Here is a 393238-nt window from a genome sequence, read left to right as displayed (position 1 = left end):
CGTACATGCCCGAAGAAGGTATGGTCGAAGTGGGCGAGCTAAAGATTCACCAAGCATCACACGCCCGTTACTTTGAAGACTTCTTAAAATTCGTCGAATACGAACGCTCTATGCCTGAAATTATGAAAACACAAGTAATGGACATGGTATATGACCAAATTGAAGATGTATTTGAAGAAGGTACGGAAGAACGCGAACAATTCGACCAAGCAATGGAAGTATGGGCTGCCAGTCCGAAACGCGAAATTATGGAACAATTTTCAACCGAAGAAGTAATGGAAGCTACCGCTCAAATCGTCGAGCATGCGCCTGAAGTGGAATTGAAGCTAAAAGCGGATCATATCTCTGTGAAAGCCCTACTTGCTGATTTCGGGGATCAAATACATATCGCAAAGGTAAATGACCGATACGTATTAATGATTGAGGCTGATACACTTACATTTGAGAAAGGCTTCTCTCCTATTGAATTTCTGAAGCCAGACGAGTTGCAAGACGTAATTGAACGGATTGAGAATAAGCAGCAGTATTCTTATGATCCGAACGGGATTGAATAAATTCTTTTATAAAAAGTGACTAATAAAGTGTTTAAAATAACTATTTTGTGTCCACAGGCGTGACCACGTTTGTGACCATCCAGTACGAAAATTTTCGGTTCTAATATTGAATAATTGCTTCCATGTAACTATTTTTTACTGAGCGCTGTTAACAAGCGCTCTTTTATTTTGGTCACATTTACGTGTCTATTTGGTGTTCACTAAAAGGATATGGGTACTAAAACCACTAATTTATGACCTTTCACATTACTAATTTATAGAAGGTCGGACCACTTTCTTCTATATATAGGTCCCATTTGTACCCTCTCCTACTTTTACACCATAAAGTGTTAAAGTGATCAATTGTAAATCTTGTAATCTATAATTATTTCTAAATCCATCTACTACCACTAGCTTATAATATCCTTTTGCACTTTCTAATATCTCGTCTATTTTATGAAAGTTAAGATTTTCAACCTCACTTTGTAATGTGCTTTTACCAAATTCCGCTTTTTAAATTTTTATAACAAGCGTGATTGATTTCAAATACGTTGCAAACTTCATTAAAATTGATAAATTTTTCACTTTAATTGTTTCTAATTGAATTTCTTTATCTCCTTTTTTTGATTTCGAATTATCTAACAATTATAAAAAGCTAGTTAAAATGGTATTAGTAATATTGATAAAGATAATATTTCTTTTATTTCTAGATAAACCTACTTTTAAACTCCCTGTAATACCTGTAGTTAAATTATCTAACCATCCTATACCAATACACCTTCCCACCAAACTTACTTGCCTTATCAACCATACTTTGCAAAATTTCTTCAGATCTACCTTTAGACTTAATATCTATTAAGTCTAAAGCAGACGTTTCATCAAAATATATGATTTTCTTCATTATATACGCGCCTCAACTATATAGAATACTTATAAATAAAAACATTACTCATTTGTTACCCTTAAGTAATAAATACATTTCCTTCTTTATTCCAAGGCTAACCTGTTACACAACCGTTTACTCGGGAAAGTACTTTTTTATTTGTTGACATGTCTCCTTTGAGCGTAAAAATATGTTTTAGAGCCGTTATGTAAAATAAGAAACGCCGAGATATTTCCTATTTTATATTTGATCATTATTATCAATTTTTTCTTATAAAAATATTCTAAATAAAATTAGCAAACTTACTCATTTCGAATAAAGATACACATACTTAGAGAAAACCCGAAATTAAATCCTTTAATTATAATATTATATTTAAAAATAATAAAGCTATTTAATTTCGGATATCCAATAATTAAAAATATCCTCTTTATTCTATCTAAAGCTTTAATTATATTTAAATTAATTGAGGTTCCTTTTTTAAATCTATTATTTGGAAGTTCAATTTAGATTCTATTATTACTCGATTCGCTTTTAATAATTTAGGTGTTACTATAAATAATCTATCCATAGCCCTACTTATACCTACATAATAAATTCGTTGTTCTTCATCTTCAGCTAAGTTTGGATTAGTAAGAAACTCGATTGTATCTGTTATCAATAAGACATTTTGAAACTCATCGCCCTTTGATTTATGAATAGTCCTATGCTGACTAATATCTTCTTTATAATTTATACACAATGCTATTTCTTTATAAGAATATGTATTATAAAAATCTTGAATAGCACCGTTTCTAAAACCCGACATGCTTATAGCTTCTCTAATTAGCTGATAGAATAACATTAAAGGTTCTTCGAAAAACGTCTCTTTTAACTGTATTAATTTTTGTAACATTGATACAGATTTATTGAATTGTTCTTTTTCAGAATAACCATTAAAATTAGCACTCATTATTTTTATAGCATTTTTGTAATCATTATGTTTAGCAAACTCTAGAGCTTCCATTGAATTTTTTATAATACTGTATCGTTGGATATTAGTATCTTTTGAAGCTAATTCACCCAACAGTTTAGTATTCAAATTACTATTGTCTACTCCAAGTTTCATTGAATTTGCGGTTGGGTTATCCCTAGATAGGGTTTGAATAAATAAACCCTTACCAAACATGTCTTGGATTTTATTAAATGCCTCTATACTATTCCCTACAAATAAAATAGGTCTATCACAGTCTACATTTCTAATTTTAGTTTGTTCAATATCCGCTCTAATTCCATTTAACAAATCAATTATTTGATTAGAACTCCTTCTATTTTCAGTAATAGTATATTCACTTAGATTATCAACTTTGAATTTAAGATAATCTTCTATACTAGCACCTTGGAATGAGTATATTGACTGTGCAGGATCTCCAATTACCCCTACAATAGTTTCTTCTTCTGCTAATAAAGATATTATCTTAGCTTGAATCGGATTAGTGTCTTGAAATTCATCTATGAAAAAATAAGGAAATTTAGCGCGTAAGACTTTTAGAATAAATGGATATCTCGTAATCAATTCATAACTAAAATACAGTACATCGTCATGATCAATTTTACCTTCTTGCCAATATATTTTTTTATAATTAAGTAAATCTGTTTCTAGAATTTTAACCACCTTACGTAACTGTCTAGCATCACTTTCTTCACCACTTAAATCTAAGTTTTGGTCACAATTAAATCTATATTTAAGGCCAGCTAACCAATTGAATAATGCATCTTTGTTTTGTGGTCTATTTAGCAATTGATTTATTGTATAAGGATGCTTGAGTTTCTCAACCTGAGAATGATTTTCTAACCATAATTTAACTTTACTATATCTAGGTTCAATTTTATCGTGACCTTTTATTTTTTGAAAGTCTATTCCAAATAATTCTGCTATATGATTAATATATGGCTTAAGAATATGAACGTATAGAAAGCTATGAATGGTCGAAACCTCTACTTGATTAATGGATTGTGACCCTAATCTATTCAAAATATTTTCTACAGCTACATTAGTATATGTTATACATGCTATTTTACGTGTTTTCTCTAATCTATCAGAATGGCCCAAAACATTTCTGATATGATTTATTAACCAGTGAGTTTTACCAGCACCAGGTCCCGCAGTGACTTTGAAATGTCGCTCAATATCTATTGTATCTTGAGAAGAAATTGGAATCATTCTTTACACATCCATTCTATAGCTAATTTAATATAATCGGGTACATTAAACACTTTAAATTCAATATTTTCTTTTTGGCCAGAAACTTTCTTTTTCAATAGATTTTCCTCTAGTACATAAGCTAATTCTAATGCATTTTCTCCTTTTCCCACTGAATTTAAATATCTTGAAGCAATTAATGCTTTTTTCTTATCTTCGTCTGTCCATATTAACCGTTTATCTTCTAATGCTTGTCTAATCCGTTCGTTTTCTTTTGAAGCATTTAAATTTCCAAGCATTAAATCGACTGATTTACCCTCACTATATTGATCCATTAGCTTAAAGATCTCTTCTCTATTGGCAGTAGACTCTGTAACCAATCCTTTAAAGTTTGGATTAAAACGAATCAAGTCGTACTCCAATGTTTTACCATAGTTTTCATCCTGCAGAAAGAATCTAATATTATCAGGATAACTATTTTTCTCTTCATTTCTTTTATACTCATACCCTTTTTCATCTATATACATTTCAAATGGATAACATTTTTTAAATGATTTTTTTTCAGTTTTTTCGCTAGGAGTTAAGTTTTTCCGCTCTGGATCTCTATCTGTTATACACGCTACTTTTCTTCTAATAGCATTTGGATTTGAAGTATTAAATAAATGTAAAAAATGATCGAAATATTTTCCATCCGCATTAATTACTGCTATATGATTATCTTCTAGAGAAATATTCATATATTCAGCGAATATATACATAAGTAACTGTTCTGCCAATCCCTCTACTAAAATAATTTTTTCGGCGAATAGCATATTGGATTTAGTAGCATCTAAAAATCTTTGGACGTATTTTTTACTCTTTTTATTTTCACCGAAAGTTTTTCCTGGATAACCAATTAAAGTTTCGCTTCCATTTTTATAAATACAAATTAATTCATCCAAATTTACAGCACCCGTTATATGAGTGGAATGTGTAGTAACGAAAATTTGTCTCACTTTTTTGTTCTTCAAATTTTTTTTAAGAAAATTTAATAATTGTCTCTGCATTGTAGGATGTAAATGTGCTTCAGGTTCTTCAATAACTAACATTGGATATACCTTGGCATTACTACCTAAATAATCTTCATTTGCATCAACCTGCATTTTTGCAAGTAATAGCGACATAAATATTAAATTATTGTATCCAAGTCCATTATTAATAATAGGCATCTTAATACCTGTCTCATATTCAACTATTAATTTCAAAGCAGAATAGAGCTCAATATCTGTTATACTTCCATCGAAATTTGGAGTAGATTTATCATATGAAGCACCTATATCCTGTGCATATGATAAAATGTGTTTTTTCCCTTCTGCCATCCGCTCATTCAATAGTGAAATTAAATCTCCTGCTGATTCCCCAAATTCTTTCTTTTTAATTTTAATTTCCGCTTCTTTTTGTTCCTTTTCTAACGTTCCATCCGATTTTATGTTATAGTCCATGAAGAAATCTAAAACATTTTTTAATAGCGTATTCTTTCCGCTAAACATATCTCGTTCAACATCTCTTATTGCATCTAAAAATTGAAAATCAAATTTTTTTAATGCTTCACTATCAGCAGTAACTTGATTAATAGGATTTCCACCCCATATTTTATATGTATACAATCTCAGAAATTCATCTTGGACAAGTTGCCATACTTCAACTATATCTTCTGCTTCTTTTACTGCACTTTGATATTTTTCATGAAACCTAGTTGGTAGGTAAAATTCATATTGTAATTTAGCTTCATAAGGTTCTTCTAATCTAGTTAACCAGTTACTTATAGTTACTAAGTCATCACTCATTAATTCTTCACAATCTTCTTGCTGTAAAGTAGCAGTTATTTTAATGCTAGGTGGATATACCTTTAATTCATCTAATGGTATGTTTTTATTAAAATCATCAATTGATAAATGCTTTTTACTATTAGTATTAAAAATTAATGCCAATGCTCGTAATAAATTTGATTTACCAGCATTGTTATGTCCAATAATAACGTTGATACCATCATTAAAATTTATAGAGTTGGCACGGAAATTTTTATAATTGATTATATTGATATTTGAAATGTACATTGAAATTTATCTCCCTCTACTAATAATTTATCACTTTTGTTTTTCCTTTTCTTTTTGATAACCTTTTTAATAAATAACTATTTTCACTCTGTATAAATGATAAATACTCTATCCTAATAATTCTTTTCTAAAAGATTTTCTATCCTCAAACCCAATTTTTGAAATTTAATCATATTTTTATTATACCGAGAAAAAACAAAAAGTGGTATGAAACCCCAGTTTAACACCATTTTTAAAGATCTATTTTATTTTTAAGAGACCATACTACACAACAGGGATGAGTTTCCCAAAACAATATGCTTCAAATTTATACCAATGATTGAACAAAATGTACTACATTATAACTTTTATGCTAGAAATTATTTAAATCCGTATCTTTAATTAAAAAGACAGCCGCTCTTTATTGGGTGGCTGTCTTTTCTACTCCTAGTCTAAAGCATAAATTATATTGTATATTTTGAAATTACATGACGTTTGCACAAAAAGAATCCCCCAACTTTCAGCTGGGGGAAATTAGAGTTTTCAATGCGTATAGTCTTCGGGCTTTAAATGTAATACAATCAATTCTTTAAATAATTCTTGTTCGACAGGAATTGAAACAAAATATCCCTTCTCTGTTTCTCGCTCTTGAAACTCGAACTCAGGGTTAAATTTAATTCTTTCGAAAATGCGAAAAGGTTGCTTCACAATAATAACTTCTTTAATACGTTCCAAATCTTTGTCCCAATATATCCATGTAAAGTATTGCAGGTTCGGTAAGCTATAGAGCTCACATGGTTTTTTTGCTGTTTTAGTTTCTTTGGAGATTGTTACAGTCGTTGGAAAAGCATTATTTACTGTTAATACGCGATATCCGTTGTTCAACAAAATCGGGAAAACTTCGTCAGGGAAATACACCTGAATTCTATTATCTATAAACTTCTCACAATCTAGTAATATTCGTTTCTTTTCATCTTTTTCATCAATCGTTTCTCGAATTTTATATCGAAATACGCTCCCGAATTCTTTTTTTAGTAGCTCACTATACATGTTTAAATTGTTCATTGCCAAATCATGAATATCTCTAGACCACTTCAACTTCTCTTCAAATGTTTTCTTATGATTTTGCGAAATACGTTCCATTTTAATTGTTAAAGCTTCAACACTTTCAATGTCGAAATTAACATGTTGTTCACCGAAATTCATCAACATAATCACGTCCCATCTAATTTTTTCAAAAAAATTAGCATGGGTAGACCGTGTTCTCTTTTGGGAAAGAGGAACTTATCGGTTTATTACCCATGCTTTATTAGGCAGAAACCGATAAGTTCCCTTCCTATTTAATTACAGTGATTTCTCTTAAAATTTTATATAACGTCACTTCTTTATATGTTTTGTCCCTCCTACTTCTTAGTTCTTTTATCTTATTTTCACCTTTCTCTTTTTCCCCATATCTCATTATATGTATGACACAATTGTATATTCTTAATTTATTTTATTATACAAGAAAGACAGAAAATAGAATTTCTCCATTTACACCATCTTCTATCTCACTTTTTTTATTCCAGTGAAGAATAACATTGATGAATTAGATAGCAATTGTACATATTCTTATAAATACATATATTCCTTTTCTTTTATAACCTAGCAACTCTATTCAGGAAACAGGACCAATTATGAAAAAGTTTCATGTACGTCGCTACAGTTTTGGAATCTTAACATCAAAAATCATTTATTATTAACATGTTTTTATAGATTATTCCTTCACCCCTGTCATACAAATAATTATTTCTTTTAGCATTGCTGGTCAATTCATGTAAAACAATTACATATGTGGTAAATTCACTAGGAAATAAATCCTATATACTGTAATTTCGATACGATATAAGCTTTATTGTTATTAAAAAAATAGATATTAATTAGTTATTTATAAACGTTAAATCAAGGTATTCAAACATTGATTATTTTTAGGAGAAAAAGTCCAATTAAAAAATCATCGAGAAATTCAAGCTGGATTTCATTCATTATTTACGATAGAACACAAAACAGTTCTATTCCTGATTAACTTTACTATAACCTTATATAAAGATATACTTTTATTAAAAGTGAAATATCTATTTGAAGGAGTTTAAATAATGAATCGGGATTTTTACTGGGAAAAGTTCAAAGAAATGAGTATTTTTATAATAGCTGTATCTATCATTTGTCTTATTCTTTCTTTATTAGCAGGTGAAACATTTCTTGTTTATATGTCTATTGTAATGATAATTTTATCCCCTTTATGGCCCGTAGTAGAGACTAATAAAGGTTTATATTTAATATTTCCAATGACTATTCCTATAATCTGTGTTTTTTTTGGTATTCCTTATTTGTTTTTCATATTAATTGGATCCTTTTTTGAGGAAAATATTGATCCGATACATCCAAACAGTAATTATGAGGAGAATATTGGTGAAGACTATGACGATGTAGAACCTGATAATGCAGATACTCAGCATGTAGATCCACACTGGGTTGACGGATATGAACGCTCTGACGGTACAGAAGTTGATGGGTATTGGCGCGGTGGAGATGATGGATACGAGCGAAGCAATCCAAATTAAGATCCTAAAAATCAATATTCGTTTAAAAATTTAATCTAAAAGAACTCCAAATTAAAGGAGTTCTTCTTTTTTTATGATCACAAGAAAAATCCACTTCGCACACAAAAAGAATGACTTTTAAATGCTATTTTTTTACTAGTCATCATCAGGATCTAATCCTATGTCTCTAAAATACTTTTCCCGAGCATCGACTTCACTTAATGCTCGTTTTTCCTCAGAGTAAGCAGGATTATCTAAATCTACTTTTTCGTGTCCTGTAGTTTTCTTTTTTTGTACCATTTCCACCTGGAATTAGTCTCCCCATATTGTCACCTCCTTTTGGACAATATAATTTTTTATATTCAACCAACAATGTAAACTAATAATAAAAAGTTTACATTGGAATCATTTGTTTTATTGACTTTGTTTGAAATTCAGTGATATTATCAAATTAACAAAAAAAGTATACATTCAAAACATCGATAATAAAGGATTGTAGGAGTTGTGGAAATGAAACAGGAAAGAGAAAAGAAAATACATATCATCGATGTCCAACCCATTCGAGATTTACAAAAAATAGAAGATATGAAATGGGCATTGAAACGTCATTGCGGCGAACGAGATTATATCTTGTTTCTTGTTGGGATTAATACAGGGTTGCGTGTAAGCGACTTATTGAAGTTAAAAGTTTCCGATGTCAAAGGAAAGAAGAAAGTATTAATACAAGAGGGAAAAACAAAAAAATCACGTACCATTCATCTCACCAACATCTATAATGAGATTCAAGAATACTTACAGACTGTTAATTCACAATGGTTGTTCCCATCACGAAAAGGTGACAAGCCAATAAGCAAGATACAAGCATATAGACAGTTAAACAAAGCTGCAGACTTTGCAGGTGTTGAAGCCATTGGCACTCACACTATGCGTAAAACCTTTGGTTACTGGCACTACAAGCGTAGGAAAGATGTAGCACAACTCCAGACAATATTAAACCACTCAAAGCCTTCAGTCACATTAACATACATCGGCATAACAGAAGAAGAGATAGAAGATAGTTTAGCTGACTTTGTACTATAAATTCAAAAGGAGAGATGAAACATGAACATACTCAGTCGTGATAAGGGTACATTCATGTACAAGCCAAACGTATATGTAACTACTTATTCGCAAACGATACAAATGTATTGCTCTTTTGTCATGGCACTATCACCAGTGTAGAAGATCATGACTTCACATATCTAGGAAGATAGCCAATACAACCAAGCAATACATCTCATTCACCGAGATCGAGAACGTGATAGATAGTCACTTGTGTCCGTTCTTTGCAGGTGTTACACACAGACAACCTACATAGACTAACTAATAGAGTGTGCTGCTACATGCTCTCTCTGCATGCACACTCCTAGCAAGACATGATGACATAGACAATCACACACATGCACATATCACAACATTGTAGTCATACCACTAACAGACTTACAATTAAAGTACCAAGCCCTCACCATCGCATGGCTACCTATGTGCGTTACCTCCAAACAAATGTCAATAATTAACTAACAACCTTATACAAACAATATACTTGTATAAGTACACTTGACTCGACCAGCTGGCCAATCTATTCAATATAACATTGACTCTTTTCTTCATTTCTGAAGCCTTGTAAATGCCATTGAATAAAACTCCAATTTTATCCCGATATTATTTCCTCATATGTACGTCGCCGATAATCTTTAGACTCAATTCTCACCAATGGTAGTAGAGGGCTTCCAAAGAGAACACAAGACTTATATGAGTCGTAAGATTCCTCAAATAGACGTGCTATTTATCAGTTAAATTCTCCCCCTACTTCAAAGCATGTAATTATTTGCTGAACCTGTGCTGTAAATTCTACAAAATAAATCCCCGACATCGCATGTAAAGACATAGGGAATCTCATGTTAGGCAATTATGATATCTGTTAAATATAATAGAAACAACAATTATAATAACTACTGCACATACAACTTATATGTAATTTAAATAATTGATACACTTAACAAACATGTAACAGGGGGATAGTTTACAATACTGAAGTATGTTACATAGCAGATAGGCCACCGAACACTCCAAAATCCACACTCACCCTTCGATTTCACCCTTGCTAACACTGACTTTTTATCATTTACTACTTTCAGCCACTAAATTTTTATCAAAACATTTGCTATCGACATGCTATCGTAAAAAATCAACAAAAATAGGCTAAAATCACCCAGTTATGAAGCAGTTTTCACCACTTTTTACTCACTTTCGAATGATTTCAACCTGTTCTCAGCTACTATTTCCGATAGCAAATACACCACTTTTAAGCTAAATATCTAATAAGTTTCTGATTTGTTCTCTAAATTATTTTATTATGTAAAAAGATAAAACCTCGGGTGCTGTCACCATCTCTTGCATTTTCCGCTATTGCTCCAAAATGCAAGACCTCGCCGCACCACCCGAACCCTCACGGCGTTAATCTTTATATTCTTTTATTATGTATTTTAACTTACCCTACAATCTCTTATATTATTTATATAAAGAAATGTAGGATAAATCTTATAGTGTTTTGATAAATTTCCCTCGTCTCACTTTATATTTTTCAAATAAATTCTTAAAAAAGATGTTTTTACTTTTCAAATTATCAAAATCTTTATCTGTTAATCCTGCACCTTCATAAATATCTTTGGTCGTCATTTCTTGACCAATTGGCCAATTGTCAATGAACTCCTTTAAGATAATTGATTTGTCTCCATTTTTTCGACTTACAACTTTCTCTTCTGCAAAACAATTCAATTCATCTGGGTTATCATCTATCTTACAACCAGGGAAAAGTTGTTTTACCATGCTAATAAGTACTTTATCAGCTTGAAAGCAATTTATTTCTATTTTCTCATCACAATTATAATTTCTTAATTTGGTTCTAAAAACTTCTTGTACGAAATCTGTTAGCATTGAGTAATTTTGATATAGATAAAGACTTTTGTTTTTAAATTTGTATTTATCCCCATGCATCAGATATTCAGAAAACACTTCAGCTGCTTCAGGATTACAACATTCTTGAAGAATATCTTTCATTTTCTTTTTATTAAAATCTGTACACAAATATTTTGTTGCATAAACATAATCAGGTAAAGTATTCCATCCGAATTGCACCATTTGAACACAATCTTTTGCTTTATTGCTTCCTTTTGTGTTTCCAAAATAAAAAATTGTATCTTCATCTGCTACAATTTCAACTTTATTTATAATTCTCGATAACTCTTCTTTATTTGTATTTACTAGTACATTTTTACGATTATTTAGTTCTTTCAGCATTTTTGCAGCTACTTCTCTGTAGGTAACTACATAAGTAGCTTTATTTTTTTGCATATTTTCTATAAATTTCACACAAGCATCAACAAGATATTTTTTACTCCCAAATTGCGTCTTATTTATCTTATGAGATTGATTGAATTTAAAAGTAATATTATCGAACCTTCTAGCGTTTTCAATATTCACAAACCGTATCACATCCTCATACGCATTCCCTTCTGAGCTTGCATAATCTGGATCAATAAGTGCTGTAGCATCGAATATTACAGTTTTAAAATTCTCATTGACTATATCATCTTTCATGGAAATCGTATTAATAAATTCTTGTTTCTTAGTCTTGCAGAATAAACCTCCCACTGTTAAAGCTCTGTGAATATGTTTTAGTTCGTTTTTGTATTTGTTAACCATATGCTTATCCCAAAGCAATTTAAACTCTTCATCGTTCAATAGAATAGGCTCGTTATTATTATTAGAGACTAAAAATCTATCGTATTTAGTAGAATAACGATCTAATTTATCTTTTAGAATTGTGCGTATTTGATCCCATTTCTCTTCTAATTTCTTTTTTTCACTTTTACCCTTTTCATTATTAATCGAAATATCACGAATAGCGTTATCAATATTATTAATCATTTGCATTGAAACGGACATACTATCTACCATCACTGGCTTTTCATCATTGATTATCATCGTCCGTGACTTAATCGCTCCGTCCTTATTTTCATAATGTTCGTATTGATTTAGATTTTCACCAAACGTTTCAAGTCTGGCATTCGTCATAAGGAGAATCGGAGAAAATCTTTGTTTTGTTTTTTGATTTGACATTTTACATTCATCAAAAAATGGACAATTTTCTTTACTACACATCCCGACTTTATAGGCCTTCATTCTTTTATTTTTACAAATACCTTTTTCATACGATTTTTCTGTCCACCCTTCTAATACGTATGTAAATGGAGTTTTACATTCTTTATCAATAATAAATTCAGTTTTGTAATATCCAATTTCCTTTTCTAATTCATTATGTATTCTTTTTAAATCGTCCAACTTATCGGTTACAATAATCATTCCTTCCTGAATTGAGCCTTCTCTCAATGCTTTACAAACTTCTTTAATAAAAACATATGTTATAGTACTTTTTCCGAACCCACAAGGAGCTGGAATAACTGGAATAGTCTTACGATTTTTCAATTCACCTAAAAGGATTTTTGCAGTAGTTCGTGCAAATTCAATCTGTTCGTCGGTTGGATTCATTTTCCACTCGATAAATAACTCCCGATATTCATTTACTACATTTTCTATAATACGTGAATTAACCTCCGAAACATTGACTACTTCTTCTGGTTCGTAAATTGTTCTATCTAAATTTTCAACAAAACAGGTATAATTATCATAATTAATTTTTCCGCAAATTTCTTCATACTCCTTATTAAGCTCTAAATCTTTCATCAATTGTATTTTCTTCATTAAACGTCCTCCTTTTTTGCTAATTAGAGTAAATAAAATAAAAAAACTATCTCAAAAATAGATAGTTTTCGTTTCAAATATTTATTTTTAATTAGCTTGTAGATATAATTATATAGAAGTAAATTAATGACACACAAATTCGCTGGTTTCATCTGAAGAATTCTAATTATTAAAAAAATAGAAATCATGATTCCCCTTCCTACTTATATCCTGCCATTTACCTTTTCCCCTATATTCACTACGTATCTCTATAATAAGGCCTACAATTTCATTTTTTTATTAATGCACTTTCCCACCAAAAAATCCAAACGATATTTATATAATTCAAGTATTTGTTTTCACTTCAATATAACGTCATATACTCCAATAGTTTCTTGTATTTATATACATTAAATTTCGTTATAATTCATAACGAAAGGAAGATTTATTTGGATAAAATGCAGATTAGTTTAGACCATAATGGTCACCTAAAATTAAATCCCACATACAGATATGACTTTATTAAAGTGAATTACACTAATACCCTTTTAAATGACGCTGTTTTTATGTTTCGTACAATTATATCAGAAACAGATGAAGATAAGGGTAATATTCTTGTGGATGTTGTAGATGAAAAAAGAATTAATGCGATAAGGATTGCAGAACATACCAACTCATTTATTCACATTTTACAGGATACTAATTTTGAAGGGAATCATAAGAAAATAACAGAAACGATAGAATTAGTGAAATATGATTACGATATCTGTAACACAATTTGTACAAAATTAAAGAATCAAAGATATTATGATAATAGCACAAAAGAAAAATGTGAACCTAGTGAGATCAAATACTTACTTTTCCAAGAATACGATAATGAAACAATTAACAATATATTCCCCTTAGAATTAGCACCTATTTTTACTAAACAGTTAGATGTATGGCATTACGGAGAAAAATACGAAGACTCTTTAAAAGAAGGAACTCAAAATCAATCAAAATATTGGTACGATTTATATTTGCGTTCTGAATTTGAATGGTGGAACGAAATTTTACAGTTCAAATACCTACCATCTAGAGACATGAAACCAATTAAATATAAACCCACAATTTGAATACAACATTGGTGTGAATTTAGGGATAGGCAGAGATAAAAACCTTCTATCCCTAGAATTATATTGCTCACTAACAATATTAAAAAGGATGAATAAAACTCTTTTCTTATTCTTCTATAATTGAAATCTCATCCATATTCCATTCAATTAAATTTTTAAACTCATTGTCCACTTCACAAATTTCTTCAACCGTGAACATATTAAATAATTCTTTCATTGAAAGTATTTGGTATTCTATGTAAAAGTCTTTAACAGTAGGATTTTGGGCGTATTTATTATTAAACCTTTTGATTTCGGAATCCATTTCTTCTTTATTTGCAAATAACTTGTTTATTGGATGTTCTGGACCACGTTTTAAGATTGCATTCCCGTTTAAATGATAAAATTCTTTTTGCTTTTTCATTTGAATTTCCCTCCAAATTTAGTGTTGTATACTACAAATTAAATTTTTATACATATCTCGGTCTAAAAATTTAGATATGTACGTCTATCTATTTTTACGTAAACAATTTTCTTAAGTTTTATAGCTTCTGAATCTATTAATAAGAATGATTCGTGATGTTCAATATTTTCAATAAACGAAACAAATTCTTCTTGAATTTTACTTTCTAAACCCGCTTCAACAGAATCAATACTTGCAAAGAGCTGCATGTGATCGTCCGTATGTATAGTAATTGTGTAAGTATATATCGGTTTCTCTGGTTGTGTTATGGATAAAACATCAGTAATCTTGTACATCGAGGTGTTTCCTCCTTTAATAAAACTCTTGTTTTATGTAATGCTAAAATCATATAACACATTAAAGTTATTATTATCTCGCTTCTAACTCAGCTATTCTGTGTCTCCATACAGCTAAACCTTCTTCAAGTATTTGCATTTGCTCTTCTTTTTTATCAATCTCATTTTGTATTAAAACTTTAGTTTCATCAAAGGAAACAATTTTTTTATCCCTTTTTAACCACCTAATCGATATTTCCCGACATTTGATATCGTCCTCTTTCGGCTTCATTAAATGCTTAATAATATGATACTCTCCACAAGTTGCGGATTCCCCATCTCTATCGATATAGAATATTGAATGACCTATAAGCATATTGTGGTCGCAACCAATTTTAACAAGCTTGCATCCTACGCTTTCCAGGTATGCTTTAGCTTTTTCTTCAAATCCTGCTATCAACATATCAATCTCTCCTTATTGTATAAGACCAATCTTTTATTTAACTTCTTTGATTAGGTTTTCAACTTTTGATAAAGCTAGTTCTAGTTCTTCAATACGCTTATTCAATCTATCAATAGTTTGTGACTCTTCAATTTGAAAATCGAATTTTTTACCCTCTTCTAGATCTCGTTGAATTAAGCGTTTAACGTATGTCGCAAAAGCGTTATGGTTCATTGCATGGTTGTATAGCTGCATTTCAAATTTGTCACTTCTTGTAAAAGAAATTGATTTAATAATTTTGTTTTCATTCATGTGTAAGTATCCCCTTTTTATGTCTTTATATAAAATTAAACTTTTATTTAATAGATTCTGCTTCAGCTTCTTCTCTTTCTAAATCTTCCAGCAAGAAATCTAGTTGTATGATTGTATGTATTGCATTAAATAATCGTAATGCATCTACCTGAGTCCAGTTATTCGGATAATCACGTCCGTGTAATACCCAGTCACGGTTAATGATTTGGAAACGGCTCGTGTTTTTATCGAAATTCCCGACTCGGAACACACTATATAAGAATTCCATTACAGATACATATATTATTATATTGGTTTTGTCATCTTCAATTTCTCGCTTTACTTTTTTAAATTGAACTCTTAAAGAAGGTTTTTTCTTCATCTCAGTTGTTATATATTTTTGAAATCTTGGTGAAATCAACATGTTCGCAAGACTCTCGATCACGATAAATAAACTTGGAATCACAATTAAATAATGACCTTTTTCATAGCTATCAAAACATTGTGAAAGAAGCCCTCTCCACTCTTTAATTAACTCGTGCTTGAGAATATCAGTCTTTATATTCTGATATTCTTTTTCGTTTGAATAAAATACATGAAATGATGAGTCTACCTCTTCCTGGGACTCAACTTGTGATAATGTAAATATTTCTTCAATATCCATATTCATTGGAAGAGTCCAACCCTTTTGAGCTAATGATTCTGCTGCTTCTTTATTCGATTGCTCAACGTCTTCCCAATCTATATCATGTAAGGAAGATAATGATTCACTAATTGATTCCCATATATGCATTTGTGCCTCTACAAGTTTTTGTCCCATTTGTCCTATTTCTCGCATTAATCTGGTAGTTTCGGCAACTTCAGAAGCGAAGTCCATTTTGGGTGGGGTTGGAAATTCGAATCTGTATTGGTGCTTGTTTTCTTCATTCATCACTTTAATCCCCTTTGTATAAAATATAGTTTTTATTCAATCATCATTTCTTCTATAACGAGGTTTGAGTACACATTGTAGAGCCCCTTCAATTGCGATTCTTCTATGATAACCTATACATTCAGTCCAGTATATTCGAACATCACCTTGAATTGATTTAAAGAACTCTCTGCTAGCCTTTTTTTCTAAAAGGTATAGCTTTTTAATATGTCTATGCAATCTATTGCGTATCCAACCTTCACCTACATATAAAGCTTCCTCGGTAGTAGGATCGACAAATACATATAATCCTCGCTTATCTTTAGGAACAGATTCATCGATTTTTCTTCTTAATAGTAGGCCTTTCGTATGCTTTTCATTCTCATTATATTTAAAAGTGATTTCGAAACAACGCCATAGTGAATTTGAATCAAGTGGCAATAACGAATTACTTACCAGGGTTTCTTTAAGACTGTTATCAAATTGAATGATGTCTAACATTAAAACTACTCCTTTAAATAGAATAAAACGAGTTTCCTATATTATATATGTTACTTCATCCGATGTATAAAGTTAATTTTTTATTCAGTCTCTTTTGATTATAGATAACATATCATTTAGTATTCTATTCATTTCTTCTACTACAATTTTACTATTAGGCATTAATATATTAAAACCTATTACTTTTTTCTTTTTGGTATGTTCCCAACCACCCACAATAGCTTCAACCTGGTAATGTTCCTGTATTTCGTATATTAATGAATATAATAAATTTTGTTCGTTAGATAAGAAATAACGATCATTTATCATCAAGTATTTATCTTTAGATTGAGAAGAACTTTTATAAGATATATCAAATAGTTCTTCTCGGCTAGATTCAATACTCATATAGGATTTAGCTTCAACGCTATTCATTTTTTTATAAATATCTCCATTAATATAGTAACGGTAATTTATATTCTTTATTAATTCCTCAACCTCAGAGATTGCTTGTTTTTTATATTGAAGCAATATTTCATCTGTTAAGTCCTCTCTAGCTATATCAATCAATTCATCTTTAAAGATATTATAACTAATATCAGCTGCAGATAATGAAATTTTTGAAGATATATAATCAATATACTTAGAAATAGAGGCATCAGATACCTCGTATATGAATTCACCGTTCTTTCTGGTTGGAATTACTTCTATAAATGGTATATCTTCTTCATCAAAATATTGAACTTTCACATCTTCGTTTGCATGTGTTACATAAACCTCTATTACAAATGGTTGAGAATCATCATATTCATCTTTTACTACAACGTCGGCTATAGAATCCCCTACCCATTGCTCAACTTCAGCAAAACTCTTTTTGTAAAACTTCAATATGTCTAATAATGATATCTCGTAAGAATCTATATTAATGGCCCTTAAAAATTCTTTGTATTTCTTTTTAAAATAACTTAAATCAATTTTAAGCTTAATGTCTTCTTCTTTATTTATCTTATTAACAAGAAAATGCTTCGCTTCGAAATGTAAGAGGGTTTCACTAGAGATAGTACAATCGCTTCCAGGTTTATGACTAAAGTGGTGTTCTCTTTTATTCCCTTTTTTAAAAATTACGTCTTCATGACAGTGTGGACACCTATATTTAATATTTTTATATAGTCTCTCTTCAATATGTACGATATTTGTTCCGCACAAGGCGAAGTTAAGTTTTACACTCACCCAGACACACTCCCTTTTTATAAAATTGAATTTACATATTATTATCTCACTATAAATAATACCATATATTTCTTTTTCTAACTTTCTTTACTCTTACATATCCCTATACAAAAGCGGGCCAAAAGTATTAAAATACAAGTTATGGAAGCTATTATTTCAATCGTTAGAACCTATCGGAGGTTTTAATTATGAAAGGTAGCATATTAAAAGATAAAAAAAGAGGAACTTGGTACTTTTCTTTCGATTTAGGAAAAGATCCATTTACAGGAAAAAGAAGACAGAAGAAAAGACGCGGTTTTAAAACGAAACAAATGGCCGAAGAAGCATTAATTAAAATTCAGGCTGAAATGCTAAATGAGGAATTTACCGATGTATCACAGATGACCTATGCTAAATATTTAGATGAATGGTTTGAGGAAAGACGTATCTTCCTTCAAAAATCTACGTATGAGATACACTCAATTTTTTGTAACAATGTAATAAAACCTAGGTTAGGACATTTCAAATTGCAAAAGCTAGAACCTATTCACATTCAAAAATTTGTAAACAACCTAGTAAATAAAACAAATTACTCATCACATACTATTCATTTAGTTTTTCGAATTGTTAGTGCATCTCTAAAAAAGGCTAAAACACTAAAATTAATTAAAGATAATCCAGCAACTGGTACTACTTTACCAAAAAAGCAGCAGAAAGAATTGAACGTCTGGTCATTGAAACAAATAAATTATTTTTTAAAAGAAGCTAAAAATGTTCATCGTTTAACACGCTGTTACGTCGCAATAGTAATTTCATTACTCACGGGAGCACGTCAAGGCGAAATCATGGGATTAAGGTGGAAAGATATTGATTTTGATAAAAATGTTATATACATTAGGCAAACATTGACTCAATCAGCGGAAATAAAAGTTGGTGCAAAAAATGCGTCGAGCATACGCTCAATACACATACCTGACAAGCTCATTAGCGAATTAAAATCACACCGAAAAATAATTTTAGAAGAACGTTTGTATCATGGTGAAGGTTATGAAGATAATGATCTTGTAATATGTACTCGTATAGGTAAACCAATGATTCCACGTAATTTACGTAAAGAATTTTATAATCTAACAGTCAAACTTAATTTACCAAAGATACGATTTCATGATTTAAGACACACCCATGCCACGCTATTGATAGAACAAAATGTCAATGTAAAGCTTATACAATCCAGATTAGGGCACGCAGACGTGCAACAAACACTCAATACGTACAGTCATGTGATTCCAGATATGCAAAAGTCCGTATCTGACCAGCTCGATAAAATTACTAATGTATAGGCGAAATGTTGCCAAAGTTGTGTCCACAACTTATATTACAACGTATAACCATTGGTATAAAGGCTATTCCTCATCTTTCAAACGTACATGCCCGAAGAAGGTATGGTCGAAGTGGGCGAGCTAAAGATTCACCAAGCATCACACGCCCGTTACTTTGAAGACTTCTTAAAATTCGTCGAATACGAACGCTCTATGCCTGAAATTATGAAAACACAAGTAATGGACATGGTATATGACCAAATTGAAGATGTATTTGAAGAAGGTACGGAAGAACGCGAACAATTCGACCAAGCAATGGAAGTATGGGCTGCCAGTCCGAAACGCGAAATTATGGAACAATTTTCAACCGAAGAAGTAATGGAAGCTACCGCTCAAATCGTCGAGCATGCGCCTGAAGTGGAATTGAAGCTAAAAGCGGATCATATCTCTGTGAAAGCCCTACTTGCTGATTTCGGGGATCAAATACATATCGCAAAGGTAAATGACCGATACGTATTAATGATTGAGGCTGATACACTTACATTTGAGAAAGGCTTCTCTCCTATTGAATTTCTGAAGCCAGACGAGTTGCAAGACGTAATTGAACGGATTGAGAATAAGCAGCAGTATTCTTATGATCCGAACGGGATTGAATAAACCATTCTATATCCCTATTTTTACAGAGCACTATTAACAAACGATCTTTTATTTGTGACACATTTGAAAGTTATGTAAAAAACCGATTCTACTAAGAATCGGTTTTTCTGCTTTATAATAAAATATGCTTATTTTTGATCCAAGAGGACATTTGTCACAGGATTCAGTAGATTTGTTTTTTGGTGTACAAGTGTATTTCCATTAGAGTAGTCACTATGTATATTGGTAAAATGAAATTTTCACTTTACTACCTCAAATTTATTGTACTCGTAAAAAGATAATTGAAAACGATATTTTGGATGCTCTCTCACCCAATCGTAAGCTTCTTCTAAAATATCCATTTTGTTTTGCAAGTCATTCAATTCACTACATTCGTTCCTTTTCTGTTTGCATAGCGGACAGAATCCATTCACTATTTCAATACTCGTCGCCCTAATCGTTTTCCTTTCTAAATCAACTACTAGACGAAGAATAAGAGAATGTTCGTCTTTTGTAGTCACCGTCATTTCAGCAATCCCATCCTCATTCCAAAAGACTCCGTTTAATTCCATCTGTACGGTAACATCGTTAATATCCAAGTCTATCACTATCACACCTCCCATATATATATAAGAATCTTAGCTTACTCTTCTATTTTAATCTTTAATACACCACGATTTAAAGATATATTAAGCCTTTTCCAATTCTTCTTCTGTGCTATGAAAGGAAGTGTAATTACCGCTAATAGCGTGGTAAATATTATCCCAAAAACTAAAACTGTTACAATGTTAAAGATTGCTTCCATTCAACTTTACCCTCTTTCATTTCTATGGGCTCTAATTTTATGAATATATTAAAAAATTTCTTACCACACCTTAAATTTCAAAGTAGCACAACAAATCAATTCCTATTTATATGAATACTTTATTCATCCATCAATACAATGACAGTAAATTTATGTAGCTAGAAATAGAGAAGAATGTCATTTAACCTCTGCATTCTTCTCCATCTCAGCCAAATACCTAATCTGCCTTTCCGCTTTTCGAACCGCCGTACGAAAATGTTTTTTCAGAAGTTCTATTGTTGGTTCACTTATATAATATCTTTCCGTTATACTTTCCCACGTGTCGCTACTTTCAAATGTACTCCAAACGAAAGGACGCTCAGTATTTTTTCTCATTTCTTTAAATACCCATTTTCGCATCTTTTTTTTCGCTTTTTCTGTTAGTTTTCCGTTCTCTACTAGTTCAAGTTCACCATGCCTTTTATACCTTTTAGTAATATCTCTCTCGCTATATGCTTTAAGAAGTATGTTCGCTGTATTCTCAGCATCCGCTAAAGCACGGTGCTGCTTCCCTTCCCATATTAAACCGAGCTGTTCTACTGCAGATTGTAAACTTGGTGTATGCTCAAACAATTCTTCATACGCTTGAAAAACAAATTTTTGTAAATCAATTCTTCTTTCTTTTTCCATACAAGGGCATTCTACAGCATGTAACGTACAATCATGAGATAGAAATCGATAATCTTCTTTTCCCCATGTAACAAATATAGAATCTTCTCCGATAAACTGAATAAATCTCTCTATAATTTGCGGAAATTTCTCTACATTCATTAAATCTTTCTTTGTAATTCCCGTTAATTTTGTCGTATGACGAGTAAGTCGTGCACCGGGTTTTACTAACTCCGAAAATTCTCCAATTATCTTCATTGTACTTGCTTCTATTTTTACAGCTCCGATATCAACTATCTCTGACGGATCTTCTGATTTATATGGCCTAAAATTTCTCTCTATATCAAACACAATAAAATGTGTAGCGTTTTCCAATTTATTTACCTCTTTCTACATTCCTTTTCACACACATACTTTATTTTCAGTATTTATTTATTCATACACTTTATGCATGTAATACTTCATCTAAAAAACGAAAATTCAATCTCATTATGCTATGTACATAGGAGGTTCTTCAATTAAAACGCAAAAAAAAAGAAGGGCAAGCCCTTCTTTCTTCCACAATTACTTCTTGTTAACGTTTGTAGCTTGAGGTCCACGGTTACCTTGTTCTACTTCGAAAGTAACTTCTTGACCTTCTTCTAAAGTTTTGAAACCTTCGCCTTGGATAGCTGAGAAATGAACGAATACGTCTTCTCCGCCTTCAACTTCGATGAATCCGAAACCTTTTTCTGAGTTAAACCATTTTACTTTACCGTTTTGCATGTAAAAAATCCTCCTACAATGTACCTATATGTACATATTCATTTTCAACCACTTTACAAAAATAAGTCAGACATTAAAAAAACTGCAACTCTGAGGAGATTTAACATTGCTATCCTCCTCGGAAGTTACAGCTCATTTAAATCTCTATATTATTAAAAGTAAAATGGTTTAAATATAATATATCATATCAATATAATAAAAGCAAAGTTTTTTTGCTATACAATTTTTTTCTTCCACTGCATCGCTTTTGATTCACCTGATCCCGCTACAAAATAGGCTTCTTTTTGGTTCACAATGCGCCAGCCATGCCCTTTAACTGAATCACATACTGTTACAATTCCTTCTTCTAAAAGTACACGACAAACAGTACTAATCCCAGCCTTATTTTGCGTTGACGTTGTATATAACACATGTTGATCTACACTTAAGTCTAAATAGCTACTTGCTTTTTGCTCACTTTGACATGTGTGCCAATATGGTTTTTCACTCTCAATACTTTCATTTATTTTACAAAAAGAAATATTCCCGCTAATGCCTTTGCATGATCCACTGGCTGCTACTAAATAAGAGTTGTGTAAAGTCAACGCTGAGATCATTTGATTCATTACGATTTTAATCCTCTTTAATTTAAGTGTCTCCAAATTAAAGAGCCAAACACCACCATATTTAGCATGTATTTTCGTACCGATAAATAAGTAATGTTTATATAAAAACAACGATCGAATAGATGGTGCTCCGCCACCATATTCAAGAAATGGATGAATGGTTTCCCATGTCGAACCAAAATCATTCGAATGATACAACGTTTTATCTCCATGAGCAATGACAGTTCCTTCTATATTACTACATACATTCCAACTCGTTGCCTTTGTTGGAAAACGTTGAACCGTCCAATTCTCTCCACCATTCATACTACGAATAAAAATTCCTTCGTCACCTACACCATACACTACATTATCTTCGCTATGTAAATCCCTAATTCGTTTTTGAAAACCATTTAAAATTTGTTTCCATTCTCCGTCTTGTTCAATAAATAAACCATTATATGTAGTAGCTAACATAAGCTTTCCATCTCTTAACTTTGTAATAGCGGTCGCACTTAACATTGTCTCCACGTTGACACTCCCATTCTTAGAACTTCTCAGCAAATGCAATTGCAAAATTACTGCATTTTTCAACATCCTCTTCATCTTCTGGAGCTAGTTCGATTTTCAACCCTTCTTGTACAAGCTCTGCACCGCGCTCTACAAGTCTTTCTTCAAATATCGTTACCGCTTCACAAAATAGTTCATACGCCGTATCACCTGATCCGAATACCGCTACTTTCTTCCCTGATAAATCTATATTTTCTAAGTCATCATGGAAATCTTCCGCTTCAAATGGTAATTCCCCATCTCCCCACGTATAAGATCCTAAAATGATTCCATCATAAGCTAATAATTCTTCAGCATCCATGCCTTCCATTTCTTGCAATACTACTTCATGATCAAAAGCATCTAAACTAACTTTAATTAAATCAGCAATACTCTCTGTATTTCCTGACATACTTGCATAAGCTATTAAAATTTTCGCCACTTTGGCATCCCCCTCTTTCAATAAATGATTCTCATTCTCATTATATTAATAATGAGAATCAATTTCAATTGTATTTTTTATTTTTATTTATTCCATATAAAAAAGCACAGATGACTATACAATCATCTGTGCTTTTTATTACTTTTTAAAAATACCAAACGGCTTTCCAACTGGTAAAACAACTTTACCAAAGTGTGTGTTTAACACTGCTGCTGCTGAACCATAGAAAGATAATAATGAAATAAGAAGTTCAGAATATGCTGCTAAATTATGCATTGCATGCGGCATAACACCTAAAGTACTTAATGAAAGACCGATAAATAAGAAATCAATAAGGACGAAAATCATAAATAATACTTTATGTGTTTCCATTGCACCAATTGTCATAAAGATTGTGAAAATTAAATATCCGATAAAGGCTAAACCAAGCTGTTTTGAATCTGCAGCTTGTGCTAATTTTTCGCCAAATACTCCAAGTTGAATTAACCAAGTCATTCCAACACCTAGCCAAAATAGACCGTATGCACCGAATGCTGTTGTACCGAATGTATTGTTATGCTTTGCATCGTGAATGCAAGCAAAGATTTGTGCAAATCCTCCTAAAAAGATTGCCCATGGTAATACTAGTGAAACGCCATCTGTTAAGCCTAACTTTTGAGATGATGCTACAAGTGTTACCATCGCTAATCCAAATAGACCGATTCCAGATGGATCTGCTGTTGTCATTTTCACATGATGTGTAGTTGTTTGATTGCTCATATAAACCTCCTGATTATAAACATACTCGAATACAATACTTAAATCAGAAGACTATGTCAATGGTTTTTTTTGTATGTTGTCAGACCTTATATTTTATAATGTTCTAATATACTTTCAACCACTTCATACGGTTTTATATTCACTTTTTTCAACTCATATATCGGCAACCATAACGGAATATAAATCCCTCTATCTTTCATTTCGAATTCTTCAGCTTTACCACTTCCAAAAACTCCACCTACAATATCGGCATTAAAATAATACTCCGTACCCTTATACTCCACCTTTGCAATTAGATGCTCCACTTTTATATGTACCCCTAATTCTTCAAAAATTTCTCGCTTTGTTGCTTCTTCAGGTGTTTCTCCTTCTTCAATTCCTCCACCTGGAAAAACATAGTACGTTTCATCTTCTTGGATACGTTTTATAAGAGCAATTTTCCCTTCCTGCACAATGATAGCTGCGCCGCGATTTCTTGTCATTTTATTACCTCAATACCGATCGCAACTGTTCCCCACTTTTGTTCTTGTTCTTTCGTATATATTTTGTATGTACTTTCTAACATTTCCTCTAAACTATCATTTCCACAATCCAATAATTTTTTATCAATTTGTTCGTACATTGCTTGAAAGTTTTTATATCGTTTTATCTCCGTTACTTTTACAGCCATCGTTGCTGCTGTCGTAAGGTTCGTAAACACAATATGATCGCCTTGTTTTATGAGTTGACGCTTTTTATCGTATAAGCGCACTTCATACACTTTTTTTCCTGATTGAATTGACTGAAAAGGTTTATTATATAATCCCATTTCATATCTCATACATTCCACTCCCATTTATTTATTTTACCTATTAACACTGGTCACCTTACTACACCTTGCATATAATATTCCACGCTTATTTCTTGATTGAGAAAGAAGGTTGAAGAATCATGTTATATTTAAATCAAAAACCTGAATATAGTAAGTATGATATCGGTGATTATACTTATAGTAAAGTAGGTCCAACTATTTTTTCTTGGAATGATGAAACGAAATTAAAAATAGGTAAGTTTTGTTCATTAGGAGAAGAAGTTGTTTTCATACTTGGCGGAGAACATCGCGCGGACTGGATAACGACTTATCCATTTAACGCTCTTTTCAGCGAAGGAGCCCATATTACTGGTCACCCCTCTTCAAAAGGTGATATTGTAGTCGGCAATGATGTATGGATTGGTTATCAATCCTGCATTTTATCTGGTGTTACGATTGGTAACGGTGCCATTATTGGCGCAAAGAGTGTTGTTACAAAGGATGTACCGCCATATGCAGTTGTAGCTGGTAATCCTGCAAAATTTGTTCGATATCGTTTCCCGCAAGAAACAATTGACAAACTAGAAAATATCTCATGGTGGGACTGGGACATTTCTGTTATAAAAGGAGCTATTCCATTTCTACTCTCCGACAAAATTGATGAATTTTTCAGCTCACCCGAAAAAGAATCTACTTGATTCATACAGAAAGAGCATCCTTCTCTTACAGGATGCTCTTTCTGCATTTATTTTCTCTTTATTTGCAAGTGATCACACGGAGAACATTGAAAAGAAATTTTCCCTAAACAATTAAGATTCGTTTCGCAAATTTGTTCTATCGTTGGAACAAATGGAATAACAACTATATTACTTTCTACTATTTGTGTAACAGGTGGTAACACTGTGCCTACTTGATGTTCGAAACGAATACTTGCTTGATTTATATAATTCCCCGAACCACTTGGGGCACTCTGAACTACTACTTGGAACGAAACTGTTCGTGCTTCACCTGGATTTAAATTCCCTATAAGAAATCCTGATACCGGGCTTACATTTGGTACTGGTGTATTATCAACCGTTACACTTCCAAGGACAAATCGAACACTACTATCTAACATATCTTGAAAACGAATATTTTGTATGACAGTATCACCCGTATTTGTAATAACTGTCGTAAAGGTAATAACATCTCCAATCGTTGCTGCCTGTAAATCTGCCGTTTTTACGACTGTCGTTGAGACATTTTGAGGAATAAACGGGATAACAACTGTATTGCTATCACCTTCCACTACTACTGGTAACTCATTCGGATTTACAATTGCGAGCCCATTTGCTATAGCAGTATTTGTGACTAAATTATTTATTTGCCCTCCTGTTATGACAACTTGGAAATTAATAATTGCCGCATCATTTGGCTGAAAATCACCTAATGGAATACCGGTATTTGGATTAGCAAATGGAAGAGCTACATCATTTACCGTTACCGTGCCATTTATAAATAACGTATTTGGATCAATGATATCCGTTAACACAATGTTGGTCACAGGAACTGTACTATCATTTATAACGGCAATTCCGTAAGTGACAACATCCCCTACCATCGCTACTTCAAAGTTTGCTCCTTTTGCAACAAATAAGATTGCAGTATTTACCGTTACAATAACTGTATTGCTCGTGTCCATCACTGTAACTGGAGGCTCTCCTGGTACTAAAATATATTCTGCTAACGCTCCAGCAACGTTTACTACTGTTCCACCATCCGGAAAACTTGTAATCGTAGCTTTATATGTTACAAGTGCCGTCTCACCAACTGGAATATCTGGTATCGTAAATCCAATTTGCGGATTTACCCCCGGTTGCAGAACCCCATTTATCGTTACACTATTTGGAACGAAATCAGCTTCCTGAGATAGCACATCGATAAATTGAACATTCATTGCATCAGCAGTACCAGTATTTAATATACGAACCGTATACGTTACCGTTTCTCCTACGCCAACAATTGAATGGTCTACTTCTTTTAGCATATCTAAGCTACCTCTATTTACCGGCGTAACCGTCGTATTACTTGAATTTGTAATTGTAGACGGAGGTTCTCCTGGAATCAATTCGAAATCACCCGTTACTCTCGCTGTATTCATAATGCTACTAGAAGACGGAACCGAGATTACATTTACTTCAAATGTAATTAATACGCTATCCCCTACTGCAAGATCCGGTAATGAAAAGCCTACAAATGGATCTAATCCTACTTGCGGAATCCCATTTATTTGTACACTTCCAGGAACGAATTCTAAACTAGGTGACGGAAAATCGATAAACTGAACATTCGTTGCTGTTACCGTTCCCGTATTTGTAACTTGCACACTATACGTTAACGTATCTCCTAAACGTGTCGCTTCTTTATTTACAGATTTTATAACGCTAAATCGTCCTCTATTCACTCTAGTTATCGTCGTATTACTCGGCTCTGTTACTACAACTGGTGGTTCTCCTGGCACTAAAGTAAAGCTTCCTGTTATATTTGCAACGTTCGTAATTGTTCCTGATGACGGGATGTTTGTAACTGTCGCTTGAAACGTCACTATAACCGTTTCACCAACTGGTATATCTCCAACTCCAAATCCAGTAATCGGATTTAAGTTTGGTTGCGGGGCTCCATTTATCGTTACACTATTTGGTACAAATGACGCTCCTGCTGAAATGGTATCAATAAACTGAACATCATTAGCTGTTACTGTTCCTGTATTCGTTATTTGCACTGTATACGTCAATACATCTCCAACTAGAGTAGCGGCTCTATTTACTTGTTTAATAACATTAAAGCGTCCTCTATTTACAGTTGTGAGTGTTGTATTACTTGGCTGATTTACTATAACTGGTGGTTCTCCTGGTACTAATACAAAACTTCCAGTTACATTTGCCGTATTAGCAATTGTTCCGTTTGACGGAACACTAACAACAGTTACTTGGAATGTGACTTCTACACTTTCACCTGGGTTTATATCTGGAAGCGGGAATCCATTATTCGGATTGAATCCAGGTTGTAACACACCGTCTATCGTTACACTGTTCGACACGAATGCTATAGAGGAAGGTAGTACATCACTATATTGAATATTCGTTGCTGGCACTGTCCCTGTATTTTGAACTACTGTTGTATATGTGATTGTATCGCCTACTGCAACAACCGGCTGACTTACTGATTTTAAAACATTCAAACCAGGCTCATTGATTTCTGTTAATGTCGTATTACTTGTCGTCGTCTCCGTAATCGGTGGTTCTGTTTCACTTACAGCAAATGTAGCTGTAACGTCTACAAAGTTAACAATCGTACCACCTTCTGGTATGCTTGTAACCACTTCCTGATATGTGACAACTACAAAATCATCTACAGGTATATTTGGAACTGTAAAACCAATGAAAGGATCTAATCCTGGTGCAGACACCCCGTTGATGCTCACACTTCCTGGTACAAATGCTACACCAGCAGAAGTCGTATCGATAAATTGAACATTGGTCGCTGGCACTGTTCCGAAATTAAATATCAATACATCATACGTTAATATTTCTCCTACAGTGGCTACTTCCTTATCTACTAGTTTTAACGGAAAAATAGACGCTATATTAATTGTCGTAACGACTAAATTCGTTAATATCGTTTCTGTAATCGGTGGTTCCTGCGGATTTGGTTGTGAAGTAAATGTAACATCTGCATCATTTAAGATGACTTCATTATCTGGAATTTCCGTAATGGTCACTTGGAATGTGATCTCAATACTTCCACCAGCGATTAATAATGGCGTAACTGTAAATCCTATTTCCGGATTTACACCAATTTGCTGCACTCCACCTATCGTTACACTACCTTCTATAAATGTCGTTCCTTCTGGGATGACATCTTGGAAGAACACATCTGTAACTGGTATAATTCCTACATTTGAAATGAGCACAGTGTACGTTAATACATCCCCAACCGCTCCAGCTGCAACGTCAACTGTTTTTGTTGCTGTTACTTCACCAGGAGGAGGTAACGGTATTGTAACTACCGTTGTATTACTTGAGTTCGTTGTTGTTACTGGTGGTTGTAAAGGATTTAATAAGAAAGTGGCTGTAGCAGATGCTGTATTTAATACTGCTCCACGTGTAGATGGTGCAACCACAGTAACTTGGAACGTTACGGTCAATGATGTTCCAGCTGCAATATTAGGAAGCGGGAATCCAGCATTTGGATCAAATCCAGGTTGTGGTGTTCCATTTATCGTTACACTATTTGCTACAAATGTTGTTTCTGGAGCAATTGGATCAATGAAAGAAACGTTCGTTGCTGTTACTGTACCATTATTACGAATGACAACAGAATACGTGTAAGTTTCTCCAAGTGCTGCTTGTTGTACAGATGAAGTTTTTTGTATATTTAACTGTGCTGTGTTTACTTGCGTCACAACGAAATTACTATTTGTAACAGTCGTTATTGGAGGGTTTGCTGGGTTTATAAGAAAACTGGCAGTAACGTTAGATTGGTTTCTTATATTTCCACCGCTCGGAACACTCGTCACGGTAACTTGAAACGTAACCGTGGCCGTTTGCCCGACCGGAATATTTGGTACTGGGAATCCTGCCATAGGATCCGCGCCTTGCTGAACGACTCCATTTATCGTCACACTATTTGCTACAAACGCAGTACCGGACGGAATTGGATCTTGAAAAATAATATTCGTTGCAGGAACAGTTCCTGTATTTTGAATAAGAATCGTATACGTTAACGTATCCCCTACTCCTGCTTGTGGTGTATTTACACTCTTCATTATATTAAGTGATCCTACATTCACTCGCGTCACAACAATATTACTAATCGTTACAATTGTAATTGGTGGCTGGAGAGGACTTACTTGGAAATCAGCAGTTACATTCGCATTATTCGGAAGAACTCTATTTGGTGGTACACTCGTGATTGTTACTTGGAAAGTAACTGTTACCATCCCTCCTACTGGAATATTAGCAAGTGGAAATCCAGTTGTCGGGTTTAAACCTGGTTGAGGTGTCCCATTTATTGTTACACTATTCGCTACAAAAGTGGTTCCAACTGGAATCGGATCAAGGAACGATACATTAGTTGCTGCTACTGTCCCACTATTTTGTATACGTACTGTATACGTTAACGTATCTCCTACACCAGCTTCAGTAGCGCTTACACTTTTTATTACATTTAATCCTGAAGAATTTACGACCGTCATAACAGTATTACTTGGTTCTGTTACAGTAATCGGTGGCTCTGTTGGATTTACAAGGAAATCTCCTGTAACATTCGCACTGTTTACAACATTATTTCCAAGTGGAACTTCATCAATTAATACTTCAAATGTAACAATTACACTCGCACCAGCGGGCAAATTATTTAATGGGAATCCGAATTCTGGATCTGCCCCTTCTTGTAAGATCCCATTCACAAAGACACTGTTTTCAATAAATAATGTACCTTGTGGAATTGAATCTTGGAAAAATACATTTGTAGCTGGTACACTACCTGCGTTTATGACTTCTATTGTATATACTAAAATATCCCCTACCGTTGCAACATCCGTATTTACTGATTTCACAACTTCAAAGTTACCTGATTGTACAGTTGTATTCACAATGTTACTCGGAACATTGATTGTTACGGGTGGTTCACTCGGATTCACTTGAAAACTTGCTGTTACATTTGCTTGATTTAAAATATCTTCATTTTCTGGATCCTGTATAATTAATACATCAAATGTGACTACAACGGTTTGAGCCGCAGGAATATTCGGAAGAGAAAATCCTGTATTCGGATTCAATCCACTTTGCGGTACTCCATTAATTGTTACAGAATTTGCAACAAATGAAACAGCGGAAGAAATAGTGTCTTGGAAAAATACATTTGTTAACGAAACGTTTCCTGTATTTTGAACGGCAATTGTGTACGTTAAAGTGTCCCCTACTGCGGCTTGCGTTGTATTCACTTCTTTTATTACATTTAAACCGCCTGTATTAACTTGTGTCACAACTGTATTCGTTTGTCTATTAATCGTTATTGGTGGCTGATTTGGAATAACGACGAAATTAGCAGTTACATTTCCGCGATTCGCAATCGTGCCTCCTGATGGCGTCGATGTAACTCGTACTTGAAATGTAACAGTCCTACTTCCGCCGGGAGATATATTAGCTACTGTAAACCCAGTCGCTGGATTTGCTCCAGGTTGTGAAATCCCCTCCACAGTCACACTATTTGCGATAAATGTCGTTCCAATTGGGATTGGATCTTGAAAAATAACGTTCGTTGCAAGTACATTTCCTGTATTTTGAATTGTTACCGTGTACGTAAGAACGTCGTTAACCGTTGCAAAAGCTTTATCCACTGTTTTTCTCGTTGTTATATCAGCTATATTAATTGTCGTAACTACAGTATTACTTGTCGCTTGCCCAGAAACTGGTTGTTGACCAGGCACTGGAGTAAAGGTAAATGTTGCACTTGCACGGTTCGGAATTGGATTGACAAGAGGGTTCGATGTTACTCGAACTTGAAAGCGCACTACGGTCGTTTGCGAAGCATTAATACTGCCTAGATTAATACTACTTGCTGGATTCGCTCCTGGACGTGCTACTCCGTTTACCGTAACGCTGTTTGCTACAAATGTTGTTCCTGCAGGAATACTATCAACAAAAATAACATTGTTTGCAGTAACGTTTCCATTATTCGTCACATTAACCGTGTACGTTAATACATCATTAAGCGTTGCCGTCTGTAGATCTACAGATTTTTGCATACTTATAGTTGCTTGATTCACTGTCGTTTGTACTGTATTCGAAGAAGACATACTAGTAATAAGTGGACTACCGACGAAAGGACGGAATTGATATGATACCATTGCACGATTTGGAATAGGATTGGGGTTCGGAAACGATGTTATTCGCACTTGAAAGGTAACAATTCTTTGCGTATTATTTGGGATTGTACCTAAATTAATTCCAGTAGCAGGGTTCGCATTCGGCTGTGTTACCCCTCCTACCGTTACACTACCTGCAACAAACGTCGTTCCGCTCGGAATACTATCACGTAATACAACGTTTTCTGCACTTCCTGTTCCTGTATTTGGGACCGTAATCGTATAAGTGAGAGTATCCCCTACCCCTGCGACTGTTCTATTGACCGATTTAACAGGATTAATAATTGGACCTGTTGCATCAATTTGAACACCAAAACCAGCTGCAGCGTATCCATCTCCATTTGTAACAAATCGAACAGTTGCTGACGTTTGATTGTTTACTAAAGATGCGGAGGCATCTACATTCGTAATATCCCACCCCTGTCTTCGGACAGCCAAAGCTACCCCTAACGGCTGATTTAAATCTCCAAATGTACCGCTCGTATCTAAATTTCCGCTGTCATTACAAATTTGAGACTGGAAGAAATTATTTGCAGGGTTTCTCGGCCCGAATAATGCAACTGTAGCACTCGCATTCGGTCCAAAGCGAAGTTGATCTCCAGAAATGTTAGAATCACCTTCTTGAGCAGTTACAAGTACCCTTCCTGTTACAGCTCCTGTAGCTGGCGTAGCAAATCCGGAAATAGTAGCATCAACTGGTGGTGATGAAGCATCAATAATTTCTTGACCTGCATATACTGACAAATTTCGAAGTGGTAAACTTGCATTTTGATACACAACCTCAAGCGTCCAGCCCGCTGAACGGCTAATTGTTGGGTCAGCTGAAGTTCTTGCAGCTGGCACGGCACCTGTAGTATATGTGCCTGCTCCACCTGCACTAACAAGATTCGTTACATTGGCAGAGCGAGCATAATAAAACTGGTTTCCTACTGAACCTTGCTGCGCGGTAGCAGGATCTGGCGTAACAGAAAACGTCCCTGCTGGCGTTGTAAATGTAATGTTATCATTTAAAAATGGTAAAACATCTTCCGTATCAGTCCGGAAAGTACCAGCCCAAACTAATTCTGCATATAACACACTGCTTCCCGCTGGAAGATTTAAAATTGCACTTGAAGAATTCAATTGCCACTCATCTGTTGTCCCCGCTGGGAATCCTGGTACTTGCAACGCTGTATTTACTGTCGTAAACACAGCAAGTGTACCAAAAATATTACCTGGTGCAGGCGATGTAGGGCTAAGTCCCAGCGTATTCCCAGTAAACGTGACGGCACCAGGTACTGTTGTCGTAAACCGATTTATAAAAGGCACACAATCATCTCATTTCAATTATAGTAAAAAGTGCTCTATACTATAAAATGTAGACAAACTATACAATGTACGTTGTCCAACAAAATTCCGCACATATGAGAGGGGTTTATAAAACTATGCGCTACGTTATTATAACAGGAACTTCACAAGGTTTAGGTGAGGCTATTGCCACACAATTGTTAGAAAAAAATACAACTGTCATCTCTATTTCTAGAAGAGAAAATAAAGAGCTTACGAAACTCGCAGAACAATATAATAGCAATTGTGTTTTCCACTCCTTAGATCTTCAAGATGTACATAATTTAGAAACGAACTTTAACAAAATCATTTCATCTATTCAAGAAGACAGTGTATCTTCTATTCATTTAATTAATAATGCGGGTACGGTTGCTCCTATGAAGCCAATTGAAAAAGCAGAAAGTGAACAATTCATTACGAACGTTCACATTAATTTACTTGCACCTATGATTCTCACCTCTACTTTCATGAAACATACGAAAGAATGGAAAGTAGATAAACGTGTTATAAACATCTCATCTGGTGCAGGAAAAAATCCTTACTTCGGATGGGGCGCTTATTGTACAACGAAAGCTGGCGTAAATATGTTTACACAGTGCGTGGCAACGGAAGAAGCAGCAAAAGAATTTCCAGTAAAAATCGTCGCTTTTGCACCTGGTGTTGTTGATACAAATATGCAAGCACAAATTCGGGAAACAAATAAAGAAGACTTCACAAATTTAGATCGATTCATCGCATTAAAAGAAGAAGGAAAGCTATTATCACCTGAATACGTTGCAAAAGCTATTCGTAACTTACTAGAAACCGAAGACTTCCCTCAAGGCGAGGTTATTAGAATTGATGAATAACAAAAAGGCGTGCTATTTTAGCACGCCTTTTTGTTCTACTTCTCTAAAAATATAAGCACAGACTCCGCAATTTGTTCATAACCAATTTCTTGATAAATTTTATTCGATGTTGGATTTGCCAGGTCCGTATATAATGTCGTTGTTTTGTAACCTTCATCTAACATACGTTGACTAAGTGCCGCTACACAATTAGATGCGTATCCCTTTTTCCTTTCTTCTTTCGGCGTATATACGAAATTAACTGTTATATTATTTTTAGTTGGACGTGTTTTTGCTGCTACAGAAACAAGTTTTCCATCTACTTCTAGACCAAATAAACGATGATTAGTAATTAATGTATGTGCCGTTTGTTTTGCTTCCTCTTTCGTAGTAGGAAGATTCACATCTTCGCAAAATTGGTATATCCACTGTTCTATTAATGTTAGCTCATCACTATTTACTTCTCGAAAGACTTCATCTCCGTTCCACTTTTTCTTCACTTGTTTTAATTCATATATACCTTGCTCCATCGCAACAGTAGTTTTCTTATTTGCTAACACTGCAATCTCTTCGGCTAATCTCTGTACAATTTTCTTATTACCGATTAATCCAGGAACATTTGGATATACTTCCGCTAATTTTTTTGCAAGTTCCACGATGTCCTCTTCCGCAATTTCAGACGTAGCAACAATAATTTGTTTCTTCTCTTCTGTTTGAAGAAATACAACCGCAATTTCTTCTCCTTGTTTCGCTATCCCCATAAATATCGGTTGGTGGACCATTTGTAATACGCCTAATATGAGATTATTTTCCTGCTCATTCTTTTCTAGAAATGGTGTAACCTCTTCTTTAAAATTAACAATCTCTTCATATACATGCAATTGAATCATCGACAATCTCTTCTCTCTATTTATAGTTTTATTAAGGTATTGGCGATTAATTCACTAAATCCCTCTTTTACGATTCAATAATATTCGAAGCTAACGTATTCAAATTATTTTCAGCTTGTAAAATTCTCTGTTTTTCCTTTTCAAATACCTCTTCTTCTTGTCGAAATAACTCTTTTCGATTGTTAATCATGCGCTCCATTTCTTTTTTACTCGGCCCACCGTATACATTTCTTTTTTGTATAAAAGCTTCTGGCGATATAATTTCTTTCCACTCTTTTTCTAATAAAGTTATATTAAATTTTTCTTGTAAGTACATATTCACATCTTTCAAATGTAATTCATGAAGCTCCTTTTTCTGCTCCAATAACATATTTGCAATAGCACTCGCTGCATGATGCGCATGCCGAAATGGAATGTCATAGTTTTTTGTTAAAGCATCTGCGAAATCAGTTATCGTAATTGCATGTTTATAGGAACGATTTTTCAACGTTTCTTCCTCAACCTTCATCGTTCGAATAACTGCATTCATAATAGAAAAAACACGAATAGTCTTTTCAATCCCTTTATATAAGTATGGCTGCAAGTCATCCTCTGTATCAACAATATCACCAAATGGTGTATTATGAATCATTTGAAATACTGTAAATGCTTCTCCTAAAGCACTACTCGTAATTGCACGGGCGTGTTCAATGGAAACTGGATTTCGCTTTTGCGGCATAATACTACTAATTTGCACATATGGCTTCGCCACAGTAATACCATCATATTCTTTCGTCGCTAATAGTAAGAAGTCATGGATCCATCTGCTCGTATTCGTCATCATTACCATAAGTAAAGAGCTAACTTCTAATAAATAATCCGCTCCAGCAACAGCATCATATGAGTTCTCAATTACATTTGTAAACCCAAGTAACTCGGCAACTCGCTCTCGTTTAATTGGGAAACTTGTTGTAGCTAGCGCAGCGGCTCCCATTGGGGACTGATTTAAAAGTTTGTACGTTTTTTTCATGCGTTCTAAATCTCTCTGCATCGTATCATAAATCGCTAACGTATAATGACCAAATGTCGTTGGCTGCGCTGGTTGTGTATGGGTATAAGCTGGCATAATCGTTTCCTTATGATCAGCAGCAAGTTGCAATATACTCTCTTGCAATAACAAATGATGTTCCATTAATCGTAATACATACCGTCTTAAACTCATGCGATACATCGTGACACCCATATCATTTCTACTTCTACCAATATGCATATTACTTACAAAATTGCTTTTTGCTTCTTGAGAAATTAAATGTTCTACTAAAAAAAAGAGATCTTCATGCTGCTCTGTATAGAGCAATTGCTCTTCTGGCATTCCCTCTACCTTTTTTAACGCGTGTAATATAACTTTAGCTTCTTCCTTTTTCATTAAATTTTCTTCCATCAGCATCGTAATATGCGCTTTATGCACTTGAAACATATCTTTCAATAAGTAATTTCGTTGAAAATTAAATACATGTTGTAATACACAATCCACATATGTTTTCCCAGGGAAATCAGCGCCTTCACTCTTTATAAACTCTTCTTTACTTTGTTTCATCACCTTTTCCCCTTTCACCTAAGTATTACTACCCATCATACCCAGAGATAGCAAAAAAGTGCTTGTACACAAAAATAAACTCGGTGCTCTCTGCACCGAGTTTATTTAATAAAAGTCGCATCATACTTATCACTTTGCAACACTTGGAAATGCAAGTTTGCTAAATGTTTCCGTATTTCTGCACTGTCGTCCTCATTTAAATTATTTGCTAAAAACACTATTTCTGTACAGTTCCCCCGTTTATCCATCGCATAAACTGCTTTTGTAACTGTCCATGGCGTATAGCCGTTTTTTTGCCCTGCATGTCTAAATGTTTTACGGTATTTCTTAGCGCTCATATCTGTTTCAACGATGTTAGCCCATACTTTTTCTTCTGCTTCTGTCAGTCCACCCTTATGATTTGCCTTTTGAAGCAGTACCATATAATCGTTTGCAGAAGCAGCTGGCAATCGATCTGACCAAATTTTATCGTAACGTTCCTCTAAATAAAGAGGAATTTCCTTCTGTAATAATGGTCCCTTCTTTTTTAAGCGCTCATGAATAATCATCGCATATTGACGATATTGCTCTTGAGACATTTCTTTTAACTTTTTCTCTATTTTATATTTCGGAACGTGTAGTTCTTTATGCAAATATCCTGGAATGTACAAAGATGAAACAATTGGAAATAGCGGCTGATGTGCTGGAAGCGATAAACTTTGTAAATTCCGATTAATATTATCTAATCCTAACACTTCCATTAAATATTCAGCATTCGCATTCGAACTAAACTTAACCATTCCTTTTGCCACTTCTTCTAAAGAAATCGCTCCTTCAGTTATCTTACCTGTCTTCTCCAAATACCTTTGCCATCTATCTTGCGCACCACCATCTGTATTCGGTACATAATAACGATTCACATCATTTATGGAAACAAAACTAGACGAATCAATTTTCCCTTCCGTAACTTGTTTCGTAAATTCAAGCGCCACAATTAATTTCATTGTACTAGCAACTGGCAATACAACATTCGGATTTACAGAATAAACGACTTTATCATTTCTTTTTACTAGAAGCGCGCTATTTTTTTCATCTTTATGTTCTTCAATAAAGGATGCGATATACTGCGCATCATCATTATTCGAACTCCAAACTTTTTTCACTAAAAAATTACCCGATATTAGCAAAACGAAAATACCCACAATCACTGCGCATACTATAGTTTTTTTCAAGTAAAATTCCTCTCCTATTGTGTAGCTCTTCTCTATCTATCTCTTACAAACAAAATAATGGAGATGATTATTTTAGTAATCATCTCCATTATTTTAACTTGTATTCTCCCATTATGTCTACGTCATAATTTTAACGAAATCTTCGAGGAATTTTTTATAGTGTAACGACCAACCAATTCGAACCCAATTCTTTAAAGCTTTTGCATCAGGTTGAGGACGAAAATCAGCAATACTCTCTCCTTTTGCAATCCCTACTGTATCTACATCGACACGGCGGTATACATAGTCCAAAATAGAGGGATTTGCCGCAACCATCATTGTAACGACGTCATGTACTGGACTCCCTGTTATTTTCGGATTTAATTTTCTATAAGCTTTATAATAATACGTAAAAATCGGTTCAATTAATTTATTAAAACTTGTTTTAGAATGTTTCGTAATGTACTTTACCATCTCTGGCGTAATTATAGCTTCAGATGTAACATTAAGCGGCACCAATGTCACATTCTTGGCATTTTGCATTACTAATTGTGACGCAATAGGATCACCATGAAAATTAGCTTCTGCGACTGGTGTCACATTGCCAGGCATTAAAAAAGCACCGCCCATTATATAATATTCCTTCACATACTTCATCAATGGTTTTTCTAAAATAAATGCTGTCGCAAGTGTCGTTGACCTACCAGCATCAACTATAATTAATTCTCCTTTATATTTTTCAAGTATGTCAAAAAACTCACAAAAAGGCTTTATATTTGGAGAAAGATTTTTTGGCGGTCGAATTGGTCCTAAACCTTCCGCCCCATGAATTTCTGGATAGTATGTTGTAATATCTCCAGATAAAGGGATTTTCGCACCATTAATAACAGGTATGTCTTCCCGCCCTGCCAGTTGCAATAAATATGCCGCATTACTTGTCGCCTTTTCTTGCGTTACATTTCCATATCCAGTTACTACACCAACAATATCAATATCAGGATGTAACAATCCATACATAATTGCCAAAGAGTCATCAATTCCCGGGTCTCCTAAAAACAATACTTTTTTCATCACCCTCAACTCCATCCCCTCAATTGTTATTAATTTATGAATATTCACAGGATTACAGAATAAAAAGAACAAATTTATACGAAAAAACGCAGTCCTCTAAGGACTACGTTCTCCCACTAACCTATACTGTTTTCTTTACAGCACTCATACTTCCAACGATATAAGCGATAAACGCAAAACAAATTGGGAAGACAACTGTATGTATACCGAACGGATTTGGATAGAAAAGATGGATACACATATATGAGCTTACCCCAACTAAAATAGATGCAAGCGCTCCTGTTGCATTTCCTTTCCTCCAATATAATCCTAATACGATTGGCCAAATGAATGCTGCTTCTAATCCACCGAAAGAAAATAAATTTAACCATATTAAAAAATCAGGTGGTTTAATTGCTGCTGCATAAACGAGCAGTCCTACGATAGCAGTAATCCATAAACTCCCTTTTCTAATCGTACTATCTGCCGCATCTTTATTTATGTAATTTACGTATATATCTTTAATGATTGATGAACTTACAAGTAGCAATAACGAGTTTACTGTAGACATAATCGCTGCCATTGGTGCAGCTAAGAAAACCCCAGCTAACCAAGGTGGCAACACTTCCATCGCGAGTAGCGGCATTACTTTATCTGGTACCGTTATACCTGGAAGTACGACTCGTGCGAACACACCCGTTAAATGCATACCAATCATAATTGTACCGACAACAATCGTCCCAATTATTAACGCTTGATGCATCGCTTTTGAATTTTTATAAGACATGGCACGCACACTAATTTGCGGTAAACCGACAACGCCAATTCCAATTAAAATCCAAAATGATGTCACATATGATTTCGTTAAACTACCATCTGCTCCGAATGGTGTAATTAAATTCGGATTGATTTGAACAAGTTCCTGCATAATCTTTTCAATTCCACCACCGGCAACGACAGTAGCAATTAAGATGATTGTCGTTCCAACTAACATAATGATACCTAATAACGTATCTGATAAAGCAACTGCACGAAATCCACCAATTAATACGTACACAAGTACAGAAAAAGTAAATAAAAATAGTGCTGTTGTATAAGAAAGACCCGTTAGCGACTCGATTAATCGGCCACCGCCGACCCACTGAGCTACTGTTGCTGAAAATAAAAAGATAATAATACATAACGCAGAAAGTATGACAACTGCTTTATTATTATATCTTCCCTTTAAATAATCGATAAGAGTAATGGCTTCCATCTTCCTAGCGATAATTGCAAACTTTTTACCGATAACTGTTAAAACGATATAACCTGTTACAACTTGAATCGCAGACAACAATACCCATCCAAGCCCCATATTGTAAGCAATACCAGGACCACCAATAAAGCTACTAGCACTACCGTATGTAGCAATCATTGTCATCGCTAATAATAAACCACCGAGCTCACGCCCACCTAAAAAATATTCTTGCAAAAATTTATTATGGGCAGTCGCTTGTACACGTCTTGAAGCATATACACCAATTAAAAATACAACGATAAACGAAATTATCATTGGAATGATTACATACCAATTCATCTATTATTCCTCACTTTTTTCTTCCTCATCGAGTGAAATATCTTGAAATACAAAACGAACAACTAAACTAAGTAAAATAACCATAACGATAAATCCAACGATACAGCTATAAAAAAACCATGCTGGAAAACCAAATACATATGTATATTCACTTGGATTTTTACTACCAAGCCCATAAGCAAATCCGTACCATATTATAAAATTGATAATAGCAAGTCCAAGACCAATTAACGCTTCTCTATGGGCGATTCGAAAGCGTGGATCATCATGATAATTCTTCATTTTTCTCCCTCCTCTCACGATGTATTATTGTACCATTGTTCTTCTAGTTTTTCCTACTAGAAAGCAAAAACAAGCAGGATTTTTTATAATCATATAGAAGACTTTCTTACATTACATATTTTTTACAATTGTAACACAAATGAAATTTGAATTTTCAGTATTTGTTAATTATGATTTTAATTAGAGGCTTTCCATCTAGTTTCCACATCCTTGATTTCGGAATAAACGCCGTCTCGTACTGCGTTTACATTATATTTTCAAGGGGGTTATACAATGAGTCAACTAGCTGTAAATCTTCATGAAAAGGTAGAAAAGTTTCTTCAAGGTACAAAAAAGTTATATGTGAATGGATCTTTCATTGAAAGCGCTTCCGGTAAAACGTTTAACACACCTAACCCAGCAACTGGCGAAACACTTGCCGTCGTTTCTGAAGCTGGTCGCGAAGATATTCATAAAGCTGTCGTTGCAGCTCGCATAGCTTTTGACGAAGGTCCTTGGTCTCGCATGAGCACTGCTGAGCGAAGCCGGCTTATGTACAAGTTAGCTGATTTAATGGAAGAACATAAAGAAGAGCTTGCACAGCTTGAAACGTTAGATAACGGAAAGCCAATCCGTGAAACAATGGCAGCAGACATACCACTTGCAATTGAGCATATGCGCTATTATGCTGGCTGGGCGACGAAAATCGTTGGTCAAACAATCCCTGTTTCCGGTGATTATTTTAACTATACACGTCATGAAGCTGTTGGTGTCGTTGGTCAAATTATCCCTTGGAACTTCCCACTTCTTATGGCAATGTGGAAAATGGGAGCAGCGCTTGCTACAGGATGTACAATCGTTTTAAAACCTGCAGAACAAACTCCACTATCTGCCTTATACTTAGCTGAATTAATTGAAGAAGCTGGATTCCCGAAAGGTGTTATTAATATCGTTCCTGGATTCGGTGAATCAGCTGGACAAGCTCTTGTTAATCATCCACTCGTTGATAAAATTGCATTTACTGGTTCTACTCCAGTCGGTAAGCAAATTATGCGCCAAGCATCTGAAACATTAAAGCGTGTTACACTTGAGTTAGGCGGTAAATCACCAAATATCATCTTGCCAGATGCTGATTTATCTCGCGCGATTCCTGGTGCACTTTCTGGTGTTATGTTTAACCAAGGACAAGTATGCTCTGCTGGATCACGTTTATTTGTTCCGAAGAAAATGTATGATAATGTCATGGCTGACCTTGTCCTTTACTCTAAAAAATTAAATCAAGGTGCTGGCTTAAGTCCAGAAACTACAATCGGTCCTCTCGTTTCCGAAGAACAACAAAAACGTGTAATGGGCTACATCGAAAAAGGGATTGAAGAAGGTGCTGAAGTACTTTGCGGAGGAAGTAATCCATTTGATCAAGGCTACTTCGTTTCTCCTACAGTATTCGCTGACGTAAATGATGAAATGACGATTGCAAAAGAAGAAATTTTCGGTCCAGTTATTTCTGCTATACCGTTTAACGATATTGATGAAGTAATTGAACGTGCAAATAAATCACAATTCGGCTTAGCAGCTGGTGTGTGGACAGAAAATGTTAAAACAGCACACTACGTTGCAAGTAAAGTACGTGCTGGTACAGTATGGGTAAACTGTTATAACGTCTTTGATGCAGCATCTCCATTTGGAGGATTTAAACAATCCGGTCTTGGTCGTGAAATGGGATCTTATGCATTAAATAACTATACAGAAGTGAAGAGCGTTTGGCTTAACTTAAATTAAAGAGAAAGAACCTGACCTATCCGGTCAGGTTCTTTTCATTATGTATGTCTTTAAACTTGCAGTCCCCCGCTCACATTTAATACTTCTCCTGTAATATAGGATGCGTATTCTGATGCTAAGAAGGCAGCTGCGTTCGCAATATCTTCTGGTGTTCCAATTCTACCAACCGGAATCGCGCCGACAATCTTTTCTTTCACTTTATCTGGTATCGTTTTTGTCATATCTGTATCCATAAATCCTGGGCAAATCGCATTACACGTAATACCGAAATTTCCAACTTCTTTCGCTGCCGTTTTCGTTAAACCTACAACGCCTGCCTTCGTAGCTGCATAGTTTGCTTGACCTATGTTTCCTTCTCTACTAATTGAAGATATATTAATAATACGTCCATACCCTTGTTGTCTCATGTAAAGCAGCGCTGGTTGCATACAATAAAAAACTCCAGTTAAGTTCACTTGTAATACTTGTTCCCAAGCAGACTTCTCCATTTTATGTAACATTGCATCCCTTGTAATCCCAGCGTTATTCACCAAAATATGTAATGTTCCGAATTTTTGAACCGCATATTCAATTAACGACTTTGCTTCATTTTGATTACTCACATCACATCGATATAAGCTCACTTCATATCCTTCATCCAAGAACTCACGTGTCGTTTTTTGTAATTTCTCTTCATTTACATCGCTAATTAATACTTTCGCCCCTAGTTTTGCATACACCCTTGCAATCTCTTTTCCAATTCCCTGTGCAGCTCCTGTTACAACAGCTGTTTTCCCGTTTAAAAACTCCATACCTATCCCCCATTTCTATTACTTATACTGTATATTTCGGCTTTTTACTTTCCAATTCCTCTTTGTATAAAAAAGTCTATTTGTGTCAAACTAACTTTGCAACGTCGCATAAAGTGCAACTTTAATCAGTGGGATTTTCTTCATCCCCACTGATTATCAGCCCTCACCAATCGGACTTTTATGGGCAGTTGATTCCCCACCTCACTTCTTTGCTTTCACTAAATTTTAAGGTGGGGGTCTTACTGCCCATTAAAGCGGGATAAAGTGCAAGGAGATTGTGTCGAATGAACAAAAAAAATTTCAAACAAAACAAAGCTACTGATGGCATTGATGTAGAGTTCTCTCGTGAACTTGCTGACCACAATGACTTAGAAGCAAACGCACGTGCAAATGCCGCTGATGCACGTCAAAAACGCCAGTCAACTGAAAAATAAGGAAAGCACAACCTTATTCTTTTCAACAGGGACCTACTACCCAACAAAATAAACCGAGAGATATCTCTCGGTTTATTTTCTATATTTTTTTGTATAATGTGCCAAAGTAAGTAGCGGATAAATTTGGGCATAGCTATGATAACGAATATAAAACCCACCAGGTAAACCTGTTCCAGTAGGATATTTTTCATTCACATAAGGATTCGCAAGCAAATATGAAATGCCTTTTCGAATAGCTGGCGTTTCTGTATCATAGTAAGAAATGAGAGCATCTAACGCCCATGCTGTTTGAGATGGTGTACTAAATGGTAAAGTAATGAATCTTTTCTCCATACTACTTTGGCAGGATTCTCCCCATCCACCATCTTCATGCTGTATATGTTCAAGCCATAAAGCTGCTCGTTTCAATGATGGATTGTTAGATGGAATTCCGAGTGACCGTAAACCTGTGATAACAGCCCACGTACCATATATATAACAAATCCCCCATTTCCCATACCATGATCCATTTTCCTCTTGTGCATTCATTAACCAATTTATCGCACTTTGTTTTTGTTTCTCAGGTAATTCATTTTGCGTATATGTCCCGAAAAGCTCTAACACTCTTCCTGTAATATCTGGTGTGGAAGGATCTGTAATCATATCACTTGCATTTTCGATTGGTAAATTTGCTAATAATTTGCTCGTCACACCTTTTTCAAACGCTCCCCAGCCCCCATCATTATTTTGTAATCCTTTAACCCAATCAATCCCTTTCTGCCAAGCATTATTTACCTTTTCATTCTCTCTACTTCTTGCCAACACTCTTAGTACAGCAGTTGTATCATCAACATCTGGAACTGTCGTATTTACATCCGAAAAACCCCAACCGCCAGGAGTAAGTGCGGGAGCATGTACGCTCCAATCAGCTTTTTTTGTATGCTGTTTTTTTAATAAATATGTTATTGTCTGTTGAATCATCTTGTGATCTTTCGGAACTTGTGCCTCTTGTAACGCATAGCTGAGTAAAGCCGTATCCCATACAGTTGAAGGAGAGTTTTGCAAGTGACTCCCTCTTTCCATCTTCCATATATAAGATGTTATACCAGCTATAGCCTTTTGAATCATTGATGATTGAAGAGAATGCCCTAACGCAAGTAAAGCATAAATCATATAAAACGAGGCAGTTGCGTAACTATATAACGTTCCATTTTCATCAATACGCTCTTTCATGAAACGTTCGACTTCCTCATATCCTTTATGATGTAACGAAAGTGGATACGAGATAATTTGTTTTACATCACTTAATAACGTTTGAAACAAAGGAGACCGATCCTCCCGAAACCATTCTCCGCCCCCGCCCGCAATGTGATTTAAATTTGGCAATAACTTTTTCCCTACTCGAAATCTTTTATTTAAACACACCATCATCGGAATTAAATGGATACGTGCTGAGCTACTCAATTCAAATATACTGAGGGGGGAATCATTCTGTAGAAACATGATTGGTGTTGGTACATGAAAGAGTGAAGGATATTCATATTCTCCATGAATTGCTAATAAAAACTTTGTCATAAAATGAGCACGCGCCACGCCTCCGCGTTCCTTAATGAAATTTTCCGCTCGCTTCATATTCGCATCTTCTTTTGTATATTTTTGCGAAGCAAGTAAGGCGGCATAAGATTGAATGGTAGCTGATAAATTACCTCCCACTTCATCTTCATACAATTTCCACGTTCCTTCATTTGTTTGAAGTGATGCTACTCTTTCTACGAACGGTTCTGTCTCTTTATCTCTACCTAATAATTTTAATAAAAAAATCATATGGCAATCTGTTAATGGAGCTCCTTCAAAACAAAATCGCCACGTACCATCTTGCCATTGCATTGTTTGAAGTGCAGTTGCTCTTCTCACTATTTCTTCATGCGCTTTTTCGTATAATAACAAGTTACTCACCCACCCTTTCGAAATCCGTATAACGATATTCAAGAAGGTAGCTGAATATGTATGAATACAAAGAAAAGCAGAACATATAAAATGTTCTGCTCATAAACAATATCCTACTCCGACAATAATCCCTAATAAAGCACCAACTACTACTTCATACGGTGTATGCCCGACAAGTTCATTTAACTTCTTATATTCTGTTTGTCTACCGTGAAAAAACTCATTCAATATTTTCGCCTGTTTACTTACTGCAAGCCTTACTCCTGAAGCGTCATACATAACTATAATGGCAAAAATAGCAGCAATTGCAAATAAAGTACTTTCCACACCTTCCACAACGCCAACACCTGTCGCCAGTGCTGTAACAGTTGAAGCATGAGAACTTGGCATCCCACCTGAAGCGAAGAACTTTGCAAAATCAAATTCACCCGTTTTAAATAATTTAAAGACTACTTTCGTTAATTGTGCTAAAAACCATGAAATTACAGCGGCCATAAGCGGATCGTTATGTAAAATCGTTTCCACGTTCTCAGCTCCCTACTAGCTATAATGGAAATCCTATAGTATCAGTATAAAGAAAAATGCGTAGAAAATACTACGCATTATGATACTTTTGCTGATTTATTTTTTATAAATTTCGGTTGTTTCTGCACCAAGAACTTTGTTTTCGCTACCGAGAATACAACTAATGCAACCCATATACAGAAAAATGCAATCATATGAGTAGATGTGAAATGTTCACCAAATACGAATACACCTAAAATCAAACTAATTGTTGGTGCAATATATTGTAAAAAACCTACCATATAAAGCGGAATAAGTTGGGCTCCTTTTGCAAAATAAAAAAGTGGCAATGCTGTAACAATGCCCGCTCCTATTAATAGTAATGTCGATGACATTGAGATCGAGCCAAATGAGCCGAAACCATGTACTCCTGTCATTACTAAATAAATAATCGCAAACGGCGTTACTAACATCGTTTCCATCGTAAGTCCAATTGTCGCATCATAGTTTAACATTTTTTTTGTTAATCCATATAATCCAAATGAAAGGGCAAGTGATAAAGAAACCCACGGAATAGCCCCGAAACGTACTGTTAAAATGACAACCCCTACTCCAGCTAAGCCAACTGCAACGTATTGCCAAAAGTTTAACTTTTCCTTTAAAACGACTGTACCAAGTAAAATACTAATAAGCGGATTAATATAATAGCCAAGACTTGCTTCAATGACATGATTATGATTAACGGCCCATATGTAGACAAACCAGTTTCCGCTAATCAAGACTGAAGCTATTGTTAATGACATTAATAATTTAGGTCGTTTAAAAAGATTCACGAACTCTCCAATAAACTGACGAAATCTCTTCGTAACACCTAATACGATTAACATAAACACGAATGCCCAAACGATGCGGTGTGCTAATATTTCATCTGCTGGGACTTCCTCAACCCATTTCCAATAGATTGGTAGTATTCCCCACATCGTATACGCACCAGCCGCATATATAATCCCTTTTTTTTGCTCTGCTGATTGACTCCCCATCTTCCTTTTTCTCCTCTTCTCATTTTTTCTCCATTATACGTTCCCACGTGCTCACTTTACCAATAATCAATCTGCATTTCTTTCGACATTTCTCATACAACGAATAATAAACATACCGTTATTACAACAAGTAACGGTATGCCGAAAACAAATTTCTTTTTATGAGTTTTATGATGAAACATATACATACCAATCCAAGCTCCAACTGCTCCCCCAGCTGCTGCTGATAAAAACAACGTACTTTCTGGCGTTCTCCACTGTTTCTTCTTCGCTTTTCGTTTATCAAGCCCCATAAGGCTAAAAGCTATAACATTAATAAGAATAAAATAAATCCATTTCATCGCTTTCTCTCCCTATGAAAAATTCGCTTAATGGTAACATGAAAAAACGATGGAAACAACTGAAGAACACTTTTTATTAATTCGTTACCTTCATATTTACATAGCCAATCAAAAGACTAATTATAGCTATTAAATAGAAAGATGTTATGGGCAAGATCCTTATATTTCATTCCCTTCACCCACTACCATAGCATCAAAAAAACTTCTCTCAATCACTTTTTCATCAAAGTGAAGAACTACAATTAGCCCTACATATAAAGAAACGAAATGTAAAAACCATTCCCCATTATCATCCTTATTAGCTAAACATTTAAATATCTCTTGAAATTGCATACGCTCGTCTATAGCAACAACCGGTCGCACACCAAAATATTTCAATACGAAATGTAAATCAAGCTGCACGGATAAGGATAAAATATATTTTAATAACTCCGTATAATGAGCAACATTTTTTTGACTATATAGCTTCACGAGCTTTTGATGTAAATGAGCAATCGATAATTCTTCATCAGTCATTTTTGTTGCTTCTATCGTTTCAATCATCTTCTTCATATTCATTACATTTACCCCTCCTGTTACAAAACAAAAGCCAAAGCTTATTTATTTTATAATCAGCAATAATTGAGTATTTCTCGTCTCTCTTTCTTCTTCACTAACTAAGTCATACTTTTTTAGAAGATGAAAGACATCATTTAATATTTCTTGTGAGTGATTACCTTGCAAAAAATTTTTTAATCCTTTAAAAATCTCTTCAGATAAAAAACTCTTTTGACTTTCAAGTTTATTCATTACATCTTCAATAGAATGATCAATATTACACCCCATAATAAAATTCCTCCTCTATCCTTTATAAATAATATCTTCTGCTAACGCTGTAAACACTTCTCCAACAAGAGAATCTTCATCATATACAGATGAACCGTTATTTTCTTCACGTTTTGCAAAAGGTACTTGTGCGATTACTTCTGTTTGCAATTGTTCTGCTAACATTTCGCCGCCGCCTTTTCCAAACAGATAATTTTTCGATCCATCTTGTTCTTCATAATAAGCCATATTTTCCACAATACCTAAAATCTCGTGTTTCGTATGTTTTGCCATTACGCCTACTCTAGATGCTACGAATGAAGCTACATTATGTGGTGTTGTAACGATAATTTCTTTCGCCTGCGGAATCATTGCTGCAACATCAATAGCAACATCTCCTGTACCAGGTGGTAAATCAAGAAGTAAATAATCTAATTCTCCCCAGTGCGTATTCGCAAGGAAATTTTGAATCCATTTATTTAACATCGGTCCGCGCCACATAACCGGATTATTTCCTTCTGTAAAAAATCCCATAGACATAATTTTAACACCGTGACTAATAACTGGAATTGCTGTTTGATCAATCATCGTTGGTTTTTGATTCGTTTCCATCATAGCTGGAATGCTAAAACCATATATATCTGCATCTAATATCCCCACTTTTTTGCCCATACGAGCTAAAGCTGTTGCAAGATTAATTGTTACAGTTGATTTTCCGACTCCACCTTTTCCGCTCGTTACAGTAAGAAATTGTACTCCTGAATCAGGACGAAGCATGCTTGGCATACCAGTTTCTGTTCTAGTATTTTTCTTTAACTTCTCTGTTAAGACTGCACGTTCTTCTTTTGTCATAGAACTAAATGTTACAGCCACTTTAGAGGCACCAATTGCGTGAAGCGATTCTTCAATATCTTGTTGAATTTTTGATTTTAACGGACACCCTTGAATCGTTAGCACTACTTCAAGTTTAACCTCTGTTCCATTCATTTGTATATTTCTAACCATGTTTAACTCCACAATACTTTTGTGTAATTCTGGATCCTCTACGTGTTTTAACGCATTCATTATTTTTTCTTGAGTAAGCATAGAACTCATCCCTTCTCGTATTCGAATTTATATATAGCATCTTCTTATCGTTTCAAGAAACGCTTATTATCCACCACTAACAGGCGGGATGAATGCGACAATATCTCCAGCTCGTATCATCTCTTCATTCGTTACAAACTCTTCATTAACAGCCACCATCACTCTATCAAGCGATTGTAAACTATAGTTTGCTTTGAGCCATTCTTTTAATTGCTGCACAGTCATTTCTTGTTTTTCGGAAATTACGAATCGATCTAACCCGACTTCCTCACGCAAATTTGCAAACAGTAAAATTGTAATCATTTTCTCATTCTTCCTTCTTCGGTTTTCCTGCTGGATATGGTGTATTTTCAAGTTGATCGCCAATCCACATCGTCCCATCTTCCCAAAATTCTTTTTTCCATATTGGGACGATTCGCTTTATACGTTCAATTGCGTATTCATTCGCTTCATAAGCTACTTTGCGATGCGGTGATGAAACTGCGATGACTACCGCAATATCCATTATTTCTAGCCGTCCTACTCGGTGCGTAATTGCTACTTTTGCATCCGGCCATCTTTCACTAATTTCTTCACCAATTCTCATAAGTTGCTTTACTGCCATCGGTTTATATGCTTCATACTCTAAATGTAGCGTTCGTTTTCCTTTTGTTAATTCTCTCACTGTACCAATAAAAGTTGTAATCGCACCTGCGTCTCTTCTTGCAACCTTATTTGTTACTTCTTCAACTACAATCGGTATATCTACAATTTCAAATAGCACTTGTCCCATTAGAATCACCTCTCACTTTATAAAATGTCCAAGGCCATTCACTACCTTCGTTATCTTCCAACAAGAGAACATCTACGAACATATCTTTTTTATACCCTCTCGTACCACCTGGAAGTACAATAAATATATTTGTCTCTGCTAGAGAAGAAACTGAGCTAGATTTATCAAACCCTGACGGATAAGCGATTAACTGCCCTTCGTTATATGTTAGTTTTCCTCGTACAAATCTTGTAAATGGATTTGGCTTTAAAAAGTCTTCTCCTAATAACGCTTTTTCTCTTTTCACATGTGCTTTTTCACTAAACATATACGTCCGAATACAAGGTCTTACAAACAATTCAAACCCTACGTAACAAGCAGATGGATTTCCTGATAAACCAAATAATAACTTTCCATTTAATTGCGCTACAGTCGTTACACTTCCTGGCCGCATTGCAACTTTATTAAAAAGAACTGATGCACCTAATTTTTCGTATATAGCTGGCAAATAATCGTAATCCCCTACGGATACACCACCTGTTGTAATGAGCATATCTACTTGGCTTATTGCTTCTTTTACAGCCGTAAAACACGTATGAAAATCATCGCTAAACTTCCCAAAATATTTTACTCTTCCGCCTGCTCTTCGGATTTGAGACAATATCATATACGTATTACTATTTCGGATTTTCCCTGGCTGTAATGAATCGTTTACATCCAGTAATTCACTGCCAGTCGCTAATAGTCCAACTACAGGCTTTCTCGCAACTGGCACCTCGCTATACCCGAATGTAGCAAGAAGAGCTGAAATACCTGGATTAATGTATGTTCCTTTCTTTACAAGAACCGCTCCTTTACGAGCATCTTCACCTTGAAAAGAAATATTATCGCCCGCTTTGAATGACCGCTTCAATTCCATATACTTACTGCCAGCCTCCTCATATTGACGAGTCAGCTCTAGCATAACAACTGCATCACATCCATTCGGAATTTGCGCTCCCGTCATAATTCGAACTGCTTGAAACGGACCTACTTTCTCATCGAATAGCGATCCTGCACCAATTTCACCCACCACTTCAAATACAATTGGCGTTTCATAACTTGCTAAATTCGTATCTTCTGCTCTAATAGCAAACCCGTCATACGGTGAACGATTAAATGACGGCACATCATGGTCAGCTACTAAATCCTCTGCTAATATACGTCCGTAAGCTAATTCAATAGGTAGTAGCTCCTTTAAGCCGTTATGAGCAAATCCCATCACTTTACGAACAGCCTCTTCAACTGTGATTGGTACTCTTCTTTCCATTGTTGACAACCCTTTCTATTAGCCGAATACGCGATAATATAGTTGTTTCGCTTTCGAAATATCATTTGTGCCATGAATAAAAACACGACCATCCCGAAAAACAACGATGCGGTACTCATCTAATTGGCAAGATAGTAAATACGGATTCCGATTTACTTCCCCCACTTTTTTTAATACTTTTTCTATATCATCAAAATTGTATTTTCTATTGTCTACTGGTCTAATTTGAACTGTATTTCTTCCGCATAAAGCAGTTACCTTCGTTTGATTTTCGTATAATAAATAAGGATAAATGCGATTCAAACCGCATGAAGAGCAATTGTCTGTCTTGATTTTCCCTAGTTTTATAAACTGGTTTTGATTACTCCATATATCAAATATGAAAAATGTTTTTCTAATTGCTGCAAAATCTTCTACTAAAATTTTGAGTGCTTCCGCCACTTGATATGCTGCGACGATTTGTACAGTCGGGCTAATAATTCCAGCTGTATCACACGTCACACCTGTAACTGGAACGTTCTTCAGCACACAATGTAAACAAGGTGTCTCTTGCGGAATAATTGTACAACTCATACCGTACGAGCCAACGCAAGAACCATATACCCACGGGATATTATGTTTTTGTGATAAGTCATTTATTATAAATCGGATATCGAAATTATCTGTTGCATCAATGATTACATCGACATTTTCTAATAGCCCTTCCAAGTTTTCTACACACGCATCCATTACGAAAGCATGTATTTGTACTTCCGAATTAAGTTTTTCTAACCGATTTTTAGCAGCGATTGCTTTTGGCAATTTCTCTCTTGCATCTTGTTCAGAGTACAATTGTTGCCTTTGTAAATTACTCCATTCAACGTAATCACGATCTATGATCGTCAACTTGCCAATACCTGCACGTACGAAACTTTCGGCACTTGCACTTCCTAATGCGCCTACTCCTACAATTAACACATGTTTATTTCGAATTTTTTCTTGCCCTCTACTCCCAATTGGTTTAAACAAATGTTGTCGTGAATACCGCTCAGCCATTACATACCCTTCCTCTCACGAACTCTATTTCATATTAGAATGTTGTTTTTGATAACAAGCAAAGTACGCAAATCCAACAAAACCAGCTCCGCCAATTACATTTCCGATAAAGACAGGAACAAAATTTTTAGCAAGATCCATCCATGTGAGATGACCTGCAAAAATAACTGCTGAGATGACAAACATATTTGCTACCACTTGCTGAAATCCAATCACTACAAATGCCATAATGGGAATCCAAATTCCGATTATTTTTCCGACAAAATCACTCGTCCCATAAGCGAGCCAAAGCGCCAAACAAACGAGCCAATTACACCCAATTGCTAAAATTAAAGTTCTTCCAAAAGATTCATGTAACTTGCCTTCTGCTATCGCTACCGTTTTATTTAAATAATCCCCCTCTGTTAATCCGCCAAGATGACCGAAACAATACGCTACGAAAATAGCTCCTACAAAATTCATGAAAGTAATCCAAATCCAGTTATTTAGTACACTAACCAATGTAATTTTCTTTGCATATAGCGCCATAGACAGTGACATCATATTTCCGGTAATTAATTCTCCTCCCGCTAATACAACGAGCATGAGTCCAACAGGAAAAACCGCTCCTCCTAAAACATTTACTAAACTCCCCCAGCGCTCAGGCAAATTACCTAAAACGCGAATGTTAAGTAAAAAACCTAGCGAAATAAACGCTCCTCCTAAAAAACCGAGAATAAGCATTGCTGGCAAGGTCTGACTTACTTTTTGAACACCGGCCTCAATGACAAGCTCAGCAATTTGTTCCGGTTTATGAAATGCCATTACTAATTCCTCCATTTTCTCCAAATAAAAAAGCAGCTTCAAAAAACCTCCTCAAAATAAAGGTTTTTGAATGCTGCTTAATTTCTCTGCACATCTTTTACAGAGAGATCAACCATCACTTTTACTATAAAATAGAAAATCTACAACCGTTGCACATCTTCCATTTTGTATATACTTCATCATATTGTCACTTATATATATCAGCCACCAATATGTGACATTTCAATTTTAGGTGCTCTTTTTTTACTTGTATGACTTAAGCGTTCATCTGAATAACGATCTTCTCGTTTGTTCCATATATCGCGTACGACATCTGTTATTTCCTCGTCAGTGTATTCTGATCGAAGCAGTTCTCTCAAATCATTTCCTTTAGAAGCGAACAAACAAGTATATAATTTTCCTTCTGCAGAAATACGAGCTCTCGTACATGAGGAGCAGAAGGAGTCTGTTACTGATGAAATAATACCTATTTCTTCATCACTTCCAATATAACGATAGCGAGTCGCAACCTCTCCTACATAATTCGCTTCTATTCGTTCTAATGGCATAACTTGATGAATCGTATCTACTATTTCTTGTTTAGAGACAACCTCTTTTAAATCCCAACCGTTATAATTTCCAACGTCCATATACTCAATAAAACGAAGAATATGTTTATTTTCCTTAAAGTATTGCGCCATCTGCAAGATATCCTGTTCGTTTTTCCCCTTTTGAACGACCATGTTTATTTTAATTTTCATACCGACTTCAGCTGCAGCTTGTATTCCTTCCAGAACCCTTTGTACTTTGCTTCTATTACCATTCAAATAGAAAAACCGCTCTTCTTCTAAGGAATCTAAACTAACTGTCACACGTGATAAACCCGCCTTATATAAATCAGGAGCAAACTTTTTAAGTAACGATCCATTAGTTGTTAAACCGATATCCTCCACACCATCTATTTTATTCAGGCGCTCGATAAGCTGCGGAAGACCTCTTCGAAGTAACGGTTCTCCGCCTGTAATCCGTAATTTTCTAACACCTAAAGAAACGAAAATACGCGTTATCCTTTCAATTTCATCAAAAGATAAAATTTTATCATTAGACAAAAACGAGTAATCAGGACCAAATATTTCTTCTGGCATACAATATCGACAGCGAAAATTACAGCGATCAGTAACTGAAATACGTAAATCCTTTAACGGACGTTGTAGTTTGTCTAATGTGACAGATTTCATATTTATTGCCTCGCTTTTACTTATTTTATATTTAAAACACGCTCCGGATGCGTATATACATTTAAGGATTCATTCCGAATAAATCCTATCGTAGTAATACCTAATTCTTCAGCTAGCTGTAAAGCCAACTCAGTTGGAGCTGATTTTGACAGTATAATTTCACAACCAATTTTTGCAACCTTCAATAATATTTCCGAAGAAATACGACCGCTAAAAACAATGATTTTATCTCTTATAGAAATATTATTTTTTAAACAATAACCGTAAATTTTATCTAACGCATTATGCCTTCCGATATCCATTCGACTTAAAATAATACCATTCACATTGCACAAAGATGCATTATGAACGCCCCCTGTATGACGAAATGTCTCCGCAGATTGCTGCATTTCTTTCATTAATCGAAAACAATCTTCTGCAGTAACCTGTACATGGACGCCATCCATTTTCTTTGCGCTTAGTGCATCATTTGCAAAAACAAATCCTTGTCTACTCATACCACAGCATGAAGTAATATAACGTTTATTTTGCATTTGTTCGTAATACGGATTTACTTTTGCCGTCGTGACATGTACAAATCCTTCTTTCTCTTGTACCCATATGTCATCAATATCTTCATACTTCCGAATGATTCCTTCAGATGCTAAGAAGCCTATTACCATATCTTCTATATATTCTGGAGTACTAACCATTGTAACAAACTCCTGTCCGTTCATTTTAATCGTGACTGGAAACTCTGTTACAATGCTGTCCTCTATATGTTTAAACGCCCCTTGTTCATAACGAAAGATTTCTCTTTCTACCTGTATCGGTTTCACGATCAGTATCCTTCTCTCACGTTATATTTTTATCAAAAACAAATACCGAAACTGCAATATCTTCTTCTACTTTCATATCTGAAAATAGGTTCACTAATTTCGCTCCAACAAGTTCCTCCAAATGTTCACGGGAATTCGCGGCATATACTTCTTGAATCATTTTCGTTCTAGCCATATGAACCATTTCCGCACCGTCCATCGTACTTGAAATGAATTTTTCAGTAGGTGTTAAGTTTCCATAAAGAGTCGCAATCGCCATATTTTCAGCAAAAACAGTATGAATTCGTTCTGGCCCTTTTCCGAAAAGTTCCTTTCGAAGTTTTCGAATCATATCATTAAATTCATGTACTTTTTTTGACATACAATTATACCTCCCAAAAAGCCTCATTTTACTTTATTATATATTTTACCAAAATGAGCCTTCCGCCCAAACTATTTCGTACACACATTTGGGCGAAAAGATTCACTTCGTGAAGGTTACTCGTCTTTTAACCCTTTACCCATACCTTTTAAGAAATGAAGCCCAAATCCGATAGCACGGTTAATGTCTGGGTCTTTCAATACTTTCATAAGATCGAATACCCCTACCTTTTTATTACTCTCTAAATGTTCATTACCTTCTTCTAGCCCTACCAATAAGCTACCTATAAGCTTTTTCGTAAGCTCCGGATCAAGTTCTGTTAAAGCACCCGCAGCCCCCATCATATTATTAATTAAATTTGTAACGGGCTCACGAGTCACTTGACCAAGAACAATCTTTGCGATTGGTTCTTTCGCCTTTAGCATAGAATTTGCTGCTTCTAGCATGCCAATATCATTCAATTCCCCTACTATATTAAACATTTGATTTAGAGCGTATTCATTATTAGCTAGAAGCTCTTTTAAATCGTCTAATTTTTTCTGTTTTATTTCTTCCTCAGTTAATTCTTGTTTTTGAATCATTTTTATAGGTGCAGCCATATTTTTCTCCTCCTACTTATCCGTTAAATGCACATACCCTGGACGTGCCCACTTACGATGTACCTCAATACCAGATTGAGGATGACGTTTTTTATTACGCGGGTTCGCTTTTGGCATCGGATTTTCGCCATCAACTTCCAGCACTTCCATACGCACTTTCGTCTGTTTATAAGCAGGTGTGTTCGTACGCGTATCAACGGCAGGACCTGTTAAGAAATTAATTGCTGTTTCATTATCTGTAGAGTTCATCGGTAAATATAACTCATTCGCTTTTACACGATCTGTTACAAGTGCACGTAATTTTAACGCTCCAAACGGAGAGACAAGACGGACTAATGAACCAGTTTTTACTCCACGTTCTTTTGCAAGTGCTGGAGAAACTTCAACGAAAACGCCAGGCACTTTCGTTTGAATACCTGTTGATTTATTTGTCATATTCCCTTCATGGAAGTGCTCAAGCATACGACCATTGTTAATATGAAGGTCGAACTCAGCTGGGAATTCAGCTGGGCGCACCCAGTCAGCAATCGCAAAACGAGCTTTTTTATCCGGGAAGTTAAATCCATCTTGGAAAAGAAGCGGTGTATTCGTTCCATCAAAACTTCCCCAATGGAAACTATTCCATCCTTCCAATACTTCATAGTTTGCTTGTGAAAATAGTGGTGATAAACTTGCCATTTCAGCAAAAATTTCACTTGGATGACTATAACTCCAGTTTGCACCTAATTTATTCGCAACTTCCTGCACAATCCACCAGTCTGGCTTCGCATCTCCAAGCGTAGGAAGAACTTGATATAGTCTTTGAACACGACGCTCTGTATTTGTAAAAGTACCTTCTTTTTCAAGAGATGGCGCTGCTGGTAATACAACATCTGCATATTGAGCCGTTTTAGATAAGAAAACATCTTGCACAACGAAGAAATCAAGGCTTGATAATACTTCATGTACATGATTCGCATTAGAGTCTACAAGAGCCATGTCTTCTCCGACAAGATACATAGCTTTCATTTTCCCTTCGTCAATCGCGTGAAGCATTTCAATATTATTCAGACCTGGTTCGCTATTAATTTTCACTCCATAAGCCATTTCAAATTTCGCACGTTCCATATCGTTCGTAACGTGTTGATATCCAGGAAGCCATCCTGGTAAAGTACCCATATCACAAGCACCTTGTACGTTATTATGACCTCGAAGCGGATATGCACCAGCGCCTGGACGACGATAATTACCTGTTGCAAGTAGTAAGTTTGAAATCGCAGCGGAAGTATCAGATCCACCTGTATTTTGCGTTACCCCCATTCCCCAAAGGATACATGTACCATCTGCATCACGAATCATTTCAGCCATTTGAATCAGTGTTTCTTTTGAAATACCAGTCATTTCTTCTGCATATTCAAGTGTATATGCTGTAAGGCTCTCTTTGAAATCTTCAAAGAAATTTACATTCTCATCAATAAATCGTTGATCGTGCCAGCCTTGATCAATCATATATTTCGTAACAGCCATTAACCATACTTGATCTGTTCCTTGTTTTGGACTAATAAAGACATCTGAACGCTCTGCCATTTCTGTTTTACGAAGATCAGCCACAATTAATTTTTGTCCGTGTAATTTATGTGCACGTTTAATACGTGTAGCTAAAACAGGATGACCTTCTGTCGGATTACAACCTACAATAATAACAAGACCAGATTGTGCAATATCTTTAATCGTTCCAGCATCTCCGCCCATACCAATTGTACGGAATAATCCGTCTGTCGCTGGTGATTGACAATAACGTGAGCAGTTATCAATATTATTCGTTTCAAATACTTGTCGAGCTAATTTTTGAATCACATAATTATCTTCATTCGTAATTTTAGATGAAGAAATAAAACCGATAGCATCTTTACCGTACTCTTCTTTAATCGATCCTAATTTACTTGCAACTACATTCAACGCTTCTTCCCATGTTGATTCAACAAACGTTCCATTTTTACGAATTAAAGGTTTCGTAATTCGTTCTTTAGAATTTACGAAATCCCAACCAAATTTTCCTTTTACACAAGTAGAAATTGCGTTAACTGGCGCATCAGAAGAAGGTTGTACTTTAAGAATTTTACGCCCTTTCGTCCACACTTCAAATGAACAACCTACACCACAAAATGTACATACTGTTTTCGTTTTCTTCGTACGAGTATCACGCATGGCCGCTTCCACTTCTGATACCGCAAAAATACCGCTATATCCAGGCTCTACTTCTTTAATTAAATCTACCATCGGTTCAAGAATATCTGGCTTTAGTCCCGTCATAAATCCAGCTTCACCGAGCATCGTTTTCTCCATTAAAGCGTTACAAGGACAAATGGTTACACATTGACCACAACTAACGCATGAAGAATCATTAATATTTACTCCTTCATCCCAAATCACTCGTGGGCGTTCCGCTTCCCAGTCTATCGATAATGTTTCATTTACTTGTAAGTTTTGACACACCTCTACACATTGACCACATGCAATACATTGATTCGGGTCATAACGATAAAACGGATGCGTCATATCAACTTCACTTACATCTACTTTCGGTTCATAAGGATATTTTTGATGTTCAATTTCCATTAATTCTGCTGTATTATGCAGTTTACAGTTCCCATTGTTGTTGTCACATACTGTACAATATAATAAATGATTTTCTAGTAACCGATCCATCGCCTCTGTTTGTGCTTCTTTCGCACGAGTAGAATTACGTTCAATGTTCATACCTTCTGTCGCTACTGTCGAACAAGAGCGCATTAACTTTCCGTCAACTTCTACAATACAAGTGTCACATGTTTGAATAGGATCTACTTCTGGCACGTAACAAATTTGCGGATGTTCAATCCCGTTCTCATTTATAACACCCAATATCGTTGAACCGGGCTCCGCTGTATACTTTTTTCCGTCAATTGTAATATGAACCATGTTGTTATTCATGGTCTTTCCCCCTTTTTGAGAATAAAAAAACTCCACCACGAAAATATACGCACCACATTTCGGCACGTTATTATCATGGTGGAGTAGTTTATTAGCACATCTTGCTAAAATACCAATCCATTTATTCATAAATAAAACGATAGAGTCATAACAGGTCATATCACGATTCCATCTTTAACACTATAATTATAGCGTTAAAGTTAAAAATATACAATATAAAATTTAAACTACGCATATGTCCGTATGGAACTATCCATAATAACCCATATAAAGTGAAACTTTAATCAGCCCTCACCAATCGGGATAAAACATAACAAGGAGTAAGCAAACAAATGGGGTCTTTTAATAAATGGATTCGTGGTGAAAAATCTTTTTCTAACCAAGAGCAAGCTGATCACACATTAAATAAATCTATTTCTTCTTCCCTTTCCCTTAATTTAAAGCACTTGTCCAAACTGTTTAGCGGTATTCCAGAATTAATAACACGCAATTTTCCATTAAAAAACGGACAGGAAGCTGCACTTATATATATGGAAGGACTTGTAGACAAAACTGTTATTAACGTAAACATCCTTCGTCCTCTCTTATTTAAAGAGTGGAATGAAGACGATTTTTGGGAAGCCTCTGTTTCTATCGGAAATATTAAAAAGATTGAGCAGTGGACAGACATTGAACAATCTCTTTTACACGGCAAAAGTATTTTATTTATAAACGGGCAATTATCCGCTTTAGAGCTTGATACGCAAGCGGCACCAAAAAGGAGCATTGAAGAGCCTACAACAGAGAGCTCCATAAAAAGCTCACACGAAGGATTTAATGAAGTAGCGAGCGACAGCCTTGCACTTATTCGTCGATATATTCCAAATCGCGAATTGAAAGTGAAGGAATTCACTGTTGGTGAACGAGCTACTTCAAAGGTTTTTTTGCTTTATCTAGCAGATGTTGCGGACGAAGATGTCGTAAAAGAAATGGCATCCCGTATCGAATCAGTAAAAGTGGATGCGATTCTTACTACTGGTGAATTAGAGGGGTTTGTTGAAGATAATTCCTTTACTCTCTTTCCGCAATTATCAATAACTGAACGCCCTGACACAACAGCACATCATATTCTAGATGGGCGAATTGCTGTTGTTGTAGATCGTTCACCAGGCGTATTAATTGGACCAATGACTTTTTCAGCTTTTTTTCAGACGATAGATGATTACAGCTTCAGGCCAATGATTCCATCTTTTATACGATTACTTCGTTTCACTGGATTATTTATTGCAATTTTCGCTCCTGCTCTTTATATTGCTATGATTTCCTTTCATTATGAAGTGATTCCACTTAAATTATTGTTAACGATTGGAGAATCTCGAGCTAAAATTCCTTTTCCTCCTATATTAGAAGCACTTTTGATGGAATTAGTACTTGAAATGCTCCGCGAAGCTGCAGTTCGGCTTCCGGGTCCCGTTGGACAAACCATTGGCGTCGTAGGAGGGATTGTCATCGGACAAGCTGCAGTTCAAGCAGGAATAGTAAGTAATGTCATGGTTATCGTCGTATCTATTACTGCAGTCGCTTCTTTCATCATCCCTAATCTAGAAATGTCTGCAGGAATTCGACTTCTTCGCTTCCCAATGATGATAATTGCCTCTTTATTTGGTGTCATTGGCATTATGGTTGGGATGGCAATCATTATTATTCATATACTTTCTATGGAATCTCTCGGTGTTCCTTATGGTAGTCCTTTTTCTCCGTTATTTGCTTCGGATTTAAAAGATATTCTTATACGTTTACCATGGAAAATAATGAAGAAGCGCCCACTATCCCTTAACTTAAAACAAGAGAATCGACAACGCGATATAGAAGGAACGGAGGAAGAGAAGTGACAAAGCGTGCAAAGAGGGAGATTAGTTTATTTCAATACATTTTAACGATTAGTGGTGTTCAAGTAGGATTCGGTGTCCTTACACTTCCTCGTGAAGTTGCACAAGGGGCGAATACAGATGGATGGATTTCTATTATTATTGGATGCGCTATCACTACTTTAGTCAGTCTATGTATTGTAAAAATTATGGAAAAGCATCCTGGGTATACTTTACTTGATGTGCTGACTCGTTATCTTGGGAAGTGGCTAGGAAAATTCGCTATGCTTCTTTGGATTTTATACGCTATACTTGCTGCGGTCTCCTTAATCTTTTCTCTTTTATATGTCATTCACATTTGGATTTTACCTAGAACTCCAATGTTTTTAATTATGATTTTGCTTTCTATTCCAATGCTTATGCTTGCATGTAAAGGTGTACTTATTATTAGTCGCTTTGCCGTTTTCACTGTGCTTTTTACCCTCTGGATACCATTACTATTGTTTATCCCTCTTAAAGATGGTCATTGGATATATCTTCTTCCCTTTCTAAAGGAAGGATGGCTACCAGTTGTAACCACAGTGAAATCAACTATCATTGCGTCTCTCGGATTCGAGTTTGCATTCGTCCTTTATCCCTATCTAACTAACAAATCAGCTGCAAAAAAAGGCATCGTTCTTGCAAATATGATTACGTTATTCGTCTACCTACAAGTTACGTTCGTTTCTTTCGTTTATTTTAGCCCAGATGGTATAACTAAGTTTTTATGGCCGACTCTTTCTCTTATTACACCATTTCACTTTTCATTTCTGGAACGGTTTGAAATTATCTTTTTGTCATTTTACCTCTTCATTATTTTCGATTCGTGCATTCCTTATATTTTTACCGCTTCAGATGGAATCAATCAATTACTTAACAAAAAAGGGAGTTCGTTACCTGTTTGGATTTTATTATTCGGATGCATTTTCGTTCTATTCTTTTATATCCCTTCCTCTTACCAAATAAGTGCGTTGCGAGAATTTTGGGGAGCTGCCAGTTATTTTATCGTTTTTCTATTTCCAGTCGTATTTCTCTTATACATGACACTATATCAGTATTGGGAAAGGAGAAGAGTTTAAATGAGGCGCTTTATTCATTTCACTATACTTTGCTTTCTCATAACCTTTTTAACAGGCTGTGGAGATCGTCTAGACTTAGAAAAACAATCGATTTCATTAATTTACGGCTTTGACGCAAAAGCAAAAGGTAAATTAATTGTGTACCACGTAAACCCTATTTTTAATGAAGATGTGGAGAAAAAGTACGAAACTCATGAAGCGAAAGTACGTACACCCCGAGAAGCAAAAGCAACGTTTAATAGTTCAAGTAGCGGTTTAGTGTCTACAGAAAAGTTACAGCTCATTTTATTTAGCACGAAATTTTTAAAACAAGAAGGTGCTATGCCTTACCTTGATGTTTGGTACCGCGATCCTAAAAATACCGGAAACATGCGCATGGTTGCAGTAGACGGGCCAATTTCTTCTGTTATATATAACAACTTTAAAGATAAACCTGCTCTTCCTGAGTATTTAACAGATTTAATTAATACAAATAAATTATACAATCGGACAGTTTTCACACCATTTCATGAATTTCATAGACAAACGTTTAATAAAGGTATAACACCTGCTATTTCAGAAATAAAAAAAGGAAAAAAAGATGTTATCGTTACAGGCTCTGCACTTTTAACTTCTCGCGGAATTTATAAGATGTCTTTAAATCGCTATGAAAGTGCCCTTCTGCTCATGTTGCAAAAAAAAGCTAATATACCTGTTTCACTTACAATGAAAATCCCTTCGCATTCAGTTGAAAGTAATAGTCATCTAAAAGATACAGAAGGTGAAGATTTCGTATCAATAAACGTTCTTAGCATGAATCGTGATATCCGTACAGGCTATAACGATAACCACTTCAAATTTAATGTTAAAATGGATTTAAAAATTGCCGTATCTGAACTTACATTCAATATGGATATAGATAAAGATAGGAAGAAATTAACTTCTCTTATTACAAAACAACTAAACAAAGATTTGAACAATTTAATCCACAAAATTCAAAAACAACAACTCGATCCATTCGGATTTGGTGATTATGCGAGAGCGTTTCAATATGAAGAATGGAAAAAAGTTGAAGACGCTTGGCCGAGTGTCTTTTCAAAAGCTAACGTGAAAGTAACACCTACGATTAAAATTTTAGAAAATGGGATTATTAAATAGCAAAAAAACACGCTACTTGCTCTTATACGTTTAAAGAGTAAGTAGCGTGTTATCATTTTTATTTTGAAGCTTCTTATACAGTTACACTTCTGTTTCTTGTTCTTCACTTTCCGCTTGTTCCAATCTTTGCTGCTCCGCAATTTCAGCTGAAATCATCCCATAATAAATTTCTGGATACAATCCAAATATTTGATATACACTTCCTAAAAACGGCATCGGAATCCCTCTTTTCTAAAGTTGTATTGCCACTTTTAAGGATTCCCTTTTCATTCATTATACATTCGTTTTTGGCGTTTCTTCTTCATCATGAACGCTTAATAAATTTTGCCATTTTTTATAAGGCGCACTATTTGGATCTACGTATCCTTTCGCGTACGAACGATCCCACAATTGTTTAATAAACATTTCTTTCTCTTTCTTGGCAACCATATCGGCACCTGTACCGTAATAGTTTTGGAAATATAACTCAATTTCATCAAGGAATAACCTTAATAATTCATCAGAAGTTTCTTCTAACGTTGGATCATATTTCGCTTCACGGTCATACATTAAAATCATATCTAAAATATTATGGACATGCTCTTTACGTAGCCATCTAATATCTTGAGCACCTAATACAAATGGATGTGTATATAAATGCCCACCTTGTATCATCGCCTTTTCTTGTTCTTCTTCAAACCTGGATAAGATGTTTTCATAAATGAACGGATTATGAAGTAACGCTCTGTGCAATTTATAACTTTCGCTTGAAATATTTTTCCCCATCGACTGAATTAAGAAACTACGTCCAACGCCGTTATATTGATACACGAATTGACCATCAACAGCAACTAAACTAATCCAGCGATATATATACGCGTATAGAAGAGCTCGATTACATTTATCATAATCTAACTTCGTTTGCGTTGCATTTAAGTCTGGCATGAATGCTGGTAAGTGCCAATACTTATCTAAATGCGGTGTTAAACTAGATTTTTTACTATTCAACTTGTTTACACGGCGATAGTACGACTGAAAATAATCACCTTTATCATTCATAAATCCATTTGCAATATGTCCAGACGAAAGCTTAGGAAAGTCTTGTAGTGATAAACCGTAATGTGCACGATAACAAATGACTTCAAATGGCGAGAAAGCTTCATTTACTGTATCTTTTTCTTTAAACATTTCTTGCATTAATTCCTCTTGCAGTTCTTTCTTTAAAGATGGGTGTATACCCCAATATTGTAATTCCCTATGATGAGAAACTTTCGGCACGAATGGACTTGCTAAATGGAACAAGTCTTCAATTTTTTCACGAACATATTCATCACGATCACGATTCTTATAATCCGCTTCTTTTCGTAATGCCTCAACGATATTCAGCTCTAATTTATCGCGATAGCGTATTTGTAATTCATCATAGCAATAACTTAGTATGTGCTCACGATAAAAGTCTTCTACCTTTTTCGATTGAATTTCTTCTGTTTTCGCATCCCGGCAATATTCCCCGTATAAGCTCATATAAATTTCTGCTGATATATCTTTCGGTAATACACCTAAATTTAAATGTTGTTGCATATCTTGCCATATCTTTTCTTGTAACTTCTCTTCCGCTAATACGTATACATTCGTTGGGTTTGTTTTCCCTTCAAATTCTTTGCTTCGTTTTTGAATTTCGAACAATAAATTTTCACGTGTTTCATGTAAATTATCAAAAAACCTTTCCCAATATTGAATCATTTTATTAACCGCTTGATATAACGATTGATAAACGAGTTCTAATAGCATTTCTTTACGGTATTCGTTTAATTTGTGTACGTACTGCGTTACAATATCCTCAAATTCCTTTTTAAATAAACGCTGCTGGTTATTAATCATTTTTCCGAACCAACCTTGTTGTTGCGCAATTTCTACTCGACGTACAGCTGTTACCGTTCCATCAATGTTACTCACATTAAATTTCTTATCGTAATTTTGAATTAAATTACGCTTTTGTTCATTATTTTCATGTAGTCGATTCATTTTTTCCACTAACTGCTTTCGAATTTCATACAACATAAAACGAGCTGCTACTGGATGAACTGGATCTGTTTTCTTTAAAAACCATGTATTTAATTGATATGACTGGCCTTCAGAACCACTTGGTGAAAAACGGTCTGATTCAATCATGTCATATAAAAGTGTCGTTACATGTTCATGTACACGGCTCGGAATCGCATACGCATATAAACGAACCGCATGATCGACCCTTGCTACTTCACCTTTCATTTGTTCCGTCATTTTTAGCTTCGCAGCCGAAATTTTACACTCATGCTGCAGACGATTTAATTCCTCGTCTTTTTGTACCGTACGCTGTACATAACTCTCTACAGCTTCTAAAAACAGTTTAGATTTCGCAACACCAACCTTGCCGCCTTCTGCTCCTTCACGCGTTTCATTGTACATTTGTCTATAGAAAATATGAGCCTGCTCTGGACGAGTAGCAAGATGTTCTAAATCTTCTAAATAACTTTTCCCGCGCTCTGGCTTTTCACGCTGCATACCACGTTTTACATCTTGGTCATATCTATGCTTCTTCTCTTGAAACAATTGATCTAAATGAAGCCACGATTCATCTAAACCTTGCACGGCCCATTTTAAAGCACAATATTTTAACACATGCTCATATGGATAAATAATCTTTGCCGTTCCGGCCCCGCAATATCGCCCTTTCCCGCTTGATTCTGCTAATTGCTGAATTTGATTATCTTCCTGTGCAAAATGATTTGCAGACATCGGACTAAATAATTGTAAATAAATCGTATTTGCCATTTGCTCCATATAATCTGATAAATTATGCAGATGGTGTCCATGTAAATTTTCGTAATCGTATAAAAAACAATAATTGTACGGTAAATGGTGTTGTTTAATCGTGTGATTTGTTCTCCCATCCTCATCTACTTGATCCGGTCGATACTCTAATTCAATCGTAACCCCGCCGCGTTTGGATAGTTCTCCTGTAGAACCGAGCGTAATGGCATGTAATTCTTTTAACGAGGCATAGCCGTTTGCTTGCACCGTTTCAAACTCTTTCGCACTAACTGTTCTCGTCTTCACTAACACATCCGGCATTAGAAACGCACCACGTATTAAAATGTTGTGATGTTGCAGTTTTTTTCGAAGCATTTCACGTAAATATAATGCAATTTGTAGAAACATTCCTGAACCTGTTCCGCCCGCTAGTGATGTTACGATAATGACACGTACTCCATATTCCGTTTGATCGCTTGTAACTGGAAAAATCTTCTCGATTTCTTGCCAAAAGGACGTTAATTTATCTTCTTTCATCGCAGCACGTAACGCTAAACGGGAAATGACGCGTAACTGTCCTGCTCCTTCTGTTAATGGTTTATCAAGTATAGTTGGATCCATCGGAAACCACTCTGGAATCGTCGGATCTCCCGCAATATACTCCCTAGGTGTTTTACTAGAGCTCGTTTGCGTCTTAAACTTTCGAATATGATCGAATTTACTCAATGTATTCACATCTGTATCAAATACGTGCATTGCTACTTTTTTCCGGCGCTCCTCAGGTAGTCTTTCATATATTTGATGTGTCACAGTACTACCGATTCCACCTAAACCAATTAATATTGTTGGAACTTGTAACGTCATGTGAACCACCTTCCTATTCTTGCTTGTTTGAAAAAAGGAGGGAAAAATAATACTCTCCTCTTTTCCCCATCTACTATTCACACTCGTATTTGTAAATCTCCTTACCATATCCTCTATCAATTACTAAAAGTTCATTTGGATATAGTGTCTTATGTTCCATTCCAACCTCATCCTCTGTTATAAACATCCCATCAATAATCATTCCTACTACTTGTGACTCTTTCGCTACAAATATCGATTTCGATCCTTTCTTTGCTATAAACGTAACGGATTGCACAGTCTTTCTTTCTGCTCTATACGGAATACCAAAATAATGTTTCCACCATTTATTTTTGAGTAACTCTGGCTCAGATTGATATAACCAATCTTTCGCTACCTCTTGATCCCATTCGTAATACAATAATGCTTTCCGGTGAAATCTTGGACGGACAATCCATCCTAAAACGATTATTCCTACTATTAACAGTAATAAAGTGATAGGAATAACAAGCTTAAAAATAAGCGCATACTTTTCATAAAACGGCGCATTTTGAATATGGAGTGTTATATCTTTCTTTACTTTTGGTAATTTTGAATCCTGCACTACGATGGTAGCTTCTACGGTGCCGGTATCTGTAAAATTGAACGTGTCGGAGTAATGCGGTCGAGGATAAATATAAATTTGATTACCATGCTGTTTTATTTCATAGTTGATTGATTGTTTAGATGTGACACCAGTAGATTTTAATAGTTTTTTTACAGCCTCTTCTGTCATCGGCTTATCATCTAACTGTGGTTGTATAATAAATGGTTTACTATTCTCTAAATTTGTTACTTTTTCTTCATAATCTTTCGTGACAGTTTGAAGTGATAATTTAGGCTTTTTCGTTGTTTCGATTTTAAATTCTTTCGTCTGTCTGTAAAACCCCTTTATGTTCATATGAACTTTCCCGCGTACTAATCCTTTAGTAAGCTTCGTTTCGTAATAAAATACATGTCTTTTATCGTCCCACTTCATCGCATATTGCTTCCCGTCTATTTCTACTTCAGCCTGAAAGTAAGAAGACTGAACTGGTAACTCAGTAGGTTTTGCTTCAATAACAGCTGTCACATCTTCATACATTTCCTCAACATTTTTTCTATCCTTATCCTCTTTGTCATAAGTAGAAACAGTATAATTAAGTGCCGGTTCGACTAGTACTTGTAATCCTTCTTTCTCAATATCTCGGTCCACTTCTATCGTATACGTTCCTGGTTTAATAACTTCTTCATTTTCCGTACTGATATGAACTATATTTCCGAACAATTTCGCTTCACCTGGTGCATGTATGGAAAAAGAAGATTGTAATTGTAATGGTTTAGAAATTTGTGTGACCTGATAATCGGGCAGAGAAGGCGATTGTCGCACAAGCGTCATACGCTTTAACGGAAATGGTGTTGTAATCTCTACTTTCTTCCCTACTACTTTCGTTTTTACAATCGATTCAACAGAGGAGAACGGATCACGATTTGCAACTAATGCCGCCACTTGATTGACGCTTTTTACAATACCATCCTCTCCACTAGATGGCATCGTAACTCCATTTATCTCTTTCTTCCATATTTCTTTAAACGTATTTAGTTGTGCCTTTTCTTGCTGTCCTAAATCCTCTTCCATCGTAATTAAAATTGGATGTAATGATATCTTTTTTGCATCCATTTCTTTCTTAAACTGTGCTAACTTCTGTGTAATTTGTTCTTTTCCGCCAATCTTATCTTTCTCTAAATCATTAAATGCCCCGTCAGTTAAGACAATAAGCCAAAATTCACGTTTCCCATCTATATCTGCTTCCTTTTTTATAGATTGCATCGCCGTTTCTACTGCGCTAAACGGAGTATTTAAATACGTTTTCCACGCTCCAATTCCCTCAATTTCCGTTTGTCTCTTATCCTTCGTTAACGAAATGTTTAATGGATCATTCGGCTTGCTCATTGGAACGTAAGAAAATTTATCTTTTTCATCTAATAGCGCAACTAAACTTTGCAAAGCATAATTGGCATATTTCCAGCGATCGTTATTTCTCATGCTGCCCGAATCATCATATACAAGTGAAACGACCCTTTCCTTTGCCTCCTCTCCTTTTGCAAAAGTCCAAAAAGGATGTAACCATATAAATAGAAACAACATGAATGTGGCACAAATTCGAATTTTCATGATGAGGCTTCGCCACCTTTGTAGACAAATTCCTATGTTTAAATTTATGAGAGGATACAAGATATATGACTTGTATTTTAGGACAACGAACGCAGCATAACTTTATTATGTAAACAGTTATAAAAACTGAATATGATTCCTTCTAGCGTTTTCTATCCGATCATATAAGTAAAAAAGCCTGTTTAAGCTCTACACTTAAAACAGACTTTTCCTACTTTTTATTTTAAAAACACATAACAAAAAGTTTGATTTTTGACTTAACACATCACTTCTATTGTAAATCCACCAGGTGCTTCAACGTAAAACGTATACGCATGTGCACGTTTAGGAGCTTCAACCAAAAATCCATCTTCCTTCAATCTTTGATTTATCTTATTTACTTGTTCTTCACTTTCTTGTGGAAATCCTACATGAAATGTTTTTGGATACTGAACTTCTTTTCCTTTCATTAAAGTTAGTATAAATCCATCATTATCACGCATAACTGCAAAGCCATTTCCCCTTGTTCCGCTACAAGTTAAGCCAAAATACTTTTCTAAAAACTCTCTCGCGGCTACTACATCTGCAACTGTTAAATTAAGATGTTTAATTTTCAAACCACCACCATCTTTCTTAATTTTCTAACATTTTATCATAAAATTAAAAAACACGCCTTTCACAGCGTGTTTCATTTCTTCACATACACTTCAACAATCGGATTATCTTTATGATCCGCATGTAAGCGTATATTCTCTTCACTTGTACGATAAATGCCAGCTAATAACATAATCGTTAACACGTTAGGAGTTTTTGCATCACTCCCGTATTTCCTTTCCAGCGCTTCCTTATATTCAAAATCCAAATCCCCCTGCACATATGTATACACTTCAAAACCATCTTCTAAATTGCAAACTACTGTATCAATAATATCTGTCCCTACTTGCTTTTTCATTTCCTCTCGCAATGCTTCAATAAATTCTTCCCACGGTACTTCGTATGTCTGAAACTGATCTGTAGATTTCATGCCTTTTCCTCCTTATATATCCTCTTCCTATATTTCCCCTTTCCTATAACAATTATGATAGTTAGGGCATTCGTACAAGCCGCACTTGTCCCCCTTACATATCGTATTACTGTAATGGGGAAGGAGGAATGAATATGCATAGACAAAAATGTTATGATACATGCCGACGTTACTTCGGAAAAGTGGTTCGGATTGAAGACCGTGATGGCCGTATACATTTAGGTAAAATAATCGATGTGACACAAAGCTCTGTATGGATTGAACCGGTGCAACAGCGCTCATCTTTTGATTCAGGATTCGGATACTATGACGCTTATGCAAATGGTGGTTGCGACCTTTGCGGCGGCCTTAGCAGATGTGATAGTTGCGGATTTGGTTGTGGTGGTGGATTCAGCGGCTGTGGATGTGGCGGTCGTGGTTGTAGTAATTGTGGTGGCGGCGGCTGGGGTGTTGAACTCGGATTTGGGTTCATCTTCGGAATTACATTAGCTGCATTATTTTTCATTTAACATAAGTAAAGAGTTGACTATCTTTAGCCAACTCTTTTTCTTTATTTTTCACATATAAAAATACGATGACCTAAAATATGTTGATACATAAGTCGTACATTTTCATGTTGCACCCATGCCTCATATAACTCATTCGGAATAAATTGTGATACATTCCATTCCGGCTCTTCTATATAGCTAGAGATTGTTTCTGCAATTGTACCACCGCCAGCAATAGTAACCCGCCGAAAATTTGCTTTCTGAAATAATTGTACCCACTCGCTCTCAGTTAATAGTTCTTTCATCCCGTATAATTGAGCGATTTTTTCTTCCTCTCCCTTATCGATGTGCCTATCAATAATCATTTCAATGACAACAAGCTTACCGTCTTTCTGTAATACACGATAGCACTCTGAAATAACCTTTTCTTTTTCTGTAAAAGCGAGTATCGATTCTCCGAGTACGAACTCAAATGAATCATGTAAACAAGGTAATTGCTCTACATTTCCTTCAATTAATTGAATGTCTAGTCCTTCAAACAACCATCTATCTTTCGCCTTTTGAATCATAATTTCATTCTTTTCAACCGCCGTTACTTTATAACCACACTCTTTTGTCATATACGCTGCTGTTTTCCCCGTACCGCAGCCGAGTTCAAGGACATTTGCTCCATATCTAAAAGGCAATTGTGCTAACAGTTGTTTTGTTAACGTAAAACCACCAGGATGAGCACTCCCTATTCCATAATAAGCTAGGAAATCGATGTATGTGTTTCGTTTCATAAAATTCTCCTTTAAATTTTCTATAATACATATATTCACCCATCCATAATTAGTGCACATAAAAAAGCATTCCCAAGTGCGATACCGCAACTTGAAAATGCTCTTCTCTTTTTTATTTCTCTTCAATATACGCCCATTTAAAGCTATATTCCGGACTAATATTATGTTTCACAATTCCCTTTACATTCGGTTTCATAACATATGATTTAGCACTTTGATATAAAGGTACAAGTGCTACATCTTCCTCAAGTAACAATTTCTCTGCCTTCCCTAATTCTGTCCAACGTTTTTTTGCATCAGCCATCCATTCTGTCTTACTTTTATTAATAACGTCATCATATTTTGAATTTGAGTAGCTCATCTGGTTTTGCGAATTTTTTGTTTCAAACATATCAAGGTATGTCATTGGATCCGCATAATCTGGATTCCAGCCACCATATGAAAAATCATAATCTTGGTCTGATTCTAATTTTAGTTTTTGCTTAAATGGTTGCAACTTAATATTTACTGTCACACCTTTTAAATTCTTTTCAACTTGATCTTTTACATACTCCCCAACTTTTTTCGCATTACCAGTATCATAATTTAAAAGTTCAATTGTCACTTGATCTTTTCCAAGTTCTTTTTTCGCTTCTTCCCATGCTGCTGCTGCCTTTTTGGAGTCTTGTTTTAAACCATTCTTAAACGTTTCTGCGAAATCTTTACCGTCTGGTCCACTTGCTAAACCTTTTGGTACTAAGTAATCCACTGGTTTTGAACCATCATTTAAAATAACATTCGTTAAAGCTTTCTTATCAATTGATAATGCAATTGCTTCACGTAGTTTTTTGCTCTTTAACGGTGTATCTTGCCCACCACGTTTTTGATTTAGACGTAAGTAAAACGTACTTGTTTCCGAATAGGCCCCAAACTCTTCTTTATTATTTCTATACTTATCCACGAATTCACCTGATAATAGCGCGAAATCAATTGCACCTGTATCAAATAAGTTTACTCTTGTAGCTACTTCTTTTACTACACTATAATTGATTTCTTCTAGTTTGACAGTCTTTTTGTCCCAATACTGCTCATTTTTCTTTAATTTCCAACCTTGCTCATGCTTCCAATCAGTAAGCACAAATGGACCATTATAAAGTGTTGTATCAGACTCTAAACCAAATTTATTCCCTTTTTCTTTCACGAACTTTTCATTTAATGGATAGTATGACGCAAATGCCATTAAGTTCAAGAAATATGGTACTGGTCTTTCTAGTTCTACTTCAAGCGTATAATCATCTACCGCTTTTACACCTAATGTCGAAACTTCTCCTTTTCCTTGATTAATCGCTTCTGCATTTTTAAGATAGTAAGCAATAAATGCATACTCAGCAGCTGTTTTTGGATCTACTAGACGTTGCCATGCAAATACGAAATCTTTCGCTGTTACAGGATCACCATTTGACCATTTTGCATCTTTCCGTAATTTAAATGTATATTTTTTGCCATCCTCGCTTTTTGTGCTAGATTCCGCTACAGCTGGGATTGGCTTATTATCTTTATCTAATCGATATAAACCTTCCATTGTATTCCCTAAAATTTGTGAGCCAAGTGTATCTGTATTTTTTGAAGTATCCATCGTCGGAATTTCATTCGTTTCTGTACGATTTAGCACTTGCTTTGCCGCATATTTAATATCAGATTTCTTCTCTTCTCCACCATTATTAGACGTTGTAGTCGGTTTCTTCTCCCCACCAGATCCAGAAGAACATGCTGTTAAAGCCATACTCATCGCTAAAACTGGTGCTACAACTGCCGTGAATTTTTTCATCTTTTTCTTCATTCTTGTCCCCTCCCCAATTATATGTACGAAACTAACTTTGAGAGATTTTCTACGAACATAATCATTAATACTTTTTCACCAATTAACACGCTATTAATTACCCTCATTTTTAAAGTTTTTATTATCTTATTTTTATAGTAACTATGTATTTTACTATTATTACTATACGAATTCTCCCCCATCTACTATATGTCAGTACCACATTTCTTATTCTTCTCTATTTAATTGAATATAAAAAGAGCGTGTTAAAAATAACTTATCTACTTTTAAACACGCTCTTTTTATTATTTACCTTCCGTTACATAAGCCCACTTAAAGCTATACTCTGGACTAATGTTATGTTTCACAATGCCTTTTATATTTGGTTTCATTACATATGCTCTACCTGTTTGATATAAAGGTACCATCCCTGCATCTTCTTCAAGTAATAATTTTTCTGCTTTACCTAACGTTTCCCAACGTTTCTTCGCATCAGACATTAACTCATTACCTGCTTTTTTCACCATTTCATCATATTTCGGATTCGAATAACTCATTTGGTTATATGGGCTCTTCGATTCGAACATATCAATAAATGTCATTGGATCCGAATAATCTGGGCTCCAACCAGCAAATGAAATTTCATAATCTTGTGCTGATTCTAATTTTAGTTTTTGTTTGAACGGCTGAATTTTCGTATTAACCGTTACACCTTTTAAGTTTTTCTCAATTTGATCTTTAAAGTAGTCAGCAATTTTTTTCGCTGTTCCATCATCATAGCTTAGTAATTCAATTGTCACTTGATCTTTTCCAAGTTCTTTTTTCGCTGCTTCCCAAGCTGCTGCTCCTTTTTTCGGATCATATTTCAAACCATTTTTAAACGTATCTTGGTAATCTTTACCGTCTGGTCCTGTCGCAAGCCCTTTTGGTACTAATTGATCTGTTGCTTTTGAACCGTTATTTAAAATAACGTTTGCTAAACCTTTTTTATCAATTGATAATGCAATTGCTTCACGTAGTTTTTTGCTCTTTAACGGTGTATCTTGTCCATTACGTTTTTGATTTAAACGTAAGAAGAATGTACTCGCTTCTGAATATTCACCATACTCTTCTTTATTCGATTTATATTTATCAACGAACTCCCCTGATAATAGCGTGAAATCAATTGATCCTGTATCATATAAGTTTACTTTCGTCGCAACTTCTTTTACTACACTATAGTTAATTTCTTCTAATTTCACAGTTTTATTATCCCAGTACTTATCATTTTTCTTTAGCTGCCATCCTTGTTCATGTTTCCATGAAGCCATAACGAACGGTCCGTTATACAACGTTGTATCTGCTTCTAAACCGAACTTGTCCCCTTTTTCTTTTACGAACTTTTCATTTAAAGGATAGTACGATGGGAATGCCATTAAATTCAAGAAATACGGCACTGGTTTTTCTAATTCTACTTCTAGCGTATAATCATCTACCGCTTTTGCTCCTAAATCTGTTAGAGGTTTTTCACCTTTATTAATTGCCTCTGCGTTTTTAATATAGTAAGCGATAAACGCATATTCTGCCGCTGTATTTTTATCAAGTAAGCGTTGCCATGCGTATACGAAATCTTTCGCTGTTACAGGATCACCGTTTGACCATTTTGCATCTTTACGTAGTTTAAATGTATATTTTTTGCCATCCTCGCTTTTCGTACTAGATTCTGCTGCAGCTGGGATTGGCTTATTATCTTTATCTAATCGATATAAACCTTCCATCGTGTTCCCTAAAATTTGAGAACCTAATGTATCAGTAGATTTTGAAACATCCATCGTCGGAATCTCTTGATTCTCTGTACGATTTAACACTTGTTTCGCTGCGTATTTAATTTCAGATTTTTTCTCTTCCCCACCACCGCTAGACGTCGTAGTTGATTTCTTCTCCCCACCAGATCCAGAACAAGCTGTCAACGCCATACTCATCGCTAAAACTGGCGCTACAACCGCCGTGAACTTTTTCATCTTTTTCTTCATTTTTGTACCCTCCCCAATTATATGTACGAAACTGTTTTTGAGAGATTTTCTAATAACTAGTTATCAGAAAATTCTTATTAATTAATATTCTACTAATTTTTCTGGTTTTGTAAAGTTATTTTTAAAATATTCTAAAAATTATTTTTTTGTGATAGTAACGAGTATTCTTTACGATTATCACGATACAAGTTCTTTCCTACATCTATCTATTTATTCGCATGTATTCTCATAATAAAAGAGCATTCCAAAAGTAAATAGTCTACTTTTAGAATGCTCTATCATTTTATCTTTCTATAGTGGATAATGAGATTCTCACTACAAAATAAGCTAAGAAACCTATATAGATCCACTTAAATATAGCCTCACTGCTTAAAAATTATTTTCCATCTTTTTCAGTCATGTACGCCCACTTGAAGCTATACTCTGGGCTAATGTTATGGTGAACGATGCCTTTTGCATTTGGTTTTTGAACGTATGCATCACCACGTTGGTATAAAGGTACAAGTGCTACATCTTGCTCAAGAAGTAATTTCTCAGCTTTTCCTAGCTCTTCCCAACGTTTCTTCGCATCACCCATTAATTCTCCGCCAGCTTTTTTGATCATATCATCATATTTCGGATCAGCGAAGCTCATTTGGTTATGAGAATGATTAGACTGGAACATATCTAAGAATGTCATTGGGTCAGCGTAGTCAGGTCCCCAACCAGCATATGATAAATCATAATCTTGCTCTGTTTCTAATTTCAGCTTTTGTTTGAATGGCTGAAGTTTAATATTAACAGTTACACCTTTTAAGTTTTTCTCAATTTGATCTTTTACATATTCCCCAACTTTTTTCGCATTACCAGTGTCATAGTTTAATAGCTCAATTGTAACTTGGTCTTTTCCAAGTTCTTTTTTCGCTTCATCCCATGCAGCTGCTGCTTTTTTTGCATCTGGTTTAATACCGTTTTTAAATGTTTCTTGGAAGTCTTTACCGTCTGGTCCAGTTGCTAATCCTTTCGGTACTAAGAAGTCCGCAGGTTTAGATCCATCATTCAAAATAACGTTTGATAGATTTTTCTTATCGATTGAAAGTGCGATGGCTTCACGTAATTTTTGGCTCTTTAACGGTGTATCTTGTCCGCCACGTTTTTGGTTCATACGTAAGAAGTAAGTACTTACTTGTGAGTATGTACCAAACTCTTCTTTATTATTTCTATACTTATCAACGAATTCACCTGATAATAGCGCAAAATCAATTGCATTTGTATCATATAAGTTTACTCTTGTAGCTACTTCTTTTACTACACTATAGTTGATTTCATCTAGTTTTACAGTCTTTTTATCCCAATATTGATCGTTTTTCTTTAGTTTCCAGCCTTGCTCATGCTTCCAATCAGTAAGTACGAACGGTCCGTTATATACTGTTGTGTCAGACTCTAAACCGAATTTATCTCCTTTTTCTTTTACGAATTTCTCATTTAATGGATAGTAAGATGGGAATGCTACTAAGTTTAAGAAATATGGTACTGCTTGTTCTAATTCAACTTCTAAAGTAAGGTCGTCTACTGCCTTTACTCCTAATTCTGCTACAGGTTTTTCACCTTTATTAACCGCTTCTGCATTTTTAATTGGGAATGCGATAAATGCATACTCGGCAGCTGTTTTTGGATCTAATAGACGTTGCCAAGCATATACGAAATCTTTTGCTGTTACAGGATCACCATTTGACCATTTTGCATCTTTACGTAGTTTAAATGTATATTTTTTACCATCCTCACTCTTCGTGCTTGATTCTGCCGCAGCTGGGATTGGTTTGTTATCTTTATCTAATCGATATAAACCTTCCATTGTGTTCCCTAAAATTTGAGAACCTAATGTATCTGTATTTTTAGAAGTATCCATTGTTGGAATCTCATTTGTTTCAGTACGATTTAGTACTTGTTTCGCTGCTAATTTTTCTTCTGATTTGCTATCTCCGCCAGAGCTAGAATTTGTGCTTGTCTTCTTATCTCCACCTGATGTAGAACATGCTGTTAATGCCATACTCATTGCTAAAACTGGTGCTACAACTGCTGTTAGTTTTTTCATTTTTTTCTTTTTCACTTTCTGTACCCTCCCTAATTCTTAACGCTCTCATTTAAGAATTTTCTGATAATTCTGTTTTTCTTTATATATTTATCAGAAGATTCTTATTAACTATTATTCTACTAATTTTTCGAGTTTTGTAAAGTGTTATTATTGAAAATTTTTAAAAAATTATTTTATTACAGTAATATTCATAAAAATTCCATAATCTTTCGAAACACTATGTCTTATTGAATCTTATGTATTGATTTAATAGTCTTTATATCCTTCCACTATAAAAAACCTGTAAATTATTGTTAATAAATAATGTATATCGTAACAAACCTCTTTTCTACAAAAATAAAAAAGTCAGCAAAGCTGACTTTTTATCCGGCCATTTTCTCTTTTTTCATTTCCTCTATTACTCTCGTATACTTCTCTTCATCAAATTCATTTTCACTTTTTGCAACAACTACAGTCGCAATACCGTTACCAATTAAATTAACGATAGCACGTGCTTCTGACATGAAACGATCTACACCAAGTAATAGCGCTAACCCTTCTAATGGAATAACATTCATCGCAGATAAAGTAGACGCTAGTACAATAAAGCCTCCACCTGTTACTGCGGCTGCTCCTTTAGATGTAACTAACAAAATAGCTATTATCGTTAATTGTTGACCTAGTGAAAGATCGACGTGAAAGACTTGTGCTAAAAATATAGTGGCCATCGATAAATAAATTGTTGTTCCATCTAAATTAAAAGAGTACCCCGTCGGAATGACTAAACCTACTACCGGCTTCGAACATCCGAAGTCTTCCATCTTTGTCATCATTCGCGGTAATACTGATTCTGATGATGATGTCCCAAGAACAATAAGTAATTCTTCTTTAATATGCGCTAAATATTTCCACAAACTAAATTTATAAAATTTACAAATGAAATTTAAAACAATAAAAACAAATAATGCCATTGTTGCATATACACAAATCATTAATTTACCAAGTGGAATAAGTGTACTTAAACCATATTTACCAATTGTAAATGCCATCCCGCCGAATGCTCCAATTGGTGCTAATTTCATTACAATTGATAAAATGTTAAAAAATACTTTCGATAATCTTTCAAAAAAGTCGATTACCGGTTGTCCATTTTTCCCTAACATCGTTAACCCTGCACCGAATAAAATGGAGAAAAACAAAACTTGTAAAATATCACCTTTTGCAAATGCTTCAAACATGTTAGACGGCACAATATGTAAAAAGAAATCCATCCATTTCATTTCTTGCCCGCTTTGTACATATTGTGAAACATCTCCGCCTTTTAGTTTTGAGGGATCTAATCCGTCTCCTGGACGCACAACATTCGCTACAATGATACCAATTATTAAAGCCGCTGTTGTAACAATTTCAAAATATAATAGTGCCTTCCCGCCAACACGGCCTACCTTTTTCATACTTCCCATGCTTGCAATACCAAGCACAATTGTTAAAAAGATAATCGGTGCAATAACCATTTTAATCATATTGATGAACGTTTCACCAATTGGCTTCATCTCTTGTCCAACACTCGGCCAAATCGCTCCTACTGCAATACCACAAATAATGGCCACAATAACTTGAAATGTTAAATTCTTTACAATTCTCATTTTTAATACTCCCTTATTTTTTCATTTCTCCCAAACTATTTTCATCAATAACATTTATTCTATGTGATGGCCCTCTGTTATGTAACTTAAACCTTAACTTTATGTTACACTATTATGTTAATTTTGAAAATAGTATATAACATTTGTATATAAACGACATACTATTTAACGTAATAAAAAAGCAGACATCACATCTGCTTTAATTCTCCTCAATCTGCTTTTCACTTAATCCTAGATGTGTTCTAAGAGTATTGCTCAAACTCTGTAGATCTTTTTTATTAGGATTATAATAATATACACGTTGGCCGTTTGGGCCATTAGGTAAGTATAAATCATCACCAGCTAATTGTATTTTTTCAACTGAACTGTTTAAACCGTATTTATAAAAAGATAAAATATCATCCATTACTAAATTTGTTTTAAAATCACCGTCAACCGCCTCAACTATTTTTTCTAGCTTCGTAATCGATCCTACACTTTTTAATTTACTTAAAATCGCTTCCATAACAAGTTGTTGGCGCTGTCCTCTCATTGCATCACTATCAATATGACGCGTTCTTGCTAAGGCAAGTGCCTCTTCCCCTGTTAATTTTTGTAGTCCTTTTTTCAAATGGATCGCGTCAGGTTCATCTTTACTATTTTGCTCCGTAAATTCAACTGGGACATCTACTTCAATCCCATCTAATCCATCAACAATTTTAGTAAATGAATTAAAATTAAACTTTACAAAATAATCAACAGGCACTTGTAATAACTTTTCTACCGCTTCCACTGAAGCTTGCGGCCCTCCATCTTTACCATTTTTAACGAAACCACTTCCATATGCATGCGTTATTTTATCTTTTTTCTTTTCAACCGGAACATATGTGTATGTATCACGTGGTATGCTCGTCAATTTCACAGTCTTATCATCTTTATTAAAAGTAGCTAACAGCAGTGCATCTGTATGAAATGCACCATTATACTCCTTTTGTCGCTCTTGATTTTCATCAATTCCCATAATTAAAAGTGAAACATTATTAGTAATCGGTTTTACCGTTTCCTCACGTAAATTTGATTTTTCACCACGTGCCAAATTAACATTTGATTTTTGTACGAGATTAGAAGTTTTCATATATACGTAAGTACCATATCCAAATCCGCCAAATAATAATATCGCTAACAATACACTTATTATCGTTGTCTTTTTATATTTTCGTTTATTTTTCTTTTCTCTTGAAGAAGAATGATTCTCCATATAGTTTCCTCCGTTTTCTATTCATCTAATATATTTTTTACTTTCTCATAATTAGTGCTTTCCTTTTGAAATGTATTCTCTTTCAATCCTTTGTTTATTTGTATCCATTCAGTTGTAATCGAATATTGAATCATACCTTCGTGGAAACTAAGGAATTTCAGCATAATCCCTGTATTTTTCTCTACAACCATTTCAAATTTCCCTCTTAAATCTTCAGATGTACTTACAGGCATTTCTATATTTATTGTCCCTTCTATTTTGTAGCAATCCAGTCCAAGATACTTCGTTTCTTTATAATTCCAATCTTTATATCGGATTAATAGATCAGCAAATTCGGATTGAATACTATACTTCGCGAATCCCACATATTCATCATCATATCTTTTTTTCTCACCTGATTTTCTCAATAACCTTTCCGTAGGATTTAATTTTAATAGTTCATAGTTTCTTTCTTTCGGGCTCCATTTTGTTTCTTTGTACGTATACTTCTCATCATCAAATTCTTTTTTCTTGCCCTCGTTATATATAATGGTTCGTTTTTTCGTTAGCTTGTCTTCTTTTGAAGAGATTCCTCTTTGTTGCTCCGTATCAATCGCATATTTGTATGTTGTAGCAATTCTTGACGAACTAGAATATTCCTCAAATTGTCCTGAAATATTATTAAAATGATCAATGGAATCTAGCATTTTTTCATGAATCTTTTCTTTATCTGGATAATTTGCATTCGCTTTTATTTCCTCTTCATTTTCGTAATCAGAAAATGCCTTTTTCTTTACATATTCAAACACTCCGCCGTTTTGAGCAAAAATTTGATCAGAAAACTCCGACATAGACACAATGGAAAGTGCTAGAACAGCAGCACTTATAACCATCATATAAACTCTGTAACCTTTCTTTTTTACCGGAAGACTATGTAGTGTACGATTAATCTTTTCATTTAACTCTGGCGGTACTATAACATTCTCTTCGTTTATTCTCTTTTTTAATTTCTCATCAAATATTTTTTCATTATCCATCCTTTGCACCTCCTATTCCATCTTTAATCGTTTCTGTAGTTGTTCCCTCGCACGTGCCAATCTCGATTTCACTGTTCCTTTTGGTACTTCTAAAAGCTTCGCTATACTCTCTTGATTCATATCTTCATAATAATAAAGTACCGTAACAGCTCTTAACTCTTCATGTAACGATTGAATCGCATTACACAAATCTATATCTTCATACTGATCGCACGCACTCATATTGTAATCATTCTCTTCTGTCACAATTATCTTTTTATACGTTCTAATAATGTTGTTACATTCATTCATTAAAATTCGAATTAACCAAGTTTGAAAAAACTCTTCCTTCTTTAATTTTTTTATATTTTCATAGGCTTTTAAAATTGTTGTTTGTATCGCATCCTCTATATTTGTCTCATCACGTAACATAGCCTTTGCAATACGATACATCTTCACTTTTTCTGTATGTATAAGAGTCATAAAAGCTTCATGATCACCTTTTTTCGCTAAGGAAACATCTGTTTCTTCTTTTACAAACATTTTATATAAAGGGATTACTTTCACAATTGCTCCTCCTGTTTCATCCTCGCTTCAAATTTAACTTTACATGTATTAGACGTATGAGCCTAGAAAAAGGTTCATTTTTTTGAATATTTTCATAAAAAAAGGTAAACATTTTTCATGTTTACCTTTTTTATACGTAACTCTGAGGAGATATCCATTTGGATCGACAACTTCAAAGCAATTATTTTCTTATAAAACAATAATGACTTTTCTACATCATTTACATATAGCTGCAACTCATTCGTTTCCTCCTTATCAAAAAAAGTCCACTCATATAGTGGACTTTCCACTCTACAACGGTAAATCCCTCTTCTTAAACAATACAATCGCTACTATAAAAATACAAAGCGCTCCCGCAGCTAAACCTATACTTACCGGCCATATATTATACGTTCCTTCCGCAATTTCTTTTGGACGAAACAGTGTAAATAACGATAGACTTTTCATCCACTCTAACTTATCACTTAATTTACCTACCATATTTAGTACAAAAAATAAAATAGTTAAACTTGCTGAGTAGCTAAGTGCTTTTCTTTCATCATTACATATACAAGAAAAGAAAAATGAATATGCACTAACGACTAAAAATATGAGCCCTCCTACTATATTTATCTTTAGGAATAATTCTTTATTTAAGTTATTATCACTTAAAAACCATTCTGCACCTACTATGCCCGCTACATACGTAACAACTACAATAATTAGTAGTCCTAATATGAGAACAGAGGCTTGTGTGATTGCAATTTTCACTCTAGATACAGGTGTCGCTAATAAATATGCCATCGCCCCTTTATCTACATGCCGGGCAATTAAATGTGTTGCAACTGTAACGCAAAAAATTGTTAATATGATAATAAACAATAGACTATAGTACTCACCAGCTAAAAAATCCATTACGTTTTGAATCGGACTTTCCATGCCAACAATTTTTTTCACACTATCAGGCATAGCGCTTATTAATTCATTTAAACCTTTCGCTGATACCATTGAAGGGAATATCCAAATTAACAACCATAAATATAGGGCTGCACCAGTTGCGTAACTCAAAATACTTTTTTGCGTCTCTTTCAAACTAGCTAAAAACAATTGCTTATTCATGCTTTACCCCTTCTTTCTTATCGTAATAATGCATAAATAAATGTTCTAAATCCATTGCTCTCGTTTGAAGCGCTGTTACATTATAGTTTGAAAGTGTTTGTAAAACAATTTGATAGTTTCCTTGTACAATAATCGATGCCTCTCTACCTTTTACCGCTTCAAATTGTAAATTACATTGCGTAAGAGATTTAATCTCTTCCTCTGATGATACGGTTACATCTATCACTTGTCGTCTCATACTTTGTAAATCATGAATATTTTCAACCGTTACAAGGCGCCCATCTTTAATAATCGCTACTCGGTCACATGTACGCTCAATTTCAGTGAAAATATGTGAAGACATAAGAATTGTTTTTCCTCTTTGCTTTTCCTCTACTACTAAATCTATAAACACTTGCTGCATAAGTGGATCAAGTCCTGATGTCGGTTCATCTAAAATTAACACCTCTGGATCATGCATAAATGCAGCGACAATCCCTACTTTTTGCTTCATTCCTTTAGACATTTTTCGAATTGGTGTTTTCACATCAAATTGAAGACGTTCTATTAATTCATCTCGTCTTTTCGTATCCTTTAGCCCACGCATTCCTTGCATTAACTTCAAAAACTCTAATCCGTTCATTCCTTCAATAAAAGAGATTTCTCCTGGTAGATAGCCAACTTCTCTTTGAATTTTCGCTGCTTCATTCCAACAATCCAATCCAAAAATTGTCGCTTTACCATCTGTCGGTTTTATAAACCCCATTAAATTACGAATTGTTGTGGATTTCCCGGCACCATTTGGTCCTAAGTAACCGAATACTTCCCCTTCTTTCACTTCAAATGTAATATGAAACAAACCTTTTCCATTTGAAAATTTTTTTGTGACATTTTGAACTGAAATCATCATTCCACCTCATTTTTTGAAATATTTAATATGTGATATTTCAAAATTATTGTACTCCTCATCTTTCATATTCGCAACAACTTTTTGAAATATTTATATGTCTATATTTCAAACATTATTGTTTTTCATTATTTTTTCTTGTATATTTTAATTGAGGTGATTGCATTGAACGGCTTTGAAAAAGTGAAAGAAAAGAAAAAACGTGCTATTAAAGAGGCAGCCTTCTTATTATTTTCAGAACGCGGATTTAATGAAGTGAAAATAGAACATATTGCAAAAGAAGCAAACGTTTCTCAAGTAACCATTTATAATCATTTCGGAAGTAAAGATGCGTTATTTCGAGAGCTTATACAAGAATTTATCATATGTGAATTTCAATATTATAAAGATCTTGCAGCGGAAAAATTACCTTTTCATGATATGATGCAAAAAATGATTGTAAGAAAAATGAATACTGGTGGGTTATTTCAGCCGGATATGTTACTACAAATGATGCAAAGAGATGAAGAGCTCCGAAAGTTTATTTATAGTTATCAAAACGAAAAAATCTTGCCTTGGTATTTAGAAATATTAGAACAAGCACAGCAAAAAAATGAAATTAACCCTCACCTTACTAAAGAAATGATGTTACTTTACATTCAAATGTTTACAAAATTAGGTGATGATTTTGGGGTACAGCTTCTTGAAGGAGATCGCGAAAAACATATTCAAGATATTGTCACTATGTTTTTCTATGGTCTTTCTGTTCCACAAAAATAAAAAAGACACGAAATTCGTGTCTTTTTTATTTTACAGTGATAACTCTACCTGTTTCACTACTTTCAACCGCTAATTGAATCAGCTTAATAACTTCTAAACCTTCTTGTGCTGTTACAGGTAATTTCTCACCACTTATAATACTATCTCTTACACCTTTATAGTACATGTCATAACAGCCGACTTCTGTTGGAATACGTACTGACTCTTCTTCTGTTTCTAGAGTAGCAAAATTCTGTTCAATGTCTACCCCATAACCGTTATCGCCTGGCTTCATTCCATTTTTTAATTGTTCTTCCTGTGAATCCATACCGTATTTCACGATAGAACCTTTATCTCCATGCAGTGTAAAGTGTGGACCTGCCTTTTTCACATAACTGCTACTACGTAAAATGACACGTTTAACTCCGTAATGAAGTACTATGTGGAAATAATCATCAATTTCTGCACCTGGTCGTTGTTTGATTACATCTGCACTGATTGCATTTGGTTTCCCAAATAATGATAATGCTTGGTCAATTAAATGCGAGCCTAAGTCATATAATATACCTGATCCTGGTAAGTTTTTTTCTCTCCATCGATCACGTACATGTGGACGGAAGCGATCGAAATGCGCCTCATATGCGTATACATTTCCTATTCTATCCTCTTCTAATAATTTCTTTATCGTTAAGAAATCATTATCAAAACGGCGATTATGATATACACTTAATACCACATTATGTTTCTTTGCTAATGAAATAAGCTCTTCTCCTTCTTCAATTGAAACAACAAATGGTTTCTCTACAACAACATGCTTACCGTTTAATATTGCTTCTTTTACATATGGAAAATGAGTTGTATTTGGTGAAGTAATAACAACTAAATCAATATCAGCTCGCTTCACCAATTCATCAATTGTACTCAAGACGTTAGCATTCGGTAATGTTTCTTTTACTACCTCTTCTTTTGAAGATAATACGGCACGAATATCGTATTCTTCTATCGTTTGTAATAATGGGATGTGAAATGTTGTACTAGAAAATCCAAACCCTACAATCCCTACACCTATTTTTTTCATGTTGCCCCTCCATTTATCCCGCTATTTGTGGGTAGTAAGTCCACTTCATGAGAACGATTTCATTCAGTTATTATAACAAGATTATTATTATTTACATAATAAGTTGCCTAGAAAAAAGCATCTTGCCATTATTCATGGCAAGATGCTTTTTTTATTCCGGTCTTTTTTTCGTCCATGTTTCAATAACTTCACCAGTATCGTTAACATCTAGCACTAAACTACCGTTACTATACCGGTCTTTATTTCGATACGCTTTCGGATCAATTTCTTCTACGATATGTTTCTCTGTCTTCATATAAACTAGTTCATCGTCTCGAACGATTTCAATACCGACAATGCGGTATGGATTACGTTTTAATTCTTTGAAAATAACAAGACCTCGCTTCGCCCTCGTTGATTTCTCAATTTCTGATGCTTTTAGGCGTTTTACAGCACCGCGCTGCGTTACGAGAATAAGTTGATCTTTATCAGCATTTAATGGTTTACCAGAAGCGACATAGTCATCTTCTTTTAAATTAATTGCTTTCACACCAGCGGCTCTTACACCGACTGGACTTACTTCATCTTCATGGAAAATAAGTGCATATGCACCATGTGTAGCAAGAACGATATCACTCGTTCCATCTGTCGCAAATATATCAACAACTTCATCATCTTTTTTCAAGTTTACAGCAACGAATGCTCTAGAGTAACGTTGTACTTTATATTGGTTTAATTCTGTCTTCTTAATCATACCGTTCTTCGTTACAAATACGATAAATCGCTTTTCTTCCTCAAAGTTCGGTACGACAGTTGCCCAAATAATGGTTTCATCCCGGTCGAGTGAAACGATATTAGCAACGTGCTGCCCTAAATCTTTCCAACGAATATCTGGCATTTCGTATACTGGCAGATATATATAGTTTCCTTTATTCGTAAATAAGAGGACTGTCTCTGTCGTATTCGTATCGAATCGTTCAAGTAAGATGTCACCCTCTTTCATACCGAAGTCTTTGCCATTTGAGGCATTATGTGAGCGCCATCCAGTACGTTTCACATATCCTTCTTTCGTTACAGTAACGATGACATCTTCTTGTGGGATCATCACTTCTACATCGATTTTAATTTCCTCGATTTGATCTTCAATAATCGCGCGTCGATCATCACTATATGTTTTCTTAACTCTCTTTAAATCTGTTTTAATAACTTGAAGTAATCTTTTTTCACTTTGTAAAATTGCCTGTAGCTCAATAATTTTCTTATTAAGCTCATCTGCCTCTTGTTGTAGCGCTGTAATATCTGTATTCGTTAAACGATATAATTGCAAGGATACAATTGCTTCCGCTTGCGCTTCTGTAAAACCAAATTTCGCACTTAAATTATCTTTTGCATTACGCTTATCTTTTGAAGCACGAATCGTTTCAATAACTTGGTCTAAAATCGATAATGCTTTCTTTAAACCTTCTACAATATGTTGACGATTTTCTGCCTTTCGTAATTCATATTGTGAACGTCTCGTAACAACTTCTTTTTGATGGCCAATATATGCATCTAAAATTTTCGGTAATGTCATAAGCGTTGGGCGACGATTATTAATCGCTACCATATTAAAGTTATATGGAATTTGTAAATCTGTATTTTTATATAAATAATTTAAAATACCTTCAGAATTTGCTTCTTTTTTTAATTCTACGACAATGCGAAGACCTGTACGATCTGTCTCATCACGTACTTCAGCAATGCCATCTAATTTTTTATCTAGGCGTAACTCATCCATTTTCTTAACAAGGTTTGCTTTATTTACTTCGTATGGAATTTCAGTAATTACGATTTGCTGTTTCCCGCCACGAACCGTTTCAACCTCTGCTTTCCCGCGAATAATAATTTTACCTTTACCTGTTTCATACGCCTTTTTAATACCATCAATCCCTTGAATAATACCACCTGTTGGGAAATCTGGTCCTTTCATAACTGTTAATAAATCATCAACAGTACTATTCGGTTTATCAATACGCATCATTGTAGCGTCAATAACTTCTCCAAGATGATGCGGAGGAATTTCTGTTGCATAACCTGCGGAAATTCCTGTAGATCCGTTCACTAATAAGTTCGGGAACGCTGCTGGTAAAACAACCGGTTCTTCACTCGTATCATCAAAGTTTGACACGAATTCTACTGTTTCTTTATCAAGATCACGTAATAACTCCGATGCAATTGGTGATAATCGTGCTTCCGTATAACGCATTGCTGCTGCCGGATCCCCATCAACACTGCCGTTATTACCATGCATTTCAACTAAAACATTACGTACTTTCCAAGTTTGGCTTAAACGTACCATCGCCTCATATACAGAGGAATCACCATGCGGATGATAATTACCAATAACGTTACCGACTGTTTTAGCTGACTTACGGAACGCTTTATCGTGCACGTTTCCTTCTACATACATAGAATATAAAATACGTCTTTGTACTGGTTTTAAGCCGTCACGCGCATCTGGAAGTGCGCGATCTTGAATAATATATTTACTATAACGTGCAAAGCGATCACCTAACACGTCTTCAAGCGGGAGGTCATGAAACTTCTCTGCTTGCATGTTATTCCACCTCCGTCTCCATAATCATTTCATTTTCTAAAATATTTCCTTCTTCTTGCATACCAAACTGTACATTGCGCTCAATCCATTTACGGCGCGGTTCTACTTTATCGCCCATTAATGTTGTTACGCGGCGCTCTGCTCTTGCTGCATCATCAATTTTCACGCGAATTAATGTACGCGTTTCAGGATTCATCGTTGTTTCCCATAATTGATCCGCATTCATTTCGCCAAGTCCTTTATAACGCTGTAACATGTAACCTTTTCCAACTTTTTTCGTTACTTCATCTAATTCATCATCTGACCATGCGTATTCAATTACTTCACTTTTTCCTTTTCCTTTACTTACTTTGTATAAAGGAGGAAGTGCGATAAACACTTTACCAGCTTCGATAAGTGGTTTCATATATCTGTAGAAGAATGTTAATAACAATACTTGAATATGCGCTCCGTCTGTATCGGCATCGGTCATGATTACAACTTTATCGTAGTTAATGTCTTCCACATCGAATTCATTGCCTACACCGCCGCCAATCGCATAAATAATTGTATTAATCTCTTCATTTTTAAAGATATCAGCAAGCTTTGCTTTTTCTGTATTAATTACTTTACCACGCAATGGTAATACCGCTTGGAAGCGTCGATCTCGCCCTTGTTTTGCAGAACCACCGGCAGAGTCACCCTCTACTAGGTATAGTTCATTTTTCTGCGGGTTACGTGATTGTGCAGGTGTTAACTTACCACTTAATGTACCTTCTGATTTCTTTTTCTTTTTACCAGTACGCGCTTCCTCTCTCGCTTTACGAGCAGCTTCACGTGCTTGCGCTGCTTTAATTGCTTTTCTCACAAGAAGTGTGGCTACGTCCGGGTTTTCTTCTAAAAAGTAAGCCAAATGCTCTGATACAATGGCATCAATTGAAGAACGAGCTTCACTTGTACCTAGTTTCCCTTTTGTTTGTCCTTCAAACTGAAGTACTTCTTCTGGTACACGTACAGAAACGATAGCCGCTACACCTTCACGAATATCTGTACCTTCTAAGTTTTTATCTTTTTCTTTTAATAGTGAAACTTTGCGAGCATACTCATTGAACACACGCGTCATCGCTGTCTTAAATCCAGCTTCATGTGTTCCACCATCTTTTGTACGTACATTATTTACAAACGAAAGAATATTTTCTGAGTAGCCATCGTTAAATTGAAATGCTAGTTCTGCTTCAATCCCATTTTGTTCACCAGTGAAGTATACAACTGGGTGAATTGAATCTTTTTCTTCGTTTAAATAGGAAACGAAAGCTTCAATTCCTGTTTCATAATGAAAGACATCTTCTAAATCATTTCTTTCATCTTTTATTGAGATTTTCATCCCTTTTAATAAGAATGCAGATTCACGTAATCTCTCACATAATGTTTCATAATTGTAATTTGTTGTGCTGAAAATCGTTGTATCTGGTTTGAAATGCATTGTCGTACCAGATTCTTTCGTCTTTCCGATTTTCTCAAGCGTCGTTACAGGAACACCGCCATTTTCAAAGCGTTGTTCATAAATATTTCCGTCACGCTTAATCGTTACGACTAACCATTCAGATAAGGCGTTTACAACTGACGCCCCAACACCGTGTAAACCACCACTGGTTTTGTAACCACCTTGACCAAACTTACCACCGGCATGAAGTACAGTTAAAATAACTTCTGGTGTAGGTTTTCCAAGCTTATGCATTCCCGTAGGCATTCCTCGCCCTTTATCTATAACGCTAATACTATTATCTTTATGTATTACGACAGAAATTTCGTCGCCAAATCCCGCTAACGCTTCATCAACGGAGTTATCTACTATTTCGTATACTAAATGATGCAATCCACGGCTGTCCGTGCTCCCGATATACATACCCGGGCGTTTTCGAACGGCTTCAAGTCCTTCTAACACTTGAATCGCATCTTCATTATATTGGAACTGATGCTTCGCCAAACTCCTTGCCCCTTTCCTAATCCAAAATCAGAACATATGTTTCTATTATAGAATAACGCCTCGACTATCGTTTTGGCAAGTTATCTTATCTCTTTTATATACCATTTTCAATAGAAAAATCCTTGTTTTTTCACAAGGATTCCTCTAGGCTACTATTTCAGAAAAATAATCGTTTGTCAACGAGAAATGGATATGTATTCCAAGATTACACATTCCAAACCTTTATTATGATCCAAATGATCAAGATCCAAAACGGGATTACAAGTAACAATCCCCAAAAACAGCCTTTAAAAAATCTCATGATGAACACCTCGTTCATCGGCCCTACTTATTATCATGAGGGCTGAAGCAATCTTCCTACCTTTACAATCTATACTATTTTGTCATCGCATGTTCTACTTTTATACAACGATCCATTATTACAGTATAGTCTTTTTCTTTTAAAAGTTTGTATGTATCTTCATCTTGTACTCCTAATTGTGCCCAAAAAACATCTGCATCAATCTCTACAAATTCTTTTGCAACATCCATTAAAAACTCTGAGCGACGAAATACATTTACAATGTCAACGTGTTCCTTAATATCCTTTAGTGAAGCAACTGCCTTTTCTCCAAGCACCTCATCTACTGTTGGGTTAACTGGAATAATGCGGTATCCAGCATCTTGCATTGCTTTTGAAACCATATACGATGTACGTTCTGGCTTATCCGATAAACCAACAACTGCAATCGTTTTGCTTTTCTTTAATACTTCACCAATTTCCGTACGAGTTGGGTTTTCAATTGTCATAAATTATCCCTCCTATTCCTTTAGTATAGCCGATAAAGAAAGTCTCTTTCAATATGAAAGAGACTTTCTTTTATTCCGATTATTGATTCTTTGTAGCTGAGTTATCTGCTAAAGTAGCTGTTTTCGTCATTTTTTGACCGTTACGATAGAATGTAACTTCTACCTTCTCTCCTACTTTTTTCTTTTCATATAAATATTTACGGAATTGAAGTGAATTTTCTACTTTTTGATTATCTAATGCTACTACAATATCATATTGCTCTAAACCTGCTTTTTCAGCCGGTGATATTGGGTAAATTTTACCTAATACAACACCGTTTGTTACTTCTTTCGGTACTTTCAATTGATTGACTGCATAAGCTTGCACATCTTCTAATGAAACAACACCTACTCCAAGCGCTGGACGTTTTACTACTCCATCTTTTTCAAGAGATTCAATAACTGGTTTTGCGATATTAATTGGAATAGCAAATCCAATTCCTTCAACTTCTTGTTGTGCAATTTTACTTGAATTAATCCCAATTATTTCTCCGTTTTGGTTAAATAACGCACCACCACTATTACCAGGGTTAATTGCTGCATCTGTTTGAATAACTTGAGCATTCCAATCTGCACGTTTATCGCCATCGATATCTACTGGAATTTCACGTTCTTTACTACTAATAATACCTTCCGTTACACTTCCGTCAAATCCTAATGGGTTACCGATTGCAATTGCTTTTTCACCCGCACGGATTTTACTAGAATCACCTAAAGTGGCAACTTTATTAACATTAGCACCATCAATTTCAACAACAGCTAAATCTAACCAAGGGTCTTTCCCTACAAGCTTTGCATCTACCTTCTTGCCATCACTCAGTTTTACAGCAAGTTTATTTGCACCATCTACTACATGATTGTTCGTTACAATATATGCTTTATTTCCTGCCTTTTTATAAATAACACCTGATCCTGAACCAGCTTGTTGCTCTTGACCTGTCGGTTGCATTGCAAATGGATCAATGCTTTGTTGCATGTTAATAACACCTACAACAACATCTTTCGCGCCTTCAATCATACCAGGTAAATCCGTTTCATTTTTTGCTTTATTGACAACAGGAACTACAGTACCTTCAACTTTTGAATCTGAACTAAAAGATGATACAGTCGCTCCATTATTTTGAGCCCATGGCATATATGGTGCCGCAAAACTAATTGAAACAGCCCCAACTACAGCTCCGACTAAACCTGTGAAAAAATAGCCTTTTTTACTGCCCGATTTTCTCACTTCTCTCGTTTCACTATGCTCTTCATTTAAATTTGGTCCGTCGTAATATCCCATGTTTACTTCCCCTCTCTGGTGAATTCGTATTTTCAGTATAGTCACGTTTTGTGTCCTTCTTGTGAACTCATCGTGAAATCCAATTAAAAAAATACGCTTATTTAACATTGTAGACAAAAAAAGCATTTTTTGTACATTCTACCTGCAAAAGAGGATATAAAATTGTTATTTTCCTAGAGTGAAGCACACAATACGTTCCGAGTTATTCTTCAAATTTATAACCAACACGAATAACAGTACCGATATGCTTCGCTTTATCTCCTAGCTTATTTCGTAGTTTTTTAATATGAGTATCAACAGTTCGGTCATCACCGTAATAGTCATATCCCCATAACTGATCTAATAAATGTTGACGTGACAACACAATTCCTTTGTTCTCCATTAAATAAACGAGAAGTTCAAATTCTTTATGTGTTAATATAATTTCTTCTCCATCTACTAAAACAGTTCTAGATAGACGATTCACTTCTATTCCAGCTAAAGACATAGCATTTTCTTCTGCTACCCCTACCACGCCATCCGCACGTTTCAGTAACGTCTTCGCGCGAGCTACTAACACTTTCGGGCTGAAAGGTTTCGTTACATATTCATCTGCACCTAATTCGAACCCTAGTAATGTATCATCCTCATCCGAACGTGCTGTTAGCATAATAATTGGTACTGCTGATTCTTTTCTAATTCGTCTACAAACAGACCATCCATCTATTTCTGGTAACATAATATCTAACATAATTAAATCAATTTCATGCTCTGCAAATAATTCTAACGCTTTTTTTCCGTCTTCTGCTTCGATTACTTCAAAGCCTTCATTGCGAAAATAATCGCTGACAATTTCACGTAATCTTCTTTCATCTTCAACAAGTAATACTGTTTTATTCATAATAATCTATCCCGCCTTTTTACTCTTTCAATCGAATAATACGTTGATTGGAGCTTCCGCGAAATGGAAGTGTTAAATCTTTTTTCTCGATTTCAAATCTTCCATCGACTAAAACATCCCCATAATGTAACAACTCTATCATATCATTATTTTGAGAACTCTGTATCTCTTCTAACGTATAACCTGTATACATCCATAGATTTTTTTTCAAATCTTTCACAGCTTTTGCTACTTTTTTCACTTCAGCAGCTTGGAAAAATGGATCTCCACCTGAAAATGTTACATCAGTTAATGGATTACTTGCAATCTCTTTCACAATTTCTTCTACTGTCATTTCAGTTCCATTACAAATATTCCACGATTTCGGATTATGGCAACCGAAACAACGATGCGGACAGCCCGCAAAAAACACGACTGTCCGCAACCCTTCTCCATCTACTACACTATCATGAATGATGTTCATCACTTTCATTTATGTTTCACCCGATCCATCTCTTCACTACGTTTCGCACTATTCCACTTCGACATATCTCCTACAAGATAACCTGTTATACGGCGAATTCTTTCTATATTAGCCTCATCTTCATTTCCGCAGCTCGGACATTCATTTCCAATAACTCCGTGATAACTACAGCACTTACAACGGTCAACAGGGTGATTAATCGAACCGTATCCAACGCCATTCTCTGCCATCGCTTGTACAATTTGTTTTAATGCCTTTTTGTTATGCATTGCTGCTCCATCTAGTTCAATATACGTAATATGTCCCCCGTTACATAGAGCGTGGAACGGGCCTTCTAAACGAATTTTATTTATCGCTTGCATGTTATAATAAACTGGAATATGGAATGAATTCGTATAGTAATTATGATTTGTTATACCGCTAATCACGCCAAATTCTTCTCTATCTTTTTTCACAAACTTCCCTGATAATCCTTCTGCCGGAGTTGCAATTACCGAGAAATTCAGTTCATGTTCTTCTGTCGCTTTATCCATTCTATCTCTCATAAAGGAAATGATTTCATACCCGAGTTTCCATGATTCTTCATCTTCTCCATGATGCTTTCCTGTTAAAGCTACTAAACACTCCGCAAGACCGATAAAACCAAGACTTAACGTCCCTTGCTTTAAAATGGATGCTACAGAATCTTCAGGCTGTAACTTTTCTCCACCGCGCCATACACCTTGTGAGTATAAAAATCGAAAATCTCTTGCTCGTTTCGTACATTGATACTCAAATCGCTCTAATAATTGCTTAATTCCTAAATCTAAATAATAATTTAACGCTTCAAAAAACGCTTCTTTTGAACCACTAATTAATGCTAATTTCACTAAGTTAATAGATGTAAATGATAAATTCCCTCTTCCAATCGCCGTTTCTTCTCCATGTATGTTCGACATAACACGAGTACGACATCCCATGTAACATACTTCACTTTCCGGTCGTCCATCATAATGCACAGCATTAAATGGCGCATCTAAAAATGAAAAGTTAGGGAATAATCGTTCAGCCGTTGTCTCTAACGCTAATTCAAATAAATCATAGTTCGGATCACTTTCTTCAAAGTTCACACCTTTTTTCATTTTAAAAATTTGAATAGGAAAAATTGGTGTTTCTCCTTTACCAAGACCAGCTTGTGTCGCTTTTAAAAGTTGTTTAATTAAAAGTCTTCCTTCTTTTGATGTGTCTGTTCCATAATTAATAGAAATAAACGGTACTTGCCCGCCGCCCCTACTATGCATACTATTTGAATTATGAATGAAAGCCTCACAAGCCTGATACGTATCATTTTCTGTTTCTTTCCACGCAAATTCTTCTATTTGTTCTTTCGTGAGCGGATATGACTGTAATCGTTTCTTATGTCTCTCTACGGTTTTTCTCACATATGGAGCTAAATCAACATCAAAGAGTGCAAACGATTGACCACCGTGCTGCATATTTTGATTCGCTTGAAAAATAATAGATGAAAGAGCTAATGCACTTTTAATGTCTTGCGGTTGTCTCATATGTCCATGTCCGGTATGAAAACCGTTCGCAAGCATTTGCGCTAACGGAATTTGTGAACAAGTCGTCGTTCCTGTCGCATAAAAATCTAAATCATGTGGATATAATATATTTTCATTTATCGCTTTTTTCACTTGATCTGACAATAAATTTTCCACAGCATAATATTTTGCACTCTCAGATGCGAACGTTCCCATTACTCCCATTGGAGAGCGGCCGTCTACATTTGCATTTTCTTGCATTAAATCTTGTTCATTGCCGTGGACAATCGTCTCAAACACTCTCATTAATTCTTCTCCACGTGTATTTTTTTGTAACATTTATAACCCTCCACCAATATGTTGTTGTCTTTTGATTAAAATGTTACTACATATAGTCTTATTGTTTCTGTGAGAAATGTAACATTCCTGTGAAATTTTTTGCACGAAATAATGAATTTTTCATTTACAAAAAAGAAATGTGCTCTTTACAAATGTATGGTACAATATACGGGAAAAACTCTTTTTACCCTTTATCAACACATTTGAATAAAGGAGACTGAACTTATGGTTACTACATATCTTTTATTTATCGTTGCCTACTTACTTGGCTCGATTCCATTTGCACTAGTCGTTGGAAAGATTGGTTATGGAATTGACATTCGTGAGCACGGAAGCGGTAATTTAGGCGGAACAAATACATTCCGCACATTAGGGAAAAAAGCAGGTTTTATCGTTACAATTGCTGACATTTTAAAAGGTACATTAGCAACGAGTCTACCGATTATTTTCGCGTTAGATGTTCATCCACTATGGTTCGGATTAGCAGCTGTTCTTGGACATGTGTATCCGATTTTCGCGAAATTCCGTGGTGGTAAAGCAGTTGCAACTTCTGCTGGCGTGCTATTATGCTACTCACCAGTTGTTTTTGCAATTTTAGCTGTTGTCTTTTTCAGCCTTTTATTTACAACAAGATACGTATCACTTTCTTCTATGGTAACAGCTGTCGTTGCCGTTATCGCATCAATTGTTAGCGGGGATAAAATCTTCATTATTGCGATGTGTTTATTAGCAGGTATGGTTATTTATAAACACCGTGCAAATATTGGACGAATTATAAATAAAACTGAACCGAAAGCAAACTTTTCAAAAAAGCAAAAATAAGATCGTAACCCACATAACGCAAAAAGAAAACGTGAAGCATATTAATAGCGTCTTTTTGCGTTATTTTTTATACTAAAGAAAAAGCAACATAATTTGGAGGAACTATACATGAATCTTTCCGTAACAAAAGAAGCAGCACAATGGTATAAAAACGAATTAAACTTACAATCAGGTGAAACACTACGCTTTTTCGTACAATACGGTGGTTGCAGTACTGTGCAAAAAGGACTTTCTTTAGGTATTCGTAAAGATGATCCTGCACATCCTGCTGTGCAAATTCAAGAAGAAGATATTAACTTCTTTATTGAAAGCGATGATGAGTGGTTCTTCGATGGACATAATTTAGTTGTTACATTTAACGACGGTGATGATTTCCCGCAATTTAATTATGAAAAATAAAAAAACGTGGCTTCCGCCACGCTTTTTTATTTTTTCTTAATTTCCTCATATTTCGCATACCACTCTGGATAGAACTTTTTAAATGATACAGGGCGGAAGCCTTCTTTTTTTGCACAAATATTCGTTGTACTTGCAGTAATACAAAGTTCGCCATCACCATTATAAATTTCATATCCATATACAACGCGAAGCGGGCTCACTGTATCAACCCACGTTTTTACAATTGCTTTTTCCCCGTAGCGCATCGCTTTACGATAAGAAATTTGCAAATCTAAAACAGGAGAAATAATTCCTTCCTTCTCCATTTCAACATATGAAAACCCTAAATCTTGTATAAGTTTCGTGCGACCTAGTTCAAGCCACACTAAATAGTTTGAATGGTAAACAACACCCATTTGATCTGTTTCCGCATAACGGATTTCAACTTCATGTTCTGCTACAAACATATGTATTCGCCTTCTTTCACTTCTGCTACCTTGCATACATTTAATCATAATACAGTGACATCAAAAATAAAATAAAAATAGTGAATCTTTTACCGAAAGGAGCAAGCATATGATTCAAATTGTAACGGTTCGTAGCGGTGATAGCGTATATAGCTTGGCATCAAAATATGGATCAACACCTGACGAGATAGTAAAAGACAATGGATTAAATCCAGCTGAAACACTCGTTGTTGGTCAGGCACTAATTGTGAATACGAAAGGAAATAATTATTATGTACAGCCTGGCGATAGCTTATATCGAATCTCTCAAACATATAACGTTCCTCTCGCTAGTTTAGCTAAAGTGAATAATTTATCTTTAAAATCCATTCTCCATGTTGGCCAGCAATTATATATTCCAAAAGGGACGAAACGAGCAGTAGAATCCATCGCTTATTTACAACCTTCAACTATCCCCATTAAAGAAAGTTTAGTTAATTCTACACGTGCTATTAATCCATTTTTAACATACTTAGCCTACTTCAGTTTCGAGGCAAAAAGAGATGGTACGTTAAAAGAACCAACTGAAACAGCTAAAATTGCTAATATTGCAACGCAAGGAAACACCATTCCTATGCTCGTTATTACAAATATTGAAAATGGAAACTTTAGTGCCGATCTAACATCCGTTATTTTACGTGATGCAACGATTCAAAATAAATTTATTACAAACATTTTGCAAACAGCTGAGAAGTACGGTATGCGAGACATTCATTTTGATTTCGAGAGCGTGGCACCTGAAGATCGCGAAGCGTATAATCGTTTTTTACGAAATGTGAAAACACGCTTACCTAATGGGTACACACTAAGTACAACACTTGTACCGAAAACAAGTTCAAATCAAAAGGGGAAATTTTTCGAAGCTCATGATTATAAAGCACAAGGTCAAATTGTTGATTTCGTCGTCATTATGACATACGACTGGGGTTGGCAGGGCGGACCACCGATGGCTATTTCTCCTATCGGTCCTGTAAAAGAAGTACTTCAATACGCAAAATCTCAAATGCCTCCGCAAAAAATTATGATGGGACAAAATTTATACGGATTCGATTGGAAACTTCCATTCAAAGAAGGAAATCCGCCTGCAAAAGCAATTAGCTCTGTCGCAGCTGTTGCACTAGCTCGTAAATACAATGTTCCGATCCGCTATGATTTCACAGCACAGGCTCCTCATTTTAATTATTTCGATGAAAATGGTGTACAACACGAAGTTTGGTTTGAAGATTCACGGTCTGTTCAAAGTAAGTTTAATTTAATGAAAGAACAAGGTATAGGTGGTATTAGTTATTGGAAGATTGGTTTACCATTCCCGCAAAATTGGCGTTTACTCGTTGAAAACTTTACGATTACGAAAAAGGGCTGACAAAAGTCAGCCCTTTTTGTACATTCTGTTAAGATTCATCTTTGATTTCACTTTTTAATGAGTCAATACTTTCTAAACGTCTTTGATTTTTTGCTTCAATAGCAGAACGATCTTTTTCATTAGAAAGTTCCGCTGTTTCTTTCGCTTCATTAAAGTTATCAATTGTATTTTGCACCATTTCTTGTAACTTTTCAGCGTTATCACTTCGATTATCTGGATTTGGCATGTACTTTCCTCCTAATATTGTATATACACACCATCTTAAATTACCTATCTTCCCTCAAATTTATACATAAAAAAGGAGAATACAATATTCTCCTTTTCTTTAACCGTTATCAACAATCGGTTGTTTACCCGTTTGGTCTTGCATTTGCTTCCCTTTATTGCCACCAGCTTTTTTTGATTGTGTTCCAATATGATTCGGTACAAAGTCTTTTGAATTCTTTTTCGGATTACCCATTACTATCGCCTCCTTAACAGTAGTATCGTACTAGTGTTAAGAATTATTCAGCTTGCTTAAAAAGTTTCATTTCATAACGTTTTTCAATACGCTCTTCAATGCGATCGATTGCATCGCGATCGCTTAATAATTGTTGTTTATTTTCTTTCACAAGCTCGTCAAATGATTTGCGACGACTTCTTCTCATGCTGTTCACCCTCTCTCCTTCTCATTCTTACTATACATAGTATGAGCAAAGGAAAAACTCTTTAATCAGATTTGCAAGAAAATTTTATGTTTTAATACTCCTAAAAAAACTCCGTGTACAATAAAATGTACACGGAGTTTTTCATACCATAATATTTAAATACTCTTTTAACTTTTCATCTGCATTCATTTCACTTTGTTTATAATCATGCAGCGCTTGCAGTACGAAATCATACTGTTCTAAAATATAACTTTCTAATTTCAGGACGTCCTCTAAGCAATTCAGCATAATTCTCGTATTACCAACTTCACTTTTTAATGCCGGTTCACAGGCTAAACTCGTACATATTTCTTTCACATCATCTTCTAATATGTCTGTTAATACGTATTTCTTTCGCCCTTTTACCTTTAATCTCATAACTGGATAAAAAGCTTTTATATCTAAATAGCTTCCTACATTCATGCAACGAATCCATTCGATATCACGTTTATTTCGTACAAGTATCTCTTTTACCGCTTCATATACTGCTGTCTCATCAAGTACTTCTGTATTCGATTTCCTTTTCGCCTCTTCTTCAATAGAGGCACATTTTTGATAAACTGCTGCACAAGTAATACAATCATCAAATGCATTATGAGAACTCAAACGAATTCCAAGCATTCGCTTTAACGTTTCAAGTTTATGATTAGGAGCGTGCTTCATATATTTCTTCGCTAAAAATACAGTATCAATCACTTTATTTTTCGGTTCCGGCAACCCCAGCATATTCACATTACTTTTCAAAAAGCGCATATCAAAAGATGCATTATGAGCGACAATTACATTCGTATGTAAAAATGCTAAAAATAAAGGTAACACTTCTTCAATCGTCGGTGCATCTGAAACACGATAATTTGTAATACCCGTTAAACTCGTTATTCGGTCTGGAATTGGACGCTCTGGATTCACATAGGAAACAAATTGATCTACTAGTTCATGATTACGATATTTCACTGCTGCCACTTGAATAATTTTATCATTATAAGGGTTAAATCCTGTTGTTTCAAAGTCAATTACAACATAATCTAACGGTAAGGATATATTCCCCACTCCAAATACACTCCTTTATCTCTCAACGTTTATATTTCTTTTATCATATCATGAAGCTTTCACTACGTGAAAAAGAAAAGGCAGAAATGATTATATTCCATCTCTACCTTTTCACTGTTATTTTAATTTAGCAATTCGTTTCTCCATCTCTTTTTGCGTCATCGGTCCAATAAACTTATCTTGAATGACACCTTTCGTATCTATAAAATACGAAGTTGGGATTGTAATGACTTTATACGCTGTTGTCACATCAATATTCTTGTCCAATAAAATAGGAAAAGTAATTCCTTTCTCCTTAGCAAAATTACTCACCTTTTCTATCCCTCCGCCTTTTTCTGAAGGCGTATAATTTATTGCTAAAATTTCTACATTTTCTTTATGTTCTTTATAGAAAGCCTCCATATCTGGCATTTCTTGCTGACAAGGTCCACACCACGTTGCCCAAAAATTTACAATCACTTTCTTTCCTTTTAAATCCGATAATTTTACATTCGTTCCATCTAACTTCGTTAATTCAAAGTCTGGCGCACTCTTTCCTATTTCAATACCGTTACTTGCAATCATCTCTTTCATAGCAGCTTTACTTTTTTCTTGCTCTCCTTGGGCCGCCTGATCGCTTTTACCAAACTGTTCATAAGCTGCATATCCCGCTAAACAAAGTAATACTACAATAATCGTAAGCTTCCGCCACATTTTATATCACCCTAACGTGTTTGTCTTCTAACATATTCACCAAAATGCTATATACCTTATTTTAGCTTATACGGACAAGCTTGGAAATATTCACAGTCGAAATAATTAGAATATTCTTATTTAAAGTGCATTTTTTTCCTTTTTATCATATAATTAGAAAAACAAATGAAGTATTACCTATCTTCTTCTAGACCCATTCACCTTTTATTTTCATGGTTATATAACCTTCAACAAAAGGGGGATTGTTTATGAATTCATTCGAAAAAATAACATTATATATTCTTAGTTTTCTTTTATATCCAATCGGTATTATTACATGGATCATTTCACTCTTTAATAAAGATATTGAAAAAAAGAAAGTAGGGCGTATTTGTCTTTACATCTCTCTAGTCTCATTCGTCCTTTTCATAATCCTCGGAATTACAACTTTCCTTATGACTGCTACTTTTAATGTTGATCTGAATCATTCCGAATCTATCGAGTATCAAATAAATGACGCTGAATAAAGATAAGAACAATGCTCTTATCTTTATTCACATCCCTTAAAAAAACAAATGACTATTTATTAATTTTTCAGGACTTCCACATGCTACAATACTTCCTTCTTTCATGATGACAACGCGATCTGCTAGTATCACTTTCTCTACATCATGCGTTGCTACAATTCTTGTTACATCGCTTCCTAGTCCTTCTATCATATTCCAAACAAATTCTTGATTGCCCGGGTCTAATCCCGCAGTCGGTTCATCTAAAATAATAAAATTCGGATTTGAACCAATTGCTCGCAATAATGCAAGCCGTTTTCTTTCTCCTCCCGAAAACTCTTCACCGCTTTTATGTAGTACAGTTTGAAGACCTTCAGGTAACCCCCTAATAATCGGCGTTACATTTACAAGTTCAGCACTTTTTTCTAACTCGTTTTCTAAGCCCACTTCCCCGAAATACATATTCTCTTTTACTGTCGTCCGAAAGAATCGAGGTTCTTGCCACACTGTAGTCAATCGAGCCTCATTTCCATAATAAGCAATGCTACCGTTAGATGGTTGATACAAACCTGTCATTAATTTTAAAAGCGTTGTTTTTCCTGCACCACTTTCTCCCACAATCATAACGAGTTCGCCAGGATTAATTTGCAAATCAATATTCTTAATTCTGCATTTCTCTTCACCATTCTCCTGAAATGAAACATTTGTTATTGTCATCCCCATCGCTTTTTCTACATTACTATTTGCCACTCGTTTATCTAAAAAGGAAAAAACTCTACTTGCCGAAGCAGCTGCAACTTGTGTCATCATTAATAAATCCCCCACATAACGGACAGGGAAAAAGAGCATCTCAATTGTCGCTAACACTGCAACAAGTGAACCAACCTCCATTTCGCCCTGCATTATTTTTTGCGCACCTATAATAAGAACAACGATATATGCTCCTGTTTCAATCACTGTTCCAACTACTCCAATGTAATGCTGCATCATCGTCTTCTTTACTTCTGTTTTATAAGATTGTGCCGTTACTCCTTTAAATAAGCCAATAGCCCATTTTTCTTTTTGCAAACTACGTAAATCTTGCGCTCCTTTTACAAACTGTGACACCATCTCTACAACAGTTGATTGATTTTTTTGAGCAATACTAGCAATATTTCTTACCTTCTTCCCTAAAAGCATCGGAACCATTGCACTTAAAAATAAAAACGGAGTTATCCACAATATGAACTGTATATCTATATGTTGTAGTGCTATGATCGCACCGATAAATTGCGCAATGGCGTGTATATATTCTATTAATATAGAACCATATAGCCTGACCCAGTTCGGAATATCAGATACGACTAACGTTTCTAGCTCTCCTTGTTTGATTTTCTCACTCTCTTCAAACGGTAATAGGAAAAAATGGCGCAATACATCTATACGCTTCTCTCGTAATATTCGCTGGCTCGCTTTTGAGCTTACATAATCAAATGAAAGATTGTTCACCCACATCAATAAGCGGGTAACTGTAAACAAAGTAATGTAAAAATACGCTCCCTTCAGCTCTCGTTGAATTAGGTTATCTACAATTAGTCCCATGAATAGTGGACGGGATAGATTTAAAATAGCTGCAAAAACCCCACTGCATACAGCTGCTATTACTAATATTTTTTCTTTCTGTAACGGTAACAAAATTCTTTTATATTCTTTCATAGTATTCCCTCCATTTTTATAGTAAAAAGAAAGGGATGAAACCATTTGGTTTCATCCCTTTCCATAAAATAAGGAAGCTAACAGTTGTTAGCTTCCTTATCATTCATTTCAATTGTTTAGTTTGACACTTTAGACTCTTCAATTTTCTCACGAAGAACCATTTGTAAGATACCACCGTGACGGTAGTAGTCAATTTCAACTTCACTATCGAAACGAGCTACTACTTCAAATTGTTTTTCGTTGCCATCTGCATCAGTTGCAACTACTTTTACAAGATCGCGTGGTCTAACTGTTTTGTCAATTTGAATTTCAAATGACTCGTTACCAACAAGACCTAACGTTTCAGCGCTATCGCCATCTTTAAATTGAAGTGGTAATACACCCATTAATACTAGGTTACTACGGTGAATACGTTCGAAGCTTTCTGCGATTACTGCTTTAATACCTAATAAGTTTGTACCTTTTGCAGCCCAGTCACGAGAACTTCCCATACCGTAATCTTTACCTGCAATAACTAGAAGTCCTGTGCCATCTTCTTTATATTTCATAGCAGCATCATAGATAGATGTTACTTCACCAGTTGGCCAGTATGTTGTATATCCGCCTTCTGTTCCTGGTGCGATTTGGTTTTTAATACGGATGTTCGCGAATGTACCACGCATCATAACTTCATGGTTACCACGACGAGAACCGTAAGAGTTAAAGTCAACTGGTTGTACGCCATTTTCTAATAAGTAGCGTCCAGCTGGTGTATGCTTACCGATTGAACCTGCTGGTGAAATGTGGTCAGTCGTTACAGAGTCACCAAATTTACCAACTACGCGTAAGCCTGATAACGTTTCAACTTCACCTGGTTCTTTAGATAAACCTTCAAAGAATGGTGGGTTTTGAATGTATGTTGAATCATTATCCCAAGTATATAAAGCTTCGTTTGAAGTTTGGATTTCATTCCAACGCTCATTGCTGTTAAATACTTGTGCATATTCTTTCTTGAACAGCTCAGATGTAACAACGCTTTGAACTACATCTTCAATTTCTTTAGCTGATGGCCAAATATCATTGAAGTAAACAGCATTGCCATTTGCATCTTTACCGATTTCATCATTTTTCAGGTCAATATCAACAGTACCTGCAAGTGCATATGCCACAACAAGTGGTGGTGATGCTAAGTAGTTTGCTTTTACAAGCGGGTGAATACGACCTTCAAAGTTACGGTTACCAGATAAAACAGATGTTACTAGTAAGTCGTTTGCTGCGATTGCTTCTTCTAATTCCGGTGCTAATGGGCCAGAGTTACCGATACAAGTCGTACAGCCGTAACCAACTGTTTGGAAACCTAATTGATCTAAATACGTTGTTAAACCTGATTTATCTAAGTACTCCGTAACAACTTTAGATCCTGGTGCTAATGATGTTTTTACGTATTCAGGTACTTTAAGTCCCTTTTCAATTGCTTTCTTCGCAACTAAACCTGCCCCAATTAATACGTATGGGTTTGATGTATTTGTACAGCTTGTAATTGCAGCGATTGCGATTGCACCTGTTTTCATCGTTACTTCTTTATCTTCTAATGTAACCTTCACTTCTTTATCGAACTCTTGCTCATTAAATCCAAGTCCTTGTGTTCCAACTGGTGCTACAACAGCTTTGTGGAACGCATCTTTCATATCTGAAAGTGGAATTAAATCTTGTGGGCGTTTCGGTCCAGAAAGGTTAGATTCGATTGTATTTAAATCAATTTCAACAAGATCAGTGTAAATTGGATCTTTGCTGTCTGCTGTATAGAATAAGCCGTTCGCTTTACAATATTCTTCAACAACGCGAATTTGCTCCTCATCTCTACCTGTTAAACGTAAGTATTCTAATGAAATTTCGTCGATTGGGAAGAATCCACAAGTTGCGCCGTATTCTGGTGCCATGTTTGAAATTGTTGCACGGTCAGCTAAAGGCATGCTCTTTAAGCCATTACCGAAGAACTCAACAAATTTACCAACTACACCTTTTTGACGTAATACTTGTGTTACTTTTAATGCAACGTCTGTTGCTGTAGTACCACTTGGAAGTGTACCAGTTAATTTTACACCGATTACTTCAGGTACTGGGAAGTACGAAGGCTGTCCAAGCATTCCCGCTTCTGCTTCAATACCACCAACGCCCCATCCAAGAACACCGATACCATTAATCATTGTTGTATGTGAGTCTGTTCCAACTAACGAATCTGGGTATGCAACTAAGTCACCTTCAGCATTTTTCACAGCATGAACAACTGGTGCTAAATATTCAAGGTTTACTTGGTGTACAATACCTGTAGCTGGTGGAACTGCACGGTAGTTATCAAATGACTTTTGTGCCCAGCTTAAAAATTTATAACGTTCTTCATTACGTTTAAACTCTAAGTCCATGTTGAATGCAAGCGCGTCTGCCGTACCCGCTCTATCAACCTGTACAGAGTGATCAATTACAAGGTCTACAGTAATTTCCGGATTAATTTTATCAGGATCCCCACCCATGTCTGCCATTGCTTTACGAAGCGAAGCCAAATCAACAACAGCTGGAACACCAGTGAAATCTTGTAAAATTACACGAGATGGTTTAAATGGAACATCGATATCTTGCACATCTTTCGTTCCCCATTTCGCTAAATTTGTAACATGCTCTTCTGTAATTACACGTCCGTCCACTTGACGAAGTACTGATTCAAGTAAAACTTTCACGGAATATGGTAATTGAGATACGTTGCCAACCCCTGCATTTTCAAGCGCTTTCAAATCATAATAATGATACGTTTTTCCATCTACTTCAAAAGTTGCACGTGATTGAAATGGATTATGTTTGACCATTATGTTTCCCCCCTGTTAAACGTGACTAAGTTGTCTGAATATAAAATGTAGACAAACTTTTCAATACCTTACGATAATATCTTATTACAACTTTCTAAATAAGTAAATAATAAGAAACTTATAGATTATCATAAGTTTTCTTTATGTTTCTAAATTTGAATAGTGTTCATGTTCCTTATGAATACTATTACCATAAAGTAAAGTGCTCTATTAGCGCTTTACTTACAGTTCATATGCACTATGAACCGCTCATCATTCAACTTATAAAAAAAGTTATAGAGGTGAAATAAAATGGGTAAAAGAAAAGCTAATCATACTATTTCAGGAATGAATGCAGCATCTGCACAAGGACAAGGTGCTGGTTATAACGAAGAGTTTGCAAATGAAAACTTAACTGCTGCAGAACGACAAAATAATAAGAAACGCAAAAAGAACCAGTAACGAAAAATCCCAAAAGGAACATTCACCTTTTGGGATTTTTTCTAATGTTTATAACGTAACAATTCCGAAACCGTTACAAATCGATAGCCCTGCTTTTTCAGTTCAGGTAATATTTTTGCTAGCGCTGCTACTGTTTGACTACGATTATTTCCCCCATCATGTAGCAATACTATATCACCACTTTTAGCATGTTTCACTACATGATTTACAATGGATTCAACCCCTGGATTTGCCCAATCACGTGGATCTTGATGCCACGACCATAGAACAGTTTGATAACCAGCTTCTTTCGCTGTTTTAAATACAGCATCGTTAATATATCCGCCAGGTGGACGGAAGAGCAAAGGTTCTTTCACCCATTTTTCGAAAAATTTCTTTCCATCTAAAATATCATTTTCTAATTTTTCATCTGATGAATTACTCGCATACAAATGGTTCATCGTATGATTTCCAATTTCATGCCCCTCTTTTAACACTTGTTTCACTAAATATGGATTACGCTGAACTCGAAATCCAATCATAAAAAATGTCGCTTCTGCTTTATATTGGCGCAATAAATTTAAAATTTGTGGTGTATAAGTTGGATCCGGTCCATCATCAAATGTAATAGCAATAATCTTTTCATTATTAGGTACTTCCCATGTTACATAGCCAGTTGGTTCTAGCTCTTTTCTGAGCAACATTTTCGCTTCCACTTTTTCAACTTGAAATATATGTACTGCGCATAATAAAGAAAAAACGAGTAGAAAAATTTTCTGTTTTCGCATAATATTCGTTAAAGTAAGAGGTTGTCGAATACACAACAACCTCATTTACTTTTCTAATTGATCTACATGCTGCATAATATTTTGAAGATTATTTTCGTATTGCTCAAGTTGTGGGCGTTGTGTTTCCGAAGCTACTTCTAGTGCATTTTGAATCTGTTCATAGGCTTCCTGAACCTCTTGGCGTAATTCTTTTAAATCATGACCGTAGTTTGGATCATTTTTTACAATGTTGTTAAATGCATTTTCTGCTTGTGTAACACCTTGCTGAGCCGCTTGAAAAGCTTGTTGTTTATCTTTATGATATGGCATTATACAATCCCCTTTCCATAATAGTTAGTCCCAATTATCTTTACCTTTTTTTCTAAAAACATTCTCGTATAAATTTGCAAACTTCTCTCATTCTAAAGAGAAAGAGGAGGTGTCACATACAATGGGAAAAAACAATCGTGAAGCGAAAGAGAAAAAGGGACAACCTGAACCGTTAAGCGGATCTCATAAAGTAAAAAACCGTAACCATTCACGCCAAAAACATCATGCGCATCATGATATGTAACACAAAAAGTGCACACTAGCTACCTTTTCCACATACAATATTTATATTTTTCCATTTATTCTTCACCCCTACTTCATTCATGCATAACATAGTATGAATTGAGATTTTACGGAGGGTGTCTTACATGGGCAAGAAAAAGAAGGATTGTCTTTTTCATGTTGATGGTTTCGAAGAATGGATGGATCAGTTTTGTTCTGATTCTTGTAGCAACTTTAGTTTCCCAAATCAAATTCATATTGACCTTTGTGAAACGGAACAAGAATACATTTTGGAAACAGATGTACCAAATGTGACAGAACAAAATGTAGTCATTAAAAAGATGAAGACAGGCCTAAACATTTGCATACTTCATAAAAATATTTCTTTGCAGAGGATCATTCCTTTACCCGATAATATTATTTATAAAAAGATGCTAGCCTGCCTAGAGAATGGATATTTAGCCATTCATATTTCCAAAAATGAAGTAGCTCATAAACATGAGGAAAAAGTTCTTTTTCAAATTGAGAATTAAAATAAATACAAAAATAAGCCCCAGTCGTTGACTGGGGCTTATTTTATTTCGCATGTACTTCCATATTAGAATTCCCATCATATCTTTTTTTCAATAAACCTTTCGTAACTAACAGTACTGGAAACGCTACAGTTGAAAATATAGCTAGCGCTGAAAATACTACAAATCCATTTTGGTACCCGTAATAATCGAGAAGTACGCCCCCAAACCATGGACCAATTACTGCTCCAATTCCTGAAAATCCCATTGCTCCAAAGTACGTTCCTTTTAGATGCGCAACAGCTATATCATCAATAAATACATCCGTCATCGAAAACATTAAGACTTCTCCAATTGTAAAAATAATTGTGCAAATAGCAGCACCTAGCATAGATTCTACTATTCCAAATCCAAATAATCCCCCGCTCACAAATAAAGTTCCAACCATAATGGATGCTAATGGTGTATACTTTTTACACATTTGAATAACAGGATATTGAATTACGACTACAACAATCGCATTTAATACTAACATATATGAAAATAATTTCACTCCATCCTGGAATATATGTGCATTTGCAAAATATTGTGATACTGTCGTCGTTAAGTGAGAAAAACCACAATTACTCAAAATAATACCAACTAACGCAACTAAAAATACGACATCCTTTCGTAATATACGCAGCGCATTTAGCATTGTAACAGGCTTTTCTTTATTGATTTTCTTTTGTTCCACTGGATATTTCTTAAATTGGAACGCTAGTATAACTGTATATAGAATATATACTCCAGCTGCTACTAAAAAAGGAATTGTTGATTTTGCGCTTCCAATCTGTAATCCGACAAGTGGCCCAATCGCTACTCCAACATTGATTGCACCGTAACGCAAATTATATACGAGTAAACGATACTCTGGTTTCGTTAAATCTGATAATAACGCTCTTGACGTCGGTTCAAAAAAGGACCTACATAATCCATTTAAAGCATTTAATAAAAAGAAACTTAAAACATGATCTGCAAGTGAAAATCCTATGAATACAAATACCCAAACGATCATGGACCATATTAGAATCATATTTCGACCGAATCGATCAGATAAATTCCCTCCGATAAAACTAGCAAACACTCCAACAAGTGCACTCGTTCCAATAATAGCACCCGTCATTCCAGCTGATACGCCTTTAACAGTCGTTAAATAAATTGCTAAAAAAGGAATACTCATTGACGTGGCGAACCTCGCAAATAAAGTCCCTATTATAATTGTCATTCCTAACGGATGAATATTTTGTAACTTCCCCTTCATCTTAAAAACCTACTCTCCCTGTTATCACATAAAAAAAGAAAGCAAAGGATCTGCTTTCTTTTCCCTTTTTATACTTGAGCTGTTGATACTCGAGCTGTTCTCGTTATATCCATATCTATGCCATATGTAAACTGTAATTCTTTACAAACATCTTTAATTAAAATTGCGACATTATACTTTTCATTAAATTGTAAAACGATGTTTTCTACTTCTTCATATGTATACTTATATTCCCCTGTAATAACACTTTTTAAATCAAAGCATTCATTTATACAAAGTTGCACAAGTAACTGGTCATATTTCTCGATTACATCTTCTTTCTTCCACATTACCTCTTTTACATATAACCGATCAAACTTCACACTTTCACGGTTACAATCCGTTAAAATCCGGGTCATTTCGTTTAATTCTCGATACAATTCAGAAATATTTTTGCTTAAACTAAGCAGTTTATCTACGCCGTTTTCATACAACATATTCATTCCACCCCCGCATTTTCTTTTTCTTATTATAGCAAGAAAATTCTAAAAATAGTTTCTTTCTTCTGAAATATTAGGAAACGAATTTCAATTGCTTTACAATGAAACTAGTTAATGCGAGAGGAGAAAGAAAATTGGAGCACAAATTATATTACACTGACGCTTATAAGCAAGACTTTACTACTAAAGTTATAAAGCAAGATTATGATAAAGACGGTAACTTATACGTTGTTTTAAACGAAACGGCATTTTACCCAACAGGTGGCGGGCAGCCCCATGATACTGGAACTTTAAATGGCATTACTGTATTTGGTGTTGAAGAGGTCAACGAAGAAATCCGCCACTTCATTACAAAACAATTACATACAGAAGAAGTAGAAGGTAAAATCAATTGGGAGCGCCGTTTTGATCATATGCAACAACATGCGGCTCAGCATATTTTATCTGCTTCTTTTTGGGATCATTTTAACATACCTACGATTGGATTCCATCTTGGTAGAGAAACGGTAACAATCGATTTAGAAACAGAAAATCTGCATACAGAAACAGTTGAAAAAGCAGTACAAATTGCAAACAATATAGTTTTTGAAAACCATCCAATCCGTATAGAGTGGATGAACTTAGAAGAAGCGAAAACATTACCTCTTCGTAAAGAACCGAATATGACAGAAAATATACGCGTTGTTATGATCGAAAACTTTGATTATAACGGCTGTGGCGGAACACACCCGAAACGTACTGGTGAAGTAGGGCCTATTCACGTACTAGGATGGGAACGTAATAAAGGCAGCATACGATTAACATTTATCGCTGGTTGGCGCACACTTAAATTAATGGGACAACAGCAACAAATTATGAAGGATGTTTCTAAACAATTAAACAGTAGCGAAGCTGATATTCCAGTAAAGGTAGCACAGCTTCTAACTTCTCAAAAAGAAACCGAAAAAGCTATGCAAACAATGAATGAAAAATTATTATATGCAGAGGCAAACGAACTACTTCAACAACCTACCAAAATACATGCTGGCATACTTATTTCTAAAGTGTTTACAAATCGTTCTATGCAAGAAATCGCAAAGCTATCCACTATTATTACAGAACAACAAGAGCATGCCATTACATATTTCGTTATTGAAAACGAGGACAAATTACAATGTATTCTTGCTTGTGGAAAAACAGTCACGCTTGATATGAATGCTCTTTTAAAAGATGCACTTCCTGCAATTGAAGGAAAAGGTGGCGGAAATAAAAAAAGTGCTCGTGGCGGTGGGAAAGCGATTATGACTGGGGATGAGTTTTTAAATCAACTTGTTTCTTCTTTACAGTCAGCAGTGTAAAACATGCTTATGAAGGATAGCTAACTGCTATCCTTCAACTGTATTTACAGGCCTATATTTCGTTTCAAGCCTTGATAACTCCCGGCACTTGTAAAACCTTCGCTTATAAGAGTGATAAAAGTATCTGAAAAACCATAATGACTTAAATCTTTAATCGGCACCATTTGCACATCATGAATTGGATTATGATCAAATTCATTTGAGGGTAACATAATTTCCCCTGTAATCTTTTCAAGTAGAAATGTAATATGTAATAAAGATGGACTGGCATCTGGTTTATCACAAACATAGAGTAGCTTCTTAATTTTAACTTCTAATCCCGTTTCTTCTCTCATTTCTCTAACCATCGCCTCTTCTAACATTTCACCATTCTCCACTCTTCCTCCAGGTAAAGACCAATTCCGATTAGCAACTTTTTGCTTTACTAGCAATACTTTTTCATCTTCAATTAAAATTCCAGTAACACGAACTTGCATTACATTTTCCATATGTAATCTCCTCTTCCCATTATATTTACAAATTAATCCTTCCATAAAAAGAACGTACGTTTTATAATTAAAGGAAAATATGGAAGAAAGAAGTTGTTACATTCATGCGTCCACCTTTAACAAAGTCTATATCACTTGAAGATTTCCAAAACTATTATTGGTTAAAAGAAGAACTGCAAACATTTTGTCGTGAGCATGGGTTGCCAGCTAGTGGCTCTAAGATTGAAATAGCCAATCGTATCTCCCATTATTTACATACTGGTAAAATATTAAAAAACAGCTCTGGTCCAAAAGCGAGTAAAACTTCCCTCTCTTATAAAGACCTTTCTCTTCAAACGATTATTACTAACAATCACCGCTGTAGCGAAGATGTTCGTGCTTTTTTTAAAGAAAAAATCGGAACAAAATTCCGCTTTACAGTAGCTCTTCAAAAGTTTTTTAAAGAGAATATTGGAAAAACATATGAAGATGCGATAACGTTTTGGTATGAAGAAAACGAACGAAAAAAAGACCCTACATATAAAACAACTATCAGCGCGCAGTTTGAATACAATCGCTTTACTCGTGACTTTTTCGAAGATCCAAATAACAAAGGAAAATCAAAAGCTGATGCGATCGCTGCTTGGAACGAAATAAAAGCAAAGCCTGGTAGCAATGCTTATGTTCCTCAAAAAGTAGAGAACTAGTTCCTTGCTAGTCTTCTACTTTCTCAAATAATAGAGCAAGACCTATCCCGCCCCCTATTCCTAACGTCGCGATTCCGTATTTCATACGTTCTCGTTTTGCCTGATAAAACAAGCGCGTTACAAGCATAGCCCCAGATGCACCGTACGGATGACCGAGCGCAATTGCACCACCATTTACATTTAATTTTTCATACGGAATTTGTAATTCCTTTGCACAAGCTACAACTTTTGAAGCAAATGCTTCATTTATTTCAAAATAATCAATGTCCTCTACTTTCATATTCCTTTCGTTTAGTAATTTGTTCACCGCAAATATTGGACCAGTCCCCGGAAGGTTGGGATCCACTCCAACTACAGCACTACAAACAAAACGAAGAATAGGCTTGTATCCTAATTTTCGAGCTTGCCGCTCTTCCATTACAAGAACTGCACACGCCCCGTCGTTTACACCACATGAATTCCCTGCCGTTACTGTACCATTTTGTAGAAATGCGGGTTTAGTTCTTTTAATCATTCGTTCATAATTCATTTCTGGCTTTATAGACTCATCTAACAATCCATTAAAAGACAATATTTCATCATGTATATATCCTTTTTCTAACGCTTGCAGTGTTCGTTTGTAGCTGAGGCAAGCATACTCGTCTTGCATTTCTCTCGTGATGTTATAACGTTCTGCAACATATTCAGCCGCTACTCCCATATTAGGATCACCAATTGTTTCTGGTGAAAATCGCGCTCTATTTTGAAATGGTGATGTACTTGTACTCTCTACTCCTCCTGCAATATAACAATTACCGGCCCCGCCTTGAATAAAATGACATGCGGTGCGGATCGCTTCCAATCCGGCACCACATTGCCGGTCAATCGTTACACCAGGAATACGATATCCAAGTCCTGCTTCTAAAGCAGATAATCTTGCAACATTCCCTCCTGGCCCAACAACATTCCCTAATATGACCTCGTCTATTTCTCTCTCAATTCCTTTACTTAAAAATGTAAGAAGAGGTGCTGCTAATTGCTGAACTTCATACCCTTTTAACATCCCATTCTTCTTACCAATAGGTGTCCTTTTTGCTTCTACAATAACTGCTCTATTCATATATTTTCTCCTGGTTTTCAATCATATCTTTTGCTTCCATACGAGCGATTTTCCCGCTATTTGTATAAGGTATTTCATCTACAAAATACCATTCTTTCGGTATTTTAAAAGAGGATAATCGTTGTAAGCAAAAACTTTTTAATTGTTGCTTCGTAGCACTTCCTTTTACGATGGCGACAGGTTTTTCACCCCAGTAACTATCTTCCACACCAATTACAACTATTTCATCAACAGCTGGATGTTCATGTAATACGCTTTCTATTTCTTCTGGGAAAATATTAATTCCTCCAAATAAAATCATATTCTTCTCTCTACCGACAATATAAATAAATCCTTCTTCATCTTCATAACCTACATCTCGCACTGTCATCCAGCCATCTGCATTCAACTCCCGTGCTAAAACCCCATCTATTATGTATCCCATAAAAAACTGATCACTTTTCACATAAACAGTTCCTATCTCACCTTTCTGTACTTCTTTTCCTGCCTCATTACATACTCGAACTTGCACATTGTGACAAGGTTTCCCTACTGAATTTGGCCTTCTTTCGCTCTCTTCATCAACTAATGCTGTTACAAAACTCAGTTCCGATGCACCGTAAAATTCATATCTTTTCGCATAAGGAAATATACTCTTTATTTTTTCTTTCGCTTCAGCTTCCCACTTCGCTCCTGACGAAATTATTTTCATTTCATTTTCTATTACTCTATTTTCTTTATATAAAGATTCCAGCATTGTTGGTACGGTGTACATGACCGAAATATTTTCAGTTTCTAACTTATCTAACACTTGATTTGGAATAAACTTCCTCATAATATGTACGGTTTGACCTATATATAATGCACTTATTGCACCGTATAAGAAAAGAGAGTGAACGAGCGCTCCAGCTATTAAAATAGAGTCTTCTTTTTTCATATGAAAGTCATGTATATTACAATTAAAACTATGAACCCACGATTGTTGCGCACGTAAAAATGCCTTTGCCTTTCCTGTTGATCCTGATGTAAATCCCATATAAAAAGGAGCATCTTGTAAACTTTCTACAATGTGCTCTGTAGGAAGATAGTTCTCTATTATTTGTTTCCATTTATCAATTTCAATTATTCTTCCTTCTTCATCGGAAATATCATTTAATTTATATCGTTCCGCAATAATCATATCTGAATTACTGATTGCTAGTCTTTCCTTTAGCTCATCCTTTTTCCATTTTATATCTAATGGCACACAAACCCATCCGGCCATAGCGGCACCTGCAAATAGTTGTAAAAACTCCATGCGATTTTCTAATACAATTGCTACTCTTTTACTCTTCGATTCTGTTGCGTGCAACCAATTCGCTACTTTACATACTGACTCGTACCAATCTTCATATGTTAAAACTCTATCATTTTCCTTAATTGCTATTTTATTTGGTTGTAAAGAGGCATGCTTTTTATATTCTTTTGTAATACCCATATGAGACGTCCTTTCTTTCCAAAATAATAAAAAGAAACACGCAACGAACGTGTTTCTTCTCTTTCTTATCCCGCATTTGTATATTTGCTTCTCTTTAGAGTAGGCGTAATAATATATTTCAATGAACGGTGTAATTTTGTTACAAGAACTGCTGCTATAATCGCTTTTATGCAATCACCTGGTAAAAACACAACACTCACTTTCATCGTTTCCCATACAGAAATATCCATTACGAAAGCTTGCACAAGGATACCAAATACATAAACTACGAAAATACCACCAATTATATTAATACATAATACTTTTATAATAGAAACTTCACGTAAACGCTCAATTAAATAGCCAATGACAAACGCTCCAACGATATAACCAAGTAAATATCCTGCACTTGGCCCAACAAATACACTAAGGCCACCGCGTCCACCAGCAAGTAATGGTGCTCCTACTCCTACAATAAGTAAGAAAATAAGCTGACTTAATGCACCTAGACGTGATCCTAACAACCCACCGGCAAGCATAACACCGAGTGATTGCAATGTAATTGGAACTGGTGTAATAGAAAGAGCAATCGGAGGTATTAACCCTAACACTCCCATAATAGAACTAAATAAAGCGACGAAAACTAAGTTTTTTGTATTCATATTTGCTTCTCCCATTTGTAAACTTAAAATATTTTTTAGGTAACATATTATAGGAGTTATATTATCTTTCTATCTAGCATTTGTCAACTTATTTTTAAATTAGGTTTACAAATATAAATTCCATTATTTCTCTTTATGCAAATGCTCAAGTTCTTTCCGAAGCGCTTGTTTTAAAAACTTCCCAACAGATGTTTTCGGTATTTCTTCCATAAATACAATATCGTCTGGTAACCACCACTTCGCAAACTGTGGTTTTAAAAACTCATATATTTCCTCTTTCGTAACTGTACTATTTTTCTTTTGAACGACGCAGGCAACAGGGCGCTCTTGCCACTGCGGATGAGGAACAGCAACGACAGCTGCTTCAAATATAGCATCATGTGCCATTAAAGCATTTTCAAGGTCTACTGAAGAAATCCACTCGCCTCCGCTTTTAATCACATCTTTCGTACGGTCAACAATTTTTACGCAGCCTTCCTCGTCCACTGTGACAACATCACCAGTATATAACCAACCATCACGAAAACCTTCGACCGTACGCTCATCGTTATAATAGCTTGCAGCGATCCATGGTGCTCGTAAACATAGCTCTCCCATCTCCGTACTATCCCACTTCACTTCACCATTTGTACCGACTACTTTCATTTCTACACCAGGGACAAGATACCCTTGCTTTGATCTAATTTCTAATTGCTCTTCATACGATAATTCTGTTTCATAACTTTTTAAACGTGCAAGTGTTACGAGTGGGCTTGTTTCGGTCATACCATATGCATGGATGAAAGGAACATTGTGTTTCTGTTCAAATGCTTTAATAACACTTTTCGGTGCGGCTGCACCACCACATAGTATTCTCGTCATACTAGATAAATCATAACTATTATTTTCTAACTCTTGTAATACACCAAGCCAAATTGTCGGCACACCGGCAGCTAACGTCACTTTTTCAGATTGAATCATTTCTAATAAAATTTTCGGCGTAAACATCGGTCCTGGAAGAACTTGTTTTGATCCAAACCAAGTAGCAGCGAAAGGAAGTCCCCAAGCATTCACATGGAACATCGGTACAATTGCCATCGCCGCGTCACTTTCCGATAAAGCAGCTGTATCCGCTAAACCGAGTGCCATACAATGCAGTACAGTACTACGATGCGTATATACAACACCTTTTGGATTTCCTGTAGTCGCTGACGTATAGCACATACCAGCAGGTGTATTTTCATCAATATCTTTTACAAATTGGAAATTTGGATCGCCTTCTTCTAATAGCTTTTCATAATGATATACAGGTTCTAGCGTAGTATTTGGAAGTCCATCTTTATCAGTCATAATAATGTAGGCTTGTACAGTTGATAATTCAGATTGAATTTTTTCAACAAGTGGTACAAGATCTTCATCAATAAGTAGAATTCGATCTTCTGCGTGCTGAATAATGTATGAAATATGTTGAGGAGATAAACGAATATTAATTGTGTGTAAAACGGAAGCAATACCAGGAATAGCAAAATACGCTTCCACATGTCGATGATGATTCCACGCTAACGTTCCTATACGCTCGCCTTCTTTAATTCCTAATTTTTTTAACGCACTGGAAAGCCTTCTCGTTCTTTCACCTAACTGCTTATACGTTAATGTCGTAACTGTGTCATGTGTCCGTGAAACAATTTCTTTCTTCGAAAACAGTTTTTCTGCTCTTTCCATCATAGAACTAATTGTTAGCGGTACATTCATCATCATATTGGTTACATCCCCCTTTAAAGCGTTTTCATTTTTTTGTTTATTATAACAGACTTCCACAAATAATCACGATATTTTTCTGTATTTTCTGAATTATTTCTTTGGAAATAATTCAGAAAATACTAAGAGAAAACACATTAAAACTCCTTCTTACGATATATAAATACCGAAATAACAAAAGAAAAGATATATATAATAACGCCAAATATTGTATATAGAATGGAAACGTATACAGATAAATTTAAATTTGATATTGGAAATTGTTCTATTAGATAGCCAATTACACTTTGTAATCCAAAATAAGTTACAAGTCCCCCGCATGCGCCTCCAATTGTAATAGCATCAGATTTTTCTGCTCCAAAAATATAGAGGAGTGGATAGGCTATTGCTCCGGCATTAAGGATGATAAACGTCCCTAAAGAAACACTCTTAAATATCCCATCATCAATTGGTGTATCTGAAACGAAACTATGTATATAAAATATGCCATACGACAATAAAGTACCAATAATTACAACTAAAAAATAGAAAAGGTAATGACTTTGTACAATGTTATTTCTAGTAACCGGTAAAGTAAGTACATATTTTTCATAACCTGACTTACTCTCATATTTAATAACTTCAAGTGCAGGAATTGCAGCAAAAAAGATAATAAACGTAGCAATTAAACGGTACATTGAAGCATTACCAAAATAAAAAACAAATCCCGATCCTAATATCGCTATTCCCATGAACGTAAAGAAAGTTCGATACACTAGATAATAGTTTGTCAATAATAAACCTCTCATTTATTTTTCACTCCTCGTTAATAAGACACTCATTTCTTCTATCGAAATGGTTCTATGTGCAATCCCATTTGGTAGTTTATGCACATCTGATACAAGTACATTGAAATAAGAGCCATTATTCTTTTTCACCACAACTATATCTTTGTTGATTAAAGTTAGTTGTTCCTCATCAACATCTACAATGGCATAATTGTTCAAAACCTTATTCTTTTCTTCATTCAATAAAATTTCTCCATCTTTTATAATGATAAGATGGCTAGCTATTTTTTCTACATCACTCATAATATGAGAAGAAAGTAGTATACCACCATTACTTTTACTCACAAAACTTTTTAATTCCTCTAACACCTCTTCTCTAGATGAAGGATCGAGACCACCCGTCGCTTCATCTAGGATTAATAATTTTGCATTATGCGATAACGCAACAGCTATAGTTAGTTTCATTGACATTCCACGCGAGAATTTACCTACTTTCTCATTAGTAGGTAAAGAAAAAGTATGAACTAATCGATAAAAATTATCTTGATCCCAAGATTCAAACATCTTTTCAAAAACTTTGTTTAGTTGCTTTATCGTAAGATGAGCCGGTAGATTCATAGCATCAAATACGACTCCTATCTTTTCCTTAATCTTGGCATCTTTATTTATATTTTCTTCACCAAATATTTTTACTGTACCACTATCTTTAGAAATTAATTCTAGTACTGTTTTAAAGGTTGTTGATTTCCCAGCTCCATTGTTACCAATGAATCCAACAATTGATCCAGACGGCACATTGAAAGAAACATCTCTTAAAACAACTTTGTTTCCAAATGATTTACTTAAATTTTCAATTTCTAGAAGATTTGACATCATTACACTCCTATCTTAACTTTTCATAAAAATATGTTTTCTCCTATTAAAAATTATCCACTTTTTCTCTCACTTTCTTTTTCAGTTTAAAAATAAGACGATTACTATATTCTTTATTTTCTACTAAAATTCGATACGCCTCTAATACTCCTAACACACGAACAAAAAGATAAACTCCGATAGCAATAAGTACAACACAGTAAGGGTAATACTGCACTAATTCCCCTGAAGTGATATGCTTTTTCTCAAACAAAAACGGGATTGCGCCTGCAGCTATAAAACAAAATCCAACGATCATTACTGCAGCATACTTTTTCTTAATAATCGCATATCTCTTTGTGAATTCTTTTAGAAAGTTTTGATCAAATAATAGTTCTTCCTTTTTCAATACATTGTATCGACTCTCTTCTATCGTTACAGGTACCATCATCGCTCCAATTCCAAGAACAGCAACAATAATGACAAGGAATGTCGACATTGTTGCATTTTCTTTAAATAATAAATACGGTATTGTAGATAAAATGAGTAAACTAAATCCTAGCGCTATATATTTAGAAATTTTTTGTCCATACGCTATATACCCTTCTGCCATTTCCTTGCTTACGTAATAACCATTTTCCTTTTCGTTACTTTGTTCAGCATTTTCTTTTAATAAATAATCAAGAGATACTTCGAATACATTTCCAATCATTATTAATTTTTCAGTTTCAGGAAACCCTTGACCATTTTCCCATTTACTAACTGCTTGCCTTGTTGTGTTTAATTTCTCAGCTAATGCTTCTTGAGAAAGACCCTTTTCTTTTCTTAATTTAAAAAGCTTCTCACCAAATCCCATATGTGTGTCCCCCTTCGTTTTCTTAACTAAATTGTATGTAAACATAGCCCTTATCTCTATCTTCCTGCGGTTGCACTTTGTCAACTTACGGTTGCGATTATGTTATATAGCGGTTTTCTATAAGATTTAGCTAGTTTTCTTCTATGATTATAGCGTTTATAAAACACCCCACCTCGATAACCAATTATAACAATCAAAGGTAATTATTGTTATAAAAAATAAAAAACTCCTTTATTTATAAAGGAGTTTTCGATATGAAATATTCTAAGATGAGCTAATTTTTCTTTCTCATACTAATTCACAATTTCTTCTATACATTTTTGTACGTTGTGCAACGATTCATAAGCATCCCACACAGTATATGTTGTCATCTCTTTATATAAGGCATATTCATATATATGTAAATATTTCTCCTATTAACTTCCCTAATAAAAACACTTTTTAATAATCATAACGGCTTCTGCTTAAACTTTTCATAATGTCGTACTTTTAATAAAAGGACATTCCCGCAATCTGTACAAATATAAGCATCTACTGGTGAAGATGTGAACATCGTCTCCTTTTTCCGTATTTGTGCATAACCGACAAACTCACCTTCTCCTATATTTTGAGAACCACAATTAGAGCATGTCTGCACGTCTTTCTGTTTCATGAGAGCACCACCTTTAATCTGTTTCTACTCCCTTCGACAGTTCACTTCCATTTCCCTTCCAAAAAACCTCTTATTCTCTTACATTTCAACAGGAATCTCAGAACAAACATCGTATATGTACTATGAAATATATTTATTGACGGGGGAATCTCATGAGTACAATTATGACAATCAATACCGCACAAGAAATTGAAAACACAGAAATACATATGCTTTCTTCTAGATTAGCACTATTACAAGCAATGGACGGAAATCCAATGCAGGTACAAGTGAAAAAGTTCGGTAGTGCCACTGCCTTTTCATCAAAAGTAATTGCTGGTCCTGCTTTTAATACAGTAAAAGGCGTTACCTTTACAAATACAGATGAGATAGATGCGATTCTCTCTTATTATCAATCACTACAAATTCCTTGCCGTTTTGAAATTACACCAGCGCAAGGTACAGCTGAACTATTTCAATACTTATCTCAAAAAGGTTTTTATCAATCTAGCTTCCATACCGCTTTATATAGTACACCGCGAGAAGATCCGTCCCTTCTTCCTTCTAACATTTCAGTACGCAAACTAAAAGAAAATGAGTTTGATGTTTTTGCAGACATATATGTACGTGGATTTAACATGCCATCCTTTACAAAAGATGGCGTGCGCCAAAATAACGAAATTCTCCACAATAAACCAGGATGGCATTTTTTCATAGCTGAAGTTCAAAACATTCCTGCGGGCATTGGTGTCCTGTATATAAATAAGGGTGTCGCATCATTAGCTGCTTCTGCTACTTTGCCAGAATTTCAGCGTAAAGGTTGTCACACTGCATTAATTCAAAAACGAATTGAAACAGCTATTGAATCCAATTGTCATTTAATAGTCGGACAAGCAAGATTCGGTAGCAGCAGTCAAAATAATATGGAACGTGCCCATATGAAGATCGCTTATACAAAATCAATCTGGACCGCCAAAAACATATAATTAACATCCTTTCTCTTCTCATTACTACTTTATACACTTTATGACAATTCCTTTTCAACTCTATTAACCATTTGAATATTCAAACTAAATCTGTTACGCTATTGCTAGATACATCATTCAACTTGCAATATGAAAAGAGAATTCTAATCAAACTACAAGGAGGAGAAATGTATGACAAAGCATGATCATGGTTTAAAAGAAAAAGTAGAAGGTGCTATTGATAAAGTAAAAGGTGAAGTAAAAGAAGTTGTCGGGAAAGTAACTGATAATAAGAAATTACAAGCTGAAGGAAAATGGGATAAGGTAAAAGGCACTGCTAAAGATACTGTCGGTAATGTAAAAAAGAAAGTTAATGAATATAAAGAGAATAAAGAAAATAAAGAAAATAAATAAAAAACGAAAATGTAGGGTTGTGCAAGTAGTAAGTTACTAGATTTGAGAAAAGAGAAATTGCACCCATAAAAAATCATTTTAAAACGACAAATAGATGCCTCAAGGCATCTATTTGTCTATAAATAACTATTTTAATTACCCAACCCTTAAGCTTTTCCTTACTAACATTTTCTAACATAATGCTTTGCTACAGTAAAGGCTTACTTTGTGAAATTTGGTTTTAGATCACCTGTATACGGTTCATGCTCAACAAAGATTTTTATATCTTTTCCATTCGCATCTTTCCCCATTCTTGTATACGTAAATTTTTCTTTATTTAATTCTGTAAGTTCAAGAACTGCACCGTATTTATTATTTCCTAACGAAACGTGAGCTCTTATTTTATTACCATGTACAACATCAAAGAAACCGTAGTCTCCACGACTTTCTCCAGTATTCACATTGAAAAATTCGTATTTATTTGTATTTTTATCGTATTTTGCTAGACTGATTAAGTTTGAGTTATATTTTGTTACATCATTACCTTGGTCGTCTAATACCACCGTTCCGTTCCATAGTGTACTAGATAAAATTTCATCTCCATCAACATCTTTAACTATTTTACCTGTCGAACTTTCTAAATTTTTATCAGGCCGCGTGAAAGAAAGTTCTTTTTCATGGTACGGAATATGTTCAACAAACACCTCTACATCGTTCCCTTTTGTATCTTTCCCCATTCTTTTATATGTAAATTTCTCCTTATCTAATTGCGTTAATTCAACAACTGCTTGATAATTTTGCGTCTCAGAAATTAGTACTCTTTTCTTTCCATCATTCGTTATAAAAAAGGTACCGCTATCATTACGACTCTCTCCTGTACTTGCATTAAAAAATTCATACCTTGCCGTTTTAGCATCATACTTTGCAAGCCCGATGAAATTTTGATTTTCTTTCGTTACATCATTATGATCTTTGTCATAGACTTTTGTCCCTTGCCAGTTTGTTTCACCAAGTATACTAGCTAGTTGTTGCCCCTTCGTCTTTTGAGTTTGCTTAGTTTCTTGTATTGCATTGTATAAAAATTGTGCATACTGTTCACGCGTCACATCCATATTTGGAGCAAAATTTCCTCCGCCTACTCCTTTTGCAATATTATTTGTTTGAACAGCACTAATTGCATTGCTTGCCCATGAGTTCGTTGAAACGTCATTAAAAGTGTGATCACTCTTTGCCTTTAAATGAAAAGCATTTGTAAGAACTTGTGCCATTTCTGCACGCGTTAAGGAAGCCTTCGGTCTAAAATTCCCATGCTCGTCACCCTTAAAAACGCCCATTTCTGTTAAAGACAAAATCTCCTTTATATAACTTGTCGAATCTTCACTTACGTCTCCAAATGGGTTCTGATAATTTTTGTCTTCTGCCAAATTAAAATAACGATATAGTAAAGCTGCAACTTGTTCGCGTGTCACGTTATCTCCAAAACCAAATCTTCCATCATCATAGCCGAAAATGATTTTCTCGTCTGTTAATTGCTGAATCGCCTCATATGCCCAGTGCCCCTTTGGAACATCTTTGAATACCCCAGTATGATTCGTGTTTGGTGTAACTACTTCTGCTTTCACCTCTCCAGTCGTTTCACTTAATAGACTTCCACCTAAAACTGCTGATATGATACATGTTTTTAAAATTGTTTTATTCATAGCTTCCCAATCCCTTCCTTCATTTAACAAATAATTACACCACTTTTCTTTCAAAAGAAGATTCTATGTGCGCAATTTATGTTATAAATTTTGATTACAGCTAATGGAATACAAAGTGTTACACATCCAAATTTCTTATTTGTAGTATCAATAGCTGCTATATATAGGAATTATAAATAGGAACTATAAATTGCCCATAAACAAATTATTAAAAAAAGATAAAATTAAGATAATATATTTTTAATCTCAATTTTTTTATAAAAAACGTTCCTTTTGGCAAAAAAGATGGCTTGAAATTAAAAGTTCATTCTATTTTTTTGTTTATGTTATCATGATAAAAGAAAGAATATTCCGAAATAAAAAACCCTGAATTTGGGCAGAAATGAGGAAAAGAAATTGAATATTGAGCAACAATTATATGATGTGGTGAAACAGTTAATTGAACAAAGATATCCAAACGATTGGGGTGGAGCCGCAGCGATTCGTGTAGAAGATGGAACAATTTATACAAGCGTTGCTCCGGATGTAATAAATGCTTCAACTGAACTTTGTATGGAAACAGGTGCAATTTTAGAAGCTCATAAATTTCAAAAGAAAGTTACACATTCTATTTGTCTTGCGAGAGAAAATGAGCATTCTGAATTAAAGGTACTCTCGCCTTGTGGTGTATGCCAAGAACGTTTATTTTATTGGGGACCAAAAGTACAGTGTGCGATTACAAATGCTAAACAAGATATTATTTTTAAACCTTTAAAAGAGTTGCAACCATATCATTGGACAGAAGCATATCATGATGAAATGGCAAAAGAATGGAGTACGAGATAGAGGAATAAGTTTCATTATTTCCCTGATGACAATAAAAAAATGTCACGGCCTTTTCCAAATAAAACATCGAAAAAGGCCGTGACATAACACTTATTTTATAATTGACGAAAGCTTACTTCCCTTCATTTTTCTCTAACACATACAAATCTTCTTCAATATTAGATAGTTTCTCTGTTACAAGCTTTCTTGCCTCTCCAATTGCTTGATTGTATGCAAATGGTCCAACTAATTTAATCATTTCTTCTATTAAACGCTCTGCTTGGAAACGTCCAATTTCATCTAAATCTTCTTCAACGAAAAATTGCTGAATTTGTGCTACAAGCTCTTCTTTTTTATCATTTGGTATTTTTATATTCATCATCGTTTATTACTCCTCTATATGTAAGATAGTATGTTTCTTAACTCTACCATAGAAAAACGCTTTCCAGGACAACTTTTTGTAACGCCTTCTAGCTCCCTATGACCGAGTATATTTTCTTTCTTTATAGCAAACCGATTCATAAACATTTTACATAAAGAATATAATGCATTCATTTGTGCGGTAGTTGGATCATATTTATCAAAATTACCCGTCATACATATTCCAATTGTATCTCTATTATGATCTTTCGCATGTGCTCCAATATGTAAACCACGTCCTTCGACTACAGTTCCATCTTCTTCAATAAAATAATTGTAACCGATCCCGCTCCACCCTCTTACTTTTTGATGAAATTCATGTGTTTTATACACATCCCATCCATCTTCGGATGTATGGTGAATAATCAGTTTGTTTACTTTTTCTAAAGGAACTAATTCATCTTGAAATGCTAAATTTACACATTTAATTTCCATTTGAATATCCCCCTTAAAAATCAATCATCATAATTGTTTTATCATCTGGTCGTATTCTCTTTTCCCCTTCTAACTCTTCAATAATTGCTACATATTCATTTATACTATTCTTTCTTATATATGCAACAGTTTGTTCGAGTGGCCAATCTGGGTGGAATAATCCGTCTGAACAAATAAAAATCCCACTCACTTCATCTACATGTAATTCCCCATGCTGCAAATAATGAATTGCTTCTTTCATTCCATTCGCAACGGAATATCCCCCCTTCACATTTGCAAGATAACGATTGTATTTTAACTGTTCTCGCACATCTTGAAAAACATGTTCTTCTGGTACAGATAACCCTTTTTTACGATCTTCTTCTCTTTTCTTTTTTGCTCGTTTACTAATTCCTTCAACCGTATCTTTCGTTAATACTTGCATCGTTCCTTTTCGAAATATTGTGACAATCATACAGTCCCCTAACTGTGCGTATTCAATTTTCTCACCAACTATTTGGACTGCCGCGATACATGTGCACCACAAATGCTCTTTCTTTCTCGTATCTACTCCATATGCTAACATTTTTCTTTGCAATGCTTCATTTGCTTTTGCAACTGCAACTTGTAAACTATGATTTTCGCGGAATGAATTAAAATAACTTGCAAATAAATGTGAAGCGATGTATGCTCCATTATGTCCCTTTTCATCACGAAATGGGACAAGTGGTGTTGCACCGTCACATACACCATAAATCTTTTTTTCTTCATTACAAAAATAAGAATCCTCACATTCTTGCTTCAACGGGCTTTTCTGTTGATATTTTTTTATCTTCACAACTGTATCCCCTTTCAAATGGTAAAACACTCAAATTCTTTTGATTAATCTAATTTTCCGAAATAAACTGTTTTTACCCAAAACTTTCAATATCATATATAATCTTGAAATAATATGAATTTTTCAGTGAAGGACGGGAAAGAGATGGTCAGATTTCTTGGTGTTATTATTGGTTCTATTATTATTGCGATTGCCTTTAATCTTTTCCTTATCCCCCACAAAATTTTAAGTAGTGGAATTGGCGGAATTGCTATTATTTTAGGGATTGTAACTCCTGTAAACACAGGTATTATTAACTTTGTATTAAACTTACCTATCCTTATTTTAGGATACATAGGTCTTGGAAAAAAAGTCATTTTTAACACGATTGTCTCTGTTATTGTATTATCTGTTGCATTATACTATGTTCCAGTGAAAGTCGTAGCAACAGATCCACTTTTATCATCTATCTTTGGTGGTGTTATTGCCGGAGCTGGTATCGGTCTTGTTTTTAACTGTAATGGATCAACTGGTGGATTTGATATTATCGGTATGTTGTTATCTCGCAAAAGAGATATTAAACTTGGCGGATTCCTTATTATTTTAAATGCAGTCGTTGTAATCATTGCAGGATTCTTCTTCACTTGGGATGTTGCTCTTACAAGCTTACTTTCGATTTATGTAACTGGTAAAGTTATTGATGCTATTCATACGAAACATCGGAAGGTTACACTTATGATTGTAACAAATGAAGCAGAAAAAATGAAAAAACAACTTCTTTCAACTGTTGTACGTGGCATTACATTACTTGATGGCGAAGGTGCTTATTCTAGCGAAAAGAAACGTGTACTTATGACAGTCATTTCTCGTGAAGAATTAGCAAGTATGAAATTAACAATTTCTGAAATTGACCCTCATGCATTTGTTAACATTACAGAAACGGTTGAAGTATTAGGATTGTTTAGAAAAGGTTAAAAAACTAGGTGGATTTCCACCTAGTTTTTATTTTCCATAAATTCAATTCGATTTCCGAACGGATCTGACACATAAAATCGAATTACATCTGGTCGTGCATGATCATCTATTACTTCAATGCCTTGCTGTATTAACGCTTGTTTAAATTCATCTATGTTTAAAACATAAAAAGCCGGATGTGCCTTTTTAGCTGGGGTAAAGTTTTGCTCAACTCCGATATGAATCTCTTGATTTCCACACTTAAACCAGCACCCACCGCGCTTCTTTAATTCCTCTGGCTTTGGGATTTCCTCCATACCAATTTTATTACTATAAAACTCTCGCGCTTCTTCTTCACACCCTACAGGCGCAGCTACTTGTACATGATCGATCCCTTGAATATAAGTTCTCATTTTCTCTCCCCCTCTTCTACCCTAATGTTATAAGGAAAACCTACTCCTGTAACTTACAAATGATTTATAAAACAATATAAGCTCCCCTTATTACCACCCTATACGTACTTTTCCAAAATAAAGAAAACAAAATTTATTATATAACTTCCATTTTTTATAGAAATACACGTTACATCTATATTATAGTTATGAATAGACAAATCTTTTTAGATGCTATTTGTACGGAGGAACTATTATGAGTCGTAAAAAATATTCATCAACTCAAAAAAAACGTCATCCGAACATTTCTAGACGTTTGCGAAACCATATACAAGATCGTTCATTAGCAGAAATGTACGCATCTCTGTTCGAACACAACCCTGATGGTATTATTTCATTAAATTTAGAGGGAATTATTATACACACTAATCCTTCTGCTGAAAGAATACTAGGTTACACTTCTTCAGAATTAGAGCGAAAAAGCATTACCTCGATTTTAGAAGCTCATATTTCTGAGCAAGTATTACAAAATATAAAGAATACGGAAGCGGATAATCAACAAGAGTATATTTTATCTATTTATCATAAAGATGGATTCTTATTAGATGTCGTGACAAAACTAGTTCCTATTTTTGTCCAAAATCGTCTAACTGGCGTATATGCCATTATGAAGCCTCTTGAAAAATCAGAAAGAATTGAGAAAAAGCTGAAAGAAAGTGAGAAGAGATTACGCACATTAGTAAACTCCATGCCTGCGTTTGTTATATTTAAAGATCATGAAGGGCGCTGGCTTGAGGCAAATGACTACGCACTTTCTTGCTTCAATTTCCATCATGTACCTTACCACGGAAAAAAAGATAGTGAACTCATTCAATATAATGAAGCGTACCGAGAAGCTTTTTTACATTGTGAAGAAGTCGATGAATTAGCATGGCAACAAAGACAAATTCTTCATGGTGAAGAATTTATTATTCATAGAGATGATTTCGACCTAATCTTAAGTATATCGAAAGTTCCTCTCTATCACCCTGACGGCTCCCGTAAAGGTCTTATCGTAATGGGAAGAGATATTACTGAGCTAAAGGAAACGGAAAAGTTATTACGAAAATCTGAAAAGCTCGCAGTAGTCGGACAACTGACAGCTGGAATTGCTCATGAAATTCGAAATCCACTCACTTCTCTAAAAGGTTTTCTAACATTGCTACTCCCTGAAATAAATGAGGAGCAGAAGTGGTATATCGATGTTATGTTAAGTGAAATTTCACAGATGGAATCTATCACGAGTCAATTTATGGCGATGTCTAAACCACAAGTATTAGCAATCCAAACTTGTAACATACAAACTTTAATTGAAGAGGTAGTTACATTTATTTTACCAACCGCAATTATGCATAGCGTTCATATCATTATGGATCATTTTGATTACGTATATGACATTCAATGTGACGGTAACCAATTAAAACAAGTTTTTATAAATATATTAAAAAATGCGATTGAAGCAATGCCAAATGGCGGAAATATTTTCATCCAAACAAAACCATTAGAGGGTAATTTCATCTTAATACGGATCATCGATGAAGGTTGCGGTATCCCAGAAGATCGTATCTCCCGTTTAGGCGAACCTTTTTATAGTTTAAAAGAAAAAGGCACAGGGCTAGGATTAATGATGTGTTACAAAATAATTGAAGAACATCATGGTAAATTACACATTTCAAGTGAATTAAATAAAGGTACGGTCGTTGATATTCACCTACCACTTTCTTCACCTCACCTTGCAATCCAGTCTTAAATAATAAAAGAAGCATCTGCTAACGATTAGCAGATGCTTCTTTTATTATTTATACTTATAGAACTGTTTTTCCATACCATTCTTTTGCTTTTTCTACTTCACCCATCGTTAATTGATGTCCTCTATTTTCCCAATGCATTGTTACATTAGCGTTTGCATTTTCTAATAGTAGCTTCAATTCCTCTGACTCAGAAGATGAACAAATTGGATCATTTGTCCCAGCAGCAATAAACACGGATTTCCCAGCTAAATTAGGCAATTGTGTTCCTCTTCTAGGCACCATTGGGTGATGAAGCACAGCACCTTTTAACGCATTTTCGTAGTGGAATAATAAGCTTGCCGCAATGTTTGCTCCATTTGAATAACCGATAGCTACAATGTTATTTCTATCAAATTCATATGTTTTTGCAGCTTCGTCTAAAAACTCATTTAATTCCTTCGTACGGAAAATAAGATCCTCTTCATCAAAAATACCTTCTGCTAATCGACGGAAGAAACGTGGCATCCCATTCTCTAATACATTTCCACGGACACTTAATACTGAAGCTTCCGGATCCATTATTTCTGCAAGTGGTAATAAATCTAATTCATTACCTCCTGTACCATGAAGTAATAGCAATACTGGTTTTGACGTATCTTTTCCTTTTTGAAAAACATGTTTCATCATAATCCTTTTCCCCTTTCAATCACTTTAATCTAAATTTCTCACTTCAAATGGTAAAAGCGTTTGTTCAATCTGTTTTCTATGTTTTTCATATTGTTCCGGTAACTTTAATTCCTCACCCATCGTCTCTAACGATTCATCATGAGCGAAACCAGGGGGATCTGTTGCAATTTCAAATAAAATTTCACCGTGTTCTCTAAAATAAATTGCGTTAAAATAATTTCGATCTTGTACAGGAGTTACGTGGTATCCAAAACGGGACACATGCTCTTTCCAGTCTAGCTGATCAGCATCGTCACTCGCTCTCCAAGCAATATGATGAACTGTACCAACACCCATTTGACCGCGTCCGATTGTCGATAATTTCAAATCAATAATATTGCCAATATTAGCAGAAGAACGGAATCGAACAAATTCACCCTCTTCTCCAATTTTCTCAAGACCCATGATATGTTCTAACAGTTCAGCAGTTTTTTGAGGCTGCGTTGATAAAAGAACTGCACCGCCAAATCCTTTAATTGCTACTTCTGGCGTAACTTCCCCAAAAGTCCAATTATTTAATTCGCCTTCTTCTCTTTCTACTAATTCTATATGCAAACCATGTGGATCATCAAATTCTAAGTACTGTTCCCCAAATCGAGTCATTTTTGTATACGAAACATCGAATTTTTCTAATCTATTTTCCCAAAACTCCATTGCCCCTTTTGGTACAACATAAGAAGTGATTCCTACTTGACCGTCACCAATAACTCCTTGACGAGCACCTGCCCATGGGAAAAACGTAATAATTGTTCCCGGTTTTCCTCCTTCATTACCAAAATAAAGATGGTACGTACCTGGATCATCAAAATTCACTGTTTGTTTCACTAAACGTAAACCTAACACACCAGCGTAAAAATCTACATTTTCTTGTGGATGCCCTACAATCGCTGTAATATGGTGGATGCCCATTGTTTTCTTTTCCATTTCTTCCACTCCTTTTTTATTCCATTATAAAAATTGCTTTACATTAAGATTCATTATTCATTTTGTCCATACTGACTAGTAAAATCCGTCATGATAATTTTATCTCGAATTCGAGATATTGATTTTAAAATTACACATTAACTTCCAGTTCCTTAAATTATCTCAAATTCGAGATAATTATTAAAAAAAATATTTAATCCATTTGAAATCTTTATTCAAAGTACAAATTAACTCGAACTCAAATTTATTATAAGTTACTTACTTTTAGTTGTCAACAAGTTCCTTATTTTCATTTTAAATAAAAAGAGAGTAAACGCCAGTTTCGTTTACTCTCTTCGCTGATCATTTCGTTTCTTCTTCCAGCACTGCTTCCATCTCATTAAATTCACGATGAATTGCTTTAACTGGTTCTTTCGTTAATAAACTTATAACAATCACAGCTAATAAGCTACAGAAGAATCCAGGTACCATTTCATACATAGTCGCTTTTAAACTTGGAATTTGTACCCAAGTAATTACAACTACTGCACCAACAATCATTCCAGCAAGAACGCCCCATTTGTTCGTTCTCTTCCAATATAAACTTAATAAAATGGCAGGTCCGAATGCTGAACCAAATCCTGCCCAAGCATAACCGACGAGTGTTAAAATTGTATCACTTGGATGATACGCTAAAACAACTGCGATCATAGCTACTACTAAAACTGACAGTCTACCGATAAATACAAGTTCTTTATCACTTGCGTTACGACGGAAAAATGTTTTATAGAAATCTTCCGTTACTGCACTTGAAATAACAAGTAATTGCGAGGAAATACTACTCATAATCGAAGCCAAAATAGCTGATAATAAAAATCCAGTAATGTACGGATGGAATAAAATATTTGAGAATGTTACAAAGACCATTTCCGGATCTTGTAATGTCGCATTATTTTTAGCGTAATAAGCAATACCAACTAGACCAGTAAGCATTGCACCTATAATTGAAATCGTCATCCAACCGATACCGATTCTACGAGAAGTTTTCAAATCTTTAATAGAGGTAATTGCCATAAAGCGGACAATAATATGTGGTTGACCAAAATACCCAAGACCCCATGCTAAAAAGGAAATAATACCAAGAATTGTGGTCCCTTTAAACATATCTAAATGCGATGCATCAACTTGCTTAATCGTATTGAATGTTTCTGTTACACCACCGACATCTGTAAAAGCAACAATTGGTACTAATACGAGAGCAATAAACATAATACACCCTTGCACAAAGTCGGTCCAACTTACTGCTAAAAAACCACCGAATAGTGTATAAGCAACTACGACACCAACAGTTACAAATAAACCAATTTTATAATCAAGGTTAAAAGAATTTTCAAACAAACGTCCACCTGATACTAAACCAGCCGACGCATAAAATGTGAAAAATACTAAAATAACGATAGCGGAGACAAAACGAAGTATTTTCGTACGATCTTTAAATCGATTCTCTAAAAAGTCTGGAATCGTAATTGAATCATTAGCCACTTCTGTATACGTTCGCAAACGCGGGGCAAGAATTAAATAGTTTACATAAGCACCTATTAATAAACCTATCGCAATCCACACACTTGATAACCCTGTCGCATACATCGCACCAGGTAATCCCATTAGCATCCAACCACTCATGTCAGAAGCACCAGCTGATAAAGCTGTAACTGCTGGACCGAGTCCCCTTCCGCCTAACATATAATCTGATAAATCGGATGTCTTCTTATAAGACCAATAACCGATATACAACATACCTGCCATATAAATAGCAAGCGAAACCATAATCTCAATCTTCACCAAATCTCTCCCTTAGTTACATAAGCCATTCAAAATTTCGAAAAATGACTTTTTCTATTTTCTTGTTTTCGCTTATGGTTCCCTACCTTAACAAACATTTTTTGTTCTTTCAAGTGAACAGGTGTTTTTTACTGCATGTGAAAACCTTCATAAACGCCTTTATCCCAGTGGATTACCCGGTTTTTAAAAGAAATTAAAGTAAAAATATTCAGAAAACAAAAAAACACTTTTCCACTTCTTATTTTCATTTATTTATCCGACAAATTTCCAAAAGAAAAAGCCATACAAATGCATGGCTTTTAGCTTATTGGCATCGTAATTTTCTCTTTCTCTACGTAAACTTTACGAAATTTTATATAGCAGCCAATACGCCAAGGTACTATATAACAAACCGCAAGAGTGTAGAAAAGAATGCCGATTGACTTTGGATCTAAACCTTGTAAATGTCTTCTAAAATAAGCACGTAAAAGAACGATAACTAAAAATGTAGCAATAAAAGCAATACTTTTTTTCGCATAAATTTGACCATCTTCTCTCACTTCATACCCACTTAAAATAATAAGTGGAATTGACAATAACAGTCCAATCCCAGCAGCTATCCCAATTTGCCAACCAGCAAGTTGTATCGGTGCAGCATATAAAGAAAAACCTGGTAATAAAAAGAATAATGGCAATAATAGTCGTCTTCCTTTATTTTTAATTGGCCGATTCATAGAACGCATACGTCTAAATATAACGAGCCCTATGACGAGTAAAAAAATTGTAATACTGTACGAACCTTGCTGCAAGTGAATCTCTCCCTAAAAATAGTCATTTTTAAAATCTTTTCCCATTATACTCCTAATATTTCCTAAATAATATGATTATCCCTTCGAAAAATCTTACATTTTCAATATACTTTTAGGTTTGATTTATTATAGGAAATAATTCCAAAAGAGGCACCACCCGCCCCACCTCATCTTTAAATACAATATGCTCCCTCGTTAAATGACGCGGACTCTTTACTCCCGCTGCTGCTGCTAACGAAAACAAACTATATCTCATACTAATAATATAATTCATAACTCGCCACTTCTTCTCATACGGATCTAACGCTTTTTGATAGTGCGGATTCGTCGTGGCCACACCAGATGGACATTGGCCAGAGTTACATTGAAGCGCCATAATACAACCGCTTGCCATCATAAAACCACGTGCCGAGTTTACAGCATCTGCACCAATCGCTAAAGCAATTGCCACTTTATCTGGTGTAATTAATTTCCCCGAGGCAAACACTTTGAATTTATCACGAACACCATACTGATTCGCTGTATCAATACATGTCAGTAACGCTGGAATAAGCGGCATCCCCATACTATCTGCCATCGATTTATATGTTGCTCCTGATCCACCTTCTGAACCGTCAATTGTAATAAAATCCGGATAGATATTTAACTCTTTCATCGTTTTAAATAAATCTTCCAACGGCTCCTGCTGTCCAATTACAATTTTCATACCGATTGGTTTCCCGCCAGTTTCTTGCAAACGCTGAATAAAATAAAGTGTATCTGCCGCATTGTTCAAAAATGAAAATCGATTCGGAGAATTAATCGTTTCTCCTACTCGTACATTCCGAACAGAAGCAATTTTCTCATTTACTTTTTGCCCCTCTAAATGACCACCACGTATTTTCGCACCTTGCCCAAATTTCAATTCAAATGCTTTAATATTACTTTCTTTCACTTTCTCCATAAATTTCTCCATTGAAAAATTCCCGTCCTCATCACGGTATCCAAATAGTCCTGGACCAATTTGCGCAACGATATTCGCCCCTGTATGTAAATGTTCTGGAATAACGCCACCTTCACCAGTATTAATCCACGATCCGCCTGCCATTTTCGCTCCAAAGCCGCTCGCTAAAATATAATTTTCGCCAATCGCACCGTAAGAAGTTGCTGATGCCCCAAACATGCCATACAGTTTCCACGGATATTTACGATTTTCGCCGACGATAATTGCATCGTCTTCTTCGTATAACCAAAGATTCGTTGTATCCGCTGTCAATTTTTCTCTCCTTGAAAATAATCCTTCTTTATGAATCACATACTTTTTCCCTTCACGTTCTTGCGTTACGTTCACACTTAATTCTTCTGTTAATACCGGAAACAACGTATTAGCAATATAATAACCAGATGCTTCAAAATCTCGTTTCGACCCAAAACCAAGTATTTCAGAGCGATACTTCGCTAAAAACATAACACTTTGAAAGTCGTAACGTGAAAAAGGTTTTCCATCTGTATCGTGATCAAACCAATATTGCCGGAATTCCGGCCCTATCTTTTCCAGTAAGTAACGCATTCTTCCTAAGTATGGATGTAGTTTTAAAATAGAATGATGCGTCCGTTTTTTTATAAAAAATGTGATAATAAAAAAGACGATTAAAAGCAACATTAATAATAGTAATATACTAATAATAACGAGTAGCGTTTCACTCATCTCGCTTCCCCCTATGAAATTCCATAATAAAAGGAGAACACTCCATGTGTTCTCCTTTTATCTTTATTCAAATTAATGTAGCAAGATGCTCTTTCGCGTCATATTCAACTAAACTTTCAGCATGTTTAATTCGATGAACAAAATCTGGATTAGCAATTAACGGTCTTCCGAATGCAGCTACGTCAATTGTTCCTTCTTGCAACGCTTCTTCAGCTTCTTTCGGATTCAAATTACCAACCCCAACAATCGTACCATCCCAATATTTTCTTACTAATTGATGAAAATTCTTTCCGTCAGCAATCACTTGCGTATAATTCATCGTTGAAGGATGAATCATCGTTAATCCAACTTCTTTAAACATATTTACAAATGTTTCAATTGCCAGCTCAGGGTTTTCCCACATATAAGTAGGATTATCCCCTTTAAAAGCAGAGAAACGAAGAAGTGTTTTATCAGCTCCAACTGCTTCTATTACAGCCTCAGTTACTTCTTTCATAAACGTTAATCTTTGCTTTAAGTCACCGCCATATTTATCAGTACGCTTATTAGCAAACTCATAAGTAAATTGATCAATTAAATATCCGTGTGCACCGTGAATTTCTACCCCATCAAACCCAGCTTCAATCGCATTTTTTGCAGCTTGTGCGTATTGACTGATAACTTCTTGTATTTCTTCTAATGTCATTGCTTCTGGTGTATCGAATGGTTTGCGAAAACGTGGAACATTCCCTTCTGCAGCGATGGCAGAAGGCGCTTGGGGCATTTGCCCACCAATTATTTCATGATGACTCATACGACCAACATGCCATATTTGAGCAATAATTGTCCCGCCTTCTTTATGTACTGCCTCTGTAACAGGTTTCCATGAATCAATTTGTTCTTGCGTATAAATCCCTGGTACTCCTGGGTTTCCTTTTGCTCTTGCGCTAATAACGATTCCTTCTGTAATAATTAATCCAACTCCGTCAGCAGCACGCTTTCTATAGTACTCCACTACATCAGCACCAACTACTCCAGTTTCATTGTCTGCAAAGCATCTTGTCATCGGTGCCATTGCTATGCGATTACGAAGAGACCAAGCTCCGACTTGAATCTGATCAAACAACTTCGTTTCTTCAATATTTTCAAAAGATCCCCAAGCGTTTACATTTGTTCCTTCATAAATACTTGCCGCTTTCTTGTTCGAACTTGTCATGTTTCTTCCCCCTAAAAAAATTCTTACTACAATCGCATCATACTTACTTTTAGATAGTAACGTCAATTTATACGACTTTTCTATAAAACATTCGAATATCCCAAAAACAGAATGCTATAAATAAACTAAAAAGGTTTCCTTAGTAGGAAACCTTTTTTAGTTGATCATATATGGCTGTCAATTTCTTCATCTCTTTAATATAAAGAATCCCTTATCAATAGAAGTGAAAATGGTTCAGTATTCTTCTAAAAATAATAACTTATATACCTAAAACAATGAAAGCCCTACCTCTCTTTCATCCTTACGGCTCCTCGTCCGTGCCAGTGTGAATCAGGATTGCAAAAATCAAGTAACTATTTTATCGAAGTATTGAATTAAACTTCGAACATTCGTAAAAGAATTAAAAAATAAAAATGGATTTGATTGTAGTAATAACAAAAGAGGTTAATGCTCTAAAAGTGGTTTGAAAGAGTTGAATGTCTTTGAAATGATTGATTGTCTATAATTATGTTCCCAAAAAATTCAAAACCTTTTTTGGGATACCATATATTATTTGTAATGAACCTTAACAAAAGCTTTTTATTTGATTTTCTGTGATACCTTCAATTAATCCCAGTTCACTAATCAAAAATTCATGTGCGTTATCTAACATTTTCTTTTCGCTTGCATTAAGTGCCTTTTCTTTCTGTATACGCATTAAATCACGCACAACTTCAGCACCTTCTTGCATTTTACCCGTTTTTATTTTATCAGTGTTCAATTTATATCTTTGTTTCCACGTAAGTAATCTATCTGATTCTCCATGTTGAAAAATATTTATTATGTGTATTAATGCCGTGATATCCGTTACTGGTCGTATATTTGAACTCAATATTTTCCCTTCAGGAATCATTATTTCCATATTACTAGCCGACATTTTTATAACATAATACTGTTGTTTTTTTCCTGCGATTTCCTTCTCTTCTATGGCTTTAATTATACCTGCTCCTTGCATTGGATAAACAATGTTATCGCCAATTTGAAACAAATAATCCACCTCCATATATGGTAACCTTCTCAAATTTAACACACTTTTAGTTTTTTAGCAAAATTTTTATTTTATCACAAAAATATTTTACACGTCAACACTTCAGAAGCAAGAAATTAAATTCACACAATACACTATAAAAACCGCAATTTTATTAACGGTTCCACACACATTCATTCTCTTTTAACATAAAAACACATCACTACATTTGAGTAGTAATGTGTTTTTGATAAAGCGTAAATAAAAATCTACTTTTCCGTCTATATACTAACCTGCTTACTAACTGTCTCCCTCGCCAAAAGAAAACTCATAATCACTTGCGCAGCTACTCGGCTCGTCATATCTCTGAAATCAAGGGTTGGATCAATTTCTACAATATCCATCCCTTGAACGAGAGGTTCTTTACCAAGAAATTCAATCGCATCCAGTAAAGTCGCACTATCCATTCCGCCAGGACCAATCGCTGGACAACCTGGCGCAAATGCTTGATCTAGTACATCCATATCAAGAGAAATATAAATAGAAGTCACGCCTTGCTTTCTTAATACTTCGATACTTTCCGTCATAATATCTTTTATTTCTCGCTCTCGTACATCTTTCATTGTATACACTGTCACGCCATGTTCTTTTGCATATTCATGGTACGCTCGTGCATTTGAAAAATTACGAATACCGATTTGAACGAGTTGTTTTCCTGTAATAACACCATTTTCTAATAAACTACGGAACGGTGTACCATTTGACGGACCACCATCTTCTAAATTGCGCAAATCATGATGGGCATCAAATTGAATAATACCGACCTTCCCTTTACTATTTGCAAATCCTGTTATACTCGGAAAACTAATCGAGTGATCCCCACCAAGAACGATTGGTATCATGTTCGGATTTACTTTCGTTACATGACCAACTGTTTTCGCAATTCGGTTATGACTTTCTTTTATATCCGTCACATGCATCGTAATATCGCCGCAATCATATAAGACACTTTCTTTCATATCATGTTCTTCTGTAATTGCGTACGTGCTATATGCATCTAACATCGCACGAATTGTTTTTGGAGCAAAACTTGCTCCTGAATGACTAATAGACGGTTTAGAAAGGGGTGCTCCAATTAAGGCCGCACCGAATATTTCCACGCCTTCCTCCCAATCTTTAATCATTTCACTCCATTTTGTCACTTCACGATCGATAAACTTGGCATTTTTCTTTAAATAGTGGCCGTGCTCCACGATTGTTCACCTCTTGTATATGCGATATTACCATTCTTCCATACTGTATTTACATGACTTACGCCGTAATGATACGGTACGTAAGCATAATTGTAAGCATCCCATAGCACTAGATCTGCCTTGCGACCTACTCTAATTTTCCCAGCTACGTCACCACGATTAATTGCGTAAGAAGAGTTAACTGTTACGGCATTCCAAACTTCTTCTGGTGTCATTTTCAACTTCAGCATTGCGATGCTCATAATAAGCTGAATGTTTTCCGTTGGACAGCTGCCTGGGTTAAAGTCTGTAGCTAAAGCTACCGCAACACCTTCATCGATCATTTTACGACCGCGAGCAAAGCTTTCTTTATTTAAATAGAAAGTTGTTCCTGGTAATAAAGTGGCTACTGTATTAGAGTTTGCAAGCATTTCAATTCCTTTATCAGAAGCACCAACTAAATGGTCCGCTGATGCTGCACCAATTTCAGCTGCCGCTTCCGCACCACCAAGAGGATCAATTTCATCCGCATGAATTTTCACATCAAAGCCAAGCTCTTTCGCTTTTAATAAAAACTCTTTCGACTCTTCAACAGAGAACACGCCTGTTTCGCAGAAAATATCAACAAATTCAGCTAATTGCTTCTCTTTCATTTCTGGCAGTAAGTCTAACATCCATTGTAAAAATTCTTTCGATCTACCTTTATACTCTTTCGGAACTGCATGAGCACCTAAAAATGTAGAAACTAAATCGATTGGATGCTCTTTTTGTAATTGTGCAGTTGCCTCTAATTGTTTCCATTCCGTCTCATCATCCAATCCGTATCCACTCTTCGCTTCTACAGTTGTAACTCCGAAAGATAGCATACGGTCTAAATGAAATTTCGCTTTTTGAACGAGTTCTTCCTTCGACGCTTTTTTCGTTGCATTTACAGTTGAAAGAATACCTCCGCCTTGTTCTAAAATTTCTAAGTACGGCACTCCTTGCAATTTTAATGCGATTTCATTTTCACGAGATCCACCAAATACAAGGTGAGTATGCGGATCAACAAGACCAGGAGAAACCATTTTCCCGCCGCAATCAATTACTTCTTTCGCTTGTAATCCTTTCGCTTCTTCTGCTGTTCCAACGAAAGTAATTACGCCGTTTTCAATCCCAACCACACCGTTTTCGATAACAGGAAGCGTGTTCATCGCTTCCCGTCTTAACAAGCCATCTTCTTGATCCATTGTTAGTAATTGACCGATATTGATTAGTAAAGTGTCCAGCATGTTTTCTCCTCCTTATTTCATCATTGGAATGTTAACGCCTTTTTCTTTCGCAGTTTCCACAGCTAAGTCATATCCTGCATCCACGTGACGAACAACACCCATACCAGGGTCAGAAGTTAATACGCGCTCAATACGTTTTGCCGCTGCTTCTGTTCCATCTGCAACGATAACCATTCCAGCGTGAAGTGAATAACCCATACCAACGCCGCCACCGTGGTGAACAGATACCCAGCTTGCACCGTTTACACTGTTAATTAATGCATTCAAAATTGGCCAGTCAGCTACTGCATCACTACCATCTTTCATCGCTTCTGTTTCACGGTTTGGAGATGCTACTGATCCGCAATCTAAATGGTCACGACCGATAACGATTGGTGCTGATAATTCACCATTTGCAACCATTTCATTAATGATGCGACCAAATTTCGCGCGCTCACCGTAACCAAGCCAACAAATACGTGACGGAAGACCTTGGAACTCAACTTGCTGACGAGCCATACGGATCCAGTTACATAAATGCTCATTATCAGCAAACTCACGTAAAATTACTTCGTCTGTTTTATAAATATCTTCTGGGTCACCAGAAAGCGCTACCCAGCGGAATGGTCCTTTTCCTTCGCAGAATAATGGACGGATAAATGCTGGAACGAATCCTGGGAAATCGAATGCATTTTTCAAACCTTCATCAAAAGCAACTTGGCGAATGTTATTTCCGTAATCAAATGTAATTGCGCCTTTTGCTTGCATAGCAAGCATTGCTTCTACATGTTTTGTCATGCTTTCTTTTGATAATTGTACGTAGCGCTCCGGATCTTCTTCACGAAGTTTTGCTGCTTCTTCTAATGTGTAACCTACTGGAATATAACCGTTTAATGGATCATGAGCAGATGTTTGATCTGTAACTAAATCTGGCGTAATATTACGCTGCACTAGCTCTGGTAAAATCTCTGCCGCATTTCCTAATAAACCAATAGAAATCGGTTCTTTCTTCTCTTTATACTCGTTCGCAACCGTTAATGCTTCTTCTAATGATTCTGTATACATATCACAGTATCTCTTTTCAATACGGCGATCGATACTGCGCTTATCAACATCAATAGCGATAACAACACCGCCATTCATCGTTACAGCAAGAGGTTGTGCACCGCCCATACCACCTAAACCAGCAGTAAGTGTTAATGTACCTTTTAATGAACCACCGAAATGTTGGCGTGCCGCTTCACCAAACGTTTCATATGTCCCTTGTAAAATACCTTGTGTTCCAATGTAAATCCAGCTACCTGCTGTCATTTGTCCATACATCATAAGACCTTTTTTCTCTAGTTCACGGAAGTGATCCCAGTTCGCCCACTTCGGTACTAAGTTTGAGTTCGCTAAAAGAACGCGAGGTGCATCTTCATGTGATTTAAAGATTGCAACTGGTTTTCCTGATTGAACAAGTAATGTTTCATCGCTTTCTAACGTTTTTAATGAATCTACAATTGCATTGTAGCTTTCCCAGTTACGAGCTGCACGGCCGATTCCACCATATACAACTAATTCTTCTGGCTTTTCAGCAACTTCCGGATCTAAATTGTTCATTAACATACGAAGTGCAGCTTCTTGCACCCACCCTTTCGTTTGTAACTCAGTACCTCTTGGCGCGCGAATTGTTTGTTTAACTTTTTCCATTTCACTCTCTCCCTTTTCTCATTTTATAGTGCTGCGTTTACATCTAATCTTTCTTTTATCGAATAATTCGTTTTTAACCAATACGCAATATTTTCAATATCCGTTGAGAATATACGGTCATTAGTAATAGAAGGTACTTGTTGACGACCTTGATGATAGAAGCTCTTCGTCACTGTACTCATGTTTTCAATACCGCGATATTCTGCTGCTTGCATCGCACAAATCATCTCAATTGAAAGAACACGTCTTACATTTTGAATAATTTGATGTGCATGGCGTGAAGCAATTGTTCCCATACTTACGTGATCTTCTTGGTTAGCTGATGACGGGATTGAATCAACACTCGCCGGATGTGCTAACGTTTTATTTTCAGAAACTAGTGACGCTGCAGCATATTGCATAATCATTGCACCAGACTGAAGTCCTGGTTCTGGACTTAAAAATGGTGGTAAATCGTTTAACTGTGGATTTACTAAGCGTTCAATACGGCGCTCTGAAATATTTGCAAGTTCTGCCATTCCAACTTTTAAGAAGTCCATCGCAAATGCAATTGGTTGACCGTGGAAATTACCACCTGAAATTACTTTTTCTCCGCCATCAAAAATAAGTGGATTATCTGTCGCGGCATTCATTTCAATTTCTAATTTTTCTTTCACATAATTTAAAACTTGCCAAGAAGCACCGTGTACTTGCGGAATACAGCGAAGTGAATAGGCATCCTGCACACGTAGTTCTCCTTGTTTCGTTGTTAATTTACTATCATGAAGGATGTCACGAATTCTGCTTGCTACTTCCACTTGCTCTTTATAACCACGTGCTTTATGAACATTTTCATCAAATGCATCAATAATGCCTTGTAAACCTTCAATTGTCATAGATGCAATTAATTCAGCTTGATAAGCCGTTGCTTCTGCTTCTATATAAGAAAGAACTCCTTGCGCTGTCATCGCCTGCGTACCATTAATTAACGCCAGACCTTCTTTCGCTTCAAGTTCAATTGGCTCAAGACCTTCTTCTGTAAGAGCGACCATTGCATGAACGCGTTTTCCTTTATAGAACACTTCACCTTCGCCTAATAATACGAGCGCAAGATGAGATAAAGGTGCTAAATCGCCACTCGCACCAAGTGAGCCTTGTTGTGGAACAACTGGGTGAATTTTACGATTTACAAACTCAAGAAGCATATTTACAACGAGCGGTCTAACACCAGATACTCCTTTAAGCATCGTGTTTGCTCGTAAAATTAACATACCGCGTGATACTTCTTCAGGGAATGGCTCGCCTATCCCACATGCATGTGACTGAATTAAATTATGTTGAAGTGCCTTTACATCATCTTTTTGAATTAGCACATCACTAAACTTTCCAAATCCAGTTGTAATACCGTAAACAACTTTTCCGTCCTCTACAATTTTCTCAACTACTTCGCGGCACTCCGCCACCTTTTGCATACTAGTTGGACAAGCTGTTACACCTTCTCCTTCAAGTAACAACCTCTTCATTTCTTCAATTGTCAATGTGTGTCCTGTTAACGTAATCATTGTTTTTCCTCCTTAAAAAGGCAAAAGGGGACCTTATCTTTTTAAGACAGACTTCTGTCCTAAAAAAGTAAGGCCCCCTTCTAACTAATAGACTATGGGCAAATCATATGTGATTAATTCCTAAACCAATCGCCTCATGCTCAGATCCTTTTACAGGTGCACCAATCGTTCCATATAATGCAACAGCAACCCATTCGCCCTCTTTTTTTCTGTCGTATGGTGTACCGCGCACAATTGCAAAGCGAAGTCCTACTGTACGAAGAACGTCTGCTAACTGAATTTGACCTCTCGTCACTCCGTACAAAGCTTCCATAATTGCGTGATAAAGTGCATGTGTTTCTCTGTAAACGTCTGTTTCAATAACTTGGTTGCTCTTAGCCGCTGTTTCCATTGCTGCGACAACCTTTTGCGAATTCATCGAACCCACTTTCCCCGTACAATACTTCCAACCTTTTGGGATAGATAATACAGGGCTTTCATTCTCATCCGCAAGTGCCAACAGCATGGCCATACGACCAATTCGATGTGTTCCTTGAAGAAGCATGTGACTCTCTCATTTCTTTTAATTATTTGAATATTTCTTAATTTAAGAATATATGAAAACGGTTAAATCGTCAATAGTTTAAACTCACATTCAAACAATTTTTTCATCCCCTCCATTTGTGTACACAAATGATTTACACAAATTTTTCAGGCGTGTTATAGTCTCACTAACCGATACAAAGGGGAGAGATTTCAGTGACAAAGCGAAAAAACATTCATTTTCGAATTGAAGAAAAATTACTTGAAAGGTTTGAAGCTGCACTCCATTACGAAGGCTTAAAGAAAACCGACGTATTAACGCACGCAATTCAGCAATTTTGCACGAAGGTGGAATGCGAAAAGATGAATGATGTAAAACGCCAGTACAATGTAAGCAACCATTTACAAATACGTATTGATACGCATAAACATTACGAAGAAAAACAAGTGAATTTAGATGAAGTCGTCATGGATCATTTACAACTTCAAGGAGACGAGAAAATATTAGAGGTTGGGTGCGCTAACGGAAAATTTCTTTCCTTTTTGCAAGCGAATGGACATAAAGGTCAATTAACAGGTTTTGATCAATCAGAAGCCATGCTCTCTGAAGCCACTAAAACAAATACTTTAATTGAATGGAGACTAGGTGACGCTGAAAAACTTCCTTTTGAAGCCAATTGCTACGACTGGATCGTCGCAAGACATATGTTATATCATATGAAAGATGTTGAAAGAACTATCCAAGGGTTCCATAAAGTAATACGTCCTGGTGGCTCACTTTTAGCTACTACAAATTCTGACGTTACATTACCTCGTATAGTTGAAATGTGTAATCGCATGTTAGACGCATTTGATTTACCGAAAACAACATCTTCAGTCACGCCATTTTGTTTGGAAAATGGTAAAGAGATATTACAGTCTGTTTTTTCAACTGTTGAAGAAGCAGTTATTCATAATGCTCTCGTTTTTCATCATGCTACTCCAATTGTAAACTATATTTCTAGCATGTTTCCGTCGCTAAATATACCTGATAATACACATCTTCACGCCGAAATGAAGGAATGGCTAAAAGAAGAAGTAGAAAATGAATTGGCAATTCATAACGGTATATGGCGCGATCCGAAAACGTTAGCCATTTATCGATGTCAAAAAGAAAAAAGCTAGCAAATGCTAGCTTTTATACATTCTCAGGCAAAAGCTCCTCCATCATCACATTCCCCTTACCACTGTAAAAATTTATATTGTGTTCGTTCGCTATCCCAAAATAAGAGGCAATCGCTATTCCAAATGGTACAAATGCATGCCCCTGCGCTGTAATAATGTTTGAATGTTCCACAACTTCTTCATACACAAAATTTTCTACTGGAAAACAATCTAATTTTCTATAATCCATAGTTACTGTATACGAGTTTTCTTTGAATAAGCCTGCTTTTGCTAGTGCATACGGTCCCGCACAAATAGCAGCTACTAATTTTTCTTGTTCGTGAAACTGACGGATGACTGAAAAGAGTCCTTCTGCATCCTTCATATGTATCGCATCTCCGCCTGGAATAATAATCCCCTCATATTCTTCTACACGTACTTCACTTAATTCTATATGCGGTTGCACTTGCAAACCTGTTTCACTTATAATCAATTCTTTCGTTAAACTCGCTGTAATAATTTCATATTTATTTTTCAACAATGCCGTTGCTACTGTTATTTCAAACTCCGCAAATGTTGGGTATACAAATAAAAGTATTTTTTTCATATCCCTCTCTCCTTTAACCAATCCATAAAATATCCCTCTAATTCTTCCGCTGTTAATCTATTCGTGTCCACATAAGTTACAGGAAATTGTTTATACCAGTCTTTTTCAGTTTCTACTAATTTAAATTGCTCCTCAAATGTACTTCTGTTTCTTGTTCTATCATTATTTTTTCTATTATATAAATTACTTTCCGAGCCATCTAAATAAAAAATAGCATCTGAACGACATTCTCTTAATTTATATAATTCATCTCTTAATGCAGTTTCTATATCCCACTCTTCTCCTATAATCTTTGGATAAAAGAGCGTAAAAAACTCAATATCTTCTGGCCCGCGATCAAAAATTACAACTGAATCTTTTACATTTTGAAACTCCTTTATTTTTGCTTCCATAAACATTTTTTGATTTAGAATAAACCCTTCTTTTGAATTTATATCCAAATTTAATACTCTTCGCTTTTCTACAATTGGATAAGGGTTTTCATATATAACTGAAAACCCACATCGCTCTAACCTTTTAGCCAATGTCGTTTTTCCGCTTGCCATCGGTCCTTGGAGTGAAATTACATATGCCATTCCTCTCATTCCCTTGCGCTTTAGTAAAACTATAATATACAGAATCTTGAAAACTATCAACAAAATATATATCATCTTGTTTCTTATTCTTATCTAACATATAATAAAAAATAGAGATTATGACGGACGCATTAATAATGTAAGCTTGGAAATCCAAGCTTACATTATTTTTTGCTTTCCCTTTTCAAATAAAAAGAGTATACTAGATTAGAACGTATGTTCTTAATGATTACATACAGTAAGGAGATAAGACAATGGTATACGATACAAAAGCAATTTCTTGGAACGAGTCTTTAAAACAACTTCAACGCCGCTATACAAACAAACAAGTTGACCGAAAAGAATTTGAGGATATTGAACTGATGGAATTCTTCCGCGATAACGACTACATTTCTTTACCTACACATATAAGCGGCCTATCAACAGCACGTTTTACTTCTTACTCTATTTTCACAACTGAAGATAAAGATCGTAAAGTTGGCACATTAATCATTGAATATGTAGAAGATGATAATAATAATTTATGTGTGGAACAACTATACTTCGTTTAAATGATAACGCTTGGTCAAAATGACCAAGCGTTCTTGCTTTCTATGAATCTCACTGTTTATAATATAAATAAAAGAAAACCGCAATCATTAAGGGGGGATACTCTTGCTCGAAGGATGGTTCAGTTGGTTTATTGTACTGTGGACTGTTATTTTATTAGGACTTATGTCTATCGGTGGATACTTTATGTTCAGAAAATTTTTAAAACGACTACCAAAAGAAGATGGTATGTCCATTTTAGATTGGGAAGAGCACTATATTAATAAAACGAGGCATTTATGGGATGACGAACAAAAACAATTGTTAGAAGAGCTCGTAAGTCCTGTTCCAGAGCTATTTCGCGATGTTGCTAAATCAAAAATTGCTGGCAAAATCGGTGAACTAGCCTTACAAGAAAAAGCCTCTCAAATTACACAAGATTTAATTATTAAAGGGTATATTATTGCTACACCGAAGCGTGATCATAAATTTTTAGTAAAAAAACTACAAGAAAAAAAGATTGATTATTCTCATTATCAATCTTTACTAACAAAATCTACCTCATAAAAAAAGATTGCTAACTTATAGCAATCTTTTTTAACTTACAGTTACTGATTTTACTGCTGTTAATTTAGCCTCCGCCAAGTCTATTTGTAATCCAACCGCACTTGTATAAATTGTATCTCCAGTACCTGTAATATTTACTTGTGTAGATGTCGTATTTGGTGCAATAGAACCTGTTGCATTTACATTTGTAATATCAAACTCAGCTCTTGCATTTGCAGTTGTAGTCGTTCCAGAAAAATTCCGATCTGCAAAACTACCAATTGTATTTAAATTTCCATTAATATCATTTACTTGCCCTCTAAAAAAGTTCCCTATTGGATTATTTGGTCCTGTTAATGTCACAGAGTTCAATTGAAAATTATCACCTGTAAAATTCGGATCACCATTTACCGCCATTACAAAAGCTCTTGCTGTCACCGTCCCTGTAGCTGGTGTAAAAAATCCTGAAATGGTTTGTGGTGTACCGGATAATAAAAAACCTGGAAATAAACTCACATTTCTCATCGGATATGAGGAATCACGATATACAACAATCAACGACCATCCTGCACCATAACCAACTGGCTGACGCGTAGGTAATCTTGTCACACTATATCTTCCTGCTGCTCGATTCGGTAAACCTTGCAGTAAAGGTGTAACGTCTGCTGCTCGATTATAAACATTGGCTATAAAAGGGAGATTTGTCCCTTCTGATGACCATGCTGAATTAATTGTCACTTGTGTACTCGTTCCATCAGGCGTAACTAAATTTGGAGGATTCGCATCAACAACAGCAGTTGTAACAGCCGTATCCAATCCACCTGACCAAACAAGTAACGCAAAATCTACAACCGCCGTAGCTGGAACGATAGTAGTTGATGGATTTAATTCAGCCCATGAGCCATCTAATGTCCAATCATTTGTTGTACCTCCAAATGTATTCGGGTCCGTCGATGAAGGAACTCCTCCAAAAGTAGAATCTGTATTTAATGTTATAAGTGCATTGTAAGCAAAGTTTGTATTTGCAGTACCGCGCATTCCCATCGTATTACCCGTATGCATCATAAATAAGTTATCGTTTTTACCGTAAGCTTGAACAAAAGCCAATAGAATTCACTCCTATTAGGATAAAAAAATTTATTAAAGTTTTCAATTTTTCAACTCACTATTACTGATTTTGTAGCAGTTAAACGTGCCTCCGCTAAATCTATTTGTAAACCGACAGCACCAGCGTAAAGATAATCAAATGTATTTGGGATATTCACGGTAGTAGAAGTAGAACCGGCTGTTAACACGCCATTTGCGGGTACATTTGTCACATCAAACTCTGCACGCCGATTAGTCGCAGAAGTACCAATTGGCATATTTCTATCCCCAAAACTTCCGACTGTATTTAAATTTCCCAAATAATTATTTACTTGTGAAGCAAAAAAGTTATTTATTAAATTATTAGGTCCTGAAAGTCCCGTACCGTTTAAGTTAAATCTATCACCTGTCGCATCAGTATCACCATTAATTGCCATTGTAAATACACGAGCATTAACCGGCGCTACAGCTGGAGTGATAAAATTTGAAATCGTTGCTGTCTCACCCAATGTAGAAATGAGTAAACCAGTATATAAACTAACATTCCTAATAGGATATGAATTATCGCGATATACAACAACCAATGCCCATCCTACGCCTGTCCCTTGCGTCGGAGGATTTGCCGTGGGAACCCTTTCTACAAAATAATCCCCCGCTGCTCGATTTGAAAGCCCTTGTAGAATATTTGTTACATTTGCAGCACGTGTATAAATGGTACCTTGAAATGTTCCGCTTGATCTCGTCTCTCCCCATGCAGGAACACTCGTAATTGTATGAGTGACCCCATCCGGTGTTTGTAAAGTAGGTATATTGTTATTTACCACCGTTTCTGTCACAGTTGCACTCAATGTTCCTTGCCATACTAGCATTGCAAAGTCTACAGTTGCTGTTGCTGGTACATCTGTTACTGAAGGATTAAGTCTTGCCCAAGAACCATTTAATGTCCAATCATTTGTCGTTCCCGCAAAAGTTAATGGATCTACCGAAGAAGGAACTCCTGCAAAACTTAAATTTGTATCTCTTGTTATTAATGCATTGTATTGATACGCCGTCGCTGTTGTAATACCACGCATGCCAACTGTATTCCCTGTGTGTACCATAAATAAAGAGTCCGTTTTCGTATATGTTTGTACAAAAGCCAACAATTCCACTCCCCTTCCATATAAGATAAATATTTATTCGCTATTTCATTTAATGCAAACAAGTAAAAAAAGTTCCATTTGTATATGCACAGACTAATTTGGGCAAAAAAAAAGCCTTTGCCTATTCCTATTCATTTAAATTTGAATAGGATGCAATGACGAGCTCATTTTATACTAATATTTACACATAGTATTGTTTCTAGATTATTAAATAATGCTATTTGTAAATATTCCATGCCTTGACCGGATTTAAATTTATACAGAAAGGACGAATCTAATGGCAATAGCAACAATAGGAAGTCGTTTAACCTATACAATCGTTGTCCAAAATACCGGAACACTTCCTGCCCAAAACGTTACATTTACAGACCCCATACCCGCTGGCACTACTTTCGTTCCAAACAGCGTTACAGTTGATGGCGTTGCAACAGCTGGAAATCCTGCTACTGGTATTCCCATTAGCAACATTCCTGCTGGCGGCTCTGTTACAATTACCTTTCAAGTAGATGTTACAAGTGTCCCTACCCCACCAGTTGCAAGTAACGTAGCATCATTTGGATACGAATTTCAACCTGCACCTAACGCACCCACTATCACACGTACGACAACAAGCAATATTGTTAATACAGATATTTTCACAGCTAATGTCGCATTAACAAAAGCAGTAGATAAAACAATTGCTACTATCGGTGATACGATTACGTATACAATTACGGCCACAAATCAAGCCACATTAGCTGCTAATAATGTTATCATTACAGACACGCCTCCTGCCGGCACATCGTTCGTACCGGGTAGCGTTACAGTTAATGGTACTTCTACTACAGATAATCCTGCTACTGGAATAAATGTAGGAACGATTGCTGCAAACGGGAATGCTACAATTACGTTTCAAGTTCAAGTTAATACTCTCCCTACACCTAACCCTATTCCAAATAGTGCAACTTCAAGCTTTCAATATAATCCACCAAACCAACCACCAATTAACAGAAACTCTACAAGTAATATAGTTGAAACACAAATTAATGCTACTATCATAAATCCAACTAAAAGTGCAAACCAACAAATTGTGAATATTGGTGACATCATTACGTATACGATTACTGTTCCAAATAACGGTAATATTTCAGCGACAAATGTTTCCATCACCGACCCTATCCCTACTGGCACTACTTTTATTCCAAACAGTGTTACAGTTAATGGAACGGCACAATCTGGCGTAACTCCAACAAATATTCCGCTAGGTACAATTCCTGCTGGTCAAACTACAACTGTCACATTTCAAGTCCAAGTCACTTCCCTCCCAGCTAACGGAACGATTACTAACGAAGCAAATGTAACATTTACGTCGCAACCGAATCCGGCTGAACCCTCAACAACCACTACGATAACACCACCTCCAACAACTACTTCTGTACGAACTGCAATTGTAAATCCAACAAAAACTGCTAGTCCACAAATTGCTGATATCGGTGATATTATTACGTATACGATTACTGTACCAAATACAGGAAACATCGCTGCAACGAACGTTATTGTAACTGATCCAATTCCAAGTAGCACTACATTTATTCCGAATAGCGTCACAATTAACGGTACTTCACAACCTGGCGTAAACCCTTCTGGTGGTATACAAATTGGAACAATCGCAGCTGGTAATACTGTCACTGTCACTTTCCAAGTTCAAGTTACCGCTCTCCCAGAGAATGGCCTAATCCGAAATATCGGAACCACAACATTTACGTATCAACCAGATCCTACAAAACCAGCTATTACAACAACAAACCCTACACCACCTACTACTACTCCTGTTAACACCGCTATTACAAACCCTGTTAAAACGGCGGATAAAACTACTGTTGATATTGGTGATGTTATTACGTATACGATTACTTTCACTAATGATGGTACGATCCCTGCTACAAATGTAGTTTTTACTGATACCATTCCTACTGGTACAACATTCATTCCGAATAGCGTAATCTTAAATAATGTACCGGTTCCAAATTCAAATCCCGCACTAGGAATCCCGGTTGGAACAATTAATCCCGGTGAAACCAAAACACTATCTTTCCAAGTTCTTGTTACACAAATTCCAGCTGGCGGTGTTATTGCAAACGAAGCTTCAACGACATATACGTACCAGCCAGATCCAACAAGACCGCCGGTTACCACAACCGAACCGACAGCACCTACTACAGTCTCCGTTAATACCGCTACAGTTAACCCTACAAAATCTGCTGATCGTACTTTCGTTGATATTGGTGATGTTATTACGTATACAATTAGTTTACAAAATAACGGCACTGTTCCCTCAACAAATATTGTACTAACAGATCCAATTCCAAACGGTACAACATTTATTCCAAATAGCGTCACGATTGATGGTGTCTCACAACCTAACAGTAATCCTGAAAACGGTATATCGATTGGTACTTTAAATCCAAATCAAGCAAAAACAATTACATTCCAAGTTCAAGTTACAAGTGTCCCGCCAAATGGAATTATAGAAAACCAAGGCAGTGTATCATTTAATTATATTGTTAATCCAAATGAGCCTCCTGTTACAACAACTACCCCAACTCCTAAAACAGAAACTCAAGTTGGGACCGTTATTACAGCGCCTACAAAATCTGCCGACAAACAAGTTGCTGATTTAGGAGATACGATTACCTACACGGTCACATTTACAAATAACGGGACCGTTCCGGCTACAAATGTAGTCGTTACAGACCCTACACCTAACGGAACTATTTTCGTTCCAAATAGTGTTACAATCGATGGCATTACAACGCCAGGAGCAGCCCCATCACTTGGTATACCACTTGGTACCATTTCTGTCGGAGAAACGAAAACAATCACGTATCAAGTTGTCGTTACAAACTTACCACCTGATGGAATAATTAGAAACCAAGCATCCTTCACTTACCAATATCAACCGAACCCAAGTGAGCCTCCTGTCACAACAACTACCACCACTCCAAGTGTAAACATTCCAATTAATAATCCTAATCCAACGACTACAAAATCTGCTGATCGACAAGTTGTTGATATAGGGGATACGATTACTTTTACTGTAACATTCCAAAATAGAGGGACCGTCCCCGCTACAAATGTTATTATAAAAGATGCACTTCCATCTGGTGTTTCTTTCGTTCCAGGTAGCATTGTCGTAAATGGCACATCACAACTTGGAGAAAACCCTGAAATTGGTATACCCGTCGGCACTGTAAATCCCGGTCAAAGTATTACAGTTACGTTCCAAGGTGTAGTAAATAGTATCCCGCCCGGAGGAGTTATTAGAAATCAAGCAAATGTTACATTCACATACGAGCCAAATCCAAATGAACCTCCCGTTACGACAACTATTACAACTCCTGAAACAGAAACAGCAGTTAATACCGCTACACTAAATCCACAAAAAACAGCAGATCGCTCCTTCGTTGCATTAAATGATGTCATTACCTATACTCTCTCATTTCAAAACACCGGTACTGTTCCTGCTACGAATATAACAGTAATAGATTCTATCCCTGCCGGTACTGTATTTATTCCAGATAGTGTTACGATTAATGGGATTCCTCAAGCAGGAACAAATCCATCATCAGGAATTTCACTTGGAACTTTAGCGCCATCCGAACGCGCAACGATTACTTTCCAAGTACGAGTAATAAACATCCCTGCTAGCGGCGAAATCCGAAATCAAGGTAGTGCAACATTTAATTATCAACCGGATCCAAATTTACCTCCAGTCACAAAAACAGAAACAACTCCTGAAACAACAACTCCTATCCAAACTGTAGTCATAAGTCCAACAAAAACAGCAAACCTTACGTTTGCAGAAATTGGCGATATTGTAACTTATACTGTCACATTTACAAACCAAGGAACTATACCTGCTACTGGTGTAACAATTACAGATTCTTTACCACCGGGTACAACTTTTATTACGAATAGTGTTACTGTAAACAATGTCGCTCAACCCGGCGTAAGTCCAGTCACAGGAATTCCTGTTGGAACAGTTAATACCGGCGAGACAGTTACTGTTACATTCCAGATTCAAATAAACGCTATTCCTCCTAATGGAAAAATAGAAAATACAGCAAGTGTTACCTACACTTCTCAGCCTAATCCTAGCGAACCTCCTATTACAACAACAGAAACGACTCCTACCGTAACTTTACCTGTTCGTACCGCTAACCCGAACCCGCAAAAAACAGTGGATCGTGAGTTTGCAAGTATTGGTGATACGCTCACTTATACAATCACCCTTCAAAATACTGGTAATATACCTGCAACTAATGTCATTATTACAGATTCTATCCCTACTGGAACTACATTTATCCCTGGTAGCGTTACGATTAATGGCATTCCACAACCTAATTTGACCCCTGAAACAGGAATCTCAGTTGGCACATTAAACCCTAGACAAGTAGTGACTGTTACTTTAGAAGTACAAATAACAGCTTTACCACCAAATGGCATTATCTCAAATGAAGCAAATGTCACTTACACATCTCAACCAGATCCGACACTCCCGCCTATTACAACAACCACACCGACTCCAATCGCAGAAACAATTGTACAAAATGCAGAATTAGAGTCAACAAAAACAGTAGATTTGCCAATCGCTAACATTGGCGATGCACTCACTTATACAATTACCCTTGAAAACACTGGAAATATTCCTATGACAAATGTATCTGTCATTGATCAACCACCAGTAGGCACACAATTTATTGTAGATTCTGTTACAGTAAATGGCCTTTCACAACCAGGTGTTGATCCAAGCATTGGGATACTCATTGGTACAATACAACCAAATCAAATAATAACCATTACGTTCCAAGTAACGATTACGAATATACCGCCTAACGGGGTTGTTACAAATGTCGGTTCAGTCAGCTTTACATCTCAGCCTAATCCAAATGAACCTCCTATTACGAAAACAGAGACAACACCACCAGTTAATACTGAAATCATTAATAGTATTATTAATCCATCGAAAACGGCTGATCGAAACAACGTTGATATAGACGATATCATTACGTACACCGTTACATTCCAAAACTTACAAACTGTTCAACTAACAAATATCATTTTTACAGATTCGATTCCAGTTGGTACGACTTTCATTCCAAATAGTGTAACAATTAATGGTATCCCAACTAGTGATGTTGATCCAGCTCTTGGCATTCCTCTTGGCACATTAAATCCTAGTCAATCAGTTGTTGTAACTTTTCAAGTTCGCGTTGTTTCCATACCACCTAACGGAATTATTATAAATGAAGCTACTATCACCTACACATTCCAACCTAATCCTGGAGAACCTCCAGTAACAGTGACTACTCCAACGCCTCCTACTACTACCAATGTCAACACGGCAACAACAAACCCTACAAAATCCGCTGATAAAGTATTTGCTTTATTAGGTGACACAATCACCTATACAATCTCCTTACAAAATACAGGAACTGTCCCTGCAACAAATGTACTTGTAACCGATCCTATTCCAGCTGGTACTACTTTCATTCCGAATAGTGTTACGATAAACGGCGTCACGCAACCAGGTATCGTTCCTAGTTCCGGAATTCTTATCGGTACATTAGAACCTAACACTTCAGCCGTCGTAACTTTCCAAGTTCAAGTAACTTCGATACCACCGACAGGCTTTATCGAAAATGAAGGGATCGTTTCATTCCAATATCAGCCAGATCCTACTAGACCACCTGTATCTGTTACTACGCCTACACCTACTACAAAGACGCAAGTAAGTGAAGTTACTATTAATCCTAACAAACAAGGTAACCCTCAAACTATTAATCTTGGTGATACTGTCACATATACAATTACGTTCCAAAATGTCGGGAATATTAATGCGACAGATGTTATTATTACAGACCCTACTCCATCTGGTACTACTTTCATTCCGAATAGCGTTACGATTAATGGCGTCACGCAACCTGGAACAAATCCAAATAATGGTGTAAACGTTGGGACTGTAACTCCAGGACAAATTGTTACATTAACTTATCAAGTTACTGTAACTGAACTCCCACCAGACGGTATTATTAAAAACACTGCAACTGTCACTTACACATTCCAGCCAAACCCTAGCGAACCCCCTATTACTATTACAGATCCTACTCCAACTGTTGAAGTATCCGTTATTACACCTACACCTAACCCAAATAAACTAGCCGACAAACAAATTGTAGATATAAATGAAATCATAACGTATACTGTAACCTTCCAAAATCGCGGATCAGTCCCTGCAACTTCCGTTATCATTACTGATCCGTTAGCAAATGGGTTAACGTTTCTTCCAGGTACTGTTGTAATAAATGGCATTTCAGATCTTGGAGCAAATCCTGTTGTAGGTATACCTGTTGGAACAGTCAATCCAAACGATACAATTACTGTTCAATTCCAAGCAAGAGTCACAAGTGTACCACCTGGTGGTATTATTCGAAATCAAGCAACTGTTACTTTCACATATGAACCAGGTCCTGGTGAACCTCCTATTACAATTACAGACCCTACTCCAATTAACACAACGAATGTAACTACAGCTATATTAAATCCGAAAAAAACAGCCACGCCGGAAACAGTTACTTTAGGTGATATCATTAATTGTCGATAGGTAAGTCTTTGAGGTTATCTCCAACTTTTCCCCCGATCCGCACGGTACGTGCCACTTTCACGGCATACCGCGGTCCACCTATATTGTAGTTTTCTTTTCATCTAATAATGATAAGCTCTAAGCAAACAACGCTAGTTGTTCATGTTCCATATCCACTTCATTTTGTGATTACATACAGATTTCCTCATTTTTGACTAATTTCCGCAATTTATTAAGTTTGCCTAACTGTTCCTCGTTGAGTTTTAATTTATTGAGGAATTGGTTTATGGTTTCTATATTGGTCGCGTGTATTAGTGTATGGACACTTGGCTTGATGATGGTAAGATTTTTGTAGCTGTCATCCCTTGTTTCACTCCATAATCGCTTATGGTGACAGTGGATGTCCCAAGGCGAGAGTTTCTCACCTGTTACACTGCATCTTCCTTTTTGTGCAATATAAAGAGAAATTCGATTATCATTGTATTCTATGGTTGCCCGTTCATTTATAACTGGGTTTTCTCTTAACCATTTCAGTTCCGCTTCGGTTATTTCTGCCAAGTTTTTGTGTATAAGGGCTCGTCCTTCTGCGGTGTATCTGTTAATAGATTGCTTTTTCATCATCGGTTTTTTGTGTTGAATATAGGAGATTGGTAAAATAGGACATTTCATGAGAAATCTCATCGCTTTTGACTTTAGGTATGGTTTAATACCTCTGTCTTTCCCTTTATATTTCCCTATATTCGTGTATCCGTTTGTGTTGCTTTTTCCTCTAATTTTTGACTTTGGGAATCTGTTATACATCATGTGACCAAGACTATGGTTCATTTTACTGAAATCCAGGGAAGCATGCGTTGCTATTTTATAATAGTTGTGCTTACCAATGACCATGCTGTTGTATATACTGATTCTCTTAATTGTTTCATTAGAGTTTGGGGTTCTCTGTATCCTTTTCACTTGTTTTGCTAAATCTTGTTTTGTTTTTTCCAGTGCTTTTGGAGAGATGTGTGTTACTGCAATGTATCGTGTGTTACCGTTCTTCTTACCTTTCTTTACAGCCTTAAGAGTGAAACCTAAGAATTCACTCTGTTGCTTTTTCAGATTGGTTACTTTAGACTTTTCGGTTGAGATAGGCAGTTTTAGACGTTCTTCTAACCACATTTGAGTTGCTTCGAAAATTTTCTCCGCATTCCTACGTGTATTTGTAAAGATTTTAAAATCATCTGCGTATCTTACGATATACATTGGTTTCATCTTGGATGTTTTGGATAGACAATATGTTACAGTGTCATTACTCCAAATCCCATCTTTCAATCTCGGCTTTACCTTCTTGGCTTTGAAAGTTTCCCATTGATTACTAATCCACCAGTCAAATTCGTTAAGGTTAACATTGGCGAGTAGTGGACTAAGGATACCACCTTGCGGGGTACCTTTGGTCGGAAATATCGTTTTGCCGTTAGGCAGTTGCACTGGCGCTTTCAATATTTTCCGGATAATGACTAGTAGTTGTTTGTCACGAATACCCAGTGTCCATAGTTGGCGCATGAGTTTGACGTGACTTACTTCGTCAAAGAATCCCTGAATGTCTATATCCACCACATATGTAAGGTTTTGCTGATTTACCCGTTTTGTTGCGTCTGCTATAGCATTTTCAGCACTTCTGTTTGGGCGAAATCCATGACTTCGGTTACAGAAGTGTGCTTCACAGATAGGCTCCATTACTTGTAAGATGCATTGTTGGATAATCCTATCCCACATACTTGGTATTCCCAGAGGTCTGGTTTTCCCATTGGGTTTCGGTATTTCCTTGCGCCTTACTTTCTGCGGTTGGTAGTTTTGAAAGCGTCTTTTTACTTCGTTCAAGAAATAGCTTTGTTCCATTCTCTCAATATCCTTAATGTTTACATTGTCACAAGCTGCTGTTTTACTCCCTTTGTTTCCTTTAATATTACGAAACGCGAGGAGTATATTTTCATCTGATATAATGATAGGCATTAAATTTTTAAAAGAATTTTTCTTTGTTGCCTTCTGGTATAAGTTATCTAAGAAAGTTTGGATACCGTAGTATTCGTTGTGTCTTAGTTTCTTATTCTTTGGCGTGGACTTAGTTCTATCATTCATGGTCTATCACCTACTCTCATATTGATTTGGTGACCTTTTGAGTCTTACCAGAATCCATGCAAGATTAGATGAAATTTCAGTTCCTACAAATAGGCTTGTGGCTGTTCCTCCAATTCCATTACAGAATCTTCAACGGTCGTGCCACTACTCTCACCACTATTAAGAATACTTCCCTCGGTTACCCGTTTCGTATTCAACTATATCCGCCGATAGAGTCATAGACCCAACGTTAGTGGCTTTCGACGTTCCGTTCAGACTATCGTTGTTTTAAAGATCTTTCAATCTCCGATTTAGGTGCTTGCTTTACCCCGTGTCTAGCTCCGTTGCCTGTAACAACGTTAGGATTGGTCACTATGCGATGTTTCCAATCCATTAGACAAGTCTTATTTTCAGACTCCGAATTATTTCTGACCCGTAAACCTATCGAGGTGTACATTCGCAAGTTCGTCAGTGTTTACACATTCTCACCTTGTCGGTTGACAGCATACGGTACTTAGTTAGTTCCAGCCGGTTTATTATTCCTGCTGGCTTTCGGTTATCCATATAGACACTACGAACCGTAACCGCATGTTTTACCCTGCTTCCAACATCTCACTCTGCCGAGTGTATGCAGTTGGGAATCTCACTGGGAGAGTTTCGGGGCGTTACTCCTTCATTCCTCTCACTCGCCTGAACAGTTATCCTACTCTTTATTGTTTTCGATGTTTCTACAATTAAGAATAGTCCTCGTTGTCGCCTATGCTCCCGCATTACTTACTCGAGAACGTCTCGCACCGTATACGATTTCTCTCCAAAATACAGGTACCATTCCTGCTAATCATATACTTGTAACTGATACAATTCCTATCGGTACTTCGTTCATCCAAAATAGTGTAACAATTAACAACGTGCCGCAACCAACTGCAAATCCATCAGCAGGCATCCCAATTTCAACACTTGCTCCTTCTGAATCCGCAACGATTTCTTTCCGTGTCCTAGTTACTTCAATTCCACCAAGCGGAGAAATTCAAAACCAAGGTAACGTTTCCTTCCAGTACCAACCCGATCCTACTAAACCACCTGTATCCGTTACTACGCCTACACCTACTACAATTACTCCTGTAAACGTTAGGACTATTAACCCGATAAAAACCGCTGATAAATCCATCGTTTCAGTAGGTGATACGATTACATTTACTATCACATTCCAAAATGAAGGTACGATTCCTGTCACTGACATTTCTGTTACAGACTCACTTCCTGTCGGCACATCATTCGTTCCAAATAGTGTCACAATTAATAACATTCCCGTTCCAAACGCAAATCCATCCACAGGCATTCCAGTCGGAACTCTTAATCCAACAGAATCCGTAACTATTTCATTCAAAGTACAGGTTATTACACTTCCAGCTAATAGAATGATTACAAATATCGCATCCATTACGTATACTTCTCAACCCGACCCTACTAGACCACCTATCACAACAACGACTACAACACCACCAATTACGATAGAAGTAAACCCTAATGAGCCAAACACATTTATTAAGACCGCAAATGTAAATAGCGCCCATCTCGGTGATTTCATCACATATACACTTACCTTTACTAACAATGGCACCATCCCAGTAAATAACGTACTCATTACCGACCCACTTCCTCCTGAAGTTACTTTCTATCCAAATTCAGTAACAGTAAATGGAGTAGCACGTCCCGGAACTAGCCCAACTATCGGTATTCTTATCAATACTGTTAATCCAAGTGAATCCGTTGTTGTTCGTTTTATCGTTCAAGTAACAGCAGAGCCACGAAATGGTCTCATTCAAAATACCGCCCGCATTCGCTATACACTCAGACCAGATCCTACTAAACCACCGACTTTCGTTGATGAAACTTCAGAGCCAAACATTATTCCGTTTATCGGTCCGTTCGTCTCACCAAATTTAAATTGTTTCTTTAATGGGGAACGTTTTATCCGGCGCGGTTGGAATAGAAGATGTTAGCAATATAAAATAAAAAGACAGCGTCAAAAAACGCTGTCTTTTTATTTTATACATATACAGTTTTTAAGTTAATTTCATATCTTTTTCATTATAAAAACCATCTTCTTTTTCCATTTCCTTCTGTAATTTCGTAAAGGAACGGTACATGGCAATTCTCCATGACACAATCATCGCAAATGCCAGCAAGAAGAACATCCCACTAAGTTGTCCCAAATCAAGCGATTGGCTTAAATATGTTTTAAATACAATACGCACGACAAGTAATCCGATTAAAATAAAGACAAATGCTTTCGAACGCTTCAAATAAATCTCTTGTCCTCTAATCTCAAATTTAGATGTTTTAATAAGAAAAATAGAGAAAAACAAACCGACGCCAATTGCTTCTAACATTTCTGCTGGAGTTAATCGAAATTCAGGAAAAACATACATCAACGCTCCCGTACTCATAAAAAATGGTGGAAGTATAATTTTTTTCAATGTTGCAGGTTTCTTAGCTGCTTTTAAACGAATAAACATCGCACCAACAGCCATACAAACAGCAACGATACTGGATAAAACAACTATGTTCATATTTTCTCATCCTTTTTTGTGGCTATATGCAAAATATACTTTCATTATATGCTTTTCCGTTAGTATTTCCAACATTTTCACAGAATAATACTAAAAACCCGTAAAACCACCAAATAAACTTGAGAAATATACGATAATTTTTGTCATCCAGTTAAAGTATAAGAAGATACCCATGATAATCATAATGTATCCCCCGATTTTCATGAACTTCATACTGTTTCTTTTAATCCAAGACATTTTCGTAATAAAGAATGATAGTACGAAGAACGGGATAGCGAATCCAAGTATGTATGCAATCATATAAATCATTGCTGATTCTGGATTTGTTGCTGCTAATCCGATTACAGACACTAAAATAGGTCCTGTACAAGGCGTCCACCCTGCAGCAAATGCCAACCCAATTAAAACAGATCCAAAATAACCACTCGGACGATTTTTAAACGTAAATTTACGATCTTGCATTAAAAACTTCGGCTTAAACACACCGACAATAATAAGACCGAACACGATGATAAATATACCACCTAACTGTCTAATTAAATCTTTATAATTTGTAAAGATGCCTCCAATAAAACTTGTACCAAATCCAATTGCAATAAATATAATTGAAAATCCAAGTAAGAAAAACGCTGTATGTATCATACTTCTTTTGCGAAGCATTGCATTTTCTTCTTTCAACTCAGAAACCGACATACCTGTTATGTACGATAAAAATGCCGGATAAAGCGGTAAGCAACATGGGGAAATAAATGATAAAAACCCAGCACCAAACGCTAAAAAAATACTAATATCTTGCATTATTCCACTCCTCTCCTTACATATTGTAGCAAAAACATATAAAAATACTATGAACAATTCGTGAAATCACTTTTCCAACGTGATAATAAGAAAAACTACCCTTTCACACTTTTTCTGAAAAAACGTTTTCATTTCCTTCTATTTATATAGAAAAATCTCAATTACACTACAAAACCTCTCTAATGTTATTAACATAACAAAGGTAATATAGTTTCTCAAATGATTAGCATGTTATTCGTACGTTTATATACATATTGATTAAAAAATATTTTTTTCAAATGCTGTCTTTATACAATACAAACTTGATTTTACAATACTTCTATTATTACTAATTTCAAGATTATGCATAAATATCATACTTTTATTATTATTCTATAAAATGTCACACTTTTCTTTTATTTGACCCTTCATTTTTAATTTTGTATACTTCCCTCTAGTTATATATGTCCGTTACGGAACAATTTCATATAGATGGGAGGAATATTTCATGCTTCGTTATTCTCTTTTAGTTTTATTAGGAGCGTGTAGTTATGGAATTTTAGCTATTTTCGTTAAACTTGCATATGCAGAAGGATTTTCACTTGGAGAGGTAATTGGCAGCCAATATTTGTTCGGTTGGATTATTTTGCTTGCTATTACACTTCTATTTTCTAGACATCGTGTTCCATTAAAACAAGCTTTAATTTTATTCGTTGCAGGTACATCTGCAAGTTTCACTGGAATTTTTTATTATGCTTCATTAAAAACTGTACCAGCATCTATCGCCATTATACTTTTATTCCAATTCGTTTGGGTCGGAATTATTATTGAAGCAGTCGCAACAAAAACTTTACCTTCAAGAGAAAAAGTTATTTCTGTTATTTTCTTACTTGCAGGTACATTTTTATCAAGTGGTTTACTAGAAAAATCAGCAGGTGATTTCGATACGACTGGAATTATATTAGGCCTATTATCTGCTGTTACATTTGCAACATACATTTTCGTGAGCGGAAAAGTTGCTGTTGAAGTACCTTCATTACCACGCGGTGTTCTTTTAATGGCTGGTGCTTTAACTTTAGTAATGATCGTATTCCCTCCAACATTTATTTTTAACGGTGCAATTTCTGAAGGACTTTGGAAATACGGTTTAGGTTTAGGAACATTCAGTATCGTCATTCCTTCTATCGCCTTTACAATTGGTATTCCAAAGATTGGTTCTGGCTTAGCGACTATTCTTGGCGCTGCGGAACTACCAGTTACAACAATTATGTCTGTATTCGTTTTAAAAGAAGCTGTACTATCTTCACAATGGTTCGGTGTATCACTTATTTTAATCGGGATTGCAATCCCGCAAATTGCTTATGCAATGCGTGGACGTTATCGTAAACATCATACACACAAAAAATTGGCAGCATAAACGAGAGGGGATTTTCATTTGAGAATCCTCTCTTTTAATATTGTATACTTAATGTAAATACTTTATTTAAGAAAGAAGGCATTATAAGTGGTAGCAAATCTAGAGCAATTAACTGAGACGCTAATTTCTATTCGTCGAAATTTACATGAGCATCCAGAACTATCATACGAAGAATTTGAAACGACGAAAGCTATAAAGAATTGGTTGGAAGAGAAAAACATTACGATTATAAATTCTAATTTAGAAACGGGCGTTATTGCTGAAATTTCGGGGAATCGTAACGGACCGCTTATAGCAATCCGTGCTGATATTGATGCCCTTCCTATTCAGGAAGAAACAAATTTATCCTACGCTTCAAAAATCCATGGAAAAATGCACGCTTGTGGGCATGATTTTCATACAGCTGCTATTATAGGGGCTGCTTATTTGCTAAAAGAAAAAGAATCTTCTCTTAGCGGAACTGTACGCTTTATATTCCAGCCAGCTGAAGAAAGTAGTAATGGTGCTTGCAACGTCATCGAAGCCGGGCATTTACGTGGTGTACAAGCTATTTTCGGTATGCATAATAAACCTGATTTACCAGTAGGTACAATCGGTATTAAAGATGGTCCACTGATGGCCGGAGTTGATCGATTTGAAATTGAAATTCACGGAGTTGGTACACATGCAGCTGTACCAGATGCTGGGGTAGACCCTATTGTCGCATCTTCTCAAATTGTGATGGCACTACAAACTATTGTAAGCCGAAATATAAGTTCTTCACATAATGCCGTCGTTAGTGTCACAAACATCCACTCAGGAAATACGTGGAACGTTATTCCTGAAAAAGCAATATTAGAAGGTACTGTTCGTACTTTCCAAGCTGAAACACGCGAAAAAATTCCAGCCTTAATGGAACGTATCATTAAGGGCGTTTCTGATGCACTAGGTGTAAAAACAGAATTCCATTTTCATTCAGGTCCTCCTGCTGTCCATAATGATGAAAGTCTTACTCATTTATGTACACAAACTGCACAGGAAATGTCACTAGACGTGATTACCCCTACTCCTTCCATGGCTGGCGAAGATTTCTCTTTTTATCAACAACACATACCAGGATCATTCGTCTTTATGGGAACGAGCGGTACACATGAATGGCATCATCCAAGCTTTACAGTAGATGAGCGAGCGTTACCTATAAGTGCAGAATACTTCGCTTTGTTAGCTGAAAGGGCACTTAAACATTTTTCCTAAAAAAGGAGCCGTTAAGAAATGCTTAACGGCTCCTTTTTTTAAGTTAAATCACGTTTTAAAAATACTGTATAGGAAATGATTAAAAATACAAATAAATACAGTAATAACATACATGATGCAAACGGGAACGTTACTCCATCAATAAAGCTTCCATTCTTTGCAATACTATATAAATCTGTGTTTGCTGGCAATAAATATTTCGCCCAATCATATCTAGTTGCTGCTAGTAATGCGATGTTTCCTGATAAAGCGAGAAATAGTGAAATACCAATCGCGCCTCCGCTAGATCTTGTTAGCACAGAAATCATAAATGCAAACGCTGCGTACACAATCGTCGGCAACCACGATAAAATATAATACTTACTAGCTTCTACAAAAATATTTTGTTTTATAATATTTCCATCTTGGAAAATAAACTCGCTCCATGCAGGCTGCTGGAATTTATAAATAACAAGCCCACATAAAATGGAAAAAATCATATTAAATATAAACAATAACGCTGCAAATATGACAATTGCTAAAAACTTAGCTGTCAAAATTTTAAAGCGACTCGCTGGTCGTATTGTTAAAAATTTATATGTTCCCCAGCTATATTCATTCGCAAAAATTGTACTTGCATACACGAGGATAAACGGAAGTAATATTGGAAATACGATAAAGCCTGTATCTCTCATGAAAGAAAGTGGAGAACTACTTGCCGGTGCTGTATCTGTATCTAAATGCTTCATCTTAAGCTGATATTCCTTTACAAGCTCATCCCCAGATCGTTCCGCTAAAATTGCTCCTTTTTCCATGCCTAGCTTTTTCTCAATTTCTACAGTTCGTTCTGTATAATCAGCTTTCCATCCTTTTGTTTCCGGCTCCAAATACTTTACAGTAACCCATCCTAATCCGATTATTAATACTGCAATAACTGCAAATGGAATAATCGTTCGCTTTCGCTTAAATATTTTATACAATTCGTTATACACTAAATTAAACAATATCTTTTCCCCCTGTTAATTCTAAAAATTGCTCTTCTAACGTTTTTCTTTCTTCATATACACGATACACTTGAATGTTTTTCTCAAGCAATGTACGAATAACATTTGGGATTTCTTCATCTTTTACATGAATAAGTAAATCATTACCTTTTATTAAAACATCTTGGTCTAACATTTCTGCCGCTTTATTCGCATCATCTACGCGTATACGGATTGTCTCCATCTCTTCACTTTGATTATGCTGAATCTTTTGCGTCGCGACATATTCTCCGTGCTGAATAATGATAACTCTATCACACATTAATTCAACTTCCGAAAGTAAGTGACTAGATACCAGTACCGCTTTTCCTTGTTCATGTGCAATTTTCTTTATGTACATTCTCATTTCATGTATTCCACTAGGGTCTAATCCATTCGTTGGTTCGTCTAATATTAATACATCTGGATCATGAATAAGCGCTTGGGCAATTCCTAAACGTTGTCTCATGCCGAGTGAATATGCTTTTACTTTGCGATCAATGACTTGTCCCATACCTAGCAATTTCACTACTTCATCGATACGTTCTTCTGTAACGTTACCATTCATGCGTCCGAAATATGTTAAATTCTCATAGCCACTCAAAAACGGATAAAATTCCGGTGTCTCAATTACCGCTCCAATTTTCGAGGCAGTATTTTCAAATTGCTGTTTTACAGATTGACCATCAATCCAAACTTCGCCCTCTGTCATACGAATCATGCCGACCATCATTCTCATTAAAGTCGTTTTTCCAGCACCATTTGGTCCAAGCAGACCAACTACTTCACCTTTTTTAACTTCGAAACTAATATTTTCTACAAGTGTCTTTGAACCGATTCGCTTCGTTAACCGCTCAACCTTTACAATCGATTGTTCATTTGTCATGCTATACAACCTTTCCTTCCCATTCTTTGTCAGGTCTTTACACTGTAACATGATTATTTTTATGTGTAAAATGGAAAAAGACATGATTTCTCATGCCTTTTCTTTAAACTGAAATGAATTTTCATCTTGTAAACTTTGAACAAATCGAATACATTGCACCATCGATAATAGAAGAATAACAATCATAATTATACTCACTACTACTATTGCATATATTGTAATCGGTGCACTATTTATCCCTTGTATTCCTGTTATTTTCATAAAGATAATCGTAAATAATTTTAAAAATAACATCCCATTAACTAATCCAAAAACAAACGCTGCTCCATAAATAAATAATTGCTCCTGACATAATAAACATAGTACATCATTTCTCTTCCTATTCTCTGCTACATAAGATTTAATTTCTTCTTTCCTCGCTTGCAGAAGAGAATAAGTCATTTTATATGTAATAAACGTACATATGAAAATGACTACGATAAACAACGTGTAAAAACACATTTGAAATAAAAATGTAGTCCCTAATTCCCCAGCAACTACTTCATTAAATTGTAGCGATATCATAAAAAACAAAATCATAATACTCATAGCAATCCACATAAATTGCTTCATCCTTTTGGTAGCAAATGTTCTTATATTTTTTCTCGCTAACCGACATAAAGACATAAAATTCTTCCCCTACCTTATTACATACGCATTCTATACTACTAGTGTATAAAAATATGACATTTTAAACATCGCACTACAATCGGAATTTTCTCTAAGTCTTTAGTCCTAGAAAACAAAAATGAACATGTTTATCTCTTTCGTATAGAACTAAAAAAACACTAAAGCGGAAATGCAATTACATTTCCGCTTTAGTGTTTAACGAGGTGTATTTTTCAATAACTTAATTAATCTCATCCTCAACTTCTATTCTTTTCTTCTCTCTTGCAATTTTTAAAAACTCTAAAAGCTCTGGATTGCTATTCATTTTTTTGTACGCGACTGACATTTCTGCAACAAAATTAGAATCATATAGCTCTTTATATACAACTTCTGTTTTATATAATTTATTTGCCGATACCGGTATGACTGTAATTCCAATCCCCGCTGCTACAAGTCCCATAACTGTTTGATATTCCGTCGCTTCTTGTACGATACGCGGACTAAACCCGACGTCGCGGCAAAGTGATAAAATTGTATCGTATAACGCTGGCCATACTGGTCTCGTAATAAATACAAACGGTTCATCCCGTAAATCTTCTATATGTATTTCATCTTTCTCTGCAAGTGGATGAGCCTTCGGTAAACATAAAGTACAAGATAGTTTTTGTATTGGCTCTAACTCTAATAATTGTGTTGGGATTGGTGGACGCAAAAATCCAATATCAATTCGATTATCGTGAAGTGCATGCACTTGATCTGGAGTAGATAATTCATGTAATGCAACAGACACCCTCGGAAATTTCTTTCTATACTCCCTTACGATAGATGGTAAAATATCATATATCGCCGCACCTACAAAACCAATTGAAAGTGAGCCCACTTCTCCCCTTTGGGCACTTTGTGCAATCTCTACCGCTTTTTCAATTTGTTCGAACGCTTTTTTTACTTCTTTCAAAAACATTTCTCCAGCTTCTGTTAATTCAACCTTTCTCTTCGTTCTTGAAAATAACATAACTCCCATTTCTTTTTCTAATTGCTGAATTTGTTGACTAAGCGGTGGTTGTGTCATTTGTAAACGAGCAGCTGCTCGTCCAAAGTGTAACTCCTCTGCCACTACAACAAAATATTGCAAATGCCGTAATTCCATTTTGGACACCCTTTTCCATTTCAATTAATACGTCTAATATATTAATAACATATAATTTATATATTAGACAAATTTTTTGAATGAACGTATAGTAGAAATTGTTAATTCTTTTTTACAATTTTTATGTAAAAAAAGAAAGAGGTGGTTACTGTATGAAATGGTGGAAATTAAGCGGACAAATTTTACTATTATTTTGTTTCGCTTGGACAGGTGAATGGATTGCAAAACAGGCACACCTCCCAGTTCCAGGAAGTATTATCGGTATTTTTTTATTATTAATCTCATTAAAGTTTAACCTAGTGAAAAAAGAGTGGATACAGGACGGTGCAGACTTTTTATTAAAAGAACTTATTTTATTTTTTATTCCTTCTGCAGTCGCTGTCATACGCTACAAAGATACACTATCACAATATGGAATCGATCTCATCTTAATTATTATGATTAGTACACTTTGTGTCACTCTCGTTACAGGACTCTTAACAGAATTGCTACTAAAGCGGAAAGGATCCGTGCAATGATTGGCTTTCTTTGTTTACTATTAACACTATTCACATATTGGATATCGAAGAAAATGTATCAACGCTGGAATTGGAGCTTACTTTCTCCTCTTCTCGTATGTCCTATTATTTTAATCGCGTTATTACTCGGACTAGACACATCTTATGAAACGTATGAAACTGGAGGCCACTGGTTAACAGAATTATTAAAACCTGCAACAGTTGCTTTTGCATGGCCAATCTATAAATACTTTGATTTACTTAAGAAACATGGAATGGCTATTTTACTTAATGTCATTGTCGGTTCGTTTCTATCAGTTATTACTTCAGCACTACTAGCAAATTATTTTCAAATTGATTCATCGTTAGAACATAGTTTAGCACCTCATATTGTAACGACGCCAATTGCAATGGCCATTTCAGAAATGATTGGTGGTATGTCACAATTAACAGCAGTATTTGTTGTTTTAACTGCGTTAACAGGAGCATTGCTCGGACCTTCTCTCATTCGTATATGCCGTATTAAAACAGCAATTGCAAAAGGTATTATGTTAGGAACGAGCGCAAATGGAACCGGCACATCAAAAGCATTCGAAATCGGTCCTGTAGAGGGAACGATTGCAAGTTTATCTATGCTTTTAACTGCAGGAGCTAGTTTAGTTATCGTTCCGCTTTTCTTATCGTGGATACATTGAAAAAGCAAGTGTTTACACACTCGCTTTTTTATTTATGTATTTGTTTAAAATCTCATAATCCTCCGGGAAAGATAGCGTTAATTCCTTCATTTCATCTATCCCCTTCCAAGCAATTTCATGTATTAACTCATCAGGATCTTGGATTTTCATACTACCGCCTATTCTTTTTACGACATAATAATGAACGTATACAGGAACCCCATATGTAATCGCTTCTTTTTCGTATATTTTACTTACAACTTCCACATTGTAACCTGTTTCTTCCCAAACTTCTCGGATACAACATTCCTCTAATGTTTCTCCTTTTTCAAGTCCTCCACTTGGGACGGACCACCTTTTTTCTTCACCCTTTTGTCCTTGCAATACCATTAAAACCTCATTTCTTTCATTTACACATACTGCTGCACAACCTATCCATCTTTCCATATACATCCCTCCCCTACTACTATTCGTCTCCTTTTTTATTTTCTCCTTGAAAAAAGAGGAAAAAAGGAAAACAATGACGAAAATTTACATCAACTTCATAGGCAGTTCCTTCTTAGAAATTAAAAACGGAAGGATGAAAGCATGATTTCTAAATATGTTGTGGAATGTGTCTTTTGTGAAGAAAATCGAAAACCTCGCCAAGCTATCGTCACAGTTCCTGCTACTACTCAGCTACTAGCCATTGAAAAAGTGCGTGCAGAATGTAAACGTCGTTTCGGAAAAGCTTTATTATTACAAACTGAAATTAAACAAGAGATAGTTTTTGGACAAAAAGAAAGCTGACCATAAATTGGTCAGCTTTCATATCCGATCATATTTTCACATGAAGATTAGGGGCATCCTCTTTAAGGATCGGGATTTTCCCATTATGTACGTTCCATAATGGTCATCGAACAATATATTTCTATACAATTAAATATTGAATAGAATAGGGCAAAACTTGTTCGCATTTTTAGAAAAGGGATAGGGATATAATTCAAGTAGTACTTCGAATACTCGAACTTTACACTCATTATATTAAAGCAAATCCTTTTATATGGGAAATATGAATTACTTACATAATTCATTCGTAAAACATATTAGTTTGCTATATTATTTTTATCCCATTAATAACATACATCCAGCGAAAACTGGTGTCATAATCATTGAAAACTTCAAAAGCATACGTGGTGCATAATTTGTAAACTTCGCACCGATATAAGCTCCTAGCATCGTCCCAATTAATACTTGCAATAATAATATATAATCTAGATACCCTTCTGAACTATACCCTAACCCACCCCCAATCGCAATGGGCAATATAACAAGCATTGTTGTTCCTACAGATTGCTGAATCGTCAATCCTAATAGAACCATTAATCCAAGTTGAATAAATGGTGCAGAACCAATCCCAAATGAACCAGCCATCATTCCAGTGACTAATCCAAGACATATACATTTCATTATGTTCTCTTTCGAAAAATCTTTAATCTCTGCTAAAAGTAACTCTTCCCTATTTTGAAACTTAATTAATTTAATAAACATAAAAATTGCAGATAAAAATAACATCCCAGCTGTAAACCAATGAAGAAGATGTCCTGGTATAAGTGAACCAATTTTTGAACCGATATAAGAACCAAGCGCTCCACATCCCCCAACAATCCCGCCTATAGTAAGTACTACATTTCCTTCACGATAATGACTTATAACCCCAGATAATGTCGTAAATGCCATAGCAGTTAAAGACGTTGCAAGTGCAACGTGAATAGGAATATGGAATACTAAAGTGAGTATCGCGATAATAAAACCGGCTCCCCCAGCTCCAACAAACCCTAATAAAATCCCCATTACTAACATCGTTATAATAATTGCCACATACTCTCCCTCCAGTAAGGCAATTATCCACCATATTCTTTCTTCTACACAAATAAAAAGCATCCATCTAGGATACTTTTTATTTCAATACTATGTACTTAATCTTGATTAATTAAAATAACCGCGGGGCCAGCGACTACTACTCCAGCTACTTCGATTTTTTCAAATTCCTTTACTGTAATAGATATAACGCCTTCTCTTTCCATCAATTCTTTACTCAGGACATCAGTCGGTATAGCTTTCACCGTCTTACCTCCTTTTCATTTATACAATATGCAAAAAATAACTTAACGCATCTATATATATGCATCACCTCCGCTTTCATTCCTTATTCCCTTCAAAACCCTTCTCTCCCTTCCATAACGTATTGAAAAATAAAAAAAGCACTCGCAATCGCGAATGCTTTTTCATTATTTACTTTCTATTACTTTTAACATTCTATTAATAAATGCTGCCGATTCTCCACGCGTTGCAGAACCTTTCGGCATAAATTCATTATTTTCATTTCCTTTTACAATGCCTAATCCATAAACACGTTGTACAGCTTGTTTATCATATGCTAAATCTTGATCTGAGAATGGTAACGAAACTAATTTACCTTTAATCTTTTTATATTGTAATGCACGGTCAATCATGATAACAGCTTCATCTCGTTTAATCGTATCGTTTGGAGCAAATATACCATTTCCTCTACCACTTATGATCCCGGCACTTGCTGCACGATTAATACCATCTATTAGTGATGGATGTGCTGTATTTAAGTCACTAAAATTCGATGACCCTTCAGGTAACTGCAATGATCTTGATATTAAATTTGCAAATTCACCACGTGTTACGAGACGCTCTGGCCAATAAGAACCTTTTCCATCTCCAACCATAATGCCGCGCTTATCTAATTCACGAATGTCTGCTTCGTACCAACCACCCGTTATATCATCTTTATGGTTCGCATCATAATAAACTTTCGTTCCTTGCAAGAATGGTTCCCACCCATTATTTTTAATCATAATAGCCGGACAAATCTTCCCGCTCCAAAATTGATGCTTCTTCACATTTTCTAAAGGGATATTTAATTCCCCCATTAAATAAGCTGCTAGTTTACGAGCATTTTCAACAGCTTTATTATAATCACCATCTTCGTTTACAGCAATTTCAATCGCAATTGATTCTCGATTTCCAGTTCCTTCAGCTCCATCTCCAGCATGCCAAGCATTTTCGTTTAATGGCAGGTGTTGATAAATCTCTTTATCGTCTACCGTAAAGTGCCACGACGCTGAACGATCTTCCGTTCCCGTTGCTTGGTTATATAAATATATCGCATGGTTTCTAGCATTTGCCCCAACATTATAATTATCGGTCTCATGAATCGTAATATACTTCGGGTTCATCGCATAACCTGGACGAATATTTTCATTTCCTTTTGGTACAATCATTTCTTTTAAAGGTACACCATAAATATCCGTTGTTTTCTCTTCTATTGGCGCAGCATACATAGCTGCTGCACGTTTTGTACGTGTTGGTGCTGCATCTTGTATAAGTGAAGCTTTTGTTCCTTCAAATTTTGCTGAAGGTGAATGAATCCATTTCATCTCATTATTTATTTTTACTTGGAACCATTCTCCCGCCTGTCCAATTGCTTGAATAGTTTGCGGCTCCAGTACATTTTCTTCTTTGTATGAAGTAAATGGTTCAGAGTAAGTAGAGCTTTCTTCATTAATAACTAACTTTTCACTTAATAACGGGTGAATTTCTTTAACCTCTACATTTCCATCACTATTTTGTATCCATCCCGTTCCCGATGAAGTTTGAACATAGTAAGCGTTTCCTTTTCTCTTCTCAGCTTTTACGACTTGATTCGAAATACGAATCCCTGTCTCTTTTTGAAAATTACTAGAATCGTATAAAGGTACTTCTTTCACTATATGTACAAGAAACTCACCTTGCACTTCACTTCTTACTCCTTTATCTTCCCCTCGACCATCTTCATCTTTCATATGGTTTTCAATACTTTTTAAAGCTTGTTCTTCAGATGAAACTGTAACAGTTTTTCCAAGTTCATTAGCATAGGAATAATTTGGAATCGTTACCATACTAAATACAATTGATGCAGCTAAAACATTATAAAATCCTTTTTTCATCATACTACTTAACACGCATATCATTAAATTCGTGTTAAAATTCCCCTCCTCAACCAAAATATAGATTATCTACTAAACTATTAAGCAACATAACCATTTACAATATAACAGAATCATTTCAATTCGTATAGATAGGAATGACTACTATTTGCCTACATTTACTATATTGGAATATGAAAAAGAAGCTATAATATATAGCTTCTCTCTACGGTTCTTTAATCGGTATGCACCTTATATTCCAAAACTTTACCATCTCTATCAAATTGTAAAACAAGATGTTCACTATCTATGGGAATAAAGCCACGTTCAGTTCCAAGATAGTACGAAGTGATAACCCCGTTTTCTTCATTTCTCGTTTCAGTAGGCATTCCTAATAATTGTGTAATTTCTTCATTTGATTTTCCTGTTAATTTATATTTTTGCAATAGATCATCTACCATATGTACCCGTTTATCTTCAGCGTGTAACCACCGATCTTGGTTAAACTTGGAAGTGTACGTATTCATACTTAATTGTGCAGTACATACTACTAACGGAATAAGTGCTACTATTAATACTCCCGACATTTGCTTCTTTTCTTCATTACGATTTTTAGCAACATATAAGATCGACTTTAGAATCATAACTAATAAAACAAATGGCATGACTATTATAAAAATGCTCGTTACACTTAATGACGTATGAGCCATACCAATAATAAACATAAGAGCAAGATACATGAGTATATACAAACAAATATAAACATACAAAATACCCCTTAATATAGCACTCAGAAAGCCCACCTCTTTTTAATTCATTATATAATTCATTCGATTAATGGTTTCTCGAAGTTTTTCTAACTCTTGACCTGTATATATTACTTTCCCCGTTAAGAATTCATTTCTGAAAAACGATACAAGTTGCTCTCTATCTTTTAATCTCGTCGTTTTTTCTTCAGAAAGATCTAACACTTCTTTCCCATTCTCATTATAAAAATATACAATCGGATTTATGTTTTCCTTTACAATATCAACTTGCATTTCTTTCAAACAATTGTATAGAATATGAGATAGTTTCTTCGCTCTATATACTGGGTTCCCTTCATTTTTCACTTGTATCGTTAATGAATCTTCACCTGTAATATATTCAAACGTCTCTTCTTTCTCTATCTCTTGTTGATACTTGCCAATTTCATCAATCATAAATGAATATGTACTAGCATTTTCTTTCGTTAAGCCATGAATTAATTTCCCTGTCCATTCTTTCGTTTCAAGTACATACATACCCGTTTTACTTAAAACAAGATGATGAATTCGAAAATCATTTCTTCCATGCTGATTTCTCATAAAAACATTCGGCATAATATGAAATTCATTATCTAGTATTATGCCTTGCTCTACGAAGCCACGCTTCATATACTGTAATGTTTCGTGTGTACTCACTTCGGCTCCATTTTTCGTATACTCTCGCAAATCTGCAATTAACTTTTGAAACATATGTATTTCGTTACTATGTTTTTCTTGCATTTCACTGCGTTCTTTACTATGTTGCACAGCTAATTGATTTTTCATCATGCGCATATTTTCAAGTTCTCTCGCTGCACTTATTTGTAAATCATTGTATTTTTTCTGTTCTATATTTTTTAATGTATTTTGCTGCTCTTTATATTCTGTAACCGTAGCTGCAATTTCATTTTCGTACGTTTCAATTGCTTGTTTTTTTTCAAATTCCGCTTGCTGACTCTCTGATTCTAACTGTTTATTTTTATAAAACAGCACGAATACTGCAGCTAATAATAATAAAATTACACCTATTAACACGTAATCCATAATTCTTCTCCTTTATTTCATTTCCTGCTTTTTTCCATTCACATTTCTACTACATTATACTATGTAATTCCTATATTTTTTGTAAAAATTTCACATGCAGTCAAAAGACCTTGTAATTCTACAAGGCCTTTTGTAAACTTCCTTTATTTTGTAGTAAGTACATATTATAATACAATCCTTGTTCACTCAGTAATTCTTGATGTGTCCCTCTCTCTACTATCTCTCCATCGTGCATAACAAAAATTTGATCTGCATCTTGTATGGTAGATAATCTGTGTGCAATCGCTATCGTAGTCCGTCCTTTTCGCATTTGCTGTAACGCTGTTTGGATTGCATCTTCAGTTTCTGTATCAATATTTGCTGTTGCTTCATCTAATACTAACACTTTCGGATTCGTTGCTATCGTTCTAGCGAAAGCAATTAATTGTCGTTGACCACTAGAAAATGCAGCTCCTCTTTCTACTACTTCCGTTTCATACTGCTCTGGTAATTTTTCAATAAACGTATTCGCTTGCACAAATTGTGCCGCTTCTTTTACTTCTTCATCCGTAATTTCTTCATTATACATACGAATATTTTGCTTTACATTTCCCGCAAATAAAAATGCATCTTGCAATACAAGTCCTATTTTCTTTCTAATTTCTTGTTCTTCAAATTTCTCTAAATCTACACCGTCTATTACAATATTTCCGGAATTAATATTATAGAATCTCAGTAATAAATTCATAATGGTACTTTTCCCGCTACCAGTGTGCCCAACGAAAGCAACCGTTTGCCCTTGTTTCACGTGAAAAGATATATTTTTTAAAACATCACGTTTTCCATCGTACGAAAAAGTAACATTTTTAAATTCAATATCTCCATTAATAACTTGAGGATTTCCATCTCCTTTTTGAACTGGCGCTAAATCTTTCTCATCCATTAAATGAAATACACGTGATGATGAAACCAGTGCCTGTTGGAAAAATGATAATTTCATCATCATCTCATTTACAGGCTGGAAGAAACGATGGATATAGTTAACAAACGCATATAAAACGCCTACTTCAACAGGACTCTTCAAAGCATCAATTCCAAATAAACCAAGTACTAACGCAATAGCTACAATATGAACTAAATCAGTTGCTGGACGTAAAAGCAATGCATCTAACTTTAATGTACGTCGCCCTGCACTATAATGTTTATTATTCACTTCTTCAAATTCTTTTCTCATGCGCTTTTCTTGTCTGAACACTTGAACAATATTCATCCCTTGAATGGACTCGTTTAACTTTGCATTTAACACACTTAATTGATTACGGACTTCTAAATAAAAAGCTGCACTTTTCCGGCGATATAATACCATAATCGCAAACATGATCGGAATTAATACGAGAGAAAATAGCGCTAATTTTACATTTAATAAAAACATCGCTACTAAAATCCCTACTAAAAATACGATATTTTTAACAAATGTTGATAATACACTGACATAAAAGTCTTTAATTGCTTCTGTATCATTCGTTATGCGCGATACAAGCGTACCAATCGGCGTACGATCAAAGAAACTTAATGACAACTTTTGAACATGCTCATATACTTCAACACGCATATCTTGAACAATTTTAAAAGCGATATTTTGAAAATATAACAAGTCTAAATAAGTAAATAATACTTTTAATAAGTGAGCAACAATATACACTACAAATAGAGTAACAAGTGCTGATTGATCAAAGTTACGTGGTACTAAGTGTTCATCAAGGAATTGTTTAATTAAAAAAGGACCCATCATTTCTGTTACAGTTGCACCAACTAGAAATAAAAATGCTAATGCTAACAGTCCTTTATATGGCCTCATATAAGACAGTAATCTTCTTAAATCGCTCTGTTTTTTCTCAGCCATCATACGCCTCCTTTCTCGACTAATGCTTCTAACTGCTGGCTCTCATACATTTCTTTATACCAACCATGTTCTTTCATTAGTTGTTCATGTGTACCTCGTTGTACAATTTTACCTTCATCCACAACAAGAATAAGATTGGCATGCTGAATTGCACTTAAACGATGGGCAGTAATAATTGTCGTTTTCCCTGCTCTCTCCCTCTTTAAAGCATTTAAAATCGTTTCTTCTGTTTTTGCATCTACCGCTGATAAACAATCATCTAAAATTAATATTTCAGCATCCGTTAATAAAGCACGCGCAATAGAAATTCTCTGTTTTTGACCTCCAGATAAAGAAACGCCTCTTTCCCCAACTACTGTTTCATATCCTTCTGAAAATTGAAGGATGTCATTGTGAATACAAGCAATCTCTGCAGCACGGGTAATTTCATTATATGTAGCATCCGCCTTTCCAAAGGCAATATTCTCCCCAATACTCGCTGAAAATAAAAAATGATCTTGCGGCACATATGAAATAGCAGAACGGACACCGTAAAGTGTTACATCGCGAATATCCCGCTCTCCAACTTTTAATTCACCATTAAAATGATCATACTCACGGATTAAACATTTTAATAAAGTCGTTTTCCCTGCACCTGTACGTCCTACAATCCCTAACGTTTCCCCTTTCTTCAAATCAAAATGAATATCTGTTAAATGTAACAGTTCATTTTTCTTATACGAAAACGAATCAACCGCAAATGAAACATCACCGCTCGCTATTGTATGCACAGCATTTTCTCTATTTACTACATCTGATTTTTGTGAGAGAATTTTTTCTACACGGTCATACGAAGCACGCCCACGCTCCATAATATTAAACAGCCATCCAAACGCTAACATCGGCCAAACGAGGGTACCTAAATACGTCGTAAATGTAACGAGATCACCTACTGTTAATTCATCTCTCACAACTAATACTGACCCGTAACATACTGCGATTAAAAATGAAAATCCTACGATAAGAGCGATTGTTGGATCAAATAACGAATCAATACGTGCAACTAACATATTTTTATGTACGACATCTTCTGATTTTTTTCGGAACGCTTGCAAATCTTCTTTTTCTTGTCCAAGCGATCGAATTACCTTCATCCCACTCATACTCTCTTGCACTTTATCATTGATTTCCGAAAACGATTGCTGTGCTTTATGAAACCTTTTATGTAATAAAGTGCCGTAATAATTTGTCGATATTGCTACAATCGGCATTGGAATTAAGCTTAACAATGTTAACTTCCAACTAATTGTAAAACCCATTGCTACGAGTACACATCCTCCAACAGCCAATGAATCAACAAGTGTTAAAACACCCGCCCCAGCAGTTTGCTGAATTGCTTGAATATCGTTGGTCGCGTGCGCCATTAAATCACCTGTGCGATTTGACTGATAGAAAGATGGACTCATCTTTGTAAAATGTTCATACAAATTTTTCCGTAATTGGCGAGCTAATTTTAATGAAGATCCGAAAATCATAATACGCCACACGTAACGTAATATGTACATCGTAATACCTACGAGTACTAAGAGTACAACCCATTTTAGTAACTTATCAGTCGTTAATGTTCCCTCATTAATTTCATCTACAACAATCCCAATCACTTTTGGTGCTACAAGTTCTAAAAGTGCAACGCCAAATAATAAAATAATTCCGGTTATGTACGCTCGTTTTTCTTGTTTAAAAAACCACGCTAAATTCATAAACACTTTCATATTTTTCCCCCTCTCTTAAAATGAGCGATGTTTTCAGTTTACCAAAAATACAGAATTTTTAAAAGTTTTAAACTCTGTCCATATCAAAAAGAAAAGACACTCTTAGCGAGTGTCTTTTAGCGCTTATTTCATTTGTTGCTTATTCATCGCGCTCATCATTTGATTGATTTTCTTTTGGGAAGGTTTTTGTCCCATTTGCATCATCATCATTTTTAACATTTGTTCGTTAATTGGTGGATTTTTTTGTAAGTAATTCATCATGTATTTGCGGGCAATGAAAAATCCTAACGCCACGCCTGCTACTAGTGCTACTACGCCCACTAGAATACCTAACCAAATTGGCATATATTTTCCTCCTTCATGTTGTCTACCTTACAGTGTACTAAAACCTTTTCAATAAGACAAGATACAATTCGACATTTTTACACATATGTTCGTACTTGTTTTAGAGGATTCAGCCATCCGTACTTTGTATTTTCATAATCCATAGCTAAAAATGTTAATTCACACTTCCGAAGCACCTCAAAGAAAGTCGTTTCCATAGAAACATTTCCAGAGGTATTCATGCGAATATAGTGTGGTTTCACCATTATTTCGCCATATTCCGCCCCTGTATAAAGTGTATGTGTATGATGTGTTCGATCATATTTACCAAGAACGCGCAAAGCTTGTTCTAATTTATGATGAATTTTCATTACTTGTAATGGCATCGTTATATACATCATTTGTTTATATAACACTTTTTTCTCCGAAAGGGACCCAGATTCTGAAAATCGAGCAAATAAATCAAAAAACAAATATTCACGACCAAAGTAAGCTTTCGCAATATCCTCTTGAATTAAATACAATTCATACGTTTTCATCTTTCGCCTCCCAATCTGGACAACCTTTTCTCTTCATTATATAGAAGAAATTTTGCAATGATTGTCTGACTGCGGAGAGAGAAAAAACTTTTTCTGTCGAAAAAACTCATTTACATAGAAAAACCTCTCCATGCCGGAGAGATTTTTCTAAAATCATTAAAGCATTTCTTTTACTTTACGAACAACGTTCTCTACAGTAAATCCATACTCTTCCATAATCTTCTCACCAGGAGCAGAAGCACCGAATGTATCGATACCTAACACATCTCCTTCAAGACCTACGTAACGGTGCCATCCGAATGTAGCACCCATTTCGATTGCGAAACGTTTTGTTACTGCTTTTGGTAATACAGATTCTTTGTACTCAGCAGTTTGAGCTTCAAAGCGATCCATAGATGGCATGCTGACAACAGATGCGTCAACACCGTCTACTGCTAATGCTTTTTGAGCTTCAACAGCTAGACTTACTTCTGATCCAGTTGCAAGTAAGATTACATCAGCTGTTTCTTTCTTGCTTGCAGAAACTACATATGCACCTTTTGCTACTTTTTCATACGTATCGTCTTTTGCACCTTCTAATGTTGGAAGATCTTGACGAGTTAATACTAAAGCAGTTGGTTTGTTTGTAGATTCAAGAGCTAGTCTCCAAGCTGCAACAGATTCGTTACCATCAGCTGGACGGATAACAGATACATTTGGCATCGCACGTAGCGCTGCTAATTGCTCGATTGGTTCATGTGTTGGACCATCTTCACCAACAGCGATACTGTCGTGTGTGAATACATATGTTACCGGCAATTGCATTAATGCTGCAAGACGGATTGCTGGACGTAAGTAGTCAGAGAATACGAAGAATGTACCACCGTAAGTTTTTAAACCACCATGTAGTGCAATACCGTTCATTGCTGCACCCATTGCGAACTCACGTACACCGTACCAAATGTTCTTACCGCTGTAATCATCTCTTGTAAAGTCTTTTTCGTTATTCATGTATGTTTTGTTAGAACCAGCAAGGTCAGCAGACCCACCGAAGAATGATGGCACAGACTCTGCAATTGCATTAATTACAGCACCTGAAGAATTACGAGTTGCTGCTTTTGATCCTAATTCATAAGTTGGTAAGTTTTGCTCCCAACCTTCTGGAAGTTGACCGTTCATTGCTGCTTGCAGTTCGTTTGCTAATTCTGGGTATGCTTGTGCATATTCACCTAGCATCGTGTTCCACTCAGCTTGCGCAGTTTCACCAACATCTTGTACTGTTTTACGGAAGTTGTCATATACTTCTTCTGCTACATGGAAGTCTTGCTCAGCAGTCCAAGCGTATGCTTCTTTCGTTAACTTTGTTTCTTCTACACCAAGTGGAGAACCATGTGAAGCTGATTTTCCTGATTTGTTTGGAGAACCGAAACCAATTGTCGTTCTTACTTCAATTAGCGTTGGGCGTTTTTCGTCAGCTTTCGCTTCTTCGATTGCTTTCGCGATAGCTTCAATATCGTTTCCATCCTCAACACGGATTACTTGCCATCCGTATGCTTTGTAACGATCTTCTACACTTTCAGAGAATGAACGATTTAAATCGCCATCTAATGAAATATCGTTTGAATCGTAAAGCACAACAAGACGACCTAATTGTAAATGAGCAGCTAATGAAGATGCTTCAGCAGAAACGCCTTCCATTAAATCTCCATCACCACAAATAGCGTATGTATAATGATCTACTACATTATACGCATCACGGTTATATTTAGCAGCTAAATGTCTTTCTGCCATTGCCATACCTACAGCAGTTGCAATACCTTGTCCAAGTGGACCAGTCGTTGCATCTACACCAGCTGTATGACCGTACTCAGGATGTCCTGGAGTTTTGCTTCCCCATTGACGGAAGTTCTTTAAGTCATCCATTGTTACATCATAACCAGATAGGTGAAGTAGGCTGTATAATAACATTGAACCATGACCTGCAGATAATACGAAACGATCACGGTTAAACCACGTTGGGTTATTTGGATTGTGTTTCATAAATTGAGTCCATAATGTATAAGCCATTGGTGCTGCACCCATTGGCATTCCTGGGTGACCAGAGTTTGCTTTTTCAATCGCATCGATGGATAATGTGCGAATCGTGTTGATAGAAAGTTGTTCGATTGAATGTGACATGCTATTCTTCCCTTCGCTTATATTAGTAAACGTTTTATACATTTATATGATAGCTTCCCACGCAAGATTATACAACATGTATCGACAAATATGTTGATGTTTTTTTGATTTTTTATAAAAAAATCAATGTTTTCGGGAATGTATGGGTATTCAATATGACATACTTTTTCATTATTTTTATTTTGAAAAGAAAGGGAATTATCTGTATATTTATACAGATATACAAAATTCTTCAATACTAACTTTTTTAACCCACTTGTGAACTACCCCCACTTAACATGATTATTATCTACTTTCATTGTTAACCAAACTTTACCTCTTATAAGACTGATTATATCAGGGGTCAAATAAATAGGAAAACCAAATGTTTGGCTACGCCAAACCGAAATTCATCTTTCACACGCCCCAGGAAGGAGATTTCTTTCGGATAATGCGTTAAAAATACAAAAAAGCATCTAAATTCGATGCTTTTCAAATCAGTTAAACAATCCGTTTCCGAATCGAACTTGAAATAAAATCAATGATAATGACCATTAAAATGATGCCCAATAAAATAATTCCCACACGAGACCAATTACGTGAACTCAGTGCAAAAATTAGGGGCGTACCAATACCACCTGCTCCAATAACACCTAAAATGGCAGCGGATCGTACATTAATTTCGAACCTGTATAATGTATACGATAGAAAATCTGGTAATACTTGTGGCAATACTGCATACCAAAGTATTTGGAACCGGTTTGCGCCTGTAGCTATTAACGCCTCTGTCGGCCCCTTATCTATATTTTCAATTCCTTCTGAATATAATTTCCCTAACATTCCAATAGAGTGTAATCCTAAAGCTAGGACGCCGGCAAAAGAGCCTGGTCCAACAGCCTTTATAAATAAAAGGGCCATAACTAATTCAGGAAATGTACGAACAAAACTAAGTACAAATTTCCCAGTTCCTGAAGTTAGTTTTCCACTGCTCATATTCGTCGCCGCCCAAAAAGCAAATGGAACAGATAAAAAGGCAGAAATAAATGTACCTAATATTGCTATTGCCAACGTATCAATTAAACCATGTAATAAATCTTCACCATCTGGCAAAGATACATACGCCCAATCTGGATTCAATACACCTGTCATAATTGCTTTTGTAATTTCTCCTGCCGTATCCTTAATTCCTTCTAGCGGTACTCCTGAAAAAGCCCATACGTAAACAAATATAAGTGCTATAAAAATAAACAAGCGATACACACTCGGTTTCTTCGGTTTTGGTACGATTATCGTCGTTTTACTCATTATAATTTCTCCCGCAACAATGTACTTACATGATCAATTAACAATACAACAACAAGGGTATAGATAATAATAGATGCAGTTTGCTGATATTGTAAAAATCCAAGTGTACGATCATAGTATAATCCAATACCACCTGCTCCTACTAAACCTAAAACAGCTGCTGCACGTACGTTCACCTCAAATGTATACAGAACATAAGAGACAAAATGCGCTTTCACTTGCGGAATTACTCCATAAACAATCCATTGCACTTTATTTGCTCCTACTGCTGTCATCGCCTCTAAAGGACCTGGATCAATTGATTCAATTGACTCATACAACAATTTCGCCACGAGCCCAATCGAGAAAAAAGTAAGAGCCAGAATACCTGGAAGTGGCCCGATTCCAAAAATCGCTACGAAAATTGCCGCTAATAATAAATCTGGTATCGTTCGGATAAAATTTAAAATCAATCGAGCTGGACTGTACAAAAATGCACTAGTAAACACATTGCTTGCCGCAAATAGTGCCAGCGGAATAGCTAAAATCGCACCTAAAGTCGTCCCGATAATCGCCATACGTATTGTATCTAACATCGCTGTTGTAATAACTTGAAAATAACTCCAATCTGGCGGCACCATCTCTTTTAACAAATCCATCATATTAGGAAAACCAACTACTAGTTTTGACAATGATGCATCGACCTGTACACTACTTCCCCACAACAGTAAAATGACTAGAACAGCCGTTAACATATGTTTCAACTTACTCGGTGGCTTCGGTATCGATTTCGAATATATCGTCACGTCATTCATTTAACTGCCACCTCTAACAATTCACTTTTCTGTACTACGTCACCATAAATTTCAGCAAACTTTTCATCCGTTGCCTCTTCTACTAAGCCATCAAAAACAATTTCTCCTGCATGTAATCCAATAATGCGCGTCGCATATTGCCTAGCTAAATCAATAGAATGTAAGTTTACAATTGTTGTAATTCCAAAATCTTCATTAATTTTCTTCAAATCATCTAATACTTGCTTTGTTGTTAGCGGATCTAACGATGCAACAGGTTCATCTGCCAATATGATTTTTGCTTCTTGCGCCAACGCTCTAGCAATCGATACACGTTGCTGTTGTCCTCCTGATAATTCATCAGCACGCGCATATGCTTTTTCTAAAATATTTACTCTTTTTAACGATTGAAAAGCAAGCTCCAAATCTTCTTTCGGAAATAGACCTAACGTTGTACGCAACGTCGAATGATACCCAACACGGCCAGCTAATACGTTCTTTAATACTGTTGATCGCTTTACAAGGTTAAAACTTTGAAAAATCATACCAATATCCCGGCGCATGCGGCGTAATCCTTTTCCTTTCGCAGCCGTAATAGACTCACCTTCAATCATGATTTCTCCTTCTGTAATCTCATGAAGACGATTTACCGATCTTAGAAGTGTAGACTTTCCAGCTCCGGAAAGCCCTACCATTACAACAAACTCACCTTTTTGAATTTTCAAGTTTATATTATTCAATCCTTTTGTACCATTTGGATACACTTTGGAAACATTTCGAAACTCTATCACACATCTTACCTACCTTCTATGTATTCAAAACGGCAAACTAACTGAAAACATACCTTTCCAGCTAGTTGCCATTTCCATATGTATTATTGCGTTTTTACTTTCTTTCCATATTCACGAACGATATCAAATTTACTATCATCAGATTTAACATATCCTTCATGTGAATATACTTCTTTAATGATTTTGTGACCTTCCTCATTCTTTCCAATTTCAATGAAAGCATCCTGTAATTTCTTGCTCCACTCTTCATCTAAATCAGAACGTACCGAAATCGTATCGTTTGGAATTTTCTCCGTAAATTTCACTATTTTCGTTTGATCGAATATATTCGGATAATCTTTTTTTACAATATTACGAGCATCTTGGAATACAACAGCTGCATCTACGTCACCATTTAAAAGAGCAATAAGCGACTGATCGTGACCTTTTAATGTAACAGGTTTCACATCTTTTAACGGATCAACGCCCTCTTTTAATAGTACAGCCGCAGGCCACACATATCCCGCTGATGACGTTACATCTTGATAGCCAATTTTTTTACCTTTTAAATCTTTTACACTATTAATATTTGAATCTTTCTTAACAACAAACTCAGATTTATAAAAGTCTACTAAGTCCTTTGTAGGAGCTCCCGTTTCATCATCTACGCCAAAACGTTGCGCTTGTAAAATTACGTTTGCTGCCTTTTTCTCATGTGCTAACACATACGCTGTTGGGGGTAAAAATCCCACATCTACTTGCTTAGATGCCATCGCTTCTACAATTGTATTATAATTCGTTGAAATACTAACTTTTACTGGAATATTTAACTTATCACTTAATAGCTTCTCAAGTGGTTTTGCCTTCGCCTCTAACGTATCTGCATTTTGAGAAGGAACAAATTGAACATTTAAAGTCTTCGGTACATACCCTTTTTTCGTATCTTCATTTTTACTTGCGCTTGATTCCTTCGTTCCACAGCCACTTAACAAACCCGCTGCTAATACAACTGTTGTGCTCATTGCAAAAACTTTTTTCAACATGTTAATGCCTCCATTTTTCATTGTTATAAAATAACCTTTCATAAACATGAAGAAATATATCACACATTTTTACAAATAATTGATTATTTACAGAATCTTTACACATTCTATACACTCACATTAAAATTCTCTCCATATATTTGATATGCTTAATCAGTAGATAATAATAGAAAAGGTGAATGATATTGAATCAAAATCAAATTGTAACTTTAAACATCCTATTAACAAGTGATATACATGGTACTGTTTATCCAATTCACTACCAAGATAACTCTCCAGCAGAAATTGGTTTAGCTAAGATTTCTACTCTTATAAAAAAAGAACGGTCCCAAAATAAAAACGTTCTTTTAATTGATAACGGTGACTTCATACAAGGAACACCATTTACTTACCATTACGCTACATATGAAAAAGATAAGAAAAACCCAATGTCATTAATAGCAAACTATTTACGTTATGACGCTGCAGTGATTGGGAATCATGAATTTAATTATGGAATGGATGTATTAAACAATGCTATTTCTACTGCAAACTCCCCATATTTATCAGCAAATATTTTAGACAAAAGCAGTAAAAAACCTTATTTCGGGAAACCATATATAATAAAACATATTGAAGCAAATATAAAAATTGCTATTTTAGGGGTGACAACGCATTATATTCCAAATTGGGAACAACCCCATCACATTAAAGACTTGCAATTTGAAGATGCGTTAGAAACAACAAAAAATTGGGTTTCTTACATTCACGAACATGAGAAACCAGATTTACTAGTCGTAGCGTATCATGGGGGATTTGAACGCGATTTACAAACTGGAGAACCGACTGAAGTTTTAACAGGCGAAAACCAAGGGTATGCTATGTGTCATGAAATTGAGGGCATAGATATTTTATTAACAGGCCATCAGCACCGAGAAATGGCTCAAACAGTGGGTAATGATGTAACAATTTTACAGACTGGATGTAACGGACATTCAGTTGGAAAAGTAACTGTAACATTTGAAAAAATGAAACAAGAGTGGGTAAAAAAAGAGAGTTATTCCGAACTATTGACTGTGCAAGAAATCGAGGCAGATCCAGATGCTCTTTACTTGGTAACTGATTATGAAGAGAAAACACAAAAATGGCTTGATCAACCTATTGGAACCATCCACGGTGACATGCAAATTTCAGATGCTATGCAAACTCGTTTGCAAGACCATCCTTTTATTGAATTCATAAATAAAATACAGATGGATATGGCTAATGTTTCTATTTCTTGTACAAGCTTATTCCATAATACATCTCCAGGTTTCCCGACATATGTAACAATGCGTGACATCGTTTCTAATTATATTTATCCAAATACATTAAAAGTAATTAGAATAACTGGAGCTGATATAAAAGATGCTCTCGAACTCTCTGCTTCTTATTTCACATTAAAAGAAGATGGAACCATCATCGTAAACCCTAGCTACATAGAACCAAAACCGCAACACTATAATTACGATATGTGGGAAGGAATTTCGTACGTATTAAACATTTCCAAACCAATTGGCGACAGAGTAGAATCTTTACAGCATAAAGGCACTCCTCTTAATATGAGTGAAGAATATGATGTCGTTATGAATAATTATCGCGCGAGCGGCGGAGGGAACTTCTTTATGTTTCAAAATAAGCCCGTAATAAAAGATATACCAACAGATATGTCTGAACTTATCGCTAACTATATATTGAAGCATAAAAAGATAGAAGCAACAGTTAATAACAACTGGAAAGTTATTAAATAAATAAAAAAAGATGGGCTTCGCCCATCTTTTAGTTTAATTTTGCATTATCTTGCTTTTTTAAAGCTTTTAATTTCGCCGGTGTAACATCAGTACCTTGTTCGTTAACGACTTTAATTCCTTTTAGTTCGTTTAACATATTTTGACGAAATCCTTTTAAATATTGTTCACGTAGCGATTGACGCTCACGTTGTTCTTCTTCAGTTAAACCTTCAGCTTTTGCTTTTTTCGCTAAGAAGTTAATGCGTTCAACGAGTTCGTGACTAAGCATCTCGAATCCCCCTTCTACTCAAAACTGATTATTATCATACAATAGTTACTCTTCTTTATCAAGCAATTGCTTTGTATACTCTACATATCTACGATGTACCGTCGCTTTTGAAACATTATGACCAAAGCCACGTAGTGTTGCTGCAATTTCTTCGAAAGTAAGTTCACTCTTACGTAAACGTACAATTTCCTCAATTGGCACTTCTTTCTTCTCTCGTCCTACACTTAAATGACGATTCTTTAAATTATTTTCTGGACGATAGCCTTTTTCTACTGCTCGTTGCATACCACGTTTAATTTTTAAATTATGAATCTTTCTTTGATACTCTTCAACAATACCAATAATATCTAATACCATTGAATCAGAATCCGACAATTGCAATTCACCATTATGTGTATGCGTATATACTTTTATTCCTTCTTTATGTAAACAGTGCATTAACGCAATCTTTGCATTCCCCCTACCAAGGCGCGTTTCATCTTGTATAAGTAGCACATCAATTTGTTCGTCTCGAATTGTATCTAGCACTTCTAATATGCCATCACGTTCAATTGTATAGCCACTAGCCTGCTCTTCAATCACCTTAGTAACATTCATTTGATAGCGCTCCGCTAAATGCAATAATTCATCTTTTTGACGTAATAATGATGTTTCTTGCGCTTCTTTTGTTGTACTCACACGCGCATAAATAATTGCATTCATTATGAACCCCTCTTTCTCACTATAATTTCCCTTTAGTGTAACATAAATTCGCCTTTTGTTCGAACTTATGTTTGTAGAATGTTTTTTCACATGTTATACTTATTAATAAGAAAAATGAAAGAAAACGAGGTGTTAGAAAACATGGAAAAGTTAACGAAACGCCAGCAAGACATTCTCGACTTTATTAAGCTAAAAGTACAAGAAAAAGGATATCCACCTTCCGTACGTGAAATTGGCCAAGCAGTCGGCCTCGCTTCTAGTTCTACAGTGCACGGACATTTATCAAGATTAGAAGAAAAAGGATACATTCGACGCGATCCAACAAAACCACGCGCAATTGAAATTTTAGGTGAAGACCGAATGGATACAGAAACACAATCTGTTATTCAAGTTCCAATTGTCGGGAAAGTTACTGCTGGATTACCAATTACAGCAGTCGAAAGCGTTGAGGAACACTTCCCTCTTCCAGCTAGCATTGTCGCAGGAGCAGATCAAGTGTTTATGTTACGTATTTCTGGAGATAGTATGATTGAAGCTGGTATTTTCGATGGAGATTTAGTTGTTGTTCGCCAACAACAGTCTGCATATAATGGTGAAATTGTAGTCGCTTTAACAGAAGATAATGAAGCAACTGTTAAACGTTTCTATAAAGAAAAAGACCATTTCCGTCTACAACCGGAAAACTCTTCATTAGAACCTATTATTTTAAAGCAAGTGTCAGTTATCGGTAAAGTAATTGGCGTATATCGTGATTTACATTAAGAATAAAAAAGAAGATAATTACCTTATTTATATAAGGTAATTATCTTCTTTTTTGTATTTTGATAGATTTTCACACATTCTATTTCTTACGAACGCGTTTCAATCGTCACATCGCCCGCAGCTGTTTTACCGCTAATCTTTTTACTCCCATTACCAATCGTTACGTCTTTATTTTCTTCATTAAAAATTGTTACATCCCCGGCAGCACTTTGCCCAGTAATTACCGCATCTTTTGGTTTTTCCGATAAAGTAATATTTACATCTCCCGCAGTTGAACTTGCTTCTAGATTGTACTTAGAATCATGATCTAGAATATTTATTTCCCCACTGGTCGTTTTTGCAGTCACTTTCCCTATTACTTTTTTAAAGTTTACTTCACCAGCTCTTGTAGATCCCTCCACATTCTTAGCCGTTACATGTTTCAAATCCACTTCTCCAGTAAGTGTTCTAGCACTTACACGGTCACCTTTCACATCACTTATTTCAATTTGTCCAGCAGATGAATTTACTTTTACATCTTGGTAAGAGCGTTCAGGCACAAGGAGAGTCAATGTAGACGTTTGAAACCTAAAATCGTAAAAAGAAAAATCAAATGAAGCACCTTTTTCTCTTTCCCCAATGATTTTTAATGTGTCACCATCTTCAGTAATATGAATCTCTTGTTTACGCGCATCTCCTAATTGCTTTACATAAAAAGAAGCGTCAGGAGATTTTTGGACAACAATATCCCCGACATCTAACTTAACTTCTATATTTTTTAGTGTTTCGTTTTTAATTATATCTTCTTTGTTTCCTTTTTCTGCAGTTTGCACTGCTTTTTCATATGTTTGTGAAATTCCTATTACTCCAATAATGATACAAGCGATCGCTACTAACAATATTTTTTTCATCATCTACTCCCCTTTTATCATTTTGAAGTTCCATATGACATAACGTACACATAACCTTTTAAACCACTTCGTACTATAATAAGCGATAATACATAACAACAAACCTATCCCAACAAATGTTATACTTACGAATACATCTAACCATATAAATGTACCCATAAATACTTTTCCAATAACGAAAAATGGTGTCACTACACTAACAATCCCACCGACCCAAAAAGAGAATATAAAAGCGATAATTGCAACTAACGGGCCTAATACAATAATGAAATTAAACAAACTAAGTCCAATCGCTGCCATGACAGCTCTTGTCACATTTGAAGTTGACGGATCTTTTTTCATTTCATCAAATCGATACATCGCAAGTAATTCTTTTGCAATTACTTTCGGAGAGCCAAGACCCTTTATTATTTCCGATTCAGTTTTCCCCTCTTCTATCCCAAACTGAAAATGCTCTTCATAATCAAATAAAATATCTTTCCTCTCTTCGTCCGGTAACTTTCTAAGATGACTTGATAATTCATTAAGAAACTGTTCTTTACTCATCCCATTCCACCCCTTCAATAATTTCTTGTACACCTTTCGCAAAATCACGCCACTCTGTTACTAACAAATTCAGTTGCGTTTCCCCTTGCTCAGTTAGTTGATAATATTTGCGAGGTGGTCCTTCCGTAGATTCTTTTAAATACGTTTGAAAATATCCTTCCTTCGTTAAACGGCGTAATAAAGGATATACTGACCCTTCCGATATTAAAAATTTATTTGAGATTTGCTGAACAAGTTCATAGCCGTAACAATCCTTACGTTTCACAAGTGCCAGTACACATAGTTCTAACACACCTTTTTTAAACTGAACGTTCAAGGACAATCCCCCTTTCTCATTTCAGTACTGTTCAATACACAGTACCTTCCTTATCCATAATATACCACTTAGTATTGTTTATTGCAAGGTACTATATTTTTAAACACTCCAACTTTAGTATGAAACATATCCAATACCGAACACAACATATCATTCAATTTTTTATATCCATAGATATTACGCATGTTACTTTTACTTATCCACCCTTTTGGAACACAAAACAATTCGAATTTCACCACGTTACATTAAAGATATGGAATAGAAATTTAAATACCGTCATAATTTTTTCAGACATCTATTCAATTCATTTCAACTAACACCTATATTGCCAACAAATAAAAAAGCCCTGATACCGTAGTATCAGGGCTCCTCACCTCTTAGTAAAGAGACATATATTGATCGCGTTCCCATTGGTGAACTTGCGTACGGAAGATATCCCACTCAATTTCTTTCGCTTCGATGAAGTGCTCAAGTAAGTGATCTCCTAATGCGTTACTAATTACTTCGTTAGATTGTAATGTAACTAAAGCTTGCGCTAATGTTGCTGGTAAGTCAACGATACCTGCTTCTTCGCGCTCTTCTTTTGTCATTACGTAGATGTTACGATCTACTGCAGCTGGTGGAGTTAATTTGTTTTTAATTCCATCAAGACCTGCTGCTAATAATGTAGCCATTACTAAATATGGGTTTGCAGCTGGGTCAACACTACGTACTTCTACGCGTGTACTAATACCACGAGATGCAGGGATACGTACTAATGGACTACGGTTTTGTGCAGACCATGCTACGTAACAAGGAGCTTCGTATCCAGGTACTAAACGCTTGTAAGAGTTTACAGTTGGATTTGCCACCGCTGTAAATGCTGGTGCGTGTTTTAAAATACCTGCGATGAAGTGACGAGCATCATCACTTAATTGTAAGTCACCGTTTTGATCATAGAATACGTTCTCACCATTTTTGAATAGTGATAAGTTACAGTGCATACCTGAACCGTTCACACCGTATAATGGTTTTGGCATAAATGTTGCGTGTAAACCGTGTTTACGAGCAATTGTTTTTACAACAAGTTTGAATGTTTGAATGTCATCACATGAACGAATTGCATTTGCATATTTGAAGTCAATTTCGTGCTGCCCTGGAGCAACCTCATGGTGAGACGCTTCAATTTCAAAGCCCATTTCTTCAAGTTCAAGAACGATATCACGACGACAGTTTTCCCCTAGATCCATCGGCGCAAGGTCGAAGTATCCACCGTTATCGTTTAATTCTAATGTTGGATTTCCTTTTTCATCTACTTTGAATAGGAAGAATTCTGGCTCTGGTCCAAGATTGAAATCTGAGAATCCTAAAGCTTCCATTTCTTTTAATACACGTTTTAAGTTGTTACGTGGATCCCCTTCAAATGGAGTGCCATCTGCATTGTAAATATCACAGATCAATCGAGCTACTTTACCTTTTTCAGCTGTCCAAGGGAAAATCACCCAAGTATCTAAGTCTGGATATAAGTACATATCAGATTCTTCAATACGTACGAAACCTTCAATAGAAGATCCATCAAACATCATTTTGTTATCAAGAGCTTTTGTTAATTGGCTCACTGGAATTTCTACGTTTTTAATTACCCCTAAAAGGTCCGTAAATTGTAAACGTATATACTTTACATTCTCTTCTTTCGCCAAACGGAAAATATCTTCTTTTGTGTACCTAGCCATTATAAATTCCTCCTTAGTCCCTCTAAACACCTTCAGAATCAGTTCTCTTTAGTGAAAAAACCTTGAAATATCACCTTGTCGCAATGAAGTTCGATTAAATCTACCTGTATGTTGTAGTTCGTCTCGAAGTATTTTGCGAAGCTCAGTTTTTGAAATTTCTTTCGTTTCTTCTTTTACTTTCACTGCTTCTGTTTGATTTTCTTTCATTAGTAACACTTGTTTAATACCAGCCATATTCAAGCCTTGATCTAATAAATCTTTAATCTCTAACAACTTATCTACATCGTTAAATGAAAATAATCTACGATTCCCCTTTGTACGGGTTGGAGAAACAAGATTATGCTCTTCATAGTAGCGAATTTGACGTGCAGATAATTGTGTTAAATCCATAACAATACCAATAGGAAACAGCGGGGCAGAACGTCTATCTTCTTTCATCGTTTCAGTTCCTCCTTCGCCTTAACTGCTTCTCATTTTATACCATGTTATGTTTGATGTCAATAGATGTTAGCTTTTCTTACATGATTTTTTTAAAAGTTTTTTCATTCTTTTTTCTAATGAAATAAATCATTACTTTCACGCGAAAAAAGCTGTCGAAATCGACAGCTTCCCTTTAAGAAATTGTTAATAATTCTTTTTCAATTAATGCATCAATTGCAGAACAAATCGCAATCTTCACATGCGAATAAGTTAGCCCACCTTGTACGTAAGCAACATAAGGCGGACGAATTGGACCATCAGCCGACAATTCAATACTTGCACCTTGAATAAACGTTCCCGCAGCCATAATTACATCATCTTCATACCCCGGCATATAGTTGGCATATGGAGTGAAGTGAGAGTTAATCGGGGATGCATATTGAATTGCTTGGCAGAATGCAATCATGCGATCTTTGTCATCAAATTGAACAGATTGAATTAAATCTGTTCTTGGTGCATTCCACGCTGGTGATGTATTCATTCCTAACTTTTCTAAAAATGCAGCTGTAAAAATCGCACCTTTTAGCGCTTGTCCTGCTACATGCGGCGCTAAGAAGAAACCTTGATACATTTCTTGCAGACTGTATAAAGATGCCCCTGCTTCCGCACCGATTCCTGGAGATGTTAAACGATAGGCGCACGCTTCAACATACTGTTCTTTACCAACAATATAACCACCAGTTTTAACAATTCCCCCGCCCGGGTTTTTAATAAGCGAACCTGCCATTAAATCTGCACCAACATGACATGGCTCTTGTTCTTCAATAAATTCGCCATAACAGTTATCTACAAACACGACAACATCCGGTTTAATTTCTTTAACAAACGCTATCATTTCTTTAATTTGAGAAATAGTAAAAGACGGACGAGTAGCATAACCTTTTGAGCGCTGAATACCGATCATTTTCGTATTACTATGAATGGCAGCCGCAACAGCTCCTAAATCAACAAGCCCCTCTTCAGTAAGCGGAACTGCATTATAACCAATATTATATTCTTTGAATGATCCTACACCTTTTCCGCGTACACCAACGATTTCTTCTAACGTATCATACGGCTTACCAGTGATGTACAATAACTCATCTCCTGGACGTAAAATACCGAATAGCGCTGTAGAAATAGCGTGAGTACCTGAAATGATTTGCGGACGAACTAGGCCCGCTTCCGCTCCAAATACATCTGCATACACTTTTTCTAACGTATCACGACCAATATCGTCATAACCGTAACCTGTCGTCGGAATAAAATGTGAATCACTAATTTTATGTTTACGAAAACTTTCTAACACACGAAACTGATTACTTTCAATTACTTCATCCGCACGTTTATGTACTTCTGTAATTTGGCTCTCTACTTCTTTTACGATTGGAGCAATTTTTTCTCCATTTTTCAAACGATCAAACATTTTTATTTTCTCCTTCTTCCACTAAAAATCTCTTTAATTGCGCATTAAGTGATGAATGAGCAAAAATATACCCTGCGCAATCATATACAAATTTATCTTCCAAAAACTCCATTTTTGTTAATAGCGTCTCCGTCTTTAATAGAGTTAATAACTTACCTTCACTCGGAGGAATCTCCACTTGATAACGATTCATTTCTTCTTTCATTTTCGTTTCTATCGCTTCTTTTATATGTAATAGATCCTTTTCTTCAAAAGCACTAGTCATTAAGAAGTCATTTTTCGGAAACGGAATAAAGTTTTGATGTAATTCATCTTTTTTATTATATAACGTAATAATAGGAATATGATTTATTTCGAGTTCTGACAATAATTGTTTTACTGTTTTCTCATGCCCTACATAATTAGGATCTGCAGAATCCACAACATGTAAAATAACATCCGCTTCACCAGCTTCTTCTAACGTCGAACGGAATGCAGCAATTAATGACGTAGGTAAATCTTGTATAAAACCAACCGTATCAGTTAGTAATACTGTATAACCAGAAGGTAACGGCATCTTCCTTGTCGTCGGGTCTAGCGTCGCAAACAACAAATTCTCTTCAAACGTATCAGCTTCCGTTAATCTATTAAACAGTGTAGATTTTCCCGCATTCGTATATCCTATTAATGAAACTTGGAATACTTTATTATCTTTTCTTCTTTCACGATATCTTTTTCGATGCTCCACAACAACTGCAAGTTGCTTCTTTATTTCATCAACGCGCGCTCGAATATGACGACGATCAGTCTCAAGTTTCGTTTCACCTGGCCCTCTCGTTCCAATACCACCACCAAGACGTGATAAAGACAATCCTTGCCCCATAAGACGCGGCATTGTATATTGCAACTGAGCTAATTCTACTTGAAGCTTCCCTTCTCTCGACTTCGCACGTTGCGCAAAAATATCTAATATGAGTTGCGTTCGATCAATTACCCTCGCATCTAATACTGCGGATAAATTCCGAATTTGACTCGGTGTTAATTCGTTATTAAATACGATAACATCCGGTTCTAGTTCTTCAGTTAACATTGTAAGCTCTTCTAATTTACCTTTACCTATATAAGTCGCCGGATGAAACTTCGGTCGTTTTTGCGTTGTAGACACTAACAATTCTGCTCGTGCAGTTTTCGCTAATGATGCAAGTTCTTTCATGGAATGCATAAATTTTTCATCATCATCTTGCGGCAATTGACAGCCCACTAATATGACTTTCTCTTTTTCTTCCATCAAATATGTTCACTCATCCTTTTCGAAATTTAAACCTTCTAATATAATAGCAGAGGAAGCACATTTCATCTAGTTAGCGGGGGAGAAAATTCATGGCATGGGAGATTTTTAGCATCATAGGCACAATTGCTTTCGCATTAAGCGGGGCTATTGTTGCAATGGAAGAGGATTATGATATTTTCGGGGTGTATATTTTAGGAATGGCAACCGCATTTGGGGGAGGTGCCCTTCGTAATTTATTAATTGGTTATCCGATTGTCGCATTTTGGCAACAAGACATGTTATTCCAAATCGCACTTTTATCAATGACGATTATTTTTCTTTTTCCAAATAAATTAATTAGACACTGGAAAAAGTGGGAAAACATCACTGATGCTATCGGCTTATCAGCATTTGCCGTACAAGGGGCATTATACGCTCAAAAATTAAATTTACCAATTAGCGCTACAATCGTAGCAGCCGTTTTAACTGGCATTGGAGGCGGTATTATCCGCGATCTTTTAGCCCGTAGAAAACCTCTCGTTCTTCGAGCTGATGTATATGCTTTTTGGACGATTCTGGCAGGTTTCTTAATCGGCGCTCAAATTATTGTTAGCGATTGGGCTCTATACACCTTATTCATTTTAATTGTTTGCTTCCGCATGGTTTCTATTCATTACAAATGGCATTTACCGCATAGACGCATCGACACAAACGAACGTTCAATGCATAAATAGCAATCCAACCTCTTTACAGATCGTAAAGAGGTTTTTCTTTTCTAACGAGTTTTTCCTTACATAATGTTTATACTAATTCTCAAAGCGAGGTGAACACAAATGACAAACCATGTGAATAAAGGGGCTCAAAAAAGCTCAGTAGGTCAAATTGGACATGATCCTAATTCTGCACACGAAAAAAGCGCTAAAATGGAACGTTTCCATAAATCTTATCAAGAAAAAGCAAAAAAATAGTAGAGCACTTATATAAAAAAACAGACGCACAGTTTACGTACTGTGCGTCTCCTCTTCAAGCATCAAATCACTACTTGATATTCCAATCAAATCATATTTATCATACGCATCCTCTTGTAACAACCGCATAGCTTGTGTACGAATTGATTTTTCAACAATATTCCGAACATATCGTCCATTACTAAAGGATGTAATTTGCGATGAGTACTTTACAGCATGTAAATGATCTCTAAATTTCCATTCAGCCTCTTTCGATAACTGATATTCACGTTCTTCATACATCCTCTTCCCTATTTCTAACAGCTGATTTACTGAGTAATCCGCAAACTCAATTATAAACGGAAAACGAGATTGCAGTCCTGGATTCAATGAAAGAAAGTGATTCATCTCTCTGGAATATCCAGCTAAAATCAATACAAAACCGTGTTGTTTATCTTCCATATGTTTTACGAGCGTATCAATTGCTTCTTTTCCAAAATCTTTTTCTCCCCCTCGTGCTAATGAATAAGCCTCATCAATAAACAAAATTCCCCCCATTGCTTTTTTTATTAAATCTCTTGTTTTTTGAGCCGTATGACCGATGTACTCTCCTACAAGATCTGCACGTTCAGCTTCAACTAAGTGCCCTTTTGATAGAATATTCATCTCAAATAACAATTTTCCTATCATTCTAGCAACAGTTGTCTTGCCTGTACCCGGATTGCCTTTAAACAACATATGGAGTACTTGCTTCTCAGACTTCAATCCTATTTCTTGTCTTTTTTTATTCACATAAATCCAAGCATATATTTCTTTTATTATCTTTTTTATATCATCCATCCCAACGAGTTTTCCCATCTCTTCTTCAATTCTTTGCAGCATCTCATGTTTCGTAGTAGTTTCATTTGAAATTACTGTTTTATTTTCTGCAGCCGGTAAAGAAATTTTCTTTCGATGATTTAACACAATGTTAATTTGATTATTATTTTTCTTTCGCATCGATTGTTCCATACAATCACCTCATTTTATCCACTCACCAAATATTATTATTCTTGTCTCCTTTGCAAATGACTATTTTCAGAAAAGTTTGCTATAATAAAAGAAATAATGAAGGTGGTGGGACTATGGAGACAACGGAATTCCATGATACAATACAAGCCTTTTCTATTTTTTTATTGAATAAAGGCCGAAAACCTTCAACCATTAAACGTTATGTTTATGACATTGAAGATTTCGGACATTGGTTAGAAAAAAACAAAAAGCTCCCTTCCAGTAATATATGGGCTACACTTTGTACAAAAGACTACGAAGATTACTTTTCCGACTTAAAAAAGAATCGACATTACTCAGAGAAAACGATGCACCGTGTATTCATTGTATTAAATCGAATGCATCACTTTCTAAATATTCCCAACCCATTAAAGAACATGGAAATTTCTATTCAACCAGACCGCACACTCCGCAATGAAGATTTCATTTCATCTGATGAAGAAAAAAGATTAAAACATATAGTCACTTCATTAGAAGGACTTTCAGAAAAACAACGTCCTGTACGCCCTTTATTGATGGATCGTAATATCGTTATTTTAAATTTATTAATTGACTATGGATTATCCTTACAGGAACTTACAGCATTAACTATGCATCACGTCCACTTTGAAACTAACACATTATCTATACCTGCAACCGCAGGAGTAGAAAGAACAATTACTTTAACTAGCGAAGACAAAAAACAACTATATACTTATTACAAAAGCATCCCCGAACCCGTTCGTCCAAAATATCATAGTAATGACCCATTATTTGTCGCATTCGATTTTAATCGCGGAACATATAGATGGGTATACGAAAATGATGCACCGAAGGGATTAACAGAAATCGCTATCCAAAAAATGATTCGCCTTGAAGTATCCAGAGCTAATTTACGCAAAGGAATCTCAGGACAACACTTTCGTAACACCTATATTTTAAACTTAATAAAAAAAGAAACTCCGGAGTCAGAAATTATAAAGCTAGCTGGCTTCAAATCAAAGATTTCACTAAAACGATATTATCAATACGCAGAAAATAGAAAAAACGCCTTATTATAAGGCGTTTTTTCTATTTTTTCTTCAAACAAACGATTTTACTATGACCATTTAACTAATTTTTGCATCTACTATGATGAGTTTCGTTCATATCCTCATTAGAAAGGAGAGATTTAATGTCTCATTATAACGACAGTCAGAACAAATTCTCCAAACCATGCTTTCCAAGTAGCGCTGGACGAATTCCAAATACTCCATCAATCCCAGTTACTAAGGCACAACTTAGAACATTCCGCGCAATCATTATCGATTTAACAAAAATAATCCCAAAACTTTTCGCAAATCCATCTCCCCAAAATATTGAAGATCTAATTGATACATTGAACCTACTAAGTAAATTTATTTGTTCACTAGATGCTACTTCCTCCCTGAAAGCACAAGGGTTAGCTATTATTAAAAACTTAATAACTATATTAAAAAATCCAACTTTCGTAGCAAGCGCTGTATTTATCGAGCTTCAAAATCTAATTAATTATTTACTATCCATTACAAAACTATTCCGAATTGACCCTTGCACACTTCAAGAGCTTCTTAAATTAATCGCAGCATTACAAACCGCTCTAGTTAATTCTGCTTCATTCATTCAAGGACCTACTGGACCTACTGGGCCAGCAGGGGCTACCGGTGCTACTGGCGCTACCGGACCTCGGGGTAATACGGGGGCTACTGGTGCTACTGGACCTCAAGGTAATACGGGGGCTACTGGTGCTACTGGACCTCGAGGTAACACGGGCGCTACTGGCGCCACTGGACCTCAAGGTAACACGGGCGCTACTGGCGCCACTGGACCTCAAGGTAACACAGGCGCTACTGGTGCTACCGGACCTCGAGGTAACACGGGCGCTACTGGCGCTACTGGACCTCAAGGTAACACGGGCGCTACTGGCGCCACTGGACCTCAAGGTAACACAGGCGCTACTGGGGCCACTGGACCTCAAGGGCCTCAAGGTAACACGGGCGCTACTGGCGCTACCGGATCTCAAGGACCTGCTGGGGCTACTGGGGCCACTGGACCTCAAGGACCTCAAGGTAATACGGGGGCTACTGGCGCTACCGGATCTCAGGGACCTCAAGGTAATACAGGGGCTACTGGCGCTACCGGTGCTACTGGTATAGGAGTTACAGGACCGACCGGACCTTCTGGTGGGCCTCCTGGACCGACTGGACCTCAAGGTAACACGGGTGCTACTGGACCTCAAGGACCTCAAGGGCCGGCGGGTGCTACCGGTGCCACTGGACCTCAAGGTAACACGGGCGCTACTGGACCTCAAGGTGCTCAAGGGCCGGCGGGTGCTACTGGTGCCACTGGACCTCAAGGTGCTCAAGGGCCGGCGGGTGCTACTGGTGCCACTGGACCTCAAGGTAACACGGGCGCTACTGGACCTCAAGGTGCTCAAGGGCCGGCGGGTGCTACCGGCGCTACTGGACCTCAAGGTATTCAAGGACCGGCGGGTGCTACCGGCGCTACTGGACCTCAAGGTATTCAAGGACCGGCGGGTGCTACCGGCGCTACTGGACCTCAGGGTGCTCAAGGGCCGGCGGGTGCTACCGGCGCTACTGGACCTCAGGGCGTTCAAGGTAACACAGGTGCTACCGGTGCCACTGGGCCTCAAGGCGTTCAAGGTAACACAGGTGCTACCGGCGCTACTGGACCTCAGGGCGTTCAAGGTAACACAGGTGCTACCGGCGCTACTGGACCTCAAGGCGTTCAAGGTAACACAGGTGCTACCGGCGCTACTGGACCTCAGGGCGTTCAAGGTAACACAGGTGCTACCGGTGCCACTGGACCTCAGGGACCTCAAGGTAACACGGGTGCTACTGGTGCTACCGGACCTCAAGGTGCTCAAGGACCAGCGGGCGCTACTGGTGCCACTGGACCTCAAGGTGCTCAAGGGCCGGCGGGTGCTACCGGCGCTACTGGACCTCAAGGTATTCAAGGACCGGCGGGCGCTACCGGCGCTACTGGACCTCAGGGTGCTCAAGGGCCGGCGGGTGCTACTGGTGCCACTGGACCTCAAGGTGCTCAAGGACCGGCGGGTGCTACCGGCGCTACTGGACCTCAAGGCGTTCAAGGGCCGGCGGGTGCTACCGGTGCTACTGGACCTCAAGGCGTTCAAGGTAATACAGGTGCTACTGGTGCTACCGGACCTCAAGGTATTCAAGGACCGGCGGGTGCTACTGGTGCTACTGGACCTCAAGGTGTTCAAGGTAACACAGGTGCTACTGGTGCCACTGGACCTCAAGGTGCTCAAGGACCGGCGGGTGCTACCGGCGCTACTGGACCTCAGGGTGCTCAAGGGCCGGCGGGTGCTACTGGTGCTACTGGACCTCAAGGCGTTCAAGGTAACACAGGTGCTACTGGTGCCACTGGACCTCAAGGTGTTCAAGGGCCAACGGGTGCTACTGGTATAGGAGTTACCGGACCTACTGGACCTTCTGGTGGGCCTCCTGGACCTACTGGACCTCAGGGACCTCAAGGTATTCAAGGACCGGCGGGTGCTACTGGTGCCACTGGGCCTCAAGGCGTTCAAGGACCGGCGGGTGCTACTGGTGCCACTGGGCCTCAAGGCGTTCAAGGACCGGCGGGTGCTACTGGTGCCACTGGGCCTCAAGGCGTTCAAGGACCGGCAGGTGCTACTGGTGCCACTGGACCTCAAGGTGCTCAAGGACCGGCGGGTGCTACTGGTGCCACTGGGCCTCAAGGCGTTCAAGGGCCAACGGGCGCTACTGGTATAGGAGTTACCGGACCTACTGGGCCTACTGGACCTAGCTTCCCTATAGCAACAATTGTTGTAACAAACAACATTCAACAAACAGTACTACAATTTAATAACTTTATCTTCAGTACTGCAATTAACGTAAATAATATTATCTTTAATGGCACAGACACAGTTACAGTTATCAACGGTGGTATTTATGTAATTAGCGTATCCATCTCTACAACTGCACCAGGATGTGCGCCACTCGGAGTAGGAATTTCAATAAATGGAGCAGTCGCAACTGACAACTTCTCTTCAAATTTAATAGGCGACTCACTTTCATTTACTACAATCGAAACATTAGCTGCCGGAGCAAACATTTCTGTCCAATCTACTCTTAACGAGATTACGATCCCTGCAACAGGAAATACTAACATTCGTCTAACTGTATTTAGAATCGCTTAAATTTCACTATTTATCGTTTATGGCAAATAAAAAAAGAGCGAGAAACTCGCTCTTTTTTTGTTATGTACAATAATTCATTACTATTCTAATTCAATTGAAACATTTTTTTGTGGTACAAATGTAGAAATTGCGTGTTTATAAATAAGCTGTTGCTTACCTTCTGTTTCCAGTAGGACTGTAAAATTATCAAATCCTTTAATTAATCCACGAAGCTGGAAACCATTTAATAAGTACAGCGTAACAAACGTATTCTCTTTACGGAGTTGATTTAAAAACTGATCTTGAATATTGATTGATTGCTTCATGTCGAATCCTCCTCTTTTTCTCTACTTACTATTATTCGACTTTAGTTGTAGCTTTCCTTCTATGTATCGTAAAATTTCTGACGTTTTTTCACCGTCTGTAACATCAAACCATGTGACATCCATCTTATTACGGAACCACGTTAATTGACGTTTTGCATAACGACGTGAATTCGTCTTTAATTGTGATACCGCTTCTTCTAAAGAGACACGATCCTCAAAATAATCATATATCTCTTTATACCCAATCGCTTGAATAGATTGACAATCTCGTATCCCTCGATTATACAACCCTTCTACTTCTTCTAATAAACCTTGGTCCATCATTATATCAACTCGTAAGTTAATGCGATCGTATAGCATTTCACGATCCATTGTCAAGCCAATTAAGGAAACATCGTATAATAACTCGTTTTCTTGTTTTTCAAGTTGATCACTCATTTTTTCACCCGTCGTGTGGAAAATTTCTAACGCCCTAATGACACGGCGTACATTATTTGCATGAATACGCTCAGCGCTTTCTGGGTCTACTTCCTGTAATTTCTTATGTACATATTCCACACCACGTTCTAATGCTAACTTTTCCATTTGTTCTCGGTATATAGCATCACCAGCATCATCCGTAAACTGATAATCGAATAAAACAGATTGTATATACAGACCAGTTCCACCAACGATAATCGGCAATTTACCACGCTCTGTAATCTCGCGAATATGCTTACGAACACGTTCTTGAAATTCGGCAACCGAAAATGATTCTTCTGGATTTTTTATATCAACCATATAATGTGGAATTCCGTCCATCTCTTCTTTCGTCACCTTTGCGGTTCCAATATCCATCGTACGATAAATCTGCATGGAATCTCCACTTATAATTTCACCATTTAACGCTTTGGCAAGATCAATACTTAACTTCGTCTTCCCAACAGCAGTTGGTCCAATGATGACAGCAACTTTTTCACGTTGCACTTCTCCCATATCATTCAACTCTCTTTATGTAATGTACTCCATCTATTGATTATATCCAATCTTACCAATTTTAACGGCATGATTGCAAGTTCTTTCATTACGGTACATGAAATTATAAATAAAAAAGAACATAGTTTGTCCAATTCCGCATATACATGATTAAAAATACCTTCGAGAGGATGAGTTAACTATGAAACAATCCACTATCAATTTTTCATCTTTGACAAAAGACCTCATTTTAGCTACTGCTACAAAAGAACACAATTGTTCACAAGAAGAATTATACTTCGCCTTAAATTGTTTACTACGTTCTTTTCATTCTGCTCTCCAAGAAACAACATTACATCTAGAAAATAAAGATACAGAGTATATACAAAACCAATTTTGCAGCGCATATAAAATTATTACAGGTAAAACTATTTATCCTTTTCAATAATCCATAAAAGGCGATTGCTTACATACTTTCAAGCAACCGCCTTTTATATTAATACATATATACTACTCTATAACTTTCACTTTTACAGATTTGCGCCCCCAGCTATTCGCACTACCATCTGAGCCAACTAAAACATCAATACGATTTCCTTTAATCGCACCACCAGTATCTCCAGCAATCGCTTCTCCATATCCTTCTACCCATACTTTTGATCCAAGTGGAATTACTTTAGGATCAACAGCAATTACTTTCATATTTGGATTCGCTGTTAAGTCATGCCCCATTGCAGTTAATACACGACCACCATACGAACCATTCTCACTCGGATCTGCTGTATATGCTGTCGCTTCTACCGTTATTTCACGTCCACTAGTCGGTGCACTTGTTTCATTAGATTTCGCAACTTGTTTCGTAGTTGACTGCTGTTTTGCCACAGGTTTACTTGATTCTACATTCTTAACAGATTCTTTACTCTTAACTACTTTATTACTTTTAACCGGCGTATTTACTCTTTCCGGCGCTTCTTCTTTCGTTGCAACTTCTTTCTTTTCAATCACTGGTGCCGTTCCTGTTAAAAATGGCACATGAACATATCCTGTTTTTCCATTATAGTCAAATTGCAACCATTCATTTTGAACTTGATTTGTCGTTTCAATTACATCATTTTTATTCAGTTTTCCAATAATTTCCGAGTCAGTATTCGCTCCAGCGCGAACATTTAACACACCCGCCGTCACATAATATGTACTTTTTGTAAATTCAGCACTTACAAACGCTTCTTGACCATTTAATTTAATTTTTGTCCATCCGTTTTCTGTATTTACAACATCTAATTTATTTCCACTTAACATTTTACCTACAAGCTTAGACTCTACAGTTGGGTTTTCTCTAACATTTAATACGTCTGTTGTTACAATCGTTTCCGCTTTCGCAGAACCTGCAAAAATCCCAAGACCAAAAACTGCCGCCGTTGCTATACCTAATAATTTTTTCATGAATAGCCTCCATTTGCTTTGTTTTCGTATTTTTATTATAGCAACGGATTTTTAAGATTTTTAGAAAACACACAATTACAAACCATTCGTAATATACGATTAATGAGCTGTAACATAAATTTCCATATTAATGAATTACATTTCCAATAGAATTCCCAATAGTTTTCATATATTTTCCACATACAAGCACCAGAATTTTTTTCCAGAAAAAATTACAGTATTACTTTTTTGTTACAAAAAAAGCATATTTCATTACATCTTTTACCAAAATTCATCATTATCCAATTATCAACCTCCTTTTTTGTAATAAAAAGGAGCAGCTAATAAAAGCTACTCCCTTTACACGTATTATTTAACTTTCTTTTTCCAAATTCCCATCATAAGAGCAGAAACAACTGCCCCTATCAATATCGAGAAAATATATAACACTGGTTTATTTACTAAAGCGATAACAAACAATCCACCATGCGGTGCTGGTAATGTAATTTGGAATAACATTGATAATGCACCTGCAATACTTGAACCGACAACACAACTGACAATTACCCGAACCGGATCTGCTGCTGCAAACGGAATCGCACCTTCTGTAATAAACGATGCCCCCATAATATAATTTGTTAAACCAGACTTACGTTCCGCTTCTGTAAACTTCGATTTAAAGAAGGTAGTTGCTAACGCAATTGCAAGCGGTGGCACCATACCACCAGCCATAACCGCTGAATGTACCCCAAAGTTCTTCGCTTCTATCGCAGCAATACCAAACGTAAATGCTGCTTTATTAATTGGACCACCCATATCAATTGCCATCATCGCACCTAAAATAAGACCTAGTAATATAGCATTTGTACCGTTCAAACCATTTAACCATCCTGTTAACATTTCATTCAATGCTACTACAGGCGGAATTACTACTTTTTGCATAACAACTCCTGTAATCAATAATCCAAAGACCGGATATAACAATACAGGTTTAATTCCTTCTAATTGTACTGGTAGGCCTGAAAATAATTTTTTCAATCCTAAAACAACATATCCGGCTAAGAAACCAGCAATTAATCCACCTAAAAATCCAGCATTCGCATGTGCCGCTAAAAATCCTCCGACAACACCGGGCATAAAACCAGGACGATCAGCAATAGAACTAGCAATAAACCCTGCTAAAATTGGTACAAGGAATAAAAATGCCCCTGTTCCCCCTCCTCCAATAGACATGAACAATTCAGCTAAAGGACCTTCTGCTTTTATACCACCAAACGAAAACGCTAGCGCAATTAAAATCCCGCCACCAACAACGAATGGAAGCATATTACTTACGCCGTTCATTAAATGCTTATAAATTCCTAATCCATTTTCTTTCTCCGTATTTTCTGCCTTTCCATCCTCTTTTACACCTTTAAAGATTGGTGCATCTTGTTTTACAGCCCGATTAAGAAGTTTTTCAGTTTTTCTAATCCCGTCAGCGACTGGCACTTGAATAACATGTTTACCAGCAAAACGATTCATTTCTACTTGTTTATCTGCCGCAACAATTATAGCTGTTGCGCGTCCAATATCCTCTTTCGTTAAACCGTTTTTTATACCTGTTGATCCATTCGTTTCAACTTTAATTGCAATTCCTAGCTCTGCTGCTTTTGCTTTCAAGCTATCTGCAGCCATATATGTGTGAGCGATTCCAGTCGGGCAAGCTGTAACAGCTAATACGTACGGTTCATTCCCTTCTGGTTTTGCAACTTCAACCTCTTCTTCTTCTTTTTCATTTTCTTTTTCATCAAATAAACGAAGAAGTTCTTCTTCATCCTTCGCTTCTAACAATTGCTTACGAAACCCTTCATCCATTAATAGTGTAGATAGGCGTGATAACGTTTCTAAATGCGTATTATTCGCCCCTTCACTTGCAGCAATCATAAAAAATAAATGCGCAGGTTGTCCGTCAAGCGATTCATAGTTGATACCGCTTACACTTCTACCAAAACAAATCGCTGGTTGCTTAACAGCTTTTGTTTTCGCATGAGGTATAGCAATCCCTTCACCAATGCCGGTTGTACTTTGTGACTCCCTTTTTAAAATAGCTTCTTTAAATTCAGCTTTGCTATTTAAACGATTTGCCCCGTTTAATTTCTCAACTAACTCATCTATGACAGCTTCTTTATTTGAAGCTGTCAAATTCATAATAACTGTATCCCTTTTTAATAGTTCTGTAATTTTCATATGTTGCTTCCCCCTATCGCTTAGTTACAATTACTTGCGACAATAATTCTTCTACTTTTTCCTTTTCACATAAATCGGCTGAAAATGCTGTTGCACTCCCTGTTGCAACGCCATATTGAAATGCCTTTTCAATATCTTTTGTCTGTTCATATCTTCCTACAAATCCCGCAACGAGAGAATCTCCAGCCCCAACCGAATTAATTACAACGCCTTTTGGAATAGTTGCTTCATATATACCTTCTGCCGTAAATAATAAAGCTCCATCTCCGGCCATTGATACGATAACGTGCTCTACACCTTGTTCAACTAATTTTCTTCCATATGGTAAAACATCTTCTACTGTGGAAATCTCTACTCCGAATAACTCACCAAGTTCATGATGATTAGGCTTTATTAAAAATGGTTTATTTTTAACTACATGCTGCAGCGCACTACCACTTGCATCTACTACTACACGAATGCCTTTTTCAGCTCCGAACGCTGCGATTGATTCATAAAAGGTAGTTGGGATAGACGCTGGTACACTTCCAGCTAGTACAACACAATCTCCCTTTTGCATACTTTCAATTTGTTTCATTAATTGTTCAAATTGTTCCTTAGTCACACTAGGTCCTTGCCCATTTAATTCTGTTTCTTCTTGCCCTTTTATTTTCACATTAATTCGAGAATCTCCATCTACTTGGACGAAGTTTGTTGTTACACCTTCCGCCTGTAATACATCTTTAATAAATCGACCGGTAAATCCACCAGTAAATCCTAGCGCTACATTTTCAACACCTAAACGATGAAGAACGCGAGAAACATTAATTCCTTTTCCTCCAGGAAACTTCATATCTTTTTCTGCTCGATTTACTGCGCCTAACTCTAAGGAATTAACTTGTACTATATAATCAATAGATGGGTTTAAAGTTACTGTATAGATCATTGTTTATCAGCCTCAATTACATTGGTTTGTCTTTTATATTTTTCTAAATCAATTTCTAAATGGTTTGTAATAATATTCGCCTCTTCAACATTGGCAATTTTCGCAAACGCAACTTCCGAAAACTTACTTTCATCAATTAAGAAATATCCTTCATTTGCTAATGTTAATGCCATTTGCTTTAAAAGTGCCTCTTCCGGATCTGGTGTTGTAAAACCAAGTTGTTCATGTACACCATTCGCTCCTAAAAAACATTTATCAAAACGATACTTCTGCATGCTTTCCTGTGCCATAGCACCGATTAAAGCTTTCGTCCTACTCTTCATCATTCCGCCTAGTAAATATGCACGAATATGATTTTCAACTAAAGCTTCAATATGCATAAGTCCATTCGTAACAACGGTAACATCCTTATTTATTAAAAATGGAATCATTTCAAATGTTGTACTTCCTGCATCTAAATAAATGCAATCACCTTGTTCCACAACGTTAGCCGCATACTTCGCAATTTGTTGTTTTATTTGAATGTTTTTGGATGATTTTTCAACCATCGTCGGCTCCTGTCCTTTTCCTGTTAAAACAGCTGCACCACCGTGAACTCTTTTTAATAACCGTTGTTTTTCCAATTGCGCTAAATCACGACGAATTGTTGATTCAGAGCTTTCTGTTCTTTCCACTAATTGTTGTAATTTAACAACCTTCTGCTCTTTTACAAGTTGCAATATCATTTGATGACGTTCAGGAGTTAACATTTTATTCACCTCTTCTTTGATTACAGTATAATGAAAACGATCACAAAAATCAACCATAAACATTCACAAATAACCAAAAACAATCACAAACAGTTATAAACAACAAAAAAGAAACCCATTGGATTGTTATATCAAATGGGTTCCTTTACTCGCTTCACTTATAAGGAAGCTTTATATATGCTTAAAACATCGTCTTTATTTAATTTTTTAAAGTTACCAAATTCGCCATAAGCCATCGCTTTATCCGCCATTACATCAATTTCATTTTCTCCAATAGCATAATCAGATAACGTTACTGGTGCTTCAATTGAAGTCCAAAATTGACGTAACGCCTCAATTCCTTCTAACGCAATTTCTCGATCAGTCTTTCCATCTGTTTCTACATCGAATACACGAATAGCGAACTGTTTAAAACGACTTACATTTTCATCTACAACATGCTTCATCCAGTTCGGGAATAAAATCGCAAGGCCACCTCCGTGTGGTATATCATGAACCGCTGAAACCGCGTGCTCAATATTGTGTGTTGCCCAGTCTCCTTTTACTCCCATCGCTAAAATACCGTTTAGCGCCATAGTACCGCAGTATAAAATCGTTTCTCTATGCTCATAATTTTCTAGATCATTTAAAAGCTTAGGAGCTGTCTCAATGACTGTTTTTAAAACAGATTCACAATAACGATCTTGTAATTCTGTATTTGTTCCATGATGGAAATATTGTTCTAATACGTGTGACATAATATCTACCATACCGTAAATTGTTTGATCCCTCGGTACAGACGCAGTATGAGCTGGATCTAAAATTGAAAACTGAGGGAAGGTAACTGGGCTACCCCAGCCATATTTTTCATTCGTTTCCCAGTTTGTAATGACAGAACCAGCATTCATTTCAGATCCTGTTGCCGCAAGAGTAAGCACAGTACCAAATGGTAATGCCTCACTGGCAAATGTTTTTTTCGTTACAATATCCCACACATCTCCATCGTACTTACTACCAGCTGCAATTGCCTTCGTACAGTCGATTACACTACCTCCACCAACTGCTAAAATAAATTCAACACCATTATCTTTACAAATTTGAATCCCTTTCTTTACAGTTGATACACGTGGATTCGGTTCAACACCTGTCAATTCAAATACTTCTGCATTTATTTCCTTTAAAATAGAAATTACATTATCATAAATACCGTTTCTTTTAATGCTGCCTCCCCCGTATACGAGAAGAACTTTTTTACCGAACTGTGGAATTTCAGTTTTCAATTGCTCTAATTGACCTTTACCGAAAATAAGTTTCGTTGGATTACGAAATACAAAATTTTGCATATCCCTTTACCATCCCTTCTATATGAAAAGCAACTATACTTTTGTATACCATATTTTTTTCATTTTACAAAAACATTTGCCTAACAAAAAAATCCCAGCCTATAGGCTGAGATTTTTTATTGATAATAAGGTGAGATCATTAAGTAAACAATAACACCAGATAAACTTACATATAACCAAATCGGCATTGTCCAACGTACAATTTTACGATGACGTGTTAATTGATTTGTAAAACCAAATACAAGTGCAAACAATGCAAGTGGTACGATAATTGCTGCTAGGATAATATGTGTAATTAAAATGATGAAATACACATATTTAATGAATCCTTCGCCACCAAAATGTGTTGCTGGCGCCAAGTAATGATACGATAAATAAGAAACACAAAATAGCAACGTCGTTGTAAATGCTGCTAGGATGAAGCCACGATGCATTTTCACATTCTTCTTAATAATAGAAAATAACGCTGCTAATAAAAATACGAACGTAAAGCTATTAAAAATTGCGTTTAACATTGGTAAAATCGTTACATCAAAATGTACTTCTCCTTCATAGCCAACAGGTCCAAAGAACAAAAATAAAATAATCGCATTTACAATTACAGAAAGCGTTATCACAATAGGAGCATAGCTTTTCTGATTTGTTGATTGATCCACCAAAATGGTCACTCCCTCTTCCTTCAAATATGTATACGTAACCTCACTATTTTAACATACTATTCACAGTGTAAATGTGACAATAGTTTGACACAGCAAGACAAAACAAAGAAAAAATCCTTCTTAATAAAACTTCTTAAGAAGGATTTTATCGCTTTATTATTCAAATAGCAATGCGATTAGTTTTTGTTAAAAAATGTATCGCTATATGCTTGAAAAATTTCAGACACTTGATATCCCATTAAAGAAATTGCTGTTAATGAAAAGAAACCAATCATAAGAAATCGAAACCACATATAAATCTCCTCCTTGTATTTAGCTTAAAGAACATTCGCTATATTACAAGTTGAGTGGCACTCTTCATCGTCACTTTCCTTTTTCTTTACAATTGCTGTAATAAATCGAATCATAAAGAAAAATACAAAAGGAAATTGTTCGTAATTTACCTTGGCATAGTTCAGCAACGGCTCGCGTTGCATATCGAACGGGGATGAGAAGGAATAGAACATACCTTGCTCTTCCATATATACAATTACAATTTTTATACAAAATACGATTCCTAGAAACGAAACAATATCTTGCCATTCTGTCGTATATAGCAGGTTATACAGCTCTAATACGTACTCTTCCATCGTCATCCCCCCTTCCTTTTTTATCATTTTGCTCGCCTTCGCATAAAAAGTCAAGAAAAAAGTTTATATTCACTATGACAATAGTAATTACTCATTTTTATGATTATATATGATTCTTTTATAGCAATGATTGGGTGTAACTCTCTTCGAAAACAAGAAATTAGAATCGAACAGATTCCTCATTCTTACTTGTAGTATTCGATACTGTACTATTTTTATTTCTATTAAAAATAAAATAAGAAAGTATTATAAGAACAGTAACAAGCATCGTCAAAAGTGCTTGTGAACGTAAAGATTCAATTGCAAGCATCGTAACTAAAACAGCTATAATAGCGGCAATTGTAACATACGTTACATACGGGAAAAACCACATTTTCACTTTCAAATTTTGTTGTTCTACTTTCCCCATTTTTTTACGGATCTTTAAATGCGAAACAGCTATAACGAGATAAACGAGCAACGCAATCCCGCCAGATGCATTCACTAAAAATAAAAAGACTTTATCTGGAGATATGTAACTAAAAACAACTCCAATATAAGCGAAGAACGTTCCGAATAAAACGGCCCGAACTGGAACACCACTACTATTCAATTTCAAAAATGCCTTTGGAGCATCTCCTCTTTCTGCCATTGAAAAAAGCATTCTTGAGTTCGTATATAAACCAGAATTTAAACAAGAAAGTACAGCTGTTAAAACGATAAAATTCATAATTTGTGCTGCCGCTGGTATCCCTATATGTTCCAGTACCGCTACAAACGGACTTTTTAATATGTTCGCTGAATTCCATGGAAGAAGTGTAACAACTACAGCAATCGATCCAATGAAAAATACGAGAATACGCCAAATTACACTATTTGTTGCTGTTTTTACTGCTTTTACAGGTTCAGCAGATTCTCCAGCAGCTACTGCAACAATCTCAGATCCCATAAATGAAAATATTACGACAGTAATTCCAAGTAGCACCGAACTTATACCGTTTGGCATAAATCCTCCTTGTCCTACTAAATTCGAAGTGCCAGGTGCTTCCGTTCCTGGTACAAATCCTAAAATAACAGCTAGTCCAAGACAAAGGAACAAAACGATACTTATTACTTTAATAAAAGAAAACCAATATTCAAACTCTCCAAATGATTTCACCGAAAAAACATTCGTCAATGTTAATAAAATCGTTAATATTAGGCTTAATAACCAAAGAGGGATTTCTGGAATCCAGTATTGAATAATACCAGCACCTGCTGTGGCTTCTATCGCAATAACAATTACCCAGAAAAACCAATATAGCCACCCAATTGTATAACCGGCCCATGGACCAATTGCTTCTCTTGCATATGTTGCAAATGACCCACTTGTCGGGTTAATAGCTGCCATTTCCCCAAGCATTCTCATAACGAAAACGACTAGAAGTCCTGCTAATGCATATGAAACGATAGAACCTGGCCCTGCTGAATGCACAACTGCCCCACTTCCAACAAACAAACCAGCTCCTATTACGCCGCCAATTGAGATCATTGTAATGTGGCGTATTTTGAGGTCTTTCTTAAGATTTTTATCCAACTCTTATACATCCCCTTCCAAACGTAATTTTGAAATTTATGTAAGAGTATTATGTGAAAACTTTGCCTACACTTTAAAATATATCAAAATATTCTGAATTTAACAATTGTAATGCAAGCTCCTATAAAAATTATTACATTAGGTTTAATAATTTTCCATATACAATTGTTGAGAAAATTATAGCTACCTTACGAAAGAACGAATTTTCAGATATCATTAAATAAACAAGATTATACATCTAGACAACTTTTTGTATAGGAGTGTTGATATGTTAAACAAGTTCAAATTCATTTGTTGTACGTTAGTAATTTTTTTACTGCTACCACTAGCCCCCTTTCAAGCACAAGCAGCAAACAATTTAGGATCAAAACTACTCGTTGGATACTGGCATAACTTTGATAACGGTACTGGCATTATTAAATTAAGAGACGTTTCACCAAAATGGGATGTAATTAATGTATCTTTCGGGGAAACTGGTGGTGATCGTTCTACTGTTGAATTTTCTCCTGTGTATGGTACAGATGCAGAATTCAAATCAGATATTTCTTATTTAAAGAGTAAAGGAAAAAAAGTAGTTCTTTCAATTGGTGGACAAAATGGAGTCGTTTTACTTCCTGACAATGCCGCTAAGCAACGCTTTATTAATTCCATACAATCTCTCATTGATAAATACGGTTTTGATGGAATAGATATTGACCTTGAATCAGGTATTTACTTAAACGGAAATGACACTAATTTCAAAAACCCAACTACTCCTCAAATCGTAAATCTTATTTCGGCTATTCGAACAATCTCAGATCATTACGGTCCCGACTTTCTATTAAGCATGGCTCCTGAAACAGCTTATGTTCAAGGCGGTTATAGTGCATACGGAAGCATCTGGGGTGCATATTTACCGATTATTTACGGAGTGAAAGACAAACTGACATACATTCACGTTCAACACTACAACGCTGGCAGCGGGGTTGGAATGGACGGTAATAACTACAATCAAGGTACTGCAGACTACGAGGTCGCTATGGCAGATATGCTCTTACATGGTTTTCCTGTAGGTGGTAATGCAAATAACATGTTCCCAGCTCTTCGTTCGGATCAAGTAATGATTGGACTTCCTGCAGCACCAGCGGCCGCTCCAAGTGGTGGGTATATTTCTCCAACTGAAATGAAAAAAGCTTTAGATTATATCATTAAGGGAATTCCTTTCGGAGGAAAGTATAAACTTTCAAATGAGAGTGGCTATCCTGCATTCCGCGGCCTAATGTCTTGGTCTATTAATTGGGATGCAAAAAACAACTTTGAATTCTCTAGTAACTATAGAACATATTTCGATGCGATTCCCTTGCAAAAATAATGAAAACAACAATAGGTTTTATATGACCTATTGTTGTTTTTTATTTACCACCAATTAACATCGCTCGTTCATCAAAATCAAATTGAGAATGATGATGTGGAATTGAATACATTAGTTACTCTTTTGCTTCAATATAAATACTGAAAGTTCAGGTACACTCCAAAATCTAACAGGCATTCGGGTTGTCCCAATACCACGATTTACATATAAATATAACGGCTTACTCTTCCCCTCTACTTCATACATACCTTCAACATGACTCTCAGCTAGTTTTGTCGTAATGAATGGACCGATAAAAGGAATTTGAACTTGTCCTCCGTGACTATGGCCTGACATTTGAAAATCAACTGGGTAACGTGCTACTTTGTCTACAACATCCGGCTCATGTACTAATAACATATTGAAATCTTGTTGCCTTACATGTTTTAAAGTTGAGTCTATTTGCGGCTTACCTAATAAAAAATCATCCAAACCTGATATTGTAATATATTTGCCGTTTTCCGCTTTAATTTTCTGCACTTCATTGACTAACACAGCGAAACCAGCTTCCTCCATATATTTTTTATAAAATAAACTACCTCCGCCGCCTCTATCATGATTCCCAAACACTGCATATTTCCCTAAGGGTGCATGTATTTTTTGTAAAATCCCTTTCGCTTCTTCTCTTTCGGCTTTATACGATCCAAACTTATCTATTAAATCCCCTGTGAAAACTACTACATCCAGACTTAATGCATTTATCTTCTCCACCAAATTTTCTAATTGTTTCAGTGTGAATTCTGGCCCTAAATGTACATCTGAGAACTGCAATATTTTTTTATTATGAAACTCTTTAGGAATTGTAGAAGATTCTATTTCATTCCACGTAACTGTTACTAGTTTTCGTTCTATTTCTGTCGCATAGAAATACAAACTTATAGAAATCATTACTACACTTACAAAACTGATTATAGATACCTTGACGATTGATTTTTTTTGTTCTTCTTTTACGTGATACGTATTCATGTTCTCACCTCTAGAAGTACTTTAAAACCTTATTGTTACATGAATGTGACAACACGAACAATGTTAGTTATATTTAATTCCAGCCCTGCTCACTTTGACAAATTTATACAGAAGTCATAACATATTTTTATAATACATAGATTCTTAAAAATGTTCCATTTATTCTTTTATCATTTTATTAAGGAGAGATTATTCATGTCTGTATTTACACCAGAAGAAATTACGGAACTTGCTGCTAATTCCGGAAGAAAAAAAGCTCATTTATCATTACTCCCTATGCTAATTCTCGGTTTTTTTGGCGGTGCTTTCATAGCATTAGGGTATTTACTCGATATTCATGTTATTGGAACAATGCCAAAGGCTTGGGGATCATTTACTAGTTTTCTAGGCGCTGCTGTATTCCCTATCGGTCTTATTCTCGTTATTCTTGCAGGCGGTGAACTAGTAACTGGTAACATGATGACAGTTTCCATGGCCTGGCTTCAAAAGAAAATTACTTTATTTTATTTCATACGAAATTTAATTATTGTTACATTGAGCAATTTCATAGGTGCTGTATTCGTTGCTTATTTTTTCGGTCATATCGTCGGATTAACAGAGGGAGCTTTTTTAGCAAAAACAGTTTCTATTGCGCAAGCTAAACTACAAGATACACCACTACAAGCCTTCATTTCTGCAATCGGATGTAATTGGCTCGTTTGTTTAGCTGTTTGGCTTAGTATGGGAAGTAAAGAATTTATCGGAAAGATTATCGGCATTTGGTTCCCAGTTATGACTTTTGTTGCAATTGGATTTCAACACGTTGTAGCCAATATGTTTGTCATCCCAGCTATAATTTTTGCAGGTCATTTAACTTGGTTTGAATATTTTCCAAACTTCATTTTTGTTTTCTTCGGAAACTTAGTAGGAGGTATGTTATTTGTAGCGTTACCTTATTTCATATCTTATAATAAGAAACTACCTTCTACTAAAGAACAAACGGAATTAAAGAAAAAATCTGTATCCGCTTAAATGGAACGACTATACAGCAATCCTGAAAAATATTACAAATTCCATTTTTTTTATGAATATATGTGCGTACACTTGTTCTCGAATGTTTTATACGTTATAATAACAACTTAAATAGCATTATTTACATATGAGGTGAAAAACATGAACAAAACAGAATTAATCAAAAACGTAGCACAAAATGCTGAGATTTCTCAAAAAGAAGCTACTGTAGTTGTACAAACTGTAGTAGAATCAATCACTAACACTTTAGCTGCTGGTGAAAAAGTACAACTTATCGGATTCGGTACATTCGAAGTTCGCGAAAGAGCTGCTCGTACAGGCCGTAACCCACAAACTGGTGAAGAAATGCAAATCGCAGCTTCTAAAGTACCTGCTTTCAAAGCTGGTAAAGAACTAAAAGAAGCTGTAAAATAATGAAAAATAGCCTTCTCGTTTACGAGAGGGCTATTTTTTTCATTACATAATTAATAAAAATCTGACCATTATGCTCTTTCTTTTGTTCCTTTATGCAAATAAAGCCTTTACTTTCAAAAAAGGGTTTTGCTGTAATACTTGCTTCTGTATAAATCCCCCTATGCCCCAAGTTCACTGCTTCTTGTTCTAACTTTTGTAGTATGTATGAAGCTATCCTTTTCCTTTGATAATCTTTATGTGTAAATAAACGATCTACGTAATGATCCTCATTATAATCCCCAAATCCGACTATCATACCGTTATAATCCGCTACATAACTAATATTCTTTTCTAAAGACTTTAACCAGCTTTCCCTATCTAGTTGATCTGGTGCCCATGCCTGTAGCTGTAACACGTTATAATCTTTTGCATTAATTGTATGAACTGTTTCATAGAACAACTGTAATACTTGTTCTAAATCCTCTTTATGGAATGTTCTAATGATCATATCTTTTAACATATATGAACCTCCTTACTACACTATCATTTAACTTTTCTACCATCTAGTATTCAATATTTCTGCTTTATTATATCTTTTTTCTTTCTATATAAACAAAAAACAATACTTATTTCAAAGTATTGTTTTTTGTTTAAAAGCCTATGAAATTACTCTATAAATTTACATTTTTATTATTTTAACTTCACTCTTTGCAATCGTAATGCATTTAATACAACTGATACAGAACTAAATGCCATAGCCGCTCCTGCAACCCAAGGTGCTAAGAAACCGAACGCTGCAATCGGGATTCCTAAACCGTTATAAGCTAGTGCCCAGAATAAATTTTGCTTAATATTTCTTATCGTCATCTTACTCATAAAGATTGCATCAGCAATACTATTTAAATCGCCACGAATTAACGTAATATCTGCCGCTTCCATCGCTACATCCGTTCCTGTTCCAATTGCCATACCGATATCCGCCGTAGCAAGTGCTGGAGCATCATTTATTCCATCTCCAACCATTGCTACTTTCTTACCTTGCGCTTGCAATTTTTTCACTTCTTCTGCTTTTCCTTCTGGTAATACTTCTGCAATTACGTGATCAATGCCAACTTGCCCCGCAATTGCCTGAGCAGTTTGTGTATTATCTCCTGTAATCATCACAACGTCTAGACCCATTTTCTTAAGTCTTGTAATAGCTGCTTTTGAAGTATCTTTTACAGTATCTGCAACGGCAACTATACCGGCATATTCTTTATCAATCGCAATAAGCATTGCTGTTTTGCCTTCTCGTTCTAACTCTTCCATTGATTTAGAAACTTCTTCAATATCAACATTGAATTTCTTCATTAATCGGCGTGTACCAATTAATAATTGTTTCCCTTCTACAACTGATTCAATACCGAATCCAGGAATCGCTTCAAACGTTTCTGAACTTGGAATATTAATTTTCTTTTCTTTAATTCCTTCTACAATTGCTTCCGCAAGTGGGTGTTCAGAATTTTTTTCTGCCGCACCTACTAAACGCAGTATTTCTTCTTCATGGAATCCATCTGCTACAATTACATCTGTTAACACTGGCTTCCCGTTTGTCACAGTACCTGTTTTATCTAGTATAACCGTATCTAATCGATGCGTTGCTTCTAAATGCTCTCCGCCTTTAAATAAAATACCATACTCAGCTGATCTTCCTGATCCAGCCATAATAGATGTAGGCGTTGCAAGACCTAATGCACATGGACAAGCGATAACAAGTACTGCTATCATTTTCTCAAGTGCTCCGCCAAAATCGCCTGGTGTAACAAATATCATCCACACTGCAAATGTGATAATAGCAATCACAACTACAACCGGTACGAAAATACCTGAAATTTGATCTGCTACCCTTTGAATAGGAGCTTTTGAACCTTGAGCCTCTTCTACTACTTTAATAATTTGAGCTAATGCAGTATCTCTTCCTACCTTAGTTGCTTTCACTTTTAAAAATCCATTTTTATTCATTGTAGAACCGATTACTACATCCCCAATTGTTTTATCAACTGGAATACTTTCACCTGTTAACATCGATTCATCTATTGCTGACTTTCCTTCTACAATCTCACCATCTACCGGAATTTTTTCACCAGGCTTTACATAAACGATATCACCAGCTACTACTTCTTCGATTAAAATTTTCATTTCTGTTCCATCTCGCACAACTGTAGCTGTCTTTGCTTGTAAACCCATCAACTTTTTAATTGCTTCTGATGAACGTCCCTTTGCTTTTGCTTCAAATAATTTTCCTAAAATAATTAGTGTAATAAGTACCGCACTCGTTTCAAAATATAAGTCTGTCATATGTTCCGAAGAACCGATAGATTGAATACTTAAATATACACTATAGAAATAGGCGGCCGACGTTCCAAGTGCCACAAGAACATCCATGTTAGCACTTTTATTACGTAACGCTTTATAAGCCCCAACATAAAACTGTCCACCAATGATAAATTGAACTGGCGTTGCAAGAGCTAGTTGCACCCAAGGGTTCATAAGCATATCAGGTAAATAAATAAACGATGTAAATGAGAAGTGACTTACCATTGCCCACAGTAACGGGAATGATAAAATAAACGAAATAATAAACTTCTTCTTTTGTCGCTCAATTTCTTGTAAGCGATGATCAGTTGATCCATCTTGCTCATCTGATTTCACTTCCAATTTATATCCTAATTTCGCAATTGCACTCTTCATTTCATTTACATTAATTTCATCAGGATTAAAATCTACTGTAGCCGATTCCAAAGCGAAATTTACTGTCGCCTCGTTCACACCTTCTAACTTATTTAAACGCTTTTCTACTCTATTGGCACATGCTGCGCATGTCATTCCTGAAACAGTAAATTCAGCTTTATCACTTACAATTCCATATCCTAACGATTCAACTTTTTCTTTAAACTGTTGCGGATTTGTTTTTTGGGGATCATATATTATTTTCGTTTTTTCAAGTGCAAAATTTACATTTGCATCATGAACACCTTCTACTTTTTTTAGACCTTTTTCAATTCTATTTGCACATGCGGCACATGTCATTCCTGATATTTGAAGATTGGCCTCTTTTTGTTCATTCATGTCTCTCACCTCTATATACCCTTATGAGGTATAATTATTAGCAAAATAAATCGTACTTCCTATAAAGTACGATTTATTTCCATATCTAAAAATAATTATTGAACATCGTATCCTTGATCTTCAATTACAGCAACGATATCTTTTAATGTTACAACTGACGAGTCGATAGTAACTTCAACAGTTCCTTCTGCTAATTGAACTTTCACTTGTTCAACACCGTTTAGCTCTTTCACACTGCTTTCGATAGCATTTACACAATGTCCACAAGACATACCTTCAACTTGTAATGTTAACTGTTCCATTTAAAATCCTCCTCTTGTTTATTCATTGTTTGTTAATCACAGTTACATCTTACCATACCCCCCTAAGGTAATCAATGGTTTTTTATCATGATTTTTCAATTATTTTCTAAAAGTTTATTTTACACACACTTTTTCACACCAATACAAGGATAAACAAAAAACAAGCTAGTTACACACTAGCTTGTTTTTACGCTTTTGAAAAACGTTCAAATACTGTCATTAATTCTTCGATTGCTTCGTCACCATTACCATTTTTAATTGCACCTGAAACACAATGACTCGTATGGTTTTTTAATACACCCATTCCTACTTTTTTCATCGCTGCATTAATCGCTGAAATTTGCACTAAAATATCCACGCAATACCGATCATTTTCAATCATATTTTGAATACCCCGAACTTGCCCTTCAATTCTCTTCAATCTATTTATAATTTGCTCTTTTTCTTTTTCTGATCTATGTGTTACTGCTTCATGCTCTTTATGCCCCATATTATCACCTTCTTAAAGTTTCTCTTCATCCAATAAAACAATTACTTTTACGAGTATACCAATTATAGCATTAAATATCTATGCATGATACCCCATATGAGTATATTTCCACTTTATGATTATTCTTAACACATTGTTAGCTTCTCAGTCTTAATTTTCATTATACCCTTTCCTTTTTTCAAAAAACAATAATAAGCGAGGGTTGTCCATCCCCGCTTATTATTCATTCCCAAATATAAAAGCCTCAATCTTCACACATGTAAATTGAGACTTTTTCTTCCTATATATAATTATTGCTGATCACATACTTTTGTATCATTCACTACTGAAGTTCCTTCAACGGTTACCGTATGAAAACAGTCGTTTACACGAACTGTCACAACATTATCTTGCCGATCAATGATATGATATTCATTAAAATTTTTATTTAGAGCACTGCGAATTTGTTCTCCTTCATAAATTGGGATACCATGCGATAAAACCCAAATAAGTCCAGCGATAGCGAGAATAGTTTTCATACGATCTACCTCCTTGAGAATATAGTGAACTTTTCATCCGTGCTTTTTCAGCTCTACGAATCATAATTGGAATGAACCAAGCCTTTTCGGAAATAAGTTCATTTCGTCTATTTTATGTTTATGCTAATTGTGAACGAATTGTGACAACTTTTTGTCTCTTTAGACGAAAAATTGAAACAAAACTTTCAAAAAGGACAATTCTACTTACGCAAACAAAAGGCTATGGAGAATTTCCCCATAGCCTTTTGCTTACATTTAATTAGACGATTATTTCATTATGTTTAATAGTAAGTGTTTCAATTTGAATGGTAGCATGTTCAATATGAAACTCTTGTTTTAACATATCAATAATATTTTGAAGTACTTCTTGATCATCCTGTTTTTTATCAATCATTACATGGACGCTTAATGCGTCTAGTCCAGATGTAATTGTCCAAATATGAAGATCATGTAAATCACGTACACCTTCTACTCCTTTAATCGCTTGCTTCACTTTCTCTAGTTCAATTGCAACGGGTGTACCCTCCATAAGTATATGAATGGAATGTTTTGTTACTCCCCACGCGCTCTTTAAAATTAATAAAGCAACAACTACTGAAATAATTGGATCTGCTATATACCATGAGAATAACGACATAAGTACCCCAGCTACTAATGCTCCCACTGACCCTAAAGCATCTCCAAGAACATGTAAATACGCGCTACGTAAATTTACATTATTTTTCACATCACCTTGTCTCATCAGTGCCCATGCACTAATTAAATTTGCTAGTAAACCAATTGATGCGATTAACATCATTGGACCACTTGAAACAGTTGGTGGTTCAAAAAACCGACCAATTGCTTCCCATACGATAAGCCCTGCTACAACAAATAACGTAATTCCATTAATTAATGCCGCCAAAATCTCAAAACGATAATATCCATACGTTTTTTTAGAAGTAACCGTTCTAGCTGCTAATCCAATAGCAATTAAACTTAATAATAAGGAACTTGTATCGCTTAACATATGTCCTGAATCAGATAATAAAGCCAAACTATTTGTAACTAGTCCCCCGAAAAATTCAAGGAACATGATAGTTGCTGTAATCACTAAGGCTGTAATTAATCCTTTTCTGTTACCTTTCCTACTTTCCTCAAAATGATGATGGCCATGGGAATGCCCGTGAGCATGCCCATGATGTTGGTGACCGTGATGATGTCCCATATAAATACCTCCTTTTAATTTTGTTTGTCTTTCATAATTCCACTATTAAATTTTTATTTTATTTACAAATGGCTCTTTTCTTATTTGAATCGAACTTGTTGGACAGCCGTCACTTGCCGCCAACATTGCTTGCAAGAAAGTTTTTGGAATACCCATTATTCCTTGGCTATTATCTAATACACCAAATGATTTTCCTCTTCCGTCTACCTGATATATATCAGGTGCTATAGAAATACATAGTCCACATGCCTCACAATTCTTTTTATTTACAACCGTATAATATAACACTATAAATCACCTCCGATATAAATATACAATACGTAGGTAGGGTATATTTATACCAAACTTCCTTCTAAAGTTTCTATTTCTCTAGTTAAATAATAATAGCATATCGGTTTTAAATCGCTATCTAATTCATAAACCAATGGTGTTCCTGTTGGAATGTTCACATTTTCTATATCTTTATCTGAAATTTGATCTAAATGTTTTACTAAAGCACGTATTGTATTGCCGTGTGCTGCTATAATTACTTGTTTACCAGCTTTTACGTTAGGAGCTATCTCTTCATTCCAATAGGAAACAACTCGTTTTTCTGTATCTTCTAGATCTTCTGTAAGAGGAAACTCATAATCTTTTACATCTCTATATTTCGGATGTGCTGCTTCATATCTTTCGTCATCTTTTGTAAGTGCTGGTGGGCGTACATTTGTTGAACGTCTCCATAATGTTACTTGTTCATCGCCATATTTTCTCGCTGTTTCTTCCTTATTTAATCCTTGAAGCGCACCGTAATGTCGCTCATTTAATTTCCATGTTTTATGAACAGGTATCCACATCAAATCCATTTCTTCGAGAGTAATCCATAAAGTACGCATCGCTCTTCTCAAAACAGATGTATATGCGATATCAAACGAGAAACCATTAGCTTTCAGCATTATTCCAGCTTCTCTTGCTTCTTTCATACCTTTCATTGATAAATCAACATCTGTCCAACCTGTAAACCGATTTTCAACATTCCATTCACTTTGTCCATGTCTTATTAATACAAGTTTAACCATACTTATTATCTCCTCTCCTTTGAAAGTTGCATTTTCATAAAGAAGTATCTTTATGAAAATGCATTGTTACATATTTAGTTCTTTTTTGTTTATTTCACTACTATGACTAAACGCTAATTCAATTAATCCATTTACGTGAGAGTCATCTAATGAATAAAAAACAAGTTTCCCCTCTTTACGCTTTTTCGCTACTCCTATCGTTTGTAATAGTCTTAAGTGATGTGAAGCTGTTGCAATACTACTATGAATAATACTTGCGACATCACGTACGCAAAGTTCCTTTTCTGTATACAACGCATAAGCAATTTTTAAACGTGTTTCATCTGCAAGTGCCTTAAACATCTTCGCTACACTACTTATATTCTCTTTCTCTAGCATATCACTTGCATGTTTTACTTTTTGCTCATCATGATAACAAAGTTCACAATACTCTTCACTCATATGTAACACCTCTTATTCAAATATATATTTGATTATGTATGTAGTATACCTTATAAACGAGAAACATTCAAATGTTCATTTGAATGTTTCTCGTTTATATTAAATTACTCGCTTTCTCACTAGCTTTTTAATTGATGGATACGTTGCTTTTAAACAATAATGAAAAAAAAGGTAAGCAATCGCTCACCTTTTCCCTCTTCTATATGTGACTAACAAACCTCAATCCTTTACTTAAAGAAGTCGGTACAACAGATGCATGGTTCTCCCCTTCCGCCTCATAAAACGTAAATCGAAACTGATCGTGTTTTACTTTGAAAAGGCGCTCTGATAATTCGTTTGCCCCTACAACCATATGCTCTCGTTCAAGTGAACCAACTGTAAGAAATACTCCTGTTTTAACCTTTGCCTTGTTTAATTCATTTATCAGATTCCCTTCTTTTTCAAGCACAGATTGGTTATTCCACCAAATAGATGGACTACTAATAAAATAATTTTGAAAGGCATTTATGTTTGTAAATAATATATGTAAAGCAAATAGTCCACCTAAAGAATGCCCAAATAGTGTTTGCTTTCCTTTATCAATTTCAAAATTCTTTTCAATTTGCGGCTTTAATTCTTCTTCAATAAAAGTAAAGAAATGATGTGCTCCTCCTGTTTTAGGCCAAGGTTTACCATCTGGTTTTAAAGCCGCATCTTTTGAAATTACGCTAGGCGTAAAATCATAACATCTTTCTTCACCTGAAAATGCCCCTTCGATTGGATAACCAATACCTACTATAATGGCTGGTGAAACACCTGTTTTTTCCGCTCTAACTGATTGTATTTTAACCGCTTCATGGAATGTTTGAAAAAAGGCATTACCATCTAATACGTAAATGACAGGATATCCTGAATCCAGTGCTGGTTGCCTCGGCTTTGAAATATGAATTTGATATTCCTTACCATCTAATTTTGAATACATGTTCCACTGTTCAGTATTAGATGTTACAATCTGCTGTTTTTCAATCGTAGTGTTCATCTTATATCCCCCCTTCTTAACTCGTTACATATATTTCTACTTTTTCTTCTTGAAATACAACGCTATCATAACCGAAGCAAACAGGAGACCCATTATACGGATCAATCATGACACGTGCATCAATATGAAATACTTCTTTTAACACTTCATTTGTAATGATTTCTTCTGGGCTACCAGTTGTAACGATTTCTCCTTCCTTCATTGCAATAATTTCATCTGAAAACCTTGCTGCATGGTTAATATCATGTAATACCATAACGACCGTACAATTATGGTCTTTATTTAATTTCTCCACAATTTGTAATACATCTAATTGATGAGACATATCAAGATATGTAGTTGGCTCATCTAATAACAACACTTCTGTCTCTTGTGCCAAAGCCATCGCTAGCCATACCTTTTGTCGTTGACCACCTGATAGATTTGCAATTTGTCTCGTTCGAAATGCAGAAGTTTTCGTTATATCTAATGCCCAGTCAATCATCTCTTTATCTTTTGAAGTTAACTTATTTACATTATTTCGATGTGGATAACGTCCATAAGAAATTAATTCTTCTACTTTAAGCTCTCCTGGTGCAATTGGAGTTTGCGGAAGTAGAGCTAACTGCTTCGCAATTTCTTTCGTTGGAATTGTATGTAAATCCTGTCCTTGCAAATATACTTTACCACTCTTTTGCTTTAAAATTCTTCCCATCGTTTTTAACAGTGTCGATTTACCGCACCCGTTTGGTCCTATAATTGTCGTTACTTTTCCTTCTTGTATTTCCACATTTAAATCGCGAAACACTGTAAGCTTTTCATAACTTGTTTCTAAATTTTTCGCACTTAAAATACTCACTTTTATTCCTCCTCTTACGCTTTCGCCTTATAAAGTAAATATAAGAAATAAGGTACACCGACAATAGAAATAACGATTCCAACTGGTAACTCTACAGGTGTGAAAACTGTTTTTGCGATAAAGTCTGAAGCAATTACAAGAAACATTCCAATTACTCCGCACGTAGGAATGATATGCTTATGCTGAATACCGACAAGTCTTTTCGCTATATGTGGTGCCATTAATCCGATGAAACCAATACTTCCTGAAACTGCAACACATGCGCTTACAAGTCCGATACTACTTAGTAGTAAAATTGATTTCTCTCTTTCTACTGAAACACCTAAACTTGTAATACTCGTTTCTTCCAATTGAAATAAATCTAATAAATAAGCTTTCTTTTGTATAAGTGGAATCAGTATGATAAGCCACGGTAACATTGCAATAATATACTTCCAGTTTGCACTATATATACTGCCTGACACCCAAACTGCAGCCATCTCGAAATCGGTTGACTTCATTTTGAGTGATAAATACATAGAAAAGGCTCCAAATCCTGATCCAATCGCAATCCCTGTTAATAAAAGACGCTGCGAATCTAACTTACCATTTTTCCAAGAAAACAGATAAATGATGATAGCTGCACCTAATCCGCCTACTAAACCAAACATTGGCATCATCATAATAGAAACCCAGTCTGTGCTTTTTAATTGCCCTTGGAAGAAAAACATAAAAATGACGATTGCTGTTCCTGCTCCTGCATTAACTCCTAAAATACCTGGGTCTGCCAATCCATTTCTCGTAATTCCTTGAATAACAGCACCTGCAACACCGAGACCTCCCCCTACTAATCCCGCAATTATGATGCGCGGGAGACGAAACTCAAAAATAACTAAATCATGGTCTGGTACTGGATCTATTCTAAGGAGTGTTTTACATACATCTGTAATCGTAATATCAAACGTACCATTCGTTAAACTAATATAAATAGCACATAGTATTAAAAATATACTAATCCCCATCGTCATTCCAAAACGTTGACTTGAACTTTTAAGCATGTCTCTCTCCTCCTCTTGTACGGATTAAATAAAGGAAGAAAGGAATTCCAATTAAGGAGGTAACGACTCCAATCGGTGTTTCAAATGGATAGTTTACAAACCTACTTAAAATATCACATAACGCTAGAAAAACGCCGCCAATAACGCCTGCGCATGGCAAAATCCACTTATAATCTACCCCAATTATAAAGCGAGTAATGTGCGGAATAATTAAACCTACAAAACCAACTTTCCCCACTAAAGCAACTGCCGTTCCTGTTAAAAAGATAACTGATAAAATAGCCATCGCTTTAACTAGTTTTGTACGCTGCCCTAGGTTAATAGAAACTTCTTCTCCTAAAGAAAGAATCGTAATAGATTTTGATATTAACAGCGCTAAAACTATTCCAATTATCCCAAACGGTATCGTAATTTTAATGATATTAGGGTCTACTTGGTCTAATTTTGCATTAAACCAAAAACTAACATTTTGAGAAATTTGGAAGTATGAAGCCATTGCAGCAGACACACTGCTTAAAAATGTTCCAATAACTGTCCCAATAATCGCTAACCGAACTGGCGATAAACCATTTTGAAGGAGCGAACCAAAACCAAATACGATACCGGCTCCTAATGCAGAACCAATCATTGAACATACAACCATACCAATCGATGACATTCCCGGAAGAAAAATCATACAAAGTGTAATAACAAAAGCTGCCCCATCCGTCACACCCATAATAGAAGGGGATGCAAGATAGTTTCTTGTCATCCCCTGCATAAGTGCTCCTGATATGGCTAGAAATGCTCCAACTAAAAGAGCTGCAACTACCCTTGGTAAACGTGAAGTAATAATGATATTATGATTTACATCACTTGAATCAAAATGAAATAACGCGTTCCACACCGTTTCAGCATCAATACTTTTCGCCCCATACAAAATAGAAAGTATAACTGTAAATAAGATGAGTATGGGTGCTATACATAATATAGTTACTGGTACTGCATTTGTTTTCTGCATATCATTCAACGCACCTTACTTATTGTATTATTTAGATAAATTTTTCACTGCTTCTTTTAAGAACGCTGTTTTACTCCAAGCAGTACCACCTTGTGCCATTGGATCAACAACGTTTACAAATACTTTCTTTTCTTTCGCAGCATTCATACTTTGCCAAATTGGATTACTTTCAATTTCTTCTAGCACTTTCGGGTTTTTATTTTCAGTTGTTTCATATTGTAAGAAAATATAATCTGGGTTTAGTTCAGCAAGTTTTTCAAATGAAATTTTCTCTTGTGCTTTTACAGTTTTCAATTGTTCTGGAACAGTTAATCCAAGATCTTTATAAATTACAGGGTTGAAGTATACTCCTTCTGGGTATAGGAATAATTCGTTTGCTCTTAGTCTAATTACAAGGACTTTTTTGTCTTTTAACTTATCTCCTAGTTTTGCTTTTGCTTTTTCAGCGTCCGCATTGTAATCTTTAATAATTTTTTCAGCTTTATCTTTTTTACCAGTTAATTCTCCCATTAACTTTAAGTTATCCTCCCAATTTGTTGAAACATGTGATACCGGGAATGTAGGAGCTACTTTCGTAAACTTTTCAGCTGTTTCTGCTGGGAATTTCGTACTAGATGTAATAACGTCTGGTTTTAATTGAAGTAATGTTTCGAAATTTGGTTGCATTTTCTCACCAACAGATTTCGCACCTTCTAAATCTTTCTCCAGATACTTTGGTAATTTACCACCAACCGTAATCGCACCAACTGGTTTAATTCCAAGTACTGCTGCATCTTCCATTGACTCTAAACTAGCTGTTGCAATTTTATCTACTTTTGCTGGCACTGTATATTCTTTACCTAAATATGTAATTTTTCGTTTTTCGTCTTTTTTCGTCTCACTAGCCTTTGTCTGTTGAGTTTTTTCTCCTGAAGTTTTATCCGCACTATTACATGCTGCTAGTCCTACACTTAAAACTGTTACCATACCTAATGTAAATAACTTCTTATTCATCTTTAAATATCTCCTCTCGAATTTCCAAACTATATTCTCAATAAAATTTAACTATATGAAACTTGTCCTACATATATATTTTATTAGATTAATAATTCTATCCAGAACTCATTCTCGTTCACTTCCCCTAAGCTATAATTCTTTTATACCTCACCCATTGATAATATTTTTCGTTGATAATGATTATCGTTACTAATTATATATTTAATATGCAATTATTTCAAGAAAGATTTGAAAAATTTTAACAAACTGAATTAAAAAAGAAGTATCCGCCTCATGTTAGGTAGATACTTCTTTTTTTAGAAATTTATATGTAATTCAACTGGGCAATGGTCTGACCCCATTACTTCACTATTAATTTTCGCCGCTGTTATTTGGTCTTTCATTCTCTCGGAAACAACAAAATAATCTAAACGCCATCCAATATTTTCACCTTTGTAATCTTGCTCTTACATTTATGAATACATACATACACACTTTATTCAGGTTATACTAATTTCAGAGGTGATGTTCTTTGCACAATGAAGGAGTTAAGTTAACAAATGAGCATTGGCAAGCAATTATTCATAATGATTCTTCCTATGATAGCAAATTCTTTTATGCCGTGAAATCAACCGGGGTTTTTTGCCGACCGTCATGCAAATCAAGAATACCGAATAAAAACAATGTACGAATTTTTCATCATGCAGAGCAAGCATTAAGTGAAAACTTTCGCCCGTGCAAACGTTGTAAACCAAATGGGCTCACTTTACCTAATGAAGAGTGGGTAGAACAAATTAAAGAGTATATCGAAAAACACTTTGATGAATTATTAACTCTAGACATACTTGCGGAAATGTGCCATGGTAGCCCCTTTCATTTACAACGCACTTTCAAAAAAATGACAGGAATAAGTCCGATAGAATATATACAGCAGTTCAGAATTGTTAAAGCAGCAGAACACCTTTTACACACAAATCAACCCATTAAAGAAATTAGTACTGCCGTCGGGATAGAAAACCCAGAATATTTCGCAACTTTATTTAAAAAGAAAACTGGATTTACCCCTACTGAATATCGAAAAAAGAATGAAATGAAAGAGGGATACAATAATGAATTCTTACAAAAATAATTATATATATTGGACGCTACTGACACATGCAAATTGGAAGTTTCATATTGCTGCAACTGAAACTGGACTATGTTTCATTGGATCACAAAACGAAACCTTTGAAGAAGTAAATATATGGGCTAGAAAAAAACTGCCTCAACATATATTGATCCATAGTCCAGATTACTTACAAGTATATACAAAAGAAATGATCGAGTATTTAGAAAACAAGAGAGAAACCTTTACATCCCCTATCGCTGCTTACGGAACTGCATTTCAATTATCTGTTTGGAGTACGGTACGTGAAATTCCTTATGGAAAAACATATTCTTATACAGAAATTGCAGATAGAATTCAAAAACCTACAGCGGTACGTGCCGTTGCGTCTGCTATTGCTGCCAACCCAATTCTCATTATGATTCCTTGCCACCGTGTTATCGGAAAGAATGGTAAACTAACTGGTTTTAGAGGAGGATTAGAAATGAAGAAAGAATTGCTTGCATTAGAAAAATTACAGGTGGAATTCATATGACAGCCGAATATAGTAACGCATTAACTTTAACAGTTCCAACAGAATTTAGTTTTCAAGAAAATTTACGCTATCTATCCCGTTCTAACAATGAATGTATGTTCCACATTGAAGATAACAAAATTTATAAAGTTATCCCTGTTCACGATGTAAATCCTTTAGTTGAAATTAGTATGAATGCGGATGATACTATTCAAATACGTTTTTTAGGAGAAGCCTATATCTCTGCAAAACCGATACGCGATGCTGTAGCTAACTATGTAACTGAATGGTTTGATTTAACTACTGATTTAGCTCCCTTTTATACATTAGCTAAACATGATGTACTCCTTCAAAGACCAATTGAACAATATTTTGGCCTTCGTACTTTAGGTATTCCAGACTTATTTGAGGCACTTTCCTGGGGAATTATCGGGCAACAAATTAACCTCACTTATGCTTATACACTAAAAAGAAGATTAGTCGAGACATTTGGAAGTTATGTAGAATGGAACGATAGAAAGCATTGGATATTCCCATCACATGAAACAATTGCCAATTTACACGTAGAGGATCTCAAAAATTTAAAAATGACGACTAGAAAATGTGAATATTTAATCGGTATTGCAAAGCTTATTACAGAAGGAAAACTATCAAAAGAATCTTTACTACAAACACAAGATGTAAAGATTGCTGAAAAACAATTAACTGCTATACATGGTATAGGTCCGTGGACTGCTCACTATGTTTTAATGCGCTGTTTACGATTCCCTTCCGCTTTTCCAATTGACGATGTTGGTTTGCACAATGCAATTAAATATATAACAGGTTCTAAAAGTAAACCGACTAAACAGGAAATAAAAGATTTTGCGGCAAATTGGATCAACTGGGAGTCTTACGCAACTTTTTATTTGTGGCGAGTATTATACTAAAAAACCAAGTAGCGTTTTTGCACTACTTGGTTCTTTTTTAAGCTTGTTCTTCAAATCGTCTTGCAATTTCTATAATAACTTGAACAGCTTTTTCCATAACATCTACCGAAACATACTCAAATTTACCGTGATAGTTTTCACCACCTGTGAAAATATTTGGGGTTGGTAATCCCATATACGATAATTGTGATCCATCTGTTCCACCGCGAATCGGATGAATATTTGGTTCGATATTTAAACTTTTCATTGCCTCATATGCAATATCAACAATTTCTCTCACTGGTTCAATCTTTTCAAGCATGTTATAGTATTGATCATTCATTTCTAAAACGACTGCATCTCGTCCATACTTCTCTTGCATTTGCTTCACAATATTTTCAACGTTATGTTTACGCGCTTCAAAATTTTCACGATCAAAATCTCGAATAATATAATACGCTTTACTTTGCTCAACATCACCATTTAAAGAAAGTAAATGATAGAATCCTTCATACCCCTCTGTATATTCTGGTGCCTCTTCTACTGGTAAATAGCTATTAAACTCCATAGCAAGTTTAGTTGCGTTACGCATTTTATTTTTCGCTGTTCCAGGATGTGTATTCGTTCCGTTAAACGTTAACTTAGCACCTGCAGCATTAAAGCTTTCATACTCTAAACCACCTAATGGACCTCCATCCATCGTATAAGCAAATGAAGCGCCAAACGCTTCTACATCAAAATGCGCTGGGCCGCGGCCAATTTCTTCATCCGGCGTAAACGCAACTCTAATTTTCCCATGTTTAATTTGCGGATTATGTATTAAATAATTCATTGCAACCATAATTTCTGTAAGACCAGCTTTATCATCTGCTCCTAACAGTGTTGTACCGTCCGTTGTAATAATCGTATGTCCTTTATAAGACGGTAATTCTGGGAACTGTTCTGGCGTTAATACAACATTAGGCTCTTCATTTAATGTAATTGCGTTCCCGTCAAAGTTTTCATGAATTTGTGGTTTTACATTTTTTCCAGTAAAGTCCGTTGCTGTATCTAAATGTGCTAAAAAGCCGATTACAGGAACATCCTTATCCGTATTAGCCGGAAGTGTTGCCATTACATATCCGTTATCGTCCATCGTTACTTCTGTTAACCCAATTTCTTTTAACTCTTCAACTAATAACTTACCAAACTCAATTTGTCCTGGTGTTGTTGGCACTGTATGACTGTCTTCATTTGATTGCGTATCAATCTTTACATATCTCGTAAATCTTTCAATAAGTTCTTGTTTCAAATTCATTCACTCCCTTTTATACTTCTTTCTCTATTATAATCCTTAAGACGAAATATTTTAACTTTTTTGACTGTGAATACATATATTTCATTTGTATTTTAGCTATTTTAAATACCGGCTGAAAAGTCGTAAAATTTGCACATTAAAACCCTTACATGTAATATACATAATTATACAATATGGGAGGTTTTAAAAATGAGGCTAACTCTCTTTCGCTATTTTCTTTTTTTCTTAGGGTTAATCTTCTTTGGGCTTGGAAATGCTCTTGCAGTCAAAGTAAAATTTCTCGGTTTACATCCTTGGGAAGTTTTAAATATGGCTCTCTACCAAAGGTTTGGATGGACGATTGGTACGTGGAGTGTCATATGTGGGTTATGTCTCGTTCTCATTTCTTTACTAGTAGATCGAAAATATATAAATGTGGGAACATTTTTAAATGCACTACTTATCGGTCCCATTATGGACTTTTTCTTACAATCAAATATTCTTCCAAACGCTAGTGATTATTTATGGATAAACTTACTCATTTTATTTTCTGGTATTGCCATTACAGGTATCGGTGGAGGTATGTATGTTGCGGCTGGAATTGGTGCTGGACCTCGTGATGGATTCATGCTTACTATTTCCGACAAAACAGGTCTATCTATTAGTCGTGCTCGAATCATTGTAGAATGCATTGTACTAGTTATTGGATTTATGCTAGGTGGTCCTGTTTTTATCGTAACTTTTCTGTATACCTTTATTCAAAGTCCAATCTTTCAGCAATCATTTAAGGTATTTCAAACACTTTTACATACTCTACATAACAAAAAGAAAATTAGTGAACATGTTTAAAGTACAATTTAATACAAATAAATTCACCCTATTTACGATTCTCACCGCAAATAGGGCGTTTCTTTTTTATTCCATAATTTAAGAAGATATACTAACCATTCACAATAAAAGTATATACATCGTTATAAATACAACCATTTACCCTAATAATGTACTTCCCGGGTTTACTAAAACGAATTGTGTATTTATTTAGCTGAATTGCTTCTTTATCTCCAGAAAGAATATCAATGCTTCTGCCACTTAATACATATAATTCATTTAGATTCATCGATACATCAATTGCATTGAAATTCTCCTCTTTCACTTGCTGTGATTCCGCAGCGCTTATACTTGGTTCTAAAAACAGTAGTCCACTTAATCCAATCGTCCCCGCTAAAGCAACTCCCGCAAACTTTTTAATTTGTTTCATTACAATGACCTCCTTATAGATTTTGCGTAAAGGTGATGTCCTCCCTTACACCACAAAGCCTATATGTAATGAAATAAAAAGTAAACGAGGACAGTAAGACAAACTTCTACATCTTTTTCTCCTATTGAATATAAATCCAACGTTTGGAGTTTTGTCACATTTAAAATTGTTTACTTAAACCAACTTTTAATTATATTATTCAGAAACTGAATAATTACTTATTGATTTAACATTCTAAAAATAGTTGATAAAAATGCTTTCTATTGAAATAAAAAAGATTTTGCTATAAAAGTAACTTTTACAACAAAATCCATACAACCAACTTTATTCCGCTTTCCATAATCTCTCTACATTCATTAATTGTTCTTCATTAAATTCCATCTTATATATATCTGGTTTTGACGTATTCATTAAAAATTCAAAATCATATTGTTCATCAAAATAGTTCATCATTAATGTCATGACAAGCCCATGTGTACCAATTACAATTTTTTGTCCTTGAAAATCCATTAAGATTTCTCTTAATACTTTCACTACTCTTCTCTGGCAATCCGTATATGACTCTCCTTCCGTTCGTGCAAAATCCGGATTAGAGAACATCTTCTTTACAAGTGGATACACTTCTTTATCTGATATAACCTGATCCTCACTTAAAAACATACACTCTTTGAGATTTTCATATATTAATACTTCTTTTTCATAGAAATTGGCTGCTTTTTCTATCGTTAACACAGCCCTTTTATACGGACTTGAAATAAAAGTATCAATTGCCTCTGCTTTTAATATGTCCGTTACTCTATGAGCGTCTAAACTTCCCTTTTCAGTTAATCCCCGTGTTCTTTCACTCCCTTCTAATTTTGGTGATTCACCATGCCTAACCATATAAATATATGTATTCATACTTCCTCCTTGAAAATATTCATTCGTTTTTTATAAACTTTGCTGATTTGTTCGTCTAATCCATTCTCCTACTAAACTCTCAAATAATTCAGGCTGTTCAATTTGCAAATTATGCCCTGCCATATCTAACACCGCTAATGTCGCTCTTGGGTAATCATCAATAATTTCTATAATATCTTGATAACCTACCGATATATCTTGTCTTCCGGCTAATAACAGAACAGGTTTCTCATATTTCTTACGGTGAAAATCTATAGTAAGAGAGTAATTTTTTTGCAACCTTTCAATAAACTCATAATTAGCAACATCTAACCCCGGCTTAATTTCCTCTTGAAATCGCTTATATGTATATTCATTTGCTACTACTGCTAACTCGCTAAATTCTTCTCTTTCGGTAGAAGTTAACGTATTTAAAAACTCCTTATCTTGTACAATTATCTGTTTATCCGGTAAACATCTTTCTTTTTGCATCGCAACAACCACAGGACATATTAATAATAATCCATTGACTCTCTCAAACATTTTTGAAAGTATCCCTCTAGCTAAATATCCACCGAAAGACTCTCCTACTAGTAAAAAATCTTTCTTTGGAATGATTTCTTCAATAAATATAGTTAATACTTCTAATATATGATCTGAACTATTTATCCAATCTGGAGCATTCGACTTTCCCATTCCAGGTAAATCAATATATATTCGCTTATAACCTTCATATTTTTGAAATACTGATTCCATACATTTCATCATTAACCTATGATCGGGCGCACAGCCATGTATGATAATGACTGGTTTTCCTTCTCCAACGATTTCATAGTATATTTCTGCATCTTTAATTCGAAATAACATGAAAAGTCCTCCCTATTTATACATTCCTTTTGAATAGAAACACTAGCAAACTTATAAGAATACATGTTCTCAATGTACATCCCTCTTTAATTAATTGTCAAATATGAATTTTCAGTTTACAAAAACCAAAAAGCTTCCTCCTATTCTTATTACATAGAAGGAAGCTAATTTAATTTTACCCTATCATAATTTAAAACCTTGTTCTTCTATTTTCATCAACACAATTCTCCAACCATCTGGGTCCTCAATCGTTATCCCCTTATCTTTCCAATATGGATTTTCTGGTTCCACTTCATCGTATCCCAATGCATGCAGCCTTTTACTCACCTTTTTCATTTCACTATCTTCACTCATATAAAATACAAGTAAATTATCTTTTGTCGGAGCTGGACAAGGACTCCCATCAATATGTCTTGTAAATTCTAAATGATACTCTTCATCTGGGAGCCCAAACATGACCCCATCATAACCTTCATGATCGTAAAATTCACCTATACGTTTTAAGCCTAATCCTTTTTCATAGAATGCTATAACCTCTTCAAACTTATCCGTCGGACGTGCGATTCGAAACTTCACTAAATTTTTCATGATTTTCCTCCCATACTAAAAATTTCATACATGATTACGTATTATTGTACATACGTAACACATTTTTGAAATCACTCATTAGTATAAGAATAAATACATACAAAGGTCTTACTTAAAATAACCTCTATTAGCCAAAAATTAAAATTCAAAAAAGCCTTTATCATTTTATATGCAATTTTGCATCTCTACTTTCAAATCACTAAAAAACCTTTACAATTCAAAAGATGACTAAATATACAATTTCTATTTAAAATCTTTATACAGTATATACTATCAAATGCAATATTTTTCATTTTTTAGAGCAATTACACTTTTCAAAACTTCCTTATAAACATGATTTTTATAGGGAAATCTGATACAATTCTTAAATAATATTATTATGTATAGATATTACGAATATAGTGCATAATTAAAGAAGGTGATTTTATTGAAATTAAATAAAAATTTACAGCTATGTATATTAATTGGAACATTAATGTGTTATTCAATCTATTTTATGTTTTTCTATCTGTTCCCCACTCATTTTTCAAATTCGGATGTACGCTTCGCTTCACTTATTGTTGAAGCCATTACATTTGTATCACTCATTTATTCTATATATTCTAAAAAAGTTAGTTCAAATCCGTTTTGGATATGTATCACGATAGCAATTGGTAGTTTTTTATTAGGAAAAATAGTATATACATATCAAGAGAGCTTCTTCAAAATTCCAATACATCGCTTTACTATTTCTGATGTGTTTTATATGCTTTTTCTACTCTTCTGTCTTATCGCTTTCTGCTATAAAATCCTAAAAGAATGCGATAAATGGGAAAAAGCGTTCTTTATTTGTGATATATGCATAGTACTTACTTCCATATTCACATTGGAGTGGTATTTATTTAATCAACCAAATTTAAATATATTCTCTCTGTCACTAGGAGATGTTTTCCTTTCATTTCTATATCCAATTGCAGATTTATTATTTCTTCTACTAGGTGTTAGTCTCTTTTTCCGTCCAACAATTTTTAATTCTAAACGGAAAATTTATATCTTTATTTTTGTATTAATAAGTTCTGCAACTTTTAACTATATTTATTTTTACTTACATAACCATTTATCAACTGAAACGATAACATTATTACGTCTTTTATATAGAATACCTATATTACTTATTGCAATAGCTGGATCTATTTCAGAAGATCATAATAGCCATAAAAATTATTTCATTGTTAACCCTATAATAGGAAAGAAAGCTTTAGTTATATTTCCTTATCTTGCTGTTGCAATACTAATCGGGTTTACGTTAAAAGAACAAACAGCATCTTCCATTCTCATTACGGGAAATTGTATTGCTTTTATTTTCGTACTCATTCGTCATTCTATTGTACGTATGCAAAACAATTCTCTAACCAAACGTTTACAAGTATTCAATGCCCAATTGGAAGAAAAAGTTAGATTACGAACTTCAGATTTAGTTCATAAATCAGAGGCTCTATCTCAAAAGCAACAAAAATTCAAATCATTATATGAATATCATCCTGACCCTATTTTTACAATTGATTTAAATGGCGTATTCTTAAATGTAAATAAAGCTGGAAGTATACTACTCGGTGCACCAACGGATGAGTTACTTGGTGAAACTTGTTTTTCGATTATTTTAGATGAAGACAAATATAAACTAGCATCTGCATTAGAAAAAATGAAACAACAAGAATCAGCATCCTTACAACTTAGTTCTCAATATAAAGATGGATTTACTTATTCTTTATACGTTACCATCGTCCCTATTATGATAGACGGGCAAATTTCAGGAAGCTATATTATGATGAAAGATATTACTGCGCTAAAAAAACAGCAAGAAGAAATAAAATATTTAGCATTCCATGATACTGTAACGAAAATTGGGAACCGTGCCTTTTTTCATAAGAAATTAAAAAGAATTATAAAAAATGCTAAAACGACAGAAAGCGAGTTTGCATTATTATATTTGGACTTAGATCGCTTTAAAGCAGTTAACGATACACTTGGACATTCGGCAGGAGACTACATATTAGAAGAAGTAGCGAAGCGATTCCAATCCTGTCTTCCATCACATACTCATCTATCAAGAATCGGTGGCGATGAATTTACAATCTTAATTGAAAACTATACTGACGAAGATTCCTTATTCCAGTTATGCAACCAGTTATTTAAATGCATGGAAAAATCGTTTGTCATATATGAACATACATTAACTCTATCAATAAGTATCGGCATCGCTATTTATCCACATTCTGGAATCGATACCGCTACACTTCTGAAAAACGCTAATGTTGCAATGTATGATGCGAAAGCAAAAGAACTTAATTCTGTCTCTATTTATGATGACGTAATTGCAAAAAAAATTGAAAGACGATTACGATTAGAAAAAGATTTACCAAATGCAATTCAAAATGAAGAATTGTTCCTTTTATATCAACCTCAAGTTGATAGCAAATCTAACAAAATTATCGGTGCTGAAGCTTTAATTAGGTGGAATCATCCTGAATTAGGTGTTATTTCTCCATACGAGTTTATTCCCATTGCAGAAGAAACGCTACAAATCATTCCAATAGGAAAATGGACACTACAACAAGCTTGTGAACAAATGAAACGTTGGCACACAAGCGGATATTCACATTTGAAAATAGGTGTAAATTTATCTGCTAAAGAATTTGAACAAGAAGATTTTGTAAAGTCTATTTCTGCTACATTAACAAATACTGGTTTACCAGCAAGTTCTCTCGATCTTGAATTAACAGAGCGAATTGCAATGATGGATGAGCGAGAAACATTAATAAAACTACGTACACTAAAAAGTTTAGGGATTCATATTTCAATCGATGACTTTGGTACAGGCTATTCTTCGCTAGCTTACTTACCTTTATATCCAATCGATACGTTAAAAATCCCACGAGAATTTATTACAATGTCTGAAACATGTGACGATGGAATGGAAATTATTAAAACAATCATCACATTAGCAAATACATTAGGAATGTCAGTTATCGCGGAAGGTGTAGAAACGAAAGAACATGTGAGTTTCCTTCAAAAAAATAAATGTCGGTTTATTCAAGGGTACTATTATAGTAAACCTATCCATACGCATGCATTTACTGAACTATTAGAAATCGGGATTCACCCATAGTACATGGCTAATTGTTATAAGTAATAATGAATTTGAACAACTATAGCAAAAAGGAAAGAAGAGATCTTCTTTCCTTTTGTTTTTTATTTACATTTCTATTACTTCACTACTTCATTTATTATATCTATTAATTGATGAATCCCCTCATTATTAGTTTTCTTATATCCATTCATGTTTTGAATATATCTCTCCTTATTTGTATACAACTTATTTACTGCATGTATAAATGTATTCGTACTTACTCTGTCTTGGAGTATAACTTCCGCATATCCTTGCCGAGAAAAATATTCAGCATTTAAAACTTGATCTCCCCTACTGGAACTGTTAGTTAACGGGATAAGCAACATCGGTTTCTTCAAAAATAACAATTCAGAAATAGCAGTAGAACCCGCTCTGGAAACTACAACACTCGCCATATTTAGTATGTGCGGCAATTCTTCCCCTATATATTCGAATTGCATATAACCTTCCATGCCAACAGATGAATCTACCTTCCCTTTACCGCACATATGAACAATATTAAAATTTAATAACAATGTTTCCAAACTTTTTCTTACCATATCATTTATCCATTGAGCGCCTTGACTCCCACCCATAATTAACAATACCGGTTTATCTTGCTTAAATTTACAATAGCTTCTTCCCCGCAATACGTTGCCTCTCTCAATTTCTTCCCTTACAACTGGTCCTACATAAACCTTCTTCTCATTACTTACATTTTCTCCTGTCTGAGGAAATGTTGTACATAGTTTTGTAGTAAAAGGTAATGCTATTTTATTTGCTAATCCTAACGTACTATCTGGTTCACGTATTATTACGGGTACTTTATTCATCCATGCTCCTATTACTACAGGAACAGAAACAAATCCTCCTGCCGAAAAAATAACATCTGGTTTTATTCGTTTCATTAATTTATAGCTTTGAATGCAACCTTTTATTATTTTAAAAGGATCTTTAAAGTTCTCCAAATCCCAATATCTCCTAAGCTTCCCTGTTGAAACAATATTGTATTTAACATTTTGAACTAATAGTTTTTCAATTCCATTTTGAGATCCAATATACTCAACTCCCCATCCTTTTTCCATAAATTTAGGAATCAATACTATATTAATCATTACGTGTCCCGCTGTACCGCCCCCAGTAAAGAGAATCTTTTTATTCATAATTTATATCCACCTTTATGATTAAAAAATCTTATTTTATACTAATCTATTACATGTAAGTAACCTTAGCATTATTTATATAAACCTTTAACTCAAATCCTATATCTTGCAAAAAATCTTTCATGAGGTCATAAAAATCATTTCCATACTCACTACATTCATACTGAGCAAAAACTCGGATTACAGGCCTAGTTCCTGCATCTATTACTGGATTTTTCCGATCACCCTTTTTCCCTTCCACATAGGCTCGACATTTATTTATCGCCTCATAGATACGCAAAGCATGCTCTTCTTCATTCTTCCAGTCCAGCGTATCAACAATTAAAAGAAATAGTGTATTTTGATTATTTATTGTTTCATAGCCATTCATATATTTCTTACACCCTTTTTGTTTTTCATTGCATGCAGATGTCACTACACTTCGCATACTCAAGTACATCTTTTAATGATTGATGGAATTGAATTTCTGGGATCCAACCTAACCTTTTTATTTCCTCTATTACTAAACTATCATTTGAATCACTGCCACTTTTTTCTGTTTCCTCTATGAAAAAATTCAGCTGAGTTAATTCTTTATATTGTTCTAGTACCTCTAATAAAGATCGTTTCACTCCTGATCCGATATTATACTGTTTTCCATTTATTCCATCTCGTAATAACACATGATACGCTTTAACCGCATCACGTACATCTAGAAAATCCCTACTATCTTTCAAACTGTTTACTTCAATAATGGCTTTACTTCTACCTGATTCTATATCTATCATTTTTTTTGCGAGAATCGAACAAATACCATTTGATACTCCTGGACCAATTAAGTTTGAGGGCTTTGCAATGATAATATTTGAACCCATTAATTCGCCCCAAGCCTCTGCAATAATGACTTGCATTGTTTTACTTAAACTATATGGATTTGAAATTTTTATTTCGTTTATACTATCTGCTTGCAAAGCAGATCCTATAACTAATGTTCTACAATGCGAGGCTTCTTGCTTAATTGCTTCTAATAAATATAACGTCCCTATTGCATTAATTTCTACATATTCAAGAGCAGCTGTCCAAGACTCTATGACTGAATTCCTACCGGCTAAATGTAATACATAATCTGGCTTTATTTGTTTCATTACCTTCATTACTTCGCTCTTATTCGTTAAATTACAAGTAATACCATTTTCATTTTTTTCTCTATGTGTACGATTTTGAAACATAGGAATTACATGAAAGCCCTGTTCTAAAAAATATTGGCAAGCATGGCGTCCTGTAAAACCATTTGCACCAGTTATTAAAAGGCTCGCATTTTTTTTCATCGTAAAAATCCTCCTTTTAATAGCATTTGTTTCACTTCATGTTTTGCAAGTAAGTCTTGTTGTGAACTAAAACTCTTCACATCCACAAGCGGAAAACTAGCATAATATTCTTGAAGCCCTTCTATAGGAATAGTAGGTAGTACCACAAAATAATTTTGATCAAAACTTATACTCGTTTTACTCTCTACCTCAGATAAAAGCATTTCACTTAATTTTTCACCCGGCCTAATCCCTACCTCTTTTAACTTCACATTTTCTTTTTTCGAATCTTCAATTAACACTTCTGCTAAATCTGTTATTTTACATGCCGGCATTTTCATAACAAAGATCTCTCCGCCTCTGCCTTGATATACGGCTTTAAATAACAATCCAACAGCATCTTCAATTGATAAGAAAAATCTAGTCATATTCGCATCGGTAATCCCTACTTGTGAAGATTTTTTAATTTGTTTTTTAAAAAGCGGTACCACACTTCCACTCGTCCCTAAAACATTTCCACCACGAACACAAATAAATTTTGTTTTCTTCGTTTGTACATTCGCATGAACCATTAACTTTTCACCAATTGCTTTTGTCATCCCATACGTATTTGATGGATCGGCTGCTTTATCCGTTGAAACATATATAACTTTCTCAACTTGCATCTGTAAAGATGCTTCGATTACATTTTGCGTACCATGTATATTAGTTTTTATAGCTTCATAAGGATAATACTCACATACTGGAACATGTTTTAAAGCTGCAAGATGGAATACATAATGTACACCTTGGCATGCATAAACTAATTGATCCTTGTCACGAATATCTCCAATAATAAATTTTAATCTATCATCATTTATAAACTGTTGCTGCATTTCAAACTGAACCGTTTCATTTCTTGAAAAAACCCTAATTTCTTTCGGTGATTTTTCTAATAGTTGCTTTATAAGCTCATGTCCCCACGAACCTGTGCCACCAGTGATTAAAATTATTTTATTTAGCATTCCTTTTCCTCCTACCAAGCATTTCAATTAACATTTATTGAATTATTTTCAATTGATTCAAATCATAATCGTCGTTTGTTACATTTAATTGACAAAATAAAAAAACAGAAACTATTAAAAATAGTTTCTGTTTTTCATTTCACCTCACAACAGTAAGATTTTTTATACTGTTTGTATGATAAATTCCTTGTAATAAACAGCGCTCATTTATTTCTTATACTCGTAATAAAATAAATAGAATGATTCATAGCCAATAGTCATTTTTAAATTTATGAAAAAGGGAGGTAACGGAATGTACCGAAGCAATTCAAATCATACATATAACGGACCTTCCAAGGCACTGCCTCTCTCCCTATTTGATGTGAAAAATGAATTGAAACAAAAAAGTAAACTCACTCATTCTGGCACGATGTATAAATTAACGAAGGAAGAGCAAATCATCATCAACAACATAAAAATGCAGACAGAACAGCTAAATAAAAATAATGTCACAAGAACACGTGCATACTACCAATTTTACGTTCAATATCCGGAAATACATTGGGCACTACTTGGGCATATGGTATCACGTAACGGCGGTTGGAATATGACTGATTTAAGGGGAGATTTATATACGAAAATTTTATCAGAGAAAGAGCAAATCACATTTTTTTCTTTTTTAGAAAGAGGAAATTGGCTTATTTTTCAAGATGTCTATCCTCAATTTCTGCTTTATGAACAAAGTGTAAAAAGAGCACAAAAGCTATTTCACCTTCTCCCTCACCTAAATGTTTCTACATTTATGGAAACGATGTGGAACGATTTTTGGAAAACAGGTAACAAAAAAACATTAGCAATTGCAACTATTATTAATGAACAAAACTACTTAGAAAAAAGAGTGATTCAAAATGTACACTTTAAAAAGACTGTACTAAATAGTATTGGATTTAAACTATTTGATTTCTTTCAGTTTAATCATATCCTGTTCCCATTCTACGCAAATGATAAGAAACAAAACGTATTACTATTTGGTGATACAATGAAACATTTCACTTCCTTACACGAACGGATCTTAATTGGAAAAAGGTTGTATTCATTATTATTTCGGGATACACATGTTTTATCTCAAGTAATAAGCTGGGCCCAACACCATCCTCATACAGGCTCAAGGAAAGATTACTGGCCTCATTTATTTTCAAGTGTGAATGAATCTTTTTCTCGTGAGTTTTATAAACGCCGAATAAAGAAATGCCAGTTGCGTAATGGCGCTTATCGTATATACAGTCCTGCACTCATCTACGCATGGCGAGATATAGAGCATGAAGAAGTTGACAGTGAAGATTGGTTTACGGACTGGCAAGTCGTAAATTACTTAGTTGATAAGGAGGAAAATATAAATGGACAAATTACAGAAGACTACTGTAAAACACTCGAAAAAATTGAACTTGCCATTCTTGCAAAGAAAAATGTTCTCCTTCGAGAAGACGAATAACCTTTTCGCATTAGTCATTACAATCTTACTCTCTTCTATTATCGGAACTTACTTAGATGCATTTTTTGTTGCAAAACAATTATATTCCTTTCCGGTTAGACCCTTTCCCTCCATATTTTCAGTTAACATCGGCTTTACTCTCTTTGTACTACCGATTTTAACAACGATTTTTATACAAATTTCAAAAAGATTATCTACAGTTTCTAGAATTCTTTTTATTATTTCAATCGGTATTTGTGCTAGCATTTTTGAACAGATTGCTGAAAGATTCAGTTTCTTTATTCATAGCTTAGATTGGAATCATACATATTCTTTATTTGGCTATATGATTTTCTTTTCTTTTATTTGGAAAGTATATTATTTCATACAAAAATAAAGAGATCCTTATAGATCTCTTTATTTTCAATCAATATTTTCTACATTTAAATACTTAGTTTCACAGTAATAGCCTTTGCCGCCAACATAAACTTTTTCTACTTTATTGTTGCTATTGGTTGCTAATTTAACTAATATTTCAGAAGGCGAGTGTAAAGAATAACCTTGTTCAAATACATAGACTTCTTTTTGCAAGTTGTGCTGTTCATAAAGGTAGCAAGCTAATGCACCGTTTGAAGTTCCAGTCGCTGCTTCTTCATTGATGTCGTATAGTGGAGCAAAATTTCTGCATATAATTCGATTGTCATTAAAAGTATATAGATGCATTCCGACAACATTATAATACTTGCTAATTTCTTTAATTTTTTCAAAATTAGGTTGCAGTGTATGTAATCGTGTTTCGCTTTTTATAGGAATTAAAATATCTTTTAAGCCTGTGGAGACAATTTGAATTGGATATTTATCGTCTATAGCTTTCATGTCAAAACAGTCGATGAACTCGTTTGGAGATACAACATCATAGAATATCGGTTTGTTTTGTTCCATAAATATGATGTCATCTTTTATGGTAATAGTAAGAACACCGCTGTTCGTTTCAATCGTATAGCGATTCTGGCAAAGTTTATTTAAATGCATCAGTATCACGAAAGAGCCAATTGTCGCGTGACCACATAAATCAACTTCTTCTTTTGGTGTAAAATACTCAAATTTATAATCAGCAATTTCAGATTCTGATATAAATGCGGTTTCCGCATAGCCCAGTTGTTTAGCTATTGCCATTTTTTGAGTTGTGGTCAATGTATTATTCTCAGTAAATACCACTCCTGCTTTATTTCCGCCTTTATGATCCTTGCTAAATGCACTTGCAACATAAACGGATATTTTCATAAGACACCTTCCTTCCTCACTTATAGTAAATTGTAGCATAGAAAACACTACGTATATATCTCATTGGATAAATTCACTATAAAGTAAGAGACAAACTATTTTTAGCATCTGCACTCTTAAAAAATAGTTTGTCTACAGTCTGAAAAATCCTTATAGATCTCTTCTTAAGCATACTCTTCGGTTATTACTAATGGTGCAAGAGTTTGAAGACTTTTTGAACGTAAACGATAGGCAACAATTTTCTTTTTATATTGCTTTATTACATCAATATGTTCTTCATGGCTATATAAAGAAAAGCTAATCTCTTTATTCCCTTTCTTCGTTTTAATCACGATTGGTGTTCCTTCCCCGTGCGGCGGAAAATAATGCTTATCTAAAAATAAAGCCTCATTAAATTCATGAATAACTTGTAGTTTCGTTTCTCCCTCTATATTTTTTCCATCTATCGATATAGAGGTATTCTCTTCCTCAAGTTTTTGATGCAATTCAAATTTACTAATAATTGATTCTACAACAGAAGTCGGCATACTAGAAACTAATACTTTAATAGCTCCAAAAACAAATAATGTAACTATAAACCATGTTGTCATTTTCATCATCTCCATTACATGTCAAAATATAAATTTCGTTCCAAACGGTATGAATATACTAATAAGTATTCCCGTAACAATCATCGTCACCGAACCGATTGTCGCTTCTCTCTCGCCTTCCTTCACGAGACGACTTACCCCGATAATATGTGATGCGCAGCCCATTCCCACGCCTTTTCCAATCGTACTTGTTATACGGAACAACTTAAGTACTGTTGGTCCAATCATAGCACCTGTTATTCCCGCAACAACTACAAAACTAGCAGTCATAGATGGAATGCCACCAATTTGCTCCGCTATTGAAATAGCAATAGGCATCGTTGCTAATTGTGGTAGGGTGGTTAGTATAAGTTCCTTATCTATATGTAACATTCCACCAATCACTACATTCATAGTCGTTAAAGCCAGTATACCTGTCACTACGCCGATTAGTATCGATAAAAAGTTTTTCATCAGTATCTTTCGCTCTTTAAATAGTGGTATCGCTAACGCTACGATTGCAGGACTCAATAAGCTTGAAAGAATGTCTCCCCCATTTCCCCTATACTCATGATGAGAAATACCAAAAATCAAAAATAAACAAATCATAATTGTAGTAACTGTTAACACCGGTAACGTGAATGGAAACGTAAATTTTTTATATAACTTTGTCGCCAATAAATAAATTACTACTGTAATAATAATTAAGACCATTTGCATCTTGCACCTTGTCGATTTTATTTTTTGGATGTTACTACTAATTGACTTATATACCCTGAAACAATCAAAGTTACTACCGTACTTGCAACTACTAAAAGGAATATACTACTTCCCTTACTAAAAAGAAAAGACCCGTATTCCATCAGTCCTGTTGTCGAAGGGATTAAAAATAACGGTAAAAATACGATTAACTTTTCCGCACCTTCCTCAAACCACTTTAATGGTAAAATACGAATAGAAAGGAGTAGAAAAAGCATTAACATCCCTATTAAACTTCCTGGCATTGATAGATGGAATACCCCTTGAATCCACGTACCAACTAAGCTAAATACATATAGCACGCCTACTTGAAGTAAAAGCATCACGTACTTCATTTCTTTCCCTCATTTCAATATTACGCATTACTATTATGAAATTTCATTTAACGTTTCCGCAAATCTCGTCATTCCCAGCTGAATTTGTTCGACATTTACTCTCCCAAAAGTAAAACGAACATATTCACTTTTAGTACCTAAAACACTCCCCGGGACAAACGCTACACCATTTCGTATAGATTCACCTAATAAATGATATTCATCAAACGTTCCTTGCACTTTGCACCATAAATGTATTCCACCCTCTGGAACAAAGAATTCCACCTGGTCCCCTAATATTTCTTCAAGCTTTCTAATTAACGCATCTCTTCTTTCCTTCAATTGTCCACGGAGCATTGTAATATGTGCATGAAAATCTTCTGATTCTAAAAATTGATTTGCCACCCACTGCGTAAATACGCTATGGCCAAAATCAACTTGCTGCTTTGCATCCGCTAAACGTTCTATTACACGCATTGGGCCAATTACCCAGCCAATACGTAATCCTGATGCAACAATTTTTGATAATGAACTTATATAAAGAACATTGCCGTTTTGATCCATTGATTTTAATGTTGGATTCACTTCTCCATTAAATGAAGTTAAGCTATACGGATCATCTTCTACAATCGGTATACCAAATTCAGAAGACAGTTCTAAAATCTTTTTACGTCTTGCTAATGAAAGCACAGTTCCAGTTGGATTTTGATAATCCGGATTTAAAAATACCATACGAATACGATGCTTTTTATGCAAATCAATTAAGTCTTCTGGATTCATTCCATGCTGATCAACAGGTAAATGGAATATTTTTAAGCCAGCAGATTTAAACATCGGCAGTGAAAAACAATACGAAGGGTCCTCAATTGCAATCGCATCGCCAGGTTTTAATAAGCATTGAACGATAAGATTAAGTGCCTGTTGTGCGCCTGATGTAATAAGGATAGAATTCGAATCTGATTCAATTTGTTTATATTGCTGAACATGTGCCGCAATTGTTTTTCTCAACATTTCATTTCCAAGTGGATGGTCATAACCGAGGTTTTCCATAAATGTTTTCTCCGACAAAATTGTTCGGAATCTATCACTCGGAATTAATTCTGGTGACAATTCACCACTCGCTAAATTAATTAAGTCTTCTTTTTGTGTTTCCGTTCTAATTTGTTGAACGAGTGGTACGTTAGGTAAGAACGATCCATCCTCAACGTACCTACCCCAGTTCGGTATTCGTTTATGTGAAACACCCCATATGTCTGTATTCACCCGTGTTCCGCTTCCTTTTTGCCGTTCTACTACTCCAAGTGATTTTAATTCTTCATATGCAGCTACTATCGTACTCCTATTCACCTGTAATTCTTTTGCTAACATGCGCTCAGAAGGTAACTTACTGTCAGAAGGAAACTCACCTGAAGAAATACCTCTTTCAATATAATCCGCTATTTGTTTATATACAGGCGTCTTATCTGCACGATTTGGTTTCCATTCCATATAGTTGCCTCCTTTCAAAGCTAACTACCCTCAATTTATTACTAACAGTATTTACCGTAAAAATAGTATTAATTAGTCACATTTTCTCATCCTAAAATGGATATATTAAAATAACTCCGTTTCTGATTACTCGATAGCTTCTGAAATTCCAGCTTCATACTCTCGTTGCAGTTCTGTTACAAACTATCAAATTATTACCGCATACCATGTTACCCCTAGCAGTAGAACAAAAAGAAGGAGAATATAGATTACAGATAAATTTTTCACATTTCTCTTTGTGGACTTGCCGTAATTCTCCTCCACATTTCGCGCAACTAGCACGGTCCCAAACAGCGATCCAACTACAATAATAACGACTAGTGAAATTGCAAAAATCATTGTATTTCCACCTCTCTAAAGACAATCTATTTTAATAAAGAATTTCCTCTTTAAAATGTTAATAACATACTACCTTTCTTCTCTTATCATAATGGATGTTTGCCAAAAACGGACCAACCACTTTCATGTTTTTTTGCTCATCCACTTTAAAAATAAAAAGCAACTGATCACTTATAATCAGTTGCTTTTTCGTAAAGTTAATTATATTCATTTTTCACTTAAAATTGATCCGATTTAAAAGTTTGGCCTTTTCATAATGAAACATCGATTGAGATAATTCGAAAATTGTCCCGTTTACAAGACAAACTGTATTTTTAATAAGAAGCGCCGTATTTTATCGCTTCTTACTCTCATCATCTTTATTCTTATATAAGTGACTCATTCGCTCTTATAACTTCTTGATACAGTAATGGTGACCACTTTTCATTTATATAATCTTGAATGATCCAACCTACTCTTGTAGGATTCTTTTGTTTTATATGGTTTGCAATTTCAGGATTTATGTAAGAGGCGTAGTAATATGGACTATTCCATGCTGTACCACCAGAAGACAAACTTGTAAAATTAATATATAGATGATGTAAATCCTCACTATTATTCATCGTTTCATTGATCGTATCTTTAATAGATTTTACTTTCTCATCATAACCCACTTTATATTTATCTTGTACCGTTACATTTACGTTTTGATTTACAGTTGTCGTAAACGTCTCATTATCTGGCCAATAAAAATTATTATATCCTCCAGATTCATTACTACCGCCATATCTTTTTAGTAGTACAATTTTCCCACGAGCATCTCCCAATTTTATATTTCCTTCTGTTTTTAAAAAGATAGGATCAACAAAATATTTTTTTTCAAACACATTACTAAAGGAACCTTCTGCTCCTTTCATATCCTCATACTCTTTTTTTAAAGACATAATAATTGTTTCACTCGGGTTATCTTTTAAAAATTGTTTCGCTTCGTTTATGAATTCGTGCAGGGTTACATAAAGATATAATGGCCCATGATGAAGAACTATCGTATTATCATCTGTTAAACGTCCTCTTATATCAAAAATTCTAGCTCCATGATCCATTTGGTAACGAAAATCATATTCTTGCGTCATTCCCCATACTTGCTTAATCGGATTTTGCAACTTAAACGTTCCACTATCATGTGTTCCTGGAATTGAAATTCGTGCTAACGGGATATCATCAGGTATAGGTTGCATCCATTTTGACCAATTTTCAAGCTCATTAACAGAGCTAGCCGCAACGACTCTCTTCTCATGTAAAGCAAATACAAATGTGATAAATATCGTACTACATATGAATAATTTCAAAATAAATTTCTTACTGCTCATTATTATTCCTCCTTTTTTTGTTTTATATCAAACTTATTGAATATAATATAATCTGGTGAGTAAAAAATAAATATCATTTCATAAGTATGAAATATTGCATAGAAGTAAAATTAAAAAATCATTCACATATACTAAATTAGAAAAATTCAAAGGAACTTCATCTGAAGTTCCTTTTGCTTATTTTATGTTCAATACATATGAACCATCTTTATTCTCATATTTATAGACGTATAAATAATATTTACCTGGCTTTGCATTATAAGTTCCTTTAACTACATTCCCTTCATTTTCACCATATGCTACATAGTTATTTAAATCTGATTCATGATGAAGTACCCATGTCATTCCGATATTTTGTTCATTTAGTAGGGATATGTTAATATTTTCCGGTGAGTCAATTTGGAAAGTAAATACATCTACTCTATCACTATTATGTAGCGTTCCTTTCACCGGTGTATGAAAGTTAACTTTATTTGCCTGTCTAGGCTCATTATTTGGTTCATTTTCTATTACTTGTAACTCATTCCCACCGTTTGGTTTTCTTTGTTCATAACCTAAGTTAACTAGTATAGACTTCAAATCTGGTAAAACACCTATTTTATCTACATGTGGATCTTTAGATTTTGTTCCTGTGTTCTTGTTGCTTAATATTGCTCTTAGTTCACTCGGTCTATATGGTTGTCCTAAATTTTCTTTAGCAATGCTTTGTACTAAAGTCGCTGCTCCGGCAATAATAGGTGACGCACTCGACGTTCCACTAAAGCTAGGTGTATAAAGATTTATAGCACTTCGACTTTGCTCAGCTGTAGTTGTATCTACGTTTTCTCCCCAACCATAGACATCAATACGGCTTCCATAATTCGAAAACCACATACGCTCATGAGGGAGAGATGAAGAGCCCGCTCCTACCATAATTGCACCTGAATCTTTAAAATCTTTACTATTACGATTTAAAATTTGTTTACCATTTCTATCTTTAAATTGATCTAAATCATTCCAACCATTTGCTCCAGCTTCTATAATGACAACACCTTTATCTGTACCAGCACGGATCGCATCAAAGATATCTGGTTGTACTTCAACAGGTAAATATTTATCACCATATCCATCGAAAGATGCTTGTGCCTCTAACAATAAAACATCCCCAGCTTCTAACTGATTTACAGCACTTAATATTGCATCAGCCGTATTATACTGTCCGTTATCTCTTATTTGAGAGATAACTTTTGCTTTCGCTTTTGGCGCAATCCCAATATTTCCAACTTCATTGTCCTCAGAGGAGACAATTCCTAGTACAGACGTCCCATGACCGACATGCTGATCTATATTTCTTCCAGACATTAATTCAATATTTTGATTTACTAAATCCTCATGATTTAATAGCCATCCGTATTCCATATCAACAAAAGTGATACCATTTCCATTACCACCTTGAATTCCCCAAGCGAAAGGCGCATTAATACCGTATGGGGCTGCTTCAAGATAACCTTGTTTTTTAAATCTAGGATTATTATTAGGATTAAGAGCTACACTTGATGATTGCACTTCAGGTGGCATTATTTTCTCTTGTTTCTTCATATAGACATCTTCTATTAAAGAAGATGCCTTTAACTTATCTACTATTTCTTCTTCATACCCACTATTTTGATTTTGAAGAATATAGTAGTTTAATAAACTTGTAGATACATGATTAGGTGCTTTCACTTCAAGGTTTTGTATTTGTTCCGGGCTTACAGATGTGAATAAACGAGTAAATGTTACATCTGGGTATTCTGCCAAAAGATTTTTTATTACTTTATCATTCGTTTGAGATGGTATTTGTTTTTCAATACCATCTTCATATGGCAAATCCAAATCCGCTTTAAATTTTACAATGATTTGCTTATCTGTTTCTTGTTCTATTCCTAATTTACTCTGCTGTTCTATAGAATCAGCATGTACACTATTGATAGCGCCTCCTGTTCCTAAAAGTGTTGTAATGATTATAGTTGACGCACACATTTTTTGAAATATTTTCATTACTTCAACCCTCCTATTAATAATAACTAAATCATTATATTAATCTATAATGATTTGATTTCTATAACATATTCCCTTTCTACTAAATAGATTATAGTAATCAAAAATATGAACTTCAATGTATTTTCATATGCAATATTTCATATTCGGGCTCTACACTACATGAATAAGAAACTTATAATGATTATTTATTTTATATGTGCTAATATACTTACATTAATATATTACGCATATACACATCTCAAACTACATTACTTAAAATTTTTACCTTAATTTTTTCTTAGGAGGATTTACAATGAAATTACTAAAAATAAAACATATAATCCCTATATCTGCGGCTGCAATTACATTCGTATGTAGTCAAAGTACAGCTGAAGCTTCTACCATTCATACAGTAAAGAAGAATGATACACTTTGGGGCATTAGTAAACAATACGGCGTTTCAATACAATCCATTAAACAGGCTAATCATAAAGGAAACGATCAAACTTTCATTGGCGAACAGTTACATATTCCAGGTTCCGTCAACTCAAATGAAATCACTGTTCGCCAAAACGCCAAACCTGCGAACATTTCTGAGCAAATTATTTATCAAGTACAACCGGGAGATTCATTGGAAGCGATAGCAAAGCGTTACAATGTTACCGTTCAATCTATAAAACAAATTAACAATACAGTCGGAAACAAGCTTTATACAGGACAACATATAAAAATAAACTCAAGCATTTCAGAAAAAGAAAAAGACTTAATGGCACGCTTAGTTACTGCTGAAGCAGGTGGCGAATCGTATAAAGGAAAAGTAGCAGTAGCGAAAGTTATACTAAACCGTGTAAACGCAAAAGGTTTTCCAAATACAATAACAGGCGTTATTTATGAACCTATTAAATACGGATATGCATTTACTCCTGTTACAGATGGAAGAATTAATCAACCTGCAAGCGCAGAAGCAAAAATGGCTGTAGAAGAGGCTATCTCCACAAATGGAATACATTCTGATTGGCTTTATTTCTATAATCCGAAAACATCAACAGACAAATGGATTACGACACGTCAAACAGTAGCAGTAATCGGTAACCACGTCTTCGCTAAATAAGATTTAAATGCATTAACAGACCTTTTCACTTAAAAGGTCTGTTTTTTATATATAAGTTTTTATTAATCATATGACATAGTGATCTTTTAAAACTATCCCTTCTTTCAAATAAAAACATTTGTATTTACTCCACCAGTCGAAGAAATGAAAAAGCATCAAGTTCAAAAACTCCCTCTTTATTAATAAAAGCTATTTCTTAACTTCATAAAATTGTTATACACTAGAAAAATAAAAAACAAACTATTCGTTAGCAGGTGAAAAAATATGTATGATGTTACAATTATCGGCGCTGGAGTAAGTAGCATTTTTATGGCTTATTCACTAGCTAAAAGTAACAAAAAGGTTTTAATTCTTGATAAAGGTAAAGCGCTAGAAAATCGCCATTGTCCTTTAGACGAAGGAAAAGCTTGTAATTGTACTACATGTGATAAATATTTCGGATTTGCTGGTTTAGGAAAATCTGAAGGGAAATTTAATTATACAAACGGATTTGGTGGAGAACTTGAGCAAAAAGTTGGGAAAGAGGGTTTTATACAACTTATGGCTGAAGTAGATGAAATTCTATGTCAGTTCGGAGGAAATTCAGTTTCAAAATATTCTACAGAAAATCCAAATCTCAATAAGAGAGCTGAATCGTGTGGTTTACAAATGCTAACAACAGAAGTACGGCATCTTGGTACTACCCTTTCAAGTGACATTTTTCAGCAACTCTATGAATTTTTACTTACGAAAATAAATATACAATTTCATATAGATGTACAACATATTATGAAACAGAAAGATCATTTTACTATAGATACAAATGAAGGAACATTTCAATCTAGACAACTAGTATTTGCAACTGGGCGTTCCGGAGCAGATTGGTTAAAGGAGATGTGCACTTCTCTACATATTTTTCAGGAACAAACTCGTGTAGATTTAGGTATCAGGGTAGAGATGAAAGAACACCAATTACGTTCTATATTAAAAGATACATTTGAGACAAAACTTTCGTATGAGCATAAAGGTTTCACAGCAACTACGTACTGTATGAATCCAAAAGGACGCATTATTAGAAAGTACGAAGAAGGTCTAGTTATGCCTGACGGTCAAAATTTTCGGGAGAAAGGAACTGGTACACCTAACTTAAACTTCACTTTATTTATCCCGCTTTATTTTCCAACTCTCAAAGAAGCAAATCTGTATGCAAGCTCAATTATTAAAGGCATTAACCAAGGACAAGATCGGATTGTTATACAGCGCTTAGAGGACTTATTAAAAAAAGAACCTACAATAGCGAACGATATGAAACATAACCGTATACAACCTACACTACAAGGAGATTATGGAGATTTGCATACAGAAATTCCTCCATTATATATTGAAGGACTTAAAGAATTTTTATTACGCTTAGAACAATTTATCCAAGAACCGATCGATAAAGATACTTTATTATATGGAATTGACGGAAAGTTTTATGCTCCTACGATAAAACTCAATAATCATTTTGAAACAAATATACATGGACTATTTTTAGTTGGGGATTGTTCAGGCGTCACTCATTCATTATCTCAAGCTGCTGCAAGTGGATTGTATGTTGGAAAATATTTATCTGACATCTAATTGCATAATTAAGATACCAATCAAATATTTTAAGTTTCACAACGCTTTATTTATGTAGTAATAGCATAAATCACTATCCTCCCTCCGCTAACGATTATCCCACAAGGAATCGAGATTTCATGAGATACATATGTAATATAAACGTGTATATATAACTATTGACATTCAATTCTAACAAATTGAATGTCAATAGTTTTACAAGCCTCTATTCAGTTCCACCTTCATTTGTTCGATATTTTGTAACATCACCATAGTGTTTAATATGTTAGGATGTCTATAAGTATTTTTTACTACAACTATGACTTTTTCTGCTCTGTTCTAAAAAATAGATTTACGCTTGAAAATTCTCCATTGTACGTATGTGAATACTTTATTTTTTTACCTTTAGAAACCATTAGCTAATTGATTCATTACACTCTAATAGTTATAAAAATATAATATATAACACAAGTTAAATAAATTATATAAAGAAGGAGTAAAAATGAAAAATAAAATCAATTTACAAATGCAAAATATAAGCTTTGTTTTAATAATTGCTTTAGCAGTATGGTTAAAAACATATCTTATTACAAGATTCAGTTTTGATTTAAAAATTGAATCTTCTACACAAGAGCTTATTTTGTTTATTAGCCCTCTCGCTGCTTCATTAGCTTTTGTCGGATTCGCATTATTTGCAACCGGTGAAAAGCGAAATTATATCGCGCTATGTATTAATTTCTTATTAACAATTGTACTTGTTGGGAATGTAATGTTCTATGATTTTTATAGTGATTTCGTTACGTTACCAGTACTTGGACAAACATCAAACTTTGGCCAATTAGGCGGTAGTATTATAGAAATATTGAACTACAAAATTATACTCGCATTCGCAGACATTATTTTCTTCTTTATTTTATTAAAGAAGAAGGCACTAGTCTTCCAAACGGGGCGCGTAACTCATTCGACACGCTTGTTATATTTTCTCTTAACGATTGGTGTATTTTTTGCAAATCTACATCTTGCAGAAAAAGAGCGACCTGAATTACTAACGAGATCTTTCGACCGAGTCATGCTTGTTAAAAATTTAGGACTATACACGCATCAAGTATATGATTTAACACTACAAGTAAAAGCAGGATCACAAAAGGCACTTGCTGATAGTAGTAAATTACAAGAAACAGAAAACTACGTGAAGGCAAACGAAAGTGAGCCGAATCCTAACATGTTTGGTGTAGCGAAAGGAAAAAACGTAATTGTTGTTACTCTTGAATCCTTACAAACCTTTTTAATAGGCGCAACAGTTAACGGACAAGAAGTTACACCATTTTTGAATGAATTCATAAATGAAAGCTATTACTTTGATAACTTTTTCCACCAAACTGGGCAAGGAAAAACATCCGATTCTGAATTTCTAATTGATACGTCGTTATATCCATTAAATCGAGGAGCTGTATTCTTCACACACGGTAACAATGATTATACTGCGACTCCAGAAATTTTACGTCAGCAAGGTTATTTCACTTCTGTATTCCATGCGAATAACGCAACATTTTGGAATCGTAATATCATGTACTCTGCTCTCGGTTATGACCGTTACTATAATGAACTTGATTACAAAATTACGCCCGAAACAAATTTAAATTGGGGATTAAAAGATATCGAATACTTTGATCAATCAGTAGATATATTAAAAACTGTTGATCAACCATTTTATGCTCGTTTCCTTACTTTAACGAACCATTATCCATTTACGTATGATGAAGATACAAAATTCATTGAACCATATAACTCTGGTAATGGCGTATTTGATCGTTATATCGTAACAGCACGTTACTTAGACGAATCAATTAAAAAATTTATTGAGCGTTTAAAAGCCGAGGGAATGTATGATGATTCTATTATTGTATTATACGGTGATCATTATGGCATTTCTGAAAAACATAATCGTGCAATGGCACAGTTTTTAGAAAAAGATCAAATAACAGAATTTGATACTTTAAATTTACAACGTACACCTTTATATATTCATGTCCCTGGACAAACAGAAGGTCAAACGATTTCAAAGCCTACGGGACAAATCGATATGAAACCTACTATTCTCAATTTATTAGGGATTGATACTACGAACGATATTCGTTTTGGTCATGATATGTTTTCAGATGAATATACCGGTTTTGTTGTTTTACGTGATGGTAGCTTCATTACAGACAAATATGCATACAAAAACAACACTTTCTATGACCGCATAACAGGTGAAATTGTAGATTTACCAAAAAAAGAAGCTCAAGCACTCATTAACCGTGCACAAAATGAATTACGAATGTCTGACAAAATTATTGAAGGAGATTTACTACGTTTCTCAGAAAGTAATAAAATTAAAACTGGCGAAGTACAAACTAAAATTAAAGAAACTGAAAAATAATGTGAATATGCAAAGGGAGCAACTCATTACAGTTGCTCCCTTTTACTCTCTTATAACATGTGATGCAATTTCACATAAAAAATCTTAAATATTTTACTTTTATTCTGCACTTGTTTCTAAAATTACATCTGTATAAGTATGATCATCACCCATATGTAAAATTACTTCACATTGACGTAATCTCAATTCAAAGAGCATGATAGAATCATGATAAACTTCAGGATTTGATTTCATTTTATGTAACATCTCTTGTTTTTCTTGTATTTCTAATTGCATATTTTCTACAGCTTGTTTCAAGGAGTTAAATGGATTCCTAAAGAAGATATGAATATCTCGCTCTTGTGTGTTTTCGAATAGCTCAAATTGCAAGAAAAATTTCTTCATAATAGAATCCGTTACCTCAGTATAATCTTCATTTTCTACATACTGTTTGTATTTGTTATATAACATAGTTTTATTTTTAGGAAGAACTCCAAATAATTTACCCGCACTTTTCAGTAAAAATTGTGCTGGCGTAAATCGACGTAAAATATTTACTTCATCCATTTGTATTCTAGTCGTCATTCTGTCAGTATCTCTGCGCCAGTCATCCAGCACTTTAAAGTCACATTCTAACTGTATTCGATTTTCTCCAAATAAAGAATTAAGTCCTTCACTAAGTTCTTCTAAGTACGATTGACTTTGAAGGAGCTCATTATGAGAAGTTGCAATCCAATTTTGCATAGAAAGAGCAAGATGAGGTAATACCGTTTGTTCTAAATATTTATGCACTCTTTCATTCATTGCTTTATTTAGTTGCGTATCCATGTGACCGAAATCGCTTTCTTCACTTATTAAATCAGAACAACTCTGTAATACCTTCGGTATATTTTCAGTAAGATCATTCGTAATTTCCTTTTTCATTGTACGATATGACTCTGTAATGAAATGAATTTTTTCCCTCTCAAATGCAGTAAGGTTATTCATGCTACCGTTTAGTTTCACTAGCATATCTTCATTCCACTTAATCGCATCCACTAGATTGTTTTCTTTCTCAACGCGTTTAGCTAAAAGATATGTAATTGTTTTTCGGATGAAGAACAATAGCTTTTCAGTACGTTCTGCATCAATATTTTTATAATTAAAGTTAAAATGAATAAACTCAGTTAACTCATTCAATTGTTGATTACTCGTATATAACGAAGAATAAGGGAAAATCCTCGCATGCGGGAAATATGTGTTTATTCTCGCTGCCGTATCATGTAATACTCTTTTCACTTCTGCTTCACTATAAATGTTATCGATTTTATTTAATAAGAAATGCACTTGTAAATTTGGTGTATGTTCTTGAATGCTTAATAGAATATCACGCTCTTTATCAGTAAAAGGTGAATCCGCATTCAATACAAACAATAATTCATCCACGGAATTTAGATATTCAAATACCTCATCCCTAGTGTCGTTATTCCTATTAAAGCCAGGTGTAACTACAAATGTAAGTTTATTTTCACTTAAAAATTTGCATGGTAATTTAAATTCAACACATGCTCTATCCCTATACGTTTGATGGTGTTGAGACATCATATTATGATAATCAGAGATATCTTCCGTTGTTGTAATTGCAGCATCTGTTATGGCGTTAATTTCTGTATGAGCATCATTTTTTAAAACTACTACATTTGAAATTGATTTTTCTAATAGATTTTCTCCTAATATAGAGTTGATAAATGTAGTTTTTCCGTTCCCTGAAGTTCCTGTTACTAAAATACGATTTGTTCTTAAATCTGCAAGTTCGTCAACTAACCATCTAAATCGTTGACCTATTTCTATATTGTTCTTTTGTGCCCACTGTGTAATAGATTCAAAAAGATGTAGACTGTACTCTAAACCATTCACATGATTCATAGAATATAACAGTAGCTTTTCCGCATGTTGTATATCGCCTGAATCTATTTTAGATGGAAAAATCTCATCCCATGCCAATACAGCTGCTGATGGAAATACAGCATAAGACGGATTGACTACTTTTAACCAATTTGTTAAAAGACTTGGAATGATATCGTGTAATTGTTTAAGCATATATTGCCCTTGAATTAATGCAAAGTATGTTTCTTCGTAAAGAGAAGAAATTTTGTCCCATATATCGGACGACTCTATTTCAATATGTAAGAAAAATTCATTTATTGTGTTAAGCCACAATAAGTAATTTTGTTCATTTTTATAACTGTTCCAAAGTGATGAAACCATTTGCGTAAATTGTACTTGATCTACATTATTTAATGTAACTAATGCATCATAAAAATAATCTGGTGAAATATGTTTAGTAAATCCTTTATCGATATATCCTTTTAACACCTCAAACCAAGGATAAGATTCTATTCGAATTAACTCATTCACAGCAAGCTCTACTGCACTATCAAAATCTTGTTGTTCCTCATAAAAGGAACGGGCAATTTTTGTGACATTCGGATAATCCGGATTTAAAGAAACCGCTTCTTTAATAACAGCGAAAGCTGCTTCAAAATTATTTTGCTCTATGTAAAGAGAAAGTAATTGTAATCTAATTTCTGTCATCAATATTATATTATCAGTAGCAATGGAAGTATAAACATTTTCAGCAACTGCTAATTGATTCAGTTCGAAATAAGCATCCGCAATATTTTTTTGTGCCCATGGTGCTAATTCATTACTAACCTTCTCCCATTTAAAAATAGCTGCTTCAAAATCTTGATGCTGATAATAAAATTCACCTTGCGCAAAACGAATATAAGATCCATCAGAAATCTCATTTTTTTCTTCGTTTACATAAGCTTCTCCAAGTACGTCAAGAGGTGGTTTTGTTACATTCTCCATTAGGAATGTTTCATAATACATCTTTTTTATTAATTGTTTTTCTATTCTCATCTTTTCCCCCACTATATCTTGAAAATACATTTTTAAGATATGTCAACACTTTATTTATGTATGCTTTTTATCTTAACAAAGAATATCTTTTGGAAAATTTCATTTTCCTTTCATTTTTCAAGTTAGATTGAATTTTTATGAGAAAAGTTTCAGTTTTTTTTCAATTCCCTTTCAGTTATGAAACAGCATTAAATGTTCCTAATAACATAATAACACTATAATATTCCGCATTATATTATCAGGAAAAACCTATATGAATCATATTATAAAAACAATTTATAACGAATATATATGCAAAAACACCTCCCAAAACAAATAACAAAAATCAATATCATATATTTCACAAATTATTTTCCTTTAAAATATTTCAGTAGTTTCGTAATTAAATTCCATTAACCTCTATAAATAACTAGTCCAAAAAAAATCTATATGCATATCATGTTATAGTAAAGAATTCAGGAAATCCTAAAAGGAGGCATTTTCATGTTTGAAGATAAATCTAAAATAAACTACCCATATGAATTTACCGAAACTACAACAATCCCGCTAAAAAACCCTATCAATAAAAATTTCAAAAACGGCTCTGGTACACATAATTTCCCAATTAAGAAGCATTATAAAGAGCAGGTGCTATATACGGAAAAAATTAATAATAATAAAAATAAATAAGCGTATAGGCTCTTATAACAATTAATCAAATAAGAATCTATATTAGACCTTGTATAGTTATAGGTAATATATAAGTTTTTCTTATACAACTCATGTACTTTTAAAAAGTGCTGATATACAGCGCTTTTTTATACATAGATAATAGAAGAACCAAAAAGGTATGGATATTTTCCACACCTTTTTGGTTCTTTACTATTTATAAATAAATTCCACCTTCACTGCTCCTTAGCTAATGCTCCTAGCAGCAAAATTCTACTCGTTGGAGTCATTGAAGAAAGGAGTAGATTTATGATAAATCCCAAAGTTAAAGAAGCACCCAAGAATGATATAAACCATTATTGCTCTATTATATATATTCAAAAATGCACCAAACATTGTTTCAAAGCTACTTAGTTTTCATAAAATATTTTTTGTTTTCGTTGGAACGGATAGGCTTTAATCTCATCTGTATCTAAATTTTCATGAAATAAATGAACAGCTATAATTTGTCTACAATCGTAAGTATGATAATAATATGTTCCGGACTCCATACACATTACGCTTGTATATATGGTATTATCTAATGCCCCTTCTTCTGTTATTACTCCGCCTTTAGGTACCTCGCAATTTGATAAGATATGAAAAAGGGCGGATACTCCCTCTTCTTCACTATCTATACCTTGAATGTTTTGTTTGCCATATGCTGCCCGCACAAACCTCGATGGCGGGGTGAAATCCCCTGGAAGTCCCATTGAGCCTGAGCCCTGGCCAAAAGCACTTAATGGTAAATTACTCCATTCTGTTGGCGCGAATGGCTGCGATTTAAGGCCAATATATTGTCTTAAATTTTGCAAATGCCAATTAAACTCCGGACTATTCGTCATCACTCCTAGTGGGTTATCATACATCTTTAATCCTTCATTTGTCGGCTCCAGTACAATGCAATCTCCCCATTTATCGGCTAAGATCCAATGTAGCGGTGGCGTAAGTCCTAAATCCGGTAATGGTATATCCAAAAAGGTAAGGCTATCTACAGATTTCTTTAACTCTTTGACAGAATTGAATTGTGTAAGACTCCAAGCTACAAAATCAAATGGAGCTAAATTCGTTTTATTTTCATCTATGCTTTGACTATAAGTAGCGAATCCTGGAAAATAGAGTGTTGCACATGTCATACCTGCTTCATTTACTCCGTCCGCCATAATGATCCTTCCTTGATGATTAATTCCCATTCCGACCGTAGCATGTTTCGTATTAATGATTTCACCAGTTATATTATTCCACTGGTAATGTCGAGGAATAATTATTACTTCTTGATTCATATCTAATGTGAAGTCCATCGTTCTTGCAAAAAGATGCTGACCGTTTTTTGTCTCTAATGTCAAACTAGTACACATAAAGAACACCCCATTTTATGGTTTTATCTACACTTTACATAAATCCGATAAGTCTGTAAATTAAAAACCTCTTTCCTTACAAACAAATTAAGAACGTACATATAAATTACAAATAGGTTGAGGTTATCTCTAGTTTATATTTGATCTTTTTTAATAACTCATTTTCAGCTTTTAGTAGGTTTCGCTCCGCTTCTAAACGTGCATATTTTTCTTCTAACGTAAGCTCCTTCTCTACTACGCTGATATTTCCAAAACAACTTTTGCACCGTGCAGCTTTTCCGAATTACTTAAGTAAAGGTTTCCACCGTGTTGCTTTGCAAAGCTTTTAGCAATGTATAACCCCATTCCATGATGATCTTTGGAGTTTCTACTTTTATCTCCCCTATAAAACTGCTCTGTAGCTGAATGCATTTCCTCTTCTGTAAACCCTCTTCCCGAGTCCTCTACAATAAATTGCAGTTTTTCACTAATCATTTCCACTGAGAACATCAAGTCACCCTTTGTTGGAGAATATTCAATTGCATTCATCATTATATTCATAATTGCTCTTTTCAAAGCGGTCTCGTCAATAGGAATATAATTTGGTATGTCCTGAACATTTTCAATTAGATTTAACTGTTTGCCTAAAACACAAATTGCACTTTCTTCTATAATATTACCAATAAAGTCGCGGAGATCTGTTCGCTTGAATTGAAGTGAAGCGCCTTCCTCACATTTCGTAATATCGAGTAAAGATTTCATATATATTTCCATCTCATCAATACTTTTCAAAATATGCTCATTACATTTCTTCTGATTTGAATCTAGCATTGATTCATTTAATAGCTCTGCATTCCCTCTCAATATCGTTAATGGCGTTTTAATATCATGTGCCAAAGCAACAATCTGCTCTCTTCTATTTGTTTCCATATTCCACTGTGTACGTAATGAATGATTTAATTCATCTTTCATTTTTACTAAAGAAGTTAATACTTCATTCACTTCTTTTATTTTAGATTGTTCCACTTGAAAATCTAAATCTTCCTTTTGAATTTTATCTGTTACCTTTCTCAAAATCAGCATTTCCTTTGACAATGATTTACCAAAAGAGCGAGATAGAAATATCACTTCGGCAACAAATAATAGAATAAAAAGAACAATTTCACAAACTTCCGGACTCGGTAAATACTTCTGCAAAAAAGGGGTTTTAAAAGTAGCATGTAGCGTATATAGAATGACACAAATATCTTTATCACGTTCTATAACTGCATAGTAGTACGTACTGTCACCTTTTTCATCCTTATGTATGTTATTCCATATTTGTCCCGCATAATCTTTATTAATACTCCCTTGAATAACGTTTCCAGAAAAATCATACACAACATATTTATATTGCTTTAGAATTTGATCATCGTCCTGCTCTACTTTAACTATAGCATCTCTTTGCGACTCAATCTGTTTTTCATAATAATTTGCTGGTAAGATTATTTCTGCGTTAACTCCAACTTGGAATAGAATCATAAAAAAAGTCACTAAAGCAATCGTCCCTATTGAAAATGCAAAAATATACTGTATTAAAATCTTACTAAGGTTGACTTGCTTTTTCACTTTCTCCATTTATAACCAATTCCCCATACTGTTTCTATTGGATTCATGCCATACTTAGATAATTTATGACGGATATTTTTAATATGTTCCACAATTACTTGGTTATCACTTTCTCCCTCATAACCAAAAACATTTTCATAAATCTTTTCTCTTGAAAATACTTGTCCATGATTCAAAGCTAAATATTCGCAAATTCCATACTCACTTTTCGTAAATGCGATAGATGTATCGTCATGCCATATTTCTTTACATGACAGATGAAATGTAAGACCTGACAGGAAAAATGCATTTTGCTTTTCTCTATGCTCACGCCTTACATGTGCGGACACCCTCGCACGTAGTTCTCCAATCCCAAAAGGTTTTGTAATATAGTCATCTCCACCGAGACTAAGCCCTGTGATCAGGTCCTTCTCCATTGTTTTGGCCGTTAGAAACACAATTGGACTATCGACCAAATCCCGTATTTCCTTACAAAGTGTAAATCCATCTATTTCTGGCATCATGACATCTAATAGAATTAAATCAAAATGACAAAATTTTTCCTTTGGTATAGTAAGAGGATTACTAACGGCTGTTACCTCATGACCTTCTTTCTCTAAAGCACTTTTTATAATGTAAAGGATGCCGTCTTCATCATCAATTGCTAATATTCTTGCCATATAGAATCCCTCCCCACTCTTCCATTATAATACAATTATACTTACATTTCTTTGCGTCCTTCATAAAAGGAAAACCACATAAGAGAAATAACAAATGCAATGATCGTGAAACAAACACAAATCACTGCTCCAGTTGCTGCTTCTACTGGTAAGACACGAATAGAACTAGGACTTAATTTGTATCCCAAAAAATAATTGCATAATCTCGCGCCCCATGCACATGGAATGCATTTCCAAATCACATCCCCCATCCCTGTAAGCATTAAAGCTACCAGCAAGCTGTCTATAATTCCAATCCCAATGGAAGCACCTTTACTAAAGCGAAAATTTAAGAACAGATGCCATATATACATAAAGATTTGACAACTAAAAAGAATGAAGGAAATTTCAACATACAAAGCAAATGGAATTTCATTTTGTCCTAACAGAAAATGAAAACCTGTAGCAAATCCAAAAACTGCCAACATAGTGGAACAAAACCCACATATTAAAAGTAAACATACTTTACTAATTAACGCTTTACGTCTTCCGTATTCCGTTGATAAAAGTTCTTTAAAATTTCCTGCCAAAGCTTCCTGTTCCACGACAGAAGAACTCACTATGCTAATTAGCAACGGAAAAGATATCGATAATACTTGTATATAGCCTGAAACTTTATTTATAGAATCAAATTTTGAAAAGGAATAATAACTTAAAAAAAGAGCAATACCGATGATTGGCATCGCTACATGTATCCCGAAAAAAATCGTGTGTTTCATTTTTATAAAATCAGCTCTTAATATCCTCGACAAAACCACCATATTATTTTGCCTCCTGCTTTTCAAACCACTTTGCCGTCACATAAGTGAATAACAGGAACAACACAACAGAAATTACTATGCCTGGCAAAATTGCATCGTAGGAAAGTAGTTCTGGTTTAAACGTTACACTTCCGGTTTCTGCATACAAACCATTTGGTAGTATTTTTAAAATAGGGATCATCAGTCTACTTGGATATGTGTATGGACTAATCATCCAAATATTTTTTGTTGCCAATACAACTCCAAAAATTCCATTTGCCCCTACATTCAACAGAAGCGTCGGAAATAGACCTATTTTGTTACCTAAAAACAAGCAGATTGGAATTTGCCACATAAAAGTAACGATTAAAAGAACGCTTCCTAATAGTGCATTTACCGTAGAAATGATTCGGAAATTCTCTTTATTTACTAGTAAACTAGATAACTCGATTTCACAGAAAAACAGTATGCATGAAAAACTCAAAATCCCTAAAATTAGTAATACTTTAGAAATCCATACTCGCTTTAATGAAACTGGTAACGATAAGATGGAACGATTATTCATTTTTTTATCTTTCTCCGCAAGAAGTACACAACTTAAAGAAACCATTCCCGGAAGCATCGTAATGTACCACCAGTTGTAACTAGATAATTGAAAATAATCCGCCGATAATAAAAAGGCAATTAGTATTGTAGCAAATGGAACTAGCCATATAAGTTTATTCAAAAAAGTATGTCTAATTTTAATTTTTTCAGATGCAATATATAGATTCATTTCTTATGCCTCCCTTCTATACTTTCCAGCCACTTGTACAAATAAATCTTCCAAGTCATCATTCTTATTCAATTTCCCCTGATACCCCAATACACCACCTGATATAATCCCAACATGATCTGCAATTTGACTTACTTCGCTTAAAATATGACTCGATAAAATGACCGTAATTCCTTTTCCAGGAAAGGATAGAATGAGTTTTCTTAATTCCTGAATTCCAAAAGGATCCAGTCCATTCATCGGCTCGTCTAATATTAAAAACTTCGGATGGTTCAGCAATGCAATCGCAATTCCCAATCGTTGTTTCATCCCCATAGAAAAATCCTTTGCTTTTTTCTTTTCTGTATTCTCTAGCTCCACAACATGCAATACTTCATCAATCCTTGATTTAGGCAAACCTAAAACAGTCGTACGAACCTGCAGGTTTTCTCTTGCTGTTAAATTTTCATAAAGCGGAGGAGACTCAATTAAAGCACCAATAGAATGTAGATCGTGCCGCGTCCATTTATGACCATCAAAGTAAATCTCACCAGAAGTAGGTGTAAGCATGCCTGTTATCATTTTTAAAGTGGTCGATTTCCCCGCTCCATTAGGACCTAACAATCCATAGATTGAATATTTCGGTACAGAAAGCGAAATGTTTTTTACCACACTTTGCTTTCTAAATGTTTTACAAAGATATTTTGTTTCTAACATAATCTCATTCATCCTAAACTTCCTCCTCGTATATTGTAATTCTAGAATAAACGACAATTATAAGGATTCTATAAGGAAAATGAAAAAACATATGGTCAAAGAAAAAGTTCTTCTCTCACGGAACTTTAATCTTTTCCCCATATGTTTTTCGTATTCTATTTCTAAAACATTTAAAGTTCATACAATTTTTAAATATAACATGTGTGAAACTGTGGATTCACATGATTTTTCGACACTTGCTATTACTGGCGCCTTGTTTGGACTTAAAATTGCGATTACTCCAAATGAAATCGTTGTTACCTAATTTAAAATCGAACTATTTATCGATTTAGTTATATAGAGAAGATGAGAAAACACATAAGTTTTTGTAAATATCGAATAAATTTTGATTAAATTGATACTAATAATGAACTGAAATAAAGAGCACAATTCTTGTTTTAGAATTGTGCTCTTTTGAGGAATAACTTCTCTATATAAATTATGATCAATTCCTTTACTCGGTGCTTAATATCGTCTATTTTTGGTAGATGCTTGTCCATATGGTTCCTCCCATTATAAATTCTTATGAATAGGAACATAAATATAATCAATTTCCCTTTTATATTCACAAATCACATCATCCAAAGTATCAACGCTAGTCTGAAGAGTAACTGATTTTAATTTTTTCTTTTATAAGCATTGTGGTAATTTGTCTAAACTAGTAGTCTATTTATAAAAAATGGGAATCCCCTAATACCAAATGTTCTTATAATGAATTAGTTCACCCTATCTGATCCATTAATAATCAAATAACATTTTAACACTATTTTACTAATATATTCTAAATATTGCCAATTACTCTTATTATTATGATATACTACCTTTAAAAATACACAATTTGAACAGGAGAATGATTAACTTTGATTGAAAATCAATTACTAGACTTTTATAAAAATAAACTAACTAGCTGGAATTTAATATATAAACCTATTTCTTTAAAATATAAAATTTTCAAATCTATTTTCGCCATTATTTCTTTAATTTTTATAGGATTATATCTTTACGCTGTATTTTCGACAAATAATAATAAAACTATTTTATATAACCCTTTTGTACACCTTACTATATATTGTTTAATTGTCTTGACATTTTTTCAACTTTTCAAAAAAACAGTGATGATACCTGCCCAAAATCAGGCTTATAAAAAATATAAGATAGAAGTTAAAAGCCCTTATTGGAATGAATCCATTAGTTTAATAATCAAATCTTTTTTAACTCAAAACAACATATTAACTGGTAAACCAGAAACAGATGAAAAAACATTAGACTTTTTAATAGACATTTTTCATAATCGTATTGATCAACTCGAGAAAAAAGGATGGGCATCCATCCTTTCAACCTATGGTGGATTAGCTTTACTATTTATCATTCCTGCTTGGACAGCCTTCAACCAATGGATGAATAATCCTACTAATAAAACATTGATTACTAGTTCTCAAGCAATAGGCTATTTTTTAGGAATTAGTTCTCTTATACTAATAATTATATTTTTCATTTGGGCGCCTATCCGTCAAGGGGTTTTAGAAGAAATGTTTTCTTCCCAATTAAAGGACACCCGACACCTTACACAGGCTCTAGAAAATATAAAGCTTGCAATACACACTCCAGCATATTATCAAAAAATCGAATCCAAAATTATGCAACCACAGATAATAGATTCAATCATCCAAGAATATATGAATGACAGTCAGGAACAGACAAATATTTCCCCTCTTCCTAACAACATGTTTGTCGCAGATGAAATTGAAAAATTAGCGATTTTAAAAGATAAAAAAATCATTACAGATGCAGAATTTATTAAACAAAAAGAAAAACTTTTAGACTAAATCCAAACAAAAAAGAAGCGATTTATTTCATCGCTTCTTTTTATTAAATCATATTATCCCTACATAACCCTCTTAAACATCTTTTCCAACTCATAAGTAGAATGATGCACAAGAATTGGTCTTCCGTGCGGGCATGTGTATGGGTTTGTTGTTGTACGAAGTTCTTCCAGTAAAGCAAATATTTGATCGTTTGTTAAATATTGATTTGCTTTAATGGAAGCTTTACAGCTCATCATGATGGCTGCTTCTTCACGTAATTTTTTAATATCAACTTTTTTTAGTTTAACGACTTGCTCCATCATTTCATCGATAATTTCTGTTTCTTGTCCTTTCGGGAACCACGTTGGATGCGAGCGAACGATAAAGGATTGATGGCCGAATTGCTCCAAGAATAGACCAACTTTCTTTAGTTCTTCTAGCTGCTCTTCGACACGTAAAAATTCAGTAAGAGATAAGTCAATACGATATGGCACGAGTAGCTCTTGTACTTCTTGCGCTACTCGCCCTACTTTATCACGGAAGTATTCATAATTAATACGTTCCTGCGCGGCATGCTGGTCAATCATATATAAACCTTTATCATTTTGAGCGAAAATGTATGTTCCGTGCATTTGTCCAATTGGATAAAGCGGCGGTAAATCATTACCGTTCATTTCAATCTCTTTTATTTCCTGAACTTCTTCTTCTAATTCCTCTAGTTCAAAATCCTCTTCGTTACTGTCCCACGATTTCTCTTCTCTAATCGGTTCTTCCATTATCGGTTTAGTAGATGGCTGCCAACTTTGTTCTTCTCTTACGAGCGATTGTGGTGGTTGCCATTCTTGCTTTGGCGGTTGCCACAGTTGTGCTGGTTGTTTCACAGCCAGTGGTTCTTCTTGTTTTTCATCCATGCCCGTCGGTAAAATGATATCCGGCATGGATGGTTCTTTCGGCTTCGCATGCTCAAACTGAAACTGTTCTTGCACACTTTCATCTTTTTCTTTTTTCTTCGTTGTTACACCTGCATCTGGAATGAGCTGTATTTTTTTGAATGCTGCTTGCAATGTTTCTTCGATCAACTTTAGTAATTCTTGTTCTTTACTAAAACGAACTTCTAATTTCGCTGGATGTACGTTAACGTCAACAAGCATTGGATCCATTTCAATCGATAAGAAGCCGATTGGATATCGTCCGACTGGCAGTAATGTATGGTATCCTTGTTGAATGGCTTTCATTAATACGAAATTTCGTACGTAACGGCCATTTACAATCGTTGACATATAATTACGAGATGCTCTCGTTACTTCTGGTAATGTTACATAACCTTTAATCGTGAAATCTAAAGATTCAGCTTCAATTGGAACAAGCTTCTTTGCAACTTGAATGCTATAAATTGATGCAAGTACTTGTCTTACATCACCATTTCCTGATGTATGAAGCAATTTCTTTTCATTGTGAAATAGCTTTAATGATACTTCTGGATGTGACATTGCAATACGATACACGATATCTGTAATATTACCAAGCTCTGTATGAATGGTTTTCATATATTTAAGACGCGCTGGTGTATTAAAGAATAAGTTTTGTACTGTAATATCTGTTCCTTTTCGGCTCGCTGTTTTCTCCTGCTTTATAATGTCTCCACCTTTAATAATAAGGTGCGTACCAGGTGCATCACCTGTGCTAGTGATTAATTCTAATTCACTAACTGAGGCAATACTCGGCAATGCCTCGCCGCGGAAACCGAGTGTTCTTATGCGAAACAAATCGTTTTCATCTTTAATTTTGCTCGTCGCATGTCGTTCAAAAGCGACGATACAATCTTCTTCTGCAATGCCATCTCCATTATCAATAATGCGAATTTTCGATAAACCAGCTTCTTCTAAGTGGATTTCAATAGATGTACTATTCGCATCGATAGAATTTTCCACAAGTTCTTTTACGACTGAGGCAGGGCGCTCTACTACTTCCCCTGCCGCAATTAAGTTAGAGAGTTGGTCATCGAGTTTGCGAATTTTCCCCATCTACTTACTCATCCTTTCTTTAACTTTTTCTGTAAACGATACAGTTCATTCATCGCTTCTAAAGGTGTCATATCAAGTAAATCAATTTTTTTAATTTGCGCAAGTACTGCCGTTTCTTTTGCATCTAGAACTGGCTTGTCTTGTTTTTTCGAGGACTGTTCTCCACCAAAGAATGATAGTTGTGATTCTTCTTCATTCTCTACCTTCGTTTCTTCTATTTCTACTGGATCTTCTTTTACAACTACAGGTTCTGGAATTACTTCTTGCTCTTGCGCTTTCACTTCTACACGCTTTGGAATAATAATTTCTTCTTGTCCTTCTAATTGTGCTAACACTTTTTTCGCACGAGCAATTAAGCTATCTGGAAGCTCCGCAAGTTGCGCAACGTGAATTCCGTAACTTTTATCTGCTGCCCCGTCTTGAATTTTGTGAAGGAATACTACTTTTCCGTTCTCTTCAATAGCTGAAACGTGTACATTTTTCAATTGATCTAAACTTTCTTCTAACACCGTCAATTCATGATAATGCGTAGAGAATAACGTTTTTGCACCAATTTGGTCATGAATATGTTCAATGATTGCTTGTGCGAGTGCCATACCATCATACGTAGATGTACCGCGTCCAATTTCATCAAATAAAATTAAACTTCTTTCCGATGCGTTTGCAATTGCATTTTTCGCTTCTAACATTTCGACCATAAATGTACTTTGACCTGAAATTAAATCATCCGCCGCGCCAATTCTCGTAAAGATTTGGTCAAATACAGGTAATACTGCTTCTGTTGCTGGTACGAAACAACCAATTTGCGACATAACCGTTACAAGTGCTAATTGTCTCATATACGTACTTTTACCAGACATGTTCGGTCCTGTAATTAAAAATACATCCATATTCTCTGGCATAATACAATCATTCGGTACATACAATTTCCCGTTCAATACTTTTTCAACGACAGGATGACGACCATCTTTAATAAAGATTTCGCGCTTCGTTGTTAGTACAGGTTTTACAAACTGTTCTTCTTCACTAACTGTTGCAAAACTTTGCAGTACGTCTAATTCACTAATTACTTTCGCTAAATGCTGTAATTTCGGAATAAATACTTTTACTTCTTCACGAAGCGCTGTAAATAAATCGTATTCTAGTTGTACAATTTTTTCTTCAGCTTCTAAGATTAATGTTTCTTTTTCTTTTAGTTCATCTGTAATGAAACGTTCCGCATTAGCAAGCGTTTGTTTACGCTCGTAGCGGCCTTCTGGTAATGCTCCAAGGTTCGCTTTCGTTACTTCAATGTAGTAACCGAAAATACGGTTGTATCCAATTTTCAACGATTTAATTCCTGTAATATCACGCTCTCGTTTTTCAAGCTCAGCAATCCACGTTTTTCCGTTTTTACTCACATAGCGATATTGATCAAGCTTGTCATTATAACCATCTTTAATAATATCTCCATCTTTAATAGAAAGCGGTGGATTTTCTTGAATACTTCTTCCTAGTAATTCTGTTAAGCTCTCACATGGATCTGCACCTTGAATTAATCTCGCTGCATACGCGTTATCTAACAAACTAATCGCTTCTAAAATAGCTGGTACTTGCAGTAAAGATCGTCTTAACTGTAATAAGTCCCTTGCATTGACATTACCGAATGCAACTTTCCCTGCTAAACGTTCTAAATCATATACTTCTTTTAACTTTTCTTTTAAATCTTCACGCAAGAAGTAATCATTTACAAACGTTTCAACCATTTCTAAACGCTCTTCGATTCGTTCTTTCTGTATAAGTGGACGTTCCATCCACTGTTTTAACATACGACCACCCATAGCCGTTTTCGTCTTATCTAATAGCCATAATAATGATCCTGTTTTTTCTTTCGTTCGAAGTGTTTCTGTCAGCTCTAAATTTCGCTTTGAATGCACATCAATTTTCATAAATTGATTCGTATAATAAATTTCCACAGGCTGTAAATGATCTAATGAACGTTTTTGCGTTCTTATTACATAGTTAAATAAGCGTCCAACTGCTTTAATTAACTTTGCTTGTGAAACATTTTTCACAAGATGTTCTAACCCTTCTGGGATTGCCGTTGCATCTTCATATGAAATCGTCATTTTTAACGTTTCCGTTAACTTGTTTAGTTCATCTTTAGAAAAGGAAGAATCTACAACAATTTCTTTCGAACCAGTTGCATACACTTCTAATAAAATATCCTCTACTGAACCAGTCAATAACGTTACTGTATTTTGCCCAGTCGTTAAATCGTTACAAGCTAACGCATATGATCCATCTTCAAAATGTGTTAATGCGGCTAAAAAGTTATTTTCTTTCTCATCAATCGTACGCCCTTCCATCATCGTTCCTGGCGTAATTAATTGTACGACTTCACGGCGCACTACACCTTTAGCTGTTTTTGGGTCTTCTACTTGCTCACAAACCGCTACTTTATATCCTTTTTCAACAAGTTGTTCAATATAGTTTTTAGCCGCATGATACGGTACACCGCACATCGGTATACGTTCACTACTACCACCGTCTCGGCTCGTTAATGTAATTTCAAGTTCGTGGGCTGCTTTAACCGCATCCTCAAAGAACATTTCATAAAAATCACCTAAGCGGAAAAATAAAAAGGCATCTTGATAGTCTGCCTTAACTTTTAAATATTGCTGTATCATAGGCGTATATTGCGTCATACTTATCCTCCATAATTCTTACATAATAATCTATATTCATATATGTCACATTTCACGGACACTCTTATCTCCTATTTCAGGAGTCTTTCTTCATTATAGCACATTTCATTAGCAATCATGTTCATCTAAGCACCACTTATGTAAAGTAAAAAGCTAGGAAGAACTTCTCCCTAGCTTTCTATTACTCTTCTTCTGCATCAACGATAAAGTTCGGATCTAACTCTTCAAACTCATCATCTTCAATTTGGAAAGCATCATCTGATTCTACACAACCTTCAGGGTTTACACTTACACAAATTTTCGTTTCGCCAACTACTTCTGTTACAAATTCACGTTCTACCGTTACAACAATTTTATTACCATTTGGTGATACAAGAGCTTCTAAACAATTTGGTGGCTGAATGACACGAGCAATAATTTCTAAATCATCACCAGAAAAGTTTTTATCACGATATCCAATGCTTACTTCATCTGTGTAGTTTACACGTTCTGTTACAACTTCTGTCTTTGTATTGCCATCGAATGAATACCAAGTGTTCACATCATAGAAACCTTCAATTTCCACATGTTTTCCATTCTTTCTTGCTTCGTACGAGTGGTTAATTACCCAGCACCCTAAAATACTTGTTGGCTCATTATTCGATTCACATGTATGCGTTGACTTTGTATACTTACGTCCTTTTCCAACCACTGCTTTTGTAATAATCTCTCTAAATTCGGACATTCGTAACCCTCCTCAATCACTATTCACTTAATCATATGCGTGACAATAGCGGAATGTGTCATTCTTTTTTTGAGAAGAACTTACGTTTAATCCACTAAAAAAAGAGATGTCAATTCGACATCTCTTTAACAACCACAATTTCCTTTTTTACTTTCTACCGCTGCGCCCGTTTCACCCTTCAATACATCGCCATTAGTTGAAATTAATATTTCATCTGTTACGTTGTTAGAAATCGTACTTGCAACTAGCTGTAGTAAGTCATTTACATATGTTTGTGAAGATTTAAATTCTTGTACAACTGGGATGCTATCTAACTTATCTTGCAGGGCATCAATTTCAGCTTCTACTTTTTTCAAAGCTTCCCATTTCCCGTAATGTTGCAAGTTTACTGCTTGTTTTTGCAGTGCTTTAATTTCATCAATTGCGCGCTTCACATTTTCATTTTTATGAATTTGTGCCTCTGCTTTCTTAAAGAAATCAACTTCTTCTGTTTCAGAAATCATTTTTGCTAATTCTTTCGCTTGCTCAACAATTTCATCTTTCGAATATACTTTCATCTATTATTCCACCTCAATCGGCTCTTCAACTAATTCTCCGTTAAGAGACCAAGTTTTTGCATCCGTTACTTTTACTTTCACAAGCTGACCAATTAAAGACTTTGGAGCAACAAAGTTTACAAGTTTATTTGTACGAGTATAACCTGCAAGTACTTCTGGATTATTTTTACTCTCTCCATCAACTAACACTTCTACAATTTGACCTTTATAACGATTATTCTTTTCAATTGCCAATTTATTTACTAATGCATTTAAGCGTTGAAGACGTTCTTTCTTTACTTCCATCGGTACATTGTCTTTCATTTTTGCAGCTGGTGTACCTTCACGCGGAGAATAAATAAAGGTAAAGGCAGTATCAAACCCTACTTCACGATATAACGACATCGTTTCTTCAAATTGCTCATCTGTTTCATTCGGGAAACCGACAATAATATCAGTTGTTAATACCGCGTTTGGAATTGCTTCTTTAATTTTTCTTACAAGCTCTAAATAATGCTCACGTGAATATTTACGCGCCATAATTTTTAACATTTCTGTGCTTCCAGATTGAACTGGTAAGTGAATATGTTCTACTAAGTTGCCACCTTTTCCAAGCACTTCAATTAAGTGATCATCGAAATCGCGTGGATGGCTCGTTGTAAAACGAATACGGGCAATATCAACTTTACGGAGCTCGTCCATTAAATCGCCAAGACCGTATTCTATATCTTCAAAGTCTTTACCATATGCATTTACGTTCTGTCCAAGTAACGTAATTTCTTTATAACCATTCGCAGCTAAATGACGAATCTCTTGGATAATGTCTTCTGGACGTCTGCTTCGCTCTTTTCCGCGTGTATACGGTACGATACAATATGTACAGAACTTATCACAGCCATACATAATATTTACCCAAGCTTTAATATCACCACGACGTACTTTCGGAAGATTTTCAATTACGTCTCCTTCTTTGGACCAAACTTCAACTACCGTCTCCTTCGAGAACATTGCATCTTTTAGAATGTACGGTAATCTATGAATATTATGCGTTCCAAACACCATATCTACATGCTGATTTTTTTGCATAATTTTATTTACAACAGATTCCTCTTGGGACATACAACCACATACACCAATTAAAAGATCAGGATTTCTTCGTTTTAGTGCCTTTAAATGCCCTAGTTCACCGAACACTTTATTTTCAGCATTTTCACGAATAGCACAAGTATTTAATAATACTACATCTGCTTCTTCAGTTGAAAAGGTTGGTTCATATCCAAGTGCAGTGAAAATACCCGCCATTACTTCTGTATCGTGCTCATTCATTTGACAACCATATGTACGAATATAAAACTTTCTTCCTGTACCGAAATTGCGAAACTCTTCAGGTAAGCCAAAATCCCGTTCAATTTTAACTTCTTCTTTCCCTCGCTTTTTCGCGTCTTTTAAGGAAGGTGGTTGGTATACACTTTCAAAGTATTTGCTATAATCTTTCTCTTCTTTTTTCGTAGAGGAATTCACTTGTTGACTTGCTAATCGTTGTTGCTCGTTCATCGGTAATCTCCTTTCACCCTTAACTATACACACTTTGTAGTCCATTTTAATGCGCTTAGACCCACCTCAAAAATGGTTAGATAGCTTGAGAGATACTTGTCCTTTGAAACTTGAGTAATCAATCTAATCATCTATAAGAATGAAGTCTTCCCCACACAAATAGACATTCCCTTTTTGTATTTCTTTTGTCCTACTCAAAAGCATATTGCTTTATCCCTATACACATTACCATAGTATGAAGTGTTTCGCCAATTTTTACAAAGAAGAAGGCTTATCCTATTATTACATTTCCTAGTTAATGAACATGCAATTTTCATACAACGATTTATATATTATTTTACCATTCTGAATTTTCCAAGTAAATAAGACTGCTTTATATTTTTACTCATTAAAAAAGGCTGCCAAATGGCAACCTCCTCTTCTTACATTACATAAATTCAGCAACAAGCTCATCAAACATTTTCTGATCCATGTTTAAATCAGATTGCACTAAAGGCTTCTCACTATAGCCTTTTACTAGTTCTTGGTATGAAGGCTGCGCTGTATTTTGATAAATTAACCCTGTTACTAATCCGTTGTTTTCCATTAATGTTTGCATAGCCATCATGCGATTAGACGGATCATATCCCTCTACTGTACTTAGTTTTGTTAAATTCTCTTTAAACCAATCATAAGTATTTACTTTATTGTAAGTAACACATGGGCTGAATACGTTAATTAATGAAAATCCTTTATGGTTAATACCAGCTTCAATAATTTGTGTTAATTCTTTTAAATCACTTGAAAAGCTTTGTGCCACAAATGTTGCACCAGCTGTTAAAGCCATTTCCATAACATTTAGTGACGGTTCAATTGAACCTTGTGGTGTACTTTTCGTTTTAAATCCAGCTTCACTACGTGGTGAAGTTTGCCCTTTTGTTAATCCGTAAATTTGGTTATCCATTACGATGTACGTAATGTCAATGTTACGACGAATAGAATGGATCGTATGTCCCATACCAATCGCAAATCCATCACCGTCACCACCTGATGCGATAACTGTTAAATCACGGTTTGCCATTTTTACACCTTGTGCAATTGGAAGGGCACGACCATGAATACTATGCACACCATATGAATTAATATAACCTGAAATACGACCTGAACAGCCGATACCAGAAATAACAGCAAGTTCATCTGGATTTAAGCCAACGTTAGCTGCCGCACGTTGAATTGCAGCTTGCACCGAGAAGTCTCCGCAACCTGGGCACCAGTTTGGTTTTACACTGTTACGAAAGTCCTTAAATGTTGCCATTTAATACAACCCCTTTTTTGCATTCGTTGTAAATCTCTTTCGGCAAGAATGGGTTCCCATCATATTTTAAAAGACTAGAAATTTTCTCACCGTTACCAAGATTCATTTTCATAATGTTAGCAAGTTGACCTGTTGCATTGTTTTCTACCACTACAACACGCTTCGCATTTTTCACAAGTGGATCGATTTCAGCTGTTGGGAACGGGTGAATTAAACGCACATGAGCATGGTTTACTTTCATACCCTCTTGTTCTAAGCGCTCCATTGCTTCTTCGATCGCACCACGAGTTGAGTTAAATCCAACAAGCAATACGTCTGCTTCTTCATGCTTAACATTTTTATAAACAGGGGTATTAAACTTCAAGTTCTCCATTTTACGGAAACGTTTGTCCATTTGATCTTTACGGTTTAATGCTGATTCAGATGGTTTACCAGTTTCATCATGTTCTACACCTGTAACATGGTGAACACCATTTTTCATACCAGGTAAAACACGTGGTGAAACGCCATCTTCTGTTACTTCATAACGCTTGAAGTATGCTTTATTTTCACGTTCTGGTAATTCCGCTTCTAAATCAAGCTTACCACGACGAATTTCCACTTTATCTAACTTAAGTGGTTCTACTGTCTGTTTCCCTAAAGAAAGCTGTAAATCTGTTAAGAAAATAACAGGTACTTGATATTCTTCAGATAAGTTAAACGCTTCTACAATATCATAGAAAGCTTCTTCCACTGTACTTGGCGCCATTACGATTTTTGGAATTTCACCGTGCGTACCGTAAATCATTGCCATTAAATCAGACTGCTCTTGTTTCGTTGGTAATCCTGTACTTGGACCACCACGTTGTGTATCAACAATTACTAATGGCGTTTCTGTAATACCTGCTAAACCAATCGCTTCCATCATTAAAGATAGACCTGGACCAGCAGATGCAGTTAATGTACGAACACCAGCATAGTTTGCACCGATTGCCATTGTACAAGCTGCAATTTCATCCTCAGTTTGGATTACTGTTCCGCCGACTTTTGGCAATTTTTTAATTAAGTATTCCATAATTTCAGATGCAGGTGTAATTGGATATGCAGACATAAAGCGAGCACCACCAGCTACTGCACCAAATGCGATCGCATCGTTCCCAATCATAAACATGCGCTTCTGACCATCAGCTTTTTCAAGCTGCATCATGTTTACTTTCTCACCTAGTAACTCTTTCATATATTGAGAGCCGCGCTTAATTGCGTCCATGTTCTTTTGAACGACTTGCTCTCCTTTACGACCAAAGATCTCTTCAACAACATCTAAATAAGCTGTTTCATCTAATCCTAATACCGCACTTGATGCTCCAACAGCAACCATGTTTTTCATTAATGATGTGCCTAATTCTGATGCAATATCTGTAAACGGTATCACATATAGATTTACATCTGTATTGTCAGGTATTGTCGGATTAAATTTCGCATCTGCAACTACAATCCCGCCCGGACGTAGTTCGTGGAAGTTAAAATCAATTGTTTCTTGATCAAAAGCAATTAAAATATCTAAATCATCTGAGATCGCGCGTACTTCTGTTGTACTTACACGAATTTTATTATTTGTATGGCCGCCTTTTATACGTGATGAGAAGTGGCGGTAACCGTATAGGTAATATCCTAATCGGTTTAATGCAATACAGAAGATTTCTCCTGTACTTTCAATTCCTTCACCTTGTTGGCCTCCAACTTTCCATGAAAGTTGACTAATCATCTCCTACACCCCTTTTGGCTGCATTCATTGTAGTGTATTTTTTTACAGTAATAGTTTAGCATTTTTTATGCAAATAAACTACAATGGACGCAAATTATGCCTCTTCTGATTTCCCTGAATCTTTAGTATAAAGCTATTTTGTTTTTCATTCTAGTATTAGGTCTTAAAAAAAGCAATAATATCAAATGAATTAATTCTAATTTTTCTGGATTTTTAAAACAAAAATTTTAAAAGCTTATATGTTCAACAAAATTATCATATAAAAATCGCTCTACAGTAGATGCAGCATAGTGTTTACAAAGCTCGTTCATTACATTTTCATAATCTCGATACGCTGATACATTTACAACTGTTTCTACTATCCCATCAAAATCCGAACCAAACCCTATATTGTTCTCTCCACCTAATGAACAAATATATTCGATATGTCTTACTATATCTGCTACATTCGCTTGTTTTTCATTTGTTAGAAACTGCGGTACAAAAGTGACACCGATCATGCCATTTCGCTTTATAAGAGCTTTAAGTTGTTCATCGTTTAAATTACGTGGGTGCTGACAAAGTTTCATACAATTTGAGTGGGAAGCAATAGGATTTTTTGCAATTTCAATCACATCCCAAAAACTTCTTTCATTCAAATGAGACACATCAGTCCATACATGTAACGCATTCAGTTCTTGTACAACATGTTTACCAGAAGTCGTTAAACCTGCCCCACGTGTCTCTAGCGCACCATCAGCTAATAGATTGGCATAATTCCATGTTAGTCCAAAAGAACGTACTCCTAGGCGATACAACAACCGTAATTTCATTGCATCTTTTCCAATTGCTTCGCATCCTTCTAATGTTAATATCGCTCCAATCTCGTCCTGTTTTAACATGTTCATATCATCTTTTGTCTGAATAAACTTCACACCTGGTAAGGATAAAATTTCATTATAAAAAATATCTACCATTTGCAATGCTACTTCAAATCGGTTTTCATATGCCACTGTTTCTGGCACATATATAGCAAAACATTGTATACTTCCTTTTCTGTTCTTTAACTGTTCAAATGTAATATGTAATTGCGAATCATGTTTAAAATCCTTTCTCCCTTGTGCACTCCATAACTGAAGAAGCACATCACAATGAGCATCAAAAATTTTCATTTTCATTCCTCCATTATAAAAACAACCTGTTTGCATACTGCAAACAGGTTGTTTAAACTTAACGAGGTTCTACAATTAATTTTATTGCTGTACGTTCTTCCCCATCAATCATGATATCCGTAAACGCTGGGATACAAATCAGGTCCAAACCACTAGGCGCTACAAATCCTCTTGCAATTGCTACTGCCTTTACCGCTTGGTTCAATGCACCTGCACCAATGGCTTGAATTTCTGCTGTTCCGCGTTCGCGAATAACACCTGCAAGTGCACCAGCTACAGAATTAGGGACCGACGTTGCTTTAACTTTTAATATTTCCATTCCGCGTTTCCTCCTCGTTTCTATAAAAAGTATTAGCAATTATTTCACTTTAACTTATATTCACGAGGAATGACACGTATTCCTGCTAAATTTCTGTAATTTTTCTAAAAAATTAAAAAATAATAACTTATCTAAATTTTAATAGGAATTACTCAAAAAATGGCTGATCATCATTAATTAAGATACGCTCAATTTTCTTAGCTTTTCCCGTATTAGGGTCCACATCAATTAGCACTGCACTTAATTGTGTTCTACCATTTGTCACTTCAAATCGTACTGGTAAGTTTGTTAAAAACTTCTTCAATACTGCTTCTCGGTCCATACCTAAAATTCCATCGTACGGTCCTGTCATACCAACATCTGTGATATATGCCGTTCCGCTTGGTAAAATACGATTATCTGCTGTAGGAACATGCGTATGTGTACCTACTACCGCTGTAGCACGACCATCTACATACCAACCTAACGCTTGTTTTTCGCTTGTAGTTTCCGCATGGAAATCAACAAAAATAATATTCGTACGTTTTTTCGCAATGCTAATTAATTCATCCACTTTACGGAATGGACAATCAATCGGAGGAAGGAACGTACGTCCTTGTAAGTTAATAACTGCAACTTCTGTTCCATTACAGTTCACAAAAATAAGCCCTTTTCCTGGAGTGCCTTCTGGGAAGTTAGCTGGTCTTGCAAGATATTTTGCATCATCAATAAATTCAAATACTTCACGGTTATCCCAAGCGTGATTTCCAAGTGTAACCGCTTGTGCTCCGCATTCTAAAAAGTTTCGGTATATTTTTTCCGTAATTCCACGTCCACCTGCTGCATTTTCCCCATTAATAATGGTTACTGTAGGTGTATATTTCTTCTTTAATGCCGGTACGTATTGTTGAATCATACCTCTACCAGGAGATCCTACTACATCCCCAACAAATAATATTCTCATATGTCTTACCCTTCCTATGTACTACATTTTTTATTACTATAGCTTCAAGTAATTATCTTACAATATATTTATTATAAGTTTGTTTCACTTGTATGCTAGGTATAACTAATTTCCTTTATTTTAACCAATTCCAACACAAAAAAATAAAGTGGTGTTTCACCACTTTATTTTGCGTATTCCACTGCGCGTGTTTCACGAATAACAGTTACTTTAATATGCCCTGGGTAATCCAGTTCATTTTCAATACGTTTTCGAATATCACGAGCTAAACGATGAGCTTCTAAATCATCAATTGTATCTGGTTTTACCAGAATACGAACTTCTCGTCCTGCTTGAATTGCGAAAGATTTTTCTACGCCTTCATAAGACTCTGAAATCTCTTCTAACTTTTCAAGACGACGAATATAGTTCTCAAGTGTTTCACTACGAGCTCCAGGTCTTGCAGCTGATAATGCATCTGCTGCTGCAACTAAAACTGCAATGATAGAAGTTGGTTCTGTGTCTCCGTGGTGAGATGCAATACTGTTTATAACTACAGGATGCTCTTTATATTTCGTTGCGAGTTCAACACCAATTTCAACGTGGCTACCTTCTACTTCATGGTCAATCGCTTTACCGATATCATGTAATAGACCAGCACGTCTTGCTAGTTTTTCATCCTCACCAAGCTCTGCTGCCATAAGTCCAGTTAAATATGCAACTTCCATAGAGTGTTTTAAGACGTTTTGCCCGTAACTTGTACGGTATTTTAAACGACCTAAAATCTTAATTAAATCTGGATGTAAACCGTGAACACCCACTTCAAACGTTGTTTGCTCTCCGACTTCACGAATATACTCGTCCACTTCACGTCTTGATTTTTCGACCATCTCTTCAATACGCGCTGGGTGAATACGTCCGTCCTGTACTAGTTTATCAAGAGCGATACGAGCTGTTTCACGACGAATTGGGTCGAATCCAGAAAGGATAACCGCTTCTGGTGTATCATCGATAATTAGGTCAATACCTGTTAACGTTTCTAACGTACGAATATTTCGACCTTCACGTCCGATAATACGTCCCTTCATTTCGTCATTTGGAAGATTTACAACCGAAACGGTTGTTTCAGCAACATGATCAGCTGCACATCTCTGCATTGCAAGAGATAAAATCTCTTTTGCTTTCTTATCTGCTTCTTCTTTCGCACGAACTTCACTTTCTTTTACCATTACGGCAATTTCATGAGAAACTTCACTTTCTACTTTACCAAGAATAATTGCTTTCGCTTGTTCGCGTGTCAGATTGGAAATGCGCTCTAATTCTGTTTGTTGCTTTTGAACTAACTCTCCCACTTTGCTTTCCAACTCTTCAATCTGTTGTTGTCTCGCTACAAGAGAATCCTCTTTCTTTTCTAACTGTTGCTCGCGTTTATCGAGCGTTTCGTCTTTACGATCAAGGTTCTCTTCTTTTTGCATTAAACGATTTTCTTGTTTTTGTAATTCGCTTCTACGGTCACGAATTTCTAATTCAGCTTCTGTACGAAGTGTATGAATTTCATCCTTTGCTTCTAAAAGCGCTTCTTTCTTAAGTGCTTCAGCTTCACGATTCGCTTCATCTATAATACGTTTCGCTTCATTAGCTGCACCATTAATCTTCGCTTCAGCAATAGACTTTCGAACAAAAAAGCCAACAACTGCACCGACTGTTGCAAGCAAAATGGAGATGAGTATCCAAACTGCAGTACTACTCATGATTTCACCTCCCCTTGCTATGAATGAAAAAAGACTGTCGGCATGTACATTGAATAACAACATACAGCAAAGACCGTCGTCCCGCTTTTTTAAGGGACTTTCTTCATTTCACAATTAAAATGTCATATTATTATTTCGGCAAGATTTAAGTCTTACTCCGAATATTACTTCTCTTCTTGAGAAGAGTGTTTCGTATATAAGAAAAAATATACATTCTCATTGTATCTATCGCAATTTTCATTGTCAAGCGTTGTCTACTTTTACTTTCTTTACCTTCAGCTCTAATTTATATAGGAATTTAAAAAGCAGAGAGCATATTATCCTGGAAAACCTTAGTAAATTCCAGTTTATTCATGTAAAACACGCATATATCCCTCTGTACACATACTGTTTTAGATGGATTAAATATTTTATCTCCAACGATATACAACGCTTTCATAATGATACAAAAATAAAAGACACGAAGCCGTGTCTTTTATCCCACTTTAATCAAGAAGACTTGGATCTTCCATATCTTCAGCACCTGAATCTTCGCTAATTCCGTGATGCTCACGAATAAAGAAGGCAATTTCTTCTCTTAAATCCGTATTTTCTTTTAAGAACTGCTTCGAATTTTCACGACCTTGTCCTAAGCGTTCTTCATTATAAGAGTACCAAGCACCGCTCTTTTGAACGATATCAAGTTCAGAAGCCATATCTAAGATTTCACCTTCTCTTGAAATACCTTCTCCGTACATAATATCAACTTCCGCAACACGGAATGGTGGTGCCACTTTATTTTTAACTACTTTTACTTTTGTTTTATTACCAACAATGTCGTTACCTTGTTTTAATTGCTCCGCACGACGTACTTCAAGACGAACAGTTGAATAGAATTTCAACGCACGACCACCTGGAGTTGTTTCTGGCACTATCTATAGATTTTCCATCTCTATAGTCCGGACTATCTCTTCATCTCTTTACAGAGAGCCTTGCACTTCCAGCAGTAGCCTATCATCTGCCGTACCCTACTCAGTTAACTAAAAGTTCTTTTCGGTAGTCTCTACACCTTCCCCATATCACTATGGAGCTTGGCACGGTATTACCCTAAATAATGGTGGGCTTCACCGTTAGCAACTATATGGATAGTTACACCCTTAGGCAATAAGGTTCACAAGGTTTTTAACATGCTATCACTAGCAAGGGAAACCCATGGTAAACTCCTTAATCTTTACGATTAAGCAACTTGTAGTTGATTTCCGAACATAACCCCAACTTTTTCACGAATTTGGTTAATAAAGATTGCGATTGTTTTTGATTTATTGATTGCACCTGAAAGTTTACGAAGTGCTTGAGACATTAGACGAGCTTGTAAACCTACGTGTGAGTCACCCATGTCTCCTTCAATCTCAGCTTTCGGTACAAGAGCTGCTACAGAGTCAATTACGATAATATCAACCGCACCACTTCGTACAAGTGCTTCTGCGATTTCTAAACCTTGCTCCCCTGTATCAGGTTGTGATAATAGTAATTCATCGATGTTAACACCTAATTTTTGTGCATATACAGGATCCATTGCATGCTCCGCATCGATGAATGCTGCTTGTCCACCTTGACGCTGTACCTCTGCAATTGCATGTAATGAAACTGTTGTTTTACCTGAACTCTCAGGTCCATAAATCTCGATAATACGGCCACGTGGGTATCCGCCTACCCCTAATGCCACATCAAGTGCTAAAGAACCACTAGAAACTGTAGAAACTCTACGCTCCGCTTGTTCTCCTAATTTCATAATTGAACCTTTACCGAATTGCTTCTCTATTTGTTTTAACGCCATATCTAATGCCGCTTGACGATCACTCATTCAAAATTCCTCCTTAACTGAATTGCTAATCTTATTATACCTATTTTCAATTCAATTTGCCAACAAAAATCGAACATTTATTCGATTTTTTTATTTTTCATTAAATATAACCACATTTAACCATTAAAAAAAGCTAAAAGAGACTTATATCTCTTCTAGCTTTTTATACAAATGATAAAATCCATATTTTGCTGAGCGTTCCCTAATTTGTTGACGACTTCCGCTTAAATTTAGAGGAAAGACTACAGTTGGTTCATCTTTCATCGCCAATCCAACAAATACAGTTCCCGGCTCTTTATGTTCTGAAGCATCTGGTCCTGCTACCCCAGTGAAACTAATTCCGATATCCGCTTTTAATAATTCTCTAACATTTTCAGCAAGATAACGAGCACATTCTTTACTAACTGCACCGTCAGTAGACAAGACTTCCTCAGGTACATGTAATACATGTTGCTTCACATCATTATGGTAACAAATGACACCGCCTTTAAATACGGAAGACACACCAGCGTTTTCTGTTACTTGATTACCAAAGAGACCACCTGTTAAACTTTCCGCACACGCTAAAGTTAATCCTTTTTTCTTCAATAACTCTATCGCCTTATAATGTAGAAACTCTTGGTCATACCCGTAGAAAAATTCTCCAACTCTTTCTAAAATCAAATCTTCCACATGCTGAATGAGTTTCTCCGCTTCATGAGCATTTTGATGTTTAGCCGTTAAACGTAATGTCACTTCTCCATCATTGGCAAGCGGGGCGATTGTCGGATTCGTTTGTCCATCAATTAAATCTTGAACTTTCACCTCTAATTGAGATTCCCCAATTCCGAAAAAGCGAAGCACGCGAGAATAAATGTTTTCTCCTGTTGTAAAGTTACGTAAAAAAGGCTCCACATAACTTACATACATCGGCTTCATTTCTTTCGGTGGTCCTGGTAATAAAATATAAACTTTTCCGTTCTTATTTAATCCCATACCAGGTGCCATACCATGATCATTTGCAAATACAGTCGCCCCATCCAAAACGAGCGCCTGCTTTTTATTATTCTCCGTGAACTCTCGACCTGTTCGCTTAAAGTAATCGCTTATTGATGCTAATGCCTTTTCATCATATACAAGCTCTTCCGCTAAGCTAGACGCTATTGTTTCCTTCGTTAAATCATCTTTTGTCGGTCCTAATCCACCTGTGAAAATGAGCATATCCGCACGTTCTTCTGCAACTTCAATCGCCTGCTGCAGTCGCTTGTTATTATCACCAACTACAGTATGGTAGTACACGTTAATTCCAATTGAAGCTAACTTTTCAGACAAAAACTGGGCGTTCGTATTTGCAATTTGTCCAAGTAATAATTCTGTTCCAACCGCAATAATTTCAGCGTTCATCCCAATTCCCCCATAAACTTCTATTTTGAGTTTACAAAAGCAGCTCTATTTTTCCAGAAATAATCCCATCCTGAAATAACAGTAAAAATTAATGCAATCCATATAAAGATATCAGCAACTGGAATATGGATTAAATTTAAAGGTACATCGTGTAATAAATATGCCGCAATCGCGATGATTTGTGTCCACGTCTTAATTTTCCCTAGCTGATTTGCCGCAACTACTTCCCCTGTTCCAGCAAGTACAAGACGTAAACCAGTGACCGCAAACTCACGGCTTATAATGACAATAACGATCCAAGCAGGTACGTATTGCATCTCAACTAACGTGATAAGTGCCGCTGAAACAAGTAATTTATCAGCTAACGGGTCAAGGAACTTCCCTAAATTCGTTACAAGATTATACTTTCTTGCGTAATGTCCATCAATCCAATCTGTAGCCGAAGCAACAATAAAGATAAGCGCTCCTATTAAATGTTGAATTGGTAAATCAACATCACCAATTGTGTATGAACCCCAATCAAAGGGCGCTAACATAATTACCATAAAAATTGGAATTAAGCAGATTCTAGATATTGTAATTTTATTTGGTAAATTCACAGCTATTCCTCCATCATATCAAAAACATTTGTTCATTGAAAAAAGTCATCGAAGCGATGACTGTTATTGTGCAGGTTGCTCTATCCCTAGATTTTTAATCAAGAATTTTTGATGATAATTCTCTTCTGGATTCAACGGGAATGTAACCACTTGGCCATTTAATTTAAATTCAACATTCGGTGCACTTCCTATATTAAGGTTTACCACTTTCGCTGTTGATAAATCATATTTTTGAGTTTGACCTTCCTCTATTGTTCCACTAAAGATATCATTTCCTGCCTCATTTTTAATACCTACATAACTTGCACCTTTTGTTGTAATTTCTAATTCTAACGTTTTATTGTTATGAATTTCCAAAGTGGACTCCTTACCAGTTGTCCCAACTACTTTGATTTCTTGTTGTCCTGTTGGTTGCGCTGGTTGTTCTTCTTTCTTTGGCTCTTCTTTTTTCGATTCTTCTTTTTTTGGTTCCTCTTTTTTCGGCTCTTCCGCTTTCACTTCATCTTTCTTCGTATCTAACGGAGAGTTTTCCGCTTTTTTAACTTCAATTTTCTCACTTTGAGCATTCGGAACCTTCTCATCACCTTTTCCAGTTAACGCTTGGAAAATAAACCAAATTACCACTCCAACTGCGATTACTAGCAGCGCAACTAAGATTTTCGGCATATGATCTGCAATTGGCCATGATGAAGATTTCTGCATTGTTTCTTGTGTTTTTTGTCCGGTTGACACTTGTGGAACGTCGCGTTTTTCAGATTGTGGTATCGTACTCTGATATTCTACAAGCAGTTCCTCTCCATTTAATCCAACCGCATCTGCGTATTGTTTAATGAATGCACGCGCATAAAAAGCTCCTGGCAATACATCATAATTGCCTTCCTCAATTGCTACTAAATGGCGTTTTTGAATTTTTGTAATCTCATGCAGCTGATCAATAGACAAGCCTTTCGTTCCTCTTGCTTCTTTCAGCTTTTGTCCTAATTCTGTCACTACTAACACCTCAATATTTCTTTAAAAGTCAAACATAGAGAAATTATTTTGCGTACCTTGCTCAATTTCATCTACTAAATTATATTGAATTTCTTCATCATAATCGTTACGCAACTCGATAATATAATCAAAATCATCCAATGTGTATTCTGACTGACTCACAAATACGTCAGGATGTTCCACAACTTTCGTTGCAGGCAATCTCATAATTTCACGAACAAGCTGCCAATGCCTTTCGTTAGCACGCTTTGTTGACACGATTCCATCTAAGATGAAAATATTGTCGTCGCTATACTCATCTTCAATCAATTGACTACGAACAGTTTGCTTAATAAGAGTAGACGATACAAATAACCATCTTTTATTTGCACAAACACTTGCGGCAACAATGGATTCTGTTTTTCCAACACGAGGCATTCCTCGTATACCAATTAGCTTATGGCCTTCTTTTTTCATTATTTCAGCCATAAAGTCTACAAGTAACCCTAATTCATCACGCACAAACCGAAATGTCTTCTTATCATCTGCATCTCGTTGTATGTACCTACCATGTCTAACCGCTAGCTTATCTCTTAGCTTTGGCGGACGATATTTCGTTACCGTTATGTTATCCATCGTATTTAAAATTGATTCTAGTCTAGAGATTTGCTCTTGATTATCACACATAAGGAGTAATCCACGCCTTGCATTATCTACACCATTAATTGTGACAATATTAATGCCGAGCATACCGATTAACGAAGAAACGTCACCAAGCAAGCCAGGTCGGTTTTTATGTATTTCATATTCAAAATACCATTCAATCATCCAAGATCACTCCCCTTGCTTACTTTACACCTACGTACTATATTATATGATTTCACCTTAATAGGGAAGCTAAATGTATAATCTATCCCTTTCAATTATTATACAAAAAAAATAGAGAGGAGAATCCCCTCTCTATTTTTTACTTATGTTGTACAAACTTTACCATTAAGTTTGCGATTGTATGTTGCTCTTGTTCGTCAGCAACTTTCCAAAGTTCAGCTAATAATTTCTCTTGATCGTTGCGTGCTTCTACTTCATTTGCTAAATAATCACCAACACGAAATGCCATATCTGATACAGCACCACCATCAAGACCTTTTCCTTGCGCTTGTTCTAAACGTTCTCCTAAAAAGCTCTTCCATTGATCAAAGTTATCTAAAACTGACATGTGTAAGCACCTCACTACTTAGTAATAGAATCATGCTTAATTTGTACAGTTTTTCATTTTTTATGTAAGAAATTTTTAGCAATGCCACCCGCCATTTACTCCAATAATTTGTCCAGTTATATAAGATGCACCTGGTGATACGAGAAATGACACAGTTTTTGCTACTTCTTCCGGTAATCCTAATCGTCCTAACGGAATCTCTTCCGCAATTTCATTCTTATCCTCTTCTGAAAATACGTTTAACATTTCCGTTTCAATTGCACCTGGCGCCACCGCGTTCACTCTTATTCCACTTAATGAAACCTCTTTTGCTAAAGCTTTCACATATGAATTTTGCGCACCTTTTACCATCGAGTAAAGAACTTCACATGACGCGCCAATTTGTCCCCATATAGACGAAACAAGTACAATATTACCGCTTCTGCGTTGAATCATAGATGGCAATGCCATCGATAATAATTTATAGATACTCTTCACTTGAAGTTCTACCATATCATTCAATTCATCGTTCGTTACATCTGTTACGAGTCCAAAAATACTCTTCCCAGCTGCATATACGATAACATCAAGAGGATGTTCAATTTGTTTCCACAATTGCTCTGCTCCATCAGTAGAAGCTAAATTTGCTTGAACAGGAATTACTTCACCCCATTCTTTCTGCAACTCATTCACTTTCTCTTCACTGTTATTATAATGAACATATACTGTATATCCATCTTGAATTAATTGTTTCGAAATAGCAGAGCCAATCCCTCCGCTCCCTCCAGTTACTAATGCATACTTTTTCATACAATTCCTCTCTTATCTCAACAAAATCTTTTTTCTACAAATAAATAATACCCTCATCTTACAATTTATCAATGATAAGATGAAGGTATTATTATAAAATCTTTTATTTTTTCGGTAAAACCTGGCAAACACTCATTTTTTCTTCTGATAATAGTAATTTGGCTACTTCTTGTAAATCTTGAACAGTTAAACTTTCTAATACAGTCAATGCATCAAACAGACTCGACTCATTAAACGCATATCGTGTAAATTGATTTGCAATATATTCCGGTGAATTCAAGGAACGTAAAAAGCCGCCTATTTTCTTTTTCTTTACTCGTTCTAATGCCGCCTCATCTAATTGATCATAATTTGTATTTAATAAAATACCTTTCAAACGCTCTTCCAGCTCATCAGGTTGCTTCGTATCGCCGCCAACCATTGCAAAACCGAAGTTATTCTCTTCCGTATAATCATATGAGAACGAATCATCAATGAGTCCTTCGTTATATAAAGATTCGTAATGAACGGAGCTTTTTCCAAATAAATAATCTAGAAGTAACGTAAGCGCAATTTCTTGTTTTAAAAGGGCTTCCCCTTTTTCTTTTAAGTTTGTCGCTTTAATACCAACTAAACATTTCGGAGTTTGTACAGGCATTGAAATAATTTTCTTCTTTTCATTTACCGCATCTGGTTCTTCTTCAAATGAACGTACTATTTCTGGTTGGTTTTTGTAATCTTTTTTTGCTTGATTTTCACGTATCAAATCCATCGTTTTCTCTGGATCAATTGCACCTACAACAAACATCAACATATTACTTGGATGATAAAATGTTTCATAACATTCATATAGTAGGTCTTTCGTAATTTTACTAATAGACTCGATTGTACCTGCAATATCAATTTTAATCGGGTGCTTTACAAACAAGCTATCAATTAATCCAAAGTATAAGCGCCAATCTGGATTATCTTGATACATTTGAATTTCTTGCCCAATAATACCCTTCTCTTTTTCAACTGTTTTTTCAGAGAAGTAAGGCTCTTGTACGAAATTTAACAATGTATTTAAATTTTGTTCTACATTTGATGTACACGAAAAAAGGTAAGCTGTTCTTGTGAAAGATGTGAAAGCATTTGCCGATGCCCCTTGTTTACTAAACAATTGGAACGCATCATGATCTTCTTTTTCAAATAGTTTATGCTCAAGAAAATGAGCAATCCCATCCGGCACACGAATCATTTCTTCTTTACCTAGTGGTACGAATGTATTATCCACAGAACCATATTTTGTCGTAAACGTTGCAAATGTTTTATTAAATCCTTGCTTCGGTAAAATATATACATCTAATCCATTAGGAAGTTTTTCATAATAGAGTGTCTCTTTTAATTGCTCATAAACAATTTTCTCCATTTATTCTCCCTCCGTTCCGTGTAAAAAGTAAATTGTATCTAATTCAATATTTTTAGCAACTTTCACAATCTCTTCTTTCGTCACACTTTCAATACCTGTAAGCCATTCTTCAACCGGACGCGTACGATCTGAAATAATACCATGATACAGCATTTCCACAAATCCACGCGGTGTATCAATTGCTTCTAATATTTGATTTCGAATAACACTTTTCGTTTGATGCATCTCTTCTTCAGAAAAATCACCATTTTGCATTGCAAGCATTTGCTCTTTAATAATCTCAACCGCTTTTTCATAATTTTTCGCTTCGATTCCTGACATGACAAATAATAAACCTTTATGACTTTCAAAGCGAGATGCTGCATAGTACGCTAAACTATTTTTTTCACGAACATTAACGAATAACTTCGAATGAGAAAATCCTCCAAACAATCCATTAAACAATTGCAGCGCAAAATAATCTTCGTCTTTATACGTAATAAATGTACGATATCCGATGTGTAATTTACTTTGTTTTAATTCTTGTTTTTCCACAACTTCTTTTTCTTCATTATTTCTCTTATGAAGAAGTACATTTCTTTCCCTCACAGGACGTGCTGAAATAGAAAAATACTTACTTACAAGATCAACTGCGTTTTCTGAAATATCACCAATAATGTATAGGTCCATTTCATCTTCCGCTAACACTTTTTGATAATATTGATACAAACTTTCATTTGTAATAGAAGAAACACTCTCTTTTTTCCCATTTGCGCTTAAACGATACGGTTCTACTTTGCACATTTCTTCAATTAAACGCTCGTTTGCATAACGCATTTTATCATCATACGTCGCTTCAATTCGTTGTAAGAGCGCTCTCTTTTCACTTTCTACAATAGAAGGCAGAAAACCATTCCCCTCTTTCGCTGGATGTAAAACGATATCCGATAACATAGAAAGCGCTTTTTCAAATAACGGTGGTGCATCATGTAAATATACTTCATTTGCAATGTCTACATAAATAGAGATGATATGATCTTCTCCTTTTTTACTTACATCTACTGCCAAAGAAGATCCGTATAATTCTTCTAAATATTGACGAAGACGAATTACAGAAGGAAGCTTTTCTGTCGCACTTTGCAATACGTATGGCAATAGGGCACGTTCTGTCACCGTCTCCTCATTTAAAGGTGCTTTCAAACGAAATACAAATGTATTTGTTTTATATTTATCAGTTGGAATAATATGTACTCGTAAACCACCTAACTCATGTAACTGTTGTTCCATCAGTTTCATTTATAGCCCTCCTTTACGTATATAGGAATATTCCTCTTCAATATACAGTTTTTAGAAATGAAAAATCAACTTTTCTTCCTCACTATACTTACATTAGGCCCTTTCTAAAAACTGTAATATGTAAGGAACATAGTAAAATTCCGTATTAAATATAGTCTATGTAAAAAAGCCCGCACTAATGTGCGAGCTTTTTTTATACTTATCGTTTTCCTTTTTCATAAGGAGTTCCTAATGCTTTTGGAGCTTCAGAACGACCTACAAAACCAACAAGCGCTAATATTGTGAATACATACGGCAATATCGTTAAGAATACACTTGGAATTTCTTTTAGTACTGGAATTGTACCGCCTGTTATTCCTAATGATTGAGCAAATCCGAAGAACAGAGCCGCTCCAAGAGCACCGAGTGGATTCCATTTACCGAAAATCATTGCTGCTAACGCCAAGAAACCTTGTCCAGTAATTGTAGCACCTGAGAAGTTACCAGAAATCGACATAGCGAAGACCGCTCCACCAACTCCTGCAAACATTCCAGATATAGCAACTGCAATATAACGCATTTTATATACGTTAATCCCCATCGTATCCGCTGCCATTGGATGCTCACCAACCGCACGAAGACGAAGACCGAACGGCGTTTTATAAATGATATACCAAACGACAAACGCTAAAATAATAGCAATATATGATGTTAACGGTACATTAGAGAAAAAGATTTTTCCGATTACCGGAATATCCGAAAGACCCGGAACATCGATTTTTTCAATGCGGTATTGAATGAAATCAGTTTGTCCTTTGCCAAAGATTTTCTTAATCGCAAATACTGTTAAACCAAGTGCTAAGAAGTTAATTGCTACTCCGCTCACTACTTGATCTGCACGGAATGTAATGGATGCTACTGCGTGAAGAAGTGCAAACAATCCACTACCAATTGCTGCAAATAATAATGCAATCCAAGGAGTCATCGATCCCCACGTATCACCCATTAATAACGTTGTAACAATACCAATAAATGCACCAAATAACATTAAACCTTCTAACGCTATATTTACAACTCCAGAACGTTCACTGAACACTCCACCTAACGCCGTAAAAATAAGTGGCGCTGCCGTATATAACGTACCCGTCACAAGAATGGCTAAAATATCTAAAAAGCTCATTTATTTCCCCTCCTTGCTCATGCGTGTAAGTGCCCAGCGTAAAACATAACTGCACGCTACAAAGAAAATAATACATGCAATAATAACGTTAATTAACTCCGAAGGTACATCTGCTTCGAAATTCATTTGTGGTGCTGCACTTTTCAAACCACCAAACAGTAAAGCTGCTAATAGTATACCAAATGGATTATTTCCGCCTAAAAGTGCTACCGCAATCCCATCAAATCCAATACCAGTAAACGAAGACATTGCTGTCATACTTTGGAATGTCCCTAATCCTTCCATAGCTCCACCAATTCCTGCAAAAGCACCAGCAATTGTCATTGATAATACAACATTACGCGATACTTTCATTCCTGCGTATTGAGAGGCATTTTGGTTAAAACCAACCGATTTTAATTCATACCCTAACGTTGTTCTATCTAATAAGAACCACATTACAATCGCAATGATAATAGCCACAACAATTCCCCAGTGTAAACGAGATCCATCTGTCAATGAAGATAACCAATCAGAAGCTAACGAAGCACTTGCTTGTACGTCATAAGATTTTTCATTACCTTCGTGGATAAAACGTTTAATAAGATCATACGTAACATAAAGTGCAATGTAGTTCATCATAATTGTAACAATTACTTCATTTACTTTAAGTTTCCCTTTTAAATATCCAGGTATAAAGCCCCATAAACCGCCGACAATTGCCGCCACTAAAATAGATAACGGAATATGCAAAATTGCTGGTAACGACACTGCATATCCAAACCAAACAGCAGCGAGCCACCCAACTAATAACTGTCCTTCCACCCCAATATTGAAAAGACCTGTACGAAATGCAAATGCTACTGAAAGACCAGCTAATACAAGCGGAATCATCGTACGCAACGTCTCACCGATAGCTTGTGGATTGCCAACCATCCCTTCCCAAAGCGCGGCATATCCAACAATTGGATCATATCCACTAACTAACATTACAATGGCACCAACAAGTAAACCGAAAACTACGGATAACACAGGTACTAAAATATTAATTGTTCGTTCTGTTAAAAATTTTTTAGCCATTTGTGTTCACCTTCTCTTTCCCTGTCCCGCCGGCCATTAATAATCCAAGCTTTTGTTCATTTGTTTCTTTCGCATCCACAATTGCTACAATTTTCCCTTCATATATAACAGCCACTCGATCGCTTACATTTAAAATTTCATCCAGTTCTAAAGATAAAAGCAATACTGCCTTACCATTATCTCTCTGCTCAATTAATTTTTTATGAATAAATTCAATCGCACCTACATCTAAACCACGTGTCGGCTGTGCTGCAATTAGTAAATCTGGATTACGATCTACCTCACGTGCAATAATTGCCTTTTGTTGGTTTCCACCAGATAGAGCGCGAGCTAACGTTTGTTCACTAGGTGTACGTACATCAAACTGTTCAATAAGTGCTTTCGCTTTTTCTGTAATTTTACTAAAATTTAAAATCCCTTTCTTTGAAAATGGATTTTTATAGTATGTTTGTAAAACAATATTGTCCCGAACAGAAAAATCGAGAACAAGCCCGTGTTTATGACGGTCTTCAGGAATATGACCAATCCCCTCTTCTGTTATTCTTCGAACAGGCCAATTCGTTATTTCTTTTCCTTTAATTGCAATAGAACCTGACTCAACTTTTCGTAAACCAGTAATCGCCTCTATTAATTCACTTTGACCATTTCCATCAATCCCTGCAATCCCAACGATTTCTCCTGCACGAACAGTTAAGTCAAGGCCTTTTACAGCAGGTAACTTGCGCGTATCATGAACAATTAGGTTTGCAATAGATAGTACTTCTTCCATTGGTTTAGCTTCTATTTTTTCTGTTTTAAAATTCACTTGACGTCCGACCATTAACTCTGCAAGTTTATGCTCATCCGTTTCCGCTACATCAACAGTACCAATCCCCTTACCTTTACGAATAATTGTACAACGATCGCAAACTTCCATAATTTCTTTCAACTTATGTGTAATAAGGATAATAGATTTCCCCTCTTGCACAAGCTTTTTCATAATTTGAATCAACTCATGAATTTCTTGAGGAGTTAACACCGCGGTTGGCTCATCAAATATTAAAATCTCAGCACCACGATAAAGAGTCTTTAATATTTCAACCCTTTGCTGCATCCCAACAGAAATATCTTCAATTTTCGCATGTGGATCAACAGCCAAACCATACTGTTCAGATAATTGCTTAATTTCTTTTGCCGCTTCTTCAACAGCAATTTTCCCGTTTTTCTTCGGCTCATTTCCAAGAATAATATTCTCTGTAACTGTAAAATTATGAACAAGCATAAAATGCTGATGGACCATCCCAATACCAAGGTCATTTGCTATATTCGGATTTGTAATTTTTACAGGTTTTCCTTTAATTTTAATTTCACCTTGTTCTGGTTGGTACAAACCAAATAGTACATTCATCAATGTGGATTTCCCTGCACCATTTTCTCCAAGTAAAGCATGTATTTCTCCCTGTTTTACTTGCAGCGTAATATCGTCATTCGCTACAATGCCTGGGAATACTTTTGTAATATTGTTCATCTCAATTACGTATTCCATTTTGTTCCTCCTTTTAGCAGGGAACACTCCCTAATTACACTCTATTAAAAGTATTTTTATATATGCAAAGGTTAGTTCTACGAACTAACCTTTGCTATTTCTCTATTATTATTTCTTTAGAGAAGCTTCATATGTTTTATATTCTTCATCAGTTGCAGGGACTTTAATTTCACCGTCAGTGATTTTCTTCTCAAGCTCTTCTACTTTTGTTAAGATTTCTGGATTTACTTTTTTCACATTGTCAGTAGTTTTCGCAATACCAACACCGTCATCTTTTAATCCGAATTCTTCTACTTTACCGCCTTTTAATTTACCGTCTTTCGCTTCTTGTGCTACTTTTGCTACTGCAATATCAACACGTTTTACCATTGATGTTAAAGTTACGTTTTCAGGCATACCTTCTTGATTTTGGTCACGGTCAACACCGATTACCCAAACGTTTTCACCTTTTTTCTTACGGTTTTTCGCTTCTGTGAATACACCGTTACCAGTTGCACCTGAAGCATGATAAATTACGTCAACTCCACCACCGTACATTGCTGAAGCTAATACAGAGCCTTTTTCTGGTTTATCAAATGCATCAGCATATTGTGATACGATTTCGATATTTGGATTTACTGCTTTTGCACCAGCTTTAAAGCCTGATTCAAATTTTGTAATTAATGGGCTTTTTACACCACCAACAAACCCAACTTTATTTGATTTTGTCGTCATCGCTGCTACAGCACCAACTAGGAATGAACCTTCATGGTCTTTAAATGTAATACTTGTTACGTTTGGCTTCTCTACAACTGTATCTACAATCGCAAATTGCTCTTTTGGATATTGTTCAGCTACCTTTGCAATTGATTTTTCCATTAAGTAACCAATACCAAATGTTGTGTTATAATGATCTTTCGCAAACTTCGTTAAGTTCGGGATATAATCAGCATCTTTACTTGATTGAAGATAACGATATCCTTCATTTTTCTTTAAATTATTGTCTTTACCGAATTTCGTTAAACCTTCCCAAGCTGATTGGTTAAATGATTTGTCATCAACGCCCCCAACATCCGTAACCATACCAACTTTAAACTCTTTTTTGTCGCTACTCGCTTTATCCGAGTTACCACATGCACCTAACACCGCACTTGCTGCTAATGTTAATGATAATAAAAGACCTGTTTTTTTCTTCATACTAGAAACCCCTCCTGAAATGATTTGTCTATTTTTTATACGCTGCTGTCCCTAACTTCTTGCTGTCACCTCCCTAAAAAGGAACCTACCTACATACGTTTTCTTAATACGTGGAAGCTAAACTTATCAGCTCTAAAGTAATTGATAGAATATAAGATTGGCTCATCATTTTGATCATAGTGCATTTGTTTTAATACTAGCAGTGCCGTTTCCGGTTCACATTCCAAAATCGGTGAGATTTTCGGATGATAGCCAATTGGCTCAATATGAGCAACTGCGTATGTGATACGTTTGTGCGTATTGTTATGTATCACTGTAAGCAATGATTCTTCGTTGTATCCCGATAAATCTGGCAAGATTTCTTTTGCAAGTTTATCGATACAATATACAACAGGTTCCCCATCTGCTGTACGCACACGCTCAATCATCACTGCATTAAAACCATCTTCACTATTAAACTTCTCTTTTTCTTCTTCTGTTAAACTTGTTGTAGATGATGATAAAAAGATAGTTCCTGGTGTTTTCCCCACACTAGAAATCATATCTGTAATACTAGAAAGTTGTTCAATCCCAGAAGAAAATAGCGGTTTTGCATTTACAAATGTTCCTACACCATGTCTACGAATGACAACATTTTCTTCTTCTAAAATACGCAGCGCTTCCCTTAAAGTCGCTCTACTTACGCCAAGTTCTTTCGCTAAATCAAACTCTGATGGCAACTTTTGTCTTTCTTTGTAAGCCCCATCTTTAATCTTTTCTTTGATGTGATCAATCACCCGTAAATATAGGTGACGACTATCGGATTTTACTGACATAAGACTCCCCCGCATTTCAATTATTCGACCTCTGATGTAAGACTTCTTTTCTCTTTTTTCAACTTACAACATAATAAAAATTGCTAAATACTAAAAATAAGCATAATTGTCGAATAAATATTAATAATTTTTTTAAAAAAAATTTTCACTCTTTACTGCATAAAAAAAACTTTGCACCATAAACATTCCTCATAGCGAGAAAAAGTTCGGCACAAAGATCTCTTACATCCTTTGTTACACACTTTTCCCCTCATAGTCTAGCAATTCATGGTTGCCAGGTAGAAACTTATGGACCTTATCTCCAAGATTATATGAGGCAGTGATTCTTTTCGAAGTAATCTTACCACTTGCTCCCATACGTGTCAACAAAATTTAACATTTTTCTACATGAAATATCGAACATTCACAAAAAACCACACCAAAGTATTCGTATTCTAAAGAACCACCTTAAATGTAAGCCCTTTCTTTATCGCTGAATATAGTATATAACAAAACCAGCATATAAAAAAGCCTAATTGTAAAAACAATTAGGCTTTTTTTATGAACTTTTTTCTTGTACATCATTAATGAGCACTTCTCGTGGTTTACTACCTTCATACGGACCTACTACACCATTCATTTCCATTGCATCAATTAAACGGGCAGCACGGGTATAACCAACTCTAAACCTACGTTGCAACATAGAAACAGAGGCTGTTTGCATTTCCACTACGAGCTGAACTGCTTCATCGTATAATTCATCTTCTACTTCCTGCTTCGTATCAGGAACATCTTGCGGGATCATATCTTCTTGATATTGCGCTTTTTGCTGACCAATAACATATTCTACAACTCTCTCAACTTCATCATCTGATAAAAACGCACCTTGTACACGTACAGGCTTCGATGCACCAATTGGTATAAATAGCATATCTCCACGACCTAGCAGTTTCTCTGCACCACCGCCGTCAAGAATTGTACGAGAATCTGTTTGAGAAGAGACAGCGAATGCAATACGTGATGGAATATTCGCTTTAATAACTCCCGTAATGACATCAACTGACGGACGTTGCGTTGCAATAATTAAATGAATACCGGCAGCACGAGCCATTTGCGCTAGACGCATAATCGCATCCTCTACATCCGACGAAGCAACCATCATTAAATCTGCTAACTCGTCCACAATTACGACAATATAAGGTAATTCCGGTTGTTTCGCTTCTGATTGATTATTATGCTCTTTTATATAATCATTATATCCTTCAATATTTCGCGTGCCACTATGAGCAAATAACTCATAACGACGCTCCATTTCACTTACAACTTTTTTCAATGCTTGCGATGCCTTTTTCGGATCCGTTACAACTGGTGTTAACAAATGAGGCACACCGTTATATACATTTAACTCTACCATTTTCGGATCAATCATCATTAATTTTACTTCATGTGGTTTTGCACGCATTAAAATACTAACAATAATACCGTTAATACATACACTTTTCCCGCTACCTGTCGCACCCGCCACTAGCAAATGGGGCATTTTATTTAAGCGGGCTAATACAGCTTCACCTGTAATATCTCGTCCAAGGCCTATTAACAACTTCTCTTCCGGATGATTGTTAGCTTTAGAATCAAGAACTTCTCTAAGCGTTACCATGGAGACTTCTGAGTTCGGAACTTCAATTCCTACAGCTGATTTCCCGGGAATAGGCGCTTCAATACGAATGTCTTTCGCCGCTAACGCAAGTGCTAAATCATCACTTAAACCGACGATTTTGCTTACCTTTACTCCCATATCAGGATACACTTCATATTTTGTAACTGCAGGACCTCTATGTACTTTTGTTACTTTCGCTTTCACTCCAAAACTTTGGAAAGTACGTTCTAATTTACGAGCATTCTCATAAATTTCCGCATTTTCATTTGTAACTTGCTTATTCTTTGGAAATTTCAATATATCAAGCGCAGGAAGCTTGTAATCTTTATTTTCTACATTTGAAAATTGCATAGGAGGTGCTTGTGTTTCCCCCTCTAGCGATTCAACGATTTTTTCTCCACGCTTTTTCTTCGGCTCTTCAACTGGTGGAGCCTCTTCAATAAACGGTGAAGTGATTAACTCTTCTTCCTCTACTTCAATTCGTTTATCCTCTTCTTCATTTACAGGATAATTCTCAGTGAAATTCGAAATAATCGGAGGATCAATTGAGATTTCTTCCATCGGCTCAATAATTTCTTCATGTTCTGCAGCACGTTTGCTCCTTGTGCTTCTTGTTGTTTTTTTCTTTTCTGTTTGTTCAGCCGTTCTTTTGGCTCTCCAATCTTTATAGTCCCCTTGCATCACTTGAAATTGACTTCTAAGAATTCTACCAACTGGAGCTAACACTTCTCCAATATGCTTATTTGTTATACAAAGTATACCGAGAATAACTAAAATAATACCAATAATATAAGCTCCAACTTCGTCAAATAAGAAGTAACAAGTGGCGAACATAAGTGCACCAAACATGCCACCACCTAAATGAACGCTATCTGGCCCTTTTTTCATTTCAAGAAAGAAATTATCTTTCGTACTTACAATAACAGAAGTATTTTGCACTGCTCCATCTTTCGTAAGAAGGTTAAATAATGTAATATGACTAAACATTAATATCGCCAATACTATTAAATAAAAACCGATTAACCGTTTATTTAAAAGGTTCGGCCATCCACGTTTTATAACGAATGAAACGGATAAAGCTATTACACCTAACACACCAATTATGTACCACTCACCAAAGAAGAAGCGAAAAAATAACACAAACGATTTTCCTACAACGCCTAGCTGTAAAATCGTAATGATTGAAAGTGCAAAAAGAGTTAAACCGACGATTTCATAATACAAAGTTGGCTTTATCGTACGTCTTGCCTTTGCCTTCGTCCCTCTTTGCTTTTGTTTTGCCATTTCTTCACCTCGTGATCTACATATAAGTAAAAATTCCTAAAAAACTCTGCTTATATGTTTGTTTTCTCTATTTTTTCAGGTCTTTATATCTTCTATTTTTACACTTCTTGTAAAATGTTAAATAAACAGAAGAAAGCAGCCCTCTCATGGCTGCTCAACCGTCTTGTTTTTTATATTATACCATAGCTTCTAAACAAAATCCTTCTTTTTGCTAAAAGGTTATTTTCTGTCCCGGCTCAAACTCTAAGTAGTGAAGCGGATCGGTACTTAACACACGTACAATAGAATAACTCCCATGTTCTTCTTCTGAAACCATTAATTCAACACCATTTATATTTACGACTTTTTGACTTTCACATTGCGAATAATCGGCTGGATACACGAGTTGCTCTGGCATAATTGTATATAAAATCATTGTAACATTGTCCCTTCTGCATGATCATCCGCGCGATTATCTATTAATTCGTTTAATTTTCGGATTGCATTTCCGATACCACCGACATCATCTATAAGACCATACTTCACTGCATCTCCACCAATTACATTCGTACCAATATCTCGCGTCAAATTTCCTTTCGCAAACATAAGCTCTTTAAAACGATCTTCCGTTACTTTCGAATGCTTCGTCACAAATCGAATGACTCTTTCTTGCATTTTATCTAAATACTCAAATGTTTGCGGCACCCCTATAACAAGACCTGTTAGACGAATCGGATGAATTGTCATCGTCGCAGTTTCCGCAATAAATGAATAGTCAGTAGAAACGGCAATCGGCACACCGATAGAATGCCCTCCACCTAAAACTAAAGATACTGTCGGTTTTGAAAGTGAAGCGACCATCTCAGAAATTGCTAGCCCAGCTTCAACGTCACCTCCAACTGTATTTAACACTAAAAGCAAGCCTTCAATTTTCGGATTTTGTTCAATCGCAACAATTTGCGGAATAATATGCTCATATTTTGTTGTTTTATTTTGCGGTGGCAACTGAACATGACCTTCCACCTGTCCAACAATTGTTAAACAATGAATACGTGATTCATTCATTTGCGGTACATTCGTTTGTCCAAGCTGCTGAATTTTTTCCACTATTGAAGCTTCTTTTCCGGTTTCTTTCGGCTCAGCCTCTTTCTCTTCATTTGTATAACGATCACGTTCTGTCATATCGCATCCCCTTTCACTCGTATATAATTAGTATTTCTTAAGTTATAAATTTCATTCGATAGAGTGAAAAAAGAAAAAAAATCACCCGTAAAGGTGATTTTTTTTATACTTCCATAATAATCGGTAAAATCATAGGTTTTCTCTTCGTCTCTTCGTACAAGAACTGTCCTAATAATTCACGAATATTTTGTTTTAACATAGACCATTCAATTGAATATTCTTTAATTGATTGCTCAACAATCATACGTACAATCTCCGTAGAGCGGTCAATTAACGCTTCTGATTCACGTACATATACAAATCCACGTGAGATGATTTCTGGACCAGAGATAATTTTCTTTTCATCTTTACCCAGTGTTACAACAACTACTAATATTCCATCTTGAGATAACATTTTTCTATCTCGAAGAACGATATTACCAACGTCACCTACACCTAATCCATCAATTAACACATTACCAGCTTGCACTTTGCCAACTAAGTTTGCTTCATCGTCACCAAAAGCAATTACATCGCCTTTTTCTACAATAAAGATATTTTCTCTTGCAATACCTACATCTTCAGCTAAGTATGCATGTGCTTTTTGCATACGGAACTCACCATGTACGGGTACAAAATATTTCGGTTTCATTAAATTTAACATTAATTTTAATTCTTCTTGGCTACCGTGACCTGAAACGTGAACTTTTCTTTCACCGTAATAAACAACTTCAGCTCCCGCTCTAAATAACAAGTCAATAATTTTTGATACAGATATTTCATTACCTGGAATTGGAGATGCCGCGATAATAACCGTATCACCTTTACGAATTGAAATTTGTTTATGAGCTTGCTTTGCCATTCTAGAAAGGGCTGCCATCGGTTCACCTTGGCTACCTGTCGTTAAAATAGCTACCTTTTTCTCTGGGAAATTGTCTACTTCTTGTAGTGAAATAACCATACCTTCTGGAACATCTAAATAACCAAGACGTCTTGCGATATCTACCACTTTCACCATACTACGTCCTACAACCGCTACTTTTCGTCCTGTTTCAGCAGCTGCATCAAATACTTGTTGAATACGATGTACATTCGATGCAAATGAAGCAACGATAATACGTCCTTCTGCGCCGTAGAACACTTTAGAAATTTCTACACCAACTTCTTTTTCAGAACCTGTATAGCCTGGACGCTCAGCATTTGTACTATCAGATAATAAGCATAGAACACCTTCATTTCCGATTTGAGCCATTTTCCCAAGGTCTGCTCCACTATTTCCAATTGGAGTTTGATCGAATTTAAAGTCTCCCGTATATACGATCGCACCTTTTGATGTATGGAAACAAACACCAACAGAATCTGGAATACTATGTGTCGTTCCAAAGAATGACACCGTTGTAGTATTGAACTCTACTGTTGAATTTGAATCGATTGTTTTTAAATCTACACGGCCTAACATACCCGCTTCGCCAAGTTTTTCTTGTATAAGTCCTACCGTTAATTTCGTTGCATACACTGGAATTGATAATTTACGAAGTACGTAAACAATGCCACCAATATGATCTTCATGACCGTGAGTAATAAATAAACCTTTTACTCGCTCTTGGTTTTCTACTAAATATGTAATATCAGGAATAACGATATCAATTCCAAACATTTCATCTCCCGGGAACATTAACCCTGCATCTACAATAAAGATTTCAGAATCAATTTCAACACAGTACATGTTTTTCCCGATTTCACCTACTCCACCAAGAGCAAATACTTTAACAGACTCATTCTCTTTTCTCTTCATGTTGTTGCCTGGTTTAAAAATCTTTCAAACACTGATTTCACTAAAATTGCAGAGACACCAGGGGAAACTCTACAACCACCATATATTCACCGTCCAAGACGAATGTCCTTACCGTTATGCGATATCATGTCCTTGTTTATTTTTTAAACCAGGTTTCACCTCTCTTTCATTATATAAATCAAATATCTTATTCGATATGATATGAAAATGTAATCAAATTATAATTTTTACCAATTTTGCTAAGCATACCCGTACTAAGCTACTTAGCCATATTATACCTGATACAAGAAATAGAACACAAGTTAAATCGTGCGAAAGAAAAAGGAAAAGAACGCATTCCCAACAAACTTATCGAACTGATGTCCTTTATATTTACTCCGATTTCGTACCCCATATCGTTTTAAAGAAATAGCTATAAATACTCTAAATTTATTTCATAATATAGATTTTAAAGACTTATTTTTCTAGAATTGAACAAAAATACTTATAAAATGGAGTTTTTTTATGAATTACGTCATATTTGAAGTAATTACTCTCAAAAATAGAATTGGTACTTTATTACGTTTATATAAGCGTTCATTCTATAAATAACTATGACTTTTTAATTCCTTTAAAGGGTTAAGATTATTTTCTTTTACATGTTGCAATATATAATGAAAAACCAGTTAATGATCTTATAAAAACATATATAGGCAAGATAAGAAAAGAGAGGGAAAGACTTTCATACAAATAAAAAATGACCTAGTTCTACACTAGGTCATTTTTTATTAACGAGGGATAGATTGCATAACAGATTGTAACGTTACTCTTTCTTCTTCTGTTAATGGAAGAAGTGGTAAACGTACAGAACCTACATCTAATCCAACCATTTGTAACGCTGTTTTTACTGGTGTTGGACTTGGCGCCATAAATAATGAATCCGTTACTCTTACAAGTAATTGATGTAATTTTTGCGCCTTCTTAAATTCACCTGCTTGGAACGCTGCAATCATTTCTTGCATTTCATTTCCGATAACATGAGATGCTACAGAAACGATACCTTTCGCTCCAACTGCCATAGCTGGTAGCGTTAAACCGTCATCACCGCTGTATACTGCAAAGTCGTCCGCTGTTTTTTCAATGATTTCTGTCATTGTTAACACATCGCCGCCTGCATCTTTAATCGCAACAATGTTTTCTATTTCTGATAAACGAACAACTGTATCAACGGAGATTTGTACAATAGATCGTCCTGGAACATTATATAGCATAACCGGAAGCGGCGTGCTTTCAGCAATTGCTTTAAAGTGCTGATACATTCCTTCTTGACTCGGTTTGTTATAATACGGTGCTACTAGCATTACTGCATCAACACCAACCTCTGTTGCTTTTTTCGTTAAGTCAATAGAAGCATGCGTATTATTGCTACCTGTTCCAGCGATTACGGGCACCCTTTTATCGACAACAGATACGACATGGCGATATAACGCTACTTTTTCTTCTGAAGTTAATGTAGGAGATTCTCCTGTCGTTCCTCCTACCACGATTGCTGTTGTACCGTTATCAATTAAATAATTTACCAATTTCGTTGTCTTTGCAAAATCGATATTGCCGTTTATATCAAACGGTGTTACCATCGCGGTTGCAATTGTCCCAAAATCTATCATGGTCTCACTCCTTATTGTTCCAGTTGCTTTTCTTTTGAAAGCTCAAACGCACTATGTAATGCATTTACAGCCTCCACTAAATCAGTTTCTTTTACAAGAACCCAAATAGTTGTATGACTATCTGCTGATTGCAGAATTTGAATACCTTTTTCAGCTAAAGCTGTAACGATTTTCGCAGTAACCCCTGGGTATCCTGCCATTCCAGCTCCTACAATAGATACTTTCGCACAATGCTCTGTCACAATTGGCTCATATCCAAGGTTTTGTAATAGTTCAACTGCACGATTTGATACATTATCACTCACCGTATAAGCTACCCCAGTAGGTGAAATGTTAATTAAATCGACACTGATTCCTTCATTCGCCATTTCTTTAAACACATGCTGCTGCAAATCATATGCTGTTTCTTTTGCAAGTACTTTAATTTGCGTCACATTTGATACATGTGCAATACCTGTAACAGGACGTTCTTCTACATCACGGCCTTTTGTAGCGCCGTCAGATGCTGAAATAAGCGTACCTTCACTATCAGAGTACGTAGAACGTACACGAAGCGGTACTTTTGCATGCATCGCAATTTCAACTGCACGTGGATGAACGACTTTTGCACCTTGGTATGCCATGTTACAAATTTCGTTATACGTTACAGTTTGAAGATGACGTGCATCTTTTACAATGCGAGGATCCGCAGTCATCACACCTTCTACATCTGTGAAGATATCGATATATTCAGCATGAAGCGCAACACCTAAAGCTGAAGCTGAAGTATCACTACCTCCGCGTCCAAGTGTTGTCGTATCACCTTTTTTCGTTTGTCCTTGGAATCCTGTCACAACGATTACATCTACATTTTCTAGCTCTTCGTGTATACGATCACAATTCATTTCAATAATCTTAGCATTTGTAAAATCATCATTTGTTACAAAACCAGCTTGTGCACCATTTAATGCCGCCGCTTTTATACCGTTCTCATTTAACATGTTAGAGAAAACGATTGCTGAGATTAATTCTCCGCATGATAATAATAAATCTTGCTCACGATTAGAAATGTGAGATTCCTCTTGATTTACAAGACTTAACAACGTATCAGTTGCATATGGTTCACCTTTACGACCCATAGCAGATACGACAGTCACTACTTTATAACCCGCATCTAGCGATTTTTTTATATGATGAAGCGCATGCTTACGTCCATTTTCATCACGTACAGATGTGCCACCAAATTTTTGAACAATAATTTTCATATTTTGCACCTTCTCTTAGCCGTTTACACTAATTGTAATTTTACTAAGCGCTCTGCAATTTGAACAGAATTCCATGCAGCGCCTTTTAATAAGTTATCAGATACGACCCAAAGATGGAATCCTTTATCGTTATTTAAATCTTTACGGATTCTTCCAACGAATACTTCGTTTTTACCTACTGCAGTAGCTGGCATTGGATATAATTGCTCTTCTGGGTTATCTTGCAGAACGATACCTTCCGCATTTGCAAGTAAGTTCTTTAATTCCTCTACTGTTACGCCCTCTTTTTCTACTTCAATGTAAACAGACTCAGAGTGACCTGATACAACTGGTAAACGTACACATGTTGCCGCTACTTCTAGCTCTGGCATATGCATAATTTTTTTCGTTTCATTAATCATTTTCATTTCTTCAAATGTAAATCCATTATCTTGGAACTTATCAATCTGCGGAATCGCGTTGAAAGCAATCGGGAAATGTTTCTTATCACCTGATACAGGTAAAACATTCGCCTTCACTTCTTCACCATTTAAGATTGCTTGTGATTGTTCATGAAGTTCTTCAATCGCTGCCGCACCAGCACCTGATACAGCTTGATATGTGGAAACGATTACTCGTTTTAAACCATATTGCTGACGAACTGGCTCAAGAGCTACTACCATTTGAATTGTAGAACAGTTTGGATTTGCAATAATACCGTTATGTTCTTTTAAGTCGTTTTCATTTACTTCAGGTACAACAAGTGGCACGTTTTCTGTCATACGGAATGCACTTGTATTATCAACAACAATCGCACCGCGCTTTGCTGCTTCTGGCGCTAATTGTTTTGATACAGATCCACCAGCACTAAATAGTGCGATATCTACTCCTTCAAAACTTTCAGGAGTTGCCTCTTGAACTGTAAATTCTTCGCCTTTAAATACAAGTTTCTTACCTGCAGATCGTTTAGATGAAAGTAACGTTAACTTCCCGATTGGAAATTCTCGTTTCTCTAAAGTATTTAACATTTGTTCACCAACTGCGCCGGTTGCTCCAACTACAGCGACATGAAAAGTTTTTTGCTTTTCCATCACTATGCCCCTTTCTAGATACCAATCCTTCTATAACTTAGAATGAGAAGGAGTATAGAATACCCCTTCTAATCTTAATAACGTTAATTTTATCATATTCTACAGTAAGAATGATGGTTTCATCAAAAATTGTCCGTTTTTTTTCGTTTTTTAATTCATATATCTGAATTTTTCTACGACAACCGGTTGCAATTGCTTCCCTTGCAGTGCTTCTAATACTGTATCTTCAAGCAGCTCCATGCGTGCTACCATTGAGTTCGGTTTTTTCTCTGGTGCGTCTTGACCGAATGGGACGAAGTAGATGTTTTTTGTGGCCATTAGGCGCATGAGATTTACTCCATTAAGCCCTAAAGCATCATTCGTCGAAACGGCTAATACGACAGGCTTGCCATTTCTTAGCGTCGCTTTTGCTGCCATTAGTACTGGAGAGTCTGTCATTGCATTCGCAAATTTACTCATAGAATTTCCTGTTAAAGGAGCAATTACCATACAATCTAATGGGATTTTAGGTCCAAGTGGTTCTGCGCCAACGATTGAATTAATCGCTTTAAAACCTGTTACTTCTTCAATCTTTTTAATCCATTCTGCCCCTTCGCCAAATCTCGTATTTGTTGATTGAACAGTGTAAGAAACAACTGGACGCACTTCAGCTCCCTCAGCAATTAACTTTTCTAAATGAGGCATTACTTCTTCGTACGTACAATGTGAACCCGTAAAACCAAACCCTATTCTTTTCCCTTTTAAATTCATTCCCCATTCTCCTTTCTTGCGATTACATCTTCTGCTAATAACTGAGAAAGAACGTTCGCTAAAATTTGTCCTGCTGTTTTTGGAGCAACAATACCTGGTAATCCAGGTGCTAACAGCGCTTTGACTCCTCTTTTTTCTGCATATCTAAAGTCGGTACCGCCTGGTTTAGAAGCTAAATCAATTACTAACGTATGAGCCGGCATTTTTGAAATGACATTCGCTGTCACAACGAGATGCGGAATTGTATTAATGACAATATCGATATCCCCTACTTCTTTCTCAATGTTCTGCATATGAAAAGGAGAAAACATCATTTCTGTAATACGTGCAATATGTTCCGATCGTCTTGCTCCAACTTTGACATGGGCTCCTAATGATTGAAATGCTCTGGCAACGCTCATCCCTGTTCTACCAAATCCTAAAACCATTACATTAGAACCATGAATTGTATAGTCGGTATGTTGAATTACCATCATTAATGTACCTTCTACAGTTGGTATAGAATTGTAGATTGCCACATCATCACGATCAAATAATTTAATTAGTTTACGGTTTGTAGTAGATACGAGATTTTCCAAGTAAGGCGTACCAATACCTGAATATATAGTAAAATGTTCTGGTGTATTTTCAATTTGTTCTTTCGTTATAGAAACTTTTTCATTTGAAAAAATAGTATCTACTTCTCCCTTGGCATTTGTACCTGCAACTGGCAAAATAATTGCATCTAAAGAAGTGAAATCTAAATTTTGTATACTTTCTTTTGCTGCCCCTGTGAAGCCATGGTCTAACTGATCAAACCCTATCAATGAAAGTTTCGCATCCAATTCAACGAGCTTGCGAATTACTTCTAGCTGTCTTGCATCTCCTCCTATGACAGCAATATGCATCTCAGTCAACATTCCCTAATTCACCTTCTTTTTCTGTCATTTATAAGAAAAGTGCCTACTTTTTCTTTTTCCTCCACATCATATGTAATGTACGAGTTTTAGGTGATTGAAAAACAAAAAGCACCTATCATGTATCCCGCTATTTGTATGTAGGAAGGCCCTACCTCAAAATTCGGCATAGGAAAGATATTCTGTTGGATTTTGCTCTGAGTAAAATGAACAAAAAAAGATGACCAAAATGGCCATCTTTCACTTTGAATTTGAACGATCTGTAATATCACAAAGAATCATATCATGCCCCACTTTTTTAATTTGCCTCCATGCTACTCTTATTTCTTGTGGTTCCTTTTTGAAACCTCCCCATTTCCCAGCAGGTATAATAAGAGCCTGTATTTGTCCATCCTTCTCATCAACCTCTAAATCCACATAACCTAAAACCCCCATTTTTTCTGCTCTTTCTAAATTAACAATTTCTTTCCCACTTAGTTCACTTAATCGCATACTCTCTCCCCCTACCCAAATTATTCATTTAAGTTATCCATAATTAGTACCTATTCTATATACCCACAAAAAATAACCGTATCTCATTTAAAAGAGATACGGTTATTTTTAAATCATATATAGTAATTACAGTTTTATTCCTTTTGGAAGTTTTCCATCTGGACTAATTAATGCTGCAGAAAATTCATCTGTAAACATGTTACGAATTAACTCATCTACATTTTCTTTTGTTACCGTGTTTACACTTTCAATAATCTCATCAAGTGAACGGTGCTTACGAAGTAGCAATTCATTTTTACCATTACGGCTCATACGACTATTCGTACTTTCTAAACTTAACATTAAGTTTCCTTTTAATTGCTCTTTACTATTCATAAGCTCTTTTTCTGTAATACCTGTATTTTTCAATGTTTCTAATGTTTCTTGCATTGTTTCATACAGTGTATCCAATTGTTGGCTACCTGTTCCACCATACAGCGTTAACATACCTGTATCTTCATAAGAAGAATGGTAAGAGAATACTGAGTAAGCTAACCCGCGTTGCTCACGTACTTCTTGGAATAAACGGCTACTCATACTACCGCCTAAAACGTTATTTAATACAATTAAGTTATAAATATCTTCGTGTCCCATTTGTAAGCCTTTATATCCTAAACATAAATGAGCTTGTTCTGTTTCCTTTTTACGTGCTACCTTATTAAAATGGAAAATTGGGCTATGTACTTGTTCACGGTTTGTCGTTCCTTCATAACTACCGAAATATTGCTCTACTGTTTGTAAAAAAGCTTCATCAATATTTCCTGCAATTGATACAACTACATTTTCAGGTGTGTAATGATCCTTAATATATTGACGTAGCGTATCACCTGTAAACGTATTAAGCGTTTCTTCTGTTCCTAAAATAGGATATCCAAGCGGATGCGTTTCATATGTTGCTTTCGTTAACATATCATGCACAATATCATCTGGAGCATCTTCGTACATTTTAATTTCTTCACATACGACATTCTTCTCTTTTTTCAGTTCTTCTTCATCAAATGTTGAATTAAAGAACATATCTGCTAATACATCTAAAGCATATTTAGCATGCTCATCCAGCACTTTTGCATAGTAACAAGTGTATTCTTTTGAAGTAAAAGCATTCACTTGCCCACCAATGCTATCAAATGATTCTGCAATTTCACGTGCACTACGTGTTTCTGTTCCTTTAAAGAACATATGCTCTAAAAAGTGAGAAATCCCGTTATTTTTTTCATTTTCATTTCTTGATCCTGCATGGATCCAAATACCAATCGCAACCGATCTTACAGTTGGTATATTCTCCATAACTATTCTTACACCATTTTTACAAGTATATTTTTTAATCAAAAACTTTCCTCCTACTGCCAGTTTCTCTAAATAAGTGCTATTATTTAATGATAACAAGTTTAAGGATGAATGTCATGCAAATGTATTTAATCTACACGTTTTTCATCCAGTAATTCTGTTATATTCCCTACTTTATATCCTTGTTCCTTCAATTTTGTAATCATTGTATCTAATGCTTCTGTTGTGGACGAAGTAGGATGCATTAATACGATAGCACCTGGATGTATTTTTCTCATTACTCTCTGCAATAGTACACCTGGCTCAGGTCGCTTCCAATCAATTGTATCAACAGTCCACATAATCGTTCCCATTTGAAAATCATCTGCAATTTTCACGACTTCATCCCGAAAACTTCCACTCGGCGGTGCAAACCATCTTACCTTTTGATTCGTAGCTGCTTCGATCATTCGATTTGTTTTTTGTAACTGATCTCTTATTTCATCAGACGATAACGTTTTCATATTAGGGTGTGTGTAAGAATGATTTCCAACTTCTTGATTTGCATCGACAATCATTTTTGCAAATCGTAAATTTTCTTTCACCCAACGTCCTTCTAAAAAGAAAGTCGCCTTCACATCATGCTTTTTCAATATTTCTAATATACGAGGCAAATATTCATTTCCCCATGCCACATTTATTGTTAACCCGACCATCTTTTTATCCGGATGACCTCTATAAATTGGTGCTGGTGATAAATCTTCTAAGTGGACACTCGGTGATACTTCCTTGAATTCAAGATGTTTTTGATCAAACTGCTTTAATTTCTTCATATTGTTATAGGATGCTTCCATATCAACTTGTCTTCCATTATATCCTGGTGTTGCTTTCCATATCTTATCAATCATCGCATTTTGCGGTGCAATCTCATATTGTTTTGCATGCTTTTGAATTTCTTCATATAAGTGATCCTGTGCAAAAACAGAATAAGAACCTGCACTGACATATAAAAAGAATATACATATGTATGCCAATATACGAGTTTTCATATAAACCCTCCCATTAACTATATAAAAAACCATTTTTCTTCTTATCTTTGTTAATTTGAGCGTTATAATGAAAACTATACCTATACTGACATAAAAATATATGCAAATCATATTTTTACATAACAAAAAAAGCCAGTTAAACTGGCTTTTGCTTATTGCTGCTCTTGTTTGTTTTCTTCTTTAGCAGCTTCTTTTTCTTGCTCTTCTTTTAGCAATACTTTTCTAGATAAATTCACGCGACCTTGCTTGTCAATCTCGATAACTTTAACTGTAATTACATCACCGATTTTCACAACGTCTTCTACTTTACCTACACGCTCAAGTGCAAGTTCAGAAATGTGAACTAATCCATCTTTACCGCTGAATAATTCAACGAAAGCACCGAATTTCTCAACACGTTTCACTTTTCCTTCGTAGATTTCACCTACTTGTACTTCGCGAACGATATCCTCGATAATTTTCTTAGCTTTATCGTTCATTTCTTGATTTATTGAAGAAATGAATACTGTACCATCTTGCTCGATGTCAATTTTAACGCCAGTTTCTTCAATAATTTTATTGATTTGTTTACCGCTTGGTCCGATAACGTCACGGATTTTATCCGGGTTAATTGTCATTGTAATAATCTTTGGAGCGTACGCTGATAATTCAGTGCGTGGCTCTGCAATTACAGATAACATATGATCTAGAATGTGCATACGACCAACTTTCGCTTGTTGTAATGCCTCTTCTAAAATTTCACGAGATAGACCATCGATTTTAATGTCCATTTGTAGTGCAGTTACACCGTGTGCTGTACCTGCTACTTTAAAGTCCATATCACCTAAATGATCTTCCATACCTTGAATATCAGTTAAAATTGTGTAATGCTCACCTGATTTAACTAGACCCATTGCAATACCTGCAACTGGAGCTTTAAGTGGAACACCAGCATCCATCATTGCTAAAGTACTACCACAAATACTCGCTTGTGAAGTAGAACCATTTGATTCTAATACTTCAGATACAAGACGTACTGTGTATGGGAAATCTTTTTCAGACGGAATTACAGGCTCAAGAGCACGTTCTCCTAGTGCACCGTGACCAATTTCGCGACGACCTGGTCCACGCATTGGTCTTGTTTCACCAACACTAAATGATGGGAAATTGTAATGGTGCATAAAGCGTTTTGATTCTTCTACACCAAGGCCATCTAAAATTTGCACATCGCCTAATGCGCCTAATGTACAAATACTTAATGCTTGTGTTTGTCCACGTGTGAATAAACCAGAACCGTGTGTACGAGATAAAATGCCAACCTCTGATGCTAATGGACGGATTTCGTCACCTTTACGGCCATCTGGGCGGATTTTCTCAACTGTAATAAGACGACGTACTTCTTCTTTTACAATTTTATATAAAATCTCATTTACTTGTCCTAATGTATCAGCATCAGCTTCTTGCGCTTCGTAATGCTCAATTACACGCTTTTTCACTTCGTTAATTGCATCTTCACGTGCATGTTTCTCATGTACTTGAATTGCAGAATGCATATCCTTCTCAGCCATTTCACGTACAGCTTGGTTAAGATCAGCGTCAACTTCATAAAGTTTCACTTCTGATTTCTCTTTACCTACAGCTTGTACAATCTCTTCTTGGAATGCAATTAGACGTTTAATTTCGTCATGACCAAACATAATTGCTTCTAACATTGTTTCCTCAGGCACTTGATCTGCTCCTGCTTCAACCATGTTAATTGCATCTTTCGTACCAGCTACAACAAGGTGAATATCACTTTGTTCTTGCTGTTCTACTGTTGGGTTGATAACGAATTCGCCGTTAATACGACCAACTGTTGCACCCGCGATCGGACCTTCAAATGGAATGTCTGAAATCGATAACGCTAATGAAGAACCAAGCATAGCTGCCATTTCAGAAGAACAATCTTGATCAACACTCATTACGATGCTGACAACTTGTACTTCGTTACGGAATCCATCTGCGAAAAGTGGACGAATTGGACGGTCGATTAAACGACTTGCCAAAATTGCTTTTTCACTTGGACGACCTTCACGTTTAATGAAACCGCCAGGAATTTTTCCGACTGCATATAAACGCTCTTCATAGTTTACTGTAAGTGGGAAGAAATCTACATTTTTTGCTTCTTTTGATGCAGTTGCTGTAGATAGAACCGCTGTATCGCCATATCTTACTAATACTGCTCCGTTCGCTTGCTTTGCAAGCTGACCTGTTTCAACTGTTAGCTGGCGACCAGCTAAATCTATCGAGAAGACTTGCTTTTCTTGACTCATTTAAGTACCCCTCTCAATTTAAAGTATTCAATTCTTCTATGTAAATGGATAGTATATCACAATATTCTACCTCTAGTATTACCGAAAATGAAGTAAGCTATAAAGAGTAGAAGATATATTTTTACCTAACAAAAAAGCGGGAATATTCCCGCTTCTTTGACTATCGACGTAAGCCAAGCTTTGTGATTAATTCACGGTAACGTGTGATATCGCTATTACGAAGGTAAGTTAGTAAGTTACGACGTTTACCAACCATCTTTAATAGACCACGACGTGAATGATGATCTTTCTTGTGAGTACGTAAGTGCTCGTTTAGAGTGTTAATTTGCTCCGTTAGGACAGCAATTTGAACCTCTGGAGAACCAGTATCAGTCTCATGAGTTCTAAATTGTGCAATGATTTCATTTTTACGCTCTTGTGTTAAAGCCATCCTATTTCACCTCCTATTAATTAAACCCCCGATTACCTAGCAAGCGTCGGTGAGTCGCAATGCCAAGCAATGGTTGTCATAAAGTACATAACATAGAATACTACTTTTCATTTGAAAAAGCAAGTATATTATTTTCGTTCGCAAAATATTCTTGTGCTGTTTTCTTATCTTTTGCGATTTGTTCAACTAACTCATCGATGCCATTGAATTTCTTCTCTTCTCTTATACGCATATGCCACTCTACTGTAACATTTTGATCATATATGTCTTTGTTAAATTCAAATAAGTGCACTTCAATAGATAGTTGGCGCTCATCTTCTTTAAAGGTTGGTTTATATCCAATATTACATACACCATCGTACCATTCATCGTGAACTTTTAATCTCACTGCATAAACACCTACAGGTGGTAATAGATACTCATCACTTAAACCTACATTAGCTGTTGGGAAACCAATTTGACGTCCACGTTTATCACCGTGTACAACCGTTCCTCCTACTGTATATGCTCTACCTAAAATAGATGGAATTTGCTCCATTTCGCCATTTCGAATTAACTTTCGTAATGCCGTAGAACTTACTTTCTCTTCTTGAAATTCAACTTTTTCAATCACAGTCTGTGTAAACTCCCCTCTTGCATGAAATGGTAAAGTCTCCATCTTTCCTTTTCCTAAACGTCCATATGAATAATCAAACCCTGCTACTACATGCTTTACATTTAAACCAATAATATAATCATCTACAAATTGTTGTGGCAATAAGCCTGCAAATGATTCATCGAATTTAACAACATATAATATATCGATTCCTAAACTCTCGACTATTTTTTCTTTATCACACATTGGTGTAATATACTCCGCATGCGCTTCCTTTTTACCTAAAACAACAGATGGATGCGGATAAAATGTCATCACTGCACTTTTATATCCCTTTTCATCCGCTATTTGTTTCGCAGTTCGAATCACACATTGATGTCCTAAATGAATGCCATCAAAAAATCCTAATGCCATTACAGTAGGTGGTAATTCTAATTTATTTTGTTCATGTGGATGAGTTAAATGAATAAGTTTCACGCTTGAATTCACCTTTTTCTGTAATAATCCTTCCAATAATTCATTATAGCTTTAGTTCTTGATTATTCACAAGTACTTTCATCGGCTTTAGCATACCAGGGTGCTTTGGATGGTGCTCATAAATTGCAAGGCAGCGATCGTTTTTATCAAACACTGTTATAAATGGCGCCGTTATTTGCAATTCATTTTTTAAGAACATACCATTTTTTATTTTTTCTGCTTGCTTTTCATCTACAACCATTTTCGGGAACTTACTTAATGCTTCATCAATTGAAATGAAGATAGACTCTACTGTTCCATTTTGCACGTTTTCTTCAATTTCTTCAAATGATATGCAATCTTCTAATACAAATTCACCTGAAGCCGTTCTTACAAGGTGAGACATATGTGATGGAAAACCAAGTTTTTCACCAATCATTACCGCTAATGTTCTTACATATGTTCCTTTACTACACGTTACACGGAAACGGAATGAAATATTTTCTCCTTCAAACACTTCACGATCATCTAGTAATACAAATTCATGAATTGTAATTGTACGAACTGGACGTTCAACCTCTTGTCCTGCTCTTGCATATTCATATAATTTTTTTCCGTTAACTTTTACAGCCGAAAACATCGGAGGCATTTGCTCAATCGTACCTGTTAATGCGGCAAGAACCTCCTCCACTTCTTTACGAGTAATAACACGATCTACATGTTTCGTTTCCACAACTTCACCTGAAGCATCTTCAGTTGTTGTTGAAAACCCTAATGTTACTTCCCCTTCATATGTTTTCGTTTCACTTGTTAAAAATTGTGCAATCTTCGTTGCTCGTCCAACACAAATAGGCAATACTCCTGTTACATCTGGATCTAATGTTCCTGTATGACCAATTCGTTTTTCACGCAATATCTTTCTTAATTTAAATACACAATCATGTGATGTCATGCCTTTTGGCTTATGTAATAATACTACACCTTCCATATATGCTCACCTCATCGTAATTCTTTCATAATACTTATTCAAAACTTATTTTACATTGAAAAAATGGATAGACAAATGTCTATCCATTATTCTTCACGTTTACCTTCTTTATTAATTTCATGTAAAAGTGTATCAATTCGATGACCATATCCGATAGATTCATCAAATTCAAAGGAAATTTCAGGTGTTTTACGAAGACGAATACGTTGGCCAATTTCTGAACGAATGAAGCCTTTTGCCTTCGCTAAACCTTTTAGTGTACTTTCTTTCTGTTCTTCATCACCTAAAACAGAAATATACACTGTAGCAATTTGTAAATCTCCACTCACTTGTACATCTGTTACAGTAACAAATCCGACACGTGGATCTTTAATTTTACGACTGATGATGTCGCCTAATTCTTTTTTCATTTGCTCGCCTACACGGTTTGCACGTAATTTCATAACTCTTCACCTCATTCAATACCATTCCAATTGTGTTATCGTACGTTCAATTTCAGGAAATGAATCGATATACTCAAGTACACGATTCATTTCTTTTTCACAAATAACACGATTTGAGGATACGGAAACAATCGCAATTTCTGTACGTTGCCATACATCTTGATGCCCTACTTCTGAAACAGCTACGTTATAACGCTGTTTCACACGAGTTAACACCCGTTGCAAAATTGCTCGTTTCTCTTTTAAAGAATGCACATCGTAAATCATACACTCAAATGAGAGAGAAGCGATAATCATCGCTTCACTTCTTCCATAATGTACGCTTCAATGATGTCCCCTTCTTTAAGATCGTTGTATTTCTCAATTGTAATACCACACTCATAGTTTTGAGCAACTTCTTTTACGTCGTCTTTGAAACGTTTTAACGTATCAAGTTGACCTTCATAGATTACCACACCATCACGGATAATACGCACGCCGCTATCACGTGTAATTTTACCATCTGTTACGTAACAACCTGCGATTGTTCCAACTTTTGTTACTTTAAACGTTTGACGTACTTCTGCTTGACCGATTACTTTTTCTTCAAATTCTGGATCTAGCATACCTTGCATCGCTGCTTCGATCTCTTCGATTACTTTATAAATAATGCGGTGTAAACGAATATCAACGTTCTCTAATTCAGCTGTACGCTTCGCATTTACATCTGGGCGTACGTTAAATCCAATTACAATTGCATTAGATGCAGAAGCTAAAATGATATCAGATTCTGTAATCGCACCTACGCCTGTATGGATAATTTTAACTTTAACACCTTCAACATCAATTTTACGAAGTGATGCTGCCATTGCTTCTACAGAACCTTGTACGTCCGCTTTCACAATTAAGTTAATTTCTTTTACATCGCCCTCTTGGATTTGTTGGAATAAATCTTCAAGGCTTAATTTAGATTTCTCACCACGTTGAGCAAGTAACGCTTCTTGTGCACGTGATTCACCGATTTGACGAGCTTTCTTCTCATCAGCGAATGCCATGAAACGATCTCCTGCTTGTGGTACTTCGTTTAAACCTGTAATTTCAACAGGAGTTGATGGACCAGCAACTTTTACACGACGACCAATATCACTTACCATTGCACGAACACGACCGAATGTAGTTCCAACAACGATTGGATCTCCTACTCGAAGCGTACCGTTTTGAACAAGTAATGTCGCAATAGTTCCTTTACCTTTATCAAGCTGGGCTTCGATTACAGTACCAGTTGCATAGCGGTTTGGATTTGCTTTATACTCTTCTACTTCACTTACAAGAAGAATCATTTCTAGTAAGTTGTCAATTCCTTCGCCTTGAATCGCAGAAATTGGTACGAAAATTGTGTCTCCGCCCCATGCTTCTGGAACTAATTCATATTCTGTTAGTTCTTGCATTACGCGATCAGGGTTCGCAGCTGGTTTATCCATTTTATTCACAGCAACAATAATTGGTACTCCTGCTGCTTTCGCATGGTTAATTGCTTCAACTGTTTGTGGCATAACACCGTCATCAGCTGCAACAACAAGGATTGTAATATCCGTTACTTGTGCACCACGAGCACGCATCGTTGTAAACGCCGCGTGACCAGGTGTATCTAAGAATGTAATTTTCTTGTCATTTACTTCAACTTGGTATGCACCAATATGCTGAGTAATTCCACCCGCTTCACCAGCAGTTACTTTAGAGTTACGGATAGAGTCAAGCAATGTTGTTTTACCATGGTCAACGTGTCCCATGATTGTAACTACAGCTGGACGCTCTTTTAAGTTCTCTTCATCATCTTGCTCATCGATGAATGTTTCAAACTCAGTTTCGCTTACAATTACTTCTTCTTCTACTTCAATACCGTAGTCGTTAGCAATTAACTCAATTGTATCTTTATCTAAATCTTGGTTAATTGTTGCCATAATTCCAAGCATGAAGAGCTTTTTAATAATTTCAGATGGCTCTTTGCTTAATTTCTTAGCAAGATCACCTACTGTAAGACTTCCAGAGAAAGTAATTTTATCTGGTGTTTCTACAGTTTGTGTTTGTTGTCTTCCAGCAAAGTTCTCTTGACGCTTATCTTCATTTCCTTTGCCTTTTTTCTTTTTCTTATTGCTGTTCTTTTTACTGCGAACAACTTTTTCTTCTACTTCAAACTCATCTGCAACAGAAGGTTTTTCAGCTTGATACTCATTATCTAATTTGTTTACTACTTCATCGTCTAACATTGTCATATGATTCGAAACCTCGATATTCATTTCTTTTAGTTTTGTCATAAGATCTTTACTTGAGATATTATGTTTTTTCGCATATTCATGCACTCGAATTTTACTCATACCTTCACCCCCGGTAATTTGTATCGAGCATGCTACGCAGCTTTTTCGCAAAGCCTTCATCTAACACAGCTACAACGACTCGCTCATCTCTCCCAATCGCATGCCCTAATTGTTGTCGATTTTCGACCTTTCTCATTGGTACGTTGTAGTACGTCGTTTTATCCGTGATACGCTTTGTAGTATTTACTGACGCATCCTCAGATAGCAACACAAGTTTTGCCTTACCACTTCGTACTTCCTTTAAAACGAGTTCTTCACCCGAAATAATTTTTCGAGCCCGGTTTGCTAGTCCTAAAAACGATTTCCAATCGGACACTTATTTCGACTCCTTCTCAACAAGCTCAAGAAGTTCTTCATAAAGAGAACTGTCGATTTTCGCTTTTAGATGATGTTCCAAAACATTTTTCTTTTGAGCTTGAAGAATGCTTTCTTTATCTTTTGATAAATAAGCACCTCGTCCTGATTTCTTTCCAGTTAAATCAATAGACACTTCTCCCTCTTTGGAACGAACAATGCGAACGAGCTCTCGTTTTGATTTCATTTCTTGCGTTGCAACACATTTTCGTAACGGAACTTTTCGATTGCTCATACTCATCACCTCTATTCGATTTCGTCTTCAACAGAATCGAATCCGAATGCGACTACGCTATCTTCTTCTGTTACAATACCAAGTTGTTTCGCATCAGACTCACTCTTAATATCAATTTTCCAACCTGTTAATTTAGCTGCAAGACGTGCATTTTGTCCACGTTTACCGATAGCTAATGACAGTTGGTGGTCTGGAACAACAACTGTTGTTGCTTTTTCTTCTTCATCTACAAGTACTTTCACAACTTGTGATGGGCTTAAAGCATTGGCAACATATTCTACTGGATCATTTGACCAGCGAACGATGTCAATCTTTTCACCTTTTAGTTCGTCTACAATGCGTTGTACACGTTGTCCTTTCGGTCCTACACAAGAACCTACTGGATCCACATCAATGTTCTCTGCATGTACAGAGATTTTAGAACGATCTCCTGCCTCACGTGCTACAGAACGAATTTCAACCGTTCCATCATAGATTTCAGGAACTTCCATTTCGAATAAACGTTTTAAAAGACCAGGATGTGTACGTGATACGTAAATTTGTGGTCCTTTTGTTGTTTTTTCTACTTTCGTAATGAATACGCGAATACGATCATGTGGTTTGTATTGTTCGTTTGGCATTTGCTCACTTACAGGTAATAAAGCTTCTACTTTTCCTAAGCTTACATAGATGAAACGAGCATCTTGACGTTGTACGATACCAACCATGATATCTTCTTCACGGTCACTAAACTCAGAGTAAATAACACCACGCTCAGCTTCACGCACTCGTTGTGTTACAACTTGTTTTGCAGTTTGTGCTGCAATACGACCGAAATCTTTTGGTGTTACTTCAATTTCTAGTACGTCACCATCTTGATAGTTTGGATTAATTTGTCTTGCTTCTTCAACAGAAATTTCAAGACGTGGATCAAACACATTATCAACAACGTCTTTACGTGCTAAAACTTGGATTGTTCCCACTTGTGGGTTAAAGCTCACACGAACGTTTTGTGCTTGGTTAAAATTGCGTTTATAAGCAGAGATTAACGCTGCTTCAATCGCATCAATAATAATATCTTTGCTAATTCCTTTTTCTGACTCTAATACGAGCAAGGCATCTAACAACTCAGTGCTCATGAAGATCCCCCTTCTAACTAAAACGTAACAGCAAGTCGCGCATTTGCAACTTTGTCCATTGGAATTTGGATTTCTTTTTTACGTGTTTTAATTGTTAATAATAGTGTAATTGTAGTACCATCGTAGGAAAGCATTTTTCCTTCAAACATCTTTTCACCATCAATCGGCTCATATGTTTTAATTGCCACTTGTTTTCCTACCGCTTGCTGGAAGTCTTTCTCTTTCTTTAATGGACGTTCTGCTCCAGGAGATGACACATCCAAAAAGTAAAGATGAGGAATTGGATCCTCTTTATCTAAAGCTTCGCTTAAACGTTCACTCACCGCACCGCATTCTTCAATGTCGACTCCCTTTTCAGAATCGATGAATACGCGTAAGAACCAGTCTTGTCCTTCTTTCACATACTCTACATCTACAAGTTCAAGATTTAACTCTTCAACAATTGGCTGCGCAAATGCTTCTACAACTTCTGTGACTTTCTTATCCATAAACAGCCTCCTTCCTGCCGCCATGTACCATTCACAAGAAAAGACCCCGTCCATAGAACGGTCTATCTTATTCTTTCTCGTTAGCTAACAAAAGCCCCTGCCGTTAAGCAGGGAATATCTGTCTTAGTATTACCAAATTTAAGAAGTAAAACTTGTAACAAAATATGTATATACGACAGAAATTTCTTACCTCTCCACATCAATAAAATGTAGATAGTAACACGAAAGAGTGGGTTTCCCCACTCTTCTTTTCACACAATATACATGACATGGTTATCTCGGTTAATAGTATACCATACCAAATGTTGATTTGCAAAGACTTTTCCTACCTATCAGAACAGCGATAACTGGTTTTGATCCGGCAAATCACCTAAACAACCTTGACTATCTAAATACTCAATAATTGTTTTCGAAACCTTACTACGCTGCTGCAAGTCTTCTTTTGATAAGAATTCTCCATTTTTGCGTGCTTCCACAATACTTAAAGCTGCGTTTGTACCAAGACCAGGCACCGCATTAAATGGAGGGATTAATGAGTCTCCATCAATAATAAAGTCTGTTGCATGTGAGCGATATAAATCCACCTTTTGGAATGAGTATCCACGCTCACACATTTCAAGTGTCATTTCTAGTACAGTCAATAAACTCTTCTCTTTCGGTGCTGCATCTAAACCTTTTTGCGCAATTTCATCAATTCTTGCACGTATAGATGCTGAACCTTTTGCCATCGCTTCTACGTCAAAGTCATCTGCACGAACCGTAAAGTATGCCGCATAGAATAAAAGCGCGAAATGTACTTTAAAGTATGCGATACGCACAGCCATAAGTACGTAAGCAGCCGCATGGGCTTTCGGGAACATGTACTTAATCTTCTTACATGAATCAATATACCAACCTGGTACATTATTACTTTTCATGTCCTCTTCCCATTCTTCTGGTACACCTTTACCTTTACGTACTGACTCCATGATTTTGAAGGCTAATGATGGGTCTAAACCTTGATAGATTAAATATACCATGATGTCATCACGACAACCGATAACTTCACTCAGCGTACATGTACCGTTATAAATTAACTCGTTTGCATTACCAAGCCATACGTCCGTACCATGTGATAATCCAGAAATTTGGACTAACTCTGAGAACGTCGTCGGTTTCGTCTCTTCTAACATCTGTCTTACGAATTTCGTACCAAACTCTGGTATACCAAGTGTACCTGTTTTACAGTTAATTTGTTCTTCCGTTACGCCTAACGATTCTGGCCCTGAGAAAATTTTCATTACTTCTGGATCGTCCGTTGGGATTGTTTTTGGATCAATACCACTTAAATCTTGTAACATACGAATAACTGTCGGATCATCGTGTCCTAGTATATCAAGCTTCAGTAAATTATCATGAATAGAGTGGAAGTCAAAGTGTGTTGTTCTCCACTCAGCACCTATTGAATCTGCTGGATACTGTATTGGTGAGAAATCAAAAATGTCCATATAATCTGGCACAACGATAATACCACCTGGATGCTGCCCTGTTGTACGTTTTACACCGGTACATCCTGCTACTAAGCGGTCAATTTCTGCATTTCGAATTGTTAAGTTATGATCATTTGCATAACCTTTTACATATCCATAAGCAGTTTTTTCCGCAACTGTACCAATCGTTCCTGCACGATATACATAATCTTCACCGAATAGTACTTTCGTATAGTTATGGGCACGTGGTTGGTATTCCCCGGAGAAATTCAAATCGATATCGGGTACCTTATCTCCTTTAAATCCAAGGAACGTTTCGAACGGAATGTCATGTCCATCTTTTACATATGGAATATTACAAGTTGGACATTCTTTATCTGGTAAGTCAAAACCAGAACCTACAGAACCATCATTAAAGAATTCTGATTGCTTACATTTCGGACATACATAGTGTGGTGGTAATGGATTTACTTCTGTAATTTCCATCATCGTTGCAACGAATGATGAACCTACCGATCCACGCGAACCTACTAGATATCCGTCTACTAACGATTTTTTCACAAGCTTATGTGAAATTAAATAAATTACGGCGAATCCATGCCCGATGATACTTTTTAATTCTTTTTCTAAACGCGCTTCTACAATTTCAGGTAACTCTTCACCATAAATGCTACGCGCCATTTTATAACTCATATCACGCGTTTCATCATCTGCACCTTCAATTTTCGGTGTATATAGATCATCTTTTACTGGATGAACATCACCAATTAATGATGCAATCTTTTGTGTATTCGTTACGACTATTTCTTTCGCTACGTCTTCACCTAAAAATGAGAAACACTCTAACATTTCATCCGTTGTACGGAAATGTACAGGTGGTAATGAATGTCGGTTTAACGGATTCGCTCCACCCTGTGAACTTACTAAAATTTTACGATACATTGCATCTTCTGGATTTAAGTAATGCACGTTTCCTGTAGCCACAACTGGTTTATCTAACGTCTCACCTAGTTTTACTAAGTTAGAAATAATTGTTTTTAATTGTCCCTCATCTCGAACGAGTTCACGCTCTACTAAATGACGTAACACTTCTGGTGGCATTACTTCAATGTAATCGTAGAACTGCGCAATTTCTTCTACCTCTTCAGGAGCTTTTTGCATCATCGCCTCAAACACTTCACCTTTATCACAAGCCGTTCCTACTAAAATACCTTCACGATACTTTTTTAATAGTGATCTTGGTACTCGTGGTACACGGTAAAAGTAATTTAAATGAGAATATGAAACAAGTTTATATAAATTTTTCAATCCAACATCCGATGTAGCAAGTAATGTCATATGACTTGGACGCCCGCGCTTATATGCATCCCCTTGTCCCATACTATCGTTTAATTGATCGTGATATTCAAAACCTTTTTCAATTACATCTTTTAACATTTTCACTAGTAAGTATCCCGTTGCTTCTGTATCATAAATCGCACGGTGATGCTGAGTTAATTCAATGTCCATCTTTTTACACAACGTATTTAAACGGTGATTTTTCATTTCTGGGAATAAGAATCGTGCAAGCTCTAACGTATCTATTACTGGATTTTTTGTTTTTTCTAAACCAGCTTTTTTAAATCCTACGTTAATAAAGCCCATATCGAAGCTTGCGTTATGAGCAACAAGTGTATGGTCGCCCATCCATTCTTCAAACTTTTTAAACACTTCGTCCACTTCTGGTGCGTCGGTTAACATATCATCTGTAATACCTGTTAATTCAATGATCGTTGCCGATAATGGTTGGTGCGGATTTGCAAAAGATTCAAAGCGGTCAATAATTTCGCCGCCTTTTACTTTTACAGCAGCTAACTCAATAACTGTATCATATACAGCTGATAAACCTGTCGTCTCAACGTCGAAAACAACATACGTTTCCTCTGCAAGTAAACGATGCGCTTCGTTATACGCTATTGGTACACCGTCATTCACTAAGTTTGCTTCCACACCATATATAACTTTAATTCCGGCTTTTTTCCCAGCTGAATATGCTTCTGGGAATGACTGTGCAACAGCATGGTCTGTAATGGCAATAGCCTCATGCCCCCATTTACCAGCTTGAGCAACAAGCTTAGAAACTGGAGTAACAGCATCCATTTGACTCATTGGCGTGTGAAGATGGAGCTCTACTCGTTTTTCGCCTTCTGGTGCTTTATCTTTACGAGACGGTCCTGTTATTTCATTAATATCATTTGCAATCATTACTAAATCTCGAACAAATGTATCATTTTGAACAGAACCACGAGCCTTCACCCACATTCCTTTTTTCAAGGATTGTAGCATTGGAATATCTTCTTTATCACGTGAGAACATTTTGATCATAATCGAATCTGTATAATCCGTTATTTTTAAAGTTAATAACGTACGTCCACTACGAAGCTCTTTCGTTTCCACATGGAAGACATATCCTTGAACTGTTTTTCTTCTTTCTTCATCTTGAATTTCTCGCATTGGTGTAATCTCTTCATCTGGCTTAATAAGATACCCGAGTGTGATCGGCCCTTCATGCACAACGCTGCTTTCTTCAGCTTGCTTCTTCGCCATTTCTTCCATAGCTTGTATAACACGCTCGCGGTCTTCTTGCTGCGTTTGCTCACGAAACTTTTGCATTTCTTCTGTATTTTGCTGTATATGTGTGTCTAACTGGAAACGCGGGAATCCAAAAGCCTCGTATTGATCCCCTACTGGTTTCGCAACGTTTTTCTTTAAAGCAGTAGATTCCAGCTCATTATTCACATTTATAAGTAACTTCACTCCATTGACCTGCGGAAGCTGCTTCTTTAAATAAGCAAACATAGGTGAAAATGTAATTCGTTCCGTACAAAGTGGCCAATACGCCCTCACTTCTTCTTCAGTAAATTGTTTGTTCTCTGTTTCTAATGCAAATGTTGTTCTTGCAATATGAGAAAATGATTGCTTAAGCTTTGTTTCTAGCAATTCATATAATTCTGTAGGCAAAATACGTGGCACTTGTAAATTAAAATGCCAACTTTTATTCGCTTTATCGATAACGAGCCTTTCAATACCACCGCCTTGTAAATATTGATTTATAAGGTCGTCTGGTATTTGCAACTGCTGGAGCAAAATTTGAAATCGCTCTTTTTGTTCATTTGTTAAAGACATAAGCACTCTCCTTCCATTTGCTATTATAAATTGAAACGTACTACAAAGAAAGATTTCTCCCTTCTTCTTTTACAAAATACGTTTACAAAGAAAGAGAAGGTACCTCATTACGAGGTACCTCTTCCTATTTTAAAATATTAGCAATATATGTTTGAAGTTCTTCTACTTTTACTTCTTCAGACTCACCTGTAGCACGTACTTTCACTTCTACAATACCTTCGTCTGCTTTTTTACCAACTGTCACGCGAACTGGAAGGCCGAATAAATCAGCATCAGCAAATTTAACACCTGCACGTTCTGCACGATCATCTAGTAATACTTCATATCCTTGCTCTTGTAATGAGTTGTAGATGTTTTCACCCATTTCACGTTGTGCATCAGACTTCATATTCACTGGAATTACATGCACATGGAACGGTGCAACAGCTTTTGGCCAAACTAAACCGTTCTCATCATTAAACTGCTCTGCAATTGCTGCCACTGTACGAGACACACCAATGCCGTAACAACCCATAATAAGTGGTTGTGTTTTTCCGTTTTCATCTAGGAATGTTGCGTTCATTGCTTCACTATAACGAGTTCCTAATTTAAATACATGACCAACTTCAATTCCGCGTGCGAAAAGAATTGTTCCGTTTCCGTCTGGAGATTGGTCTCCTTCTTGAATGAATCGTAAATCCGTATATTGACTTACTTTAAAGTCACGTTCTGGATTTACATTTACATAATGGAATCCTTCTTCGTTCGCTCCTGAACATCCGTTGACAATTGATGCTACAGCGTGATCAGCAATAATTTCGATATCACCTGTTACACCAATTGGACCTAATGAACCAACTTCACAATTTAATAATTCTTTTACTTCTTCATGAGAGGCAAGCTCAACAACGGAAGCACCGTATACATTTTTCACTTTTACATCGTTTACTTCATGATCACCACGAACAAGTACCACTACTAATTTCTCATCTACTTTAAATACCATAGACTTAATGCACTTTTCAGCTTCGATGTTTAAGAATGCAGATACTTCTTCAATTGCTTTTTGGTCTGGTGTTGCTACTTTTTCAAGCTCTTTTTCTGCTTCGTCACTCTTCGTATACGTAGCTACAACAGGAGCCATTTCGATGTTCGCTGCATAATCAGATGTATCAGAGTATGCAATTGTATCTTCACCAACATCAGATAATACCATAAATTCATGTGTATCTTTTCCACCCATTGCTCCAGAATCAGCAATAACCGCACGGAAATTCAAGCCACAACGAGCAAAGATGTTAGAGTATGCTTTGTATAAGCGATCGTACACTTCATCTAAGCTCTCTTGCGTAGCATGGAAAGAGTATGCATCTTTCATTAGAAACTCTCTTCCACGTAATAAACCGAAACGAGGTCTTTGTTCATCACGGAATTTTGTTTGAATTTGATATAATGTTAACGGTAATTTTTTATACGATTTCACTTCATCACGTACAAGATCCGTAATTACTTCTTCATGTGTCGCTCCTAATGCAAATTCACGAGCGTTACGATCTTTCATACGCATTAATTCAGATCCGTAAGAATACCAACGACCTGACTCTTGCCATAATTCTGCAGCTTGCATCGCTGGCATTAATAATTCTACAGCACCTGCGCGCTCCATTTCTTCTCGAACGATACGTTCTACTTTGTGTAGTACTTTTAATCCAAATGGTAGAAAACTATAAATACCAGAAGCATTTTGACGCATAAAACCTGCACGAAGTAATAACTGATGACTCTTAATCTCCGCATCAGCTGGAACTTCACGTAATGTAGGACTGAATACCATACTTTGTTTCATTTATTCGCACCTCTTCATTTTACTCTTACACGCAGGAAAACCCCTCACCTCGAGTTAGGTGAGGGATTTTATTCTACGAGCTCTATTTCATTATAAGTTTCACTTTATTTTACAAGAAAAACTTACGAATGTCATTCCAAGTTACAACTAACATAAGTAACATTAATAATGCAAAACCAATAAAGTGAACCATTCCTTCTTTTTGGCGATCAATTGGTTTCCCACGCAATGCCTCAATTAAGAAGAAGAACAAACGTCCACCGTCTAAAGCAGGAACTGGTAGTAAATTAAATAAACCAAGGTTAATACTTAAAACGGCTGCTAAATTTAATACACGCGTAAATCCATAATCTACCACTTGATCTGTAAGATTATAAATTCCTACTGGACCTGACAACTCATTAATAGAGAATTGACCCGTTACTAATTTCACAAGAGATTCAAAAATTAGTTTCGTCCAATAATATGTTTGTTCAAAACCTGATTTAATCGAACCCATTACTGTTTTCTCTACTGGAGTGTAAACACCAATTCTACCAATTTCTTCTTTACCTTCTTTATCAAGCGTTGGCGTTACTTTCACATTAAACTGTTCACTATCACGCTTTACTTGTAACGTAAGTTCTTTATTCGGGTTTTCACGTACAATGGTAACAACATCTTTCCATGTACTTGTGTTTTTCCCATCAATAGCTTGAATTGTATCATTTTCTTTTAATCCAGCTTGCTCTGCTGCACTATTCTCCATCACTTTTCCGACCATTGGTTTGTCAACAGGAACACCTTGTACAAATCCAAGAATCACAAAAATAACAAATGCTAAAATGAAGTTCATTGCAGGACCCGCAAAGATCGTTAAAGCACGTTGACCTAATTTCTTAGAGCCAAACTGTCTATTATACGGAGCAATTTGAATTTCTTCACCGGCAGTAATAATACGAGCCTTCTCATTCACTCGGAATGTTTGAAGCTCTTCCTCGTACTCTTCATAACCCGAAATTGTTAAATTATGCTCTAAATCAGATTGTTCGACTTCAATAACGCGAACATTTGGATACTTTTCATATCCATCAAAAACTAATTTTACAACTTCGTCTTTTTCGTTTAATACAAGGCCAACCTTTTTCCCTGGCTTTAACTCAACTGTATCTGCATCCTCGCCAGCCATTCTTACATAGCCGCCAAGGGGCAGTAATCGAATCGTATACACCGTTTCATTCTTTTCAAATGAGAATATTTTCGGACCAAAACCAATCGCAAACTCACGGCATAAAATACCTGCTCGTTTTGCGAAATATAGATGCCCTAGCTCATGGAAAAATACAAGTGCACCGAAAATTAATATAAAGGCAATCGCTGTATTCAATTCCATACCACCTTTGCTAAATTTGTTCCATCACAAACCGTCTTGTGGCTGCATCAATTTCCAGAATTTCCTCTAAGCTTGGACGTGCAATGACATTGTGATGGTTCATTGCTTTTTCAATGAGGTCTTCCACTGTTAAGAAACCAATTCTCTTTTGTAAAAAAGCTTCAACAGCTACTTCATTCGCTGCATTCATTACAGCTGGCATACTTCCACCTGTTTTTCCAGCTTCATACGCAAAGCGCAAGCAACGGAAACGTTCTTGATTCATTTTCTCAAAATGCAATGTACCCATTTCCCATAAATTTAACTGCTTTGTGTCTGAAAGAGGCAATCGATCAGGATATGTAAGTGCGTATTGAATTGGCACTCGCATATCAGGTGAGCCAAGCTGTGCCATCACACTACGATCTTCAAATTCAACCATAGAATGAATAATACTTTCTTTATGTAAAACAACATCGATTTGCTCATAAGGGATACCGAAAAGCCAATGTGCTTCAATTACTTCTAGCCCCTTATTCATCATTGTAGCAGAATCAATTGTAATTTTCGAACCCATTGACCAGTTTGGATGTCGAAGCGCATCTTCTACGGTCACATGATGCAATTCATCTCTTGTTTTATCACGGAAACTTCCACCAGAAGCCGTTATAATTAGTCGAGAAATTCTTTTTTCATTTTCACCATTCAAGCATTGAAAAATAGCTGAATGTTCACTGTCTACTGGAAGTAACGAAACATTATGTTTTCGCGCTGCTTCCATTACAAGATGCCCTGCAGTTACTAACGTTTCTTTGTTTGCAATTCCAATTGTTTTTTTCGCCTCAATTGCACGAAGTGTCGGTAACAACCCTACGCTACCTACAACAGCATTTACTACCATCTCCGCATCTGGATGTAATGCTACTTCTAAAAGTCCTTCACTACCATATACAATTTTTGTATTACCAGAGACAGCTTGTAATTTTAAAACATCTTCCTCTCTTTGCACAGAGACAATTTGCGGAGAAAATTCTTGAATGACCTTTACTGCGTAGTCAATATTTTTCCCTACAGAAAAAGCAACGAGACGGAATTGGTCTGGGTGCGAGCGTAATACATCTAAAGTTTGTGTACCAATTGATCCGCTTGCACCTAATAAACTAATGTTTTTCATGACTCCAACCCCTCGTTCATTTATTAATTGTATTGTAATAAGAAGTAGAGAATTGGTAAAACGAATAACCAACTATCTGTTCGATCTAATATACCACCATGTCCAGGTAAAATTGTACCTGAATCTTTTACGCCATAATGACGTTTAAATGCAGATTGTACTAAATCACCAATTTGTCCAAAAATAGAAATGATAATTGTCAGCACAATTAAAATTACTACATTCGATTCCACTGGGAAGAACATGTTGTAAACAAGCGCCACAATAATTCCACAAACGATGCCGCCTAATGAACCTTCAATCGTTTTATTTGGACTAATTTCTGGCCATAATTTTCTTTTTCCTAATGCTTTTCCTACGAAATATGCACCTGAATCAGTAGCCCATATAACAAATAATGCGCAAAACACATATTTAATTCCTAAAATTCTCGTTTCATTCAAATATAAGAATCCCATTGCAACATATGTTGTCGCCATTAGTAAAAATGAAGCATTATCAAAAGTAAATGTATTCTTAGAAAGGACTGTATATGATAAAAGTAATAGAACAATCACAAATGTGATTTCTAATTTACCTAATCCAATCCAAGTAAACAGTTCTGATGCACTACTTGGAATTAAAATAATCCATAATAATACTGCAGCTAAAACTGTTGGTACTGAAATAAGCGTAAGCTTATTCATACGAATTAATTCATATAAACCTATAGAAGCAAGTGCATACACTAAAACCGTAAAAGGCACGCCACCGTAAATTACGATGGGAATGAATAGCGCGGCAGCAACCACTCCAGTAATAATTCTCTGTTTCACTACCAAACCCTCTCTTTCTACACGCCTCCGAATCTGCGCCCTCTATGCTGAAAGTCTGTAATCGCATTTAGCAAATGTTCCTCGGTAAAATCTGGCCAATACACATCTGTAAACCAAAATTCCGAATATGCAATTTGCCATAACATGAAATTACTAATACGTAGCTCTCCGCTCGTACGGATTAACAATTCTGGGTCAGGTAAAGAACTCGTCATTAGGTAGGAAGAAAGCATTTCTTCGCTTACATCTTCAACACGAACTTTTCCTTCCTCACTATCTTTCATCATATGTTGCACAGCAGAAACGATTTCATCTCGACTTCCATAGTTTAACGCGAAATTCAGAATTAATCCCGTATTCTCTTTCGTCTCTTCCATGGCCTTCTCCATCGCTCTGCGTGTATGCGTAGGAAGACGATCTTGTTGCCCTATTACACGGACTTGTACGTTCTCTTCAATCAATTCTGGTAAAAATGTACCTAAAAATTCTTCTGGAAGCTTCATTAAATAATCAACTTCCTTTTTTGGTCTTTTCCAGTTCTCAGTTGAAAAAGCATAAAGAGTTAATACTTTCACATTAAGTTTGCTTGCAAATTTTGTGATTTTCTTTACAACTTGCATGCCTTCATGATGTCCCGCAATACGAGGCATCGCTCTCCTCTTTGCCCACCTTCCATTACCATCCATAATAATGGCAATATGTTCTGGGATGTATCCTTTTTTCACTTCTTCAACGAGATGATCAAACGATGTGTCCTTTTTACCTTTAAAAAAAGGAAAGTTTTTAAACATCATTCATACCCTCCAACAAGCAGACGTATGCCTAAAAGTGTAAAAAGACCCCCTTAAGAAGAGGGTCATATTTGCGAAAGTATCGCTATTACACTTCCATGATTTCTTTTTCTTTGTTTTTTGCGATTTCGTCAACTTTTGCAATATATTTATCTGTTTCTTTTTGGATATCTTCAGTATATCCTCTTAAATCGTCTTCTGTAATCTCGCCAGCTTTTTCAAGCTTCTTAAGATCATCGTTACCGTCACGACGTACGTTACGAACAGCAACTTTTGCTTCTTCAGCATATTTTTTCACAACTTTTACAAGATCACGACGACGCTCTTCTGTTAATGCAGGGAATGCAATACGAATTACAGTTCCATCATTAGAAGGGTTTAAGCCTAAATCTGCTTTTAAAATTGCTTTTTCGATATCACCGATAGAAGTTTTATCATACGGTTGAATTACAAGTAAACGTGCTTCTGGAACTGTAATGTTCGCTAATTGCACAACTGGTGTTGGTGCACCATAGTAATCAACTTGTACTTTATCTAATACAGACGCGTTTGCACGACCAGCGCGAACTGTTGCTAATTCGCGTGAATAAGCAGCAACCGCTTTTTCCATTTTTTCATTTGCAGACTTCAATACTTGTTGTCCCATATTTATTTCCCCCTTACAACTGTTCCGATATTTTCGCCTAACACGGCACGTTTAATATTCCCTTTTTCCATAACTGAGAATACAATTAATGGAATATCATTATCCATACATAGAGAAGAAGCTGTAGAATCCATTACACCTAAACCTTCTTTTAATACATCTAAGTAAGTAAGTGTTTCGTATTTCGTAGCTGTTGGGTCAATAGATGGATCTGCATTATATACGCCATCCACATTGTTTTTCGCCATTAAAATTACGTCAGCTTCAATTTCCGCTGCACGTAATGCTGCCGTTGTATCTGTAGAGAAGTATGGGTTACCAGTACCTGCTGCAAAGATAACAACACGTTTTTTCTCTAAGTGACGAACTGCTTTACGACGAATGTAAGGCTCTGCCACTTGACGCATTTCAATTGAAGTTTGTACGCGAGTTTGAATTCCGATGTTCTCCAAGCTATCTTGAAGAGCTAATGAATTCATAACTGTCGCTAACATGCCCATGTAATCCGCTCCTGCACGATCCATGCCCATCTCACTTCCAATTTTTCCACGCCAAATGTTACCGCCGCCAACAACAACAGCAACCTCTACATCTAGTTCTGCAATTTCTTTCACTTGTTCCGCAACTGACTTAATAACAGCTGGGTTGATTCCAAATCCTTGCTCGCCAGCTAAAGCTTCTCCACTCAGCTTTAAAACGACACGATTATATTTCGGTTTACTCATAATGAACCTCCAATTGCTTACATCTTTATTTTAAAAAAGGGAACACAATGTGTTCCCTAATCTGTATTAGTTACTACCTTTTACTTGGTTCATTACTTCTTCAGCAAAGTTGTCTTCGCGTTTTTCGATACCTTCACCAACAGCGTAGCGAACGAATCCTTTTAATGTTGCGCCTTTAGACTCAACGAATTGACGAACTTTCATATCAGGGTTTTTAACGAATGCTTGGTCAAGTAAGCAAATCTCTTCGAAGAATTTGCCTAGACGGCCTTCAACCATTTTTGCAACGATTTTTTCAGGCTTGCCTTCGTTTAATGCTTGTTGTGTTAATACTTGACGCTCATGCTCAACTTCTTCAGCTGTTACAGCATCACGATCGATGTATTTTGGGTTAACTGCAGCGATGTGCATTGCTACGTCTTTAGCAGCCGCTTCATCAGTAGAACCTTCAAGAACTGTTAGAACACCAATGCGTCCACCCATGTGTAGGTAAGCACCGAATGCATCTGCATCAGTTTTTGATACGATTTCGAAACGACGAAGTGTAAGCTTTTCACCAATTTTAGCGATTGCTTCGTTGATGTGCTCTTCAACTTTTTTACCGTTTTCCATTGTTTGAGCCATAGCTTCTTCAACGTTAGCAGGCTTCTTAGCTAATAGGTGAGCAGCTAATTCTTTAATTAATGTTTGGAAACCTTCGTTTTTCGCAACGAAATCAGTTTCAGAGTTTAATTCTAAGATTAAACCGTCGTTACCGTTTGTTTCGATGAAAGTTAAACCTTCAGCAGCGATGCGGTCTGCTTTTTTAGCAGCTTTCGCGATACCTTTTTCACGTAAGAAGTCAATTGCCTTCTCCATGTCGCCGTTAGTTTCTGTTAAAGCTTTTTTGCAGTCCATCATACCTGCGCCAGTTTTTTCACGTAATTCTTTTACCATTTGTGCAGTGATTGCCATACTTTTCATCCTCCTAAAATATGTATTTATACCTTTTATAAAGGTGTTTATACCTTAAAAAAGGTGATAAAAGGCCGAACCCCTTATCACCTTTCCAACTTTGTTACGCAGTAACAGTTTCTTCACCTTGTTTTGCTTCAAGGATCGCGTCTGCCATTTTAGATGTAAGAAGTTTTACAGCACGAATTGCATCATCGTTCGCTGGGATAACGTGATCGATTTCGTCTGGATCACAGTTTGTATCAACGATACCGATGATTGGAATGTGTAATTTGCGTGCTTCAGCAACTGCAATACGCTCTTTACGAGGGTCTACTACGAATAATGCACTTGGAAGACCTTTCATATCTTTAATACCGCCTAAGAATTTCTCAAGACGCTCTAACTCTTTTTTAAGTTGAACAACTTCTTTCTTAGGTAGTACTTCGAAAGTACCATCTTCTTGCATTCTTTCGATGTCTTTAAGACGCTTGATACGCTTTTGGATTGTTTGGAAGTTAGTTAAAGTTCCACCTAACCAACGTTGGTTAACGAAGTACATACCAGCACGAGTTGCTTCTTCTTTAATAGCTTCTTGTGCTTGTTTTTTAGTACCTACGAATAAGATGTCTCCGCCTTCAGCAGCGATGTCACGCATAACTTTGAAAGCTTCCTCAACTTTTTTCACAGTTTTTTGTAAGTCGATGATGTAGATACCGTTACGCTCTGTGAAAATGTAACGCTTCATTTTTGGGTTCCAACGACGAGTTTGATGTCCGAAATGAACACCAGCTTCAAGCAATTGCTTCATAGAAATTACTGACATAATATAGTTCCTCCTAAATGGTTTTTGATATCCTCCGTTTACTTCATCTCTAAGCGAAACTACAAACGTAGCACCAACACTTAAATCAGTAAACGTGTGTACTTTGTACTGACACCACTGCTTACTATATCATACTGAAATATTACAATCAAGTCGAAAATGCGAACAATGTAAAACTTTCTTTGTTCATACTCGAATTCTAGTATTACCAACCTACATTTCTTTTAAGCAAAAAAAGTGAAATGCAATTCATGGCCTTTCAAAAAAATGCGATTATGACGCTATGTACGAACAACATCAATCTGTTATACAAAAAACTCTCCTCAAAAAATGAGAAGAGTTTTATAAATTAGTTTGTTTTTAATTTAGCAAGTTCATGTAAGAATTTGTCGTTTAGTACTTTAATGTATGTTCCTTTCATACCTAAAGAACGCGACTCAATTACACCAGCACTTTCTAATTTACGAAGTGCATTTACGATTACCGAACGAGTGATTCCTACGCGGTCAGCAATTTTACTTGCAACAAGTAAACCTTCTGTTCCGTTTAATTCTTCGAAGATGTGCTCGATTGCTTCTAACTCACTGTAAGATAATGAGCTGATCGCCATTTGAACAACAGCTTTGCTACGTGCTTCTTCTTCAATTTCTTCTGCTTTTTCACGTAAAATTTCCATACCTACAACAGTTGAGCTGTACTCAGCAAGAATTAAATCATCATCTAAGAACTCTTGACCAAGACGAGCTAAAACTAATGTACCTAGACGCTCACCGCCACCAACGATCGGTACGATTGTAGTTAAGCCTTGACCAAATAATTCTTTATTTTCTACTGGGAATGCTGTGTAAGCACTGTTTACATCTAAGTTTGAAGATGTTTCTGTAATGTTGAATAAGCTTTGTGTATACTCTTCTGGGAATTGACGCTCTGCAAGCATTTGTTTCATACGCTCATTCTCGATTTGTTGGTGAATTGCATAACCTAGTAATTTACCACGACGGCTTACTACGAATACGTTCGCTTCGATTACTTCACACATTGTGTCAGACATTTCTCTAAAGTTTACAGGCTTTCCTGCTGCGCTCTGTAATAACGCATTTAATTTTCTTGTTTTTGCTAATAATTCCATTTCAAAAGTTCCTCCTACATGTTACTCACATATTTTTTCATCACTTGGAAACTAGGGCGAGTCACCTGATGACACTATTACAAAATAAACTGGCTCACATCTTTATTTTTAGCAATCGTTGCTAATTTTTCCTCAACGTATTGAGGCGTTATCGTTATTTTCTCTAACGTAATTTCAGATGCTTCAAACGATAAATCTTCAAGGAGCTTCTCCATAATCGTATGAAGTCTTCTTGCTCCAATATTATCTGTATCCTGATTAACTTGATAAGCAATCTCAGCAATCTTACGAATAGCTTCGTCTGAAAATTCAATTTCTATACCTTCAGTCGCTAATAAAGCAATATATTGTTTAATTAACGCATTATCAGGCTCGATTAATATTTTAACAAAATCATCCGTCGATAATTTTGTTAATTCTACTCGAATCGGAAATCTCCCTTGTAATTCCGGAATCAAATCTGACGGTTTAGACATATGAAACGCTCCAGCTGCAACGAATAAAATATAATCCGTTTTTACTGATCCGTATTTTGTCGCAACATTTGATCCTTCTACAATTGGTAAAATGTCACGTTGCACACCTTCACGTGATACATCTACACTATTCGACTGCTTACCAGCAATTTTGTCAATTTCATCGATAAAAATAATCCCGAGCTGTTCAGCACGATAAACAGCCTCTTGTGTAACTTCATCCATATCAATTAAGCGCTGTGCTTCCTCATTTGTCAAGACTTTTCTTGCTTCTTTTACAGAAAGTTTACGTTTTTTTGTTTTTTTCGGCATAAAACTTCCTAATGCATCTTGAAAATTCATCCCCATTTGTTCCATGCCAGTTCCTTGCAGCATATCGAACATGGAAGACTGTTGTTCAGTCACTTCAATCGATACAATTTCATCTTCAAGAAGTCCTGCAGCAAGCTTTCTTTCCACATCTTGACGTTTCTTTTCGATTTCAACATCTTCCTGTGAATCTGTTGTTTGGTTCGAATTTTGAGCGCCACCAAATAGCATTTCTAATGGGTTTTTAAATCCAGATTGCTTCTCCGGACTCGGCACTAAAATTTCAACAAGACGTTGGTTCGCTTGTTCTTCTGCTTTGTCTTGTACTTTTACTACCATTTCTTCTTTCACAATGCGAACTGACGTTTCCACAAGGTCACGTACCATCGATTCTACATCTCTACCTACATATCCAACTTCTGTAAATTTCGTAGCTTCAACCTTAATAAAAGGTGCTCCAACGAGTTTCGCCATTCGTCGTGCTACCTCTGTTTTACCAACACCTGTCGGTCCAATCATTAAAATATTTTTAGGTGCAATTTCATCACGTAGATTTTCAGCTAATTTACTTCGGCGGTATCGATTTCTTAAAGCTACAGCAACCGCTTTCTTCGCATCCTTTTGACCGATAATGTATTGATCTAATTTTTCCACAATTTGACGCGGAGTAAAATGTAAATGCATATAAAATGCCTCCCTTACGATTCTACAATTCTTCCACAATTATATTGTGGTTTGTATACACACAAATATCGCCTGCAATGTCTAAACTCGCTTTCGCAATTTGCTTCGCTGTTAAATGTTCACTTGCATATTGTTTTAAAGCACGACCTGCTGAAAGCGCATAATTTCCGCCAGATCCAATTGCTAAAATACCATCATCCGGTTCAATCACTTCTCCCGTACCTGAAACAAGGAGCATCGTTGTTTTATCCATGACAATGAGCATCGCTTCTAGCTGACGTAACATTTTGTCACCGCGCCATTGCTTCGCCATCTCAACAGCAGCACGCTGCAAGTTTCCATTATACTCTTCTAATTTCCCTTCAAACATTTCAAAAAGAGTAAATGCATCAGCAACTGAACCTGCAAAACCAGCTAAAACTTTCCCTTGAAAAAGTTTACGAACCTTACGAGCTGTATGTTTCATTACAACAGCATTTCCCATTGTCACCTGGCCATCTCCAGCCATTGCACATTCTCCATTATGATGAACTGCAAATATCGTTGTAGCGTGGAAATTTCCCATAGAAAAAACTCCTTTATATGTTTTTATAGCTTTAAAAGCAATTTATGCCCGTGGGTGATGCTTCATGTAGACAGAACGCAATCTTTCTTTAGAGACATGCGTATAAATTTGTGTCGTAGACAAATTTTCATGACCGAGTAGCTCCTGTACAGTACGTAAATCTGCCCCTTCATCTAACATATGTGTAGCAAATGTATGCCTTAACATATGAGGACTTATACGCATTGTCAGTGAAGCTTTCTTAATGAGTTCATTTAATACATAGCGTACTCCTCGACTTGTCAGCGGCGTGCCTTTCGCATTTAAAAATACCATATGAGATTGTTCTTCAGTTTTCTTGGCTAACTGTTTTCTCCCGTTCTCTATATAAGTAATTAAAGCATCTTGTGCATAGCTCCCGAACGGAATATACCTTTGTTTTTTTCCTTTTCCCATTACTAAAATTGTTCCCACCGCAAAGTCAATATCGGTAAGTTGTAAATTGACACATTCACTCACACGGATCCCGGTCGCATACATCAACTCTAATAAAGCTTGATTCCTTTGACCTAACGGGGTTTCCGTATCAGAAACTTCAAATAATTCCTCTAATTCTTCAGCATATAAAAACTTTGGGATTGACAATTCTTTTTTGGGGAGTGACGCAAGTGCAAACGGATTATCCTTCCGATAACCTTCACGCATCAAAAAACGATATAAACTTCGTAAGCTTGATACTTTTCTTGCGACAGATTTACGGGCTAACTTTTCATCGTGCAACGTCGTTAAGTACAAACGAACATCCGCGTATGTAATATCTAAAAAAGAGGATATGCCTTCTCGCTCCATAAATTGCACAAAATGTTCTAAATCATTTTGATAACTTGCAATTGTATATTTTGAATAATTTCTTTCAATTTGTAAATATCCAACGAATAATTGTAACAATTTCTTCACATTCACACAATTCACCTCAATAAAGGCTACTAAATCGTATCACAACTTAGTAGCCTTTGCAAGAAATTTAACTAAATATTTACAAAATTTCGAATCGTTTCTAAAGCGCGTGCTGCATAGGCTTCATTACGTTCTGCTTTTTTCTTAATTTTCTTCTCTAACGGTGCAAACAGACCGAAGTTTGCATTCATTGGCTGGAAGTTTTTCGCGTTTGTCGCAGTAATATAATTCGCCATACTTCCCATTGCAGTTACAGGTGGCAATACAACCGGCTCTTCACCTTTTACAAGTCGAGCAGCGTTGATACCTGCTAGCAATCCTGAAGCCGCCGATTCAACATACCCCTCTACTCCAGTCATTTGACCAGCGAAGAATAAATCATCACGTTGTTTATATTGGTATGTTGGACGAAGTAAGTTAGGTGAATTAATAAACGTATTACGATGCATTACACCATAACGTACAATCTCTGCGTTTTCCAGTCCCGGAATCAACTGTAACACTTCTTTTTGCGGTCCCCATTTTAAATGCGTTTGGAAACCTACGATATTGTATAACGTCCCCGCTGCATCATCTTGACGTAACTGAACAACAGCATATGGCGTTTTCCCTGTTTTTGGATCTTCTAATCCAACAGGTTTCATCGGTCCAAATACTAGTGTTTGTCTTCCTCTACTTGCCATAACTTCTACCGGCATACAACCTTCAAAGAAAATTTCTTTTTCAAATTCTTTTAAAGGTACTGTTTCAGCAGCGATTAAAGCCTCGTAAAAACGGTCAAATTCCTCTTCCGTCATTGGACAGTTTAAATATGCCGCTTCACCTTTATCGTAACGAGATTTTAAATACACTTTATTCATATCAATGCTGTCTTTCTCAACAATCGGTGCTGCTGCATCATAGAAATAAAAGTAGTCTTCACCCGTTAATTCTTTTAATTGCGCAGAAAGATCAGGCGACGTAAGTGGACCTGTCGCAATAACAGTAGGACCTTCTGGAATTTCAGTGATTTCTTCATTCACCACAGTTACGTTCGGATGATTTTTCACATATTCCGTTACTTTTGCTGCAAATTCATGACGATCTACCGCTAAAGCCCCTCCTGCTGGTACAGAACACTCATCAGCTGCACGAATAATAACAGAATCCATTAAACGCATTTCTTCTTTAATAACACCAACAGCATTTGTTAATGTGTTTGCGCGAAGCGAGTTACTACATACTAATTCTGCAAATTTATCTGTGTGATGAGCTGGCGTTTGCCTTACCGGTCTCATTTCGTATAATCTTACTTGGACACCACGTTTTGCAATTTGGTAAGCTGCTTCACTTCCTGCAAGACCTGCGCCAATGACGTTTACTACTTGTGTTGTCATATATTTATCACCTTTCCTTTTCTTCCCGAAAAAAATGTGAGCAGTTACGCTCACATTTGTTGTTCTTCTTCATAATCACACGAAATACATTGTACTTGTACGCCTTTTTTCAACTTCTTCTCTACTAGCATACCTTCACACTTCGGACATTTACGGCCAATCGGCTTATCCCAAGATACAAAGTCACACTCTGGATACGTACCGCACCCATAGAAAAGACGTTTCTTTTTATTACTACGACGTTCAATAATTTGACCTTTATCACATTTCGGACAAGTAACACCGATTTCTTTCACAATCGGTTTTGTATTACGACAATCTGGGAAATTCGAGCAAGCCATAAATTTCCCGTATTTACCCATTTTAAAGACCATTGGGTGATTACATAATTCACAATCTTCCCCAGCTGGTTCATCTTTAATTTCCACTTCACGCATTTCTTTTTCCGCTTTTTCTAAACGCGGTTCAAATCCTACGTAGAAATCATCAACAATTTTTACCCAATTCGCATTTCCTTCTTCTACTTCATCGAGGCTTTGCTCCATGTTAGCAGTAAATTCAATGTTAATAATCTCCGGGAAAAACTCTAAAATAAGTTCAATTACTATTTCACCTAGTTCAGTTGGAACGAAGCGTTTATTATCCAAACCTACATATCCACGTTTTTGAATCGTTTCAAGTGTCGGTACGTAAGTCGACGGTCTTCCAATTCCAAGCTCTTCAAGTGTTCTTACTAAACGAGCCTCTGTATAGCGCGGCGGAGGTTGTGTAAAGTGTTGCTTCGGTTCTAAATCCTTCGAAAATACGGTTTCCCCTACTTCTAAAGGTGGCAACATCTTATCCTTTTCTTCAGCCCCATCATCTTTCGACTCTACATACACTTTCATAAATCCTGGGAACTTTACAACCGATCCACTTGAACGGAACTGAACATTATTATTAATGAGTCTCGCTGTCACAGTATCCATTATAGCAGACGCCATTTGACTTGCAACAAATCGCTCCCAAATCAATTTATACAATCGAAGTTGGTCACGACTTAAGAAACTCTTTAGTTCCTCTGGCTTTCTCATTACCGAAGTAGGACGAATTGCCTCATGCGCATCTTGTGCGTTCGACTTCTTCGTTTCTTTCTTCTTTTCTGTTCCTATGTATTCCGTACCAAACGCCTCAGTAATGTACGTACGTGCCTCTGTTTGAGCTGTTTCTGAGATACGTGTTGAATCAGTTCTCATATACGTAATAAGACCTACAGTTCCTTGTTTTCCAAGATCAATTCCTTCATACAATTGCTGCGCAAGCATCATCGTTTTCTTTGCTCGCATGTTTAACTTACGCGCCGCCTCTTGTTGCAAGGAAGATGTTGTAAATGGTAATGCTGGATTACGTTTTCGCTCTTTTCTCGTTACATTTTCAACTGAGAACGCATTATCTTTCAGCCGTTCAATTATTTCATTCACTTGTGTTTCATTCGTTAATTGAACTTTTTCACCATCTACACCGTAAAAGCTTGCTTCAAATGTGTCTTTCCCTTTCACAAATTCTGTCTTAATTGTCCAGAATTCTTCAGGCTCGAAACTTTGTATTTCTCTTTCACGTTCGATAATTAAACGAACTGCTACAGATTGTACGCGTCCTGCACTTAATCCTTTTTTTACTTTCTTCCATAATAAAGGACTAATATTGTAACCAACAAGACGATCTAGTATACGTCTTGCTTGTTGTGCATCTACTAAATTCATGTTAATCGCGCGAGGATGTTTGAATGATTCTTTTATTGCATCTTTTGTAATCTCATTAAACACAACTCGGCAATCTGATTCAACGTCCACATTTAACGTATTGGCTAAATGCCAAGCAATAGCTTCCCCTTCGCGGTCTGGATCGGCCGCGAGATAGACTTTCTTTGCTTTTTTTGCTGCTGATTTTAAGTCTTTTAAGACGGGACCTTTACCACGAATGGTAATATACTTCGGGGTGAAGTTGTTCTTTACTTCTATCCCCATTTGGCTTTTAGGTAAATCGCGAACGTGTCCCATAGACGCGACAACTTTGTATTTTTTCCCTAAATATTTCTCAATGGTCTTCGCCTTAGAAGGCGACTCCACGATTACGAGGTAATCTGACATGCTAGTGCCTCCTTAAGAGGTGGATTCAAGTCTTCATTAATCTTATTGATTTCTCTTGTTTTTGTCAATCAAGAATGAATATACCATACAGTGCCTATCTACCATTTGTCAATAATTGTTTAATAAAAACATAAAAATATAAGGTTAATTTAAAATCTCTTCCAGTATATCTTCTGCATTTCTTACTAGTTTCGCTCCTTGTTGAATGAGATGATTTGTTCCTGATGCACTATCTATAAATATAGGTCCAGGCAGTGCAAATACCTCTCTATTTTGCTCTAGAGCAAGGTCTGCGGTAATAAGTGTTCCACTTCTTGATTTCGCTTCTACAACTAAAATACCTTTACTTATGCCACTAATAATTCGATTCCTTTTTGGAAAATACCATTTTTTCGGTGCATAGTGCGGAGGATACTCTGTTAATAACAATATATATTCATTCCACACTTCATATAAATATCGATTCTCTCTTGGATATATATACGATAATCCATGTCCTAGTATCGCAATTGTTGGGCAATGCCGTCTTACTGTAATTTCATGAGACATCGCATCTATCCCTCTTGCAAATCCACTGACAATAAGCCATTCTTTTTCTAATAATGGATGTAAAATAAATTTCAAACTTTCATATCCATATAAAGTCGGCTCTCTCGTTCCAACAACCGCTAATTTATTCACTTTATCGAGAAAATCTTTTTCTCCTTTTCCATATAATACAAAGGGAGGATCTTGTATTTCACGTAATAATTTTGGATAATCTTCATCCCATATTGTCATATAAAAGAATCGATTTTTCTCTAAATAAGATATATATTGTGGGAGATTTGAACTTTGAAGAAAATTTACTAATTCTGAAGATTTTTTCGAGGATATTCCAGTGTAACATTCAATTTGTTTTGCATTAAAATTGTATATTTCCTTCAATTCTGGATCGACATGTAATAGCCTCTCTATCGCCTTCCAATGGTCTGCTAACAAGTAATGAAGATGTAATAATCGTTCTCTTTTCATCCTAATTCTCCTTACCCATAATTTTTATTATGTTAACAAGAAGTTTGTAAAAAGACACCTTCAAGCAAGAAGGTGTCTTTCAACAGATTAGTAGTTTTTACAAGTCTCAAATAGACCTTTTTCTTTTAAGACAGAGATTAGCGTTTCACCCATAACTGCTGGAGTTTCCGCTACTTTAATACCACAAGCTTCCATCGTTTTAATCTTTTCTGCAGCAGTTCCTTTACCGCCAGAAATGATTGCACCAGCATGACCCATACGTTTGCCAGCAGGCGCTGTTTGGCCGCCAATGAAGCCTACAACAGGTTTTGTCATATTAGCTTTCACCCATTCAGCTGCCTCTTCTTCCGCTGTACCACCGATTTCACCAATCATAATTACAGCATGTGTTTCTTCATCTTCATTAAATGCTTTTAACGCATCAATAAAGTCTGTACCGTTAACAGGGTCTCCGCCGATACCTACAGCCGTAGATTGACCAATACCTTCTTGTGTTAACTGATGTACAGCCTCATACGTTAATGTACCAGAGCGAGATACGATACCTACATGACCTTTTTTATGAATGTACCCTGGCATAATACCAATTTTACATTCATCAGGTGTGATAACACCTGGGCAGTTCGGTCCAAGTAAACGTGTATGTTTACCAGCCATATATCTCTTTACATTTACCATATCTAATACAGGAATTCCTTCAGTAATACATACTACTAAATCAATTTCTGCATCAACTGCTTCCATAATTGCATCAGCCGCAAAAGCGGGTGGAACGTATACAACTGAAGCGTTTGCGCCTGTTGCTTTCACTGCATCTTCTACAGTATCAAATACTGGTACACCTTCAATATCAGTGCCACCTTTACCTGGCGTTACACCACCGACAATTTTCGTACCGTATTCTATCATTTGCTTTGTGTGGAATAACCCTTGAGAACCTGTAATACCTTGAACAATAACTTTTGTATCTTTATTAACTAATACGCTCATTTTTCTCCCCCGCTTTCTATTAGCCCACTAGTGAAACAATTTTTTGTGCACCGTCTGCCATAGATTCTGCTGCAACAATATTTAAGCCAGACTCATTTAAAATTTTCTTACCTAACTCTACGTTTGTACCTTCAAGACGTACAACTAAAGGCAATTCAAGACCTACTTGTTTCGTTGCTTCAATAACACCTTCTGCAATAACATCACACTTCATAATGCCACCAAAAATGTTAACGAAGATACCTTTTACATTTTTGTCAGAAAGGATAATTTTGAATGCTTCTGTAACCTTTTCAGCTGTCGCACCGCCACCAACATCTAAAAAGTTAGCTGGATCGCCATGGTAATGTTTAATGATATCCATCGTAGCCATCGCTAAACCTGCACCATTAACCATACAACCGATATTTCCATCTAAAGGAATGTAGTTTAAGTCATATTTAGAAGCTTCGATTTCTTTTGCATCTTCTTCATCAAGGTCACGAAGTTCTAAAATATCCTTATGGCGATATAAAGCATTAGAATCAAAGTTTAATTTCGCATCTAATGCCATAACTTTACCATCACCTGTTGTAACAAGTGGGTTAATCTCTGCGATAGAGCAATCTTTTTCGATAAAAGCACGGTATAAGCCCATCATAAACTTCACAGCTTGTCCTACAAGCTCTTTTGGAATATTGATGTTAAATGCAATTCGGCGTGCTTGGAAGCCTTGTAAGCCTACTGCTGGATCAATATATTCTTTAAAGATTTTTTCAGGTGTTTTTTCTGCTACTTCTTCAATTTCTGTTCCGCCTTCTTCAGAAGCCATTAAAACAACTTGAGAAGTTGCACGGTCTAAAACAAGACCTACATAATATTCTTTTTTAATATCGCAACCTTCTTCGATAAGTAAGCGTTTTACTTCCTTACCTTCAGGACCTGTTTGATGTGTCACAAGTGTAGTTCCTAAAATGCTCTCTGCATATGTACGAACTTCATCTAAATTTTTTGCAACTTTTACTCCGCCAGCTTTGCCGCGTCCACCAGCGTGAATTTGTGCTTTCACTACACATACATCCGTTCCTAATTCTTTCGCCGCTTCTACAGCTTCTTCTACTGTAAATGCAACCTTCCCGTTCGGAACGCTAACCCCATAGCTTCTAAGGACTGCCTTACCTTGGTACTCATGGATATTCATGGTCCCATCCTCCCCTGTTTTCCTGTTTTACTCGAAAAGTTTTTTAATGTTTAAAAAACATTACATTGCCATTGTATAAGATGATTGGCACGCTGTCTACAATAAAGTGTCAGAAAACTGAAATCGCTTTATTCTTTTTGGAAAATAGTAATGTTTATATGTCAAAATACAAAATAAGCTGCGTTTTCGCAGCTTATTTTTGAATCATATCTTTAATTGGCGCAAACGATTTTCGATGTTCTTCTAATATGCCATGCGCTTCAATCGCTTCTAAATGTTGTTTTGTGCCATATCCCATATGTTGTTCAAATCCATATGCAGGATACTTTTCTCCAAGCTCTTTCATCATACGATCTCTCGTTACTTTCGCAATAATGGATGCAGCTGAAATAGAAATACTTTTTGCATCACCTTTAATAATAGATGTTTGCGGAATTGGTGTAGGGAGTTTCATCGCATCAATTAATAAATATTGTGGTGTACAAGATAAATTCGCAACAGCATCTAACATCGCTTGTTTCGTCGCTTGATAAATATTTATTTCATCAATAACTTGCGGTGATACAATTCCAACTCCAATTGCAATTGCTTGCGCTTTAATTTCATCATAAAAACGCTCACGTTTCGCTTCACTCAACTTTTTCGAGTCATTTAACCCCGGAATATAAAAATCCTTAGGAAGAACGACAGCTGCCGTCACAACAGGCCCAGCTAACGGTCCACGACCTACTTCATCTATACCTGCGATATATGTGAGACCTTTTTCACGTAATGCATTTTCATATTTAGACATTTCTAGAAATTTTTCTTTTTCCTTTTGTGCTAACTCTTTTTGTTTATACCACTTCGAAATGAGCTTTTGTACCCCTTTTCGCTCATCTTTCATTAATATCTGAAAGCGGTCGTCCTCTTCACTCATAATTTCTTGTAGTAAATGTTCCGCCTCTTGAATCGTCACTTTTTGCATTCATGCCACTCCCTTTATATACAAAAAAGAAAAGACGTACAAACGCACGTCTTATACTTCTTCTACTTTTTCTGCATCTTCTGTCTGCTCTGCAAACTCTTCTGGTGTTTCAAACGTCATTTTTCCAAGTTTGCCACCACGAAGCTCACGAAGTACAAGTTCAGATGTTTTATCATAATCAATCATTCCGCCGCCCATTAAACAGCCTCTATTTTTTCCAATCGCATCAAATAACTCCACGATATCTTCTGGAATGTCATTTAAATTATAGCGCTCTTTTAATCGCTCTGGGTAATGTTTCTCCATAAAACGTAGCGCATAAACAGCTACGTCTTGTAGATTTAAAATAGAATCTTTAATTGCACCAGTCGTAGCTAGACGTAATCCAACTAATTGGTCCTCAAATTTAGGCCATAGTATACCTGGTGTATCAAGTAATTCCATTTCCTTCCCAACTTTAATCCATTGCTGAGCTGTTGTCACACCAGGACGATCTCCTGTTTTAGCAATATTTTTCTTCGCTAACTTATTAATCAACGTAGATTTACCAACATTCGGTATCCCCACAATTAATGCACGAATCGCTCTCGGTCTAATACCTTTTGCAACCATTTTATCAAATTTCTCTTTCACTAACACTTTACAAGCCGCCGCAATTTCCTTCATGCCTTGTCCAGCCTGTGCGTTAATTGAAATTGCCATATGGCCTTTTTCTTTAAAATATGCGATCCATTGCTTTGTTAAACGATCATCTGCCATATCCGCTTTATTTAAAACAACAAGCCTCGGTTTATGTGTAATAATCTCATCGATCATCGGATTTCGAGAAGATAAAGGTAATCGAGCATCTACAAGCTCAATTACAACATCAATTAACTTTAATTTTTCTGTTACTTGGCGTCTAGCCTTTGCCATATGTCCCGGGAACCATTGAATTACCATGTTGCCACCTTCTTTTTCTTTTATTTCACAATACGAGCATCTTTTAACGGCCAATATAGTATATTTGCCTTTCCAATCACTTGGTCCATTGAAATTGTACCAATCGAACGGCTATCTTTACTAAAACGACGATTATCGCCTAAAACAAATAATTGACCTTCTGGAACAGTTTTCTTCCCTGTCATTTCTTCAAGAGTGAAATCATATGTAAGCGGTCCGTCAGCAATTTGTTTTTTCTGCTTGTCTAAATACGGCTCCTCATAAGCCTTTCCATTAACATATAGTTTATCATTACGATACTCTATTTCATCGCCTGGCAGGCCGATAATACGCTTAATATAATCTTTATCTTCCGTTGCTCGGAATACAATAATATCAAATCGTTTCGGATCTCCTATGTGATAACCAATTTTATTAACAATCATTCGATCGCGATCATGTAATGTAGACGCCATCGATACTCCATCTACGAGAATTGGCGCAAAGAAAAACTGTCTAATAACACCTGCTAATACAACAGCTATCAAAATTGCCTTGATCCATTCCCAAAGTGAACTCTTTTCTTTCTTCATGCTTTTCCCCTCCACGATTATGTAAGCTGATCGTATTATATCAAAATTTTATATAGATTGGAAAAAGGGAGCTTGTGCATTTACAAGCTCCCATACATGTCTTATCGAATTTCTTTAATACGTGCTTTTTTACCGCGAAGGTTACGTAAGTAGTATAACTTAGCACGACGTACTTTACCACGGCGAAGTACTTCGATTTTCGCGATTCTTGGCGTGTGAACTGGGAATGTACGCTCTACACCTACACCGTAAGAAATCTTACGAACTGTGAATGTTTCACTGATTCCGCCACCACGACGTTTAATTACAACACCTTCGAAAAGCTGAATTCTTTCACGAGTTCCCTCAACTACTTTTACGTGTACACGTAAAGTGTCTCCAGGACGGAATGAAGGAAGGTCAGTTTTTAATTGGCCTTTTGTAATTTCTGCGATTAATTGTTGCATATTAAATTCTCTCCTTTAAACAGATGCTCTTATAAAGTCTAAATAAATTACAGCGGAACATCGTTAATACGGCTACTGATTTCAGCAGCACAAGTGTTATAATAGCATATTGCTAAGGCTGTTGCAATAGAAAATATATCAAGCACTTATTTGCCTTCTTTAATCTGTTCTAGCCACTTCTTTTCTTGCTTAGACAATTCTCGTTCTTCTAGTAAATCCGGTCTACGCGTGTACGTACGACGCAACGATTCTTTATGTCGCCATTCATCAATATTTTTATGATTTCCCGACATTAATACATCTGGCACTTTCATACCACGAAAATCAGCTGGACGTGTATAATGAGGATGCTCTAATAAACCTGTACTAAACGAATCCTCGACTTGTGAAGCATGATTTCCTAGTACTCCTGGAAGGAGACGTACGACACTATCAGTTATAACCATAGAGGCTAACTCTCCACCCGTTAATACATAGTCACCGATAGAAATCTCATCTGTTACGAGATGTTCACGAATTCGTTCGTCATATCCTTCATAATGCCCACATACAAAGATTAAATGTTCTTCCTCTGCAAGCTCTTCCGCCTTCTTCTGAGTAAACCTTTCACCTTGCGGACACATTAAGACAACTCGCGGCTTCCGCTCTGTCTCTTTCGTTAAATCTTCTACAGCATCAAAAATAGGCTGAGGAGTTAACACCATCCCAGCGCCGCCACCATACGGATAATCATCCACACTATTATGCTTACTCGTTGTATAATCGCGGAAATTGACAACACGAAGCTCTACCGCTTCTTTTTCTTGTGCTTTCTTTAAAATTGAAGATCCAAACACACCTGTAAACATATCTGGAAACAAAGTTAAAATGTCAATTTTCATTATAGTAGCCCTTCCATTACATGAATGGTTACTAATTTATTCTCAATGTTAACTTGAAGCACAACATCATCAATATAAGGAATTAACAAATCTTGACCTTTTGGACGTTTAATTACCCAAACATCATTTGCACCAGGAGATAGAACTTCTTTTATTGTCCCTAGCGCTTCTCCTTCTTCCGTTACAACGTTGCAACCAATAATTTCATGATAGTAGTATTCACCTTCAGCTAGTTCGCCTAATTGATCTTCAGGCACTTTTAAAAGAGAACCTTTAAACTGTTCTACTTCATTTACATTCCCATATCCTTCAAATGTCAATAAATCAAATGTTTTATGTTGACGATGAGAAGTAATCTTTACTGGGAAAGGCTCTCCACCTTTTTCATTCGATATGTATAACGTATTCCCTACTTTATATCGCTCTTCTGGAAAATCCGTACGAGAAACCACACGAATTTCTCCTTTTACGCCATGAGTATTTACAATTTTTCCTACGTTAAACCATTTTGTCATAAACAGTATGTCACCCCTGGTTTCTATATAAATTAAGCATCCCCATTTCACATATGGAACATGCAACTTCTCTTTAAATGTTAAAAAAGGGAGAGGAATAACTCCTCGCCCTTTTTACGTTTATTGAATTTCCAGTGTTACTTTTTCACTATTGTGATGTCCCACTGAATACAAGAGCATTCGAATTGCTTTCGCAACTTTCCCTTGTTTTCCAATGACTTTTCCAACATCCTCAGGATGTACAGTTAATCGATACTTTATCTCTCCGTTGTAAAGTTCCTGTGTAACTTTTACATCTTCAGGATAATCGACAAGAGGCTTGACAATCGTCTCGACTAACTTCTTCATAGTCATTGCCTCAATTACTTACCTTGTTTAGATAAGTGGAATTTCTCCATGATACCTTGGTTAGAGAATAAGTTACGAACTGTATCAGATGGTTTAGCACCATTTCCTAACCATTTTAATGCTGCTTCTTCGTTGATCTTAACTTCAGCTGGTTGAGCAACCGGATTGTAAGTACCGATTTCCTCAATGAAACGTCCGTCACGAGGAGAACGAGAATCTGCAACAACTACACGATAGAAAGGAGTTTTTTTAGCTCCCATACGTTTTAAACGAATTTTAACTGCCATTTATAAAGCACCTCCGAATTTATTTCACACAGATAATTATATTAGCAAAAAGACTATTGCTTTGTAAAGTATTTTTTCTTAACAGAGCCATCTTTTTTCCTTACATGAATGGAAACTTCAATCCACCTAGTCCTTTTTTCTTACCTTTTTGCATTCCAGTCATCGTTTTCATCATTTTTTTCATATCATCAAATTGCTTGATTAAACGATTGATTTCTTGTACCGTTGTACCGCTACCTTTGGCAATGCGTTTTTTGCGACTAGCATTGATTATTTCCGGTTGTTCTCGCTCTAATTTAGTCATAGAACGAATAATTGCCTCAATATGCCCAATTTGTTTTTCATCAACTTGTGCATTTTTCAGCCCTTTAATTTTATTTGCACCAGGAAGCATTCCTAACAATTCATCAAGCGGTCCAAGTTGACGCACTTGTCCAAGTTGTTCTAGGAAATCGTCAAGTGTAAACGAAAGCGTACGCATTTTTTGCTCAAGTTCTTTTGCTTTCTCTTCATCAACTGTAGCTTGCGCTTTTTCAATTAATGTTAAGACGTCTCCCATCCCTAAAATACGGGATGCCATACGTTCTGGATGGAACGCTTCAAGTGCATCTAGTTTTTCACCCATACCAGCAAATTTAATTGGCGTATTTGTAACAGCTTTAATAGACAATGCCGCACCACCGCGCGTATCACCATCCAGCTTCGTTAATACAACCCCTGTTAAACCTAGCTGTTCATGGAAACTTTGTGCAACATTAACCGCGTCTTGTCCTGTCATCGCATCGACAACAAGGAAAATTTCATCCGGTTTCGCAACTTCTTTCACTTTCGCTAATTCATCCATTAGTTCTTCATCAATATGCAGGCGACCTGCTGTATCAATTAAAACATAATCATGATGATCTTCTTTCGCTTTTGCAATCGCTTGTTTCGCAATTTCAACAGGACTTACTTGATCTCCTAAAGAGAATACAGGCATGTCCAATTGCTTCCCTAATGTTTCAAGCTGTTTAATCGCTGCAGGACGGTAAATATCCGCCGCAACAAGCATTGGTTTACGATTATGCTTTTTACGAAGCAAATTCGCAAGCTTACCTGTCGTCGTTGTTTTACCTGCACCTTGCAGACCAACCATCATAATAACAGTCGGTGGCTTATTAGCAACAGCAATTTTGCTTTGCTCTCCGCCCATAAGTTCTGTAAGTTCTTCCTGTACAACCTTAATTACTTGTTGTCCAGGTGTCAAACTTTTCATTACATCTTGTCCGACAGCACGTTCAGATACACGCTTTACAAAATCTTTTACTACTTTAAAGTTAACGTCCGCTTCTAAAAGAGCTAGACGAACTTCTCTCATCATTTCTTTCACATCGGCTTCAGAAACTTTTCCTTTGCCGCGGATTTTTTGCATCGTCTGTTGAAGTCGGTCGGCTAATCCTTCAAATGCCATATTGCCGCCCTCCTAATCTAATTTTTCGATAGCTTCAACAACTTGTTTCATTTCTTCATTCACATGCTCTTCTTCGCTGATTAGCTGTTTTAGCTTTGCAACAAGTCGCTGTCGCTCTTGAAACTTTTGAAGTAATACTAATTTTTCTTCATATTCTTCAAGCATCGCTTCAGTCCGTTTAATGTTATCATACACGGCTTGGCGACTTACATCAAATTCTTCCGCAATTTCACCAAGAGATAAATCATCTAGATAATAAAGCGACATATAACTTCTTTGTTTTTGCGTTAACAACGATTGATAAAAATCAAATAAATAGTTCATTCTCGTTGTTTTTTCGAGCATGTTGGATCATCCTTTGTTAAGTGATTTCCCTTTACATGAATTAGTTTACATGGAGTACAAAAGAGTGTCAAGTTTTTTTCTTAACATCTCATATTTTTATAGAAAAAGAAGCGGAAAATACCGCTTCTTTCACTTATACTTCTTCTGTTTCTACTAAGTTCGCAAATAAACCATATACATATTGTTCTGGATCGAACTGTTGCAGATCATCCATTTGCTCTCCTAATCCAACGAATTTCACCGGTACATCCATTTCGTTACGAATTGCTAATACAATACCACCTTTAGCAGTTCCATCTAACTTCGTTAAAACAATACCAGTCACATTCGTTGCTTCACGGAATGTTTTCGCTTGACTTAAACCGTTTTGTCCTGTTGTTGCATCAATAACAAGTAATACTTCATGAGGAGCTCCTGGTACTTCACGCTCAATTACACGCTTTACCTTCTCTAACTCTTTCATTAAGTTTACTTTATTTTGTAAACGTCCTGCTGTATCACATAGTAATACATCTACTTTACGTGCTTTTGCAGCTTGTACAGCGTCATACATAACCGCTGCTGGATCAGACCCTGATCCTTGTTTAATCACTTCTACCCCAACGCGATCGCCCCATACTTCTAATTGTTCAATCGCTCCAGCACGGAATGTATCTCCTGCTGCTAATAAAACAGACTTACCTTCTGATTTAAACTTATGAGCCATCTTACCAATTGTTGTCGTTTTACCTACACCATTCACACCAACAAATAAAACAACTGTCAAGCCATCCTTTTGCTCATTAATTTCATTAGTAAAATCACTGTCACCTTTATAAATCTCTATTAATTTTTCCGAAATAACAGCTTGTACTTCTTTTGGATCTTGAATATTACGACGTTGCACTTCTTCTTTCAGCTGGTCGATTAATTCCATCACTGTCGAAACGCCTACATCTGCACCGATTAAAATTTCTTCTAATTCTTCGAAGAAATCTTCATCTACTTTACGGTAACGAAAGACTAAATCATTTACTTTATCTGCAAACGAATTTCTCGTTTTTTCTAATCCTTGTTTAAACTTCTCTGTTACCGTATCTGTTTGTTTTGAAATTTTTTCTTTTAGTTTTTTAAAAAAGCTCATACTGTCCCATCCTTTCTATTTGCTTGCAACTAGTTCTTCTCCATCATCTAAACGAACCGAAACAAGTTTAGATACCCCTGACTCTTGCATTGTTACACCGTACAATACGTCAGACTCTTCCATTGTACCTTTTCTATGTGTAATTACAATAAACTGTGTCTCATCACTAAATTTCTTTAAATACTGAGCAAAACGGGCAACGTTTGCCTCATCAAGAGCAGCCTCTACCTCATCTAATACACAGAATGGGACTGGGCGTACTTTTAAAATACCAAATAGCAGCGCAATTGCCGTTAAAGCACGCTCTCCACCTGAAAGTAAACCTAAGTTTTGCAGTTTCTTCCCTGGCGGTTGCGCTACGATATCAATACCCGTATTTAATAAGTCCTCTGGATTCGTCATAACTAAATCCGCTCTACCGCCTCCAAATAATTCAGAGAACACCGATTGAAACTCCATTCGAATTCCTTCAAACGTAGTAGAAAAGCGTTTTTTCATTTCTTCATCCATTTCAGTAATAAGTTGGTGCAATGTCGTTTTTGCTTCTTCTAGATCATCTTTTTGCTCTAGTAAGAATGTATGACGCTCTGCCACACGCTCATACTCATCAATTGCTCCTAAGTTTACTGTACCTAGCTCTTCGATGGAGAGTTTAATTAGTTTCACCTTTTTACGTGCATCCTCAGCAGGCATCACCATTGTATACTTCAGTTTTGCCGCTTCAAATGAAATCGTATATGTTTCACGTAAATGTTGTAATCTATTTTCTAACTCTACATCAAGTCGGTTTATTTTTACCTCTTGATCTTTCAACATCTCAAGAATGTATTTATGTTTACCTGTTGTTTCTTTCAGGTTACGCTCTAACTGTTCTACTCTCTCTTGTAACGATACACGTTGTTCACGACGAGAGCGAATTAACTCTGAAGTTTGATTACGATCATATGCTTTCTTCTCAATCATATTCGTAATTTGTTCTTCACCACTTGAATTCGATGTCATTTCTTGTTTTAAGAATGCTAAATCCTCTTTCGTTTTGACAAGCGTTGCATCGGTTTCTTCTTTTTCCTTCGTCAATCGTTCTACTTTTTCTTTTTGATTAGATAAGCGTTGTTGCTTTTCAGCTGCTAACACTTTTAACTCAGTCATTTCTTTTTGAACTTTTTCTTTCGAAGAATGTTGCTCACTTTTTTGTTTTGTTAAAGCTGTGATTTTGCTATCTAATTCCGTAATCTCTGCCTGAAGAGTCGCTAAAATCTTTTCTAACTCTTCTTTACGGCCTTGCATTTTCACTTGGTCTTGCAAGAACCCTTCAATCTCTAAATCGTAAATAGATAACCGATCATTAATACGATGTTCTTCTAATTCTAAGCGACTAATTTCTTCTCTTAATTTCTGTTCATCTACACGCTCTGCTTCTACACTTTGCCTTAGTTCGCGTATTTGCACTTCTTTTTCTTGAATCTCTTGTTTTACTGCTTTAACAAAGTTTTCTAACTTCGTTGTTTTTTCTTCCATATCAGTTAACTTACTCGTCCACTCTTCTAGTTCACGTTGACGTCCTAATAAAGATGATTTCGCCTGTTTTACCGCTCCACCCGTCATAGAACCGCCAGGGTTTACTACATCACCTTCGATTGTTACAATGCGATAACGGTATTGCAATTGTTTCGCCAACTCATTCGCTCCGCGTAAATCTTTTGCAACAATAACAGTACCTAATAAATTTGAAACTACATTTTCATATTTATTGTTATATTGCACGAGTTCTGCTGCCACACCTACAAACGATGGGTGCTGATTTACAATACGTAATTGCTCAAATGATAACGATCTACCTTTAATAACAGCTTGCGGTAAAAACGTTGCTCGTCCATGTTTATTTTGTTTTAAAAACGCAATTGCATTACGAGCATGTTCTTCTTTTTGTACAACTATATGCTGCATCGCTGCACCTAGAGCAATTTCCATTGCAATTTCATATTCTTTCGGTACCGTTAGCAGTTCTGCAACAGCACCCTCAATACCTTGCAACCTATTTTCTCTAGCTTTCAATACTTCACGTACCCCTTGATAGAAACCAGAGTAGTCCTCTTGCATCTCTTCTAGCATTTCTTTTCGAGAACGTGCCTGTTGTACAAATTGATATGCTTGATACAGTTTTGTTTCGTTTTCACTATACTGCGCCTTGCATTTCCCAAGTGCCGCTTCTGTCTTTTGTATATTCGAAAGGATTCCAGCTACTTTTTCTTTTACTTGTTCATAACTTTCCACAAGTTTTGTCTTTTTCGCTGTAATTTCCATACGCATTTCTACATATTTCGCATTTTCTTCATCAAGGCGTTCATTTTTTGAGTTTTGTTGTTTAGATTGTTCTTCAATCATAGATAACTCATTACGATGACTAGCTTGTTGATTTAAAAGTTCAATATAGTCACCTTTTAAATTCTCAATTTGCTCTTCTAAATTGTCAGCAAACGTTGCAAGTAATTGCTCATTATCATGCAATTTCGTCTCCAACTCTTTTACATGATTTACAAATTGCATCAATACTTCTGTACTCGATTCAATTTCACCATCATAACTTGTAGCTTTCTCTGTTAATTCAACAATTAACTGTTCGAGTTGTGCACAATGCGTCGTTGCATTTTGCTTTCTCTCTTTTAATAGCTCACGCTGTCCTTCTAACTTTTCTAGTTCTTTACTAGAAAGCAAAAGTACTTCTTGCAGGGAATCTACAGACTCATCTACTGCTTGTAATTGGCCTCGTAATTCCTCTAGCTCTTCTTCACCTTTTTGTAAATGCGTTGACATTTTCGCTTCTTCGTTTTTATTATGCCCAAACTGATTTCGAAGCGCTTCCCATTTCTCATGTAATTCTTCAATTTCATGTACAATAAGCGCCGCTTCTACTTTCTCTAATTCTTCTTTTTTCTCGAGATAATCCTTTGCAATAGAAGCTTGTCTTTCTAAAGGTTCTACTTGACTACTTAATTCGTGAATTATATCTTGTACACGATTTAAGTTTTCTTGTGTGTCTGCTAATTTACCTTCAGCTTTCTTTTTACGAAGTTTGTATTTCAGCACTCCCGCCGCTTCTTCAAATACACCACGACGTTCTTCTGATTTACTACTTAAAATTTCTTCAACTTTCCCCTGGCTAATAATCGAAAAAGCTTCTCTTCCCATACCAGAGTCCATAAATAAATCGATAATATCTTTCAACCTGCATGATTGTTTATTAATATAAAAATCACTATCACCAGAACGAGATACACGACGCGTTACACACACCTCATTATATTCAATCGGTAAACGTTGATCTTCATTATTTAAAGTTAATGTTACTTCAGCAACATTAACCGCTCTTCTCGTATCACTACCTGCAAAAATAATATCTTCCATCTTTGCACCACGTAATGATTTTGCCGATTGTTCACCAAGTACCCAACGAATGGCATCAGTAATATTACTTTTCCCGCTTCCATTAGGTCCTACTACAGACGTTACACCTGGGACAAAATCGACAGATACACGCTCAGCAAAAGACTTAAATCCTGCTATTTCTAATCTTTTTAAAAACACGAAAGGCCTTCCTCCTATTCTCCGTTGCTATAAATGTTGTTTATACAAAAACAAACGATTATACGGATTTCATTTCCTTACATTTATAAACGAAAGGAAAGTTTCATTCTATGCACAAGGAATCCCCCTCATTCAAAGGGGGATTCCTTATAGTTGTTCTTTTAACTTTTTCAACGCTTCTGCAGCAGCTTGTTGCTCTGCTTCTTTTTTCGACTTGCCACTACCAAGACCTAAGGCCACGTTATTTAACGTAACACGTGACACAAATTCTCGATTGTGAGCCGGTCCTTTTTCTTGCAAAATTTGATACTCAATATTGCCACTACCATCACGCTGAATCAACTCTTGTAATTGACTCTTATAATCCATCACATGAGAAAAAGCACCTTCATTAATTTTAGGGTATACAATTTCTTTTAAGAAGCCCCATACTGTTTCTAACCCTTGATCAAGATAAAGGGCACCAATAAACGCTTCAAAGACATCCGCTAATAAAGCTGGTCGTTCACGTCCGCCTGTCATTTCCTCACCTTTTCCTAATAAAACTAGGCTACCAAATGACAACTCGTTTGCAAAACGAACAAGAGATGGTTCACATACAATAGCTGCACGTAGTTTTGTTAACTCTCCTTCGCTCATTGTCGGATATTTTTGAAACAGATACTGCGATACAGTAAGTTCCAATACTGCATCTCCAAGAAATTCGAGACGCTCATTGTCTTCATGCGGTTTTTTTCGATGCTCATTCACATACGATGAATGCGTAAATGCTTGAATCAATAATTTTTCATCTGTAAACGTAATACCTATTTTTTCTTGAAATACTTTAAACGCTTCACGATATTTTGTTTCGTATTTTTTTTCTCTATATTTACGGTACGGCATAGGTCCCTCCAGATATAAGCCGAGAAGCCCCGCTAAAAAACGGGACTTCATTCAAGCATTATAGATGACTCTCTATGTAAGTCACAGCATCGCCAACAGTAGCAATCTTTTCAGCATCTTCATCAGAAATTTCCATTTCGAATTCGTCTTCTAATTGCATTACAAGTTCTACTACATCTAGGGAGTCTGCTCCTAAATCTTCCTTGAAGCTTGCAGCTGGTACTACTTCTGTTTCTTCTACTCCTAAACGATCAACGATAATTTTTGTTACACGCTCTAAAACATCTGCCATTCCATTCACCTCCCCTCAAATATTATATTAAATATTGTCCAAAAAAACTAGCTGAAATCGATTCTTTTATTACATTACCATACCGCCATCAACATTTAACGTTTGACCTGTAATATATTTGCTTTGATCAGAAGCAAAAAACGTTACAGCATTTGCGATATCTTGCGCTTCACCAAACTGAGCTGCAGGAATTAATTTTAACATTTCAGCTTTTATATTTTCATCTAATACGTCTGTCATATCTGTCGCAATAAATCCAGGAGCAATTGCATTTACAGTAATATTGCGGCTTGCTAACTCTTTTGCTGATGTTTTTGTTAATCCGATTACACCTGCTTTAGCAGCAACATAGTTTGCTTGTCCTGGGTTTCCCGTTACTCCGACAACAGAAGCGATATTTACAATACGTCCATGACGTTGACGCATCATATATCGAGATACTGCCTTTGTACATAAGAATACACCTTTTAGGTTTGTATTAATAACTGTATCCCATTCTTCTTCTTTCATACGCATTAATAAATTATCTTTTGTTACACCTGCATTATTTACAAGAATATCAACTTGTCCAAATACATCTACAGTTTGTTTCACCATATTTGTAACGTCTTCAGCATTTGCAACATCTGCTCTTACTGCAATTGCATCCGAACCTAATTTCTTTATTTCATCAACTACTTCATTTGCCTTTTGCTCGTTACCAGCATAATTTACTACAACATTTGCCCCTTGTTTTGCTAAATCAATCGCAATTGCGCGACCAATTCCACGTGAAGCACCCGTTACTAATGCTACTTTCCCTTTTAACATCAGTTTTCTCCTCTCAAATTCGAAATGGTATCTTGTAATGTCTCTTCATCGTATATCGCGTATGCTTTCACTGATGAATCAATTGACTTCATAAGTCCAGCAAGTACTTTCCCAGGTCCAATCTCAATAAATGTATCTACCCCTTGACTCACCATATATTCAATGGATGGATACCATAAGACAGGCGAATAGAGCTGCTCGATTAGCTTTTCTTGAATATGTGCACCACTTGTAATAACGTCTGCTGTTACATTTGCGATTACCGGAATATTCGTATCTTGAATTGTAATTTCATTTAAGACACTTTGGAATTTCTCCGCCGCTGGCTTCATAAGCGCAGAGTGGAACGGTCCACTTACTTTAAGCGGAATTGCTCTCTTTGCACCATGTTCTTTCGCTCTTTGAGAAGCAATCTCGACTCCTTGCTTTGTTCCAGAAATCACAATTTGCTTCGTACTATTCATATTAGCAATTTGTACTGCATACCCTTCACTTGTTACTTCTTCTGTAACTTGTTTCAGCATATGTGGATCAGCACCTAAAATAGCCGCCATTGCACCTTCTCCGCCAGGAACAGCTTCTTCCATATATTCCCCACGTTTCCTTACAGCATATACTGCATCCTCAAAAGTTAATGCACCTGCTGCTACAAGAGCGCTATACTCACCTAAACTATGCCCTGCGACAAAGTCTGGTGTAATATCATACTCTTTTAAAGCTGTCAAAATAGCAAAACTCGTTGTTAATAAAGCAGGTTGCGCATTTGTTGTTAACGTAAGCTTTTCCTGCGGCCCTTCAAAAATCACTTCTGAAAGTGAGTCTTGCAACACCTCATCTGCTTTTGCAAATACATTTGCAACCTCTTTATTATTCTCTGCTAACTGTTTACCCATTCCAACTGCCTGTGAACCTTGGCCCGGAAAAAGAAATGCTAGTTTTCCCATTTCAAATCCTCCTCTTATTGGAGTGGCTCTTTCTCCATTACGCTTGAAATAGTAGGAATAACTTCTTTCGCTACCATTTCTCTCGTTTGACGAATCGCACTAAATATTGATTGGTCATTGGAAGAACCGTGAGCCTTAATGACAGGAGCTTTCAATCCAAATAACGCGGCTCCTCCATACTCCGAATAATCCATTTTATCTTTTAATACCATAAGTTTTGGTTTTAATACCGCCGCTGCTAATTTGCTCGTAAACGAACTCATTAACTGCTCTTTTAACATAGAGAATAATGCAAGTGCTGTTCCTTCTAATGATTTCAGTGCTACATTCCCTGTAAAACCGTCACATACAACAACATCTGCTACACCTTGCAATAAATCTCTTGATTCAACGTTCCCAACAAAATTAATTGGCGCATCTTTAAGCATTGCAAAGACTTGTTTTGAAAGCTCGTTACCTTTACCATCTTCTGTTCCAACGTTTAAAAGTCCAACGCGAGGATTTTTAATTCCTCTTACTTTCTCAGCGTATACAGATCCCATTACTGCATATTGATATAAATGAATTGGTTTTGCATCAACGTTCGCTCCAACATCTAACATAACAAAACCTTCTCCATCAACAGTTGGCATTGTAGGGGATAAAGCTGGTCGCTCAATTCCTTCCATACGACCTACAACAAACAATCCAGCCGCCATTAAAGCTCCTGTACTACCAGCTGATATACAAGCATCCGCTACACCGTCTTTCACTTGCTGCGCCGCAAGTACCATTGAAGCTTGTTTTTTTCGACGAACCGCTCTTACTGGTTCATCTGTCGATTCGATTTTTTCGTCTGTATGAAGTATAGTAATTCGTTCTTCACTCGTTAAGTATTGACGAACTTCCTCTTCTTTCCCCACTAACGTAATATGTAAATCAGAATATTCCTTAATAGCTTTCATTGCTCCTAGTACGACAGCCTTTGGAGCATGATCGCCGCCCATTGCATCTATTGCGATTTTCATAAGTTGTTACCTTCCTCACTATAATTACTAGATCGATACATTTCAAAAGTGCCTGTAAAAACAAGTTCTTCTCCAACGAAGCTACGCACTTTGACAACCGTCCGCCCTTTATCATTCTCTACATCTTCCACGCGCGCTTTTGCAACAACACGCTCTCCTAATTTTACAGGACGAATGTATCGAATGGTAGACTTTGCAGTTAAAGCTAATTCTTCATCAATAACCGCAACAGCTAGTGAGTTTGCTTGTGCAAACAAATGATGCCCACGGGCAATTTGATTTCTTTTAAATACGTGTTCTACCTTCACTTCAAAAATAGAAATCGCATGTCTATCTAATTCTATATCAATAATTTCTCCGACAACCTCTTCTAACGGTAAAGATTTCACATCTTCTTCATGTTGCTTTGTAGCTACATGTTTAATTCTTTCTCTTAATTCAGGAATAGATAATTCCATACGATCAAGACGTACAGTTTGTATACTCACTTGAAATTTTTCTGCTAAATCTTCATCCGTAATAAAAGGATTCGTTTCTATCGTTTGTTGTAATAATTCTTGTCTTTCTTTTTTACTTCTTCTTTTTTTCATACCGCACCATCCATTTTTATGACTAGGTACTAACAGTAGTATATAATCATTAAAAGTAGAATGCAACAAAAACTTTTGTTGCCTCCCTTTAATCGAGCTTCTCTCCCTGGAACACACCTGTCCCGTCAAGATACGTACGCAACGACGCATATTGATCATTATGCCAAAACGCTTCTGAATCTACTAGTAACGCCGCATCTTGTCTAGCTGTTTCTAGCGCCCGATAATCATGTACCATATCAGCAACCTTGAATTCTGGTAAACCACTTTGCTTACTCCCAAAGAAATCTCCAGGACCTCGTAATTCTAAATCTTTTTCTGACAATACAAATCCATCATTCGTTTCGGTCATAATACGCATTCGTTCTTTTCCCGTTTCCGATTTCGGATCCGCGATTAATAAACAATACGATTGTTCACTACCACGCCCAACACGGCCTCTTAGCTGATGAAGCTGTGATAAACCGAAACGCTCTGCATCATAAATAACCATTACAGTCGCATTCGGTACGTTCACACCCACCTCAACAACTGTTGTCGACACAAGAATTTGCACTTTATTTTCACTAAATTGCCCCATTATCTCTTCTTTTTCTTGAGATGATAATCTTCCATGCATTAATCCGACTTGACATTTCCCCTGATAATGATGAGTCAGCATACTATGTAAGTCGATTGCATTTTGCACATCAAGTTTCTCAGATTCTTCAATTAGAGGACAAATAACATATGCTTGTCTTCCTTTTTTTATCTCTTTCTCTACAAAACCGAGAACACGATCTAACATGTCATGTTTTGCCCAGTATGTTTCAATTACCTTTCTACCAGCTGGCATCTCATCGATTATAGAAACATCCATCTCTCCAAATGCAGTAATTGCTAACGTACGTGGAATTGGTGTTGCTGTCATAAATAATACATCTGGACTTTCACCTTTCTCACGTAAAACTCGTCGCTGCGCTACACCAAATCGATGTTGTTCATCAGTAATAACGAGACCTAACCTATGAAAGATCACTTCATCTTGAATTAAAGCATGTGTTCCAACAAGGATATCTATTTCTCCTTGTTCTAATTTTGCCAAAATCTCTCGGCGTCTCACACCTTTAACTGAACTTGTTAACAATTCAACCTTCATACCAAAGTGCGAGAACGTCTCTGCGAGCGATTGATAATGTTGTTCTGCTAAAATTTCTGTCGGAACCATTAAAGCACCTTGATAATGCGCTAATTTTGCTGCATAAAGACCAATTGCAGCGACCACCGTTTTACCAGAACCTACATCACCTTGCAACAGACGATTCATTCGATAAGGAGATGTCATATCTTTCATAATTTCATCTACAACTCGGCGTTGCGCACCAGTTAACGGAAACGGAAGAGCATCGATAAACTCTTGCAATTCTTCTGAAGGAATTTCTTTTTTCGTCCCTTTCGAATTTTCCCTCTCCATTTTCCGTAACGTTTGCATTTTTAACTGAAATAAGAAAAACTCCTCATATACAAAACGGCGACGCGCTTGCTTCAAATCTTCCTGACCTGTTGGAAAATGCAACGCCCGAAGCGCTTCATAACGCGGCAATAATTTATATCGACTTAGCAATCCATCAGGTAACACTTCAACTATAGAATCTCCATACTCTTTTAACGCTTGTGCAATAAAACGGCGCATCTGTTTTACTGTAAGTTTCCCTTTCACTGAGTACACAGGCTCTACTTCTTGTTGACGTACAACCGGTCCAAAATGAAGTTCTGATACCGCAATCGTTTGACGATGCTGATCCCATTTACCAGTAATCGTTACCGTTTCATCTAAATTTAACTTCTGCTTATAGTACGGCCTATTAAAACATACAGCTGTAATTAAATAACGACCTACGAGGACACGAACCGTAAGACGCGACTTCTTCTTCCCATAATATTGCAGTAAAGGAGCACTATGAACTTTTCCCTCTACTGTTACACGTTCATCATGCTTTACTTCAGCAAGATCTTTCATCGCATAGTCTTCATAACGGTACGGAAAATGTTCTAATAGATGAGAAACTGTATAAATTCCCATCTCGTGTAGTAATTCAGATGTTTCTCCTCCGATTCCCTTTACATCCGTAACAGGAACTTGTACAACTTCATTCAAGGTTCTCACGCTCCGTCACATTATTTTTTGATTCATTATCCATTAACATGATTGACATCTGTAATCGCTCTCTTTCACCCTATATATTCTATCATAGGCATTCTAAGAGAAACTACTCAAATCCCTCATAAACAACACGAAAGAAAAGAGCCTCACTATTAGCAGCAAGGCTCTTTTTTATCTTCAATATGCTAGCCTTTTGAATAAAAACTAGTAATAAACTTCATATTACTACTTATTATCCATTAGCAAGTAAGTAATCCATTTATTTTCAAAACGAATTTTTTCTTATTCTACAGAGAAGATGAAAGAATACACCGGTTGGTTTCCAGCATGTACTTCTACTTCTGCATCTTCAAAATTCTCTTCTACAAATTCAACTAATTCAGCTACCTCTTCATCAGTTGCATCTTCACCTTGTAGAATCGTTACGATTTCAGAATCTTCATCAATTAGTGCTTCTAGTAATTGCTTCGCAGCCCCTACTTTTTCAGCATTTGTTGATACGATTTTTCCATCTGCGATACACATGAAATCATCTTTTTGAATTGCCACACCATCAATTTCCGTATCACGTACAGCATACGTAATTTGACCTGTTTTCACATGAGATAAAGCTTCTTTCATGTTTTCTTCATTTTCCTCTAGCGTTCCAACTGGATTAAATGCTAACATTGCAGCCATACCTTGAGGAACTGTTTTTGAACGAACTACAATCACTTCTTGATCCACAACTGACGCTGCTTGTTCTGCTGCCATTACGATATTCCCGTTGTTCGGTAAAATAATGATTTTTTCAGCGTTTGCTTCTTCAATCGCCTTCACGATATCCTCAGTACTTGGATTCATCGTTTGGCCACCTTCGATAACTTTCGTCGCGCCAATGCTTTCAAATAAAGTTTTAATACCAGATCCCATAGCTACAGTTACGATACCGTACGGTTGTTTCTCTTTAGGCTGGCTAGTTGGCTCAGGCATCATAGCAGGCTCATCTAATAAAGCGGTATGCTGTTCACGCATATTCTCTACTTTAATCTTGATTAAACTACCGTAACGTTGTCCGTAGTTCATAGCGTCTCCAGGATGTTCTGCATGAATATGAACTTTTACAATTTCATCATCAGATACAACTAGTAGTGAATCACCATACACACTAATATCTTCACGGAATTTTTGTTCAGAGAAATTATGTTCTTTCACTTTATCAGCTTCTAATTTCACCATGAACTCCGTACAATATCCATACTTAATATCTTCTGTACTCAATTGGCTTTGTACACTACGGTGATGTTCTGCGCGCACCATTTCATTCATAGATGGTTGGGCAGGTGCATCAGAAGAAATCGTTTCTCCTTTTAAGTCAGCTAAAAACCCTTCGTAAACTACTACAAGACCTTTACCACCGCTATCTACAACGCCAACTTGTTTTAATACAGGTAATAAATCTGGCGTACGATTTAACGATGCATTTGCTTCTTTCACAACGTCTTCCATAAACAAAACAAAGTCGCGCTGTTTTTTCGCAACTGTTACTGCATATTTACCCGTTTCTCTTGCAACCGTTAAAATCGTTCCTTCAATCGGTTTCATAACCGCTTTGTAAGCCGCCTCTACTCCAGCTTCTAAAGCTGCAGCAAAATCAACTGTTGTTAATTCTTCTTTTTGTTCAATGGATTTCGAGAAACCACGGAACAACTGAGATAAAATAACTCCAGAGTTACCACGAGCTCCCATTAATAATCCTTTGGCTAAACTTACGCCGACTTTACCAGCATGTTGTGAAGGATTTGCTTTCACTTCACGTGCGCCTGAAGTCATAGATAAGTTCATGTTTGTACCGGTATCGCCATCTGGAACTGGAAATACGTTTAATGCATCAACAAGCTGAACATTATTCGTTAAATTATTCGCTCCTTGAATGATCATTTGTGATAAACGTTTTCCATCAATTTTTTGAATTGACACAGATTTTCCTCCTTAATGCACATTACAAGTTTATTACTTTAACTCCTTGTACGTAGATGTTTACAGAATCTACTGCTAGTCCTACAGTTTGATCTAATGTATATTTCACTTTCGTCTGCACGTTATGTGCTACTTCTGAAATTTTCGTACCATAGCTCACAATAATATACATATCAATATGTACTTCATCTTCATCTTTACGAACAATAACACCTCTAGTGAAATTTTCTTTTCGTAAAATGTCTGTTAATCCATCTTTTAACTGATTTTTTGATGCCATACCTACGATACCGTAGCAATCTACCGCGGCACCTCCAGCAATTGTTGCAATTACATCTGTACTAATATCAATTTGACCGTACTTCGTTTTAATTTCAATTGACATCTCGTTTTCCCCCTTCATAAATGGTGAAAGTGAGTTAGACTACTTTAGTTACTATCATATAATCTTTTTAAAGAAAATTCCATCGTTCTTTCTTTTTCACTCTCATATTTTATGTTGAAAACTACACTTTTTTATGATGAGCAAAATAGTCCATTGTTATTATACAACATGTATCACTATAATATGTCAAGCAATTTTTCTTGATTTCAACTTTTCTTCATTGACATATAGTGTCAAGTAATTTTTCTTGATTTCTTTTTTCTACAGTGTTGCATTCTCTTTTTAGTTGTGTTAAATTATAGTAGTGTTTTTAGCATCGCATAAAAGACTAACATTGAAAAATTACGTATGGTAAGGTATCAAGGGAGGGAAATATAAATGGCTCGTGTTTGTGCTATTACTGGAAGAAAAGCTCGTTCTGGTAACTCTCGTTCTCACGCAATGAACGCTACAAAACGTAAGTGGGGCGCTAACCTTCAAAAAGTTCGCGTACGCATCGACGGAAAAGTTCAACGTGTTTACGTTTCTGCTAGAGCATTAAAATCTGGCAAAATCGAACGTGTTTAATAATAAAAAAAAGAGCCGCTAGGCTCTTTTTTTACTATACCAATGGAAAAAGCACCGGTAATAGGTGCTTTTTTTAATCTTTTTTGAAGGTATTTAACATGGCACGAACAATTCCACCAAGAAATTTAGGTAACTTAATTGTATAAAATCTCATGGTTTCCCTCCTAATCCCCATTACTCCACTTGGTCACTATATGATGTAAGGAGCAAAATTGTTTCTTTAATCAGTGCTTCTTATCACCATTAATATGCCAGAAGTAAATGAAAAAGTACCTTTTTCCTCAACGAGTTCATTACTAATACAAAGTGTGGATCCCCACTCTATTTTTTTATTCGTTAGAGGATATTTAAAACCAAGTAATGTAATCCCTTCCACTATTTCAGTAACAGGCACAAAAGATACATAAGGGAAATTTTTATTTTCTTCAATTATATGTGTACCTACTCTTTTTACACTTATTTCATTTTGATTGTCTACAATACACATCTCTATTCCTACTTCTAATCCTTTTAAAAGCATTTGTATATTCGCTAAACCGTGATCAAGTCTTCCGCCAGTAGCACCAAAAATACGAATGAGTGCCGGCTTTTGTTCTAACGCCCAGTTAATCGCAATTTCTAAATCAGTTTGATCTTTTTCACGAGGAACAATATGTAAATCATTTGTTTGTTGCCCCATCCATGCTAATTCTTCTTCCGTAACCGAGTCATAATCTCCAAACGCAACAGCAGGAGTAATACCTCTTTTTAATAAACGATATACTCCTCTATCAACTGCCGCCCACACTACTTTCTCATTTTCATATGAAGAAAAATCTGCACAATATTCCGCGGGTCCTCCCGCTAAAATATGAATAATCATGTTTCCTTCCCCTTCTATTGTAAAAAGGCAATCTGCCATTCGGTAGATTGCCTTTTTATATATTTTTTCTCTACCCTTTATAAATAGTGAAAACTTACTACACTAGAAGATTCACTGGGATAAAGACTCGTTCATTCATTATCCACGAATGACACGAATTGCTTCACCGCGGTCTTTTTGATTGTATACTGCTGACCCAGCTACAAGTACATTTGCTCCTGCTTCTACACAAAGTCTTGCTGTTTCAGCGTTTACACCACCATCAACTTCAATTTCTACTTCTAGATTGCGCTCTTTAACCATTTCTGCAACTTGTTTAATTTTCGGTAATACAGAATGGATAAATTTCTGCCCACCAAATCCAGGGTTTACTGTCATAAGTAATACCATATCAATATCTTCTAATACATGCTCAATCACTGAAACTGGCGTATGCGGATTTAATACAACTCCTGCTTTAATGCCATGAGATTTAATTAACTGAATTGTACGATGCAAATGAGGGCACGCCTCTACATGAACAGTAATAATATCCGCTCCCGCTTTTGCGAAAGTCGGGATATAGTTATCAGGATTTTCAATCATTAAATGTACATCTAACGGTAACGATGTGATCGGACGAATTGCTTCTACAATTAATGGTCCAATCGTAATATTTGGTACGAAATGTCCATCCATTACATCGACGTGAATGTAATCCGCCCCGCCTTTTTCTACATCTTTAATCTCTTCCCCTAATTTTGAAAAATCTGCTGATAAGATCGATGGTGCAATTTTAATCATAACTAATACCTCGGCTTTCTCTCTCTAATTTCTTCTACAAATTGTTTGTAATTCTTATAACGATATTCTGTAATCTTCCCCTCTTCAACCGCAGCCTTCACAGCGCATTTCGGTTCAGAAAGATGTGTACACCCTCTAAATTTACAGTATTGGCTCGCTTCTTTCAACTCTGGAAAACAATATGTAAGATCTTCTACCTCTATATCTATGAAATCGAGTGAACTAAAACCAGGTGTATCTGCAACTAGTCCGCTTCCAATCGCAATTAATTCTACGTGTCTTGTCGTATGTTTCCCGCGTCCTAAATGTGAGGAAATATCATTCGTTTTCAGTTCTAATTCTGGACGTAAGACGTTAAGCATAGAAGATTTTCCAACACCAGATTGCCCCGCAACGACGGAAACACAACCTTCTAAGAATGGTTTTAAAATGTCAATACTTTCCGATGTATTTATAGAAGTAAATAATACATCATATCCCATCTCACGATAGTCATTTGCATAAGATTCAACAGTCTCTCTCATTTTTTCATCCACTAAATCCATCTTACTAATGCAAATAATCGGCTTAATGTTATGATATTCAATCAGCACTAAAAATCGATCTAACAGTCCCGGATTAAAATCTGGTTCTACTGCAGAAAATACGAGTATCGCTTGATCAACATTAGCAATAGGAGGCCTAACAAGTTCATTTTTTCGATCAAATACTTCAAGCACGTATCCTTCACTTGGATTATCAGCCTGAAAAACAACTTGGTCTCCTACCAATGGTGTAATTTTATTTTTTCTAAACACACCACGCCCGCGACATTGTGTAATCCCTTCTTCATGCTGCACATAATAAAATCCACTTAGAGCTTTTACAATTTTTCCTTCTGGCATATAATTCTCCTTTATTCTGTATAAAGTGAAGCTGTAATTCCTATTGAATGGATTATCATTCTTTAAATAAAGATTTCAAAACCCGTCATATATACAAGTTAATACGTTTAATCTACCATTAAATTTAAAATATTATTTATAACAGTATCACTTTTATAGCTTTTTGAACCATATATTTTTGCCTGTTATACGGTCCACTATATGTAGACAGCATAACAGGCAGGAGTAATACATTCCATTCCCTCTAGAAAGAAAATGGAATTCATTATTATTGAGTTGGATATGGTACTTCTTTGTCAATAATCGTTACACCATCTCGTACAATTTTATAGTGTCCTTTTGTACCTTCTTGAATTACAAATTCTAATGAAATAGTTGCCGACTCTGAAATTGTTCTAGTTTCAATTGGTCTATCCATTTTTTGTTGCATATCTTCTTTATAAATTTCTATCGTTTGCGGTTTTTTCTCACCTATTATAGAAGACTCATACGGAATAGAAATATTATCCACTTTCACTGTTTTCGTTACTTTCGGCTTAGGACCATCTGAAATAACAATCGTCACTTTATCTCCTTCTTTTAACGGCGTTCCTGGTTTTGGAGATTGCGAAATTACAAGTCCTTTATCAACAGTATCGGAATACTCTCGTTTTATATCTGGAGTTAGTTTCCTCTCATTCAAATAACCATTGACACTATTTTCAGTCCATCCTGAAAAGTCACCTGGTCTAATTTGATAAGGACCTTTACTTACCCAAATTTTCAGGTCTTGTTCCGCCTCTACTACCATTTGATCTGGCGTCGGAATTTGCTCAACGATTTCACCTTTTGGTCTATCATTTTCAATATAATTTATTGTAACTTGTTTATATTTTTCTTCTAATTCAGACCTTATGCTCTCAAAATCTTTCCCTGTAAGATCACTCATCTTACTTTTCTTTTTTCCACCTGATTGATAGATAGTAATTTTAGAGTTTTCTTTCACGACTCTTCCTGCCACAGGGTCTGTTTTTATGACATCACCAGTTTCAACATCATCTGTATATACAATATTAGGTTCCGTAACCTCAAAACCTTTTTCAACTAATGTATTTACTGCTGTCGTATATTTCATACCAGACACATCAGGGACTTTTACATCTTTTGGAATAAAGAATCCTGGAATAACAGTAAGCGCTAACGTTATTCCGATTGCTAAAAGTAAAAATATTGTAATTAAAATTTTGAGCCATTTATTACTTCGTTTTTTCTTCTTATTTAAATCCGTTTCTTCTTTTCTTGTCTGTTCATCCACTTTACTTCCTTTTAAAACAATTGTTTCATCAGTAACGTTTTCAAATAATTGTTCTTGTTGAATAATCGGAATCGCTTTTGTCGCTTCCATATCTTCCGGTATGTAAAATGGCTGCTCATTTATCCTCTCTGGATATAGCGCCGTTTCAATATCTCGTTTCATCGCATTGGCAGATTGATATCGATGAAACGGATCTTTCGCAGTTGCCTTTAATATAATATTTTCGACACTTTGCGGAATATTTTCATTCCATCTTTTTGGAGACGGAATTTCACTTTGTAAATGTTTTAAAGCTATAGCAACAGCAGATTCACCAGAAAACGGTTGTCTTCCTGTTAACAACTCAAACATAACAATCCCTAGGGAATAAATATCTGATTGTTTATTTGCTATCCCGCCACGTGCTTGTTCTGGTGATAAGTAATGCACCGAACCGAGTACTGAATTTGTATGTGTAATTGTTGTTGCACTTGTAGCTGTCGCAATTCCAAAATCTGTTACTTTTATTACTCCATCAGCTCGAATTAAAATATTGTGCGGTTTAATATCACGATGCACAATTTCAAAATGATGGGCGTGTGCCATGGCGGATGTTAACTGCTCCATAATATCAAGAGCTTCTCCTATCGATAACATCCCTCGCTCAATTATGTATTGCTTCAATGTTTGTCCTGGTACATACTCCATTACAAGATAATATATACCATCTTCTTCTCCGACATCATACATATTCACAATATTTGGATGCGACAACGTTGTAACAGACTGCGCTTCTCGATGGAAACGTTTAATAAACTCTTCGTTATTTGAATAGTCGAGTCGTAATATTTTTACCGCTACATCCCGGCCCAGTATATCATCATGAGCTAAATATACATTGGCCATTCCACCGCCACCAATCATTTTCAGCAGCTTATAACGGTCATTTAAGCGTTTTCCAATCAGCACGTTGCACTTCACCTACTTTCGTTTGTCGAACCCGCATAATCAATCAGAACAAGGGTAATATTATCTTCCCCACCACGATCATTCGCCAATTGAATGAGACGTTGCCCCTTAGTTTCTAGCTGTTCATTTAACTGTAAAATTTGTTGCATATCAGCAATAGAAACTTTGTTAGATAATCCATCAGAGCAAAGAAGTAACTGATCATCTTCCTCTAGCACCAACGTTTTAACATCTAATCCGACTTTCTCTTCTGTTCCTAATGCCCTTAATAAAACATTCTTTTTCGGGTGATATTCTGCGTCTTCTTTTGAAATTTCACCATGTCTCACAAGTTCATTTACAAGTGAGTGATCTTCCGTTACAAGCGAGATTTCTCCCTCTGATACCATATAACAACGACTATCCCCTATATGACCTATTGTCACAAAGCTCGGCGTACAAATTGCTATTATAAGTGTTGTTCCCATGCCATTACATTCTACATGTTGCTTAGAGTACTCATATATACGCTCATTAATAATCCCAACACTAGTATGTAACCACTCTTCTACTTTTTTTGGCTCATTCATATTATGCGTTTGCTTCCAATAATCATGGAATAATTGAATGGTCATCGAGCTAGCTACATCACCAGCTCGATGACCTCCCATTCCATCTGCTACTACCGCTAAAATATTTCCATCTAAATTATGAAAAACTCCTGCACTATCTTCATTATGTTGACGAACTTTTCCTTTATCTGATAGAAACACGGCTTTCATCTCGTCACCTCGTCTCTTCTTTGCGCTCCTTCGCACGCAACTGACCGCAGGCTGCATCAATATCATGACCTTGTTCACGGCGAATCGTTACATTTACTCCACGATCTTTTAACGTTTTTTCAAACAAGAAAATTTGTTCACGTGGCGTACGTACATAATCACGTTCAGGTACGTAGTTTACCGGAATTAAGTTCACATGACATTTTACACCTTTTAAGAGCGCAGCAAGTTCTTCAGCGTGCTCAACTTGGTCATTTTCTCCTCCAAATAGTCCATATTCAAAAGTAATACGACGCCCTGTTCTATTTACATAGTATTTAATAGCTTCCATCAAATCTGGTAGCTTATAAGCACGGTTAATCGGCATTAATTTTGAACGTAATTCTGAGTTTGGAGCATGCAGTGAAATCGCAAAATTAATTTGTAAGTCTTCTTCAGCGAACTTATAAATTTTCGGGATAATTCCACTTGTCGAAACTGTCATATGTCTCGCACCAATATGAAGTCCTTTTTCATGGTTAATGATGCGTAAGAATCCCATTAAATTATCGTAGTTATCAAATGGTTCTCCAATTCCCATAACGACAAGAGAACTTACACGTTCTTCTGATTCATCAAGTGCACGTTGCACTTCTACTACTTGCGCTACAATTTCTCCAGCTTCTAAGTTTCGCTTTAAACCGCCAAGCGTTGAAGCACAGAACGTACATCCAATACGACAACCTACTTGCGTTGTTACACAAATGGAATTTCCATATTCATGTCGCATTAATACCGTTTCAATAGAATATCCATCGTATAATTGGAATAAGAATTTAATTGTTCCATCCGAAGACGTTTGTTTTACTAACGTATTTAAAGTAGTAATATCAAAGGAATTCGACAATTTTTCACGCAATCCTTTAGAAAGGTTTGACATATCCTCATAATTTTTTACACGTTTTTTATATAACCAATCAAAAATTTGTCCAGCACGGAACTTTGGTTCTCCTTGCTCCTTTAACCAATCTTGCATTTCATGAAGTTGTAAAGAGTAAATTGATGGTTTTTTCGTTTCTAAATTTTTCTTTTGTTTTCTCACAGTCGTTTCCACGATGCTACACCTTCTTCCTTAAACAAGCAATATAAAAGCCATCTGTTGCAAAATAATGCGGTAAAATTTGTACTTGACCTTCATCAATATACGGACTTAACTTTTCTGGCATACGCTCTTTTATCGTAGTATCCCACTCAAACTCAGGATGCTCTTGTAAAAATCGTTCTATTACTTGTTCATTTTCTATTTTTTCAATTGTGCACGTACTATAAACAAGGCGACCACCTTGTTTTAATAACGGTGCGATTTTTTCTAGTATTGCAAGTTGGATCGTCGATAATCTTTCACTATCGCCTTTATCTTTACCTAACTTAATATCAGGCTTACGTCTAATTACACCAAATCCAGAACATGGGGCATCTACTAATATTTTATCAAACGTTTCATTTGCAAAATGTTCTTGCACTTTTCTAGCATCTAATGCCTTTGTTTCGACATTTCCTAGACCAAGTCGCTCTGCTTGTTGTTTAATTAAACGTACTTTGTGTGCATGTAAATCAAGGGACATGACTTGACCAGTTCCTTTTAATCGCTCTGCGATATGTGTTGTTTTTCCACCTGGAGCAGCACAACTATCAAGAACTACATCTCCCTCATCTGGTTCTAAGGCACGTGCTACCAGCATAGAACTTTCATCTTGAATAGAAAGAAAACCTTTTTTAAACGCATCTGTGTGCGCTACATTCCCTTTTTCAATTTGAATTGCATCATCTGATAAATCGCCACGCTTCGCTTCTATACCTTCACTAGCTAATAATGCAATTGCTTCTTCTACTGTTATTTTATCAACATTTACACGCGCTGTTGGTACAGGCGGTAACATGTTCACTTCACACATTTTCTCAGCAGTTTCTAAACCATATTCTGAAGTCCACTCTTGGACAAGCCAAATTGGATGACTTGTTGCAATTGCCAAACGTTCTACTGGATCTTTGATTTCATCTACAGAAGGTACACCTTCTCTTTGAATCGAACGTAATACACCATTCACCATACCAGCAATTCCTTTATGCCCGCGACGCTTTGCAATCTCAACGGCTTCATGAATAGCCGCTCTTTCAGGCACTCGGTCTAAATAAATCATTTGATATAAAGATAAGCGAAGTAATACTCTTACCCACGCTTCAACTTTCTTTTTTAAAAAAGGCTGTAAATAATAATCTAATGTATCACGACGTTGGATTGTTCCATATACAATCTCAGTTAGTAAACCAATATCTTTTCTATCAATTGTACTTTTTTCAATTAGATTATTTAAAAGTAAGTTACTGTATGCACCACTTTTTTCTACTTGAATTAAACCATCAAGAGCTAATTCACGAACATTTTGTCTCATGCATTTTCTCCTAACTTTGTTCCAATTTCAGGTTTTGTTCCACGTAAAAATTGTGAACAGCTCATACGCTTTTTACCAGAAGGTTGCAATTCTGTAATTTTAACACCCGTTTCATTACCAGTTGCTACAACGAAACCATCTTCTTCGATCGCAACAATCGTACCTGCTTCAGCTGATTTCGTTACAGGGACTTTTTCTCCCCACCATACTTTAACAACTTGTCCTGCTAAAGTTGTATAAGCAACTGGCCATGGATTCAATCCGCGAATGTGATTGTATACTTCTTCACCTGTTTTTGTCCAATCAATTTTCTCTTGCTCACGTTTTATATTATATGCAAACGTTACTTCTTCCTCGTTTTGTTTAATTGGTTCTAACTTACCTTGAATTAGTAAAGGTACTGTTTTAGATAGAAGATGTGCCCCTGCTTCACTTAACTTATCAAATAACGAACCTGTCGTTTCACGCTCTTCAATTTCCACTTCTACTTGCGTTAAAATATCACCAGCATCCAATTTTTCTACCATATACATAATTGTAATACCTGTTTTTTCTTTCCCTTCCATAATTGCATAATGGATTGGTGCACCGCCACGAAGTTCAGGAAGTAAAGAAGCGTGGACGTTAATACATCCATACTTCGGTGCTTCTAAAATTTCATTTGGTACAATTTGACCGAACGCAGCTGTTACAATTAAATCTGGCTCTAATGCCAATACTTTTTCATATTCGTCTTTTTCACGAATTCTTAACGGCTGTAACACCGGAATACCATGCTTTTCTGCTTCCACTTTAACAGGTGTAGGTGTTAATACTTTTTTTCTGCCTACCGGACGATCTGGTTGCGTAACAACACCTATTACATCATAGCCATCTTCAATAAGACGACGAAGCACCGGCACTGAAAAGTCCGGTGTTCCCATAAATACTACTTTTATCATTTAAAAACCGCTCCTTTTAATACCTATTCTAATTCATTTTCCTCATAATATCTTGTCACTTTCGATGTAAATAACACACCGTGTAAATGATCGATTTCATGTTGAATTGCACGCGCTAAAAACCCTTCTGCTTCTAGTAAAAATACTTTGCCTCGACGATTTTGCGCACGCACTTTAATATAATCCGCACGTTCCACTTCACCATAAAGTCCCGGGAAGCTTAAACAGCCTTCGGGACCTACTTGTTCACCACGTTTTTCTAATATCGATGGATTGATTAACTCAATTTTCCCAGTATCATCACCGATATCAACTACCGCCACTTGCAAGCTTACCCCTACTTGAGGCGCAGCTAAACCGACTCCGTCCGCAATTAACATTGTTTCATGCATATCTTTCAACAATTTCACTAACTTTTTATCAAAGTTAATTACTCTTTCACACGGTGTTTCTAACACTTCATTTGGATGCTTTACTATTTCTAAAACTGCCATATTTCCCTCCGCTACATTAACATTGTTGGATTAAAATCAATTGAGATTTGTAGCTCTTTTTGCATTTCTGCTTGATAATGTTCATTTACCATTTTGAGCACGTTCTTTAAGTTTGGTTCCCGTTTGTATTTTATCATGCATTGATAACGATATCTATCTTTTATCCTTGGAATTGCTGAAGCAACCGGTCCTAACACCATCGTTTGCTGCGAACAGTGCGTCCGTAAATGACCGACAATTTTTTCCGTCACTTGTACTGCTTTTAATAATTCCGGATGAGATACCGTCACAAGTACAACATAGTAATAAGGTGGGTATTGTCTCGTTCGCCTCATTTGCATTTCTTGATCAAAAAACACATCATATTGTTGGTTCTTTGCTAACTCTATACTATAATGTTCTGGCGTATACGTTTGAATTATAACTTCCCCTGGCAATTCATGTCGGCCTGCTCGTCCACTTACTTGCGTCAATAACTGATAAGTCTTTTCACTCGCCCGGAAATCAGGTAAATGAAGCATCGTATCAGCAGTTAAAACACCAACAAGCGTTACTTTCGGAAAATCTAACCCTTTTGCAATCATTTGTGTTCCAAGTAATATATCTGCTTTTTCTTCCCCGAACGCCTTTAATAATTTCTCATGCATCCCTTTACGACTCGTCGTATCTACATCCATTCGAATGACTCGTGCCTCTGGAAATAGTTTTGTAATTTCTTCTTCTACCTTTTGCGTACCTGTACCAAAGAAACGAATGTATGTACTTTGACAAGCAGGACACGCAGTCGGCATATTTTCTTCGTAACTGCAATAATGACATTTTAAACGATGATTCATTTTATGATATGTCAGCGAGATATCACAATGCGGACATTGTACAACGTACCCGCAATCACGGCACATAACAAATGTAGAATGACCTCTTCTATTTAAAAAGAGCACCATTTGTTCTTTCTTTTCTAACCGATCTGCTATTTTTTCATGCAGTGCCTTTGAAAACATGGAGCGATTCCCGTCACGAAGTTCTTCACGCATATCAACAATCTCTACTGTCGGTAAAGCTTGTTCGTTCATACGTTTTTCCATCGTCAGTAATTCATACACACCTTTTTTCGCTCTTGCAAACGATTCAAGCGTCGGTGTTGCACTACCAAGAACGATAGGACATTTATGATATTGTCCTCTCCACACAGCTACATCCCTTGCATGATACCTCGGATTATCTTCTTGCTTGTAGCTCGATTCATGTTCCTCATCAATGATAATAATCCCTAAATTTTCAAAAGGAGCAAATACAGCTGAACGTGCACCAACTACGACTTTCACTTCTTTTCTTAAAATCTTACGCCATTCATCATATTTTTCTCCAACAGACAGCGCACTATGAAGAACTGCAACTTGTGAGCCAAATCTACCTTTAAAACGATCTACCATCTGAGGCGTTAGTGCAATTTCAGGAACAAGTACAATAGCTTCTTTTCCTTTCTCGAGCACCGCTGCTATAGATTGTAAATATACTTCTGTTTTTCCGCTTCCTGTAACACCATATAGTAAAAATGGATTGTAAGTTTCATTTGTAATTGATGATAAAATCGGTGTAATAACTTGCTTTTGTTCCTCAGTAAGTGGGAATGGTTTCGTTTGTTCAAAATCGTCATCGTCATACGGATTTCGGTACACTTCCACATACTTTTCTGAGAGTAGTCCCTTTTTAACAAGTGCTTTAATTGGAGCATCTGTTATTTGTAACTCTTCTGTTATTACTTTCAACGGTACACTTTTATAATTTTCCACAAAATAATAGAGGACATCTTGTTGTTTTTTACTTTTCAGTTCAAATGCTGCTAATTCTAATTTATCTTCTGGCAACTCCGGTTGAACGACTCTTTGTTTCTTCTTTTGTACCTTATCTTTTACTTGATAAACGACTTCAATCGTGCCATGTTTAATTTCTTGTTGAATCGTGCGGTATAGCTGTGGCTGCGTCTCAATCGCTTCCCAATCTATCGCTTCTTTGTCCTGAAATAAAAACAGTAGTTCAGGTGCTACTTCTTCTTGTTTACGAAGTTGTAGACGTTTTTTATATGTTGCTTTTATCGCCGTTGGAAGCATAACTTGAAAAGCTGAAATCATATAACATAACGTTTCACTTGTAAGCCAATACCCTAGCTTTAACAACTCTTCATTTAAAACGGGTGTTACATCTAAAATTTCATGAATTGTCTTTAACTTCTTACTTTCTACTTCAACCGAATCTTTAATCCCAATAATAAAACCTTGCAATTTCCTTGGACCAAACGGAACTACTACACGCATGCCTGTCTGGACAATATCTTCCCATTTTTTAGGAATAATATAATCAAATGGTCGATCTGTCTGACGTGCAGGTACATCAACAATTACACTTGCAAATTTCATAGACGATCATCTTCTAACATTATTTCAATTTGCTTTAATATTTCACGAGCAACCTCTTTCTTCGTTAAAAGTGGCAACTCTATAACTTCTCCATCTTTTCTATACATTGTTACAATGTTCGTATCTGTACCAAATCCAGCTCCTTGCGCCTTTACATCGTTTGCAACAATCATATTCGCATTTTTCTCACGTAATTTTTTCGTTGCATATTCCTCTACGTTTGTCGTTTCAGCCGCAAAACCGATAAGTAACTGTTTGTCTTTCATCTCACCTAACGTTTTTAAAATATCTACTGTTCTCTCAAGTTCAATTACAGCATCGCCATTTTTCTTTTTCATTTTATTATCATGAACATATTTCGGACGATAATCTGCAACCGCTGCTGTTTTAATGACAACATCTACGTCTTCATAATGTTGAATAACCGCCTCTAACATATCTTGTGCAGATTCCACTTGCACCGTAGTTACATGTAATGGTGGATGTAATGCTGTCGGTCCCGAAACGAGTATAACATCAGCGCCTAAGTTCGCTGCCACTTCCGCAATCGCGTATCCCATTTTTCCAGAAGAAAAATTAGTCATAAAACGGACTGGATCAATCTTTTCACGAGTTGGGCCAGCAGTTATTAATATTCTTTTTCCTTGCAGTGGTTTTTGCTCTGAAAAAGCCTCTTCTAACCGTGCAATAATGGCTTCAGGTTCTTCTAATCTTCCCTTCGCTACATAACCACACGCTAAAAAACCTTCTCCAGGCTCAATAAATATATATCCTAACGTTTTTAACGTCATCATATTTTTTTGAACAATTTTATTTTCATACATATGCACATTCATAGCAGGTGCAATCCACACTGGGGCTGTAGTAGCTAACAAAGTAGTTGTAATCATATCATCTGCAATACCGTTAGCTAACTTTCCAATACAATTGGCTGTAGCAGGTGCAACAAGTACAACATCTGCCCAATCTGCTAAATCAATATGAGCAATAACAGCTGAGTCTTTCTCATCGAATGTATCCGTATATACATCATGGCGAGAAAGCGCCTGGAATGTAAGAGGTGTAACAAACTTCATTGCCGACTCACTCATCATTACTTTTACAATAGCACCAGATTGTGTCAATTTACTCGTTAACGCAGCCGCTTTAAAGACCGCAATGCCTCCTGTTACACATAAAAGTATCTTTTTCCCTTTTAGCATATGGCTCGTCCTCTTTCTTTTTCAAACTTATAATACTGAAACAAGATTATCAGCTCATCAGTATCAATATTTCTTCACTACCGTAAAAAAATAACAACCTACTTGTAAATAGGTTGTTACCGTTACATAGAAAATTATAAAGTCTATGTTTTAAATTGTCGAAGACAAAGTCTTATTCAGTTACTTTATCTTCACTTGGTACGTAGCTTAACGCTTCCATATCGATTTCTTCTAATGCTTTACCTACACATTTATGAGAAACTGGTTTTTCTACAACACAGTTATTAGCAAGTTGCATTTCGCGCGCACGTTTTGCAGCCACTGTTACAAGTGTATATTTAGAATCGATTTTTGTTAATAATGAATCAATTGATGGATTTAACATAATTATAGACCCTCCGTCATTTCTTTATAATATTTTGCTACTCTTTCGCGGCGGCAATGTTCGCCAACCACAATTGCTTTAATTCTTTCACAAGCTAGTTCAACTTGGTCGTTTTCTACAACGTAGTCGTAAGCGTCCATCATATCAATTTCTTCTTTCGCTACCGTTAAACGATTTTCAATAACATCTTCAGTTTCTGTACCACGACCGACAATTCGGTTCTTTAGTTCAGATAAACTTGGAGGTGCTAAGAAAATAAATACACCTTCTGGGAAAGCTTTCTTAACTTGAATTGCTCCTTGCACTTCAATTTCTAAGAATACATCTTTTCCTTCTTGTAATGTTTTTTCAACATAGTCAATTGGTGTTCCGTAATAATTACCTACGAACTCAGCCCACTCAAGTAATTTTTCATTACGAATCATTTCCTCAAATTCTTCTCTCTCTTTAAAGAAATAATCCACACCATCCACTTCACCTTCACGTGGCTTACGTGTCGTTACTGAAATGGAGTACTGAAAACGTGTATCCTCATGACTAAACAGCTCTTTTCGAACCGTTCCTTTACCAACCCCAGAAGGTCCTGAAAGAACGATGAGCAATCCTCTTCTACTTCTCATAAATATGTAAAACCTACCCTTCCTCACTTAACTCTTCTTTATTATTCAAACGATGTGCAATCGTCTCTGGCTGAATTGGACTTAATACAACATGCCCATCATCCATAACAATAACCGCCCTTGTTTTTCTCCCATACGTAGCATCAAGCAAAGCATTATGTTCGCGTGCTTCCTGTACTGTTCGTTTAATAGGAGCTGACTCCGGACTTACAATAGCAATAATTCGATGAGCAGATACAATATTTCCGTATCCAATATTTAAAAACCGCATGGCCATAGTTTGCGCCTCCTAGTAAGTCTATCCGATTTCTCCACCACGTATAACTTTATATATTTTTTGAAAGCTACTCAATATTTTGTACTTGTTCACGAATTTTTTCAAGGTTATTTTTCATTTCTACAACATATTTTGAAATTGTTAAGTCATTTGCCTTAGAACCAATCGTATTAATTTCTCTATGCATCTCTTGCACGATGAAATCCATTTTCCTTCCAACAGGCTCTTCAATCTGCAGTGTTTCACGGAATTGTTCTAAATGACTTTGCAAACGAACTAACTCTTCGTGAATATCACAACGCTCAGCAAAAATTGCAACTTCTGTTAGCAATCTTTGTTCATCTAGATCTTGATTATGTAATTCCTTTAAGCGATTTTCTAATCGTTCACGATATTTTTGTGTAACAATTGGTGCATGCGGAATAATAGCATTTACACAATTATGAATCTCTTGTAAGCGATACGCTATATCTTTATGTAATCGTTCTCCTTCGCCATCTCTCATCGTTTTTAACATATGAGCAGCTTGGCGAACAGCCTCATATAAACTGTTCTCAAATTGTTCATTTACGTTTTCTACCTCTTCAATCGCTGTTACTTCTGGCATTGCCATTAATTGCTCGAGTGTAATAGAATCTTGTAATTGAAATTTTCCTTTTATATCTTCCATAATCGATTGGTACTGCTCAAGAAGCGACCAATTCACACTTAATTTTCTTTCAACAAGCCCTTCACCCGCTATACTAATAGACACTTCAATACGTCCACGGCGAACTTGCTGTGCAATTATTTTACGAATTTTGTCTTCAAATACCGTCATTTGCTTCGGTAGTCGAATACTCATCTCTAGAAAACGGTGGTTCACCGATTTCATTTCTACTGTAATTTGAAAAGTATCACTCTCTACTTTCGATCTTCCAAATCCTGTCATACTACAAATCATTTTTTATCACATCCAAGCCATGAAATAACTCAATGAAAAAGGTAATAGAGACAAGGCTCTACTACCTTCTGTAAATTATATCACATTTTCATATCATTGACTATTTCAAGTTTAATCCCTTCTTATATAATATTGGCTTTTCCTTCTTCCCCTTTTTCCCTGTTAATAAAGAGCCTACTAATAAGAAGGTCGGAATTGACGATAAACCTCCAATTAACAACCAATCTCTCGCTTGTATTGGCATCGTGCTAAAAATCGGTTGTAACGGTGGATAATATATAACGACTAGCATGAGTAGTAATGAAATGATAACCGCTCCTACTAAATACACATTTCCAAACGGATTGCGGTGGAAAACAGAATGCTCACTTCGGCAATCAAATACATGAATCAGCTGAGCAAGTACCAATGTTGCAAACGCTACAGTTTGTGCATATTTCAGTTCATTTGGATGTTGATTATACGCAATAATAAATGCTACTAGCGTCACTGCCCCAATTAGAAAGCCACGACTTATAATTTTCCAGGCAAGCCCTCTAGCAAATACCCCTTCTTTCGGATGACGCGGCGTTCTCTTCATCACGTCTCCCTCGGCCTTATCCAAACCTAACGCCATCGCCGGTAAACCGTCAGTAACTAAATTCACCCATAAAATTTGAATTGGAACCATCGGCAGCGGTAGTGCAAGTAACATGGCAAATAACATGACCAAAATTTCTCCAACGTTCGATGCTAATAAATAACGAATAAACTTACGTATGTTCTCGTATATATTTCTACCTTCTTTAATTGCTGATTTTATCGTAGCGAAATTATCGTCCAGCAATACGAGAGATGAAGCTTCTTTTGCAACATCTGTCCCTGTAATTCCCATCGCTATCCCAATATCCGCAGTTTTTATAGCTGGAGCATCGTTTACTCCATCACCTGTCATCGCCACTATATGTCCTTTATTTTGCAACGCCTTAACAATTTTTAATTTATGTTCTGGTGATACACGAGCAAATACATACGTATCTTCTACAACATTTTCTAATTCTTCTACATCCATAGTTGCGAGTTCTACCCCTTCAACAACGCGTCCACCTGGTGGTAAAATGCTTAATTGTTCTGCAATCGCCATTGCAGTCACTTTATGATCCCCTGTAATCATCACTGTTCGAATACCAGCTTCTCTGCACTCTTTTACTGCCTGCTCTACTTCTGGTCTTGGCGGATCAATCATACCTTGTATCCCAACTAACATAAAATCCTTTTCAACGTCTCTTTCATGTTCGGTAGAATCAGTTACTTTTAATGGCTTAAATGCAACTGCAATTGTTCGCAGCGCTTGACTACCTAAACTATGAATAGCCGCCTGTACTTCTTTTCTATACAACTCACTTAATGGTTGCTGCTTATCTCCCCATAAAATCGTTTGACTCATTTGCAGAAGGACATCTGGTGCTCCCTTCGTAACGACAAACTTTTTCCCCTCTCGATCTCGTACAATAACACTCATCATTTTTCGAGTTGAATCAAACGGAAATTCACGAATAATTTCAAATTTCCCTTTCAGCGCCTCACGCGTTATCCCCGCTTTCATTGCTGCAGCTACAAGCGCCCCCTCAGTTGGATCTCCATCTAATACATACGCCTTTTTCTTTTGAATAATATTTGCGTTATTACATAGCGAACCAAATGTAAGTAGTTGATAAAGTGATTTCGTCTTAGCTGGATTAATTTCTTTTTCACCTTTCATAAAAGAGCCATTAGGTTCATACCCTTGGCCTGTCACTTTCCACAATTCTCCACCTGACCACATATGTGTTACCATCATTTTGTTTTGCGTCATCGTTCCTGTTTTATCAGAGCATATGACAGAAGCACAGCCTAACGTTTCTACTGCTGGTAACTTCCTTACAATTGCTCTCTTTTTTATCATACGCTGTACACCAAGCGATAAAGCTACTGTAACGATTGCTGGTAACCCTTCTGGAATAGCAGCAACAGCTAGCGACACGCCAGCTAAAAACATATGATATACTTCATTCCCTTGATACACACCAGCTAACACGACAAGCGCTGTCAAAATAAGAGCCACAATAATTAATATTTTTCCAAGTTGCTCTAATCTTCTTTGCAATGGTGTTTCCATTTGCTCTGCATTTTGCAACATATTTGCAATTTGGCCCATCGCTGTATTCATACCCGTTGCTACAACGACTCCTGTTCCAGACCCTCGTGTAATCATCGTACCCATAAAAGCCATATTTTTTTGATCACCAATTGAAACATCTTGCCCTTGCAACGCTTCTACTTTCTTCTGCACTGGAACTGACTCTCCTGTTAAAGCTGATTCTTCAATATATAAACTCGACGCCTCAACAAGACGTACATCAGCTCCAATACGATCGCCACTAGAAAATTTAATAACATCACCTAAAACGAGTGCTTTAGACGGTGCCTTTACCCACTTTCCATTTCGCAGTACAGTTACTTGCGGGGCGGCTAGCTCTTTTAAAGCTTCCAATGACTTTTCAGCCTTTCTTTCTTGAAAAAATCCGAGAATACCATTGATAATAACAATTGCCACAATCGCAATAGAATCAATGTATTCCCCTAAAAAAGCCGAAACGATTGTTGCACCAAACAAAACAAGCACCATAAAATCTTTAAATTGCGCCAAAAATACCATTAGTGCAGAAGGCCTCTTTGCTTCATCTAGTTCATTTGTACCAAATTTTTTTATTCGCCCTTCTGCTTCTTTCTCTGTAAGTCCAACCTTCACATTCGTATTCGTTCTTTCTTCCACTTCATGTGCACGCATTCCATACCAGTTCATCCTGCTATCGACCTCCTGATTCCAGACATACTCTATTGAAAGCTTATTCAGCCTCGTCCAAAAAAATGCTATAATTAACTTTTAGTTAGAAAGGAGTGTTCATTTATGGCATTCGATGGATTATTTACAAGAGCGATTACACATGAAATTGCAAATTCTCTTTACACGGGAAGAATTTCAAAAATATATCAACCTTCAAAATACGAGATTTTATTACATATTCGAGCAAACGGAAAAAATCAAAAACTGATTCTTTCCGCTCATCCGACATATGCACGTTTACACTTAACAAATCAAAATTATGATTCACCTGCACTTCCGCCAATGTTCTGTATGCTTCTTCGTAAGCATTTAGAAGGTGGATTCATTGAAAAAATTGAACAAATTGATTTAGAGCGTATTATTCAAATTACCGTTCGTAGCAGAAATGAAATTGGTGATGAATCGCTAAAAACATTAGTAATTGAAATTATGGGACGACATAGTAACATCATTTTAGTAGACACAAAAACAAACAATATTTTAGATAGCTTAAAACACGTTTCCTTAGCAGTAAACCGACATCGAACTGTATACGCTGGAGCTGAATATATTGCACCACCAGCACAACATAAAATTAACCCACTTCAGATCGAAACAAATGATGAATTTATTAGACCGCTGGACTTTCTATCTGGAAACATCGATAAACAGCTAGTCGGAACCTTTACCGGAATATCACCGTTATTCGCAAAAGAAGTAGTGAAAAAAGCAGGTATGGTAAATGAAAAAGCATTAGCTGACGCATTTTTCTCCATACAAAAACCATTATTAACTCATACATATTCACCAACAATGACTACTTCAAATGGGAAAGAATTCTTTTATCTTTTCCCTCTTGCGCACTTAGCTGGAGAAGACAAGACATTCTCATCTGTTAGTGAATTGCTAGACCGTTTCTTTTTTGGAAAAGCAGAGCGTGACCGTGTAAAACAACAAGCTCATGATTTAGAGCGCTTTATGCAAAACGAAAAAAATAAAAATGAGAAAAAACTCATTAAACTAGAAAAAACATTACAAGATGCTGGAAAAGCAGATAAATATCAACTATTTGGAGAACTACTTACAGCCAATATGTACGCTTTGAAAAAAGGCGATAAAGATATTGAAGTCGTTAACTATTATGATGAAAATGGTGGAACTGTAAAGATCGCATTAGATCCTTTAAAAACGCCATCTGAAAATGCACAACGCTATTTCCAAAAGTACCAAAAAGCGAAAAATTCCGTTGTTATTGTAGAAGAACAAATCGAAAAAACAAAGGAAGAAATTCTTTATTTTGATAGCTTACTTCAACAAATGGAAGCTGCTTCTTCAAAAGATATTGAAGAAATTCGTGAGGAATTAGCTGAAGAAGGTTATATGCGCAATCGTAAAACGAAAAACGGAAAGAAAAAGCCTACTAAACCAGTATTAGATAAATATGTAGCAAGTGATGGCACAGAGATTTTCGTCGGTAAAAACAATAAGCAAAATGATTATTTAACAACGAAATTTGCCCGTCGTGATGAAATTTGGTTACATACGAAAGATATACCTGGTTCTCACGTTGTCATTCGTTCTTTAGAACCTGCTGAAGAAACTTTACTAGAAGCTGCCAAAATTGCTGCTTATTACAGTAAAGCAAAAGAGTCTAGTTCTGTACCTGTTGATTTCACCAAAATACGCCATGTGAAAAAACCGAGTGGTGCAAAACTTGGTTTTGTTACGTACGACAATCAGCAAACTGTTTATGTAACACCGGATGCTGATACTGTAATGAAATTAAAAGCTTAAATAAAAAAATGCGTTGCTTATAAGCAGCGCATTTTTTTATTCGTTCCAACTAGTTCATATACCCATTCACTAATTCATAACATCTTTCTTTTGTCATCTTGTATTTCTCCTCTGAAGCATCTATACGTCTCATCGTCCCGTTATTTGTATCAGTACCAATTGCTTTAACCTTACTTTCCTTTTCTTTAACCCACGCAATTTGTTTCGTTTTTAATGACTGAAATGCATCAGGGGACATCGTATTTTTTAATGTACTGTAAATTTCATTTAGTTTATTATCCCACAGTTCATAATTTCCTTCTATTTCATTTACTATGTCATTTGTTGACATGACATTTGTATGTTTTTCTTGGTTTTCTAGAGCCGCTAACTCATTTAAAACCTTACTTTTACCTACTGCTGACGAAGTTTCTTTTTTAATCTGCTTCTCTTCTTTAGAAGTAGCATGCGTACTCATGTTATTTTCCTTAATGTTTTCGTGTTCTTGACTACTATTTTCTTTCGCTTCTTTTTCCTGCTTTTGCTCATCTAAATTATATGTAATAACCGATGTTTTTGCATCCACAGCTATTGATCTAGTATTTTCTTTAAAAATATATTTTTTGTCACCACTGTTTTCTTCTTTAACAAAATCGACATTCTTAAAGCCTCGAATTTTCAGAAACTCACTAGCTTCTTCCTTCGTAAGTTTTAAATCTCTCGGTGTATGCGATGACCATTTATCCATTAACCATTTTCCATCTTTATAAACGAAAATAAACTCCCATATCTCTGCTTCATTTCCCATATCATTTGAAGGTATAATCGTTTCAATCGTTAAATTTTTATCTTTCTGTGTATACGTTAATCTCATTTCTGGTTCAATATTAATAGGGAATGGCAACATATCTGTCTCTCTAGATCTATTAAATGTTTCAAGCGAATTAGGAAGCTGGTTCTCTACAAATTTTTCTGTAACCAATCCCTTAACTCCTTTTTTCGCTGTCGCCAAATCTCCTGGATTATTTCGACTCCATCCATTTTCTTTTTCCATCTCACTAAATGCATTTGCTATTGCATCTACACTCTTTCTTACAATCTTTTTCGCTTCTTTTTCTGTCACTTCTGGGGCTTCACCAAGCTATTCAATCGTTTCATTTGCTTGAACTTTGATTTCACTTTTTTCACACCCTGTTACAACTAGCATACTAGCAGCGAAGCAAAATGACATGACTTTACTTAATTTCTTCATATACTCACATTCCTTATTCCTATTTATTCGTTACGCACCTTTATCTACAAGAAAACATAACGACCTCTTATTATACCAATTATCACTATTTATTTATACAAAAAATATAATATTAGAATTGAAAGATTATAATATGCAAGTTTACATTACTGTATAAATTTTTGCCATCCTCATTTTATATTTGTCTAGTTTTTTTGACACAAAACTCCCGCTTCTCTTTTATTGTCAATAAGTATATTGGCACAAGTTTTGCTTTATTAAATATAAAAAGGAGGCATTAAAATGAATATAAGAATAACTAATATCCAAAAACAACTACATAAGTACGGAATTGACGGGTTACTTATTACAAAAAAAGAAAACCGCCAATATGCAACAGGCTTTACAGGTAGTGCTGGCGCCGTCTTAATCTCTGCCGATCAAGCTGTTTTTATAACAGATTTCCGCTATGTAGATCAAGCAAAATCACAAATAAAAGATGCTGAAATTATTATGCATAAAGGAAATTTAGAGGAAGAAGTTGCAAATCAAGTGTCAAAATTAAACATTCAAAAACTCGGAATTGAAGAAAACAACATGACATTGCAACAATATAAAAACTTGCAAAAGTACGTACAGGCGGAAATGATTCAAGTTTGCGAAATTATCGAAAATATTCGTATCATTAAAGACACGCCTGAAATAGAAATAATGAAAATTGCAGCTAATATTGCGGACGAAGCATTTCACCACATTCTTACGTTTCTAAAACCAGGAATAAGTGAAAATACTGTACGAGATGAATTAGAGTTTTTCATGCGAAAAAAAGGTGCTGCATCTTCATCATTTCAAATTATTGTAGCTTCTGGTGTTCGTTCTTCCCTTCCACATGGAGTTGCATCAAATAAAATAATTGAACGAGGCGACATCGTTACATTAGATTTCGGTGCACTTTACGACGGATATTGTTCCGATATAACACGTACTGTAGTAATCGGGGAACCATCAGAAGAATTCAAAAAGATATACAATATTGTACTTGAAGCATTAAAACGCGGGACTGAAGCGATTAAACCTGGAGAAACTGCAAAACGTATCGATGATATAACGAGAAACTACATTACTGAGCATGGATACGGTCAATATTTTGGACATTCTACTGGTCATGGTCTTGGATTAGAAATTCATGAACCTCTCCGCCTATCCCAAGAAAGTAAGGCTACTTTAGAAGAGGGTATGGTCGTTACAGTTGAACCAGGTATTTACATACCGAACTGGGGCGGTTGTAGAATTGAAGATGATATTGTCATTACAAAAGACGGATATGAAGTTATTACAAAATCAAATAGAGAACTAATTGTAATCCCTTGTTAATATTTTGAAATTTCCAACAGGATTTTTTCTCTGCACATAGAATTCCTTCTCTGGAGTATTCGTTTCAAGAGGGGGAATTGTAATTGAACTTTGTAATCGATAAAATAGATGGTTTACATCCTGAATTTTCCAAACTAGTTTCCATGATGAATTACGCTCGCTATACAACAATGCAAGCGGTGGAAGATTTAACAATGGAAGAACTTGATTATTTATATAATGAGGAAGCAAATTCAATCGGCATGCTATTATATCACATGGCTGCTGTTGAATTTTACTACCAGATTCATACTTTTGAAGACCGCGAACCAACGGAGGCCGAACTAGAAAGATGGTTACCTGGCCTCGAGTTAGAAGCTCTTGGACGTGAGGAAATAAAAGGAAACTCTATAGAATTTTATATTGATACATTACAAGAAGTACGTTCCAAAACAATTGAAACATTCCAATCGTTACCTGATGAATGGCTGTTTAAAACGACAGACTTTTGGTATGACAAACAAGCAAATAACTATTTTAAGTGGTTTCACGTATTTGAAGATGAAATCAATCATCGCGGACAAATTCGTTTAATTAAGAAGATGCAAAAAGCTCATTCAATAAAGTAAGAAAGTGCCACCAGATAAGGTGGCACTTTCTTCTATTCATTAACGAATAGCTTTTCATTTACTGTTTTAGTGACTACCGCTACCAACATTAAAATGCAAATTAAATATAGCAATTTCGCAATAAATAACCACCCTTGAAACATTACAATTCCATCTATTATCTCATTTCCCTTCAGTAACAAAAACGGAATCGTACTAATTATCATGACAAACTCAATACTGAATACAATTTTCTTTTTTCGGCTATATGCTTTCCACTCATCCCAGCGATACATAGGAGCAAAAATCAATACTCCTATACATAATATAACTGGTACCCATTCACTTTTAAAAAATTGCCCTGAAATAACTGATAATAGTAAACAAACGAGCACACCATAATAACCTATTTTCTCTCTCATTCGTACTCCCCCATTCTACTTCTCCTTTAATATGTAACTTGCTATGCTTATAACAATTCTTAGAAAAATAACTACTACAATTACAATATAAAGACTTTTTGCAGACGACATCCATTCTTGAAAAATAGACATTTTCTCCATTTGTTTCTGACCCTCTATTAAAATAACTCCTACGAATAATGAACAAACAACGATGATACCTATCATAATTCCAATACTTTTCTTGCTATATTGTTTCATATCATCCCAGTTATATAAAAGTATAAGTACAAACCCAAAAACAGGTATAATACTGATCCATTCATTGCTTGTAAACAAATTTAAAATGATTAATAGACTACAAGAGAGAATAAAGCCCCAAAACCCGATTATTTTGCGCATAAGCCCTCCTTTAATTCCATTTTTAGGATTAATTGTATTTTAACATCCATTTTTCAACCTTACCACTACGGTACATGAAATTTTGGTTTTTCGGTTTCCTATACTCACATACTTTCACTGCTTTCATACAATAAACTACACGAATGCCTAAAGGATGTGAATGTTATGGGAGTTGAATTAACGCTATTACACGCTCTCTATGTTATTTGTTTACTCACCATTATTACCTTTTTTATTTTCCGAAAGGATACGACGATTATTTGTATCGTTTTCATCTTTTTATTAGCATTAACTGCTACAAGTTCTATCCCTCTTGCCGTTAGCGGCATTTTTCAAAGTTTTATTTACGCTATTACTGAGCTATTACCAACTATATTAATCATTTCCATTATCGTATCCATGAGCAATTTACTCGTTCATACTGGCATAAATGATACAATGATTTCACCATTTACAAAGATGATTCGTACCCCTACCCTCGCCTACTGGATTATCGGTCTTTTGATGATGACAATTTCTTTCTTCTTTTGGCCTTCTCCAGCTGTTGCCTTAATGGGAGCTATTTTATTACCAGTTGCTGTACGCGTCGGTCTTCCTCCAATTGGAGTCGCGATTGCTATGAACTTGTTCGGTCATGGGATTGCTTTATCCGGCGACTTCGTTATACAAGGCGCACCAAAATTAACCGCAGACGCTGCTGGTCTTCCTGTTTCTAGCGTTGTTTCTGCAAGTGTTCCACTCGTTATCGTTATGGGCATTGTGACAACTTCCGTCGCTTTTTTCTTCTTACGAAAAGAATTTCATACAGGCTTATCTATACAAGAGTCTATTTCATCAACTGCGTCTTCTAAAACGCTCACTTCATTATCTACTCGGACAAAAAAATGGCTCGCTATTTGTATTCCGATCGTATATGCCATCGATATCCTTTGCATGATTCAATTTAAACTACAAGGAAGCGACGCAACTGCACTTATCGGCGGAACAACTGTTATTATGATTATCATCATTTCTCTCATCGCCTACAAAGGTAATGGACTGAATAAAACGACCGATTACTTTATAGAAGGGCTCCAATTTGGCTTTAAAATTTTCGGACCAGTTATTCCTATCGCTGCACTCTTTTATTTAGGAGATAGTGGCTTTGTGAAAATTATCGGGGACTATTTACCGAAAGGTTCACACGGAATCATTAACGACTTAGGCATCGCTTTATCTCAAACTGTTCCTTTAAATCAATATGTATCGGCAGGGACATTAACTATCGTTGGTGTCATTACCGGCTTAGATGGATCAGGTTTTTCAGGTATATCACTTGCTGGTTCCATTGCCAATCTTTTCGGAACAGCACTTGGCCATGGAACAGCTACATTAACAGCACTCGGGCAAATTGCAGCTATATGGACCGGGGGCGGGACGTTGATTCCTTGGGCACTTATTCCTGCCGCTGCGATTTGTAAAGTCGATCCATTTGAACTTGCACGTCGAAACTTTTTACCAGTTATGATTGGCTTAATTGTCACCACGATCGTTGCGATGTTTATTCTATAGCGTAAGCAAGTGTTCTCTTGCTTACGTTTTTTGCTTGTAAAATTCATCATGAATTATCAGTTTTCAAAAGGGATTCGTTATTACTTAGCGAAATTATATTAGGAG

At 35.8% G+C, this 393238-nt stretch carries 361 protein-coding genes, 10 pseudogenes and 1 riboswitch; of the genes and pseudogenes, 66 read left to right on the top strand and 305 right to left on the bottom strand.

The genetic code is table 11. From position 1 onward, the window contains the following. Window positions 1–554: DUF3898 domain-containing protein (locus PQF83_RS17455; protein WP_033671976.1), on the top strand; the 554-nt coding region annotated here is incomplete at its 5' end. A gap of 1319 nt (window positions 555–1873) precedes the next feature. On the opposite strand, the gene PQF83_RS17445 is transcribed toward PQF83_RS17455, so the two are convergent. The 3 genes from PQF83_RS17445 to PQF83_RS17435 form a co-directional block, all read right to left on the bottom strand. Further along, a complete protein-coding gene (locus PQF83_RS17445) occupies window positions 1874–3619 on the bottom strand; it encodes a UvrD-helicase domain-containing protein (RefSeq protein ID WP_000612351.1) in 1746 nt (581 codons plus the stop codon). Beyond that, window positions 3616–5694 carry an ATP-dependent nuclease gene (locus tag PQF83_RS17440; protein ID WP_000275953.1) on the bottom strand — a complete coding sequence of 693 codons (2079 nt, stop codon included), beginning with the start codon at window positions 5692–5694 and terminating at the stop codon, window positions 3616–3618. Before PQF83_RS17440 ends, PQF83_RS17445 begins: the two co-directional genes overlap by 4 nt. Window positions 5695–6216: 522 nt before the next feature. Then, window positions 6217–6885, bottom strand: a complete 669-nt coding sequence (locus PQF83_RS17435; protein ID WP_000928913.1) for a hypothetical protein — start codon at window positions 6883–6885, stop codon at window positions 6217–6219. Window positions 6886–7808: 923 nt separating this feature from the next. Here PQF83_RS17435 and PQF83_RS17430 point away from each other — a divergent pair. Next, window positions 7809–8276 (top strand): hypothetical protein, encoded by a 468-nt coding sequence (locus tag PQF83_RS17430; protein WP_001078050.1) that lies wholly within the window; start codon window positions 7809–7811, stop codon window positions 8274–8276. A 135-nt stretch (window positions 8277–8411) separates the two neighbouring features. On the opposite strand, the gene PQF83_RS17425 is transcribed toward PQF83_RS17430, so the two are convergent. Further along, on the bottom strand, window positions 8412–8561 hold the full coding sequence (locus tag PQF83_RS17425) for a hypothetical protein (RefSeq protein WP_157406501.1): 150 nt from the start codon (window positions 8559–8561) through the stop codon (window positions 8412–8414). Window positions 8562–8765: 204 nt separating this feature from the next. On the opposite strand from PQF83_RS17425, the gene PQF83_RS17420 reads away from it, so the two are divergent. Then, window positions 8766–9335, top strand: a complete 570-nt coding sequence (locus PQF83_RS17420) for a tyrosine-type recombinase/integrase (protein WP_000808211.1) — start codon at window positions 8766–8768, stop codon at window positions 9333–9335. A 1500-nt stretch (window positions 9336–10835) separates the two neighbouring features. Here the strand turns inward: PQF83_RS17420 and PQF83_RS17415 are convergent. Further along, on the bottom strand, window positions 10836–13058 hold the full coding sequence (locus PQF83_RS17415) for a hypothetical protein (protein ID WP_000723769.1): 2223 nt from the start codon (window positions 13056–13058) through the stop codon (window positions 10836–10838). 428 nt (window positions 13059–13486) lie between these two features. On the opposite strand from PQF83_RS17415, the gene PQF83_RS17410 reads away from it, so the two are divergent. Next, window positions 13487–14152, top strand: coding sequence for a hypothetical protein (locus PQF83_RS17410; RefSeq protein WP_000359969.1), 666 nt, complete (start codon window positions 13487–13489; stop codon window positions 14150–14152). 106 nt (window positions 14153–14258) lie between these two features. Here PQF83_RS17410 and PQF83_RS17405 read toward each other — a convergent pair whose 3' ends face one another. From PQF83_RS17405 to PQF83_RS17375, 7 genes are all read right to left on the bottom strand, one after another. Continuing rightward, window positions 14259–14555: a hypothetical protein gene (locus PQF83_RS17405; protein ID WP_000744249.1), complete on the bottom strand. Its 297-nt coding sequence runs from the start codon at window positions 14553–14555 to the stop codon at window positions 14259–14261. A 62-nt stretch (window positions 14556–14617) separates the two neighbouring features. Beyond that, window positions 14618–14890 carry a hypothetical protein gene (locus tag PQF83_RS17400; RefSeq protein ID WP_000276810.1) on the bottom strand — a complete coding sequence of 91 codons (273 nt, stop codon included), beginning with the start codon at window positions 14888–14890 and terminating at the stop codon, window positions 14618–14620. A 73-nt stretch (window positions 14891–14963) separates the two neighbouring features. Further along, a complete protein-coding gene (locus PQF83_RS17395; RefSeq protein WP_272792304.1) occupies window positions 14964–15332 on the bottom strand; it encodes a hypothetical protein in 369 nt (122 codons plus the stop codon). 33 nt (window positions 15333–15365) lie between these two features. Beyond that, the gene (locus PQF83_RS17390; protein WP_001004879.1) at window positions 15366–15623 is read right to left on the bottom strand and encodes a hypothetical protein; all 258 of its coding nucleotides are present in this window, start codon (window positions 15621–15623) and stop codon (window positions 15366–15368) included. Window positions 15624–15666: 43 nt separating this feature from the next. Further along, complete coding sequence (locus tag PQF83_RS17385; protein WP_001001493.1) at window positions 15667–16533, bottom strand: hypothetical protein; 867 nt, start codon at window positions 16531–16533, stop codon at window positions 15667–15669. A 36-nt stretch (window positions 16534–16569) separates the two neighbouring features. Next, window positions 16570–17013, bottom strand: coding sequence for a hypothetical protein (locus PQF83_RS17380; RefSeq protein ID WP_000884166.1), 444 nt, complete (start codon window positions 17011–17013; stop codon window positions 16570–16572). A gap of 84 nt (window positions 17014–17097) precedes the next feature. Next, a complete protein-coding gene (locus PQF83_RS17375; RefSeq protein ID WP_000111975.1) occupies window positions 17098–18222 on the bottom strand; it encodes a competence protein CoiA family protein in 1125 nt (374 codons plus the stop codon). Window positions 18223–18410: 188 nt separating this feature from the next. On the opposite strand from PQF83_RS17375, the gene PQF83_RS17370 reads away from it, so the two are divergent. Together PQF83_RS17370 and PQF83_RS17365 are read left to right on the top strand one after the other, a co-directional pair. Beyond that, complete coding sequence (locus PQF83_RS17370; protein WP_000678751.1) at window positions 18411–19541, top strand: site-specific integrase; 1131 nt, start codon at window positions 18411–18413, stop codon at window positions 19539–19541. 84 nt (window positions 19542–19625) lie between these two features. Then, window positions 19626–20177, top strand: a pseudogene (locus tag PQF83_RS17365) (DUF3898 domain-containing protein); the annotation flags it as partial. Window positions 20178–20416: 239 nt separating this feature from the next. On the opposite strand, the gene PQF83_RS17360 reads toward PQF83_RS17365, so the two are convergent. From PQF83_RS17360 to PQF83_RS17320, 9 genes are all read right to left on the bottom strand, one after another. Beyond that, the gene (locus PQF83_RS17360; protein ID WP_000566117.1) at window positions 20417–20764 is read right to left on the bottom strand and encodes a hypothetical protein; all 348 of its coding nucleotides are present in this window, start codon (window positions 20762–20764) and stop codon (window positions 20417–20419) included. 35 nt (window positions 20765–20799) lie between these two features. Next, window positions 20800–20961 (bottom strand): hypothetical protein, encoded by a 162-nt coding sequence (locus tag PQF83_RS17355; protein WP_000387292.1) that lies wholly within the window; start codon window positions 20959–20961, stop codon window positions 20800–20802. A 177-nt stretch (window positions 20962–21138) separates the two neighbouring features. Then, window positions 21139–21984 (bottom strand): exonuclease, encoded by an 846-nt coding sequence (locus PQF83_RS17350; protein ID WP_000426499.1) that lies wholly within the window; start codon window positions 21982–21984, stop codon window positions 21139–21141. Window positions 21985–22173: 189 nt separating this feature from the next. Further along, window positions 22174–22374 carry a cold shock-like protein CspB gene (cspB, locus tag PQF83_RS17345; RefSeq protein ID WP_001179150.1) on the bottom strand — a complete coding sequence of 67 codons (201 nt, stop codon included), beginning with the start codon at window positions 22372–22374 and terminating at the stop codon, window positions 22174–22176. A gap of 215 nt (window positions 22375–22589) precedes the next feature. Beyond that, window positions 22590–23489, bottom strand: a complete 900-nt coding sequence (locus PQF83_RS17340; protein WP_000449508.1) for a WD40/YVTN/BNR-like repeat-containing protein — start codon at window positions 23487–23489, stop codon at window positions 22590–22592. Between the two features lie 16 nt (window positions 23490–23505). Next, on the bottom strand, window positions 23506–23949 hold the full coding sequence (locus tag PQF83_RS17335; RefSeq protein WP_001062756.1) for a flavodoxin: 444 nt from the start codon (window positions 23947–23949) through the stop codon (window positions 23506–23508). Window positions 23950–24087: 138 nt separating this feature from the next. Beyond that, window positions 24088–24708 (bottom strand): acetate uptake transporter, encoded by a 621-nt coding sequence (locus PQF83_RS17330; RefSeq protein WP_000070934.1) that lies wholly within the window; start codon window positions 24706–24708, stop codon window positions 24088–24090. A gap of 86 nt (window positions 24709–24794) precedes the next feature. Then, complete coding sequence (locus tag PQF83_RS17325) at window positions 24795–25190, bottom strand: NUDIX hydrolase (RefSeq protein WP_000197780.1); 396 nt, start codon at window positions 25188–25190, stop codon at window positions 24795–24797. Continuing rightward, on the bottom strand, window positions 25187–25528 hold the full coding sequence (locus tag PQF83_RS17320) for an ASCH domain-containing protein (protein WP_001268357.1): 342 nt from the start codon (window positions 25526–25528) through the stop codon (window positions 25187–25189). The genes PQF83_RS17325 and PQF83_RS17320 overlap by 4 nt, the downstream gene beginning before the upstream one ends. A 110-nt stretch (window positions 25529–25638) precedes the next feature. On the opposite strand from PQF83_RS17320, the gene PQF83_RS17315 reads away from it, so the two are divergent. Then, the gene (locus PQF83_RS17315; RefSeq protein WP_000966321.1) at window positions 25639–26196 is read left to right on the top strand and encodes a CatB-related O-acetyltransferase; all 558 of its coding nucleotides are present in this window, start codon (window positions 25639–25641) and stop codon (window positions 26194–26196) included. 47 nt (window positions 26197–26243) lie between these two features. Here PQF83_RS17315 and PQF83_RS17310 read toward each other — a convergent pair whose 3' ends face one another. Next, on the bottom strand, window positions 26244–33716 hold the full coding sequence (locus PQF83_RS17310) for a DUF7507 domain-containing protein (protein WP_001115920.1): 7473 nt from the start codon (window positions 33714–33716) through the stop codon (window positions 26244–26246). Between the two features lie 116 nt (window positions 33717–33832). On the opposite strand from PQF83_RS17310, the gene PQF83_RS17305 reads away from it, so the two are divergent. Further along, window positions 33833–34582 carry a (S)-benzoin forming benzil reductase gene (locus PQF83_RS17305; RefSeq protein ID WP_001271062.1) on the top strand — a complete coding sequence of 250 codons (750 nt, stop codon included), beginning with the start codon at window positions 33833–33835 and terminating at the stop codon, window positions 34580–34582. 35 nt (window positions 34583–34617) lie between these two features. Here the strand turns inward: PQF83_RS17305 and PQF83_RS17300 are convergent, their stop codons facing one another. The 6 genes from PQF83_RS17300 to PQF83_RS17275 all read right to left on the bottom strand — a co-directional run bounded on the left by PQF83_RS17300 (window position 34618) and on the right by PQF83_RS17275 (window position 41125). Beyond that, a complete protein-coding gene (locus PQF83_RS17300) occupies window positions 34618–35451 on the bottom strand; it encodes a GNAT family N-acetyltransferase (protein WP_000615394.1) in 834 nt (277 codons plus the stop codon). Window positions 35452–35518: 67 nt separating this feature from the next. Further along, a complete protein-coding gene (argH, locus tag PQF83_RS17295) occupies window positions 35519–37027 on the bottom strand; it encodes an argininosuccinate lyase (RefSeq protein WP_000813994.1) in 1509 nt (502 codons plus the stop codon). A gap of 101 nt (window positions 37028–37128) precedes the next feature. Next, complete coding sequence (locus tag PQF83_RS17290) at window positions 37129–38238, bottom strand: serine hydrolase (protein ID WP_000751358.1); 1110 nt, start codon at window positions 38236–38238, stop codon at window positions 37129–37131. A gap of 117 nt (window positions 38239–38355) precedes the next feature. Beyond that, on the bottom strand, window positions 38356–39303 hold the full coding sequence (locus tag PQF83_RS17285; RefSeq protein ID WP_155005152.1) for a nucleoside hydrolase: 948 nt from the start codon (window positions 39301–39303) through the stop codon (window positions 38356–38358). Window positions 39304–39409: 106 nt separating this feature from the next. After that, window positions 39410–40843 carry a sodium/pantothenate symporter gene (gene panF / locus PQF83_RS17280; protein ID WP_001104829.1) on the bottom strand — a complete coding sequence of 478 codons (1434 nt, stop codon included), beginning with the start codon at window positions 40841–40843 and terminating at the stop codon, window positions 39410–39412. 3 nt (window positions 40844–40846) lie between these two features. Next, window positions 40847–41125 (bottom strand): YhdT family protein, encoded by a 279-nt coding sequence (locus PQF83_RS17275; protein WP_000800722.1) that lies wholly within the window; start codon window positions 41123–41125, stop codon window positions 40847–40849. 273 nt (window positions 41126–41398) lie between these two features. Here PQF83_RS17275 and dhaS point away from each other — a divergent pair, with 273 nt between their 5' ends. Then, on the top strand, window positions 41399–42883 hold the full coding sequence (dhaS, locus tag PQF83_RS17270) for an aldehyde dehydrogenase DhaS (RefSeq protein WP_000080286.1): 1485 nt from the start codon (window positions 41399–41401) through the stop codon (window positions 42881–42883). Window positions 42884–42933: 50 nt separating this feature from the next. On the opposite strand, the gene fabG (PQF83_RS17265) is transcribed toward dhaS, so the two are convergent. Further along, on the bottom strand, window positions 42934–43674 hold the full coding sequence (gene fabG, locus PQF83_RS17265) for a 3-oxoacyl-ACP reductase FabG (protein ID WP_000395020.1): 741 nt from the start codon (window positions 43672–43674) through the stop codon (window positions 42934–42936). Between the two features lie 284 nt (window positions 43675–43958). Here fabG (PQF83_RS17265) and PQF83_RS17260 point away from each other — a divergent pair, with 284 nt between their 5' ends. Next, window positions 43959–44108, top strand: a complete 150-nt coding sequence (locus PQF83_RS17260; RefSeq protein WP_001035808.1) for a YfhD family protein — start codon at window positions 43959–43961, stop codon at window positions 44106–44108. Window positions 44109–44180: 72 nt separating this feature from the next. Here the strand turns inward: PQF83_RS17260 and PQF83_RS17255 are convergent, their stop codons facing one another. The 17 genes from PQF83_RS17255 to fdhF all read right to left on the bottom strand — a co-directional run bounded on the left by PQF83_RS17255 (window position 44181) and on the right by fdhF (window position 59655). Next, the gene (locus PQF83_RS17255; protein ID WP_000928130.1) at window positions 44181–46034 is read right to left on the bottom strand and encodes a terpene cyclase/mutase family protein; all 1854 of its coding nucleotides are present in this window, start codon (window positions 46032–46034) and stop codon (window positions 44181–44183) included. Between the two features lie 99 nt (window positions 46035–46133). Next, window positions 46134–46559 (bottom strand): divergent PAP2 family protein, encoded by a 426-nt coding sequence (locus PQF83_RS17250; protein WP_000447815.1) that lies wholly within the window; start codon window positions 46557–46559, stop codon window positions 46134–46136. 77 nt (window positions 46560–46636) lie between these two features. After that, window positions 46637–47578, bottom strand: a complete 942-nt coding sequence (gene rarD / locus PQF83_RS17245; protein ID WP_000535535.1) for an EamA family transporter RarD — start codon at window positions 47576–47578, stop codon at window positions 46637–46639. A gap of 92 nt (window positions 47579–47670) precedes the next feature. After that, window positions 47671–47919 (bottom strand): DUF1294 domain-containing protein, encoded by a 249-nt coding sequence (locus PQF83_RS17240; protein WP_000871337.1) that lies wholly within the window; start codon window positions 47917–47919, stop codon window positions 47671–47673. 159 nt (window positions 47920–48078) lie between these two features. Beyond that, entirely contained in the window at window positions 48079–48477 is a 399-nt protein-coding gene (locus PQF83_RS17235) for a hypothetical protein (protein WP_001056287.1), read from the bottom strand. A gap of 42 nt (window positions 48478–48519) precedes the next feature. After that, window positions 48520–48744, bottom strand: a complete 225-nt coding sequence (locus PQF83_RS17230) for a hypothetical protein (RefSeq protein WP_000501862.1) — start codon at window positions 48742–48744, stop codon at window positions 48520–48522. Window positions 48745–48759: 15 nt separating this feature from the next. Next, window positions 48760–49809, bottom strand: a complete 1050-nt coding sequence (locus PQF83_RS17225; protein ID WP_000957491.1) for a P-loop NTPase — start codon at window positions 49807–49809, stop codon at window positions 48760–48762. Window positions 49810–49875: 66 nt separating this feature from the next. Continuing rightward, on the bottom strand, window positions 49876–50112 hold the full coding sequence (gene moaD / locus PQF83_RS17220; RefSeq protein WP_000628477.1) for a molybdopterin converting factor subunit 1: 237 nt from the start codon (window positions 50110–50112) through the stop codon (window positions 49876–49878). Window positions 50113–50116: 4 nt separating this feature from the next. Next, window positions 50117–50581: a molybdopterin synthase catalytic subunit MoaE gene (moaE, locus tag PQF83_RS17215; RefSeq protein ID WP_000531873.1), complete on the bottom strand. Its 465-nt coding sequence runs from the start codon at window positions 50579–50581 to the stop codon at window positions 50117–50119. Continuing rightward, window positions 50562–51869, bottom strand: a complete 1308-nt coding sequence (gene moeA / locus PQF83_RS17210; RefSeq protein ID WP_000442205.1) for a molybdopterin molybdotransferase MoeA — start codon at window positions 51867–51869, stop codon at window positions 50562–50564. The genes moaE and moeA overlap by 20 nt, the downstream gene beginning before the upstream one ends. An 18-nt stretch (window positions 51870–51887) precedes the next feature. Next, window positions 51888–52904 carry a molybdopterin-synthase adenylyltransferase MoeB gene (locus PQF83_RS17205; RefSeq protein WP_000840943.1) on the bottom strand — a complete coding sequence of 339 codons (1017 nt, stop codon included), beginning with the start codon at window positions 52902–52904 and terminating at the stop codon, window positions 51888–51890. Between the two features lie 24 nt (window positions 52905–52928). Beyond that, complete coding sequence (locus tag PQF83_RS17200) at window positions 52929–53708, bottom strand: formate/nitrite transporter family protein (protein ID WP_000864003.1); 780 nt, start codon at window positions 53706–53708, stop codon at window positions 52929–52931. Window positions 53709–53908: 200 nt separating this feature from the next. After that, the gene (gene moaA / locus PQF83_RS17195; protein ID WP_000844137.1) at window positions 53909–54925 is read right to left on the bottom strand and encodes a GTP 3',8-cyclase MoaA; all 1017 of its coding nucleotides are present in this window, start codon (window positions 54923–54925) and stop codon (window positions 53909–53911) included. Between the two features lie 20 nt (window positions 54926–54945). Continuing rightward, window positions 54946–55743: a formate dehydrogenase accessory sulfurtransferase FdhD gene (fdhD, locus tag PQF83_RS17190; protein ID WP_000802667.1), complete on the bottom strand. Its 798-nt coding sequence runs from the start codon at window positions 55741–55743 to the stop codon at window positions 54946–54948. 16 nt (window positions 55744–55759) lie between these two features. Continuing rightward, complete coding sequence (locus tag PQF83_RS17185; RefSeq protein WP_000039582.1) at window positions 55760–56104, bottom strand: DUF2294 domain-containing protein; 345 nt, start codon at window positions 56102–56104, stop codon at window positions 55760–55762. A gap of 116 nt (window positions 56105–56220) precedes the next feature. Next, entirely contained in the window at window positions 56221–56703 is a 483-nt protein-coding gene (locus PQF83_RS17180) for a DUF1641 domain-containing protein (RefSeq protein ID WP_000729891.1), read from the bottom strand. Window positions 56704–56715: 12 nt separating this feature from the next. After that, the gene (fdhF, locus tag PQF83_RS17175; protein ID WP_001063648.1) at window positions 56716–59655 is read right to left on the bottom strand and encodes a formate dehydrogenase subunit alpha; all 2940 of its coding nucleotides are present in this window, start codon (window positions 59653–59655) and stop codon (window positions 56716–56718) included. 332 nt (window positions 59656–59987) lie between these two features. Here fdhF and gerSA point away from each other — a divergent pair, with 332 nt between their 5' ends. The 3 genes from gerSA to gerSC are packed head-to-tail and all read left to right on the top strand — an operon-like array spanning window position 59988 to window position 63757. Continuing rightward, window positions 59988–61526: a spore germination protein GerSA gene (gene gerSA / locus PQF83_RS17170; protein ID WP_000534503.1), complete on the top strand. Its 1539-nt coding sequence runs from the start codon at window positions 59988–59990 to the stop codon at window positions 61524–61526. Next, on the top strand, window positions 61523–62620 hold the full coding sequence (locus tag PQF83_RS17165; RefSeq protein WP_000166500.1) for an endospore germination permease: 1098 nt from the start codon (window positions 61523–61525) through the stop codon (window positions 62618–62620). The genes gerSA and PQF83_RS17165 overlap by 4 nt, the downstream gene beginning before the upstream one ends. Beyond that, window positions 62621–63757 (top strand): spore germination protein GerSC, encoded by a 1137-nt coding sequence (gene gerSC, locus PQF83_RS17160; protein WP_001252192.1) that lies wholly within the window; start codon window positions 62621–62623, stop codon window positions 63755–63757. Window positions 63758–63838: 81 nt separating this feature from the next. Here the strand turns inward: gerSC and PQF83_RS17155 are convergent, their stop codons facing one another. The 5 genes from PQF83_RS17155 to PQF83_RS17135 form a co-directional block, all read right to left on the bottom strand. After that, window positions 63839–63973 (bottom strand): hypothetical protein, encoded by a 135-nt coding sequence (locus PQF83_RS17155; RefSeq protein WP_001116173.1) that lies wholly within the window; start codon window positions 63971–63973, stop codon window positions 63839–63841. A 57-nt stretch (window positions 63974–64030) separates the two neighbouring features. Beyond that, complete coding sequence (locus tag PQF83_RS17150; protein WP_000175141.1) at window positions 64031–67393, bottom strand: tubulin-like doman-containing protein; 3363 nt, start codon at window positions 67391–67393, stop codon at window positions 64031–64033. Between the two features lie 73 nt (window positions 67394–67466). Beyond that, complete coding sequence (locus tag PQF83_RS17145) at window positions 67467–69566, bottom strand: vWA domain-containing protein (RefSeq protein WP_000702084.1); 2100 nt, start codon at window positions 69564–69566, stop codon at window positions 67467–67469. A 257-nt stretch (window positions 69567–69823) separates the two neighbouring features. Then, window positions 69824–70162, bottom strand: a complete 339-nt coding sequence (locus PQF83_RS17140) for a VOC family protein (RefSeq protein ID WP_000693975.1) — start codon at window positions 70160–70162, stop codon at window positions 69824–69826. A gap of 71 nt (window positions 70163–70233) precedes the next feature. Next, the gene (locus tag PQF83_RS17135; RefSeq protein WP_000842907.1) at window positions 70234–70569 is read right to left on the bottom strand and encodes a hypothetical protein; all 336 of its coding nucleotides are present in this window, start codon (window positions 70567–70569) and stop codon (window positions 70234–70236) included. Between the two features lie 134 nt (window positions 70570–70703). On the opposite strand from PQF83_RS17135, the gene PQF83_RS17130 reads away from it, so the two are divergent. Beyond that, window positions 70704–71078, top strand: coding sequence for a hypothetical protein (locus PQF83_RS17130; RefSeq protein ID WP_000554991.1), 375 nt, complete (start codon window positions 70704–70706; stop codon window positions 71076–71078). A gap of 41 nt (window positions 71079–71119) precedes the next feature. On the opposite strand, the gene PQF83_RS17125 is transcribed toward PQF83_RS17130, so the two are convergent. From PQF83_RS17125 to PQF83_RS17080, 10 genes are all read right to left on the bottom strand, one after another. Then, window positions 71120–71839: a class I SAM-dependent methyltransferase gene (locus PQF83_RS17125; protein WP_000828279.1), complete on the bottom strand. Its 720-nt coding sequence runs from the start codon at window positions 71837–71839 to the stop codon at window positions 71120–71122. A gap of 112 nt (window positions 71840–71951) precedes the next feature. After that, window positions 71952–73658, bottom strand: coding sequence for a peptide ABC transporter substrate-binding protein (locus PQF83_RS17120; RefSeq protein WP_000728474.1), 1707 nt, complete (start codon window positions 73656–73658; stop codon window positions 71952–71954). 284 nt (window positions 73659–73942) lie between these two features. Further along, a complete protein-coding gene (locus PQF83_RS17115; RefSeq protein ID WP_000728446.1) occupies window positions 73943–75649 on the bottom strand; it encodes a peptide ABC transporter substrate-binding protein in 1707 nt (568 codons plus the stop codon). 376 nt (window positions 75650–76025) lie between these two features. After that, the gene (locus PQF83_RS17110; RefSeq protein WP_000727520.1) at window positions 76026–77738 is read right to left on the bottom strand and encodes a peptide ABC transporter substrate-binding protein; all 1713 of its coding nucleotides are present in this window, start codon (window positions 77736–77738) and stop codon (window positions 76026–76028) included. Between the two features lie 347 nt (window positions 77739–78085). Beyond that, window positions 78086–79348: a dicarboxylate/amino acid:cation symporter gene (locus PQF83_RS17105; protein ID WP_001223620.1), complete on the bottom strand. Its 1263-nt coding sequence runs from the start codon at window positions 79346–79348 to the stop codon at window positions 78086–78088. 199 nt (window positions 79349–79547) lie between these two features. Further along, a complete protein-coding gene (locus PQF83_RS17100; protein ID WP_000427602.1) occupies window positions 79548–80585 on the bottom strand; it encodes an LCP family protein in 1038 nt (345 codons plus the stop codon). A gap of 17 nt (window positions 80586–80602) precedes the next feature. Beyond that, on the bottom strand, window positions 80603–81601 hold the full coding sequence (locus tag PQF83_RS17095) for a hypothetical protein (RefSeq protein ID WP_000368233.1): 999 nt from the start codon (window positions 81599–81601) through the stop codon (window positions 80603–80605). Between the two features lie 12 nt (window positions 81602–81613). After that, a complete protein-coding gene (locus tag PQF83_RS17090) occupies window positions 81614–82147 on the bottom strand; it encodes a sigma-70 family RNA polymerase sigma factor (RefSeq protein WP_000864717.1) in 534 nt (177 codons plus the stop codon). A 291-nt stretch (window positions 82148–82438) separates the two neighbouring features. Next, on the bottom strand, window positions 82439–83245 hold the full coding sequence (locus tag PQF83_RS17085) for an ABC transporter permease subunit (protein ID WP_001041449.1): 807 nt from the start codon (window positions 83243–83245) through the stop codon (window positions 82439–82441). After that, on the bottom strand, window positions 83238–84131 hold the full coding sequence (locus PQF83_RS17080; protein ID WP_000626591.1) for an ABC transporter ATP-binding protein: 894 nt from the start codon (window positions 84129–84131) through the stop codon (window positions 83238–83240). Before PQF83_RS17080 ends, PQF83_RS17085 begins: the two co-directional genes overlap by 8 nt. Before the next feature lie 156 nt (window positions 84132–84287). On the opposite strand from PQF83_RS17080, the gene PQF83_RS17075 reads away from it, so the two are divergent. Continuing rightward, on the top strand, window positions 84288–84890 hold the full coding sequence (locus PQF83_RS17075) for a TetR/AcrR family transcriptional regulator (protein WP_141402929.1): 603 nt from the start codon (window positions 84288–84290) through the stop codon (window positions 84888–84890). A 25-nt stretch (window positions 84891–84915) separates the two neighbouring features. Here PQF83_RS17075 and PQF83_RS17070 read toward each other — a convergent pair whose 3' ends face one another. From PQF83_RS17070 to PQF83_RS17035, 8 genes are all read right to left on the bottom strand, one after another. After that, a complete protein-coding gene (locus PQF83_RS17070; RefSeq protein ID WP_000719752.1) occupies window positions 84916–85947 on the bottom strand; it encodes an oxidoreductase in 1032 nt (343 codons plus the stop codon). A gap of 151 nt (window positions 85948–86098) precedes the next feature. Then, window positions 86099–88522 (bottom strand): DNA topoisomerase IV subunit A, encoded by a 2424-nt coding sequence (gene parC, locus PQF83_RS17065; RefSeq protein ID WP_001147475.1) that lies wholly within the window; start codon window positions 88520–88522, stop codon window positions 86099–86101. A 1-nt stretch (window position 88523) separates the two neighbouring features. Continuing rightward, entirely contained in the window at window positions 88524–90488 is a 1965-nt protein-coding gene (gene parE / locus PQF83_RS17060) for a DNA topoisomerase IV subunit B (protein WP_001062205.1), read from the bottom strand. Between the two features lie 375 nt (window positions 90489–90863). After that, window positions 90864–91277 carry a CoA-binding protein gene (locus tag PQF83_RS17055; protein ID WP_000151382.1) on the bottom strand — a complete coding sequence of 138 codons (414 nt, stop codon included), beginning with the start codon at window positions 91275–91277 and terminating at the stop codon, window positions 90864–90866. Window positions 91278–91356: 79 nt separating this feature from the next. Further along, on the bottom strand, window positions 91357–92598 hold the full coding sequence (locus tag PQF83_RS17050; protein ID WP_000542648.1) for a S1C family serine protease: 1242 nt from the start codon (window positions 92596–92598) through the stop codon (window positions 91357–91359). Window positions 92599–92800: 202 nt separating this feature from the next. After that, entirely contained in the window at window positions 92801–93478 is a 678-nt protein-coding gene (locus tag PQF83_RS17045) for a response regulator transcription factor (RefSeq protein ID WP_001044683.1), read from the bottom strand. Window positions 93479–93497: 19 nt separating this feature from the next. Next, the gene (gene nrdG, locus PQF83_RS17040; RefSeq protein WP_000867061.1) at window positions 93498–93950 is read right to left on the bottom strand and encodes an anaerobic ribonucleoside-triphosphate reductase activating protein; all 453 of its coding nucleotides are present in this window, start codon (window positions 93948–93950) and stop codon (window positions 93498–93500) included. Next, window positions 93947–95803, bottom strand: coding sequence for an anaerobic ribonucleoside triphosphate reductase (locus PQF83_RS17035; RefSeq protein WP_000939609.1), 1857 nt, complete (start codon window positions 95801–95803; stop codon window positions 93947–93949). Before PQF83_RS17035 ends, nrdG begins: the two co-directional genes overlap by 4 nt. 225 nt (window positions 95804–96028) lie before the next feature. Between PQF83_RS17035 and plsY the strand changes: the two genes are divergently transcribed. Together plsY and PQF83_RS17025 are read left to right on the top strand one after the other, a co-directional pair. Then, window positions 96029–96625 carry a glycerol-3-phosphate 1-O-acyltransferase PlsY gene (gene plsY, locus PQF83_RS17030; RefSeq protein ID WP_000258966.1) on the top strand — a complete coding sequence of 199 codons (597 nt, stop codon included), beginning with the start codon at window positions 96029–96031 and terminating at the stop codon, window positions 96623–96625. A 108-nt stretch (window positions 96626–96733) separates the two neighbouring features. Further along, the gene (locus PQF83_RS17025) at window positions 96734–97024 is read left to right on the top strand and encodes a HesB/YadR/YfhF family protein (protein ID WP_001054442.1); all 291 of its coding nucleotides are present in this window, start codon (window positions 96734–96736) and stop codon (window positions 97022–97024) included. Window positions 97025–97050: 26 nt separating this feature from the next. Here PQF83_RS17025 and PQF83_RS17020 read toward each other — a convergent pair whose 3' ends face one another. Then, window positions 97051–97470 (bottom strand): acyl-CoA thioesterase, encoded by a 420-nt coding sequence (locus PQF83_RS17020; RefSeq protein WP_000495810.1) that lies wholly within the window; start codon window positions 97468–97470, stop codon window positions 97051–97053. 109 nt (window positions 97471–97579) lie between these two features. Here PQF83_RS17020 and PQF83_RS17015 point away from each other — a divergent pair, with 109 nt between their 5' ends. Next, entirely contained in the window at window positions 97580–98872 is a 1293-nt protein-coding gene (locus PQF83_RS17015) for a glycosyl hydrolase family 18 protein (RefSeq protein WP_000614849.1), read from the top strand. A gap of 28 nt (window positions 98873–98900) precedes the next feature. On the opposite strand, the gene tlp is transcribed toward PQF83_RS17015, so the two are convergent. The 5 genes from tlp to PQF83_RS16990 all read right to left on the bottom strand — a co-directional run bounded on the left by tlp (window position 98901) and on the right by PQF83_RS16990 (window position 101301). Next, window positions 98901–99098: a small acid-soluble spore protein Tlp gene (tlp, locus tag PQF83_RS17010; protein WP_001133509.1), complete on the bottom strand. Its 198-nt coding sequence runs from the start codon at window positions 99096–99098 to the stop codon at window positions 98901–98903. Window positions 99099–99197: 99 nt separating this feature from the next. Then, on the bottom strand, window positions 99198–99332 hold the full coding sequence (sspN, locus tag PQF83_RS17005) for an acid-soluble spore protein SspN (protein WP_000527989.1): 135 nt from the start codon (window positions 99330–99332) through the stop codon (window positions 99198–99200). 43 nt (window positions 99333–99375) lie between these two features. After that, entirely contained in the window at window positions 99376–99519 is a 144-nt protein-coding gene (locus tag PQF83_RS17000) for an FbpB family small basic protein (protein WP_001254697.1), read from the bottom strand. A 141-nt stretch (window positions 99520–99660) separates the two neighbouring features. Beyond that, complete coding sequence (locus PQF83_RS16995) at window positions 99661–100608, bottom strand: 3'-5' exonuclease (RefSeq protein ID WP_000526906.1); 948 nt, start codon at window positions 100606–100608, stop codon at window positions 99661–99663. 117 nt (window positions 100609–100725) lie between these two features. Next, the gene (locus tag PQF83_RS16990) at window positions 100726–101301 is read right to left on the bottom strand and encodes a TlpA family protein disulfide reductase (RefSeq protein WP_000269075.1); all 576 of its coding nucleotides are present in this window, start codon (window positions 101299–101301) and stop codon (window positions 100726–100728) included. 248 nt (window positions 101302–101549) lie between these two features. Between PQF83_RS16990 and PQF83_RS16985 the strand changes: the two genes are divergently transcribed. Then, window positions 101550–101807: a hypothetical protein gene (locus tag PQF83_RS16985; protein ID WP_001083867.1), complete on the top strand. Its 258-nt coding sequence runs from the start codon at window positions 101550–101552 to the stop codon at window positions 101805–101807. 36 nt (window positions 101808–101843) lie between these two features. Here the strand turns inward: PQF83_RS16985 and PQF83_RS16980 are convergent, their stop codons facing one another. Both PQF83_RS16980 and acnA read right to left on the bottom strand, forming a co-directional pair. Beyond that, window positions 101844–103481: an ABC transporter ATP-binding protein gene (locus tag PQF83_RS16980; RefSeq protein WP_000666370.1), complete on the bottom strand. Its 1638-nt coding sequence runs from the start codon at window positions 103479–103481 to the stop codon at window positions 101844–101846. A 116-nt stretch (window positions 103482–103597) separates the two neighbouring features. After that, window positions 103598–106321: an aconitate hydratase AcnA gene (gene acnA, locus PQF83_RS16975; RefSeq protein WP_000238568.1), complete on the bottom strand. Its 2724-nt coding sequence runs from the start codon at window positions 106319–106321 to the stop codon at window positions 103598–103600. Between the two features lie 291 nt (window positions 106322–106612). On the opposite strand from acnA, the gene sspO reads away from it, so the two are divergent. Beyond that, window positions 106613–106762: an acid-soluble spore protein SspO gene (gene sspO, locus PQF83_RS16970; RefSeq protein ID WP_000518051.1), complete on the top strand. Its 150-nt coding sequence runs from the start codon at window positions 106613–106615 to the stop codon at window positions 106760–106762. Between the two features lie 41 nt (window positions 106763–106803). On the opposite strand, the gene pdaB is transcribed toward sspO, so the two are convergent. Beyond that, window positions 106804–107529, bottom strand: coding sequence for a polysaccharide deacetylase family sporulation protein PdaB (pdaB, locus tag PQF83_RS16965; protein ID WP_002022108.1), 726 nt, complete (start codon window positions 107527–107529; stop codon window positions 106804–106806). Window positions 107530–107574: 45 nt separating this feature from the next. Further along, complete coding sequence (locus PQF83_RS16960; RefSeq protein WP_001146294.1) at window positions 107575–107838, bottom strand: hypothetical protein; 264 nt, start codon at window positions 107836–107838, stop codon at window positions 107575–107577. A 121-nt stretch (window positions 107839–107959) separates the two neighbouring features. Here PQF83_RS16960 and PQF83_RS16955 point away from each other — a divergent pair, with 121 nt between their 5' ends. Beyond that, entirely contained in the window at window positions 107960–108082 is a 123-nt protein-coding gene (locus PQF83_RS16955; RefSeq protein WP_000517649.1) for a small acid-soluble spore protein P, read from the top strand. Between the two features lie 124 nt (window positions 108083–108206). Beyond that, window positions 108207–108593, top strand: a complete 387-nt coding sequence (locus PQF83_RS16950; protein WP_000516745.1) for an Hsp20/alpha crystallin family protein — start codon at window positions 108207–108209, stop codon at window positions 108591–108593. Window positions 108594–108636: 43 nt separating this feature from the next. On the opposite strand, the gene PQF83_RS16945 is transcribed toward PQF83_RS16950, so the two are convergent. Together PQF83_RS16945 and PQF83_RS16940 are read right to left on the bottom strand one after the other, a co-directional pair. Next, entirely contained in the window at window positions 108637–109875 is a 1239-nt protein-coding gene (locus PQF83_RS16945) for an MDR family MFS transporter (RefSeq protein ID WP_000676837.1), read from the bottom strand. Window positions 109876–109943: 68 nt separating this feature from the next. Next, window positions 109944–110351, bottom strand: a complete 408-nt coding sequence (locus PQF83_RS16940; RefSeq protein WP_000965145.1) for a hypothetical protein — start codon at window positions 110349–110351, stop codon at window positions 109944–109946. 137 nt (window positions 110352–110488) lie between these two features. On the opposite strand from PQF83_RS16940, the gene PQF83_RS16935 reads away from it, so the two are divergent. Further along, window positions 110489–111691, top strand: a complete 1203-nt coding sequence (locus PQF83_RS16935; protein ID WP_000400385.1) for a serine-tRNA(Ala) deacylase AlaX — start codon at window positions 110489–110491, stop codon at window positions 111689–111691. A 44-nt stretch (window positions 111692–111735) separates the two neighbouring features. Here the strand turns inward: PQF83_RS16935 and PQF83_RS16930 are convergent, their stop codons facing one another. After that, window positions 111736–112179 (bottom strand): NUDIX hydrolase, encoded by a 444-nt coding sequence (locus PQF83_RS16930; RefSeq protein WP_000432572.1) that lies wholly within the window; start codon window positions 112177–112179, stop codon window positions 111736–111738. 104 nt (window positions 112180–112283) lie between these two features. Between PQF83_RS16930 and PQF83_RS16925 the strand changes: the two genes are divergently transcribed. After that, a complete protein-coding gene (locus PQF83_RS16925; RefSeq protein ID WP_001247754.1) occupies window positions 112284–112865 on the top strand; it encodes a DUF6434 domain-containing protein in 582 nt (193 codons plus the stop codon). A gap of 7 nt (window positions 112866–112872) precedes the next feature. On the opposite strand, the gene PQF83_RS16920 is transcribed toward PQF83_RS16925, so the two are convergent. From PQF83_RS16920 to PQF83_RS16880, 9 genes and pseudogenes are all read right to left on the bottom strand, one after another. Further along, a complete protein-coding gene (locus PQF83_RS16920; RefSeq protein WP_001078015.1) occupies window positions 112873–113964 on the bottom strand; it encodes an acetyl-CoA C-acyltransferase in 1092 nt (363 codons plus the stop codon). Then, window positions 113957–115420: an acyl-CoA synthetase gene (locus PQF83_RS16915; RefSeq protein ID WP_000513141.1), complete on the bottom strand. Its 1464-nt coding sequence runs from the start codon at window positions 115418–115420 to the stop codon at window positions 113957–113959. The genes PQF83_RS16920 and PQF83_RS16915 overlap by 8 nt, the downstream gene beginning before the upstream one ends. 65 nt (window positions 115421–115485) lie before the next feature. Then, a complete protein-coding gene (locus PQF83_RS16910; RefSeq protein ID WP_001093337.1) occupies window positions 115486–116061 on the bottom strand; it encodes a biotin transporter BioY in 576 nt (191 codons plus the stop codon). 123 nt (window positions 116062–116184) lie between these two features. Then, the gene (locus tag PQF83_RS16905; RefSeq protein ID WP_000980191.1) at window positions 116185–117798 is read right to left on the bottom strand and encodes a long-chain fatty acid--CoA ligase; all 1614 of its coding nucleotides are present in this window, start codon (window positions 117796–117798) and stop codon (window positions 116185–116187) included. Between the two features lie 137 nt (window positions 117799–117935). Next, on the bottom strand, window positions 117936–118586 hold the full coding sequence (locus PQF83_RS16900; RefSeq protein ID WP_001214697.1) for an ABC-2 transporter permease: 651 nt from the start codon (window positions 118584–118586) through the stop codon (window positions 117936–117938). Next, entirely contained in the window at window positions 118587–119438 is an 852-nt protein-coding gene (locus PQF83_RS16895; RefSeq protein ID WP_000067338.1) for an ABC transporter ATP-binding protein, read from the bottom strand. It abuts the gene before it with no gap. A gap of 46 nt (window positions 119439–119484) precedes the next feature. Beyond that, on the bottom strand, window positions 119485–120273 hold the full coding sequence (locus PQF83_RS16890; RefSeq protein WP_000505599.1) for a helix-turn-helix domain-containing protein: 789 nt from the start codon (window positions 120271–120273) through the stop codon (window positions 119485–119487). A gap of 296 nt (window positions 120274–120569) precedes the next feature. Further along, window positions 120570–120644, bottom strand: a pseudogene (locus PQF83_RS28510) (GNAT family N-acetyltransferase); the annotation flags it as partial. Window positions 120645–120721: 77 nt separating this feature from the next. Next, window positions 120722–120925, bottom strand: coding sequence for a hypothetical protein (locus tag PQF83_RS16880; protein ID WP_000810212.1), 204 nt, complete (start codon window positions 120923–120925; stop codon window positions 120722–120724). 152 nt (window positions 120926–121077) lie between these two features. Here PQF83_RS16880 and PQF83_RS16875 point away from each other — a divergent pair, with 152 nt between their 5' ends. Continuing rightward, entirely contained in the window at window positions 121078–121890 is an 813-nt protein-coding gene (locus tag PQF83_RS16875; protein ID WP_000104270.1) for a GNAT family N-acetyltransferase, read from the top strand. 171 nt (window positions 121891–122061) lie between these two features. Beyond that, the gene (locus PQF83_RS16870) at window positions 122062–122283 is read left to right on the top strand and encodes a CsbD family protein (RefSeq protein WP_000160414.1); all 222 of its coding nucleotides are present in this window, start codon (window positions 122062–122064) and stop codon (window positions 122281–122283) included. Between the two features lie 200 nt (window positions 122284–122483). On the opposite strand, the gene PQF83_RS16865 is transcribed toward PQF83_RS16870, so the two are convergent. Further along, a complete protein-coding gene (locus tag PQF83_RS16865) occupies window positions 122484–123962 on the bottom strand; it encodes a DUF4822 domain-containing protein (protein WP_002163553.1) in 1479 nt (492 codons plus the stop codon). Between the two features lie 396 nt (window positions 123963–124358). Between PQF83_RS16865 and PQF83_RS16860 the strand changes: the two genes are divergently transcribed. After that, entirely contained in the window at window positions 124359–124787 is a 429-nt protein-coding gene (locus PQF83_RS16860) for a cytidine deaminase (protein ID WP_001019672.1), read from the top strand. A 112-nt stretch (window positions 124788–124899) separates the two neighbouring features. On the opposite strand, the gene PQF83_RS16855 is transcribed toward PQF83_RS16860, so the two are convergent. From PQF83_RS16855 to PQF83_RS16845, 3 genes are read right to left on the bottom strand one after another with little or no spacing between them, the layout of a single operon-like run. Then, window positions 124900–125148 carry a DUF2164 domain-containing protein gene (locus PQF83_RS16855; protein ID WP_000981073.1) on the bottom strand — a complete coding sequence of 83 codons (249 nt, stop codon included), beginning with the start codon at window positions 125146–125148 and terminating at the stop codon, window positions 124900–124902. Between the two features lie 14 nt (window positions 125149–125162). Continuing rightward, window positions 125163–125621, bottom strand: coding sequence for a peptidoglycan recognition protein family protein (locus PQF83_RS16850; RefSeq protein ID WP_000402952.1), 459 nt, complete (start codon window positions 125619–125621; stop codon window positions 125163–125165). 13 nt (window positions 125622–125634) lie between these two features. Next, on the bottom strand, window positions 125635–126456 hold the full coding sequence (locus tag PQF83_RS16845) for a protein phosphatase 2C domain-containing protein (protein ID WP_002163551.1): 822 nt from the start codon (window positions 126454–126456) through the stop codon (window positions 125635–125637). A gap of 126 nt (window positions 126457–126582) precedes the next feature. On the opposite strand from PQF83_RS16845, the gene PQF83_RS16840 reads away from it, so the two are divergent. Continuing rightward, window positions 126583–127392, top strand: a complete 810-nt coding sequence (locus PQF83_RS16840) for a YitT family protein (protein ID WP_000251335.1) — start codon at window positions 126583–126585, stop codon at window positions 127390–127392. A gap of 20 nt (window positions 127393–127412) precedes the next feature. Here the strand turns inward: PQF83_RS16840 and PQF83_RS16835 are convergent, their stop codons facing one another. Beyond that, complete coding sequence (locus PQF83_RS16835) at window positions 127413–127784, bottom strand: VOC family protein (RefSeq protein ID WP_001261472.1); 372 nt, start codon at window positions 127782–127784, stop codon at window positions 127413–127415. 235 nt (window positions 127785–128019) lie between these two features. On the opposite strand from PQF83_RS16835, the gene PQF83_RS16830 reads away from it, so the two are divergent. Continuing rightward, complete coding sequence (locus PQF83_RS16830) at window positions 128020–129552, top strand: BA3702 family sensor histidine kinase (RefSeq protein WP_000087671.1); 1533 nt, start codon at window positions 128020–128022, stop codon at window positions 129550–129552. A gap of 55 nt (window positions 129553–129607) precedes the next feature. Here the strand turns inward: PQF83_RS16830 and PQF83_RS16825 are convergent, their stop codons facing one another. From PQF83_RS16825 to hutP, 12 genes are all read right to left on the bottom strand, one after another. Next, a complete protein-coding gene (locus PQF83_RS16825) occupies window positions 129608–130219 on the bottom strand; it encodes an alpha/beta hydrolase (RefSeq protein ID WP_000975470.1) in 612 nt (203 codons plus the stop codon). A gap of 24 nt (window positions 130220–130243) precedes the next feature. Further along, window positions 130244–131182, bottom strand: coding sequence for a ring-cleaving dioxygenase (locus tag PQF83_RS16820; RefSeq protein WP_000412746.1), 939 nt, complete (start codon window positions 131180–131182; stop codon window positions 130244–130246). A gap of 342 nt (window positions 131183–131524) precedes the next feature. Then, on the bottom strand, window positions 131525–133003 hold the full coding sequence (gene putP, locus PQF83_RS16815; protein ID WP_000687615.1) for a sodium/proline symporter PutP: 1479 nt from the start codon (window positions 133001–133003) through the stop codon (window positions 131525–131527). A gap of 299 nt (window positions 133004–133302) precedes the next feature. Beyond that, entirely contained in the window at window positions 133303–133791 is a 489-nt protein-coding gene (locus PQF83_RS16810; protein WP_001183914.1) for a cytochrome c biogenesis protein CcdC, read from the bottom strand. 112 nt (window positions 133792–133903) lie between these two features. Next, on the bottom strand, window positions 133904–135478 hold the full coding sequence (locus PQF83_RS16805) for an FMN-binding glutamate synthase family protein (RefSeq protein WP_000005201.1): 1575 nt from the start codon (window positions 135476–135478) through the stop codon (window positions 133904–133906). Window positions 135479–135545: 67 nt separating this feature from the next. Then, window positions 135546–136673: an alkene reductase gene (locus PQF83_RS16800; protein WP_000204380.1), complete on the bottom strand. Its 1128-nt coding sequence runs from the start codon at window positions 136671–136673 to the stop codon at window positions 135546–135548. 565 nt (window positions 136674–137238) lie between these two features. Further along, window positions 137239–137700, bottom strand: a complete 462-nt coding sequence (locus tag PQF83_RS16795) for a CarD family transcriptional regulator (protein WP_170868999.1) — start codon at window positions 137698–137700, stop codon at window positions 137239–137241. Window positions 137701–137960: 260 nt separating this feature from the next. Continuing rightward, on the bottom strand, window positions 137961–138932 hold the full coding sequence (gene hutG, locus PQF83_RS16790; RefSeq protein WP_000399843.1) for a formimidoylglutamase: 972 nt from the start codon (window positions 138930–138932) through the stop codon (window positions 137961–137963). Then, window positions 138911–140182 carry an imidazolonepropionase gene (gene hutI / locus PQF83_RS16785; RefSeq protein ID WP_000887556.1) on the bottom strand — a complete coding sequence of 424 codons (1272 nt, stop codon included), beginning with the start codon at window positions 140180–140182 and terminating at the stop codon, window positions 138911–138913. Before hutI ends, hutG begins: the two co-directional genes overlap by 22 nt. A gap of 12 nt (window positions 140183–140194) precedes the next feature. Further along, window positions 140195–141853 carry a urocanate hydratase gene (gene hutU / locus PQF83_RS16780; protein WP_000416708.1) on the bottom strand — a complete coding sequence of 553 codons (1659 nt, stop codon included), beginning with the start codon at window positions 141851–141853 and terminating at the stop codon, window positions 140195–140197. 23 nt (window positions 141854–141876) lie between these two features. Then, the gene (hutH, locus tag PQF83_RS16775; RefSeq protein ID WP_000631850.1) at window positions 141877–143394 is read right to left on the bottom strand and encodes a histidine ammonia-lyase; all 1518 of its coding nucleotides are present in this window, start codon (window positions 143392–143394) and stop codon (window positions 141877–141879) included. Between the two features lie 103 nt (window positions 143395–143497). Further along, complete coding sequence (gene hutP, locus PQF83_RS16770; RefSeq protein ID WP_000926517.1) at window positions 143498–143938, bottom strand: hut operon transcriptional regulator HutP; 441 nt, start codon at window positions 143936–143938, stop codon at window positions 143498–143500. Between the two features lie 194 nt (window positions 143939–144132). Here hutP and PQF83_RS16765 point away from each other — a divergent pair, with 194 nt between their 5' ends. Further along, the gene (locus tag PQF83_RS16765; RefSeq protein ID WP_000166813.1) at window positions 144133–145080 is read left to right on the top strand and encodes a class I SAM-dependent methyltransferase; all 948 of its coding nucleotides are present in this window, start codon (window positions 144133–144135) and stop codon (window positions 145078–145080) included. Window positions 145081–145093: 13 nt separating this feature from the next. Here the strand turns inward: PQF83_RS16765 and PQF83_RS16760 are convergent, their stop codons facing one another. Both PQF83_RS16760 and PQF83_RS16755 read right to left on the bottom strand, forming a co-directional pair. Beyond that, the gene (locus tag PQF83_RS16760; RefSeq protein WP_000722213.1) at window positions 145094–145666 is read right to left on the bottom strand and encodes a DJ-1/PfpI family protein; all 573 of its coding nucleotides are present in this window, start codon (window positions 145664–145666) and stop codon (window positions 145094–145096) included. Continuing rightward, window positions 145663–146250, bottom strand: coding sequence for an AAA family ATPase (locus tag PQF83_RS16755; RefSeq protein WP_001998011.1), 588 nt, complete (start codon window positions 146248–146250; stop codon window positions 145663–145665). Before PQF83_RS16755 ends, PQF83_RS16760 begins: the two co-directional genes overlap by 4 nt. A 245-nt stretch (window positions 146251–146495) precedes the next feature. Here PQF83_RS16755 and PQF83_RS16750 point away from each other — a divergent pair, with 245 nt between their 5' ends. Together PQF83_RS16750 and PQF83_RS16745 are read left to right on the top strand one after the other, a co-directional pair. Next, on the top strand, window positions 146496–146792 hold the full coding sequence (locus PQF83_RS16750; protein ID WP_000262403.1) for a hypothetical protein: 297 nt from the start codon (window positions 146496–146498) through the stop codon (window positions 146790–146792). A 103-nt stretch (window positions 146793–146895) separates the two neighbouring features. Beyond that, window positions 146896–147336: a DUF2621 domain-containing protein gene (locus PQF83_RS16745; protein WP_000889384.1), complete on the top strand. Its 441-nt coding sequence runs from the start codon at window positions 146896–146898 to the stop codon at window positions 147334–147336. 30 nt (window positions 147337–147366) lie between these two features. Here the strand turns inward: PQF83_RS16745 and PQF83_RS16740 are convergent, their stop codons facing one another. Further along, the gene (locus PQF83_RS16740) at window positions 147367–148422 is read right to left on the bottom strand and encodes a hypothetical protein (protein WP_000896225.1); all 1056 of its coding nucleotides are present in this window, start codon (window positions 148420–148422) and stop codon (window positions 147367–147369) included. A gap of 50 nt (window positions 148423–148472) precedes the next feature. Beyond that, window positions 148473–149543: a hypothetical protein gene (locus PQF83_RS16735; RefSeq protein ID WP_000896247.1), complete on the bottom strand. Its 1071-nt coding sequence runs from the start codon at window positions 149541–149543 to the stop codon at window positions 148473–148475. Window positions 149544–149820: 277 nt separating this feature from the next. On the opposite strand from PQF83_RS16735, the pseudogene PQF83_RS16730 reads away from it, so the two are divergent. Beyond that, window positions 149821–156174 (top strand): annotated as a pseudogene (locus tag PQF83_RS16730) (DUF7507 domain-containing protein); the annotation flags it as partial. Window positions 156175–156354: 180 nt separating this feature from the next. On the opposite strand, the gene ltrA reads toward PQF83_RS16730, so the two are convergent. Further along, the gene (gene ltrA, locus PQF83_RS16725; protein ID WP_000999901.1) at window positions 156355–158283 is read right to left on the bottom strand and encodes a group II intron reverse transcriptase/maturase; all 1929 of its coding nucleotides are present in this window, start codon (window positions 158281–158283) and stop codon (window positions 156355–156357) included. Between the two features lie 776 nt (window positions 158284–159059). On the opposite strand from ltrA, the pseudogene PQF83_RS16720 reads away from it, so the two are divergent. Further along, window positions 159060–160265, top strand: a pseudogene (locus PQF83_RS16720) (hypothetical protein); the annotation flags it as partial. Window positions 160266–160328: 63 nt separating this feature from the next. On the opposite strand, the gene PQF83_RS16715 reads toward PQF83_RS16720, so the two are convergent. The 3 genes and pseudogenes from PQF83_RS16715 to PQF83_RS28505 all read right to left on the bottom strand — a co-directional run bounded on the left by PQF83_RS16715 (window position 160329) and on the right by PQF83_RS28505 (window position 161794). Continuing rightward, window positions 160329–160835, bottom strand: a complete 507-nt coding sequence (locus PQF83_RS16715; RefSeq protein ID WP_001028639.1) for a CcdC family protein — start codon at window positions 160833–160835, stop codon at window positions 160329–160331. Between the two features lie 90 nt (window positions 160836–160925). Beyond that, window positions 160926–161633: a cytochrome c-type biogenesis protein CcdA gene (gene ccdA / locus PQF83_RS16710; RefSeq protein ID WP_001152681.1), complete on the bottom strand. Its 708-nt coding sequence runs from the start codon at window positions 161631–161633 to the stop codon at window positions 160926–160928. Between the two features lie 16 nt (window positions 161634–161649). Beyond that, window positions 161650–161794: pseudogene (locus PQF83_RS28505) on the bottom strand (peptidase T). Window positions 161795–162120: 326 nt separating this feature from the next. On the opposite strand from PQF83_RS28505, the gene PQF83_RS16705 reads away from it, so the two are divergent. Both PQF83_RS16705 and PQF83_RS16700 read left to right on the top strand, forming a co-directional pair. After that, the gene (locus PQF83_RS16705; protein ID WP_000947030.1) at window positions 162121–163029 is read left to right on the top strand and encodes an EamA family transporter; all 909 of its coding nucleotides are present in this window, start codon (window positions 162121–162123) and stop codon (window positions 163027–163029) included. 87 nt (window positions 163030–163116) lie between these two features. Beyond that, window positions 163117–164262 carry a M20 peptidase aminoacylase family protein gene (locus tag PQF83_RS16700; RefSeq protein WP_000226346.1) on the top strand — a complete coding sequence of 382 codons (1146 nt, stop codon included), beginning with the start codon at window positions 163117–163119 and terminating at the stop codon, window positions 164260–164262. A 38-nt stretch (window positions 164263–164300) separates the two neighbouring features. On the opposite strand, the gene PQF83_RS16695 is transcribed toward PQF83_RS16700, so the two are convergent. From PQF83_RS16695 to alsR, 4 genes are all read right to left on the bottom strand, one after another. Continuing rightward, window positions 164301–165245, bottom strand: coding sequence for an ABC transporter permease (locus tag PQF83_RS16695; RefSeq protein ID WP_000482769.1), 945 nt, complete (start codon window positions 165243–165245; stop codon window positions 164301–164303). Then, window positions 165238–166149, bottom strand: coding sequence for an ABC transporter ATP-binding protein (locus tag PQF83_RS16690; protein WP_000180636.1), 912 nt, complete (start codon window positions 166147–166149; stop codon window positions 165238–165240). The genes PQF83_RS16695 and PQF83_RS16690 overlap by 8 nt, the downstream gene beginning before the upstream one ends. Window positions 166150–166239: 90 nt before the next feature. Then, complete coding sequence (locus PQF83_RS16685; protein WP_000050620.1) at window positions 166240–166815, bottom strand: FtsX-like permease family protein; 576 nt, start codon at window positions 166813–166815, stop codon at window positions 166240–166242. A 223-nt stretch (window positions 166816–167038) separates the two neighbouring features. Beyond that, window positions 167039–167944: an acetoin biosynthesis transcriptional regulator AlsR gene (alsR, locus tag PQF83_RS16680; protein WP_000423223.1), complete on the bottom strand. Its 906-nt coding sequence runs from the start codon at window positions 167942–167944 to the stop codon at window positions 167039–167041. Between the two features lie 152 nt (window positions 167945–168096). On the opposite strand from alsR, the gene PQF83_RS16675 reads away from it, so the two are divergent. Both PQF83_RS16675 and PQF83_RS16670 read left to right on the top strand, forming a co-directional pair. Further along, on the top strand, window positions 168097–168462 hold the full coding sequence (locus PQF83_RS16675) for a CidA/LrgA family holin-like protein (RefSeq protein WP_000872364.1): 366 nt from the start codon (window positions 168097–168099) through the stop codon (window positions 168460–168462). Continuing rightward, window positions 168459–169136, top strand: coding sequence for an LrgB family protein (locus PQF83_RS16670; protein ID WP_000578958.1), 678 nt, complete (start codon window positions 168459–168461; stop codon window positions 169134–169136). The genes PQF83_RS16675 and PQF83_RS16670 overlap by 4 nt, the downstream gene beginning before the upstream one ends. Window positions 169137–169148: 12 nt before the next feature. Here PQF83_RS16670 and PQF83_RS16665 read toward each other — a convergent pair whose 3' ends face one another. Continuing rightward, the gene (locus PQF83_RS16665; protein ID WP_000442967.1) at window positions 169149–169562 is read right to left on the bottom strand and encodes an NUDIX hydrolase; all 414 of its coding nucleotides are present in this window, start codon (window positions 169560–169562) and stop codon (window positions 169149–169151) included. A 141-nt stretch (window positions 169563–169703) separates the two neighbouring features. Between PQF83_RS16665 and PQF83_RS16660 the strand changes: the two genes are divergently transcribed. Further along, complete coding sequence (locus PQF83_RS16660; RefSeq protein ID WP_000624208.1) at window positions 169704–169904, top strand: DUF3903 domain-containing protein; 201 nt, start codon at window positions 169704–169706, stop codon at window positions 169902–169904. 315 nt (window positions 169905–170219) lie between these two features. Here the strand turns inward: PQF83_RS16660 and PQF83_RS16655 are convergent, their stop codons facing one another. From PQF83_RS16655 to PQF83_RS16590, 14 genes are all read right to left on the bottom strand, one after another. Then, window positions 170220–170975, bottom strand: coding sequence for a sulfite exporter TauE/SafE family protein (locus PQF83_RS16655; RefSeq protein WP_000974648.1), 756 nt, complete (start codon window positions 170973–170975; stop codon window positions 170220–170222). Between the two features lie 98 nt (window positions 170976–171073). Further along, entirely contained in the window at window positions 171074–171220 is a 147-nt protein-coding gene (locus PQF83_RS16650) for a BC1881 family protein (protein WP_000644411.1), read from the bottom strand. A 165-nt stretch (window positions 171221–171385) separates the two neighbouring features. Further along, window positions 171386–173113 carry an S-layer homology domain-containing protein gene (locus PQF83_RS16645; RefSeq protein ID WP_002163546.1) on the bottom strand — a complete coding sequence of 576 codons (1728 nt, stop codon included), beginning with the start codon at window positions 173111–173113 and terminating at the stop codon, window positions 171386–171388. 215 nt (window positions 173114–173328) lie between these two features. Further along, window positions 173329–173895 (bottom strand): hypothetical protein, encoded by a 567-nt coding sequence (locus PQF83_RS16640; RefSeq protein ID WP_080014980.1) that lies wholly within the window; start codon window positions 173893–173895, stop codon window positions 173329–173331. A 6-nt stretch (window positions 173896–173901) separates the two neighbouring features. Beyond that, window positions 173902–174921, bottom strand: a complete 1020-nt coding sequence (locus PQF83_RS16635) for a nuclease-related domain-containing protein (RefSeq protein WP_000386803.1) — start codon at window positions 174919–174921, stop codon at window positions 173902–173904. A gap of 118 nt (window positions 174922–175039) precedes the next feature. Then, complete coding sequence (locus PQF83_RS16630) at window positions 175040–176803, bottom strand: ABC transporter ATP-binding protein (RefSeq protein ID WP_000818388.1); 1764 nt, start codon at window positions 176801–176803, stop codon at window positions 175040–175042. Next, complete coding sequence (locus PQF83_RS16625) at window positions 176803–178554, bottom strand: ABC transporter transmembrane domain-containing protein (RefSeq protein ID WP_000862468.1); 1752 nt, start codon at window positions 178552–178554, stop codon at window positions 176803–176805. Before PQF83_RS16625 ends, PQF83_RS16630 begins: the two co-directional genes overlap by 1 nt. Window positions 178555–178677: 123 nt before the next feature. After that, complete coding sequence (locus PQF83_RS16620; RefSeq protein WP_001123317.1) at window positions 178678–178899, bottom strand: YneF family protein; 222 nt, start codon at window positions 178897–178899, stop codon at window positions 178678–178680. A 77-nt stretch (window positions 178900–178976) separates the two neighbouring features. Then, complete coding sequence (gene sirA / locus PQF83_RS16615; protein ID WP_000860645.1) at window positions 178977–179417, bottom strand: sporulation inhibitor of replication protein SirA; 441 nt, start codon at window positions 179415–179417, stop codon at window positions 178977–178979. A gap of 156 nt (window positions 179418–179573) precedes the next feature. After that, window positions 179574–181574: a transketolase gene (gene tkt / locus PQF83_RS16610; RefSeq protein ID WP_000019772.1), complete on the bottom strand. Its 2001-nt coding sequence runs from the start codon at window positions 181572–181574 to the stop codon at window positions 179574–179576. A gap of 480 nt (window positions 181575–182054) precedes the next feature. Further along, a complete protein-coding gene (gene phnE / locus PQF83_RS16605; RefSeq protein ID WP_000047888.1) occupies window positions 182055–182858 on the bottom strand; it encodes a phosphonate ABC transporter, permease protein PhnE in 804 nt (267 codons plus the stop codon). Beyond that, window positions 182858–183652: a phosphonate ABC transporter, permease protein PhnE gene (gene phnE, locus PQF83_RS16600; RefSeq protein ID WP_001000755.1), complete on the bottom strand. Its 795-nt coding sequence runs from the start codon at window positions 183650–183652 to the stop codon at window positions 182858–182860. Before phnE (PQF83_RS16600) ends, phnE (PQF83_RS16605) begins: the two co-directional genes overlap by 1 nt. Further along, complete coding sequence (phnC, locus tag PQF83_RS16595) at window positions 183649–184422, bottom strand: phosphonate ABC transporter ATP-binding protein (protein ID WP_000569254.1); 774 nt, start codon at window positions 184420–184422, stop codon at window positions 183649–183651. The genes phnE (PQF83_RS16600) and phnC overlap by 4 nt, the downstream gene beginning before the upstream one ends. A gap of 83 nt (window positions 184423–184505) precedes the next feature. Continuing rightward, window positions 184506–185444, bottom strand: a complete 939-nt coding sequence (locus tag PQF83_RS16590; protein WP_000915052.1) for a phosphate/phosphite/phosphonate ABC transporter substrate-binding protein — start codon at window positions 185442–185444, stop codon at window positions 184506–184508. Window positions 185445–185629: 185 nt separating this feature from the next. On the opposite strand from PQF83_RS16590, the gene PQF83_RS16585 reads away from it, so the two are divergent. Beyond that, complete coding sequence (locus PQF83_RS16585; RefSeq protein WP_001075243.1) at window positions 185630–187213, top strand: bifunctional metallophosphatase/5'-nucleotidase; 1584 nt, start codon at window positions 185630–185632, stop codon at window positions 187211–187213. A gap of 28 nt (window positions 187214–187241) precedes the next feature. Here PQF83_RS16585 and PQF83_RS16580 read toward each other — a convergent pair whose 3' ends face one another. After that, complete coding sequence (locus PQF83_RS16580; RefSeq protein ID WP_000948565.1) at window positions 187242–187481, bottom strand: DUF896 domain-containing protein; 240 nt, start codon at window positions 187479–187481, stop codon at window positions 187242–187244. A 45-nt stretch (window positions 187482–187526) separates the two neighbouring features. Beyond that, entirely contained in the window at window positions 187527–188183 is a 657-nt protein-coding gene (locus PQF83_RS16575) for a YneB family resolvase-like protein (RefSeq protein WP_000991471.1), read from the bottom strand. A 141-nt stretch (window positions 188184–188324) separates the two neighbouring features. Here PQF83_RS16575 and lexA point away from each other — a divergent pair, with 141 nt between their 5' ends. After that, a complete protein-coding gene (lexA, locus tag PQF83_RS16570) occupies window positions 188325–188945 on the top strand; it encodes a transcriptional repressor LexA (protein ID WP_000413738.1) in 621 nt (206 codons plus the stop codon). Between the two features lie 86 nt (window positions 188946–189031). Here the strand turns inward: lexA and PQF83_RS16565 are convergent, their stop codons facing one another. From PQF83_RS16565 to hflX, 7 genes are all read right to left on the bottom strand, one after another. After that, a complete protein-coding gene (locus PQF83_RS16565; protein ID WP_033671891.1) occupies window positions 189032–189838 on the bottom strand; it encodes a DUF4097 family beta strand repeat-containing protein in 807 nt (268 codons plus the stop codon). Further along, window positions 189839–190381 carry a DUF1700 domain-containing protein gene (locus PQF83_RS16560; RefSeq protein WP_000032410.1) on the bottom strand — a complete coding sequence of 181 codons (543 nt, stop codon included), beginning with the start codon at window positions 190379–190381 and terminating at the stop codon, window positions 189839–189841. Beyond that, a complete protein-coding gene (locus PQF83_RS16555; RefSeq protein ID WP_001102620.1) occupies window positions 190374–190697 on the bottom strand; it encodes a PadR family transcriptional regulator in 324 nt (107 codons plus the stop codon). The genes PQF83_RS16560 and PQF83_RS16555 overlap by 8 nt, the downstream gene beginning before the upstream one ends. Window positions 190698–191074: 377 nt before the next feature. Next, the gene (gene glnA, locus PQF83_RS16550) at window positions 191075–192409 is read right to left on the bottom strand and encodes a type I glutamate--ammonia ligase (RefSeq protein WP_000135330.1); all 1335 of its coding nucleotides are present in this window, start codon (window positions 192407–192409) and stop codon (window positions 191075–191077) included. 48 nt (window positions 192410–192457) lie between these two features. Further along, window positions 192458–192847 carry a transcriptional repressor GlnR gene (gene glnR, locus PQF83_RS16545; protein ID WP_000656783.1) on the bottom strand — a complete coding sequence of 130 codons (390 nt, stop codon included), beginning with the start codon at window positions 192845–192847 and terminating at the stop codon, window positions 192458–192460. Between the two features lie 175 nt (window positions 192848–193022). Continuing rightward, a complete protein-coding gene (locus PQF83_RS16540; protein ID WP_000460300.1) occupies window positions 193023–194294 on the bottom strand; it encodes a methionine gamma-lyase family protein in 1272 nt (423 codons plus the stop codon). Further along, window positions 194287–195561, bottom strand: a complete 1275-nt coding sequence (gene hflX / locus PQF83_RS16535) for a GTPase HflX (RefSeq protein ID WP_000391388.1) — start codon at window positions 195559–195561, stop codon at window positions 194287–194289. Before hflX ends, PQF83_RS16540 begins: the two co-directional genes overlap by 8 nt. A 92-nt stretch (window positions 195562–195653) precedes the next feature. Here hflX and PQF83_RS16530 point away from each other — a divergent pair, with 92 nt between their 5' ends. Both PQF83_RS16530 and PQF83_RS16525 read left to right on the top strand, forming a co-directional pair. Continuing rightward, complete coding sequence (locus PQF83_RS16530) at window positions 195654–196277, top strand: trimeric intracellular cation channel family protein (RefSeq protein WP_000312265.1); 624 nt, start codon at window positions 195654–195656, stop codon at window positions 196275–196277. Between the two features lie 99 nt (window positions 196278–196376). Continuing rightward, window positions 196377–196511: a hypothetical protein gene (locus tag PQF83_RS16525; RefSeq protein WP_000181496.1), complete on the top strand. Its 135-nt coding sequence runs from the start codon at window positions 196377–196379 to the stop codon at window positions 196509–196511. Between the two features lie 33 nt (window positions 196512–196544). On the opposite strand, the gene spoVK is transcribed toward PQF83_RS16525, so the two are convergent. Further along, the gene (gene spoVK, locus PQF83_RS16520; protein WP_000438181.1) at window positions 196545–197501 is read right to left on the bottom strand and encodes a stage V sporulation protein K; all 957 of its coding nucleotides are present in this window, start codon (window positions 197499–197501) and stop codon (window positions 196545–196547) included. Between the two features lie 113 nt (window positions 197502–197614). On the opposite strand from spoVK, the gene PQF83_RS16515 reads away from it, so the two are divergent. Continuing rightward, a complete protein-coding gene (locus tag PQF83_RS16515) occupies window positions 197615–198580 on the top strand; it encodes a tyrosine-type recombinase/integrase (protein WP_000450315.1) in 966 nt (321 codons plus the stop codon). Window positions 198581–198693: 113 nt separating this feature from the next. Then, window positions 198694–201741 carry a Gly-Xaa-Xaa repeat protein gene (locus PQF83_RS16510; protein ID WP_272792303.1) on the top strand — a complete coding sequence of 1016 codons (3048 nt, stop codon included), beginning with the start codon at window positions 198694–198696 and terminating at the stop codon, window positions 201739–201741. A gap of 80 nt (window positions 201742–201821) precedes the next feature. Here PQF83_RS16510 and hfq read toward each other — a convergent pair whose 3' ends face one another. Together hfq and miaA are read right to left on the bottom strand one after the other, a co-directional pair. Beyond that, the gene (hfq, locus tag PQF83_RS16505) at window positions 201822–202046 is read right to left on the bottom strand and encodes an RNA chaperone Hfq (RefSeq protein WP_000813896.1); all 225 of its coding nucleotides are present in this window, start codon (window positions 202044–202046) and stop codon (window positions 201822–201824) included. Window positions 202047–202067: 21 nt separating this feature from the next. After that, window positions 202068–203021 (bottom strand): tRNA (adenosine(37)-N6)-dimethylallyltransferase MiaA, encoded by a 954-nt coding sequence (miaA, locus tag PQF83_RS16500; RefSeq protein WP_000504941.1) that lies wholly within the window; start codon window positions 203019–203021, stop codon window positions 202068–202070. Window positions 203022–203202: 181 nt separating this feature from the next. On the opposite strand from miaA, the gene PQF83_RS16495 reads away from it, so the two are divergent. After that, on the top strand, window positions 203203–203448 hold the full coding sequence (locus tag PQF83_RS16495; protein ID WP_000814415.1) for a hypothetical protein: 246 nt from the start codon (window positions 203203–203205) through the stop codon (window positions 203446–203448). A 62-nt stretch (window positions 203449–203510) separates the two neighbouring features. Here PQF83_RS16495 and entD read toward each other — a convergent pair whose 3' ends face one another. From entD to gabP, 8 genes are all read right to left on the bottom strand, one after another. Further along, entirely contained in the window at window positions 203511–204443 is a 933-nt protein-coding gene (gene entD, locus PQF83_RS16490) for a cell wall-binding protein EntD (protein ID WP_000734629.1), read from the bottom strand. 348 nt (window positions 204444–204791) lie between these two features. Further along, window positions 204792–206651: a PTS fructose transporter subunit IIABC gene (locus PQF83_RS16485; protein WP_000704630.1), complete on the bottom strand. Its 1860-nt coding sequence runs from the start codon at window positions 206649–206651 to the stop codon at window positions 204792–204794. Between the two features lie 13 nt (window positions 206652–206664). Continuing rightward, window positions 206665–207576: a 1-phosphofructokinase gene (pfkB, locus tag PQF83_RS16480; protein WP_000640766.1), complete on the bottom strand. Its 912-nt coding sequence runs from the start codon at window positions 207574–207576 to the stop codon at window positions 206665–206667. After that, window positions 207573–208325 carry a DeoR/GlpR family DNA-binding transcription regulator gene (locus tag PQF83_RS16475; protein WP_000957275.1) on the bottom strand — a complete coding sequence of 251 codons (753 nt, stop codon included), beginning with the start codon at window positions 208323–208325 and terminating at the stop codon, window positions 207573–207575. The genes pfkB and PQF83_RS16475 overlap by 4 nt, the downstream gene beginning before the upstream one ends. A gap of 158 nt (window positions 208326–208483) precedes the next feature. Continuing rightward, window positions 208484–209647: an iron-containing alcohol dehydrogenase gene (locus PQF83_RS16470; RefSeq protein ID WP_001179105.1), complete on the bottom strand. Its 1164-nt coding sequence runs from the start codon at window positions 209645–209647 to the stop codon at window positions 208484–208486. A gap of 116 nt (window positions 209648–209763) precedes the next feature. Further along, window positions 209764–210306 (bottom strand): DUF420 domain-containing protein, encoded by a 543-nt coding sequence (locus tag PQF83_RS16465; RefSeq protein WP_000228315.1) that lies wholly within the window; start codon window positions 210304–210306, stop codon window positions 209764–209766. Window positions 210307–210623: 317 nt separating this feature from the next. After that, a complete protein-coding gene (locus tag PQF83_RS16460; RefSeq protein WP_141402940.1) occupies window positions 210624–210962 on the bottom strand; it encodes a hypothetical protein in 339 nt (112 codons plus the stop codon). 133 nt (window positions 210963–211095) lie between these two features. Next, entirely contained in the window at window positions 211096–212490 is a 1395-nt protein-coding gene (gabP, locus tag PQF83_RS16455) for a GABA permease (protein ID WP_000360127.1), read from the bottom strand. A 268-nt stretch (window positions 212491–212758) separates the two neighbouring features. Here gabP and PQF83_RS16450 point away from each other — a divergent pair, with 268 nt between their 5' ends. Continuing rightward, entirely contained in the window at window positions 212759–213841 is a 1083-nt protein-coding gene (locus PQF83_RS16450) for a chitinase (RefSeq protein WP_000932461.1), read from the top strand. Between the two features lie 111 nt (window positions 213842–213952). Here the strand turns inward: PQF83_RS16450 and PQF83_RS16445 are convergent, their stop codons facing one another. Next, window positions 213953–214846 (bottom strand): metallophosphoesterase, encoded by an 894-nt coding sequence (locus PQF83_RS16445; protein WP_001099526.1) that lies wholly within the window; start codon window positions 214844–214846, stop codon window positions 213953–213955. A gap of 195 nt (window positions 214847–215041) precedes the next feature. Here PQF83_RS16445 and PQF83_RS16440 point away from each other — a divergent pair, with 195 nt between their 5' ends. Both PQF83_RS16440 and PQF83_RS16435 read left to right on the top strand, forming a co-directional pair. After that, on the top strand, window positions 215042–215857 hold the full coding sequence (locus PQF83_RS16440) for a formate/nitrite transporter family protein (RefSeq protein ID WP_000110527.1): 816 nt from the start codon (window positions 215042–215044) through the stop codon (window positions 215855–215857). Between the two features lie 141 nt (window positions 215858–215998). Continuing rightward, window positions 215999–216271 carry an HU family DNA-binding protein gene (locus PQF83_RS16435; RefSeq protein ID WP_001043904.1) on the top strand — a complete coding sequence of 91 codons (273 nt, stop codon included), beginning with the start codon at window positions 215999–216001 and terminating at the stop codon, window positions 216269–216271. Window positions 216272–216290: 19 nt separating this feature from the next. Here PQF83_RS16435 and PQF83_RS16430 read toward each other — a convergent pair whose 3' ends face one another. The 15 genes and pseudogenes from PQF83_RS16430 to PQF83_RS16360 form a co-directional block, all read right to left on the bottom strand. Next, the gene (locus PQF83_RS16430) at window positions 216291–216770 is read right to left on the bottom strand and encodes a GNAT family N-acetyltransferase (protein WP_000910300.1); all 480 of its coding nucleotides are present in this window, start codon (window positions 216768–216770) and stop codon (window positions 216291–216293) included. 170 nt (window positions 216771–216940) lie between these two features. Continuing rightward, window positions 216941–219358 carry a heavy metal translocating P-type ATPase gene (locus PQF83_RS16425; RefSeq protein WP_001005287.1) on the bottom strand — a complete coding sequence of 806 codons (2418 nt, stop codon included), beginning with the start codon at window positions 219356–219358 and terminating at the stop codon, window positions 216941–216943. A gap of 95 nt (window positions 219359–219453) precedes the next feature. Beyond that, window positions 219454–219660, bottom strand: coding sequence for a copper chaperone CopZ (gene copZ / locus PQF83_RS16420; protein ID WP_000436976.1), 207 nt, complete (start codon window positions 219658–219660; stop codon window positions 219454–219456). A gap of 187 nt (window positions 219661–219847) precedes the next feature. Further along, the gene (locus PQF83_RS16415) at window positions 219848–220150 is read right to left on the bottom strand and encodes a metal-sensing transcriptional repressor (protein ID WP_000509877.1); all 303 of its coding nucleotides are present in this window, start codon (window positions 220148–220150) and stop codon (window positions 219848–219850) included. Between the two features lie 290 nt (window positions 220151–220440). Further along, on the bottom strand, window positions 220441–220668 hold the full coding sequence (locus PQF83_RS16410) for a hypothetical protein (protein WP_000849103.1): 228 nt from the start codon (window positions 220666–220668) through the stop codon (window positions 220441–220443). 259 nt (window positions 220669–220927) lie between these two features. Beyond that, window positions 220928–221875, bottom strand: a complete 948-nt coding sequence (locus PQF83_RS16405) for a cation diffusion facilitator family transporter (protein WP_000509821.1) — start codon at window positions 221873–221875, stop codon at window positions 220928–220930. Between the two features lie 45 nt (window positions 221876–221920). Beyond that, window positions 221921–222163, bottom strand: coding sequence for a ferredoxin (locus PQF83_RS16400; protein WP_000967686.1), 243 nt, complete (start codon window positions 222161–222163; stop codon window positions 221921–221923). A gap of 47 nt (window positions 222164–222210) precedes the next feature. After that, on the bottom strand, window positions 222211–222933 hold the full coding sequence (gpmA, locus tag PQF83_RS16395; protein ID WP_000240140.1) for a 2,3-diphosphoglycerate-dependent phosphoglycerate mutase: 723 nt from the start codon (window positions 222931–222933) through the stop codon (window positions 222211–222213). A gap of 66 nt (window positions 222934–222999) precedes the next feature. Further along, window positions 223000–223374 (bottom strand): ArsR/SmtB family transcription factor, encoded by a 375-nt coding sequence (locus PQF83_RS16390; protein WP_001288311.1) that lies wholly within the window; start codon window positions 223372–223374, stop codon window positions 223000–223002. Between the two features lie 199 nt (window positions 223375–223573). Next, entirely contained in the window at window positions 223574–224392 is an 819-nt protein-coding gene (locus PQF83_RS16385) for an alpha/beta hydrolase (RefSeq protein ID WP_001098336.1), read from the bottom strand. 16 nt (window positions 224393–224408) lie between these two features. Continuing rightward, complete coding sequence (locus PQF83_RS16380) at window positions 224409–225230, bottom strand: ABC transporter ATP-binding protein (RefSeq protein WP_000025757.1); 822 nt, start codon at window positions 225228–225230, stop codon at window positions 224409–224411. Window positions 225231–225244: 14 nt separating this feature from the next. After that, window positions 225245–226267 (bottom strand): FecCD family ABC transporter permease, encoded by a 1023-nt coding sequence (locus PQF83_RS16375; protein ID WP_000920458.1) that lies wholly within the window; start codon window positions 226265–226267, stop codon window positions 225245–225247. Next, the gene (locus tag PQF83_RS16370) at window positions 226260–227267 is read right to left on the bottom strand and encodes a FecCD family ABC transporter permease (RefSeq protein WP_001173060.1); all 1008 of its coding nucleotides are present in this window, start codon (window positions 227265–227267) and stop codon (window positions 226260–226262) included. Before PQF83_RS16370 ends, PQF83_RS16375 begins: the two co-directional genes overlap by 8 nt. Window positions 227268–227294: 27 nt before the next feature. Further along, complete coding sequence (locus PQF83_RS16365; RefSeq protein ID WP_001035495.1) at window positions 227295–228260, bottom strand: iron-hydroxamate ABC transporter substrate-binding protein; 966 nt, start codon at window positions 228258–228260, stop codon at window positions 227295–227297. 299 nt (window positions 228261–228559) lie between these two features. Beyond that, window positions 228560–228697 (bottom strand): annotated as a pseudogene (locus tag PQF83_RS16360) (exodeoxyribonuclease III); the annotation flags it as partial. A 77-nt stretch (window positions 228698–228774) separates the two neighbouring features. Between PQF83_RS16360 and adaA the strand changes: the two are divergent. From adaA to alkA, 3 genes are read left to right on the top strand one after another with little or no spacing between them, the layout of a single operon-like run. Next, on the top strand, window positions 228775–229371 hold the full coding sequence (gene adaA / locus PQF83_RS16355) for a bifunctional transcriptional activator/DNA repair enzyme AdaA (RefSeq protein WP_000551303.1): 597 nt from the start codon (window positions 228775–228777) through the stop codon (window positions 229369–229371). Next, the gene (locus PQF83_RS16350; RefSeq protein WP_001089830.1) at window positions 229352–229882 is read left to right on the top strand and encodes a methylated-DNA--[protein]-cysteine S-methyltransferase; all 531 of its coding nucleotides are present in this window, start codon (window positions 229352–229354) and stop codon (window positions 229880–229882) included. Before adaA ends, PQF83_RS16350 begins: the two co-directional genes overlap by 20 nt. Beyond that, window positions 229879–230790: a DNA-3-methyladenine glycosidase II gene (alkA, locus tag PQF83_RS16345; RefSeq protein ID WP_000123534.1), complete on the top strand. Its 912-nt coding sequence runs from the start codon at window positions 229879–229881 to the stop codon at window positions 230788–230790. The genes PQF83_RS16350 and alkA overlap by 4 nt, the downstream gene beginning before the upstream one ends. A gap of 37 nt (window positions 230791–230827) precedes the next feature. On the opposite strand, the gene pepT is transcribed toward alkA, so the two are convergent. Beyond that, entirely contained in the window at window positions 230828–232060 is a 1233-nt protein-coding gene (gene pepT, locus PQF83_RS16340) for a peptidase T (protein WP_000806993.1), read from the bottom strand. A 195-nt stretch (window positions 232061–232255) separates the two neighbouring features. Between pepT and PQF83_RS16335 the strand changes: the two genes are divergently transcribed. After that, a complete protein-coding gene (locus PQF83_RS16335) occupies window positions 232256–232894 on the top strand; it encodes a YczE/YyaS/YitT family protein (protein WP_001241263.1) in 639 nt (212 codons plus the stop codon). Window positions 232895–232985: 91 nt separating this feature from the next. On the opposite strand, the gene PQF83_RS16330 is transcribed toward PQF83_RS16335, so the two are convergent. The 4 genes from PQF83_RS16330 to PQF83_RS16315 all read right to left on the bottom strand — a co-directional run bounded on the left by PQF83_RS16330 (window position 232986) and on the right by PQF83_RS16315 (window position 235637). Beyond that, entirely contained in the window at window positions 232986–233303 is a 318-nt protein-coding gene (locus tag PQF83_RS16330) for a hypothetical protein (protein WP_000809486.1), read from the bottom strand. Between the two features lie 324 nt (window positions 233304–233627). Further along, window positions 233628–234203, bottom strand: coding sequence for a histidine phosphatase family protein (locus tag PQF83_RS16325; protein ID WP_001099569.1), 576 nt, complete (start codon window positions 234201–234203; stop codon window positions 233628–233630). A gap of 30 nt (window positions 234204–234233) precedes the next feature. Then, window positions 234234–235049 (bottom strand): alpha/beta fold hydrolase, encoded by an 816-nt coding sequence (locus PQF83_RS16320; RefSeq protein WP_000898910.1) that lies wholly within the window; start codon window positions 235047–235049, stop codon window positions 234234–234236. A 183-nt stretch (window positions 235050–235232) separates the two neighbouring features. Continuing rightward, window positions 235233–235637 carry a VOC family protein gene (locus PQF83_RS16315; RefSeq protein ID WP_000794009.1) on the bottom strand — a complete coding sequence of 135 codons (405 nt, stop codon included), beginning with the start codon at window positions 235635–235637 and terminating at the stop codon, window positions 235233–235235. 427 nt (window positions 235638–236064) lie between these two features. On the opposite strand from PQF83_RS16315, the gene PQF83_RS16310 reads away from it, so the two are divergent. Continuing rightward, a complete protein-coding gene (locus PQF83_RS16310; RefSeq protein ID WP_000773572.1) occupies window positions 236065–238785 on the top strand; it encodes a putative bifunctional diguanylate cyclase/phosphodiesterase in 2721 nt (906 codons plus the stop codon). Window positions 238786–238883: 98 nt separating this feature from the next. Here the strand turns inward: PQF83_RS16310 and PQF83_RS16305 are convergent, their stop codons facing one another. Genes PQF83_RS16305 through PQF83_RS16290 form a run of 4 tightly spaced genes read right to left on the bottom strand, consistent with a single transcriptional unit; the run spans window position 238884 to window position 242238 of the window. Further along, window positions 238884–239948, bottom strand: a complete 1065-nt coding sequence (locus PQF83_RS16305; protein ID WP_001035068.1) for an undecaprenyldiphospho-muramoylpentapeptide beta-N-acetylglucosaminyltransferase — start codon at window positions 239946–239948, stop codon at window positions 238884–238886. 49 nt (window positions 239949–239997) lie between these two features. After that, window positions 239998–240318: a DUF6572 domain-containing protein gene (locus tag PQF83_RS16300; protein WP_001014789.1), complete on the bottom strand. Its 321-nt coding sequence runs from the start codon at window positions 240316–240318 to the stop codon at window positions 239998–240000. 25 nt (window positions 240319–240343) lie between these two features. Next, window positions 240344–241255 carry an NAD-dependent epimerase/dehydratase family protein gene (locus PQF83_RS16295; protein ID WP_000739104.1) on the bottom strand — a complete coding sequence of 304 codons (912 nt, stop codon included), beginning with the start codon at window positions 241253–241255 and terminating at the stop codon, window positions 240344–240346. Next, window positions 241252–242238, bottom strand: coding sequence for a UDP-N-acetylglucosamine 4,6-dehydratase family protein (locus PQF83_RS16290; protein WP_000932605.1), 987 nt, complete (start codon window positions 242236–242238; stop codon window positions 241252–241254). Before PQF83_RS16290 ends, PQF83_RS16295 begins: the two co-directional genes overlap by 4 nt. 292 nt (window positions 242239–242530) lie before the next feature. Between PQF83_RS16290 and PQF83_RS16285 the strand changes: the two genes are divergently transcribed. Together PQF83_RS16285 and PQF83_RS16280 are read left to right on the top strand one after the other, a co-directional pair. After that, window positions 242531–243709 carry a DUF2515 domain-containing protein gene (locus tag PQF83_RS16285; protein ID WP_000286278.1) on the top strand — a complete coding sequence of 393 codons (1179 nt, stop codon included), beginning with the start codon at window positions 242531–242533 and terminating at the stop codon, window positions 243707–243709. Then, window positions 243615–244085 (top strand): CBO0543 family protein, encoded by a 471-nt coding sequence (locus PQF83_RS16280; protein ID WP_048519762.1) that lies wholly within the window; start codon window positions 243615–243617, stop codon window positions 244083–244085. Before PQF83_RS16285 ends, PQF83_RS16280 begins: the two co-directional genes overlap by 95 nt. Before the next feature lie 26 nt (window positions 244086–244111). Here the strand turns inward: PQF83_RS16280 and PQF83_RS16275 are convergent, their stop codons facing one another. From PQF83_RS16275 to PQF83_RS16235, 9 genes and pseudogenes are all read right to left on the bottom strand, one after another. Beyond that, a complete protein-coding gene (locus PQF83_RS16275; RefSeq protein ID WP_000704342.1) occupies window positions 244112–244972 on the bottom strand; it encodes a PhzF family phenazine biosynthesis protein in 861 nt (286 codons plus the stop codon). A 164-nt stretch (window positions 244973–245136) separates the two neighbouring features. Beyond that, window positions 245137–245562: a YfmQ family protein gene (locus tag PQF83_RS16270; RefSeq protein WP_000214638.1), complete on the bottom strand. Its 426-nt coding sequence runs from the start codon at window positions 245560–245562 to the stop codon at window positions 245137–245139. 21 nt (window positions 245563–245583) lie between these two features. Further along, entirely contained in the window at window positions 245584–246255 is a 672-nt protein-coding gene (locus PQF83_RS16265) for an LrgB family protein (RefSeq protein ID WP_000242954.1), read from the bottom strand. Window positions 246256–246278: 23 nt separating this feature from the next. Then, window positions 246279–246635 carry a CidA/LrgA family holin-like protein gene (locus PQF83_RS16260; RefSeq protein WP_000878383.1) on the bottom strand — a complete coding sequence of 119 codons (357 nt, stop codon included), beginning with the start codon at window positions 246633–246635 and terminating at the stop codon, window positions 246279–246281. Between the two features lie 33 nt (window positions 246636–246668). Continuing rightward, window positions 246669–248102, bottom strand: a complete 1434-nt coding sequence (pdxR, locus tag PQF83_RS16255) for a MocR-like pyridoxine biosynthesis transcription factor PdxR (RefSeq protein WP_000454977.1) — start codon at window positions 248100–248102, stop codon at window positions 246669–246671. A 186-nt stretch (window positions 248103–248288) separates the two neighbouring features. Next, complete coding sequence (locus tag PQF83_RS16250) at window positions 248289–248480, bottom strand: hypothetical protein (protein ID WP_000575328.1); 192 nt, start codon at window positions 248478–248480, stop codon at window positions 248289–248291. Between the two features lie 214 nt (window positions 248481–248694). Beyond that, window positions 248695–248808, bottom strand: a pseudogene (locus PQF83_RS16245) (GntR family transcriptional regulator); the annotation flags it as partial. Window positions 248809–248845: 37 nt separating this feature from the next. Further along, complete coding sequence (gene plcA / locus PQF83_RS16240) at window positions 248846–249829, bottom strand: phosphatidylinositol diacylglycerol-lyase (protein WP_000095616.1); 984 nt, start codon at window positions 249827–249829, stop codon at window positions 248846–248848. A 177-nt stretch (window positions 249830–250006) separates the two neighbouring features. Beyond that, window positions 250007–251848 carry a S8 family peptidase gene (locus tag PQF83_RS16235; RefSeq protein WP_000689178.1) on the bottom strand — a complete coding sequence of 614 codons (1842 nt, stop codon included), beginning with the start codon at window positions 251846–251848 and terminating at the stop codon, window positions 250007–250009. Between the two features lie 295 nt (window positions 251849–252143). On the opposite strand from PQF83_RS16235, the gene PQF83_RS16230 reads away from it, so the two are divergent. The 3 genes from PQF83_RS16230 to PQF83_RS16220 all read left to right on the top strand — a co-directional run bounded on the left by PQF83_RS16230 (window position 252144) and on the right by PQF83_RS16220 (window position 256944). After that, a complete protein-coding gene (locus tag PQF83_RS16230) occupies window positions 252144–252941 on the top strand; it encodes a cell wall hydrolase (RefSeq protein WP_000770997.1) in 798 nt (265 codons plus the stop codon). A 264-nt stretch (window positions 252942–253205) separates the two neighbouring features. Continuing rightward, a complete protein-coding gene (locus PQF83_RS16225; protein ID WP_000272417.1) occupies window positions 253206–254543 on the top strand; it encodes an NAD(P)/FAD-dependent oxidoreductase in 1338 nt (445 codons plus the stop codon). A gap of 481 nt (window positions 254544–255024) precedes the next feature. Beyond that, window positions 255025–256944 carry an LTA synthase family protein gene (locus PQF83_RS16220; RefSeq protein WP_000791046.1) on the top strand — a complete coding sequence of 640 codons (1920 nt, stop codon included), beginning with the start codon at window positions 255025–255027 and terminating at the stop codon, window positions 256942–256944. Between the two features lie 99 nt (window positions 256945–257043). On the opposite strand, the gene PQF83_RS16215 is transcribed toward PQF83_RS16220, so the two are convergent. Beyond that, window positions 257044–259857 carry a dynamin family protein gene (locus tag PQF83_RS16215; RefSeq protein ID WP_001998064.1) on the bottom strand — a complete coding sequence of 938 codons (2814 nt, stop codon included), beginning with the start codon at window positions 259855–259857 and terminating at the stop codon, window positions 257044–257046. Window positions 259858–260310: 453 nt separating this feature from the next. On the opposite strand from PQF83_RS16215, the gene PQF83_RS16210 reads away from it, so the two are divergent. Further along, window positions 260311–260496 carry a hypothetical protein gene (locus PQF83_RS16210; protein WP_000461127.1) on the top strand — a complete coding sequence of 62 codons (186 nt, stop codon included), beginning with the start codon at window positions 260311–260313 and terminating at the stop codon, window positions 260494–260496. Between the two features lie 389 nt (window positions 260497–260885). Here PQF83_RS16210 and PQF83_RS16205 read toward each other — a convergent pair whose 3' ends face one another. The 6 genes from PQF83_RS16205 to PQF83_RS16180 all read right to left on the bottom strand — a co-directional run bounded on the left by PQF83_RS16205 (window position 260886) and on the right by PQF83_RS16180 (window position 266380). Then, complete coding sequence (locus tag PQF83_RS16205) at window positions 260886–261872, bottom strand: choloylglycine hydrolase family protein (protein ID WP_000337580.1); 987 nt, start codon at window positions 261870–261872, stop codon at window positions 260886–260888. Between the two features lie 234 nt (window positions 261873–262106). Next, a complete protein-coding gene (locus tag PQF83_RS16200; protein ID WP_000416689.1) occupies window positions 262107–263468 on the bottom strand; it encodes a sensor histidine kinase in 1362 nt (453 codons plus the stop codon). After that, entirely contained in the window at window positions 263456–264118 is a 663-nt protein-coding gene (locus PQF83_RS16195) for a response regulator transcription factor (protein ID WP_000101079.1), read from the bottom strand. Before PQF83_RS16195 ends, PQF83_RS16200 begins: the two co-directional genes overlap by 13 nt. Window positions 264119–264159: 41 nt before the next feature. After that, the gene (locus PQF83_RS16190) at window positions 264160–264918 is read right to left on the bottom strand and encodes a lantibiotic immunity ABC transporter MutG family permease subunit (protein WP_000261155.1); all 759 of its coding nucleotides are present in this window, start codon (window positions 264916–264918) and stop codon (window positions 264160–264162) included. 1 nt (window position 264919) lies between these two features. Then, entirely contained in the window at window positions 264920–265672 is a 753-nt protein-coding gene (locus PQF83_RS16185; RefSeq protein ID WP_001055396.1) for a lantibiotic immunity ABC transporter MutE/EpiE family permease subunit, read from the bottom strand. Window positions 265673–265675: 3 nt separating this feature from the next. After that, window positions 265676–266380 (bottom strand): lantibiotic protection ABC transporter ATP-binding protein, encoded by a 705-nt coding sequence (locus tag PQF83_RS16180; RefSeq protein ID WP_001002806.1) that lies wholly within the window; start codon window positions 266378–266380, stop codon window positions 265676–265678. 887 nt (window positions 266381–267267) lie between these two features. Here PQF83_RS16180 and PQF83_RS16175 point away from each other — a divergent pair. Then, complete coding sequence (locus PQF83_RS16175; protein ID WP_000572124.1) at window positions 267268–268233, top strand: SHOCT domain-containing protein; 966 nt, start codon at window positions 267268–267270, stop codon at window positions 268231–268233. Window positions 268234–268292: 59 nt separating this feature from the next. On the opposite strand, the gene mutL is transcribed toward PQF83_RS16175, so the two are convergent. From mutL to PQF83_RS15730, 89 genes and pseudogenes are all read right to left on the bottom strand, one after another. Then, a complete protein-coding gene (gene mutL, locus PQF83_RS16170) occupies window positions 268293–270236 on the bottom strand; it encodes a DNA mismatch repair endonuclease MutL (protein WP_000516458.1) in 1944 nt (647 codons plus the stop codon). Between the two features lie 8 nt (window positions 270237–270244). After that, complete coding sequence (gene mutS / locus PQF83_RS16165; protein ID WP_272792302.1) at window positions 270245–272923, bottom strand: DNA mismatch repair protein MutS; 2679 nt, start codon at window positions 272921–272923, stop codon at window positions 270245–270247. Between the two features lie 181 nt (window positions 272924–273104). Further along, window positions 273105–273647: an outer spore coat protein CotE gene (gene cotE, locus PQF83_RS16160; RefSeq protein ID WP_001288798.1), complete on the bottom strand. Its 543-nt coding sequence runs from the start codon at window positions 273645–273647 to the stop codon at window positions 273105–273107. A gap of 125 nt (window positions 273648–273772) precedes the next feature. Continuing rightward, a complete protein-coding gene (locus PQF83_RS16155) occupies window positions 273773–274204 on the bottom strand; it encodes a RicAFT regulatory complex protein RicA family protein (protein WP_000870462.1) in 432 nt (143 codons plus the stop codon). A gap of 3 nt (window positions 274205–274207) precedes the next feature. Then, window positions 274208–275737 (bottom strand): tRNA (N6-isopentenyl adenosine(37)-C2)-methylthiotransferase MiaB, encoded by a 1530-nt coding sequence (gene miaB, locus PQF83_RS16150; protein ID WP_001005403.1) that lies wholly within the window; start codon window positions 275735–275737, stop codon window positions 274208–274210. A gap of 427 nt (window positions 275738–276164) precedes the next feature. Beyond that, window positions 276165–277031 (bottom strand): 2-oxoacid:ferredoxin oxidoreductase subunit beta, encoded by an 867-nt coding sequence (locus PQF83_RS16145; protein WP_000190154.1) that lies wholly within the window; start codon window positions 277029–277031, stop codon window positions 276165–276167. After that, the gene (locus PQF83_RS16140; protein WP_000625425.1) at window positions 277018–278775 is read right to left on the bottom strand and encodes a 2-oxoacid:acceptor oxidoreductase subunit alpha; all 1758 of its coding nucleotides are present in this window, start codon (window positions 278773–278775) and stop codon (window positions 277018–277020) included. The genes PQF83_RS16145 and PQF83_RS16140 overlap by 14 nt, the downstream gene beginning before the upstream one ends. A 227-nt stretch (window positions 278776–279002) precedes the next feature. Then, window positions 279003–279926: a dipeptidase gene (locus tag PQF83_RS16135; RefSeq protein WP_000688055.1), complete on the bottom strand. Its 924-nt coding sequence runs from the start codon at window positions 279924–279926 to the stop codon at window positions 279003–279005. Between the two features lie 58 nt (window positions 279927–279984). Then, window positions 279985–280245 carry a stage V sporulation protein SpoVS gene (spoVS, locus tag PQF83_RS16130; RefSeq protein WP_000404341.1) on the bottom strand — a complete coding sequence of 87 codons (261 nt, stop codon included), beginning with the start codon at window positions 280243–280245 and terminating at the stop codon, window positions 279985–279987. A 148-nt stretch (window positions 280246–280393) separates the two neighbouring features. Then, entirely contained in the window at window positions 280394–281188 is a 795-nt protein-coding gene (locus PQF83_RS16125) for a TIGR00282 family metallophosphoesterase (RefSeq protein WP_001221098.1), read from the bottom strand. Between the two features lie 164 nt (window positions 281189–281352). Beyond that, on the bottom strand, window positions 281353–282918 hold the full coding sequence (rny, locus tag PQF83_RS16120; protein WP_000099355.1) for a ribonuclease Y: 1566 nt from the start codon (window positions 282916–282918) through the stop codon (window positions 281353–281355). A gap of 485 nt (window positions 282919–283403) precedes the next feature. Next, window positions 283404–283826 (bottom strand): annotated as a pseudogene (locus PQF83_RS16115) (recombinase RecA); the annotation flags it as partial. 326 nt (window positions 283827–284152) lie between these two features. Beyond that, window positions 284153–284761, bottom strand: a pseudogene (gene recA / locus PQF83_RS16110) (recombinase RecA); the annotation flags it as partial. A gap of 144 nt (window positions 284762–284905) precedes the next feature. Continuing rightward, on the bottom strand, window positions 284906–286144 hold the full coding sequence (gene cinA / locus PQF83_RS16105; RefSeq protein WP_000990710.1) for a competence/damage-inducible protein CinA: 1239 nt from the start codon (window positions 286142–286144) through the stop codon (window positions 284906–284908). 20 nt (window positions 286145–286164) lie between these two features. Further along, entirely contained in the window at window positions 286165–286743 is a 579-nt protein-coding gene (gene pgsA / locus PQF83_RS16100) for a CDP-diacylglycerol--glycerol-3-phosphate 3-phosphatidyltransferase (RefSeq protein ID WP_001052963.1), read from the bottom strand. A gap of 63 nt (window positions 286744–286806) precedes the next feature. Further along, entirely contained in the window at window positions 286807–287733 is a 927-nt protein-coding gene (locus PQF83_RS16095; RefSeq protein WP_000137486.1) for a helix-turn-helix domain-containing protein, read from the bottom strand. Window positions 287734–287754: 21 nt separating this feature from the next. After that, window positions 287755–288540 (bottom strand): DUF3388 domain-containing protein, encoded by a 786-nt coding sequence (locus tag PQF83_RS16090; protein WP_000574107.1) that lies wholly within the window; start codon window positions 288538–288540, stop codon window positions 287755–287757. Window positions 288541–288679: 139 nt separating this feature from the next. Continuing rightward, window positions 288680–288928, bottom strand: coding sequence for a DUF3243 domain-containing protein (locus tag PQF83_RS16085; protein WP_000114454.1), 249 nt, complete (start codon window positions 288926–288928; stop codon window positions 288680–288682). A 75-nt stretch (window positions 288929–289003) separates the two neighbouring features. Further along, window positions 289004–289717, bottom strand: coding sequence for an elongation factor P 5-aminopentanone reductase (ymfI, locus tag PQF83_RS16080; RefSeq protein ID WP_000759622.1), 714 nt, complete (start codon window positions 289715–289717; stop codon window positions 289004–289006). A 103-nt stretch (window positions 289718–289820) separates the two neighbouring features. Beyond that, window positions 289821–291107: an EF-P 5-aminopentanol modification-associated protein YfmH gene (gene yfmH / locus PQF83_RS16075; protein WP_000411945.1), complete on the bottom strand. Its 1287-nt coding sequence runs from the start codon at window positions 291105–291107 to the stop codon at window positions 289821–289823. Continuing rightward, a complete protein-coding gene (gene yfmF, locus PQF83_RS16070; protein WP_000772430.1) occupies window positions 291108–292382 on the bottom strand; it encodes an EF-P 5-aminopentanol modification-associated protein YfmF in 1275 nt (424 codons plus the stop codon). Window positions 292383–292581: 199 nt separating this feature from the next. After that, complete coding sequence (locus PQF83_RS16065) at window positions 292582–293541, bottom strand: ABC transporter permease (RefSeq protein ID WP_000008842.1); 960 nt, start codon at window positions 293539–293541, stop codon at window positions 292582–292584. Beyond that, a complete protein-coding gene (locus tag PQF83_RS16060) occupies window positions 293542–294600 on the bottom strand; it encodes an ABC transporter permease (RefSeq protein ID WP_001074499.1) in 1059 nt (352 codons plus the stop codon). Then, the gene (locus PQF83_RS16055; RefSeq protein ID WP_000456918.1) at window positions 294593–296125 is read right to left on the bottom strand and encodes an ABC transporter ATP-binding protein; all 1533 of its coding nucleotides are present in this window, start codon (window positions 296123–296125) and stop codon (window positions 294593–294595) included. Before PQF83_RS16055 ends, PQF83_RS16060 begins: the two co-directional genes overlap by 8 nt. A 108-nt stretch (window positions 296126–296233) precedes the next feature. Next, window positions 296234–297301 carry a BMP family lipoprotein gene (locus PQF83_RS16050; RefSeq protein ID WP_000730594.1) on the bottom strand — a complete coding sequence of 356 codons (1068 nt, stop codon included), beginning with the start codon at window positions 297299–297301 and terminating at the stop codon, window positions 296234–296236. An 89-nt stretch (window positions 297302–297390) separates the two neighbouring features. Beyond that, window positions 297391–298116: a GntR family transcriptional regulator gene (locus PQF83_RS16045; protein ID WP_000114176.1), complete on the bottom strand. Its 726-nt coding sequence runs from the start codon at window positions 298114–298116 to the stop codon at window positions 297391–297393. 233 nt (window positions 298117–298349) lie between these two features. Next, a riboswitch (purine riboswitch) is annotated at window positions 298350–298451 on the bottom strand. 203 nt (window positions 298452–298654) lie between these two features. Next, window positions 298655–301036, bottom strand: coding sequence for a DNA translocase FtsK (locus PQF83_RS16040; RefSeq protein ID WP_001118775.1), 2382 nt, complete (start codon window positions 301034–301036; stop codon window positions 298655–298657). A 211-nt stretch (window positions 301037–301247) separates the two neighbouring features. Next, on the bottom strand, window positions 301248–301451 hold the full coding sequence (locus tag PQF83_RS16035; RefSeq protein ID WP_000605025.1) for a YlzJ-like family protein: 204 nt from the start codon (window positions 301449–301451) through the stop codon (window positions 301248–301250). Beyond that, window positions 301448–302197 (bottom strand): translocation-enhancing protein TepA, encoded by a 750-nt coding sequence (tepA, locus tag PQF83_RS16030; protein ID WP_000139815.1) that lies wholly within the window; start codon window positions 302195–302197, stop codon window positions 301448–301450. Before tepA ends, PQF83_RS16035 begins: the two co-directional genes overlap by 4 nt. A 103-nt stretch (window positions 302198–302300) precedes the next feature. Next, complete coding sequence (locus tag PQF83_RS16025; RefSeq protein WP_000823084.1) at window positions 302301–303971, bottom strand: ribonuclease J; 1671 nt, start codon at window positions 303969–303971, stop codon at window positions 302301–302303. 767 nt (window positions 303972–304738) lie between these two features. After that, on the bottom strand, window positions 304739–305617 hold the full coding sequence (gene dapA, locus PQF83_RS16020; RefSeq protein ID WP_000564761.1) for a 4-hydroxy-tetrahydrodipicolinate synthase: 879 nt from the start codon (window positions 305615–305617) through the stop codon (window positions 304739–304741). An 11-nt stretch (window positions 305618–305628) separates the two neighbouring features. Beyond that, a complete protein-coding gene (gene dapG / locus PQF83_RS16015; RefSeq protein ID WP_000692473.1) occupies window positions 305629–306861 on the bottom strand; it encodes an aspartate kinase in 1233 nt (410 codons plus the stop codon). Between the two features lie 23 nt (window positions 306862–306884). Continuing rightward, window positions 306885–307931, bottom strand: a complete 1047-nt coding sequence (gene asd, locus PQF83_RS16010; protein WP_000414848.1) for an aspartate-semialdehyde dehydrogenase — start codon at window positions 307929–307931, stop codon at window positions 306885–306887. Between the two features lie 150 nt (window positions 307932–308081). Continuing rightward, on the bottom strand, window positions 308082–308681 hold the full coding sequence (dpaB, locus tag PQF83_RS16005) for a dipicolinate synthase subunit B (protein ID WP_001049480.1): 600 nt from the start codon (window positions 308679–308681) through the stop codon (window positions 308082–308084). Beyond that, window positions 308678–309580: a dipicolinic acid synthetase subunit A gene (dpaA, locus tag PQF83_RS16000; RefSeq protein WP_000954725.1), complete on the bottom strand. Its 903-nt coding sequence runs from the start codon at window positions 309578–309580 to the stop codon at window positions 308678–308680. The genes dpaB and dpaA overlap by 4 nt, the downstream gene beginning before the upstream one ends. Window positions 309581–309817: 237 nt before the next feature. Beyond that, entirely contained in the window at window positions 309818–310069 is a 252-nt protein-coding gene (locus PQF83_RS15995) for a YlmC/YmxH family sporulation protein (protein ID WP_001239753.1), read from the bottom strand. Between the two features lie 126 nt (window positions 310070–310195). Further along, on the bottom strand, window positions 310196–311437 hold the full coding sequence (locus PQF83_RS15990) for a M16 family metallopeptidase (protein WP_000592994.1): 1242 nt from the start codon (window positions 311435–311437) through the stop codon (window positions 310196–310198). 86 nt (window positions 311438–311523) lie between these two features. After that, window positions 311524–312423 (bottom strand): polysaccharide deacetylase family protein, encoded by a 900-nt coding sequence (locus PQF83_RS15985; RefSeq protein WP_000857421.1) that lies wholly within the window; start codon window positions 312421–312423, stop codon window positions 311524–311526. A gap of 152 nt (window positions 312424–312575) precedes the next feature. Beyond that, on the bottom strand, window positions 312576–314714 hold the full coding sequence (gene pnp / locus PQF83_RS15980; protein ID WP_000076746.1) for a polyribonucleotide nucleotidyltransferase: 2139 nt from the start codon (window positions 314712–314714) through the stop codon (window positions 312576–312578). A gap of 160 nt (window positions 314715–314874) precedes the next feature. Continuing rightward, window positions 314875–315144, bottom strand: coding sequence for a 30S ribosomal protein S15 (gene rpsO, locus PQF83_RS15975; protein ID WP_001229392.1), 270 nt, complete (start codon window positions 315142–315144; stop codon window positions 314875–314877). Window positions 315145–315244: 100 nt separating this feature from the next. After that, the gene (ribF, locus tag PQF83_RS15970) at window positions 315245–316216 is read right to left on the bottom strand and encodes a bifunctional riboflavin kinase/FAD synthetase (RefSeq protein ID WP_000766710.1); all 972 of its coding nucleotides are present in this window, start codon (window positions 316214–316216) and stop codon (window positions 315245–315247) included. A gap of 43 nt (window positions 316217–316259) precedes the next feature. Beyond that, window positions 316260–317183: a tRNA pseudouridine(55) synthase TruB gene (gene truB, locus PQF83_RS15965; RefSeq protein ID WP_000399341.1), complete on the bottom strand. Its 924-nt coding sequence runs from the start codon at window positions 317181–317183 to the stop codon at window positions 316260–316262. Window positions 317184–317269: 86 nt separating this feature from the next. Further along, window positions 317270–317626: a 30S ribosome-binding factor RbfA gene (rbfA, locus tag PQF83_RS15960; RefSeq protein ID WP_000776443.1), complete on the bottom strand. Its 357-nt coding sequence runs from the start codon at window positions 317624–317626 to the stop codon at window positions 317270–317272. 15 nt (window positions 317627–317641) lie between these two features. Then, window positions 317642–317923 carry a DUF503 domain-containing protein gene (locus PQF83_RS15955; protein WP_000582364.1) on the bottom strand — a complete coding sequence of 94 codons (282 nt, stop codon included), beginning with the start codon at window positions 317921–317923 and terminating at the stop codon, window positions 317642–317644. After that, window positions 317920–319980 carry a translation initiation factor IF-2 gene (gene infB / locus PQF83_RS15950; protein WP_000036342.1) on the bottom strand — a complete coding sequence of 687 codons (2061 nt, stop codon included), beginning with the start codon at window positions 319978–319980 and terminating at the stop codon, window positions 317920–317922. Before infB ends, PQF83_RS15955 begins: the two co-directional genes overlap by 4 nt. A gap of 4 nt (window positions 319981–319984) precedes the next feature. Continuing rightward, window positions 319985–320296, bottom strand: coding sequence for a YlxQ family RNA-binding protein (locus PQF83_RS15945; protein ID WP_001286523.1), 312 nt, complete (start codon window positions 320294–320296; stop codon window positions 319985–319987). Beyond that, entirely contained in the window at window positions 320297–320569 is a 273-nt protein-coding gene (rnpM, locus tag PQF83_RS15940; protein ID WP_000071128.1) for an RNase P modulator RnpM, read from the bottom strand. Window positions 320570–320580: 11 nt separating this feature from the next. Next, entirely contained in the window at window positions 320581–321687 is a 1107-nt protein-coding gene (nusA, locus tag PQF83_RS15935; RefSeq protein ID WP_000102609.1) for a transcription termination factor NusA, read from the bottom strand. 17 nt (window positions 321688–321704) lie between these two features. Continuing rightward, window positions 321705–322175, bottom strand: coding sequence for a ribosome maturation factor RimP (rimP, locus tag PQF83_RS15930; RefSeq protein ID WP_000359097.1), 471 nt, complete (start codon window positions 322173–322175; stop codon window positions 321705–321707). A 332-nt stretch (window positions 322176–322507) separates the two neighbouring features. After that, window positions 322508–326809 (bottom strand): PolC-type DNA polymerase III, encoded by a 4302-nt coding sequence (locus PQF83_RS15925; RefSeq protein ID WP_000059980.1) that lies wholly within the window; start codon window positions 326807–326809, stop codon window positions 322508–322510. A gap of 124 nt (window positions 326810–326933) precedes the next feature. Continuing rightward, window positions 326934–328634 carry a proline--tRNA ligase gene (locus tag PQF83_RS15920; RefSeq protein WP_000814314.1) on the bottom strand — a complete coding sequence of 567 codons (1701 nt, stop codon included), beginning with the start codon at window positions 328632–328634 and terminating at the stop codon, window positions 326934–326936. Between the two features lie 109 nt (window positions 328635–328743). Beyond that, entirely contained in the window at window positions 328744–330000 is a 1257-nt protein-coding gene (gene rseP, locus PQF83_RS15915) for an RIP metalloprotease RseP (protein WP_001090249.1), read from the bottom strand. A gap of 16 nt (window positions 330001–330016) precedes the next feature. Then, entirely contained in the window at window positions 330017–331159 is a 1143-nt protein-coding gene (gene dxr / locus PQF83_RS15910) for a 1-deoxy-D-xylulose-5-phosphate reductoisomerase (RefSeq protein ID WP_000790366.1), read from the bottom strand. 23 nt (window positions 331160–331182) lie between these two features. Next, window positions 331183–331974: a phosphatidate cytidylyltransferase gene (gene cdsA / locus PQF83_RS15905; RefSeq protein WP_000813584.1), complete on the bottom strand. Its 792-nt coding sequence runs from the start codon at window positions 331972–331974 to the stop codon at window positions 331183–331185. A gap of 17 nt (window positions 331975–331991) precedes the next feature. Next, window positions 331992–332768 (bottom strand): isoprenyl transferase, encoded by a 777-nt coding sequence (gene uppS / locus PQF83_RS15900; RefSeq protein WP_000971301.1) that lies wholly within the window; start codon window positions 332766–332768, stop codon window positions 331992–331994. A gap of 85 nt (window positions 332769–332853) precedes the next feature. Next, window positions 332854–333411: a ribosome recycling factor gene (gene frr, locus PQF83_RS15895; RefSeq protein WP_000531500.1), complete on the bottom strand. Its 558-nt coding sequence runs from the start codon at window positions 333409–333411 to the stop codon at window positions 332854–332856. Between the two features lie 2 nt (window positions 333412–333413). After that, a complete protein-coding gene (gene pyrH / locus PQF83_RS15890; RefSeq protein WP_000042663.1) occupies window positions 333414–334136 on the bottom strand; it encodes a UMP kinase in 723 nt (240 codons plus the stop codon). A gap of 66 nt (window positions 334137–334202) precedes the next feature. Next, window positions 334203–335090: a translation elongation factor Ts gene (gene tsf / locus PQF83_RS15885; RefSeq protein ID WP_001018580.1), complete on the bottom strand. Its 888-nt coding sequence runs from the start codon at window positions 335088–335090 to the stop codon at window positions 334203–334205. A gap of 103 nt (window positions 335091–335193) precedes the next feature. Beyond that, window positions 335194–335895, bottom strand: a complete 702-nt coding sequence (gene rpsB, locus PQF83_RS15880) for a 30S ribosomal protein S2 (protein WP_000111483.1) — start codon at window positions 335893–335895, stop codon at window positions 335194–335196. Between the two features lie 349 nt (window positions 335896–336244). Beyond that, the gene (codY, locus tag PQF83_RS15875) at window positions 336245–337024 is read right to left on the bottom strand and encodes a GTP-sensing pleiotropic transcriptional regulator CodY (RefSeq protein ID WP_000421288.1); all 780 of its coding nucleotides are present in this window, start codon (window positions 337022–337024) and stop codon (window positions 336245–336247) included. Window positions 337025–337101: 77 nt separating this feature from the next. Continuing rightward, complete coding sequence (gene hslU / locus PQF83_RS15870) at window positions 337102–338493, bottom strand: ATP-dependent protease ATPase subunit HslU (RefSeq protein ID WP_000550081.1); 1392 nt, start codon at window positions 338491–338493, stop codon at window positions 337102–337104. Window positions 338494–338515: 22 nt separating this feature from the next. Beyond that, complete coding sequence (hslV, locus tag PQF83_RS15865) at window positions 338516–339058, bottom strand: ATP-dependent protease proteolytic subunit HslV (RefSeq protein ID WP_000526271.1); 543 nt, start codon at window positions 339056–339058, stop codon at window positions 338516–338518. Window positions 339059–339100: 42 nt separating this feature from the next. Continuing rightward, window positions 339101–340000 carry a tyrosine recombinase XerC gene (gene xerC, locus PQF83_RS15860; protein WP_001101228.1) on the bottom strand — a complete coding sequence of 300 codons (900 nt, stop codon included), beginning with the start codon at window positions 339998–340000 and terminating at the stop codon, window positions 339101–339103. A 65-nt stretch (window positions 340001–340065) separates the two neighbouring features. Continuing rightward, window positions 340066–341370: an FADH(2)-oxidizing methylenetetrahydrofolate--tRNA-(uracil(54)-C(5))-methyltransferase TrmFO gene (trmFO, locus tag PQF83_RS15855; protein ID WP_001998091.1), complete on the bottom strand. Its 1305-nt coding sequence runs from the start codon at window positions 341368–341370 to the stop codon at window positions 340066–340068. Window positions 341371–341420: 50 nt separating this feature from the next. Beyond that, window positions 341421–343499, bottom strand: coding sequence for a type I DNA topoisomerase (gene topA / locus PQF83_RS15850; protein ID WP_001286973.1), 2079 nt, complete (start codon window positions 343497–343499; stop codon window positions 341421–341423). Between the two features lie 144 nt (window positions 343500–343643). Further along, window positions 343644–344513, bottom strand: coding sequence for a DNA-processing protein DprA (gene dprA / locus PQF83_RS15845; RefSeq protein ID WP_000818025.1), 870 nt, complete (start codon window positions 344511–344513; stop codon window positions 343644–343646). A gap of 87 nt (window positions 344514–344600) precedes the next feature. After that, on the bottom strand, window positions 344601–345503 hold the full coding sequence (gene sucD / locus PQF83_RS15840) for a succinate--CoA ligase subunit alpha (RefSeq protein ID WP_000115178.1): 903 nt from the start codon (window positions 345501–345503) through the stop codon (window positions 344601–344603). A 19-nt stretch (window positions 345504–345522) separates the two neighbouring features. Continuing rightward, window positions 345523–346683, bottom strand: coding sequence for an ADP-forming succinate--CoA ligase subunit beta (gene sucC, locus PQF83_RS15835; protein ID WP_001020785.1), 1161 nt, complete (start codon window positions 346681–346683; stop codon window positions 345523–345525). 193 nt (window positions 346684–346876) lie between these two features. Continuing rightward, on the bottom strand, window positions 346877–347650 hold the full coding sequence (rnhB, locus tag PQF83_RS15830; RefSeq protein ID WP_001174725.1) for a ribonuclease HII: 774 nt from the start codon (window positions 347648–347650) through the stop codon (window positions 346877–346879). A gap of 51 nt (window positions 347651–347701) precedes the next feature. Further along, a complete protein-coding gene (gene ylqF, locus PQF83_RS15825; RefSeq protein WP_000236700.1) occupies window positions 347702–348592 on the bottom strand; it encodes a ribosome biogenesis GTPase YlqF in 891 nt (296 codons plus the stop codon). 20 nt (window positions 348593–348612) lie between these two features. Beyond that, complete coding sequence (gene lepB, locus PQF83_RS15820) at window positions 348613–349164, bottom strand: signal peptidase I (protein ID WP_000711857.1); 552 nt, start codon at window positions 349162–349164, stop codon at window positions 348613–348615. A gap of 101 nt (window positions 349165–349265) precedes the next feature. Beyond that, complete coding sequence (gene rplS / locus PQF83_RS15815) at window positions 349266–349610, bottom strand: 50S ribosomal protein L19 (RefSeq protein ID WP_001186516.1); 345 nt, start codon at window positions 349608–349610, stop codon at window positions 349266–349268. A gap of 146 nt (window positions 349611–349756) precedes the next feature. Beyond that, on the bottom strand, window positions 349757–350491 hold the full coding sequence (trmD, locus tag PQF83_RS15810) for a tRNA (guanosine(37)-N1)-methyltransferase TrmD (RefSeq protein ID WP_000686892.1): 735 nt from the start codon (window positions 350489–350491) through the stop codon (window positions 349757–349759). Then, complete coding sequence (gene rimM, locus PQF83_RS15805; protein ID WP_000170268.1) at window positions 350491–351006, bottom strand: ribosome maturation factor RimM; 516 nt, start codon at window positions 351004–351006, stop codon at window positions 350491–350493. Before rimM ends, trmD begins: the two co-directional genes overlap by 1 nt. A 120-nt stretch (window positions 351007–351126) precedes the next feature. Further along, window positions 351127–351354, bottom strand: coding sequence for a KH domain-containing protein (locus PQF83_RS15800; protein ID WP_000737403.1), 228 nt, complete (start codon window positions 351352–351354; stop codon window positions 351127–351129). A gap of 14 nt (window positions 351355–351368) precedes the next feature. After that, complete coding sequence (gene rpsP, locus PQF83_RS15795) at window positions 351369–351641, bottom strand: 30S ribosomal protein S16 (protein ID WP_000268750.1); 273 nt, start codon at window positions 351639–351641, stop codon at window positions 351369–351371. A 100-nt stretch (window positions 351642–351741) separates the two neighbouring features. After that, entirely contained in the window at window positions 351742–353091 is a 1350-nt protein-coding gene (gene ffh, locus PQF83_RS15790) for a signal recognition particle protein (protein WP_000863461.1), read from the bottom strand. A gap of 12 nt (window positions 353092–353103) precedes the next feature. Next, complete coding sequence (locus PQF83_RS15785; protein ID WP_000891062.1) at window positions 353104–353436, bottom strand: putative DNA-binding protein; 333 nt, start codon at window positions 353434–353436, stop codon at window positions 353104–353106. 133 nt (window positions 353437–353569) lie between these two features. Continuing rightward, entirely contained in the window at window positions 353570–354559 is a 990-nt protein-coding gene (gene ftsY / locus PQF83_RS15780) for a signal recognition particle-docking protein FtsY (RefSeq protein ID WP_000007646.1), read from the bottom strand. Between the two features lie 15 nt (window positions 354560–354574). Continuing rightward, window positions 354575–358144: a chromosome segregation protein SMC gene (gene smc, locus PQF83_RS15775; protein WP_000479000.1), complete on the bottom strand. Its 3570-nt coding sequence runs from the start codon at window positions 358142–358144 to the stop codon at window positions 354575–354577. A gap of 147 nt (window positions 358145–358291) precedes the next feature. Next, window positions 358292–359029, bottom strand: coding sequence for a ribonuclease III (gene rncS / locus PQF83_RS15770; protein ID WP_001146876.1), 738 nt, complete (start codon window positions 359027–359029; stop codon window positions 358292–358294). 58 nt (window positions 359030–359087) lie between these two features. Continuing rightward, on the bottom strand, window positions 359088–359321 hold the full coding sequence (gene acpP, locus PQF83_RS15765) for an acyl carrier protein (protein WP_000786062.1): 234 nt from the start codon (window positions 359319–359321) through the stop codon (window positions 359088–359090). Between the two features lie 69 nt (window positions 359322–359390). Next, a complete protein-coding gene (gene fabG, locus PQF83_RS15760) occupies window positions 359391–360131 on the bottom strand; it encodes a 3-oxoacyl-[acyl-carrier-protein] reductase (RefSeq protein WP_000911784.1) in 741 nt (246 codons plus the stop codon). Next, the gene (gene fabD, locus PQF83_RS15755; protein WP_000516951.1) at window positions 360131–361075 is read right to left on the bottom strand and encodes an ACP S-malonyltransferase; all 945 of its coding nucleotides are present in this window, start codon (window positions 361073–361075) and stop codon (window positions 360131–360133) included. The genes fabG (PQF83_RS15760) and fabD overlap by 1 nt, the downstream gene beginning before the upstream one ends. 14 nt (window positions 361076–361089) lie before the next feature. Continuing rightward, window positions 361090–362082, bottom strand: a complete 993-nt coding sequence (plsX, locus tag PQF83_RS15750; RefSeq protein ID WP_000684112.1) for a phosphate acyltransferase PlsX — start codon at window positions 362080–362082, stop codon at window positions 361090–361092. Beyond that, window positions 362079–362672: a transcription factor FapR gene (fapR, locus tag PQF83_RS15745; RefSeq protein WP_000747352.1), complete on the bottom strand. Its 594-nt coding sequence runs from the start codon at window positions 362670–362672 to the stop codon at window positions 362079–362081. The genes plsX and fapR overlap by 4 nt, the downstream gene beginning before the upstream one ends. 88 nt (window positions 362673–362760) lie before the next feature. Further along, window positions 362761–364809, bottom strand: coding sequence for an ATP-dependent DNA helicase RecG (recG, locus tag PQF83_RS15740; protein ID WP_001006883.1), 2049 nt, complete (start codon window positions 364807–364809; stop codon window positions 362761–362763). Window positions 364810–365097: 288 nt separating this feature from the next. Beyond that, entirely contained in the window at window positions 365098–366774 is a 1677-nt protein-coding gene (locus PQF83_RS15735) for a DAK2 domain-containing protein (protein WP_000027110.1), read from the bottom strand. Window positions 366775–366796: 22 nt separating this feature from the next. Next, complete coding sequence (locus PQF83_RS15730) at window positions 366797–367159, bottom strand: Asp23/Gls24 family envelope stress response protein (protein ID WP_000021109.1); 363 nt, start codon at window positions 367157–367159, stop codon at window positions 366797–366799. 378 nt (window positions 367160–367537) lie between these two features. Here PQF83_RS15730 and rpmB point away from each other — a divergent pair, with 378 nt between their 5' ends. Further along, window positions 367538–367726, top strand: coding sequence for a 50S ribosomal protein L28 (rpmB, locus tag PQF83_RS15725; RefSeq protein ID WP_000124776.1), 189 nt, complete (start codon window positions 367538–367540; stop codon window positions 367724–367726). A gap of 73 nt (window positions 367727–367799) precedes the next feature. Here the strand turns inward: rpmB and spoVM are convergent, their stop codons facing one another. The 17 genes from spoVM to PQF83_RS15640 all read right to left on the bottom strand — a co-directional run bounded on the left by spoVM (window position 367800) and on the right by PQF83_RS15640 (window position 385793). Next, a complete protein-coding gene (gene spoVM, locus PQF83_RS15720) occupies window positions 367800–367880 on the bottom strand; it encodes a stage V sporulation protein SpoVM (RefSeq protein ID WP_001213599.1) in 81 nt (26 codons plus the stop codon). Window positions 367881–367946: 66 nt separating this feature from the next. Further along, window positions 367947–368627: a thiamine diphosphokinase gene (locus tag PQF83_RS15715; RefSeq protein WP_001998094.1), complete on the bottom strand. Its 681-nt coding sequence runs from the start codon at window positions 368625–368627 to the stop codon at window positions 367947–367949. Window positions 368628–368726: 99 nt separating this feature from the next. Further along, on the bottom strand, window positions 368727–369371 hold the full coding sequence (gene rpe / locus PQF83_RS15710; RefSeq protein WP_000589966.1) for a ribulose-phosphate 3-epimerase: 645 nt from the start codon (window positions 369369–369371) through the stop codon (window positions 368727–368729). 2 nt (window positions 369372–369373) lie between these two features. Continuing rightward, entirely contained in the window at window positions 369374–370255 is an 882-nt protein-coding gene (gene rsgA / locus PQF83_RS15705) for a ribosome small subunit-dependent GTPase A (protein ID WP_001113936.1), read from the bottom strand. Between the two features lie 268 nt (window positions 370256–370523). Next, complete coding sequence (gene prkC / locus PQF83_RS15700) at window positions 370524–372497, bottom strand: serine/threonine protein kinase PrkC (RefSeq protein WP_000904769.1); 1974 nt, start codon at window positions 372495–372497, stop codon at window positions 370524–370526. An 8-nt stretch (window positions 372498–372505) separates the two neighbouring features. Next, window positions 372506–373258 carry a Stp1/IreP family PP2C-type Ser/Thr phosphatase gene (locus PQF83_RS15695; RefSeq protein ID WP_000648697.1) on the bottom strand — a complete coding sequence of 251 codons (753 nt, stop codon included), beginning with the start codon at window positions 373256–373258 and terminating at the stop codon, window positions 372506–372508. Between the two features lie 4 nt (window positions 373259–373262). Then, the gene (rlmN, locus tag PQF83_RS15690) at window positions 373263–374351 is read right to left on the bottom strand and encodes a 23S rRNA (adenine(2503)-C(2))-methyltransferase RlmN (protein ID WP_000450543.1); all 1089 of its coding nucleotides are present in this window, start codon (window positions 374349–374351) and stop codon (window positions 373263–373265) included. Window positions 374352–374355: 4 nt separating this feature from the next. Further along, complete coding sequence (rsmB, locus tag PQF83_RS15685; RefSeq protein WP_001249672.1) at window positions 374356–375690, bottom strand: 16S rRNA (cytosine(967)-C(5))-methyltransferase RsmB; 1335 nt, start codon at window positions 375688–375690, stop codon at window positions 374356–374358. Beyond that, window positions 375687–376631, bottom strand: a complete 945-nt coding sequence (gene fmt, locus PQF83_RS15680; protein WP_000598790.1) for a methionyl-tRNA formyltransferase — start codon at window positions 376629–376631, stop codon at window positions 375687–375689. Before fmt ends, rsmB begins: the two co-directional genes overlap by 4 nt. A 23-nt stretch (window positions 376632–376654) precedes the next feature. After that, a complete protein-coding gene (gene def, locus PQF83_RS15675; RefSeq protein ID WP_000279468.1) occupies window positions 376655–377125 on the bottom strand; it encodes a peptide deformylase in 471 nt (156 codons plus the stop codon). Window positions 377126–377136: 11 nt separating this feature from the next. After that, a complete protein-coding gene (gene priA, locus PQF83_RS15670; RefSeq protein WP_000666727.1) occupies window positions 377137–379542 on the bottom strand; it encodes a primosomal protein N' in 2406 nt (801 codons plus the stop codon). Next, window positions 379539–380744, bottom strand: a complete 1206-nt coding sequence (gene coaBC, locus PQF83_RS15665) for a bifunctional phosphopantothenoylcysteine decarboxylase/phosphopantothenate--cysteine ligase CoaBC (protein ID WP_000911755.1) — start codon at window positions 380742–380744, stop codon at window positions 379539–379541. The genes priA and coaBC overlap by 4 nt, the downstream gene beginning before the upstream one ends. Before the next feature lie 172 nt (window positions 380745–380916). Next, window positions 380917–381129, bottom strand: coding sequence for a DNA-directed RNA polymerase subunit omega (gene rpoZ, locus PQF83_RS15660; protein ID WP_000933970.1), 213 nt, complete (start codon window positions 381127–381129; stop codon window positions 380917–380919). A gap of 2 nt (window positions 381130–381131) precedes the next feature. Then, the gene (gene gmk, locus PQF83_RS15655; RefSeq protein ID WP_001257738.1) at window positions 381132–381749 is read right to left on the bottom strand and encodes a guanylate kinase; all 618 of its coding nucleotides are present in this window, start codon (window positions 381747–381749) and stop codon (window positions 381132–381134) included. A gap of 13 nt (window positions 381750–381762) precedes the next feature. Further along, the gene (remA, locus tag PQF83_RS15650; protein ID WP_001251458.1) at window positions 381763–382026 is read right to left on the bottom strand and encodes an extracellular matrix/biofilm regulator RemA; all 264 of its coding nucleotides are present in this window, start codon (window positions 382024–382026) and stop codon (window positions 381763–381765) included. 67 nt (window positions 382027–382093) lie between these two features. Then, window positions 382094–382969, bottom strand: coding sequence for a YicC/YloC family endoribonuclease (locus PQF83_RS15645; RefSeq protein ID WP_000564125.1), 876 nt, complete (start codon window positions 382967–382969; stop codon window positions 382094–382096). Window positions 382970–383069: 100 nt separating this feature from the next. Next, entirely contained in the window at window positions 383070–385793 is a 2724-nt protein-coding gene (locus tag PQF83_RS15640; RefSeq protein ID WP_001104748.1) for a calcium-translocating P-type ATPase, SERCA-type, read from the bottom strand. Window positions 385794–385898: 105 nt separating this feature from the next. Between PQF83_RS15640 and PQF83_RS15635 the strand changes: the two genes are divergently transcribed. Then, on the top strand, window positions 385899–387608 hold the full coding sequence (locus PQF83_RS15635) for an Rqc2 family fibronectin-binding protein (RefSeq protein ID WP_272792301.1): 1710 nt from the start codon (window positions 385899–385901) through the stop codon (window positions 387606–387608). A 49-nt stretch (window positions 387609–387657) separates the two neighbouring features. Here the strand turns inward: PQF83_RS15635 and PQF83_RS15630 are convergent. Continuing rightward, window positions 387658–388839 (bottom strand): annotated as a pseudogene (locus PQF83_RS15630) (lysozyme inhibitor LprI family protein). Between the two features lie 282 nt (window positions 388840–389121). Here PQF83_RS15630 and PQF83_RS15625 point away from each other — a divergent pair. Together PQF83_RS15625 and PQF83_RS15620 are read left to right on the top strand one after the other, a co-directional pair. After that, the gene (locus PQF83_RS15625; RefSeq protein ID WP_001026201.1) at window positions 389122–390192 is read left to right on the top strand and encodes a M24 family metallopeptidase; all 1071 of its coding nucleotides are present in this window, start codon (window positions 389122–389124) and stop codon (window positions 390190–390192) included. Window positions 390193–390275: 83 nt separating this feature from the next. Next, entirely contained in the window at window positions 390276–390800 is a 525-nt protein-coding gene (locus PQF83_RS15620; RefSeq protein WP_001012018.1) for a DinB family protein, read from the top strand. 32 nt (window positions 390801–390832) lie between these two features. Here PQF83_RS15620 and PQF83_RS15615 read toward each other — a convergent pair whose 3' ends face one another. Both PQF83_RS15615 and PQF83_RS15610 read right to left on the bottom strand, forming a co-directional pair. Continuing rightward, window positions 390833–391201: a YoqO family protein gene (locus tag PQF83_RS15615; protein WP_001208253.1), complete on the bottom strand. Its 369-nt coding sequence runs from the start codon at window positions 391199–391201 to the stop codon at window positions 390833–390835. Window positions 391202–391216: 15 nt separating this feature from the next. Next, entirely contained in the window at window positions 391217–391582 is a 366-nt protein-coding gene (locus tag PQF83_RS15610; RefSeq protein WP_001226107.1) for a YoqO family protein, read from the bottom strand. A 165-nt stretch (window positions 391583–391747) separates the two neighbouring features. Here PQF83_RS15610 and PQF83_RS15605 point away from each other — a divergent pair, with 165 nt between their 5' ends. Next, window positions 391748–393133 carry a membrane protein gene (locus PQF83_RS15605; protein ID WP_000537898.1) on the top strand — a complete coding sequence of 462 codons (1386 nt, stop codon included), beginning with the start codon at window positions 391748–391750 and terminating at the stop codon, window positions 393131–393133. The last annotated feature ends 105 nt before the right edge of the window (window positions 393134–393238 follow it).

The organism is Bacillus sp. FF-1, assembly GCF_028548245.1.
Taxonomy (GTDB): Bacteria; Bacillota; Bacilli; order Bacillales; family Bacillaceae_G; genus Bacillus_A; species Bacillus_A paranthracis.
The sequence above is the reverse complement of the archived record's forward strand: the minus strand, read 5'-3'. Positions and strand labels throughout refer to the sequence as shown.

What these genes read in the sequence shown, in the direction of transcription:
- PQF83_RS17445 (WP_000612351.1), bottom strand. Translation starts at nt 3,619, where the DNA reads ATGATTCCAATTTCTTCTCAAGATACAATAGATATTGAGCGACATTTC.
- PQF83_RS17440 (WP_000275953.1), bottom strand. Translation starts at nt 5,694, where the DNA reads ATGTACATTTCAAATATCAATATAATCAATTATAAAAATTTCCGTGCC.
- PQF83_RS17435 (WP_000928913.1), bottom strand. Translation starts at nt 6,885, where the DNA reads ATGTTGATGAATTTCGGTGAACAACATGTTAATTTCGACATTGAAAGT.
- PQF83_RS17430 (WP_001078050.1), top strand. Translation starts at nt 7,809, where the DNA reads ATGAATCGGGATTTTTACTGGGAAAAGTTCAAAGAAATGAGTATTTTT.
- PQF83_RS17420 (WP_000808211.1), top strand. Translation starts at nt 8,766, where the DNA reads ATGAAACAGGAAAGAGAAAAGAAAATACATATCATCGATGTCCAACCC.
- PQF83_RS17415 (WP_000723769.1), bottom strand. Translation starts at nt 13,058, where the DNA reads ATGAAGAAAATACAATTGATGAAAGATTTAGAGCTTAATAAGGAGTAT.
- PQF83_RS17405 (WP_000744249.1), bottom strand. Translation starts at nt 14,555, where the DNA reads ATGAAAAAGCAAAAAGAATTTTATCATTTAAACGGGAATGCAATCTTA.
- PQF83_RS17400 (WP_000276810.1), bottom strand. Translation starts at nt 14,890, where the DNA reads ATGTACAAGATTACTGATGTTTTATCCATAACACAACCAGAGAAACCG.
- PQF83_RS17395 (WP_272792304.1), bottom strand. Translation starts at nt 15,332, where the DNA reads ATGTTGATAGCAGGATTTGAAGAAAAAGCTAAAGCATACCTGGAAAGC.
- PQF83_RS17390 (WP_001004879.1), bottom strand. Translation starts at nt 15,623, where the DNA reads ATGAATGAAAACAAAATTATTAAATCAATTTCTTTTACAAGAAGTGAC.
- PQF83_RS17385 (WP_001001493.1), bottom strand. Translation starts at nt 16,533, where the DNA reads ATGAATGAAGAAAACAAGCACCAATACAGATTCGAATTTCCAACCCCA.
- PQF83_RS17380 (WP_000884166.1), bottom strand. Translation starts at nt 17,013, where the DNA reads ATGTTAGACATCATTCAATTTGATAACAGTCTTAAAGAAACCCTGGTA.
- PQF83_RS17370 (WP_000678751.1), top strand. Translation starts at nt 18,411, where the DNA reads ATGAAAGGTAGCATATTAAAAGATAAAAAAAGAGGAACTTGGTACTTT.
- PQF83_RS17355 (WP_000387292.1), bottom strand. Translation starts at nt 20,961, where the DNA reads ATGGAAGCAATCTTTAACATTGTAACAGTTTTAGTTTTTGGGATAATA.
- cspB (WP_001179150.1), bottom strand. Translation starts at nt 22,374, where the DNA reads ATGCAAAACGGTAAAGTAAAATGGTTTAACTCAGAAAAAGGTTTCGGA.
- PQF83_RS17330 (WP_000070934.1), bottom strand. Translation starts at nt 24,708, where the DNA reads ATGAGCAATCAAACAACTACACATCATGTGAAAATGACAACAGCAGAT.
- PQF83_RS17325 (WP_000197780.1), bottom strand. Translation starts at nt 25,190, where the DNA reads ATGACAAGAAATCGCGGCGCAGCTATCATTGTGCAGGAAGGGAAAATT.
- PQF83_RS17320 (WP_001268357.1), bottom strand. Translation starts at nt 25,528, where the DNA reads ATGAGATATGAAATGGGATTATATAATAAACCTTTTCAGTCAATTCAA.
- PQF83_RS17315 (WP_000966321.1), top strand. Translation starts at nt 25,639, where the DNA reads ATGTTATATTTAAATCAAAAACCTGAATATAGTAAGTATGATATCGGT.
- PQF83_RS17305 (WP_001271062.1), top strand. Translation starts at nt 33,833, where the DNA reads ATGCGCTACGTTATTATAACAGGAACTTCACAAGGTTTAGGTGAGGCT.
- PQF83_RS17300 (WP_000615394.1), bottom strand. Translation starts at nt 35,451, where the DNA reads ATGATTCAATTGCATGTATATGAAGAGATTGTTAATTTTAAAGAAGAG.
- argH (WP_000813994.1), bottom strand. Translation starts at nt 37,027, where the DNA reads ATGAAACAAAGTAAAGAAGAGTTTATAAAGAGTGAAGGCGCTGATTTC.
- PQF83_RS17285 (WP_155005152.1), bottom strand. Translation starts at nt 39,303, where the DNA reads ATGGAGTTGAGGGTGATGAAAAAAGTATTGTTTTTAGGAGACCCGGGA.
- panF (WP_001104829.1), bottom strand. Translation starts at nt 40,843, where the DNA reads ATGAATTGGTATGTAATCATTCCAATGATAATTTCGTTTATCGTTGTA.
- PQF83_RS17275 (WP_000800722.1), bottom strand. Translation starts at nt 41,125, where the DNA reads ATGAAGAATTATCATGATGATCCACGCTTTCGAATCGCCCATAGAGAA.
- dhaS (WP_000080286.1), top strand. Translation starts at nt 41,399, where the DNA reads ATGAGTCAACTAGCTGTAAATCTTCATGAAAAGGTAGAAAAGTTTCTT.
- fabG (WP_000395020.1), bottom strand. Translation starts at nt 43,674, where the DNA reads ATGGAGTTTTTAAACGGGAAAACAGCTGTTGTAACAGGAGCTGCACAG.
- PQF83_RS17260 (WP_001035808.1), top strand. Translation starts at nt 43,959, where the DNA reads ATGAACAAAAAAAATTTCAAACAAAACAAAGCTACTGATGGCATTGAT.
- rarD (WP_000535535.1), bottom strand. Translation starts at nt 47,578, where the DNA reads ATGGGGAGTCAATCAGCAGAGCAAAAAAAAGGGATTATATATGCGGCT.
- PQF83_RS17240 (WP_000871337.1), bottom strand. Translation starts at nt 47,919, where the DNA reads ATGAAATGGATTTATTTTATTCTTATTAATGTTATAGCTTTTAGCCTT.
- PQF83_RS17235 (WP_001056287.1), bottom strand. Translation starts at nt 48,477, where the DNA reads ATGAATATGAAGAAGATGATTGAAACGATAGAAGCAACAAAAATGACT.
- PQF83_RS17230 (WP_000501862.1), bottom strand. Translation starts at nt 48,744, where the DNA reads ATGGGGTGTAATATTGATCATTCTATTGAAGATGTAATGAATAAACTT.
- PQF83_RS17225 (WP_000957491.1), bottom strand. Translation starts at nt 49,809, where the DNA reads ATGCTTACTCAAGAAAAAATAATGAATGCGTTAAAACACGTAGAGGAT.
- moaD (WP_000628477.1), bottom strand. Translation starts at nt 50,112, where the DNA reads ATGATTACAATTTTACTGTTTGCAAATTTGCGTGAGGAAGTCGGGTTA.
- moaE (WP_000531873.1), bottom strand. Translation starts at nt 50,581, where the DNA reads ATGGGACAAGTGCTATTTGAAATTGTAGATATACCGATTGTAGTTGAA.
- moeA (WP_000442205.1), bottom strand. Translation starts at nt 51,869, where the DNA reads ATGGAAAGAAGAGTACCAATCACAGTTGAAGAGGCTGTTCGTAAAGTG.
- PQF83_RS17205 (WP_000840943.1), bottom strand. Translation starts at nt 52,904, where the DNA reads ATGGCTGAGCGGTATTCACGACAACATTTGTTTAAACCAATTGGGAGT.
- PQF83_RS17200 (WP_000864003.1), bottom strand. Translation starts at nt 53,708, where the DNA reads ATGGCATTTCATAAACCGGAACAAATTGCTGAGCTTGTCATTGAGGCC.
- moaA (WP_000844137.1), bottom strand. Translation starts at nt 54,925, where the DNA reads ATGAAATCTGTCACATTAGACAAACTACAACGTCCGTTAAAGGATTTA.
- PQF83_RS17185 (WP_000039582.1), bottom strand. Translation starts at nt 56,104, where the DNA reads ATGTCAAAAAAAGTACATGAATTTAATGATATGATTCGAAAACTTCGA.
- PQF83_RS17180 (WP_000729891.1), bottom strand. Translation starts at nt 56,703, where the DNA reads ATGGCTGCACCTATAAAAATGATTCAAAAACAAGAATTAACTGAGGAA.
- fdhF (WP_001063648.1), bottom strand. Translation starts at nt 59,655, where the DNA reads ATGAATAACAACATGGTTCATATTACAATTGACGGAAAAAAGTATACA.
- gerSA (WP_000534503.1), top strand. Translation starts at nt 59,988, where the DNA reads ATGGGGTCTTTTAATAAATGGATTCGTGGTGAAAAATCTTTTTCTAAC.
- gerSC (WP_001252192.1), top strand. Translation starts at nt 62,621, where the DNA reads ATGAGGCGCTTTATTCATTTCACTATACTTTGCTTTCTCATAACCTTT.
- PQF83_RS17155 (WP_001116173.1), bottom strand. Translation starts at nt 63,973, where the DNA reads ATGCCGTTTTTAGGAAGTGTATATCAAATATTTGGATTGTATCCAGAA.
- PQF83_RS17150 (WP_000175141.1), bottom strand. Translation starts at nt 67,393, where the DNA reads ATGACGTTACAAGTTCCAACAATATTAATTGGTTTAGGTGGAATCGGT.
- PQF83_RS17145 (WP_000702084.1), bottom strand. Translation starts at nt 69,566, where the DNA reads ATGAAAATTCGAATTTGTGCCACATTCATGTTGTTTCTATTTATATGG.
- PQF83_RS17135 (WP_000842907.1), bottom strand. Translation starts at nt 70,569, where the DNA reads ATGAAATCTACAGATCAGTTTCAGACATACGAAGTACCGTGGGAAGAA.
- PQF83_RS17130 (WP_000554991.1), top strand. Translation starts at nt 70,704, where the DNA reads ATGCATAGACAAAAATGTTATGATACATGCCGACGTTACTTCGGAAAA.
- PQF83_RS17125 (WP_000828279.1), bottom strand. Translation starts at nt 71,839, where the DNA reads ATGAAACGAAACACATACATCGATTTCCTAGCTTATTATGGAATAGGG.
- PQF83_RS17120 (WP_000728474.1), bottom strand. Translation starts at nt 73,658, where the DNA reads ATGAAGAAAAAGATGAAAAAATTCACGGCAGTTGTAGCACCAGTTTTA.
- PQF83_RS17115 (WP_000728446.1), bottom strand. Translation starts at nt 75,649, where the DNA reads ATGAAGAAAAAGATGAAAAAGTTCACGGCGGTTGTAGCGCCAGTTTTA.
- PQF83_RS17105 (WP_001223620.1), bottom strand. Translation starts at nt 79,348, where the DNA reads ATGAGAATTGTAAAGAATTTAACATTTCAAGTTATTGTGGCCATTATT.
- PQF83_RS17100 (WP_000427602.1), bottom strand. Translation starts at nt 80,585, where the DNA reads ATGGAGAATCATTCTTCTTCAAGAGAAAAGAAAAATAAACGAAAATAT.
- PQF83_RS17095 (WP_000368233.1), bottom strand. Translation starts at nt 81,601, where the DNA reads ATGGATAATGAAAAAATATTTGATGAGAAATTAAAAAAGAGAATAAAC.
- PQF83_RS17085 (WP_001041449.1), bottom strand. Translation starts at nt 83,245, where the DNA reads ATGAATAAGCAATTGTTTTTAGCTAGTTTGAAAGAGACGCAAAAAAGT.
- PQF83_RS17080 (WP_000626591.1), bottom strand. Translation starts at nt 84,131, where the DNA reads ATGATTTCAGTTCAAAATGTCACAAAAAAATTTTCAAATGGAAAAGGT.
- PQF83_RS17070 (WP_000719752.1), bottom strand. Translation starts at nt 85,947, where the DNA reads ATGAAAAAAATAGGTGTAGGGATTGTAGGGTTTGGATTTTCTAGTACA.
- parC (WP_001147475.1), bottom strand. Translation starts at nt 88,522, where the DNA reads ATGCAAGCAGAGAAGTTTCATGACCTCCCGCTTGAAGACGTGTTAGGT.
- PQF83_RS17055 (WP_000151382.1), bottom strand. Translation starts at nt 91,277, where the DNA reads ATGACAATTGAAAACCCAACTCGTACGGAAATTGGTGAAGTATTAAAG.
- PQF83_RS17050 (WP_000542648.1), bottom strand. Translation starts at nt 92,598, where the DNA reads ATGGGATATTACGACGGACCAAATTTAAATGAAGAGCATAGTGAAACG.
- PQF83_RS17045 (WP_001044683.1), bottom strand. Translation starts at nt 93,478, where the DNA reads ATGAATAAAACAGTATTACTTGTTGAAGATGAAAGAAGATTACGTGAA.
- nrdG (WP_000867061.1), bottom strand. Translation starts at nt 93,950, where the DNA reads ATGAAAGTGATGAACATCATTCATGATAGTGTAGTAGATGGAGAAGGG.
- PQF83_RS17035 (WP_000939609.1), bottom strand. Translation starts at nt 95,803, where the DNA reads ATGTTACAAAAAAATACACGTGGAGAAGAATTAATGAGAGTGTTTGAG.
- plsY (WP_000258966.1), top strand. Translation starts at nt 96,029, where the DNA reads ATGGTTACTACATATCTTTTATTTATCGTTGCCTACTTACTTGGCTCG.
- PQF83_RS17025 (WP_001054442.1), top strand. Translation starts at nt 96,734, where the DNA reads ATGAATCTTTCCGTAACAAAAGAAGCAGCACAATGGTATAAAAACGAA.
- PQF83_RS17020 (WP_000495810.1), bottom strand. Translation starts at nt 97,470, where the DNA reads ATGTTTGTAGCAGAACATGAAGTTGAAATCCGTTATGCGGAAACAGAT.
- PQF83_RS17015 (WP_000614849.1), top strand. Translation starts at nt 97,580, where the DNA reads ATGATTCAAATTGTAACGGTTCGTAGCGGTGATAGCGTATATAGCTTG.
- tlp (WP_001133509.1), bottom strand. Translation starts at nt 99,098, where the DNA reads ATGCCAAATCCAGATAATCGAAGTGATAACGCTGAAAAGTTACAAGAA.
- sspN (WP_000527989.1), bottom strand. Translation starts at nt 99,332, where the DNA reads ATGGGTAATCCGAAAAAGAATTCAAAAGACTTTGTACCGAATCATATT.
- PQF83_RS17000 (WP_001254697.1), bottom strand. Translation starts at nt 99,519, where the DNA reads ATGAGAAGAAGTCGTCGCAAATCATTTGACGAGCTTGTGAAAGAAAAT.
- PQF83_RS16990 (WP_000269075.1), bottom strand. Translation starts at nt 101,301, where the DNA reads ATGTGGCGGAAGCTTACGATTATTGTAGTATTACTTTGTTTAGCGGGA.
- PQF83_RS16985 (WP_001083867.1), top strand. Translation starts at nt 101,550, where the DNA reads ATGAATTCATTCGAAAAAATAACATTATATATTCTTAGTTTTCTTTTA.
- PQF83_RS16980 (WP_000666370.1), bottom strand. Translation starts at nt 103,481, where the DNA reads ATGAAAGAATATAAAAGAATTTTGTTACCGTTACAGAAAGAAAAAATA.
- acnA (WP_000238568.1), bottom strand. Translation starts at nt 106,321, where the DNA reads ATGGTCAAACATAATCCATTTCAATCACGTGCAACTTTTGAAGTAGAT.
- sspO (WP_000518051.1), top strand. Translation starts at nt 106,613, where the DNA reads ATGGGTAAAAGAAAAGCTAATCATACTATTTCAGGAATGAATGCAGCA.
- pdaB (WP_002022108.1), bottom strand. Translation starts at nt 107,529, where the DNA reads ATGCGAAAACAGAAAATTTTTCTACTCGTTTTTTCTTTATTATGCGCA.
- PQF83_RS16960 (WP_001146294.1), bottom strand. Translation starts at nt 107,838, where the DNA reads ATGCCATATCATAAAGATAAACAACAAGCTTTTCAAGCGGCTCAGCAA.
- PQF83_RS16955 (WP_000517649.1), top strand. Translation starts at nt 107,960, where the DNA reads ATGGGAAAAAACAATCGTGAAGCGAAAGAGAAAAAGGGACAACCTGAA.
- PQF83_RS16950 (WP_000516745.1), top strand. Translation starts at nt 108,207, where the DNA reads ATGGGCAAGAAAAAGAAGGATTGTCTTTTTCATGTTGATGGTTTCGAA.
- PQF83_RS16945 (WP_000676837.1), bottom strand. Translation starts at nt 109,875, where the DNA reads ATGAAGGGGAAGTTACAAAATATTCATCCGTTAGGAATGACAATTATA.
- PQF83_RS16940 (WP_000965145.1), bottom strand. Translation starts at nt 110,351, where the DNA reads ATGTTGTATGAAAACGGCGTAGATAAACTGCTTAGTTTAAGCAAAAAT.
- PQF83_RS16930 (WP_000432572.1), bottom strand. Translation starts at nt 112,179, where the DNA reads ATGGAAAATGTAATGCAAGTTCGTGTTACTGGAATTTTAATTGAAGAT.
- PQF83_RS16925 (WP_001247754.1), top strand. Translation starts at nt 112,284, where the DNA reads ATGCGTCCACCTTTAACAAAGTCTATATCACTTGAAGATTTCCAAAAC.
- PQF83_RS16920 (WP_001078015.1), bottom strand. Translation starts at nt 113,964, where the DNA reads ATGAATAGAGCAGTTATTGTAGAAGCAAAAAGGACACCTATTGGTAAG.
- PQF83_RS16915 (WP_000513141.1), bottom strand. Translation starts at nt 115,420, where the DNA reads ATGGGTATTACAAAAGAATATAAAAAGCATGCCTCTTTACAACCAAAT.
- PQF83_RS16910 (WP_001093337.1), bottom strand. Translation starts at nt 116,061, where the DNA reads ATGAATACAAAAAACTTAGTTTTCGTCGCTTTATTTAGTTCTATTATG.
- PQF83_RS16905 (WP_000980191.1), bottom strand. Translation starts at nt 117,798, where the DNA reads ATGATGATGAATGTACCGCTAACAATTAGTTCTATGATGGAAAGAGCA.
- PQF83_RS16900 (WP_001214697.1), bottom strand. Translation starts at nt 118,586, where the DNA reads ATGAGAGGTTTATTATTGACAAACTATTATCTAGTGTATCGAACTTTC.
- PQF83_RS16895 (WP_000067338.1), bottom strand. Translation starts at nt 119,438, where the DNA reads ATGTCAAATCTTCTAGAAATTGAAAATTTAAGTAAATCATTTGGAAAC.
- PQF83_RS16890 (WP_000505599.1), bottom strand. Translation starts at nt 120,273, where the DNA reads ATGGGATTTGGTGAGAAGCTTTTTAAATTAAGAAAAGAAAAGGGTCTT.
- PQF83_RS16880 (WP_000810212.1), bottom strand. Translation starts at nt 120,925, where the DNA reads ATGAAACAGAAAGACGTGCAGACATGCTCTAATTGTGGTTCTCAAAAT.
- PQF83_RS16875 (WP_000104270.1), top strand. Translation starts at nt 121,078, where the DNA reads ATGAGTACAATTATGACAATCAATACCGCACAAGAAATTGAAAACACA.
- PQF83_RS16870 (WP_000160414.1), top strand. Translation starts at nt 122,062, where the DNA reads ATGACAAAGCATGATCATGGTTTAAAAGAAAAAGTAGAAGGTGCTATT.
- PQF83_RS16865 (WP_002163553.1), bottom strand. Translation starts at nt 123,962, where the DNA reads ATGAATAAAACAATTTTAAAAACATGTATCATATCAGCAGTTTTAGGT.
- PQF83_RS16855 (WP_000981073.1), bottom strand. Translation starts at nt 125,148, where the DNA reads ATGATGAATATAAAAATACCAAATGATAAAAAAGAAGAGCTTGTAGCA.
- PQF83_RS16850 (WP_000402952.1), bottom strand. Translation starts at nt 125,621, where the DNA reads ATGGAAATTAAATGTGTAAATTTAGCATTTCAAGATGAATTAGTTCCT.
- PQF83_RS16840 (WP_000251335.1), top strand. Translation starts at nt 126,583, where the DNA reads ATGGTCAGATTTCTTGGTGTTATTATTGGTTCTATTATTATTGCGATT.
- PQF83_RS16835 (WP_001261472.1), bottom strand. Translation starts at nt 127,784, where the DNA reads ATGAGAACTTATATTCAAGGGATCGATCATGTACAAGTAGCTGCGCCT.
- PQF83_RS16830 (WP_000087671.1), top strand. Translation starts at nt 128,020, where the DNA reads ATGAGTCGTAAAAAATATTCATCAACTCAAAAAAAACGTCATCCGAAC.
- PQF83_RS16825 (WP_000975470.1), bottom strand. Translation starts at nt 130,219, where the DNA reads ATGATGAAACATGTTTTTCAAAAAGGAAAAGATACGTCAAAACCAGTA.
- PQF83_RS16820 (WP_000412746.1), bottom strand. Translation starts at nt 131,182, where the DNA reads ATGGAAAAGAAAACAATGGGCATCCACCATATTACAGCGATTGTAGGG.
- PQF83_RS16805 (WP_000005201.1), bottom strand. Translation starts at nt 135,478, where the DNA reads ATGAGTGAAACGCTACTCGTTATTATTAGTATATTACTATTATTAATG.
- PQF83_RS16800 (WP_000204380.1), bottom strand. Translation starts at nt 136,673, where the DNA reads ATGACAAGTTCGAACAAGAAAGCGGCAAGTATTTATGAAGGAACAAAT.
- hutI (WP_000887556.1), bottom strand. Translation starts at nt 140,182, where the DNA reads ATGCTGGACACTTTACTAATCAATATCGGTCAATTACTAACAATGGAT.
- hutU (WP_000416708.1), bottom strand. Translation starts at nt 141,853, where the DNA reads ATGGAAAAAGTTAAACAAACAATTCGCGCGCCAAGAGGTACTGAGTTA.
- hutH (WP_000631850.1), bottom strand. Translation starts at nt 143,394, where the DNA reads ATGATTACGTTAACAGGACACACATTGACAATTGAAGAAATGAAGAGG.
- hutP (WP_000926517.1), bottom strand. Translation starts at nt 143,938, where the DNA reads ATGCTTCTTCAAGGAACACATCGAATTGGTCGTATGGCCATGCTGTTG.
- PQF83_RS16760 (WP_000722213.1), bottom strand. Translation starts at nt 145,666, where the DNA reads ATGAAAAAAATACTTTTATTTGTATACCCAACATTTGCGGAGTTTGAA.
- PQF83_RS16755 (WP_001998011.1), bottom strand. Translation starts at nt 146,250, where the DNA reads ATGAGAGGAATGGCATATGTAATTTCACTCCAAGGACCGATGGCAAGC.
- PQF83_RS16750 (WP_000262403.1), top strand. Translation starts at nt 146,496, where the DNA reads ATGGTATACGATACAAAAGCAATTTCTTGGAACGAGTCTTTAAAACAA.
- ltrA (WP_000999901.1), bottom strand. Translation starts at nt 158,283, where the DNA reads ATGAATGATAGAACTAAGTCCACGCCAAAGAATAAGAAACTAAGACAC.
- PQF83_RS16715 (WP_001028639.1), bottom strand. Translation starts at nt 160,835, where the DNA reads ATGAACATAGTTGTTTTATCCAGTATCGTTGCTGTTTGTATGGCTGTT.
- ccdA (WP_001152681.1), bottom strand. Translation starts at nt 161,633, where the DNA reads ATGCAAGATATTAGTATTTTTTTAGCGTTTGGTGCTGGGTTTTTATCA.
- PQF83_RS16705 (WP_000947030.1), top strand. Translation starts at nt 162,121, where the DNA reads ATGCTTCGTTATTCTCTTTTAGTTTTATTAGGAGCGTGTAGTTATGGA.
- PQF83_RS16690 (WP_000180636.1), bottom strand. Translation starts at nt 166,149, where the DNA reads ATGACAAATGAACAATCGATTGTAAAGGTTGAGCGGTTAACGAAGCGA.
- PQF83_RS16685 (WP_000050620.1), bottom strand. Translation starts at nt 166,815, where the DNA reads ATGTCTTTATGTCGGTTAGCGAGAAAAAATATAAGAACATTTGCTACC.
- alsR (WP_000423223.1), bottom strand. Translation starts at nt 167,944, where the DNA reads ATGGAATTACGGCATTTGCAATATTTTGTTGTAGTGGCAGAGGAGTTA.
- PQF83_RS16675 (WP_000872364.1), top strand. Translation starts at nt 168,097, where the DNA reads ATGAAATGGTGGAAATTAAGCGGACAAATTTTACTATTATTTTGTTTC.
- PQF83_RS16670 (WP_000578958.1), top strand. Translation starts at nt 168,459, where the DNA reads ATGATTGGCTTTCTTTGTTTACTATTAACACTATTCACATATTGGATA.
- PQF83_RS16665 (WP_000442967.1), bottom strand. Translation starts at nt 169,562, where the DNA reads ATGGAAAGATGGATAGGTTGTGCAGCAGTATGTGTAAATGAAAGAAAT.
- PQF83_RS16660 (WP_000624208.1), top strand. Translation starts at nt 169,704, where the DNA reads ATGATTTCTAAATATGTTGTGGAATGTGTCTTTTGTGAAGAAAATCGA.
- PQF83_RS16645 (WP_002163546.1), bottom strand. Translation starts at nt 173,113, where the DNA reads ATGAAAAAAGGATTTTATAATGTTTTAGCTGCATCAATTGTATTTAGT.
- PQF83_RS16635 (WP_000386803.1), bottom strand. Translation starts at nt 174,921, where the DNA reads ATGGATTACGTGTTAATAGGTGTAATTTTATTATTATTAGCTGCAGTA.
- PQF83_RS16630 (WP_000818388.1), bottom strand. Translation starts at nt 176,803, where the DNA reads ATGGCTGAGAAAAAACAGAGCGATTTAAGAAGATTACTGTCTTATATG.
- PQF83_RS16625 (WP_000862468.1), bottom strand. Translation starts at nt 178,554, where the DNA reads ATGAAAGTGTTTATGAATTTAGCGTGGTTTTTTAAACAAGAAAAACGA.
- PQF83_RS16620 (WP_001123317.1), bottom strand. Translation starts at nt 178,899, where the DNA reads ATGCCAATTTGGTTAGGTATTCTAGTGGGCGTAGTAGCACTAGTAGCA.
- sirA (WP_000860645.1), bottom strand. Translation starts at nt 179,417, where the DNA reads ATGAAAACGTATGAATTGTATTTAATTCAAGAGGATATTGCGAAAGCT.
- tkt (WP_000019772.1), bottom strand. Translation starts at nt 181,574, where the DNA reads ATGTCACATTCAATCGAACAACTTTCTATCAACACGATTCGCACATTA.
- phnE (WP_000047888.1), bottom strand. Translation starts at nt 182,858, where the DNA reads ATGAGTAAAACGACGATAATCGTACCAAAACCGAAGAAACCGAGTGTG.
- phnE (WP_001000755.1), bottom strand. Translation starts at nt 183,652, where the DNA reads ATGAATGACGTGACGATATATTCGAAATCGATACCGAAGCCACCGAGT.
- PQF83_RS16590 (WP_000915052.1), bottom strand. Translation starts at nt 185,444, where the DNA reads ATGTTGAAAAAAGTTTTTGCAATGAGCACAACAGTTGTATTAGCAGCG.
- PQF83_RS16580 (WP_000948565.1), bottom strand. Translation starts at nt 187,481, where the DNA reads ATGCTTAGTCACGAACTCGTTGAACGCATTAACTTCTTAGCGAAAAAA.
- PQF83_RS16575 (WP_000991471.1), bottom strand. Translation starts at nt 188,183, where the DNA reads ATGAATGCAATTATTTATGCGCGTGTGAGTACAACAAAAGAAGCGCAA.
- lexA (WP_000413738.1), top strand. Translation starts at nt 188,325, where the DNA reads ATGGAAAAGTTAACGAAACGCCAGCAAGACATTCTCGACTTTATTAAG.
- PQF83_RS16565 (WP_033671891.1), bottom strand. Translation starts at nt 189,838, where the DNA reads ATGATGAAAAAAATATTGTTAGTAGCGATCGCTTGTATCATTATTGGA.
- PQF83_RS16560 (WP_000032410.1), bottom strand. Translation starts at nt 190,381, where the DNA reads ATGAGTAAAGAACAGTTTCTTAATGAATTATCAAGTCATCTTAGAAAG.
- glnA (WP_000135330.1), bottom strand. Translation starts at nt 192,409, where the DNA reads ATGGCTAGGTACACAAAAGAAGATATTTTCCGTTTGGCGAAAGAAGAG.
- glnR (WP_000656783.1), bottom strand. Translation starts at nt 192,847, where the DNA reads ATGAAAGAAGATAGACGTTCTGCCCCGCTGTTTCCTATTGGTATTGTT.
- PQF83_RS16540 (WP_000460300.1), bottom strand. Translation starts at nt 194,294, where the DNA reads ATGTTTGATCGTTTGAAAAATGGAGAAAAAATTGCTCCAATCGTAAAA.
- hflX (WP_000391388.1), bottom strand. Translation starts at nt 195,561, where the DNA reads ATGGAAGAAAAAGAGAAAGTCATATTAGTGGGCTGTCAATTGCCGCAA.
- PQF83_RS16530 (WP_000312265.1), top strand. Translation starts at nt 195,654, where the DNA reads ATGGCATGGGAGATTTTTAGCATCATAGGCACAATTGCTTTCGCATTA.
- PQF83_RS16525 (WP_000181496.1), top strand. Translation starts at nt 196,377, where the DNA reads ATGACAAACCATGTGAATAAAGGGGCTCAAAAAAGCTCAGTAGGTCAA.
- spoVK (WP_000438181.1), bottom strand. Translation starts at nt 197,501, where the DNA reads ATGGAACAATCGATGCGAAAGAAAAATAATAATCAAATTAACATTGTG.
- PQF83_RS16515 (WP_000450315.1), top strand. Translation starts at nt 197,615, where the DNA reads ATGGAGACAACGGAATTCCATGATACAATACAAGCCTTTTCTATTTTT.
- PQF83_RS16510 (WP_272792303.1), top strand. Translation starts at nt 198,694, where the DNA reads ATGTCTCATTATAACGACAGTCAGAACAAATTCTCCAAACCATGCTTT.
- hfq (WP_000813896.1), bottom strand. Translation starts at nt 202,046, where the DNA reads ATGAAGCAATCAATCAATATTCAAGATCAGTTTTTAAATCAACTCCGT.
- miaA (WP_000504941.1), bottom strand. Translation starts at nt 203,021, where the DNA reads ATGGGAGAAGTGCAACGTGAAAAAGTTGCTGTCATCATTGGACCAACT.
- PQF83_RS16495 (WP_000814415.1), top strand. Translation starts at nt 203,203, where the DNA reads ATGAAACAATCCACTATCAATTTTTCATCTTTGACAAAAGACCTCATT.
- entD (WP_000734629.1), bottom strand. Translation starts at nt 204,443, where the DNA reads ATGAAAAAATTATTAGGTATAGCAACGGCGGCAGTTTTTGGTCTTGGG.
- PQF83_RS16485 (WP_000704630.1), bottom strand. Translation starts at nt 206,651, where the DNA reads ATGAAAATTACAGAACTATTAAAAAGGGATACAGTTATTATGAATTTG.
- pfkB (WP_000640766.1), bottom strand. Translation starts at nt 207,576, where the DNA reads ATGATCTATACAGTAACTTTAAACCCATCTATTGATTATATAGTACAA.
- PQF83_RS16475 (WP_000957275.1), bottom strand. Translation starts at nt 208,325, where the DNA reads ATGTTAACTCCTGAACGTCATCAAATGATATTGCAACTTGTAAAAGAG.
- PQF83_RS16470 (WP_001179105.1), bottom strand. Translation starts at nt 209,647, where the DNA reads ATGCAAAATTTTGTATTTCGTAATCCAACGAAACTTATTTTCGGTAAA.
- PQF83_RS16460 (WP_141402940.1), bottom strand. Translation starts at nt 210,962, where the DNA reads ATGATAAAAAAGGAAGGGGGGATGACGATGGAAGAGTACGTATTAGAG.
- PQF83_RS16450 (WP_000932461.1), top strand. Translation starts at nt 212,759, where the DNA reads ATGTTAAACAAGTTCAAATTCATTTGTTGTACGTTAGTAATTTTTTTA.
- PQF83_RS16445 (WP_001099526.1), bottom strand. Translation starts at nt 214,846, where the DNA reads ATGAATACGTATCACGTAAAAGAAGAACAAAAAAAATCAATCGTCAAG.
- PQF83_RS16440 (WP_000110527.1), top strand. Translation starts at nt 215,042, where the DNA reads ATGTCTGTATTTACACCAGAAGAAATTACGGAACTTGCTGCTAATTCC.
- PQF83_RS16435 (WP_001043904.1), top strand. Translation starts at nt 215,999, where the DNA reads ATGAACAAAACAGAATTAATCAAAAACGTAGCACAAAATGCTGAGATT.
- PQF83_RS16430 (WP_000910300.1), bottom strand. Translation starts at nt 216,770, where the DNA reads ATGTTAAAAGATATGATCATTAGAACATTCCATAAAGAGGATTTAGAA.
- PQF83_RS16425 (WP_001005287.1), bottom strand. Translation starts at nt 219,358, where the DNA reads ATGAATGAACAAAAAGAGGCCAATCTTCAAATATCAGGAATGACATGT.
- copZ (WP_000436976.1), bottom strand. Translation starts at nt 219,660, where the DNA reads ATGGAACAGTTAACATTACAAGTTGAAGGTATGTCTTGTGGACATTGT.
- PQF83_RS16415 (WP_000509877.1), bottom strand. Translation starts at nt 220,150, where the DNA reads ATGGGGCATAAAGAGCATGAAGCAGTAACACATAGATCAGAAAAAGAA.
- PQF83_RS16410 (WP_000849103.1), bottom strand. Translation starts at nt 220,668, where the DNA reads ATGAAAACTATTCTCGCTATCGCTGGACTTATTTGGGTTTTATCGCAT.
- PQF83_RS16405 (WP_000509821.1), bottom strand. Translation starts at nt 221,875, where the DNA reads ATGGGACATCATCACGGTCACCAACATCATGGGCATGCTCACGGGCAT.
- gpmA (WP_000240140.1), bottom strand. Translation starts at nt 222,933, where the DNA reads ATGGTTAAACTTGTATTAATAAGACATGGACAAAGTGAATGGAATGTT.
- PQF83_RS16390 (WP_001288311.1), bottom strand. Translation starts at nt 223,374, where the DNA reads ATGAGTGAAGAGTATTGTGAACTTTGTTATCATGATGAGCAAAAAGTA.
- PQF83_RS16385 (WP_001098336.1), bottom strand. Translation starts at nt 224,392, where the DNA reads ATGAACACTACGATTGAAAAACAGCAGATTGTAACATCTAATACTGAA.
- PQF83_RS16375 (WP_000920458.1), bottom strand. Translation starts at nt 226,267, where the DNA reads ATGCTTAAAAGTTCAAGTCAACGTTTTGGAATGACGATGGGGATTAGT.
- PQF83_RS16370 (WP_001173060.1), bottom strand. Translation starts at nt 227,267, where the DNA reads ATGCAGAAAACAAATGCAGTACCAGTAACTATATTATGTATAGCACCC.
- PQF83_RS16365 (WP_001035495.1), bottom strand. Translation starts at nt 228,260, where the DNA reads ATGAATAAGAAGTTATTTACATTAGGTATGGTAACAGTTTTAAGTGTA.
- PQF83_RS16350 (WP_001089830.1), top strand. Translation starts at nt 229,352, where the DNA reads ATGAATTCTTACAAAAATAATTATATATATTGGACGCTACTGACACAT.
- alkA (WP_000123534.1), top strand. Translation starts at nt 229,879, where the DNA reads ATGACAGCCGAATATAGTAACGCATTAACTTTAACAGTTCCAACAGAA.
- PQF83_RS16335 (WP_001241263.1), top strand. Translation starts at nt 232,256, where the DNA reads ATGAGGCTAACTCTCTTTCGCTATTTTCTTTTTTTCTTAGGGTTAATC.
- PQF83_RS16330 (WP_000809486.1), bottom strand. Translation starts at nt 233,303, where the DNA reads ATGAAACAAATTAAAAAGTTTGCGGGAGTTGCTTTAGCGGGGACGATT.
- PQF83_RS16325 (WP_001099569.1), bottom strand. Translation starts at nt 234,203, where the DNA reads ATGAATACATATATTTATATGGTTAGGCATGGTGAATCACCAAAATTA.
- PQF83_RS16320 (WP_000898910.1), bottom strand. Translation starts at nt 235,049, where the DNA reads ATGTTATTTCGAATTAAAGATGCAGAAATATACTATGAAATCGTTGGA.
- PQF83_RS16315 (WP_000794009.1), bottom strand. Translation starts at nt 235,637, where the DNA reads ATGAAAAATTTAGTGAAGTTTCGAATCGCACGTCCGACGGATAAGTTT.
- PQF83_RS16305 (WP_001035068.1), bottom strand. Translation starts at nt 239,948, where the DNA reads ATGAATAAAAAGATTCTCTTTACTGGGGGCGGTACAGCGGGACACGTA.
- PQF83_RS16300 (WP_001014789.1), bottom strand. Translation starts at nt 240,318, where the DNA reads ATGAATGGCTATGAAACAATAAATAATCAAAATACACTATTTCTTTTA.
- PQF83_RS16295 (WP_000739104.1), bottom strand. Translation starts at nt 241,255, where the DNA reads ATGAAAAAAAATGCGAGCCTTTTAATAACTGGTGCAAATGGTTTTACA.
- PQF83_RS16290 (WP_000932605.1), bottom strand. Translation starts at nt 242,238, where the DNA reads ATGCTAAATAAAATAATTTTAATCACTGGTGGCACAGGTTCGTGGGGA.
- PQF83_RS16285 (WP_000286278.1), top strand. Translation starts at nt 242,531, where the DNA reads ATGTACCGAAGCAATTCAAATCATACATATAACGGACCTTCCAAGGCA.
- PQF83_RS16280 (WP_048519762.1), top strand. Translation starts at nt 243,615, where the DNA reads ATGGACAAATTACAGAAGACTACTGTAAAACACTCGAAAAAATTGAAC.
- PQF83_RS16275 (WP_000704342.1), bottom strand. Translation starts at nt 244,972, where the DNA reads ATGAAAATATCCGTTTATGTTGCAAGTGCATTTAGCAAGGATCATAAA.
- PQF83_RS16270 (WP_000214638.1), bottom strand. Translation starts at nt 245,562, where the DNA reads ATGACAACATGGTTTATAGTTACATTATTTGTTTTTGGAGCTATTAAA.
- PQF83_RS16265 (WP_000242954.1), bottom strand. Translation starts at nt 246,255, where the DNA reads ATGGTCTTAATTATTATTACAGTAGTAATTTATTTATTGGCGACAAAG.
- PQF83_RS16260 (WP_000878383.1), bottom strand. Translation starts at nt 246,635, where the DNA reads ATGAAGTACGTGATGCTTTTACTTCAAGTAGGCGTGCTATATGTATTT.
- pdxR (WP_000454977.1), bottom strand. Translation starts at nt 248,102, where the DNA reads ATGGAATGGAAACCAAATCGTGCAGATAAGACGCCTGTATATAAACAA.
- PQF83_RS16250 (WP_000575328.1), bottom strand. Translation starts at nt 248,480, where the DNA reads ATGATTTTTGCAATTTCACTAGTCGTTATTATTGTAGTTGGATCGCTG.
- plcA (WP_000095616.1), bottom strand. Translation starts at nt 249,829, where the DNA reads ATGAGCAGTAAGAAATTTATTTTGAAATTATTCATATGTAGTACGATA.
- PQF83_RS16235 (WP_000689178.1), bottom strand. Translation starts at nt 251,848, where the DNA reads ATGAAAATATTTCAAAAAATGTGTGCGTCAACTATAATCATTACAACA.
- PQF83_RS16230 (WP_000770997.1), top strand. Translation starts at nt 252,144, where the DNA reads ATGAAATTACTAAAAATAAAACATATAATCCCTATATCTGCGGCTGCA.
- PQF83_RS16225 (WP_000272417.1), top strand. Translation starts at nt 253,206, where the DNA reads ATGTATGATGTTACAATTATCGGCGCTGGAGTAAGTAGCATTTTTATG.
- PQF83_RS16220 (WP_000791046.1), top strand. Translation starts at nt 255,025, where the DNA reads ATGAAAAATAAAATCAATTTACAAATGCAAAATATAAGCTTTGTTTTA.
- PQF83_RS16215 (WP_001998064.1), bottom strand. Translation starts at nt 259,857, where the DNA reads ATGTATTTTCAAGATATAGTGGGGGAAAAGATGAGAATAGAAAAACAA.
- PQF83_RS16210 (WP_000461127.1), top strand. Translation starts at nt 260,311, where the DNA reads ATGTTTGAAGATAAATCTAAAATAAACTACCCATATGAATTTACCGAA.
- PQF83_RS16205 (WP_000337580.1), bottom strand. Translation starts at nt 261,872, where the DNA reads ATGTGTACTAGTTTGACATTAGAGACAAAAAACGGTCAGCATCTTTTT.
- PQF83_RS16200 (WP_000416689.1), bottom strand. Translation starts at nt 263,468, where the DNA reads ATGGAGAAAGTGAAAAAGCAAGTCAACCTTAGTAAGATTTTAATACAG.
- PQF83_RS16195 (WP_000101079.1), bottom strand. Translation starts at nt 264,118, where the DNA reads ATGGCAAGAATATTAGCAATTGATGATGAAGACGGCATCCTTTACATT.
- PQF83_RS16190 (WP_000261155.1), bottom strand. Translation starts at nt 264,918, where the DNA reads ATGGTGGTTTTGTCGAGGATATTAAGAGCTGATTTTATAAAAATGAAA.
- PQF83_RS16185 (WP_001055396.1), bottom strand. Translation starts at nt 265,672, where the DNA reads ATGAATCTATATATTGCATCTGAAAAAATTAAAATTAGACATACTTTT.
- PQF83_RS16180 (WP_001002806.1), bottom strand. Translation starts at nt 266,380, where the DNA reads ATGAATGAGATTATGTTAGAAACAAAATATCTTTGTAAAACATTTAGA.
- mutL (WP_000516458.1), bottom strand. Translation starts at nt 270,236, where the DNA reads ATGGGGAAAATTCGCAAACTCGATGACCAACTCTCTAACTTAATTGCG.
- mutS (WP_272792302.1), bottom strand. Translation starts at nt 272,923, where the DNA reads ATGACGCAATATACGCCTATGATACAGCAATATTTAAAAGTTAAGGCA.
- cotE (WP_001288798.1), bottom strand. Translation starts at nt 273,647, where the DNA reads ATGTCCGAATTTAGAGAGATTATTACAAAAGCAGTGGTTGGAAAAGGA.
- PQF83_RS16155 (WP_000870462.1), bottom strand. Translation starts at nt 274,204, where the DNA reads ATGAAAGTATATTCGAAAGATGAAATTGTTGAGCAAGCGAAAGAATTA.
- miaB (WP_001005403.1), bottom strand. Translation starts at nt 275,737, where the DNA reads ATGAACGAGCAACAACGATTAGCAAGTCAACAAGTGAATTCCTCTACG.
- PQF83_RS16145 (WP_000190154.1), bottom strand. Translation starts at nt 277,031, where the DNA reads ATGGCAACATTTAAGGACTTTCGTAACAGTGTAAAACCAAACTGGTGC.
- PQF83_RS16140 (WP_000625425.1), bottom strand. Translation starts at nt 278,775, where the DNA reads ATGATTAGTCAACTTTCATGGAAAGTTGGAGGCCAACAAGGTGAAGGA.
- PQF83_RS16135 (WP_000688055.1), bottom strand. Translation starts at nt 279,926, where the DNA reads ATGAAAATTTTTGATGCTCATTGTGATGTGCTTCTTCAGTTATGGAGT.
- spoVS (WP_000404341.1), bottom strand. Translation starts at nt 280,245, where the DNA reads ATGGAAATATTAAAAGTTAAAGCAACGTCGGTCCCTAATTCTGTAGCT.
- PQF83_RS16125 (WP_001221098.1), bottom strand. Translation starts at nt 281,188, where the DNA reads ATGAGAATATTATTTGTTGGGGATGTAGTAGGATCTCCTGGTAGAGGT.
- rny (WP_000099355.1), bottom strand. Translation starts at nt 282,918, where the DNA reads ATGAGTAGTACTGCAGTTTGGATACTCATCTCCATTTTGCTTGCAACA.
- cinA (WP_000990710.1), bottom strand. Translation starts at nt 286,144, where the DNA reads ATGAACGCTGAAATTATTGCGGTTGGAACAGAATTATTACTTGGACAA.
- PQF83_RS16090 (WP_000574107.1), bottom strand. Translation starts at nt 288,540, where the DNA reads ATGATTGAATGGTATTTTGAATATGAAATACATAAAAACCGACCTGGC.
- PQF83_RS16085 (WP_000114454.1), bottom strand. Translation starts at nt 288,928, where the DNA reads ATGTCAGTTTTAGATAACTTTGATCAATGGAAGAGCTTTTTAGGAGAA.
- ymfI (WP_000759622.1), bottom strand. Translation starts at nt 289,717, where the DNA reads ATGAAAAAGTATGCATTAGTAACTGGAGGGAGCGGAGGGATTGGCTCT.
- yfmH (WP_000411945.1), bottom strand. Translation starts at nt 291,107, where the DNA reads ATGGAGAAAATTGTTTATGAGCAATTAAAAGAGACACTCTATTATGAA.
- yfmF (WP_000772430.1), bottom strand. Translation starts at nt 292,382, where the DNA reads ATGAAACTGATGGAACAACAGTTACATGAGTTAGGTGGTTTACGAGTA.
- PQF83_RS16065 (WP_000008842.1), bottom strand. Translation starts at nt 293,541, where the DNA reads ATGAGCTTTTTAGATATTTTAGCCATTCTTGTGACGGGTACGTTATAT.
- PQF83_RS16060 (WP_001074499.1), bottom strand. Translation starts at nt 294,600, where the DNA reads ATGGCTAAAAAATTTTTAACAGAACGAACAATTAATATTTTAGTACCT.
- PQF83_RS16055 (WP_000456918.1), bottom strand. Translation starts at nt 296,125, where the DNA reads ATGGAATACGTAATTGAGATGAACAATATTACAAAAGTATTCCCAGGC.
- PQF83_RS16050 (WP_000730594.1), bottom strand. Translation starts at nt 297,301, where the DNA reads ATGAAGAAAAAAACAGGTCTTTTATTATCATTAACATTAGCAGCAAGT.
- PQF83_RS16045 (WP_000114176.1), bottom strand. Translation starts at nt 298,116, where the DNA reads ATGTCAGTAAAATCCGATAGTCGTCACCTATATTTACGGGTGATTGAT.
- PQF83_RS16040 (WP_001118775.1), bottom strand. Translation starts at nt 301,036, where the DNA reads ATGGCAAAACAAAAGCAAAGAGGGACGAAGGCAAAGGCAAGACGTACG.
- PQF83_RS16035 (WP_000605025.1), bottom strand. Translation starts at nt 301,451, where the DNA reads ATGATTTTATATACAATTATGCCAGAGCAACTCGTGTATCCAGCCGAT.
- tepA (WP_000139815.1), bottom strand. Translation starts at nt 302,197, where the DNA reads ATGACAGAACGTGATCGTTATACAAATGAAGAGAAAGAGGCTGAGCCG.
- PQF83_RS16025 (WP_000823084.1), bottom strand. Translation starts at nt 303,971, where the DNA reads ATGAAGAGAAAAGAGAATGAGTCTGTTAAAGTATTTGCTCTTGGTGGA.
- dapA (WP_000564761.1), bottom strand. Translation starts at nt 305,617, where the DNA reads ATGATAGATTTTGGGACAATTGCAACCGCGATGGTAACACCGTTTGAT.
- dapG (WP_000692473.1), bottom strand. Translation starts at nt 306,861, where the DNA reads ATGAAAATTATTGTTCAAAAATTTGGTGGCACATCTGTACGTGATGAA.
- asd (WP_000414848.1), bottom strand. Translation starts at nt 307,931, where the DNA reads ATGGAAAAGCAAAAAACTTTTCATGTCGCTGTAGTTGGAGCAACCGGC.
- dpaB (WP_001049480.1), bottom strand. Translation starts at nt 308,681, where the DNA reads ATGAATTTAAAAGGGAAAAGAATAGGGTTTGGTTTTACGGGTTCACAT.
- dpaA (WP_000954725.1), bottom strand. Translation starts at nt 309,580, where the DNA reads ATGTTGACTGAGATGCATATTGCTGTCATAGGAGGAGATGCAAGACAG.
- PQF83_RS15995 (WP_001239753.1), bottom strand. Translation starts at nt 310,069, where the DNA reads ATGCGATTAAGTGAACTAAGTGGGAAAGAAATTGTTAATTTAGAAAGA.
- PQF83_RS15985 (WP_000857421.1), bottom strand. Translation starts at nt 312,423, where the DNA reads ATGAAAACTCGTATATTGGCATACATATGTATATTCTTTTTATATGTC.
- pnp (WP_000076746.1), bottom strand. Translation starts at nt 314,714, where the DNA reads ATGAGTCAAGAAAAGCAAGTCTTCTCGATAGATTTAGCTGGTCGCCAG.
- rpsO (WP_001229392.1), bottom strand. Translation starts at nt 315,144, where the DNA reads ATGGCTTTAACACAAGAGCGTAAAAATGAAATCATTGCACAATTTAGA.
- truB (WP_000399341.1), bottom strand. Translation starts at nt 317,183, where the DNA reads ATGGAAGGTGTAGTATTATTACATAAGCCAAAAGGCATGACATCACAT.
- rbfA (WP_000776443.1), bottom strand. Translation starts at nt 317,626, where the DNA reads ATGAAATTACGTGCAAACCGTGTAGGCGAGCAAATGAAAAAAGAATTA.
- PQF83_RS15955 (WP_000582364.1), bottom strand. Translation starts at nt 317,923, where the DNA reads ATGATTATCGCTTCTCTCTCATTTGAGTGTATGATTTACGATGTGCAT.
- infB (WP_000036342.1), bottom strand. Translation starts at nt 319,980, where the DNA reads ATGAGTAAAATTCGAGTGCATGAATATGCGAAAAAACATAATATCTCA.
- rnpM (WP_000071128.1), bottom strand. Translation starts at nt 320,569, where the DNA reads ATGAGCAATCGAAAAGTTCCGTTACGAAAATGTGTTGCAACGCAAGAA.
- nusA (WP_000102609.1), bottom strand. Translation starts at nt 321,687, where the DNA reads ATGAGCACTGAGTTGTTAGATGCCTTGCTCGTATTAGAGTCAGAAAAA.
- rimP (WP_000359097.1), bottom strand. Translation starts at nt 322,175, where the DNA reads ATGGATAAGAAAGTCACAGAAGTTGTAGAAGCATTTGCGCAGCCAATT.
- PQF83_RS15925 (WP_000059980.1), bottom strand. Translation starts at nt 326,809, where the DNA reads ATGTCTTTAACAAATGAACAAAAAGAGCGATTTCAAATTTTGCTCCAG.
- PQF83_RS15920 (WP_000814314.1), bottom strand. Translation starts at nt 328,634, where the DNA reads ATGAAACAAAGTATGGTATTCAGTCCTACATTACGTGAAGTTCCAGCT.
- dxr (WP_000790366.1), bottom strand. Translation starts at nt 331,159, where the DNA reads ATGAAAAACATTAGTTTATTAGGTGCAAGCGGATCAATTGGTACACAA.
- uppS (WP_000971301.1), bottom strand. Translation starts at nt 332,768, where the DNA reads ATGATGTTTAAAAACTTTCCTTTTTTTAAAGGTAAAAAGGACACATCG.
- frr (WP_000531500.1), bottom strand. Translation starts at nt 333,411, where the DNA reads ATGGGACAACAAGTATTGAAGTCTGCAAATGAAAAAATGGAAAAAGCG.
- pyrH (WP_000042663.1), bottom strand. Translation starts at nt 334,136, where the DNA reads ATGAGTAAACCGAAATATAATCGTGTCGTTTTAAAGCTGAGTGGAGAA.
- tsf (WP_001018580.1), bottom strand. Translation starts at nt 335,090, where the DNA reads ATGGCAATCACTGCACAAATGGTAAAAGAATTACGTGAAAAAACTGGC.
- rpsB (WP_000111483.1), bottom strand. Translation starts at nt 335,895, where the DNA reads ATGTCAGTAATTTCTATGAAGCAATTGCTTGAAGCTGGTGTTCATTTC.
- codY (WP_000421288.1), bottom strand. Translation starts at nt 337,024, where the DNA reads ATGGAATTATTAGCAAAAACAAGAAAATTAAATGCGTTATTACAGAGC.
- hslU (WP_000550081.1), bottom strand. Translation starts at nt 338,493, where the DNA reads ATGCATTTACATTTTACTCCGCGTCAAATTGTGGAAAAATTAGATCAA.
- hslV (WP_000526271.1), bottom strand. Translation starts at nt 339,058, where the DNA reads ATGGGAAATTTCCACGCTACAACGATATTTGCAGTTCATCATAATGGA.
- trmFO (WP_001998091.1), bottom strand. Translation starts at nt 341,370, where the DNA reads ATGACAACACAAGTAGTAAACGTCATTGGCGCAGGTCTTGCAGGAAGT.
- topA (WP_001286973.1), bottom strand. Translation starts at nt 343,499, where the DNA reads ATGTCAGATTACCTCGTAATCGTGGAGTCGCCTTCTAAGGCGAAGACC.
- dprA (WP_000818025.1), bottom strand. Translation starts at nt 344,513, where the DNA reads ATGAAAAGAGAACGATTATTACATCTTCATTACTTGTTAGCAGACCAT.
- sucD (WP_000115178.1), bottom strand. Translation starts at nt 345,503, where the DNA reads ATGAGCGTATTAGTTAATAAAGATACAAAAGTTATTGTTCAAGGTATT.
- sucC (WP_001020785.1), bottom strand. Translation starts at nt 346,683, where the DNA reads ATGAATATCCATGAGTACCAAGGTAAGGCAGTCCTTAGAAGCTATGGG.
- rnhB (WP_001174725.1), bottom strand. Translation starts at nt 347,650, where the DNA reads ATGCAAAAAGTGACGATTCAAGAGGCGGAACATTTACTACAAGAAATT.
- ylqF (WP_000236700.1), bottom strand. Translation starts at nt 348,592, where the DNA reads ATGGTAATTCAATGGTTCCCGGGACATATGGCAAAGGCTAGACGCCAA.
- lepB (WP_000711857.1), bottom strand. Translation starts at nt 349,164, where the DNA reads ATGAAGAAAGAAAAGAGTTCACTTTGGGAATGGATCAAGGCAATTTTG.
- rplS (WP_001186516.1), bottom strand. Translation starts at nt 349,610, where the DNA reads ATGCAACAATTAATCGCAGAAATTACAAAAGGCCAATTAAAAACTGAC.
- trmD (WP_000686892.1), bottom strand. Translation starts at nt 350,491, where the DNA reads ATGAAAATTGACATTTTAACTTTGTTTCCAGATATGTTTACAGGTGTG.
- rimM (WP_000170268.1), bottom strand. Translation starts at nt 351,006, where the DNA reads ATGACAAAATGGTTTAACGTAGGAAAAATTGTAAATACTCATGGCGTA.
- PQF83_RS15800 (WP_000737403.1), bottom strand. Translation starts at nt 351,354, where the DNA reads ATGAAGAAGTTAGTCGAGACGATTGTCAAGCCTCTTGTCGATTATCCT.
- rpsP (WP_000268750.1), bottom strand. Translation starts at nt 351,641, where the DNA reads ATGGCAGTTAAAATTCGTTTAAAACGTATGGGAGCTAAAAAAACTCCT.
- ffh (WP_000863461.1), bottom strand. Translation starts at nt 353,091, where the DNA reads ATGGCATTTGAAGGATTAGCCGACCGACTTCAACAGACGATGCAAAAA.
- PQF83_RS15785 (WP_000891062.1), bottom strand. Translation starts at nt 353,436, where the DNA reads ATGCTCGAAAAAACAACGAGAATGAACTATTTATTTGATTTTTATCAA.
- ftsY (WP_000007646.1), bottom strand. Translation starts at nt 354,559, where the DNA reads ATGAGCTTTTTTAAAAAACTAAAAGAAAAAATTTCAAAACAAACAGAT.
- rncS (WP_001146876.1), bottom strand. Translation starts at nt 359,029, where the DNA reads ATGCCGTACCGTAAATATAGAGAAAAAAAATACGAAACAAAATATCGT.
- acpP (WP_000786062.1), bottom strand. Translation starts at nt 359,321, where the DNA reads ATGGCAGATGTTTTAGAGCGTGTAACAAAAATTATCGTTGATCGTTTA.
- fabG (WP_000911784.1), bottom strand. Translation starts at nt 360,131, where the DNA reads ATGTTAAAAGGGAAAGTAGCATTAGTAACGGGTGCTTCACGTGGAATT.
- fabD (WP_000516951.1), bottom strand. Translation starts at nt 361,075, where the DNA reads ATGGGAAAACTAGCATTTCTTTTTCCGGGCCAAGGTTCACAGGCAGTT.
- plsX (WP_000684112.1), bottom strand. Translation starts at nt 362,082, where the DNA reads ATGAAAATCGCAATAGATGCAATGGGCGGCGATCATGCTCCAAAGGCT.
- fapR (WP_000747352.1), bottom strand. Translation starts at nt 362,672, where the DNA reads ATGAAAAAAAGAAGAAGTAAAAAAGAAAGACAAGAATTATTACAACAA.
- PQF83_RS15730 (WP_000021109.1), bottom strand. Translation starts at nt 367,159, where the DNA reads ATGTCAATTGAAATTAAAACGAAGTACGGTCAAATTGATATTAGTACA.
- rpmB (WP_000124776.1), top strand. Translation starts at nt 367,538, where the DNA reads ATGGCTCGTGTTTGTGCTATTACTGGAAGAAAAGCTCGTTCTGGTAAC.
- spoVM (WP_001213599.1), bottom strand. Translation starts at nt 367,880, where the DNA reads ATGAGATTTTATACAATTAAGTTACCTAAATTTCTTGGTGGAATTGTT.
- PQF83_RS15715 (WP_001998094.1), bottom strand. Translation starts at nt 368,627, where the DNA reads ATGGCAGATTGCCTTTTTACAATAGAAGGGGAAGGAAACATGATTATT.
- rpe (WP_000589966.1), bottom strand. Translation starts at nt 369,371, where the DNA reads ATGATTAAAATTGCACCATCGATCTTATCAGCAGATTTTTCAAAATTA.
- rsgA (WP_001113936.1), bottom strand. Translation starts at nt 370,255, where the DNA reads ATGCCAGAAGGAAAAATTGTAAAAGCTCTAAGTGGATTTTATTATGTG.
- PQF83_RS15695 (WP_000648697.1), bottom strand. Translation starts at nt 373,258, where the DNA reads ATGAAAGCCGTGTTTCTATCAGATAAAGGAAAAGTTCGTCAACATAAT.
- rsmB (WP_001249672.1), bottom strand. Translation starts at nt 375,690, where the DNA reads ATGAGACAAAATGTTCGTGAATTAGCTCTTGATGGTTTAATTCAAGTA.
- fmt (WP_000598790.1), bottom strand. Translation starts at nt 376,631, where the DNA reads ATGATAAAAGTAGTATTTATGGGAACACCGGACTTTTCAGTGCCGGTG.
- def (WP_000279468.1), bottom strand. Translation starts at nt 377,125, where the DNA reads ATGGCAGTTTTAGAAATAGTAAAGCATCCAAATGAAGTGTTAGAAACA.
- priA (WP_000666727.1), bottom strand. Translation starts at nt 379,542, where the DNA reads ATGAAATTTGCAAGTGTAATTGTTGATGTACCTGCACGTCAGACAGAT.
- coaBC (WP_000911755.1), bottom strand. Translation starts at nt 380,744, where the DNA reads ATGCTAAAAGGGAAAAAGATACTTTTATGTGTAACAGGAGGCATTGCG.
- rpoZ (WP_000933970.1), bottom strand. Translation starts at nt 381,129, where the DNA reads ATGTTAAATCCATCAATTGATTCATTATTAACAAAAATCGATTCTAAA.
- gmk (WP_001257738.1), bottom strand. Translation starts at nt 381,749, where the DNA reads ATGAGAAGTAGAAGAGGATTGCTCATCGTTCTTTCAGGACCTTCTGGG.
- remA (WP_001251458.1), bottom strand. Translation starts at nt 382,026, where the DNA reads ATGGCCATGCGGTTTTTAAATATTGGATACGGAAATATTGTATCTGCT.
- PQF83_RS15645 (WP_000564125.1), bottom strand. Translation starts at nt 382,969, where the DNA reads ATGATTTGTAGTATGACAGGATTTGGAAGATCGAAAGTAGAGAGTGAT.
- PQF83_RS15640 (WP_001104748.1), bottom strand. Translation starts at nt 385,793, where the DNA reads ATGAACTGGTATGGAATGCGTGCACATGAAGTGGAAGAAAGAACGAAT.
- PQF83_RS15635 (WP_272792301.1), top strand. Translation starts at nt 385,899, where the DNA reads ATGGCATTCGATGGATTATTTACAAGAGCGATTACACATGAAATTGCA.
- PQF83_RS15625 (WP_001026201.1), top strand. Translation starts at nt 389,122, where the DNA reads ATGAATATAAGAATAACTAATATCCAAAAACAACTACATAAGTACGGA.
- PQF83_RS15615 (WP_001208253.1), bottom strand. Translation starts at nt 391,201, where the DNA reads ATGAGAGAGAAAATAGGTTATTATGGTGTGCTCGTTTGTTTACTATTA.
- PQF83_RS15610 (WP_001226107.1), bottom strand. Translation starts at nt 391,582, where the DNA reads ATGCGCAAAATAATCGGGTTTTGGGGCTTTATTCTCTCTTGTAGTCTA.
- PQF83_RS15605 (WP_000537898.1), top strand. Translation starts at nt 391,748, where the DNA reads ATGGGAGTTGAATTAACGCTATTACACGCTCTCTATGTTATTTGTTTA.